This window comes from Clostridium sp. FP1 (assembly GCF_011065975.2).
In the GTDB taxonomy this organism is placed as follows: domain Bacteria; phylum Bacillota; class Clostridia; order Clostridiales; family Clostridiaceae; genus Clostridium_AD; species Clostridium_AD tagluense.
Window position 1 is genome coordinate 1,639,458 of record NZ_JAAMNJ020000001.1, and the last position, 461,373, is coordinate 2,100,830.

At 31.7% G+C, this 461,373-nt stretch carries 428 protein-coding genes, 2 tRNA genes, 13 pseudogenes and 2 riboswitches (2 of these 445 running past the window's edge); of the genes and pseudogenes, 339 read left to right on the forward strand and 104 right to left on the reverse strand.

The window, feature by feature from the left end; translation table 11 throughout:
* The 10 genes from tnpB (G9F70_RS07915) to serS form a co-directional block, all read left to right on the forward strand.
* A protein-coding gene (gene tnpB, locus G9F70_RS07915) for an IS66 family insertion sequence element accessory protein TnpB (protein ID WP_164945505.1) crosses the window boundary here: on the forward strand, positions 1-102 show its 3' end. It extends 270 nt beyond the left edge of the window; 102 of the gene's 372 nt are visible here — the last part of the coding sequence; its start codon lies beyond the left edge, outside the window; its stop codon occupies positions 100-102.
* Positions 103-180: 78 nt separating this feature from the next.
* Positions 181-1,575, forward strand: coding sequence for an IS66 family transposase (tnpC, locus tag G9F70_RS07920; protein ID WP_224617470.1), 1,395 nt, complete (start codon positions 181-183; stop codon positions 1,573-1,575).
* Positions 1,576-1,646: 71 nt separating this feature from the next.
* Entirely contained in the window at positions 1,647-3,572 is a 1,926-nt protein-coding gene (locus tag G9F70_RS07925; RefSeq protein ID WP_164948054.1) for a tyrosine-type recombinase/integrase, read from the forward strand.
* A complete protein-coding gene (locus G9F70_RS07930; protein ID WP_164948055.1) occupies positions 3,569-4,540 on the forward strand; it encodes a tyrosine-type recombinase/integrase in 972 nt (323 codons plus the stop codon). The genes G9F70_RS07925 and G9F70_RS07930 overlap by 4 nt, the downstream gene beginning before the upstream one ends.
* A complete protein-coding gene (locus G9F70_RS07935) occupies positions 4,530-5,555 on the forward strand; it encodes a tyrosine-type recombinase/integrase (RefSeq protein ID WP_164948056.1) in 1,026 nt (341 codons plus the stop codon). Before G9F70_RS07930 ends, G9F70_RS07935 begins: the two co-directional genes overlap by 11 nt.
* A gap of 137 nt (positions 5,556-5,692) precedes the next feature.
* Entirely contained in the window at positions 5,693-5,977 is a 285-nt protein-coding gene (locus G9F70_RS07940) for a transposase domain-containing protein (RefSeq protein WP_224617471.1), read from the forward strand.
* Positions 5,964-6,242 (forward strand): hypothetical protein, encoded by a 279-nt coding sequence (locus G9F70_RS07945; RefSeq protein ID WP_164947820.1) that lies wholly within the window; start codon positions 5,964-5,966, stop codon positions 6,240-6,242. Before G9F70_RS07940 ends, G9F70_RS07945 begins: the two co-directional genes overlap by 14 nt.
* Positions 6,243-6,643: 401 nt before the next feature.
* Positions 6,644-8,320 carry a methyl-accepting chemotaxis protein gene (locus G9F70_RS07950; RefSeq protein ID WP_164947821.1) on the forward strand — a complete coding sequence of 559 codons (1,677 nt, stop codon included), beginning with the start codon at positions 6,644-6,646 and terminating at the stop codon, positions 8,318-8,320.
* A gap of 23 nt (positions 8,321-8,343) precedes the next feature.
* Complete coding sequence (locus G9F70_RS07955; RefSeq protein WP_164947822.1) at positions 8,344-9,465, forward strand: 4-hydroxybutyrate dehydrogenase; 1,122 nt, start codon at positions 8,344-8,346, stop codon at positions 9,463-9,465.
* 380 nt (positions 9,466-9,845) lie between these two features.
* A complete protein-coding gene (gene serS / locus G9F70_RS07960; RefSeq protein ID WP_164947823.1) occupies positions 9,846-11,120 on the forward strand; it encodes a serine--tRNA ligase in 1,275 nt (424 codons plus the stop codon).
* 86 nt (positions 11,121-11,206) lie between these two features.
* Here serS and G9F70_RS07965 read toward each other — a convergent pair whose 3' ends face one another.
* Positions 11,207-12,406: a hypothetical protein gene (locus G9F70_RS07965; RefSeq protein WP_164947824.1), complete on the reverse strand. Its 1,200-nt coding sequence runs from the start codon at positions 12,404-12,406 to the stop codon at positions 11,207-11,209.
* Between the two features lie 447 nt (positions 12,407-12,853).
* Here G9F70_RS07965 and G9F70_RS07970 point away from each other — a divergent pair, with 447 nt between their 5' ends.
* The 3 genes from G9F70_RS07970 to G9F70_RS07980 are packed head-to-tail and all read left to right on the forward strand — an operon-like array spanning position 12,854 to position 15,470.
* Positions 12,854-13,771 carry a metal ABC transporter substrate-binding protein gene (locus G9F70_RS07970; protein ID WP_164947825.1) on the forward strand — a complete coding sequence of 306 codons (918 nt, stop codon included), beginning with the start codon at positions 12,854-12,856 and terminating at the stop codon, positions 13,769-13,771.
* A gap of 32 nt (positions 13,772-13,803) precedes the next feature.
* Entirely contained in the window at positions 13,804-14,628 is an 825-nt protein-coding gene (locus G9F70_RS07975) for a metal ABC transporter ATP-binding protein (RefSeq protein WP_164947830.1), read from the forward strand.
* Positions 14,628-15,470, forward strand: a complete 843-nt coding sequence (locus G9F70_RS07980; protein ID WP_164947826.1) for a metal ABC transporter permease — start codon at positions 14,628-14,630, stop codon at positions 15,468-15,470. Before G9F70_RS07975 ends, G9F70_RS07980 begins: the two co-directional genes overlap by 1 nt.
* Positions 15,471-15,558: 88 nt before the next feature.
* Here G9F70_RS07980 and G9F70_RS07985 read toward each other — a convergent pair whose 3' ends face one another.
* Genes G9F70_RS07985 through G9F70_RS07995 form a run of 3 tightly spaced genes read right to left on the reverse strand, consistent with a single transcriptional unit; the run spans position 15,559 to position 18,961 of the window.
* Positions 15,559-16,368 carry a TIGR03943 family putative permease subunit gene (locus G9F70_RS07985; RefSeq protein ID WP_164947827.1) on the reverse strand — a complete coding sequence of 270 codons (810 nt, stop codon included), beginning with the start codon at positions 16,366-16,368 and terminating at the stop codon, positions 15,559-15,561.
* Positions 16,369-16,382: 14 nt separating this feature from the next.
* Positions 16,383-17,954: a permease gene (locus G9F70_RS07990; RefSeq protein WP_164947828.1), complete on the reverse strand. Its 1,572-nt coding sequence runs from the start codon at positions 17,952-17,954 to the stop codon at positions 16,383-16,385.
* Positions 17,955-17,968: 14 nt separating this feature from the next.
* Entirely contained in the window at positions 17,969-18,961 is a 993-nt protein-coding gene (locus G9F70_RS07995; RefSeq protein WP_164947829.1) for a CobW family GTP-binding protein, read from the reverse strand.
* Between the two features lie 655 nt (positions 18,962-19,616).
* Here G9F70_RS07995 and istA point away from each other — a divergent pair.
* Together istA and istB are read left to right on the forward strand one after the other, a co-directional pair.
* The gene (gene istA / locus G9F70_RS08000; RefSeq protein WP_224617433.1) at positions 19,617-21,164 is read left to right on the forward strand and encodes an IS21 family transposase; all 1,548 of its coding nucleotides are present in this window, start codon (positions 19,617-19,619) and stop codon (positions 21,162-21,164) included.
* A gap of 3 nt (positions 21,165-21,167) precedes the next feature.
* On the forward strand, positions 21,168-21,911 hold the full coding sequence (gene istB, locus G9F70_RS08005) for an IS21-like element helper ATPase IstB (RefSeq protein WP_164948088.1): 744 nt from the start codon (positions 21,168-21,170) through the stop codon (positions 21,909-21,911).
* Between the two features lie 69 nt (positions 21,912-21,980).
* Here istB and G9F70_RS08010 read toward each other — a convergent pair whose 3' ends face one another.
* Genes G9F70_RS08010 through G9F70_RS08025 form a run of 4 tightly spaced genes read right to left on the reverse strand, consistent with a single transcriptional unit; the run spans position 21,981 to position 24,271 of the window.
* Entirely contained in the window at positions 21,981-22,253 is a 273-nt protein-coding gene (locus tag G9F70_RS08010) for a hypothetical protein (protein ID WP_164944996.1), read from the reverse strand.
* Between the two features lies 1 nt (position 22,254).
* Positions 22,255-23,043, reverse strand: coding sequence for a hypothetical protein (locus G9F70_RS08015; protein WP_164944995.1), 789 nt, complete (start codon positions 23,041-23,043; stop codon positions 22,255-22,257).
* Positions 23,027-23,896, reverse strand: coding sequence for an ABC transporter ATP-binding protein (locus tag G9F70_RS08020; protein WP_164944994.1), 870 nt, complete (start codon positions 23,894-23,896; stop codon positions 23,027-23,029). The genes G9F70_RS08015 and G9F70_RS08020 overlap by 17 nt, the downstream gene beginning before the upstream one ends.
* Positions 23,897-23,908: 12 nt before the next feature.
* A complete protein-coding gene (locus G9F70_RS08025) occupies positions 23,909-24,271 on the reverse strand; it encodes a GntR family transcriptional regulator (RefSeq protein ID WP_164944993.1) in 363 nt (120 codons plus the stop codon).
* Positions 24,272-24,514: 243 nt separating this feature from the next.
* On the opposite strand from G9F70_RS08025, the gene G9F70_RS08030 reads away from it, so the two are divergent.
* Positions 24,515-25,084, forward strand: coding sequence for a GDSL-type esterase/lipase family protein (locus G9F70_RS08030; RefSeq protein WP_164944992.1), 570 nt, complete (start codon positions 24,515-24,517; stop codon positions 25,082-25,084).
* A gap of 134 nt (positions 25,085-25,218) precedes the next feature.
* Here G9F70_RS08030 and G9F70_RS08035 read toward each other — a convergent pair whose 3' ends face one another.
* The gene (locus G9F70_RS08035) at positions 25,219-26,064 is read right to left on the reverse strand and encodes a DUF2785 domain-containing protein (RefSeq protein ID WP_164944991.1); all 846 of its coding nucleotides are present in this window, start codon (positions 26,062-26,064) and stop codon (positions 25,219-25,221) included.
* Between the two features lie 122 nt (positions 26,065-26,186).
* Positions 26,187-26,327: a GNAT family N-acetyltransferase gene (locus tag G9F70_RS08040; protein ID WP_224617472.1), complete on the reverse strand. Its 141-nt coding sequence runs from the start codon at positions 26,325-26,327 to the stop codon at positions 26,187-26,189.
* Between the two features lie 42 nt (positions 26,328-26,369).
* On the opposite strand from G9F70_RS08040, the gene G9F70_RS08045 reads away from it, so the two are divergent.
* Positions 26,370-27,047 carry an ATP-binding cassette domain-containing protein gene (locus G9F70_RS08045; protein WP_224617473.1) on the forward strand — a complete coding sequence of 226 codons (678 nt, stop codon included), beginning with the start codon at positions 26,370-26,372 and terminating at the stop codon, positions 27,045-27,047.
* A gap of 20 nt (positions 27,048-27,067) precedes the next feature.
* On the opposite strand, the gene G9F70_RS08050 is transcribed toward G9F70_RS08045, so the two are convergent.
* The gene (locus G9F70_RS08050; protein ID WP_164944990.1) at positions 27,068-28,042 is read right to left on the reverse strand and encodes a glycoside hydrolase family 73 protein; all 975 of its coding nucleotides are present in this window, start codon (positions 28,040-28,042) and stop codon (positions 27,068-27,070) included.
* Positions 28,043-28,492: 450 nt separating this feature from the next.
* On the opposite strand from G9F70_RS08050, the gene G9F70_RS08055 reads away from it, so the two are divergent.
* Positions 28,493-30,688: a serine hydrolase domain-containing protein gene (locus G9F70_RS08055; RefSeq protein WP_164944989.1), complete on the forward strand. Its 2,196-nt coding sequence runs from the start codon at positions 28,493-28,495 to the stop codon at positions 30,686-30,688.
* A 339-nt stretch (positions 30,689-31,027) separates the two neighbouring features.
* Here the strand turns inward: G9F70_RS08055 and G9F70_RS08060 are convergent, their stop codons facing one another.
* Together G9F70_RS08060 and G9F70_RS08065 are read right to left on the reverse strand one after the other, a co-directional pair.
* Complete coding sequence (locus G9F70_RS08060; RefSeq protein ID WP_164944988.1) at positions 31,028-32,080, reverse strand: HD-GYP domain-containing protein; 1,053 nt, start codon at positions 32,078-32,080, stop codon at positions 31,028-31,030.
* Positions 32,081-32,307: 227 nt separating this feature from the next.
* Positions 32,308-32,607 carry a hypothetical protein gene (locus G9F70_RS08065; RefSeq protein WP_164944987.1) on the reverse strand — a complete coding sequence of 100 codons (300 nt, stop codon included), beginning with the start codon at positions 32,605-32,607 and terminating at the stop codon, positions 32,308-32,310.
* Positions 32,608-32,751: 144 nt separating this feature from the next.
* On the opposite strand from G9F70_RS08065, the gene treR reads away from it, so the two are divergent.
* The 3 genes from treR to treC all read left to right on the forward strand — a co-directional run bounded on the left by treR (position 32,752) and on the right by treC (position 36,855).
* Positions 32,752-33,462: a trehalose operon repressor gene (treR, locus tag G9F70_RS08070; RefSeq protein ID WP_164944986.1), complete on the forward strand. Its 711-nt coding sequence runs from the start codon at positions 32,752-32,754 to the stop codon at positions 33,460-33,462.
* 205 nt (positions 33,463-33,667) lie between these two features.
* A complete protein-coding gene (treP, locus tag G9F70_RS08075; protein WP_164944985.1) occupies positions 33,668-35,104 on the forward strand; it encodes a PTS system trehalose-specific EIIBC component in 1,437 nt (478 codons plus the stop codon).
* Between the two features lie 92 nt (positions 35,105-35,196).
* Positions 35,197-36,855: an alpha,alpha-phosphotrehalase gene (treC, locus tag G9F70_RS08080; protein ID WP_164944984.1), complete on the forward strand. Its 1,659-nt coding sequence runs from the start codon at positions 35,197-35,199 to the stop codon at positions 36,853-36,855.
* Between the two features lie 139 nt (positions 36,856-36,994).
* Here the strand turns inward: treC and G9F70_RS08085 are convergent, their stop codons facing one another.
* Entirely contained in the window at positions 36,995-38,470 is a 1,476-nt protein-coding gene (locus tag G9F70_RS08085; protein WP_164944983.1) for a 4Fe-4S dicluster domain-containing protein, read from the reverse strand.
* 374 nt (positions 38,471-38,844) lie between these two features.
* Here G9F70_RS08085 and G9F70_RS08090 point away from each other — a divergent pair, with 374 nt between their 5' ends.
* The gene (locus tag G9F70_RS08090; RefSeq protein ID WP_164944982.1) at positions 38,845-39,315 is read left to right on the forward strand and encodes a gamma-glutamylcyclotransferase; all 471 of its coding nucleotides are present in this window, start codon (positions 38,845-38,847) and stop codon (positions 39,313-39,315) included.
* Positions 39,316-39,336: 21 nt separating this feature from the next.
* Positions 39,337-39,990: a (Fe-S)-binding protein gene (locus G9F70_RS08095; protein WP_164944981.1), complete on the forward strand. Its 654-nt coding sequence runs from the start codon at positions 39,337-39,339 to the stop codon at positions 39,988-39,990.
* A gap of 92 nt (positions 39,991-40,082) precedes the next feature.
* Here the strand turns inward: G9F70_RS08095 and G9F70_RS08100 are convergent, their stop codons facing one another.
* From G9F70_RS08100 to G9F70_RS08120, 5 genes are all read right to left on the reverse strand, one after another.
* A complete protein-coding gene (locus G9F70_RS08100; protein WP_164944980.1) occupies positions 40,083-40,787 on the reverse strand; it encodes an MIP/aquaporin family protein in 705 nt (234 codons plus the stop codon).
* A gap of 80 nt (positions 40,788-40,867) precedes the next feature.
* Entirely contained in the window at positions 40,868-42,361 is a 1,494-nt protein-coding gene (gene glpK, locus G9F70_RS08105; RefSeq protein WP_164944979.1) for a glycerol kinase GlpK, read from the reverse strand.
* 168 nt (positions 42,362-42,529) lie between these two features.
* Positions 42,530-42,895: a DUF1667 domain-containing protein gene (locus tag G9F70_RS08110; protein WP_164944978.1), complete on the reverse strand. Its 366-nt coding sequence runs from the start codon at positions 42,893-42,895 to the stop codon at positions 42,530-42,532.
* Positions 42,896-42,901: 6 nt separating this feature from the next.
* On the reverse strand, positions 42,902-44,161 hold the full coding sequence (locus tag G9F70_RS08115; RefSeq protein WP_164944977.1) for an NAD(P)/FAD-dependent oxidoreductase: 1,260 nt from the start codon (positions 44,159-44,161) through the stop codon (positions 42,902-42,904).
* Positions 44,162-44,176: 15 nt separating this feature from the next.
* The gene (locus G9F70_RS08120) at positions 44,177-45,616 is read right to left on the reverse strand and encodes an NAD(P)/FAD-dependent oxidoreductase (RefSeq protein WP_164945007.1); all 1,440 of its coding nucleotides are present in this window, start codon (positions 45,614-45,616) and stop codon (positions 44,177-44,179) included.
* Positions 45,617-46,036: 420 nt separating this feature from the next.
* Here G9F70_RS08120 and G9F70_RS08125 point away from each other — a divergent pair, with 420 nt between their 5' ends.
* Positions 46,037-46,609, forward strand: a complete 573-nt coding sequence (locus G9F70_RS08125; RefSeq protein ID WP_124997569.1) for a glycerol-3-phosphate responsive antiterminator — start codon at positions 46,037-46,039, stop codon at positions 46,607-46,609.
* 153 nt (positions 46,610-46,762) lie between these two features.
* On the opposite strand, the gene G9F70_RS08130 is transcribed toward G9F70_RS08125, so the two are convergent.
* From G9F70_RS08130 to G9F70_RS08145, 4 genes are all read right to left on the reverse strand, one after another.
* The gene (locus G9F70_RS08130; protein ID WP_164944976.1) at positions 46,763-47,596 is read right to left on the reverse strand and encodes a carbohydrate ABC transporter permease; all 834 of its coding nucleotides are present in this window, start codon (positions 47,594-47,596) and stop codon (positions 46,763-46,765) included.
* A complete protein-coding gene (locus G9F70_RS08135; RefSeq protein WP_164945006.1) occupies positions 47,593-48,483 on the reverse strand; it encodes a carbohydrate ABC transporter permease in 891 nt (296 codons plus the stop codon). The genes G9F70_RS08130 and G9F70_RS08135 overlap by 4 nt, the downstream gene beginning before the upstream one ends.
* A 135-nt stretch (positions 48,484-48,618) precedes the next feature.
* A complete protein-coding gene (locus tag G9F70_RS08140; protein WP_164944975.1) occupies positions 48,619-49,941 on the reverse strand; it encodes an ABC transporter substrate-binding protein in 1,323 nt (440 codons plus the stop codon).
* 321 nt (positions 49,942-50,262) lie between these two features.
* Complete coding sequence (locus G9F70_RS08145; RefSeq protein WP_164944974.1) at positions 50,263-50,427, reverse strand: hypothetical protein; 165 nt, start codon at positions 50,425-50,427, stop codon at positions 50,263-50,265.
* Between the two features lie 192 nt (positions 50,428-50,619).
* On the opposite strand from G9F70_RS08145, the gene G9F70_RS08150 reads away from it, so the two are divergent.
* From G9F70_RS08150 to G9F70_RS08420, 55 genes and pseudogenes are all read left to right on the forward strand, one after another.
* Positions 50,620-51,039: a HutP family protein gene (locus G9F70_RS08150; protein ID WP_164944973.1), complete on the forward strand. Its 420-nt coding sequence runs from the start codon at positions 50,620-50,622 to the stop codon at positions 51,037-51,039.
* 544 nt (positions 51,040-51,583) lie between these two features.
* Positions 51,584-52,594: an ABC transporter substrate-binding protein gene (locus G9F70_RS08155; RefSeq protein ID WP_164944972.1), complete on the forward strand. Its 1,011-nt coding sequence runs from the start codon at positions 51,584-51,586 to the stop codon at positions 52,592-52,594.
* Entirely contained in the window at positions 52,594-53,487 is an 894-nt protein-coding gene (locus G9F70_RS08160) for an ABC transporter permease (protein ID WP_164944971.1), read from the forward strand. The genes G9F70_RS08155 and G9F70_RS08160 overlap by 1 nt, the downstream gene beginning before the upstream one ends.
* Positions 53,471-54,265, forward strand: a complete 795-nt coding sequence (locus tag G9F70_RS08165) for an ABC transporter ATP-binding protein (RefSeq protein WP_164944970.1) — start codon at positions 53,471-53,473, stop codon at positions 54,263-54,265. Before G9F70_RS08160 ends, G9F70_RS08165 begins: the two co-directional genes overlap by 17 nt.
* 250 nt (positions 54,266-54,515) lie before the next feature.
* A complete protein-coding gene (locus G9F70_RS08170; protein ID WP_164944969.1) occupies positions 54,516-55,520 on the forward strand; it encodes a type II CAAX endopeptidase family protein in 1,005 nt (334 codons plus the stop codon).
* Between the two features lie 77 nt (positions 55,521-55,597).
* Positions 55,598-56,038, forward strand: a complete 441-nt coding sequence (locus G9F70_RS08175; protein ID WP_164944968.1) for a GNAT family N-acetyltransferase — start codon at positions 55,598-55,600, stop codon at positions 56,036-56,038.
* 37 nt (positions 56,039-56,075) lie between these two features.
* A pseudogene (locus G9F70_RS08180) lies at positions 56,076-56,429 on the forward strand (response regulator transcription factor); the annotation flags it as partial.
* 59 nt (positions 56,430-56,488) lie between these two features.
* Entirely contained in the window at positions 56,489-56,707 is a 219-nt protein-coding gene (locus G9F70_RS08185) for an ATP-binding protein (RefSeq protein ID WP_224617474.1), read from the forward strand.
* A 225-nt stretch (positions 56,708-56,932) separates the two neighbouring features.
* Positions 56,933-57,178, forward strand: coding sequence for a hypothetical protein (locus G9F70_RS08190; RefSeq protein ID WP_164944966.1), 246 nt, complete (start codon positions 56,933-56,935; stop codon positions 57,176-57,178).
* Positions 57,179-57,204: 26 nt separating this feature from the next.
* The gene (gene yidC / locus G9F70_RS08195; protein ID WP_164944965.1) at positions 57,205-57,849 is read left to right on the forward strand and encodes a membrane protein insertase YidC; all 645 of its coding nucleotides are present in this window, start codon (positions 57,205-57,207) and stop codon (positions 57,847-57,849) included.
* A gap of 211 nt (positions 57,850-58,060) precedes the next feature.
* Entirely contained in the window at positions 58,061-59,230 is a 1,170-nt protein-coding gene (locus G9F70_RS08200) for a 1-propanol dehydrogenase PduQ (protein ID WP_164944964.1), read from the forward strand.
* Between the two features lie 224 nt (positions 59,231-59,454).
* Positions 59,455-59,799 carry an ethanolamine utilization microcompartment protein EutS gene (eutS, locus tag G9F70_RS08205; RefSeq protein ID WP_124997607.1) on the forward strand — a complete coding sequence of 115 codons (345 nt, stop codon included), beginning with the start codon at positions 59,455-59,457 and terminating at the stop codon, positions 59,797-59,799.
* Between the two features lie 9 nt (positions 59,800-59,808).
* Positions 59,809-60,240: a EutP/PduV family microcompartment system protein gene (locus tag G9F70_RS08210; RefSeq protein WP_164944963.1), complete on the forward strand. Its 432-nt coding sequence runs from the start codon at positions 59,809-59,811 to the stop codon at positions 60,238-60,240.
* 38 nt (positions 60,241-60,278) lie between these two features.
* Positions 60,279-60,851, forward strand: a complete 573-nt coding sequence (locus G9F70_RS08215) for an ANTAR domain-containing response regulator (protein WP_124997611.1) — start codon at positions 60,279-60,281, stop codon at positions 60,849-60,851.
* Entirely contained in the window at positions 60,844-62,253 is a 1,410-nt protein-coding gene (locus G9F70_RS08220) for a sensor histidine kinase (protein ID WP_164944962.1), read from the forward strand. The genes G9F70_RS08215 and G9F70_RS08220 overlap by 8 nt, the downstream gene beginning before the upstream one ends.
* A gap of 178 nt (positions 62,254-62,431) precedes the next feature.
* A complete protein-coding gene (eutA, locus tag G9F70_RS08225) occupies positions 62,432-63,865 on the forward strand; it encodes an ethanolamine ammonia-lyase reactivating factor EutA (protein WP_164944961.1) in 1,434 nt (477 codons plus the stop codon).
* A 22-nt stretch (positions 63,866-63,887) separates the two neighbouring features.
* The gene (locus G9F70_RS08230) at positions 63,888-65,252 is read left to right on the forward strand and encodes an ethanolamine ammonia-lyase subunit EutB (protein WP_164944960.1); all 1,365 of its coding nucleotides are present in this window, start codon (positions 63,888-63,890) and stop codon (positions 65,250-65,252) included.
* 18 nt (positions 65,253-65,270) lie between these two features.
* Positions 65,271-66,149, forward strand: a complete 879-nt coding sequence (eutC, locus tag G9F70_RS08235) for an ethanolamine ammonia-lyase subunit EutC (protein ID WP_164944959.1) — start codon at positions 65,271-65,273, stop codon at positions 66,147-66,149.
* 30 nt (positions 66,150-66,179) lie between these two features.
* Complete coding sequence (gene eutL / locus G9F70_RS08240; protein ID WP_124997621.1) at positions 66,180-66,833, forward strand: ethanolamine utilization microcompartment protein EutL; 654 nt, start codon at positions 66,180-66,182, stop codon at positions 66,831-66,833.
* Between the two features lie 14 nt (positions 66,834-66,847).
* Positions 66,848-67,453, forward strand: coding sequence for a BMC domain-containing protein (locus tag G9F70_RS08245; protein WP_164944958.1), 606 nt, complete (start codon positions 66,848-66,850; stop codon positions 67,451-67,453).
* 14 nt (positions 67,454-67,467) lie between these two features.
* Positions 67,468-68,919, forward strand: a complete 1,452-nt coding sequence (locus G9F70_RS08250) for an acetaldehyde dehydrogenase (acetylating) (RefSeq protein ID WP_164945005.1) — start codon at positions 67,468-67,470, stop codon at positions 68,917-68,919.
* A gap of 45 nt (positions 68,920-68,964) precedes the next feature.
* Entirely contained in the window at positions 68,965-69,261 is a 297-nt protein-coding gene (locus tag G9F70_RS08255; protein ID WP_124997627.1) for a BMC domain-containing protein, read from the forward strand.
* A gap of 151 nt (positions 69,262-69,412) precedes the next feature.
* A complete protein-coding gene (locus tag G9F70_RS08260; protein ID WP_164944957.1) occupies positions 69,413-70,168 on the forward strand; it encodes a cobalamin adenosyltransferase in 756 nt (251 codons plus the stop codon).
* A gap of 13 nt (positions 70,169-70,181) precedes the next feature.
* On the forward strand, positions 70,182-70,808 hold the full coding sequence (eutD, locus tag G9F70_RS08265) for an ethanolamine utilization phosphate acetyltransferase EutD (protein ID WP_164944956.1): 627 nt from the start codon (positions 70,182-70,184) through the stop codon (positions 70,806-70,808).
* Positions 70,809-70,856: 48 nt separating this feature from the next.
* Positions 70,857-71,525 (forward strand): hypothetical protein, encoded by a 669-nt coding sequence (locus G9F70_RS08270; protein ID WP_164944955.1) that lies wholly within the window; start codon positions 70,857-70,859, stop codon positions 71,523-71,525.
* A gap of 74 nt (positions 71,526-71,599) precedes the next feature.
* Positions 71,600-71,881 (forward strand): EutN/CcmL family microcompartment protein, encoded by a 282-nt coding sequence (locus tag G9F70_RS08275; RefSeq protein WP_164944954.1) that lies wholly within the window; start codon positions 71,600-71,602, stop codon positions 71,879-71,881.
* 65 nt (positions 71,882-71,946) lie between these two features.
* Positions 71,947-73,059, forward strand: a complete 1,113-nt coding sequence (eutH, locus tag G9F70_RS08280) for an ethanolamine utilization protein EutH (RefSeq protein WP_164944953.1) — start codon at positions 71,947-71,949, stop codon at positions 73,057-73,059.
* Positions 73,060-73,146: 87 nt separating this feature from the next.
* A complete protein-coding gene (locus tag G9F70_RS08285) occupies positions 73,147-73,599 on the forward strand; it encodes an ethanolamine utilization protein (RefSeq protein ID WP_164944952.1) in 453 nt (150 codons plus the stop codon).
* A gap of 130 nt (positions 73,600-73,729) precedes the next feature.
* The gene (locus G9F70_RS08290) at positions 73,730-74,044 is read left to right on the forward strand and encodes a hypothetical protein (RefSeq protein WP_164944951.1); all 315 of its coding nucleotides are present in this window, start codon (positions 73,730-73,732) and stop codon (positions 74,042-74,044) included.
* A 147-nt stretch (positions 74,045-74,191) separates the two neighbouring features.
* A complete protein-coding gene (locus G9F70_RS08295; protein WP_164944950.1) occupies positions 74,192-74,692 on the forward strand; it encodes a molybdenum cofactor biosynthesis protein B in 501 nt (166 codons plus the stop codon).
* 31 nt (positions 74,693-74,723) lie between these two features.
* A complete protein-coding gene (gene moaA, locus G9F70_RS08300) occupies positions 74,724-75,683 on the forward strand; it encodes a GTP 3',8-cyclase MoaA (RefSeq protein WP_164944949.1) in 960 nt (319 codons plus the stop codon).
* An 18-nt stretch (positions 75,684-75,701) separates the two neighbouring features.
* Complete coding sequence (gene moaC, locus G9F70_RS08305) at positions 75,702-76,181, forward strand: cyclic pyranopterin monophosphate synthase MoaC (protein ID WP_164944948.1); 480 nt, start codon at positions 75,702-75,704, stop codon at positions 76,179-76,181.
* Positions 76,181-76,615: an MOSC domain-containing protein gene (locus G9F70_RS08310; protein ID WP_164944947.1), complete on the forward strand. Its 435-nt coding sequence runs from the start codon at positions 76,181-76,183 to the stop codon at positions 76,613-76,615. Before moaC ends, G9F70_RS08310 begins: the two co-directional genes overlap by 1 nt.
* Before the next feature lie 955 nt (positions 76,616-77,570).
* Positions 77,571-78,653: a hypothetical protein gene (locus tag G9F70_RS08315; RefSeq protein WP_164944946.1), complete on the forward strand. Its 1,083-nt coding sequence runs from the start codon at positions 77,571-77,573 to the stop codon at positions 78,651-78,653.
* 4 nt (positions 78,654-78,657) lie between these two features.
* The gene (locus tag G9F70_RS08320; protein WP_164944945.1) at positions 78,658-78,924 is read left to right on the forward strand and encodes a hypothetical protein; all 267 of its coding nucleotides are present in this window, start codon (positions 78,658-78,660) and stop codon (positions 78,922-78,924) included.
* A gap of 480 nt (positions 78,925-79,404) precedes the next feature.
* Positions 79,405-79,698, forward strand: a pseudogene (locus G9F70_RS08325) (BMC domain-containing protein); the annotation flags it as partial.
* Positions 79,690-80,016, forward strand: a complete 327-nt coding sequence (locus tag G9F70_RS08330; RefSeq protein ID WP_224617824.1) for a BMC domain-containing protein — start codon at positions 79,690-79,692, stop codon at positions 80,014-80,016. The pseudogene G9F70_RS08325 and the gene G9F70_RS08330, both read left to right, overlap by 9 nt.
* A 78-nt stretch (positions 80,017-80,094) precedes the next feature.
* Positions 80,095-81,585: an aldehyde dehydrogenase family protein gene (locus G9F70_RS08335; RefSeq protein ID WP_164944943.1), complete on the forward strand. Its 1,491-nt coding sequence runs from the start codon at positions 80,095-80,097 to the stop codon at positions 81,583-81,585.
* A gap of 99 nt (positions 81,586-81,684) precedes the next feature.
* Complete coding sequence (gene cutC, locus G9F70_RS08340) at positions 81,685-84,225, forward strand: choline trimethylamine-lyase (RefSeq protein WP_164944942.1); 2,541 nt, start codon at positions 81,685-81,687, stop codon at positions 84,223-84,225.
* A 118-nt stretch (positions 84,226-84,343) separates the two neighbouring features.
* Positions 84,344-85,294 (forward strand): choline TMA-lyase-activating enzyme, encoded by a 951-nt coding sequence (gene cutD / locus G9F70_RS08345; RefSeq protein WP_164944941.1) that lies wholly within the window; start codon positions 84,344-84,346, stop codon positions 85,292-85,294.
* A gap of 43 nt (positions 85,295-85,337) precedes the next feature.
* Positions 85,338-85,691, forward strand: a complete 354-nt coding sequence (locus G9F70_RS08350) for a BMC domain-containing protein (protein WP_164944940.1) — start codon at positions 85,338-85,340, stop codon at positions 85,689-85,691.
* Positions 85,688-86,146 carry a EutP/PduV family microcompartment system protein gene (locus G9F70_RS08355; protein ID WP_164944939.1) on the forward strand — a complete coding sequence of 153 codons (459 nt, stop codon included), beginning with the start codon at positions 85,688-85,690 and terminating at the stop codon, positions 86,144-86,146. The genes G9F70_RS08350 and G9F70_RS08355 overlap by 4 nt, the downstream gene beginning before the upstream one ends.
* A 1-nt stretch (position 86,147) precedes the next feature.
* Positions 86,148-86,834 (forward strand): ethanolamine utilization protein, encoded by a 687-nt coding sequence (locus tag G9F70_RS08360; RefSeq protein WP_164944938.1) that lies wholly within the window; start codon positions 86,148-86,150, stop codon positions 86,832-86,834.
* Complete coding sequence (gene eutJ, locus G9F70_RS08365; RefSeq protein ID WP_164944937.1) at positions 86,816-87,661, forward strand: ethanolamine utilization protein EutJ; 846 nt, start codon at positions 86,816-86,818, stop codon at positions 87,659-87,661. Before G9F70_RS08360 ends, eutJ begins: the two co-directional genes overlap by 19 nt.
* A 17-nt stretch (positions 87,662-87,678) precedes the next feature.
* Complete coding sequence (locus G9F70_RS08370) at positions 87,679-87,984, forward strand: BMC domain-containing protein (RefSeq protein ID WP_124997675.1); 306 nt, start codon at positions 87,679-87,681, stop codon at positions 87,982-87,984.
* Positions 87,978-88,241 carry a EutN/CcmL family microcompartment protein gene (locus tag G9F70_RS08375; protein WP_124997677.1) on the forward strand — a complete coding sequence of 88 codons (264 nt, stop codon included), beginning with the start codon at positions 87,978-87,980 and terminating at the stop codon, positions 88,239-88,241. Before G9F70_RS08370 ends, G9F70_RS08375 begins: the two co-directional genes overlap by 7 nt.
* A 108-nt stretch (positions 88,242-88,349) precedes the next feature.
* Complete coding sequence (locus G9F70_RS08380; protein ID WP_164945004.1) at positions 88,350-89,678, forward strand: 4Fe-4S dicluster domain-containing protein; 1,329 nt, start codon at positions 88,350-88,352, stop codon at positions 89,676-89,678.
* A 1-nt stretch (position 89,679) separates the two neighbouring features.
* Positions 89,680-90,228, forward strand: coding sequence for a BMC domain-containing protein (locus G9F70_RS08385; protein WP_124997681.1), 549 nt, complete (start codon positions 89,680-89,682; stop codon positions 90,226-90,228).
* Positions 90,229-90,265: 37 nt separating this feature from the next.
* A complete protein-coding gene (locus tag G9F70_RS08390; RefSeq protein WP_164944936.1) occupies positions 90,266-90,976 on the forward strand; it encodes a cupin domain-containing protein in 711 nt (236 codons plus the stop codon).
* A gap of 32 nt (positions 90,977-91,008) precedes the next feature.
* A complete protein-coding gene (locus G9F70_RS08395; protein WP_164944935.1) occupies positions 91,009-91,665 on the forward strand; it encodes a BMC domain-containing protein in 657 nt (218 codons plus the stop codon).
* A 68-nt stretch (positions 91,666-91,733) separates the two neighbouring features.
* Positions 91,734-93,269, forward strand: coding sequence for an acetaldehyde dehydrogenase (acetylating) (locus G9F70_RS08400; RefSeq protein WP_164944934.1), 1,536 nt, complete (start codon positions 91,734-91,736; stop codon positions 93,267-93,269).
* A 1-nt stretch (position 93,270) separates the two neighbouring features.
* On the forward strand, positions 93,271-93,921 hold the full coding sequence (locus tag G9F70_RS08405) for a phosphate propanoyltransferase (RefSeq protein ID WP_124997688.1): 651 nt from the start codon (positions 93,271-93,273) through the stop codon (positions 93,919-93,921).
* A 27-nt stretch (positions 93,922-93,948) separates the two neighbouring features.
* Complete coding sequence (eutM, locus tag G9F70_RS08410) at positions 93,949-94,248, forward strand: ethanolamine utilization microcompartment protein EutM (RefSeq protein WP_124997690.1); 300 nt, start codon at positions 93,949-93,951, stop codon at positions 94,246-94,248.
* Positions 94,249-94,330: 82 nt separating this feature from the next.
* Entirely contained in the window at positions 94,331-94,630 is a 300-nt protein-coding gene (gene eutM / locus G9F70_RS08415) for an ethanolamine utilization microcompartment protein EutM (protein WP_164944933.1), read from the forward strand.
* Positions 94,631-94,792: 162 nt separating this feature from the next.
* On the forward strand, positions 94,793-95,446 hold the full coding sequence (locus G9F70_RS08420) for a heterodisulfide reductase-related iron-sulfur binding cluster (protein WP_164944932.1): 654 nt from the start codon (positions 94,793-94,795) through the stop codon (positions 95,444-95,446).
* Positions 95,447-95,600: 154 nt separating this feature from the next.
* Here G9F70_RS08420 and G9F70_RS08425 read toward each other — a convergent pair whose 3' ends face one another.
* The 3 genes from G9F70_RS08425 to G9F70_RS08435 all read right to left on the reverse strand — a co-directional run bounded on the left by G9F70_RS08425 (position 95,601) and on the right by G9F70_RS08435 (position 98,949).
* Positions 95,601-96,371: a helix-turn-helix domain-containing protein gene (locus G9F70_RS08425; protein WP_164944931.1), complete on the reverse strand. Its 771-nt coding sequence runs from the start codon at positions 96,369-96,371 to the stop codon at positions 95,601-95,603.
* Complete coding sequence (locus G9F70_RS08430; RefSeq protein ID WP_164944930.1) at positions 96,368-97,567, reverse strand: sensor histidine kinase; 1,200 nt, start codon at positions 97,565-97,567, stop codon at positions 96,368-96,370. The genes G9F70_RS08425 and G9F70_RS08430 overlap by 4 nt, the downstream gene beginning before the upstream one ends.
* A 242-nt stretch (positions 97,568-97,809) precedes the next feature.
* The gene (locus G9F70_RS08435; RefSeq protein WP_187352980.1) at positions 97,810-98,949 is read right to left on the reverse strand and encodes a 1-propanol dehydrogenase PduQ; all 1,140 of its coding nucleotides are present in this window, start codon (positions 98,947-98,949) and stop codon (positions 97,810-97,812) included.
* A gap of 296 nt (positions 98,950-99,245) precedes the next feature.
* On the opposite strand from G9F70_RS08435, the gene G9F70_RS08440 reads away from it, so the two are divergent.
* The 6 genes from G9F70_RS08440 (at position 99,246) to G9F70_RS08465 (ending at position 103,487) form a co-directional block, all read left to right on the forward strand.
* Complete coding sequence (locus tag G9F70_RS08440) at positions 99,246-100,160, forward strand: phosphotransferase (protein ID WP_164944929.1); 915 nt, start codon at positions 99,246-99,248, stop codon at positions 100,158-100,160.
* 485 nt (positions 100,161-100,645) lie between these two features.
* Positions 100,646-101,737 (forward strand): hypothetical protein, encoded by a 1,092-nt coding sequence (locus tag G9F70_RS08445; RefSeq protein WP_164944928.1) that lies wholly within the window; start codon positions 100,646-100,648, stop codon positions 101,735-101,737.
* Position 101,738: 1 nt separating this feature from the next.
* Positions 101,739-102,005 carry a hypothetical protein gene (locus G9F70_RS08450; RefSeq protein WP_164944927.1) on the forward strand — a complete coding sequence of 89 codons (267 nt, stop codon included), beginning with the start codon at positions 101,739-101,741 and terminating at the stop codon, positions 102,003-102,005.
* Between the two features lie 293 nt (positions 102,006-102,298).
* Complete coding sequence (locus G9F70_RS08455; protein WP_164944926.1) at positions 102,299-102,682, forward strand: hypothetical protein; 384 nt, start codon at positions 102,299-102,301, stop codon at positions 102,680-102,682.
* Positions 102,675-103,289 carry a DedA family protein gene (locus G9F70_RS08460; RefSeq protein ID WP_164944925.1) on the forward strand — a complete coding sequence of 205 codons (615 nt, stop codon included), beginning with the start codon at positions 102,675-102,677 and terminating at the stop codon, positions 103,287-103,289. The genes G9F70_RS08455 and G9F70_RS08460 overlap by 8 nt, the downstream gene beginning before the upstream one ends.
* A 106-nt stretch (positions 103,290-103,395) precedes the next feature.
* Positions 103,396-103,487: transfer RNA gene (locus G9F70_RS08465), tRNA-Ser, on the forward strand.
* Positions 103,488-103,620: 133 nt separating this feature from the next.
* Here the strand turns inward: G9F70_RS08465 and G9F70_RS08470 are convergent.
* The 4 genes and pseudogenes from G9F70_RS08470 to G9F70_RS08485 form a co-directional block, all read right to left on the reverse strand.
* Positions 103,621-103,962 carry a hypothetical protein gene (locus G9F70_RS08470; RefSeq protein ID WP_164944924.1) on the reverse strand — a complete coding sequence of 114 codons (342 nt, stop codon included), beginning with the start codon at positions 103,960-103,962 and terminating at the stop codon, positions 103,621-103,623.
* Positions 103,963-104,111: 149 nt separating this feature from the next.
* Positions 104,112-104,423 carry a hypothetical protein gene (locus G9F70_RS08475; RefSeq protein ID WP_164944923.1) on the reverse strand — a complete coding sequence of 104 codons (312 nt, stop codon included), beginning with the start codon at positions 104,421-104,423 and terminating at the stop codon, positions 104,112-104,114.
* 563 nt (positions 104,424-104,986) lie between these two features.
* The gene (locus G9F70_RS08480) at positions 104,987-105,211 is read right to left on the reverse strand and encodes a hypothetical protein (protein ID WP_224617475.1); all 225 of its coding nucleotides are present in this window, start codon (positions 105,209-105,211) and stop codon (positions 104,987-104,989) included.
* A gap of 79 nt (positions 105,212-105,290) precedes the next feature.
* A pseudogene (locus G9F70_RS08485) lies at positions 105,291-105,670 on the reverse strand (NUDIX hydrolase); the annotation flags it as partial.
* Positions 105,671-105,698: 28 nt separating this feature from the next.
* On the opposite strand from G9F70_RS08485, the pseudogene G9F70_RS08490 reads away from it, so the two are divergent.
* The 5 genes and pseudogenes from G9F70_RS08490 to G9F70_RS08510 all read left to right on the forward strand — a co-directional run.
* Positions 105,699-105,848, forward strand: a pseudogene (locus G9F70_RS08490) (MerR family DNA-binding transcriptional regulator); the annotation flags it as partial.
* Between the two features lie 321 nt (positions 105,849-106,169).
* Complete coding sequence (locus G9F70_RS08495) at positions 106,170-107,684, forward strand: alanine/glycine:cation symporter family protein (protein WP_164944922.1); 1,515 nt, start codon at positions 106,170-106,172, stop codon at positions 107,682-107,684.
* Between the two features lie 205 nt (positions 107,685-107,889).
* A complete protein-coding gene (locus G9F70_RS08500; protein ID WP_164944921.1) occupies positions 107,890-108,663 on the forward strand; it encodes an MBL fold metallo-hydrolase in 774 nt (257 codons plus the stop codon).
* Between the two features lie 86 nt (positions 108,664-108,749).
* Positions 108,750-109,640 (forward strand): AraC family transcriptional regulator, encoded by an 891-nt coding sequence (locus G9F70_RS08505; RefSeq protein WP_164944920.1) that lies wholly within the window; start codon positions 108,750-108,752, stop codon positions 109,638-109,640.
* Between the two features lie 256 nt (positions 109,641-109,896).
* The gene (locus tag G9F70_RS08510; protein WP_164944919.1) at positions 109,897-111,195 is read left to right on the forward strand and encodes a hemolysin family protein; all 1,299 of its coding nucleotides are present in this window, start codon (positions 109,897-109,899) and stop codon (positions 111,193-111,195) included.
* Positions 111,196-111,269: 74 nt separating this feature from the next.
* Here the strand turns inward: G9F70_RS08510 and G9F70_RS08515 are convergent, their stop codons facing one another.
* Entirely contained in the window at positions 111,270-111,689 is a 420-nt protein-coding gene (locus G9F70_RS08515; protein WP_164944918.1) for a lipopolysaccharide assembly LapA domain-containing protein, read from the reverse strand.
* A 372-nt stretch (positions 111,690-112,061) separates the two neighbouring features.
* Here G9F70_RS08515 and zwf point away from each other — a divergent pair, with 372 nt between their 5' ends.
* The 3 genes from zwf (at position 112,062) to G9F70_RS08530 (ending at position 116,091) form a co-directional block, all read left to right on the forward strand.
* On the forward strand, positions 112,062-113,567 hold the full coding sequence (gene zwf / locus G9F70_RS08520; protein WP_202882622.1) for a glucose-6-phosphate dehydrogenase: 1,506 nt from the start codon (positions 112,062-112,064) through the stop codon (positions 113,565-113,567).
* An 11-nt stretch (positions 113,568-113,578) separates the two neighbouring features.
* Positions 113,579-114,208, forward strand: coding sequence for a cyclase family protein (locus G9F70_RS08525; RefSeq protein WP_164944917.1), 630 nt, complete (start codon positions 113,579-113,581; stop codon positions 114,206-114,208).
* A 110-nt stretch (positions 114,209-114,318) separates the two neighbouring features.
* Positions 114,319-116,091 (forward strand): aminopeptidase P family protein, encoded by a 1,773-nt coding sequence (locus tag G9F70_RS08530; RefSeq protein WP_164944916.1) that lies wholly within the window; start codon positions 114,319-114,321, stop codon positions 116,089-116,091.
* Positions 116,092-116,274: 183 nt separating this feature from the next.
* Here G9F70_RS08530 and G9F70_RS08535 read toward each other — a convergent pair whose 3' ends face one another.
* The gene (locus tag G9F70_RS08535; RefSeq protein WP_164944915.1) at positions 116,275-117,654 is read right to left on the reverse strand and encodes an amino acid permease; all 1,380 of its coding nucleotides are present in this window, start codon (positions 117,652-117,654) and stop codon (positions 116,275-116,277) included.
* A gap of 445 nt (positions 117,655-118,099) precedes the next feature.
* Between G9F70_RS08535 and G9F70_RS08540 the strand changes: the two genes are divergently transcribed.
* The 3 genes from G9F70_RS08540 to amrS all read left to right on the forward strand — a co-directional run bounded on the left by G9F70_RS08540 (position 118,100) and on the right by amrS (position 120,917).
* Entirely contained in the window at positions 118,100-118,291 is a 192-nt protein-coding gene (locus G9F70_RS08540) for a hypothetical protein (protein ID WP_164944914.1), read from the forward strand.
* 227 nt (positions 118,292-118,518) lie between these two features.
* Complete coding sequence (gene amrA / locus G9F70_RS08545) at positions 118,519-119,919, forward strand: AmmeMemoRadiSam system protein A (RefSeq protein ID WP_164945001.1); 1,401 nt, start codon at positions 118,519-118,521, stop codon at positions 119,917-119,919.
* Positions 119,920-119,930: 11 nt separating this feature from the next.
* Complete coding sequence (amrS, locus tag G9F70_RS08550; protein WP_164944913.1) at positions 119,931-120,917, forward strand: AmmeMemoRadiSam system radical SAM enzyme; 987 nt, start codon at positions 119,931-119,933, stop codon at positions 120,915-120,917.
* Positions 120,918-121,078: 161 nt separating this feature from the next.
* On the opposite strand, the gene G9F70_RS08555 is transcribed toward amrS, so the two are convergent.
* On the reverse strand, positions 121,079-123,475 hold the full coding sequence (locus tag G9F70_RS08555) for a YcdB/YcdC domain-containing protein (RefSeq protein WP_164944912.1): 2,397 nt from the start codon (positions 123,473-123,475) through the stop codon (positions 121,079-121,081).
* A 200-nt stretch (positions 123,476-123,675) separates the two neighbouring features.
* Between G9F70_RS08555 and G9F70_RS08560 the strand changes: the two genes are divergently transcribed.
* The 9 genes from G9F70_RS08560 to nadE all read left to right on the forward strand — a co-directional run bounded on the left by G9F70_RS08560 (position 123,676) and on the right by nadE (position 132,283).
* Positions 123,676-125,370 (forward strand): M3 family oligoendopeptidase, encoded by a 1,695-nt coding sequence (locus G9F70_RS08560; protein ID WP_164944911.1) that lies wholly within the window; start codon positions 123,676-123,678, stop codon positions 125,368-125,370.
* A gap of 559 nt (positions 125,371-125,929) precedes the next feature.
* A complete protein-coding gene (locus G9F70_RS08565; RefSeq protein WP_164944910.1) occupies positions 125,930-126,349 on the forward strand; it encodes a SoxR reducing system RseC family protein in 420 nt (139 codons plus the stop codon).
* Positions 126,350-126,417: 68 nt separating this feature from the next.
* Positions 126,418-127,761, forward strand: coding sequence for an electron transport complex subunit RsxC (rsxC, locus tag G9F70_RS08570; protein WP_164944909.1), 1,344 nt, complete (start codon positions 126,418-126,420; stop codon positions 127,759-127,761).
* 13 nt (positions 127,762-127,774) lie between these two features.
* Positions 127,775-128,767, forward strand: coding sequence for an RnfABCDGE type electron transport complex subunit D (locus G9F70_RS08575; RefSeq protein WP_164944908.1), 993 nt, complete (start codon positions 127,775-127,777; stop codon positions 128,765-128,767).
* A 6-nt stretch (positions 128,768-128,773) separates the two neighbouring features.
* Positions 128,774-129,358: an RnfABCDGE type electron transport complex subunit G gene (locus G9F70_RS08580; RefSeq protein WP_164944907.1), complete on the forward strand. Its 585-nt coding sequence runs from the start codon at positions 128,774-128,776 to the stop codon at positions 129,356-129,358.
* 1 nt (position 129,359) lies between these two features.
* Positions 129,360-129,983 carry an electron transport complex subunit RsxE gene (gene rsxE / locus G9F70_RS08585; RefSeq protein WP_164944906.1) on the forward strand — a complete coding sequence of 208 codons (624 nt, stop codon included), beginning with the start codon at positions 129,360-129,362 and terminating at the stop codon, positions 129,981-129,983.
* The gene (locus G9F70_RS08590; protein WP_164944905.1) at positions 129,983-130,564 is read left to right on the forward strand and encodes an electron transport complex protein RnfA; all 582 of its coding nucleotides are present in this window, start codon (positions 129,983-129,985) and stop codon (positions 130,562-130,564) included. The genes rsxE and G9F70_RS08590 overlap by 1 nt, the downstream gene beginning before the upstream one ends.
* A gap of 29 nt (positions 130,565-130,593) precedes the next feature.
* Positions 130,594-131,403: an RnfABCDGE type electron transport complex subunit B gene (gene rnfB / locus G9F70_RS08595; protein ID WP_164945000.1), complete on the forward strand. Its 810-nt coding sequence runs from the start codon at positions 130,594-130,596 to the stop codon at positions 131,401-131,403.
* A gap of 76 nt (positions 131,404-131,479) precedes the next feature.
* A complete protein-coding gene (gene nadE, locus G9F70_RS08600; RefSeq protein WP_164944904.1) occupies positions 131,480-132,283 on the forward strand; it encodes an NAD(+) synthase in 804 nt (267 codons plus the stop codon).
* 70 nt (positions 132,284-132,353) lie between these two features.
* Here the strand turns inward: nadE and G9F70_RS08605 are convergent, their stop codons facing one another.
* Together G9F70_RS08605 and G9F70_RS08610 are read right to left on the reverse strand one after the other, a co-directional pair.
* The gene (locus G9F70_RS08605) at positions 132,354-133,988 is read right to left on the reverse strand and encodes a HEAT repeat domain-containing protein (protein WP_164944903.1); all 1,635 of its coding nucleotides are present in this window, start codon (positions 133,986-133,988) and stop codon (positions 132,354-132,356) included.
* An 88-nt stretch (positions 133,989-134,076) separates the two neighbouring features.
* The gene (locus tag G9F70_RS08610; protein ID WP_224617476.1) at positions 134,077-134,241 is read right to left on the reverse strand and encodes a hypothetical protein; all 165 of its coding nucleotides are present in this window, start codon (positions 134,239-134,241) and stop codon (positions 134,077-134,079) included.
* Between the two features lie 211 nt (positions 134,242-134,452).
* Here G9F70_RS08610 and G9F70_RS08615 point away from each other — a divergent pair, with 211 nt between their 5' ends.
* Together G9F70_RS08615 and G9F70_RS08620 are read left to right on the forward strand one after the other, a co-directional pair.
* Positions 134,453-135,013: a nitroreductase family protein gene (locus G9F70_RS08615; RefSeq protein WP_164944902.1), complete on the forward strand. Its 561-nt coding sequence runs from the start codon at positions 134,453-134,455 to the stop codon at positions 135,011-135,013.
* A 187-nt stretch (positions 135,014-135,200) separates the two neighbouring features.
* Positions 135,201-135,277 (forward strand) — tRNA-Lys (locus tag G9F70_RS08620).
* A 159-nt stretch (positions 135,278-135,436) separates the two neighbouring features.
* Here the strand turns inward: G9F70_RS08620 and G9F70_RS08625 are convergent.
* On the reverse strand, positions 135,437-137,974 hold the full coding sequence (locus tag G9F70_RS08625; protein WP_164944901.1) for a hybrid sensor histidine kinase/response regulator: 2,538 nt from the start codon (positions 137,972-137,974) through the stop codon (positions 135,437-135,439).
* A gap of 3 nt (positions 137,975-137,977) precedes the next feature.
* Positions 137,978-139,108 (reverse strand): ABC transporter substrate-binding protein, encoded by a 1,131-nt coding sequence (locus G9F70_RS08630; RefSeq protein WP_164944900.1) that lies wholly within the window; start codon positions 139,106-139,108, stop codon positions 137,978-137,980.
* Positions 139,109-139,419: 311 nt separating this feature from the next.
* On the opposite strand from G9F70_RS08630, the gene G9F70_RS08635 reads away from it, so the two are divergent.
* The 14 genes from G9F70_RS08635 to G9F70_RS08700 all read left to right on the forward strand — a co-directional run bounded on the left by G9F70_RS08635 (position 139,420) and on the right by G9F70_RS08700 (position 155,666).
* Positions 139,420-139,998 carry a TetR/AcrR family transcriptional regulator gene (locus G9F70_RS08635; RefSeq protein WP_164944899.1) on the forward strand — a complete coding sequence of 193 codons (579 nt, stop codon included), beginning with the start codon at positions 139,420-139,422 and terminating at the stop codon, positions 139,996-139,998.
* Between the two features lie 14 nt (positions 139,999-140,012).
* The gene (locus tag G9F70_RS08640) at positions 140,013-140,369 is read left to right on the forward strand and encodes a response regulator (RefSeq protein WP_164944898.1); all 357 of its coding nucleotides are present in this window, start codon (positions 140,013-140,015) and stop codon (positions 140,367-140,369) included.
* A 23-nt stretch (positions 140,370-140,392) separates the two neighbouring features.
* Positions 140,393-142,447 carry a chemotaxis protein CheA gene (locus G9F70_RS08645; RefSeq protein WP_164944897.1) on the forward strand — a complete coding sequence of 685 codons (2,055 nt, stop codon included), beginning with the start codon at positions 140,393-140,395 and terminating at the stop codon, positions 142,445-142,447.
* A 23-nt stretch (positions 142,448-142,470) separates the two neighbouring features.
* Positions 142,471-142,977, forward strand: coding sequence for a chemotaxis protein CheW (locus tag G9F70_RS08650; RefSeq protein WP_164944896.1), 507 nt, complete (start codon positions 142,471-142,473; stop codon positions 142,975-142,977).
* A 39-nt stretch (positions 142,978-143,016) separates the two neighbouring features.
* Positions 143,017-145,245, forward strand: a complete 2,229-nt coding sequence (locus tag G9F70_RS08655; protein WP_164944895.1) for a methyl-accepting chemotaxis protein — start codon at positions 143,017-143,019, stop codon at positions 145,243-145,245.
* A 74-nt stretch (positions 145,246-145,319) separates the two neighbouring features.
* A complete protein-coding gene (locus tag G9F70_RS08660; RefSeq protein WP_164944894.1) occupies positions 145,320-146,132 on the forward strand; it encodes a CheR family methyltransferase in 813 nt (270 codons plus the stop codon).
* 6 nt (positions 146,133-146,138) lie between these two features.
* On the forward strand, positions 146,139-147,176 hold the full coding sequence (locus G9F70_RS08665) for a chemotaxis response regulator protein-glutamate methylesterase (protein ID WP_164944893.1): 1,038 nt from the start codon (positions 146,139-146,141) through the stop codon (positions 147,174-147,176).
* Positions 147,177-147,198: 22 nt separating this feature from the next.
* Positions 147,199-148,350, forward strand: a complete 1,152-nt coding sequence (locus G9F70_RS08670; RefSeq protein WP_164944892.1) for an ATP-binding protein — start codon at positions 147,199-147,201, stop codon at positions 148,348-148,350.
* Positions 148,351-148,366: 16 nt separating this feature from the next.
* Positions 148,367-148,762: a response regulator gene (locus tag G9F70_RS08675; protein WP_164944891.1), complete on the forward strand. Its 396-nt coding sequence runs from the start codon at positions 148,367-148,369 to the stop codon at positions 148,760-148,762.
* A gap of 170 nt (positions 148,763-148,932) precedes the next feature.
* Positions 148,933-151,164 (forward strand): flotillin family protein, encoded by a 2,232-nt coding sequence (locus tag G9F70_RS08680; protein ID WP_164944890.1) that lies wholly within the window; start codon positions 148,933-148,935, stop codon positions 151,162-151,164.
* Between the two features lie 193 nt (positions 151,165-151,357).
* Complete coding sequence (locus G9F70_RS08685) at positions 151,358-151,834, forward strand: complex I 24 kDa subunit family protein (RefSeq protein ID WP_164944889.1); 477 nt, start codon at positions 151,358-151,360, stop codon at positions 151,832-151,834.
* Between the two features lies 1 nt (position 151,835).
* Positions 151,836-153,710, forward strand: coding sequence for an NADH-quinone oxidoreductase subunit NuoF (gene nuoF, locus G9F70_RS08690; RefSeq protein ID WP_164944888.1), 1,875 nt, complete (start codon positions 151,836-151,838; stop codon positions 153,708-153,710).
* A gap of 4 nt (positions 153,711-153,714) precedes the next feature.
* Positions 153,715-155,403 (forward strand): [FeFe] hydrogenase, group A, encoded by a 1,689-nt coding sequence (locus tag G9F70_RS08695; RefSeq protein ID WP_164944887.1) that lies wholly within the window; start codon positions 153,715-153,717, stop codon positions 155,401-155,403.
* Positions 155,404-155,408: 5 nt separating this feature from the next.
* Positions 155,409-155,666, forward strand: coding sequence for a (2Fe-2S) ferredoxin domain-containing protein (locus G9F70_RS08700; RefSeq protein WP_187352978.1), 258 nt, complete (start codon positions 155,409-155,411; stop codon positions 155,664-155,666).
* Positions 155,667-155,775: 109 nt separating this feature from the next.
* On the opposite strand, the gene G9F70_RS08705 is transcribed toward G9F70_RS08700, so the two are convergent.
* Together G9F70_RS08705 and G9F70_RS08710 are read right to left on the reverse strand one after the other, a co-directional pair.
* Positions 155,776-156,390: an NUDIX hydrolase gene (locus G9F70_RS08705; RefSeq protein WP_164944886.1), complete on the reverse strand. Its 615-nt coding sequence runs from the start codon at positions 156,388-156,390 to the stop codon at positions 155,776-155,778.
* A 34-nt stretch (positions 156,391-156,424) separates the two neighbouring features.
* Entirely contained in the window at positions 156,425-156,709 is a 285-nt protein-coding gene (locus G9F70_RS08710; protein ID WP_124997774.1) for a hypothetical protein, read from the reverse strand.
* 207 nt (positions 156,710-156,916) lie between these two features.
* Between G9F70_RS08710 and G9F70_RS08715 the strand changes: the two genes are divergently transcribed.
* Complete coding sequence (locus tag G9F70_RS08715) at positions 156,917-157,309, forward strand: hypothetical protein (RefSeq protein ID WP_164944885.1); 393 nt, start codon at positions 156,917-156,919, stop codon at positions 157,307-157,309.
* Positions 157,310-157,492: 183 nt separating this feature from the next.
* Here the strand turns inward: G9F70_RS08715 and G9F70_RS08720 are convergent, their stop codons facing one another.
* Positions 157,493-157,726, reverse strand: coding sequence for a Spo0E family sporulation regulatory protein-aspartic acid phosphatase (locus G9F70_RS08720; RefSeq protein ID WP_164944884.1), 234 nt, complete (start codon positions 157,724-157,726; stop codon positions 157,493-157,495).
* A 152-nt stretch (positions 157,727-157,878) separates the two neighbouring features.
* Positions 157,879-158,211, reverse strand: coding sequence for a helix-turn-helix domain-containing protein (locus G9F70_RS08725; protein WP_224617477.1), 333 nt, complete (start codon positions 158,209-158,211; stop codon positions 157,879-157,881).
* A gap of 317 nt (positions 158,212-158,528) precedes the next feature.
* On the opposite strand from G9F70_RS08725, the gene G9F70_RS08730 reads away from it, so the two are divergent.
* From G9F70_RS08730 to G9F70_RS08740, 3 genes are all read left to right on the forward strand, one after another.
* On the forward strand, positions 158,529-159,473 hold the full coding sequence (locus tag G9F70_RS08730) for a chitosanase (RefSeq protein WP_164944883.1): 945 nt from the start codon (positions 158,529-158,531) through the stop codon (positions 159,471-159,473).
* A gap of 302 nt (positions 159,474-159,775) precedes the next feature.
* A complete protein-coding gene (locus tag G9F70_RS08735; protein ID WP_164944882.1) occupies positions 159,776-160,402 on the forward strand; it encodes an HD domain-containing protein in 627 nt (208 codons plus the stop codon).
* Between the two features lie 107 nt (positions 160,403-160,509).
* Positions 160,510-161,388, forward strand: coding sequence for a GNAT family N-acetyltransferase (locus G9F70_RS08740; protein WP_164944881.1), 879 nt, complete (start codon positions 160,510-160,512; stop codon positions 161,386-161,388).
* A gap of 226 nt (positions 161,389-161,614) precedes the next feature.
* Here G9F70_RS08740 and G9F70_RS08745 read toward each other — a convergent pair whose 3' ends face one another.
* Positions 161,615-161,941, reverse strand: coding sequence for a DUF2442 domain-containing protein (locus G9F70_RS08745; RefSeq protein ID WP_164944880.1), 327 nt, complete (start codon positions 161,939-161,941; stop codon positions 161,615-161,617).
* A gap of 13 nt (positions 161,942-161,954) precedes the next feature.
* Complete coding sequence (locus G9F70_RS08750; protein ID WP_164944879.1) at positions 161,955-162,215, reverse strand: DUF4160 domain-containing protein; 261 nt, start codon at positions 162,213-162,215, stop codon at positions 161,955-161,957.
* Between the two features lie 330 nt (positions 162,216-162,545).
* Between G9F70_RS08750 and G9F70_RS08755 the strand changes: the two genes are divergently transcribed.
* Positions 162,546-165,593 carry an insulinase family protein gene (locus G9F70_RS08755; RefSeq protein WP_164944878.1) on the forward strand — a complete coding sequence of 1,016 codons (3,048 nt, stop codon included), beginning with the start codon at positions 162,546-162,548 and terminating at the stop codon, positions 165,591-165,593.
* 140 nt (positions 165,594-165,733) lie between these two features.
* Here G9F70_RS08755 and G9F70_RS08760 read toward each other — a convergent pair whose 3' ends face one another.
* From G9F70_RS08760 to G9F70_RS08775, 4 genes are read right to left on the reverse strand one after another with little or no spacing between them, the layout of a single operon-like run.
* Positions 165,734-166,897: a DHHW family protein gene (locus G9F70_RS08760; protein ID WP_164944877.1), complete on the reverse strand. Its 1,164-nt coding sequence runs from the start codon at positions 166,895-166,897 to the stop codon at positions 165,734-165,736.
* A gap of 22 nt (positions 166,898-166,919) precedes the next feature.
* Positions 166,920-168,326: an MBOAT family O-acyltransferase gene (locus tag G9F70_RS08765; RefSeq protein WP_164944876.1), complete on the reverse strand. Its 1,407-nt coding sequence runs from the start codon at positions 168,324-168,326 to the stop codon at positions 166,920-166,922.
* Between the two features lie 29 nt (positions 168,327-168,355).
* Complete coding sequence (locus tag G9F70_RS08770) at positions 168,356-168,841, reverse strand: DUF4358 domain-containing protein (protein ID WP_164944875.1); 486 nt, start codon at positions 168,839-168,841, stop codon at positions 168,356-168,358.
* Positions 168,842-168,866: 25 nt separating this feature from the next.
* Positions 168,867-169,643, reverse strand: a complete 777-nt coding sequence (locus G9F70_RS08775; RefSeq protein WP_164944874.1) for a GDSL-type esterase/lipase family protein — start codon at positions 169,641-169,643, stop codon at positions 168,867-168,869.
* Positions 169,644-169,885: 242 nt separating this feature from the next.
* On the opposite strand from G9F70_RS08775, the gene G9F70_RS08780 reads away from it, so the two are divergent.
* Positions 169,886-173,137, forward strand: a complete 3,252-nt coding sequence (locus tag G9F70_RS08780; RefSeq protein WP_164944873.1) for a DEAD/DEAH box helicase — start codon at positions 169,886-169,888, stop codon at positions 173,135-173,137.
* Positions 173,138-173,190: 53 nt separating this feature from the next.
* On the opposite strand, the gene G9F70_RS08785 is transcribed toward G9F70_RS08780, so the two are convergent.
* The gene (locus G9F70_RS08785) at positions 173,191-173,898 is read right to left on the reverse strand and encodes a tetratricopeptide repeat protein (protein ID WP_164944872.1); all 708 of its coding nucleotides are present in this window, start codon (positions 173,896-173,898) and stop codon (positions 173,191-173,193) included.
* A 216-nt stretch (positions 173,899-174,114) separates the two neighbouring features.
* Here G9F70_RS08785 and G9F70_RS08790 point away from each other — a divergent pair, with 216 nt between their 5' ends.
* Positions 174,115-174,519, forward strand: coding sequence for a hypothetical protein (locus G9F70_RS08790; RefSeq protein WP_164944871.1), 405 nt, complete (start codon positions 174,115-174,117; stop codon positions 174,517-174,519).
* Between the two features lie 118 nt (positions 174,520-174,637).
* Here G9F70_RS08790 and namA read toward each other — a convergent pair whose 3' ends face one another.
* Positions 174,638-175,681 carry an NADPH dehydrogenase NamA gene (gene namA, locus G9F70_RS08795; protein WP_164944870.1) on the reverse strand — a complete coding sequence of 348 codons (1,044 nt, stop codon included), beginning with the start codon at positions 175,679-175,681 and terminating at the stop codon, positions 174,638-174,640.
* Positions 175,682-176,027: 346 nt separating this feature from the next.
* Between namA and G9F70_RS08800 the strand changes: the two genes are divergently transcribed.
* From G9F70_RS08800 to G9F70_RS08815, 4 genes are all read left to right on the forward strand, one after another.
* Entirely contained in the window at positions 176,028-176,600 is a 573-nt protein-coding gene (locus tag G9F70_RS08800) for a hypothetical protein (RefSeq protein ID WP_164944869.1), read from the forward strand.
* Between the two features lie 194 nt (positions 176,601-176,794).
* Positions 176,795-177,697 (forward strand): Druantia anti-phage system protein DruA, encoded by a 903-nt coding sequence (locus G9F70_RS08805; RefSeq protein WP_164948080.1) that lies wholly within the window; start codon positions 176,795-176,797, stop codon positions 177,695-177,697.
* Positions 177,690-179,207: a transposase family protein gene (locus G9F70_RS08810; RefSeq protein ID WP_164948081.1), complete on the forward strand. Its 1,518-nt coding sequence runs from the start codon at positions 177,690-177,692 to the stop codon at positions 179,205-179,207. The genes G9F70_RS08805 and G9F70_RS08810 overlap by 8 nt, the downstream gene beginning before the upstream one ends.
* A 350-nt stretch (positions 179,208-179,557) precedes the next feature.
* The gene (locus G9F70_RS08815; protein ID WP_164946357.1) at positions 179,558-180,664 is read left to right on the forward strand and encodes a DEAD/DEAH box helicase; all 1,107 of its coding nucleotides are present in this window, start codon (positions 179,558-179,560) and stop codon (positions 180,662-180,664) included.
* A 139-nt stretch (positions 180,665-180,803) separates the two neighbouring features.
* Here the strand turns inward: G9F70_RS08815 and G9F70_RS08820 are convergent, their stop codons facing one another.
* From G9F70_RS08820 to G9F70_RS08830, 3 genes are all read right to left on the reverse strand, one after another.
* Positions 180,804-180,995 (reverse strand): hypothetical protein, encoded by a 192-nt coding sequence (locus tag G9F70_RS08820; RefSeq protein WP_164946356.1) that lies wholly within the window; start codon positions 180,993-180,995, stop codon positions 180,804-180,806.
* 231 nt (positions 180,996-181,226) lie between these two features.
* A complete protein-coding gene (locus tag G9F70_RS08825; protein ID WP_164946355.1) occupies positions 181,227-182,483 on the reverse strand; it encodes a hemolysin family protein in 1,257 nt (418 codons plus the stop codon).
* A 667-nt stretch (positions 182,484-183,150) separates the two neighbouring features.
* Positions 183,151-184,536, reverse strand: a complete 1,386-nt coding sequence (locus G9F70_RS08830) for a sulfurtransferase (protein ID WP_164946354.1) — start codon at positions 184,534-184,536, stop codon at positions 183,151-183,153.
* A 287-nt stretch (positions 184,537-184,823) separates the two neighbouring features.
* Between G9F70_RS08830 and G9F70_RS08835 the strand changes: the two genes are divergently transcribed.
* From G9F70_RS08835 to G9F70_RS08845, 3 genes are all read left to right on the forward strand, one after another.
* Positions 184,824-188,219, forward strand: a complete 3,396-nt coding sequence (locus tag G9F70_RS08835) for an ATP-binding protein (RefSeq protein ID WP_164946353.1) — start codon at positions 184,824-184,826, stop codon at positions 188,217-188,219.
* Between the two features lie 339 nt (positions 188,220-188,558).
* Positions 188,559-189,482 (forward strand): DUF2156 domain-containing protein, encoded by a 924-nt coding sequence (locus G9F70_RS08840; RefSeq protein WP_164946352.1) that lies wholly within the window; start codon positions 188,559-188,561, stop codon positions 189,480-189,482.
* A 112-nt stretch (positions 189,483-189,594) separates the two neighbouring features.
* Entirely contained in the window at positions 189,595-190,143 is a 549-nt protein-coding gene (locus G9F70_RS08845) for a GNAT family N-acetyltransferase (protein ID WP_164946351.1), read from the forward strand.
* Positions 190,144-190,246: 103 nt separating this feature from the next.
* Here the strand turns inward: G9F70_RS08845 and G9F70_RS08850 are convergent, their stop codons facing one another.
* The gene (locus G9F70_RS08850; protein ID WP_164946350.1) at positions 190,247-190,390 is read right to left on the reverse strand and encodes a hypothetical protein; all 144 of its coding nucleotides are present in this window, start codon (positions 190,388-190,390) and stop codon (positions 190,247-190,249) included.
* Positions 190,391-190,586: 196 nt separating this feature from the next.
* On the opposite strand from G9F70_RS08850, the gene G9F70_RS08855 reads away from it, so the two are divergent.
* Together G9F70_RS08855 and G9F70_RS08860 are read left to right on the forward strand one after the other, a co-directional pair.
* Positions 190,587-191,438, forward strand: coding sequence for a DMT family transporter (locus G9F70_RS08855; protein WP_164946349.1), 852 nt, complete (start codon positions 190,587-190,589; stop codon positions 191,436-191,438).
* A gap of 393 nt (positions 191,439-191,831) precedes the next feature.
* Positions 191,832-192,167 (forward strand): tyrosine-type recombinase/integrase, encoded by a 336-nt coding sequence (locus G9F70_RS08860; protein ID WP_202882644.1) that lies wholly within the window; start codon positions 191,832-191,834, stop codon positions 192,165-192,167.
* A 17-nt stretch (positions 192,168-192,184) separates the two neighbouring features.
* Here G9F70_RS08860 and G9F70_RS08865 read toward each other — a convergent pair whose 3' ends face one another.
* Positions 192,185-192,547, reverse strand: coding sequence for a YmaF family protein (locus G9F70_RS08865; protein ID WP_164946347.1), 363 nt, complete (start codon positions 192,545-192,547; stop codon positions 192,185-192,187).
* A 196-nt stretch (positions 192,548-192,743) separates the two neighbouring features.
* Between G9F70_RS08865 and G9F70_RS27270 the strand changes: the two genes are divergently transcribed.
* Positions 192,744-193,304, forward strand: a complete 561-nt coding sequence (locus G9F70_RS27270) for an N-acetylmuramoyl-L-alanine amidase (protein ID WP_224617827.1) — start codon at positions 192,744-192,746, stop codon at positions 193,302-193,304.
* A 27-nt stretch (positions 193,305-193,331) separates the two neighbouring features.
* Positions 193,332-193,547: a holin gene (locus tag G9F70_RS08875; protein WP_164946346.1), complete on the forward strand. Its 216-nt coding sequence runs from the start codon at positions 193,332-193,334 to the stop codon at positions 193,545-193,547.
* A gap of 103 nt (positions 193,548-193,650) precedes the next feature.
* Here the strand turns inward: G9F70_RS08875 and G9F70_RS08880 are convergent, their stop codons facing one another.
* The gene (locus G9F70_RS08880) at positions 193,651-194,334 is read right to left on the reverse strand and encodes a DUF1287 domain-containing protein (protein WP_164946345.1); all 684 of its coding nucleotides are present in this window, start codon (positions 194,332-194,334) and stop codon (positions 193,651-193,653) included.
* A 978-nt stretch (positions 194,335-195,312) separates the two neighbouring features.
* On the opposite strand from G9F70_RS08880, the gene G9F70_RS08885 reads away from it, so the two are divergent.
* Positions 195,313-196,704: an amino acid permease gene (locus tag G9F70_RS08885; RefSeq protein ID WP_164946344.1), complete on the forward strand. Its 1,392-nt coding sequence runs from the start codon at positions 195,313-195,315 to the stop codon at positions 196,702-196,704.
* Between the two features lie 210 nt (positions 196,705-196,914).
* On the forward strand, positions 196,915-197,202 hold the full coding sequence (locus G9F70_RS08890) for a hypothetical protein (protein ID WP_164946343.1): 288 nt from the start codon (positions 196,915-196,917) through the stop codon (positions 197,200-197,202).
* A gap of 54 nt (positions 197,203-197,256) precedes the next feature.
* Here G9F70_RS08890 and G9F70_RS08895 read toward each other — a convergent pair whose 3' ends face one another.
* Positions 197,257-198,360: an AI-2E family transporter gene (locus tag G9F70_RS08895; RefSeq protein ID WP_164946342.1), complete on the reverse strand. Its 1,104-nt coding sequence runs from the start codon at positions 198,358-198,360 to the stop codon at positions 197,257-197,259.
* A 164-nt stretch (positions 198,361-198,524) separates the two neighbouring features.
* Between G9F70_RS08895 and G9F70_RS08900 the strand changes: the two genes are divergently transcribed.
* From G9F70_RS08900 to glpK (G9F70_RS08915), 4 genes are all read left to right on the forward strand, one after another.
* On the forward strand, positions 198,525-198,725 hold the full coding sequence (locus G9F70_RS08900; RefSeq protein WP_164946341.1) for a hypothetical protein: 201 nt from the start codon (positions 198,525-198,527) through the stop codon (positions 198,723-198,725).
* A 267-nt stretch (positions 198,726-198,992) separates the two neighbouring features.
* Positions 198,993-201,071 carry a methyl-accepting chemotaxis protein gene (locus G9F70_RS08905; protein WP_164946340.1) on the forward strand — a complete coding sequence of 693 codons (2,079 nt, stop codon included), beginning with the start codon at positions 198,993-198,995 and terminating at the stop codon, positions 201,069-201,071.
* A 207-nt stretch (positions 201,072-201,278) separates the two neighbouring features.
* A complete protein-coding gene (locus tag G9F70_RS08910; RefSeq protein ID WP_164946339.1) occupies positions 201,279-202,712 on the forward strand; it encodes an MDR family MFS transporter in 1,434 nt (477 codons plus the stop codon).
* Positions 202,713-203,659: 947 nt separating this feature from the next.
* Positions 203,660-205,150, forward strand: coding sequence for a glycerol kinase GlpK (gene glpK, locus G9F70_RS08915; RefSeq protein ID WP_164946338.1), 1,491 nt, complete (start codon positions 203,660-203,662; stop codon positions 205,148-205,150).
* Here glpK (G9F70_RS08915) and G9F70_RS08920 read toward each other — a convergent pair.
* Together G9F70_RS08920 and G9F70_RS08925 are read right to left on the reverse strand one after the other, a co-directional pair.
* Positions 205,122-205,352, reverse strand: a complete 231-nt coding sequence (locus G9F70_RS08920; protein WP_164946337.1) for a hypothetical protein — start codon at positions 205,350-205,352, stop codon at positions 205,122-205,124. The two genes, glpK (G9F70_RS08915) and G9F70_RS08920, sit on opposite strands and share 29 nt — an antisense overlap.
* 178 nt (positions 205,353-205,530) lie before the next feature.
* Complete coding sequence (locus G9F70_RS08925) at positions 205,531-205,947, reverse strand: hypothetical protein (RefSeq protein ID WP_224617478.1); 417 nt, start codon at positions 205,945-205,947, stop codon at positions 205,531-205,533.
* A gap of 246 nt (positions 205,948-206,193) precedes the next feature.
* Positions 206,194-206,305, forward strand: a riboswitch (TPP riboswitch).
* 134 nt (positions 206,306-206,439) lie between these two features.
* Here G9F70_RS08925 and thiD point away from each other — a divergent pair.
* From thiD to G9F70_RS08950, 5 genes are all read left to right on the forward strand, one after another.
* On the forward strand, positions 206,440-207,264 hold the full coding sequence (thiD, locus tag G9F70_RS08930) for a bifunctional hydroxymethylpyrimidine kinase/phosphomethylpyrimidine kinase (protein WP_164946336.1): 825 nt from the start codon (positions 206,440-206,442) through the stop codon (positions 207,262-207,264).
* On the forward strand, positions 207,257-208,474 hold the full coding sequence (gene cytX, locus G9F70_RS08935; RefSeq protein WP_164946335.1) for a putative hydroxymethylpyrimidine transporter CytX: 1,218 nt from the start codon (positions 207,257-207,259) through the stop codon (positions 208,472-208,474). The genes thiD and cytX overlap by 8 nt, the downstream gene beginning before the upstream one ends.
* A complete protein-coding gene (gene thiM / locus G9F70_RS08940) occupies positions 208,450-209,286 on the forward strand; it encodes a hydroxyethylthiazole kinase (protein WP_164946334.1) in 837 nt (278 codons plus the stop codon). Before cytX ends, thiM begins: the two co-directional genes overlap by 25 nt.
* Positions 209,276-209,902 carry a thiamine phosphate synthase gene (gene thiE / locus G9F70_RS08945; RefSeq protein WP_164946333.1) on the forward strand — a complete coding sequence of 209 codons (627 nt, stop codon included), beginning with the start codon at positions 209,276-209,278 and terminating at the stop codon, positions 209,900-209,902. Before thiM ends, thiE begins: the two co-directional genes overlap by 11 nt.
* 238 nt (positions 209,903-210,140) lie before the next feature.
* A complete protein-coding gene (locus tag G9F70_RS08950; RefSeq protein WP_164946332.1) occupies positions 210,141-211,358 on the forward strand; it encodes a 6-phosphofructokinase in 1,218 nt (405 codons plus the stop codon).
* 84 nt (positions 211,359-211,442) lie between these two features.
* Here G9F70_RS08950 and G9F70_RS08955 read toward each other — a convergent pair whose 3' ends face one another.
* Entirely contained in the window at positions 211,443-212,660 is a 1,218-nt protein-coding gene (locus tag G9F70_RS08955) for an alanyl-tRNA editing protein (RefSeq protein ID WP_164946331.1), read from the reverse strand.
* 422 nt (positions 212,661-213,082) lie between these two features.
* On the opposite strand from G9F70_RS08955, the gene G9F70_RS08960 reads away from it, so the two are divergent.
* The 6 genes and pseudogenes from G9F70_RS08960 (at position 213,083) to G9F70_RS08985 (ending at position 221,866) form a co-directional block, all read left to right on the forward strand.
* A complete protein-coding gene (locus tag G9F70_RS08960; RefSeq protein WP_164946330.1) occupies positions 213,083-213,505 on the forward strand; it encodes a bis(5'-nucleosyl)-tetraphosphatase in 423 nt (140 codons plus the stop codon).
* 198 nt (positions 213,506-213,703) lie between these two features.
* Positions 213,704-215,392 (forward strand): PAS domain S-box protein, encoded by a 1,689-nt coding sequence (locus G9F70_RS08965; RefSeq protein WP_164946329.1) that lies wholly within the window; start codon positions 213,704-213,706, stop codon positions 215,390-215,392.
* 107 nt (positions 215,393-215,499) lie between these two features.
* Positions 215,500-217,185: a hypothetical protein gene (locus G9F70_RS08970; RefSeq protein WP_164946328.1), complete on the forward strand. Its 1,686-nt coding sequence runs from the start codon at positions 215,500-215,502 to the stop codon at positions 217,183-217,185.
* Between the two features lie 205 nt (positions 217,186-217,390).
* Positions 217,391-219,313: a PrkA family serine protein kinase gene (locus G9F70_RS08975; protein ID WP_164946327.1), complete on the forward strand. Its 1,923-nt coding sequence runs from the start codon at positions 217,391-217,393 to the stop codon at positions 219,311-219,313.
* A 4-nt stretch (positions 219,314-219,317) separates the two neighbouring features.
* The gene (gene yhbH, locus G9F70_RS08980; RefSeq protein WP_164946326.1) at positions 219,318-220,490 is read left to right on the forward strand and encodes a sporulation protein YhbH; all 1,173 of its coding nucleotides are present in this window, start codon (positions 219,318-219,320) and stop codon (positions 220,488-220,490) included.
* Between the two features lie 7 nt (positions 220,491-220,497).
* Positions 220,498-221,866, forward strand: a pseudogene (locus G9F70_RS08985) (SpoVR family protein).
* Between the two features lie 76 nt (positions 221,867-221,942).
* Here G9F70_RS08985 and G9F70_RS08990 read toward each other — a convergent pair.
* Entirely contained in the window at positions 221,943-223,658 is a 1,716-nt protein-coding gene (locus tag G9F70_RS08990; RefSeq protein ID WP_164946325.1) for a methyl-accepting chemotaxis protein, read from the reverse strand.
* A 313-nt stretch (positions 223,659-223,971) separates the two neighbouring features.
* On the opposite strand from G9F70_RS08990, the gene G9F70_RS08995 reads away from it, so the two are divergent.
* The 21 genes from G9F70_RS08995 to G9F70_RS09095 all read left to right on the forward strand — a co-directional run bounded on the left by G9F70_RS08995 (position 223,972) and on the right by G9F70_RS09095 (position 246,337).
* Positions 223,972-225,738 (forward strand): peptidoglycan D,D-transpeptidase FtsI family protein, encoded by a 1,767-nt coding sequence (locus tag G9F70_RS08995; RefSeq protein WP_224617479.1) that lies wholly within the window; start codon positions 223,972-223,974, stop codon positions 225,736-225,738.
* 138 nt (positions 225,739-225,876) lie between these two features.
* Positions 225,877-226,623, forward strand: coding sequence for an ATP-binding cassette domain-containing protein (locus G9F70_RS09000; RefSeq protein ID WP_164946324.1), 747 nt, complete (start codon positions 225,877-225,879; stop codon positions 226,621-226,623).
* Positions 226,624-226,736: 113 nt separating this feature from the next.
* A complete protein-coding gene (locus G9F70_RS09005; protein ID WP_164946323.1) occupies positions 226,737-227,879 on the forward strand; it encodes an ABC transporter permease in 1,143 nt (380 codons plus the stop codon).
* Between the two features lie 8 nt (positions 227,880-227,887).
* Entirely contained in the window at positions 227,888-229,054 is a 1,167-nt protein-coding gene (locus G9F70_RS09010) for an ABC transporter permease (RefSeq protein ID WP_164946322.1), read from the forward strand.
* 61 nt (positions 229,055-229,115) lie between these two features.
* Entirely contained in the window at positions 229,116-230,141 is a 1,026-nt protein-coding gene (locus G9F70_RS09015) for a CPBP family intramembrane glutamic endopeptidase (protein ID WP_164946321.1), read from the forward strand.
* Between the two features lie 181 nt (positions 230,142-230,322).
* Positions 230,323-230,422, forward strand: a riboswitch (purine riboswitch).
* A gap of 77 nt (positions 230,423-230,499) precedes the next feature.
* Entirely contained in the window at positions 230,500-231,492 is a 993-nt protein-coding gene (gene add / locus G9F70_RS09020) for an adenosine deaminase (protein WP_164946320.1), read from the forward strand.
* Between the two features lie 329 nt (positions 231,493-231,821).
* Positions 231,822-232,517: a response regulator transcription factor gene (locus G9F70_RS09025; protein ID WP_164946319.1), complete on the forward strand. Its 696-nt coding sequence runs from the start codon at positions 231,822-231,824 to the stop codon at positions 232,515-232,517.
* A complete protein-coding gene (locus tag G9F70_RS09030; RefSeq protein WP_224617480.1) occupies positions 232,507-234,009 on the forward strand; it encodes a sensor histidine kinase in 1,503 nt (500 codons plus the stop codon). Before G9F70_RS09025 ends, G9F70_RS09030 begins: the two co-directional genes overlap by 11 nt.
* A gap of 116 nt (positions 234,010-234,125) precedes the next feature.
* Positions 234,126-235,001: a hypothetical protein gene (locus G9F70_RS09035; protein WP_164946318.1), complete on the forward strand. Its 876-nt coding sequence runs from the start codon at positions 234,126-234,128 to the stop codon at positions 234,999-235,001.
* 145 nt (positions 235,002-235,146) lie between these two features.
* Positions 235,147-235,884 (forward strand): ABC transporter ATP-binding protein, encoded by a 738-nt coding sequence (locus G9F70_RS09040; protein WP_164946317.1) that lies wholly within the window; start codon positions 235,147-235,149, stop codon positions 235,882-235,884.
* Complete coding sequence (locus tag G9F70_RS09045) at positions 235,877-236,623, forward strand: ABC transporter permease (protein ID WP_164946316.1); 747 nt, start codon at positions 235,877-235,879, stop codon at positions 236,621-236,623. The genes G9F70_RS09040 and G9F70_RS09045 overlap by 8 nt, the downstream gene beginning before the upstream one ends.
* 262 nt (positions 236,624-236,885) lie before the next feature.
* Positions 236,886-237,854, forward strand: coding sequence for a sulfurtransferase (locus G9F70_RS09050; RefSeq protein ID WP_224617481.1), 969 nt, complete (start codon positions 236,886-236,888; stop codon positions 237,852-237,854).
* 30 nt (positions 237,855-237,884) lie between these two features.
* A complete protein-coding gene (locus tag G9F70_RS09055) occupies positions 237,885-238,553 on the forward strand; it encodes a TVP38/TMEM64 family protein (protein WP_411955994.1) in 669 nt (222 codons plus the stop codon).
* A 179-nt stretch (positions 238,554-238,732) separates the two neighbouring features.
* Positions 238,733-239,869, forward strand: a complete 1,137-nt coding sequence (locus G9F70_RS09060) for a (Fe-S)-binding protein (RefSeq protein WP_164946315.1) — start codon at positions 238,733-238,735, stop codon at positions 239,867-239,869.
* Positions 239,870-239,935: 66 nt separating this feature from the next.
* The gene (locus G9F70_RS09065) at positions 239,936-240,520 is read left to right on the forward strand and encodes a CDP-alcohol phosphatidyltransferase family protein (protein ID WP_164946314.1); all 585 of its coding nucleotides are present in this window, start codon (positions 239,936-239,938) and stop codon (positions 240,518-240,520) included.
* A gap of 112 nt (positions 240,521-240,632) precedes the next feature.
* The gene (locus tag G9F70_RS09070) at positions 240,633-240,800 is read left to right on the forward strand and encodes a hypothetical protein (RefSeq protein ID WP_164946313.1); all 168 of its coding nucleotides are present in this window, start codon (positions 240,633-240,635) and stop codon (positions 240,798-240,800) included.
* Between the two features lie 225 nt (positions 240,801-241,025).
* Positions 241,026-241,589 (forward strand): rhomboid family intramembrane serine protease, encoded by a 564-nt coding sequence (locus G9F70_RS09075; RefSeq protein WP_164946312.1) that lies wholly within the window; start codon positions 241,026-241,028, stop codon positions 241,587-241,589.
* Positions 241,590-241,935: 346 nt separating this feature from the next.
* Positions 241,936-243,426 carry a glycerol kinase GlpK gene (gene glpK / locus G9F70_RS09080; protein ID WP_164946311.1) on the forward strand — a complete coding sequence of 497 codons (1,491 nt, stop codon included), beginning with the start codon at positions 241,936-241,938 and terminating at the stop codon, positions 243,424-243,426.
* Between the two features lie 42 nt (positions 243,427-243,468).
* Positions 243,469-244,173: an MIP/aquaporin family protein gene (locus G9F70_RS09085; protein WP_164946310.1), complete on the forward strand. Its 705-nt coding sequence runs from the start codon at positions 243,469-243,471 to the stop codon at positions 244,171-244,173.
* Between the two features lie 343 nt (positions 244,174-244,516).
* On the forward strand, positions 244,517-245,083 hold the full coding sequence (locus G9F70_RS09090) for an HD domain-containing protein (RefSeq protein ID WP_164946309.1): 567 nt from the start codon (positions 244,517-244,519) through the stop codon (positions 245,081-245,083).
* A gap of 231 nt (positions 245,084-245,314) precedes the next feature.
* On the forward strand, positions 245,315-246,337 hold the full coding sequence (locus tag G9F70_RS09095; RefSeq protein ID WP_164946308.1) for an aldose 1-epimerase: 1,023 nt from the start codon (positions 245,315-245,317) through the stop codon (positions 246,335-246,337).
* 116 nt (positions 246,338-246,453) lie between these two features.
* On the opposite strand, the gene G9F70_RS09100 is transcribed toward G9F70_RS09095, so the two are convergent.
* Together G9F70_RS09100 and G9F70_RS09105 are read right to left on the reverse strand one after the other, a co-directional pair.
* Positions 246,454-247,923, reverse strand: a complete 1,470-nt coding sequence (locus tag G9F70_RS09100; protein ID WP_164946307.1) for a DUF1538 domain-containing protein — start codon at positions 247,921-247,923, stop codon at positions 246,454-246,456.
* A 33-nt stretch (positions 247,924-247,956) separates the two neighbouring features.
* On the reverse strand, positions 247,957-248,307 hold the full coding sequence (locus G9F70_RS09105; protein ID WP_318010991.1) for a helix-turn-helix transcriptional regulator: 351 nt from the start codon (positions 248,305-248,307) through the stop codon (positions 247,957-247,959).
* A 273-nt stretch (positions 248,308-248,580) separates the two neighbouring features.
* On the opposite strand from G9F70_RS09105, the gene G9F70_RS09110 reads away from it, so the two are divergent.
* From G9F70_RS09110 to G9F70_RS09185, 16 genes and pseudogenes are all read left to right on the forward strand, one after another.
* Positions 248,581-249,057, forward strand: a complete 477-nt coding sequence (locus tag G9F70_RS09110) for a YbaK/EbsC family protein (protein ID WP_164946306.1) — start codon at positions 248,581-248,583, stop codon at positions 249,055-249,057.
* 289 nt (positions 249,058-249,346) lie between these two features.
* Positions 249,347-249,649 (forward strand): hypothetical protein, encoded by a 303-nt coding sequence (locus G9F70_RS09115; RefSeq protein WP_124999787.1) that lies wholly within the window; start codon positions 249,347-249,349, stop codon positions 249,647-249,649.
* Between the two features lie 583 nt (positions 249,650-250,232).
* Positions 250,233-252,833, forward strand: coding sequence for an ATP-dependent chaperone ClpB (gene clpB / locus G9F70_RS09120; protein WP_164946305.1), 2,601 nt, complete (start codon positions 250,233-250,235; stop codon positions 252,831-252,833).
* A 199-nt stretch (positions 252,834-253,032) separates the two neighbouring features.
* Entirely contained in the window at positions 253,033-253,653 is a 621-nt protein-coding gene (locus G9F70_RS09125; RefSeq protein WP_164946304.1) for a nitroreductase family protein, read from the forward strand.
* Between the two features lie 51 nt (positions 253,654-253,704).
* Positions 253,705-254,169 (forward strand): annotated as a pseudogene (locus tag G9F70_RS09130) (tRNA-dihydrouridine synthase); the annotation flags it as partial.
* 153 nt (positions 254,170-254,322) lie between these two features.
* The gene (locus tag G9F70_RS09135; RefSeq protein ID WP_164946302.1) at positions 254,323-255,123 is read left to right on the forward strand and encodes a M50 family metallopeptidase; all 801 of its coding nucleotides are present in this window, start codon (positions 254,323-254,325) and stop codon (positions 255,121-255,123) included.
* Between the two features lie 165 nt (positions 255,124-255,288).
* Positions 255,289-255,843 (forward strand): biotin transporter BioY, encoded by a 555-nt coding sequence (locus G9F70_RS09140; RefSeq protein ID WP_164946301.1) that lies wholly within the window; start codon positions 255,289-255,291, stop codon positions 255,841-255,843.
* A 23-nt stretch (positions 255,844-255,866) separates the two neighbouring features.
* Positions 255,867-256,850, forward strand: coding sequence for a biotin synthase BioB (bioB, locus tag G9F70_RS09145; RefSeq protein ID WP_164946300.1), 984 nt, complete (start codon positions 255,867-255,869; stop codon positions 256,848-256,850).
* Positions 256,843-257,568 carry a dethiobiotin synthase gene (bioD, locus tag G9F70_RS09150; protein WP_164946299.1) on the forward strand — a complete coding sequence of 242 codons (726 nt, stop codon included), beginning with the start codon at positions 256,843-256,845 and terminating at the stop codon, positions 257,566-257,568. Before bioB ends, bioD begins: the two co-directional genes overlap by 8 nt.
* A gap of 21 nt (positions 257,569-257,589) precedes the next feature.
* Entirely contained in the window at positions 257,590-258,960 is a 1,371-nt protein-coding gene (bioA, locus tag G9F70_RS09155; RefSeq protein WP_164946298.1) for an adenosylmethionine--8-amino-7-oxononanoate transaminase, read from the forward strand.
* Between the two features lie 570 nt (positions 258,961-259,530).
* On the forward strand, positions 259,531-260,739 hold the full coding sequence (locus tag G9F70_RS09160; RefSeq protein WP_164946297.1) for a DUF3798 domain-containing protein: 1,209 nt from the start codon (positions 259,531-259,533) through the stop codon (positions 260,737-260,739).
* A 140-nt stretch (positions 260,740-260,879) separates the two neighbouring features.
* Positions 260,880-262,505, forward strand: coding sequence for a sugar ABC transporter ATP-binding protein (locus G9F70_RS09165; protein WP_164946296.1), 1,626 nt, complete (start codon positions 260,880-260,882; stop codon positions 262,503-262,505).
* A gap of 119 nt (positions 262,506-262,624) precedes the next feature.
* Entirely contained in the window at positions 262,625-263,527 is a 903-nt protein-coding gene (locus G9F70_RS09170; RefSeq protein ID WP_411955995.1) for an ABC transporter permease subunit, read from the forward strand.
* A 3-nt stretch (positions 263,528-263,530) separates the two neighbouring features.
* On the forward strand, positions 263,531-264,628 hold the full coding sequence (locus tag G9F70_RS09175) for an ABC transporter permease subunit (protein WP_164946294.1): 1,098 nt from the start codon (positions 263,531-263,533) through the stop codon (positions 264,626-264,628).
* Between the two features lie 275 nt (positions 264,629-264,903).
* Positions 264,904-265,539 carry a phosphoribosyltransferase gene (locus G9F70_RS09180; protein WP_224617482.1) on the forward strand — a complete coding sequence of 212 codons (636 nt, stop codon included), beginning with the start codon at positions 264,904-264,906 and terminating at the stop codon, positions 265,537-265,539.
* A gap of 3 nt (positions 265,540-265,542) precedes the next feature.
* Positions 265,543-266,283: a Cof-type HAD-IIB family hydrolase gene (locus G9F70_RS09185; protein WP_164946293.1), complete on the forward strand. Its 741-nt coding sequence runs from the start codon at positions 265,543-265,545 to the stop codon at positions 266,281-266,283.
* A gap of 474 nt (positions 266,284-266,757) precedes the next feature.
* Here the strand turns inward: G9F70_RS09185 and G9F70_RS09190 are convergent.
* From G9F70_RS09190 to G9F70_RS09200, 3 genes and pseudogenes are all read right to left on the reverse strand, one after another.
* Positions 266,758-267,237, reverse strand: a pseudogene (locus G9F70_RS09190) (cupin domain-containing protein); the annotation flags it as partial.
* Between the two features lie 227 nt (positions 267,238-267,464).
* Positions 267,465-268,787, reverse strand: coding sequence for an IS1380 family transposase (locus tag G9F70_RS09195; protein ID WP_224617834.1), 1,323 nt, complete (start codon positions 268,785-268,787; stop codon positions 267,465-267,467).
* Between the two features lie 654 nt (positions 268,788-269,441).
* Entirely contained in the window at positions 269,442-269,723 is a 282-nt protein-coding gene (locus G9F70_RS09200; protein WP_164947886.1) for a hypothetical protein, read from the reverse strand.
* A 211-nt stretch (positions 269,724-269,934) separates the two neighbouring features.
* Here G9F70_RS09200 and hypF point away from each other — a divergent pair, with 211 nt between their 5' ends.
* From hypF to G9F70_RS09250, 10 genes are all read left to right on the forward strand, one after another.
* Positions 269,935-272,217, forward strand: coding sequence for a carbamoyltransferase HypF (gene hypF / locus G9F70_RS09205; protein WP_164947887.1), 2,283 nt, complete (start codon positions 269,935-269,937; stop codon positions 272,215-272,217).
* Between the two features lie 93 nt (positions 272,218-272,310).
* On the forward strand, positions 272,311-272,652 hold the full coding sequence (gene hypA / locus G9F70_RS09210) for a hydrogenase maturation nickel metallochaperone HypA (protein WP_164947888.1): 342 nt from the start codon (positions 272,311-272,313) through the stop codon (positions 272,650-272,652).
* Between the two features lie 3 nt (positions 272,653-272,655).
* Positions 272,656-273,321: a hydrogenase nickel incorporation protein HypB gene (hypB, locus tag G9F70_RS09215; protein WP_164947889.1), complete on the forward strand. Its 666-nt coding sequence runs from the start codon at positions 272,656-272,658 to the stop codon at positions 273,319-273,321.
* Between the two features lie 42 nt (positions 273,322-273,363).
* The gene (locus G9F70_RS09220) at positions 273,364-273,588 is read left to right on the forward strand and encodes a HypC/HybG/HupF family hydrogenase formation chaperone (protein WP_164947890.1); all 225 of its coding nucleotides are present in this window, start codon (positions 273,364-273,366) and stop codon (positions 273,586-273,588) included.
* Positions 273,575-274,666, forward strand: a complete 1,092-nt coding sequence (gene hypD / locus G9F70_RS09225; RefSeq protein WP_164947891.1) for a hydrogenase formation protein HypD — start codon at positions 273,575-273,577, stop codon at positions 274,664-274,666. Before G9F70_RS09220 ends, hypD begins: the two co-directional genes overlap by 14 nt.
* Before the next feature lie 58 nt (positions 274,667-274,724).
* Entirely contained in the window at positions 274,725-275,732 is a 1,008-nt protein-coding gene (hypE, locus tag G9F70_RS09230) for a hydrogenase expression/formation protein HypE (RefSeq protein WP_164947892.1), read from the forward strand.
* Between the two features lie 136 nt (positions 275,733-275,868).
* On the forward strand, positions 275,869-276,702 hold the full coding sequence (locus G9F70_RS09235) for a hydrogenase small subunit (protein ID WP_164947893.1): 834 nt from the start codon (positions 275,869-275,871) through the stop codon (positions 276,700-276,702).
* 68 nt (positions 276,703-276,770) lie between these two features.
* Positions 276,771-278,171, forward strand: coding sequence for a nickel-dependent hydrogenase large subunit (locus G9F70_RS09240; protein WP_164947894.1), 1,401 nt, complete (start codon positions 276,771-276,773; stop codon positions 278,169-278,171).
* Between the two features lie 100 nt (positions 278,172-278,271).
* The gene (gene hypB, locus G9F70_RS09245) at positions 278,272-278,937 is read left to right on the forward strand and encodes a hydrogenase nickel incorporation protein HypB (RefSeq protein ID WP_164947895.1); all 666 of its coding nucleotides are present in this window, start codon (positions 278,272-278,274) and stop codon (positions 278,935-278,937) included.
* A gap of 57 nt (positions 278,938-278,994) precedes the next feature.
* A complete protein-coding gene (locus G9F70_RS09250) occupies positions 278,995-279,249 on the forward strand; it encodes a hypothetical protein (RefSeq protein WP_164947896.1) in 255 nt (84 codons plus the stop codon).
* A gap of 69 nt (positions 279,250-279,318) precedes the next feature.
* Here the strand turns inward: G9F70_RS09250 and G9F70_RS09255 are convergent.
* Positions 279,319-279,621 (reverse strand): annotated as a pseudogene (locus G9F70_RS09255) (amidase domain-containing protein); the annotation flags it as partial.
* A gap of 666 nt (positions 279,622-280,287) precedes the next feature.
* Between G9F70_RS09255 and ltrA (G9F70_RS09260) the strand changes: the two are divergent.
* The 6 genes from ltrA (G9F70_RS09260) (at position 280,288) to gndA (G9F70_RS09285) (ending at position 288,788) form a co-directional block, all read left to right on the forward strand.
* The gene (ltrA, locus tag G9F70_RS09260; RefSeq protein WP_164948105.1) at positions 280,288-281,607 is read left to right on the forward strand and encodes a group II intron reverse transcriptase/maturase; all 1,320 of its coding nucleotides are present in this window, start codon (positions 280,288-280,290) and stop codon (positions 281,605-281,607) included.
* Between the two features lie 221 nt (positions 281,608-281,828).
* Positions 281,829-282,677, forward strand: coding sequence for a MurR/RpiR family transcriptional regulator (locus G9F70_RS09265; protein WP_164945725.1), 849 nt, complete (start codon positions 281,829-281,831; stop codon positions 282,675-282,677).
* Between the two features lie 185 nt (positions 282,678-282,862).
* Positions 282,863-284,386, forward strand: a complete 1,524-nt coding sequence (gene gntK / locus G9F70_RS09270; protein WP_164945724.1) for a gluconokinase — start codon at positions 282,863-282,865, stop codon at positions 284,384-284,386.
* Between the two features lie 15 nt (positions 284,387-284,401).
* Entirely contained in the window at positions 284,402-285,721 is a 1,320-nt protein-coding gene (locus tag G9F70_RS09275) for a gluconate:H+ symporter (protein WP_164945723.1), read from the forward strand.
* A 64-nt stretch (positions 285,722-285,785) separates the two neighbouring features.
* The gene (gene gndA, locus G9F70_RS09280; protein WP_164945722.1) at positions 285,786-287,201 is read left to right on the forward strand and encodes an NADP-dependent phosphogluconate dehydrogenase; all 1,416 of its coding nucleotides are present in this window, start codon (positions 285,786-285,788) and stop codon (positions 287,199-287,201) included.
* A gap of 171 nt (positions 287,202-287,372) precedes the next feature.
* Positions 287,373-288,788 (forward strand): NADP-dependent phosphogluconate dehydrogenase, encoded by a 1,416-nt coding sequence (gene gndA, locus G9F70_RS09285; protein ID WP_164945721.1) that lies wholly within the window; start codon positions 287,373-287,375, stop codon positions 288,786-288,788.
* Between the two features lie 78 nt (positions 288,789-288,866).
* On the opposite strand, the gene G9F70_RS09290 is transcribed toward gndA (G9F70_RS09285), so the two are convergent.
* Together G9F70_RS09290 and G9F70_RS09295 are read right to left on the reverse strand one after the other, a co-directional pair.
* Positions 288,867-289,652, reverse strand: coding sequence for an ABC transporter permease (locus tag G9F70_RS09290; protein ID WP_164945720.1), 786 nt, complete (start codon positions 289,650-289,652; stop codon positions 288,867-288,869).
* A 2-nt stretch (positions 289,653-289,654) separates the two neighbouring features.
* A complete protein-coding gene (locus G9F70_RS09295) occupies positions 289,655-290,284 on the reverse strand; it encodes an ATP-binding cassette domain-containing protein (protein ID WP_164945719.1) in 630 nt (209 codons plus the stop codon).
* A 229-nt stretch (positions 290,285-290,513) separates the two neighbouring features.
* Here G9F70_RS09295 and G9F70_RS09300 point away from each other — a divergent pair, with 229 nt between their 5' ends.
* The 5 genes from G9F70_RS09300 (at position 290,514) to G9F70_RS09320 (ending at position 293,936) form a co-directional block, all read left to right on the forward strand.
* Positions 290,514-290,735, forward strand: coding sequence for a hypothetical protein (locus G9F70_RS09300; protein ID WP_224617483.1), 222 nt, complete (start codon positions 290,514-290,516; stop codon positions 290,733-290,735).
* Positions 290,725-291,078: a cache domain-containing protein gene (locus G9F70_RS09305; protein ID WP_224617484.1), complete on the forward strand. Its 354-nt coding sequence runs from the start codon at positions 290,725-290,727 to the stop codon at positions 291,076-291,078. The genes G9F70_RS09300 and G9F70_RS09305 overlap by 11 nt, the downstream gene beginning before the upstream one ends.
* Positions 291,029-291,313, forward strand: a complete 285-nt coding sequence (locus G9F70_RS09310; RefSeq protein ID WP_164945716.1) for an EAL domain-containing protein — start codon at positions 291,029-291,031, stop codon at positions 291,311-291,313. The genes G9F70_RS09305 and G9F70_RS09310 overlap by 50 nt, the downstream gene beginning before the upstream one ends.
* A 454-nt stretch (positions 291,314-291,767) precedes the next feature.
* Entirely contained in the window at positions 291,768-292,874 is a 1,107-nt protein-coding gene (locus G9F70_RS09315; protein ID WP_164945715.1) for an alanine/ornithine racemase family PLP-dependent enzyme, read from the forward strand.
* Positions 292,875-293,183: 309 nt separating this feature from the next.
* On the forward strand, positions 293,184-293,936 hold the full coding sequence (locus G9F70_RS09320; protein ID WP_124999828.1) for an NYN domain-containing protein: 753 nt from the start codon (positions 293,184-293,186) through the stop codon (positions 293,934-293,936).
* A gap of 62 nt (positions 293,937-293,998) precedes the next feature.
* Here G9F70_RS09320 and G9F70_RS27460 read toward each other — a convergent pair whose 3' ends face one another.
* The 4 genes from G9F70_RS27460 to G9F70_RS09340 form a co-directional block, all read right to left on the reverse strand.
* Entirely contained in the window at positions 293,999-294,139 is a 141-nt protein-coding gene (locus tag G9F70_RS27460; RefSeq protein ID WP_164945714.1) for a FeoB-associated Cys-rich membrane protein, read from the reverse strand.
* Positions 294,139-296,085 carry a ferrous iron transport protein B gene (gene feoB / locus G9F70_RS09330; RefSeq protein WP_164945713.1) on the reverse strand — a complete coding sequence of 649 codons (1,947 nt, stop codon included), beginning with the start codon at positions 296,083-296,085 and terminating at the stop codon, positions 294,139-294,141. The genes G9F70_RS27460 and feoB (G9F70_RS09330) overlap by 1 nt, the downstream gene beginning before the upstream one ends.
* A 129-nt stretch (positions 296,086-296,214) precedes the next feature.
* On the reverse strand, positions 296,215-296,430 hold the full coding sequence (locus tag G9F70_RS09335) for a ferrous iron transport protein A (protein WP_124999834.1): 216 nt from the start codon (positions 296,428-296,430) through the stop codon (positions 296,215-296,217).
* A 127-nt stretch (positions 296,431-296,557) separates the two neighbouring features.
* A complete protein-coding gene (locus G9F70_RS09340; RefSeq protein WP_164945712.1) occupies positions 296,558-297,202 on the reverse strand; it encodes a helix-turn-helix domain-containing protein in 645 nt (214 codons plus the stop codon).
* Positions 297,203-297,319: 117 nt separating this feature from the next.
* Between G9F70_RS09340 and G9F70_RS09345 the strand changes: the two genes are divergently transcribed.
* From G9F70_RS09345 to G9F70_RS09405, 13 genes are all read left to right on the forward strand, one after another.
* On the forward strand, positions 297,320-297,547 hold the full coding sequence (locus G9F70_RS09345) for a ferrous iron transport protein A (protein WP_164945711.1): 228 nt from the start codon (positions 297,320-297,322) through the stop codon (positions 297,545-297,547).
* Positions 297,548-297,574: 27 nt separating this feature from the next.
* Positions 297,575-297,805, forward strand: a complete 231-nt coding sequence (locus G9F70_RS09350) for a ferrous iron transport protein A (protein ID WP_187352993.1) — start codon at positions 297,575-297,577, stop codon at positions 297,803-297,805.
* A 25-nt stretch (positions 297,806-297,830) separates the two neighbouring features.
* On the forward strand, positions 297,831-299,882 hold the full coding sequence (gene feoB, locus G9F70_RS09355) for a ferrous iron transport protein B (protein ID WP_164945709.1): 2,052 nt from the start codon (positions 297,831-297,833) through the stop codon (positions 299,880-299,882).
* Between the two features lie 96 nt (positions 299,883-299,978).
* Positions 299,979-300,605: an HD-GYP domain-containing protein gene (locus G9F70_RS09360; RefSeq protein ID WP_164945708.1), complete on the forward strand. Its 627-nt coding sequence runs from the start codon at positions 299,979-299,981 to the stop codon at positions 300,603-300,605.
* 93 nt (positions 300,606-300,698) lie between these two features.
* Entirely contained in the window at positions 300,699-300,968 is a 270-nt protein-coding gene (locus G9F70_RS09365) for a FeoC-like transcriptional regulator (protein ID WP_164945707.1), read from the forward strand.
* A 60-nt stretch (positions 300,969-301,028) separates the two neighbouring features.
* The gene (locus G9F70_RS09370) at positions 301,029-301,652 is read left to right on the forward strand and encodes a DUF3793 family protein (RefSeq protein WP_164945706.1); all 624 of its coding nucleotides are present in this window, start codon (positions 301,029-301,031) and stop codon (positions 301,650-301,652) included.
* Positions 301,653-301,935: 283 nt separating this feature from the next.
* A complete protein-coding gene (gene ygiD, locus G9F70_RS09375; protein WP_164945705.1) occupies positions 301,936-302,712 on the forward strand; it encodes a 4,5-DOPA dioxygenase extradiol in 777 nt (258 codons plus the stop codon).
* Positions 302,713-303,067: 355 nt separating this feature from the next.
* Positions 303,068-304,285 (forward strand): cofactor-independent phosphoglycerate mutase, encoded by a 1,218-nt coding sequence (locus G9F70_RS09380; RefSeq protein WP_164945704.1) that lies wholly within the window; start codon positions 303,068-303,070, stop codon positions 304,283-304,285.
* A gap of 15 nt (positions 304,286-304,300) precedes the next feature.
* Complete coding sequence (gene thrC / locus G9F70_RS09385; protein WP_164945703.1) at positions 304,301-305,791, forward strand: threonine synthase; 1,491 nt, start codon at positions 304,301-304,303, stop codon at positions 305,789-305,791.
* A 28-nt stretch (positions 305,792-305,819) separates the two neighbouring features.
* Positions 305,820-307,133, forward strand: a complete 1,314-nt coding sequence (locus G9F70_RS09390; protein WP_263484285.1) for an aspartate kinase — start codon at positions 305,820-305,822, stop codon at positions 307,131-307,133.
* Positions 307,134-307,183: 50 nt separating this feature from the next.
* Positions 307,184-308,473, forward strand: coding sequence for a homoserine dehydrogenase (locus G9F70_RS09395; protein WP_164945702.1), 1,290 nt, complete (start codon positions 307,184-307,186; stop codon positions 308,471-308,473).
* A 223-nt stretch (positions 308,474-308,696) separates the two neighbouring features.
* Positions 308,697-309,989 carry a helix-turn-helix transcriptional regulator gene (locus G9F70_RS09400; protein WP_164945701.1) on the forward strand — a complete coding sequence of 431 codons (1,293 nt, stop codon included), beginning with the start codon at positions 308,697-308,699 and terminating at the stop codon, positions 309,987-309,989.
* A 93-nt stretch (positions 309,990-310,082) separates the two neighbouring features.
* Positions 310,083-310,223 carry a hypothetical protein gene (locus G9F70_RS09405; protein ID WP_164945700.1) on the forward strand — a complete coding sequence of 47 codons (141 nt, stop codon included), beginning with the start codon at positions 310,083-310,085 and terminating at the stop codon, positions 310,221-310,223.
* 86 nt (positions 310,224-310,309) lie between these two features.
* Here G9F70_RS09405 and G9F70_RS09410 read toward each other — a convergent pair whose 3' ends face one another.
* Both G9F70_RS09410 and G9F70_RS09415 read right to left on the reverse strand, forming a co-directional pair.
* Positions 310,310-311,872 carry a M4 family metallopeptidase gene (locus G9F70_RS09410; RefSeq protein WP_164945699.1) on the reverse strand — a complete coding sequence of 521 codons (1,563 nt, stop codon included), beginning with the start codon at positions 311,870-311,872 and terminating at the stop codon, positions 310,310-310,312.
* A gap of 449 nt (positions 311,873-312,321) precedes the next feature.
* On the reverse strand, positions 312,322-313,962 hold the full coding sequence (locus G9F70_RS09415; RefSeq protein WP_164945698.1) for a sigma-54 interaction domain-containing protein: 1,641 nt from the start codon (positions 313,960-313,962) through the stop codon (positions 312,322-312,324).
* A 326-nt stretch (positions 313,963-314,288) separates the two neighbouring features.
* Between G9F70_RS09415 and G9F70_RS09420 the strand changes: the two genes are divergently transcribed.
* The 9 genes from G9F70_RS09420 (at position 314,289) to G9F70_RS09460 (ending at position 324,203) form a co-directional block, all read left to right on the forward strand.
* Entirely contained in the window at positions 314,289-315,500 is a 1,212-nt protein-coding gene (locus G9F70_RS09420; RefSeq protein ID WP_164945697.1) for a CaiB/BaiF CoA transferase family protein, read from the forward strand.
* A 99-nt stretch (positions 315,501-315,599) separates the two neighbouring features.
* The gene (locus tag G9F70_RS09425; RefSeq protein ID WP_164945696.1) at positions 315,600-316,406 is read left to right on the forward strand and encodes an acyl-CoA dehydratase activase; all 807 of its coding nucleotides are present in this window, start codon (positions 315,600-315,602) and stop codon (positions 316,404-316,406) included.
* 23 nt (positions 316,407-316,429) lie between these two features.
* Positions 316,430-317,650: a 2-hydroxyacyl-CoA dehydratase subunit D gene (locus tag G9F70_RS09430; RefSeq protein WP_164945695.1), complete on the forward strand. Its 1,221-nt coding sequence runs from the start codon at positions 316,430-316,432 to the stop codon at positions 317,648-317,650.
* Positions 317,650-318,780: a 2-hydroxyacyl-CoA dehydratase subunit D gene (locus G9F70_RS09435; RefSeq protein WP_164945694.1), complete on the forward strand. Its 1,131-nt coding sequence runs from the start codon at positions 317,650-317,652 to the stop codon at positions 318,778-318,780. Before G9F70_RS09430 ends, G9F70_RS09435 begins: the two co-directional genes overlap by 1 nt.
* A gap of 58 nt (positions 318,781-318,838) precedes the next feature.
* Positions 318,839-319,972, forward strand: coding sequence for a putative isocaproyl-CoA dehydrogenase AcdB (gene acdB / locus G9F70_RS09440; protein ID WP_164945693.1), 1,134 nt, complete (start codon positions 318,839-318,841; stop codon positions 319,970-319,972).
* Between the two features lie 38 nt (positions 319,973-320,010).
* Positions 320,011-320,796: an electron transfer flavoprotein subunit beta gene (etfB, locus tag G9F70_RS09445; RefSeq protein WP_164945692.1), complete on the forward strand. Its 786-nt coding sequence runs from the start codon at positions 320,011-320,013 to the stop codon at positions 320,794-320,796.
* Positions 320,797-320,872: 76 nt separating this feature from the next.
* A complete protein-coding gene (locus tag G9F70_RS09450) occupies positions 320,873-321,904 on the forward strand; it encodes an electron transfer flavoprotein subunit alpha/FixB family protein (protein WP_164945691.1) in 1,032 nt (343 codons plus the stop codon).
* A 54-nt stretch (positions 321,905-321,958) separates the two neighbouring features.
* Complete coding sequence (locus G9F70_RS09455) at positions 321,959-323,119, forward strand: hypothetical protein (protein WP_164945690.1); 1,161 nt, start codon at positions 321,959-321,961, stop codon at positions 323,117-323,119.
* A gap of 91 nt (positions 323,120-323,210) precedes the next feature.
* A complete protein-coding gene (locus G9F70_RS09460; RefSeq protein WP_164945689.1) occupies positions 323,211-324,203 on the forward strand; it encodes a D-2-hydroxyacid dehydrogenase in 993 nt (330 codons plus the stop codon).
* A 147-nt stretch (positions 324,204-324,350) separates the two neighbouring features.
* On the opposite strand, the gene G9F70_RS09465 is transcribed toward G9F70_RS09460, so the two are convergent.
* Positions 324,351-324,722: a GntR family transcriptional regulator gene (locus tag G9F70_RS09465; RefSeq protein ID WP_164945688.1), complete on the reverse strand. Its 372-nt coding sequence runs from the start codon at positions 324,720-324,722 to the stop codon at positions 324,351-324,353.
* Between the two features lie 240 nt (positions 324,723-324,962).
* Here G9F70_RS09465 and G9F70_RS09470 point away from each other — a divergent pair, with 240 nt between their 5' ends.
* The 3 genes from G9F70_RS09470 (at position 324,963) to G9F70_RS09480 (ending at position 327,679) form a co-directional block, all read left to right on the forward strand.
* Positions 324,963-325,346, forward strand: a complete 384-nt coding sequence (locus G9F70_RS09470; RefSeq protein ID WP_164945732.1) for a BlaI/MecI/CopY family transcriptional regulator — start codon at positions 324,963-324,965, stop codon at positions 325,344-325,346.
* Between the two features lie 5 nt (positions 325,347-325,351).
* On the forward strand, positions 325,352-327,115 hold the full coding sequence (locus tag G9F70_RS09475; protein WP_164945687.1) for a M56 family metallopeptidase: 1,764 nt from the start codon (positions 325,352-325,354) through the stop codon (positions 327,113-327,115).
* Positions 327,116-327,223: 108 nt separating this feature from the next.
* Positions 327,224-327,679: a DUF441 domain-containing protein gene (locus G9F70_RS09480; RefSeq protein ID WP_164945686.1), complete on the forward strand. Its 456-nt coding sequence runs from the start codon at positions 327,224-327,226 to the stop codon at positions 327,677-327,679.
* A 63-nt stretch (positions 327,680-327,742) separates the two neighbouring features.
* Here the strand turns inward: G9F70_RS09480 and G9F70_RS09485 are convergent, their stop codons facing one another.
* The 7 genes and pseudogenes from G9F70_RS09485 to G9F70_RS09515 all read right to left on the reverse strand — a co-directional run bounded on the left by G9F70_RS09485 (position 327,743) and on the right by G9F70_RS09515 (position 335,525).
* Complete coding sequence (locus G9F70_RS09485) at positions 327,743-328,066, reverse strand: FlxA-like family protein (RefSeq protein ID WP_164945685.1); 324 nt, start codon at positions 328,064-328,066, stop codon at positions 327,743-327,745.
* Between the two features lie 227 nt (positions 328,067-328,293).
* Positions 328,294-329,664, reverse strand: a pseudogene (locus G9F70_RS09490) (glycosyltransferase family 39 protein); the annotation flags it as partial.
* 86 nt (positions 329,665-329,750) lie between these two features.
* Positions 329,751-330,149, reverse strand: coding sequence for a GtrA family protein (locus G9F70_RS09495; RefSeq protein ID WP_202882633.1), 399 nt, complete (start codon positions 330,147-330,149; stop codon positions 329,751-329,753).
* Between the two features lie 232 nt (positions 330,150-330,381).
* A complete protein-coding gene (locus G9F70_RS09500; RefSeq protein ID WP_164945684.1) occupies positions 330,382-331,773 on the reverse strand; it encodes a sensor histidine kinase in 1,392 nt (463 codons plus the stop codon).
* Entirely contained in the window at positions 331,770-332,456 is a 687-nt protein-coding gene (locus G9F70_RS09505) for a response regulator transcription factor (protein ID WP_164945683.1), read from the reverse strand. Before G9F70_RS09505 ends, G9F70_RS09500 begins: the two co-directional genes overlap by 4 nt.
* Before the next feature lie 299 nt (positions 332,457-332,755).
* Entirely contained in the window at positions 332,756-334,090 is a 1,335-nt protein-coding gene (locus G9F70_RS09510; RefSeq protein WP_164945682.1) for a TldD/PmbA family protein, read from the reverse strand.
* Positions 334,077-335,525 (reverse strand): TldD/PmbA family protein, encoded by a 1,449-nt coding sequence (locus G9F70_RS09515; protein ID WP_202882632.1) that lies wholly within the window; start codon positions 335,523-335,525, stop codon positions 334,077-334,079. Before G9F70_RS09515 ends, G9F70_RS09510 begins: the two co-directional genes overlap by 14 nt.
* A 286-nt stretch (positions 335,526-335,811) precedes the next feature.
* Here G9F70_RS09515 and G9F70_RS09520 point away from each other — a divergent pair, with 286 nt between their 5' ends.
* Positions 335,812-337,527: a methyl-accepting chemotaxis protein gene (locus G9F70_RS09520; RefSeq protein ID WP_164945681.1), complete on the forward strand. Its 1,716-nt coding sequence runs from the start codon at positions 335,812-335,814 to the stop codon at positions 337,525-337,527.
* A gap of 31 nt (positions 337,528-337,558) precedes the next feature.
* Positions 337,559-338,824, forward strand: a complete 1,266-nt coding sequence (locus G9F70_RS09525) for a multidrug effflux MFS transporter (RefSeq protein WP_164945680.1) — start codon at positions 337,559-337,561, stop codon at positions 338,822-338,824.
* Positions 338,825-339,129: 305 nt separating this feature from the next.
* On the opposite strand, the gene G9F70_RS09530 is transcribed toward G9F70_RS09525, so the two are convergent.
* Positions 339,130-339,645 (reverse strand): hypothetical protein, encoded by a 516-nt coding sequence (locus G9F70_RS09530; protein ID WP_164945679.1) that lies wholly within the window; start codon positions 339,643-339,645, stop codon positions 339,130-339,132.
* A gap of 267 nt (positions 339,646-339,912) precedes the next feature.
* Between G9F70_RS09530 and G9F70_RS09535 the strand changes: the two genes are divergently transcribed.
* The 5 genes and pseudogenes from G9F70_RS09535 to G9F70_RS09555 all read left to right on the forward strand — a co-directional run bounded on the left by G9F70_RS09535 (position 339,913) and on the right by G9F70_RS09555 (position 343,641).
* Positions 339,913-340,755: a 4Fe-4S binding protein gene (locus tag G9F70_RS09535; protein ID WP_164945678.1), complete on the forward strand. Its 843-nt coding sequence runs from the start codon at positions 339,913-339,915 to the stop codon at positions 340,753-340,755.
* Between the two features lie 136 nt (positions 340,756-340,891).
* Positions 340,892-341,461, forward strand: a complete 570-nt coding sequence (locus tag G9F70_RS09540) for a hypothetical protein (RefSeq protein ID WP_164945677.1) — start codon at positions 340,892-340,894, stop codon at positions 341,459-341,461.
* Between the two features lie 284 nt (positions 341,462-341,745).
* Positions 341,746-341,928: a hypothetical protein gene (locus G9F70_RS09545; RefSeq protein ID WP_164945676.1), complete on the forward strand. Its 183-nt coding sequence runs from the start codon at positions 341,746-341,748 to the stop codon at positions 341,926-341,928.
* Positions 341,918-342,013: pseudogene (locus tag G9F70_RS09550) on the forward strand (alpha/beta hydrolase fold domain-containing protein); the annotation flags it as partial. The gene G9F70_RS09545 and the pseudogene G9F70_RS09550, both read left to right, overlap by 11 nt.
* 320 nt (positions 342,014-342,333) lie before the next feature.
* The gene (locus G9F70_RS09555; RefSeq protein WP_164945675.1) at positions 342,334-343,641 is read left to right on the forward strand and encodes a UDP-glucose dehydrogenase family protein; all 1,308 of its coding nucleotides are present in this window, start codon (positions 342,334-342,336) and stop codon (positions 343,639-343,641) included.
* Positions 343,642-343,701: 60 nt separating this feature from the next.
* Here G9F70_RS09555 and G9F70_RS09560 read toward each other — a convergent pair whose 3' ends face one another.
* The 5 genes from G9F70_RS09560 to G9F70_RS09580 all read right to left on the reverse strand — a co-directional run bounded on the left by G9F70_RS09560 (position 343,702) and on the right by G9F70_RS09580 (position 348,512).
* On the reverse strand, positions 343,702-344,706 hold the full coding sequence (locus tag G9F70_RS09560) for a GDP-mannose 4,6-dehydratase (RefSeq protein WP_164945674.1): 1,005 nt from the start codon (positions 344,704-344,706) through the stop codon (positions 343,702-343,704).
* Between the two features lie 26 nt (positions 344,707-344,732).
* Positions 344,733-345,869, reverse strand: a complete 1,137-nt coding sequence (locus tag G9F70_RS09565) for a glycosyltransferase family 4 protein (RefSeq protein ID WP_164945673.1) — start codon at positions 345,867-345,869, stop codon at positions 344,733-344,735.
* A 13-nt stretch (positions 345,870-345,882) separates the two neighbouring features.
* Positions 345,883-346,887 carry a CotS family spore coat protein gene (locus G9F70_RS09570; RefSeq protein ID WP_164945672.1) on the reverse strand — a complete coding sequence of 335 codons (1,005 nt, stop codon included), beginning with the start codon at positions 346,885-346,887 and terminating at the stop codon, positions 345,883-345,885.
* Between the two features lie 22 nt (positions 346,888-346,909).
* Positions 346,910-347,932 carry a CotS family spore coat protein gene (locus G9F70_RS09575; protein WP_164945671.1) on the reverse strand — a complete coding sequence of 341 codons (1,023 nt, stop codon included), beginning with the start codon at positions 347,930-347,932 and terminating at the stop codon, positions 346,910-346,912.
* 307 nt (positions 347,933-348,239) lie between these two features.
* The gene (locus G9F70_RS09580; RefSeq protein WP_164945670.1) at positions 348,240-348,512 is read right to left on the reverse strand and encodes a hypothetical protein; all 273 of its coding nucleotides are present in this window, start codon (positions 348,510-348,512) and stop codon (positions 348,240-348,242) included.
* Positions 348,513-348,814: 302 nt separating this feature from the next.
* Between G9F70_RS09580 and G9F70_RS09585 the strand changes: the two genes are divergently transcribed.
* From G9F70_RS09585 to G9F70_RS09605, 5 genes are all read left to right on the forward strand, one after another.
* Positions 348,815-349,900: a glycosyltransferase gene (locus G9F70_RS09585; RefSeq protein WP_164945669.1), complete on the forward strand. Its 1,086-nt coding sequence runs from the start codon at positions 348,815-348,817 to the stop codon at positions 349,898-349,900.
* Between the two features lie 270 nt (positions 349,901-350,170).
* Positions 350,171-351,628, forward strand: coding sequence for a hypothetical protein (locus G9F70_RS09590; RefSeq protein ID WP_224617485.1), 1,458 nt, complete (start codon positions 350,171-350,173; stop codon positions 351,626-351,628).
* Between the two features lie 247 nt (positions 351,629-351,875).
* A complete protein-coding gene (locus G9F70_RS09595) occupies positions 351,876-352,130 on the forward strand; it encodes a spore coat associated protein CotJA (RefSeq protein ID WP_224617486.1) in 255 nt (84 codons plus the stop codon).
* Entirely contained in the window at positions 352,130-352,417 is a 288-nt protein-coding gene (locus G9F70_RS09600) for a spore coat protein CotJB (protein ID WP_124999927.1), read from the forward strand. Before G9F70_RS09595 ends, G9F70_RS09600 begins: the two co-directional genes overlap by 1 nt.
* Positions 352,418-352,420: 3 nt before the next feature.
* Positions 352,421-353,011: a manganese catalase family protein gene (locus G9F70_RS09605; protein WP_164945668.1), complete on the forward strand. Its 591-nt coding sequence runs from the start codon at positions 352,421-352,423 to the stop codon at positions 353,009-353,011.
* A 148-nt stretch (positions 353,012-353,159) separates the two neighbouring features.
* On the opposite strand, the gene G9F70_RS09610 is transcribed toward G9F70_RS09605, so the two are convergent.
* Positions 353,160-353,303 carry a hypothetical protein gene (locus G9F70_RS09610; protein WP_164945667.1) on the reverse strand — a complete coding sequence of 48 codons (144 nt, stop codon included), beginning with the start codon at positions 353,301-353,303 and terminating at the stop codon, positions 353,160-353,162.
* Positions 353,304-353,543: 240 nt separating this feature from the next.
* Here G9F70_RS09610 and G9F70_RS09615 point away from each other — a divergent pair, with 240 nt between their 5' ends.
* From G9F70_RS09615 to G9F70_RS09685, 15 genes are all read left to right on the forward strand, one after another.
* The gene (locus G9F70_RS09615; RefSeq protein ID WP_124999932.1) at positions 353,544-353,744 is read left to right on the forward strand and encodes a hypothetical protein; all 201 of its coding nucleotides are present in this window, start codon (positions 353,544-353,546) and stop codon (positions 353,742-353,744) included.
* Positions 353,745-354,021: 277 nt separating this feature from the next.
* Positions 354,022-354,228, forward strand: a complete 207-nt coding sequence (locus G9F70_RS09620) for a DUF1657 domain-containing protein (protein WP_164945666.1) — start codon at positions 354,022-354,024, stop codon at positions 354,226-354,228.
* A gap of 13 nt (positions 354,229-354,241) precedes the next feature.
* Positions 354,242-355,102, forward strand: a complete 861-nt coding sequence (locus G9F70_RS09625) for a DUF421 domain-containing protein (protein ID WP_164945665.1) — start codon at positions 354,242-354,244, stop codon at positions 355,100-355,102.
* Between the two features lie 11 nt (positions 355,103-355,113).
* The gene (gene spoVAC / locus G9F70_RS09630) at positions 355,114-355,593 is read left to right on the forward strand and encodes a stage V sporulation protein AC (RefSeq protein ID WP_164945664.1); all 480 of its coding nucleotides are present in this window, start codon (positions 355,114-355,116) and stop codon (positions 355,591-355,593) included.
* On the forward strand, positions 355,594-356,595 hold the full coding sequence (spoVAD, locus tag G9F70_RS09635; RefSeq protein WP_164945663.1) for a stage V sporulation protein AD: 1,002 nt from the start codon (positions 355,594-355,596) through the stop codon (positions 356,593-356,595). It abuts the gene before it with no gap.
* A gap of 21 nt (positions 356,596-356,616) precedes the next feature.
* Positions 356,617-356,970, forward strand: coding sequence for a stage V sporulation protein AE (gene spoVAE / locus G9F70_RS09640; protein WP_124999941.1), 354 nt, complete (start codon positions 356,617-356,619; stop codon positions 356,968-356,970).
* Between the two features lie 44 nt (positions 356,971-357,014).
* The gene (locus G9F70_RS09645) at positions 357,015-357,215 is read left to right on the forward strand and encodes a DUF1657 domain-containing protein (RefSeq protein ID WP_124999943.1); all 201 of its coding nucleotides are present in this window, start codon (positions 357,015-357,017) and stop codon (positions 357,213-357,215) included.
* 86 nt (positions 357,216-357,301) lie between these two features.
* Complete coding sequence (locus G9F70_RS09650) at positions 357,302-357,490, forward strand: hypothetical protein (RefSeq protein WP_164945662.1); 189 nt, start codon at positions 357,302-357,304, stop codon at positions 357,488-357,490.
* A gap of 110 nt (positions 357,491-357,600) precedes the next feature.
* Positions 357,601-358,212, forward strand: a complete 612-nt coding sequence (locus G9F70_RS09655) for a DNA-3-methyladenine glycosylase (RefSeq protein ID WP_164945661.1) — start codon at positions 357,601-357,603, stop codon at positions 358,210-358,212.
* A gap of 101 nt (positions 358,213-358,313) precedes the next feature.
* Positions 358,314-358,499: a cysteine-rich CWC family protein gene (locus tag G9F70_RS09660; RefSeq protein WP_164945660.1), complete on the forward strand. Its 186-nt coding sequence runs from the start codon at positions 358,314-358,316 to the stop codon at positions 358,497-358,499.
* A 38-nt stretch (positions 358,500-358,537) separates the two neighbouring features.
* Positions 358,538-360,007 carry an NAD(P)/FAD-dependent oxidoreductase gene (locus G9F70_RS09665; RefSeq protein WP_164945659.1) on the forward strand — a complete coding sequence of 490 codons (1,470 nt, stop codon included), beginning with the start codon at positions 358,538-358,540 and terminating at the stop codon, positions 360,005-360,007.
* A complete protein-coding gene (locus G9F70_RS09670; protein WP_263484288.1) occupies positions 359,998-361,239 on the forward strand; it encodes an NAD(P)/FAD-dependent oxidoreductase in 1,242 nt (413 codons plus the stop codon). Before G9F70_RS09665 ends, G9F70_RS09670 begins: the two co-directional genes overlap by 10 nt.
* Positions 361,236-361,598, forward strand: a complete 363-nt coding sequence (locus tag G9F70_RS09675) for a DUF1667 domain-containing protein (protein ID WP_164945658.1) — start codon at positions 361,236-361,238, stop codon at positions 361,596-361,598. The genes G9F70_RS09670 and G9F70_RS09675 overlap by 4 nt, the downstream gene beginning before the upstream one ends.
* Positions 361,599-361,947: 349 nt before the next feature.
* A complete protein-coding gene (locus G9F70_RS09680) occupies positions 361,948-362,166 on the forward strand; it encodes a DUF3955 domain-containing protein (protein ID WP_164945657.1) in 219 nt (72 codons plus the stop codon).
* Positions 362,167-362,431: 265 nt separating this feature from the next.
* Positions 362,432-363,190: an N-acetyltransferase gene (locus tag G9F70_RS09685; protein ID WP_164945656.1), complete on the forward strand. Its 759-nt coding sequence runs from the start codon at positions 362,432-362,434 to the stop codon at positions 363,188-363,190.
* A 22-nt stretch (positions 363,191-363,212) separates the two neighbouring features.
* Here G9F70_RS09685 and G9F70_RS09690 read toward each other — a convergent pair whose 3' ends face one another.
* On the reverse strand, positions 363,213-363,791 hold the full coding sequence (locus G9F70_RS09690; protein WP_164945655.1) for a C40 family peptidase: 579 nt from the start codon (positions 363,789-363,791) through the stop codon (positions 363,213-363,215).
* A 160-nt stretch (positions 363,792-363,951) separates the two neighbouring features.
* Between G9F70_RS09690 and G9F70_RS09695 the strand changes: the two genes are divergently transcribed.
* Positions 363,952-364,269: a hypothetical protein gene (locus G9F70_RS09695; RefSeq protein WP_164945654.1), complete on the forward strand. Its 318-nt coding sequence runs from the start codon at positions 363,952-363,954 to the stop codon at positions 364,267-364,269.
* Between the two features lie 134 nt (positions 364,270-364,403).
* Here the strand turns inward: G9F70_RS09695 and G9F70_RS09700 are convergent, their stop codons facing one another.
* Positions 364,404-364,967 (reverse strand): ABC transporter permease, encoded by a 564-nt coding sequence (locus G9F70_RS09700; protein WP_224617487.1) that lies wholly within the window; start codon positions 364,965-364,967, stop codon positions 364,404-364,406.
* A gap of 271 nt (positions 364,968-365,238) precedes the next feature.
* Between G9F70_RS09700 and G9F70_RS09705 the strand changes: the two genes are divergently transcribed.
* The gene (locus G9F70_RS09705; protein WP_164945652.1) at positions 365,239-365,832 is read left to right on the forward strand and encodes a manganese efflux pump MntP family protein; all 594 of its coding nucleotides are present in this window, start codon (positions 365,239-365,241) and stop codon (positions 365,830-365,832) included.
* Positions 365,833-365,984: 152 nt separating this feature from the next.
* On the opposite strand, the gene G9F70_RS09710 is transcribed toward G9F70_RS09705, so the two are convergent.
* Complete coding sequence (locus tag G9F70_RS09710; RefSeq protein ID WP_164945651.1) at positions 365,985-366,221, reverse strand: hypothetical protein; 237 nt, start codon at positions 366,219-366,221, stop codon at positions 365,985-365,987.
* Between the two features lie 429 nt (positions 366,222-366,650).
* Between G9F70_RS09710 and G9F70_RS09715 the strand changes: the two genes are divergently transcribed.
* The 3 genes from G9F70_RS09715 (at position 366,651) to cloSI (ending at position 370,426) form a co-directional block, all read left to right on the forward strand.
* Positions 366,651-367,241, forward strand: coding sequence for an acetylglutamate kinase (locus tag G9F70_RS09715; RefSeq protein ID WP_224617488.1), 591 nt, complete (start codon positions 366,651-366,653; stop codon positions 367,239-367,241).
* Between the two features lie 163 nt (positions 367,242-367,404).
* Positions 367,405-368,733, forward strand: coding sequence for a methyl-accepting chemotaxis protein (locus tag G9F70_RS09720; RefSeq protein ID WP_224617489.1), 1,329 nt, complete (start codon positions 367,405-367,407; stop codon positions 368,731-368,733).
* Between the two features lie 106 nt (positions 368,734-368,839).
* On the forward strand, positions 368,840-370,426 hold the full coding sequence (gene cloSI / locus G9F70_RS09725) for a clostripain (RefSeq protein ID WP_164945650.1): 1,587 nt from the start codon (positions 368,840-368,842) through the stop codon (positions 370,424-370,426).
* Between the two features lie 175 nt (positions 370,427-370,601).
* On the opposite strand, the gene G9F70_RS09730 is transcribed toward cloSI, so the two are convergent.
* Both G9F70_RS09730 and G9F70_RS09735 read right to left on the reverse strand, forming a co-directional pair.
* On the reverse strand, positions 370,602-372,158 hold the full coding sequence (locus G9F70_RS09730; protein WP_224617490.1) for a leucine-rich repeat domain-containing protein: 1,557 nt from the start codon (positions 372,156-372,158) through the stop codon (positions 370,602-370,604).
* A gap of 64 nt (positions 372,159-372,222) precedes the next feature.
* On the reverse strand, positions 372,223-373,680 hold the full coding sequence (locus tag G9F70_RS09735) for an ATP-binding protein (protein WP_224617491.1): 1,458 nt from the start codon (positions 373,678-373,680) through the stop codon (positions 372,223-372,225).
* A gap of 642 nt (positions 373,681-374,322) precedes the next feature.
* On the opposite strand from G9F70_RS09735, the gene G9F70_RS09740 reads away from it, so the two are divergent.
* Positions 374,323-374,532: a helix-turn-helix transcriptional regulator gene (locus tag G9F70_RS09740; RefSeq protein ID WP_164945648.1), complete on the forward strand. Its 210-nt coding sequence runs from the start codon at positions 374,323-374,325 to the stop codon at positions 374,530-374,532.
* Positions 374,533-374,565: 33 nt separating this feature from the next.
* On the forward strand, positions 374,566-374,886 hold the full coding sequence (locus tag G9F70_RS09745; RefSeq protein ID WP_164945647.1) for a DUF6442 family protein: 321 nt from the start codon (positions 374,566-374,568) through the stop codon (positions 374,884-374,886).
* Positions 374,887-375,028: 142 nt separating this feature from the next.
* On the opposite strand, the gene G9F70_RS09750 is transcribed toward G9F70_RS09745, so the two are convergent.
* The gene (locus G9F70_RS09750; protein ID WP_164945646.1) at positions 375,029-375,193 is read right to left on the reverse strand and encodes a hypothetical protein; all 165 of its coding nucleotides are present in this window, start codon (positions 375,191-375,193) and stop codon (positions 375,029-375,031) included.
* A gap of 602 nt (positions 375,194-375,795) precedes the next feature.
* On the opposite strand from G9F70_RS09750, the gene G9F70_RS09755 reads away from it, so the two are divergent.
* From G9F70_RS09755 to G9F70_RS09865, 23 genes and pseudogenes are all read left to right on the forward strand, one after another.
* On the forward strand, positions 375,796-376,116 hold the full coding sequence (locus G9F70_RS09755) for a hypothetical protein (RefSeq protein ID WP_164945645.1): 321 nt from the start codon (positions 375,796-375,798) through the stop codon (positions 376,114-376,116).
* A gap of 384 nt (positions 376,117-376,500) precedes the next feature.
* Positions 376,501-377,619, forward strand: a complete 1,119-nt coding sequence (locus G9F70_RS09760) for an ATP-binding protein (RefSeq protein ID WP_224617492.1) — start codon at positions 376,501-376,503, stop codon at positions 377,617-377,619.
* Positions 377,607-379,997 carry a DUF5682 family protein gene (locus G9F70_RS09765; RefSeq protein ID WP_164945643.1) on the forward strand — a complete coding sequence of 797 codons (2,391 nt, stop codon included), beginning with the start codon at positions 377,607-377,609 and terminating at the stop codon, positions 379,995-379,997. Before G9F70_RS09760 ends, G9F70_RS09765 begins: the two co-directional genes overlap by 13 nt.
* A complete protein-coding gene (locus tag G9F70_RS09770; RefSeq protein ID WP_164945642.1) occupies positions 379,990-381,120 on the forward strand; it encodes a VWA domain-containing protein in 1,131 nt (376 codons plus the stop codon). Before G9F70_RS09765 ends, G9F70_RS09770 begins: the two co-directional genes overlap by 8 nt.
* On the forward strand, positions 381,096-382,796 hold the full coding sequence (locus tag G9F70_RS09775; protein ID WP_164945641.1) for an SWIM zinc finger family protein: 1,701 nt from the start codon (positions 381,096-381,098) through the stop codon (positions 382,794-382,796). The genes G9F70_RS09770 and G9F70_RS09775 overlap by 25 nt, the downstream gene beginning before the upstream one ends.
* A 22-nt stretch (positions 382,797-382,818) precedes the next feature.
* Entirely contained in the window at positions 382,819-383,157 is a 339-nt protein-coding gene (locus G9F70_RS09780) for a hypothetical protein (RefSeq protein ID WP_164945640.1), read from the forward strand.
* Positions 383,157-386,645 (forward strand): DUF4132 domain-containing protein, encoded by a 3,489-nt coding sequence (locus G9F70_RS09785; protein ID WP_164945639.1) that lies wholly within the window; start codon positions 383,157-383,159, stop codon positions 386,643-386,645. Before G9F70_RS09780 ends, G9F70_RS09785 begins: the two co-directional genes overlap by 1 nt.
* A 29-nt stretch (positions 386,646-386,674) precedes the next feature.
* Positions 386,675-387,262 (forward strand): hypothetical protein, encoded by a 588-nt coding sequence (locus G9F70_RS09790; protein ID WP_224617493.1) that lies wholly within the window; start codon positions 386,675-386,677, stop codon positions 387,260-387,262.
* Positions 387,263-387,593: 331 nt separating this feature from the next.
* Entirely contained in the window at positions 387,594-387,923 is a 330-nt protein-coding gene (locus G9F70_RS09795; RefSeq protein WP_164945637.1) for a hypothetical protein, read from the forward strand.
* Positions 387,924-387,934: 11 nt separating this feature from the next.
* A complete protein-coding gene (locus G9F70_RS09800) occupies positions 387,935-388,594 on the forward strand; it encodes a DUF1963 domain-containing protein (RefSeq protein ID WP_164945636.1) in 660 nt (219 codons plus the stop codon).
* Positions 388,595-388,692: 98 nt separating this feature from the next.
* On the forward strand, positions 388,693-389,475 hold the full coding sequence (locus G9F70_RS09805; protein ID WP_164945635.1) for a YwqG family protein: 783 nt from the start codon (positions 388,693-388,695) through the stop codon (positions 389,473-389,475).
* A 42-nt stretch (positions 389,476-389,517) separates the two neighbouring features.
* The gene (locus G9F70_RS09810) at positions 389,518-390,222 is read left to right on the forward strand and encodes an endonuclease V (RefSeq protein WP_164945634.1); all 705 of its coding nucleotides are present in this window, start codon (positions 389,518-389,520) and stop codon (positions 390,220-390,222) included.
* Positions 390,223-390,259: 37 nt separating this feature from the next.
* Positions 390,260-393,775, forward strand: a complete 3,516-nt coding sequence (locus G9F70_RS09815) for a DUF4132 domain-containing protein (protein ID WP_164945633.1) — start codon at positions 390,260-390,262, stop codon at positions 393,773-393,775.
* Between the two features lie 20 nt (positions 393,776-393,795).
* A complete protein-coding gene (locus tag G9F70_RS09820) occupies positions 393,796-393,963 on the forward strand; it encodes a hypothetical protein (RefSeq protein WP_164945632.1) in 168 nt (55 codons plus the stop codon).
* 54 nt (positions 393,964-394,017) lie between these two features.
* Positions 394,018-394,527 (forward strand): hypothetical protein, encoded by a 510-nt coding sequence (locus G9F70_RS09825; protein WP_164945631.1) that lies wholly within the window; start codon positions 394,018-394,020, stop codon positions 394,525-394,527.
* Positions 394,509-395,027: a hypothetical protein gene (locus G9F70_RS09830; protein WP_224617494.1), complete on the forward strand. Its 519-nt coding sequence runs from the start codon at positions 394,509-394,511 to the stop codon at positions 395,025-395,027. Before G9F70_RS09825 ends, G9F70_RS09830 begins: the two co-directional genes overlap by 19 nt.
* A 31-nt stretch (positions 395,028-395,058) precedes the next feature.
* Positions 395,059-395,628, forward strand: coding sequence for a DUF4303 domain-containing protein (locus G9F70_RS09835; protein WP_164945629.1), 570 nt, complete (start codon positions 395,059-395,061; stop codon positions 395,626-395,628).
* A gap of 214 nt (positions 395,629-395,842) precedes the next feature.
* Entirely contained in the window at positions 395,843-396,397 is a 555-nt protein-coding gene (locus G9F70_RS09840) for an SMI1/KNR4 family protein (RefSeq protein WP_164945628.1), read from the forward strand.
* 114 nt (positions 396,398-396,511) lie between these two features.
* Positions 396,512-399,919, forward strand: a complete 3,408-nt coding sequence (locus G9F70_RS09845) for a DUF4132 domain-containing protein (RefSeq protein ID WP_164945627.1) — start codon at positions 396,512-396,514, stop codon at positions 399,917-399,919.
* Between the two features lie 192 nt (positions 399,920-400,111).
* Positions 400,112-400,408: pseudogene (locus G9F70_RS09850) on the forward strand (glycine radical domain-containing protein); the annotation flags it as partial.
* Between the two features lie 5 nt (positions 400,409-400,413).
* A complete protein-coding gene (gene hpdC, locus G9F70_RS09855) occupies positions 400,414-400,683 on the forward strand; it encodes a 4-hydroxyphenylacetate decarboxylase small subunit (protein WP_164945626.1) in 270 nt (89 codons plus the stop codon).
* Positions 400,684-400,719: 36 nt separating this feature from the next.
* Positions 400,720-401,661 (forward strand): 4-hydroxyphenylacetate decarboxylase activase, encoded by a 942-nt coding sequence (gene hpdA / locus G9F70_RS09860; RefSeq protein ID WP_164945625.1) that lies wholly within the window; start codon positions 400,720-400,722, stop codon positions 401,659-401,661.
* A gap of 207 nt (positions 401,662-401,868) precedes the next feature.
* Positions 401,869-402,777, forward strand: a complete 909-nt coding sequence (locus G9F70_RS09865; protein ID WP_164945624.1) for a DUF4351 domain-containing protein — start codon at positions 401,869-401,871, stop codon at positions 402,775-402,777.
* Between the two features lie 123 nt (positions 402,778-402,900).
* Here G9F70_RS09865 and G9F70_RS09870 read toward each other — a convergent pair whose 3' ends face one another.
* Positions 402,901-403,377, reverse strand: coding sequence for a DsrE/DsrF/DrsH-like family protein (locus G9F70_RS09870; RefSeq protein WP_164945623.1), 477 nt, complete (start codon positions 403,375-403,377; stop codon positions 402,901-402,903).
* 249 nt (positions 403,378-403,626) lie between these two features.
* Between G9F70_RS09870 and G9F70_RS09875 the strand changes: the two genes are divergently transcribed.
* Positions 403,627-404,181, forward strand: a complete 555-nt coding sequence (locus G9F70_RS09875; RefSeq protein WP_224617495.1) for a DUF5105 domain-containing protein — start codon at positions 403,627-403,629, stop codon at positions 404,179-404,181.
* Positions 404,182-404,290: 109 nt separating this feature from the next.
* Here G9F70_RS09875 and G9F70_RS09880 read toward each other — a convergent pair whose 3' ends face one another.
* Positions 404,291-405,004, reverse strand: a complete 714-nt coding sequence (locus G9F70_RS09880; RefSeq protein ID WP_164945621.1) for a hypothetical protein — start codon at positions 405,002-405,004, stop codon at positions 404,291-404,293.
* Between the two features lie 257 nt (positions 405,005-405,261).
* Here G9F70_RS09880 and G9F70_RS09885 point away from each other — a divergent pair.
* A pseudogene (locus G9F70_RS09885) lies at positions 405,262-405,591 on the forward strand (YmaF family protein); the annotation flags it as partial.
* A gap of 143 nt (positions 405,592-405,734) precedes the next feature.
* Here the strand turns inward: G9F70_RS09885 and G9F70_RS09890 are convergent.
* Together G9F70_RS09890 and G9F70_RS09895 are read right to left on the reverse strand one after the other, a co-directional pair.
* Complete coding sequence (locus G9F70_RS09890; protein ID WP_164945619.1) at positions 405,735-406,511, reverse strand: protein-glutamine gamma-glutamyltransferase; 777 nt, start codon at positions 406,509-406,511, stop codon at positions 405,735-405,737.
* A 38-nt stretch (positions 406,512-406,549) separates the two neighbouring features.
* Entirely contained in the window at positions 406,550-407,308 is a 759-nt protein-coding gene (locus G9F70_RS09895) for a hypothetical protein (protein WP_164945618.1), read from the reverse strand.
* A gap of 472 nt (positions 407,309-407,780) precedes the next feature.
* On the opposite strand from G9F70_RS09895, the gene G9F70_RS09900 reads away from it, so the two are divergent.
* From G9F70_RS09900 to G9F70_RS09915, 4 genes are all read left to right on the forward strand, one after another.
* The gene (locus G9F70_RS09900) at positions 407,781-409,478 is read left to right on the forward strand and encodes an ATP-binding protein (RefSeq protein ID WP_164945617.1); all 1,698 of its coding nucleotides are present in this window, start codon (positions 407,781-407,783) and stop codon (positions 409,476-409,478) included.
* 99 nt (positions 409,479-409,577) lie between these two features.
* Positions 409,578-409,946, forward strand: a complete 369-nt coding sequence (locus tag G9F70_RS09905) for an HIT family protein (protein WP_164945616.1) — start codon at positions 409,578-409,580, stop codon at positions 409,944-409,946.
* Between the two features lie 327 nt (positions 409,947-410,273).
* Positions 410,274-410,747, forward strand: coding sequence for an IS200/IS605 family transposase (tnpA, locus tag G9F70_RS09910; protein ID WP_224617364.1), 474 nt, complete (start codon positions 410,274-410,276; stop codon positions 410,745-410,747).
* Between the two features lie 613 nt (positions 410,748-411,360).
* The gene (locus tag G9F70_RS09915) at positions 411,361-412,749 is read left to right on the forward strand and encodes an MATE family efflux transporter (RefSeq protein ID WP_164947661.1); all 1,389 of its coding nucleotides are present in this window, start codon (positions 411,361-411,363) and stop codon (positions 412,747-412,749) included.
* A gap of 76 nt (positions 412,750-412,825) precedes the next feature.
* Here G9F70_RS09915 and G9F70_RS09920 read toward each other — a convergent pair whose 3' ends face one another.
* Positions 412,826-413,236: a hypothetical protein gene (locus G9F70_RS09920; RefSeq protein WP_164947662.1), complete on the reverse strand. Its 411-nt coding sequence runs from the start codon at positions 413,234-413,236 to the stop codon at positions 412,826-412,828.
* Between the two features lie 30 nt (positions 413,237-413,266).
* Positions 413,267-413,539: a hypothetical protein gene (locus G9F70_RS09925; RefSeq protein ID WP_164947663.1), complete on the reverse strand. Its 273-nt coding sequence runs from the start codon at positions 413,537-413,539 to the stop codon at positions 413,267-413,269.
* Between the two features lie 228 nt (positions 413,540-413,767).
* Between G9F70_RS09925 and G9F70_RS09930 the strand changes: the two genes are divergently transcribed.
* The 12 genes from G9F70_RS09930 (at position 413,768) to G9F70_RS09990 (ending at position 421,071) form a co-directional block, all read left to right on the forward strand.
* Complete coding sequence (locus G9F70_RS09930; RefSeq protein ID WP_164947664.1) at positions 413,768-414,652, forward strand: VOC family protein; 885 nt, start codon at positions 413,768-413,770, stop codon at positions 414,650-414,652.
* An 80-nt stretch (positions 414,653-414,732) separates the two neighbouring features.
* Entirely contained in the window at positions 414,733-414,921 is a 189-nt protein-coding gene (locus G9F70_RS09935; RefSeq protein ID WP_164947665.1) for a hypothetical protein, read from the forward strand.
* A gap of 335 nt (positions 414,922-415,256) precedes the next feature.
* A complete protein-coding gene (locus tag G9F70_RS09940; protein WP_224617496.1) occupies positions 415,257-416,069 on the forward strand; it encodes a tetratricopeptide repeat protein in 813 nt (270 codons plus the stop codon).
* A gap of 63 nt (positions 416,070-416,132) precedes the next feature.
* The gene (locus G9F70_RS27465) at positions 416,133-416,237 is read left to right on the forward strand and encodes an SEC-C metal-binding domain-containing protein (RefSeq protein WP_224617497.1); all 105 of its coding nucleotides are present in this window, start codon (positions 416,133-416,135) and stop codon (positions 416,235-416,237) included.
* A gap of 28 nt (positions 416,238-416,265) precedes the next feature.
* A complete protein-coding gene (locus G9F70_RS09950) occupies positions 416,266-416,853 on the forward strand; it encodes a hypothetical protein (RefSeq protein ID WP_164947666.1) in 588 nt (195 codons plus the stop codon).
* A gap of 289 nt (positions 416,854-417,142) precedes the next feature.
* The gene (locus tag G9F70_RS09960) at positions 417,143-417,280 is read left to right on the forward strand and encodes a hypothetical protein (protein WP_224617498.1); all 138 of its coding nucleotides are present in this window, start codon (positions 417,143-417,145) and stop codon (positions 417,278-417,280) included.
* Positions 417,280-417,519 (forward strand): hypothetical protein, encoded by a 240-nt coding sequence (locus G9F70_RS09965; protein ID WP_187353024.1) that lies wholly within the window; start codon positions 417,280-417,282, stop codon positions 417,517-417,519. Before G9F70_RS09960 ends, G9F70_RS09965 begins: the two co-directional genes overlap by 1 nt.
* An 82-nt stretch (positions 417,520-417,601) precedes the next feature.
* Positions 417,602-418,000 carry an IS200/IS605 family transposase gene (gene tnpA / locus G9F70_RS09970; RefSeq protein ID WP_164947667.1) on the forward strand — a complete coding sequence of 133 codons (399 nt, stop codon included), beginning with the start codon at positions 417,602-417,604 and terminating at the stop codon, positions 417,998-418,000.
* 9 nt (positions 418,001-418,009) lie between these two features.
* Positions 418,010-419,095, forward strand: coding sequence for an IS200/IS605 family element RNA-guided endonuclease TnpB (tnpB, locus tag G9F70_RS09975; RefSeq protein WP_164947668.1), 1,086 nt, complete (start codon positions 418,010-418,012; stop codon positions 419,093-419,095).
* 96 nt (positions 419,096-419,191) lie between these two features.
* Positions 419,192-419,881, forward strand: coding sequence for an Rpn family recombination-promoting nuclease/putative transposase (locus G9F70_RS09980; protein WP_164947669.1), 690 nt, complete (start codon positions 419,192-419,194; stop codon positions 419,879-419,881).
* A gap of 262 nt (positions 419,882-420,143) precedes the next feature.
* Positions 420,144-420,335 carry a hypothetical protein gene (locus G9F70_RS09985; RefSeq protein WP_164947670.1) on the forward strand — a complete coding sequence of 64 codons (192 nt, stop codon included), beginning with the start codon at positions 420,144-420,146 and terminating at the stop codon, positions 420,333-420,335.
* Positions 420,336-420,504: 169 nt separating this feature from the next.
* Positions 420,505-421,071 carry a VOC family protein gene (locus G9F70_RS09990; protein ID WP_164947671.1) on the forward strand — a complete coding sequence of 189 codons (567 nt, stop codon included), beginning with the start codon at positions 420,505-420,507 and terminating at the stop codon, positions 421,069-421,071.
* 239 nt (positions 421,072-421,310) lie between these two features.
* Here the strand turns inward: G9F70_RS09990 and G9F70_RS09995 are convergent, their stop codons facing one another.
* Positions 421,311-421,673: a hypothetical protein gene (locus G9F70_RS09995; RefSeq protein ID WP_164947672.1), complete on the reverse strand. Its 363-nt coding sequence runs from the start codon at positions 421,671-421,673 to the stop codon at positions 421,311-421,313.
* 124 nt (positions 421,674-421,797) lie between these two features.
* Entirely contained in the window at positions 421,798-422,349 is a 552-nt protein-coding gene (locus tag G9F70_RS10000; RefSeq protein ID WP_164947673.1) for a helix-turn-helix domain-containing protein, read from the reverse strand.
* A gap of 997 nt (positions 422,350-423,346) precedes the next feature.
* On the opposite strand from G9F70_RS10000, the gene G9F70_RS10005 reads away from it, so the two are divergent.
* The 21 genes and pseudogenes from G9F70_RS10005 to G9F70_RS27475 all read left to right on the forward strand — a co-directional run bounded on the left by G9F70_RS10005 (position 423,347) and on the right by G9F70_RS27475 (position 453,142).
* Positions 423,347-424,231, forward strand: a complete 885-nt coding sequence (locus G9F70_RS10005; protein WP_164947674.1) for a hypothetical protein — start codon at positions 423,347-423,349, stop codon at positions 424,229-424,231.
* Between the two features lie 145 nt (positions 424,232-424,376).
* On the forward strand, positions 424,377-424,835 hold the full coding sequence (locus tag G9F70_RS10010) for a hypothetical protein (RefSeq protein WP_164947675.1): 459 nt from the start codon (positions 424,377-424,379) through the stop codon (positions 424,833-424,835).
* Between the two features lie 78 nt (positions 424,836-424,913).
* Positions 424,914-425,393 carry a flavodoxin family protein gene (locus G9F70_RS10015; RefSeq protein ID WP_164947676.1) on the forward strand — a complete coding sequence of 160 codons (480 nt, stop codon included), beginning with the start codon at positions 424,914-424,916 and terminating at the stop codon, positions 425,391-425,393.
* Between the two features lie 102 nt (positions 425,394-425,495).
* The gene (locus G9F70_RS10020; RefSeq protein ID WP_164947677.1) at positions 425,496-425,729 is read left to right on the forward strand and encodes a hypothetical protein; all 234 of its coding nucleotides are present in this window, start codon (positions 425,496-425,498) and stop codon (positions 425,727-425,729) included.
* 2 nt (positions 425,730-425,731) lie between these two features.
* Complete coding sequence (gene tnpA, locus G9F70_RS10025) at positions 425,732-426,133, forward strand: IS200/IS605 family transposase (RefSeq protein WP_164947089.1); 402 nt, start codon at positions 425,732-425,734, stop codon at positions 426,131-426,133.
* Positions 426,134-426,150: 17 nt separating this feature from the next.
* Positions 426,151-427,611, forward strand: coding sequence for a transposase (locus G9F70_RS10030; RefSeq protein ID WP_224617499.1), 1,461 nt, complete (start codon positions 426,151-426,153; stop codon positions 427,609-427,611).
* Positions 427,612-427,903: 292 nt separating this feature from the next.
* Entirely contained in the window at positions 427,904-428,104 is a 201-nt protein-coding gene (locus tag G9F70_RS10035) for a hypothetical protein (protein WP_164947253.1), read from the forward strand.
* A gap of 14 nt (positions 428,105-428,118) precedes the next feature.
* Positions 428,119-428,490 (forward strand): annotated as a pseudogene (locus G9F70_RS10040) (HIT family protein); the annotation flags it as partial.
* Positions 428,491-428,573: 83 nt separating this feature from the next.
* Positions 428,574-428,861, forward strand: coding sequence for a DEAD/DEAH box helicase family protein (locus G9F70_RS27470; RefSeq protein ID WP_411955996.1), 288 nt, complete (start codon positions 428,574-428,576; stop codon positions 428,859-428,861).
* A gap of 540 nt (positions 428,862-429,401) precedes the next feature.
* Positions 429,402-431,177, forward strand: a complete 1,776-nt coding sequence (locus G9F70_RS10050; RefSeq protein ID WP_164947255.1) for a phosphoadenosine phosphosulfate reductase family protein — start codon at positions 429,402-429,404, stop codon at positions 431,175-431,177.
* Between the two features lie 2 nt (positions 431,178-431,179).
* Entirely contained in the window at positions 431,180-432,079 is a 900-nt protein-coding gene (locus G9F70_RS10055; RefSeq protein ID WP_164947256.1) for a DUF4007 family protein, read from the forward strand.
* Between the two features lie 15 nt (positions 432,080-432,094).
* On the forward strand, positions 432,095-435,706 hold the full coding sequence (locus tag G9F70_RS10060) for a hypothetical protein (protein WP_164947257.1): 3,612 nt from the start codon (positions 432,095-432,097) through the stop codon (positions 435,704-435,706).
* 39 nt (positions 435,707-435,745) lie between these two features.
* The gene (locus G9F70_RS10065; protein WP_164947258.1) at positions 435,746-436,900 is read left to right on the forward strand and encodes an aminotransferase class V-fold PLP-dependent enzyme; all 1,155 of its coding nucleotides are present in this window, start codon (positions 435,746-435,748) and stop codon (positions 436,898-436,900) included.
* 152 nt (positions 436,901-437,052) lie between these two features.
* Positions 437,053-438,822 carry a hypothetical protein gene (locus G9F70_RS10070; RefSeq protein WP_164947259.1) on the forward strand — a complete coding sequence of 590 codons (1,770 nt, stop codon included), beginning with the start codon at positions 437,053-437,055 and terminating at the stop codon, positions 438,820-438,822.
* A gap of 11 nt (positions 438,823-438,833) precedes the next feature.
* Positions 438,834-440,432, forward strand: a complete 1,599-nt coding sequence (locus G9F70_RS10075) for a hypothetical protein (RefSeq protein WP_164947260.1) — start codon at positions 438,834-438,836, stop codon at positions 440,430-440,432.
* The gene (locus tag G9F70_RS10080) at positions 440,429-445,615 is read left to right on the forward strand and encodes an FtsK/SpoIIIE domain-containing protein (protein ID WP_164947261.1); all 5,187 of its coding nucleotides are present in this window, start codon (positions 440,429-440,431) and stop codon (positions 445,613-445,615) included. Before G9F70_RS10075 ends, G9F70_RS10080 begins: the two co-directional genes overlap by 4 nt.
* A gap of 46 nt (positions 445,616-445,661) precedes the next feature.
* Positions 445,662-446,480, forward strand: coding sequence for a DUF4007 family protein (locus tag G9F70_RS10085; RefSeq protein WP_164947262.1), 819 nt, complete (start codon positions 445,662-445,664; stop codon positions 446,478-446,480).
* 13 nt (positions 446,481-446,493) lie between these two features.
* Entirely contained in the window at positions 446,494-450,741 is a 4,248-nt protein-coding gene (locus G9F70_RS10090) for a hypothetical protein (protein WP_164947263.1), read from the forward strand.
* A gap of 277 nt (positions 450,742-451,018) precedes the next feature.
* Positions 451,019-451,927 (forward strand): DUF3883 domain-containing protein, encoded by a 909-nt coding sequence (locus G9F70_RS10095; protein WP_164947264.1) that lies wholly within the window; start codon positions 451,019-451,021, stop codon positions 451,925-451,927.
* A 127-nt stretch (positions 451,928-452,054) separates the two neighbouring features.
* On the forward strand, positions 452,055-452,471 hold the full coding sequence (locus G9F70_RS10100) for a hypothetical protein (RefSeq protein WP_164947265.1): 417 nt from the start codon (positions 452,055-452,057) through the stop codon (positions 452,469-452,471).
* Positions 452,472-452,827: 356 nt separating this feature from the next.
* On the forward strand, positions 452,828-453,142 hold the full coding sequence (locus G9F70_RS27475; protein WP_411955997.1) for a helicase-related protein: 315 nt from the start codon (positions 452,828-452,830) through the stop codon (positions 453,140-453,142).
* A gap of 631 nt (positions 453,143-453,773) precedes the next feature.
* Here the strand turns inward: G9F70_RS27475 and G9F70_RS10110 are convergent.
* Positions 453,774-455,426, reverse strand: a complete 1,653-nt coding sequence (locus G9F70_RS10110) for an ATP-binding protein (RefSeq protein ID WP_164947266.1) — start codon at positions 455,424-455,426, stop codon at positions 453,774-453,776.
* A 130-nt stretch (positions 455,427-455,556) separates the two neighbouring features.
* On the opposite strand from G9F70_RS10110, the gene G9F70_RS10115 reads away from it, so the two are divergent.
* From G9F70_RS10115 to G9F70_RS10130, 4 genes are all read left to right on the forward strand, one after another.
* Positions 455,557-455,784 (forward strand): helix-turn-helix domain-containing protein, encoded by a 228-nt coding sequence (locus G9F70_RS10115; protein ID WP_224617500.1) that lies wholly within the window; start codon positions 455,557-455,559, stop codon positions 455,782-455,784.
* Between the two features lie 861 nt (positions 455,785-456,645).
* Positions 456,646-457,158: a hypothetical protein gene (locus tag G9F70_RS10120; RefSeq protein ID WP_164947268.1), complete on the forward strand. Its 513-nt coding sequence runs from the start codon at positions 456,646-456,648 to the stop codon at positions 457,156-457,158.
* Between the two features lie 709 nt (positions 457,159-457,867).
* Complete coding sequence (gene ltrA / locus G9F70_RS10125; RefSeq protein ID WP_164947269.1) at positions 457,868-459,649, forward strand: group II intron reverse transcriptase/maturase; 1,782 nt, start codon at positions 457,868-457,870, stop codon at positions 459,647-459,649.
* Positions 459,650-460,715: 1,066 nt separating this feature from the next.
* Positions 460,716-461,373: the 5' portion of a HEPN domain-containing protein gene (locus G9F70_RS10130; RefSeq protein ID WP_164947933.1), read on the forward strand. Its footprint extends 275 nt past the window's final position; the window shows 658 of its 933 coding nt (coding positions 1-658); it begins with the start codon at positions 460,716-460,718; the stop codon falls past the right edge of the window.

Consider the following 461,373-nt stretch of genomic DNA (forward strand, 5'->3'; position numbering starts at 1 on the left):
GATATAACAAAACGTCAAATGGAATGGCTTTTGGAGGGGCTGCAAATTGATCAGAAAAAGGTACATAGGGAAAATATTAATACTCAAAATATGATTTTTTAATACCACCTAAAATCTAGTATAATAGTCGTTTTTCTGGTATAATATAATTAATAGATTAACTGGAAAGGAGCCTTTTAAATGCAGTCTTTTGATGAAAAAAATCAACGTATTAGACAACTTGAAAATGAAAACAGAATGCTGCAGGAAAAGGTGAGTTTACTGGAGCACAACGTTGAGATTCTCACTCAAGCAGTGTTACATGCATCAAAACAGCGCTTTGGAGCATCAAGTGAGAAAACACCTCTGATATATGGGCAATGTTTCCTCTTCGGTGAACTAATTGATGAATTTTCAGATAAAACCGAAAACAAGGTTATAAATATTAAAGAACATAAGCGACCTGTAAGAAAAAAAGGTGACAGAGAAAATTTGATTAAAGCATTGTCACATGAGGTAATTGAATGTGTACTTAATGCCGAAGAGGCTATATGTAAAATCTGTGGCAGTGAACTTAAGATAATCGGAAAGAAAAAAGTAAGATCTGAAATGGAATATATCCCAGCGAAGCTAGTAATGAAGGACTACGTCCAATATGTATACAAATGCATTGAATGTGGAAAAAATGATACCAATCCATATGATTCTATATCCTGCGCGCCTGTACCAGCACCTGTGCTTTCGCACTCTTTTGCATCGCCTTCATGTGTGGCATGGGTAATGTATCAAAAGTATATGATGTCAGTACCACTATATCGCCAGGAAAAAGACTTTAAAAGAATGGGTGCTGAGCTTAAGAGAGACATGATGGCAAACTGGGTGATACGTAGTTCTGAATATTGGCTTATGCCTCTATATGAGAAAATGCACGAGCAATTGTTGAAATGCGGTGTTATCATGAGCGATGAAACAACCTGGCAGGTAAATCACGAGGAGGGAAAAAAGGCATCAAGCAAATCTTACATTTGGATACATAGAAGTGGAAACTGTGAAGGTCCCCCCATAATTTTATATAAATATACTAGTAGCCGTTCAGGTGATCATGCAAAGAAGTTCCTTGGAGGTTTTCATGGTTATCACGTAAGTGATGCATATGCTGGATATGAAAAGGTTGAAGGAATTACACGTTGTCTTTGCTTTAGCCATCTAAGAAGATATTATCTTGAAGCTATTCCCCTGGATTCTGGTAAAAAAGAAATTCTAGGATCGGGCGGAGCCATTGGACGAGCTTATTGTGATAAACTCTTTAGATTAGAAAGAAAATGGAAAGAGTTATCACCTGAGGAAAGAGGAAAAAACAGACTTATATATAGTGTCCCTGTACTGGATGCCTTTTTCGCATGGGCAGAAAATACCTTCACTAATCAAGAGAACCTTAAAAAAGCTTTGGGATATACACTAAATCATAAAAAATATTTTACCAATTTTCTGCTTGATGGAAGAATACCTTTATCAAACAATCTATCGTTATGCCAAGAAAAATATAATCCTAAGGATTTGAAGAAAACCATTGATATCAGCAGAGTTTCTGCATAAATCCTGAGGATTATGTTTAAACAGCAGCAGCTCAGGACATACTTATGGTAAAACTACTAGGAGGTTTTATCATGTATTATCAATGTTATGATGAAGCAGTTAAAGTCGGACTAAATGACTACAGCAGGCTCGAATATTCAGATAGCTGCTGTTCTGCTTTCCGAGTTGCCGCCAGAGAGTTCAAAGAATATATGGAATATAGGGGACTTTCATATTCAACCGAACTTACAAATCAATGGATTAATAACAGTAAGGAACACTGGAAAACTCACAAAGTCAAAGAATCAAGAAAAGCGATGAGCGTATTGGAAGATATCATGGAACATGGTGGTGTAACTATGAGTCTGCAAACTAAAATTGAACGTACGCCCCCCTATAATCAGCTTCCAAATTGGAGCAGAACAATCTTGGATAACTATCTTGCAAGATTAACTTGCAGCCATAAGGCTTCATACCTAACTCAGATAAGAAACGCTTGCTCTCGTTTTTTTTTATTTTTAAAGTTCGAAGGTATAAGTCAGCCTTCTGAGATTACCCATGGAATTGTGAAATCATTTTTTACCAAAGACATCCATATTTCATCGAAGGTCAAGAATCGGTGCAATAATGAAATTAGCCATTGTCTTATGTACATGGCTGACCATGGACTGGTTTTCAAAACTGTAGGACTTGCACTCAATAAATTTGTCATTCCCGACCTAATTATTGTTGCAGAATTACCGGAACCAGAGCGTAATAGGTTCTTGAAGTTTTTCAATTCTTTAGAGAAAGATATTCCGCATTCAATGGTAGAATATGACACAGCTGCTAAGCAACTTGCTGACATACACAAAAATCGGAAATATTCGTCTTTTATTCGCAAAATGGATGCACAAGCATCAAGAGATTTTAGAGTTTTTATGGATGCAAATTCCTTCTCGTATTCTAATGATTTAGCACTGGATTGGCTTGAGTTTCAGAAATCAAAATGGTCCCGAGCTAAGTACTTGGCTTTTCGAAGGGTTCTTTTAAGCATTAATGAGATTTTATGCACGGGAGCTTTGACAACTAGTTGCTTTTCCACTCATGAGCCAAAATATTGTCTTCCTGTGTGGGGCGATAACTTGCAGTCTCAGTATCTCTTAGAGAGAAAACATGAAGGTTGTGCCGACTCCACCATGTGTATGATAGGTAGTTCTTGTTCCAGGTTCATTGTTTTTTTAGATAAGCGCGGCATTGTTAGTGAGAAAGGGATTACGGGTGAAGTTATTAAGGATTTTCAGGTTCACGATAATCACAGCACGATTGAAGGAAAGAACGCTTACGCTGTTAAAATCCGAGGTTTTCTCAGATTTCTTGCCCGAAAGGGACTGATACCTGATACCCTCGAGCTTGCTGTGTCAACAGAAATGGCACCACACAATTCTATTGTAACTACTCTGTCAGATAAACAAATTGATGCTATCTATACTTTCCGGCAAAATGTTGATCGCCCAATTAAGTTGAGAAATATTGCGATTGTTATGTTGGGTCTCAGAATGGGTTTAAGGGCATCTGATATTGCAAATCTCAAACTGACTGACATCTCATGGAAAGAGAATTCAATTTCTTTTATTCAGCAGAAAACAGGTGTGTATTTGAAATTACCATTACTTGTTGATGCAGGCAACAGCCTGTATCGTTACATATTTGAAGGTAGGCCTCAAAGCAATTCCTGCTACGTCTTTGTCCATCATCGGGCACCCTATTGCAAACTTGGTAGTACCTTTGGGAGATTATTGAGAGCGGTAGTAACGGCTCAGTATGATAGTGAGGTAATACATGGTTTCCACGTGACCAGAAAAACATTCGCTTCAAAGCTCCTGGCAGCCGGCAGTTCTGTTCCGTCAATCGCTGCAGCACTGGGACATGTTGGCGTCCATACTGTTGATGAGTATCTTGCTACTAATGAAGATCAAATGCGCTTATGTGCCATTGGCTTAAAAGGTATTGAATATTCCGGAGGATTCAGTCTATGAAACATTATGAGTATCACAGCCAATTAGCTCCATATATTTCGGGCTTGATCAGTCAAAAAAGAGCCGATGGCTATAGATACGAGTTCGAAGCGTATATGCTGGAACACTTTGATCGGTTTTGCACCGAAAACGGATATAATAACGGCAGCCTGACAAGAGATCTAGTAATGGCATGGGCTGAGCAAAGGTCGACAGAAAGCAAAAATTATCGCAACCAAAGGGTTTCTTTCGTAAGGCAGTTGGCTATGTATATGATCTCATTGAATATAGAGGCCTACATTCCCCGGGCTTTTGAGTCTAACTCAATTTCAGTCCCGCACATTCTATCACCCGATGAAATGCATGAGTTTTACAAAGCAGTTGACAGATTCTTGCCTTGCCAGTCAAGTTTTCTGCGTTTATCATTATCATATAGTGTGTTGTTCAGGCTGTTCTACTGCTGTGGGCTGCGGTTGTCCGAAGGCTGTTATCTGAAAAAATCTGCAGTCGATCTTGAAAATGGTTGTCTTTGCATCTACCAATCAAAAGGGCGTAAGGACCGTGTGGTTTTCATGTATGAAGACATACTGAAAATGTGCAAAAGATATGACATGCTTATGCAGAAGCTGGTGCCTGATAGGGAGTGGTTCTTCCCGGCACGGGATGAATCCAAACCATTACCGAAAACAAGCATTGATAAAAAGTTCAAAGAATTTTGGAATATGACCTCTTATGCAGGAAAAGTCGATAAAAAACCTACAGTTCATTCCCTCCGACATACATTTGTGGTAACAAAAATGAACGACTGGATGAACGAAGGCAAGGATTTCGAGGCCATGATGCCGTATTTGAGCCGGTATCTTGGACATACCTCAATCGATGAAACGCAGTATTATTATCATCAGAGTATATCCGCATTTGAGATAGTCAGAAAGCACGACAGCGTCGCTGACAGGATTATCCCGGAGGTGGGTCCCTATGAAGAATAGCAACAGTAATTTATTTTTCTCAATGACATATGAGTTTCTTGACATATATATGGCAAAACAGTTGGGGCGGAGCCCTGACACGATAGAGTCCTACAGAGATGCTCTTACTCTTTTTCGCAGATATATCCTAAACGAGCTCAATATATCCATAGCTAAATTTACATTTGTCCAGTGTACCAGAAACTGCATCTTCGAGTTTCTTGAATATTTAAAAGCTCAAGGGAACAAGCCTGGCACACGTAACCAGCGGCTAGCTGCGCTCAAATCATATCTGTGGTTTGCAGCAGACAAAGATGTGACACTGCAATCCATCGCTCTTGAGGTGAGCCGTGTTCCCCAATCTAAAAATCCTGCTAATGAGAAATTTGTGCTTTCCGAGGATGCCCTAAATGCCATTTTCACTCAACCAGCCAATACCCGCATGGGATTACGGGACCGAACTATCATGATTCTGTTATACGATAGCGCTGTCAGGCTTGCGGAGATACTGAACCTTCGGGTAAATGATATCTGCTTGAGCGAAGAAAATCCCTACATCCGTGTTATGGGTAAGGGCAGCAAGGAACGTGTTGTTGCAATTAACGTCAAAACCGTAAAACATATTAAGCAATACCTTGATGGTTATCACTCAAAACATAACCTAGACACTAATCTGCTTTTCTATACAATCATTAAAGGGAAAGCCGGGAAAATGTCGGAGGGTAATGTGGAACGGTTCATACAGCAGTATGCTGCCAAGGCCAGAGAATTCTGTCATGATATACCGCCACGTGTATATCCACATATGTTGCGGCGAACAAGGGCAACAAATTTGTATCAAAACGGAGTTGAACTTGCTCTTGTTTCCAGGATTTTGGGTCACGCTTTTCTTGATACTACTCGGATCTATGCAAGGCCTTCTTTAGCCATGATGCGTAAAGCAATGGATTCTGTTGAATCCCCGCAGACGAAAGATGAAAAACCACTTTGGGTTGACTCCGAAGAGAAAATGGCTAAACTGTGTGGCCTTAGGTAAAAATATAATCCTTAGGATTTATGCATAAAATCCTCTAACAGCAAGGGTTTTATGCAAATCCTGAGGATAATATATTCCTTAGCATAAGGATCCTAATCCTTAGCTTAGGATTAGGATCCGAAATTGCTGTGAAACCCGTGGCAATCACGCGAAAGAACTCACTGTTTTCTGATTCGCCAGAGGGAGCAGAAGCCTCAGCTACTGTATTCAGCATTATAAATACGGCAGCAGCAAATAACTTAGATGCTTATAAATATCTTGAATATCTCTTCCGAAAACTGCCCAATAGTAATTTTGCATCAAATTCTTCTGTGCTTGATGAATATTTGCCATGGGCAGATAAGGTACAGCTTGAATGCAGAATAAATACAACAGAAACAGAAATAAGCAAAAAGGAGGAACCTTGCAGTGAGTCAGCCTAATATTGACTACATGATGAACATGACCAAAGAGTTTCTTAGCGGTAAAATTGACGATATATCATATACTCTTGATTTCCCATATGAGCTGGAACAGCGATACAAAAAAATGCATCGAGAAGATGATGATTATTGTGATTTGATATATGAATGTCTTTATGAAGAAGGCATAGCTATATATAATGAGCTATCAGATCCCGAATTTAAGAAACTCATTCAAAAACAGTATAACTATATAAAAGAAATTTCAAAAGAAGGATTCTATTAAAAAACAAGCTTCACAGCTTTGATGTGGAGCTTGTTTTTTAGGATACGGTAGGTGTTCCATCGCTTACTTTCAGGTATATCTTTTAATGAAATTATGACGATTTTACCAGCACCAGATTCACTCTTTACGCAGCCCTGGTTGGAAATATAACTGGTGAAATATTCTAGTAGCTGTAATTGATTTTTGAAAAATGGAAATGTATGTTAAGACGCTAAAAAAAATATGGTTACCTGTGGTCAATCTTTCCAATAGTTTAAATTTCCAATAGCTTATGATATAATAGGTAGTTATGGATTGTAATGCCATAGTAGAATAATGGATTTTTAGCAAGACTGTTTCGTTTTAAGAATGTAACTGTTAAGCTTGGGATTCAATTTTTTTATATTAAAGGAGTGATACAAATGAAAAATGAAAAATCAAAGACATTAAAGGGGAAGTTAGTTTCTATAACTTTAGCTATTTTTTTTGCGGTATTATTACTAAGTACATTTGTTGTAAGTCTTCTCATAAAAAATGAGATGAAAACTGTTTTACTAAGTAAATCATTGGAAACTGCAAAGGAGATTTCTTATCAAGTAAAAACCATATTAGACACAAAAGACAGTAATATTGAAGATTTACAAAGCTTTGTTGTTAACAAGTCAAAGCAAAGCAATATTACTTACATAGCCATATTAGATACTAATGTCAAAGCTATAGCTCACAGTGATAGTATGAAAATAGGAAAAGTTTATGATGATGATTATACTGTAGATGGAGCAAAGAATGGAAATATAAAAACCTCCAGGTTTTATGCCGATGTTCAAAAAAATTGGACATATGACATTATGGTACCGGTATACAAAAACGAAAAATTAATGGGAACACTTGATATTGGTATACCAGAAGCAGGTATAACAGAGGTTGCAAATAAAACATTGCTTATTCAATCTATAATATCTATTGCTTCACTTATAATAACTAGTATCTTGCTTATGTTTATTTTTGGCAGAGCACTTGCACCACTTAACAAGATGGTAACGGGGATTGATAAAATCGGTAAATTTGATTTTACTGATAGCCAGGAAATCAATGAACTTACAAAAAGGCAAGATGAAATAGGTAAAATAGCAAATTCATTATCCGATATGCGAAATGGAGTTTCTCATTTGATAAAAGGGATTATGGATAATTCCCAGACTCTTACAAAATCCTCAGAGGAACTTTCAACAACCATGGAGGAATTAACATCAACAATTGTAACAGTAGACAATGCTGTTAAGAATATTGCAAATGGAATGCAAGATTCAAGTGCAGCAACTGAGGAAATAAGTGCATCCATAGAAGAAGTAGATTCAAGCATTAATGAGCTTTCCCAAAAGGCTATGGATGGAAGTAATAATGCAAATGTAGCAAAAGAAAGGGCTACAGAGGTTAAAAAAAGTAGCGAAAAAGCTATAGAAGATACTCAGAAATTGTACGCCGAAAAGCAAGATAAGATGCTAACAGCTATTGAGGATGGTAAGGTAGTAGATAGTATCAAGGTTATGGCAAATACCATAGCAACTATTGCGGAACAGACTAACTTACTTGCATTAAATGCCGCTATAGAAGCAGCGAGAGCTGGTGAACAGGGAAGAGGATTTGCAGTGGTTGCTGATGAGGTTAGAAAACTTGCAGAAAAATCATCCCAGGCAGTAACAAGTATTCAAGATACAATTATAAGAGTTCAGGGTGCATTTAAAAGTAGTACTAGTACTGGCAGTGATATATTAGAATTTATTAACAAGGATATACAGGTACAATTTGATGCATATGGTGAAACAGGAAATCAGTATTATAATGACTCTGATTTTGCAAGCAGAATGGCTGAGGAAATTGCGGCTATGTCAGAAGAAATTACAGCTACAGTAGGTCAAGTAAGCGAAGCAGTACAGAATATGGCACAATCCTCACAAGAATCCAATGAACATGCTGAAACAATAAAAGAGAGTATGGATGATACTACGAAAGCTACAAAACAGGTAGCGATGATTGCACAAAGTCAAGCGGGACTTGCTCAAAAGCTTAATGAAATGGTGCAAAAGTTTAAAATATGATTAAGAAACACGGGGAGGTAACAATGAAACTTTTAGAATTAAAACCACAAATATATAAATTCAGTAATTGCTTAGAGTTTGCTAATGAATTTAAACTGGGAGAAAAGGACTTAATATTCACTAACAAATTTTTATATGACAAATTCCTTGAAAAATTAAATATAAACTGTAACTATATATTTAAAGGAGATTACAATATCCAAGAACCTTCAGATGATATAATAGATAAAATAATAGGAGAAATAAAGTACAAGAAAATAGATAGAGTTGTTGCAATAGGTGGGGGTTCTATAATAGATATTGCCAAAATATTAATACTAAAGGACGTAACAACAACTAAAGAGCTTTTTGAAAGAAAGATACCTGTAATAAAGGAAAAGAAGCTTATAATAGTTCCTACAACCTGTGGAACAGGAAGTGAAGTTACAAATATATCAATTACAGAAATAAAATCAAAAGGTACAAAAATGGGTCTTGCTGCAGACGAGCTATATGCTGATTATGCAGTTTTAATACCTGAACTTGTAGAGGAACTTCCTTATGAATTCTTTGTATATAGCTCAATAGATGCGCTTATACATGCTATAGAGTCATTAGTATCCCCTAAAGCAAATACTTATACCGAAATGTTTAGTTTTGAGGCTATTAAGATAATAATAAATGGTTATAAGGCTATAATAGAAAAAGGGGTAGATTATAGAAAAGAGCTAATAGAAGACTTTCTTATAGGGAGTAACTATGCTGGTATAGCATTTGGAAATGCAGGAGTTGGTGCTGTACATGCACTTTCATATCCCTTAGGAGGAAAATATCATGTGCCTCATGGTGAAGCAAATTATGCATTCTTTATAGAAGTGTTTAAATTTTATAATAAAAGTAATCCAAATGGTAAAATCAAGAGAGTTAATCAATTTATAGCTGATATTCTTAATGTGCCAGAGAAAAAAGCTTATGAAGCATTGGAAGAGCTATTAAATAATCTAATAGTAAGGAAGAGCCTAAATGAGTATGGCATGAAGGAAGAAGAAATAGAAATATTTAGTCAAAGTGTTATAGAAACTCAAGGAAGATTACTTCAAAATAATTATGTTGAAATGACCCTAGAGGATATTAAGAAAATATATAAAGATTTATATAAATATTAGATATCTAATATAGATTCTTTACTTTTTTTACATTTAATGATATTATATCGTAAAGAATAGCTTTGCAGATTTAAAATATGTTAATATATTTTAGCAATTATGGAAATTAAGATTATTATAGCAATTAAGAGAGCTGGTGGTTGGTGAAAATCAGTGTGCAATATAATCCCTCCGATTCCATAGCAATAAGCTAAAGCGAGAAAGGTTTGTGTCCTTTATCTCACAATAAAGTGGTCATATTTACATATGACAAATTGAGTGGCACCGCGAGAGTTTAGCTCCCGTCTCTATAGTTTTATGGAGATGGGAGTTTTTTGTTTTAAAAAAATATTAACTACAATGTCTAAGCTATTGAAAATATATTAAGGAGGTATTATATTATGTTAGATTTGAATTTAATTAGAGAAAACACCCAAATGGTTAAAGAGGCACTTTCTAAGCGCATGGATAATATTGATTTTGATGAGCTACTTCAATGGGATGCAGAAAGAAGAAAATTAATATTTGACATTGATATCTTAAAAAATAAAAAAAATAAAGTGTCTAAAGAAATACCGGAACTTAAAAGAAAGGGTGAAAATATTGAAATTTATTATTTGGAAATGAAAGAGGTTTCAAGTAACATAAAGATGCTCGAGGATAGATTGACGCCACTTGGAGAAAAAATAAATACCTTCTTAGAGGCCTTACCTAATTTACCAGATAATGATGTAGTGGCTGGAGGAAAGGAAAATAATAAGGTGATAAGGGAGTGGGGTAAAAAACCTGATTTTAAATTTATTCCGAGAGATCATGTAGAGCTTGTAACAATGCATAATTTAATAGATTATGAAAGAGGCGTAAAGCTTGCAGGAAATGGTTTTTGGATTTATAAGGGTGATGGTGCTATGCTTGAATGGGCACTTCTTAATTATTTTATAGAAGAACATATAAAGGATGGGTATGAGTTTATTTTACCTCCACATATTTTATCATACCAGTGTGGATTAACAGCAGGTCAGTTTCCTAAATTTCAGGATGAAGTTTTTAAGGTTACTGATAATAAAAACAATGAAAATAGTCAATTTTTACTTCCAACCTCTGAAACTGCATTAATTAATTTGCATAGAGATGAAATTCTAAAGGAAGAGGAACTTCCAAAAAAATATTTTTCATATACCCCTTGTTATCGGGTGGAAGCAGGAAGCTACAGAGCATCAGAAAGAGGAATGATTAGAGGACACCAATTTAATAAGGTAGAAATGTTTCAATATACAAAGCCAGAAGATTCGGATGCTGCTTTCGAAGAACTTTTGGGTAAGGCAGAGAAGCTTGTTCAAGGATTAGGACTTCATTATCGCGTGACTAAATTAGCTGCAAAAGATTGCAGTGCATCTATGGCAAGGACTTATGATATTGAAATATGGATTCCTAGCATGAATGAGTATAAAGAAGTAAGTTCAGCATCAAATGCTCGGGATTATCAAGCAAGACGGGGAATGATTCGGTTTAAAAGAAATGGAAGCAAAAATACAGAGTATGTTCATACTCTAAATGCATCTGGTCTAGCTACAAGTAGATTACTTCCTGCGATAGTAGAACAAATGCAGCAAGAAGATGGAAGCATTATTGTCCCAGAAGTATTAAGAAAGTGGATGGGGAAAGAAAAATTATAGAAAAAGGGGAATGTAGCTAGATTTATTTACACAAATCTAGCTACATTCCCCAGAAATCATTTCAAATTTCGGTTACTCATTTTATGTTATTTAGTTGGCTCTAAAACTACTAGCTGATTTCCGATTTTTTGATTCTTCCAATTAAAAACCATACATGAATCTAATTTAGGGTCATACATATTAACAGCTTCATCTTTGAGAAAGTTTTTTAAGTTAAAGGCTGCATATATAAAAGCTGCCTTTTTCTTGTTCACAGTTGGGTATTTTCTCATATTAATTAATCCACAAGCCATGCCTGCTAGATGGAAGGATGGATCATATAAACTATTACGACTATCGCAAACTATTAACTTAACGTTTTCTCGAAGCTTGCTTATAAGTTGTCTTAAAAGAGTCATCCCTTTTCCTTGAGGAAGCTCTACGTCTGTTATTTCAGCACTTAAGCTTTCACATACCTTACTCCATAATTCCCTATCTGACTCTTTATCAATTTCTAAACAATCGCCAATGGTTATGGACTCAAGATATCTTAAATCGTGGAAAACATTACAATCTTCTAGAAGATCACAAAAATCAATTATAATAGGCTTATTTTCAGTAATTATAATATTATCTCCTTGAAAATCTCCATGTGCATAGGAGGTAAGACAAATTACCTTTAAATTATTCCAAACATTTTCATTATTAAAATAATAATATGGATTAGGTAGTAATATGTCTGTTCCATCTAAAGATATCCATTTTATATTTTTGTCTATCCCTATTGATTCAAAAGATTTTATATATTTACTGTCCATATATCTATATGAAAGTTCATTTTTAACTATATCTATTGGAGACATGTTTTGTTTAACATGCTCTTTGTTCCAAGTAAATAAAAACTTAGTTATTGTTGAAATTATAGTATCTTTAAGCTCATCTTCATTTAGAACCTTATCCAAAAATGTCATACTATTGTATATATCATCCCCAGCTAAATCATATAAGTTGACATAAAATGTAGCTTTGCTTTTGTCTTGAATTTTATAACTAGATATGAGTTTAGCTATATACTTTTGCATATTGTTTTCTACAGCTAGTGCGTAAGCTTTTTGAAATACTTTTCCTTCATTGCTTTTAGTTACCTTTAAAATACCTACTCTATTAGCACTGCCGTATTCAACCATATATACTCCCGCAGCAGACCTTCCACTTTTAAACTTTTTTAATACTTCAAAAGGAGCAATTTTATCTTTTGTATCTTCACCTATCTTATTTATTTGATTTAGTACATCTACGATATCCATAGTTAACCCTCCCTAGTACCTTTTATAAAATTGTGCTATTTTAAAAATAAGCTCAACTGCATATAGTATAATATAATCACTAAGAATACACAAACTATTATGTGTGATTTTTACTTTATACAAAAAATATGTATTTTATAATAAATATGCAGTTTATATTATTGACAAAGATTGGATTTACATGTATTATATAAATGCGAATGCAAATCATTTGCAACGGATTATTTTATAAGTTATTAAAAGAATTCAGAGTAATTAATTGGTATGTAAAAAGTGAAATGTAGATTTTAAACTTCATAATAACCTGCCTAGAAATAAGGAAAAACTTTTTTGAATTTTAGATAGTAGTTAATTAAAATTAAAGTTGCAAATTATTATCAGTAATACTATAATATAAAAGATGCTTAGATGCAAATGATTTGCATTTAACGAAAGGGTGAATAAAAAATGAAAAATATAAGGGCTAAACTAACATCACTAATGATTGTATCTGTAATGCTTTTTAGTGGATGTACGACGCAAAAAAACAATGAGGTATCAGCTGGTGCTGGTGCAAATAATAAAAAAACATTGACGGTTGCAACCTCCTTTTATCCTATGTACATATTTTCACTAAATGTGGCTAAGGATATTCCAAATGTAAAAGTTATAAATATGACAAAACCCACCACAGGATGTCTTCATGATTATTCAATTACTACTGATGATATGAAAACACTAGATGCGTCCCAGGTGTTTGTAACTAATGGTGCAGATATGGAATCATTTATGGATAAGGTAACAAAGCAAATGCCTAAGCTTAAAGTTATTGATTCAAGCAAAGGAATAAAATTGATTAAAGGTGAGGGGGACGAGGGATACAACCCACATTTATGGGTAAGTATTTCTAATGGTATAACTCAAGTGAAAAATATAGGAGAGCAGTTAGCTACAATAGATCCTACTAATGCACAAAAGTACAAAGAAAATACTGATGCATATGTAGTGAAACTTGAGGCTCAAAGAGATAAAATGCACAAGTCATTGGATAATATTAAAAATCGTGACATAGTTACTTTCCACGAGGCATTTCCGTATTTTGCCAAGGAATTTAATCTTAACATAGTAGGAGTTATTGAACGTGAACCTGGTTCTGCTCCAAGTGCAAAGGAGTTGCAAGAGACTGTTGAGCAGGTGAAAAAACTAAAAGTAAAAGCATTGTTTGCAGAACCACAATATCCTCTTAAAGCTGTTGAAACTATTGCAAAAGAATCAGGCTCCAAGGTTTATACCCTTGATCCAGGCGTTACAGGACCTATGGATGCAGACGCGTATATTAATATAATGAACAGTAATTTAAAAATATTGGAAGAGGCATTAAAATGATAAATAGTAATAAATTAATAAGTGGTAATAAGATGACAAATAGTAACAAGATAATAAATAGTGATAAAATTAAAAATATAGATTGTAAGAAATGTAGCTGTGGACTATGTTGCACAAAAATAAAAGATTTTGGTGTGACTATTGGAAAAACAGAAATATTAAAAGATGTCAATCTCCATATTCATTGCGGAGATTTGACTGCTATAATAGGAGCAAATGGTGCAGGAAAGAGTACGCTCATAAAAGCCTTATTGGGAGGAATACCACATTCAGGGCATATTACCTTTGCTGGGGGAAATAAAAAGGTTATCAATAACCCTAAAATGGGATACGTACCTCAAAAACTTGATTTTGATAATAGCTCACCTGTAAGTGTTATGGATATTTTTGCAGCTACATTAAGTAGTAGACCGATTTGGTTTTCTATTTCAAAAGATATAAGGCGAAAAGCTCTTAAGAGTTTATCTTTGGTTGATGGAGAATATCTTATAGATAAGCGTTTAGGAGTACTATCCGGTGGAGAATTGCAAAGAGTGCTTCTAGCCTTAGCACTAGAGCCTATACCAGATATATTATTATTAGATGAGCCAGTATCAGGAATTGATCAAAATGGGCTAAAATTATTCTATAAAACTGTATCAAATTTAAGAAAAGAATATGATTTATCTATTATTTTAGTTTCTCATGATCTACATTTAGTATCAAAATATGCGGATCGCATTGCATTTATCAATAATAAAACCATTGAATGCTGTGGTACGGCAGAGGAAGTATTTAGCAATGAAAAAGTAATTGATGTGTTTGGTGTAGATTGGAATAAGGTTTTGGTAGATAGAAACGATGGGGAGGATGACTAATGTCTTTATGGTATAGTATAGTAGATTTTTTACTTCCCTTTGATTGGGCTCATTATACATTTATGAAAAATGCATTATTAGGGGTTTTATTGGTTACTCCTATGTTTGGTTTACTTGGTACCATGGTTGTAAATAATAAAATGGCTTTTTTTTCAGATGCACTGGGACATTCAGCTCTCACGGGAATAGCAATTGGGGTAATTTTAGGTATTAAAAATCCAATATGGTCTATGCTAGCATTTTCACTTATGCTCGCTGTAGTAATAACTAAAGTTAAGAATGTAAATACTTCTTCAACGGATACTATAATAGGTGTTTTTTCATCTACAGCAGTTGCGCTTGGAGTCGTAATGTTATCATTTGGAGGCGGCTTTACAAAATATTCGGTTTATCTTATAGGTGATTTATTAAGCATTAGTCAAATTGATTTGTTAATACTTCCAATTATATTTGTAATTGTGGTTATTATCTGGGTAATTGCCTTTAATAAGCTTTTATTAGTAAGTGTAAATCCTTTATTGGCAAGAAGCAGAGGTATTAACATTAATTTTTATGAGTATTTATTTACAACTACTGTTGCAATTATTGTAACAATGTCTATCCAATGGGTAGGAGTTCTAATTATAAGTTCCATGCTGGTGCTACCTGCCGCCGCTGCAAGAAATATTTCTAGCAATATGAGGCAGTACCATATATACTCTATAGCAATTGCCCTTATTTCAGGAGTAGCAGGACTTATTTTATCTTATTTTTTAGGTTCTGCTTCGGGTGCTACTATGGTTCTGATTTCATCAATGTTTTTTGGAATTACATTTTTTATGAAAATGAAAATTTACTCATAAAAAAAGGAGCTGTGGCTCCTTTTTTTTATGAACTTAAATAGATAGGGTTATTAAATTAGTAATGAGATAAATTGTACTAATCTAATTGTTAAAAAGGATAGACGTACTCATTTTTTTGCTTTTCCGCATTGGCTATACTTTGTGCTACAATTATAGCAATTCTTTCACCCTTATAATCTATTATTTCTACTTTGCCTTTAACAAGTATCCATGTATCTTGTTTTAAATCCTTAGCTTTATCATAATGACACAAAAGGCCCACTGGCTGTAGGTCTGCTGCGCAACAGGACATCATAAATCTAGCTGGAACAAACTCATTTATTTTAAACGCCTTATCTTTAAATACGAAACCCGTTAGTTCAATTTTCTTACCTTCGTATTTATTCATATTATAAGAAATCTCTTGTACCCATTTCACAAAATTATTATCATTAATAAAGATGGTGTTATCCTCCATTTTTAAAGCTTTATCTACTTTACTAGAATTTATTTTTGCAGTATCTGTAGTTTTAGTAGTATCTATTATATTATTGTCTGAAATGTTATTCTGCTTTGTAACAACAATTTTTTCAACGTTTTTAGGAGTTGTGCGTGACATTGACTTTGAAGAAACTGATGCTGTTGGTATTAGGAAGGTCATAAACAGAGGAATAATAAAAAACAAATAAGGCTTTATATTTACTTTTCTCTTTGGTTTAAATAATTCGCCTGCAATGAATAGTGAAAGTAAAATCATTGCTACAATTCCAAATTTCATATATGGGATAATCCTAGGGCTAACGTAAAGTAGTACTTTATCTGTTTTTATTATGTAATAAAAGAAAAATGCGAATCCAATTAATATAATTAGTTTTAATAATACTTCTATGTTTATTTTTTTTAGCCTCATTAATTGCATAAATTATACCCCCATTAGAATAGCATAGAGAAAAAAATTAATACCACGAAGGAAATCACAGTTATTAGAATTACAAGTTTAATAACAACCCTTTTTTCAAAGTTTCCCAAAAGCATAAGCAAATTCTTTATATCTAACATAGGACCAAGTACTAAAAAGCCCATTACTGCTCCCAGAGGAAATTGATTGATAAAAGGTCTTGCTATAAAAGCATCGGATGTTGAGCATACTGAAAGTATAAATGCAAATAACATCATGATTAAAATTGAAATTATAATTCCGCAACCTAAGGTTGGAAATAGATCTTTTGGGATTGTAGTCTGCATTATGCTAGAAAGAAATGAACCAATAATTAAGAATTTTCCTACTCCAAAAAATTCAGACCCTGCATGTTTGAATATAGCATCTATCCTTTGCCTAAACCCATCTATATTATTATAATCATCACTACAAAATCCACAATTACAAAATGATTTATTGGTATTGTCTAATAGCATAGGATTTTTTTCGGGAGAAAGAAGAAATACCAAACCAACAAAAAACGCTACTATAATGCCTAAGCATGTCCTATATACTGCTATAAGTGGTTGGTTTGGAAATGCATATAAAGTAGAAGCAATAACAATTGGATTTACTATAGGAGCAGCCAGCAAAAATGTTATAGCTGCAGGTAGAGGTACGCCTTTTTTTACAAGGCGTGCTCCTACAGGTACAATGGCACAATCGCATACCGGAAAGAAAAATCCTGCCAATATAGCCACAATAAATTGTAGTGCAGTATTTTTTGGGAAAACCTTTGTTATTTTTTCTGTTGATACAAATACTTGTATTATAGAAGAAAAAAATACACCAAATAATATAAAGGGAAAGGCTTGAATTAAAATGCTTAGAAATATTGTATTGAATCTTTGTAGCCAAGGTAAAATAATATTAGTAATGTCAAAGCCTATTGGTTTTATAATAGAATACAACAAATAGGCTACAGTTAGAAAAAAAATTGTCATGAGAAGTAAAAGTTCATTATTAAAAAAATTTGGTTTAGTCTCAATTAAAATTTCTTCACTTATTTTAGCTGACTTGTTTATCCCTTTTAAAGTTCCTTTTATATTCTTTATTTTTTCCTTATTTAAAGCAGTTGTATTCTTTAGAATGATAAAATCACTATTTGAAATTTGATTTATAAGCATTTTTCCTAGATTATTCATAAAAAGATCAAAGGTTATGGCATCAATAAGATGTACAATGTTAGGCGCAGTGCATTTTCTGCTTATACTAAAATAGTCAAAAATTTCTAATAAGTCATGGATTTTTTCTATGCCGTTGGCTTCTATAATGATTTTATTTGGTTTATATTTTTCAATGATTTTATTCATATACTCTACATTTATAGGGTTTTGTTTGCTTACATTTTGAATAAATAAATTTTCATTTTCTATACCCACATAATCTATGGTTGTTTGTCCTTTTTCGCATTGTATTATGACTATTTTATTTTTTACGAGATCTTCATTTATAAGTTTATCATTTATAAATTTAGTCTTACCAGAACCCAAGAAACCAGTAATTATATCTACTTTTATTTTCATTATCTAAAACCCATCTATTCTGTTACATTAAATAAATTACAAAGTTTATTCTTATTTAAGTTTTCACCTATTATACATAATCTTCCTGTGTAATTAGGGTCGATATTTTTCACTTCAAATTCACCAGGCACATAATCAAATTGTAACCATTTGTTTTTATCACTTTGTACAATGCCTTTTCCTCTTAAAATAAATCCATAAGTTTTATCATTGGATAAACTGCTGAGAATTTTCTTTAATTCGTCTTCATTGTATGCATTTGGAGTTTCTACGCTCCAAACTTGGAAAACTTCATTCGCAGCATGGTTATGGGGGTGAGAATTTACATTTTCAGTCTCTTTAGTATAAGTGTGACCTTTTATAGAAAAGTTTTTTGCACTCCTTATTTGCTTTTCTAAGGATGCTGAATCATTTTGCTCTGCAACATCTATTATAATATCTGAAGTTAGGCACTCTAAGGCTGTAGTTATTATATTACACTTATTATTTAACTTGCGTATAGAATTAACTACAGACTCTAGATTTTCTCTATCAGATTTTTCAGTTCTACTTAAGATGATTGTTTTTGCATTCTCTATTTGATTTTCGAAAAACTCACCAAAGTTATCTATGTATAGTTCATATTTTAATATGTCTACAAGAGTTATAATCATATTAATTTTTATTAGATTTTTTAATTTAGTTGTTTCACAGGCTTTGATTATATCTGAAAGTTTTGCTACTCCAGATGGTTCTATAATTATTCTATCTGGATTATACTTTGTTACAATCTCCTCAATAGCTTTTTCAAACTCACCAACAAGCGTACAACATATACACCCAGAATTAATTTCTTTTACTTCAACATTTGATTTCTCAAGTATGCTTCCATCAATACCAATTTCACCAAATTCATTTTCAATTATAACTATATTTTCGCTATGTAGTTTTTCTTTAAGTAGTTTTTTTATTAAAGTAGTTTTCCCAGACCCTAAAAACCCTGAAATTATGTCGATTTTTGTTTTCATTTTCTATGCCTCCAAAAATAATTTTTTTACTGAATTGTGTAAATGCAAACCATTTGCATTTACATTTGATTCTATTATATTATTATGTATTAAAAATTACAACCTATTTTTGATATATAATAAAAATTAGAACTAGTGAATTGAAAATAAAAAGCGACCTAATAATTAGGTCGCCTGATGCTTAAAATCCCATTACTTTTTTTAATGTTAGTTTATAAGACTTCTTAAGTGTAAATGCTGCTAGAAAGCTGACAATTATAATCGCTAGGAGATCACACTTTAAAATATTATTAGGTCCAACAATCCAGGAACATAAGGCGATAAAACTCATACCCACCAGCACTATAGTAGCCCATGCATATGAATAGGAATCATTGATTAGCTTCAATTCACAAGAAGCCAATGCTGGATAAAGGAAATTTGTACATAAAAGATAAAGCACAATAAATAATAAGTATGACGCAGGCAGTTGTTGATGACTAAAAATTGATACAAAAAGAGTACCAATGAAACCTATAATATAAATTACATAGGTATGGTGTAAGTGGTAAACTAAAACCATGAGATTTAGGAAAATAAGAACCCGGAATAATTTCCAAATAACCACAAAAACAAACACCTTTTCTGTACAATAGAATTGAAGAGGTGATGAGAATTGAAAAGATTGAAGGGCTGGAAATTGTTTGGTGAAATTAAAGAAATGAAGGAGAGAGGATTTAATAAATCTCAGACATCAAGAAACTTATTGATTGATTTTGAAACGGTATCAAATTATTGGAATATGACACCTGATGAATATGCTAAATTACTGGAAAAGAGAAAAAGTAGAGTTAAAAAGCTAGACCAATATGAGGAAGAAATTATATCGTGGTTGAGGGATTATCCAGATATGAGTACTTCGCAAATATTTGACTGGTTGGAAGAAAAGTATGGAAGTATGGATTGCACTGATAGGAGTGCTAGAAACTTTTTAAGCTGCATAAGGACTGAATATAAGATTCCAAAAATAAAGCATATACGGCAGTATGAAGCGGTTGCTGATCTCCCAATGGGATATCAAGCACAGGTAGATTTTGGACAAATATGGCTTAAGACAGATAAGGGCAATAGAATTAAACTTTACTGTTTCACGATGGTTCTTTCCCATTCTAGATACAAATTTGCATTATGGATGGATAGGCCATTTACAAGCATAGATTTTGTACAAGCTCATGATATGGCTTTTAAACACTTAGGAGGTATGCCTATTGAAATTGTGTATGACCAAGACAGAATTCTAGCGGTGAATGAAAATTATGGTGATATCATATTTACTGAAGAATTTCAAAAATACATAGACATAATGAAATTCAAAGTATACTTATGCAGAGGATTTGATCCAGCTAGTAAGGGCCGAATTGAGGCCGTGGTTAAATTTGTTAAATATAACTTTGCTGAACATAGAATATTTTCTGACATCGCTACATTTAACGAAGAATGCCAATCATGGCTTGAAAGGACAGGAAATGGAAAGATACATGGAACAACAAAAAAGATACCAAGAGAAGTGTTTGCTCTAGAAAAGGAACATCTTCTTCCGATACCTAATGTGGTTAATGAATTAACATCTAATACAAGTTTAACCTATGTTGTAAGGAAAGACAATACTATTTTGTACAAACAAAACAGGTATGGTGTTCCTAAAGGGACCTACTCACCAGGCAAAAGCGTTAAGCTTGAAATAGATAGTGATTTAGTAATAATCACTGATATAGAAACAAAAATATTGATTACAAAACATAAATTAAGCAAAGAAAAAGGCAAGCTGATAAAGATAACTCATCCAGAAAGAGAGAGGGATACAAAGCTTGAAGATATGTATAAAGAGGTTTTAGTTCTACTTGGCAGTGGTGATGATTCAATACAGTTTTTAAATAGCATAAAAGAGCTAAAACCTAGATATATGAGGGATCAACTAAGTGTTATTAAAAAATCTGTTGCAGCTACTTCCGCAGCAATAATAAGGGACTCTTTGGATTACTGTATTAAAAGAAATCTATTTAGCGCTACTCTTTTTAATGACACAATATTATTTATGAAGGATAAACAAACTACCTCTGAACATGTTAAACAGCCTCAAAGTAATCCTATACCTGAAAAGTACAGAAATATTAAGACACAGGTTAGAGATACCAATGAATACAAACAGGCAATGGAGGGATAAAAAATGAGCAAAATAGAGGATTTAAAGCAGCAGGGACAAACACTTAAGCTTTACAATCTATGCGAGTGTGTAGAGGCATTAATAAAGGATGCGGAGCTTAAGGATAGCTCTTACCAAGAGTTTTTGGAAACAGTGCTTGAAGGGGAAATAAAGACTAAAGAAAAGAGGGCACAAGAGATACGTTTAAAGAATGCCTGTTTCCCAACTATAAAGACTTTGGATAATTTTGACTTTGATTTTCAAAAATCAATCTCTAAGAAAAAAATCAATAGACTTCTTGATATGGATTGGATAGATGACATCTTTAATTTGATTTTTTTAGGGCCGCCAGGCGTTGGTAAAACTCACATTTGTCTTGCTCTTGGATACAAAGCTATTGAGATGGGATATAGAGTTACGTACACTACGATGGATCATCTAATGTACGCGCTGAAGACCTCTGATATATCAAGGAAAAGTAAGAGCAAAGTAAATAAAATTCATTCCTCAGAACTCGTAATTATTGACGAAGTCGGGTATCTCCCTATAACACGTGATGAAGCCAATCTGTTTTTTAAACTTGTATCAGAGCTCTACGAGCAAACATCCATAATTATCACATCAAATAAAGGATTTGAAGACTGGAATGAATTATTAGGTGACCCTGCTTTAACCACTGCAATACTAGATAGACTGACTTATAAATGTGAACTTTTCAACATTACTGGCAAGAGTTATAGATTGGAACATAGACAATTATTGATTTAAATGGGAATTATTAACTGGAAATTATTCAAGGAAATTATTTTCCTAAATTTCACGGAAAGTACTTGCCATTTACATATGGAGATAAGTAATCTTTATAATATCGTTAGTTCTCATAGGAAGAGTTAAACAGAAAATATATCTTTTTTGAGATAGTTCATTCATACCCAAGGATACAACAAGGAATCCTACTATGATTACAAAAAATGTTTCATAAAAGTCACTTCGTACAGTAGAGAATGCCTTCACTACTGAAGGAATAATCAAAAGTAATGCATATAAAAAGGTTTTATAAAAGAATCCAGCTTTGAGCATTTTAACATAGTTTAATAGTAGTTCTTTCATTTCAATTACCCACCTCCTCCGAGATTTTTAAAGGTAACTTGAAGCCTATAAAGTAACTGATTATAGTTGAAATAAGTATAACAATTAACCCTGAAAACCCGCCGATATATCTGCAAGCTTTTAATATAGGAATGAACATTGGACCTAGAGCACTAAACATATTTTGTGCGTTTACTAAGGTATCTGGTTGTACATAGGGAATATTTAATAAATAAAATATAAATAGTGATAATAATAATGCAGGAAACAAATACCTAAAAGACTTATATTTTTTAGAGTATAAAGGTGAAAAGCTTATTGACACACTCATAGTCCATATACAATGAATTAATACAAGAAATCCTAAATATGCCGATATAAGCTCACTTGTGCCGATAAAAAGATTTAATCCTATAAGATATACTACTGTAATAAAAGATGGAATACTTAGCATTTGAAAAATTCCGAATTTCACATTATATACATCTTTTTTTAATAATGGTGCTTGTATTAGAAAATCATTTAGATTACCGGTGACTTTTCCTTTCAATCCAGCAATACCTTGAGTTCTTAAAATAAATACATAAGGTAAGCTAAATAAATACAGTAGTGGAATAACTATAGCACTAAATTTTATTATTGTTCCTCTGTTTACATAATTATGTACCATCCTTGTTGTATTTGAACATATCATTATTACAAATAGTCCTGCAAATAGTCCATTAAAAATCATAGAAATAGGTAATGCCAAGTTAAAACCGCTTGGATACATAAATCTAAAAGCTTTAATTATATTAATAACTCTTTTCAACCTTATCACACCCCCAAATATTAAAGGTTAATAAATTTTCAACACTAGGATTAGTACCTTTGATGTCCTTAAAAAATTCATTAGCTTTTTCTCTTAAAATCAAACCCTCAAAAGCAATCTCACCTTTTCTAATTCCAACAAACTGATGCTCAAGCCCTTTTAGCTCTTCCATGCCTCCAGTTAATACAATATATTTTTCTTCAAGTTTATCAATTGAAAGGCTTTCTATTATTTTACCATCATGAATTAAAGTTATATAATCCGCTATTTTATCTAAATCTGAGGTAATATGTGTTGAAAAGAATACTGATTTTTCTCCATCAGACACAAACTCACGAAGTATGTCTAAAATCTCAATTCTTGCAACGGGATCAAGTCCTGCGGTGGGCTCATCAAGGATTAAAAGGTTTGGCTGATGTGCAAAGGCAAGAGCAAACATTGCTTTTGTTTTCATACCCTTAGAAAACTCACCTATTTTTTGATCCAAGGGAATTCGCCATTTGGAAACATAGTTATTAAAAATATCATTACTCCAATTATCATAAAATAGGCTAAGTGCTTTTGCATGATTGTGCACAGTAGAGGTACTTATAAAATAATCTTCATCTGGTACATAGCCAATATGGGATTTTACAAATATCTCTTCTTTAACATTATCTTTTCCAAAAATTTTAATTTGTCCTGAGGATTTCCCTATTGCATTTAATATTAACTTAATAGTAGTAGTTTTCCCTGCTCCGTTTTGTCCTATAAATCCCATAATGCATCCTTTTTCAAGGGTAAAGCTTACATTATCCAAGCTAAAACCCCTAAAATCTTTATTTAAATTTAAAACTTCTAATATATTTTCCATTTTTATTGCCCCCTAGATAGTCTGAATTATTTCCATAAGAGTTTCTTTAGTTACCCCAGCTTCTATTATTTCACGAGTCATATTCTTAAAATCTTTAATTAATTTATCTTTTTTTTCTAATAATAACTTTGACACATCCACAGTATTTACAAAAGTACCCTTGCCAGATACCGTATATATTAGGCCTTCATGTTCTAAATCTGTATATGACCTTTTTGTGGTAATAGTGCTGACGTTCAAATCCTTCGCTAGCTGCCTAACTGAGGGAAGGGGGTCGTTTGATTGAAGTTTTCCACAAAGTATATTTGATTTGATACAAGCCTTTATTTGTTCATACATAGGTAAGTCACTTGTGTAATCTATAGTAATATTCATTAATTCACCTCTTTTTAGCTAGCGTATATAAAATGCGATATCGTGTATACCATATATATACGATATCGCTTTTTGCACTTATTGTCAATGAATTTAATGTTATACTTATATATATAAATATAACGAAATCATAAATTATGGTTTGTTTTCATTGAAAAAACGAAGAGCTTTTTTATGAAATATGGTTTTATATATTATAAATAGTAAATTTAAATATGCTTTAGAAAGGACTGAACAAAATTTATGAAATTGGTATGTTTTGGTGATAGCTTAACCTATGGATATGGGATTATAAGAGGGAAATGTTGGGTAGATTTAATTAGAAAAAAATTAGATGTAGAAGTTATAAATCAAGGTGTTAATGGCGAAACAACTGCTGATATGATTTCTAGGCATTATATTGATATAGTAGAAAAAACTCCAAGTCATGTAATCATAATGGGTGGCAGTAATGATTTTTTAAAGGGATATACGGTGAGTAGTGTTGAAGCGAAAATAAGCCGCCTAATTAAGGAAGCAAAAGAATATGGAATAATACCTATTATAGGCATACAAACTCTAACAGACAAAGATTTAGCACTTGAACATTGGAGTTTTGATGTGGACTATTTAAAAGTAAATGAAAAGATCAAATTGTATAGGCAGTGGGTATTAAATTATTGTAATGAAGAACAAGTTTTGTTTATAGATTTTTATAATGCTTTAGAAACTGCTAAAAAAACTTTATATCCTAAACAACTTTACATTGATGGGATTCATTTAACAGAAAAAGGGCATGAAATTATGAGAGAATGTGCATTATTAACGATTTAAGAAGGGGATATTTACTGTTGATACTAATATATTTGATTTAACTTAAAAAAATAGTGCCATTGGAGCACTATTTTTTTTGTAACTTGCAAGGTGTCACGTGTGTGGCACCTTGGGTTAAAAATTCTACTATGCAACTATTTAAAATGATTTGGAGTTGTATTATTTAATACCTGCTCTATTGTATCCATAAATGATTTTTTCTCATTTCTCCTTTTAAGTCTAAAATATAGTGCTGATAAAAAGTTTTTGCGGTTACTTGTTATATTGTGGTCCTCTGGATACTTGCCAGTAAGTTTAATATTTTCAAAGTTTTTTATCCAATTTATAAACTCTTCATCATTAAGAATTGCTCTCTCAATTATTTTGGTAACAGCACTTATGAGCCTTTCGTCCTCACAATTTGTATATGCATAATGGTTTATACATACCTTCTCTTTTATTGCTTTTAACATTTCTATTAATTCTGGCTTCTTAGTTTCTTTGCAGTTTGCAATTTGACTAAACACATCAGCTGTATGAGCAGTTGAATGTGCCCAACCCTTAATTTCTACGTACCCTCTTGTATCTTTTTCTTGCCTTGAATATCTTATTACATCTGCATAAATCCTTTTTATTTGTTCTTCTGTAAAAAGGGGATCCTCACTTTGGTTATGACGATAGAGTATTAAATCTAAAACTAATAAAGTAAAGGTTCTATTAAAAACAGAATCATCTTCAGTTTTACCCATATTGTAGAATAAATGTTTTTCACTTAATGATAATTCCAATATATTTTTTACTTCTTCATTTGTTAAATAGTTTTCTACAATCATGTCTGAAAGAAGTTCTAAAATAAGCCCATCTCTAAGGTCGGGATCTATTGAACCTATATTTTCTAGCATATCTAGAGCTAGTTCATACTTATCAATACCACTTGGAATACTCCAGTTATTGTCTCTAATATCTATTAACTGCTGTTTTAATTGATTTGCGTCTTTCATTTACTTATTCTCCTTGTTTATTGATTAGCAAAGATATCCATAAATAACCTTACCATTTTTTTAAAGATATTTCATAATTATACCATGTAAACAATTACAATTAAAGTTAAAATATAATTATTTTAGTTCTCTTTGGAATGAATATAATATGTGTCATAAGGCTCGTCTAGCACATAGCAAAGCTTTTGGGCTAAAGCTACAGATTCAATGTTAGCCGCGTCATAGCTAGGATATTTTCCTCTGTGGAGACAATCTAAAATCAATTCATAGTTATATATAAACTAATCAATGTTATTATCACACGTTTGGAGGATAAGAAGATTAATATAGATTTTGCTTTAAGGGATAAAGAGGTTAATGAGGTATTAGAGATTGTAGGACTTTCTAAATCCTTCCATAATAAGATGCTCTTTGAAAATTTAAATTTAAAGGTTGAATATGGGGACAGGCTTGCCATTGTAGGGAGAAATGGAACAGGAAAAAGTACACTAGCCAAAATGCTTGTAAAAGAATGTAAAGCTGATAAAGGAATTATAAGATATGGCGAAGAGGTTAAAATAGGCTATCTTGCACAAAATGTTACATTTAAAAACAATGGTCAAACAGTGTTAGAAGAATTTAGAGAGGATTTAACTATTTCACAGCAGAAAGCAAGAAGTGCCTTGGCAAAGTTTCTATTTACTAAAGATGATGTATTTAAAACCATAGGAACCTTGTCTGGTGGAGAAAGAAGTAGGCTTAGGCTATGCAAGCTTATGCAGCAAGACATTAATTTATTAATTTTAGATGAGCCTACCAACCACTTTGATATTAACTCAAGAGAAATGATAGAAATATCTTTAATGAATTTTGAAGGTACGATAATTTGTATTTCTCATGATAGGTACTTTATTAATAAAATCGCTGAAAAAGTTGTTGAGCTCACTAAGGATGGAGCTCGTCAATATAAGATAAAAGAGACTTCAGAAATTATGGAAAAATAGTGCCACCTGGGTGGCACCTTTTATTTTTGACTCTGTGCTCTATTATCAATAAGCTGTAAATCATTTTCTTTTATTATGGAAACCAATAAATCGGCATATACGTTATTTCCATTATTATCTTGCTTAGTACTATATCCAGCATTTTCAAGTGCTTGAGCTTGCTGTATATACTGAGAAGCCTCAAAAACTCCATTTTTTTTATATCTATCATTATCAAAAAGAAATTTTCCATAATCATCTAAAGAATCTACTTTGTTTTCATATCGTCTAAAATCAGCTTTTATAATTTCATGATGATATTCTGATGTAGTCATATTTACACTTTTACCACTCCAACTACTATCAGCTTTTATTCCAAATAAATTATTCGCTTTAATACTTAAATCTGATTTACCCCAAGCAGATTCTAATATACATTGAGCTATTGTGATAGAAGGAAGGATTTTATATTTATTATATAGTTCAATAGATTTTGGTGAAAGTTCCTCAATAAAAATTCTACATGAAGAATCCTTCTTTAAATTACCATTTACTAAACCTATAAATTCTAGTTGTGCTAAGTATTTATGAATTTTATCTTTATTTTTATTATTAAAAGATAAGTTATTTAACACAGCATCTATACTTATAAGTTTGTAATTAATTTTTTTACTGCTTGTACTATTTTTCATTAAAAATAGTTCCCCTAATTCTTTTAAATTTTCTTTATTAGCTTTTGAAAAATCTTTTTTATATCTAACTCCATCAATAGCAGCTAAGTTTTTCCAATCAACTTGAAGTTTACCTTTACTTACAGCATCAGCTGCATTTATATAAAGATTTATTTCTGATTTACTTAGAGTAATATAATCATCTTTAGTAAAATAATTTATGGCTATAAGCGAGATACATATAATCATAACACCCAAAAGTATCTTGCTAAATATTTTTTTTGATTTTTTCTTAGTTCTGATTCCAATTCTTCTATTTTCTTGCGTTTCTAAGTTATTATCCATATAAACCCTCCATAATATTAGTTTTTATAAGTTATTAATTCTAAAAAATATAATATTAACCCATTATAGTTTACAATTATACATATTAGGTTAAGTTTATTACAACTTATTCATTTTGGCTATAAATAAATTGTAATATAGTTGTAAACTTTATAAGTACACGACAATATTATTAGGTTATTTTACAATAGTGTAAGGTAACATTTATTGAAAATAAAACTTTTTCTTTAGAGGAGTTACAAATGGATTAGATATAATCACAACTGAAGAAATGGAAAAGACATTGTGCCTGTGAATTTAAATATAGTTCTTAAGAATGCATCAATGTCTCGTCGGCCCGTATCATGTGATATATTAAATATTTTACAATATATTTCTTATTATTCCATTATTTTATGGTAATATGATATTGTTAGACAACATTCATAAACAAAAGGGGGAACATATAAAATGAAGATGAAAAGACGTATATTTACATTTTTATTGATGATGCTAATATGTGCATCATCATCAATGACAGCTTTTGCTGCCAACGACACATCAATAGGAACATCGACAACAAAATCGCCATATGATTCAAGTGCAACAGATTTGAAAATTAAAACCAGCGGTGAAGTAGAAGTAAAGAAAGAAAGCAGTAATAAGGTTGAAAGCTTTTCAATAAGTGATTACGCCGATACGAAAGCTGTTGCAGAGAAAAAAGCTTCGTGTATGACTACTACTTATGGAAGTATAAGTGTACAATATGCCTTAATAGATAATGGAAAGATTGTCTTATCTGGTAATTCAGGTGTATATTCAAAAGAAAATACTACAGCCTTAAAAGCAGAAAATATGTATGGTATAGGCTCAATCAGTAAGATGTTTACAACAACTGCTGTAATGAAATTGGTAGATGACGGTAAAATTAAATTGGATACTCCTATTACAGAATATATTAAAGATTTTAAAATGGCAGATGACAGATATAAGAAGATTACATCCAGAATGTTGTTAAATCATTCATCAGGCTTAATGGGATCTAGTTTTTCCAATTCATTTCTTTTCGGAGATAATGATACCTATGCTCATGATACTTTTTTAGAGCAATTAAAGTCGCAACGTCTCAAAGCAGATCCCGGTGCTTACTGCGTATACTGCAATGATGGTTTTACGCTTGCTCAAATTCTAGTAGAGTATGTGACAGGAATTGATTATACAACATACGTAACAAATACATTTGTTAATCCTCTCAAAATGGAGGATACTAAAACACCAGTTAGTAAATTTGATAGAGCTAGATTAGCAAAGACATATTTTAATGGAATTTCTAGTGAGTTACCAGTAGAAAATTTAAATGCTATTGGTGCTGGTGGGATTTATTCAAGTGCAGAAGATTTATGTACTTTTGCAACAACTTTTACTAAAAATTCAAATGGAATCCTTTCGAAAGAATCCATAAAGGCAATGGAGAATAAGGAATATCTAAATGGTATTTGGCCAGACGGTACCGATAATATATTGGGCTATGGACTAGGATGGGATAGCGTAAATACTTATCCATTCAACCAGTATAATATCAAAGCATTATCAAAAGGTGGAGATAGTATTCTGTATCACGGTAATTTGACTGTTTTACCAGAACAAAATATGGCGGTGGCTGTAATAAGCTCTAGTGGAAACAGCGCTTATAATCAAGTAATGGCTCAAGAAATACTTCTTGCTGCATTAAAAGAAAAAGGTGTAATTAGTGAAATCAAACAGGATAAGACATTTACTACACCAGAAAAAACAACTGTTCCAACAGAGATGAAAAAATATGAGGGCTTATATGCATCAAATTTATTAGGATTTATTGATGTGAAAATTGATAAAACAGGTATATTAAGTTTATCATCTCCTCAGATAGCACAAAATGGGTTGCAAACTTTTGTTTATACAAAGGATGGGACGTTCGTATCCAGCCAAGGAGGGACAAGCTTAAAATTCGTAGAAGCAACAAATGGGAAAATTTACATCAAACGAACAGACTGTCAAAGTATACCATTGCTAGGTCAAACAATATCAAATTTTTATGTGGCACAAAAAGAGAATGTAAATAAATTAACAAAAAGTGTTTCACAAGCTTGGTCAAAAAGAGAGGGCAAGAAATACTTCTTATTAAACGAGAAATACTCCTCGTTATGTATGTTGGCATCTCCCAATGTACAAGTTAGTTTTACAAAAGGGCTTGAAGGATATTTTGGATTAAGTAAAATTGTGGATAATAATTCAGCTGTTGCTATATTAGATGGGCCAGGTGTATTATCACGTGATCTAGTCGATTACACATTTTATAAAAAGGATAAGGTTGAATACCTAAGTGCAGGTGGTTATATTTTTGCAGAAGAAGATGCAATTGAAACTTTTTCAACTAAGAATAAATTCACATGTGCAATTAAGAAAGATGGATATGCTAGATGGTATAAAATAGGTAAGGAATCAGTTGATAAGGAAATTACTGTAAATATACCGAGAAATGCAGCCTTTGCAGTTTATGACAGCAAGGGAGTCTTAGTGAATGATTCTCTAATTACAGGTATTAAAAAAGTTATATTACCTAAAGATGGAACAATCGTATTTTTAGGTAATGCACAAGCTAAGTTTAAGATTCGATATAAGGAATAAGAAAATTTAATTGAAGCAGTTAGAGAAGATTATTAGTAAATAAGCTTCTCTTTTCTATATTACATCTATAGGTTAGATTTAATGACATTTCAGAATGAGAGGAACCAGATTTATTATTACATTTGTTAAATGCTAAATATGTATGAATGCTTTGCATCTATGACATTCAAGTAGAAAAATATGTATTTTGCATTTAAATACTAGAAAGAGTGTATTAACAAAAAATAGAAAACGGAACCAGTCATCTATGAGTTTCAACTGCTCCCGTAATCAATCATGTGGTATGAATATTTTGAAAAATGCTGACATAGCATATAGCTATTGGCTTTAAAGTGATTATCAGATTAACAATTTTTCAACATACAAATCTTTCTCTTTCTTTAAGTCTATGAATCCATTATCATCAAGCATAATAGGATTCGTCAAGTCATTTATTTGAATTTGGATAATTTTGCAGGAACGCTTATCGCTCAGTAGTACATTTTCACCCATATAGTAAGTTATTATCTGGTTTAAAAACATATTGCAATATATGGGATCAAGTTCTGCGATACTCTCATCTTGAATCACTTTTAGAGCTTCCAGTGGGCCTTTGATTTTTTTAGCATATCTGTTAGAGTTAAGTTCGTCAAATACATCCGCAATTGCTATTATTTTAGCGGATTTTGGTATTTTATCATTGCTAACATGTAGAGGGTACCCAGATCCGTCCATTCTTTCATGGTGCATAAGTACTGTAAGGCCCACAGAAGGATCTAGATATGGAATTTGTTTAACAAAATGATAGCCTATCACAGGATGTGTCTTTAAAGTATCAGATTCATCAGAGGTAAGATTCTCTTTTTTGTTTAGAATGTCCTTACTTATTTCTAGTTTACCAAAATCATGCAATATTGCCGAATAGGTTAATAAACCTAGTTCTTTTTCATCAAGCCCTAACCATTTGCCTAGTATAAAACTAATAGCGGCTACATTTACGCTATGCCTATAAATTGAATCATTTCCGCTACCATAGAAGATTATATTTCTAATAACTATTCCTGTTGCTGTGAATTCCTGCTGAATATTTTGTGAGAAAGTTCTTAGTTCGTTCATTTGAGGAACATCTAAGGTAGATATATTATCAAATATATTTTCTAAATTAGAAGAAAATTCATTAAAGGTACTTTCAAGTTCTTTTACGGTTTTAAGTTTCAAAGACTTGCTAGAATTATCCTCTAAATAAACCTCTAGCTCATCAATAAGATAGTTCTTTTTCAGATTGATTAGTATTGGCTCTGTAATAGCGATACCGCTACCTAGCAGTATATTACCTTGAATGGTTATATCGTTGGCAGAAATCATTCCTACCTGTAGTTCATTAATTGGTAATGTTTTTTTAAACGATAACATAAATTCACCCCATATTTGATTTTTTATCATAGCATATTAAATTACTTCGTATTACTATCATTATTGAATATATGACATTTATGTATATATTATCGTGTTAATTATATATTTCTAAAGGGTTTTATTGCAAATAAATAGACTTTTCTATGTTTTTTTTGTTTATACTTAATTTTGAATTCGAATTATCAAAAATGAAATCATTCTGCTTAAACAAAATGTTCTAAGTCTTAGTTTTTTCTTCTTATTATCTTCTGTATATTTGAGAATAACCCCAAAAGAATTCCCATTAGAATGGATTGGATCCCGTAGGTAAAAGTGTTAGATATACGCAAAATCATTGATAATGTTCCGATTACTATTGCACTAAGTACTAAAGATATTGTTATAAAAGCAAATAATCCTAGAAAATTAGTTATCTTAAGCTTTGTTTGCACTTTATTGCTAATTAATAGTTTTTTATCAAAGTAAATAAATAGACCAGCTGGAACTAATAGTAGTAGTAGTTTTATTAGCATGTTTGTATCCATGTTTTATCATCTCCTGTGTAATATTAAGGTTATTAAAATTATAACACAGTATTAAACAACCTAGTGATAATTAAAACACTCTTAATTTTTAGGGGTTTTATGATATAATTAATTTTATAAGATTTTACTTTATGGGGGATTGAAATGAAAAAACTATATACAGATATATATGATAATATAAAAAAAAATATTGTTAAAGGAATTTATACACCAGGAGAAAAGCTACCTTCAGAAAATGATTTTTGTAAAGAGTTTGGAGCAAGTCGCGGAACTGTAAGAAAAGCACTTGAGATGCTTGCAGAGGAAGGCCTTGTTAATAGTCTTCATGGAAAAGGCGTATTTGTTTTAGAAAATGATTTTATTAATTTCTCTTTTGGTGGGCTCGTAAGTTTTAAGGAAGCCAGTGAAAGTAGCAAGCAAAAATTTAGTACCACGGTACCTAAATTTGAGGAAGTTATTATAGATGAAGCAATAAGCAAAAAAAGTAATTTAGCTATTGGAAAAGAAGCTTATAAATTATATAGAGTGCGCAGTTTAGAAGATGAAAAAATAATTTTTGATATTAATTATTTTTTGAAGGATGTAGTACAAGGATTAACAGTGGAAATTGGAGAAAAATCTATTTATGAATATATTGAAGAGAGTTTAAATGTAAAAATAGGTTTTGCTAGTAAAGTTATTCAAGTTGAAACTGCTACTTCAAGAGATAAATTAAATTTAGATATGAAATCTTATAATTTTGTTGTGGTGGTTAAAAATTATGTATACTTAAGTGATGGAACACAATTTGAATATACTGAATCACGCCATCGCCCAGATCGTTTTGTGTTTTCTGATTTTGCTCGTCGCCGATAAGGCGATTTTTTTTATGTTTTCATATATAAATTAAATATTTTTGTATCGTTTACATTTTTTTAGTTAAATCTATTGACTAACTTGTATATATGAGTTAATATAAAAATATAAAGAACTTGTACAGACAAGCTGTGCATATAAGTTTTAGCGGAATTTCAGCATTGAAGTGCATTAAAGATAAAAAAATTATATAGGGGGAATTTTTATGAGTAAATTCACAGAAGATTCAAAACAATTACTAGAACACATTGGCGGTAGTGAAAACATTGTAGCAGTATCCCATTGTGCCACCCGTATGAGATTTGTTTTAAAGGAGGATAAAAAAGCAGATATTAAAAAAATCAAAAGTATTAAGTCTGTAAAAGGAACATTTGCGCAGGCTGGACAATTTCAAGTTATTATAGGAAATGAAGTTTCAAATTTTTACAATGAGTTTGTGGGAGTGTCAGGAGTAGATGGGGTTAGTAAGGATAGGGCAAAGGATGCAGCAAAAGGTAACATGAATTTTATTCAACGAATGCTTGCTAATTTAGCAGAAATATTTACACCACTTATTCCAGCACTAATAGTTGGAGGTTTGATATTAGGTTTTCGTAACGTAATTGGAGATATCAAATTACTTGAAGGTGGAACTAAAACAATAACTCAGTTGTATCCATTTTGGGCTGGAGTTCATTCCTTCTTGTGGTTAATTGGTGAAGCTATATTTTTCTACTTACCAGTAGGAATAACTTGGTCTATTTCTAAAAAGATGGGCACAACTCAAATACTAGGAATTGTATTAGGCCTTACTTTAGTATCTCCTCAGCTTTTAAATGCCTATGATGTAGCAAAGACTGCTGCAGATAAAATTCCGTTTTGGGATTTTGGGACTTTCCACATTCAAATGATAGGGTATCAAGCGCAAGTTATCCCAGCCATCCTTGCAGGTTTTGTTTTAGCAATATTAGAAAAGAATGTGCGCAAGATTGTTCCAGAATATATATCTATGATAGTAGTACCTTTTCTAGCATTGGTGCCAACTGTAATAATAGCACATACTGTTTTAGGCCCAATAGGTTGGGCAATAGGTTCAGCTATATCAGGTGTAGTGTACAGCAGTTTAACTTCTGCTTTTGGATGGTTATTTGCAGCGGTTTTTGGATTTTTTTATGCCCCCTTAGTAATTACGGGGCTACATCATATGTCAAATGCTATTGATCTGCAACTTATGGCTGAGTTTGGCGGAACAAATTTATGGCCAATGATTGCATTGTCAAACATAGCTCAAGGATCTGCAGTTGTAGCAATGATATTTATAAACAAAAAAACTAAACCAGAAGAAGAACAAGTGTCAATTCCAGCTGCTATTTCATGTTACCTAGGAGTAACTGAGCCAGCTATGTTTGGTATTAATTTAAAATACGTATATCCATTCCTAGCAGCTATGGTAGGATCAGCAATTGCAGGGGTAATATCTGTAGCCTCAGGAGTTATGGCAAACTCCATTGGTGTTGGTGGACTTCCGGGTATATTATCTATTCAACCTAAATATATGTTGGTTTTCTCATTGGCAATGCTGGTTGCAATAGTGGTTCCATTTATATTAACTCTTCTTCTTTCTAAAACAAAATTTGCAGCAAAGTTTGCACCAGAGGATTAAACATTAAGTAACTATAAATTTATAATGTATATAAAAGGAATATTTCATATAAATCCTTTTATATGCATTCATTTAAAGGAGTATCAGAGTTTATGAAAGATTTTAAAAAAAGTGTGGTTTATCAAATTTATCCTAGATCCTTTAAGGATTCAAATGGAGATGGAATTGGTGATTTAAAAGGTGTTACTGAAAAATTAAATTACTTAAAAGAATTGGGAGTAGACTATATATGGTTAACACCATTTTATAATTCACCTCAAAAGGACAATGGTTATGATGTAGCGGATTATTGCAGTATTGATAGTAGTTTTGGAACTATGGAAGATTTTGATGAGATGGTTATAGCAGCTAAAAAATTAGGCATAGATGTTATGCTAGATATGGTATTTAACCATACATCCACAAAGCATAAATGGTTTCAAAAGGCTATAAAGGGCGATGAAAAATATAAAAATTACTATATATTTAAACAAGCTGTGGATGGGAAACAACCAACTAATTGGATTTCCAAGTTCGGAGGTTCCGCTTGGGAATATACAGAAGAATTCAATGAATACTATTTGCATTTATTTGACAAAACTCAAGCAGACCTTAATTGGGAAAACCAGGAATTAAAACAAGAAGTATTTCAAGTAGTTAATTTTTGGATGGAAAAAGGTGTAAAGGGATTTCGCTTTGATGTAATTAACTTAATTTCAAAACCTGAAAAATATGAAGATGATTATACAGGCGATGGTCGCCGTTTTTATACAGATGGTCCTAAAATTCATGAATATTTAAAACAACTTAACAAGCAAAGTTTTGGGAAAAATGAAGATATTATTACAGTTGGAGAAATGTCTTCAACAACTATAGAAAATTGTAGTAAATATTCAAATCCAAAGGAAAAAGAATTATCTATGGTATTTAATTTTCATCATCTTAAAGTGGACTATAAAAATGGTAATAAGTGGAGTCTGATGGATTTTGATTTTCTAGGGCTAAAACAAATTCTTAATGACTGGCAGGTTGGGATGTGGGAAAGTAATGGTTGGAATGCGCTATTTTGGTGCAACCATGATCAGCCCCGGATTGTGTCTCGTTTTGGAGATGATAAAAAATACCATAGTGAATCTGCAAAAATGCTGGCAACAACGCTACATATGTTAAGAGGAACACCTTATATTTATCAAGGCGAAGAGTTTGGTATGACAAATCCAAATTTTGATAAAATTGAGTTATATAAAGATGTAGAATCAATTAATTGTTATAATATTTTAAAAGATGAGGGTATGGATAATAAAGAAATAATTAAAATCTTGCAATCAAAATCAAGAGATAATTCCCGTACTCCAGTTCAATGGAATGATAATGTAAATGGTGGTTTTACTACAGGGACACCGCTTATATCAATAAGTAGTAATTATAAGAAAATAAATGCTGAGAATGCATTAAAGGACGAAGATTCTATTTTTTATCACTACAAGAAGCTTATAGAACTTAGAAAAAAATATGATATAATTGCTTATGGTGATTTTGAGATTATATTAGAAGAGGATCCTCAGATATTTGCTTATGTTCGTTCAATGAAGAATGAAAGACTTTTAGTTATAAATAATTTTTATGGGAAAGAAGTTAATTTTATATTGCCAGAAGGTTTAAAATTTAAGGGCAAATCCACTATTTTAATATCAAATTATAAAGATACTGAAAATAATATTGAAAAACTAACTTTAAGACCATATGAAGCTATTGTTTTTTATATAAAATAGAATCTGAAGTTATAGTATCTAGATTTTTAAAGGGAATTAATGAAATAATGCATAAAAGAGCATAAACTATTTTTAGTTTATGCTCTTTTATAAAGATTATTTTATAATTGGATAGAATATTAATTTTAAAGATAAATTATTATTTAGACATAAAGTCTTTGCCACGATGTAAATCAATTTCATCTAATTTTATTACTCTTAATGAATCAATGACATCTTTTTCTAAGGCTAACTGCCCATATTTATCTATTTCTTTTTTATCCTTTGGACCATGATTAAGGGAGGCTGGCCCACCTATACATCCACCACTACAAGCCATTCCTTCTATGAAATTACCGTTTAATCTGTTGAATTTCAATAATTTTAGTGCTTTATCGCATTCAATAAGGCCATCACAACTTATAGGTGTAAATTCAAGTGAAGTATTTTCAGCTTCTACTAAATGTTTTACAGCTTCTGTAAGACCACCTGATTTAGCAAAAATTCTTCCATAGAAAGAAGCATTGTTCAAGGGAAGTTCCTCGCATTCTAGAAGATCTATGTCAAAAGCATCAAGCATTGCCTGAAGTTCTTCAAAAGTCATTGCATAATCAGTAATGCCTTTTATATCGGCCTCATTTATTTCCATTTTTTTAGCCGTACAAGGGCCCATAAATACAACTTTAGCTAGTGGGTCTGTATTTTTAATTAGTTTAGAAATTGCTATCATTGGTGAAACTGTGTTTGAAACATATTTACCGAGTTCTGGGTAATTTTTCTTAATGTAAGACACAAAAGCTGGGCAACAAGAGCTTGTCATAGCTTTGAGCTGCTCAATATTTTCTAAAAATTCGCTTGTTTCATTTTGTGCTACCATATCTGCACCAAGGGCTACTTCTATGACATCTTGAAAACCCATTTTCTTTATTCCTGAGACTACTTGACCAATTTTAGCATAAGTAAATTGGCTAGAAATTGCAGGTGCAACTACAGCATATACATGTTTATTTTTATCTTCTTTTGCTTCTAGTAATAAATTAGTAATCTCTACTACTGAAGATTTATCCATAATTGCACCAAAAGGGCATTGATAAACGCAAGCACCGCATTGTATACATTTCTGATTATTAATTACCGCTTTCTTATCTTCATCAATGCTTAAAGCACCTGCATTACAAGCTCTAATACAAGGCCTTTTAACATCAGAGATTGCATTGTATGGACAAACATCTCTGCATTTGCCACATTCAATACATTTGTTGGTGTCAATGTAAGAACGCCTATTTATAGAGTGAATTGCACCCACTGGGCATACTTGAACACATTTGTGTGTTAGGCAACCTCTGCAAGCTTCAGTAACAGTAAATCGTTGTATGGGGCATTCGTCACAAGCGATATTTATTACTTCAACAACATTTTTATTTTTTTTATCTCCACCCATTACAAGTTTTATTCTCTCACCAATAATTGCTCTTTCCTTATGAATGCAACAACGGGTTCTTGCTTTGGGTCCTGGAACAAGTACCTTAAATAGATTTTTACCTTCTTTTTTTAGAGTTCCTTTAAGAGAAAGTTTAACTACTTCTCTTATTACCTCATATTTTATAAGTTGTATATCATTATCGAAAGTTTTCATACTTATCGCCGCTCCTATTTTTACAATATTGTGATATAAATACTAAATTCTAAAATTCAAACAGGGAGCAAAGTATATTTACTGTTTTCATAAATATATATATTACTCCAGGTAAATTGTTTTAATTACATAAGAATAATATCATTATGTTAATAAATTATCAAGTTGTTTCATTTGGTATTAGTAAGGGAGTGAGGTGTTCATATTGTTTTTTTAGAGTTAATATATCTTTTTAAATCATAGTTTATTATAAAATAACTAGGAACTGCATATATCAACACACCTATTATAAATTTTTGCTCACAAATGGATTATTAAAAGTGATATAATCTATACAACGCAATTAAGAATAACAATTTATGGAGGGGCATAATATGGTAGGTAAATTTCAAACAGGGGGAGAAAATATTCAATCTGGAAGTAGTTTAGAGGAATACATTAGTAAAATCAAAGAAGCTGTAGATGAATTATCTGAATCAATAGTGGTTTTTGTCTATGGAACACTTATGAGTGGAAATAGTAATCATGAAAGATACTTGTCAAAGGCTAGATTTGCAGGAGATGTTATAGCAGAAGGATTTGCACTATACGATTTAGGTAGTTACCCTGGAATAATTCATAGTGAGAATGATAATGTTAAAGGCCAGCTTTATATTATTGATAGTAGAATATTGAGAGAACTAGATATACTTGAGGAAGAAGGCAGTTTATACATAAAAAAATTAATTAACGTAGTCAATTATAAGAATGAGACTCAACAAGCTTATGTCTATGTGTATAATCATGATGTTTCAGGAAAAGTTAAAGTTTGCTATGGAAACCAACCTTGGGGATTAAAAATTTAAGAAGATTGTTAGGAGATTATTATGAAAAAAGTATTTGCACCAGGGTGTGCTTTAATGATTTACAAACCAGAGCTAGGGAGAAAAGTGCTAGATTTTTTAAATAATGATTTAGGAAAGATAGATGAATATTTAATTTGCTGTAGACATGAACCAACTTTAGACAGAGGGACACAAATAATAAATACTTGTTCTGGTTGCGATAGACGTTATAGAGAGCTCTATGAAGGAATAACAACAATTTCACTTTGGGAGGTATTAGCTGAGAGTAAAACATTTTCATTTCCTGATTACAAAGGAAAAGAAATGGCAATTCTGGATGCATGTCCTACAAGGCATCAGGAGAGAATTCATAATGCAGTAAGAGTGTTATTGAAAAGGATGAGTATCATTGTGGTAGAGCCAGAAAAAACAAGAACAAAGGGTACTTGCTGCGGAGATAGTTTTTACGGTGTTCTTCCTGTGGATCAAGTTAAAGAACAAATGAAAAAACGTGCTGGAGAGATGCCGGCTGTTGATGTTGTTGTTTATTGTGTTTCCTGCTCTAAATCAATATATATAGGAGGTAAAAAACCTAGATATTTAGTAGACCTTTTATTTGGAGAGGATACAATCCCTGGTACTTTTGAACCAGATGAGTGGCATGGGCAGATTAATGATTTCATAAATGAACATTAAATAATTAATTAAAGCCGAAGCCTCCATGTTTGATGGAGGCTTCGGCTTTTGTTAAATATATTTTTTTATACAACAAAGTTTAAATTATAGATTTAACCAAATAGAGCAACTACTGCTAGTGCACCTGCGATGCCACCGCAAATAGGAGCGACTACTGGTATCCATGCATATCCCCAATCAGAATCTCCTTTACCAGCTATTGGCAATATAGCATGAGCTATTCTTGGTCCTAAATCTCTGGCAGGATTAATAGCATATCCAGTTGTACCGCCTAAAGATAAACCTATTACTAAAATGATAAATGCGGCAATAAGTGGTCCAAATCCAGGAGATGATTTTGTTTGAGCAACTCCAAGTAATGTAAATACTAATACAAATGTACCAATAAATTCTGATATAAAGTTTGATGGTGTATGTCTAATTGCAGGTGCTGTACAAAATACAGCAAGTTTTCCTGCTTTGTCATCTGTAACTGCCCAATGAGGATAATACATTATCCAAACAAGAACTCCGCCGACTATAGCTCCAAGCATCTCAGCTATGATATAACCAGGTACTACAGACCAGGATAATTTGCCAATTACAGCCAAGGCTAAAGTAAGTGCAGGATTAAAAGATGCTCCGCTTACTGTAAATATGTAAGCTGGAACTCCGACTGCAAATGCCCAACCAAAACAAATAACTATCCATCCAGAGTTATTTCCTTTTGTCTTATTGAGAACTACATTTGCAACTACACCATCACCAAGAAGAATAAGTAACATTGTTCCAAAAAACTCTGCTAAATATATTAGCATATTATTATACCCCCTATATAATTTATTTGATTCAGAACTAAAATGTACACTACATTTTAGTTCTGATATTTACATTTTCTTTATTTTTCCACCCAGTCCATTGATCTTCCAACAGCCTTATGCCAACCTTTTAAAAGTTTTACTCTTTTTTCTTCTCCCATTTTTGATTCAAAGGATTTTGAAAGTGCCCAGTTTTTTGCGATTTCTTCTTGATCTTTCCAATACCCAACTGCAAGTCCTGCCAAATATGCAGCACCAAGGGCTGTTGTTTCAATAACTTCTGGTCTGTCAACTTGGACATCTAATATATCTGATTGGAACTGCATTAAGAAGTTATTAGCACAGGCACCACCATCAACTTTTAAAGCCTTAAGTGTAATACCTGAATCTTCTTGCATAGCTTTTAATACATCATTTGTCTGATAAGCTAAGGATTCAAGAGCAGCTCTTATAAAGTGTTCTTTCTTAGTGCCACGAGTTAAACCCACTACTGTTCCTCTTGCATATGGATCCCAATAAGGTGCTCCAAGTCCAACGAATGCTGGAACCATATATACACCGTTTGTATCTTCAACAGCGGTAGCATATTCTTCTGATTCAGGTGCGGTCTTTATCATTCGAAGTTCATCTCTTAGCCATTGAATAGTTGCCCCTGCAACAAATACACTTCCTTCAAGAGCGTAGTTAACTTTGCCATTAATACCATAGGCTATGGTTGTAAGCAAACCGTTGTGAGAATCAACTGCTTTTTCACCAGTGTTCATTAATAAGAAGCAACCAGTACCATAAGTGTTTTTAGCTGTTCCTGCTTGATAACAGGTTTGCCCAAATAAGGCAGCTTGTTGATCGCCTGCAGCTCCTGCTATTGCTATAGGAGAACCAAATATTGAATTATCACTATAGCCATAAACACAACTTGATGGTTTTACCTGTGCAAGCATTGATTTAGGTATATCTAAAGTACGAAGTAGTTCATCGTCCCATGTAAGTTTATGAATGTTATATAGCATTGTTCTGGAAGCGTTTGTATAATCTGTTACATGAACCTCTCCTCTAGTTAATTTCCAAATTAGCCAGGTATCTATAGTACCAAATATTAAATTTTCTTTTTCAGCTTCGTCTCTAGCACCAGCAACATTATCAAGTATCCATTTTATTTTTGTTCCAGAAAAATAAGCATCAAGTATAAGGCCAGTTTTAGCTCTTACCACTTTATCAAAACCAGTAGTTTTTAATTCATCACAAAGGCCAGCTGTTCTTCTACACTGCCAAACTATTGCATTGTATACAGGAACTCCAGTGTGCTTATTCCAAACCACTGTAGTTTCTCTTTGGTTTGTGATACCAATAGAGGCGATATCTTCTGCTGTTACATTGATTTTAGCCATAGCTTCTTGTGCTACACCTAATTGAGTAGCCCAAATTTCCATAGGATCATGCTCAACCCAACCTGCACTCGGAAATATCTGTGTAAATTCCTTTTGTGCTACACTTGCAATTAGTCCTTCTTTGTTAAACAAAATGCATCTTGAACTTGTTGTCCCTTGGTCTAATGCCATTACATACTTAGCCATAATTTTTTACACTCCTTCTTGATTTTATTAGAAAACGTTTACTTGAAGCTTATAGAAACACGGTATTATGTTCATTAATACCGTGAATTTACTAATAATTAATTTGCCACCAAGGTGGAACTTGACACATGCCATTTGCCACGTGGTGGCACTATGCTACAAAGAACATTATGCCTGTTCAATATCCTTAGTTGCTATAATATTCACTCCTGTGTTAAGTACGTTTTTCAGTACCACATCACCTATATGGATGGGAGCTTTTACTGAAACATTTTTTAATGCTCCTACACAGTCATAAATCAAATTCTTTGGAATATCCTTCTCAGTCTTTACAGGAAGTATCGCACTTTTTCCGTTTGTTACTAAAACAGATGATGTAACAACTCTTGTTGGATTTGTACATTCCTTCTTACCATAGTTTTCACCGATTTTACAGGTATTGCCGGATACACTTATAACTTCATTGCCAGAAAGCTCTACTGTAAGAGCACAACCCACTGGACAGCCTATGCAAGTCAATTCTCTAGTACTCATAATATACTACTCCTTTTCTACTTTTATAGTAATCTTCGTACATTCACTATATTTATCAAAAACTGCTTTAGTTAATTTAACACTTTCCATTTCGCCAGGGGTCAAAATCTTCTTTTTTAAATGCATTTCTAAAGCATCATCAAAGTATACAGATATATAAGAATTTTTATATACCTCGCCTACTCTAAATCTAACATCTATTCCATTACCGATATTTTCAGCATTGATAGTCTGTGGTACTGTATACCTAACACCATCTGTTGCGAAAATTGGAATCGAAGCTCCCTGGCGGTGAATTCCATTTATATAATCTGCGGCATTTCTACCAGCAGTGTAGCTTTCAGTGGTTACATTGTCTACCAAATCGTGAACATGAAGCACATTACCACAGGTAAATATCCCAGAAATACTTGTCTGCATACTTTCATCAACCTCAGGTCCTCCAGTAACTCTAGAAAGTTTAACATTTGCTTTTCTAGAAAGTTCATTTTCAGGTAGAAGTCCAACAGATAAGAGTAATGTATCGCAAGGAATATATTCCTCAGTGCCAGCAATTAAATTTCTCTTATCATCAACTGCGGCTATTGTAACTCCAGAAAGCCTATCTCCACCATGTATATTTATTATAGTGTGGCTTAATTTTAGTGGAATATCAAAATCGTCTAAGCACTGTACAATATTTCTCTTAAGTCCACTTGAATGGGGCATAAGCTCTATACAAGCTTTTACTTTTGCTCCTTCTAGGCTCATTCTTCTTGCCATTATAAGTCCGATATCTCCGGAACCAAGGATTACTACTTCTTTGCCTGGCATTAAGCCTTCAACATTAACATACTTTTGAGCTGTTCCTGCTGTATAAATACCTGAACATCTTGCTCCTGGTATGTTTAAAGCTCCTCTCGGTCTTTCACGACAGCCCATTGCAAGTATTATTGCTTTTGCCTTAATCTCAAGAATACCGTCCTGCGTATTTACTGCAGTAACTTGTTTATCATCATTTACATCTAAAACCATAGTATCTAGCTTATATTCAATTCCAAGACTAACAACCTTGTCAATAAATCGTTTTGAATATTCAGGACCGGTTAATTCTTCTTTAAAGGTATGAAGACCAAAACCATTATGAATACATTGATTGAGAATACCACCTAATTGGTCATCTCTTTCTATAATTAAAATGCTATTTATGCCTTGATCCTTTGCAGAAACCGCAGCTGCAAGTCCTGCTGGACCGCCACCTATTATGACTAAATCATATTCTTGCATATTTATTCCTCCAATTTATAGTAAGTCTTTATTTTTGCCAGTTATTAAAATAGAATTCCCACCTGATTTTGTAACCTGGTCGCGAGGTATATTAAGTTCTTTTGATAGTATGTCTACAACTCTTGTAGCACAAAAGCCTGATTGGCATCTCCCCATTCCAGCTCTTGTACGTCTTTTAACTCCATCAAGTGTTGTTGCTCCAAGGGGTCTTCTTATTGAATCTATAATTTCGCCTTCAGTTACGGTTTCACACCTGCAAATAATTTTGCCGTATTCAGGTATTTCTTTAATTATTTCTTTTCGCTCTTCATTTGACATTTCTCTAAATTTTCTTATACCTTGTCGTATAGGATTAAATTCTGAATTTTTTTCAGGTGTTAATTTTCCTATTACTATATCAGCTACCATTACAGCAATGCTTGGAGCACTAGTTAAACCTGGTGAATCAATTGATGCTACATTAATAAAGTTTTTAGCATCAATTGCCTCCCCAATTATAAAATCATTTCCACTATTTTTTGCTCTATTACCTGCAAAAGAGGTTATTACCATATTCATAGGAAGTGGCTCTTGAATGCTGAGTCCTGCGTTTAATAAAATATCATCAATACCTTCCTTAGTTGTACAAAGATTATCTTTGCTTTCTACATCTACAGCATCAGGACCAACGAGGAGATTGCCATCCACAGTAGGTGTAACTAAAACACCTTTTCCAAGTTTAGTTGGAAGTTGGAAAATAGTTTTTGTAACTAAATCTCCTATAGCTTTATCAAATAAAACATATTCTCCTCGTTTTGGAAGTATTTTAAATTTGTGATTGCTTACCATATTATTAATTTCATCTGAGAACAAACCAGCTGCGTTTATGATTAGTTTTGTCTCAATGGTACCTTTATTAGTTTTTATAATATAATTATTTGATTTTTTTTCTATATCAATGACTCCAGTTTCAAATTCAAATTTAACACCGTTGTTATATGCGTTCTCAGCCATAGCAATAGTCATTTCATATGGACAAACTATTCCACCTGTTGGAGCATATAATGCAGCAACACATTTTTTAGTTATATTAGGTTCCATTTCGCGAACCTGATCTCCAGTAAGAATAACTAAACCAGGTACTCCGTTTTTTTGTCCTTGATGAAGTAAATTTTCTAAATCTCCTAGGTGTTCCTTGTCAAAACATAAAACCAATGATCCATTTCTCTTAAAGGGAAAATCTAATTCCTTGGCAAGGTTTGTATACATTGCATTACCTAGGGCGTTTAATTTCCCTTTCAGAGTACTTGGATCTGCATCATGCCCTGCATGAACAATAGCACTATTTGCCTTTGAGGTTCCAGAACCTACATCACTAGATTTATCAAGTACACATGTTTTTAAATTATATTTAGATAGCTCTCTCGCTATTCCGCAGCCCACAATACCAGCACCAATAATAGTTACATCAAACATCATATTACCTCCTAAACGCAAACAAAAAGAGAACCTTGAAAAATAGGTATAAAATACCTATAGATCAAGGCTCTCTTCTCTTCGCCTCTAAATTATTTAATATAATACTAACATAATAATTAAACAATTGCAAGAGCAAATAATTATAAAACCAAATAATGTATATATAAATATAATCACTATAGATGATTTAATTAGAATGTTCTGATTAAAACGTAAAGATTATTTTTGTGTATTTGGTATAAAAGCATAACAAATAAATAAACTTGAAAGAAAAATAACAGTGTGATAAAATTAATTTTATTAATATAATGTTGAAGATAGGGGAACTATAATTTAAGGTAGCATAGTCTTGATATTTTGCTTTATTACATTAGAATATATTGCGGAGACTAAAATAAATTTTTGGGGGATATATTATTGGAAAACTTAGATCAATTACTAATAGAAAACCCGGTTATTGCAGCAATAAGAAATGAAGAAGATTTAGAAAAAGTAATTCATAGTGGTGTTCTTATTGTGTTTGTATTGTATGGAAGCATAATAAGTCTAAAGAAAATATGTGTGAGGCTTAAAGAGGCAGGCAAAGTAGTATTTGTTCATGTGGATTTAATAGAAGGATTAAAAGGGGATTATACTGGACTGCTTTTTATAAAGCAATGCGGAGAGCCCTATGGTATTATAACTACAAAAGCAACAAATATTAAAAATGGAAAAAAATTAAATTTTTGTGTTATACAGAGAATATTTGTGGTGGATTCACTTTCCCTTAAAACAGGAATACATAATATACAATCTGTACTTCCAGACGCTGTAGAAGTTATGCCAGGAGTTGCAAGCAAGATTATTAAAAGTATGGAAAATCAAGTTCGAGTACCAATTATAGCAGGTGGCTTAATTCAAACTAAAAAGGACATAATGGAATCAATTAGTGCAGGAGCCATGGCAATTTCAACAACAAAACAAGAATTATGGACTTTATCTGAGGAGTGAAGGGAACAAGGATTTCAAGTATAATTACTTTGAAATTCTTGTCTTTTATTTTTCAGTAGTTTATGCACGCGTTTGCACGAAACAATAGGGAATAATAAAAAATCTCTTTACCTCAAGTGAATTTAAGGTAAAGAGATTTTTTAGGAAAATTGATTATTTTATACTTCCAGCTGCTATAGATTTTATAATTTGTTTTTGTGCTAAAAAATAAAATATTACAACGGGAATAATTGCGAGAGTTAACCCAGCAAGAGCTAAATGCCATTGCTTGGTATATTCACCAAAGAAAAAGAAAGTTCGGAGTGGTAATGTTTGTGTCTCTGGTGTATTGATAACCAAGGAAGGCAATAGAAAATCATTCCAAAGCCAAACTGTGTTTAAAATAGAAACCGTAACGGTTATTGGCTTTAATAGTGGGAATATTATATACCAAAAGGTTTGAAATTTGTTACAACCATCTAACATGGAAGCCTCATCTAACTCTTTGGGGATTCCTTTTACAAAACCATGATATAGAAATATGGATAAGGCTGCTCCAAAGCCAAGATACATAAATATGAGTCCGCCCATATTTAATAATTTAAGGTTGCCCATAATTCTAATTAGTGGCAACATGATGGCCTGAAAAGGTATTAACATGGATGCAACAAATAATAAAAGAATAGCATTGCTTAGCTTTGATTTTGTTCGCTCTAACATCCAGCCTGCCATTGAAGCAAATATTGCAATAAGAATAACACCACTTATTGTTATTATTAAAGAATTTGTAATTGCACTTACATAGTGTAATCTATCAAATGCTTCTTTGTAATTATTAAAAGTGAATATTTTAGGAAAGGATAATACACTTTCAAATAACTCTTTTTTTGTTTTGAATGAATTGATAATAATAATATAAAAAGGTGATAAAAACAATATACCTAAGGCAACACCAACAACTCCTAGAGTTAAGTTACCCGCCGTTAATTTTTTAGTCTTTTTTATCATGCTTCCACCTCATTTTTCTTAGAAAAATACACTTGTGTTAAAGTGATTACACCAACTATTAAAAGAAATATAACAGCCTTTGCTTGCGCTACGCCCATATGATTAAATTTAAATGCTGTGTTGTAAATATTCATAGCTAGCATCTGTGTTGAATTAGCAGGTCCACCTGCAGTTAAAGATAAGTTTTGGTCGTAAAGCTTAAAGGAATTAGATAAAGTTAAAAATAAACTTACTGTAAATGCAGGTCCTACAAGAGGGAATGTAATGTTTTTTATTCTTTGCCATGCATTTGCACCATCGATTTTAGCTGCTTCCGTAAGCTCTGGTGGTATGTTTTGAAGAGCGGCTACATAAATAACCATTAAATATCCTGACATTTGCCATGACATTAGTATTACTAATCCGAAAAATCCAGTAGTACCATCCGATAACCAGCCTAGTAGCCAGTTCTGATGAAGGACATTTCCAAGTCCGGCAAAAACTTGTGTGAAAATAAACTGCCAAATAAATCCGAGTATAAGTCCACCAATTAAGTTAGGCATAAAAAATATAGTTCTAAGTAGATTGTTACCTTTCATTCCAGTTGTTACAAGTAAAGCAAGTCCAAATCCGATACAATTTATTACTACTACTGAAACTACAGTAAATAAAGCTGTAAATTTGAATGAATTAAGAAAAGTGGGATCATTAAAAGCAGCTACATAATTTGTAAATCCAACCCAAGTTATTTTGGAGCTAATTCCATTCCAGTCTGTAAAAGAATAATAAACTCCAAAAATCAATGGTATGAGTATAACTAAAGTGAATACAGCTAAGATTGGTCCAACAAACATCCAAAAGGACAAATTATTTTTTTTTATCACATTAGTTCTAAAGAAATTGAGCATTTTCTTACATATGTTCATCCGATTATTTTGTTTCATCACACTATCTCCTTTCATGCACTATCCGTAATATTAAAGTAATCCTGGAAGGACTTTGATTTTCCAGGATTATGAAATATTAAGTCTTATTGATTTATACTATTTTTTTCTTGAATCTGCCCATGACTTCTTAACATTTTCTACTAATTTATCCCATGTGATAGTGCCAGCAGTATATTTTTGAACATCTGTTCCGAATTTTTCCATGCCCCAACCTGTAGGATATCCCATGAATACCCAGTGCATTGTTTTTCCTTCGGTTACATATTTAAGGACTTCTTTACCTAGTGCATCTTGTGGTTGCAAGTTTGCGCCTTCAAAACCTTTTAAAGCTGGTATAAACTTAAAGTCTTTAATAATCATTTCTTTACCTCTGTCTGAAGTATATAGCCAGTTTAAGAAGTCCGCAGAAGCTTTTTTTGCTGCATCATCTTTTGAACTGTTAATAGCCCAATACATAGGTACTCCAACTGGAATACAACCTTCTTTAACACCATCTAAAGGCGTTGGTAATATACCAATATTTTTAGATAATTCTGAATTGATACCATCGATTGATCCAAAAGCCCAGTTTCCTTGTTGAATAATTGCTACTTTACCCATAGAGAACATTTTTTCAACTTGCGTAGAATAATCTACGCTATTAATTGATTTATTAGAACCATCTGGTTTATACGCATATTTAATTTGAAGATCTAATAGTTTCTTTAATGGTTGATTTTGTTTAAATGTTGTTTCTTTTGTATTAAATGCATCTATAACTGTTGGAAATTCATTTGCAAAGGCAATGTTAGATAAGTGCAATCCTGTTACCCAAGTTTCCTTGCCAGGCAAAGCAAATACCGCATCTAGTTTTAAGTCTTTTTTCTTTGAATCCAATGTTTTTGATGCAGCTTCTAAATCTGCATAGGTTTTAATTTTTGAAGCATCAATTCCTGCTTTTGTGAATATTTCTTTATTGTAAATAAGTCCATATCCTTCCTGGTCAAATGGCATACCTAAAAGTTTGCCATCCATTTTCACAGCGTCTAAGGTTCCGGGGTAAGCTTGTGCTACCCAAGGCTCTTTTGAAAAATCTTGAAGTTTTGCCTTCCAGTCAAGTGCATCTTGAGGTCCACCTATATTGTATATGGTTGGTTCTTGTCCTGATGCAAATTTAGATTTTAATGCTGCACCGTAATCTTCTCCACCACCAACTGTTTGTACATTAATTTTAACATTTTTATTTAATGCCATGTATTCTTTTGTGGCTTTTTCAAGAGCATCTTTTGCTTCAACTTTAAATTGGAATATATCTACTACTACATTCTTCGCCGCCGCTTCTGGAGTAGCAGGCTTAGTACCCTTACTACAACCAGACAACACACTTGCCATTACAGCAATTGTACATGCAACTGAAATAAGTTTTTTTGTGTTTTTCATTATTTATTCCCCCTTATTTTAATTAAATTTTACTTGTGCAATCGTTTGCTTAATAAAACAATAAACCATTTCAAGAAGATTGTCAATATAGTAATATTATTTATTTATCTATCTATTTAAATACCTTGTTGATTGGTTGGGTAACCCTAGGCAGTGTTATAGGTTAGTGCGTAAAATTGTTAATGTAGTAGCATCGCATATGATGATTTAATAGAGCTAGATATATGTGTCAAAAGTGTTGCAGTAAATTTAAGCTTAAAAAAAAGCAATCTCTTTACCTGAAATAAATTTAAGGTAAAGAGATTGCTTTTTTTAGATTGTTTAAAGTTGTTTGTCACAATCTAAAGGCCCACATATGTCAAACTCGGAATCTGATGGTTCTGGTACAAAATTTGCGACTTTTTTAGCTTTTTCAAGTTTAGCTTTTTCTATTTTTACTGATTCCTCTGGGCTCAAGGTTTTAGGTTGTATTTCTTTATCTGTCATTAGCAATCCTCTCCTTTTTTAATAGTATTAAGTTATTTACTATACTATAACGCTAAATCTAAATTATATCAATGATTGTGAACAAATATTAATTATTATATTAGATTAATTATTTCTTGTTTTTAAATTTTGGATGGTACTATAATATATGTTATAATACAAGTAAAAAATCTTAAGGTAGAGGTGATACTTATGGATCATAAAAGTACAGATATTGCTAAAGTTTCTGTGAAAATGTCCCTATGTTCAAGAGCTAGTGAAGAAAAGCTCATAATAGCTTACAAAGAAAAAGGAGTAATAGTTACTGCAATAGATATTGGAGGTAATTTTTCGGGATTTACTACAAAGGTAATTGAAAGTGCTATTGTAGCATCTAAAAGAGGTGGACTTATAAAGGATTGTCACGTTCATGAGGGTGCTGTAGCGGGTGCTACTAAAGAAGCCTTATCGCAGATTGCATCTAAAGCCAGCGGCTTAAATGTAGGCGGTAAAATAGGAATAGCTAGATCTGGTGAACATATAAGTGTGTGTATATTTTTAAGTATAGGACTACTCCATTTGAATGAAGTTGTAATAGGACTTGCACATCGTTCTATACCTGATATTTATTAATTATAATTTAACATTTAAAAGTTTTGTATTTTCAAATATATTGACATTTCAAATAAGTTGTTATATTATATCTATAAAGTTTTAACTCCTCCTATGCGAAATTCGCCCACCTCTTAGGTGGTGAGATGAATAGCATATTATTGTAAATGGTTCGATACCATTTACAATAATTGCATTTGTATAATTAGTATTAAATTTGTTATAATTATATTATAGGTTTTCAAATTACCGTAGGTGCTACGGAAAGGGTTTGACTTAAAAACCCATAGCCTTGGAAACTGATAAGTCGTAAAATAATTTCCTACTTGTAGGTTGACTAGGATTAAAGGAAGCTCTCACTTCTAAAGTGGTGAGTAGTTCACAGAGGTAGTAGTAACAAATTTGAGGAAGACCATAATGTAGATAATGTAGATAATGTATTTTGTAGAATGGTAGCGTAGCATGGTAGGAATTAAATGGTAGGAATTAATACGTAAATAAAGCTGGCTATAAATTAAATAGTAGCTTTTATTTTTATAACTAAATATTTTAGGAGGATGGTAGTATGGTAGCAAAAAAATTATTATTAGGTGTAATAGGCATGTCTTTTTTAGGTGCCTTTGTTTTAACAGGGTGTTTATCTGCTAAAACAAAAAATCAAAGTAATTCTGATAAGGTGATAAGTATCGGAATAAGTCAACTCGTAGAACACCCAGCACTAGACAAAACTCGCAAAGGATTTATAGATGCCCTTAGCTCTAAGGGGTTTAAAGATGGCGAAAAAATCAAGATAGACTTTCAAAATGCCCAAGGGGACATACCAACAGCTCAAACTATTGCAAGCAACTTCATTTCCGAAAAGAAGGATTTAATATTTGCTATAGCAACACCTAGCGCGCAGGCAGCATATAGCGGTACTAAAAATATTCCTATACTTATAACTGCTGTAACTGATCCTGTAAAATCCGGTCTTGTAAAATCTCTAAATAAACCAGGTACAAATGTTACAGGCACTAGTGATATATTGCCTATGGATAAACAATTTCAGTTAATGAAAAAAATAATACCTAACTGCAAAAAGGTAGGTATATTGTATAATACTAGTGAAGCAAATTCAGAAATCCAAGTAAATATGGCAAAAGAAAAAGGGTTAAAGATGAATTTAGAAATAATAGCTGTGGGGATTTCAAGTTCTAATGAGATATCACAAGCATTAAATTCATTGCTTCCTAAAATTGATGCTTTATATACACTAACAGATAATTTGGTAGCATCTTCAATGCCTCTCATTAGTTCTAAAGCCATTGAAAAAGGAATTCCTATAATAGGCGCTGAAAAAGCTCATGTTGAGGCTGGTGCACTAGCTACAGAGGGTATAGACTACTACAAACTTGGTATTCAAACAGGTCTTATGGCAGTTGATATCATAAATGGTAAAAAGCCAAAAGATATGCCAGTGCAGACGTTAAAGGAAACAACACTTACCATAAATGAAGTCGTGGCAAGCAAACTTAAGATTACTATACCTAGTGATTTAAAGTCAAAAGCAGTGCTAGTTAAGGGTGGTGCTAAGTAATGGATGGCTTAATTATAAATATATTAGAACAAGGATTTATATTTGCAATAATGGCTATAGGTGTTTACATAACTTATAGAATATTAGATTTTCCTGATTTATCTGTAGATGGAACATTTGCATTAGGTGCTGCAGTTACAGCGGCCGCACTAATAAAAGGTGTAAATCCTTATATATCGCTACTTTTAGCTTTTATTTCAGGTATGATGGCTGGAGGAGTTACTGGGATACTTCATGTAAAGCTTAAAATAACAAATTTACTTTCGGGTATTCTAGTTATGATTGGACTTTACTCTATAAATCTTAGAATAATGGGGAAAGCTAATATACCATTATTTTCACAAAACACTATTTTTTCTAATGATATTTCCCCGGTAATCATAATTGCACTATTTGCTATATTAGCTAAGATAGCTTTAGATTTGTTTTTAAAAACAAAACTTGGTTTTATATTAAGAGCTACAGGGGATAATCCTCAAATGGTAACTTCACTAGGCGTTGATATAGGAACTATTAAAATACTTGGTCTTATGATTTCAAATGGTCTTGTAGCAGTTTCAGGTTCTATGATGGCTCAATACCAAAAATTTTCTGATGTAGGTATGGGAACTGGAATTATAGTTATGGGGCTAGCTTCTGTTATATTAGGAGAAGCTATTTTCAAAAAAGCTTCATGGCTGGTTCCAACAACTACGGCAATTTTAGGTTCAATATTATACAAAGGTAGTATATCCCTCGCTTTAAACTTAGGCTTACCACCAACAGATTTAAAACTTGTAACTTGTATAATTGTTATATTTGCTTTGTCTTTAAACGGGCGAAAATTTAACTTGAATTTTAAAATGTTAAAAAGAGTTAATTTGGGAGGTGTGCCAATTGCTCCAAATAAATAATCTTAAAAAAGTTTTCAATAAAGGCACAATAAATGAAAAAGTAATATTCAACAATTTTAACCTTCATATAAATAAGGGTGATTTCATTACTATAATAGGTAGCAACGGTGCCGGAAAATCGACCCTTTTAAATTTAATATCTGGTTCAATATTACCGGACGCGGGATCTATTTCTTTAAATGGAAGAGATATATCAGCGCTTCCTGAACATAAAAGAACAAAATTTATAGGTAGGGTATTCCAAAATCCAACTTTAGGTACATCACCTTCTATGTCTATATTAGAAAACTTATCCATGGCTTCTAATAAAGGACGTAAGTTTGGATTAACTCCTGGCATTAATAAGAAAAAAATAGCTCTATTTAAGCAAGCATTAGCAGGACTCTCTTTAGGTCTTGAAAATAATTTAAGTAAAAAGGTTGGATTGTTATCTGGTGGTCAAAGACAAGCTTTGTCGCTACTTATATCAACCATATCTAATCCAGACTTATTGCTGCTGGATGAACATACAGCAGCCTTGGATCCTAAAACTTCTGAAAATATAATAAAATTAACCAAAAATACTGTTAGTGAAAAAAATATAACTACAGTGATGATAACTCACAATTTAAATTATGCTATAGATATAGGAAATAGATTAATAATGCTCCATGCTGGAGAAATACTACTAGATATTAGCGGTGAGGAAAAGAAAAATTTGACTATACCTAAACTATTAGAATTATTTAACAATAAAAGTTCTGTGGACTTTATAAGTGACGAAGTAGCATTCTCTTAAAAATTTTGGAAAGGAGGTAACTTTAAGTTATCTCCTTATTTTAGTTTATAAATTTATTGATCATTTGTTGGGGATTAATATTATAGTGAAGACAGTTATATGTTAGGAAATTATAGTATAATAGTTACTTGCCTTTTTTACTAAGAATCTTAATAGAGTATACTTAGATGTACATTTACACGAGAAGGAATTATATGCTTAATGTAGAATATAGTATATAGTATATTTTAGAAAAATTGGAGGAATTTTTATGGGCGAAAATTTAAAACAAACAAAAGATGAAGTCTCACTATTTTTATTTATAACATTTTTAATCACTTTTCTTATGGGCGGGTTTATGCTCTATGTTCATAAAACCATGATAAATGTTAACTTAGCAACATTTGCAGAGGTGCAAATGTTTTATCCAGCTTTTGTTGTTATTGCTTTAAAGATGTTTTACTATAAAGAAGAAATAAACAATAACATATTTATATTTTACAAAATTTACATAGGGTTATTTATAATTTCTTTTGCTATTCAAATACTAGGAGTCTTTCTTTTTCCACATAAATTAGAGATTGTACAAGCAATAGTGCTTAGCATATTTAGCATAGTAACTTTTAGTTTAGTTACAAAAAATAAAGAAAATTGTTTCGATAAAATAAATATGGTTTTTGGCAAGAATTTTAAAATGGTAATTATATTAGCATTAATATTTTTTATACTGAAATTAGTTGTTTCACTTGTATATGCAATCTTACCGGGACAGGTATTTTCAATATCTGGTAATGATATTTCAAAAACTATCTTATCAATCATTACAATTCCAATTAACATTGTATTAATTTGGATTATGTTTTTTGGTGAAGAATTTGCATGGAGAGGATATTTACAACCAAGACTTCAGGTTATGTTTGGTAAAAAGCTAGGAGTAATAATTTTAGGAGTTATTTGGGGATTTTGGCATTTTCCATTATGTTTTATGTTATACAGTCCAGCTACACCTATACTCTGCGTTATTTCTCATGTTTTTTATTGTACTATAATTGGAGTGTTTTTAGGATATGTTTATATGAAAACAGGCAACCTGTGGTCCGTTATAATTATTCATATAATTAACAATTCTTCCTTGTCAGCTGAAGCGGGTTATGGAGCAATATTGACGTTAAAAGATGTGGCTATTTCAATTTTATTGTTTGCTATAGTTTATTTACCTTTCATATTTACTAAAGAATATAAGGCTGATAAGAATGAATTTAATATACAAGAATAAATAGATAGAGAAGATTTCATTTCTTAAGTGCTGAGTAGCTTACGAAAATTTGTCTGAAATCCTGGAGGGAATAATGTATGAATATATATTTTAAAAAAGTAACAAGTGAAAATTATAAAAAGGTAATATTACTATCAGTAGAAGAAAGTCAGAAAAACTTTATTGAAAGTAATGAAGTTTCTTTGGAAGAATCAAAAACAGGAGATCATTGGAGGCCAGTTGCTATATATAATGATAATGATATTATTGGATTTGCAATGTATGGGTATTTTCATTGTGAAAAACGTGTGTGGCTTGATAGACTTATGATTGATAAAAATCATCAAGGGAAAGGTTACGGTAAGATTGCACTAAAGCTATTAATAAATCACATTATAGCAGAGTATAAATGTGATGAAATTTATTTAAGCATTTTAAAGGATAATGTTAATGCACAAAAATTATATGAAGAATTTAATTTTAGGTTTAATGGAGAATTAGATATTAGTGGAGAATTTATAATGGTATTAAAAATATAAAATATTCCAGTAAAATGGATTCACAGGAATAACTAATAAACTTGCTAAAAATATAAGGAAAACTAAAGAAATGCCTGTAATTGTAATCTCAGCTAAAGTTGATAAAAAAGATAAGGTGGAGCTGCTTAATCTAGGAGCAGATGACTATATTACTAAGCCTTTTGATATAGAAGAAGTATCAGCTAGAGTTTATTCAAATCTTAGAAGGTACATGAAGTTTAATAATAACAATGATGAAAACCAAAATTTAGTTTACAAAAATATAAACTTGAATAAAGAAACCAAAGAGGTTTATGTAAACAATAAAGAAGTTAATTTCACAGCAAGAGAATTTAATATACTCCAATTATTTTTGAGCTATCCCCAAAAGGTATTTTCAAAGGCAAATTTATTAGGGTAAACATAAAAATACCTAAAGAAAACATATATATAGTAGCTGAAGAAAAATCCTTGGAGCGTGTAATAGAAAATTTATTAAGTAATACCCTTAAATATGCAAAAGATACTGTGGATATTTGTTTGAAAGTACAGAATAATATGGTACTACTGAGAATTAGTAACATTGCTGAAGATTTGACTTTAGATGATGCGAAACATATTTTTGATAGATTTTATATGGCGGATAAAACAAGGAGTGATAAAGGAACTGGTTTGGACTTGCCATTGTAAAAGGATTAGTTCAGAAGATGAACGGGAATATAACAGCAGATATTATAGGTAAAACCTTAAATATTTATTGTAAGTTTCAAATTATCAAATCATAATTGATATTTATATTTAAAATAATAATATAATTTGTTTATAAATGAGATAATTTAAAATTATAAGAGTATGTATAATAATTTTCCAATATATGATATAATCATTTAAAATAATAGATAGGGGGAGTGTAAGTTGAATTATGACTTAATAAATTTAATTCAGTTAATGTTTTTAGTAATATGTTTTACTGGCATATTCTCTTATACAGTATACGCCTATAAAAATCTTAAGCATAAAGTTGAAGAAAAAATTACAAAAAATATTTTAATTCAGTGGCTTGGATTTATAAAAAATATACTTCCTGAAGATTACATAATTTATGAAAAGTATGGTATATGGATATATTTAGAGCGTTTTAAAATGGAAATGATGTTTTAGCCAAAATTATTCTAAGGAGGATAAAAATGAACATCATTTTTAATTTTTTAAGCGGTTTATTAAATTCAATTTTTAATTTTACTGGGGATTGGGGACTAGCAATAGTTTTACTTACAGTAGTGGTGAGATTAGTACTTTCACCAATGTCTTTTAAACAAAAAAAATCCATGCAACAGCAACAAAGGTTCGCTATAAAAATGAAAGAAATTAAGGAAAAATATAAAGATAATAAAGAAAAACTTGAAGAAGCAGTTAAAAAACAATCTACTGAAAGTGCAAAAAGCATGATGGGTTGCTTGTTAACTTTGCTCCAATTGCCTATATTAATGACTATGTGGAGTGTATTTAATAAAATTCCTGTGGACGTGGGAACGTATCTTATACCTTGGGTGTCTAGTATTAAGATATCTGACAGTTATTTTGTTGTTCCACTAATATATGTGATTGTATCATTAACTCCAAGCTTGCTTTCATATGTAACTTTATTAAAAATTGAAGGTCAGGCTACAATTAGTAAGAGTAATATTATAGTAATGGCAGTAGTTGGTTTATTTGTTGCTAAGGCAGCGCCAATTGCAGTGGGTATATATTTGATAACCACAAGTGTGTTTAATTTTTTAGAAGAGTTTGTTTTTAGAATGTATATGAGAAATTTAAAAACTGAAAAGTAACAGTAATATGCACATAGGATTTTCGAATTTAAAATTGAATCACTTTAAATTATTAATTCTTGACATATCAAAATATAAAATATAAAATTCAACTATAGTATAATTTCATATTTTTATTATGCACAATGAAGTGTATTAAATGAGCAAAGGTGCTCCATGGGAAATAATTCCTATGGGGCTTTTTTTATTGTATTGTGAAAGGAGAATATTAATGAAAAGTTTTAACATTAAAACACAGATATATTTTGGGGACGATTCATTAGAAAGATTAAGTAAGCTTAATTGTCATAAGGTATTTATAGTTACGGATCCGTTTATGGTAAAGTCAGGTGCTATAAATAAAATTACTGATGAAGTTTTAAAGGGAGATGCTAAGTATCTAATATTTTCAGATATTTTACCAGATCCGCCCATTGAAGTTGTAGTAAAAGGTATAGAGGTTATGATGAGATTTAATCCAGAGGTAGTTATAGCTCTAGGTGGTGGTTCTGCTATAGATGCAGCAAAGGCAATATGTTCTTTTAGTTCTAAAGTGCAAGAGCGTATAGGATGTGGAGTTAAGAATACTAATAAAATTAAATTTATAGCTATACCTACAACTAGTGGTACAGGTTCAGAGGTCACAAGTTTTTCTGTGATTACAGATGCAAGTAAAAATATAAAATATCCACTAGTATCAGATGAATTAATTCCTGATGAGGCTATATTAGATGCACAGCTTGTTATACCTGTACCAAATTTTATAACAGCAGATACCGGTATGGATGTACTAACCCATGCTATAGAAGCCTATGTTTCTACAAAGGCAACAGACTATACGGATGCCTTAGCCGAAAAAGCTATAAAACTGGTTTTTCAAAATTTAATGAGGGTTTATAAGAATGGTAATGATATTGAAGCAAGAAAGAAAATGCATAATGCTTCATGCATAGCAGGGATAGCCTTTAATAATGCATTACTTGGGCTAAATCATGGAATGGCACATATTATTGGTGGGAAATTTCATGTGTCTCATGGAAGAGCTAATGCTATAGTACTGCCCCATGTAATAGAATACAATGGACATATAAAAGGTTTTAATTCAAGTGATTATACAGAGGCAGCTAAAAGATATTGTGAAATAGCTAAAATATTAGGTTTGCCATCTTCAAATGTTAGACAAGGGGTAAAAAACCTAATAGGAGCTATAAATAAGCTTTTAAAGGAACTAAATATGCCTAAAACACTAAAAGAAGCAGGAATAAGGGAAGAAGATTTTCAAAAGGAAATTTTAGAAATGTCTAATATAGCTATAGCGGATAGATGTACTGAAACAAACCCAAGAATACCTCATCAAGGGGAAATAAAAGATTTATTTGAAAGGGTTTTTTATGAAAATTAATAAGGCACATTAAAATAAATCACACTGAAAAATTCACAATATTAAAAATATTTTCTATTGATTGAATTTTAACATTGACAAATTAAACCAAGGGGTATAGAATCTAAATATGGGTGCACAATGGCGTGCAAGTCTTAAAGAAAGCAATGTGGCTTCTTAAAAATATAATTATATTTTTAAGAAGCCTATATTTTTATAAAATTTAAAGGATTTGTGGTGATACTATGGAAGAAAAACAAAGAGTAATACAGGAATATGTTCCTGGAAAGCAAGTTACATTAGCCCATTTAATTGCGAATCCCAACAAAGATCTATATAAAAAACTAGGACTTACATCAGATCATAAGGATGCCTTAGGAATACTTACTATAACACCTAGTGAGGCTTCTATTATAGCAGCAGATGTGGCGACAAAGTCAGCAGATGTATCTATTGGTTTTGTAGACAGATTTAGTGGCTCAGTGGTTATAGTTGGTGATGTAGGTAGCGTAGAGTCAGCACTTACTGAAGTTATAAAGGTTCTTACTAATGTGCTTGATTTTTCCGAATGTAAAATAACTAGATCTTAGAGGTGCAATATGAAAACGTTAATGTTAATTGGAAAAACAAGTTGTGGAAAAACTACTTTGACTCAAGCTTTAAACCAAGAAGAATTACAGTATAAAAAAACCCAGACAGTTGAAGTTATTGATGGCATTATAGATACTCCCGGTGAGTACATTGAAAACAGGGCTTATTATAGGGCACTTATAGTTACTTCTGTAGAAAGCGATGTAATCGCTTTGATTCAGGATTGCAGCGAGGAGGCTAATATTTTCCCTCCAAGCTTTGCTAGTATATTTGCGAAGCCAGTTATTGGAATTATTACAAAAACTGATTTGTGCTGTGATGAAAACAAGATAAAAGCAGCAGAAGAGGTTCTAATAAGCGCAGGTGTAGAAAGAATTTTTAAAGTAAGTGCTTTTAATAAAATTGGTTTAGAAAACTTAAAGGATTATCTTATTGATTAAACTTTTCAAAAATCTATTTTTATTTTATGAGGTGAAATATGAATAAAAGAATAGTAATAGCCGATGATGAGCCTATTACAAGAATGGATTTAAAAGAAATATTAGAAGCTGAAGGATACGATGTTGTAGGAGAAGCTTCGGATGGATTTGATGCAGTAGAATTGTGTAGAAAACATTCACCTGACTTAGTGCTTATGGATATAAAGATGCCTCTTCTTGATGGACTAAATGCAGCTAAAATAATTCAAAATGAAAATTTAGGTAGTGGAGTAGTATTAATCACTGCTTATAGTGGCAAAGAGTTCGTAGAAAAAGCTACTAAGGTAGGTGCTATAGGATATATAGTTAAGCCTATAGATGAAAAATCACTTATTCCAACTTTAGAGGTAGCTATATCTAAGAGTGCAGAAATAAAAAAAATAAAAATAGAAATTGAAAAAGTTTCGAGTAAGTTAGAGGAAAGAAAAATTGTTGAAAAAGCTAAAGGCTTGTTGATGCAAAGAGATAAAATCATTGAGCAAGATGCTTATGACAATATTAGAACACTTAGTATGAAGAAGAGATGTTCAATGGGAGATATAGCCCAGGCTATAATAATGAGTTATGAATAGTGGAAATATATATGAACTATGCAAAATGTACACTAATTTAGATGAGGATGATATTTTAAAAATAGAACAAATGTCATCTTGTATTAAATCTTTTGCGGATATTCTAAATGCAGATGTTTTTATAGATTGTCCAACTAGAGAAGCTGATGAAGCAATAGTTGTAGCTGAAGCAAAACCTATTAACAGACCTTCATTGTATCAAAACACTGTAGTAGGTGAACTAGCATTAAGAGATAACGAGCCTGCTGTGCTTAGAACCTTAGATCTTGGCATAGCAACAAAAGACTTGAAGGCTCTGACTCAAGAACATATAAATGTGAGGCAAACGGTGTCACCTATAGAGAATAATAGCAAAATTATAGGGGTTCTAATAGTAGAAAAGGATATAACAGAAAAAATAAATAAAAATAAGCATATGGAAATGTTAGCAGAAGGATATGAGCAGCTAGCAAATACCTTAGTATCTTCTACAGAAAATGAAAATAACATAGCAGATCACTTAGATGAAGCTATTATTATCTTTGATGAAGAAGGTGTAGTTAGGTTTAAAAATCCTATTGCGGAGTTATTATACAAAAAGCTTGGCTATAAAGAAACACTAATAGGCATGGATTATGACAATTTAGCTTTAGATGATACTAATTTTGAGCAGGTAATGAGTTCACCGAGTTCTAATGAATGTGAAGTGCATTTAGGAAAATTGTTTTTTAAAGTTAAGAGAATAATATTAACTGATAAAAATTTAAAACTGGTTACTATGATTAGGGACATAACAATGATGAAGGAAAAAGACAAGGAATTAATTTTAAAATCTGTAGCTATTAAAGAAATTCACCATAGAGTGAAAAACAATCTACAGACTATAGCAAGTCTACTTAGACTTCAAGCAAGAAGAAGTGATAACCAGCAGACTAAAGATTCATTAAATGAAAGTATGAATAGAATTTTAAGTATAGCAGCTACCCATGAATTATTATCTCAAGAGGGTTTGGATGAAGTAAATATACAAGAAGTTATTATTAATATCAAAAATAACGCTATTAGGTATTTTAATGCAGCTAATAAAAATATTGAAGTGAATTTAATTGGAGATAATTTTAAAGTAAGTTCTGATAAAGCAACCTCAATAGCCCTTGTAGTAAATGAATTACTTCAGAATTCATTGCAATATGCTTTTATAGATAAAGATTCTGGGAATATAGATCTTATAATTGAAAAAAGTAGAATATATTCTACTATTACTGTAGTTGACAATGGCACAGGTTTTGATATAAATAATGTTAGAAAAAATAGCCTAGGACTTAGCGTAGTAAATAGTATAGTTGTGGATAAGCTAAATGGGAATATTAATATAGCTTCGGATTCAGAAGGAACTAAAGTTTTATTTGATTTTAAGAATTAAGGGTTACATAAAAGATTAGATTTTTTATAAATTAATATGGATAACCGAAACACAATGATGTGTTTTTGGGGTAAGCAATGAGGCTTAAAGTTATTTTTGATAAATAACTTTAAGCCTTTTTTGTTACCTAAATTGTGTTTCTAAAAATCTATATAAACATTTGAAAAGAGGAATTAATATGAGAGAAGAAATTCTAAGTGTTGGTATAGATATTGGTACTTCCACAACACAACTTGTATTTAGCAAGTTAACTATAGAAAATTTAGCCTCAAGTTTTGCCATACCTAGAATATCCATTGTGGATAAAGAAGTTATATATAGAAGTGAAATATACTTCACCCCACTTAAATCTCAAAAGGAGATAGATGGGGAAAAAGTTCGGGAAATAGTAGAAAGAGAATATCACAGTGCGGGAATAGCTACATCAGATGTTATAACTGGGGCTGTTATAATAACCGGGGAAACTGCTAGAAAGCAAAATGCAAATGATGTGCTACAAAAGTTAAGTGGACTAGCAGGAGATTTTGTTGTTGCTACTGCGGGACCTGATTTAGAATCAATAATCTCTGCAAAGGGTGCAGGAGCAGATAAAATTTCAGAGGCTTACGACTCTACTGTAGTTAACTTGGATGTTGGTGGAGGAACTACTAATATAGCAGTTTTTAAAGAAGGAAAGCTTTTAGATACAGGATGTTTAGACATAGGTGGAAGACTTATTAAAATTGATAAGGAGTCAGGTATCATTATATATATTGCTGATAAGATAAAGGAACTGGCAGAGTTAAAGCATATCCATATAGAAGAAGGTGAAAAGCCTTCAGTTGAAGCTTTGAATATCATAGTGGATGAAATGGTTAAACTTTTAGAGGAAAGTGTGAATATAAGACCTAAGAGCAATTTCTATGAAAGAATACTTACCAATAAGGGAATTAAGAAGGATATAGAAGTAGAGTATATTACTTTCTCTGGAGGAGTTGCTGATTATGTTTACAAAATGGACACTGAGGATATGTTTAAGTATGGAGATATAGGTGTATTACTTGGAGTGGCTATTAGTAAGTCAAACTTATGTACTAAACTTGTGGTTAAAAGATCTATAGAAACCATAAGGGCTACAGTGGTAGGAGCTGGTTCACACACCACAAATATTAGCGGAAGTACAATAACATATACAGAGGATAAGTTTCCTATTAAAAACCTTCCAATATTAAAGCTTTCAGAGGAAGAAGAAAATTCCGGTTATGAAAACATGGTAAAAGTTATAAAGGAAAAACTTAAGTGGTTTACACTTGAAAATGAGCTTCAACCTGTTGCTATAGCTATAAAAGGGAAATTAAATCCTAGTTTTGTAGAAATACAAAAATTAGGTGAAACTTTAAGGGCAGGTATGGAAGATATTTTAAAATCGGATTTTCCAACTATTTTAGTAATAGAAAATGATATAGCCAAGGTTTTGGGACAAACTTTATATAGGCAGCTTGACTTTAAAAAACAAGTTATCTGTATTGACACTATAAAGGTTGAAAATGGTGACTACATTGACATAGGTAAACCTCTAGCAAATGGTAGAGTTTTGCCAGTAATAATCAAAACGCTGATATTTAGTTCATAAAAAATAAGAGGGGTGAATTATCTTGAAATTAAAAACAAAGTTATTTGGAAAAGTGTATGATTTTAAATCAATAATGGAAGTTATGGCAAAGGCAAATGAAGAAAAATCAGGAGATAAGCTTGCTGGGATTGCAGCAGAATCTTCAGAGGAGCGAGTAGCGGCTAAGGTAGTTTTAAGTCATTTAACTTTAGAAGATTTAAGAAATTGCCCAGCAGTACCTTACGAAATAGATGAGGTAACTAGAATAATTCAAGATGATGTTAATGAAAAGATATACGCTGAAATTAAAAACTCAACAGTATCTGATTTTAGAGAGTGGATTCTAGATGAAAATACCACAGGAGAAAATATTAAGAGGGCTAGCCGCGGTATTACTAGTGAGATGGTAGCTGCCGTAACTAAGTTAATGTCAAATTTAGATTTGATCTATGCAGCAAAAAAGATAAGAATTACTGCACATTGTAATACAACAATAGGACTTGAGGGAACCTTGTCTGCAAGACTTCAGCCTAACCATACCACAGATAATCCACAGGGGATTTTAGCATCTCTTATGGAAGGATTAACTTATGGTGTTGGGGATGCGGTTATAGGATTAAATCCAGTAGATGATTCCGTTGAAAGTGTAATGAGAATTCTTAAAACCTTTGAGGACTTTAAGAATGAATGGGAAATTCCAACTCAAAACTGTGTACTAGCTCATGTAACAACACAAATGGAAGCTATAAGACGTGGAGCTCCTGCAGATTTAATTTTCCAAAGTATAGCAGGTTCTCAAAAAGGAAATGAAGCTTTTGGAATAACAGCAGATATGTTGGAAGAGGCAAGACAATTAGCACTTAAAGAAGGAACAGGTTCTGGTCCTAATGTAATGTATTTTGAGACAGGACAAGGATCTGAATTATCTTCAGATAGTCATTATGGTGTTGACCAATTAACTATGGAAGCAAGATGTTATGGATTTGCTAAAAGATATAGCCCATTTTTAGTAAATACTGTTGTTGGATTTATCGGACCTGAGTATTTATATGATAGTAAAGAAGTTATAAGAGCAGGTCTTGAGGATCACTTCATGGGTAAATTAACTGGAATACCAATGGGTGTTGATGCTTGTTATACAAATCATATGAAAGCAGATCAAAATGATATAGAAAATTTATCTGTACTTCTTACAACAGCAGGATGTAACTACTTTATGGGATTACCTCATGGGGATGATATAATGCTTAACTATCAATCTACTGGATATCATGAAACAGCAACACTAAGAGAGCTATTAAACTTAAAACCAATAAAAGAGTTTGATGATTGGATGGAAAAAATGGGATTCACAAAAGATGGAAAATTAACTGAAAAAGCAGGAGACGCATCTGTATTTCTTAAATAATGAGAGGAGGAATAAATAATGGTATCAGAAAACGAGTTAAAAAAATTGGTTGAGCAGGTGTTATTAGAGATGACATCTAAATCTAAGCCAGTGGCAGAGAAGGCTGAAAATGTTATTAATGCTGAGGTTGAAGATGGATTTATTGAGGATATTACAACTGTTGACATAAAAAAACAACTTTTAGTTCCAAATCCAGCAGATGCTAAAGGATATTTAAAAATGAAGCAATCTACTCCAGCAAGATTAGGTATTTGGAGAGCGGGTCCTAGGTATAAAACAGAAACAGCTTTAAGAGTTAGAGCAGACCATGCGGCAGCTCAAGATTCAGTTTTTTCATATGTTTCAGAGGAATTCTTAAAGGAAATGAATTTATTTTCGATTAAAACAGAGTGCAAAGATAAGAATGAATATATAACAAGACCAGATTTAGGGAAAAAAATAACTTCCGAGGGTATAAAAGCTATAAAAGATAACTGCAAAATGAGACCACAGGTACAAATATATGTATCAGATGGATTAAGCTCAGCAGCTATAGAAGCTAATGTTCGTGACGTACTTCCAGCTATTGTGCAAGGTCTTGAGGGTTACAGAATTTCTGTAGGAACCCCATTCTTTCTTAAAAATGGAAGAGTAGGGGCCATGGATGTAGTATCTGAAACTACAGAAGCTGAAGTTACTTGTGTACTTATAGGAGAAAGACCAGGTCTAGTTACAGCAGAAAGTATGAGTGCCTATATAGCATACAAAGCTACTGTAAATATGCCAGAATCTAGAAGAACCGTTGTATCTAATATCCATAAAGGCGGTACACCTCCAGTAGAAGCAGGTGCTCACCTAGCCGATATAATAAAATTAATGCTTGAAAAGAAAGCAAGTGGAGTAGATTTAAAATTATAGTAAAGAAATTATAAGTAGGAGGGCAAATATATGAAAAATGAAGCTATTCGTGCAACGGTATTAGGTGTAAAAATAATATCAAATGTTAGCCAAGATTTGGTAGAGGCGTTTAATTTATCTCCACATCATAAGAGTTTAGGAATTATAACAGCAGATATAGATGATGTTACGTATACTGCTTTAGATGAAGCTACTAAATCTGCAGAGGTAGAAATAGTGTATGCTAAATCAATGTATGCAGGTTCTGCAAATGCAAGTACAAAACTTGCAGGTGAAGTTATAGGAATAATGGCTGGTCCAAGTCCAGCAGAGGTTAGCAGTGGACTTAATTGTGCTATAGATTTCATTGGAAATGGAGCGAATTTCGTAAGTGCTAATGATGATAATTCAGTGCCATATTTTGCTCACTGTGTATCGAGAACAGGAAGTTTTTTATCCAAATCAGCAAATATTAAAGAAGGAGAGCCTTTAGCTTACTTAATAGCACCTCCACTTGAAGCTATGTATGCATTAGATGCAGCGCTGAAAGCAGCAGATGTTAAGCTCGTGACTTTCTACGGACCACCATCAGAAACTAACTTTGGTGGAGCATTGCTTACAGGAAGCCAATCAGCTTGTAAAGCTGCTTGTGATGCATTTGCAGCAGCAGTTCAATTTGTAGCTGAAAATCCTACAAGCTTTTAAAGTAGGAAAGTTATATGAATAGGAGAGCCTTAGGTTTAGTTGAGGTAAAAGGCTACCTTGGTGCCATAGAAGCTGCAGATATAGCACTTAAGGCAGCTAATGTAAATCTCATAGGTTGTGAAATAGTTAAAGGTGGTTTGGTTACTGTAAAGCTAGAAGGTGATGTTTCTTCAGTAAAAGCAGCTGTAGAGGCTGTTGAAATTGGTATGATAAAGTTAGATCTTTTAGTAGGAGTTCATGTAATTGCAAGGCCAGATACATCAGTTTGGGATATGATTGAAAAAAATGTAAATACTGATGATAAAATTTATGAACACAAAAAAAATAATGAAGATTTACTATTTATTGAAAGTGAAAGTATTGAGGATGAATTTAAAAAGATCGAGAATATAAATCAAGAAGAAAAAATACAAAGGATTAAAGAGATAGAGTTTAAAGATAATTCACTAGAAAACAGTACAAGCCTAAGAGAAGAGTTAGAGAATAAAAAAGTAAATGATCTCAGAACATTAGCAAGAAGTCTTAGCTTAGATAATATGACTAAGAAACAGATAAAATTTGCTAAAAAAGATAGGCTTGTAGAAGAGATTATATTGTTCTATCAAAGGAGGACGAAGTAGTGGATAAGGATTTAATGTCAATTCAAGAAGTTAGAAATCTTATAGCTAACGCAAAGCTAGCACAAAAGAAATTAGCTCAAATGAGTCAAAATGAAATAGACGAAATAGTTAAAGCTATTTGTGATTCAGCTTACAATAATGCTGAGAAATTAGCTAAAATGGCAGAAGAAGAAACTGGATTTGGAAAATGGCAAGATAAGATTGTGAAAAACACCTTTGCTAGCAAATCAGTTTATGAATATATAAAAGATTTAAAAACTGTAGGAATAATAAATGAAGATAAAGATAAGAAATTAATTGAGGTAGCAGTCCCGGTAGGAGTTATTGCAGGACTTATTCCGTCAACTAATCCTACATCTACAGCTATATATAAAGCAATGATAGCTATAAAAGCAGGAAATTCAATAGTTTTCTCACCACACCCAATGGCTACAAAATGTATATTGGAAACTGTGAGAATAATATCGCAGGCAGCTGTGGCCGCAGGAGCACCAGAAGGTGCTATTGCATGTATGTCAATACCTACAATGCAAGGTACAGATCAATTAATGAAGCATAATGATATTTCATTAATACTCGCAACCGGTGGCACGCCTATGGTTAAAGCAGCTTATAGTTCAGGTAACCCAGCTATAGGTGTAGGCCCAGGAAATGGACCAGCTTTCATAGAAAAATCTGCAGATATTGCACTAGCAGTAAAGAGAATATTAGACAGTAAGACTTTTGATAACGGAACTATCTGTGCCTCAGAACAATCTATTGTAGTTGAAGCTTGCACTAAAGATAAAGTAATTTCTGAATTAAAAGCGCAGGGAGCTTATTTCTTAAATAAAGAAGAGGCTGATAGACTAGCAGGATTTATACTTAGAAGTAATGGGTCAATGAATCCTCAAATAGTAGGAAAAAGTGTAGAAGCTATAGCTAAAATGGCGAACTTAAATGTTTCAACTGGAGCTAGAGTACTTATAGCCCAGGAAACAAATGTAGGGCATGAGTATCCATATTCAAGAGAAAAATTAGCTCCAATTTTAGGGTTCTACTGTGAAGAAACTTGGGAAAAGGCTTGCGAAAAATGTATTGAAATATTAAACAATGAGGGAGCAGGACATACTCTTATAATTCATTCAAATAATGAAGCTATAATTAGAGAGTTTGCACTTAAAAAGCCTGTATCAAGACTATTGGTTAATACCCCAGGGTCCCTTGGTGGAATCGGAGCTACTACAAGTCTCGTAGCAGCTTTAACATTAGGATGTGGAGCAGTTGGCGGAAGTGCAACTTCTGATAATATTGGGCCTATGAATTTGATTAATATAAGAAGAGTGGCTTATGGAACAGGAGAAATAGAGGATATAGTAGATAGAAAGAATACTGCGAGTTCCAGTATCAAAAGTGAAAGTTTAAATGAAGACTCTATAAATCTAATAGTAGAAAAAATCATGGAAAAATTAAGAAGCCAATTATAAAAATAATTGATATAAATAAAAAATAAATTTTAGGAGGAATATAAAATGGCAAGTACAAATGCATTAGGAATGATTGAAACAAGAGGATTAATAGGTGCAATAGAGGCGGCAGATGCTATGGTTAAAGCTGCAAATGTTACATTAGTAGGGAAAGAACATATTGGTGCAGGACTGGTAACTGTAATGGTTAGAGGAGACGTTGGAGCTGTTAAAGCGGCGACTGATGCAGGAGCTGCAGCCGCAGAGAGGGTAGGAGAATTAATTTCTGTTCATGTAATTCCAAGACCACATGCTGAAGTAGATGCAATACTTCCAAAAGTAAAAGCAGAAGTAGAAGCCTAATATTTTGAAATATACTATCCCTACAGCTCAAAGAGCTATGGCGGGTAGTATGTTTATATACAACATTCTTAGCGACATTTCAGGAGGAAAGTCTCCGCCAAGTCGTTAATATTGCAGCACCGCAGGTGATGATTAAGGGGATGTGAGTTATATGAGTTTGATAACCGAAAGTGAACTAAGAAAACAACTTAAAAGTACGGATATTAAAGAATTCGAAGTAGCAAAGGGGGTTATTATTACACCATCTGCAAAACAATATCTGCAAGATAAAAATATTAAATTGGTAATTGTGGATACCTTATGTGCCAGTAAACAAGATGATTCTAAAAGTGAAAAAGAAGATGAAGGAAAGAATTTCCCGAAATATATTTGCATTCAGGGTGGTTATTTAGAGGAAAAACCAGAGCATATGACACAGTTATATGGAAACAAATTAGTACCTAAAGATCATAGGAGGATAGAGTTTAGAGGGAGACTCGATAGTCTTCAATCTAATATTTTAGAAACTCAAGTTCTAGCTTCAAAGCTTCAAAATGAAGGGGTAGTAAAAGATTTAGAGCAAATTCTAAATTTTGTACGGAATATATTAAGGGCAGAAGTATTAGAAGAAAAGCTTCCTGAATTCTCGCTACTGGGAATGAGTGAGAATGACCTTCGCGAAATATCACATAATCCTAAAAAGTACTTTAATATGGATCATTTTATGCCTAGTTATAAAATGGGTGAAATAGTTGTTGCACTTAACTCTATAAGAAGTAATACAAGGGAAGTTGAAGTATATGGATTTAAGGCATTTAAAGATATTGATGGGGAGATAACAAGAAATGATATTATGAAATATTTAAATAGATTAAGTAGCTGTTTATATATAATGATGTTTAAGTTTTTATCAGGAAAATATAAATAGAGGAGATGCTTTCATGACAGATATGAACATTGAATATATTGTAGAACAAGTAATAAAAAGAGTAAGTGAAAAGCTGCGAATTATCGTAGAGGCTTCAGGAAGACATGTTCACCTTTCAAGAGAAAGTATTGATCTATTATTTGGAACGGATTATAAATTAACAAAGGCAAAGGAATTATCACAACCAGGGCAATATAGCTGCAGCGAAAGAGTTAGTATAACCGGACCTAAAGGAACAATTAAAAATGTGGTTATACTTGGACCAGAAAGAAGTCAAACCCAGGTAGAAATATCTAAAACTGATGGTCTTATTTTAGGGGTAAAAGTCCAAATTCGCGAATCTGGAAAACTAGAAGGTACTTCAGGTATAACCATAACTACAGAAAAAGCTTCTTTAACAATTAAAGAAGGTTTAATTGTTGCAAAACGTCATATACATCTATCACCAGAAGATGCAAAGCTATTTAAGGTAGGTGATAAAGAAATAGTGAAGGCTGAGGTATCTGGAGAAAGACCATTAATTTTTGATGATGTTGTAATCAGGGTAAGTAGTGAATATAAGAGTACTATGCACATAGATTATGATGAAGCAAATGCTTGTGGATATATTAAGGGCTCTACTGCAAAAATTGTAAAATAGAATTCTTGTTTTAAAAATTATTATTCTTATATAAAGGAAGTGATTTAAGTGGACATGGAAAAATTAGTGGAGATGATCACGAGAGAAGTTATGAAGAGAATTACCAGCAGTGCAAATAGCATGGTAATCCATAAGAAAAAGGTATTAGTAATAAGTTCCTGTGAAGAAGAATTAAGAGAAGTTAAAGAGCTTTTAGAATATAAATATGAGGTTATTGTTTATGATGGAGAAGATATAAGTTTGAAAAACTATGAAAGCATAATAGTTACAAATTTATGTAACAAAGGCTTATCATCAATGGCACTTGGTTTATGCAATGATAAGTTACAAGAACTGATAGTAGAGGCTCTTTTTAAGGGTAAGAGGGTTTATGTATTAAAAGAGGGAATACAATATAGAAAATATTCAACAAAGGCTAATGAAGCACTATATAATTTATATAGTCAATATGAATGCAAAATCATGTCCTATGGAGCGATTATAGTAAATGAAAAAGATTTATTGAAAAGCATGGAAATAGGCGCAGATTGCAATGAGAAGTCAGCGCAAAAAGATTGCTTAGTAGAATCAAGTAACAAAAGACTTATTACAGAATCAGACCTTAAAAAATTATATATGAATGGAATAAAGGAAGTAAACTTAATTAAAAAGGCTATATTAACCCCACTGGCTCAAGACTTTATAAGAATAAACCAATTAAAAATAAATAGAGTATAGGATTATTTTAAAATATTTCAGTAGATGAATGATTAATCAGAATAGCTTGTAAATACAATGAAGGGGGACAGTTAATGATTATTGGTAAAGTTATAGGAAGTGTTTGGGCTACAAGAAAAGATGAAAAATTAAATGGATTAAAATTCTTGGTGATAGAACCATCTAAATCTGCAACTGGTAAGGAAAGCACAATTTTTGTTGCCGCAGATATAGTAGGTGCTGGAATTGGGGATAATGTATTAGTAACTAAAGGTAGCGCTGCAAGGGCATCACTACATATAAAAGATGCACCTGTGGATGCTGTTATAGTAGGTATAATAGATAGTTTAGAAGTTGATGAAGAATTTCTAGAATAAAATGGAAAAATTATAAAAATAATATTTATCTTTAAAAAAACATTTATGGTAAGGGGGACAAAAATATGGGAATAAATGAAATTATTATTTATATAATGGTTGTTTTTATGGTTTTAGGTGCAATTGATAAGTGCATAGGAAATAAATTTGGGTTAGGGCAACAATTTGAAGAGGGTTTTATGGCAATGGGTTCATTAACTATAGCCATGGTGGGTGTAGTTTGTTTAGCACCAGTACTTGCTAGTGTATTAAAACCTGTAATAGTTCCAATTTACACTGCACTCGGTGCAGATCCATCAATGTTTGCTACTACTTTACTTGCTTGCGATATGGGAGGATATCCTCTTGCAAAAGAACTTGCACAAACAGCTCAGGCGGCAAGTTTCTCAGGTGTAATTATAGGGTCTATGATGGGACCAACTATTGTATTTACTATACCAGTTGCTCTTGGAATAATTAGAAAAGAAGACCATAAGTTTTTAGCAACAGGGGTACTTGCAGGAATAATAACAATTCCTATAGGCGCATTTATAGGAGGACTTATAGCTGGGTTTGGAGTAATAATGGTACTTAAAAACCTTGTACCAATAATAATAGTTGCAGCACTTCTCGCTATAGGATTATGGAGAATTCCTGAAAAAATGATAAAAGGCTTTACTGTTTTTGGAAAAGGTGTAGTTGTGGTTATAACAATAGGTCTCGCAGCAATAATAATAGAAACTCTAACAGGAGTAGTTGTTATTCCTGGTATGGCACCATTATCTGATGGTATCGCTATAGTAGGATCTATTGCAATAGTACTTGCAGGAGCCTTCCCAATGGTTTTTGTTATAACAAAAGTATTTAAAAAACCTCTTATGAAGCTTGGTTCATTACTAGGTATGAATGATATTGCAGCAGCAGGTATGGTGGCAAGTCTTGCAAATAGTATACCAATGTTTGGAATGATGAAGGACATGGATGATAGAGGTAAGATAATAAACGTTGCATTTGCAGTTAGTGCAGCTTTCGTATTTGGAGATCATTTGGGTTTTGTTGCTGGAGTGGAGAAAGGAATGATATTCCCTATGATAGTTGCAAAATTAGTTGGTGGAGTTACAGCAGTTGCTTTAGCTTGTTTTATACTTTCAAAAAATATATCTTCAAATAGTAAAAGAGATAGGTCTGTTAAAGCATAATATTATATAATAATAAAGCACACTCAAATAAATATAATAGTATTTCGATTTCTAATTATTTGAAGGTGCTTAAATGGAGGAGTTAAAATGGAAAATATAGATGCAAAATTAATTGAAGACATGGTTAGAAAAATAATAATAGAAACTTTATCAAAGGAAAAATGTGAATTTGAAAAGCACATAGATCCTAGTGGTATAATGTCAGTAAAATTAAACACTGTAAAACTGGATAAGTTTGATACTGGCAAAGAGAGAGATGACGTACTTTTAAAGGATGTTTTAACATTAGAAGAAAGTCCAAGACTTGGATGTGGACTTATGGAAATGAAAGAGACTTGCTTTGATTGGACATTAAAATATGATGAAATAGATTATGTTATAGATGGAACTTTAGAAGTAAACATTGATGGAAGAAAAGTTGTAGCCAATAAGGGAGAAATAATTTTAATTCCTAAAAACTCTAAAATCCAATTCAGTGTTCCAAATTATGCAAAGTTTATGTATGTAACATATCCTGCTAATTGGGCGGAGTTAGAGTAGACACTTTTTAATTTAAAGAGTACTGCCTCATAATATAAATATAAACAAATTAAATATGTAATAATTAGAAGGAATTTGCAAAGACATAGAGAATATACATATTGTATTATATTATAGAGGAGAGTATCATATGGAATTGAGTAAACTAGAAAATCAGATAATAATTGATATTTATGATGCTGATATGCTACCAGGAATGCCATTTGAAATTCAAAATTATAAATTAGAAGAGAAAGACCCCCATGACAAGAAACAAGAGTTTGCTTTTTATTTAAGAAAATTAAAAAGGTTAGGCTTTATAAAATATGAAGAAGCGGAAGCTTTTTTAAAAGGTGGCATTCGTAGCATCAAATATGACAATAATGTAAAAAAGGTTTGTGAGGATAAAATACACATAGATTTTGAAGGAATTAGATTGGTTGAACAGGCTAATAAAACCATATGACAAAGTCAAAAGAAGAATTCCAATAATGGAGTTCTTTTTTTATAAATAGTATTTAAGGGAAGAATTATTGAACAAGGAGAAAAAAACAAGGTTCTTAAGTTTCCAGCGCACAAATTGTTAAGAAAGATATATTTAGGAGTGATGAAAATGATAAAAACTGCAATATTAACTATGAGTGATAAAGGTTCTAGAGGAGAAAGAATTGATGGAACAGGGCCTGCACTTAAAAGAGAATTAGAAGATAAGGGATTTATTATAAGCTACTATAAAATGATTCCTGATGAAAAACAGGAGATAGAAAGTGAACTTATTTATTTATGTGATGAGCTTAAGGTGGATTTAATTTTAACTAATGGAGGAACGGGGTTTTCACAAAGAGATGTCACCCCAGAGGCAACTCAAAATGTAATTGAGAAATATGTACCGGGTATTGGTGAAGCTATGAGAATGAAATCCCTTGCTATTACACCAAAGGCCATGCTTTCAAGAAGTATTGCAGGGATTCGAAAAAAAACCTTAATTATTAATCTTCCCGGCAGCCCAAAAGCTGCGGTGGAAAATCTAGGATTTATATTGCCTGCAATTCCGCATGGGATTGAAATACTCAAAGGAGAGGCTAGTGAATGCGCCACAAGTAGCGAGTGCTAGGGGAAATAATTGAAGTTTAGGAGAGAATTTTATGAGAGATAGTTATGGAAGAAACATAAATTATTTAAGGGTATCGGTAACTGATAGATGTAATTTAAGGTGTGTGTATTGTATGCCAGAAGAGGGCATCAAGAGTTTAAAACATGAAGATATCTTGCGTTTTGAAGATACTTTGAAAATTGTAAGGGCAGCCACGGCACTAGGTATTAATAAAATAAGATATACTGGTGGAGAACCACTAGTTATGAAAGATATAGATAAACTAATATATGAAACTTCTAAAATACCAGGAATAAATGACATTGCCATAACTACAAATGGTATTTTACTATCTGATATGGCAGGGGATTTAAAAAAGGCAGGGCTTAAAAGAGTTAATATTAGCCTTGATACCCTTAATAGTAAAAAGTATAAAAGCATAACAAGAGTAGGAAATTTAGATAAAGTAATGGAAAGTATAGATAAGTGTTTATCACTTGGATTAAAACCTGTTAAAATAAATACGGTATTAATGCGAGGCATAAACGATGTAGAGTTTGAGAATTTTTTAAATTTAACTCGTGAATTACCAGTAGAAATAAGGTTTATAGAGCTTATGCCTATAGGTGAAGGTATTAAGATGTATGAAAAAAACAATTTAAGCTTTATGGAGATGCTAGGACTTCATCCAGAGCTCACTAAAATTGGAACTGAAAAAAGTAGCACTGCGGAGTTGTACAAGCTAACTGGTGCAAAAGGAAAGATTGGGTTCATTAGTCCAGTAAGTTGTAAATTTTGTGGGGATTGTAATAAAATAAGACTTACTTCCACAGGAACAATTAAGCCTTGTCTTCATTCAAAGGAAGAGATAAACCTTAGGAAATATCTCAATAATGAAGAGATGCTTACAAATGCAATAAAATCGGCAATTGAGAGTAAACCACTTGAACATCATATGCGAGAGGAAAGTGCTAGTAGAAGCGTTAAGGGAATGTCCCAAATAGGGGGCTAAATAAAAAGGAGGTAGAAAATGGAACTTACCCATATAAATGAAGAGGGAAGAGCAAAAATGGTGGATGTATCTGAAAAGTGTGATACTGTCCGGGAAGCTATAGCAGTTGGGTCAATATCTATGAAAAGAGAAACTCTAGAAAGAATAAGTGATGGATCTATTTCAAAGGGAGATGTACTGGCTGTAGCGCAGGTTGGAGGAATTATGGGTGCGAAAAGTACTTCGCAAATAATACCAATGTGCCATGCTATAATGATATCTGGATGTGATATTAGTTTTAAAATAGACTTTGAAAATAATAAGATTGAAATAACTGCTACAACTAAAACTGTAGGAAAAACAGGAATTGAAATGGAAGCACTAACTGCGGTATCTGTTGCAGCGCTAACAATTTATGATATGTGCAAGGCAATTGATAGGGAAATGGTTATAAATAATATTATGCTCGCGCGAAAAAGTGGAGGGAAATCAGGAATATTCGAAAGGAAGGGATTGTAATGGCAAAGGTTACTGCTGTAAATATAAGTGAGAAAAAAGGTGTAGTAAAACATCCTATAGAAAGTGGATTTTTTAAAATTGATCATGGGATTGTTGGAGATGCACATGCTGGAAATTGGCATAGACAGGTTAGTTTTCTTGGAGAAGAGAGCATTGATAAAATGAGAGCTACTGGAGTAGAAGGCTTATCTTCCGGAAAGTTCGCTGAAAATATTACTACAGAGGGAATAGTTTTGTACGAGCTTCCTGTGGGAACTAAACTTAAAATAGGAGAAGTAGTTTTAGAGGTAACACAAATAGGGAAGGAATGTCATAAAGGCTGTGAAATCATGAAATTAGTTGGCGATTGCATAATGCCTAGAGAAGGCATATTTGCGAGAGTGCTTACAGAGGGATATATCAAAGCTGGAGATGATATTGTAGTGGAGCCATAGTATTATGGATGCACGCAATATAGATGCAATAAAATGGAGTTAAAACCTGGAAATTTATTTAATACTAAGGTGATAGAAGGTAAGGAATTATGGAGAAAGTTCAATTTTTTGAACAGGAAGAGGATAATAGTTAAATTTTATAAACCCCATGATTATGTTTTATAATCATGGGGTTTTGTTGTGTACCCAAACCTGGGAGCAATATAACGGACTTAAGTCCCCAGGGAGGGTTATTTGTATATTACTAATTAAATTTTAATAAAATAAACAAATGTGTAAAAAATTGCTATAATTAATTTTGCAGTCACATTATATTGCTATTCTCATGTAGGAATATTGGAGGAATATAATAACTAAATATAACCCCCATGATTATAGTTTTATAATCATGGGGTTTATTTTTGTTATAAAAAGGTTTGATTGGGAAATAAATTATATAATAAAAAAGTTTGGAATAAATAAATGGAATTATAAGAAAAAATGGATTATGATGTCGAATTAAACATAAAAATAGATACTATTAGTGCAAGAAAATAACTATAGTACAAAAGTTTCAGAAAACTCGGGGATATAATGCAGTAAAATATTTAAAATTATGCCATAGAAAGATGTCTTGTTCAGTTATTATTAACATAAAGTGAAATAGTACTTCCAGACCGCAACATATTGTTAATGAAAACGCTTCAAAGAAATTTCTAATTTACTATGTAAAGAAAAAAGGGGGAGGTAGCAGTAATTGCGGGTGCGAATAATATTCCTTTTGATGTTTTAAGCCCCATTCAGGGATCAAGTACAAAAGGCCCTGTAGCTATTATTAAATCCGTAGGTAAGATGATTTGTGCATCAATGAATATTAGAACTGATCATATGTGTTCTAGAATACACGTAAAGGTCTGAAAGACTTTATTAAAATGAGGTCTTTTGGCAAAACAACAAAAATATTGGAGGTAATATTATGTCAGAAGCAGTAGCTAATTCGACTGCAGTCGTTGCTAAAAAAAAGTTATTATCAGGATTTTTTAGAAAAGGAGTTACAATTGGTTTATTCTCAGGATTTTCATATGGATTATTTTCAGCATTTTTGGCATATGCTATGACGCAGGGGGTTTGGAGCGATTGGTTTGGTGCAAATAAAAGTGGTTTATCTGCATTTGCTCTTGTATATATGCTTGGTGCACTTGGTTGTGGCGTAAATGATACTTGTAGTGCAGTTTGGGCATTAGGTATGGCAGGTGTTAGAGGTAAACTTGGAGATTTCTTTAGAACTCTTAATACTAAACCGGGTCGCATGATTATGTTAGCTGCACTTATGGGAGGCCCTATTGCTAATTCAGCTTATGTTATTGGCCTTGCATCGGCTGGTTCAATTATTGTTCCGATTTCTGCCCTTTGCCCAGCTATTGGCGCTATTTTAGGCAGAGTTTTATACAAACAACCATTAACAAAACGTATGATTTTAGGTATTGGTATCTGTGTTTCTGCAAGTGCTTTGATTGGTATCTCAAGTATTACTGGAGGTGCACAAAAGGGTGTAGGGATAGGTATTATAGCTGCTATTATAGCTGCTCTTGGCTGGGGTATTGAAGGTTGTATAGCTGGTTATAGCACAGCAATGGTAGATTCAGAGATTGGTATTGCTATTCGTCAGACAACATCAGGACTTGCAAATTTAATTATATTTATTCCTATCATAGCTATAGTAGGGGGCAATGTAGGTCTTTCATTCCATGTTATTGGTCAAGCATTTACAAGCGGTCATGCTATGATTTGGTTTGCTGTTAGTGGTCTTTGCGCTTATCTTTCATTTATGAGTTGGTATAAGGGCTCTAGTATGACTGGTGTTGCGCTTGGTATGGCAACTAATGGTACTTACTCTTTCTTCGGACCGTTCTGCTGCTGGATAATACTTGGTGTGGGATTCGGGATAAAAGGTTGGACACTCTCTCCTATATCTTGGATTTGTGCTGTATTAATGGCAATTGGTATTTTGATAATCGCAGTAAATCCAATGGATTTATTTAAGAAAAAGGAGGCGTAATTGTATGAAACCACTTAATTATGCTATTTTAAAACATTTTACAAAAATTAAAGGAGCATGTGCAGACGACGTTATTGAAGCTTTAAAAGGTGAATATGGTAACTTCAAAGCTTTTAATAAAGATGCTGTTACTGCAGCTTTAATGACAGCTGAAGCGAATGGTCTTCTTGAAGAAAAAAGTTTTGGTATGGATAAGTCCGGTAATTTAAGGATTTACTATCATGCAAATGATGAAGGCGCAGCTACAATTAATAATTATATTAAGGATTAATGGTTTGAGTTATTATATGAATTATATATATATTATTCTATAAATGATGAAGGAAGAATGCTATTAAAGAAATATCTTCCAAAGTCTTGGAGATTTTAGAAGCTGATTTTTGTATTATTTAAATCACATTTCAGAAAGAAAGTCTCCTACTTATGTAAGTGGGAGGCTAAATCTCCTTTAATATCTTGAGTAAAAATAAAAAATAATACTATTAGTGCAAGAATGTAACGATAGTACAAAAACTTCAAAAAAACTGGTGGATATAATGCGGTAAAATAGCGCACTTTATGCCATGAAAAAATGCCTTGTTCAGTTATTATTAACATAAAGTGAAATGGTAGTTGAGTTGGTAATAGTGTGATAAAGAAAACGTTTTAGAATGTCTTGCTTAGTAAAGTTAAATTCTGAGGGAGTCAAGACCCTTAATAGGTAAGTGTCTAAAAGATTCCAGAAAATATAATATAAAAGGAGGAATATTTAGTGAGGTATTATGGAGAAGAAGCATTAGGCCTTGTTGAAACATTAGGGATGGTACCTGCAATTGAGGCGGCAGACAAAATGCTCAAGGCTGCCAATGTTGAATTGGTAGCATATGAAAATATAGGTTCCACTCTGGTTACAATTATGGTAAAGGGTGATATTGCTGCCGTTAAGGCGTCTGTAGAAGCAGGAGCTGAGGCAGCTACAGCAATAGGTACATTAACAGCACAAAATGTTATGCCAAGACCAATTAAAGATATTGGAGATGTTGTTTCAGTATATGACATCGATGCAAAGGAACTACCACAGGCGAGTAATTACAGAGCTTTAGGTTTAATAGAAACATTTGGTATAGTTTTTGCTTTAGAGGCTGCAGATGCAATGTGTAAAGCTGCAAATGTTGAATTGATTGGTTTTGAAAATGTAGCTTCTGGCTATATTTCGGTGCTGGTTCGTGGAGACGTAGGGGCATGTAGGTCAGCTGTAGATACTGGCGTAAAAGCTGTATTGGATATGGGTGCTGAAGTTTATAGCTCAGTTGTTATTGCAAGCCCCCACCCGGACCTTGAAAAAATTATTGCACTTTATTCACTTGAAACACTGAATCCTTAATATTTGGCTGATATGGTAGCAATGCATAAAATGCAAAAGTACAATACTTAGTTAATGAAATGAAAAGGAGAGTCAGAAATGAATATTATTGACAATGATTTACTCTCCATCCAAGAAGCCCGAATTCTTGCTGAAAATGCAGGTGAAGCACAAAAACTGCTAGCAACTTTTCCACAGGAAAAATTGGATGAAATTGTTGAACGTATGGCGGAGGAAATCGGAAAGTATGCCTGCGAACTTGCTATGATGTCCCGGGATGAAACTGATTATGGCAAATGGCAGGATAAATATATCAAGAATCGATTTGCCTCTGAGTATTTGCTAGTTAAACTTCGCGGAATGCGTTGTGTAGGTATTATTGACGAGGACCTTCAAAACAAGACCATGGATATAGGTGTACCTATGGGTGTAATTATTGCTTTATGTCCTGCAACTAGTCCGGTTTCTACAACCATCTACAAGGCTTTAATTGCAATCAAGTCCGGCAATGCGATTATTTTTTCTCCCCATCCCAGGGCGAAGAAGACAATTTGCAAGGCACTTGATATTATGATTCGAGCAGCAGAAGGGTTTGGACTTCCAGTAGGAGCTCTTGCATACTTACATACTGTGACGCCTAGCGGGACAATCCAGTTAATGAATCATAAAGCAACATCCTTGATTATGAATACAGGCGTTCCTGGAATGCTTAAAGCAGCCTATGAGTCTGCAAAACCTGTCATTTATGGAGGAACTGGCAATGGACCGGCATTTATTGAACGCACAGCTGACATTAAGCAGGCTGCACGCGATATTATTGCTAGTAAAACCTTTGATAACGGAATTGTATCAGGGGCGGAACAATCTATTGTTGTAGATAGCTGTATTGCAGCTGATGTAAAACGCGAACTGCAAAATAACGGTGCGCATTTTATGACAGAGGAAGAAGCACAAAAACTTGGTTCTCTCTTTTTCCATTGTGATGGGAGTTTGGACCTAGAAATGGTGGGCAAATCGGCACAGGAATTGGCTAAGAGAGCAGGTTTTTCTGTTATGGAGAGCGTAAAACTTTTGATTTCAGAGCAGAAATATGTTTCCGAAACTAATCCTTATTCGAAGGAAAAACTTTGCCCGGTACTAGCTTACTACATCGAAGACGATTGGATGCATGCTTGCGAAAAGTGCATTGAGCTGCTCTTAAGTGAGAGGCACGGACACACCCTTGTTATACATTCAAAAAACGAAGAAGTGATTCGCCAGTTTGCATTAAAAAAACCCGTGGGTAGGGTACTTGTTAATACACCTGCTTCTCTTGGTAGCATGGGTGCTACAACTAATTTGATGCCTGCTTTGACGCTAGGTAGCGGTTCTGCGGGACTAGGTATGACCTCCGATAATGTTTCACCAATGAATCTTATTTATATCCGCAAAGTAGGATATGGTGTGCGGAATATAGAGGATATCATTGATGGAATGATTACAGTGGAAAAAACTCCCCTGCAAGGCATGGCAAAGCAGTTGGAGTATAATTCAGAGGATATAGAGAAGTTGCAGAATATTTTAAAAAAAGCTCTCGAAGAGATTAAATAGCCCTACAGATGTGTATGGAGAATGAAAAATAAGCAGTAAACATTAAAAAAGATCAGATGCAAAATCTGAAATAATTATGAAAGAATGAGGGGTAAGAATATGGATATTCGTGAATTTACAAATAAATTTGCAGAAGCGACTAAAAATATGTCTGCAGAAGAACGAGCATCTTTAATGAAGATGTTTGAAGGGGTTTCGAAAGAAATTACAAAAGAGGATACTGTAAGTTATGTGGCATCTAGCGAGAATGATGGAAAAGTTCCAAATGGAATTACAGACCGTCTTCAGAGACTGAAAGAAAACTATTTAAAATGGACACCGACTATCACAACTCATCGTGCTAGGGCAATTACTAAGATCGCAAAGGAAAATCCTGGTATGCCTAAAAGTATATTCCGTGGTAAAAGCTTCAAATATTGTTGTGAGACAGCACCTTTGGTAATTCAAGAGGATGAACTAATTGTAGGGGCACCTTGCGGCGCACCTCGTGCTGGAGCTTGTTCCCCTGATATCGCATGGAGATGGATGGAGGATGAACTTGAGACTATTGGAACCCGTGCTCAAGATCCTTTTTATATATCTGAAGAAGATAAAAAGTTTATGCGTGAAGAACTTTTCCCTTTCTGGAAAGGAAAATCTATTGATGAATACTGTGAAGATCAGTATCGTGAGGCAGGCCTTTGGGAACTTTCCGGCGAATCATATGTTTCAGATTGCTCTTACCATGCAATAAATGGTGGTGGGGATTCAAACCCTGGATATGATGTAATCCTTATGCAGAAGGGAATGCTGGATATTCAGCAGGAAGCAAAGGATCATTTGGAAAAACTGAATTACGAAAACCCTGATGATATTGAAAAAATTTATTACTATAAATCTGTTATTGACACTACTGAAGGAGTTATGATTTATGCTAAGCGTTTATCTGATCATGCTGCGCAGCTAGCTGCAAAGGAAACTAACCCTAAGCGTAAAGCAGAATTAATGAAGATTTCTGAAATAAATGCACATGTTCCTGCACATAAACCTCGTACTTACTGGGAAGCAATTCAGTCTGTTTGGACTGTTGAGTCACTGCTACTAGTTGAGGAAAACCAAACTGGTATGTCTATCGGTCGTGTTGATCAATATATGTATCCCTTCTACAAAGCAGATATAGAGCAAGGCCGCATGAGTGAGTTTGAAGCATTTGAACTATCTGGTAGTATGCTTATTAAAATGTCTGAGATGATGTGGGTTACAAGTGAAGGCGGTTCTAAGTTCTTTGCAGGGTATCAGCCATTTGTAAATATGTGTGTTGGCGGAGTTACTCGTGAGGGTATTGATGCAACAAATGACCTAACGTACCTACTAATGGATGCTGTTCGTCATGTTAAAATTTATCAACCATCTTTGGCTACACGTATTCACAACAAGTCACCTAAGAAGTATTTAAAGAAGATTGTTGACGTTGTTCGTGCTGGTATGGGATTCCCAGCTTGTCATTTTGACGATGCTCATATTAAGATGATGTTATCAAAAGGTGTTTCTATGGAAGATGCCCGTGACTATTGCCTTATGGGTTGTGTTGAACCTCAGAAATCAGGTCGTTTGTACCAGTGGACTTCAACTGCGTATACCCAGTGGCCTATCTGTATAGAATTGGTTCTAAACCACGGTGTTCCTCTATGGTATAAAAAGCAAGTTTGTCCTGATATGGGAGACTTGGATAATTTCAAAACTTATGAACAGTTCGACAATGCTGTTAAGGAACAAATCAAATACATTACAAAGTGGTCAAGTGTTGCTACTGTTATTTCTCAACGTGTCCACAGAGAACTAGCTCCAAAGCCTCTAATGTCAATTATGTATGAGGGCACAATGGAGAGTGGCAGGGATGTTTCTGCTGGGGGTGCTATGTATAACTTCGGACCTGGTGTTATATGGTCTGGACTAGCTACTCATACAGACTCTATGGCTGCTATTAAGAAGTTAGTATTCGATGAGAAGAAGTATACTTTGAAGCAACTAAATGAAGGATTAAAAGCTGAATTTGTTGGATATGAACAGATGAAAAGTGATTGCCTGAAAGCTCCTAAGTACGGTAATGATGATGATTATGTAGATTTGATTGCTTCCGATTTGATTAACTTCACAGAGAGGGAACACAGAAAGTATAAGACTCTTTATTCAGTGTTAAGCCATGGTACTTTGTCTATCTCAAACAATACACCTTTTGGACAATTACTTGGTGCATCTGCTAACGGTCGTGAGGCTTGGTCACCATTATCCGATGGTATCAGTCCGACTCAAGGTGCGGATTTTAAAGGACCAACTGCTATTATCAAATCTGTATCTAAGATGGCTTGTGACACTATGAACATAGGAATGGTTCACAACTTTAAGCTTATGGCGGGACTACTTGATACACCAGAAGGCGAAGAGGGTATTCTTGCATTACTTCGTAGTGCCTGCGTCTTTGGTAATGGAGAGATGCAATTTAATTACCTAGATAATGAAACATTGATTGCAGCACAGAAAAATCCACAACAGTATCGTGACTTAATTGTTCGAGTAGCAGGGTACAGTGCATTCTTTGTTGAATTGTGCAAGGATGTTCAGGATGAAATTATCAGTAGAACTATGCTGACACATTTCTAATTAGGGTATTCCATTGACTTTAAAATGACTTAACTGACGCCCGATTCTCTTATGATGCAGGTTATGCTAGAGGATTGGGCCCAGTTGAATTATTTATTTGAACGGGAGATTAGATATTATGAGCAATACAAAAGTAGCTGTAATAGAAAGAAAAGCATTGATTTTCAATGTTCAAAAATATAATATGTATGATGGTCCGGGAATAAGGACACTGGTGTTCTTTAAAGGATGCCCATTGCGTTGCAAATGGTGTGCCAATCCAGAAGGACTTGAACGAAAACATCAAGTTATGTACAAAAGAGATTCTTGCATTAATTGCGGTGCCTGCGTTAGTGTTTGCCCGGCTTCCATACATGTTATTTCAAAAGAGCTAAAACATGAGGTGCTCCGTAACATTGATTGTATAGGTTGCCGAAAATGTGAGGATGCTTGTACTGAATCTGCATTATCCATTGTTGGTCAGGTAAAAACTGTTTCCGAGCTTATGGAAATTATTCAAGAAGACGTTATGTTTTATGATGTGTCAGGCGGTGGAGTTACGTTAGGTGGCGGTGAGGTACTAATGCAACCTGAATTTGCAGCAAATTTGCTTATGGCATGTAAGCAAGAAGGAATTAATACTGCCATTGAAACTTCTGGTTATGCAAAACGGGAAGCGATACTTAAGGTTGCTGAGTTCACGGATTTATTCCTTTTTGATATAAAGCATATTGAGCCTGAACGCCATTACAAGCTTACAGGAGTACACAATGAGCGAATACTAGAAAATTTGAAGGAACTTCTTCACCTACGGTATAACGTAAAGGTCAGAATGCCCTTGCTCAAAGGCATAAATGATAATCAGGATGAGATTGAGAGAGTAATTGAATTTTTGATGCCTTTCCGTAATTACAAAAATTTTAAAGGTATAGATTTGCTTCCTTATCATAAACTAGGCGTAAATAAGTACACACAGCTCGGCATGGACTATCCAATAGAGGGAGATCCAAGCTTAAGCAGCGAAGAACTTGACATGATTGAGAGCTGGATTAAAAAATATGATTTCCCAGTTGCGGTTATCAAGCACTGATAAATGATTTTTAGAATAGAAAATAGATTGAGAGGTAACTTTTATGGGAGCAGTTGGTGAAAAATCTATACAACGTGTCATAGAAGAATCGGTACCTGGAAAGCAGGTTACAATTGCTCATGTTATTGCCTCGCCTATGCCGGATATTTATGAGCGCTTGGGGATAGACAATAAGGGGTCAATTGGAATTTTAACTATAACACCCTACGAAGCCGCTATTATTGCAGCGGATGTTGCAACAAAGGCAGCGGATGTTGAAATTGGATTTTTGGACCGTTTTACGGGGTCTGTAATTATCACTGGTGATGTGCAGAGCGTTGAAACAGCACTTAATGCGGTAAATGATACATTGAAAAATTTGCTAGACTTTATGACAGCTCCTATTACAAGAACATGAGAAAGAAGCGAGTAATGGTGATAGGACCGATGAATTGCGGAAAGACCACATTGGTTAATGCGCTTAATGATTATGATGGACCACTCAGGAAAACACAGGATATTATTTATGGAAAGAATACTATAGATGCTCCAGGTGCTTATATTGAAAGCCCCTGGATGTACAAACATTTAATTGCAACCGCGCAAGATGCATCACATGTTTTGATTTTAGTTGATCAGTCAAGAGTCAGTAACGTTTATCCACCTGGTTTTGTAAAGGCGTTTAGATGCCCTGTAATTGGTGTAATAACGAAAAGTGATTTAATGGCGGAAAATGAGGATTTGTGTTTCCAACAGCTGAAGCAAATAGGAATACCTGAGCCTTATTATAAGATTAGTGCTTCTAGTGATGTAGGCATGGTTGCTTTAAAAGAATATTTATTTACTTTTGAAAAAAAAGTAAAGGGGGAATAAAATGAAATTTATTACCGAAAGTGATTTGCGGGATTTCAATAAAATAGAACCTTTTACAACTTATGAGTTAGAACCAGGAGCAAGACTTACGCCTGGAGCACGTCAGTTTCTGTCGGACCATCGGATCAATATGTATGAAAATGATCCTTTTACAAAGAAAAGTACTGTAAATGTAAAAGAAAAACAGCCACTTGAAGTACCTGAGAAGAAGAATAATTGGAAAAAGAAGAAACTTCGTAGCAAGATGAAGTCCACGGAGGCATTGTTTCTTTTATCTGAACAAGAACTTTTGAGTGAGGATGTTTTCTTGGCACAGAGAGTTATTAATTTAGGCAAACAATTCACCTGCATTAAAAATGCTGCGGAGGGGAAAGGTTCTGCCGAGAACCTCAGTTTCACTGAATGCACAGGGGTTAATTCAGATAAATTTTCTGATGATTTAGATGACTGTTTTGAAATTACAGAGTTCCATATGCAGCTTGCAAAGGGAAGGGAAATCATAATTTTGCATAGGCTACGTTGCAATCTTCGCGAAATTGAACCAGTTGTTTTAGAAGTATATGAGGGAAGTAATGATGATAATGAGCTGTGCATAGAAATTATCGGGAAGGTTAATCAGATTGTTAATACCTTGTCCCAAATGATTTGTTCGGTTTTAGGAGGTGGAAAATGTCAGAAAAAAAGTTAAATTTTGAATACTGTGATCAGCTTGTCCGGGATTTTGAATATGTAGTGGAACATCCCATTGTGGGTAAATCTTCTGTTTATTATACAGGAGTTGATTTGGGAACGGCATGTGTTGTTTTAGCGGTTTTGGATGAAAATTACAAACCCGTGGCAGGTGCTTATAGGTATGCAGATGTAGTTCGAGATGGTATGGTTGTAGATTATATGGGTGCAATTAAAATTGTAAGAGAACTGAAGCAGGAGATTGAGGAGAAGATTGGTACAGAACTTATTTATGCAGCGGCTGCCATTCCGCCGGGGACAGATGCTTTGGATTCAGGAGCAGTTAAGAATGTGGTTGAGGCTGCTGGTTTTGAAGTGACAAATGTGCTTGATGAATGTACAGCTGCCAATAATGTCCTTAAAATTAAGGATGGTGCAGTTGTAGATGTTGGCGGTGGAACAACCGGAATTTCGATTTTAAAGGATGGAGAAGTTGTTTGCATTGAGGATGAGCCAACAGGCGGTACACATTTTTCCTTAGTTGTTTCAGGTGCATATAAAATGTCTTTTCCGGAAGGCGAATTGTATAAGCGTGATCCTAAAAATCACAAGGAACTGTTACCAGTACTTAAGCCAGTAGTTGAAAAAATTGCATCTATTATTAATCAGCATATCAAAGGTTATGATGTAAAGGAAATATGTTTGGTTGGAGGAACATGCTGCCTAACCGGTATTGAAAAAATCATAGAAAAGCAGACAGGTATTTTCACTCATAAGCCTCAAAATCCTATGTTTGTAACCCCACTAGGAATAGCACTTAGCTGCACGCAGCAAAGTATAAGGTAAAGGGGGCGATTTTAGATATGGAGTTTCGAATTATTAAATCACCGACAGTTGGTACTGTAGATATTCTTATGCGGCGAATGGGGCCGGGTGTGGACAAAAACAGAATTTGTGTTGATGCAGTTGGTCTTGTGCAGGGAAGAATGATAGAGATGATTTGCGCAGCGGACATTGCTGAAAAGGCGGTTGGTGTCACAGTAGAAGATATCAGAGGAAGTTGTCCGCAGAACATGATAATGATTGCGATTTTTGGCGATACTGCATCTGTTGAATCTGCAATTCAAGAGATTAAGCAGCAGCTTAAAAAGGAGAAAGATTTATGTTAACAGCAAAACTGATTGATAGCATATGGGCAACAAGAAAAGCAGAATCACTTAATGGACTAAAGTTTATGCTAGCAGAAGTAATTGGCGGTAGTAGTGCCGGTGAGCGTTTGATTGTTGTAGATATTATCGGTGCCGGTATTGGAGATAGGGTTATTGTAAGCACTGGCTCATCGGCTCGCCGAATGCTAGGTAATGATGATATCCCAGTTGATGCGGTTGTTGTGGGAATCATTGATGATGATTGCAATTTCAGATAAATTCAGGAGGCATAACAATTGATAATTGTTTTGTGCTTACTAGGAATACAGAAGGGAATAACAATTGATAATTGTTATGTGCCCCAGAGAATAACAGGAGGGGTAAGAATGAGTCTTCTTGATATGGTGAGAGAAGCCGGTGTTATTGGTGCAGGGGGTGCAGGGTTCCCTACCCATGTAAAACTAGCATCAAAATCGGAATATATACTTCTTAACGGAGCTGAATGTGAACCTCTGCTTCGGGTTGATCAGCAGTTGATGAAACTATTTCCCGATGAGGTAATTAAAGGATTTGAAGCAGCAGGAAGATTGGTTTCTGCAAGCAAAGCTATTATAGGTATTAAAGGAAAGCATAAAGAAGGAATTTCTATTCTGCGAGAGAGAATTAAGGCATTGCAGGTAGGTGATTTCGTTGAGGTGAAAGAGCTTCCAGATGTTTATCCTGTAGGTGATGAGCAAGTTTTGGTTTATGAATTGACAGGTAGAGTTGTTCCTGAAATGGGTATCCCAATTCAGGTTGGATGTGTAGTAGTCAATACAGAAACAGCATTAAATATTTACAATGCTTCCCTGGGGCAGTCAGTTACAGAAAAATATATCACAGTTGCAGGAGATATACCTAAAAGCTTGACTGTAAAAGTGCCAGTAGGCACACCTATTATAGATGTGCTAAAGCTGAGTGGTATAGAAAATTTTGATGATTATGCAGTTATTGATGGTGGTCCTATGATGGGTCCTGTCATGAGTAATATAGATGGATATGTTACAAAGAAAAATAAGGGATTTGTAATTTTGAAAAAGCAGCATTCTCTGATTCGCAAGAAATCTATGAACTTAGAGCAGGCAAGAAGAGTGAATAGGGCTTCTTGTGAGCAGTGCCGTATGTGTACGGATATGTGTCCTCGCTATCTTCTTGGACATAATGTACAGCCACATAAGATGATGAGAGCTTTAAATTATGCATTAACGGATGTTGAAGGCCAGAAGGTTTCACAGTTATGTTGTCAGTGTAATTTATGTGAATTATTCTCATGCCCGGTAGGATTATATCCGAAATCTGCAAATGTTTATTTTAAAGAAAAATTGGCCCAGCAGAATATAAGGTACAAGCCCATGCAATCAGAATTCGTTTCTCGCAAAAACCGTGAGTATCGTTTGGTTCCAAGTAAGCGTATTGTCGCTAGACTGGGTTTGAATGATTTTGACAAGCCAGCGCTTATGACGAAAGTTGAAATAAAACCTGAATTGGTACGTATTGCAACAAGACAGCATGTAGGGGCACCTGCAGTGACCGTTGTTTCTACTGGCGATCATGTGCAGCTGGGACAGCTAATCGGTAAAATTCCTGAAGATAATTTGGGGGCTACAATTCATGCTAGCATTTCAGGAACGGTTGTAGAGTGTGGAAATGATTTTATTACGATAAGGAGGGACTGATATGTCGAAAGCAATAGGTATGGTTGAATTTACAAGTATTGCACGAGGTATATATGTAGCAGATCAGATGCTGAAAATTTCTGATGTGGAAATAGTAACAGCTAGTTCTGTTTGCCCCGGTAAGTATATAGTTATTGTTGAGGGCGATGTTGCATCAGTTCAAGATTCCGTAAGTATTGGTGAGCGGTTAGCAGAAGAATTTTTGGTTGATTCTATTGTTATACCAAATGTCAGCCCGTTAGTATTCCCAGCAATCACAGGTGCAACTATGCCAGATGAAATTCAGGCACTAGGAATTATGGAGTCTTTCTCCCTTTCAACCATGGTTATCGCTGCTGATGCAATCTTGAAAGCAGCGGAATTACAGCCTATAGAGCTCCGGTTGGGAAATGGACTAGGCGGTAAGTCATTCTTTACTTTCACCGGCGATGTGGCTGCGGTTGAAACCGGTATTGAAACAGGAAAGGCTATTGCAAAAGAAAAAGGACTGCTTGTAAATGCAGAAGTTATAGCTTCGCCTTCAGGCAGACTGTTGTCATCTTTGTTCTAATATATGAGAACTTATATTTATGAAAGGATGTGAAGGAATGAAAAAATTGATTTGTGTAAAAGATGTTGAGAATGTGGAAAAGAAGGGTCAAAAAGTATTTTATATTGATAGTAATACAATTATTACTCCATCAGCCAAAGACGCAGCGAAAGCTTGTGGAATAGAGTTTTCTACGGAGACTCCTGTATGCGCGGCAAAGACTTCCGAAGCTAATGTTTGTGAGGTAAAGAGTTCCCAGGCGCAGGCTTGTGCGGCGAAAAATTCTTGTGAAGAAATAGCTTCATCACTGGCAAAAGCCAGTGATGGTGGAATCGACACAGATATGATTTATAAGGTATTCAAAGCTATGATGGATAAAGGGCTTTTAAATGGAATCCTTGATTCTTTTTCTAATAAGCCATATATTGCTGAGGTTGATCCTTGTGGTTTAAAGGTAGTTCGTGGAAGTTCGGTAAAGATGGAAGTTCTTGATACTGGAAACCCTAGCGACAAAGTATTTTATCAGGAAATCATCAATATTGATGATGGTTGTAAAATGAATGCAGGGGTTATTACAATTGAAGGTTGCAGCTTCGACTGGGAAACCGCTTGCCAAGAGCTATACTATGTTATAGAAGGTACACTTACAGTAACAGTGGATGGAAAGATTTACACTGCACATTCAGGTGATTCAGTATTCTTCCCTAAGGGAGCTAAATTAGCATTTGGTTCACCTGACAAGATGAAAGCATTCTATGCTACATATTAGAACGCTTGACTAAAGTTAAGGAGGGTTAGGAAATGCAGGCACTTGGGTTAATTGAAACAATAGGACTCGTTGCAGCTATTGAGAGTGCAGATGCTATGCTTAAGGCGGCAAATGTGAATCTCTTGGAAAAGACATATGTAGGCGGAGGTCTTGTTACCATTGTTGTAACTGGAGATGTGGGTGCTGTGAAAGCAGCTGTAGAGGCTGGCTGCGCGGCAGTTAGAAAAATAAACAGCACATCCCTAGTTTCAGAGCATGTGATTCCTCGCCCACATGAGGATTTGGAAAACATAATTATACCGCAAGCACCGCTGAAAGATGGAGAAATGTCAACTGCAGAGGCAACAAAAACTGAATCCGAAGCTGAAATAATTGAAGAAGACACTGCAGATGTTGAAGTTGAAGATTTAGTAGTGAAAGATTTAAAAATTACGGAATTCGATGCAGAAAAAACAACTGCTTCTTTGCAAAGGGATTTAAGTGAGATACCTAATAAGGAAGCTGTAGATAAGATGGTACTTGAATATGGTTTGGAAGAAACAATTGAGATTCTGAGCAAGTTTAAGGTTATAGAACTTCGAAATCTAGCTCGTGAATATAAGAACTTTGGTATTGCGGGAAGGTCGGTTTCTAAGGCAAATAAGAGGTTGCTACTTACAAAATTCAGAGAGTATTACGGAAATAATTAACACAGTTATAACAATTATAAAAATATATCATGAAAATTTTACAAGAAAAAGAATGGAGGAATTATAAGATGGAAAATTTCGATAAGGATTTAAGATCTATACAAGAGGCAAGAAATCTTGCAAGACTCGGAAAAATCGCGACAGAACAGATAGCTGATTATACTCAGGAACAAATAGATAAGATTTTGTGCAATATGGTTAGAGTAGCAGAAGAAAATGTGGTTTGTTTAGCTAAGATGGCCGTGGAAGAAACTGGTTTTGGAAAAGTTGAGGATAAGGCTTATAAAAACCATATGGCTTCCACTATTGTGTATAATGCTATCAAAGATATGAAGACTATTGGTGTGATTAGTGAAAATGTGGCTGATAGGGTAACTGATATTGCAGAGCCAGTTGGACTAATTATGGGTATTGTACCTTCTACAAATCCAACATCAACTGCTATTTACAAAGCAATAATTGCAATTAAATCACGTAATGCAATTGTATTTTCACCACATCCTGCTGCATTAAAATGTACACTGAAGGCTATAACTCTTATGAATGATGCTGCAGTAGCTGCAGGAGCTCCTGCCAATATTATTAGCGGTATGTCTACGCTATCTGTAGGGGCTACAAATGAGTTAATGAAATGTAGTGAGGTTTCTATGATAATTGCAACTGGAGGCCCTGGAATGGTAAAGGCCGCTTATAGTGCGGGCAAGCCTGCATTGGGTGTTGGTGCTGGAAACTCACCAGCTTACATTGAGAGAAGTGCTAATGCTGCGCAAGCAGTTAAAAATATTATTGCAAGTAAGACTTTTGACTATGGTACCATTTGTGCATCCGAACAGTCTATTATTGTTGAAGAATGCAATCATGATCAGGTAGTATCTGAATTTAAGAAGCAGGGCGGCTATTTTATGACGTCAGAAGAAACTGCAAAAGTTTGTGGACTACTGTTTAAGAATGGTGGGCATAGCATGAGTGCCAAGTTCGTAGGCAAGTCTCCTCAGGTTATTGCAACAGCTGCTGGAATTTCAATTCCAGAAGGAACAAAGGTTCTAATAGGTGAGCAGCAAGGTGTTGGTGATGCTTATCCACTATCCTTCGAAAAATTGACAACTGTACTTGCTTTCTATACAGTTAGAGATTGGCATGAGGCATGTGACCTCAGTATCAAACTGCTTCAAAATGGTATAGGACACACTATGAGCATTCATACAGAGGATAAAGGTATTGTAATGAAGTTTGCTAAAAAACCAGCAGCGCGTATTTTGGTTAATACTGGTGGAACTCAAGGAGGTACTGGTTTAAGCACAGGACTTTTACCTGCATTTACACTAGGTTGCGGTACATGGGGAGGAAGTTCTGTTTCTGAAAATGTTGGTCCGATGCATTTGATTAATATCAAGAGAGTTGCATATGGCATTAAGGATTGTAGTACATTAGCTTCCGAAGATCCTACATTCAACCATCCTGAACTATCTTCCAGTTATGTTAAGCAAGGCGTAGGATGCGGTACAAGTCCTGACTCATATGCATCGAAGGACGCTTCTACTGATAATGAAAAACTTTTGAAGTTGGTAAGCGATCTAGTAAATGCAATGAAGGGAGCTAACTAAAATGGATAACTATGAAACTGCCCTGAAGCTTTTGCTAGAGGCTGTTCAGTCTAATATGTCTTCTAGTGACGTGAAAGGGGATATGTATGAAATTCCAGTAGGAGTTTCTAATCGCCATATTCACATCTCTCAAGCTGATTTGAACAGTCTGTTCGGGGAAGGTTATCAACTTACTAAGAGTAAAGATTTGTCACAACTCGGACAGTATGCATGTAAGGAAACAGTAACAATATGCGGTCCAAAGGGTGCCATTGAGAAAGTTAGAATTCTTGGTCCAGTGCGTAGTAAATCGCAAATAGAAGTTCTGACAGGAGATTCCTTCAAGCTTGGTGTAGTTTCACAGGCAAGACTATCAGGTGATTTACAAGGAACACCTGGAATTACGCTAATTGGTCCGAAGGGATCTATTCAGACTACAGAAGGTCTGATTGTTGCACAGAGGCATATTCACATGACACCTGAAGATGCGAAGCGTTTCGGCGTGCATGACGGACAGTCAGTGAGTATTGAAATTAGTGGCCCGCGCGGGGGCATTTACAATAATGTTGCCGTTAGAGCAAATGACGCTTCGGCTTTAGAATGTCATATTGACACAGAAGAAGCAAATGCTATGAATCTTAATTCCTTATCAAAAATTAAAATTGTAAAATAAAAAATAAAAAATTAGGAGGAAATAAAAATGAAATATGATGCATTAGGAATGATCGAAACAAAGGGTTTAGTTGGGGCTATTGAAGCTGCAGATGCAATGGTTAAAGCAGCAAATGTTTATCTAGTTGGTAAAGAATTTGTTGGTGGTGGTCTAGTAACAGTAATGGTAAGAGGTGACGTTGGTGCTGTAAAGGCAGCAACTGATGCAGGAGCTGCGGCTGCACAACGTGTTGGAGAATTGATTTCTGTTCATGTTATCCCTCGTCCACACGTTGAAGTTGAAGGTATTCTTCCTAAAATGTTAAAGAGGGAAGAAGATATAAAATAGATTAGTCGGCATGAGAATAATTTATATAAATTATAGATAATAATTTCAAAAATAAAAAATAAAAAATTAGGAGGAAATAAAAATGAAATATGATGCATTAGGAATGATCGAAACAAAGGGTTTAGTTGGGGCTATTGAAGCTGCAGATGCAATGGTTAAAGCAGCAAATGTTTATCTAGTTGGTAAAGAATTTGTTGGTGGTGGTCTAGTAACAGTAATGGTAAGAGGTGACGTTGGTGCTGTAAAGGCAGCAACTGATGCAGGAGCTGCGGCAGCGCAACGTGTTGGAGAATTGATTTCTGTTCATGTTATCCCTCGTCCACATGCTGAAGTTGAAGCTATTCTTCCTAAAACTCTAAAGATAGAAGAAGAAGCAAAATAGATTGCATGTTGCCATTTAAACAAATAATGGTTGATTATTAAATGTAGGGCTGTTGCACAACTAAAAAATATTTAGGGTGTAACAGCCCTAATTTTTTTGTTAAAACTAAAATGCGGCTTTCCAAACTACCGACATAAGTCAACACTAAAGGAGGGCAAAATTATGAATCAAGTATTTGCACCAGGCTGCACTTTGATGTTATACAAACCGAAGCTTGTAGATAAACTTAAAATGATTATAGTCTCAGAGTTTGGCGAGATGCCCACACTTTTGACTTGCTGCTTTCACGATCCTAAATTGGATCAGGGTACACGAGTAATTACTGTATGTTCAGCTTGTGACAAAAGTTATAGAGAATTATATGAAGGAATCAGAGCGGTATTATTTTGGGAGGTACTGGCTAATAGTGTGACTTTTAATTTCCCTGACTATAAAGGCGTAGAAATGGCTATACAAGATACTTGTTACAGTCGCAAAGAGGAAAGATACCTGAACGCCATTCGTAAATTGTTAGCGAGAATGAATATAAAAGTTATTGAGCCTAAATTAACAGGGTCCAAAGCAATTTGTTGTGGGGACCATTTTTATGGAAAGCTACCTGTAGAACAAGTCAATGAGCTGATGAAAAAACGTGCACAGCAAATGCCTTGTGAGGAAGTTGTGGTCTCTTGTGTTTCCTGCATCAAATCCATGTACATTGGGGGAAAAAAACCACGATTTATTATTGATTTGTTGTTTAGAGAAGATACACTAACAGATAATTATGAAACTCAGAGTTGGCACAAACAAATGGAAGCCTTTATTGAGGCACATTAAAAATTTAAATAATTGTAAAGATATGTGACTGGAATGCATGAGGTAGACATAAATATACTAAAGTGTAGAGCAGGTTAAAAAATATATTTAAAATCCACAACTAAGGCCTATACAAACCTTGGTTGTGGATTTTAAATATATTAACACCGCAAGTTTAATCCGACGGTTTTGACGCACATATATGTTTTCTATACTTATTGGGAGTCATGTTCATTTTCGCACAGAATACTCTGTTAAAGTAAGACGGATCCGAGAAGCCACATTCAATTGAAATCCGGTAAGCGGGATAATTAGTTGTCTCGAGCAATCTGCAAGCATATTGAATTTTTAAATTAATTACATATTCTGTAAATGCAACACCCATTTCTTTTTTAAAAACATGGCTGAAATATTTGGGATTCATAAACGCCTTAGATGCAACTATTTCTAAAGTCAATCTTTCTCTGAAATGCTCTTTAATATATTTTATGGATTCTTCGATAAAGTTATGAAGGTATTCCTTGGGCTCTGTGCTTTTTTCCTCATGCACAGCCTCCACTAGCACAGGAGATTCGGCTACCGAGTCCAACATTTTGTGAAAAATATGTTTGAAGGCGTTGGGCTTGATGGGCTTTAATTGGTATTCGAAAACCCTAAGTCTAATAGCTTTCTGTGCATAGGGAAAGTCGGAGTAGGCGGACAAAACGGTGATACACACGTTAGGCAGAAATTTTCTGATCTCCGCAATGGCACTCAGACCATCCATTTCAGGAATCATTACATCCATTATGATAATGTTCGGTCGATACTGCTTTGCTAGTTTGACGGCCTGAACCCCGCTTTCGCAGGTCAGTAGCCTATCTTCGGTGGAAAGATCCTCCAGTACAACTGTTTTGAGGAACTCTTGTTCAAGCATTTCATCTTCCACAATTAAGACTACAATCATAGCGATACACCCCCAACAGGGTGGGTAGGAATAGTTATGGTAACGGTACTTCCGCTATAGTCAGATTTTACTATTGTAAGTCCGTATTGTTCTCCGTAATATCGTTTTAAACGTTTGTCTGTATTCCAGAACCCTAGACCTGATTTATTTTCAGACTGTTGTATGTTCTGCAAAACATCCTTTGGAAAACCGTTTCCATTATCCATAATGGAAATAACGATTTCGTTTTTATATTCTTCAGCATAAATACTGATTTTACCTCCGTCCCGCTTTGGAGTGATACCGTGGATAAGAGCATTTTCAACAATGGGTTGGATAACCATGTTGGGGATTCTGTAAGACTTAATATTCTCAGGGATGTAGCTGTCATATACCAGACGATTTTTAAATCTTACCTTCTGGATATACAGATATTTCTTAATGTTGTCAATTTCGGCACCAATGGTGTGAAGCTGGTCATCCTGTTTTAAATTGTACCGCAGTAAATCGGAAAGGCAATAGATAAGTTCCTCCGTTTTAGAATGCTCAAAATATGCAATGCGGGCGATACAGTTCAAGGTATTAAACAAAAAATGGGGATTCACCATCAGGGACATGTTTTTAGCTTCTAAATCGATGATCTTTTTCTCCAGTATGTCCTTTTCAATGGACAGCCTTACCGCATCTAGATCGGCATGACTGACGCTTTCGGATAAATCAAGAGAAATATTTTTGGCAATGTGGCCGCACAATTGCTCATGTACTTTAATTTTATTTGATTCCACGGTTTTCAGCGAGAGAATGGATTTGGCTATAAACTCCAATTCAGGAGTTTTATCCCTTTGGAGGGACTGGACATCAATCATGAGTTTTTGATATTCATTACCCTCCAAATATGTTTGTACACCGCCTATATAACCCAAAATTTTATCCTGCACCTTTATGGGAAAAAGGATGTTTTCAAGCCCATATCGGCAGACAAATCTATCCTCACCGCTGGGCTTTAATCGGCATCTGTAGTCTGGGCATACCCCAGCTTTATTTTCCTGGCATATATAGGTACAAAAATCCGGAGATGGAATAAACTCAAACAAAATATCTCCATTTGTATCTACCAAAAATAGGGAGAGATCTGAGAGAGATAAAATACTCATGTAGCGGGTATATAAAATATTGGAGGCTATTAATTTTTTCAGCAGATTATTAGTTTTATTCATGCTTATAGCACTCCTTTTCTGCCATGTAATTTATATTCAAAAGAAAAAAATGTTGAAGTTCTATGGGCTTAAAAGTCTCTTTCGAATCTGATTATGGCTTATTAATTATTATAATGTACAATAGTATAAAAGTAAACAATCAGCAGTATGTTTTTTCGACGAATTTCGTCAAAAAAAGAGGCTAAAACTCAGGTTTTAGCCTTTTTTTATTCTATCTCATTCTTTATGATTTTGGAAACTTATTAATAGCATTTTTGATAGATACTAATAAGTTCTTCCTTAGAAGGCTGTCTTGGATTAGTTGGTGTACAACGATCTAGCATGGCTGTTTCGGCCATATGCGAAAGCGATTTTTCAAACTCGCTTTGATCAACTCCAAGCGCACGAATATTATCTTCGACCCCCAGAGCTTTTTTTAGGCTACCTACAGCCTGAATGAAATTCACAGCTCCTTCACGGTGCGTTCGGGCCGGAAGCTGCAGAACCATTGCTAGTTTTGCGTACTTTTCCGTAGCATAACCGTTGGCACTTCCCCTTAAATCGGCATTATATTCCATCACCGCATTAAGCACGAGCGCATTGGAGCGACCGTGAGCAATGTGAAAAGTCGCCCCAATTGCGTGGGCCAAACTGTGATTTATGCCAAGATTCGAATTTGTAAATGCCATTCCTGCCATGCAGGAAGCGTTTTGAACACGATCTCTTGCATCGGAATCCTTTACGTCCTTGTAAAGCTTCTCAATGTTCTCGAAAATCAGTTTTACTGCTTTTTCCGCAAGAGCGTCTGTAAAGTCCGTTGCGTTTGTGGAAACATAGGCTTCGATGGCATGAACCAGAACATCTATGCCAGTATCCACAACCACACGCTGTGGAACATGCTGAATACAGGTAGAGTCAAGTATGGCAATGTCTGGTGCGATAAACTCATCTACGATGCATACCTTTTCCTTACCGGAAGTAATAACGGCAAAGTCCGTTACTTCTGAGCCCGTTCCACTTGTGGAGGGAATTGCAATAAACAGCGGTTTTTTCATTTCACGACCAGCTGCGCTTTTAAGCTTCCAGGAAAAATACAGAATTCCCTTGGCAGTATCGATGGCAGAGCCTCCGCCCATTGCAACTAGGACATCTGCATCGCTTTCTTCGTATAGCTTAAGCCCCTCAGCAATTACATTGACATCCGGATCAGGGCGCACCCCTGAAAAAACAACGGAGCTTATTCCTGCCTTGCTTAGGTAATCTACCACATTTTGAAGATATCCCAGCTTTTCCATTATGGAGTCCGAGACAATAAATGCTCGGGATCCAGTAATTTGTTCTAAAACTTGTATGGATTGCTTATTAAAATAAACCTTGGATTTCAATTTAAACGTGTCTTCCATGATTTTTACCTCCTATTCTTTGCTGCTACAGTAAGAATTATTTCCAGTAACTAAAATGACTGATAATATATGATATCATACAAAACAATTAGTTTATTGCAGATTCAATATATAGTTTTAGCACTATTGTATCTAGTTAAAATCCCACATTGTACAATATTGCTTTTATTGAACAATAGCTACTTTAAAACTATGATTTTTCCGTTTTTCCTTTTTTGATATAGAAATGTGCTATAATAATAATATATTCAACATTTATAAAATAATAAATTAATATATGTGTGGTGGGATTATTAATGGAAATGGAACAATTAGTACAAAAAAAACTGCGTCTCGTCTTTAATGACGATAGCATTATATTCGATAAATCCCGTTTTGCAGGCGGACTTACCAATTACAACTACTTTATGAATATCAAGGGAACTGAATATGTTGTACGGCAACCGGGTGGCATGACCAATAAGATGATCGACCGAAAAATTGAAAAGATCAACAATCGCATGGCCTCGGAGTTTGGTCTGAATTGTGAGTGTGTTTATTTTGATGATGTAAGCGGTATTAAAATCAGCGTATGCATTAAAAACAGCAAAAACATTGCCCTTATTGATCCATGCTGCATCGCGAACTTGAGAGCTGTTTCTGGTCTGCTGAAAAGAACCCACTCTAGCCCAAAGCATTTTCCTAATTCCTTTGATTGGCAAACGGAGCTTAATAAATATGAACAGATTATTCAAGACCTTAATGGCGGTTTTTTCTTTGACTACTCTACACTTAAAAAAGAATTGGTTGATTTTATGCAAAAAAATATTAAAAATACAATTTCTGTACCTTGTCATAATGACACAGTGCCTGAAAACTTTGTTGTGGATGACAATGGCAGAACTTACCTTGTAGATTGGGAATATTCTGGAATGAACGATCCAAGCTGGGATGTGGCTGCTTATATCCTTGAATCTAGACTTACCGAAGAGGCAATACAATATTTTCTTTTGGACTACTATGGCCAATTTCTGACGCCAGGAGAAATATTAAAAATAAAATGCTACATGGTAGCGCAGGATTTGCTTTGGATGGTATGGGCCATGATTAGACACTACAGTGGCGATGATTTTCTCGACTACTGCTGTGCCAGATATGAACGCTTTCAGAAGAATGTCAAAGCAATCACGGTTTCAGGAGATTGCTCCATTGCCGATATGGTAAAGAACTAGGAAGTCATAACGGTTGGTAGAGAAAGTGTGTTTTGATGTTTGAAGTGCACCCCATAAATTGAATGGACACAACTAAAAAAGAGTTGTGTCCATTCAATTTATGGGGTGTTTTTATGGTAAATAAACCATAAATTTCTCTTATGGTGTCTTGATTTAAACTATTAGTGCAATAAAGTAACGATAGTACAAAAACTTCAAAAAATTGGCGGATATAATGCAGTAAAAAATTGCACTTTATGCCATGAAAAAATCTCTTATTAAGTTATATTAGTAGGGGGTATGTAAGCTGGAGCCGGCATTCGTTGTTAGGGAAAACGGTTTCCAATTTTCCCCTAAGTAAGGTTAAATTTTAAGGAGATTAAAGTTGCATAAAACTCTGCAAGAAATTTCTAATGACTGTGTTAAGAAAAAAAGGTCATTATAAATTATAAATTACAATTTAATGATAATATACTAAAAATATTTAAAAGAAGGGGGTTTTGTTTATGAGCGAAGTGACAGGAACAGTTAGTGCCTCGGCAATTGCTGCTAAAAAGAAGTTATCATCACAATTTTACAAAAAGGGTATATCAATCGCTTTATTCTCAGGTCTTATGTATGGATTTTATTCAGCATTTTTGACATTAGGTATGTCTAAGGGGGTTTGGGGTGATTGGTATGGTACTAACACGGCCGGTTTATCAGCTTTTGCTATTACATATTTACTAGGTGCACTTGGTAGTGCGGTAAATGATACTTGTAGTGCTGTTTGGGCATTACTTTATGCAGGGGTTAAAGGTAAACTTGGAGATTTCTTTAGATGTATTAATACTACTCCAGGTCGAGTGATGATTTTAGCGGCTCTTATAGGAGGTCCTATTTCCAGCACAGCTTATGTTGTTGGTCTTCAGATGGCTGGTTCAATAGTTATTCCTATTACTGCCCTTTGTCCAGCTATTGGTGCTATTTTAGGTAAAATATTATTCAAACAAAAATTAAACAAGCGTATGATGGTAGGCATTGGTATTTGTGTTCTTGCTAGTTTTATGATTGGTAGCACAAGTATTGGTGGAGATGCACCAAAAGGTAGGTTCCTGGGTGTTTGTATTGCTTTCATCGCTGCTCTTGGTTGGGGCTTTGAGGGTTGCGTAGCTGGTTACGGTACATCTATGATTGACTCTGAGATTGGTATTACTATCCGTCAGACAATATCAGGTCTTTCAAACTTAATTATTTTAATTCCTATTTTCGGTATAATGGCAGGTGGCGTTAAGATTTCAAATGGCCTTGTTGTTCAGGCGTTTACAAGTGGTCCTGCTATGATTTGGTTTGCTGTAAGTGGTCTTTGTGCATTCGTTTCGTATATGAGTTGGTATAGGGGTAACAGCATGTGTGGTGCCGCTCTCGGTATGGCGTGTAATGGTACATACTCATTCTGGGGACCGTTCTGTTGTTGGATTATACTTGGCGTATTTAGCGGTATGAAAGGTTGGTCATTACCGCCTATCGCTTGGATGGCTGCTGTATTAATGATGTTTGGTATCTTAGTAATATCTATGAATCCAATGGACTTGTTTAGAAAAAAGGAGGTAAATTAGTATGAAAGCTCTTAACTATGCTATTTTAAAACATTTCACAAAAGTTAAAGAAGCCTGCGCTGAAGACGTTATTGAAGCTCTAAAAGGCGAATATGCTAATTTCAAAGCGTTTAAAAGAGAAGATGTAATCTCAGCTTTAATGACAGCTGAAGCTAATGGCCTTCTTGAAGAAACAAGATTTAATATGGATAAGGCAGATGTCTTAAGAGTTTACTATCATGCAAACGAAGAAGGCGCAGCTACAATTAATAAATACATTAAAGACTAATAATTTGGATTAGGATTTGAATATTAATATTTATTTTAATAAAGGGTGTATTTTGTACCTAATTATGGTATAAATTACACCTTTTGTTTTTGAATTATTGTTAGTTTATTTAGAATAACATCTAGTTTTTTATACATCTCTTTATTTTTATTAATATTAAAAATCTATATCATAATTATAATTGATATGAGTCTGTTTGCTAGGGTTTGATGACTTCATTATCACTTATTGAATCTAGTGGTATATTCTATTATAATATGTATAATACACTATTATTAGAGTGAGGGGATTTAATGAGAAAAAATGTAAAAACGGCTATATTATCAGTTTTAATTATTATAACTACATTTATAATAATAAGACGTTTTACGGTACTATATTTTGAAGTTAAAAATATTGACTTACCTACCAAAGCGAGTAGACAAATTGGAGATATGAGTACTCATAAATGGATAACAGTAAAAAAAATGTCTAGAAAATATAATATAAGTGAAGAAGAAATCTTTAAAACTCTTGAGATTGTTCCGCAGAAGGGTGATGAAAATTTATATATCAAAGACCTAGGCAAAAAACACAATAAGACTTTAAAAGATATGAAGGACAATTTAAAGAAAATAATAGAAAGTGATAAAAATATACAAGGTAATAGAGAGATAGAAGGTAGAAAACATGAGTGAATTTAGTAATTTACTAATAGAATGTTTTCGAAACTATAATATTTGGTTTTTAAGTAGTATCATTGTACTTCAGTGTATAGGGATTCCGACAGGAGCATCTTTACTTGTAATGGCATCTGGAGCTTTTGCTTATGCTGGTGAATTTAATGTGGTGAGTCTTTTACTAGAAATTTGGTTTTTTTCATGGGTTGGGGATAATATTGCTTATATTATGTGGAGATTTATCGGACATAAAGCTTTAAACAGGCATTATAAAGTAAAAACTTACGTTAAACCTAAAATATTGAAAGCTAAAAATTATTTAAATAAACATGGAAGAAGTTCAGTTTTTTTTAGCAGATTTATAATATCGGCTATGGGACCTTTTATAAATGCTGCAGCAGGTCTTTCACGATATAAATTTTCGACATTTAGTTTGTTTGTCGCTTTAGGTGAATTGTTTTGGACTTGTATATACTTGGGACTAGGATATTGGTTTGGGGATTCATTTGAAACTATAGTTCCTATAGTAACAGGATTTGGACAATTCATAACTTACATAGCAATTTTAATTATTGCTCTATACTTTTTTATTAAAGCAATTAGAAACAAGAAGAGTAAACGCTAGTCATTATGGTTCTTGTTTTCAAAATGGATATCCTTAGCTATAATTTTAAAAATATACTTTAAATAAAATTTAAATATGTTATACTGTAAAAGGTAACTTATTATATGGAGAGATGTCCGAGTGGTCGAAGGTACCTGCCTCGAAAACAGGCGAAGGGGTTATTCCGTTCCGAGAGTTCAAATCTCTCTCTCTCCGCCAAGGATTTTAAAGGGTTTATAAGTCTTTTTCATATTTTCTATATACAAATACATTCAAGATAGTACGTATGATTTTTCGAAGGAAAAAGAGAAGTTATGCGTACTTTTTGCCTTTTCTATGGTTATTAAGAACATTAGGTCTTAACCTTTATTTTCACTTTCCTATAAATAAGTTGTAAAAATGAAACCGAAGTATCATATTTGTGATAGTGGTATATTAATGCCTGCTGCATAGACATAAACCATAGAAACAGTGGTATTAACAACAATATCGTATTCGTTAGTGTATATATAGTTTTTCTTGTGTAAAAACTATATATTATTAGAAGTGAAACTAACATACACGTTATTATGACACTATCATTATAAGACATTTCAATAGGTATATCACTTGTAACTACCATTTTATATACCCATATTATTAGTACGAACGTACTTACACCTATGCCAATTAAAATATCCTTTATTTTGTTCATGCTTACTTAAACACTCCTATCTTTCCCGTATCATTAAATATTTTAGAGATATTTAATGAAAGATTACTATTGTGACACAATATTTTACAAGATTGGAATAACTATAAAGACACAATTATTCCAATCTTTAAGAATATCATAAGAAAAGATTATACAATGCTATTAACGATTTTTGACAATGATAACGGGCTAACTATTATTGGTGAGTTAGCATTAGGTATAGGTAGTGGTTGTACTCTAGATTTGCCATTTGTTACTGGTGTCGATACTCTAATTCCTCCATTTTCAGTATGCTCTTTACTATCTGGAACATATTCCTTTTCAGTTGATTTAATTATTATTCTGCTAGTCTTATCTTCAATTCTATTACTATCATTATTAATGAAATTAATAGATAGTAAAGCAATGCAACTAATAAAAACCATATATAAAATATACTTATGACAGTGTTTTAATTTCAAGACAGACCCTCCTTTTTATTCCGTCATACATTACAAGTACGGAACATATTGTACTTACGATTGTGCCATATATTTACATAAAGTATTACAGGGAACATAGAGATTATGTTGATGAAAATATTGATAAAACAGGGTATTGACGATGTAGTATAGCGTAGGGTAAACAAAACAAAAGCAGAGTTACAAAGAGGATTACGAATTTTTCTTTATGTATATTGTTAATGCCTTAATTAGCAAGTAAACTAAATAGATTATAATTGCGTATCCTAGAATACTAATTATGCACATAAACATTATCGTGAATGCTTTACTCAATTCTATTCCACTCTTTAAGTTGTTTAACATTTTTAAAAAAATAGCAAACATCTCATTAAATATATTCCATATATTGAAAAAAAAGAACGTGGAAATTGTTTTGGGATTAATTGGATAAGGAGAAATCTTACTTTTTTTTGATATTTTTGAATGCTACAATGAAATATGTTTGTAATACAACAATTTTATAAAGAATGAAAAAAAGGCAGGATATTTCCCTGCATTATTTATTAATCCCACTATAGTGATTAGTTATTAGTAGTTTTCCAGACTTTGTGATAAAATATCTCTTTAAAGCCTTCTTTTGTATATCCTTTATTAAATGCCATGTGCATACATGGATTTTTTTGCGATGACATCAATATCCAACCATCATGTAGTAGGGTATTTGTTAATTGTTCAAGATTGCGTTCATTATCTATTTCCAATAAAATATAAATAATCTTTACTTCGCCATAAAATAAGTTTGACATAACTCTTTAACTGAGAAATGTCTTCAGATATCGCTGATATGCCCTACGCCTATCAAGTTTTACACTTTTTGACTTACCATTATTCGCAAGTGACAATATGCTCAACATTATCCCTCGAATTAAGTAGCTTATCTGCAAAAAAAAGCTTGGATATGCAACATAATCTTTTAACTTATCGATTGGCAACCAATGCATATATTCACGTACACCTTGTGAATAGCTGTTGCTATCCAACTCTTTTGTACCTCTTGATTTCATTAGAAAATAAAATGCAATTTCATGGCTCTTCAAGCCATCAAAAAAATTCTCATGAATAAACGCTAATCTGTCAACTTCATATGCAATTCCCGTTTCTTCAAATACTTCTCGCTTAACTGCATCTTCTGCCCTTTCTCCTAAATGCACTCCACCACCTATAGAATAATAGTAAGAATTCAATTCATTTTTGATATAAATGAGAAAATACTTAAGAAGGCGGTAAAATCATATGATAATTTCAGAAGTAAGTAAAAAGTTTGATCTTTCACAGGATACACTCCGCTATTATGAACGAATCGGACTGTTTCCTAGTGTAAATCGAAATAAAAGTGGAATGAGGGATTATACAGAAGAAGACTGCAGGTGGGTCGAATTTATTCACAATATTCACAATAGTTAATACAATGAATGGGTTTTGAATGTTTTATTCGTACCATTCTTTTTTTATTTATTATAATTATCGGTAAATAGTAAATTTGTTAATTAAATAGCTAGGCTAGATACATAGAAACACTCTAAATTTATTGATGAAGTAAAACTTTAATTAGATTTAAATATAATGACAAATTTAATGGAAAATTGTAATAATAGAATGAAATAAAGAATAATGTTGCAAAAAAACATTGAAATATGACGAAAAAGGTGATAATATTGGTTTATGTTATTTTAACCTGAAAATATTTATACAAAGGGGGACATTATGGATTTATTAAAACTATCAAGTAGTTTAGACAACTTCTTCTGGGGAAAAGTAATTATTTTCCTATGTATCGGTGCTGGTATTTTCTTTTCGGTTATTATGAAATTCCCACAAGTAAGACTAATCAAAGACATGGTTGGTCAGTTAATCGGTGGTAAAAGCTCAGAAACTGGAGTATCTTCTTTCCAAGGCTTTGCAATGGCTTTGGGCGGACGTGTTGGTACTGGTAACATTACTGGTGTTGCTAGTGCAATTTACTTTGGCGGCCCTGGTGCGGTTTTCTGGATGTGGGCAATCGCATTCTTAGGTGCAGGTTCAGCTTTCATCGAATCATCTTTAGCTCAGGTATGGAAGGAAGAGGTTCACGGTGAGTATCGTGGTGGTCCTGCATACTATATCGAAAAAGGATTACACAGCAAATTCTTCGGTAGGGCATTTGCTATACTTGCAATTCTTGCTTGTGGAGTATTGCTTCCAGGTATACAATCCAACTCATTCGTTGTAGCTGCTGGTACAGCATTTCCTGTATCGCCCTTGGTTTGGGGTATAGTTTATACAGTAATAACTGTAGCGGTAATTTTTGGCGGTGGTAAGAGAATTGCAAAAACTGCTGAATTTGTAGTTCCATTTATGGCTATAGCGTACATTATATTAGCACTAGTAATTCTTGGTGTTAATTTCTCGAAAATAGGTGATGTATTCGGTTTGATATTTAGCTCAGCATTCGGTGCTAATGCTATGTTTGGTGGTGTTTTTGGTAGCGCAGTAGCATGGGGTGTTAAAAGAGGAATATTCTCAAACGAAGCAGGGCAAGGTACTGGAGCTCAAGCCGCAGGTGCTGCTGAGGTTTCACACCCAGCTAAGCAAGGACTTGTTCAAGCCTTCTCAGTATATGTTGACACATTATTCGTATGTACTGCAACAGCTATAATGATCCTTGTAACAGGTTCATATAACGTTATATCTGCTAGCGGTGGATTTATAACTGAACTAGTTCCTGGAATAAACAAGGGTAACTTTACACAAACAGCTGTAAGTTCATTTATTCCTGGATTCGGTGGCGCTTTCGTTGCAATAGCGTTATTCTTCTTCACTCTTACAACTGTTTTTGCATATGCATTCTATACAGACTCCAACGTAGGTTATCTATTTAAGGACAGCAAAAATGTTAAGGCTTATAAGATAACTCTTAACTGCTTTAGAGCTATACTAGCTGCTGGTGTATTTGTTGGTGCTATAGCACAAGCAGATATTATGTGGAACTTCGGTTCGGCAGGTGTTGGTGCCATGGCTTGGTTCAATGTAATTGCAATATTATTACTATATAAGCCAGGAATCGCTACACTTAAGGACTATGAAGCTCAAAAGAAGCTTGGCATTGACCCTGTATTTATACCATCAAATTTAGGTATTAAGGGTGCTGAGTTATGGGATACTATAATTCCAAAGACTTACGCAAAAGAGCTTGAGGCTTATAAGGCAGCAACAGAAGGTAAGAAAAAAACTGATAGTTAATAATTAAATATCAAATAGAAGCAGGGGACTCTAAATTATTAGGGATTCCTGCTTCTATTTCTATGTATCCATTGTGTTGCAACTTATTATATTTATTGACAATACGCAGATAATTATTGTAGATACTCTATGTTTTAAATGGCAAATCATTGATAAAATAAAATTATAAAGTAAAGCTAAGGGCTTAAGTAAAGGAGGAGTTAAAATGAAAAAAAATTATAAGAGAGGTTATGTATACGTTTTAAGCTTTATATTAACTATTTGCATGATGAGTGGGGTAGCATTTGCGAGAGACATAAATAGTCCTTTAGAAAAAAAATCTTCTTCTATTAAATGGAATGGGCATGCTTCTTTTACAATTACTAATGGGAAAGGAACTAGAATTGTAACAGATCCTTTTGGAGATGGTATTGGATATAAGGTTCCAGAATTATATGCTGAAATAGCTACTGTTAGTCATGATCATTTTGATCATAATAATTTAGGCGCGATTAAAAGCAATTTTACAGCTATAAGAGAAAGAGGCAAATTTAAAATTAATGGTATAAAAATTAAAGGGACAAAAACATATCATGATACTGAAGGTGGAGCTCAAAGAGGTGAGAATACAGTATATAACTATAATATTGATGGTGTAAACCTATGTCATTTAGGTGATTTAGGACATGAATTATCAAAGGAGCAAATTGAAAGTATTGGCAAAGTAGATATATTAATGATTCCAGTAGGAGGATTATATACAATAGATGGGGAAGTAGCTGCTAAAGTTGTTAGTCAATTAAATCCTAAGGTTGTTATACCAATGCATTATCAAACAGAAGTGCTTGTTCCTGAATTTGGAAAATTATCAAAGGTAGATAGCTTTATAGAGAAAATGAATAATTGGCAAGTAGTTAAAGCAGACACCTTTACTTTTAACAAATCAGAAATAACAAAATCAAAGGAGAAAAAAATAGTTGTATTAAATTTCAATAAGTAAAATATTTACAAAGTTAAAGGTTAATTTCTAATAACCTAGAATATAGTAATTAGTAATTGAGTTCTAGATGATTGGAGTTTTTAATTATGGAATTGTTTACTATTGATGAGAGCAGGGAGATAAAGCTACCAGTATATATTGAAACTAAGGAGCCATTTTCTTCAGAAAATTATTTTATGTTTAGATTAATCCTTGTTGAAAAAGGGGGAGGAATTGTAAGTGTTAATGAAAACACTATTGTCTTTACAGCACCTACAATTTTTTGCTTCAATGCCAATGATAGGATTAATCTTGATAAGTGCAGTAAATTAAGTGCAAGAGCAATTTATTTTAGTCCTACTTTGGTAAATAATATTTTAACTTTAGAAAAAATGAATAATTTAGAGGCAGATATATCTGAATCAGAATACCGTGATTATTGTTCCTTACTACCATTTGTTTATAGGGAAGAGTTGAGTTTTGGACAGTTTGAAGTTGGGCCTGCAACTGCTAATCGAATAGCAAAATTATTTGATTCTTTAGAAGCGGAATTAACATTATTAAATAATAATTTTTGGAGATGTCGCAGTAGATCTTTCTTTTTAGAGATTCTATTTTTGATTCAGTATATATATACTGATATGGAAAATGATACTAAGTTTGAAGTGATAAAGTGTTCAGATGAAATTAATGAAATTATTTTATATTTGCATACACATTATGAAAGAAAAATTTCCATTGAAGAGTTAACAGAAGAATTTCATATTAACAGAACAACACTTACAGATAGATTTACTAGGTCTACTGGGATGTCTGTTATAGGATATTTAATTAGATTAAGAGTTAAGATGGCTGCTATAATGTTAAGAGATACTATGTTATCTGTATCAGAAATAGCCTATAGAGTGGGTTTTAACGATATAACTCATTTTGGTAGAATGTTTCGAAAGCACATGGGATATTCAGCATCTGAATATAGAAAAAAGAAAATGGAATAAAAACTGTATGATAACAGTAAGACTCATTTATATTCAAATAACTCAGGTACTGGTAGCAAGTGTTTCTTTTCGAGGGTAAACACTTCTGCTGGTATCTTTTTGTTGTTTCGTGGTTTTTACCATTACCTTTCCTAGCAAGGCCCTTGAACTAGTCCTTATTAAATGAATCAATATTAAATCTGATATTATATAAATTAGAAAAGTATGTTATGATAATAAAAAAACATATGTACTGTCTTGGAAGGGGCTATCAAAATTGATTATTTTTATAAATATTCTTATTGTATTTTTGCTTGTATTTATGAATGGTTTTTTCGTTGCTACGGAATTTGCTATGGTAAAAGTTAGAAAATCTAGAATAGAAACTTTAGTACTTGAAGGAGCTAGAAATGCAAAATATACTTCAAAGGTTGTTAATAATTTAAATTCATACTTATCTGCATGTCAGCTAGGAATAACTTTAGCATCACTAGGACTTGGATGGATAGGAGAACCTGCTGTTGCAGATATGCTAACTCCGATATTTAATTTGTTTCATTTGCAAGAAAGTGCTGTACACTCAATTTCATTTATTTTGGGGTTTTCAATTATAACGGGCTTTCATATTGTACTAGGAGAGCTAGTTCCTAAATCATTGGCAATTATAAGTGCAGAAAAGATAGCGATGTACACCGCACTGCCACTCATAATGTTTTTTAACGTAACTTATCCTATAATGTGGGCTTTTAATCATAGTACTAGTATAGTTTTAAAGGCTTTTGGTGTGACCCTTATAGATGAACATGAAGCGGCGCATACTGATGAAGAAATAAAATTATTGGTTGAAGAGAGCTATAATCATGGATTAATAGATAAAACTGAATTAACCTTTATAGATAATATATTTGATTTTACTGAGAAAACCGTAAAAGAAATAATGATACCTCGTACTGATATGGCATGTATTTACATTGAGGATTCTTTTGAGGATATTATAGCATCTGCTTTAGATGAACAGCATACTAGATATCCAATCTGCAGGGATAATAAGGATAATATTATTGGTTTTGTACACATCAAGGATCTATATAAGCAGAAAATTCAGGGTAATAATCAAAATATAGAAGACATTATTCGTGAGATTAAATTTGTTCCAGAATCATTGTCAATAAGTGAATTATTAAAAGTATTTAAGAAACAAAAGGTACAAATGGCTATAATTATTGATGAATACGGGGGAACATTTGGATTAGTAACTATCCAGGATATTTTAGAAGAAATTGTTGGGGAAATTCAAGATGAGTTTGATGAAGAAGGTAACGAGATTATTAAAACTGAAGATGGTAATTATCTTGTAGATGGAAAAGTTCTTATTGAAGATATCATTGAACTGTTAGATAAAGACTTTGAAGTTGAAAACATTGATACCATAGGAGGTTGGATTTATTCACAGTTAAAGTCATACCCACAAGTTAATGATAAAATTTTATATGAGGATTATGATTTTATCATATTGGAATGTGACAGTAAAAGAATAAGCAAGGTGCTAATTAAAAAATCATCTGTAGAAGAGTAGTATTGTTTGGAAGAATTTAAATGAGCATTAGTGGCTACAAAAATAGCTACTAATGCTCATTATGTTTAATTACCTTACATAAAAGTATCAGTTTTATTTGAAGAAATAGTATTAAGATGTTTAATTTCAATGTTTTGCGTATTTATTTCATCATTGAGTATGTTGCTTTTAGCGTTTAAAGCTATTGTAGTTTCTAAAGTTACTATTTGAGTTTCTAGGACTTCTATTCTATTTTTAAAAGTTTCATTTTCAATTTTAAAATTTTTAGCTTTTTTTGTTAGTCTTTTATTACCACGCCTTAGTGTGATTTCTTTTTGTAGCCCTAATAAAGTAACCATTATAGCACCTGTAATTGCAGAGATAAAAATTATAAGAGCCAAGGAAATATTGAATTTTGTGAAAAAGAAATTAATAGATATTACTGAAGAATTTTGGATTCCGAATAAGGCTACTAAAATAGCAAAAAGCAAAGAAATTATAAAACCGAATCTCATAGGAAATGACCTCCTTTATTTACTAAATTCATTAAATTATAGCATATTACTTTGTTTGTGAATAGGATATCCTAATATCTTCCTTATTATAGCTAAAAACAGCAAAATATCTGTAGAAAATTGCAATAATGATAAAAATGGAATATTATTAATTTACTAAGATAAAGTTCTCAATTGGAGATGCTAATATTATATTTTTAATAATCCTATGAATTTTATTACGGTAGAATATAAATTAAATAAAATTGAAATTAATAAGATAATGGACAATTTGTATTTGCTAATATTCATTAGTTTATGTTATATTAATCATATGATTAAAGCTTACTAAATACGGCGTTAAGAAAAGAATATTAGGAAGGGGCACTTTTAATGGAAACAAATATGGATAAAGAACTTTCTAGTATATTTGTAATTTTTGGTGGAACTGGTGATTTGACAAAAAGAAAACTTATTCCAGCTATTTTTAGTTTGATGTACGAAGAAAAACTGCCCGAAAATTTTACAATTGTAGCTATAGGAAGACGTGAAAAGACAAATGAGGAATATAGAGAAGAAATGCGTTCATCTGTAGAAAAATTCTCTAGATTTTCACTAAATGATGAGTTATGGCTTAAATTTAGTAAGAGAATATTTTATAAAAACTTTGATTTTACTTCTGATAATCAAGGCTATGCGGATTTGGATTTGTTTTTGGAAAAAATGGAGATAAGATATTTAACAGGTGGCAAAAGGTTATATTATTTAGCTGTTGCGCCAGAATTTTTTGAAGGTATAATTAGAAATTTAAAAAATAATGGTATGGTGTCAAAAGCCATTGGCTGGCAGCGAATAATGATTGAAAAGCCTTTTGGATCAAGTCTTGAAACAGCTAGGATATTAAATCATAATATATCAAAACTTGTACCAGAAGAAGATTTATTTAGAATAGATCATTATTTGGGAAAAGAAATGATTCAAAATATATTGGCCATTAGATTTGGAAACTCATTATTTGAACCATTATGGAATGCAAATCATATAGATAATATTCAAATTACCTCCAATGAACTTTTAGGCGTAGAGAGTAGAGGCGCATATTATGAGAATGCTGGTATATTAAAAGATATGCTTCAAAATCATATATTACAAATGCTAACTATGATTGCAATGGAACCTCCAATAGACTTTGAACCTGAATCCATAAGGGATGAAAAAGTGAAGGTATTACGCTCACTCAGACCTTTCACTGCTGAGACTTTTAAAGAAAACATTGTTCGTGGCCAATACGGTGCGGGAGAAGTTGAAAATGCGAAAGTGATTGCTTATAGAGAAGAAAATAGAGTATCCAAAGCGTCAAATACGGATACTTTTATAGCACTTAAGACGTATATTGATAATTTTAGATGGGGTGGAGTACCCATATATATAAGAGCAGGAAAAAGGATGAATAATAAAAGTACTGAGATCGTAATTCAGTTTAAAAAACTTCCTGGAATTAATTATTATAAGGAGTTTGATAATATTTCTCATAATCTTTTAGTTTTAAAAATTCAGCCAGAAGAGGGTTTTTTCTTTCAGATAAATGCGAAACAGCCTGGTAGTGAATTTAAAATGGAAAAGGTTCAACTAGATTATTGTCAAAGTTGTAGGGCTTTAAATGATTCACCTGAGGCTTACGAAAGATTAATACTTGAAGCAATTAGGAATAACTCATCATTATTTACTAGATGGGATGAACTCCAATATTCTTGGCAATTTGTTGAAAGTATTGAAAAGCAATATGAGAATAATATACCTACATGTCCTAATTATTCAGCAGGGACATCGGGTCCTAAGGAAGCAATAGATTTAATTGAAAATGATGGCAGACAGTGGTGGAATACTGCGTCTGATTAAGGAGGGTAAATATGGTTATATATGATATTTCTATGACTATTGAAAAAAACATGGGAGTGTACAAGAATATAGAGGAAAAAAGGCCTATAATTAAATTCGAAAGAAAAATTCCAAAGGATAGCATTAATGAATCCAGCATGTATATGAACTTGCATACTGGAACTCATATTGATGCCCCATATCATGTAGATGATATGGGTGAAACCATTGAATCTATTGATTTAAATAAATTAATTACAAAGTGTAGAGTAATTGACTTAACAAAGATAGTAGATGGTATAACAAAAGAGGATCTTATGGATAAAAATATTCAACAGGGAGAATTTTTATTGCTAAAAACTAGAAATTCATTCACTGAAGAATTTGAACCCAATTTTGTCTTTGTTGAAAAAAGTGGAGCGGAGTATCTAGCAGAAAAAGGTATAATTGGAATAGCAATAGATTCCTTTGGTATTGAGAGAGCCCAACCAGAACATGAAACTCATAAGATTCTTTTTAATAAGGGGATAACAATAATAGAAGGTGTTAGACTAAAAGAAATAAAAGAGGATGAATATTTCATGTGTGCGTTGCCACTTAAAATTAAAGGAGTGGATGGAGCTCCTGCTAGAGTGGTTTTAATAAAAAACTTAATACTATAATCCTATCTTTTCATGTTATAATAATATATGTAATATAAAAAACATTGCAAGTAAACGCTTGCAGTATAAAATTTTGCAAGTAAAGCTTGCAATTTAATGGGGTGAATGTAGTGAACGTAAAAGAAAGAGTAGAAGAGTTAAGGCATGAGATGAGAGAAAGAGGCATAGAGGCATATATAGTACCTAGTTCAGATCCACATCAAAGTGAATATGTAGCAGAGCACTATACTGCTAGAACATTTATAACAGGATTCACCGGTTCTGCTGGAACTGCAATTATAACTTTAACGGATGCAGGTTTATGGACAGATGGAAGATATTTTATACAAGCAGAAAGTCAGTTGAAAGATACAGGTGTAACCTTATTTAGAATGGGAGAGACTGGAATTCCAACTGTTGAGGAATTTTTGAAACAAAACCTTAATAAGGGAGCAAAGATTGCTTTTGATGGCAAGGTTATTTCAGTAGAGTATTTTAGAGGACTTAAAAAATCTCTAGAAAGTAGTGAATTTTCCTATGAAGTTAGTGAAGATTTAATAGATAAAATATGGAAAGATAGACCTCAAAGACCTTGTAGTCAGGTAGTTTTGCATGATGTAGCCTATGCAGGAGAGTCAAGGGAATCAAAACTTGCGAAGGTAGTTCTTGAAATGAAGACTATGGGAGCAGAATACTATGTTATATCAGGTCTTGATGACATAGCATGGCTATTAAACATTAGAGCAAGAGATGTAAAATGTAATCCACTAACTATAGCTTATGCTGTGGTTTCAGAGGAAAAATATTATCTATTTATAGATGATAGAAAAATTGATTCTGGCGCTCGTGCTGAGCTTGAAAAGGCTAATGTAGAAATAATGCCTTATGATAGTATAGGGGAATTCTTAGGAAAAATTAAAGCGGGAGCAATATTACTTGACGCAGCAAGAACTAGCACTTGGATATATAGCGCCATAAAGATTAAAGTTATAGAGGCTATGGATATAACTACAAGATTTAAGGCTATAAAGAATGATATTCAAATTGAGAACACTAGAAATGCAATGGTACGTGATGGTGTGGCTATGGTTAAATTTATTAGCTGGCTAAAGAAAACCATAAAGACGCGTAATATTACAGAAATAGAAGCATCAGATAAAATTGAAGCAATAAGAAGTTTAGGAGAAAATTACTATGATTTAAGCTTTGCATCTATTTCAGCTTATAAAGCAAATGCATCTATGCCTCACTACTCTGCTACGCAAAAAGAACAGGCCACTATTGTGCAAGAGAGTCTTTATTTATTGGATTCAGGCGCTCAATACTTAGATGGAACAACAGATATTACAAGAACACTAGCTGTAGGTCCCTTAACTATCGAAGAAAAAACAGATTTCACCTTAGTATTAAGAGGGATGATTAACTTAACTATGCAAAGATTTTTATATGGAACTACAGGTTCAAATTTAGATATTATAGCTAGAATTCCACTTTGGAATGCAGGTATGGATTATAAACATGGAACAGGACATGGAGTAGGTTTCTTCTTAAATGTTCATGAAGGTCCACATAGAATATCCGTGGCTGCAAATACTGTTAAACTTGAAAAAGGAATGGTAGTATCCAACGAACCAGGGGTTTATAAGGCAGGAAAGCATGGTATAAGAATAGAAAACTTAGTTGTTGTGGAGGAAATTGAAAACACTTTATATGGTGGACAATTTATGAAGTTTGAGACTTTAACACTATGCCCTATAGACTTAGAAGCTATAGATGTTTCACTATTAACAGTTGAAGAAAAGACTTGGCTAAATAATTATCATAAAACTGTATTTGAAAAACTTTCTATTTATTTAGAAGGAGAAGAACTAGAATATTTAAAGCAAGCAACGGTAGCAATATAAATATAAGATTTATGAATTAACACCAGTTAAAGAGAGGCAACTACATCAAAAACCCAGTATAATTTTAAATTATACTGGGTTTTCTTACAGTAAATCATATGATAATATTTTGTCTATATTTGTAAGGAAATTGATACTAACTTCTGCTTGTCTAATTTAGTTTTAAAACTTTGTATTGTTATTTTATTTCGATTTTTGAAGTTCACTATGGTATCGTCCATACATTAAATAAATTAATATTCCAATTGCCAACCAAATTGTAAAGCAAATCCATGTTATAACAGGTAGAGCTGACATTAAATAAATACAGGTCAGCGTAGTAAGGATAGGTATAAGTGGTACCCAGGGGCATTTAAACTTTCTTTCAACATTTGGCATAGTTTTTCTAAGTACTATAACACCTATAGAAACAAGAACGAAGGCAAATAATGTACCTATATTACATAATTGTATTATAAGATCTAAGGGTAAAAATCCTGCCATCATCGCGGCTAGTGAACCAGTGATTATTGTACAACGATTAGGTGTTTTGTGAACTGGGTGTACGTGCGAGAACACCTTTGGCAATAGCCCGTCTCTTGACATAACCATAAATATTCTTATCTGTCCATAAAGCATTACAATCAATGTTGAAATCATACCCACAACTGCACCAGTTCCAACCAAAGCAGCTCCCCAGGTAATTCCAAACCTTTCCAAGGCGCCCGGAACAGCATTGTTCAGACTTATTTCTTTATATGGAACCATTCCAGTTATAACAACTGCAACTGTAACGTAAAGTACAATAACCACTCCTAGGCAAATAGCAAGTCCTCTAGGTACATCTCTCTTTGGATTTATAGTTTCCTCTGCAGCAGTTGAAACTGCATCAAAACCAATAAAGGCAAAGAATATAATTGAAGCCCCTGCCATAACACCTTTCCATCCAAAAGGAGCAAATGGCTTATAGTTAGCTACACTAACATGAAATACGCCAAGTATTATAAATAAAATAATTACTCCAACTTTTATCAAAACGATTAGGTTGTTCAGCTTTTTACTTTCTTTAATACCTTCAAATAATATCCAGGTTACAAACACAACTATTGCAACAGCGGGCAGGTCAATAATTCCACCTGCCATGGGTGTTCTAGTTATTGCTATGGGTAAAGTGAATCCTGCAGACTTTAATAGCCCTACGAAGGTTCCTGACCACCCAGATGCAACTGCGGCTGACGAAACTAAATACTCAAGCATTAAATCCCAGCCTATAGTCCAGGCTACTATTTCACCAAAAGCAACATATGAATATGAATAAGTACTACCTGCAACTGGAAACATTGTAGCAAGTTCAGCATAGGAAAGAGCACAAAGACCACTTACTATTGCTGCTACAATAAAGGACAAAACGACTGCAGGTCCTGCTAAATGAGCACCAACACCGGTTGAAACAAAAATTCCTGTACCAACAACTGCACCTATTCCAAGTGCTGCAAGGTCAACTGCTGTAAGATTCTTTTTCAAATCAGATTTTTCGGCGGCATCAAGCATTTGTCCTAGGGTTTTCTTCTTCCAAATATCCATAATGTTTTCCCCTCTCTTAAATTAAGCTTAGGCCTTATTTAAACTATTCCATTTACATAAAACCTTTTTCAATAAAAAATATTGATAACTAATGGGATTATTATAATGAAGATTTAGAATATTTGAAAGGTTCGAAATTTGCCGAATCAAGCGAATTAAAGTCATAAAAATAAGAATGCTGTTGTTTTCTGTCGTTTACAAAGTTTTATAATATATTTTTTTTAACAAAAATAATGTGGAATTTCTCAAGGGTTAAATCTTTAAATTACCTTGATGCTTAAAATATTTAAGTTAGAATAACACAGTGGAAATATGTTGATAATATTAGTTTAGGAATGAATTTTAGCTAGGTATCTAGAATAAATATAATCTAATTATATGGAAAGGAGAATTTTATCAGCCATACTTTTTTTGAATTTTTGTCTGATAAAAAAGTGAAAATGAAATGAAAAATTTCTTAAATCAGATAGGTAAATCAAAGTTTTTATTCGTAGGATTATTTATTGGATTAACCTCAGCGATAGGTGTTAAAATGGTTATGGATCCGTCTGTCCATAGGGTTCCTGTATGGTTGTTCTTTTTACCGCCAGTTGCAGCCTATATACTTTTTAAACTTTCTAAAAAAAATAAGCACTAATATAAAGTGGTGAATTTGAGATGCAATTGTATCTCTTTTTTTAATTGCCATTAATGAGGATTTAACTTACAATTGCATTACCTTAGTCTTTATGGATATGATCTTTAAGTAGTGGGTAAAATATTTAGGGCACGAAAATAGATTAGACCAGGCTAGAATAGACAAGTATACCGACTTGATACTTATATAAATGATACTTAAAGTAGTGAATAGGAGCGGTGATTATGATGGGTAAAATAATAGCTTTTTATACAATGCCACATCCACCTATAATAATTCCAGAGGTGGGACGTGGAGAGGAAAAAAAGATAAAAAACACATACGATGCTTGCGCGCGCATTGGAGGGGAAATAGCAGAGTTAAAACCAGAGGTAATAATAGTAGTCACGCCACATGGAACTATGTTTTCAGATGCAATAGCTCTTTCTTTTGAAAGTTCTATTTCAGGAAATTTAAAGCAATTTGGAGCTTCAAAAGTTTCTATGAATTTTGAAATAGACATGGATTTGACAGGAAAGATTATGATTAAGGCACGCGAAAATAATATTCCAACAGTAGAAGTAAGCACAAGTTTTCTTAAAAAATACGGTAGAGAATATGAACTAGATCATGGTAGCATAGTTCCTCTGTATTTTGTTGTTGATAAATATAATTCTTTTAAGCTTGTTCATATTACCTATGGGGGACTTAGTCCTATACAGTTATATAAATTTGGTAAACTCATTAAAGAGGCAATAGAGGAGAGCGATGAAAATGCTGTGTTTATTGGAAGTGGTGATCTTTCTCATCACCTTAAAGATGAAGGACCTTATGATTATAATCCCTATGGAGAAGTGTTTGATGCCGAAATAATAAGTCTATTAAAAAAGGGTGATGTAGCAGGAGTATTTAATATAAATCCAGAAATGGTTGAAAACGCTGGAGAATGTGGCTTAAGGTCTTATTATATAATGCTTGGAGCAATGGAAGGTAATGAAATAAAGGGAGAACTTCTTTCCTATGAAGGCACCTTCGGAGTGGGTTATGCGGTAATGAAATTTGACCTTAAAAACAGTAATAGAGATATATTATCAGAAATTACTAATGAAAAAAGAAAAAAATATGAGGAAAGAGTAAATAAGGAAGATGTTTATGTTAGGCTTGCAAGAGAAAGTCTTACTCATTATTTAATAGAGGGTAATTTTATGGATAAACCAAACTATGTAACAGAGGAAATGATAAATAATAAAAGAGGGGTATTTGTGTCTCTTAAAAAATTTGGGCAGCTAAGAGGCTGTATAGGTACAATTTTTCCCGTAACAGAAAGTGTAGCAAGTGAAATAATGCGAAATGCCATTGAAGCAGGAGAAGGGGACCCAAGGTTTAGTCACGTATCGGAAGGAGAGCTTGAGGATATTGTGTTTTCCGTAGATGTTTTAACGGAGCCTACACCGGCTTTAAAAGAACAACTAGATCCTAAAAAATACGGAATTATTGTAAGAAGCGATAGAAAGAGTGGACTACTATTACCAGATCTTGCCGGTGTTAATACTATAGCGGAGCAGATAAGTATAGTATTAAATAAAGCATCGATTTCTCCAAATGAAAAATATTCTATAGAAAAGTTTGAGGTTATAAGGCATAAATAGGAGTGGTAATTATGGAAAAAGAAGCTTTGTTTTATGAAAAACAAGGAGAGGTAGTTAATTGCAAACTTTGCCCTCATAATTGCCATATTCCATCAGGCGATCATGGCATATGTAATGTACGGGTAAATAGCAAGGGAAAACTTTATACGATGAATTATGGAGAAATAACTTCTATGGCCCAAGATCCCATAGAAAAAAAACCACTATATCATTTTAAACCAGGAAGCAATATACTTTCTGTAGGAAGTTTTGGATGCAATTTTAGCTGTGGGTTTTGCCAAAATTACTCCATTTCCCAAGGGAGAGCAAAAAGCGAGTATGTAGCACCAGAAAAATTAGTGGAAATATGCAAAAGCCTGGAAGGTAATATTGGGATAGCATTTACATATAATGAACCTTCTATTTGGTATGAATATGTATACAATTCATCAAAACTATTAAAAGAAATGATTAAAGATATAAATATAGTGGTGGTTACGAATGGCTATATTAAAGAAGAACCTCTAAAGATACTTCTTACCTATGTGGATGCTATGAATATTGATTTAAAAGCGTTAAATAACAAGTATTATAATGATATATGTGGAGGGAGTGTGACACCTGTTATGGATACTATTAAAATAGCATCCAAACAGTGTCATGTAGAGGTAACTACTCTACTAGTTAATGGAGAAAATGATTCTGCTGAAGAAATTGAGGCAGTTGCAGGATTTATTGCCTCATTAAATAAAGATATTCCACTTCATTTATCAAGATATTTTCCAAACTATAAGATGGATAATCCTGCTACAGAGGTTGAGGTAATGTTTAAAGATAGAGAAATAGCAAAACAATATCTTAATTACGTATATTTAGGTAATGTAGCAGGCACTGATAACTCAACTTACTGCCCAAAGTGCAGTTACAAGCTTATTGAAAGAGATGGATACCATGTTCATGTTAATACTAGTAATGATATATGTCCGAAATGTGGTTATAAAATAAATATTATACTTTAAATATATTCTTCCCTCACTATGATATGGGAATTTTAAAAATTAAAAGCCATTTAAATATGGGTATAAATAACAAAGAGCCAGTAGAATAATATTCTGCTGGCTCTTTGTGTTTACGGAAAGGATATAGGAATTGGGTTGTACCTAGTTTAGTTATTCTTATATTAACGATATATAGGATAATTATTAAATCTGATTTTGTTAAGTGATTTGTATATACCAAGTGTTAATTCTTCCATAGTTGAAATGTTTTTAGGGTTAAAATTGCCATTGTCTAGTTGTACTAAGCCAAAACCTTCGGCAAGGGCAACGTAACCTAAATAGCCTTTAGACAATTTGTCTGTATCTTTAAAATTAGCTTTAAATATATCACCACATTCCACTACTTTGTGGTAGTTTATAAATCTTACAAGGATTTTTGCCATTTCTTCTCTTGTAACCTTTGTATCTCCCTTAAATTCAACTTCTTCATTATCTATTATTCCATAAGAAACTGCCATTTGAAGATATTTATAGTCCTCCGTGCCTTTAGTGACTCCTTTTATTTTTAATTCTTCAACTGGTGCTGAATTATTAGCTTTAACATTCGAATCCTTTGATGATTCACTCACCATTACATAAGGTCTAAAACCTTTAGCATCTACTAGTGATTTAATTAGGTCTATTTGAGTTACTTCTTTATTTAACTTAAAATCTTTTGTGTTTAACAGTCCTTTATATGCTAATATACTTAATTCTTTTTCGTATTTACTATTTTTTATATCATTCATAAAGGTTTGAATATTTTCATTAACTTCTTCACCATCATAGCTTACGAAATTACCAGTAAAAGCATCCACATCTAATACTTGCCTAGCTTTATAATAATCTATAGCATATATAAGCTTTGCTTCAAGTTTTGGGTTCTTAAGGTCACTACTTGTATTTACTAAATTATAGGCTAGTTTTGTCTTATATTTCTGTGAAAACTTACTTAAAGCATCCTTCTCCGAGATTTTCTTATCTAAGGATGGAAAATTTAATCCATCTTCCCATCTGTAATTTATAGTGTTTATTTCCCCAGTTTTTAAATCTACTACTAAATTTATATTATTTTCATAATAAGCTATGCCATTTTCAGTTCTCGCAAAATTAAAATAAATCTGTCTTTCTTTATTGTTATTTTCTTTAGGTTCATTTGACTTATCAAAATGAGTTTGCTGAGTTTTAATATTTTTTATTTGAGAAGGATAATATTTAGCTAGAGTATTAATTGCTTTATTATAAGCTTCATCCCAAGTTAAATTTGCTTTAAAATCTTTTTCTTCTTCGTATTTATTATTTTTGGAGCAGGATATTACACCTTGGGTTAAAGCATCTATTCTTATTGAACCGCCTTCTTCATATTTTTTATTTTCATCTTTATAAAATTGTACTGACCAAGTTTTTTCGTTTTTACCATTTAAGTTAGAACTTTCATCGTAAGCAAGTGGATCTAATTTATAGCCATCACCATAAAGATCTTTAATGATTTCTTTAATTGTAGATTTGGCTTTTTCCTCGCTTATAGGTTCCTTAGCCACATTAACTTCACTATATTTTTTATAGAAATCAATTTTTTCTTTTTCATTTAAATCTTTAAGGATTAAATTAGAAGAATTATTTGAATTATCCTCCATAAAAATACCGCTGCTAGCATCTATACTATTTCCTTTTTTAAATGATGGTGAATATACAACTTTAATTTCTTTTTTCTTGTGAGTATCGTCATATCTATCATAATAATTTACATATTTTAAGTCCATGCTTATATTATTTTTCAAAATATCCTGTGCTTTTTCATTGCTAATAACACTCTTCGCATCTTGAAATGTGTATTTATCATCCCAATTTATATCATAATAAGTTACGTTTCCACGAGTTCCATCTACATTTACTTCTATTTTATTGTCAGTAAATTCAACGCCATTAACTTTCCTTATATAAGAAAAAGAATAAGAACCTGAACCATTTCTGTAATATTGAGAAAAGTTATTATCTACTCTAGTTACTTGAGAAAACTTGTCTGCATCAATCTTTTTAACAAAATTATCTGCAACTTCGCTGGCCTCTTTTAAGGAAATAGTTGGTATAGAATTATTGTCATCACTATTATATTCTGAATTGTCAATGGATTTTATTTTTCCAGTATTTGCAATTACAGAAACGCTATAATTTACATTTTTTAAAACATTATTTTTGCTCCAAGATATATTCCAAATGTAATCTTCGGCTCCACCATTGTTATAATTATCAAGACTTATTCTAACTGAAAACTTAGAGTCATCAATATTAGTATTAAAATATTTTTTGAAGGTAGCTCTCCCTATATCTAGCGCTTCCTGCTTAGAAATTTTAACTTTTTTCTCGATTTCTGGCGATACATTAGTAACATAGGTTAAATCTTGCTTTTGAGGATTAACCTCAGTTTTATACATGATTTTTTCAAGTTTAGGCTGTACTTGTACTGCTAATGCGGTTGAAAATGATGTAAATATAAATACTGAACATAGTAGTAATGAAAATATTTTTTTTCTGTTCATAATTTAATACTCCCCCTTTAAACGGAAATAGTTTCTCGTTACAATATAGACGACTCAGCTTTTATTAATGTTACAATAATATTGGTAAATTTTTATGTTCCATATTTATTTTTTTGTTTTTGAAGGAAATAACTAGTTTTTAGAGAATATAATATAAATACTATAAAAATATACCATTTTAACTCAGGAAGGGGAATATTATGAAATTTACAGAAATGCAGTATAAAAGACCGGATATGAAAGAGCTGGTCGTAAACTTCACGCAGTTATTAACTGAATTTAATACTTGTGCTAGTTTTGATGATGCAAATTCAATTATGGTTAAAATCAATGACTTAAGAGGTGATTTAGAGTCAATGGAAGAGCTTGTGGGAATACGTCATACTATTGACACAACTGATGCTTTTTATGAAGGAGAACAGGATTTCATTGACGAAAACATGCCTATATACCAAGGCCTAGTTGCCAAGTATTATGGAGCTCTTATTAATTCGAAATTTAGACCTGAACTCGAAGAAAAATGGGGCAAGCAACTTTTTAATATGGCTACTTTAAATATTAAAACTTTTTCCCCAGAGATAATTGAAGATTTACAGATGGAAAATAAGTTATCTAGTGAATATACTAAATTAATTGCTTCTGCCAAAATAATGTTTGAAGGTGAAGAAAGAACACTATCTCAATTAACACCCTTCAGATTATCTACTGATAGGGATATGAGAAAAAGAGCAAATGAAGCTAAATATGATTTCTTTTCTGAAAATGAAACAAAATTAGATGAAATTTATGATGGTCTAGTAAAAGTAAGAACTAAAATTGCTAAAAAATTAGGATATGAAAATTTCGTACAACTTGGATACGATCGCATGCTTCGTTCAGATTATAATGCTGAAATGGTTGCAAATTACAGAAAACAAGTTGAAGAAGTTATTGTTCCTATGGCTACTAAATTAAGAGAAAGACAATGTAAACGTCTAGACCTTGCTCATTTATATTATTATGATGAGGGAATAAGTTTTAAAAGTGGAAATGCAAAACCACACGGTAATCCTGGGTGGATAGTTAACAATGGTAAAAAAATGTATGAAGAATTGTCTAAGGAAACTGGAGAATTTTTTAATTTCATGATTAATAATGAGCTTATGAATCTCGAGAGTAAAAAAGGTAAAGCTGGCGGTGGTTATTGTACATTTATAGGGAAGTACAAATCACCATTTATATTCTCAAACTTCAATGGTACGTCTGGTGATGTAGATGTGTTAACCCATGAAGCAGGACACGCTTTCCAAGCTTATTGCAGTAGAAATTATGCAGTGCCTGAGTATAATTTTCCAACTAATGAAGCTGCTGAAATTCACTCTATGAGCATGGAGTTCTTAACTTGGCCATGGATGAATTTGTTTTTTGAAGAAGAAGAATTAAAATATAAATTTAATCATTTAAGTGAAGCTCTCCTATTCTTACCTTATGGAGTAACTGTTGATGAGTTCCAACACTTTGTTTATAATAATCCTGAAGCATCGCCAACTGAAAGAAAATTAGCTTGGAGAGAAATTGAAAAGAAATATTTACCACATAGAGATTACGCTGGAAATGATTATTTAGAAAGAGGGGGCTTTTGGTATCAACAAGGACATATTTTTGGTTCACCTTTCTATTATATAGATTATACACTAGCTCAAGTTTGTGCATTTCAATTCTTTAAAAAAGCTAATGATAATAGAGAAAATGCTATGGCAGATTATATGAATCTTTGCGCGGCTGGTGGTAGTAAATCATTCTTGGGATTGGTAGAACTTGCTAATTTAAAGTCACCATTTGATGATGGTTGTATTAAATCAGTTATAGACGATATTAAAAATTGGCTTGATAGTGTTGATGATATAAAACTATAAACAAAAAAACAGTAGGATATTATTCTACTGTTTTTTTTTTTGATTTCATATTACAATGAGGTTTTTAAGGGTGGATTACATGATAACCGATAGCCTTTACATGGCTAAAACACAAGCTTAACACCATAAACATAGGCAGTTGTCAAATAGTTATTATTTTAACGATTATATCAATAATATTTAAAAAACATGAAATATTTTTTTTGTTTTTAGTACAAACTGTTATAGTACTGATAAAAAGGAATACTACAGAATGCACTAACGTATGAAAGCGTTAATAGATTAATATTTTCAAATACTGTTGAAAACATTAGTAAGTTGAATAGAAAATATAAATATGCTGTATACACGTTTAAAGACATATTTTTTATTTCAAATATTTATAACATTATAGAAGTATATGTTAAAAATATAATTATTATTGACTTTCATTCCATTTAAAACTATCTTAAGTAATGGAAGTTCAACAAATACATAATTCGACAGAAAGTAGATACGAGAATTAATGGTAGAATTATAAACATAATTAATATTGCAGTAATAGGGGGTAAATGTATCTGTGGTAAAAGAAGAAGAAGGAATTATAATTGAAATATTGGAAGGCAATATGGCTAAAGTCAAAGTAGGTAGGCACGGTGAATGTAAAAATTGTGGTGCATGCCCGGGTGATAGTGCACTTATCATAGAAGCTCAAAATTTAATTGGAGCTAAAGCTGGACAAAGAGTTGCCTTTGAAATGAAAGAGACAAATATGCTAATGGCGGCCTTTGTTGTATATATAGCACCTCTTATTGCTATTTTATTAGGAGTTATTGCTGGGCAAGAAGTAGCAATGAAATTTGGTTATTCTGTGAGAGGTTTTCAAATTGTAGGCGGAACACTAACGTTTATATTGTCAATATTAAATATAAAAATTTTCGATAAATTTGCTCATAATAATAAGAAAATGCAACCTGTTATTACTAGGAGCTTATCTTAATTTTTTTAAGAGTTAGTATGTATATATAACTAAATATACTTTAAATATGTTAAAAGAGGTGTAAAAAATTGATAAAAAGTTTTCGTGGAGGAATACATCCAAATGGTAATAAAAGTTATACCGCCGATAAGCTTATAGAAATAGCAGCACTTCCAAGTGTGGTTATTATTCCGGTGAGGCAGCATATAGGGGCTCCTTGCTTACCAATTGTAGCTAAAGGCGAATTTGTAAAGAAGGGACAAGTTATAGCAAGTAGTGATGCTTTTGTTTCTAGTCCTGTCCATGCATCAATATCAGGAATGGTTAAAGATGTGGCAGAATACCCTCATGTAGTATTTGGTAAGTGTCTTTCTATTGTAATTGAAAATGATGGCAAAGACGAGTGGGTAGAAGGAATTCCCTGTGAAAGAGATTGGGAGAAGTTAAATGGCAATGAAATAGGAAATATCATTAAAGATGCAGGTATCGTCGGAATGGGAGGCGCCACTTTTCCTACTCATGTAAAATTATCCCCACCAAAAGAAAAGAAAATTGATACTTTTATTTTGAATGCAGCAGAATGTGAGCCTTATTTAACAGCAGATCATAGAATGATGCTAGAATATTCGCAGCAAATTTGCACTGGTGTAAAAATAGTGATGAAGGTTCTTGGGGTTCAAAAAGCATATGTGGGAATTGAAGATAATAAACCTGATGCAGTAATTGCAATGAAAAGAGCATTTGAAGGAACTGCAGTGCAGGTGAAGGAAATCCCAACTAAATATCCACAAGGTTCGGAAAAAATGCTTATTAAAGTCTTGGCAGATCGCGAGGTTCCTTCTGGTAATTTGCCAATGGATGTAGGGGTAGTAGTTCAAAATGTAGGCACGATTATTGCAATTTATGATGCAGTGGTAAGAGGAATTCCACTTATCCAAAGAGTAACAACTATAAGTGGAAGTGCTGTAAAAGAACCTAAAAATCTTTTGCTTAGAATTGGAACAACATTCGAAGAGGCTATTGATAATTGTGGTGGATTTATAGAAAAGCCAGCTAAAGTTATTATGGGTGGTCCTATGATGGGATTTGCTCAATCAAATTTAAAGGTTTCTATTATTAAAGGAGTTTCTGGAATTTTAGGTTTAACTAAAAAAGATGTGAATAACGGCACGGAATCGCCTTGCATTCGTTGTGGAAAATGTGTAAGTGTTTGTCCTTGTGGACTTAATCCAGGTATGCTCAGTATTTTGGGGCAGAAAAACCTTTATCAAGAAGCAAAGGAAGAACAAAATCTTTTAGACTGTGCGGAATGTGGGAGCTGTGTTTATGTATGCCCTGCTAAACGAAATATCGTACAATACATTAGATATTGTAAGATGCAAAATGCAGCGCAGACTGCAAAATTAAATGCAGCGTATGCAGCAAAAAAATAGGGGTGCAATTTATATGAATAGTGAAGTAAAATTAGAAGATAATCTCTTTACAATTTCAACATCTCCACATATACGTGGAAAAGAATCTATTTCTAAAATAATGTGGACTGTGAATTTGGCTCTAGCGCCAGCTGCGCTTTTTGCAATTTATAATTTTGGGATTCCTGCACTAATTACATTGCTTGTGGGAAGTTTATCAGCAGTAGGACTAGAGTATCTAGTACAAAAACTTAGAAAAAAGCCAATAACTATTTCTGATGGAAGTGCTTTTTTAACAGGACTATTGCTTGCAATGTGTTTACCGCCTACCATTCCACCGTATATGGCGATAGTTGGTTCATTTATTGCTATAGTTATAGCAAAGCATTCTATGGGAGGACTTGGGTATAATATTTTTAACCCAGCTCATATTGGTAGGGCTGCTATTATGGTGTCATGGCCTGTGGCAATGACAACCTGGTCAAAACTTAGTACAAGTGTAGATGTAGTAACTACTGCAACACCTTTAAATATTTTAAAACAACAAGGATATGGAAAGCTTATCGATACATTTGGAAGCGTACCTCAAATGTATAAGGCAATGTTCATTGGTACTCGGAATGGGAGTATTGGTGAAACCTCTACGGTTTTATTACTTCTTGGAGGCATCTATTTAATTTATAAAGGGTATGTAAATTGGCATGTTCCTGTATTTATGATTGGAACAGTAGGTATTTTAACTTGGGTATTTGGACCAGTAGGTCTATTTACTGGAGATCCGGTTTTCCATATGATGGCTGGAGGCTTGATTATTGGAGCATTCTTTATGGCAACAGATATGGTTACCATTCCAATTACAAAAAAAGGACAGGTGATTTTTGCTATAGGAGCTGGTGCGCTTACTGTCTTAATTAGGCTTAAAGGTGGATATCCAGAAGGGGTTTGTTACTCTATTTTATTAATGAATGCAGTTACGCCGCTTATTGATCGATTAGTAAGGCCAGTTAAATTTGGAGCAAGGAGGTAGTGAAAAATGTCGGATGAGAATAATGTTGAACATAAGGTTTTGCATAATAAAGAATATAGTATTTTTCAAATTGCTATAAATTTAACAGTTGCTTGTTTCATATCAGGTGCGATTATTGCTGGAACCTATTTTATAACAGCACCAGTTGCAGCAAAAAATGCGATTACTATGAAGAATGATGCAATGAAAGCGTTGGTTAAAGATGCAGAAAGTTTTAAGCCCTTGAATGGAAAAAAAGATTGGTTTACTGCAGAAAAGAATGGGAAAGTAATTGCTTATGTAGTTCCAGCAGAGAGTAAAGGATATGGTGGAGCTATAAAAATGCTTGTGTCCGTTACACCTCAAGGTAAAATTATTGACTTTGCTATATTATCCAGTAATGAGACACCAGGGCTTGGAGATAATGCAGGTAAAGACGCTTTTAGAAGTGAATTTAAGGGTAAAAAAAGTGAGGATTTAGAAGTGGTAAAGGATAAATCAAAAGAAAATAATATTCAAGCTATGACTGGAGCTACCATTTCTTCAAAAGCTGTAACCAAAGGTATCAAAGAAGCTGTGCAACAAGTTACACAGCTTGTAGGGGGAAAATAATATGAGAGAGTTATGGAATATATTCAAAAAAGGGATTATTGAAGAAAATCCGATTTTTGTTCTTGCACTTAGTCTTTGCCCCGCACTCGCGGTAACCAGTAACTCCATAAATTCATTAACTATGGGTCTTGCAGTAATGTTTGTTATTACTGTAAATAATACTATTGTATCTATTTCTAGAAAAGTAGTAAACCCTAAGGTTCGTGTACCGGTGTATATTACATCTGTAGCAACAATTGTTACAGTAGTACAGCTGGTATTACAGGCATATGCGCCACTGCTCTATAAGGCATTAGGTATATATTTAGCATTGATTGTTGTTTTTGCAATTATTTTAGCTAGGGCAGAGGTTTTTGCTTCGAAAAATTCAGTGCTACCATCATTTTTCGATGGACTGGGAATGGGGTGTGGTTTTGCACTTGCACTCTTATCTATTGGAATAATTCGTGAACTTTTAGGTACAGGAGCTATATTTGGCATACAAGTGCTTGGTTCTTGGTATAACCCTGCACTTATAATGATTTTACCCCCAGGTGCATTTATATTAATTGGTTATATGGTGGCTGGTTTCAAGATGCTGACTCAGCATATGGAAAAAGTTAAACTTGAGAGAGGTGAAGTATAATGGGTGAATATTTAACTCTGTTTGTCTCTGCGGTAGTTGTAAATAACTTCGTTTTAACAAGGTTTCTAGGACTTTGTATTTTCTTCGGAGTTTCCAATAGTTTAAATGCCTCTATTGGTATGGGCATGGCTGTAACTTCTGTTATGACTCTTAGTTCAATGCTGGCATGGGTGGTATTCCATTTTGTGCTAGCTCCACTTCATTTAACATTTTTAACAACAGCGGTATTTGTACTTTTGATTGCTAGCTTTGTGCAGCTTTTAGAAATGATTATTAAAAAATACGCTCCTACACTATATAATATGTGGGGTATTTATTTATTATTAATTGCTACAAATTGTGTTGTGCTTGGGGTTCCACTATTAAATGCAGAGTCTAATTTTTCATTTATGAAAAGTGCGGTTTCTGCCATTGGTTCTGGATTAGGATTTGCGTTGGCAATTATCCTCATGGCAAGTTTAAGAGAAAAATTAAGATTAGCAGATGTACCTAAACCACTCGAGGGGCTCGGTATTGCGTTTATTTTAGCTGGAATGCTCGCTTTAGCCTTCCTGGGGTTTTCTGGTATGATACCAGTATAGAAAGGAGCTGAGAAATTAATATGAGTAATATGAGTATTGCAATTGCGGTTTTAGTTGTAATGACATCAGTTGGACTAGTGTTTGGTTTGATTTTGGCGGTTGCCAATAAAAAATTCGCCATTGAAGTAAATCCCTTGATTCATATTGTTGAAGATATATTACCAAAAGGTCAATGCGGAGCCTGTGGATATGCTGGTTGTATGGCCTATGCAGAAGCTGTGGTTATAAATCCAGATGTGCAGCCAAATCTTTGCATTCCAGGTAAATCGGCTGTTGCAAAAATGGTAGGGGAATTAACTGGTAAAGCAGCATTAGAAATGGAACCAAGAGTGGCTTTTGTAAAATGTGCTGGTAATCAAGATAAAGCTATTAAAGCTTATAAATACGAGGGCGTACAAGAGTGTGTTGCTGCAACGCTACTACAGGGAGGACATAAGGGATGTCAATATGGTTGCCTTGGTTTTGGAACCTGTGTTAGAAGTTGTCCATTTGATGCAATGACAATGAGTGAAGATGGCCTACCAATTATTAACAGTAAAAAATGTACAGGTTGTGGAAAATGTGAAATAGTTTGCCCGAAAAAAGTTATTGAATTGGTTCCCATTGGAGTTCCTATAGCTGTGAATTGTAATTCAAAAGACAAAGGTGCTATAGTACGTAAAGTTTGCAGCGTAGGCTGTATCGGGTGTGGAATTTGTGTTAAGAATTGCCAACATGGTGCAATAAAAATTGAGAATAATATAGCTATAGTAGATAGCAGGATTTGTGTTTCAAAGTGTAGTGAATCAACTTGCTTACATAAATGCCCAACGGGAGCAATTTCAAAATTTAGTCAGTGACCTATGTTAAATTTATGGGAGAAATAGCATATTGTGTGTTACAATATACTTACAAACAAATTTAAGGAGGCACGATATGAACAAAATTAAACAACAACAAATAATGAATGAAATTGGTATACCCTGTCCTCTTGAAAATGAATCAGATCAGAATTATGCAATTAGAATGATAGAAGAAGCTTGCACTTTCTTAAAAAACTATGCAAAGCATACTGGCAAAAAGGGTTATGTTTGTCATCTTTCAGGTGGGGTAGATACCTTTGTTACAAGTATGCTTATTAAAAAAGCAGGACTATATTTAATAAATTTATCTCTTCCTTTTGGGATTAAACCAGATATGGCTGATGTAGAACTTGCAAAAAATATTATAAAACCAGATGTATTTAAAACTTACGATATAATGGGTCCTGTAATTGAATCCATTGAGCTACTTCGTGATTTACCACCTTCGAAGGTAGATATAGGAAACACAAAAGCTAGAATAAGAATGACCGTAGTATATAGAGTAGCTGAAGTATATGATGTTTTAGTTGCTGGAGCAACAAATGTATCTGAGCTAACCCTTGGAATGGTAACTAAATATGGTGACGATGCATCAGATATACAACCAATTGCTGGATTGTCAAAAGGCATAATTTACGAAATGGCGAAAATATTTGGTGCACCTCAATCTATAATTGATAAAATGTCTACCACTGGTACCTGGGATAATGAAGCCAATCAAAAAGAAGTAACAGAAATAAATCACCAGGTTTGCATGTATTTAAGGGGAGATGACATTTCAGAGGAATACGAGAATGAAATAGTGGATTTGTATACAAGGTCTGAACATAAAAGACATTCACCAGTGACGCCAAAAGATTCCTGGTGGTTTGAATAAATTTATAAAAGAAATAGGTCACCTAATAGCTAGGTGACCTATTTCTTTTATGATTTTTTTGAACTGTTATTTATTTGACTTTTAATACGAATATATGTGGCGTAAGTCTACCACTTTCAATTTTTATCTCTTGAAGAAGTTCAAGCTCTTCATTATCTACTAGAACTTCCCTAAATAATTGTTTTTCTATTGTATAAACAAAGGCCATTCCACCTGAGACTACAAGGCTAGGAATTTTTTTTGCAAATTTACTATAAAGCTCCGCATATTTGTTATGGGTGGCGGACTTATTGTCAAAAGGCATATTTGTTATAAGCTCATCAAAAAGGTAGGTAGTAGAAAAATCTAATATATCTTCATCTATTAAATCTATATTCACATTAGCTAATTTAGAATTTACTGTTGCTGCTGAAATAGCGGTTCTATATATATCCACGCCTGTTAAAGATTCTACCTCGGCGAGTTTAGCTCTTTCAATAAGCATTGTGCCAGTGCCACAAAAAGGGTCTATAACTCTCGCACTAGGTTTTAACCATTTTTCTATAGATTTAACTACAATAGCTGCAGTTACTGGATTTATAGAGGTAGCTATTTCATTTTTTCTATAGTCAAATCTATTATCTGCAAAGGAATATAGTTTTATAAATACACTGCAGAGATTATTTCTTTCAACTATTCGAATTTCGACTTCATAGGAGGAGGGGCTATTTTTTAAACCTCCACAGGAAATTTCATCTAGTTCTCTTGATAAGTTTTTTACAAACTCTGAACGTTCGCGGCTGGCATCCATAGTTTTAAATTCAACTCTGTACCAAAAAGGAGAATTAGAATCACATTCATGACACTGATTTAAGAAATCAACAACATTTGCATCTATAATTGCAGCTGCTATTACCTTATAATCAAATTGCAGCTCTTCACACTCATCTAGTGGAAACAAAAGTTCATAAAAGGTTCTGCAGGTGTAAACCTGATCTATATCATTCTCATAAATAAGAATACCATCATCTACAAGTCTACCGTCTATAGATTTTTCTTCAAGTTCCTTTAAAGTGTGTTGATACTGATAATTCATAACTGTGAGTATCATAGGTACTGCATTTTCAAATTCTTTAAATCCTTTAAATTCATGGCGTACAGGAGGGGATAATTTATCTATGGCCCTTGTAAGTGCAAGTTTTTCCTCATTAATATGTTTATTAGTTGTTATTAGTGAGTTATCCTCTCTGCAAGCTTTTTCATTCATTACTACATCTTCAAACATTTTCTTTAACTTTTCTGCATCAAGAATGCTACCGCAGTTTCCTATGGCAAGTACATAAGAATATCTTACAAATAATTTATCTTCGGAGTTATAGGCATTATATAGTGCTTCTAAATATGCAGGATCTCCTAGTTCTCCAATAACACCACATACATTCTTTCTAACTTTTGGATCTGAATGTGAAAGAAGAGCGCTAAGTTTTTCTTTGGAATTACCAATAGTTCTTTTGAACATGCCCTTGGGTTTTTCTTTTTTTAAAATATCCCTCATAACAGAAAGAATTGCTCTTGGGTCCTCATTCGTTATTATTTTTGCCCATAACATTGGAATTGCATTATTATAATCTAAGGAAAGTTTATTTACTATTGCAGATCTCTGTTTGTCATCTGCAGTTTTTAGACTCTCTAAGAGAGCTGTAACTGTATCATTTATTTCTATCATTTGTTTCCCTCCTGTAGTTCGCTGGGGCACAAAACAATTATTAATTGTTTTGCCTCTTATGTTTTAATTTAATAACTTTAATTATACCTTATATTTCGTGGTAATGGGGGGATATTAGTGTTTTATCTGTTTTTATTATAAGCATAAAAATTATCACTGATATTAGTAGAAACTCTCTATCACTATTTTTATCTATTATATAAGTATTATTATCTATAAGTTCACCATAAGTCATACCTATTTTATTATGCATTTTGATTTTTTAGCAAAACGAAGTTCTCACTATATTTTAAAATAATTAACTATAGCTTTTTAAATAGGTTTCAATTACTACATTATAATATATACATTATAAGTATGGTATTATATTGGTGACTATGAGTTTTAAAAGTGCGTACTTACATTAAAACAATATAGTAGTATAATCATAGATATTCAAAAATAAGAAGACGGAGGATTTTAATATGAATGAAACTCTAAAAAATATAAGAAATAGGAGAAGTACTAGGGCTTTTTTACCAGAGCAGCTTAACGATACAGATGTGCAAGATATAATAGAGGCAGGTATTTATTCACCAAGTGCTACAAATAAGCAACCATGGCATTTTACAGTAATACAAAGAAAAGATATTATAGACAGATTAAATGACGCTTTTAAAGATATTGCAAGTAAATCAGAAAATGAGTATATTAGAAGGTTTGCTGATAATGAAAAATTCCATGTGTTTTACAATGCACCAACAGTTGTATTGGTATCTGGAGACAAAAACAATGAGGCTGCCTCAGTCGATTGCGCAGCAGCAACAGAAAACATGTTTATAGCAGCAGAATCCTTAGAAATTGGTGGCTGTTGGATTGGCCTTATTGCACATTTACTAAATAGTGAAGAAGGCGCGGAATGGGTTAAGGAACTTGAAATACCAGAGGGTTTTAGACAAATACATGCATTGTGCCTTGGATATAAAAAAATTCAGGTAACTAATGCACCAAAAAGGAAAGAAAACACAGTAAATTACATAAAATAACAATAAATCCAGCAGAATTAAATAATTTTGCTGGATTTTTGTAAATGGTAATTAAAATTATTGAAGGCCTGGCTTACTCTATATGAAGCATAAGTTAAGCTAATAGATAAGTGGGTATCTATTCCTAATTTCTATAGGTATTTACAAATACGGAAAAGTGGTATATACTAAAGAAGTTGATTAACATGCTTCATTAGCTCAGTTGGCTAGAGTACCTGACTCTTAATCAGGGTGCCCAGGGTTCGAATCCCTGATGTAGCACCAACGTAAATACAGATATCTCAATTATTTGAGGCATCTGTTATTTTTTTGCTTTTTATTAGAAAATGCTAAAATTGATGAAGTCAGTAGAAAAAAATCATAACTGAATTTTATAGTATTTTTATGTCGCACTTAAAATTAATTCCATTTAGCTTACTTGAGTTAAGTATTAACCCATTTATCTATTTTTGAGCTTAGGTCATTAAAATTCACTGGCTTTGATATATAATCATCCATACCAGCTGAAATAAACTTATCTTTATCACCTGACAAGGCGTAGGCAGTCATAGCAATAATGGGGGTATGTTTTCCAGACAACAATTCCTTTTCTCTTATTAATAAAGTTGCGGTATGCCCATCCATAACTGGCATGTTAATATCCATAATTATCAGATTAAATGTAAATTTATTATATAGATCAATTGCATCTTTACCATTTTCAGCAAGTAAAACATTGAATTGTTTTTTCTTAAGAATTATTTCTGTTATTCTTCTATTTATTTTATCATCTTCAACTAAGAGTACAGTTTTGTTGAAATTGTTATCAGTTATAGAGTTGTTCCACATTAGGGGATTTTCGCTTAATATAGCTTCAATCTTCTGGAGATTAATGGTAAAATGAAATGTAGAACCCACCATTTCTTCACTTTCTAGCCAAATATCACCGCCCATTAATCGTACTAGGTTTTTAGATATAGCTAGGCCCAAACCTGTTCCTTGATACTGTTTAGTGTAGGTGCTATCTAATTGTTTAAACCTTTCAAATAATAACCCCTGTTTATCTATGGGTATTCCAATTCCAGTATCTTCAATTGAAAATTTTACCTTTATAAAATTTTCATCCATATGATCAGTTAGTACACTAACAGTTACGTTACCCATTTGAGTAAACTTTACTGCATTTCCGATTATATTTGATAATACTTGCCTTAATCTTACAGCATCACCATTTAAAATGTCAGGTATGGTTTTATCAATTTCAACTTTTAGTATTATACCTTTTTCATTGGCGCTAATATCAAATAAGGTAATAACTTCGCTAACGACATCTCTAATTTTAAAGGGCTTAGCTTCTATTGCAATTTTACCTGCCTCAATTTTAGAAAGGTCTAAAACATCATTGATTATTGTAAGGAGTACCTTTGTTGATTTTATTACCAAAGTTAAATATTGTCGGGGTGCTTCATCTAAATCAGTCATTAGGGCTAATTGTGTCATTCCCATTATGCCATTCATGGGAGTCCTAATTTCATGACTCATGTTTGCAAGAAATTGACTTTTGGCAATATTGGCTTGTTCTGCATCAAGTTTTGATTTAATTAGTTGCTCTTGAATTTTAATTCTTTCAAAAACCTCCGCTTTAAGTTGAACATTAATTTCTTCTAGTTCTGAATTCATGATCTGTAATTCTATCGTTCGCATCAATACCCTATCTTCTAATTCCTCATTTAATTTTTTAATCTCAGTTTCTGCCCTTTGACGCTCTGAAATTTGTTCTTCGAGCATAGCATTACTTTTTTTAAGTTCACAATTAGTATCCTCCAGGGTTGCATTTGATTCCTCAAGCTCACAGTTTGTTTCAGCTAACTGTTTAGTTCTGTCAACAACCCTATCTTCTAATTCTACATTTAATGACTGTATCTCATTTTCCCGAAGTCGAATATTCTTTTTCATTATGTCAAAATAATTGGATAATTGTATAAACTCCTTATAATCTTTAGTTTTAGGGGACATACTATAATCACCAGCAGAGATAAGCTTAATTTTGCTGATAAGATTATTGAAAGCTTTGGTTATACTTACTACACTCATTGTGGAAAGAATAAGGTATAATAAAATCATTATGAAAAAAGCGATATAATAATTAGTCTTAATCTGGGTAATTTGACCTAATGCCTTATTTGAGTCTAGCACTATAACAGAGTACCAACCTGTTAACTCAATTTTTGTTGAATATAAAATTAGTTTATTATTATTACTATTCTCAATATTTATGGTGGCTATTTTATGTTCAATTCCATCTTTAATTTCATTAAAATAATCAAATTGTCTTCGTTGGATTACATTATTATTATTATTATTAGTATCAACTAGATAGGTACCTTTCTCATCCAAAATAGAAACACTTTCTACTGAATTTGAAGTAGACCCTTGAGTAATCTTTATTATTTTAGATAGGTTTAAATCTGCAACTAGCAAATCCCCATTAACATAAAACGAGATAGAAACGGTGGGGGACTGAGTCTGCTCTGATATAAATACACGGGACCATACGGGCTTGCCTGATTTGTCTATTTTTTTAAAAAAATCTTCATTTAATGTACTTGTCCCAATTTTGTCTTTATTAAATGGAGCAGTGTTTTTTACCATACCATCTTTGTTAACAATTCGAATATTATCAAAATAAGGATATATGTTAATAATTGTACTAAGGTATTTATCTATTTCGGTATCATTAACAAAGTTTTCTAAAAGTAAATCTTTTTTTAATGCATTCATAATATTTATTGGATTTTGAATAAAATTTTCCACCTGATTATTAATATTGTAGGCCATAATACTATTTTCATGTTGAATATTTTTAACAATCCGATGAGTAGATAGTGAAATAGAAAAATATCCAAAAATTAAAGCAGGCAAAATAAATATGAGTAGATTGTTTAATAACATCTGGCATTTTAAACTAAAGACTCTCTTCATGTATTAATCTCCCTTCTTTAACTGTCCATTTTCTATTTCGAAAATCCTATATTTTCTAGTATTATCTCCAAACTTATCAATGCTATAATTACCCTGTAATCCCTTAAAGGTTTTAATTTTAATTAGATTATTCTTAATAGTAGTAGCTGTTAGATTAGGACTCATTTTCATGGCCACCAGTAAAGCAGACACTGCTTCATAAGAATACATAGAGGAAAATGTAGGGTTTTCTCCATATCTATCTAGGTATGAGTCTCTAAATTTTACAAATTTCGGTGATTTATCATTAAAATCCATTGCACCTACAATAAACATGCCTTCAATAGCATTTCCACCATTTCTAATTAAATCAGCTGTGTTTGACCATAAAGGTGAGTAGATATGCACCTTAGAGTCTAGTTTTCTTAGTTGTTGAGTTATTTTAGCATTATCTTTCGAATTTGAGATAATAAAAAGAGCATCAATTTTTGATTCTAAAACATCTTTTGCTAGGCTTGAACAATTTACATTTAAATTAGAATTGAATGTTTTGGTAAAGATAATTTCTCCCTTATTTGACTCCAAAATATTTTTGAAATTATTATATAGAGCATCAGTAAAGATCTTGTTTTCTAAATCGTATAAGACTGCAAATTTTTTGTCGTTATTTTTATTGGCCATAGCAGCTAAAACTGTTGCTTGTTCATTGGTAGTTGCGATGAATCTGATGAAATTGTCATCTATACCTGTTAAGGGATCTGCGCTTACCGTTGGTGATAAAAGCAATATGTTTTTATCTTTTAGATAACTCATGGAATTTACAATCATTCCACTTGTATAAGGCCCAATTACCACAGGTATATTTTCTGTAATAAATTCCTTTTGAACTTTAAGAGCTAAAATTGGATCATTCTTATCGTCTTTAACCAACAATTCTAATTTTGATCCTCTTAAGCCCCCAGCTTTGTTAAACTCATCCACGGCGAGTTCTACACCTCTTCTCCCTGATACGGATAAATCGGAATTAATTCCTGACATGGTACCTAACACACCAATTTTTATTGGTTTAGTATTCTTACTGCAACCGGATAAGTACAGTACACTATTAATAAAAATTGCACAAAGAATAATTACAGTATTGCTCTTGAATTTCATATGAACTTACCCCTTATTTTAACGACATTTTATGATAATTAATGAGAATTCGTTATTAGAAAATATTTAATATTGTGTATATTATAATATTATAATATTAAATAATGTAAAAATCAAATTTGAAAAAATTAAAAGAACTATAAAACGTCATAAAGAACTATAAAAATGGTAAAAAGGTTATCAATGACCAGAATTTAATAAAAAAATCAGTTGTATTATGAAAATTAAACCAATATATGTTGTAATATGCAAAAGTATGAAATATAATGTTAATTAGTTAGTTAGCTGTAACTAACCTGGAGGTGAGTTAAATGAAAATTGATATTTTAAAAAGGAAGGAAAGTATAATTATAACAGCCATTGAAGTGTTATACGAATCTGGTATTAATGGAATGACAATAAAGGAAATTGCTAAAAGACAGAACATATCAGAGCCTGCTATTTATAGGTATTTTAATGGTAAGGGGGAAATTATCAAAGAAATTTTAAAAAGATATTCTATCTATGACGAAGTAATAAAAAATACAATACTCGACAATCATATGGGCGGTAAAGAGGCAATTAGGTACTTTTGTAAAGCATATGCGGAATATTACCAAAACTATCCAGATATTACTACTGTAATGTTTTCTTTTGATATTTTTAAGTATGATGAAGAAGCCAATAAAGAAATGAAAAACATTATTAAAAATAGATATAATTTACTATTTATGTTTGTTACAAAAGCTATTGAAAACAGGGAGATTTCATTTAATAATCACGCTCAAGCACTTACAGATTCAATTTTTAGTATTTTATGGACTATTACTTTTTTATGGAGAATGGAAAATTGCAGTTTTGATGTAAAAGAACGAGTTCTTTTAGCAGTTGGTAATATAATAAATTTTTAGAGGAGATGACTTTGATGAAAAGGGTTTTAATTACAGATGATGCAGCATTTATGAGATTATCATTAAAAACCATGCTTGAAAAGAACGGGTTTGAAGTGGTTGGCGAGGCTGAAAATGGGGCAATTGCTATTGAAAAATATAAGATTCTTAAACCGGACATTGTAACGCTTGATATTACAATGCCAATAATGGATGGAGTTGAGGCATTAAAACATATAAGGGCCTTTGATAAAAGTGCAAAAATTATTATGATTTCCGCAATGGGACAAGAAACAATTGTAAGAGAAGCTGTGATGTCCGGTGCTACTGGTTTTGTAATAAAACCATTTATTGAAGAAACAATAGTAAAAGCTTTTTCAAAATTGAAATAATTTTTTAAAAATGGGGGACGATTATGTCGGAGGGTGAAATGAGCAGAGAACCAATGCTAGAAGTATATATTTTTGAAGCCACGCAACTAATGGAGCAACTTGAAGAAATTAGTATTGAATGTGAAAAGAGCAAAAAAATTGGCAAGGACGCAATAAATGAAATCTTTAGGATAATGCACACCATAAAAAGCTCATCAGCTATGATGATGTTTAACAATATATCTGTTCTAGCACATTCACTGGAAGATTTGTTTTACTTTATTCGTGAAAGCAAAGATGTAACTATTGACTTTGAAAACTTATTTGATTTGGTGCTTTCTGGCATTGACTTTATCAAGGGAGAAGTTTCGAAAATCCAAAATGACTTCGATGCAGATGGCTCTAGTGAAAGCTTGGTATTAAAAAGTTCAAACCTTCTTAGGAATATGAAAGAGGCTAACGGAGAAATTATCAATGATGATTTTGCAGAACAAAAGGAAGACACTAAATATTATATTAGCTCTTATCAAAGCGGAGGTAAAGAAGTTAAGCAGAAGTATGTTGCAAGAATTTTTTATGAAGATGGTTGTGAGATGGAAAATGTACGAGCTTATACCGTAGTTCATAATCTTAAAGATATAGCTTACGAAATTTATCACCTTCCTAAAGATATTATAGAAAGTAATGACAGTGTGGAGGAAATTAGAAAGAATGGGTTTTTAATAGGTTTTTCTACCTCTATGGAAAAGAAAAAAATTGAAGAACAATTAAATGAAGTCATTTTTTTAAAACAATTAGAACTGCTACAAGTGGAAGAATATCCACCAGAGCTTAAAGCATTAAAGGGAAAAAAAGAAATTATTCTTGAAGACCTAATAGAGAACATTGAAAGCGTTGAGACCAATAAAGAAAAGGTAGCACCCTTAACTATAAGTGGAAAAGGACAAAGCATTATAAGCGTAAATATTTCAAAACTGGACATGCTTTTAGATTTAGTGGGGGAAATTGTAATTACAGAAGCAATGGTCACAAAAAATCCGGAGTTAGAGGGTCTTTCGTTAGAAAATTTTAATAAAGCTGCGAGACAACTAAGAAAACTTACTAATGAATTACAGGATGTTGTTATGTCCATAAGGATGGTACCAGTATCCATGACTTTTCACAAGATGAATAGAATTGTTAGAGATATGAGTAAAAAACTAAATAAAGATGTTGAGCTTGAAATTGTTGGTGAAGACACAGAGGTAGATAAAAACATTATTGATCATATTTCTGATCCACTTATGCATCTCGTGAGAAATTCCTTAGATCATGGACTAGAAGAAAAAGAGGAAAGAATAGCTTCTGGTAAACCGGAAATTGGAAAAATAACTTTAGAGGCAAAAAATGCTGGTGGTGATGTATTTATAATTGTTAGGGATGACGGACGTGGGCTAGACAAAAAAAGTATATATGAGAAAGCTAAACATCAAGGGTTAGTTACTAAGCCTGAGGATGAATTAACAGATAAAGAAATTTTCTCAAATATTTTATTACCGGGATTTTCCACAAATGAAAGTGTTACAGAGTACTCTGGCCGTGGCGTTGGAATGGATGTAGTGAAGAAAAATATCGATAGCATTGGTGGAGCTATTTCTATTGAAAGTTTAAAAGGAAAAGGAAGTAAGATATCAATCAAGATTCCTCTAACGCTCGCGATAATTGATGGATTAGAGGTAGCTGTTGGAAAATCTAAATATACAATACCTATTACAGCTATTCGTGAGTCTTTTAAGCCAAAAGAAAATGAAGTAATTGCGGATAGCGAAGGTAATGAAATGATAATGATAAGAGGGGAAGCCTATCCAATTTACAGACTTCATCGAATATTTAATATAAATAGGTCGGTAACCTCCTCAAATGAAGGGATACTGGTATTGGTGGAGGATAATACAAAAGCTGCATGTTTGTTTGTAGATTCCTTAATCGGTGAACAACAGGTAGTAGTGAAGGCTTTACCCCCTTATATTAAAAAAGCTAAGGGTATCGCTGGATGTACAATACTTGGAGATGGTAACATAAGTCTTATTATAGATATAAGTGAAATTTTAGACAGGTAAAACTAAAGAAAGGTGGTAAAAAAATGGAAGAGGTTTTAGATGAAGTTGTAGAAACCGCGGAAGATACTCAAAAGGGTAAATTTCTAACATTTTCTGTTGGACGGGAGTCTTATGGTATTGAAATTAAGTTTGTCACAGAGATAATTGGCATACAAGACATAACTGAAGTACCTGAATTGCCTAATTATGTAAAGGGGATAATAAATCTTCGCGGAAAGATTATTCCAGTAATTGATGTAAGGCTTAGGTTTAAAAAAGATGCAAAGCAGTACAATGATAGGACTTGCATAGTGGTAATTGACATAAATGAAATTTCAGTTGGACTTATTGTGGATAATGTAGCTGAAGTAATTAATATAGAAGATAGTAATATTGTTCCGCCACCGGATATAAAAACAGGTTTTCATAATCGATATGTTAGAGGAATAGGAAAAGTAGGAAATGAAGTTAAGTTGCTACTAGATTGTGATAAATTGCTGAATGATGATGAGCTAGATAGCTTGAATACAATAGAAACTACTAAGTATTAAAAACTCAAAATAAATTAATATTACGAGGGGGATAAGTTTATGAAATGGTATATGAATATGAAAATTTCAGCTAAGCTTCTATCAGGTTTTATAATGGTTGCTATTATCGCTGCAGCTATCGGTGTTGTAGGTATTGTAAATTTGAAAAGCATTGATAAATCAGATACACAGCTTTATGAAAATCAGTTAGTGCCAACAACTCAATTGGCAGATATCAATAAAAACTTTCAAATGATACGTGTAGATGTACGAGATATAATTATTGAGACAAAGGCTGAAAAAATGCAGGTGATTGAAGATTCTATAAAGATAAAAAAAGCGGAAATACAAAAGTTATCAACAGAATTTGAAAAGACTATACTTTCAAGTGAAATGAAAACTGCATTTAAAGATTACACTGAGAAGAAAGATAACTTTGAGGCTCAATTGGATAGTGTATTAAGTCTAGCAAAAGCTAACAAGAATGTTGAAGCTGCTGCTTTAATGAGTGCAACTGGAACTTCGGGAAAAGCATCAAAAGCCCTGCAGGAATCCATAGATTCATTAATTACAATGAAATCAGCAGATGCTAAAATTAAATCAGACAATAATTCAAGCAATGCTAAGAGTGCAATTAATACCATGATTATCCTCCTTGTGGCTGGAGTACTTATAGCAATGGCCCTAGGAATTTTCCTAAGCAATATTATAAGTACTCCTATTAAACTCCTAGCACAAGCAGCGGATAAGCTAGCCATAGGTGATATTGATGTAGATATAAAAACAAACAGTAAGGATGAAATTGGAACCTTAATGATAGCTTTTAAGAAAATGGTAGAGAATATACGTGAAAACGCATCCACCGCTGAAAAAATTTCTAAGGGCGATTTTAGTGTAGTAATAAAAGCTAAATCTGATAAAGATGTACTAGCAATGAGTATGATCCTGGTTGTTGAAGCTGTTAATAATCTTGAAAAAGAAACAAATATGTTAACAATGTCAGCAATAGAAGGTAAATTATCTACACGTGGAGATGCACAGAAGTTTAACGGAGGATATAAGAATATAGTTGAAGGTATAAACAATATCTTAGATGCTGTTATTGAACCTATTAAGGAAGCATCAACAGTACTTACAGAAATGGCCAATGGAAACCTAAAGGTAAATATGGTAGGAGATTATAAGGGAGATCATGCAGATATTAAAAATGCATTAAATGACACTATATATTCCCTATCTTCTTATGTAACAGAAATTTCAGAGGTTTTAGATGAAATGTCTAATTCAAATCTTGAGCTATCAATTAATAATGAATATAAAGGAGACTTCGCTCAGATAAAGGATGCCTTAAACCTTATAATCCAATCCTTTAATGAAGTATTTACAGAAATAAATAATGCTGCAGATCAAGTATCAGCAGGCTCAAATCAAGTTTCAGATGGAAGTCAGGCACTATCTCAGGGTACTACAGAGCAAGCAAGCTCTATAGAAGAATTAACTGCTTCCATTACAGAAGTGGCAGCTCAGACCAAGCAAAATGCAGTTAATGCTAGTCAAGCGAATGAACTTGCTCTTAATGCTAAAGAAGGAGCAGCCCTTGGAAATTCTCATATGAAAGAGATGCTTAAATCTATGGAGGAAATCAACGAGTCGTCTTCAAGTATTTCAAAAATAATTAAGGTTATTGATGATATAGCTTTCCAAACTAATATGTTAGCTTTAAACGCTGCAGTTGAAGCCGCAAGAGCAGGACAACATGGTAAAGGCTTTGCAGTAGTAGCTGAAGAAGTAAGAAATCTTGCAGCAAGAAGTGCCAAAGCAGCAAAGGAAACTACGGATTTAGTGGAAGGATCTATAAAGAAAGTAGAGATTGGAACAAAAATCGCTAATAATACCGCAGAGTCTCTTGATCAAATAGTTGTAGGGGTATCGAAGGCTGCAACTTTAGTGGGAGAGATAGCAGCAGCTTCAAATGAACAGGCAACTGCAATATATCAAATAAATAAGGGAATAGAGCAAGTTTCTGATGTGGTACAAACTAATTCCGCAACTGCGGAGCAAAGTGCAGCAGCTAGTGAAGAACTTTCAAGTCAAGCATCAATGCTTAAGAATATGGTAGGAAAGTTTAAACTAAAAGGGGGTAATATTGCATCTTACAAGGAAATATCTTTAGCAGGCTCTTTAAATAAAAACCAAGTAAATAACAAATTTTCAGCTCATGCTGAGGCAGCTGCAACAAAAAGTAAACCAAAAATATCCCTAAGTAATACAGATTTCGGAAAATACTAAGAAAAATTCTATTAAGACCATGGTACTTTATTAAACGGATTACCATGGTCTAATAAAAAAATAAAGGTGAAGATATGATAAATTTAAAAGATAGCGAATTTAGGGAACTTACGGCATATATGAAATCAAACTACGGAATAAACCTTACAGAAAAGAAACTACTTATTGAGGGTCGCCTTAGTAATATGATTACAGAGAGAGGTTTTAGTAGTTTTTCTGACTACCTAAAATTTGTTTTTAAAGATTCTTCAGGGAATGAAATTAGCACCCTTATAAATAAGCTTACAACTAATCATACTTTTTTTATGAGAGAAGCAGATCACTTTGAATACTTTAGGGATACTGTACTCCCTTACTTAGAAACAAACTCTAAAACTAAAGATTTAAGGATTTGGAGTGCGGGCTGTTCTAGCGGGGAGGAACCCTATACCCTAGCCATGATAATCGCGGATTACTTTGGAGATCAGAAGTTTATGTGGAATACAAAGATACTGGCAACAGACATATCGCAAAAAGTATTAGAAACAGCCGAAAATGGAATTTATTCGCAGGAAGCCATGAATACGATACCAAAATATTGGGGACTAAGATATTTTAACACAATAGCAGATAAAAACTATAAAATTTGTGAGGAAATAAGAAATGAAATAATATATAGGAATTTTAATTTAATGGCTGAAATCTTTCCTTTTAAAAAAAAGTTTCATGTTATATTTTGCAGGAATGTGATGATATATTTTGAGCCAAAAACAAAGATGGAGTTAATTAATAAATTTTACGAAATGACTGAACCTGGCGGATATCTTTTTATAGGACATTCTGAGTCAGTAAATAAGAATGAGACTAATTATAAATATATTATGCCTGCCGTTTATAGGAAAGGATAGAGGAACATGAATGTGGTGAAAAAGGTAAGAGTGCTTGTTGTTGATGATTCTTTACTTTTTAGAGAAACAATTGCAAGGGGGCTTTCAGCAGATCGTGGCATAGAGGTAGTGGGGACTGCTAGAGATGCCTTTGAAGCAAGAGATAAAATAATAGAGCTTGAGCCGGATGTTATGACTTTAGACGTGGAGATGCCGAAGATGAATGGTATTGAATTTTTAAAAAGACTGATACCTCAATATCCTATACCGGTGGTTGTGGTAAGTGCAATAAGTGATAATGTTTTCGACGCTTTAAATGCTGGGGCTGTAGATTTTGTTACAAAAATGAACTCAGTAACAGGCACGAGCAAGGAAATTTTTATAAATGAATTAATTATAAAAGTAAAAATTGCATCTATGGCGAAGATTGGACATATTAAAAAGGAAATTTCAAATGAGAGGAATATAAATAGAATTAGCTCGAGAAGTATCAATACTATAATTGCTATTGGTGCATCTACAGGGGGAACGCAAGCTATTATTGAAGTGGTTAAAGACTTTCCACAGGATATGCCCGGTATCATAATAACTCAACATATGCCTGCTGTATTTACAAAAATGTATGCTGATAGGTTAAATAATCTCTGCAATATGGAAGTTAAGGAAGCTGAAACCGGGGATATAGTCCTTCCAGGAAAAATTCTTATTGCTCCAGGAGAGCGACATATGGAATTAAGTAGGCGGGGGAATAATTATTTTGTAGAATGTTTCACTGGGGATAAAGTAAATGGGCATTGTCCTTCAGTGGACGTATTATTTAATTCAGTGGCAGAGAAAGCAGGGAGTTTAGCCATTGGAATTATTTTAACGGGAATGGGCTATGACGGAGCGAAAGGTCTTTTGAAAATGAAGCAAAAATGTGCATATACCATTGGACAGGATGAAAAATCTAGCGTGGTTTATGGTATGCCAAAAGTAGCCTATGATATTGGCGCCGTTACTAAACAAGCATCCTTGAAAAATATTCCACAGTTAATTTATTCTATACTGGAAGATAAAAAATAATGTGACAAAAGGGATGGGTATAATGATTATACAAGGTTTAAAAACTTTTGATGCTACAGCTGAAAGATTGGATATAGAAGCAATAAAAAAGCAGGCGCAAAACTTTAATGCTAATGATCCTTATCTGAAAGCTTTAGACACTATGAATATTTTCATAGTCATAGTAAATTCTTATAGACAGATTGTATACGTAAACAAGACTTATTTAAACTTGTTAAATATTAAGGATATATCAGAAATTTTGGGGAAAAGATTAGGTGAAAGCTTAGGTTGTATTAATGCTTTTAAAAATGAGGGGGGCTGCGGAACTTCATCTGCTTGTCAAGATTGTACTGGGCGTAATATAATTTTAAAGTCAATTAGTTTAAATCAGGAATTAGAAGATGAAGTTTCTATAATTAGAAAAATAGACGGGTTTGATGTATCAGTTAACTCATTTGCAAAGGTTGCACCTCTAGAAATAAATAAGGAAATTTTCTATTTGGCTTCCTTTGTTGATGCCACAGATTCTGTTAAAAAAAGAGCTATGGAAAGAATGTTTTTTCATGATGTAATAAATACCGCAGGCGCTTTAAAAGGGATACTTAATTTATTAAAAACTGAAGTTCCTCCCATATATGAGAATGAAGTTGCGCAGGTTGAGGGGCTATTTGAAGGACTTATAGATGAAATACAATCTCAAAAGCAAATCCTAGCTGCTGAAAATAATGAGCTTTTTACAGAACTTGATGAATTTAACTCTAAAGAAGTATTAAGGACATTAAAAAAGCTTTATAAGGGTTATAGTGATTCTCTAAATAAGACAATAAAAATAGATGAAGACTCTATAAGTGTAGATTTAAAAAATGACATTACTTTACTAAAGAGAGTAGTAGGGAATATGCTTAAAAATGCACTTGAAGCTGCAATGGATAATGGAGTTGTTACTATGGGTTGCAGTATGGCTCCAAATGAATATGTGCAATATTGGGTAAGGAATCCTAGCTATATTAGGGCAGACGTACAAAATAGCATTTTTAAGAGGGCTTTTTCTACAAAAGGAAAAGATAGGGGCCTCGGTACCTATAGCATGAAGCTTTTAGGTGAGAAATACCTAAAGGGTTCTGTTGGATTTACTTCAAGCAAAGCTTACGGTACTTGTTTTTATATTAATATCCCGAAAGTTAAATTTTAACAAAGAGGTGTTATAGATGAGAATATTAATAGCAGAGGATGACTTTGCAAGCAGATTATTTATGAGCAAGTTTCTTTCTAAATATGGAGAATGTGACGTTGTTGTAGATGGTATAGAGGCTATTGATGCCTACTTAAATTCAATGAAAGAGGGAAATAGCTATGATTTAATTTGCATTGACATTATGATGCCAAGACTTGATGGAATGAAGGTACTTAAATCCATTAGAGACATTGAAAAACAAAAGGGTATTGAAACAGAAAAAAAAGTAAAGATAATTATGACCACAGCACTAAATGATAAGGAAACAGTACTAAAGGCCTATGATTCTGGTTGTGAGGCTTACGCTTGGAAACCGATTGAAATAGAAAAATTTATTATTGTTATGAGAGACTTAGGCCTAATAGTATAGGGAAAATAGTATTACTGCTCTGTGACTTGAAGAGATTTTGGGATATATAACATAACTTCGAGAAAAAATATACACAACTATAAGTTCTAGTAGTACAATTTTTGTGATATAATTTATTTGTGACAGTATTTATAAAACAAAACATAAATTGTAATGGGGAGGGAAAAGTTATGGAGTCGTACACGTTTTTAATTATACCAGGCATAGTGTTAGTATCAATATTCTTAATTGCTTATGGCATAGGGTTTACAAGCATAGGAACAGATGAAGTAGGTATTGTGGAGAAGTGGTGGAGTATGAGTGGTTCAGTGCCTTCAGACGGGTTAATAGCACTTAAAGGAGAAGCAGGTTATCAACCAGAAGTACTAAGGGCTGGTGTTCACTTTAAAACGCCCTTTAAGTACAAGGTTAAAAAGGTAAGGCTGGTAACTATACCACAAGGTCAAATAGCTTATGTATTTTCAAGGTCAGGAGAAAGCTTAGGAGATGGTCAAACACTAGGTAAGGTCATACCAGAATGTAAATCATTCCAAGATGTTGTAGCATTTTTAAAGAATGATGGGCAAAAGGGACCACAGAGACAGATTCTTCGTGAGGGTACGTATGCATTTAACTTAGCACAATTTATTATAATCACGAAAGACAAGGTACATTCAATATTTACTTCAAAGGATGAGACAACACAAATAGAAACAATGAGAAGTGATTTATCTAGAGTAGCTGGATTTAGTCCTGTGCTTATATCAAGTTCAAAAGCCCCTGAGCAAATTACCCAGCAGAACGATGGTAGTGAAATGCCAGTTGCTTATAATAAAGTAGGTAACAATTCAGGTAGTCGCGATACTATAGGTATTGTAACTATTAATGAGGGACCAACACCTGACAATGGAGCAATTATAGCACCTATTGTTGGTGATGGTATAAATAATGAGTTTTATCATAATAATTTCCAAGAACCAGAAAAGTTCTTAGCTGCAAATGGTAGAAAAGGTAAGCAGATGCAAGTACTTACGGATGGAGTTTACTTCATTAATAGAATGTTTGCAAGTGTGGATATAGTACCTAAAAGTATAATAGATATCGGTTATGTAGGAGTTGTGGTAAGTTATTTTGGTGATAAAGGTGAAGATGTTTCAGGTACAGGGTACTCTCATGGAGAACTTGTAGAACAAGGTAAAAAGGGTATTTGGAGAGATTCCATGATGCCAGGAAAGTATGCATTTAATACTTATGCTGGTAAAGTTATGCCAGTTCCTACTACTAATGTAATATTAAAATGGATTACTGGTCAAAGTGGGGTACACAAGTTAGATGACAATTTAAAAGAAATTAGTTTAATAACTAAAGATGCTTTTGAGCCAAATCTACCTTTAACAGTAGTATTTAATATTGATTATAGAAAAGCTTCATCAGTTATACAAAGGTTTGGGGATATTAAAATGCTAATTGAGCAATCCCTTGACCCAATGATAGCTGGTTACTTTAAGAATATTGGGCAAACGAAAACCCTTATTGAACTAGTTCAAGACAGAAGTCAGATTCAACAACAAGCGGCAGATGAAATGAAAGAAAAATTTAAACTTTATGATTTGGAGCTACAAGAAGTACTAATTGGAACACCAGCTGCTTCATCTAGTGATACAAGAATTGATAAAATTCTTGCTCAGCTTAGAGATAGGCAAGTGGCTATGGAAGAGATTAAGACTAATGAAGCTAAGCAAAAATCTGCTGAAAAGCAAAGAGAATTAAATGAAGCTCAAGCAAAAGCAATGGCGCAATCAGCACTTACTCAATCAAGTATTGATATAGAGGTAGCTGATAATAAAGGTAAATCAGAATTAAGACTTGCAGAACAGTTAGCCTTCAAAACTCAGAAACTTGCTGAAGCAGACAAGTATAAGAGAACTCAAGAAGCAGATGCCGAAAGATACACTAGAGAAGCGCAAGCTGCAGCACAAGCGAAAACTATAGAATTAACAGCTACGGCAAATGCTAAGCAAGTAGAATTACAAGCAAGTGCAGAAGCATTCAAACTTGAAAAAGTAGGTAATGCAACAGCACTAAATATTAAAGCAGTTGCAGATGCTACAGCTGAGCAAGAAACAAAGGTAGGTATTGCAAAGGGAGCAGCAGCAAGGGCTTTAGTTGATGCATATGGCGGCCCAGAGTTGCAAGTACAACAAAGTGTCATGATAGCATTTGCAGAGGCATTAAAGATAAGCAAGTCTCCACTTGTACCACAAACTGTAATAATGGGTGGTACTGATGGAAAAACACCTAACGCAATGGAAGGAATAATGAGTATGGTGCTTGCAAATATGGCAAGTGAAAAAAATTCAATAGTATCAAAGCCTATAGAAAATATAATTGTTAAAGAGGTAATAAAGCCAGAAAGTGATTAATATAAAGAAAAAAAACGGCAGAATATTATTCTGCTGGTTTTTTTTATGTCACTTGCCATGTGGGTGGCAGAGCTTTCTACAAGTTTTTATTCAAAAGTTACATAAGTGTGAATTTTATTATTGCAATATTCCAAAGATTATTATAATATATAATTATGAGAATAAATTAACAATATTTACAGGGGGAATTATAATGAATAAAACCTTTGATTATAGTAAGTTGGATAGCATATTAAGTAATCATGAATTTAAATATTGCAATATTATTGCAATATTACAGGATACTCAAGAAATCTATAGGTATTTACCTAAGGAAATATTTGCATATCTGTCAGAAAAGCTTGGAATGAGCAGAGCTAAAATCTATAGTGTAGCAACTTTTTATGACAACTTTTCTTTAGAACCTAAAGGTAAGTATGTTATAAAAATATGTGACGGGACAGCCTGTCATGTAAGGAAGTCTATTCCTATATTAAATAAGCTAAGGGATGAATTAGGGCTTTCTGAGTCTAAGATTACAACGGATGATTTAGTGTTTACTGTAGAAACAGTATCATGTCTAGGTGCCTGTGGGCTTGCACCGGTTATAACAGTTAATGAAAAGGTACATGGTGCTATGACTCCAGAAAAAGCAAAATTGCTTTTAAACACACTTAAGGAGGAGAAATAATATGCTTCTTAACAGAAATGATTTAATTAATATTAGAAATGAGTATAAGGGTAGTCTTGATATGCAAAAGAAAAAAATTCTTATATGTGCTGGTACTGGATGTATTGCAGGTGGTGCCTTGGATATTTATGATGAACTTGTTAGGCTAATGGAAGAGAAGGGAATAAATTGTGCAATAAGTCTTGAAAAAGAACCACATGATGAATCAGTTGGAATCAAAAAAAGTGGATGTCATGGATTTTGCGAAATGGGTCCTCTTGTAAGAATTGAGCCTTGGGGATATTTATATATAAAAGTAAAACCTGAAGATTGCGCGGATATCATAGAAAAAACTATACTTAATAATGAATGTGTGGAGAGACTTGCATATACGAAAGACGGGAAAATACATAAAAAACAAGAGGAAATACCTTTTTATAAAAAACAAACTAGAATTGCTCTTGAACATTGTGGACATATTGATGCTACTTCCATAGAAGAATATTTTGCACTAGGTGGATATAGCGCAGTGGAAAAAGCATTATTCGATATGAATTCTGAGGATATTATTAAGCAAATCGAGGAGTCAAATTTAAGAGGACGTGGAGGCGGTGGTTTCCCTGCAGGGCGTAAGTGGTCTCAGGTAAAACTTCAAAAGGAACCTACAAAATATATTGTGTGCAATGGTGACGAAGGTGATCCAGGAGCATTCATGGACAGAAGTGTAATGGAGGGAGACCCTCATAGAGTACTTGAAGGAATGATTATTGCAGCAGTTGCTTGTGGTGCGCAGGAAGGATATATATATGTGAGAGCCGAGTATCCTCTGGCTGTAAATAGGCTTAAAAATGCTATTAGCCAGGCGAGAAGTTATGGAATTTTAGGTGATAATATTCTTGGAACAAGCTTTAGCTTTGATATTAAAATCAACAGAGGAGCAGGTGCCTTTGTATGTGGTGAGGGAAGCGCTCTTACAGCTTCGATTGAAGGCAAGAGAGGTATGCCAAGAGTAAAACCACCAAGAACAGTTGAACAAGGACTTTTTGGCAAGCCAACAGTACTTAATAATGTTGAAACCTTTGCTAATGTGCCTTCTATCATTACTAGAGGGGATCAGTGGTATAAAACTATTGGAACGGAGAAGAGTCCAGGAACAAAAGCCTTTGCATTAACAGGTAATATTGAAAATACGGGACTTATTGAGGTGCCAATGGGTACGACTTTAAGAGAAATAATATTCGATATAGGTGGAGGAATCAAAAATGGCAAAAAGTTTAAGGCCGTACAAATAGGAGGTCCATCTGGTGGATGTCTTATTAGCACAAATCTTGATTTGCCACTAGATTTTGATTCGTTAAAAAAAGTAGGCGCAATGATAGGCTCTGGTGGTCTTGTGGTTATGGATGAAGATACCTGTATGGTTGAGGTTGCAAAATTTTTTATGAATTTTACACAAAATGAATCTTGTGGTAAGTGTGTTCCCTGTCGCGAGGGTACTAAAAGAATGCTAGAAATTCTTGAAAGAATCGTCTCAGGTAAGGGAGTGCTCTCCGATATAGACTTGTTACTAGAACTTGCGGATACTATAACAGCAACAGCGCTATGTGGCCTTGGAAAAACAGCTGCATTACCAGTTGTTAGTACTATTAAAAATTTCCGTGATGAGTATGAAATGCATATAATTCAAAAGAAATGTCCTTCAAAAACCTGTGTTAAGCTTAAAACAATATTTATTGAGGCTGAACTTTGCAAAGGTTGCTCAAAGTGTGCAAGAATTTGCCCAGTTAACGCAATTTCAGGCAAGATTAAAGAGCCTTTTAAAATTGATCAAAATAAGTGTATTAAGTGTGGTGCTTGTATTGAAGCCTGTTCATTTAAAGCTATAAAGGAGGATTAAGACAATGAATGGAGAGTTTATGATTATAGATGATATACCTGTAGAGATAAATGGAGAAAAAAATATTCTTGAATTAGTTAGAAAAGCTGGTATAGATTTACCTACTTTTTGTTATTATTCTGAGCTTTCAGTTTATGGTGCTTGCCGTATGTGTATGGTAGAAAACAAATGGGGAGATATGGAAGCATCATGCTCTACTCCTCCAAGAGCGGGTATGGAAATACACACTAATACTCCAAGACTTAGAAAATATAGAAAAATGAATCTTGAACTATTACTTTCAAATCATTGTAGAGATTGTACTACCTGTGAAAAAAATGGTCATTGTAAGCTTCAAGATTTATCACAACGCTTTGGAATTAAGCAAGTAAGATTTAATAATACTTCTGAAGAAAGACAAATAGACAATTCATCTGCATGTATTGTACGGGATAAAAGTAAGTGTATCTTATGTGGTGATTGTGTTAGAGTTTGTGAAGAAGTACAAAATATCGGAGCTATTGATTTTGTTAAAAGAGGTTCGAAAATGACTGTAACTACTGCTTTTGATGAGCCTATAGCAGATTCCAATTGTGTTGGCTGCGGTCAGTGTGCGGCAGTCTGTCCTACAGGGGCTATTGTAGTGAAAAATGATACAGCGAGACTTTGGGAAGACATTAGTGATAAGGATACAAAGGTTGTAGTTCAGATTGCTCCTGCAGTACGAGTGGGAATTAGCCAGGAACTGGGACAAAAAGATGGAGAAAACGTAATGGGCAAAATAGTAAGTGCTCTTAGGAAAATGGGCTTTGATGAGGTATTTGATACTTCCACAGGAGCGGATCTTACAGTACTCGAGGAAACCACAGAGTTTCTTTCAAGACTTGAAAAAAATGAGAAATTGCCACTATTTACATCTTGCTGCCCTGCTTGGGTAAGCTATGTAGAAAATACTTATCCAAGTTTAATGAAGAATGTTTCTACTTGTCGTTCACCTATGCAAATGTTTTCTTCAGTGCTAAAGGAACACTACAAACATTCTAATAAAAGAGTTGTATCTGTGGCAATTATGCCTTGTACAGCAAAAAAATCCGAAGCAAAAAGAGATGAGTTTACAGAGGATGGAGTTTCCAGTGTAGATTATGTAATAACTACACGAGAGCTTATCCAAATGATAAAAGAATCAGGAATTGTATTTTCAGAGGTAGAGCCTGAGGCAGTTGATATGCCATTTGGTGTTAGTAGTGGAGCTGGAGTTATATTTGGGGTAACAGGTGGGGTTACTGAGGCTGTAATACGTAGAGTTTTAGATGATAAATCAACTTCCACATTACGCGCTCTTGCTTTTAATGGCGTACGTGGTATGGCGGGAGTTAAAGAAACTAGTATCACTGTGGATAACCGTGTAATAAATATAGCAGTAGTAAGTGGACTTAAAAATGCTGATGAGCTTATAAAAAGAATCCAATCCGGTGCCGCTCATTATGATTTCATTGAGGTTATGGCATGTCCAGGCGGATGTATTTGTGGCGCAGGACAACCATTTGCAAAAGCTGAGGGCAAATTAAAACGTGGTGCTGGACTATATGAAGCAGATAGAATGAGTAGCATAAAGCGTTCAGAGGAAAATCCAGTAATGATGTCATTGTATCAGGGAATTCTAAAAGGTAAGGTTCACAAGCTGTTACATGTAGATTATAAAGGGAAGGAGTGATTTTTGTGATAGATCTAAGTGTTTGTGTAGGTAGCGCATGCCATATTAAAGGATCTTACAATGTTATTAATAACTTTCAGCAAATTATTGAAGAATATAACCTGGCAGACAAGGTACAACTAAAAGCAATTTTCTGCTTAGGTCATTGTACAAAGGGAGTATCTGTAAAAATAGATGACGGTGAAGTTTATAGTGTTTCAGGAGCTACTTCTAGAAAGTTTTTTGAAACAGAGATATTACCAAAATTAATAATAAAAAGATGATTTAATAGAAGAAAAAAAGACTATCAGAACAAATTAATATTCTGATAGTCTTTTTTTCTTCTATTTAGGAATGTGAAGTTATAAATAATTTATAACCAGGGTATAACATCTAACCTATAAAGTTTTGTATGGCAAGAAGTGCTTTAATATCTATTTTTTCCTTGGAAGTAATCAGATTTTTAGCTTCTGGCTTTGATAATAGCAAAACCTCAATATCCTCATCTGGTTCTAAATAATCTTTTGATATTTCGCCAATGCAAGTGCAATAAACTAATGCTGCAGATTCATCTGTCATACCCGTTGATATGTATGCCTTAGATTTGGTCTTATTATAATCAATTTGAATTAAATCAAGTCCCGTTTCTTCTTTTAGTTCACGCTTAACTGTAGTTTCAAAGTCCTCACCCGGATCTATAAGTCCAGCAGGGATTTCATAAACATAATCATTAAGAGGAATTCTAAATTGCTTTATAACCACTAATTTATCTTCAGTGGCATGAGTAGCTTTATCCACGTATGTAGCTTTATCTACATAAGTAGCTACTATTATAACAGCATCAATATTGTCTTCTGTTGCATTAAAATAATTGTTTTTTAATGTATCTAAATCTTTTCTAGAAGCAATGGTCCAATTTCTAGGTTTCCCGTTTTTATTGATATACTCTGCATTATAAAGTTTTAAATACTTTGTATCTGCTAGTGTTGTAATATCTGTTATTGCCATTACATCATCTCCAACCCTACTTCAGTTTATTTAGTTATTCAAAATCTTCTGGTTTTAAATTATTTACATAACCTAAAACTACATCTAGTGAATTAGAGGAGTACATTGCATCTGTACCACCTTTATGATAATAAACTGCAAAACGATCATTTTTAAAATAGAAGATGTGATAACTTCTAGTGCCTACCTGTCTATGACCTAAGCAACTTTCATCATCTAAAATAAGCTCATTGAGTATTTTGTTTCCAACATTTATGTCTTTTATGACAGCTAAACTGAGAAAACGAGGTTCAAAAGTAAATTCTTTCATTGTGTTCATTTTAATTCCTCCTTTATACAATATATATATATTTAATAATATCACTTTGCAAGAGTAAAAACAAATATATACTAGCAATATTTGCAACAACTGGGTTTAAGTATTAATAGAAAATAGAATAAGAATTTGTTATAATGGTTATGAAATGTGAAATTGTGAAAAAACATATATAAATTAATATGGATACAGTTTTTGGAGGCGAAAAAAATGTTTTATTTTGTGAGAGACATAGAAGAAAATGTGATGAACATAAATTATTTGCAAGAGATTCCATTTCTGGAAGAGGCTATATATAATATGTCCTTAGAGAAATTGATAAAAGAGTATGAAAATATAAAAAAGTGGTTCATGATTAATAAAATGGCTAACCATTTTCAGCTTAAAGGTGTTGCTGGAGAAGAGTTGGATTTTTTTCTTATAGACAATATTCCTTATGATGATATGGACTATACTCATGATGTTCTGCATAATAGAATTAAACAAAAAATGGGATGCCAATTTGAAGAATATGAATTAAATTTGAAATTAAGATTAAGTAGGACATGCTCAAGAATTTTATTCAATATTAAGATTAGTTCTATTTTAAAAGATTGGACATAAAGTGTCTCCCACATGGCAAGTAAAAAACACCTCAGTAAAATTAGTTTATTTATAAACTAAAACAAACCACATATAAATATAATTTAAATCATTTATAAAAAAATGATTTAAAGCGCATAAATATAGTAATTTATTTTGAAATTATATAAAGTTAATAAGGACAAAGACAAAAAAGCATAATTGCTATATAGAAAAAGGCATATGTGTTAAAACTTCTATTTCATCTGTATATTTATTTTTTTTAAGTACCATATATTCAACTATAAGCATATCCAGCTTTCTGCTGACAATTAACTTCTCTATACTCATGTCATGTTCATCAAGGGTAGCGCACATTTCATTTAAAACGTCTCTCAATGTATCTATACAGGTTTTAAGTCTATCTTCAGCTAAAATTCTCATTATTTTTTCATCCATAAACAGCCTCCTAATATATACTGAAAAATTAGTATATAGTATTATCCATGATTTATTATATATTAAAAAAAGCAAATACATAATATGCTAGCAGCCTATAAATGGAGTTAGCATACTCTGTATTTGCCTTTAAAAAGGGTTATTTATACTTATTACCTTGCAAGGTGTGGTAATAATAACTTTATAAGACTTTCAATTATATTGACTTCCTTTTCTGAGCATTTATTAATTAATGAATGCAATACATTATTATTAGTATTTATGTGCGCTTGTTCAAAAAACAAATAGTCAATTGAAATGTGTAAACATTCTGAAATGTTTATCAATGTACTAACGCTCATTTTTCTTTCCCCTCTTTCAATTTGTCCCAAAAAATAGGGGGAAAGGTTTAAGAGCTCTGCTAATTTTTCTCTGGTCATATCAAATGTTTCTCGTTCCAGCCTTATTCGGTTTCCAATTTCTACGTAATTAATTTCATTATTCATATTACCCACCCTCTATAACCTTATATATTAATAACCCTATACAATTCTACATAAAAACCTTCAATATATAAATAAGCCCACTGCCTACAATTTCTATTTTACATGAGCAATATTTGAAAACAAAACCCAATTTTAATAAAGTAGATTGACCATTTTATTATGTTATGTGTAATTTTTGTTTTCTTATTCTTGTAGTTTACTCAATGCTTGCTTATGTAATACATTTAATTTTAAAAAAATAAAGTATGTAAAGTTTCTTTTAGTATATACGATATAGATAATGTAGGGAAATAATTTATAAAAAATGGGTGATAGTTATGGCATTATCTACAAATATAATTAATGATGCGTTATTAAATCAATATGGAGTGCAAATAAAAAATAATAATAAGATTTCTGATAAAAGTACAAAGAGTTTTGAGGATGAAAAAGCAATGCAAGAATTAGCCTTTCAAACAATGCTTATTCAAATAATGGGTAGCTCCGGCAATTCAATGATGGCAGAGATTATGTCTAGTGCACTATCAAAGCAAGATTCTTCTAATTTAGATGATTCATTAGGTACTATGAGTAATTTTAATTCAATTATGAGAGGTGCCACGCAGTCATTATTAAATTCTGATAGCAAAGTTGAAGAAAGTAAATTCAGCGGTTTAGGGAATATATCTGCTAAATATGAATCTAATGGTAACCCAGGTACAATAAGTAATACACCAGGAGATTATGGTGGAAAGTCTTATGGGGCCTTTCAGTTTTCTTCTAAAACAGGGTCTTTAGATTCTTTTGTAAACTCACTGAGTGAAAAAGATAATAAAATTTATTTAAAATTAGCAGGAGCAAAAGCTAAGGATGGTAACAGCTATGGTAAAAACTTCGATACCGCATGGATTAGTATTGCTTTATCTGATAAAGATAAATTTTTAAAGTTGCAGCAAAATTGTGTGAAAGGAGATTATTATAATACAGCAGCGCAAGCTTTAAAGTCAAAATATGGTTTTGATATAAATAAAAAAAGTGATGCATTAAAGGAAAGTTTATTCTCTACAGTAGTTCAGCATGGTGTAGGAGGAACTTTATCTGTGTTTTCAAAACTGAATTTAAATAATAGTGATGGTAATATCATAAATGATTTGTATAATGAACGCAAAAAGGTTGATGTTTATTTTAGAAGTAGTTCGGCGCAGGTAAGACAAAGTGTATACAATAGATTTACGCAAGAAAAGCAAGATATGCTTAATATGTTAAATGGAAAATCCGTTTAACGACATTTCAGAAAAATTGAAGTATAAAAGATTAAGAAAACCAGTAGAGTAAATATTCTACTGGTTTTTTTTAATTAATAAGAAATTATCCAATATAATAAAATGCAAAATTATATTCCGAATGATCATATGATATGTTAATATATACATAATAGTTTGAAAATTTGTATTTAATTGAATTTACAATATATAAATAGAATTATAAAATGAGCATAGAGATCATTTTGCTATGGCGAAAAAGGCAGTTAGTACTATACAAAGTATGAATATCTACTAATTTTACTATTGAGAGGAGCTTATAAATGAAAGTACCTACTTTAAAACAAGCAACTGAATTTATAAAATATGCGGAGGAAAAGAATCCAGGAGAATGGATAGCACATTCATATAATGTAGCAAAAGCAGCTAAATCTATTGCAAGAGAGTGTCCTGATTTAGATGGTGACATTGCCTATGTCTTAGGATTATTACATGATATAGGTAGATACGAAGGGCGTGTGCAAATGCATCATTCTGTAAGTGGATATGACTTCTTGATGTGCAAAGGCTATGATGATGCTGCTCGCATAGCCCTGACGCATTCATTTATACTACCAGATATTAGAGGGTATGCCGGACAAGTTGATTGCACCGAGGCTGAATTAACTTTTATTAAGGACTATATAAAAAGTACAATTTATAATGATTATGATAAGCTTATTCAGTTATGTGATGCAATTGCTTTGCCAGAGGGTATATGTTTGATGGAAAAAAGATTATTTGATGTGGTTATGAGATATGGTATAAATGATTTGACTTTAATAAAATGGAAAACTCAATTGGGTTTAAGTGACTACTTTAGCAAGAAAATAGGCAAGTCAATTTATAAAGTTTTAGATGGTGTTATTGAAACGACTTTTGGGTTTAATAGCATTATTACCGATAAGTAACAATGCTCAACTTTAATGTTGTATCGTTTATGGGCTTTGAATAAAATTATCTTGATGGTAAAATTCTAATATATATTTATAAATTAAAAAGGAGCGTAAAAATTAGTATGAGTGATTATACAATAATAAGTAATCATATGGATAATGAAAAATATAGACGAAGCTTTAATAAATTATCAATGGATATTTTTGAATCTAATCCTGAGAAATGGTACCAAAAAAATCTTTACTATAATAGATGTAATTTTTACTCCTGTCTATATGAAGATGAAGTGGTTGCAAGTATATCTGTAAATAACATGGATTTACTTGTAGGGGGAGAAAAGAAAACAGCACTACAGCTATCAGGCATAATGACACATACGCAACATAGAAACAAAGGATTATCCGCAACACTAATTAATCATATTATAGAAAAATATGAAAATGAATACGATATTATTTATCTTTTTGCTAATGATAGTGTTTTAAACTTTTATCAAAAATTTGGATTTAAGCAAATCATTGAAGGTGCCTATGAATTATATGCAAATCAGATAAATAGAAAAGAAAGCATGATAAGAAAACTTAAAACCCATGATGAAAATGACTGTAACACTATATTAAGAATTATAGAAAATAGAAAAACTGTATCTAAAAAATTAGGAGTATTTAATGATCTATGGCCGCTACATATTTTCTGCATGTATGTACATACCGATGATATGTACTATTTAGAAGAGGAAGATACTATAGTAATTGCAACTAGAGAAGATGGCTGCATGCATATATATGATATATTAAGTCTAACAACTATTGACTTAGATAGTATTATTGAAAAAATTGTAACGCCAAAGGATAAGAAAATAGAATTTCATTTTATACCTGAAAGCAATAAATATAGTATACTTAAAATTTCAAAACAAAGACCGGGTGACTGGTTGTTTGTACGAGCTAATAATACTTTATTTAATGAAGTATTGTTTCCGCTGACTTCTCAAACGTAAGGTAGATATAATCATGGGTTCGTAAAATGAAGTAAAAAATAGGGGTGCCAGAAGAATAAAAAGCTACCAAACTGTTTTTGTGAATTTGGTAGCTCAACTCACGGCTATCGTCTATTTTTTTTGTTCTCTTGATTTACTAAGTTCCTGTTTTCACTCGGACTTTCTTTTCTTCTACTCAACAAATGCACCTTTTTCGCCACGCTACTTACTAAATACTAGGCGGTGACTAGAATACTGTACCTTGCAAATTTATATGTTTAAATGATTCAAATAAATCAATAGGTTCTTCAACCTCATCACAATTATATAATTCAAATGGGTCAATATCTAAACATTCTGTTTCATCATAGTTTCCATTTATATCCCAGCACAATGTACCATTCAAAACAGTACATTTATTAACGAATGTATCTTTATCTTTAATTTGTTGGAAAATACCTTTATCAACTAATTCTGATGCATCGAATAGCTTAATTAAACCATCATCAAAATAAACATATACTTTATATTCATTTGTTGGTATTACTTGTATCACTTCTGGAAAATAATCCATAAACTCACACTCCTTATGCTAAAGGTTTTATCTTGTTTAATGTTTGATGTGCACGTGATAATTCCCAATTTTGCATTAAATCATCTTTATGTATTTCTGCCCATGCCAATACCAACTTCAGTTGTCTTTTAGGAAGCATCCCTTTAATCACCTTTATATTTATTATATCAATTAAAGCTTTATCACCATTATACTCAGCATGAAAATGCGGTGGTGTATGTTCATTATAGTTGATAGTAATTCTTATTCCGAAAAATATGCTAATTTCTGGCAATGAAATTCACTCCTTTTAAATTTACTATTTATTATATTATAGCAAATTGTAATAGGTTCTACACTACTTTTTAAAAGTTACAAACAATTTTCCACTGTTTTTTTATGGTAGCTTACTTAGGATTAAAACATTCTGAAGTTTTTAAAAACGTACTTTCACAATCTGGTCTGGGGAGAAATTTTGGTTGATGGGTTGATTTCACTTATTGGAGTATAAAATTATTTGCTAGTAATATAATAGCAATGTATTGAATATTAAAAATGAAACATACTAATTATAAGAGAAAAACAATAGTGTTATGAAAAATTTTATATTAGAGGGGGGAACAAAATGAAAAAGTTCACGAAAATAACTTCTATATTATTGACAGCTGGATTACTGATCAATAGCTTCAATGGTGTTGCACCTCGTGCACAAGCTAAATCCGTAACTGATATAAGCGTTAAGCAAGGCTTAGAAATAGGCAAAAGCACATCAGGGTTTAAGCTGGAATCTAAAAAATGGATTGAGGATATACAAGCTACGGCCATGATATTCAAGCATGTTAAAAGCGGAGCAAAGCTTATTTATTTGCAGAATGAGGATGAAAATAAGGTGTTCTCAATAAATTTCCGCACACCAGTGAATGATAATACTGGTGTTAATCACATTATTGAACACTCAGTTTTATGTGGCTCAGAGAAATATCCTGTTAAAGATCCATTTTTAACTATGGCTAAGCAATCATTGAATACATATATAAATGCTCTTACGGGCACAGATTTTACAATGTATCCAGTGGCAAGTAAGAATGAAAAGGATTTCAATAATTTGATGAGTGTGTATTTGGATGCAGTGTTCTATCCTAATATAACTAAAGATCCTAGAATACTTAAACAAGAAGGTTGGCATTATGAAGTTAATAGCAAAACAGATGAGCTAAATTATAATGGAATAGTATACAACGAAATGAAAGGTAATTATTCGTCGCCTCAGGTAATACTATCAAATGCTATTAATGGATCACTTTTTACTGATAATTCATATAGTTATGAATCTGGTGGTAACCCAGATAATATTCCTGATCTAACATACAATAAATTTATAGAAACCTATAAAAAATACTATGTTCCATCAAATAGTTCTATATATTTATATGGAAAATTAGATATTGAAAATACTTTGAAATTTATGGATGATAATTATTTAAGTAAACTCAAAAAAACAACTGTAGATAGTGTAATTAAATTACAGAAGCCTTATGAAAGAAAGGTTGAAAAAACAGAACTATATCCAGTAGCTAAAGATGCAGATATCAAAAATATGACTTACCTATCATCTAATTATATGATGAATAAGGTAAAAGGTGTAGAAGAAGTTTTAGGGTTTCAGATTTTGCAAGGGATTCTTTTGAATGCTGAAGCTTCACCTTTAAAGAAAGCATTAGTAGATAATGGTATTGGAACCAATATTTATGGAAGTTTTAATCCATCAACGCAGCAACCAATTTTTAGTATATTTGCAAGTAATGCAAATGAAACAGATAAATATAAATTTGAAAATATTATTGATGATACTTTAAAAAAGATAGTGAAAGACGGTTTTGATGAAGAATTAGTAAATTCGGTATTTACTGCTGTAGAATTTGGGTTGCATACCCAAAATTCAGATGCGAATAGAGGCATGAATTATATGGCTAATGCTATGAATTCCTGGAACTATGATATGAGTCCTACGGAATATTTGGAGATAACTCCAGCACTTAATTTAATAAAATCTAAAATATCTCAGGGGTATTTTGAAAAATTAATTCAAAAATATTTATTAGACAACAAACATAAGTCATTAGTTGTATTAAAACCTTCTAATGGATTAAATGAAAAAAAAGAACAATCTCTAAAAAATAAACTTGCAGAATATAAAGCATCACTATCAGAAATTGAGTTAGCTAAGATTAAAAAAGACACCCAGGAATTGAAAAAGTGGCAGGACACAGAGGATTCAAAAGAGAATTCATCAAAGTTACCAACGCTTTCTCGAAAGGACTTGAATTCAAAAGCAGAAGAAATCCCAACAATAGAAAAATTAGAGGGAAATATAAAAGTATTAAGTCATCCTATGTTTACTGATGGCATTATTTATTCTAATATATATTTTGATAGTTCAAAGGTGCCTCAAGACCAAATATTATATTTGAAATTACTTGCTAATGTTTTAGGAAATGTAAGCACTGAAAAATATGACATTATGCAGCTTTCAAATAAAATGATGAAGGATACTGGAGGAATTAGTTTTAATTCAACAGCATTTAAAAATGATACTAATACCAATGGATATGCGCCTAAAATGAGTGTTTCAGTAAATGCTATGAATAGTACATTACCAAAAGCCTACGAACTTTTAGATGAAATAATGAATCATAGTAAATTTGATGATAAGAAGCGAATGAAGGATTTAATTAAAATGGTAAGAACCAATTATGAATCTATGTTTGTGAATGGGGGTAACAGCCTAGCAATGGTACGTACATTATCTTATTTATCAGATAGTGGAAAGTATAGTGACTTGGGTTATTTACCTTACTATGATTTTATTTGTGATTTAGATGATAACTTTGATGCTAAATTTGAAAAAATGGTAAAAAATTTAAATAGTGTTCGGAATATTGTATTTAACAAAGAGGGATTAGTGGTAAGTTATACTGGTGATGAAAAAAATTATGCTAAATTTACTGACAGTCTTAATTCTTTCGGAAAAAAAATTGAGGATAAAAAATTTCCAAGGCAAGAATACAAATTTGATTTTTCAAAAAAGAATGAGGCTTTTGTAATTTCGTCTCAAGTACAATATGTGGTTAAGGCTGGAAGTCTTAAAAGTGCAGGATACAAATATAATGGAAAGATGAAGGTTATTGAAAATATTTTAAATAGTGATTATTTATGGAAGGAACTTAGAGTAAAAGGTGGTGCCTATGGTGGAGCTATGAATTTTACAAAGGAAGATGTATTATTCTATTCCTATCGTGATCCCAATTTAAAGGAAACCTTAAATACCTTTGATGAAGCTGTAAAATATTTAAGAAACTTTAAAGCGGATGAGAAGGAAATGACTAATTATATTATAGGAACAATAGGAAGTATGGACGGGTTAACGGGACCTTATGATAAAGGCGCAATAGGGGATAATATGTATTTTTCAGGCACTACTAAGGAAGATATTCAAAAGTTACGTGATGAGGCATTATCTACTACCCAGGAGGACATAAAAAACTTTGCAGATGTATTAGAGGCCGTAATAAAACAAAATTTACACTGTGTTGTTGGTAGCGAAACTAAAATAAATGAAAATAGTAATTTATTTGATAGGATTATAGTACCTATTAAAAACCATAAAAAGTAAAATTTACTAGAGTGTTGTTGTAATTAAATATGGCTTAGAAGGCAAAAAAAAGTCCAATAGAATTCTACTGGACTTTTTTTTGCCTCAACAGCGGAAAGTGAAATACATCTTATCTATAATATTGATTGCAGAAGATTCCATTATTCATAGTTACTAATATTAAGTATTGATTCATCTTCAAAAAATGTATTTGTATTATAAAGCATTAAAACATCTGTGATATTATAGTCTTTTATTAAAGTACTTACATCATCTGAATAATATCTTAAATCAACAACTATTATTTCACTAAAGTGAGAAGTTAAAAAGGGTATAAAACAGTTGGCATAAGAATCCTTTATGACTAAAAGATGCTTATTATTAAGGTTCATAGTGCTTGTCTTTATAATAGGATGATTTCCACCTAGAAATACAGAGTACTTATCTTTGGTATTTAAACTGCTAGAATTAAATAAACTGGCACTCTTTTTTTTCTCATCAATGTAATTTACTAATATATCTTCGTGAGTTTTTGGTAAATATACATTAATTATGTCACTATCTACATTTTTAACTCCAGCTCTTGAGTAAAGTGTTCCGTAAAATTTGTTATTAACCTCAGTAATATCATAATCACTTATATCTTTTGGTGTTATTCCGGAACTTTTGCAAAATTCTAAGTATGCATAATATGCTCCGTATGTTGTCCAATGGTGGTCAGTTTTATAATATATGTATTTGTCCTTATTTTTATTTAATGTATCAAAAACATTTATTGATTTTATATCTTTATCTAATCCAGAATAAAATTTATTTATATACTGTAGTTGATTCTCTACTGGAGCAAAGGCAGGTAATTTATCTTTTAAAACTTCTACTTTGTTCGGAACTAACATAATATACTTAGATAATTCTTTGTTGTCATGACTGAAAGTATTTATAGCTTTTAGTTTTCCAGCAAGATCCTCTTTGGATGGCTTATTGAACTTAGCTATTAAATAGCTATCATCCGCTAAATATACATCATTATTTTCTTTTTTTCCAGTAAGTATCTCTGTTCTTGATTTTACATTTATCCAAAAGTTTCTAAGTATAAATTGATCTGAGATGTACTTTTCATACTTTGAAGTAAATCTGTTATGTAACAAATTATTTATCGTAAATTTAGGCTTATTCTTAAGCTTTCTATTCTCCTCCTCGGAAAAATCTTTGCTGGGAACTATAATATTTAATATCATTACACTAAATATAAATGATAAAAATATTAAAGTAAGGGATTTTATATATATCCTATTATATTTTTTTCTATTAGAATTAAATTCCATATTTATTATCACCTTTTCTTATCTAAAATCTAAAGTATAAGAATGGATTAAAGCTTTGGTTTACAAGGTATGCCGTAGATAAAAATAGTATGAAAATACGATTGAAAGCCATTACTATGGCACCTCTTGCATTAAAGCGACTTTTAATCTTTTTATCAAAATTGTACATAACTGGGGTTGCGCAAAGTACTGCTACTGCAAATATAATGAAGTTTGTGTAAAAATAATATATAGCTGTATTATCGCTAAAGGCATTTCCGCTAAGTCCAAACATTACTTTTATATAACTTAGTGCATCACTTAATTTATTCATATCGAAGAATACCCATCCTACTATAACAATTATCATGGTATATAAATTTGAAATGCACCTTGGAAGTTTTTCTAAAAGCTTTCCTAGAAGGATTTTTTCGGAAAATATAAAAAATCCGAAATATAGTCCCCAAAATATAAAATTCCAACTTGCACCATGCCATAATCCCGTTGCAAACCATACTATAAATAAGTTTCGCAGCTGCTTTATCAATAGAACCCTGTTACCACCTAAAGGAATATAAAGGTATTCTCTAAACCAACTTCCCAGGGATATGTGCCATCTTCTCCAAAATTCAGTTACACTTCTTGATATGTAGGGATAGTTAAAGTTTTCAATAAATTCAAAACCAAACATTTTTCCGAGTCCTATTGCCATATCAGAATATCCACTAAAATCAAAATAAATTTGAAGTGTAAAGGCTACTATTCCAAGCCAAGAGGATATAACTGATATACTTGAGATTTCCATAGATTTTATAATTGTCCAAATCATCCCTATGTTATTAGCAATTAATACTTTCTTTCCAAGACCTAGTATAAATCTCTCTATACCTTCTGAAAATTGATTAATATTTTCTTTCCTATTTTTTAATTGGATGAATATATCGCTGTATTGTACTATTGGGCCTGCAACTAGCTGTGGAAACATAGTTACATATGCCCCGAAATCTATAATGTTCTTTTGAACCTTTACTTTATTTAAATACACATCTACTACATAGGATATAATCTGGAATGTATAAAATGATATTCCAACTGGTAAAGGAAGTTTTTGGATTAATATATCTAATCCGAATAATGCATTCATATTATCTACTAAGAAACTAAAATATTTAAAAAAAGCTAATATTCCTAAATTAACAACCAGTGTATTTATAAATATTAGCCTTGAAAGCTTTTTACGTTTTCTATATTTACTTATAAGCAAAGTACTTATATAATCAAATATTATACTAAAAACCATAAGGCTTATGTATACGGGCTCTCCCCAGCCATAAAATATAAGGCTTACAACTAAAAGAGTGAAATTTCTTATTTTCTTTGGGGAAAAATAATATACTGTAAGAGTAAGTGGTAAAAATATAAAAATAAATATTAAACTACTAAAAACCAATTATAGCCACTCCGATTCATGTCGCCATTTTATTTGAAGCTTTCATTAACGGCGGTTGTTATTTTATCTACATCTTTTGATACATTTAATATTATATATTTTCCTTTCACCTCTAAATTATGATTTTCCAAAAGTTCGTATTGATCTGGACTATAATCTTTGAAGCTGCTAGATTGTTTCTCAATTCTGCTTTCAATATTTTCTAGTAAATCATCTATATCATCTTGATTTTTAACCTTTAATATAAGTAGTTCGTTTGCTTCCATATTGCTCTTTGGTGCATACAATGCAAAATCCTCTAATCCTGTAGTGCTTATAGAATAAAGCCTTCTAAGCTTAGTTTTATTACCTTTTTCCATTGATGATAAATCTGAAACCTTCTGAACATTCGCTATTATCGCAGCTATTTCAGGGTTTTTGGTTTGGATGAGAGCACAGCCTTGAAACATTGCGCCTATAAAAGGAACTAAACATAAAATCCATATTTTATTTGGTATTTTTATTTGTATCTTCATATTTATCATCCTTATATAATTAATATTAATTCTCTAATTGACTTCTTAAATAATCTAACCATAATCCATAAAATTTCATAGTAAAATGCATACCATCTGGTTCGTATACATCTTCTATACCACGAGCAACAGATCGTATATCTATGTAGTGCACATTTTCTTCCTTAGAAACTTCAATTACTTTTTCCACAAATTTATCTATTCTACTTTGTGAAAAATTTTCATTCTTATTCTGTACTTTAGCTTGTACAGGCGTTAAAGATTGAAGGTATATTTCAGCACTAGGAAATGTTTGTTTTATATCTTCTATAAGTTTAATATAGTTATTTTTAAAATCATCGGGGTTTTCAAACAAACTTAAGTCGTTCATGCCATAAAGTATAAATATTCTTTTGGGATTAATGCTAGATAATTTACTTACTTCCTCCTTTGCAGTTACAACATTTTGTCCTTTTTTAGCTAAAACAGAAGATTTATTTACTATATTATAAAAGTCTAAGCCTTCAGTTATTGAATCTCCCATAAAAACAGATTTTTCAAAGTAAATTTTATTGCTTGTTTTTGTTAAATTAATATCACTCTTTGCATGGTTTAATTTATGGTTTTGGGTTATTTTTTTCTCAACATCAGCAATATTTACCTGCTCTAACTTTTGCAAAACAATATAATTTTTTTCTAGTAATTCCTTTCCCTTTGTATATTTTAAAAAGGATTTTACTGAAAAATAACATAATATTAATACAGTTAAAAGAATTAATTTAGGTATGATTTTTATTTTATTTTTCTTTCTATTACTTGTCATATAATTACCTCGTTCAACATAATTCTACAAAAACATTTATAATACTGTTTTATTCTCATCCATAGTATATACTATTTTTGAAACGTAATGATTACAAAATAGTTAATTTTCTAATTGTTAATAAATTTTCTAATTGTTAATAAATTTTCTAATTGTTAATAAATTTTCTATGCAAGTTTTTAATATTTCTTACTTGTGATATAATAAAAGGATTAGAAATTCTAAAGAACTAGGGAGAAAATATGTTGAAAGAAGATATGATATTACAAATATTTAATGAAGGAACTAGTGGTAAAAATCATGCCAGCGGGCAAAGGGTTCTTAATAATGATTTGGTTTCTTCTGTTGATATTACAAATGAAGATAAATTAATATGCATAGAAGGAAATGTGATTTCAGAGAAACTTTTTAACGAATATCACACGAAAATTGAGATGGATACAGAGAGAAAAAGTATTTTTACTACCTCCTGTAGTTGCTCTGATTTTGAAAATAATGAGTTTAAAAAAGAAAATTATTGTTGTAAGCATTTAGTGGCTACCTTTTATAGTGCAGTGGAGGATTTAGCCAGTAATCCGCTTTTAAAAGAAGAGGATGTGGTGTGCCTTCCTATATTTAAAAATAATAGCAATGTATTAGCTATGCTTTTAGGGGATGAAAAACATAAGGATGAAACTAAAATAGAGGTTTACATAAATAAAAATCAGTGGACTAGCAGCCTTAAAGCAGAGTTTAAAATAGGATTAAACTCTATGACGTCTAATAATCTTTACATTTTAAAGGATATCAATCACTTTTTATTAGCCTATGATAATAATATTCCTATAAACTATAGTAAAAATTTCACTTTTAATAGGTCAGATCAAAGATTGAGCACAAAAGATAAAAGGCTTGTGGATTTTATTGAAATGTTAAAGAGTATGGAGGCCTCCCAAAGGACCGCTCACAGAAGTGAAGATCGTTATATAGATGGGAAAAACATAAATATTCCTAAATTTTTAACACGGGAATTTTTTGAAATTATAACTAAGCATAGGGTTTATTTAAATGAAGGCTTTTTTTCAAGGCCTGTAGACACAGAGATTTTATATGAAGCGCCAGCCCTAGATTTTGATTTGAAACTAATAAAAAACAATTATGTGCTTAAATCTTTGAATGGAATGCCTGTGGCTTTAGGTTCTAAAAACGATGTTTTTTTGTATGGAAGCAATATATATCTTCCAGATTATGAGTTTTGTTATAAGATAAATCCTTACCTCCAAGTTTTTAATGAGGCCAGGGTGGTAACTATGACAAGCCTTGAGGAGGAGAATATATTAAGACGACTTGTTCCAGATCTTAATCTTTTATCACCTCATGTTACACTATCTAAGTCCATCAAAGACAAGATAGTGATGAGTAAGTGTGGGTTTAATTTCTACTTTAATCAAGAAGGAAAAGATGTTACCCTTACATTAAAGGTGAAATACGGAACTTTTGAGTTTAATATTTTTGAGGATTGCAGTGAGAAAATAATATATAGAGATTCAAAAAAAGAAGCTCAGACTACTTCAATTTTAAAAGCCTTTGGATTTCAAGAAATAAAGGATAAGTTTTATTTCACAAAGGGCGAGGACTATATATTCAAATTTTTTAAAAGTGATGTAGAAAAACTTCAAGAAATAGGAGACGTGTATTACTCTGAAAACTTTAAAGGGATAAAATCTTTAGGGAAGTCCGGGATTAGTGGGGATATTAAAAGTGGAAAATATAATTATTTTGAAATGGATTTCAAAGTAGGAGATATTAAGCCAGAGGAAAGTATAAATATATTAAGGGCCTTTAGAAATAACCTTAAATACTACAAGCTAAAAAGTGGTGAGTACCTTGATCTGGAGGAACTGGAGCTTAATAAATTCTTAAAGCTTTTAGATGTTATGACTCCGGATCATATTGAAAATAATCGTATTGAAATATCAAAAAGTAAGGGTGTTTTTCTAGATAGTTATTTAGAGGAAAATAAAATTAGATATATAAAAGGAAAAAAAGAGTTAAAAGAAATAAAGGATAAGCTTAAGAATGTAGAAAAATTGAATTTTAAAGAGCCCATAGATTTAAAGGGTAAATTGAGAGAGTATCAAAAAGTAGGATACAATTGGTTTAAAACTTTAGATTATTTAGGGTTTGGTGGAATTTTAGGAGATGAAATGGGTCTTGGTAAAACCATTCAAGCTATTACTTTTATATTAGCCAGTGAGGGAAGCAAGACTTTAATTGTAGCACCTACTTCCTTAATATATAACTGGATAAGTGAGTTTGAAAAATTTGCACCTAGGTTAAGGGTAACTGCGGCCAATGGTATAAAAGAAGAAAGAGATGAAATAATAAATAATATAGAAAAGTATGATGTTATTATAACTACTTACAATCTATTGAAGAGAGACTGCGAAAGCTACAAGCTATTAGAGTTTGACTATTGCATATTAGATGAAGCACAAAACATAAAAAATCCAAACTCTCAAAATGCAATAGCCGTGAAAGAGATAGTGGCAAAGGCAAGATTTGCTCTGTCTGGTACACCAATAGAAAATTCTCTTATGGATTTATGGTCTATATTCGATTTTATAATGCCAGGATACCTATATGATGAAAAGAGATTTAGTGTAAGATATCATAAAAAACTTAAGGAAAGTCCTGAAATATTAGAGGATTTAAATAGGCTTATAAAACCTTTTATTCTAAGGCGGAGAAAAAAAGATGTTTTAAAGGAATTACCTGATAAAATAGAAAAAGCACTAATAGTGAGCTTTGAGGAGGAGCAAAAGAAAGTTTATAAAACCTATGCAAACCATGCCATGGAGATTATTGAAAATAAAGTAAAGAGTGACGAGTTTAAAAGCAGTAAAATAGAGATACTTTCTTATATAACAAAGCTAAGACAATTATGCCTAGATCCTACAGTGCTCATGAATGATTATAATGGTGGTAGCGCAAAGATAGAAGCACTAGTGGAACTTCTTCATAAGAGTATAGAGGAGGGGCACAGGGTCCTTGTTTTTTCTCAATTTACTTCTGTCCTTAAAAATATACAAAAGAGACTTACATCTGAGAAAATATCCTTTAGTTACTTGGATGGATCAGTTCCTTCAGAGAAAAGAATGAATTTGGTGAAATCTTTTAATGAAGGTGAAAACTCTGTATTTTTAATAAGCTTAAAGGCTGGTGGCACAGGTCTGAATTTAACTTCAGCAGATGTAGTAGTTCATTTTGACCCTTGGTGGAACCCCGCAGTGGAAGAGCAGGCAACAGATAGAGCTCATAGAATAGGTCAAAAGCATGTGGTGGAAGTTGTGAAGATTATAGCTAAGGGCAGCATAGAGGAAAAGATTTTGTCACTTCAAGAAGAGAAGAAAAAACTTATATCCTCTCTTATGGGAGATGAAATGGGAAGCGGTGAAGGCTTTTCAGCCTTAAGCGAGGAAGAGATATTTGGATTGTTTGAAATGAAGGAATAATCATGCATAATGCATTTATAAAATGCTCCCACTTTATAAGTGGGAGCATTTGGCTATTTAACATCTATAGTCATGTTTTTTAATACAGTATAATGACATTTATACCATTCATTATCAGGTTCTATTTCACAGGCTATTTCTGCAAAGCGTAAGGCCATTATGTTATTTCCCATAGCCATATATACTTCAGACTTTCCAAAGTAGGCAGCACTTTTACTTATATGAATTTTAATTGCTTCATTATATATTTCAAGAGCTTCTTTTTTATTGCGAAGTGTTAGTAGCATATTAGCTTTACCACATAGTGCCTCATAAAAAGTAGGACACAGGTTTAGGCAGGTTTCAAAGCATTCTAAAGCCTCTCTAAAATCATTAAGAAGAGCTAAGAACTCTGCTTTTTTAAAATGTATATTTATATTTAAAGCATCCTCCTCAAGAAGCTTTTCACAATAGTAAACGCATTTATCAAAGTCACCAGTTAAATCATGTATGTCAATTAACTTCCAATAACCTTTTGCATCACCAGGAACTAGTTTTAGGTACTTTTTTATGCATTTTTCTGCTTCGCAGGCTTCATACATATCAATATGAGCTTGACCTTTCACAAGATAGGCCTGTGCATATCCATTATTTAAAAAAATGGCTTTATCAAAGTCTTTAAAGGCTTTTTCAATTTCTCCATCATTAAAAAAACCTTTGCCTCTTTCTATATATTCGCGAGCTAGAGTATCATTATTGTTTAAATTAATATTATTTTTCATTAACCTATTCCTTTCATGTATGTTCATACATTACAATTATTGACACAAAATAAAACAGTATACATGAAATCCATATGGAATAAAAGTTTTTTTGATTTTATATCTATAAGGTTCAGGCTTGTTATTTATAGGAATGTGTTTTATAATATTTCTAACAATTACACAGCTTTGGACAAGATAAGAAAAGGAATAAGTTTATATTAAGGGGGAACTAACATGGGGAAAATTGTTAAATGTTCAATAATAATTTGTGATGATTTTAATGGTGTGCTCATTGCAGCTAGGGGTAAAAAGAAATTACAAAAGATATGGAGTATTTTTGGTAAAGATATAAAAGGCAAGGAAACTTCGGAACAATGTGTTACTAAAACAATAGATAAAGATTTAAATTGTACTATATTTGATCTTGCGCCATTTAAAGAATATGTTTTAGATAAAGACAGTGGAGATACTTTATTGGTTTATACTGGCAAGGTTAAACACTATATAAATAAGCACAAGGACATAAATCAAATTAAGTGGATTACTGAAAGAGAATTGGATATGTATGATTTTGCTAGTGGTGAAAAAGAAATACTAATAGATTTATTTAACGACATTTCAGAAGGAAAGACTTTTTAGTAATAGTATTTAATATTTTTTGAATTATGGAATCATAAAAATATTAGTCTTTAGATTAACATAGAAAACTACCAAAGTGTATAATCACACTTTGGTAGTTTTTAAAATATATCTTAGTCTAAAATCCGTTTTTACTTACTATATTACTTCTCTCATACTGAATAGGCCATTTTATACTTTCTCCTAATTGACTAGCGGCAGCAAATGCCCAATAAGGATTTCTCAAAAGTTCTCTACCTAAATATACCAGATCAGATCTTTTATTGTTTAAGATTTCTTCTGCCATTAAGGGGGAAGTTATAAGGCCACCAGCTATAGTTGGAATATTACATTGGTTTTTAATTATTTCGGAACAACAAATTTGATATCCTGGATAGGTAGATATTCTTGCAGGTACTGTTCCACCAGAACTAATATTAACTATATCTATGCCCATATCTTTTATTAGATTTATAAGTGTTGCGGTATCCTTTGCAGTGTTTCCACCCTCAGCGTAGTCTTCTGCAGAGACTCTTAATTGTAATGGTTTAGTTTGAGGCCAAACAGTTTTTACAGCTTGTATAATTTCGCTTAAGAATCGTACCCTGTTCTCATTTGAACCTCCATATTCATCTTTTCTTTTATTGGTTAAGGGGGATAAAAATTGTCCTATCAAGTACCCATGGGCACCATGTAATTCCAATAAATCAAAACCAGCAGCTAATGATCTTTTAGCAGCAGATTTAAATAAAATTATAGTATTTTTAATATCGTCTTTTGTCATTTCGTTAGGTAGCCTATAATGTTCATTAAAGGCTATAGGGCTTGGAGCTATAATTGGATAGGAAAGAGTTTCAGATTTTCTTCCAGCATGATTAATTTGAATACCTATTTTTGCACCATATTTATGACACTCATTTACTATATTTGATAAATTTTTAACATGTTCTTCAGACCATATACCTAAATCCTTATCAGTTATACGTCCACCAGGCTCAATTCCTGTGGATTCTACAATGATAAGCCCCACACCACCAATAGCCCTAGTTGAATAATGTACAAAATGCCAGTTGTTTGCGAGTCCATCCTCATCATTACAAGAATCCATGCACATTGGTGCCATGACTATTCTATTTTTTAAATCCATATCTTTTATTTTAAAATTGCTAAATAACTTTGACATTGCTAATCGCCTCTTTCTTATATAGTATAATAATAAATTATTTGAAAAATATGAAATTATAGTCTCATCTAACTATTGACTTATTATATATAAGTATATCATTGTTGAAAAGATAGTAAAGTATGCACTTTATAAATACAAGGTATCATAAATGATATTGCATAAAAACGTATTTATATAAAATAGTTAGTATTAAAATACAATTTAATATTTTTGTTCATTTTGTACTTACATATACTTACATAATATTCATATTTTATCTTGTTATATTTTTATCACATATGATATACTGAATTCGTTGAATAATATGACATATTAAAAAAATAATATTAATGGGGGTATTCACATGAAAATTAAAGCAATAATATTATCATTAGCTGTAGGTGCTACTTTACTAGTAGGATGTGGTGCTAAAAAAGAAGCAACACCAGCACCAGCAAAAACAGAAACAGTAGCACCCGCAACAACCAAAACTGATGTTGTAACAACAGCATCATTAGTAAATACTGAAGCAGCTTTTGAGAATGGAATAAGCAGTAAGGGTACATGGATTATTGCAACTTTAAAGGATTTAGCTATTAATAAGGAGCTTGTAGTTGAGGGGGAGTTTAAAAACGGTAAAAAAGATGCGAGTGGTAAAGAACTTATACAACGTAAGATAGCTCTATATACACAAGATGAAAAGTATGTCATAACTGCTAGATTTACTTTGACTGCGCCAAAATTAACTTTTAAAAGTCCTATGGGCAGCATAGAGCATGGAACTTTTAAGGGTGACCTTTATGTTTCAGCAAGTAACTTTCAGTTAAAAGATGCTACGGTAGAAGGAAATGTATATTTTACTACAGATGAAGCTAAATCTACATTTAAAATGGATGATAAAAGTAAGGTAACTGGAGTTCAAGAATTAAAAAAATAAATTATACAGCTTACTTTTAAAAAAACAGTCAATCTAAATGGATTGGCTGTTTTTTCAGACCTGAAGCATAAAAATATAGCCCTTGTATATCAAGGGCTATAAGTTTTTTTTTGAAAAACTTTTTCTTAAATGCCCCTGGACAATACTATAGCTCAAATGTTATGATAACATTGGAAAGGTAGGTGGGGCACAATATGGACAAAATTATCATGGCATCCTCCGGACGAAATTTCACTTCTGAAGATATAGAACTTATCAAATGGACAAGAAATAAATATTCTCATTTATCAAGAAGAGAATTAGCAGGCACTGTATGCGAGTTTCTAAACTGGACTACGCCAGCTGGAAGGGCCAAAACACCTCAATGCGTAGCATTTCTAGTGGAGTTAGAAAAAGCTGAAATTATTGAATTGCCACCTGTAATTATTAAGTCAAAAAAAGTATCAGTATCAATAATACCGGACTTTGATATAGATATCACTCCTATAATAGGAGACCTAAAAGATTTTGAGCCAATAAACTTAGAGATTGCAAGAGCCGGAGCCCAATTGAAACTGTGGCGAAAATATGTTAATGATTATCATATGTTAGGAGATAAGCAAGTATTTGGTTCTAGATTATACTATTTTGTTAAAAGTGGAGACAAGAAGCTTGGGTGTCTTCAATTTTCCGCGTCAGCGTGGGCACTTAAATCACGTGATGAATGGATAGGATGGAGTATCGAAGATAAAAATGTAAGACTTCATTTTATACTGAATAACAGTAGATTTTTAATATTTCCTTGGGTTAATATCAAAAATTTAGCAAGTAAAGCGTTAGCTTTATCCATAAAACAAATTCAAAAAGATTGGCTCAGAGAATATTGTTATTCGCCAGTGTTATTAGAGACCTTTGTAGATACCTCTCAATTTGCGGGTACATGTTATAAAGCTTCGAACTGGACATATCTAGGTCATACCAAAGGGCGTGGCAGAATGGACAAAAATACAGAGATGTTATTACCTCCCAAAGCTATCTATATGTATCCACTCCAAAAGGATTTTAAAGATTGTCTTAAGGGACTTAAACCATGCAAGGTGGTGAATCCTGATGAGTAGAGCAGAGGAACGACAGAAAAAAAGGGAACAGGAAAAAGAAGTTAAAAACAAAGAGTTAGAAGCCAAAGGAGTTATTATTTCAAGGCAAGATTATAGAAAGAAAAAAAATATAGCTAATAAAAAATGCAGCTATAACACAGCTGAAGAAGAAATGATGGATAGACAGGAAACCACAGAAGCAGCCTTAAAGGTTTATCGTAGAGTGCTACCATTACTTCTTAAAAGAATGAGTAAAATCAAAGATCCTAGACAAACAAAGAAAATAAAACATAGTTTAACAGTACTTATGATATATGGAATATTCATGTTCGTATACAATGTGTCTTCATTAAGAAATGCCAATAAAGAAATGAGTTTACCAATATTTTTTGATAATATGAATGCTATGTTCCCAGATTTTGAAACTATGCCCCATTCAGATACCTTGAGCAGACTTTTAGAGAAAATAAAGGTGGAAGAAATAGAAGAAAGCATGTTAGTGTTATTTGAAGAACTTGTTAAAAAGAAGAAATTTAAAAATCATTTAATAAATAAAAGATATGTCATAGCCATAGATGGTACTCAAAAATTCATGAGAAATGAAAAATGGTCACAGGAATGTTTGGAGCGTCATGTTGGTAAAGAAAAACAAGAACAATTCTATGTATACGTTTTAGAGTCAGTGGTTATTTTTAATAATGGAATAACTTTGCCATTAATGAGCGAATTTTTAAACAATGAGGAGTATAAAGATGTTAGCGCTGATAAACAAGACTGTGAACGCAAAGCTTTTTATCGGTTTTCTAAAAAAGTAAAGGCAAGGTTTCCAAAACTCAAAATTACAGTAACAATGGATGGTCTTTATGCTTGTGGACCTGTAATAAAAATCTGCCGTGATTATGGATGGGACTTTATGCTTGTATTCAAGGAAGGATCAATGAGAAATACTTGGAAAGAAATGATGGGACTTATAAGGCTTACTCCTGAGAATACAATTAAGTATAATTATGAATCTAGAAATCAGGTTTATAGGTGGATTAATGATGTTGAGTATACATATGGTGATAACGGCAGAAGCAAAACAATGCTACACGCAGTAACTTGCAAAGAGACTTGGGAAGAAACAAGCAGAACTACTGGTAAAACTGAACTAAAATCAGCTAGATATGTATGGATATCTGGTAAAGAGCTTACTAAAAGTAATGTAGAAAATCGGTGTATTAAGATCGGACGCTATCGATGGAAAATTGAAAATAATTTTCTTGTGGTGAAACATCAAGGATATCAATATGAACACTGCTTTTCCTACAATTGGAATGCTATGGTTGGATTTCACCATCTTATGAAAATAGGTAGATTCATAAATGTGTTACTTGTAAACAGTGAATTTCTAGCAAAAAAGGTTATGCAGCTAGGCATAAGAGGATTAATAACTTTTATTTTCAAAGCATGTACAGGAGATATTCTTAATAAAATACGCCTGTCGGCAATAGCAAAAGACAATAGGTACCAGTGGAGACTAGTAGATTAGTTGGTAATGAAATTTTCATTATTGATTAAGGGCGTATGCCCTTGGTGATTAGTATGAATTTAATGTATGTAAATATTTATAGTGCTCTTTAGCGAGGGTCTTTTTGGCGTTCAGTTTATTACCAAAAGTGAACTATGAAAATGAATTGAAGCTTATTTTATCAGCAATATTATATAAAAAAATCTGCGAATCACAAATAGTAATAGTAATTTATAATTTTAAGTTAAATTACTGCTTCAAAAAAAATCATGCTTCAGCTCTGCTGTTTTTTTGTGCCACTTGCCACGTGGGTGCCGCCAATGGTATAATAAAATAATAAAAATATGTTTAAAATAGAAAGGTAAATAAGAATGATAAAATTTAAAAAATTAGGGCTTAATGAAGATATTCTAAGCATGCTCAAAATTCAAGGAATAACTGAGCCAACTCCAGTTCAAGAGCAAAGTATCCAATTAATAAAGGATGGTAGTGATGTTATAGCGGAGGCTCAAACGGGTACGGGTAAGACGCTTGCGTTTCTACTTCCGATGTTTGACAATATGTCCGCTGATATAAATACAATTCAAGGATTAATAGTTACACCTACAAGAGAACTTGCAATACAGATAACTAGCGAAGCTAAGAAACTTGCAGAAGGTAAAAATTTAAATATCTTGGCTGCTTATGGTGGTAAGGATATAGGAGTGCAATTAAAAAAACTAAAGGGAAATATTCATTTAGTCATTGCAACACCAGGAAGATTAATAGACCATCTAAGGCGAGGTACAGTGCAACTTGATAAGCTGAGGACATTAGTATTAGACGAGGCAGACCAAATGCTCCTTATGGGATTTAAAAATGATATTGAAGATATCATAGAAAAAACACCTAAAAACAGACAGACATTATGCTTTTCGGCAACTATGGGTTCAGATGTGAAAAAGATGGCATATAAGTATATGAACGACCCTAAAGAAGTAATTATTAAAAAGGAACAAACAACTCTTAAAAATATAAAACAATTTTTAATAGAAACCACAGATAGAAGAAAGCAAGAAGATTTATGCAGGGTTTTAGATGAAGATAATCCATTTATGGCTATTATTTTTTGTAGAACTAAAAGAAGAGTGGATGATCTTGAAATGGCTCTTTATAAAAAAGGTTATAATTGTAAAAAACTACATTCAGATATAACTCAATCGAAAAGAGAAAAAATAATGAAAGAATTTAAAAATTGTGATATACAATATTTAATTGCTACGGATGTTGCAGCTAGAGGTCTTGATATAAATGGAGTTAGTCATGTTTATAACTACGATATACCTGAAACTGCCGAAGGCTATATACATCGTATAGGAAGGACTGGAAGAGCTGGAGAAGAAGGACATACATATTTATTTGCAGCTCCAAAGGATAAATTTATTTTAGATTCTATAGAAAAGAAAATAAAGGGTCAAATTCCTAGAAAGATATTATAGTGGTTTTTTAATGTATAATAGATAATTCATTATGTAAAATAATTGAAATCATAAAGCACTTAAAGTTGGTTTAATAGCCAATTTTAAGTGCTTTTAAAAAGTTAGTGATTTTTCTATGCTTTCACCAATAAAAATGTAGTTAAATAAATTTTTTAGCACTCTTCCAATGTTTAGAAGCTAAGTCATATTTTTTAAAATCTGGTATATCTCCCTTGGTTTCAACTAGTGCTTTAGCTACTTTTTTTAAATCATTTCGTGTTTTGCATTTAAAAGAATTTGACTCCTCTATTGATCGCATTGCGTCTTCCACCATTCCTTGGAACTTATTCATTATAAACCCTCCTTCAATTATTGTTTTTTATAAATAGATAGTAATTACGTAAACTTTAATTGCTCCATGGTACATATAGTTTTAACTAATTAAAATGCTAATATACTTATTAATCCTCTGAAAAAATAGACGGGCATACTGACTAGTTGTTTTTGAATATGTTTTATACTTTCTAATAAAAAAGTATGTAGCACATAATAATACTATGTGCTACATACTTTTTTCAATATATTAAGTTATGATTTTTAGTTTTACTATACGATTTTTACTGGTGTTTTGTATAATAAATTTTGTATCATTATAAAGTATCGTCTCACCTGTATTTGGAAGACGTCCATGTATTCCAGTAACAAAACCACCTATGGTATCAAAATCTTCAGACTCTATATTTAGGCCTATCATTTCATTAACCATGTTTATCCTAGTATTACCAGCAACGATAAATTCATCTTCTTTGACAACTTCAATTTGATCAGTATCATCGTCATATTCATCGTCGATATCTCCAACAATTTCTTCTACTAAATCTTCAATTGTTACGAGACCGGCAGTACCACCATATTCATCTAATAAAATAGCTATAGGCACTCTTTTTAAACGCATATCAGCAAATAAATCCACAGTGCTTTTAAACTCGTATGTAAAATAAGGTACACGCATATGTTTCTCTATAGTAAATTCTTCTATTTCATTTTCGAAGAAAATTAAATCTTTAAGATATAGAACTCCAATAATATTATCAATAGTTTCTTGGTATATAGGAACCCTAGAAAATTGTTCTTGTTTAAAGATTCTTATGAGTTCTTCATAAGTTGAGTTTATATTTGCTACAATCATATCAGTTCTTGGAGTCATAACATCTTTTGCTTGTGAATCTCCAAATTCAAATACATTATAAATCATTTGCTTCTCTTCGCCTTCTAAAACCCCTTCTTCATGGCTTACACTGACCATAGTTTTTAATTCTTCTTCTGTAATAAAGGGTCTCTGCTTACCAACTTCTCCACCTAGTATTTTTATAAATGCATTTGTAATATAAATTAAGACTGTAATAAGTGGATTTAAAATGAAGGTAATTAGACTTATTGGACGAGCAACTTTTAAAGCAACTTTTTCGGAATTTTGTGCAGCTAATGACTTCGGTGTTATTTCACCAAAAATCAATACAAAAATTGTCATTATAGCGGTTGCAATACCTACTGCAGAATCCCCTAAAGAGGGTCCTAAATATTTAATTGCCAAGGAAGTTGCTAGTGCAGAAGCACCGATATTGGCCACTGTATTTCCTACCAAAATACCGCCTAAGAGTTTACTTGGATTTTTAAGTAGTTTATTTATTAGTGCAGCACCTTTAATTTCTGATTCTACCATGTGCCTTAATCTGATTTTGCTTAAAGTCATAAGTGCAGTTTCAGAGGAAGAGAAAAAGGCTGAAAATCCTAATAAAATCACTAAAGATAAAATTTGCCACGTACCATCGGGGTCCATAATATGTTCACACTCCTTAAGATATAACCTAAAAAAATTATATCATAAAATGAGGGATATTCAAATAAATTTATCATTAATATTTTTAAATATTGTATTATATTGTATACATGTACATTTATTTAAAGCCCAATACAAATTAGCAAAGTGTTTTTTTTGCTGATATTAAAATAATTTTTAAATACTGCAGAATTATAATTATAAAGAAAGCTATTAAAAAAAAGTGATAAGTTAGAAGTATCTGAGGTTTATAAAAAAATACATAAAATAGACAGATTAAATTCCATAGAAAAAGAGTACTTATAGGTCTTATAAGTGAATTTTTTGTTTTTTTAGTATAACAATATATTATAAAAATAATACAAAAAATTATTCCTGAAAATAATAAACTTCGATAAACAAATGTGAAGGTGGAAGTGAAAATTTCTTTTGAGAACATATCTTTTTTAAAAACTAAATATCTCATGACTCCCATTTTTCTATCCGACAAATATTGTAGCATCAAAGGTGGAACTAATATAAGTAATTGTAATAGAGTAATTATTCGTTTAAGTATTGTGGTTGTAGATATTTTCATATATTGCACCTTTCTCATTACATTATGTTTGCTATTCAATCATAACACAAAAGGGCAATATTTTGAATATGCCCTTTTGTGTTATATTTATTATTTAGTTTTTGGTTCACCTTTTTCTACAAGGTTTTTAGGGTTCGAGCTCCATTCATACCATCCATTACTGTACAATGAAATGTTTTTTAGTCCAATTACATCAGCATAGGTTAGAACTTCAGCGGCTCTCCAACCAGAACCACAGAAGAAGGAAAGTCTTTGGTCTGGAGTAATTCCTTGCTCTTTCCACATAGCTAGTATTTCGTCTTTATTACGCATAGTGTTATCTATGTTTCTATAATCTTGCAAATGATTTGCATCGCTACCAGCATGACCCCAAGTAGATCCAGCTGGTCTTCCCATGAATTTCAAATCACTATAACCAGATATCTTGCCAGTATATTCATCCCAGCTTCTTATATCTACAAGCTTACTACCAGCTTTATCTGCTAATATTTCTTTTGCACTGTTTATGTCTATTATATATCCCTTATTTACTGGTACAATAGCGCCAAAAGAACTTACCGGTTTTTTTGCATTCGAAATTGTTTCTGTTTCATAACCAGCATTTCTAAAGGCAGCGGTTCCACCATTTAAAACTCGAACATCTTTAACACCGATATACTTTGCTATTGCAGCAATTCTAAAAGATGCCATTGGGTCAGGTCCGTATAGAACAATTGTTGTGTCTGGAGTTAATCCATTTTTTTCTGCAAATGTTTGAAGAGCAGCATCGGAGTTAATACTCCAAAGTGGAGCTGATTCTATTTCGTCTGTATTTATGTGCACAGCACCTTTTATATGTCCTTTTACGTAATCCTTATCTTTAGATTCGACGCCCCAAGCAACTTCGAAAATTTTATATTTATCATTAGTATAAGTTTCTGGTTTTTTACCATTAACTAAGTCATTTACAAATGAAGGTGGAACTAACATTTGATAGTTTGCATAGTTTTCCATTGGAAGACTATTATCAGCAGCCCATTGTTTAACATTATATGTATAAATATTTATTATTCCTTTTTGTTTTAAGTATGCTGCAACGGCCTGTGTATCTTTTCCGTTTGCATCGCAAAGTACAACATTCTTATCTCCTAAAATATTCTTTGTTTTTAAAGCTTTTTCTAAAATTTTATCCTTTTCCTTATCTTCTACCTTTAACCAATTAGCAGAAAAATCCGTAGCACCTTTTATGTGTCCACCACGTACCACATCATCTAGCTTCCAACCATTAAAGGCGTCATTTGATCTTGTATCCACTATTACCCAGTCCTTGTTTCCTAGTTTGTCTTTTAAATCTTTAGTGCTTATAGATTTAATCCCTGATGCACTATTAGTTGTCGTGTCTTTTTTTACCTCTTTATTATTTGAACACCCAATAAAAGACATTGCAGTAGTTACAGTAATAAGAGTAGCTAACGTAAGTTTTGTAAATTTTTTCATAATAATCCCTCCTAAGCAGAAGAATTCTATCATATTACGACAAAATATACTAATTTTTTTTTCTGATAAGTAACATGTTAACTATTTGAATTTTCTATAGTTATGATATGTTATTCTCTAAAAAACCAAAATTAATGCAATTAAGCATGTTTTTTTTGTTGGTATTTATCAAATGAAGGGAATTTATAGTATATATAGTATATGAAATGTCACTTTATATGTTATTATATATGTGAATATATAGTTGTAAACCTTACTATAAAGTACAATTAAAAAGGAGCTAATTCATGCCGAAAACTAAGTCGCATAAAATTAAGTTATTTATTTTACTATCAATAACTTTAATTATTATTATTACAATGATTAAAGGAAGTAGTGAGATTAGTCATACAGAAAAGAATGTTCCATTGGCAGTGAATGGGGTATTAGACCTGAGAAATTGGGATTTTAAAGAGGATGGTATGATAAAACTTAATGGAGGATGGGAGTTTTATGATAATCAATTACTTTTGCCTAAGGATTTTCAAAGAGATGCCAAAAAAAATCCTAGTTACGAACATTTACCAGGCATTTTCGGTAATCAAGGATATTGCACATATAGATTAAAGCTGCTTATGAATAATAAAGAGGAGCTCTATTCAGTAAAGATAGATTTTATACAAAATGCATATGAACTTTGGGCTGGAAATAAATTAATAACCTCTATTGGACAAGTGGGGAAAGCTAAAAATGAAATGGTTCCACAATTAGCTCCAGCTATAGGATCCTTTTATGTAGAAAAAGGAGAAACATATTTAGTCCTTAGAGCTAGTAATTTTTATAATGTATATGGATATATAGATACATTAGTATTGGGGAAATCAGAAGAAATTACAGCTATGAGAGAGAAAAAGATAGCCATAAGTCTATTTCTTTTTGGCTGTTGCATAATGGCTGCTATATATAGTTTTGGAGTTTTTATTAATAGGAGGAAGGACAAGGCTCAATTATATTTTGCAATGATTTGCGTAATAATTGCCATTAGAACGTTATTTGTGGGGGAAGGATTCTTAATTTCACTATTACCCAAACTTAATTATATCTTTTCTACAAAAATAAAGATATGGACCTTTTATTCATACATCCCCTTCATTATTTTGTGTATAGATAAATCATATGAAAAAATAATGTCACCTAAATTAGTTAAAACATCTAATTATATAGCTTTGATTTATACATTAATTGTAATTTTTATTCCCGTTCAATATTACTTATACTATATAGCGCCTTTTGAAGCATTTGCACTGCTATCTATATTTTATATGATGTGCAAAATCTCTAAAATATACATAGAGCAGGGAGAAACTGACTATATAGTTGTGGTAGGCTTGTTTGCACTTTTTATTACAAGAATTAACGATATATTGTATGAATACAGTATTATATTTACTGATTCATTTGCGTCCCTTGGCATATTAATATTTATTATTGTAAATTACTATGTTTTAGCAAAGCACCAAGCTAATGAGCTTTCAAGTGTTGAGAATATTAGTGCTAAACTTAAATCTTTAAACGATCTAAAAGATGATTTTCTTGCGGTAACTTCTCATGAGCTAAAAACTCCATTGAATGGAATTATTGGTTTAACAGAAGGAATAGTTACTAATAAAGGCGGCAATTTAGATGGTGAGCTTAGAGAGGATTTATTTTTGGTAAACTCTAGTGCTAAAAGATTATCTAACTTGGTCAATGATATGATGACATTTTCTAATCTTAAAAATAATGAAATTGTATTACATAGGAAACCAGTTAACATAAGTAATGTGATGGAGATGGTAATAAAATTTAGCCGAATGGCTCTAAATAATAAAAATGTTATTTTTTCCAATATGATTGACAAAGATGCACCTTATGTATTTGGGGATGAAGATAGAATACAGCAAATTCTATATAATTTACTGGGCAATGCTATAAAATTTACACATGCAGGAAAAATAACATTGTCTTATGCTAAAGTAAATTCTTTTATTGAGATTTGTATAACAGACACAGGAATAGGAATTCCAGAGCAGAAGCTTCATAAAATTTTTAATAGGTATGAGCAGGTGGATGGAATTTCAGAAAAATATGGTGGTACTGGAGTAGGACTTTATGTAACTAAACAACTTATTCAAATACAAGGTGGTACTATATCAGTTTCCTCAACTATAGGAAAAGGAAGTAAATTTATCTTTACTATTCCATTATGTACGGAAGAGGACCTAAGGGCTAATACAAAGGAAAGTCACCAAAATAAAAATAATTTAGAAATAGTAGCTGAATATTCAAAGCACTTAGAGTTAAAACCTAATTTAGTAAGTATATTATTGGAGCATGAGAGAAAAATTATTAATGAAAATATAAAATTAACAAGCAGTGATAAATATAGAATTTTAGTAGTCGATGATGAGTATGTGAATCGTAAGGTATTAAAAAATTATCTATCAAAGGACACATTTGAAGTTTTAGAAGCTTCTTCCGGCATAGAGGCATTGAGGATAGTAGGAGAGGATGCAGATTTGGATTTGGTAATTCTTGATATGATGATGCCAGATATTTTAGGTTATAAAGTATGTGAGATTATTAGGAAAAAACATTCCATTTTTGAATTGCCAGTGCTAATTATGACTGCGGATAGTAGCCTAGAGCACTTAGTTATATCTTTTGAATGTGGTGCAAATGATTATTTAAGGAAACCTTTTAATATGAATGAGCTAATGTGTAGAATAAACACTTTGATAACTTTAAAGCATTCAGTAAGGCAAGAATTATCCTTAGTACATGAGCTTGGAATAGCTAATAACCAAGTTAAGCAGCTTAGTATTCAAAGTGCAAAAACTAGTAAACGGGTTGAAGAACTTATGGCATACGATAAGGTCAAAACGGAATTTTTTGCTAATTTGTCACATGAACTTAGAACGCCTCTAAATGTAATTTGTAGCACAATACAATTAATAAGATCGCTTGATGGATCAAAAAAACTAGGTGATGAAAAGATAAAGTATTATATCAATATCATGAATCAAAACTCCCTAAGGTTACTTAGACTTATAAATAATATAATAGATACAACTAAAATAGAGGCAGATTACATAAGCCTTCAATTAAAAAATGGAGACATAGTCTATGTTGTAGAGGAAATATCGCAGTCTGTAGCTGAGTATATAAAAAACAATGGAATAACCCTTATATTTGATACTGATGTAGAAGAAAAGACTATTGCATTTGATGAAGAAAAAATAGAAAGAATTATGTTGAATTTACTATCTAATGCAGTTAAATTTACAGAGGAAAATGGAAGTATTCTAGTTAATATATATGATAAAGGTGATTTTATTGAAATATCTATAAAGGATACAGGCATTGGAATTCCAAAAGATAAGTTGGAATTTATTTTTGAACGTTTTGCTCAAATTGATAAGTCCACATCAAGAGAGAATGAAGGTAGCGGAATAGGACTAGCCTTAGTAAAGTCTCTTGTAGAAATGCAGCATGGGGAAATCCATGCAAAGAGTATTGAGGGATTAGGAAGCGAATTTATAATAACACTACCAGTTAGAACAATTGATATGAATCAAGAAGAAGATAATCTTAAAAATAAAAAGGTATTTGAAACAAACCATAAAGAAAATTTAACCATAGAGTTCTCTGATATTTACAAATAGATTTATTGCATATAAAATTATTGTAAGGATAAGTTACTAATATTGCTTTTCATTTGGTCTAGGGGCAGACCATCTTTTATAGTGGAGACAATATTGCATTCCTGTATGATATCATATTGTTATACTATATCATATTATATTATTATGTAGCATTTATATTTAGAAATGTGGTTAATATAACTATAGAAAAGAATTCTACTGCGATATCATTGTAGGTATATATATAGTAACTATGGTTCATATAAGTATCTACTTGCAAAAAATGAACAAACGGTATAAAATTATAGATAAGATTAAATACAATGATATTTATGGTATATCCTAAGGGGAAAGGTTGATATGATGATTTTTAAAAGACTTACAATAGAAGATAAAGGTACTTTAGAGAAATTTATATATCCATATAAATTTCTAAGTTGTGAATATTCTTTTACAACTTTATATATATGGAGAGAGGCTTGTGATATTTGTTTTACTATTCATAAAGGGGCTCTAATAATAAAGAAAAAGGATTTTGAAGGAAGATACTATTTTATGCAGCCTTTGGGCTATAGCAAGGAAAATCTTAAAGAGATAATAGATGCACTAATGGATTATAAGACAGAAAATAATATGCATTACTTATTTAAAGATCTTGATGAAGGCTTTATGGAAGAGATAAGTAACATATATGATGATGTTAGGGATATTTGTATAAAAGAAGATAGAGATAACTTTGACTATTTATATGAAGCTGAAAAACTTATAAAGCTTTCAGGTAAGAAGCTCCATGGTAAAAAGAATCACTACAATTCTTTTATAAAGAGTTATAAATATGAAGTTAAAGACATTAAAGGGGAACAAGTTATAAGTGATGTAATAGTGGCTGCAGAAAAATGGTATGCTATTAATGAAGAAGATGATGATATGCTTTATTACGAATTACAAGGAATAAAAGATCTTCTTAAAAATATTGAAATTGTAAACATTAAAGGAATTGCTGTTTACGTAGATGAAAAAATAGTTGCTTTTAGTTTAGGAGAAAAACTAAATGATAATTTGGCAGTAATTCATATAGAAAAGGCAGATATGGATTATAGCGGCGTCTACAGCTTTATTAATAAAACTTTTGTTGATAGATGTTTTAGTGATGTTAAGATAATTAATAGGGAACAGGACCTCGGAATTGCAGGTCTACGAAAATCTAAACTATCTTATCACCCTTTCAAACTAGAGAAAAAATATATTTTTAGTTTTTCTAAATGTTTAGTAAGTGATGTTTAAAAAAATAGACTAGCATATAGCTAGTCTATTTTTTTGAGGATAAAGTTAACCATATTTCAGCACTCAAGGTTACGAGATATGGAATTAAAGCTAGAGGGAAGGTAATAATAAAATGAAAAATCTTTTGATTGGTGAAAAAGTAAAACTTACGTCTATAAATGAGGAAGATGTTTTAAAATTTCAAAAGTGGTATAATGATGCGTCCTTTATGCGTCATTATGATATAGTAAGTGCAATTCCTAAAACCATAGAAGAGGTAAAAGAATTAGTTAGTGAAGCACAAAAATCTAATACAGCTTATATTTTTGCTATTAAAAATCTTCATCAAGAAGAATTTATTGGAGTTACAGGATTTGAAGATATATCTTGGAATAATGGAACTGCTTTAATATATATAGGAATAGGTGGAGAAAAACATAGGGGTAAAGGTTATGGAATGGAAGCTCTCAAATTAACTATGGAGTTTGGATTTGAGGAACTAAATTTTCATAAAATACAGCTTACTGTGCTTGAATACAATGAACCTGCTATAAAGCTATATGAAAAATTAGGATTTAAAAGAGAAGGGGTCTATAGGGAATTTATTCATAGAGATGGCAGAAGGCATGATATGTATTTATATGGAATATTGAGGTCGGAGTGGGATGATTTAACCATCTAAAAAAATATTAAGTCAGGTGGGTTTTTACAAACAAAAAACACAGTAGAGCAAGTATAAAATCTACTGTGTTTTTTGTTTATTGATTTTAATAATTTAATATTCCCTAGTATTTGTTTTTAGTTCCTTGCTGTGCAGCTGTTTTGCTAGCATTCCCGTTACTCATAAATCCGTTTTTGGCATTTTTACTATCTTCGCTGTTAGCAATAGTGTTTTGGTTTTTCTCTTTAATATTTTTGTTTTGGCTCATAAAAAACATCTCCTTTAATAAATATTCTTTAGTATGATGGCCATAAAACAGATTATTTATGCTTAAAATTAAGCTATTTAATATATAGTGTCAAAAGTGGGATGCCTAAATGCAAAGAGTGATTTTTTGAAGGAGTTTTTATACATTTATAGAATAACTTTTATAAAAGGAAATAAAATAAGGAAGGAGCAATTATGTGAATATAAAAAATAAAAATTTAACACAAATACATCTAGCTGTTTTTTTGTTTGGGATAGCGGGATTATTTGGCAAATTGATTTCATTATCGCCTATGATAATAGTACTAGGGAGAGTTTTCTTTTCAAGTGTTTTTTTACTTGTTGTTATGCTCTTCATTAAGAAAGATATAAAACTAAAAAATAAAAAGGATTATTTTTATCTTACAGTAATGGGACTTATATTAGCCATTCACTGGAGTGCTTTTTTTAAATCCATTCAGGTGTCAACAGTAGCAATAGGACTTCTTATATTTTCTACATTTCCTGTTTTTGTTACTTTTCTAGAACCTTATTTTTTTAAAGAAAAAATTGTGAAGAGGGATATTGTAATTGCAATTATTACACTACTGGGAGTAACGCTTGTAGTTCCTAAGTTTAAGTTAGGAGATAATTTAACCCAGGGAGTTCTGTGGGGTGTACTTTCTAGTTTCACCTATGCAATTCTTTCAATGCTTAATAGAAAATATGTAAAAGAATATTCAAGCGTAGTAATTGCCTTTTACGAACAATCTGTAGCTACACTTGTATTAATTCCTTTTTTATTTTTAATAAAACCTATTTTTAAACCTAGGGATATATTTTTACTGATTTTATTAGGTATTGTTTTTACTGCAATATCTCACACATTATTTATTAATGGTTTAAAAAGTGTTAAAACACAAACAGCAGGCATTATTTCTAGTTTAGAACCAGTATATGGCATTGTTTTTGCATTGCTTATTATTGGAGAGGTGCCGACCTTAAGAGAAATTTTAGGTGGTATTATTATTTTAGGAACTGCTTTTTATTCAACTATAAAATCACAATAATATACCTGCTATTGTTATGAAGGAATTATAGTAATAACTTACTAATTAAATTTCCATCTATAATGAGCATGTATAGGAGATGTAAAGTAAGAAAGTTTCTTTGTACTAGCATGGGGCTTGATATTATGCATAACATTCATAATGTTTACATATAACTATTAAATATAGCATTCAAGCCGTTTTAAGCGGTTATGGAGATGCGAATTTTCTTGGAGTGAAACAACTATAACACTTTCAATATTTAAATATATTGGAGGTGTTTTTTTTGTCTAGAAGAAGAATTAATTTAAATGAGATCAATATATCAACTTCAATTTTGACTGATTTAAATGAATTTATTAAAAAATGGAATTGGAAGATAAAAGTAAATACACAATAATTGGTTATAAAAGAATGATAACAAAAGAACCAAATAAAACTCTTATGCAAATGCAAATACGTACTATTTGTTCTGTATTCTGTAGTACTGGATTAAGAGCCAGTGAATTCACAAGTTTAAGAATATCAGATGTTGACCTTCATGAATCAATAATTTACACCAATCATACAAAAGCTGGAAAACATAGAATAGTACCAATCTCTTCAAGCTTAAAACCTTTACAAAATGTAAAATTCCAAATCAAATTAAAGGTTTATTATTATTCATTTAAAACTTATTTTTATAGAGCTTTAATTTTAATTTATTTTAAAGGGAAAAAGAAGGCACTGCTTTTTACAGCGATGCCTTAATCCAACTACATTTTATACTAGCATTCTTCTTCAAATATTGGAGCATTTATAAGTGTAGCAAATATTAACTCATGGAAATGATCATCAACGACATTAGTTTCAGCCTCTACAAAATGGACATGCTTGCCATCATTACCAACAGGTATCGGTAGACCAGTAACTGCTTCAATTATATGAAAGTGATCAAAAAAGTCTGTTCTTGTTTTAACTTTATGAACATGTCCACCTTCAACTGGTATTGCAGGACTGGATACTCCGGCAAATCTATGATTATGAGCATCAGCTGTACCTAATTCAGCTACTCTAACGCTTCCTTCAAATTCATGGTCGTGAAATTGTGGTTCTTTTTTACAACAATCTTTATCATCATGTTTTGACATTAACATCACTCCTTGTCCTTCTCGACAGTATATAATATGTAGCTTAATCGAAAATGACACTAAAAACAAAGAAATATACAAGTTGAAACGTATGCTATTAGCAAGCCGCCAATATCCATGATGAAATGAGATTTTATGGATAGTTAAATTAAATATAACACCAAGAGATAGAAGTTATAATAATGAAATACAAGATATAAATGCAGGGATTAACAAAGCTAATAATGGGGGTGCTAATTTATTTATATCATGCCATGCAAATAACTTTGATAAAAACACACATAGGTGTGAAGTATTACATAGCAACGGAAATACACAAGATGAAGTTATAGCTACTAACATATGTAATGAATTGGAAACATTAGGATTGAAGAATGGAGGCGCTAAAATAGATGAACGTGGATTGAATGAAATTAGAAAAACATCTATGACCTCGTGTATCGTAGAACCCCTATTTTGTGATTCTAATATTGATATGAAACTATATTCTGCTGATAAAATAGCGAGAAGTATTGTAAAAGGTATAACAGGGAAAACAGTCGACCATAATGTCCCAGTTACAAATACAATAGAAGTGTGGAAAACTGTTACTGCTATGACTTTGAATGTACGTAGTGGACAAGGCACTGGATTTTCTGAAATAGGAGAACTTCACAAAGGAGATAACGTCAAAATTGATAAGAGTTATTCCAATGGTTGGACAAGCGTTTTCTTTGGAAATAATGGTGGGTATGTTTCGACACAATATTTAAAATAAATTAAAATTAAGGAGATGTATATTAAAATGGATAAAAATAAATTTAAAAATGTAGGATTATGGGTTTCGATATTTGCATTCATAGGATTAATTCTTGGTAATTATGGACTATATTCAGTAATAGGATTAACAGGGGATAGTTATAAAATGTTAGTAGATGCTTTTCTAGGTATATTAACACTTGCAGGAATCTTAAATAATCCTAATACTGTTAATAAAGGATATTTACGCGATAATAAATAATAGGGTATAGAATTTTTTCTTATACCCCTTTTATTTAAATATATATTGAAAATAACATAAAAAATGTCTTATTATGAATATAAAAATATTGAAAGTGCTTCAACTAATTAAATTTCCATCTATAATGAGCATGTATTGGAGATGTAAAGTAAGAAAGTTTCTTTGTACTAGCATGGGGCTTAGTATTATGAATAACATAGGGAATCCCGTTTTTATCTCTACTATCAGAAATAATACCAACGTGTTCGTACCCTTTTGTAAATACCACAATATCACCAGGTTGCCACTCTTTTAGATTTTCATCATTTCTAGATTTAATTTCAGTGGTTAAACTTATACAGTATCTACTAAAAAACACATCTTGATTAGGTACTCTTCTAAAGTCAATATTAGGGTCAGGCTTTCCATCTACTCTAGGATAAAGTTTAGTATTAATTTTTATGTCCTCATCTATAAGTTCTTTTAAACTAATATCAGCGGCTTTAAATCCTCTCCAAATGACGTCGGTGCATACCCCTTCATTTTCAGGTGGGTATCCACCACTATAATAATTACTAATATATTTTGTTTTACTCTGAACTTCATTATTAGCACCATTAACAATATCTAATACATCTGAAACTCCATTTTTATTGTTATCAACTTTTGAAAAAATTTCAGTTACCTGAAATTTGGGTTTGAAAATGTTGAAAATATATTCATTAATAAGTTGCTTATAGGGAATAAATAGATACACGGAAGTTAGGACTAGAAATGTAATTATTAAAATAAAAAGACGTTTTTTCATATTAGCACCTTTCTTAAATTTAATAAAATGATTATATACCTTTACACTATGTAAATTGTATATAGTAAGTATAGCATAATAAGGGTAAATTACCAATAATTATAAGCTGATTATAAGCATTTTCGACTTAGCTTTAAGTAATAATTTAAAGAGATTAAAATAGCAAAAAATAAAATACATAGTGATTAATTTTATAATAGTAAAGAGACCATATAATGGTATTGGAACATTATGTAATCAGTTAGGATTTTTTGATTTAGGAAACTTAATATCGACGTGGTGGATAACGTAGCACTTTTTTCAGGTGTTAAAAGCAGAAATATATCTAAAAACTTTAATGGTGGTAGCCTTGTTTCCATTTTTGGTGGCATTGATATCTTAGAGAGGCTTATATTTTAAATGAAGTAGCAAGAATAGACGTTACAGCTACTTTTGGTGGAGTAGATATAAAAAATTTAGATAAGAATAATTAAGTGAATCAAATTCTCCTGCGTGACTTGCAATAAGAACTCAATACGGGAAATTCCATTAAGAAATTCTAAATTTTTGCTATTTCTATCATGAGTTTATTTAACGACACTTCAGAAGGGAAGCCTCCCACTTCTACGAGCGGGAGTTACATGCTATAACAAATATAAGATTTCAGTGGGAGTCTAAATCTCCTCCTGAAGTCGTTAATATTGCAGCATCGCATATTATTTTAATTTTCAGACAAATGCATAATAAAAACAACAATAGAATATTTATAAAAATATTTAGAAAATTGAAATAATTAACTCGTTTTTATTATAAAAATATGCTATATTAATATATAAATATATATAAATGTATATAAATATATATAAATGTATATAAATATTTATAATTGCTTAATTTTATAATGGTATCAATGTTTATGGTTTGCAAGTTTTATGGATAATAATTTATTTGCAGTGTTATAGTAAAATGTTTTATGCACAATAATAAGGAGGGCATATTATGAGTAAAGTCGATGACATTAACGATTCAGGAAACGTGACGTTAAAAAGGGAACTTGGTCTTGCCGCCGCAACTGCTATTGTTGTAGGTAACTGTATAGGTTCAGGAATTTTTACCTCTGCTGCATCTTTGGCCGTTGCAACAAATCCTAAAACCGCTATGATTGCATGGGTAATTACAGCTATTGGATCACTTCTAATTGCGTTAAGTTTTGCAAGTTTAGGCACAGCTATGCCAAGAACGGGGGGGCCCATTGTATATACTAGAGCTGCATTTGGTGATTTTGCGGGGTTCTTAATTGCATGGACCTATTGGATAGGTGCTTGGGTTGGAAACGCTGCAATTATAACTGCATTTATGCTTTATTTTACATACTTTTTTCCTGGTGCAACCACTCCAATAATGGCATTTTTAATTACTTCAGCTGTGTTGTGGTTTTTCACCATTGTAAATATTCTTGGTGTAAAAGGAGCAGGTAGGATTAGCATTGTAACAACAGTACTAAAACTGAGTGCTTTAGTAGTATTCGTAGTCATTGCAGGTATGAATTTTAACCCTGCAATGCTTAGTACAGTATCAAGTGCTGAGGTTTCAGGAATGGGTACCTTACCAGCGGCAATTGCAATTGCGCTGTGGGCTTTCGTAGGAATTGAAAGTGCAACAGTTCCTGCAGGTGAGATTAAAGATCCAGAAAAAAATATTAGAAAAAGTACAATATATGGTACTTTAATTGCAGCAGCGGTATATATAATTGTTTCAATAGTTGCTATGGGTGTTCTAGATCAGGCTACATTAGCTAAATCAAAAGCGCCACTTGCGGATATAATTAACGCAGCAACTGGGGGAACTTGGGGTGGAAACTTTATAGCAATAGGTGCTATAATATCAACACTCGGAGCTACTTCAGGATGGATATTAACCACTGCTAGAAGTGCATATGGTGCTTCTCAGGATAAATTGTTTCCGAAAGTATTTGGAGAAATACACCCCAAATATAAGACGCCTGTTGCTTCACTTGTAATAAGTGGTGTTGCAGCTAATATACTTCTTATATTAAATTATGTGGGTTCATTAAATGCAGCATTTAATTTTATGATATTACTTGCTACCTTGGCATTCTTGCCTGCTTATTCTTTTTGTGCAGCAGCAGATATACTGCTTTTAAAGAGACATTCACCAGATTTTAATGTTTTTAATTTCTTAAAGAATTCATTTGTAGCATTGCTGGCTTTTGCATATTCTATATATGCAATTTACGGAACAGGTGCACAGGTTGTAATGTATGGGTTTATACTTATGTTAGTAGGTATTCCAGTCTATTTATATATGATGCTCCAAAATAATAAAAAAGACAAAAACGTTGATGAACTAAGAAAGAAAATGCTAGGCTAGGTAATCGATAAGTGCTCAGTTATAAATAGTGGTTAAATGGGACCGCCAATTGTAATTGATGAAATTACAAGGTTGTTTTTATAATATATATAATTATTCGTATTTTATGGTGAATACATTATAATCCCTCTTTACCAGTAACTATAAACTTTGATATGAGTTCAAATTTTGTGGTATACTTTAATAAGGCTATAATTAGGAGGCAAAATAATGGGAAATATATTGATGTATTCAAAAAAGCAATTAGACAAAACACTAAAAAATTTCGCAAAAAATCAAAAATTAGGGTCTAATGACACAGCTGAGTGGATAAGACTCATAAATGATTTTATATATGAATTTGGTTTAAAGTCTGAGGTTAATGAAGAGGATAAACTTTCAATAACCACCAATAAAGAAGAGCAAGTTGTTATTGAAAAAATGATGTATGCACTAGAAGGTACAAAAACTTCTTTGACGTATATTTTTGATGGTAATATTACTTATATAGAAGAGTAAGCAAAAAAAAGTACGAAATATTTTTATTCGTACTTTTTTTTATGGAACACATAGTTATAGAATTTGTTTGTTCTCAGTTCTTTTATTCATAAAATCTCCCAATAATATATTTATTAAAGCTATAGTGGGAACTCCAAGTAGCATTCCTGTAATTCCGAAAAGTCCTCCTCCGAGAACAATTCCCAGTATTATAAGTAGTGGACTGAGCCCTACCTTATCTCCAATAATTTTTGGAGATATAAACCATCCGTCGATATTACTTAAAGTTACAATAAATAATACTAGCTCTAAAGATTTTATTGGACTAAAGAATATTGTTATTGTAACAGCAGGTATCATTCCTATGATATTTCCAAAATAAGGAATCATATTTGTTACTGCTATTACTAAACTAAAAGGCAACGCATAAGGTATTTTTAATATCATAAATCCTATAAAAGTAATAGCACCAAAAATAATAGAGTCAATTATTTTTCCAACAAAATATTTTTTAAAAATAGTATTAGCTATTTTTCCGAAATCAACTACTTTAATAGCATGGGCTTCATTTAAAAAAGAATAAATGAATTTTTTAATATTAAAAATAATGGATTCTTTATCAATTAAATAGTAAACTGAAATTACTATTCCAGACATTAATTTCATAAAGAAAGAACTTAAACCCTTTAAGTTATTAATTAGAAGCTGTAAACCTGGGGTGAAATATGCTGATATATCTTTATTAAAAGTAGTAAGGTAATTTTTCAAGTAAGATGTAATATTAAGTTTGTTTAATAGTTTATTTTCAACTATAAAATCAGTAGACCCTTTAATTGACTTATCTGCTAATTGAGGAATATTATTAAATAAATCAACAACACTTTTAATAACATTAGGAGCAAGCAATAATATTGTTAATAACATTATACCTATAAATATTGTATAAATTATGCTTATGCTATAAAACCTTTTTATTTTAGTTTCCTTTTCAATGTATACCATAAGTGGATTAAGTAAATAAGCTATAACAAAACCCCAAATAAAATAACTAAGTAGTGAATTTATTTTTTGAAACATTGAACCTATATTTTCAATGTTACTTATTATTCTAAAAAGAAAAAAAGTGATTATAATAATAGGGATAAGCTGTATGTAGGGTATCTTTTTATACCGAATCAATATAATTCCTCCAATCAATATCTATAAATATAAGTATAGCAGTTTGTAAAAAATAATTGAAGAGTTTTATTAGCAAAAATCAAAAGTTTTTACCAAAATGATAAAATAATGAATAACATCTCTTTGCTATTATGTACTATAATGTAAATATGTTTTAATTACTAATGTTACCTTTATCTTTCAAGGGAGAAGCTAGTCTTGTAGACAATTTACTTCAGTTACAGATTCATAAATCTGAAATAGATGTTTTTGGAAACATGGCTTCAATGCCTGATGGAATAAGCGTTGATGTATCCGGTAAAAAACTTGGAGATGCAATTACAATAAAAGACTTTGATTTAGATGCGAAAATAAGAACAATCTAATAAATATAACATAGGGTATAAGAGTGTTGATGAAAACTGAGTTTTCGTCAACATTCTTATTTTTTTTGTTGATTTATGATAAATTAATCAGAGAAAAGCTGATTTTATATACAATATTATCTAAATTCACAGTAAAAATCCATTTTGCCTATAAATAATTTACAAAATTGGTCGATAATATAACTTGGGACTGTATTTTATTAAAATGTTTTGTAACGATAATGAAACTATTTATAATAATTTACAGATATATAAGGGGGGATTATTTTGAAAAATAAGATTAGCGCTAAAATAATTATTGCTATAGTGAGTTGTTCAATTTTAGTATCAGCAATGGTGGGAATTACAAGTATTTTAAAGTCCACAAGTATAATTAAGCAGGAAGCCACAGATAAATTATCAAATATAGCTTCTAGTAGGGGAAATGAATATACAATACAGACTACGAAGGTTGAAAACACAGTAAAGGAGTTATCTGGACTAGTTTTAGGGACAATAGAAGTTTCTAAGGTTAAAGACCCAAAATATATAAGTTCATATGAAAAACAGCTGGGTTCACTAATGAAGACTTTAGGTGATAGTAATAATGGTCTTATAGGGTTATATATGATTTTTAATCCTAAATTTACTGGTAGTAGTGAATCTTACTGTGTGAATTACTTATATGACGAAGGAAAAAAACAAAGCGCAGTGACTAATGACATGTTAAAAGTAGGCCGATTTGAAGAAGGTAATGCAGCTATAATTAGTAGTAAGATAGGGATGTGGTTAAATCCTTACATAGACAAAGATAGTAAAATAAATATGGTATCCTATACTATGCCAGTTTATGCTAATAATGAATTAGTTGGAGTTGCAGGTATGGATATTTCTTTTGAAAGTCTAAAAAAGATGATTTTAAGCACAAAGATATATGATACTGGTTCTGCATTTTTGCTAGATAAGGATTATAGCTTTATAGTTGGTAGTAGCAAAAAAAATACTGATAAATTAGATAAATTAGATAAATTAGAAAATGGGAAATATAAATTTATAACTGATGAATTAAAAAATAAAAAATCAATGGTACTAGAGACAAGGTTCGAAGGACGCACCCAGATGATGGGTTATTACACTTTGAATAATGGTCAAATTATGGGGGTAAAAGTTCCTAGCTCAGAAGTCTTGAAAAATTTAAATAATTTAAGATATATTATTGTTTTAATTATAGCGCTAGGAATTATTGGTTCAATAATTATTGCATTATTTATTGGCAGAAGAATATCAAGACCTATAGAAGTTGCAACAGGGTTTATAGGTAGATTAGCTAAGCTAGACTTAACTTATAATGATAAGAACATTAACCAAATGCTCTTAAGCAAAGATGAAATAGGTGTTATGGGAAAGGGTTTAATAGAACTAAGGAAAGAATTAATAAAGGTTGTTTACGAATTAAAGGAGGATTCTACTGGTTTATTACAATATTCAAATACTATTTCGGCTAATGCGGAGGAAACATCAGTTTCTATTACTGTTGTGGCGCAAACTGTTGAAGAATTAGCTAAAGGATCAGTTGAACAAGCAAAAGAGGCACAAGATGGTTCATATAAACTGAGCATACTTGCAGGTGAGATAGAAGAAGTTGTGGTAAGTAGTAATAGTCTTAAAGAATATTCAATAGAAATGGAAAAAATGCAAGATAAGGGAAGTAAAGCGATTAAGGAACTAAATGTAAAACTCGAACTAAATGTACATGCTACTGAAAAAGTTGCTGATAATATAGACGAATTATCAAATAAATCAAGCTTAATAGGGGAAATTATAAGCACCATTCAATCTATTGCAAGTCAGACAAATCTATTAGCTTTAAATGCTGCAATTGAAGCAGCAAGAGCAGGTGAGAGTGGGAAAGGGTTTGCAGTGGTAGCAGAGGAAATTAGAAAGCTTGCAGAAAAAACAGCTACATCTACACAAGAAATAGATGAAATAGTAAAGCAAATTCAAGGCGAAATAAGTTTAGGAAAAAACAATATGGATGAAGCTAAAAATACTGTTAAACAAGCAAGTGGTGTAATGATAACATCCATAGAAGCTTTTGATGTTATTGGAGAAGGAATATATAATATTAAATCAAAAATACAGTGCATTGCGTCTAGTATGAATACAGTAGATAGTGGAAAAGATGATATAGTCGACGCTATTCAAGGGATATCTGCAATAACGGAGGAAGCTGCAGCGTCGACCCAGGAAGTGGCAGCAACCATGGAAGAGCAAGAAGCTGCAATTAAAAATGTATCAGAGACTGTAGAAGAATTAAAAGAATTAGCAGTTGTATTAGATAAAATAGTTGGTAAATTTACAATATGAAATAAAACAATTATTAATTTCAATAGATTAACGCACTTGAATTTATTTAAGTGCGTTTTTAACTTTGTTGAAAATAACTTTTAATAGGGCCTGAGTTTTAATTTACTGTGCAAATTTTATGGATTAATGATAGAATAGTATTTGTCGTTTATTTTTTGTTTACATTGAATATAGGCATTAATCATAATAAGGGAAGTGACATAAAGGATGGAATCGAAAAAAACGAGTATAGTCATTGCATTAATGGTGTCAATGTTTCTCGCCGCTGTAGAGGGGACAGTAATAACTACTGCCATACCAACTATAGTTAAAGAATTAAATGGGTTTGAGCTTATAAGTTGGGTTTTTGCTGCTTATCTATTGACATCAGCTATTTCAACACCTATATATGGAAAATTATCTGATTTATATGGGAGGAAAAACATTCTTTCAATTGGAATAATAATTTTTTTACTGGGGAGTTGTCTTTGTGGAATATCACAAAGCATGTATCAGCTTATAGCGTTTCGTGCAGTTCAAGGATTGGGCGCGGGAGCAATATTTACTGTTACTTATACCATAGTGGGTGATGTTTTTACTGCTGAAGAAAAACCAAAGGTTCAAGGCTGGTTAAGTACAGTATGGGGAATAGCTAGTTTAACTGGACCCTTTTTAGGTGGTTTTTTAATAGAAAATCTTTCATGGAATTGGATTTTCTTTATAAACCTACCTTTTGGGATAATATCAATAGTACTTTTACAAAAAAATCTAATTGAAACTTTTGAGAGGAAGAAACATAAAATAGATTATCTAGGTACTTTATTATTCTCCCTTGCAATTTTAACCTTTTTATTGGGAAGTTTATCCGGTAGAAAAAATAATATTATAATATCTTTAATAGTTACAATTGCATTACTCATTATATTTTATTATGTGGAAAAAAGGGCGGAGGAGCCGATTATACCTTTTGAAATTTTCACAAAAACTAGTAATATTGTGAATACTATGAGCTTTTTAGCAGCAGGAATTTTAATAGGAGTAGAGGTTTACTTACCTATATATATGCAGAATGTTTTGGGTTTTGGAGCTACAGCTTCTGGAGTTTCTATGGCACCTATGTCTATTTCATGGCTATTATCTTCATTTATTTTGTCTAAAGCTATTCCTAAATATGGTGAAAGGATAGTCATTGGTATATCCACTTTAATTTTGATTATTAGTTGTGGATTTTTAACTACTTTAACTGTGAAATCTCCATTAATATCAGTTATAGTTTATGGTTTTATCATGGGCTTTGGTTTTGGAGGAGCTTTTACAACATTAACAATAATGGTGCAAGAGTCTGTAGGATATAGCAAAAGAGGCGCTGCCACAGCAGTAAATGCACTAGTACGTACATTAGGTCAAACTATAGGCGTAAGTATTTTTGGAATCATATTAAATACTAACATAGTTAGATACTTTAATAACTTAGGAATAGTGGGCATAGAACCAAATAATTTATATTCTCAGTCAACTTTGAATAGTGGAGTAAGTTTGAAGCAAATAAAATTATCTTTAAATTCAGGGCTTCATGTAGTATTTATAGCATTTATCATAATCGCGGTAGTTTCATTGATGCTTTCTTTTAAATTTGAGGCAAATTCAAAAAAAGTATTTTAGAATAAAAAGATTTATATTGATTCAAATACAAGTAAGTAATGTATTCAAAAGGGGGCATCCTTAAGGAGGGATTGCTCCTTTTGCCTAAAGTGAAGGTAAGACAGGTATCATTATAAAAGCTGTAGGCACGTGAAGCTTAATAATTGTCAGAATAATTCACCGATTATTCACAATGTTATTTAGTAATAACTATTGACAAGGTTCGGAAAGGGAAGTATACTAAAGTTACACAAAGAAGAAAGCTTTCAATTCAGAGTGTAAGGCAAAATATTAAAAAACAATAAAAAAATCTTAAAAAAGAAAGGGTGTGGCCCAAAAATTAATAATATTAAAAAACTATTTATTATAATTGAAAGTGGGGTGGTTACACCAAAGAAAACAATTTAAACTGGTTTGCATATTTAGAAAAGTATTTCAAAACTGTTGAATCAGCATGGACAAGCAACTTAATTCATAGGTAGTGGAAAAAATATCGATTAGGCCTATAAAAGATACTTTAGTCCATTGCTAAATATTAATAAAAAATAATTTAAAGTTACCCGTACCACATTAAACCTTAAGAGTTTAATAGCAACAATATTAGAAGCATTATTATTTATGAGCGGGAAATTAGTTAGGAGAGAATTATTGAAAGAACAATTTATTAGGAAATAGAAGCTAAGCCCATCGGGATTAATATATGGCAAATTAGCTTCTATTTTTTTGTCAATTTATAATGAAATTAAAATAAAGACTATAGTACTGTTCATAACAACAATAGCAAAGGAAACCATTTACATTGCAAAAAATCTAATAATCAGTTATACTTATTATATTAATAAATAATAAATGGCAAAGAATATGAGCCGCGTTATTATAAAGTGTTATGCTTTATTTTGATGTGGCTTTTAATATGTATTAAACTGTAAACGGTTAATATGACTATTTAAAAAAAGGAGTTTTTCACAATGGCTAAATATATAATGGCGTTAGATCAAGGGACAACAAGTTCAAGGTGTATTCTATTCGATAAGAAGGGACTTATTGTAACTTCCGCACAAAAAGAGTTTACTCAGATTTTTCCGAAAGAAGCCTGGGTAGAACATGATCCAATGGAAATTTGGTGGAGTCAAATTAGTGTTGCAACAGAAGCAATGGCTAAGGTTAATGCTACGGCGTCTGATATAGCAGCAATAGGTATTACAAACCAAAGAGAAACCACTGTGGTTTGGGATAGGCGAACTGGAGTTCCAGTATATAATGCAATTGTATGGCAATGTAGAAGGACGGCTGAAACTTGTGATGAACTAACAGAAAAAGGCTTTGATAAAGTAATTAGAGCTAAAACTGGATTGATTTTGGATGCTTATTTTTCTGGAACAAAAATAAAATGGATATTAGACAATGTAGAAGGCGCTAGAGAAAAAGCAGAACAAGGCAATTTATTATTTGGTAACATAGATACATGGTTAATTTGGAATTTAACAAAAGGAAAAACCTATGTAACAGACTATTCAAATGCTTCAAGAACATTACTATTCAATATTCATAAACTTACATGGGATGAAGAAATTTTGGAAACATTGAATATACCAAAATCAATGCTACCAGAGGTTAAACCTTCAAGTTGTGTTTATGGATATACAGATGCTTCCTTGTTTGGAGGAGAAATTCCTATTGCGGGCGCTGCTGGAGATCAACAAGCAGCCTTGTTTGGACAAACTTGTTACGCACCAGGAACAGCTAAAAACACATATGGTACAGGATGCTTCATGCTTATGAATACAGGAGAAAAGGCAATTGAATCCACACAAGGATTACTTACTACCATTGCTTGGGGAATAGATGGCAAAGTTGAGTATGCACTTGAGGGTAGTGTATTTATAGCTGGAGCTGCTATACAATGGTTAAGAGACGAGCTTCGTATGATTGACAATGCTGCTGATTGTGAGGAATATGCAAATGCAGTAGAAGACACAAATGGAGTATATGTGGTTCCTGCTTTTGTGGGGCTGGGAGCACCTTATTGGGATCCGTATGCAAGGGGGACAATAGTAGGGCTTACAAGAGGAGCGAAGAAAGAACATTTGATAAGAGCGACTCTGGAAGCACTTGCTTACCAAACACATGATGTTTTAAAAGCAATGCAAGAAGATTCTGGAATTACACTTACAGAACTTAAAGTAGATGGAGGAGCTTGCTCAAATAATTTCTTAATGCAGTTTCAATCTGATATTTTAAACGTTCAAGTAGACAGACCAGTAGTTACTGAAACTACTGCGCTAGGTGCGGCTTATCTTGCAGGACTTGCAGTAGGATATTGGAAGAGTAGAGAAGAAGTAGCAAAGCATTGGGCAATATCAAGAAGTTTTAAACCATCTATGACAGAGGAAAAAAGAAAAGAATTACTTCATGGATGGCATATAGCTGTTAAGAGATCAGGTATAAAACTTGAATAGGGTGGAATAAAAAATACCCACAAGAACTGTCATCGATTTTGACATTCTTGCGGGTATAAGAACCTTTTCCTTTTTTGATCTTTTGAATTCCTGTGCCTCTTCCAATTTCACTGGAATTAAATTTTCTTCTATTTAAATTCAGTTTGTTCATGTCAATTGTGAAGGACATACCTTGAATTAATTGCTTTTTAGATTTTTTCATTTAAATCTTCCTTTCATCTTTTATTTATTATATATTATGATAATTTCACATGAAATGCAATAGATTTTTGAAATTCAGCTGGATTTTTCTTGTAGTAATAAGCTACTAGGCATATCATTCAATATGGTTTAAGATTACAAAAAAAAATTAAGGCAGGATAATCCCGCCTTAACTTTTTTTATTTACTAGTACCTTTATTTGCTACTGATTGACTATTTAATTTTTTTGTCTCTTCTAATGTAGTACTATTAGTGCTACTACTCATATTATCCATGTTAGCCATGCTATTCATACCAGCACTATTACCTGAATTAGAAGCTGATTGGTTATTTAATTGTTTTGTTTCTTCTAAAGTAGTACCATTAGTGCTACTACTCATATTATCCATGTTAGACATACTACTCATAGCATTTGAAGCACCTATAGTACCTGAACTAGAAGCTGATTGATTATTTAATTGTTTTGTTTCTTCTAAACTAGCAGGATCAGAGCTCATATTCATACTATTCATAGCAGAGGCTGAAGCACCGCTATTACCTTTATTTGATACTGATTGGTTATTTAATTTTTTTGTTTGTTCTAAATTATTATTCATAAACATTCTCCTTCCAATATAAAAATTACACTGTACATATTCAGTGCTTATATAGTTTAACCATTTTCTTATAGAATATAGATGAAAAAATTAGTATGTATGTAATTTTTTAATTTTCATATGAAATTATCAAAAATAATAATTTGTCTATAATAATTTGTTATGTTATTATTAAGCGATGAAAGAAAATCACTAGACCTATGATTAGTTATTTTATTTCATATGTAACAGTTTATAAAAGTGAATAACCAAGCACAGGGGAGTTGGATAAGCCAACTGAGAGCAAGAACTGTAATTCTTTGACCCTAATAACCTGAACTGGATAATGCCAGCGTAGGAAGTTGTTTAATGGTGTATTATATATGTATATATTTTTATATAGCATGGTAATTTAAACACAAATCCTATGGGTTTGTGTTTTTTTGTTGTGAGTAAAAATAACTAATTGAAATAAAAATGTTTAAAATGTATAACAAATAGGAGGAAATTGAAATGAAAAAAGTTTTGACTATAGCGGGTTCTGACAGCTCAGGAGGAGCAGGAGTGCAAGCAGATTTAAAGAGTTTTAGTGCCAATGGGGTTTATGGAATGACCGTTATTACAGCAATAACGGCGCAGAATACCATGGGAGTTTTTGCAGTGCAAGATTTAGAAAAAGAAATTATTGTGGCACAAATTGATGCGATTTTTACAGATATAACTGTAGATGCAGTTAAAATTGGTATGGTGTCTGTGATTTCAACTATTGATGCCATAAGTGAAAAATTACAACAGTACAAACCTAAAAACATAGTACTGGATCCTGTAATGATTTCAAAAAGTGGTTATTCACTATTAAAGCCAGAGTCAAAAACCGCACTTATTAAGAATTTAATTCCATTAGCATCACTTATAACCCCTAATGTTCCAGAGGTCGTGGAAATTCTTGGCGAAGTACATTCAGAGATTACAAGTATTGAAACAGTGGAAGATATGGAAAGGGCAGCAAAAGAAATATACAAGTTAGGCTGTAAAAGTGTGCTTTTAAAGGGAGGCCATATAGAGGGAGATGCCATAGATGTATTTTATGATGGGAAGGAAATTACACATTTTAAATCCGAAAGAATCTCTACAAAAAACACTCATGGAACGGGATGTACGCTGTCTTCTGCTATAGCTGCAAATTTAGCGTTGGGTTTTAGTATGAAAGACGCAATAAAAAATTCAAAAGAATACATAACTACTGCTATAAAGCATTCCTTAGATATTGGATATGGAGTTGGACCTACTAATCACTTTTATGAATTATATAAGAAAGCAGGTATAGCAAATGATTAAGGATAGTGAAAAACTAGGATTTTGGACCTTTTTATTTTTATGGTTTGGAGCTGCGGTTTCTGTTGCTGAAATTCTTACGGGAGGATTCATTGCACCCTTAGGATTTAAAATAGGAGTGGTAGTAATTTTACTAGGACACTTGATTGGCACAGGAATATTGATGCTAGGTGGTATAATCGGTACTAGAGAAAAAGTGCCAGCCATAACTTCTACCGGTATTTCTTTTGGAGTATATGGTACATATTTATTTTCTATTTTAAATATACTTCAGTTAATTGGTTGGACGGCAGTTATGATAAAGGTAGCAGCCAGTTCTGTAAACTTAATAACACAAAGTTTATGGAGCTTCAATAATGTTTTAGTATGCATAGTGCTTATTGGAATACTTACAATATTGTGGCTTAGTTTTGGTAATGCAGGTATGAAAAAATTAAATACTACAGCCGTATTTTTGCTTTTTATACTTACTTTGGTTCTAGGATCAATTATTTTAAGGGATAAAACATTATATGCAAAGGCGAGTAGTTCAGGGATATCCTTTGGTGGAGCATTAGAACTCAGTATAATTATGCCGCTTTCTTGGTTACCTTTAATTGCAGATTACACTAGATTTGCAAAAAGTGAAAAGGGAGGAGCCTATGGAAGTTTTATAGGTTATTTTTTAGGAAGTTCATGGATGTTTATTATAGGCCTAGGAGCTGCTATAGTTTCAAATAATTCAGACCCTTCAGCTATTATGCTTGCTGTAAATTTAGGAATTACTGCTTTAGGCATAGTGGTACTTTCCACAGTAACCACTACATTTTTAGATGTGTATTCAGCAGGAGTTTCTTTTTTAAATATTATGCCAAAGCTCAGTGAAAAAAAAGTTGGTATTGTTATGGCTATTATTGGTACCTTAGTGGCTGTAATACTTCCTATAGAAAATTACCAAAGCTTTTTATATGCTATAGGGTCAGTATTTGCACCCTTATTTGCAATTTTAATTACTGACTATTTTATAATAAAGAAAAATACAAAGCTACAAGATAGTGTCCTTATCAATTGGGGAGCTATCATTGTATGGATTATAGGAATAGTACTTTATTATGTTTTTATAAAAAAAGATTTGCTACTGGGAGCTACAGTACCAGTTATGATTATTACAGGATTTATCTATGCAATAACTTGGAGGTGGACGTATAAATGGAAATTAATAAAAAAATCATAGAATTATTAAATAGTATAAAAGAAAAAAATCCCTTGGTACATCATATAACAAATTATGTTACGGTTAATGATTGTGCTAATATTACCCTTGCTATTGGTGGGTCGCCAGTTATGGCGGAGGATATTAATGAGGTTTCTGATATGGTATCTCTTTCCTCTTCACTTGTAATAAATATAGGAACCTTAAACTCTTCAAGTGTACAATCTATGATTCAGGCAGGAAAAAGAGCAAATGAGTTAAATATACCTGTTATTTTAGATCCTGTTGGAGCAGGGGCAACATCCTATAGAACAGAGACCGCTAAAAGGATTATAGACGAAGTAAAATTAGCGGTTATTAGAGGGAATTTATCGGAAATAAAAACAATCTATGGTGTTAATTCTAAAACAAAAGGTGTAGACTCTTCAGAAAGTGTTTCTGAAAATGGCAATGAGCTTATAGAAGAAAAAGAAATGGCAAGAGCACTTGCGAGTAAATTAAATACAGTGGTGGCTATAACTGGAGTGGTAGACATAATAACAGATGGTAAAACTCTTTACACCGCATCAAATGGGCATAAAATAATGGCTAAGGTTACGGGCACGGGATGTATGTGCACTTCACTTATTGGTTGTTATTTAGGAGCAGGAGATAACAATCTTCTAGCAGCTTTATCAGGAATTGTTTCTATGGGTATTGCAGGAGAAATAGCCTATGAAGGTTTAGATAAAATTAACGGTGGCACAGGAACTTTAAAAGTAAAAATACTAGATGCTATTTATAACTTATCTCAAATTGAAATAATAGAAAGGAGCAAAATAAATGAAGAATAATATAGATTATAGCCTTTATCTTGTTACAGATAGGGATGTTATAGTAAATACAGATATATATACTGATGTAGAGGAGGCTATAAAAGGCGGAGTTACATTAGTTCAGATTAGAGAAAAGAAGGTAGGTACTTTAGAATTCTATAACATTGCAGTAAAAATAAAATGCATTACAGATAAATACAAAGTCCCACTAATAATTAATGATAGACTTGATATTGCCCTGGCAATAGATGCTGCAGGGGTCCACCTGGGTCAAAGCGATATGCCAGCAGATATTGCAAGGCGTATACTAGGCAATAATAAAATAATAGGTGTTTCTACATCAACCCTTGAAGAAGCTAAAAAGGCCGAAAGACAAGGTGCGGAATATGTAGGGGTGGGGGCTATGTTCCCTACAACTACTAAAGATGATGCAAGTGCGGTTTCTGTAGCCTGCTTAAAAGAAATAAAGGAAGGTATTTCTATTCCTGTAGTTGCTATAGGTGGAATTAGTGAAAAAAATGTATCATTATTAAAGCCAGCAAATATTGATGGTATAGCAGTAGTTTCGGCTATACTTTCCAAAAAATCTGTAAAGATAGCAGCAGAAAAATTAGGGGATTTATTTAGAGCATAAAAGCGAAGATTTTGAAAATTCAAAATAGTTGTTGTAATATATGTAAAAACAAATTATAATCTATTTAGAAATTAATTTGATTATTACAATATTAGTGCTTTATTTATAAGAAGTCTAAAAACACTAAAGTAAGTTAGCCCAGTATGATGAATAATCACATTGGGCTTTTTATAATGTTTTTATGATTTAGTAATACATATAGTGTAAAGAAATGACAAAATTATAAGGAGTGTTCAATATGATATTTCCAGGTAAGGTTTTAATTGCACAGGGTGGAGGTCCAACCGCTGTTATTAATCAATCCCTAGTTGGCGCAGTGCTAGAAGCAAGAAAATTTGCGCAGGTAACAAAAGTCTATGGTGCTATAAGTGGAGTAAATGGAATAGTTAATGAGAATTTTTACGATTTAACTCGTGAAACAACTCATAATCTAGAGCAGGTTGCGATGACTCCCTCCTCCGCACTTTTATCTACAAGAGACAAGCCAGATGAAAAATATTGTAAGGAGATATTCACTGTGCTTAAAGCCCATGATATAAGATATTTCTTTTATATTGGGGGAAATGATTCGGCAGACACCGTTAGAATAGTAAATCAACAGGCTAAAATTTCAAATTATGAACTAAGAGCAATTCATATTCCAAAAACCATAGACAATGACCTTATGATTAATGATCATACTCCTGGATACGGATCTGCCGCTAAATATATAACCAATGCTTTTATTGGATCCAATCTTGATAATAGAGCATTGCCAGGCATCTATATAGGGGTAGTAATGGGGCGTCATGCAGGATTTTTAGCAGCTGCATCAGCCCTAGCTAAAAAGTACGAAGATGATGGTCCACATTTAGTATATTTGCCAGAAAAAATCTTTAGCATTGAGCAATTTTTAGTTGATATAAAAAATGTTTATGATAAACATGGAAGATGTGTAATAGCTGTATCAGAAGGTATTCAAGATGAAAAAGGAGTGCCAATCATTACGAGCCTTATGGAGAAAGTAGAAAAAGATGCTCATGGAAATATACAACTATCAGGAACAGGAGCCTTAGGGGATCTTTTATGTAAATATATCAGAGATAATTTAAATATTAAAAGAGTTAGATCCGATACCTTGGGATATCCACAAAGATGCTTTATGGGGTGCGTGTCAGATGTAGATAGAAATGAAGCTCGCGAAGTAGGAGAAAAAGCTGCACAGTTTGCATTGTGGGATAATGTGGATGGATCTATTACTATACATAGGACAGGCCATTATTCTGTAGATTATAGACTCACGCAATTAGACGCAGTAGCAGGAAAAACAAAAGTAATGCCTGATGATTTTATTAATAGTGCATGCAATAATGTAACTGAGGCATTTTTAAATTATGCAAGGCCGTTATTAGGTTCAGACATGCATTATGCACACAGACTTAGAGCACCTAAAATACCGAAAATTTTATATAAATAGGGCTGGAATTTAGATGGTTTAATAATAATAAGTCAAAATACATTAGCATTTTGACTTATTACTGAAATCTACGGAGTAAATGTTTTAAACTTTAGAACTCAAGGTTATATGATCTTTAACCTTACTTAAGGCGTAATCTAGCGCAGAATCTAAATTATTATTATTTCTTCCTCCACCTTGCGCAGAAAGGTCACTTCCACCGCCTTTACCATCTATAAGGGTTATGGCATCCTTAAGAAGGGCGTTCATGCTAATCATATTTAAATCCTTTGAACACATAAATAAAAGATTTGCTTTATCAACAGATTTTACTCCAAATAAAACTACAACCTTTGGTGAGGATACTAATTTTGTTGCTAAGGTATTAGTGTATTTTAAATCACCGTTATCATAAATGCATTTAAGCACCTTAATGTCTTTTATTTTTGTAGCGGATTCTAACATATTTTGAACTTCATACTGTGCAACTATTGCTTTTAATGTGCTTTTTTCACTAAGGGCCTTATTAAGTTCATAAGAGAGCCTATCTACTTCGGATAAGAGAGTAGAACTATTGCAGGATAAAAGTTTAGACATTTTATCTATGGCCTCATGTTTTGAAATATAATCAGAAACTGCTCTTGAACCACATAAAAATTCAATTCTCATACCATTCTTGTATTTTTCAAATTTTATAACCTTAATTAATTGTACCTCAATAGTTGAACTAGGATGTATTCCACAGCAAGGATTTACATCAATATCGCCTATCTTAACTATTCTAATTTTTTCGCCAGCTTTTACTGGGATTTTTTTTATTGTTAATTTTTTTAATTCAGAATTGCTTGGATACAGTACTTCTATCGAAATATTGTCTAAAACTATTTTATTAGCCTTTGTTTCGGAGGCTTTAATTTCATCACCTATAATAATTTTATCAATATCGATTGTTGTAGAATCCGTTCCAAGGTGAAAACCAATGGTAGATGCATTAAATAAATCAGCAAGACAAGCAGAAAGGATATGCTGACCTAGGTGTTGTTGCATATAGTCGTATCTTCTATGGAAGTCTATACTACATTTAACCTTGTGAATTTTCAGTGGTTTAACTGCAACTACATGATATATTTTTTCATCTTTTTCATAAACATAGGTTACTGCAGTACCATTTATATTTCCAGTATCACAGGGTTGGCCACCGCTTTCAGGGTAAAAACAGGTTTTGTCTAGTTCAATATGATACTCTTTTTCTTTTTCTATTACATTTATTACTTCAGCTGTAAATTCTGTTTGATATGTATTTTCATAATATAATTTTTCCAAAGTTAAGCATCTCCTTTTAATAACTATGTTGCATAGTAACTATGTGTGCATAAATATATGATATGTTTTTAATCTATGGGAAATTTTAAGACTTTATAAAAAATCAAGTCTGTAATACTGCAGCATCGCAGATGATGATTTAATCCCCTTAGTGGGGACTACAGAAGAAGCTCCCAGCTTTAAAATGGGAGTGCGTTAACAATATAGAATGAGTACATTCTATATTGTACCATAAAAATATTAATGAGAAGATACTAAGATTTTAAAAGATATAGATGTGGATTCTATATAAAGTATACAAATGATTATAAAAGTATTAATATATGTATATATATTAATATGTTGCTGAAGATTATCATTAATGTAATCTTACTATTAGTAAATGAGATAATAATTAGAAAAAAATGTGTGGAGGGGTTATTATGAATTTTGAGAAGTCTTGTGGTTCTGTAATTTATAGAATGATAGATGGAAATTTAGAGTTTTTAACTATTAGTCACAGAAATGATGGACACTGGGGTTTTCCTAAGGGACATATGGAAGAAAATGAATGTGAAGAAGAAACGGCAGTAAGAGAGGTTTCTGAGGAGACTGGACTTCTGGTTACTATAATTAATGGATTTAGAGTATCTGTAGATTATTTAATAAAACAAGAGACCAGGAAAGAAGTTGTATATTTTTTAGCTGAGGTCCAAAATCAGATTGTTCATATCCAAGTAGAAGAAGTAGCGGATTATAAGTGGTCAAGCTTTCAGCATACAAAACAACTATTATCTTATAAAAGTAGTAAGGAAGTTTTGGAACAAGCCAGACAATTTATTATTGAAACAGTTAAAATCCAATGAAATAAATTATTATTTCATTGGATTTTTTTTATTAATTTTGTAATTAATTAGTTTCTGACATATAAACCATAAAAAAATACAAAAAAAGAGGTTTATACCATATTTTGTAGAATATAATAGTTTAAAAATGTTCTGAAAAAAATTTAGTATGAGTATAAGTTCTACAGTACTTCAGTGGAGTTCTAAAGGGGGATTAACATGAGTGAAGATATTAATGTTAACTTATTACAAGAAATAGAAGGGGCAAGTATATTAGAGGATAAAATTCAGATAGATAAAAGTAAATTAAGAGAAAATGAATTAATGGAAAGTGAACAGGTATATAAAAGGTTATTTAAATTATCACCTGATGCTATATTTGTTCATTGTGATGGGAAAATAGTCTTAGCCAATCCTGCAACGGAAAGCTTGTTCAATACTAAAGATCTAATTGGGAGAAATGTTATGAATTTTGTTCATCCTGATTATATTAATATTGCTACCAGCAGAATAAATACATTATATGAAGGTGGAATTATTGCACCATTTATTGAAGAAAGATTTATTTCTAATGATGGTACAGTTATAGATGTAGAAATTGGAACATCTCTTTTTAAGTATGGGGACAAATCTTCAATTTTAGTAGTTGTACGCAATATTAATAAAAGAAAAAGCATAGAGCGAGAGCTAAGGGAGAATGAAGCACTATTAAGAGAGATAACTGAAAATATCTCAGATATGATTGCAAAGATAGATATAGATGGAACAATTAAATATGTTACACCTGCTAAAAATGATATTCTTGGATATGGAGTGGAGAATGTGATTGGAAGGAACTTTTTTGATTTTATTCATATAGATGATAAAAAAAATGTGGAAAGTGGAATTAAAAAATTAATTAGCACAACTCTAAATCAAAAACTTCAATTTAGAGGCATACATGTAGATAAACGTATTGTTTGGTTAGATGTTTCATTTAGCACAATGTTAGAGGATAATAATAAAGTTGTTGGATTAATTTTATCATCAAGAGACATTACTAAGCGTATCGAAGATGAAGAAGCTATGAAAAAAAACGAGGAAAAGACACGATTTTTGAATCAAGCAATAGAATATGATAGATTCAGAACGGATTTTTTTGCTAATATATCTCATGAATTAAGAACACCAATCAATGTTATTTTAGGGACGCTCCAGCTTATGGATCTAAAATTCAAGGAACTATTTAATGAAAATGAGAAAAAAAGCAGAGGATATTTAAAAACTATGAAGCAGAATTGTTATAGATTAGTAAGATTGATTAATAACTTAATTGATGTAACAAAAATAGATGCAGGCTATTTTGAAATTCATTTAAGTAATTGCAATATTGTTAGTGTTGTAGAAGAAATAACTTTGTCTGTAGCTGAGTATGTTGAGAATAAGGAAATATCACTTTTATTCGATACAGAAATGGAAGAAAAAATAATAGCTTGTGATAAAGATAAAATAGAAAGAATAATTTTAAATCTCATTTCAAATGCAATAAAATTTACAAATCCAGGAGGGAATATTTCAGTAAATATCTTTGACGGAAAAGATAATGTGGTTATTGCTGTTAAGGATACAGGCATCGGAATACCTAAAGAAAAGCAACAATTAATTTTTGAAAGGTTTATTCAAGTTGACAAATCCTTGACTAGAAATAAAGAAGGTAGTGGCATAGGATTATCCTTAGTTAAGGCTTTAGTAGAAATGCACGGTGGTAAAGTATTTTTAGAAAGCGAGATTAATATAGGAAGCGAATTTAGATTTGAACTTCCTGTAAAACAGTTGCCAGATAATGAAGCAGTGTACGTAAATAACAATTTCAATGCCAATAGTAATATTGAAAAAATAAACATTGAGTTTTCTGATATATATTTTTAGAGTAGTAGAATAATATGGTTATCACACAAAAATTATTTGGAACTAATGCTTATATAAGCTGAAATATTGCTGTATAATGTATAAAAAGATATTTTGGGGGGAGTCCTATGTATTATATTATAATGATACTGCTATTTTTAAAGCCAAGTATAAAAAAAGAACATATAAGTGAGCAGATTGCAAGAGGAGTAATGGGTCTTATTTTTAGTTGGTTTTTATATTATGTAGTATGCGTTGATAGAAGTATTTACTTTATCATGGCAACGCTTTGGGTACCAGCTATTTTTCAGATGAGCATATCATTAGGGTCAAAGGACAAGAATAAGGGCAAATTTGCCGGTGCAATGTGTATATTCTTTCTTTTGAGTATTGGATATAATTTGTATCCCTTTATTACTGCAGGAGCTAGCACGCTTGCAAAGGCAGTACCAGTAAAGGAAAGTAGTGAGGGTATATCAAAGGCTGATGCAGGACACATAATAGTTATATCACCAGAGACTGCCTATTATGAAATGCAAAAGATGCTTGGAACTCTTCCAAACCCAAGTATTTATAGCATAGGTCAGCTAGGAGTTACTATGACGGAGAAAGGAGCTTGCTATGTTGCACCTATAGAGGTGGATGGAATTTTTAGAGCTATTACAAATAGTGAAATTCCCGGGGCAATATATGTTTCCGCAGAAAAGCCTGAAGAAGCAAAAGTGATTAGTGTACCATCAAAAATAGCACAATCACTTTTGCTAGGAAAAGATTTAAAAAGGTATTTAAGACAGCAAAAACCATCATCAATACTTTTTCAGGCTAATGTAGAGCTTGATGATGTTAATAATCCACACTATGTAGGTAGCTATGGTCATTATAAATTTGGAAGGGAATTTCCAGTAATTGATGGTGTTCTACTTTATTCTTTTAAAGATGGTAAAGTTGTAGATTATAGTGTAGATAAAGTCCCGGGATGGGTTGATGAGATTCATCCATCGGATGTCTGTGAATTATATAATGAATACTATGGAACTTATCAAAATGGACTTTTAAATAAATTTATATCTAAAAAAGGAGTTCATGTACCTACAGCTTGGCAAGGGGAAACACAGGTTCAAGGGCTTGTGGTTAACTCTAAAGAAGTTACAGGGGTAATTGATACTGATGGTAGAATGAAGTGGTTTACGGATCACACTAATACATCTAATGATTCAACTACTATGACAGGATATTCTCTAATGGATATGAGAAGTGGAGAAATGATTTATTATAAAACCCCAGGTTATATAAATGGAAAAGGTGCAATGAATGCAGTTGACAAAGCTCTTGGCGCAAATAAAGCTAATTGGGCTCCAGTTCAACCACTATTTTACAATATCTTTGGTTCGGAGGCTTGGGTTGTGCCTGTAGTTAACAAAAACGATGGAGCTATAGTAAAAATAGGAATTGTAGCTGCTAAAAATAGTTATGTAGTTCTTGAAGAATCTAAAGAGGTAGCAATAGAAAGTTTCAAGAATGCTATATCTTATGGTAAGACAAAAGATGATTCAAGCAAAAATGCAAATAGCGTAAAGGCGCAGGAGAAGACAATACGTGGGAAAGTTTTAAGAATAAACCCTGTAACAGAGAGTGGAAATACTATTTTCTACGTAAAACTAGTAGGTAACAATACAATATTTATGGTTACTAAATCAGCAGGAATTGATATAGTGTTAACCAATGAAAATGATGAAGTAGAAATAAAATATCTTGATATTAAAGATAATAATGTGGTTTCCACTGTTGGCTTTAAAAATAGCAATCTTAAATAAGAAGGTGACCTATAGCATAAGATTTGAGGGTATAAATAAAACTGCTATGATTGAAATTTTTTCAATCATAGCAGTTTTATTTTTTTGTAACAGGCCACTTGCCACTTGGATGGCACCATTTTATTTTTGGTATTAATCATGTTGGAGGTTTGTCCTTGCATATAGTTAATAACAATAAAAATAATTCTATCTTAGGAGGTATTAAATGGAATTTGAAAAAATAATTAAAAATGATAGAGAAGCTAAAATCAGGAATAAATTTGAAGGAAGCTTTCTTGAGTATTTAGATATAATTAACAAAGATCCTGATAAAGCTAAACTTTCTCATAAGAGAATGTATGACACAATAATAAAAGAGGGCTTTGAAATCCTAAGACCTGAAGAAAATCCAAGAACAAGAAAAATATATGGCAATGATCTGATAAAAAGATATGGTTTTTTTAAAGAAGATTTTTTTGGAATTGATAAAGTACTTATGAAAATAGTGAGTTATTTTTATTCTGCATCTATGAAGGGGGAGGAATCTAGGCAGGTATTATATTTAGCTGGACCTGTAGGAGCTGGGAAGTCATCCCTGGTAGAAGCACTTAAGAAAGCCTTTGAAAAGACGGAACCAGTATATATTTTAAAAGGATGTCCTATGAATGAAGAACCATTGCATTTAATACCAAAACATCTTAGGCGAGATTTTGAGAGAATGCTTAATGTAGAAATTGAAGGGGATCTTTGTCCGGAATGTAAATACAGATTACTTCATGAATACAATGGGGAATACGAGAAATTTCCTGTTACAACTACTTCTTTTTCAATAAGATCAAGAAAAGGTATAGGGGTTGTACCACCTGTGGATCCCAATAATCAAGATACTTCAATTTTGACAGGATCTGTTGATATATCTAAAATGGATATGTATTCAGAGGATGATCCAAGGGTTTTCTCTCTTAATGGAGCATTTAATGTTGGTAATAGAGGCCTAGTAGAATTTATAGAAGTATTTAAAAATGATGTGGAATATCTTCATACCATAATAACTGCAACTCAAGAAAAATCAATACCTTCACCAGGAAAGGGAGCTATGATTTACTTTGATGGTATAATTATTGCACATTCTAATGAAGCTGAATGGAATAGATTTAAGTCAGATCATACCAATGAAGCTATTTTAGATAGAATTGTAAAGATAGAAGTTCCTTATTGCCTTGAGTTAAATGAAGAAATTAAGATTTATGAAAAGATACTTAAAAAGAGTAACTTTAAGCCCCATATAGCACCACACACCATTGAGACTGCTGCAATGTTCGCGTTACTTTCAAGGTTTAAACCTTCAAACAAGGTAGATCCTATAACAAAGTTAAAGATTTATAATGGTGAAGAAATAGTAGAAAAGGGAACTACTAAGAAAATGGATATTAGTGAGCTCAGGGAAGAAGCAGGCCTTGATGAGGGGATGCATGGGATTTCCACAAGATTTATAGTAAAGGCTATTGATAATGCTATTTCAAATTCAGAATCTGATTGCATAAATCCACTTGGTATTATGGAAAGTATAATTAAATCAGTAAGGGAAATGGACGTTGCTGAGGATGAAAAGAAAAAATATATGGGCTTTGTTCAGGATACTATTAGAAAAGAATACAACAAAATATTGGAGAAAGAAGTAACTAAGGCCTTTATACACAGCTATAAGCAGCAAGCGGAAAGTTTATTTGATAACTATATTGATAATGCAGAAGCATTTGTAAATAAAGCAAAATTAAAGGATAAATCTACTGGTGAGGAGCTTGTCGCAGATGAATCCTTTATGCGATCAATAGAAGAGCAGATTGGAATATCGGAAAGTTCTTCAAAGGGTTTTAGAAGTGACGTAACTTCTTATATGTTTTATGTGGTTAGAAATGGTGGGAAAATCAAATATGAGTCTTATGAGCCTTTAAAGGAAGCAATTGAAAAGAAGCTAACAAGCTCAGTAAAAGAGCTTTCAAGAATTGTAACTAGATCTAGAGTTCGCGATAAGGACCAAGATGAGAAATATAATGTAATGGTGGAACAAATGAAGGCAAATGGATATTGCGATTATTGTTGTGACGTAATACTGAAGTATGCAGCTAATAATTTATGGAAGGACTAGTCCTATGGCAATTTTTAGAGACTATAACGTAACACCCATAGATCATGATAGAGCAGTAGAGGATAGAAGACGCCATCGTCAGCTTGTTGAGAAATCTATTAAAGAAAACTTAGGAGATATATTGTCAGAAGAAAGTATTATAGGCCAAAGTAAGGATAAAAAGATTAAAATACCAATAAAAGGACTTAAAGAATATGAATTTATTTTTGGTAAAAATAAGAGTGGTGTGGGAAGTGGAGATGGCACTGAAAAAAGAGGTCAAGTCATAGGAAGTGAAAAGGCTAAAGGGGAAGGGGAAAATGGTAATAGTGCAGGTGATGATGAAGGAGAAGATATTTATGAAACTGAAATAACCTTAGAAGATGCACTAAATTACATTTTAGAAGATTTAGAACTTCCCCAGCTAGATAAAAAAAAGTTTTCGGAAATTTTAACGGAGAATAGTAGTAAAAGAGCAGGCTATCAAAAACATGGTATTCAGCCGCGCCTTGCTAAAAAAAGAACAGTAGTGGAGAAAATCAAAAGGCAACAGGGGAAAAGCAAAGCACGAGTGGAGTCAGCACAGGAAGACAAAATTGAAAGATTGCCCTTTAAAAATGAGGATTTAAGATATAATAGGGTAAAGCAAGCATTAAAGAGAGAATCAAACGCAGCAATTTTATGTATAATGGACGTATCTGGGTCAATGGATAGCACAAAAAAATATTTAGCTCGTTCCTTTTTCTTTATACTATCTCAGTTTATTAAATCAAAATATACAAATGTAGAGGTTGAGTTTATTGCACATACAACTGTTGCAAAAGAGGTAAATGAAGATGATTTTTTTCATAAAGTTGAATCAGGAGGTACGTATATTTCTAGTGGATTAAATATGGCACTAGAAATAATTGATAAAAGATATAATCCGGATTATTGGAATGCATATGTATTTTACATTAGTGATGGAGATAATTGGCAAGAAGATAATAAAAAAGCCATAAAGGCTGCCAAAAATATTTGTGACATGTGCAATTTATTTGGGTATGTTGAGCTTATGAATAAATACTATAATTCTTCTATGAAAAGTATTTTTGAAAAAGAAGTAGTTAATAAAAACTTTATTTCAGTGGAAGTAAAGCAAAAACAAGATTTATGGAAAGGTCTTAAATACATGCTAAAAAAAGAAGGAGAGAGGTGACAGCAGTTTGGAGTATATCTTAAAGGATTTAGAAAATTGGAATGAAAGAATTGAGAGTATTGCAGAAAATATAGGACTCAATTTTTATCCTCAAGAATTTGAAATAATAGGGTATAAGGATATGCTGTCCTACGAAGCTTATATTGGAATGCCTTCAAGGTATCCTCACTGGAGCTTTGGAAAATCCTACGAAAAAAATAGCACTGTATATAAATATAATTTAACTGGATTACCTTATGAGATGGTTATAAATTCAGATCCATGTATTGCATATTTAATGAAAGAAAACACACTTTTATTGCAGATACTTACTATAGCTCATGTTTATGGTCATAATGATTTTTTTAAAAATAATAGACTTTTTAAAGATGGGACTAGAGCTGCATCTACTGTGGAGATGTTTAAATTTCATGCAGATATGGTAAGAAGTTATATAAATGATCCAAGTATAGGCTATGAAAAGGTAGAAAGAATATTAGATGCAGCTCATGCCATTAAGCTTCAAACCTCTAGGGTTATTGGGGAAAAAAGAATTCAAGGGGAGGTTTTAAAGCAAAGACTTTTAGAGGATTATAAAAATAATAATGAAGTTCATAGTAGCTTAGATGTCTATGTAAAGATAGCATTTCCCGATTTGAATAAAATACCTATAGAGCCAGAGGATGATCTTCTTTATTTTATAATTAAATATGGTGATATGGAGGAATGGGAAAAGTGTTTATTAGAATTTGTAAGGCAAGAAACTTCATACTTCTTGCCTCAAATTGAAACAAAAATAATGAATGAAGGTTGGGCTAGTTTTTGGCATTATAATATATTAAAACAATTGGATTTACCAGGCGGACTTTATTTAGAATTCATTAAAAGGCATAATGATGTTATAGCTCCTGGGTATGAGTCAATAAACCCATATTTTATAGGCTTTAAGATATTTGAAGATATTTTAAAAAGATATGGCAAGGAGAAAATATTTGAAGTTAGAGCTCTTGAACGAGATGAATCCTTTTTAAGAAAGTATTTAACGCAGGAACTATGTGTAGAGCTTAATTTATTCCAATATGCAGCTAAAAATGGGGATTATATAATTAGTGAAGTGGCTGATGATAGTGGGTTTAAAAATATTAGAAATATCTTAAGTAGTTCTTGTGGCGTAGGTACTGTACCACTTATTCGAGTAGCAGAAATGTCACAAAAGGACAAAACACTAATCTTAGAGCATGTTTTTGATGGAAGAGAACTAAATATTAGCTACGCAGAAGCTACATTAAAATATATATACGAGTTATTGGGGCCATACTGTAACTTTAAAAACAACGCAGCTTGGAAAGGAAATTATCTTTGTATGTGAGGATAAGAAGATAACTATAAAAAAATAATACTTTATGTTTGGGACGATTAAAGATAATACAACAAAATAAAATCACCTCAACCTACAGTTGAGGTGATTTTTCATTAAATTTTAAACTTAGAGACTTCCTCATTTAATTGTTCTACACTTTCCTTGGATTTTGTTACTTCTCTAATGATTTTATTGGATTTATCAGTTATATCTCCTGCTTTTTGGGCGATATTTGTGGTTCCTTCTGCTCCTTCATTAGAGGCCATGGATACCTGCTCTATTGTCTTTATTACCTCTTGAAGTGAAGCTAAAAGTTCCTCAGAAGTGGAGCTGAATTCTAGCACAAGATTATTTACAAAATCTGCATCCTGACTATATTCACTTGCCACATTTAGCATTGTATTATAATCATTATGTACATCTTTCGATACAAAATTTAACAATTCATTGGAGCTAGATGATAAGTCATTTACTGAATCAGTAACTTTTTCAGTTATACTTTGTATTTCAATCACAGTATTCTGAGATTGTTCTGCAAGTTTCCTTATTTCATCTGCAACCACAGCAAAGCCTTTTCCTGCCTCGCCGGCTCTTGCTGCTTCAATGGCAGCATTTAATGCCAAAAGATTGGTTTGTGATGATATCTGCATAATTGCATCAGATAATACATTGATTTGTCCTACTACTTTTGAATTTTCCATTGCAATTTGCAATTTATCTTTGGTTTTAGAGAATATTTCTGATGCCCTCTCTTGTGATTTTGTCACATTATCTTTAGTATTTAGTGCTCTTTTGTTTATTTCTTGAGCTTCGGTAGCGCCTTCTTGAGCTTTGGTTGCTATAGACTGAACTGCTCTTTCTATCTCATCTGCTGTTGCATTCATTTCCTGCGCTGATGCTGCAGTTTCTTCCATTCCAGCAGATAATTCCTCTGTAGTTGCGGATACTTCTTCTATATTTATGTTTAAATTATTCATATTTTCTGAAATAGTGGCTACCACTGTTTTAATAATATTAGATTCTTCTAGTACATTGCCAATTAAAAGTTTTAATGAATTTTGCATTACACCTATTGCATTTGAAATATCTCCCATTTCATCTTTTCTCTTTTTGAATTTTTCATGGGAGTCCATTGTAAAATCGCCATTAGCTATAAGTTTTAAATGATTTACAGCTAAAACTAATGGGTTTGAAATGGATCTTGAAATAATAAAGGTTAAAGCAAACCCAACAGCTAAGGCAATTAAAAATATTACAAAAAACACTTTTTGCGAAACCTTGAAATCTTTATCATTTTGAATTTTTAAATCTTCTGCTAATTTAGTATTATACACTGCGATTTCTTTTAAGCTATTTTGAAATTGTTCTTTATTTTTTTCAATAGAGTTTAATTGAATAATAGCTTCCTGCTGTTTCCCTTCCATGGATAGTTTGATTGCTTCATATGTTCCTTCTATAAATTTATCATTATTGACATCAATAATATCAATTCTATCTTTTTCATATTTATCAGTATTAGCTTGTTTGAAATTTTTCCAGTTTTCTGAAAATATGTTTTGCCTACTTTGAATATCTTTTAATTTTTCATTTTGTTTATCTTTATCTTCTGTATGAATTAGTATGTAGTATGAATTTGCTTCTATAGCCCTAGCTTGGTTTCTGTTCTCATTTAACCATTCAATGCTTAATAATTTGTCTGTATACATCGCTGTCATATCTTGATTCGCCCTTGAAAGATAATAATATCCTACACCACTCATCATGATTATAAGTAATAACGATACCATTGAAAAAATTATAAGTTTTGATTTAACCTTTAAGTTATTCATATTTATTGTTGCCTCCTATTATATTTTATACATAATCATACAATATAACTAAAATTTCGTCAATATTTTTATTATTTGCTTTGTAATAATTGCAATTTACACTAAAATTTAAAATAGTTATAGTGTATACTTAAAATTATTCCATAAAAATCAATTTACATCATAGGTATTCTAAAGACATGGGTGGCAACATTTATACATAAAATTTTCACAAATAAATGCTATAATAAACTCTGACATATAGGTAGCTTATAGATAAGAGAGGACACAGGGAAAAATATAGGAAGTTAAATAAAAAAGGTTGGTGACGGGATTGAAAAGAAAAAAGGTGAGAAGAAAAAGAATTTTGGTTGTAGGTGCAATATTTTCTATAGTATTTATGGCTCTTGTGAGTAAATTGGTTTATTTAATGATTATTAATGGGGTAAGTTATAAACAGCTGGCATTAAAACAGTGGACAAAAACTATAAAAACAGCCCCCAAAAGGGGAGTTATTCTGAGCAAAAACGGTTCGAAATTGGCATCAAGTGCCGATGTTTATAGGATTGATGTTGATTTAAATGTACTTAAAAAGTATTTAGGGGGTAAAAAAATTCCTGAAAAGCAAGCCGCGTACCAACTGTCACAGAAACTGAATATTAAAAGTAGCGATGTTGAAAAAATATTAAACAGCAAAGATAGTAAAGGAAAGCTACTTCAATTTGTATTGTTGAAAAGAAAAGTTGAAGAGGAAATGGTAGATACCATTAAAGCCTTGAAATATAAGGGGATAATAATTTCAAGAGATGTAGAGAGGGTGTATCCAAATGGTAGCTTTTTATCCCATGTTATTGGACATACCAATTCGGATGGAGATGGGGTAGGTGGAGTAGAACAGAGTTATAACAAGGAACTTGCAGGTGTGCCTGGGGTAAAAGTGACTGAAGTGGATAGGGATAATAATGAATTGCCCTACAGAGAAGCAACCTTGGTTAAGCCTATAGACGGAAAGGATTTAACGTTGACTATAGATGAACGAATTCAAGAGTTAGCGCAAAAAGTGGCTAATGAAACATTGACTATAAATAGTGCTAAGTTTGTTAGCATAACAGTTATGAATCCACAAAATGGGGAAGTTTTGGCTATGGCGAGTGCACCAGGTTATAATCTAAATAAGCCTTATACAGAGGGGAAAACAGATAGCGAAATACAAGAAACCTGGAAGAATAGAGCTATCAGTAATGTGTTTGAGCCAGGATCAATTTTCAAAGTTATAACAGCTGCGGCTGCACTTGAAAACAATTCGGTTAAAGGCGAGGACCGTTTTGTAAGTAATGGGAGCATTAAGGTTGGTAATACAACATTGTATAATGATAATAAAGAGACTTATGGAGTTGAGACTTTTTCAGATATAATTAAAAATTCTGATAATGTTGGATTTATTAAGCTAGGACAAAAAATTGGAAAGGAAAATTTTTATAAATTTGTAAAGGGGGCTGGCTTTGGAGAGAAAACTGGTATAGATTTGCCAGGTGAAAGTGCTGGATTAATAAAGGATTTTAAAAGTATTGAACCTATTGATCTTGCAACCATGTCCTATGGGCAAGGTGTTGCAGTTAGCCAAGTGCAGTATATTGCCGCCTTCAATGCAGTCGCAAATGGGGGTACTTGGATAAGGCCACATATTATGAAGGAAATATCCCACATGGTAAATGGTAAAAAAGTTCTGGATAAAAAGTATGATAATCTTGGTGAAAAGACTATAACAAGTAGTGAAAAAGCAGCACAACTAAGAACGTATTTGGAAAATGTTGTGAAGGAAGGAACTGCAACGGATACCTATATTAAAGGTTATCACATAGCTGGAAAGACAGGAACTGCAAATGTGGTAAACAGTACCACGGGAGGCTACGAGCCCGATAAGTATATAGCATCCTTTGCAGGTATGGCTCCTGCTGATAATCCAAAGGTAACATTGATAGTTACTATTGAAGAACCAAACTCCAGTAAATATTATGCCGCTCAGACAGCAGTACCTGCAGCACGCAAGCTATTTTCAGGTATATTTACAATACTCAATATATCCCCAGATAATAAATAATAAAAAAATATATATTTTAGTGCTATCGTTATGAAATTCTTATACTTAAATTTAGCATTTGGCACGTGGGTGGCACCAGTTAGATATATATAGTATAATATCCATATAGTTTACAAAGAAGGAAAAAGGTGAAGAACAATGATTGAAGTAAATGGATTATACAAGAAGTATAGTAAAAAGGTACTGGCAGTAAAGAATTTGAGTTTTAGTGTAAATGCTGGTGAAGTTGTTGGACTGCTTGGAGAAAATGGGGCAGGGAAAACAACAACTCTTAGAATACTCGCTACGATTTTAAGTCCTACAAAAGGATCAGTGGTTATTGATGGTTATGATGCTCAGAAAGATGGAGAAAAGGTTAGAGGCTCAATTGGAACGCTTTTTGGTGGAGATGTAGCTCTTTATGACAGACTAACTGCAAGAGAAAATATTGAATATTTTGGACAACTCTACGATATGAAACCGCAGGAGCTTAATAATCGAATAATGAATTTAGCAGAATACTTTCAGTTTGAAGATTATTTGGACAAAAAGGCATCGGAGTTGTCTAGAGGCATGAAACAGAAAATAGCTATTGCAAGGGCTATAGTTCATGATCCTAAAATAATGCTGCTAGATGAACCTACTACAGGACTAGATGTTGTTGCAAGGAGATTATTGTACAATTTAATTGCACAGTGGTCCAAGGAAGGAAAGACTATCTTATTTTCTAGTCATTCTATAAGTGAGATAGAAAGACTTTGCCAAAGAGTAGTTATAATAAATAAAGGACAATTAGTTGAGGAAGGAACTGACAGTTACCTAAAAGAAAAATATGCATTGGATAACTTGGAGGATATCTTTATTCATTTAATAACATGTCAGAAGGAAAGTCTCCTAGATTTATAAGTGAGGCACATGCTATAACAAAGAAAAAACTTCAGTGAAAGTCTAAATCTCCTTCTGAGATTATTAATGTTACAGCATCGCAGATGATGATTTAATAACAGGTGGTGTAGAGAGTGAATACAATATTAAAAGTATTTAAGCATGAATTTAAAATGTACTGGCGAGATAAAAAATTATTAGTAAATACACTGTTATTGCCAATATTAATTTATCCTATAATTATTGCAATAGTAGCACTAGGTGCATTTATTTCTATGAAAAGTGATGTTTCCGGAATAAAGGTTAGCTTTCAAGGAAAAAATCTAGAAGTTATGGAAGCTATGAAGAAAACTAAGGGAATAAAGATAATTGATGACAGAGTTTATAATGATAGTGATATATTAGATAGAACCATCGACGCTATAATTGTGCTTTCTGCGGATAGAAATAAGGTAATACAGATTAAATATGATGCTACTAAAAAAAGCTTCTTATTTGATAAGATTACAGATAGCATAAAGAATTTGAAAGTGGATTATGTAACATCTGTACTTAAAGACAGTGGATTAAAATATGAGAACATAAATCCAATATCTTTAAAAACCCTGGATGAAAAGGGGAAGACAATGGATAGTTTTACAGTAATAATTAGCTTATTATTGCCTATGTTATTTCTTTTATTTCCGATGATTTCAACTTCATATTTAACCACAGATATAGCAGCAGGTGAAAAGGAAAAGAATACTTTAGAACCACTATTATGTACTAAAAGTTCCAGATATAAAATTCTATTGGGCAAATTGCTTTTTACTTCAATAATAAGCGTGATTATTTCAATAATATCTATATTGGTTTTGGGACTAGCCGCAATTGTAGCAATGTCTGCATTTAAATTTAAAGTACCCTCAATAAATATTAGCATTGTTGGATTTATGATAAGTTTAATTATACTAATGCTTACGGTTATATTTTTAAGTGCATTACAATTAAGTTTGAGCTTTTTTGCTAAAAGCTATAAGGAAAGTCAAATGTTAGTTTCGCCTCTTTTAATAATAATAATGGTACCAATATTTATGTCTATGTTTCTCCCAGATAAATCAATATTTTACCACTTGCCGATATTTAATGTGGTAGTAATATTAAAACAACTTACAGCAGGAATAATAAATTTTGCAAATGTTTTTATAGTTATGGGATGGTTAGTTATATACATAATTATAAGTATATTGTTGAGTATTAAGGCCATAAACAGTGAAAAATTTATATTTAGGGTATAGGTGATAAGATGTTTTATGCAGTTTTAAAAAAAGAACTAATAAATTTTATTAGAGATAAAAAGAGTTTGATCTCATTTTTTCTAATACCAATTATAATGTATGTATATATGTTTAATATACAAGGTGCTATTAATAAAATGGCAGAGGGGGCATCGAAAGATAGTTCAAAATTCAAGTTTAAAATAGTAGTACAAAAAGATGAAGCCACCAATCCCTTAGTACAGAAAATAAAGACAATGGATAAAAATATGAAGATAGTAATAGAAGATACTAAAGCAATAAATGAAGAGTTTGACTTGGTTCTAGAATTCCCAAAAGGATTTTCAAAAGCCTTAAAATTAGGCCAGCCAATAGAACTAATTACTTATAGAAAAACTACAGATATAATGGATGAAAATTATACTAAGATAGAAAAGATTATACAAGATTATGAAAGTGAATTAGTAGCCAGTACTTTAATTTCAAAGGGAATAGACATAAAAATATTAGATAGTTATTCCGCGAAAAAAGTAAATGTATCTAAGGTAACAGAGGAGCAAGCGGGCTTTTTTTATGTATTACCTATGTGTATTTTACTGTTCCCCTTAAGCATTGGAATGCAAGTGGTTATAGAAATTTGTGTAACAGAGAAGGAGCGAGGTACATTAGAAGCATTGATGCTAACAAAGGCAAAGCGAAGTATCATTATAGGAGCTAAATATACTGCACTACTTGTAATTGTTTTAGCAGAAATTTTAATTTCACTAGGAGCCTTTATAATAACTTCAAAGGCAGTAAAGACGGATTTGATAAATATTAGTACCTTAAACGCGGCTAATATAAGTATAATGTTACTTATGATTATATTAACTTATATAGGAATATCTCTTATACAATTTATGATTGGATTATATGCTAAAAATTTCAAAGAGGCACAAGCCTATATGACTGCAGTATTGTTTCTAGTTATAATACTAAACTATTTATTCTTTTTTATTGATATTAAGAATTTAAGCTACGTATTTTTAAACATACCAATTGTAAACTCCATCGCCATTTTAAATGAAATTCTTTTAGGGATATTAAACATGAAGCATTTGATTATTGTAGGTGCTTGGCTTATTATATATATTGTAGCACTTGCATTTATGGCAGTTAAAGTTGTATTTGTAGAGAGTGTATTACTTAGAAGATAAGATATCTTTGATTTATTATTGTTTTTGTGATGGTCAAATTTATATTTAAAGGAGAAAATTCATGAAAAATAAAAAAATACTATTAGCTAATAGTTTATTACTACTAGCATTATTGTTATTTATTGAAATACCTATTAAAGCGATTAAGTTATTTAAATTACATGATCCTATAAGCGGGGATATTTCACTTTTGCTCTCTGGAGCCATTAGTGTTATAACACTTGGGGGCATTGCACTATTATATTGCAGAATTACTAAAAGAAAATTTACGGAAGTAATGGTAATAAAGAAAATCTCTATAAAACAAGTTATGTTAACAATGATTGTTTCTATTGGTACTTACATTTTTGCAGTAGGGGTTAATTCTTTAAGCATGAAATTATTTCCCGTTGCAATAAAAGATGGTATGGCAATATCTAGTTTACTAAATAGTAGTTCACTATTATTAGGTTTATTTGTTGTAGTTTTGGTGCCAGCGTTTTTTGAGGAAGTATTTTTTAGAGGGATTTTTTTAGATGCTTATGAAGGAATAAATAAAAAAATGAAGTATTTTATAATAACTGCAATTTTTGCTACTTTTCATGGCAATGTAATGCAAATTATATACGTTTTATTTTTGGGATTTATACTATTAAAGGTTAGGGAGTACACAGGATCATTATTAGGAAGTATGACACTTCATGCAGCCAATAATGCAATATCCTTTATTATAAGTAAAGTGGCAATGAGTTACATGAAGCTTGTGGACACTGGAATAGAAAATGGTGTCATTGATCCAGCAAAAGCAGCCACCACAGCTGATGCAATGAATGTTAGCTTTGCCGTAGCACTACTTAGAGCTTCAATATTTTTTCTGATTGGTGGTGCTATACTATTTATAAACCTAAGAAAATTGAAAGAATATAAAGAGGAAAAAGAAGGATTAGAATACATTGAAGAAGAGGAGTATTCTCAAAACTTAGAATACAATGAAGGAGAAAAATATATTCTAAGAGAAGAAAAAACTATTACTACAGATAAAAAACAATATATTCCCTTAGCTATATATTTTGTTTGTATGATTATATTGCTTGTTCGAAGATATTAAGGTAGATTGGAACAAGTAATTAATCAGGGGGCTAGTCTATTTTGCGCCATACTCAATAAATAGAACAGGGTTATAGTACAAATTCATAGCTTGACTATTTTTCTATTTATGATAAAATATAAAAAACACGGATTTTAATTTTATGAGGAATATATTAACAAATGATGTAATTAAATATAATAATAAAAAGTTAATTTAGATTCGTATAACCCCAATAATATGGTTTGGGGGTTTCTACCAGGAGCCTATAATTCCTGATTACGGAGAAGATACAAGTATATGTATTTTCTTTGTAGTCAGGATTTTTTGTTTTTTGAAAAATAGAGTAAAAGCTAAAAGAGTTTAAAAGGAGGACAATATGAAATTTGAAAATTTACCAAAAATTGAATTGCATTGCCATTTAGATGGTAGTGTAAGACCTGAAACAATAATTGATATAGCAAAGCAAGAGGGTATAAGTATTCCCTACTATGATATTGAAAATATTAAAAAAGAAGTTACCGCACCATCAGAATGTAAGTCTCTTGACGAGTATTTAAAAAGGTTTGAAATTCCTAATTTAGTAATGCAATCAAAGGAGAGTTTAAGAAGAATCACATTTGAACTTCTTTGCGATTCTGCAAAAGAAAATGTAAAGTATATTGAAGTTAGATTTGCACCACTACTTCATATAACGAAGGGATTAACCGTTGAAGAAGTAATAGAGAGTGTAATATCTGGGGTTAAAGATGCAGAAGATAAATATGATATAAAAGGAAATGTAATACTTTCATGTATGAGATTTATGTCTATTGATAGAGCCTTTGAGGTTGTGGAAGCTGGCAGAAAGTATATTTCAAAAAGTGTAGTTGCAATAGACTTATGTGGATCTGAAGGCGAAGGCTTTTGTGAAAAATTCATAGAACCTATAAAACTAGCTAGAGAATATGGATATAGAGTAACTATTCATGCAGGAGAAACAGGAATAGGTAAAAATGTCATGGAAGCAGTGGAACTTTTAGGGGCAGAAAGAATTGGGCATGGGGTATTTATTAAAGACTGCATTGAAGCCTATAACATTGTAAAAGATAAAGGAATTACTCTTGAAATGTGTCCAACAAGTAATATTCAAACTAAAGCAGTTGATTCATTTAAAGATCATCCCTTTTATGATTTTTATAATGATGGGGTAAAAGTGACAGTTAATACTGATAATAGAACTGTATCGGACACAAATATGACTGTGGAATGTGATGTATTGTTAAGGGAATTTAACATTACTTTTGAGGAGTATAAACAAATATATCTTAATAGTGTTGATGCAGCCTTTACCGATTTAGAAACAAAGGAATGGTTAAGAACATATATTTAAATCATAACTTTCTAATGATAATAAGGCTCTAAACTAGCTTGTAAAGTCATTAGAAAATTAAATAAATAAAATAGTAATAAAAACACCTTGCTTTCAAATATATGAAATATTTGAAAGCAAGGTGTTTTTTTATTACTCATGAATAACTAATGTGGCTGTCAACCAAATAAACTTAAGGAAATATTAAGGTTTTTTATTGTAAATAATTAAGATGTGTCTATTACAATGGAAATAAAACTAAAGTTCATTTTAGTTATGATTTTTGCTATACTGTTAGGAGGAGGAATTTATAGAATGGTAGATTCTATTTTCTTAGAAGGGAGTTTGTTATGGGTAAAGAAGTTATTTTGGCGGTTGATGATGAAAAAGAAATTAGAGATTTAATAGGTATATACCTATTAAATGATGGCTATAGCGTTCTTAAGGCTGCTAATGGAGTGGAAGCCTTAAATGTTTTAAAAGATGAGCATGTAGATTTAATTATACTTGATATTATGATGCCTATTATGGATGGGTTGGAAGCTTGTATAAAAATAAGAGAAGATAAAAATATGCCTATTATTATGCTTTCAGCTAAAAGTGAAGATATGGATAAAATTATGGGGCTTACCACAGGCGCAGATGATTATGTTTCTAAACCATTTAATCCACTTGAACTTTTAGCAAGGGTAAAATCTCAGCTACGTAAATACAAGAGATCAAATCAAATTGAAGAGAAGGATGAGAGTATAATCGAGGTAGACGATTTATACATAAATACCAATACCCACGAGATTAAAATTGGAGATAAAGATGTAAGGCTTACACCTAGAGAATTTGATATATTGCTTCTTATTGCCAGAAATAGAGGCATAGTTTTTAGCGTAAAGAGAATATATGAAGCTGTGTGGAAAGAAGAATTTATGGAATCAGATAACACTATAATGGTGCACATAAGAAAGATAAGAGAGAAAATAGAGGAGAATCCAAGAAAACCAAGGTTTATTAAAACTATTTGGGGAGTAGGTTACAAAATTGAAAACTAAATTTGTTGAAATAATTAAATGGATCTTCGATCCACTTATAAGTATATCTATGTCAATTAGAGATAAAGTGAAAAAAAGTATAAGATTTGAGTTAATTATAATATTTGCTATGTGTCTTTTAGTAGCTATTTTAATTGGAGGAGCATCTAATAAATTTCTAGAATTAAAAGATAAACGTATAAAAATAGATTATAGTCAAAGTATAGGAAGGATATCAGATCAGCTTAAGAACATTGCAAATAATATTAACGAAAAAAATATTAGCATAAGTGCTAAATTTGAATTGCAACAAATTTTAAATCAGTATAAACATAATGAAAATTATAAAATACTAATTTGTAATTTAGAAGGAAATGTAATGTATAAATCTGACAATGCAAGTGATACACAGGTGGATATATATAATACTATAAAAAGTTTCCTGGAAAATAAGAGTTTATTATTAAAAGACACAGAATACAAAAAAGAATATAGAAGCTTTTATCCATTGAAATTTAATGATGGAAGGGGGTATGTAATAATTATTGGTGAGCTTAATGCTAAAATTGTTTATGAGCATGATATTGATGCTAAGCTACCAGCAGTAATTATTTCATTTTTATCTTTTTTAATAATTTTTTATTTTATAACAAATAAAAAGATGAAATATATAGAAATTGTATCCATAGGGCTTTTGGAAATATCTAAGGGCAATTTAGATTATAGGATAAAAAAATATGGAAATGATGAGTTAGGAATGCTTGCAGATAACATAAATTATATGGCTGAGGAACTTAAAACTAAAATAGAAAGTGAAAGAAAAGCAGAAAAAACAAAGAATGATTTAATAACAAATGTTTCCCATGACCTCAGGACACCATTAACTTCAATTAAAGGATATTTGGAACTTATAAAAAATAAAAAATATATAGAAGAAAATCAGTTGGATCAGTATGCAAATGTATCTTATAATCAAGCAGAAAAGCTTGAACTGTTAATTAATGACCTATTTGAATATACAAAACTTGCAAATAATGCGGTAAAGTTTGATAAACAAAATATCGCATTAAACGAATTGCTTGACCAACTAATTGAAGAGTTAGTACCAATTTTTGAAAATACCACTGTGACAATATCAAAGGAATTCATAAAAGAAAAGGTAATTGTTAATGTAGATCCAAATAAAATTGCAAGGGTATTTGAAAATATATTGATAAATGCCATAAGATATAGTCTGAGGCCTAGCGCTATAAGGGTTATACTTACTGTGAATAATGGGTTTTCATTAGTGTCTATTCAAAATAAATGTGAAAAAATAAGTGATGATAATTTAAGTAAAATATTTGATAGATTTTATAGAGTAGAGCAGTCAAGATCATCTAATACTGGAGGAAGTGGTTTAGGACTTGCTATTGCTAAAAGTATGGTGGAACTACAAGGTGGATTTATAGAAGCAAAGTATGCAGATGGTTATATAAGTTTTAATGTAAAATTTAAGATTATAAATGAGTAAAACTTCAGGAAGTATTAAGAAATAGTTCAGAGGAAGTTAAGAAAGCAATGCTATACTAAATTTATAGGAAGCTTAATATGCTTTCTGTAAATTTGTAAAAATTTGGAGGAGTAAATATGAATAAGAAAATTATTGCAATTGCAACAAGTTTAGTGGTTAGCGGGGGTGTACTTATGGGAACTGCCTATGCTAGCGCTTCATCATTGTCTGGGTATGAATCCTATAAGTTAGCTATAAAAGACACTACAAATCTAAAAAATGAAACAGCAGATTTAACCCTATCTGTAAAAGACAATGATGCAAGTTTAGTTGATGTGACTTCTAATATTAAGGTTAATGCTGCTACTAAGGCTATGAGTCAGGATACTACAGTTAAGTCCAGTAAGGGAAGTGAAACTTTTACTACAGCGAGTCAAGCTGGAAAAAGTATATCTAAATCTAGCACCAGCGAAATATACAATGTAAAAGAAAATAATCACAAAAACTTCAACAAAAAAGCTGAGGTTATGAATCCTGAAGTGGCTAAAAGTATGGAAGTTGTGTTGGATACTTTAGTGGGTAGCATGAAAAACAATGTAAATGTAACTCCTAATGCAGATGGTAGTAAAAAAGTAGATGTTAAATTAAGCGAAGCTGAAATAATTCCATTAGTAAATGCTATAACATCAATGGCCATGGCAAAAAATAATAATGAACCAATGCACAATGAGAAAGCTGGAAATCTTTATGTGAAAAACATGCTTCCTCAGCTTGCAAGCGGCATCACAGTTAAAAGCGTAAACGTAACTGGAGATATAAATAAAGACAACATAATTAGTAATCAAGTTGCTAAAATAGTTGTAACAGGTCTAGATGCTCAAGGTAAAACTCATGAAGTCACTATTAATGCCACTTTAAATTTATCGAAAATTAATAATACAACACCAGATACTATAAACTTAACTGGTAAACAAGTAAAAACTATAACTAACGAGTTCAAGGGAAGAAATTAAAGAACTTCATTTTATTATTAAACAGTAAAAATTAAGAAGTTTAAATTATAAAGTTAAAATGAAATTGGGAAAGCTCTCATTGTGTTAAAGCATGTGGATTTCACAGTTTTCATTTTAACTTTTTAGAATAAGGAGCAGAGCTATTATGGAAAAAGTATTAGAAGTAGAAGGTCTGACTAAACTTTATAGCAATGGTAGAGGTGTAGTGGATATAAGTTTTGAAGTTTATAAAGGGGATGTATTTGGATTTCTTGGACCAAATGGTGCAGGTAAAACAACAGTAATGAAGGCTATTACTGGACTAAATACCTTTAAAAATGGAAGGGTTGAAATTTTAGGCTTTGATTTAAAAACACAGTTTGAAAAGGCTTTAGGTAAAGTAGGAGCTATTATTGAAACCGCAGATCTTTATGAATATATGAGTGCTTATTACAATTTAAAAATTGCCTCAAGATTTTATAAAAACATGGAAAAATATAGTATAGATGAAATACTTGATATAGTTCAATTAACTAAATTTAAAAAGGAAAAAGTTTCTAAGTTTTCATTGGGAATGAAACAGAGGTTAGCGTTAGCAATAGCTCTTATATCAAAACCAGAATTAGTGATTTTAGATGAACCTACTAATGGACTTGATATAGAAGGTACTATTGCAATGAGAAACCTTATAATAGAACTCGCGACTTTGAGCGGAATAACATTTTTCATATCTAGTCACCTTGTGCATGAAATAGAACTGATGTGCAATAGAGTAGCAATAATTAATAATGGACAGCTTATAAATAATGGGGAGGACATTAAAAGTATAAAAGAAAAATATGCCTCTTTGGAGGATTTTTATATGAATGAAGTAAAAAGTGTAAGAGGTGAAAGAGATGAATAACCTTAAAGCTAATATAATAAATGAAGTTCAAAAGCTATTTTTAAAGAAAAAGATAACAGTATTATTAATAATTACAGCTATAATATGTTTTTTATCAGCATCTTTTATTTCCAGTATTCAAGCAAAACTAGTATTTATAGCAATGGATTCTATAAGCTTTCCTTTGATGACTCTAACTATATTTACTAATATATTTTTACCACTATTTATATTTATGGCAGTAGCAGAGCTATTTTCAGGAGAATTGGGGGATAAATCACTAAAACTAGTTCTCATAAGACCTATTAGTAGGTTGAAAATTTTCATTTCTAAGAATACAGCCATAGCTATATATATAATCATAAACTTAGTTGTTGTATTTGTTGTATCAATGCTTTCAAGTATGCTTTTAAATAGTAAATCTAGTTTTAATGTACCTAATATTATGTTTGCATATTTTATTGATGTGATCCCAGCAGTGGTTTTAGCTTTGTTTGCATCACTTATAGCACAGTTTTTTAAAAGTAGCAGTGGAGCTATAATTACTTGTATTTTATGTTTTATTGGAATTAAGGTACTTTCACTATTTTTAAGTGGATTAAACAATATGCTTTTTACTTCTTATTTAAACTGGTACTCAAGATGGACTGTAGGCCAATTAAGTTTTCTAACAACAATTAATACACTATTTATGGTATTATCCTACGGAGTAATTTTTTTTACAGTTGGGTATTATTTTTTTGATAAGAAGGAAGTATAATTCTTATAGATAAAATATAACAAGGATTAAAAATAGATGACATCTATAGATAATAACCTATCTATAGATGTCATCTATTTTTAAAAAACCAATATTTATTATATAATTATTGATGGAATTACATAGTGTTTTGCAAATTGTCATAAGTTTATACAAAACATGTGATTGGTGTCTTGTATAAAATTTGAAGTTGTAGTACGCAGGAGAAAAACAATCTATAATTGCTTTGAAATTCAGAGAACCAATGAGGGGGAAATAAATTATGAACAAAAGATCAAAAAAATTCTTATCATTATTAATATCAACAATGCTGGTAGGTTCATTATTGGTAGGTTGCACTGCAAGTAAAACAGTTGAGAAAAAAAGTACTACAGCGGTTACTCAAACTGAAAAAAAAGAAGCGCCTTATGTTGATGGCAGCTACATAACTGATGCAAAATGGTTATCACAGAATTTGAAAAATAAAGATATTTTGATTTTAGATGCTAGATTAGATAAAGATTATGCAAAAGGACATATTCCTGGTGCAATAAATGTTGCTTGGCAAGGATTTTCAAACATGGAAGGAAAGCCTGGAGACAAAGGATGGGGAGTGGTTCTTTCTGATGATAAACTTTCACAAAAACTATCAGCTATAGGAGTAGACAAAACCAAAACCATAGTTATTTATGCTGATAATAAAAGTGGTTGGGGTGAAGACGGAAGATTTGTATGGATGCTTAAAATGGCTGGTATTCAAAATGCAAAAATGCTGAATGGTGGATTTAATTTCTGGGAAAGTAGCAAATACGAGGTTTCAAAAGAGGTAATATCTCCAGTGGCTAGCAGTTTTAAAGTTGAAAATTCAAATAAGGCGGGTACTATTAACACTGAAGAATTAGTCCATAAACTTGGCAAGGTTAAAATTTTGGATAGTAGAGAAAAAGATGAGTATAATGGCGCAGTTAAATTTGGTGAAGCAAGAGGTGGGCATATTCCAGGAGCTATAAATCTAACTTTTAATTCACTTTTTAAGGAAGATAAAACATTTAAAAATGCAGATGAAATAGAGGCAATATTTAAAGCTGCTGGCTTAAATAAAGAAGACGAAATAGTAACATATTGTACAGCAGGAATAAGATCAGCACATTTAGCTTTAGCACTCAGAATGATGGGATATAATAATGTTAAAAATTATGATGAATCTTTCTATACTTGGGCTAAGGATGCAAGTTTAAAGGTAGAAAAATAATATATAACATTAAAAGGGGGTAAAAAACTAGTGAAACAATTTAAAAAATCAACTTACATAAAAATTGCTATAATTATAGCAATTACAATTTTACTTTTTACGAAGCCTGTAAAAGAAATGATTTTTATGCTAAGTATGATAAATGTTGACGCTATTAAAGGATATATTTTATCCTTTGGCGTATGGGCTCCAGTTATATCCTTTATTCTAATGATACTTCAATCCGTTATTGCACCATTACCCGCTTTTATAATAACCTTTGCTAACGCAGGGTTATTTGGTTGGGTGAATGGAGCACTACTATCTTGGAGTAGTGCAATGGTGGGTGCAATATTATGCTTTTTCATTGCAAGGCTACTCGGTAGAGACATCGTAGAAAAATTAACAAGCAAATTTGCTCTGAAAAGTATCGATGACTTTTTTGAAAGACATGGTAAATATGCAATATTAATTGCTAGATTACTTCCTTTCATATCCTTTGATATTGTAAGTTATGCAGCAGGACTTACATCCATGAGTTTTTGGTCTTTCTTTGTAGCTACTGGTATTGGACAACTTCCTGCAACAATTATTTACTCTTATGTTGGTGGAATGCTAGCTGGTGGAACAAAAATGATGGTTTTTGGACTTTTAACTTTATTTGCTGTAAGCATATTAATGTTGCTAATTAAAAAGATATATAAGGAAAAAAACAAATAACAAGGTAAATTGTATGTTTCAAACAGAAAGGTTCGGCATGTAGGATGCTCTGATAGTAGAACATCCTACATGCTTTCACTTTCATGATTATGGTTTATAATTTCTAATTTAGATAAATAAATTTTTAAAAGGCGTATATTGAACTATATCTAAAAAAACAAGGCAAAGGATGATTATCTATGAGGAAAATTAGTTTAAGTGAGGATATCTTAAAGCGAGTAGATACCATGTCAAAGGAATGTATTGCTTGCAAGAAGTGTATGAAAAACTGTATAATGTTAGATGAATATTGCTCGTCTCCTAAAGAACTTTTCAGTGAAATAATAAGAGACCGTGAAATAGATATAAAAATACCTTATTCTTGCAACCTATGCAATTTATGCAGTGAGGTATGTCCCAGGGATATCAATCAAAAGGAGCTTTATTTAGAATTACGAAGATATGCTTTTAAAAATCATAAAAAAGCTATAATGCCATTAGGGTATAAGGTAGTAAAATTTCATCAGAAAAATAGTTTTTCAAGATTTTTTTCAGCCAGTTCAAAAGGAGTAGAAAATGTTAGTCAAACTGTATTTATTCCAGGATGTAGTCTTATGTCTTATAGTCCTGAAATGGTTATGAAAACTTATAAGTATCTTCAAAATATTATACCAGGAATAAAAATTATTTTGAAATGTTGCGGAAATCCAACTCATACTATGGGAGATGAGAAGGGGTTTAAACAATATTATTCTCAACTTGACCATGAGATTCAAAAATTAAAGGTAACTGAAATAATTACAACTTGTCCCAATTGTTTTATAAGTATAAAAAAGAATAGCCCTAATTTGAAAATTACTACGGTTTGGGAGAAAATCAATGAAAGTATTATCCCTGACGGTTTGCTAAATAAATATGACAATGTAGATATTAAATTTAGTCTTCATGATCCGTGCCCAACAAGATATGAAGGCAATACGCAGGGCGCAGTTCGAGAAATTATAAAAAAAATGGGGATTAAAATGGAAGAATTTAAATTTTCCAAAGGGCAAACAGTATGTTGTGGAGCCGGTGCTATGGTAGGGGTAACTAATAACAAGCTTGCAACAGAGCATATGGGTAAAAGAGCAGCAGATGCTCCCTCAGACCATATATTAACTTACTGCCAAACTTGCGCGGAATCTTTGTCAATAGGAGAAAAAAATGCTGTGCATTTATTGGATTTGATGTTTAATGAAGAGATGTTTTCAAATCTTATTTTTCAGCAGAAAAAAAGTAATACTGCTGAAAAGTGGATGAATAGGTATAAAGGTAAAAGAAGAATTCAAAAACTTTAAAGTATAAAATAGATAAGAGGTTAACAACCTCTAATAGTATTTATAGAGTAGAAAGGATTGATAAAAATGTTAGACACTCACGGTAGAAAATATATAAGTCCACTTTTTAAGGGTGTAGCTAATATTTTTTTAAACTTAAATATGACAGCTAACAACATAACAATTATAGCCTTTATAATTGGCTTATTACCTTTTGCATTTATTTATGTGGATAAGCCTTTAATTGCAGTTACACTTTTATGGGTATCAGGTTTTCTTGATGCTGTAGATGGTGAAATGGCAAGAGTTAGTAACACTTCAACCCCTTGGGGAACACTTATGGATATAACTTTTGATCGGTTAGTTGAACTGGGGATTATTTTAGCAATGGCCTTGAAAGAGCCGCAGTCTAGGATGCAGTTATTATTTTTAACAGCTGCAATAGTATTATCTATGACTGTTTTTTTAACAGTAGGTGCACTTTCTCAAAATAAGGGAAGTAAATCTTTCTATTACCAAGCGGGAGTGGCAGAGCGAACAGAAGGGTTCATATTTTTTACCCTAATGATTTTGATACCTACGCATCTTCAATTAGTAACGGGTATATTCTCAATAGTAATTGTAATAACTGCACTTCAGAGGTTGATAGAGGCTAGAAGAATTTTAAAGTAAAATATTTGTCGAAGAATAAAGGGTTTGAGCATTTATTATAGAATATATTATTTAAGGTAATTGAATATTAATAATAAAAGAAATAAAATTATAAAAAGAGTAAATTGGAAGGATGGTGAATAAAATAGATTATAAAAAATTAAAAAAAGATTTATTGGATAAAGTAGGTACATTAGGAATCAAGTCACCAGTTGTGACTGTAGAAAGTACAAGTGAAAAGGAACTTCTTAAATTGGCAAAGGAATATAATTTAAATATTTCAGATTATATAAATGATTAGTGATTAATTTATACTTTATAGATATAACAAAATAAATTTGTTTTATAAAATACCCTAGGAGATTTTAAGCTTCTAGGGTATTAATTGTCTTAAGAATACATGCAAAATTGGAAATATTAAGGCCGAATGACTTAGCTTACTTATTGACTTATTTAAATAGTATATTCATAATAAAAGAGTAATTTAAATTACTCTTTTATTATGAATTCAAATGGGGGAAATATAATGATTACAAAATTAAAGAAAATACAATACAATTCACCAGTGATATTAACTTTTACTTTTTTAGCTCTTGCTAGCTATTTACTAGGTTATTTGACAAATGGTACTTTGACTTCCTTTCTTTTTTCAAATTATAGAACCTCTTTTTTGGATCCACTTCAATATGTAAGACTTTTTTCTTATATATTAGGTCATGCTAATTGGGCTCATTTTTCAGGAAATTTCATAATAATTTTAATAACAGGACCTATGTTAGAAGAAAAATATGGTTCAAAAGTTTTAGTGAGGTTAATATTAGTAACAGCTTTTGTTACTGGCATAATACACATACTTTTCTCTGGTAATGCTCTTTTGGGTGCCAGCGGTATTGTTTATATGTTTATTATTCTAAGCTCCTTTACAAATGCTGAAAAAGGGAAAATTCCACTGACTTTAATAATTGTGTTTTTTGTATTCGTTGGTAGGGAAATCTTTGGAGGTGCTTTTAAGCAAGATAATATCTCTCAACTTGCACATATTATTGGTGGAAGCTTTGGGGCGTTATTTGCCTTTAAGATTAAATATTAAGAAAATATATATAAAGATGATAGCAAAAACTTGTAATAAGGGTTTGCTATTTTTTTTAGGGAAATTATGCCTGAAATAAATTTTAGTAAATAAGAATAATGGAATTACTTCATACATATAAATATTGTAAAGTGAAATGTAAGAACAGGTGGAGAAAAGTGCATGGTGAAGCTAGAATAATATGACAAGATCCCAATAATAATACAACTAAATACAATGATAAATAATAAATGGCAGAGAAAATGAGCCGCATTATTATAAAGTGTTATGCTTTATTTCGATGCGGCTTTATATATATACAATGTAAACGTTTCAATAGGACTAATTTAAAAAAGGGGTGTTGTTAATGGCTAAGTATGTAATGGCTCTAGATCAGGGGACAACCAGTTCAAGATGTATATTATTTGATAAAAAAGGACTTATCGTAACATCCGCTCAAAAGGAATTTACTCAGTTCTACCCAAAAGCAGGTTGGGTAGAACACGATCCAATGGAAATTTGGTCAAGTCAAATTAGTGTTGCAACAGAAGCCATGGCCAAGATTAACGCTACGGCGTCTGACATAGCAGCAATAGGTATTACAAATCAAAGAGAAACAACTGTGGTTTGGGACAGGCGAACGGGGGTTCCAGTATATAACGCAATTGTATGGCAATGCAGAAGAACCGCTGGTACTTGTGATGAATTAAGAGAAAAAGGCTTTGATAAAGTTGTTAGAGTTAAAACAGGATTGATTTTAGATGCTTACTTTTCTGGGACAAAAATAAAATGGATATTAGACAATGTAGAGGGAGCTAGAGCAGAGGCGCAGGCCGGTAATTTATTATTTGGTAACATAGATACATGGTTAATCTGGAATTTAACAAAAGGAAAAACCTATGTAACAGACTATTCTAATGCTTCAAGAACATTACTTTTTAACATTCATGAATTAAAATGGGATGAAGAAATTTTAGAAACATTAAACATACCAAAATCAATGCTTCCAGAAGTTAAACCTTCAAGTTGTGTTTATGGACATACAGATGTGACCTTGTTTGGAGGAGAAATACCTATTGCAGGCGCTGCAGGAGATCAACAAGCAGCATTGTTTGGACAAACTTGTTATGAACCAGGAACAGCTAAAAACACTTATGGTACAGGATGCTTTATGCTTATGAATACAGGAGAAAAAGCAATTGAATCCACAAAAGGATTACTTACTACTATTGCTTGGGGAATAGACGACAAAGTAGAGTATGCACTTGAAGGCAGTGTATTTATAGCAGGAGCCGCAATACAATGGTTAAGAGATGAGCTTAGAATGATTAATAATGCTGCTGATTCTGAAGAATATGCTAAAGCAGTAGAAGATACAAATGGAGTATATGTAGTTCCTGCTTTTGTTGGACTTGGAGCACCATATTGGGATCCTTATGCAAGAGGAACAATAGTAGGTCTTACAAGAGGAGCAAAGAAGGAACATTTAATAAGAGCTACTCTCGAAGCCCTTGCATACCAAACAAATGATGTTTTAAAAGCAATGCAAGAAGATTCTGGAATTACACTTAAAGCCTTAAAAGTAGACGGAGGAGCTTGCGCAAACAATTTCTTAATGCAGTTCCAATCTGATATTTTAGGAGTTCAAGTAGATAGACCAGAAGTTATTGAAACTACTGCGCTAGGTGCAGCTTATCTTGCAGGACTTGCAGTAGGATATTGGAAAAGCAAAGGTGAAGTAGCAGAAAACTGGGCCATATCAAGAACATTTACACCAGATATGACAGTAGAAAAGAGGGAGGATTTATTAAAGGGCTGGCATACAGCTGTTAAGAGATCAGCTGGAAATCTAGAATAGTAAGAGCTAGTAAATAATAAAAAATACGAGGGGGTATGTATAATGTCACATTTTATGGCGGAACTTTTAGGTACTGCACTTTTGATTCTTTTAGGAGATGGAGTCGTAGCAGGTGTTTTATTAAGCAAAAGTAAAGCTCAAAATTCAGGACACATCGTTATTACATGGGGATGGGCTTTAGCTGTTGGTATATCTGCTTATATTTTTGGACCAATAAGTGGAGGACATTTCAATCCGGCTGTTACTTTAGGATTTGCTGCAATCGGAAAATTTGCATGGGCAGATGTTCCAATGTATATCATTGCACAGATGATTGGAGCGATACTTGGAGCAACGCTAGTTTGGTTGCATTATTTACCACACTGGGCAGAAACGAAAGACAAGGGTCTAAAACTTGGAGTGTTTTGTACAGCACCAGCAATTCGTAACACACCAGCAAATTTTATATCAGAATTTATTGGGACATTTGTATTAGTATTTGGTATTTTAGGAGTAGGTAATACGAAAATGGCAGATGGTTTTGGACCACTTGTAGTAGCTCTTATTATTTTAGTTATAGGTCTTTCACTAGGTGGAACCACTGGTTATGCAATTAATCCTGCAAGAGATTTAGGACCACGTATAGCTCATGCTATTTTACCTATAGCAGGTAAGGGAGATTCAGATTGGAAATATGCTTGGATACCAGTAGTAGCTCCAATTTGTGGAGGAATAGTAGCAGCATTGACATTTGTAGCTGTATTTTAAATAATACAATTGTAGGAATAAAATAAGCAATGGAGAATTAGATAGAGAATAAGAGGTAGAGTTAGGAAAGTCTTAATTTAGGGTGTAAATGACCTTGAATTAAGGCTCTCTCTTTTTAAAAAAGGAGGGCTTATCAATGTTTGATGTAATAATTATTGGAGTGGGTGTTACAAGATGCTCCATAGCAAGAGAATTAAATTTAGAAAAACTTTAGATCACTAAGTTTGGAGGGAATTCAAAATTTCTCCTAGGAAAAAATAAGCAGAATATAGAATAAACAATGAAAAAAGGCAAATTTAGTGATATAATGTATTAAAAAATCATAGAAGAAAGGATGATAAACATGAGCGACAGAGATAAGGCAGAAGAGCTTTTACTTAAACATTTGAAGAATGATAAATTAATCATTCATTGTTATGCTGTTGAAGCTGTAATGGGTGCTTTAGCTGAAAAATTAGAACCTGAAAACAAAAACGAGTGGGGAATAACAGGTCTGTTGCATGACTTAGATGAAACAACCATAGATTGGCTTAAAAATCCAGAACTACATGGCCCCACTGCAGTAGAGATATTAAAAACAGAAGGCTTTGGTAATGAACGTATATACCATGCAATATGTGCACATAACCAGTTAAATGGAACAAAGATAGTAAGTAAAATGGATGCAGCAGCTTATGCCGGCGACCCTATAACTGGATTTATTACGGCTATTGCGCTTGCCTATCCAGATAAAAAACTCTCAAATGTAAAAGTAAAATCTATAGTAAAAAGAATGAAAGACACAAGATTTGCTGCTAGTGCCAATAGAGAAGCCATGTATTCCATTGTGAATTTAGGGATTCCCTTCGAAGAATTTGCAGAACTTTCTTTAAATGCCATGCTTAAAATTTCTGATAAGCTTGGTTTGTAAAGTCATAAAGGCAATTGAATAGGATAAAAAATCCGGTTAGGGTGTGAAAAGTACCACAACTGGTTTTTTTTATTTGTACTAAAAATAATTCAAAATTATATATAGCGGTAAATTTTTTCTCAAAGGAAAATACAACATCGGATGACTTGATTGCAAAAGCGGACAATATCATGTATGAAGAAAAGAAAAAAGGCACAAATATAGAGTTAAATAAAATTGGAGATGGTAAATATGGAAAATGAACTTGCAAGAATAAAAGAAGAACTATGGAAAGGGTATAAATCTATACGCTTTTCAGCAGGTGGCTATGAAGCATTAATGATAACAGATGTTGGAGCTAATATCATAGAATTAAAGGAGTCTATAAGAGGCTTAAGCTTGCTTAGAACTCCTGTGAACAATTTGGATTTTGAAGTCTTTAAGGCAGCGCCTCAAGTTTATGGGTTGCCAGTATTATTTCCACCAAATAGAATAGAAGATGGGATCTTTAAAATGGAAGACAAAGTATATAAATTTCCAATAAATGAAACTAAACTTAATAATTATATTCATGGTTTTATTAAAAATGAAAAATGGAAAATATCTAGAAGTGAAATCATTCAGGGAGAAAAAGTTGAAATAGAGGCTGTTTTTGATTTTAGCAAAGAACATGAATTTTATAAGTACTTCCCTCATGAATTTCAGTTTAAATTAGTTTATAATCTTTCAAGTAGTGGGTTAAAGCAAACGATAGGTATTATTAATTTAAGCAATGAGAAAATGCCAATGGGAATAGGATTTCACACAGCTTTTAACATACCTTTTCACCCAGAAAGTGTGGAGAAAGATTATAGACTAATAGCATCAATAGATAAGAGATGGGAACAAGACACGCGAAACTTACCTACAGGAAAAATTTTAGAGCTAACTGAAGACGAGAAGCAATATGTAAATAAGGGTATAAATCCACTAGAGAAGGAACTAGAATCTCATTATATAATGAAAAATGTAAATATAAATGGGAAAGAATTTCATGGAGCGATAATTGAGGATACTTCTAAAGGAATAAGACTAATTTATGAAATGGGTAATGATTACAAGCATATGGTTATCTGGAATGATTTGGGGGGCAGTAATTATGTTTGTGTAGAGCCTCAAACTTGTGCAATAAATGCTCCAAACATTAATTTAGAAGATAGCGTAACTGGATTTAAAACCTTACGCCCTAATGAGACCTGGAGAGAGGAATGCAGGATATATATAGAAGACTTATAAATTAAATTTTAAAATGCACAGTTATTATCTGTGCATTTTAAAATTTAAGCAAAATCATAGAAAAAGCTACTTTATGTGCTAATTTGTCTCAATTTTTGATTGTTTTGCATTTGTACTTACTTTTTGGCTTTGATTTTAAAGATTAAACCTAAAACTTGCAAAGCGATTAATGGAGTTAAAGCCACCATGGCAATTATGCCAAATCCATCAATTAATACGTTGGCTCCTTCAATGGAGTCAGCAGCCCCTTGTGCAAAAGCTAAAATGAAAGTGGCTGTCATTGGTCCAGAAGCAACACCCCCAGAGTCAAATGCTATTCCTACGAATAGCTTCGGTACAAAGTATGACATAATAACTGAAATTGTGTATCCTGGTAAAAGGAAATGCCACAACTGAATTTCAGGTATAATTATTCTTACCATTGATAATGCTACTGCAAAGGCAACTCCTATAGAAAGAGTTAAAATTACTACATTCTTTTTTATATGTCCATGGGTTACAGCTTCTATCTGATTAGTGAGTACATGAACAGCTGGCTCGGCTAATATTACTACTAATCCAAGTATAAAACCGACAAGGATAAGAATCCAATTACTATTTAAGGAAGCAACACTGTATCCTACTACCCTTCCAATTTCTATAAAACCAGCATTTACTCCTGTTAAAAATAAGACTAATCCAATATAAGAATATAAAAGACCTTTTAATATGTTTGAAAATGATTTTTTTGAAAGCTTAAACGATATTTTATTGAATATAAAAAACAATAATAATAATGGAAGTAAAGTGAAAAAAACTTCAACTATCTTGGTTGGTAATATTTCAATAAATGGATTTATAATAGAGGTTGAGTCTAAAGCACTATTTGTTAGGGAACCAGTAACTTTATCAGATGTTGATATAATGCTCATAATAATAACGGATAAAATAGCGCCTGTAGATGCAATGGCTACTAGTCCAAAACTATCTTCTTCAGAGGCTATTTCATCTTTTTTTAATGAAGATACGCCTAAGGCAAGAGCTAATATAAATGGAACGGTCATTGCGCCGGTAGTAGCACCTGAGGCATCAAATGATATTGCTAAAAATTCGGAAGATGTGAATAAAGATAGTACAAAAACAACCAAATATATTATAGTTAACATTTTATGTAATGATTTATTATAAACTATTCGTAATAAACCTACAGATAACATAATCGCAATTCCTATGGAGACAATAACTAAAATTGAAAGTTTAGTTATTACTCCTGATGTAACAGCACTAACTTGACCAGCAAGAATATGTAAATCAGGTTCAGCAATTGTAATAAAAAAACCTAGTATTAATCCAGAAATACACAAGACAATTATTTTATTGGTTTTAGCAAGAGAATTGCCCATTAGTGTACCAATAGGAGTAACTCCAATATCAACACCAAATAAAAATATAGATAATCCAAATACTATAAAAATAGTACCTAGTAGAAATCTAAGTATTAGATGTGTTTCAAGAGGAATGATTGTAAAATTCAATAGTAATACTATCAAAGTAATAGGGAGTACAGAAAATAAAACTTCTTTAAATTTTTTAATAAGGATATTCAAATATACATCACGTCCATTCATAAAGTTTAAAAACTAAAATTTAGATTGTTGCTTATTTCGTTTATTACGTAAAAATTCAATAAAATTATTTACTTCTTCTATCTCTTTGTCTGTTAAATCATCAATGCCAGAAAGACGTGTAGAAGTAATGGAAGAAGGAGAGGCAATATCCATATAGCCTGCAGCTCTCATAATATCTTCATAGGGTAAATCTAGAGCATTAGCTATGTATTTTAATACCAGTGGTGAGGGATTCTTTCTTTCTCCATTTTCAAGTCTATGTATCTCAGTATGACTTATGTTTGCCATTAAAGCTAGCTTACGACTAGATAAGTTTCTTGCAGTTCTATGCTCAAGAATAAATTTCCCAATATCGCTCAACATAATACCTCCGTTTATATAATATATATATAGTATAACATTTTTGTAACCTTAAGGCAACAATACTATTACAATTTGGTGTCAATAGGTTACAAATTATTTAGAAAAATTAATAAAGCATATATTTAACTGCTTGTGATATTTGATTTAATAAAAAGTGTAAAGAAGGGTTATAGTGAATTGTTAAGTAATATTAATGAATATAGATTATAATAGGATTAAAGATAGTAATGGTTGAATTTAAAACCACGCAATAAAGCGAAAGGATGATGAATTATGGCTATAAATAGTGTTCAAGAGTATTTTAAAAAATGGGGCAAGGATAAAGATATTTTAGAATTTGTAACATCCAGTGCTACTGTTGAACTTGCAGCCCAATCAATAGGTGTAGAACCTGCAAGAATCGCTAAGACTATTTGTTTTAAAAATGGAGAAGGAGCTATGCTAATAGTTACAGCAGGTGATACAAAAACAGACAATAGAAAATTTAAGGATGAATTTGGTTTTAAAGCAAAGATGTTAACCCCGGATGAAACCCTTGAGTATACGGGACATGCAGTAGGTGGAGTTTGCCCCTTTGGTTTAGAAAATGATATACCTGTATTTTTAGACAAATCTCTTAAGCGATTTGTTACCGTTTATCCAGCTTGTGGAAGTAGCAATTCAGCCATTAAGCTTACCTGCGAGGAACTCCATAAATATTCACAAAACAAGAAGTGGATAGATGTTGGTAAAGGTTGGGAAGTAAAATAATATAGAATATTATTTGTTTGATACTAACATAAATTCAGTCCTCTTATATTTAAGTGAAATTTATGCTATAATGTAAGCTGTAGACATGTGTAAATAAACAATAACAGCAATAAGAGATAAAACTCTTTTGGATTCTCAATTGGAAAAATAAGGTTTCAGATTTATGTTCTGGGCCTTTTTACTTTTGGTGGGAATTATTAATAAACTTAGAAATTCTAATATATGGATAAAATAAACAGGAAACCTTATTTTTATGGTTCCTTGCGGGTAAGGAAGAAGGGAAAGAAAAATGATTAAGCTGGAAGAAATATATAAGCTTTGTGAATGTTGTGAAAAACAAGATAGAAAAACAGGAATTATGAAACTAATGGAGAAAGGTTATAGTGAGATTATCGCAACAAAATATTATAACATTTGGAAAAGACATTACATGGATTGTAGCAGTCAAGATTCAACGCTTTCTGGTATTTATATAAAGACTAGTAAAGAAAAAAGACTTTTAGAAGAGTGCACATTTACGGAACGCCAAAGGTATCTCGAAGCATTAAGTAAAGAGCAACTTATACAAATAGCACAGGCAATGCTTAAATAATATACAAAAACAATTATAAATGTATACAAATAAAATTTGGTTATTATTGTAATAATATTATTCTGAGTATTTCAATTAGTTAAACTAAAGTCAATAGCAATTGGCAGTTAAGCTAGACATAGTAGTAATTGTGTGATATAGTGGAATAATTGGCACTCATTACCATAGAGTGTTAAAAAATAAGTTAATAGAACTATTAAAAGTCGCTTTTTATGGAAGTGGCTTTTTTGATAGGCAATTAACACAAATATATCCATAATTTATATATATACCTAAAAATGGATAAGAGATAAGGGGTGAAACTAAATGGGAGATAAAAATCCGAACAAGCTGAAAAAAAAGAAGAAGATAGTTGAAAAAGGTACTGTAGAGGTTGCTACAGTAACGGTAAAAGCAAGAAAATCTAAAAAATAACAATAAAAAGCATTTACTTAGGTAAGTGCTTTTTATTGTTATTTTTATATAAAATCACTAAGTATTGGGTGCTAGGGCTAAGAAGGAGCGGTGATAGTATCTAGCATTAATAGATTAGTTAGTGATATAATAATAGTATAAATATTCTAATTAAAGGGAGGGTTATTTTATGGATGTAGAAAAGCTAACGGTAAAGGTTCAACAATCATTAAATGAGGCTCAATTAATAGCAGTAAAAAATAATCATCAGCAAATAGATACAATACATTTATTTGCAGCACTTATTGCTCAAGAGGATGGGCTTATTCCTAACATATTCAGTAAAATGGGAGTGAATATAAAGCAGCTTAATGAGGATATTAACAAAGAAGTAAACCGAATGCCCAGAGTTACAGGAAGTGGTGCAGATACTGCATCTGTTTATGCGACTAGAAGGTTTGAGGAAGTTTTTGTTCGTGCAGAAGATGAAGCTAAAAAATTCAAAGATTCGTTTATAAGTGTGGAACATGTAATGCTTGGGCTTATGGATGTAAAAACTAAAGAAATCGGAGATATTTTAAAGAAATTTAATATAACTAAAGAAGAATTTTTGAATGCACTTTCAACCGTTCGTGGAAATCAAAGAGTGGAGAATCCTGATCCAGAAGGTACTTATGAGGCTCTAGTAAAATATGGTTCAAACCTTGTGGAGCAAGCTAAAAAGCATAAATTAGATCCTGTCATAGGACGTGATGAAGAAATTAGGCGGGTTATAAGGATACTTTCTAGAAGGACTAAAAATAATCCTGTACTTATAGGAGAGCCTGGAGTAGGCAAAACTGCTATAGTGGAGGGACTTGCTCAAAGGATTGTAAAGGGAGATGTACCAGAAGGACTTAAAAACAAAATAGTATTTTCTTTAGACATGGGAGCTCTTATTGCAGGGGCAAAATTTAAAGGTGAGTTTGAAGAAAGACTTAAAGCAGTGCTTAAAGAGGTAGAAAATAGTGAAGGTAAAATAATTTTATTTATAGATGAAATTCATAATATAGTGGGAGCAGGAAAATCAGAGGGTTCCATGGATGCAGGAAACATGATAAAACCACTGCTTGCCAGAGGAAGTCTTCATTGTATTGGTGCAACTACTTTTGATGAATATAGAAAATACCTAGAAAAAGATAAGGCATTAGAGCGAAGGTTTCAACCAGTAATTGTTGAGGAGCCAACTGTTGAAGATGCTGTGTCAATACTTAGAGGTCTCAAAGAAAAATTTGAAATATATCATGGGATACGAATTCATGATTCAGCCATAGTAGCCGCAGCAAAACTTTCGGATAGATATATAACCGCAAGATTTCTACCAGATAAGGCAATAGATCTTATAGATGAAGCTTGTGCTATGATCAGGACTGAAATAGATAGTATGCCTACTGAGATGGATATGACTAAACGTAAAATATTTCAACTAGAAATTGAAAAGAATGCACTATCAAAAGAAAAAGATGAGGCTTCAAAGAAAAGGCTGGAAGTCTTGGAGAAAGAATTAAGTAATTTAAAAGATAAAGATAATGAAATGACAGCAAAATATGAAAAAGAAAAATCTAAGATAGTTGAAATTAGAAATTTAAAAGCAGAGCTAGATGCCTACAGAGGGGATATAGAAAAATCAGAAAGAGAATATGATTTAAGCAGAGTGGCAGAACTTAAATATGGAGTAATTCCAAAACTAGAAGCTCAGATAAAAGAAAAAGAAGCAGTTATACATGAAAATAATGAAACAGCTATGCTTAAAGAAGAGGTAACAGAAAGTGAAATTTCACAGATAGTATCAAAATGGACTGGAATACCTGTAGCAAATCTAGTAGAAGGAGAAAGAAAAAAACTCCTAAGGCTTGAAGAAGTGTTATCAGAAAGAGTAATTGGGCAAAAAGAAGCGGTAACTGCGGTTTCAAATGCGGTTATCCGCGCAAGAGCAGGCATGAAGGACCCAAGAAGACCTATTGGTTCCTTCATATTCCTTGGACCAACCGGTGTTGGAAAAACTGAACTTGCAAAAACATTAGCTAAAACTCTATTTGATAGTAAAGAAAGTATAATAAGAATAGACATGTCAGAGTACATGGAAAAATATTCTGTATCAAGGCTTATAGGAGCTCCACCAGGTTATGTAGGTTATGAAGAGGGTGGTCAACTTACGGAAGCTGTTAGGAGGAAACCTTACAGTGTTATATTATTTGATGAAATAGAAAAGGCTCATGAAGATGTGTTTAATATATTTCTTCAGATACTAGATGATGGAAGGCTTACAGATAATCAAGGTAAAATTGTTAATTTTAAAAACTGCATAATAATTATGACTTCAAACATTGGAAGTAGTTATCTTTTGGAAAACAAAGAAAGTGGAGGTATAGAGCAATATATTCGTGATAGAGTTATTAGCGAGCTTAAGACCAAATTTAAACCGGAATTTTTAAATAGATTGGATGATATTATACTATTTAAACCACTAGATACAAAAGAAATAAAAGGTATAGTAGATATATTCCTTGAAGAAATCAAAAACAGGCTTAAAGACAAAAATATATCAATGAAAGTGACTGATGGTGCTAAAGAGCTTATGGCAGAGGAAGGCTATGATCCAATTTATGGTGCACGTCCACTAAAGAGATATATTGAAAATGTCTTAGAAACATCTATCGCTAAGAAAATTATCAGGGGAGATATTAGTGAGGGCTCTATCATTGGGGTAGATGCTAAAGATCAGCAAATTATAATAGAAAAGATTCAATAATTGTGTTTAGTTTTAGTAAAAATTGAGAACTAGGTTGCAGAGATGCGATTTAGTCCTCGATTTTTTGTATTAGGTTATGTTTTGTTTTATCTCTTTGCAGATATTAATAATAATTGACAATGAAACAGTTATTTAACATAATAGGGTTGGACATGCGTCTAGATAAAACAAAAATTATTTTGAAAGAGGAGATTATATAATGAATGAGTTTTTAAAAATTGTAAGAGAAAGAAGATCAGCTAACAAATTTATTGAAAATGTTGTAATACCAAAAGGAGATTTTAATGAAATATTTACAGAACTCTCATTGGCGCCTTCTGCATTTAATTTACAACATGCTAATTATTATGTTGTAGAAGATAAATCATTAACGGATAAAATTTATGATGCGGCTTTTAAACAGTATAAAATAAAAACTGCTTCAGCAACAATAATAGTTACTGGAGATAAAAATGCTTATTTATCAGCGGAAACCATATATGAAGGGTCAATGATGCTGGGGATGATAGATAAAACTGAATACCAAATTCTAATTGATAGCATTAATCATGTATATGAAGATGGTGGAAAAGGCTTTCAACATGATGAAGCTATTAGGAATGCATCTATATCAGCAATGTTATTTATGCTTTTAGCTAAGAATAAAGACTGGGATACGTGTCCAATGATATATTTTGATAAAGATAAAATCAGTAAGTTATTAAATATTCCAGAAAATGAAGTGCCAGTTATTATGATTACCATGGGTAAAATGGACAAAAGTAGTAGTAAAATAAGAGGTTATAGAAAGCCTACTGCTGAATTTGTAAAATTTTATTAATTAATTATATAAGGATTTATTGAACCAATGAAAATTAAGAATAAATCAATTTTTTCTCCGCTTTCCAATAAAAGAAATGATGAATATGGTGGAGAAATACTCGGAAGAATTAAAATTCATTTAGATGTTATTAAAGCAGTAAAGGATGCCGTTGGTAATGAATTTCCAATTCTTCTTAGATTAGGAGCTTCTGATTATATGGAAGGTGGAAGTACAATTGAAGATAGTAAAACTGCAGCCCTAGAATTTGAAAGGGCAGGAGTAGATGTTCTTGATATTTCTGGAGGATTTTGTGGATATACTGTCACCGGTAACACTAGTCAAGGATATTTTTCATCCCTAACTGAAGCTATTAAGGAAGTTGTGTCAATTCCAGTAATACTCACTGGTGGAATTACGCAGGCTCATGCAGCTGAAAAACTTCTTTCAGAAGGAAAAGCTGATCTTATTGGTGTAGCTAGAGCTATATATAACGACTCTAAGTGGGCCCAAAATGCTATTGAAACGCTTAAATAAGTATTTCAAAAAGATAGAATTATTTAAAGTAGTAAGCCATCGATTTATAAGAGTCGGTGGCGTTCTTATTATGAATCTAAAATGATTTTATAACTTCATGTGAGTTATTGGAATTAGAAATAAATACGCAGCAAAATTTGAAAGGATGATTAGATGGACTTCTTAGTAAACACAATAATAAAGACAATAGTTGATACCTTATATTTGACAGGAATGATAATTCTAGTAGGATTTATTCTTGGATTTTTGAGGGACCATTCGATGGAAAATTTTCAAAGGAGTTTTGGCTTTAAGGTAGTTGCTATTACAGGCATTATAGGGGTTCCCATACACGAAATGTCCCATGCTATCTTTTGTGTTCTCTTTGGACACAAAATTAAAAAAGTGGTGCTTTTTCAGAGGAGAGATGAAAATGGGGTACTTGGGTATGTAAGTCATGCGTATAATCCTAATAGTGTATATCAACAAGCAGGTAATTTTTTTATAGGAATTGCTCCTATATTCGGAGGGATTTCCGTTATAATTGCATTAATGCACATAATGATTCCGAAGACATACAATGAATTTATAAATATATCTTTAAATAATATAAACATAACTAGTATAAGCCCGGAAACAATAAAGGTCATATTGAATTCTTATATTGATTTAATAAAAACAATTTTTTCAATGAATAACTTTGCAAATCCGTACTTTATACTATTCTTATTTTTAGCTATATGTATCTCATCCCATATATCCTTAAGTTCTGCAGATATTAAAGGCGCTTTTAAAGGATTAATTATAATATTCCTTCTAATATTAGTTGTCAATGTTTTTGGCTTTTCAAGATTTTTTGTGGCTGAAAGTATATTGAAGTATAATATTGTACTAATAGGATTTCTTATAGTATCCTTGATTTTTTCTAGTATAACTTACATTGTAAGTTTACTTCTATCAATAATAAAGAATTAATTTAATATTTGCTGAAATAATTGTTATTATTACCAAAATATAATAAATAAGCCAAGAAAAAATAGTGAATAGCCCTCAATTGTAAACATAAAATAATTTATGGTTTACAATTGGGGGCTATTCCATTATTATTAGTATGTACCATGGTGTAAAGGAGGAATATTTATGAAAAATACAAAAAGTTTAATTTTAGTAGCTATGTTTGCAGCTCTAACAGCAATAGGAGCGTTTATTAAGGTGCCAATACCATATGTACCTTTTACCCTGCAATATTTATTTTGTGCGTTAGCTGGCATAATTTTAGGTTCGAGATTAGGCGCATTATCGCAAATAGTTTATGTGGTCATTGGACTTTGCGGGGTGCCTGTATTTACAGAAGGCGGAGGTATTAGCTACATATTTAAACCTACTTTTGGATATCTTATTGGCTTTATAGTAGCGGCCTATGTTATAGGTAAAATAAGAGAGAATGTTGTGGAATTAACTTTTTTAAAGACTATATTTACGCTACTTTTTGGTCTGTTTTTTATATATTTATTTGGAGTTGCATATTTATATATTAGTTATAATTTATACCTAGGAAAAAATATTTCTTTTTATTTTGCCTTTTTTTATGGTTTTGTGGTTTGTATAGCTGGGGATTTGATACTAACAATATTTGCAGCATATATTTCAATGAAATTAATACCCGTATTAAAAAAAAGTGGATATATAGAATAAAAACAATAAAAGAGGAGGACAACATGAAAGAATTTATTAAGAACATAGAGAAAAATGTTTTATCAGGTCAAGCTATAAGCTTTGAAGAGGCGATGGAATTAACTAGCATTGCTAAAAAAGAAGATATAGTACTATTATGCAATACTGCGAATAAAGTGCGAGAATATTTTTGTGGAAGGGAAGTGGATTTTTGTAGCATAATGAATGCAAAATCAGGATGTTGCACTGAGGACTGCAAATTCTGTGCGCAATCTGCTCATTATAATACTAACGCAGAAGAGTATGGATTAGTCTCAAAAGAAGATGCTTTAAAACTAGCAAAGGAAAATCAAAATGAGGGAGTAAATAGATTTTCCTTAGTGACAAGTGGTAGAGGAACTGATGGTAGTGATTTTGAAAAGATTTTACATATATATGAAGAGCTAAATAAGGAAATAAAAATAGATTTATGTGCGTCCCTTGGGATAATTGGATATGAGCAATTGCTTAAGTTAAGAGGGCGCGGAATAACAATGTATCATCATAACCTAGAAACTAGCAGAGAGTACTATGAAAACATATGTACAACTCACAGATATGATGAAAGACTAGATACTATAAAAGCAGCATCTAGAGCTGGAATGCTTGTTTGCTCTGGGGGAATTATTGGTCTTGGGGAAAGCTTTGAGGATAGAATTAAGCTAGCTTTTTTGTTAAGGAATTTAGGTGTTAAATCTATTCCTATAAATGTATTGAATCCAATTGTGGGAACACCTCTAGAAAATGCAGAAAGCTTAAGTCAGGAGGAAATACTAAAAACTATTGCCATATTCAGATTGGTGAATCCAAAAGCGTTTATAAGACTTGCTGGAGGAAGAAATCGCATAGATGAGTTTGGTAAAAATTGTTTTAATGCAGGAGCAAATGCTACAATCACTGGAAATTACCTAACAACATCAGGTAATAAAATATGTGATGATAAGAGAATGGTAAGTGAGTTAAATCTGGAGGTTAGAAAAAATGGCTAAGGGGATATTTATAGTTGGAACAGATACTGATGTGGGTAAAACTGTTGTAACTGCAGGGATTATTCATGTGCTTAGGCGTAATGGATATAATGCTACATATTTTAAGGCAGCACTTAGTGGGGCTTTTGAAGTAGGCAATGAGCTTGTTCCTGGTGATGCTAAGCTTGCTTGTGATGTGAGCAAATTAGAGGAAGCCTACGTTAATATAACACCCTATGTTTATAAGAACGCGGTATCTCCTCATCTTGCCGCAAAAATTGAGAACAAGTCTATTGAAATAGAGGTAATAAGAGAAAAATACGATTATTTAAAGAAAAAATATGATTATATAATTGCGGAAGGTAGCGGTGGAATAATATGTCCATTGATAGATGATGAAAGAGGATTATATACCCTTGGAAATCTTATTGTGGATTTAAATATGAGCGTTATTATTGTGGCAAGAGCTGGGGTAGGAACAATTAATCATACAGTACTAACTGTTAAATATATAGAATCTTTAGGGATTAAGATAAAAGGAATTATAATAAATAATTATATAGAAAATGTGATTTGCAATGACAATATTAAGATGATAGAAAAACTTACTAAAGTAACCATTATAGGCAAGTTTAAGAAAATTGAAAGCCTAAAGGTAAATACGGTACAAGCTATAAGGATAAATGCAGAGGCTGCTTTTAGTGCTAAGACTATAGAGGAATGCATGGATAAATTATAAAATGAAAGTTGAGGTATTTATATGAATTATGTAGAAAAGGATTTAAAATATATATGGCATCCTTGTTCACAAATGAAGGACTATGAGGAGCTTAATCCAATAGTTATTGAAAAAGGCGAAGGGGTTTGGCTTTATGATATACATGGAAATGCATATTTAGATTGTATATCATCTTGGTGGACTAATACTCTAGGACATAGTAATAAGAGAATCAATGAGGCTATAAGAAAGCAGCTAGACAGCATTGAACATGTTATATTTGCAAATTTCTCAAATAAACCTGCTATAGAGCTTGCGGAAAAGCTGGTAAATATAACACCAGATAAGCTTAAAAAAGTATTTTTCTCTGATAATGGATCCTCAGCGGTAGAAATAGCCTTAAAGATGAGCTTTCATTACAATATGCAAAAGGGAAATACTAAAAAGAAAAGGTTTGTAGCCCTAAGCGATGCATACCATGGAGAAACTTTGGGCGCCTTGTCTGTTTGTGATGTAGATGAGTTTAATATGGTATACAAGCCCCTCCTTTTAGATACCTTAAGAGTAGAAGGACCAGATTGCTATAGGTGTAAATATGGTTTTAGTAGAGAAAATTGTAATGCAGAGTGTTTTGAAAATATGAAAAAATGTTTAATGGATAATCACGATGAGATAAGTGCAGTAATAGTTGAACCTATGGTTCAAGGCGCTGCAGGTATGAAGATATATTCACCCATTTATCTAAGAAAGCTTCGAGATTATTGTGATAAATATGATGTGCACCTTATTGCAGATGAGATTGCCATGGGATTTGGTAGAACTGGAAAAATGTTTGCTTGTAATCATGCTGGAATAGGTCCAGACTTTATGTGCCTATCAAAAGGAATTTCTGCTGGATATATGCCAATGTCCGTAGTTATGACTACTGATGAAATATATGATTGTTTTTATGGCGATTATAAAGATCGAAAAGCATTTATACATAGTCACACTTATGCAGGTAATGCTATGGGATGTGCCATAGCACTCGAAAACCTAAAGATATTTGAACAAGATAATATTATAGAAAACAATATAGAAAAAGGCAAACTTATAAGAAAACTCACACTAAAAAAGGCGGAAAATTCAGAGCATGTAGGTGAAGTAAGAAGTATAGGTATGATAACAGCTATAGAAATAGTAAAAGATAAAAAGACAAAGGAAAGTTATCCCTTTGATATGAGAGTAGGATACGAGATTTACAAAATTGCGCTTAAAAAAGGTTTATTGCTCAGACCTATAGGAAATGTACTTTATTTTATTCCGCCATACATTATACAGCAAGAGGAGATAGAGTTTATGGTAAATACTTGCTTTCAAAGTATAGAAGAATATTTCCAGCAAAAAGCAGGTGGGGACTATACTGATATGTAGCAATTGAGGCACCAAAAAGCATTCAATCTTTTATGATTGAATGCTTTTTCTTTATATAGAGAAGATCAAAATGCATAAATAATTAATTTCATAGTCATTCTTGAATTAATTTGTGAGAGTTTTAATTTGTATAAAAAGGAATAAGTCGCATAATATAACAAACATTTTGCATATACTTTATAAAGAAGAACAAAAAAACTCCTGTGGGAGTGTAAATCTACGAGCTTATAAGTTATTTATATCTTGACAAAGAATATAAAATATTGTAACAATACTGTTAATACAGAATATTTAATAAATTACAATAATTGTAATGAAAACATAGCAATATTCTAATTGATTGAAGAACATGAACATATCCTTTATCAAAAAACCGTTTTTATAATGAATGAACAAATATTCACTATAAAAGTGCAGGATTTCTCTGAAATTATTCAAATTGCTTACATTCTATAACTTGAATGCCAAATTCTTTGTAAAATTAATTCCTTCTGTAGAGGGAGCTATTACACTTAGAATTTTTGTATTATATATGAGCTTTGCTCTGAAAAATAAAGAGGGGGATTCTAGATGTTAAAAAGGTCATTAGCTATTGGTTTAAGTTTAATTCTAACATTTGGTATGGTAGGGTGTGCAAAAAAACCTGCTGTAACTGAGACTAAAAAGATGCACATTGGTATTGTTACTGGTACTGTATCGCAGGGTGAGGATGATCTGCGTGGTGCTGAAGCAATGATTAAAAAGTATGGCGATGCAGCTTCCGGCGGAATGATAAAGCATGTTACTTATCCAGATAATTTTACGCAAGAACTAGAAACTACTATTAGTACAATTACTGGCCTGGCAGATGATGCAGACATGAAAGTAATTGTGGTAAATCAAGCAGTTCCAGGTACTGTTGCAGCATTTAAACAGATTCGTGAAAAAAGGCCTGATATATTACTGTTAGCTAACTCTTCTCAAGAAGATACTGCTATGATTGAAGAAGCTGCGGATTTAGTTGTGGATCCTGATAATGTAAACCGTGGATACCTTATGATACTGGCTGCGAAAAAGATGGGCGCAAAAACTTTCGTGCACATTTCTTTCCCTAGACATATGAGTATAGAACTTCTTTCACTCAGAAAAAACATTATGCAACAAGCTTGTAAAGACTTAGGAATTAAATTTGTATTTGAAACAGCTCCAGACCCAACAAGTGACGTTGGAATTCCAGGAGCACAACAGTTTATTCTTGAAAAAATGCCAGCATGGGTTGCAAAATATGGAAAAGATACAGCATTTTTCTGCACAAATGATGCTCAGACAGAGCCATTATTAAAACGTGTTGCAGAACTGGGAGCGATATTTGTTGAACCAGATCTTCCTTCACCAGTAATGGGATATCCAGGAGCATTTGGTATTGATTTAAAAGCAGAAGCTGGAAACTGGCCTGAGATATTGAAAAAAGTTGAAGCAACTGTAGTAGCCAAAGGTGGTTCAGGAAGAATGGGTACATGGGCATATTCTTATGGATACACATCTAGCGAAGGTTTGGTAGAATATGGTAAGGGTGTAGCAGAAGGCACAATGAAAAAGGGCAATCTTGCTGATGTAATAAAGGCATTTGGTCAATATACACCAGGAGCTGAGTGGAATGGTTCCTTGTATACAGATAGAGTTAGTGGAAAAGAAATTTCAAATCACGTAATGGTTTATCAAGACACTTATGTATTTGGAAAAGGATACCTAGGTAACAGTAAAGAAGTGGTTCCTCCAGTATATAAGACCATAAAATAAACAAAAAACATTGAACATTAGGAAGCAGTCTTTAGAGACTATTCTCAATGTATTATTATAACCAAATAAGTGTGAATTGCTTTGCCTGCATATGTGTGCAAAGTAATTTTCCTTATATTGGATGATAAGAGGTGAATTTATTGTCTACAGATAATGTACTACTTAAAGTAGAAGGTGTTGGCAAAGAATATGACGGAAACAGGGTGCTTAAAGATATAAGTTTCACACTTGAAAAAGGAAAGATATTGGGACTTGTTGGAGAGAATGGAGCAGGCAAATCTACACTGATGAATATCTTATTTGGTATGAAGGTGATTTCTGAAACTGGTGGTTACGAAGGGTCTGTTTATTTAAATGGAGAAAAAATTAAATTTAAAAGCCCTGTGGATGCATTAAAAGCAGGAATAGGAATGGTACACCAAGAATTTTCATTAATTCCTGGGTTTACGGTAGGAGAAAATGTACTTCTTAACATGGAAAAGACCAAGAAAAGTTTGCTTTCAAAGGTCCTAGGTAAACGGTTAGAAACTATAGATTTACCAGAAATTCGAAAGAGTGCTCAAAAAGCAATAGATACATTAGGAGTTCAGATAGATACAGAAACTTTGGTATCCGAGATGCCAGTTGGACATAAGCAATTTATAGAAATAGCACGTGAAATTGACAGAAGTCAGGTTAAGCTTATTGTTTTAGATGAGCCAACTGCAGTACTTACAGAATCTGAGGCTGAGATTTTACTTAGATCAATGAGACTGCTGGCTGATATAGGTATTTCTATTGTATTTATATCCCACAGACTTCATGAAATAACATCTATTTGCGATACTATTGTTGTACTTCGTGATGGGTTAGTTGTGGTGGAAACACCATCAGAGAGTGTGGATGTAAGACAGATTGCTGAATGGATGGTGGGTAGGGATGTTGATGAAGAAGCCAAATATATAAGGCCCCTAGTAAAAATTGATGAAAAAGATATTATTTTTGAAGCTCGAAATCTCTGGGTGGATATGCCTGGTGAAACAATTAAAAATGTGTCATTAAAGGTTCGTAGAGGTGAAATCTTAGGTATTGGTGGTCTTGCTGGGCAAGGTAAGCTTGGGATTCCTAATGGAATTATGGGACTTTTTGCGAGCGGTGGGGAGATTTTCTTTGAGGGTAAACCACTCAAGTTAAACAATACACTAAATGCACTACAAAGTGGCATAGTGTTTGTATCTGAGGATCGTAGAGGTGTTGGACTACTTTTAGATGAGCCTATTGACTGGAATATTGCTTTTAATGCCATGCAAGTTCAAAATAAATTTCTTAAAAGTTATTTAGGGGGGGCGATTAAGTGGCGTGACGAGAAAGCTATGAAAGCATGTGCCCTGGAATATATAAAGTCACTAGAAATAAGGTGCACTAGTCAGAGTCAAAAGGCAAGAAATTTATCAGGGGGAAATCAACAAAAGGTTTGCCTTGCAAAGGCATTCGCTATGAATCCGAAGCTATTGTTTGTCTCTGAACCTACCCGTGGTATTGATGTTGGAGCAAAAAAATTGGTTTTAGATGCATTAAGAAAATATAATGAAGAAAACAATACAACTATAGTTATAATATCATCAGAACTGGAAGAACTTAGATCTATTAGTGATAGGATAGCTATTGTTTGTGAAGGAAAAATATTTGGTATTCTGCCACCAGATGCAGAAGTAGTTGATTTTGGGTTATTAATGGCCGGAGAATTTAAGATAAACGAAGAGGGTGAAAAAATATGGCTCAGATAAATAAATTCATCAAGAATTTTGGATGGGCTCGCATCATCATTGCCATTTTCCTTTTAGCATTATTTATTGTGGCCCCTATTTTCGGGGTAAGAGTTGACACATCTTTAAATGATGTTATTGTGCGTTTTGGTATGAGTGGTATTATGGTACTTTCTATGGTGCCTATGATTCAATCAGGATGCGGGCTGAACTTTGGTGTTCCAGTAGGCCTTATATCAGGAATGATGGGAGCTGTGGTGAGCCTAGAGTTTAATCTTACAGGTATGGCAGGGATTGGAGTAGCCTTTTTAGTTGGCCTTGCTATGGCCGCAGTTTTGGGTTTTCTTTATGGACTACTACTTAACCGTGTTAAAGGAGATGAAATGATTATAGCCACATATGTGGGTTTCTCATTCGTCTTTTTAATGAACATATTGTGGCTCAAACTCCCCTTTAAAAATCCAGCAAGTGTTATGGGTTTCAAAGGAGAGGGGCTCAGAACCACAATTAGTATTGAAGACTACTGGATACATGTACTTAGTGATTTCTTCAAAATTCCTGTTTCAAAATATCTAATTATACCTATAGGAATGCTTTTATTTTTTAGTTTTATGTGTTTGATAGTTTGGGGCTTTTTTAAAACAAAGCTTGGCACTGCTATAACAGCAGTGGGCTCTAATCCAGATTATGCAAGGGCTTCAGGAATTAATATTAATAAAATGAGACTAGTATCAGTAATGCTGTCAACAATGATAGCAGCAGTTGGTATGATTGTTTTTGAGCAAGGCTTTGGTTTTGTTCAAATGTACAATGGACCCACAGCGTTTGTCTTTCCATCGGTGGCAGCTGTTCTACTTGGAGGTGCCTGCGTTAACAAAGCAACCATCACCAATGTAGTTATTGGAACATTTTTGTTTCAAGGTATTTTGACAATGACGCCGTCAGTCATAAACAGTGCGATCAATATTGACGTATCTGAAATCATCCGAATAATAGTTTCTAACGGATTGATTGTATATGCACTGACTCGGAAAGGGAGGTAGGTCATGAAATTTGATAAGAAAAAAATAGGTCCATTACTTACGGGTAGTGTTGTGCCATTAATGTTTTTAATCATCAGCATTATAGCAATACCGCTTTCGGGGTATTCTGGAGGTTTTTTGGTGGATCAGATTATAACCAGGCTGGCAAGAAACTCTTTCCTAGTATTAGCACTGCTGCTTCCTATTATGGCGGGAATGGGTATCAACTTTGGGATGGTTTTAGGTGCTATGGCAGGTCAAATTGGATTGATATTTATTACTGACTGGGGTATTACAGGAGCTCCAGGGCTATTCCTTGCGGCACTTGTTGCAGCTCCTATAGCAATAGGCCTTGGATATTTTTGTGGTGTGGTACTAAATAGGGCTAAAGGCCGTGAAATGGTTACTGGCATGATTCTAGGTTTTTTTATTCTTGGTGTTTATCAATTCTTTCTTTTATACATGTGCGGAAATGTAATTCCATTTAAGACTAGTTCACTGCTGCTTTCTAAAGGGTATGGTGTACGTAATGCCTTGAACTTGGGTGTAGCTAAAGGATTTGATAAACTAATTTTAATAAATATAAATGGTATAAATATTCCGGTTGCAACCTTTTTGATTATAGGTTTGATTTGTGTCTTCACTGTTTGGTTTAGAAAAACAAAACTGGGTCAGGATATGAGAGCTGTAGGACTTGACATGAATGTATCTGATACTGCAGGAATTGCTGTTAATAAGACACGTATTCAGTCCATAATAATTTCAACAGTCCTTGCTTGCTTTGGACAAATAATTTATCTGCAAAATATAGGAACTATGAACACCTATAATGGAGCAGATCAAGCAGGCCTTTTTGCAGCTGCATCACTTTTAGTTGGTGGTGCAACGGTTACTAAAGCTTCTATCCCAAATGCCATTATTGGTACTGCACTGTTTCATTTGATGTTTATAGTTATGCCTATGGCAGGCAAAAACATTACTGGGTCGGCTATGATTGGTGAATACTTGCGTATGTTTATATCCTATGGGGTTATTACCATAGCGCTAGTTCTACATGCTTGGAAACGACAAAAGGATAAAGATATGGAGCGGCACAGTTTTCAGCTAGATATGGAAAAATAGGTTAGTAAATGATAAATGTGTTAGAAATATATTAGTGTAAATTATATGGAAAAACTAAGCCCTAGCGTGAGAAGTATACTTTAAACTCTAGGGTTTAGTTTTTTTGGTGAAATTTTATTTTTAGAATATCCTGCAAAAGAGAACAGAGGTTTTCTAATGCAAACATAAAAATTTAGGGATAATTTTTCTCAACCTTTGGAAGTATAGATATAGAGGTATGATTATAAAATACGGGAGCCTTAATAAAAAATTAACTTAAAAAGTGGTGAGGTAAAATGATGTTTTTAGATAGAATGGATGCAGGAGAAAAATTAGCTGATAGTCTTTACAAATTTAAAGATGAAGATGTAATTATACTTGCGGTGCCAAGAGGAGGTATTGCAGTAGCCTATGACACAATAAAAAGGTATGGGCTTAAATGGGATTTGATTATTCCAAGGAAAATAGGTGCACCACATAACAAGGAGTTTGCAATAGGTGCAGTATCTGTGGATGGTAGTTATTTTTTAAACAATGATTATGTGAAAATGATTGGTATATCACAAGACTATATTGAGAACGAAGTTTCGGAGCAAACAAGGGAAATTAAGAGAAGAATGCAAGAGTACCGTGGAGTTGATACATTTCCTGAGGTTAAAGGTAAAACGGTTATAATTATTGATGATGGCATTGCTACTGGATTTACAATCCTTGCTGTAATTAAGGCTGTTAAAAAACAAGGAGCTAAGAAAATTATTCTAGCTATTCCTGTAGGTCCTAGGGAAACTATTGAAGAATTTAAAGAGCTTGTTGATGAGGTGATATGCCTATATATACCAGAAAAGTTTTATGCAGTGGGTTCATACTATGAAAATTTTAAGCAAGTTACAGATGAGGAAGTATTTATAATTATGAATGAATTGAGGGGATAACTTATGGAGTATAAGCTTGTTGCGGTAGATATGGATGGGACCCTTCTTACTCCAAAACTGGAGATATCAAGAGAGACTGTGGAAACTATAAATAGTGTTATAGAAAAAGGTGTGATATTCACGCTTTCAACAGGAAGAATGTATCTTGCAGCTATGGCATTTGCAAATATGCTTAACCTAGATGTTCCTATAATAACTTGTAATGGAGCCCTTATTAAATGTTCTAAAACAGGAAAAGCATATGATATAAAGAAAATTGATAAAGAACTTTCGTCAAAAATTATAAGATACTGTGAGCAAGCTGGGTTATCAGTAAGTGTTTATAGGGAAGATGATATATATATTCTGGAAAATAGTGAAAATATAGATATACATATGCAACTAGATCATGCAAAACCTCAAATTGTAAATGATTTTGATTCGATTTTAGATGGTTCAATTATTAAAATAATGTTTAATAGTAGTGATAAGTATAATCTTGAGCATCATACACGAAAATTATATGAATTATATAAGGAAGAACTAAATTTTTATTTTTCATTACCCCATTTTGTTGAGATTGTTCATAAAGAGGCAAATAAGAGAAATGCTCTAGAAAATTTAGCGCTTAAATTTAATGTAAAAAGAGCAGAAATCATTGCTATTGGAGATAATTTTAATGATATGGATATGATAGAGTATGCGGTCTTGGAGTTGCAATGGGAAATGCCCCAGATTATTAAAAAAATGTTGCTGAATTTGTAACCAAATCTAATGATGAAGATTGAGTTAGGCATGTTCTAGAAAAATTTATACTAAAATAAACAATTAGCTGTAAACGTATTGTGATTTAAAAGGCACAATACGTTTTTTGCTGTGCGCCCAGCATGGGCGCAATCTAAAGGGTGAAAGTCCCTAGCACGGGTTAATAGTGCCAAGTGCATAGCGTAAGACAAGGGTAAATGTTTAATATTACATTTATATATATATTTACTTAATATACATATTAACTAATTATATAATATTTAACACAGAAACAAAAAACAAAGAGTGGATTAAGCCCCCAAATTTGGTCTAATCCACTCTATTTTCGTAAATTATTTTTTAAATAATGTTATAATTAATAGGGTAATATTAAGGTGTTTCCTTAACTTGATGGCTATGACCTCGGGGGACGTAACAATAACTGGAAGTTGTTGTTTGCTAATTGGCTTTTAATTTATACAAAACCCTTTAGTACTAACGCTCGCTATTCATTGAGCCAGCATGTGCTATTTCTTTAGTAGCATGAATAGTACCATGTGGATGTTGAGGCGGAGCATAGATAGAATATAATTTGAGAGGTTTATTACCGGTATTAACTACATTATGCCATGTGCCTGCAGGTACAAATATTGCAAAGCCATCATATACATTTCTTTGGAAATTCAAGTTATTTTTACTTGGTCCCATTTGAGCAATTCCTTGTCCTTCCTCAATGCGTATAAATTGATCAATTACTGGATGAACTTCCACACCTATATCTCCCCCAACCTTGATACTCATCAAAGTAAGCTGTAAATGGTTGCCTGTCCATAATGTGGTACGATAATTATTATTTTGCTTAGTAGCCTTATCAATATCAACTACATAAGGTGGTGGTCCATAATCCTTCAATATAATTGGATCATTATAACTTACTGATTGTGAAATATCAAGTCTTGAATCATAATCTAATTCACCCCGGATTATTCATGAACTCAAATTCTATGATTTGAATATTAAAATCACATAGAATTTGAGTTTTTGTATTTGTTTTCATTACAAAAATCGTGTGTACTTCATAGAAATTACGTAAAATAGTTAAATACATATATTTACATTTAAAAAGATATAGACTTCACCAATTTATTTTAATATATTATTTTAATTATTGAGTTTTAAAATGGATTATTAAGTCAAATAAACTATATAGGTATATAGGCAATTCCATTTAATATATTAAAAAAATCTTCTTTGTAGGGGCAACTGCTGCATAACTTAAACTTTAAGTATCTTCCACCTTTCACTATTTTTGCTGCGATCTTTATTAATTTTGTACGAATAGTTTCAATTGTCATATCTTTCATTGGTGTTTTGTCTAAGCAAAGATTTCTGAACCAATTGTTAAAATTGTATGCAAGTACCATTTCTTGAAGCTTATTAGCGTTAGCTATAAAGGCAGTACTGCTCATTTTATCAAAAGATAATCCTAGTTTACCTTCTTTTATAAAGTTTTCCATAGTACCTCTATTGCAATAGAATTTAACTACGGATTCTGGAGGCAATGTCATGTTTGTAACGATGAACGTATAGTTATAGCACATTTGATCTTCTGGCTTTTCTATTTTTACAACAACTCTACGCTCTTTTTTCCAACTTGATGCTTTGTACATAAATTCTCCATAAACAACATGATGTGAACAAAAGTCTCTTTTACACAATTTAGCCATTTCATTAGCAAATTCACATGACAATTTATATAATATAGAGTTAACCTTTAATCTTATTGCATAAAGTGTGTCAAGTTGTTCCGAAATTTCATATAATTCAGGAGTGGCAAAGCCGCTATCGCCTCTTATAACTCTTGTAATATAAGGATATTTATTCATATATCTTTTAAGCACAGGGCCAATAAATCTTACTACTTGTCTTGAAGTATAGACATTTCCTGACCTAAGCTCCGCTTTAATTAAATCACCTGTTAACCCATCAAACATTAATAGTGGATGATATCCATTTGAACTATAATGAGAGTTATAATCTGAACCATATTGATCCCCATAGGTTTGAAAATTTGTAGAATCTATATCAAAAATAATATGCTCTGGCATCCGCACAGAATAAACTTTATCTTGCAATAGCTCATTAATTTGTTGATAGCTCTTTACTGTTTCACCAGAAACCCTATTATTAAACCTAGAAATTGTTGGTTGAGAAGCTAATGATTTTTTTTCAAGTACATTGGTAAAAGTAGGATCATGTCTAAGTTCATCAGCGTTATCATCAGTTTCATAACCTGCGATTCTTTGATATATTCTTTGAATGGCAATGTCTTCATTTTTATGTATTCTAGCGTTTGCTGACGGATCTTTAACATCAATATTTTCTTTAATGGTTTTGCTGAAACCAATTTTTTCATCAAATTCTTTATATAATAAAAGGCCTGCATCTGATGTTAAATTCCCACCTTCAAAATTTATTTTAATTTTCTTGTTGAATTTTAATGATTTTTCATTTAAACTATTCATTGTAAGAAGTCTCTCCTTTGTCTTTTGTTTTGGGTTTCTCAACTTAAACATAACAAATTTGAGGCTTTTTGCATATACTTTTTTATCACTTTTTTCGTGAAAAACTAAAAAATTATAAAACACAGTGTTTTAGCTATGTAAGGCATAGCTTTTTGGTGTTGCGTGAATAATCCGGGTTCACCATTATAAGTGAAATTTTCATCAGCAAATTATCTTGTAAAATATGGAATATACATTGGTTGGTTATAGTAGTAAGGGTATGTTCCATAGGCGCTAATCATATCCTTTGAGCTACACCTCGCTACATATTGGCAGTAGGAACATGGATAAGGGTTATAAGGATTATCCATTTTTTTATTCCTTTCTAAGTACTTCCATATTATCTTATGTACTATGTATAGGAAGTGTGCATTTGTTTTAATAATTCATAGAATTTATTGAGACAGGCAACTATTATATTTTTAATATTAAAGACATTACTTTTTTATTATCAACAAAGATTGAAAGCTCCACTCCTAATCTTTGTAAGGAGTCATCCTATATGAATATATCCACAATTCATACATTGCCATTTTACTTCAGTATTTCTTTTAAACATCATTCCTGCTTATAGATTTTTATATATTGTCTTAAATCATGACCCTCTTCTACTTCCTATAATTCTTTATAGTAGTCTGCAATTTCTATAAAACTTTCTAATCTGGCCTCTTTTTCAAATTGTTTATATAATTTGCTACTCTCAAAAGCTTCTCCTTCTGCAGAAACTTTCAAATTATCTGCTGTAGTTTTATTCATTTTCAGAAACCTATTAAAAACTTCTCGTGCATGAGCCTTTTCGTTATTTGCAGTAGCGTCGAAGTTCTTGTTTCTTGCTCTTGACTCTCCAACAAAAGTACTAAGAAGATTTTTCTCAGTGTTACTACCTTTTAATTGCACTTCAATTCCTCCAATAAATAATTATCTTCTCTATTACTTTATTCATTATATTTTCAAAGGTTACTTAAAAAAGGGTGAAATCTACTAATCTCGAGGTCATATAATCGAAACTCCTGGTAATTATAGGAATATAATAAGAATATAATAAGAAATAAGATATAGTACACATTAAAACTTTAGAATTCAAAAAATATATGAAAGGCGTTGTATTATGGATAAAAAGAGAAGATTTATTGTGGTGGAAGGAATAGTTCAAGGAGTCGGTTTTCGTCCATTTGTATATAATCAAGCAAAAACTTTTGGGTTAAAAGGCTGGGTGAATAATAATTCTGAAGGAGTTTATATAGATGTTGAGGGATTTGAGAAAGATATAGATAAATTTATACAGGCTCTTGAGAATAATCCTCCGCCTCTTTCTCGGATAGTAAAGATGACTATAAAAGCTGATAAAGTATTAAATTATTCCAACTTCGAAATCAAAGAAAGTGAACAGAGTGTTGATAAAATCACTTTAATATCACCAGATATAGCTACTTGTAGTGATTGCGCAGAAGATATATTAAATTTATACAATAGGAGAAGGGGGTATGCATTTACAAATTGTACGAATTGTGGTCCCAGGTTTTCTATAATCAAAGAATTACCTTACGATAGAAACATGACTACAATGAGTGAATTTAAAATGTGCAAGAAGTGTAATAGTGAATATTTAGATTTTAAAGATAGAAGATTTCATGCACAACCCAATGCCTGCAGGTCTTGCGGTCCAGAACTTTGGATAGAGGATTTCAAAGGTAAAAGATTAGAAATAGAAGATCCTATAATCTTTGCTCAAAACATGCTTATGGAAGGAAAAATATTTGCCATAAAAGGGTTAGGAGGTTTTCACCTTGCCTGTGATGGATTGAATGAAATTTCCGTGAGTATCTTAAGGGATAGAAAAAAAAGACTTTATAAACCACTTGCAGTTATGATAAAGAATATAGAAACAGTAAAGAAATATTGCAGGGTTAACCTGTTAGAAGAGAAGATACTAACTGGAATAAAAAAGCCAATTGTTATTTTAAACCAAAAAGAAAGCTACGATTTACCACAATATATTGCACCTAATCAAAAAACAATAGGAGTAATGCTTCCATATACACCTATTCATATTTTATTGTTTTCAGAAAAACTTAAGGTGCTTATTATGACTAGTGCAAATGTAAATGGTTTACCTATAGAGTATAAAGACAGTTCTGCAAGAAAGTCACTTTCAGGTATTGTGGATTATTTCCTCATGCATAACCGTGAAATACACGTCCCAGTTGATGATTCTGTATTAAAGGTAGTAAATAAACAACAAACAATTATAAGGCGCGCGAGGGGATTTGTTCCTGAACCTTTTAAATGGACTAATACGAGGAATATCTTAGCTTGTGGTTCCAATATGAAAAATACTTTCTGTATTAGTAAAGAAGGATTTTTGTTTTTAAGCCAATTTAATGGTGATCTCAAAAATTTAGAAACATATGAACATTATAAGAAAAATATTGAACATTTCAAAAATATATTTTCTTTTTCTCCAAAATTTATTGCGTTTGATATGCATCCGGGGTATATGTCAACTAAATATGCTTTGGGATATGATTTGCCTAAGATCGCTGTGCAGCATCATCATGCTCATATAGTTAGTTGCATGTTTGAAAATAAATTAAAAGAAAAAGTGATTGGAGTTTGTTTTGATGGAACTGGTTATGGCAGCGACGGTAAAATATGGGGTGGTGAATTTTTAATTTGTGATTGCCTTGAATTTACAAGAGTAGCTCATCTTGATTATATAAAAATGCCTGGAGGTGAAAAAGCCATTAAAGAGCCCTTTCGAATGGCGGTTTCCTATCTTTATAAGTCCTTAAGTATAAATGAAAATAAAAAAGAAGTTTATGATTTGATTTTTGAATTATATGGTAATCAAGGTATTAATGTAATTAATATTTTAAACTCAAACATTAATTGCACAGATACCTCAAGTATGGGTAGACTTTTTGATGCGATGGCAAATATAATTGGAATTACAGATGTAGTTACTTATGAAGGACAGGCATCTATTGAGCTTGAAGCTATATCAGAAATGAATATTGAAGAATCCTATACTTATAAAGTAATAAAACAAGATATGTATATTATAGAGCCATCTGAAATAATTATTGAGGCTTTAAAAGATAAAATAAAAGGAGTACCCGCTAAAATTATTGCTTCTAAATTTCAAAATACTATAGTAAATATAACTGTGAGTATATGCATACGCATCAGGCAAGATTCAAATATAAATGAAGTAACGCTTAGTGGAGGGGTTTTTCAAAATTCTTTTTTACTTAGGAAAATAAATTGTAATCTCAAACAAAATAATTTTAAAGTATATACTCATAAGAACTTGCCTTCTAATGATGGAGGAGTAGCAATTGGGCAGATAATTATAGCCAATGCAATAATAGAAAATGATTTAATAAAATAAAAAATCAAAAAAATATAATCAAAAAACATTTTAGTTAATAATTGTACATATATTCTAATAAAGGAATAAGTGTAAATTAATTAGGAGATAAATATGCATGAAGTATCTATAATTGAAAATGTTATTAAAATAGTTTCAGAGAAAGCAATTGAAAATAAATTAACTAAAGTTACCAAGGTATCATTAAAAATAGGAGAGTTATCTGGTGTTATGGCAGAATGTTTAAAGTTTGCATTCAAAATTTGTATAATTGATACAATGCTTGAAGGTTCAACTTTAGAAATAGAAAAAGTTAATGCAGTAGCTGTGTGTAAAGATTGCATGCAACAATTTCCAATTGACCATTTGAATAAACTTTGTCCATGCTGTAATAAGTTTTGTTCTAGTATTATTCATGGATATGAGTTTTATGTAAATACTATAGAAGGAGATTAAAATATGAGTGTAATAAAGATAGTTAAGAATATACTTCAAACAAATGAGGAGATAACTTCTAAAAATAAAAAATTATTAGACGAAAAAGGCATCTATGTAATAAACCTAATGAGTTCACCTGGTTCAGGTAAGACCTCGCTGCTTGAGAGAATAATAGCAAAGCTTAAAAATGATATAAATATTGCTGTAATCGAAGGAGATATTTATACCACTAAAGATGCGCAGAGGATAGAGGCTCAGGGTGTTCCAGTGGTTCAAATTAACACTGGGGGAGCGTGTCACCTTGATGGGGAAATGATAAAAAATGCATTAAATGCATTAACCCTTGATAAGACTGATTTGCTTGTAATAGAAAATGTAGGTAATCTAGTTTGTCCTGCAGAATTTGAAATCGGTGAAGATATAAAAATTTGTATTTTGAGTACCCCGGAAGGAAATGACAAACCACTGAAATATCCTCTCATGTTTGAAAAAAGTGGTGCAATTGTTTTAAACAAACTAGATTTAATAGGATTTACTGATTTTAACAAAGAAGAGTTCTATAAAGATATAAAATCTTTGAATGCTAATGCGGATACATTTGAAACATCTTGTGTTAAAAACCAGGGTATAGATGAAATATGTTCATGGTTACTGAGTAAAATACAAAATAAAAAACTAATGATGTAATAAATAATATTTCTCAATTAGAGAGGAAAAGGAGGAACGAGAATGTGCTTAGCAGTTCCAGGAAAAATTTTAAGTTTAGAAGGAAATAAAGGTATTGTAGAGATTGGGAATATGAAAATAGAAGTATTTATGCATCTCGTGCCAGAAGTAGCTGTGAATGAATATGTACTTGTACATGCAGGTTGTGCAATACAAAAGGTAGATGAAGAAGAAGCAAAAATAACCTTGGATATTTTTAAGGAGCTTCTTGAAAATGAAGTTTGTTGATGAATTTAGAAGAAATGATTATTCCAAAAAACTCGTAGAAAAGTTAAATAATATTTCTAGTGAAAAGATAAACATTATGGAGGTATGTGGTACCCATACTATGGCTATATTCAGATATGGTATTCGGGACATACTTCCTTCAAATATAAATCTGATATCAGGTCCAGGCTGTCCTGTGTGCGTTACGCCCCAAAGTTACATTGATAGCGCATTAAGGCTCTCAGAGAAAAATAATGTAATTATTGCAACCTTTGGAGATATGATGAAAGTTCCCGGAAAAAAAGGTACATTAAGTAAGAAAAAAGCAGAAGGTGCAGATGTAAGAATAGTATACTCACCAATGGATTGTCTTATGATGGCTTCGCAAAATCCTTTTAAAAAAATAGTGTTTTTGTCAGTAGGATTCGAAACTACTGCTCCTATGACTGCGGTTACGGCTATAACGGCCAAGAAAGATAATATAAGCAATTTATTTTTCTTTACGGCTCACAAAATCGTTCCACCTGTTATGGAAGTTTTAGTTCAGGACAAAGAATTGAAAATAAATGGATTTTTATTGCCAGGGCATGTTAGTGCAATTATCGGTACAAAACCATATGAATTTCTAAGTGCAGCTTATAATATTCCTGGAGTTGTTACAGGGTTTGAACCTTTAGATTTACTTCAAGGGTTAAATACATTAGTGAAATTAATAAGCAAAAGGGATTATATGATTAAAAACGAGTATAAAAGAATAGTAAAGACTGAGGGTAACCCATATGCCATGGAATATTTAAATAAAGCTTATAATATTGTAGATAGTAGTTGGAGAGGGATTGGTAGAATACCCAAAAGTGGTCTTGAATTTAATGGTGAGTATGAAAATTTTGACGCACTTAAGCATTTTAAAATTAATTATAAAGATTATGATGGCAGTCCTGGCTGCAAATGTGGAGAAATTCTTAAAGGAAAAATTAAACCAATAGGTTGTCCACTTTTCAAAAAACACTGTACGCCAGAAAACCCAGTTGGCTCCTGCATGGTTTCATCAGAAGGCACCTGTGCAGCATATTATAGATATCATAAAGACATTAAATAACAGGAGGCATAACAATTGATAGTTGTTTTGTGCCTATAAGGAAACAGGAGGGTTTTAGATGATTGGCACTATAACTCTAAGTCACGGAAGTGGCGGTTTGGAATCGAATAAATTGATTAATGAAGTGTTTTTCAAATATTTTGGTAATGATATTTTAAATCAAATGAATGATGCAGCTCAAGTAGACATAGATTTTGCGAGACTTGCTTTTACTACTGATTCTTTTGTAGTAAATCCAATATTTTTTAATGGCGGTAATATTGGTAAATTGGCAGTTTGTGGCACTGTAAATGACCTTGCTGTAAGTGGAGCAAAACCACTTTACATAACGACCGCTTTTATCATTGAAGAGGGCTTTTCTATCGAAAAATTAGAAGAAATTGTGAAGTCTATGGCAGAAGAAGCTAATGAAGCGGGTGTAAAAATTGTAGCTGGAGACACAAAGGTTGTGGAAAAAGGAAGTGTGGATGGAATTTTTATTAACACTTCTGGTATTGGAAGGATTTATGACAATGTTAATATTAATTGTGCCAATGCACAAGTGGGAGATGTCATCATAATAAATGGTACATTAGGAGACCATGGAATGACAATAATGTGTGAAAGAAATAAATTCAATTTTGAAGGGAATTTAAAAAGTGATTGTGCATGCCTTAATTCCTTAGTAAACACAATGATTGAAGCTTATGACGGGATCCATGTTATTCGTGATGCCACAAGAGGTGGGGTAGCAGCCGTGCTTAATGAAATAAGTGAGTTTAGCAATGTAACTATAGCTCTTGAAGAAACTAATTTACCTTTAAAAGAAGAAGTAAAAGGTGTTACTGAGATGCTGGGACTTGATCCATTATATATTGCTAATGAAGGAAAACTTTGTGCTTTTGTCCCGGGAGGCTACGCTGAAAAGGTACTGAGTGTAATGAGAAAACATCCACTAGGTACTGATGCTGTAATTATCGGAAAAGTTACGCAAGAGTTAGGTCAAAAGGTTTATTTAAACACAGTAGTAGGTGGAAAAAGACTGGTTGATATGCCATCTGGAATTCAGCTTCCAAGAATATGTTAAATTTTATAAAAGGTGAGCCAGGGATTATGTATCTCTGGTCTTATTTATTTTGATTATGATTATTTAGAGTTAAATACTGCATAATGAAAAGAATTTTTCAATATACATTAATGAAGGATAGATAGGAGGGAGTATTTTGCCTGAAAGAAGACTTATAAAAAATGCCATAGATGAAATTCATAAGGGTGAAGCAAAAAAAAATAATTTTATATGGATGGAGGCTAATGGTTGTACGGGAAATATAATTTCTTTTCTTAATGCAGAGCAACCAGATGTTGCTTATTTCATGGAGGAAATGGTTGATTTAAAATTTAGCCCAAGCTTAATGCAAGCAGAGGGCGAAGTTGCCTATGAAAAATTCTTAGAAGTTTTAAATACAGACTTTATATTAGGAGTAGAAGGTGCACTAACTAACATAGATGAGGGCTTCTATAATATATTTGCAACATATAAGGGGAGGAGGATACCTACAGCGGAAGCAATCAATTTAGCAGCACAGAAAGCAAAAGCAATAATAGCTATTGGAACTTGTGCTTCATTTGGAGGAATATCTGCGGCTAGTCCTAATCCAACAGGATGCATAAGTCTTGGAGATTTTCTTGGAAAGGAAGTAATAAATATTCCAGGCTGCCCAGCAAATCCTCTTTGGGTTATGGGAACTTTAGCTAGCATTATTCTTTATAATAAGATTGAAGTAGATGAGAAGGGTCGTCCAGTAATGTTTTTTAAAGAAACCAACCACAATAATTGTCCAAGACGTTCATATTTTGATAATAAAATATTTGCTGGAAAGCTAGGAGAAAAAGAGTGCATGATAAAGCTTGGATGCAAAGGTCCTATTACAAAAGCGTACTGTCCACTTGGATTATGGAATTCGAGAATTAATTGGCCAGTAGAAGCTAATACACCTTGCATTGGTTGTGCTAGTGAATTTTTTCCGGATGGTACAGAACCATTTGTTAAGTATTAAAGGTGATTAAGAACCATAGTTAAATAGCAATTGATAGTTCAAATATATTCTAGAGTGAGGTGATTGTGGTGACTACCAAAATAACTATAGATCCTATAACTAGAATTATGGGGCCTTTAAGCATAGAAGTAGAAATCAAGAAAAATAAAATAGTTGATGCTAAAAGCAGTGGGATTCAGTTTAGAGGCTTTGAAAAGATGTTAATAGGACGTTTTCCATTAGATGCAGTATATTTTACTGAAAGAATATGTGGTATATGTTCTACGTCACATGGATTAGTAGCAAGCTTGGCATTAGAGGATGCCCTAAAGATAAAACCGAATGAGAATGGGGTAAAAATAAGAAATTTTGCGCATGGGGCTGAGTATCTTCAGAACATCATTAGGCAAATTTGTATTTTTGTGTTTCCCGATTATGTAAACATAACAATAGTTCCAGGAAATTCAGACTATGATTTAAGGCTTTCTAACAAGTACACAGAAAAAATAAATAAAGATTATGTAAAGGCACTAGAATGTAGTCGCCTTGCTCATGAAATTATAGCTCTTATAGGGGGGAAAGTACCACACAATCATGGTGTATTTGTGGGTGGAACCACTGCAAACATGGATGCTTCTAAAATTATAAGGATGAGATCTATACTACAATCTATCAGTGAATTTATGTGCGAAAATATGGTTGAGGATATAAATATTATAGCTCATAATTATCCGGAGTATTTTAAAATTGGTGGTGGAACAAAAAATCTTTTAACCTATGGATTATTTCATGATTTGAATAATAAAGAAATGGAGTATGTACAACCTTCAAATTATATTGATGGTGAGATAGCTACTTTAGATGCAAAATCAATAACAGAGAGTTCGGCATTTTCTTGGTATAAGGATTCGAAAGCTAGTGAAGTGCCATCAAATGCTCCCTCTGAAATGGATATTAAAAAGCCCGGGGCCTACACCTTTATTAAAGCTCCTAGGTATAGTGGTAAAGTCGTACAGGTTGGGCCACTTGCTCGTATGATTTTATCAGGTTCCTACAGAAATAGTATATCTACCATGGATAGGCTTTTGGCAAGGGTATTAGAGGGAAAAAAGCTTTGCGAAAAAATGCTTATAATAATTGATGAAATAGATCCTATACCAGCAGTACAGGAAAAATATATTATTCCAGAGAGTGCACAGGGAGTAGGACTTTGTGATGCTGTTAGGGGAGCTCTCGGGCATTGGACTACTATAGAAAAAGGGGTTATAAAGAATTGTGATATAGTAACTCCTACTGCTTGGAATCTTTCACCAATAGACGATATGATGCAGCATGGAGCTCTTGAGAGCGCGCTCATTGGTACTGAAATCCAAAATCTTAAGAATCCTATAGAGATAGGTCGTATAGTGCGATCCTTTGATCCTTGTATATCTTGTGCTACCCATGTTAGTAGAGAATATGGTGAGCCTTTCTATATAAATATTACTTAATACATTTGAAATAAAATAACAATAATTCTGATTATTTAATTTTAAAGATTCTTAAGAATATATGAGTTATATTTATATACAATAGAAGGAGAATAATGAAATGAGTGAAATAAAGATTAATATTAATATGTTAAATACTAATGAAGAGATCCATGCGGAAAATAAAAACCTTTTCGATGAAGAGGGCATATTTGTTATAAATCTAATGAGTGCTCCAGGGTCTGGTAAAACATCTATACTTGAAAAGTTAATTCCAAGGCTTAAAGATAGATTAAATATAGCGGTAATTGAAGGAGATTTATATACCACTAAAGATGCAGAGAGAATTGAAGCCACGGGGGTGACTGTAGTACAAATTAATACTGCAGGACCTTGTTATTTAGATGGAGGAATGGTAAGAGAAGCATCATTAAACTTTGATTTACGAGCGATAAATCTTATTATCATAGAGAATGTGGGGAGCATATCATCATCGGCGGAGTTTGAAATTGGTGAGGATATCAAGATTTGTGTCCTCAGCGTGACAGAAGGTAATGACAAGCCTTTAAAATATCCACTGATGTTTGAAAAAAGTACAGCGATCGTTTTAAATAAAATTGATTTAATGAAATACACTGATTTTAATGAGGTAGAGTTTTATAAAGATATTAAACTAATAAATGATAAGGCAAAGATTTTTGAAACATCCTGCATCAAAAATCGTGGAATAGATGAACTAAGTGACTGGATTTTGCAAGAAGTAAATAAAAAATTAAGTATAATCTAATAAAATTTTAAAATCCTGTTTATAGCAGGATTTTTCATACTAAGGTGTTGAGTTAATATGGGGAAAAAGGTTATTGCTATAGGTAATAGGTTAATGATGGATGATGCAATAGCTGTGTTAATATTAGAAAAAATTAAAAATATCCTAGAGGATGAAGGCATTGAGGCTATAATAGGAGAAACAGATGTAGAATTTTGTTTTTCTAAGTTAAATGAACAAGATTTATTTTATATTATTGATTCAACATATTATGAAAATTTACCAGGCACAGTAACTTTTAAAAATTTAAAACATATACCAATTAACAAATGAGTGTGCAGAAATGGCATTATAAAAGAATATTGAAAGTAAGTCATTTTTTTATTACTGAGCAATTTCAAACTATTTTACATGTATTAAGTAGAAATTAATATTCTTATCTCCCCAGCCTAAGTCCCAAGGCACATGATATCTGTCAATGGTATTAGTATTAACAAGAGGATAACCATGAGAATCAAAACCAGTAACTATAGCAAAATGATCTATATCACGACCTTTGGCATAGCATATAACATCACCTAAATCCAATTTTTGTATTGCGCCACATGGATAGCCAGGAAGGGGAGAAATTAATTCCTTAAATGTACCTTTTCCTAGTACTTTCCCTCTACCACTATAAATCAAATAATTTTTGAAAGCGTCTGCTATTTTTTAACTTAATTAAAAACCATTACTAACAATACATTTAGATTTGATTAAATTATTTTTTAAGGAGGATATTTTATGTATATAAAACCACCGCCGTGTACCGAACGTTACGCACGGTGGTGTGAGAGTTGCGCCTTGAAAAGTTCAAGGAATACAAATGACCTGAAATGGTCATCTTGATAAAGCTTAGCCAGCAGTCAAGTACCGAGTCTTGCGTGGTAAATGGTAACATTTACTCCGAAGCGTAGACAGGAAGATAGCAGGCCGGAATAAAGTGAAGAGGATAATTAGCCCCGAAATTGAACGTGTTGTGAAATAGCCGACTTTATCTCTCTGTTGGGAAGGCAGTAACGAAATATCTGTTAAAGGTTAGGATATTAGTTGTTTCCGGGGTTCGTACCTACGGCATGTTATCAATGGATTCCTTGGGAACAAGGGAGATCCGTCAGGTTTCCGCAGAATGTGGATAGTATTAAACAAGCCTTACAAAGCAAGAATAATACAATGATTTGACGGAAGTCTTACTGACTGATAGTACTTTGAGGTAGGGAAAGCCTACTACGTGGGGAAGCGGTCAGCAAAAGTTGAATTCTTTCAACGAAACATAAGCTCCATTCAATGGGAGGATACGAGCCTTAATTCAAAGTAAGGAGGAACTCAGTTATGACAACAAAATTGGAAGAAATAGCAGTAAAAGCTCGAAAAGAAACAAATTTAAAATTTACATCTATAGCGCATCATGTAACAAAAGAACTAATACATGAAAGCCTTATGCATATGCCTAATAATACAGCTAAGGGAATAGATGGTATAGATGTAAAAGAAGCAAAGGATTACTTTGATATATGGGCTGATAAAATGATTACGTCAATCCATAGAGAAAGCTACAAACCCCCAGCAGTTAGAAGAGTTTGGATTCCTAAGCCTGGAAAAACAGAAAAACGACCAATAGGAGTTCCATGTGTCGCAGACCGTGCATTGCAGCGAAGTGTTGCAACTGTACTTTCTACAATATATGAACAGGACTTTCTGGATTGTTCTTTTGGGGGAAGACCTAAAAGGAGTGCGCACAATGCACTTGCGACTATAAACGAAACAATTTCAGGAAAGAAAGTAAGCTGGGTTTTGGAAGCAGATTTAAAGAATTTCTTTGGGAGTTTAGACCATGAATGGTTACTCAAATTTGTGCAACATCGAGTCGGAGACCCCAGAATGATAAGCCTTATAAATAGGTGGCTTAAAGCAGGAGTAATAGAAGATGGAAAACTAGAGAGTAGTGAAATTGGAACCCCTCAAGGAGGGTCAATAAGTGTTCTACTTAGTAATATTTACCTTCACTATGTACTAGATTTATGGTTTGAGAAAGTAGTAAAACCCAAATTAAAGGGCGAGAGCTACTTGATTAGGTACATAGATGATTTTATAGTATGTTTTCAATATAGAGAGGATGCTATAAAATTTCAGAAAGTACTAAGCAAAAGACTTGCGAAATTTGCATTGCAAATAGAGCCAAATAAAACGAGATTAGTTGAATTTGGAAGATTTTCTAGTAAGCATGCAAAGGAAAAAGGTAAGAAAATGGAGACATTATATTTTCTAGGGTTCACACATTTTTGTACAAGGAACAGGTCAGGAAATTTCATGGTAGGAAGAAAGACAGAGAAAACGCGATTAAATCGAGGAATAAAGAAGATAACAGATAAAATGCGAGAAATAAGGCATAGTCCTATAAAAGAACAAGTGAACAAGATAAATCAAATTTTAAGAGGACATTATAACTACTATGGAATGGGTGGAAATCTAAAATCCTTGTTTAAAATTTATAATAAATCAGAAAATTACTTTAAGAAAATGCTAAGTAGCCGAAGTTGGAAAGGAAATGTAAACTGGGATAAATACAGAAAAATCAAAGAAAAGTTTCCGTTGTTGCGACCGAAGATTTCAATTCCATTTGTAAAAATGAAATCATACGCAATACTGTAAATCAACTTTTGAAGAGCCAGGTGCGGGAAATCCGCACGCCTGGTTCCGTGGGGGTCTGGGTTGTGAATTGCGCAACCCTTCTACCCGGAGTCGCTAAATAAATTAATTATTTAGCTCCTACTCGATTGCAATTAAATAATATATAGTATAATAGAAACTATGGAAGAGCTTGTATGAAGAAATCGTAAGTAAAGCCAAAAATACTGTTAGGTGGTAATATAATGAATGACATAGGCGGTATAGAAAGATTAAGAAATATATATTCAGAACTTAAAGGTGCGGAAAAAAGAGTTGGGGAATACATACTTAAAAATCCAAAGGATATTATCCACTCATCTATTACAGAACTTGCTGAAAACTGTAAATGTGGTGAAGCCACGGTGTTTAGACTTAGTAAAAAGCTGGGTTTTAAAGGATATCAAGATTTAAAGATAAGCATAGCTAGTGAAATTGTAAAGCCTCTTGTAAATATTCATGAAGAAATAAAAGAGAATGATGATACCTTGGTTATAATGCAAAAGATATTTAATTCTACAATAAGTTCTCTTAATGAGACTTTAAGAATAAACGACAGTGGGGAGTTAGAAAAGGCTATAGGCTATATTCATAGTGCGAAAAGAACAGCTTTTTTTGGTATGGGTGGATCGGCCGCAATAGCCCTTGATGCATATCATAAGTTTATGAGAACAGGAAAGTACTGCATATTTCATGAAGACTCTCATTTTCAAGCTATGATAAGCTCAATGTATGACGAAAATGATTGCATTCTAGCTGTTTCAAATACTGGAAGTAATAAGGAATTAGTAGAGAGCCTGCAAATTGCCAAGGAAAAGGGAGTGAAAATAATATCAGTAACTTCAAATTACAAATCTCCTATATCAAAGGTATCAGATGTGGTTCTACTATCTTATGGTAAAGAAAATCTATCAAAAAGTGAGGCAATGGATGCAAGAATCAGTGCATTATCACTTATAGACTGTTTGTTTGTAGGTACTTGTTTAAAGGACAAAGAGAATTATTATAAGGCTTTAGGACAAATAAGGGAAGCTATAGCAAATAAGAGATATTAAAATAATTTTCATACACTCAATAGGAGTGTATTTTTTTATGCAAAAATGAAAACTATTTTCAAAAAAAACTTGATTAAACCTTTACACTATAATATAATAATAAAAAAGATAATAATTTTCATAAAATAGCAATCATACTAATATTAAAGAACAAAAAGAAAATTTATTTCAAGTAGGAGGATGTCATGGAATATTTAATTGGGCTAGATATTGGAACAAGTAGTACTAAAGCAGTTGCCTTTGATTTATTAGGAAATGTAATTTCAAAGTGTAATATAGGATATCCTATATTAAATCCTAAGTCTTCTTGGAGTGAGCAAGATCCCGGCGAGATGTTTGAGGCAGTTATTAATTCTATAAAAAGTGTAGCAAGTGAAAATGCTAAAAAAGGAAATAAGCTTCTTGGTGTGAGTTTCAGTTCTGCTATGCACGGTATAATGGCTGTAAATGAAAATGGAGATAAATTAACTGATTGTATTATTTGGGCAGATACTAGAAGTGTGGAATATTCAGAAAGAATAAAAAATAGCAAAATAGGTCATGAAATTTATATGAGAACGGGCACACCAATACATCCAATGTCCCCACTATGCAAGCTTGCATGGATGAAGGATAATATGGAGTTAATATTTAAAAAAACATATAAATTTATTTCAATTAAAGAATATGTTTTCTTTAAACTGTTCCGTAAATATGTTGTGGATTATTCAATTGCATCTGCTACAGGCTTGTTTGATATTTATGATTTTCAATGGAATAAAAATTCATTACAAGTTGCAGGAATAAGTGAGGACAAACTATCTACACCAGTATCCCCAACCCAGGTTTTTAAAGGCTTGTATAAAAAATATGCAGATTTAATGGGAATTGACCTAGAAACTCCCTTTATAATTGGAGGAAGTGATGGTTGCCTTGCAAACCTTGGGGCTAATGCTATAAAACCTGGAGATGCTGCAGTTACAATTGGAACTAGTGGAGCTATAAGAATAATAGCAGATAAACCCAAAAATGATGAGAGTGAAAGAATTTTTAGTTATATTCTTACAGAAAATCGTTTTGTTCTTGGAGGACCTGTTAATAATGGAGGAATAATTTTTAGATGGTTCAGGGATAATTTTTCGAAGTTAGAACTAGAGCGAGCTGAGACTTTAGGTATTGATACTTATGAATTATTGACAAAAGAAGCTTCAAAGGTACCCGCAGGATCAAATGGTTTGATATTCTTGCCATATCTACTTGGGGAGCGAGCTCCACATTGGGATGCAAATTCCAAAGGCGTTTTCTTTGGAATAAATATTACTCATAAGAGGGAACATTTTCTAAGAGCATTGTTAGAGGGAGTGATATTTGGTGTATATAGTGTGGGAAAAGCTTTAGAGGAGACAACTGGTAATATTGATACAATCTATGCTACTGGAGGTTTTGTTAGATCTGAGCTTTGGGTTCAAATGCTAGCCGATGTATTTAATAAAAAGGTAGTAATAGCAGAAAGCTACGAAAGCTCATGTTTAGGAGCGGTAGTGCTGGGTATGAAAGCAATAGGGCTTATAGATAACATTGAACAAGTAGAAAAATTAGTTCCTATTTCTAAAACCTTTGAGCCAGATATAAAAAACCATGAAGTTTATATGAAAACTTTCGAAATTTACGAAAGATTGTACATAAAATTAAAGGATGAGTTTGTAAGCATTAGTTTATTACAAAAATAAAGGGGGGATTATATTATGCCATTATTAATTGTTGCTTTAGGAGTTGTGTTATTATTAGTTCTTATGATAGCTTTTAAATTAAATGGTTTCTTGTCATTAATTCTCGTGGCACTAACAGTTGGTATTTTGGAAGGTATGCCACTTCCTACCGTTGTAACTTCTATTACAAAAGGCGTTGGTGGTACATTAGGTACACTTGCATTGGTACTTGGGTTCGGCGCTATGCTTGGTAAGCTCATGGCAGATAGTGGTGGGGCACAAAGAATAGCTCTTACGTTAATTGATAAGTTTGGAAAAAAGAGAATACAATTGGCAGTGGTAATAACAGGTTTTATAGTTGGTATGGCACTATTTTATGAAATAGGTTTTGTACTTTTAATACCACTAGTGTTTACAATAGCAGCAGCGGCTGATATTCCGCTTTTATATATAGGGGTTCCAATGGCAGCAGCACTTTCAGCCACTCATGGATTCTTACCACCACATCCAGGTCCTACAGCTATAGCTGCTATTTATAAAGCAGATTTAGGGAAGACATTACTTTATGGTATTGTAGTTGCAATACCTGCAGTAATTCTTGCGGGTCCTGTACTTACAAAGTTCCTAAAGCATATGGAGCATGATATACCAAAAGACTTATTTAACCCTAAGATATTTACAGATAAAGAAATGCCTGGTTTTGGAATAAGTGTGTTTACGGCTTTAGTGCCAGTAATACTTATGGCAGTAAGGGCTATTGCTACTATTGTATTACCAAAAACTTCTCCCATATTAAATTATACTACTTTCTTAGGGGATCCAGTAATAGCATTACTTTTAGCTGTACTTTTAGCTATATTCACTTTTGGACTAAACAGGGGCAAAAAGATGCCTGAAGTTATGAAAACTGTAACTGAATCTATAGCAGCAATAGCTATGATACTATTAATAATAGGTGGAGGTGGAGCCTTCAAACAGGTTTTAGTAGATAGTGGGGTTGCAGATTATGTTGCACTAATTATGAGTGGATCAAGCATATCACCATTATTACTTGCATGGCTAATTGCTGCAATACTAAGAATAGCATTAGGATCTGCAACAGTGGCGGGCCTTACAGCAGCAGGTATTGTAGGACCATTAATTGTAGCAACTGGTGCTAGTCCAGAACTTATGGTACTCGCAACAGGTGCAGGAAGCTTAATATTCTCACATGTTAATGATCCTGGTTTTTGGATGTTTAAAGAATATTTCAATCTATCAATACCAGAAACATTAAAATCCTGGACAGTACTCGAAACTATAATCTCTGTGGTTGGATTAGTTATGGTTCTATTACTAAATATGATTGTACATTAAAATTTTACACAGACGAAGCTTTGCTTCTACTGTCTAAATTTTTTTAAAAGGAGGAATTTATATTATGGATAAACAGCAATTTGGAGTTATAGGCATTGGTGTAATGGGTAAAAATCTTGCTTTAAACGTTGAAAGCAGAGGGTTATCTGTTTCAGTATATGATCGATATGCAGCTACAACAGATGAATTATTGATAGAGGTTAAAGAAAAAAATATTGTGGGAACATACTCTATAAAAGAATTCGTAAATTCTCTCCAAATTCCAAGAAAAATATTGATTATGATCAAAGCAGGGAAACCTATTGATGATGCTATAGAAGAACTAATACCATATATCTCTAAGGGTGACATATTAATTGATGGTGGAAATTCCTTTTTTATGGATACAATACGTAGAAGCAAAAAACTTGAAGATTTAGGTTTTAAATTCATAGGAACAGGCGTTTCTGGTGGAGAAGAGGGAGCTTTAAAAGGACCAGCAATTATGCCTGGAGGTCAAATTGATGCTTGTAAAATAGTTGAACCAATTTTTACAGCTATAGCTGCAAAAGCAGATGGGCAGTCATGCTGCAGCTATATTGGCGAAAATGGAGCAGGACATTATGTAAAAATGGTTCACAATGGTATTGAGTATGCAGATATGCAACTTATTTGTGAAGCCTATGCACTTTTAAGAGAGGTTGCAGGGCTTTCGAATGAACAGCTTCATGATGTTTTTAAAGAGTGGAATAAAGGTGAACTTGATAGTTACCTAATAGAAATAACTAGTGAAATATTTGCGCAAAAGGATGATGAGACTGGGAAATACATGGTTGATATTATTTTAGATAGCGCAGGCCAAAAGGGTACCGGTAAATGGACTAGCCAAAGCGCTCTAGATTTAGGGGTACCAATACCTACAATAACAGAGGCTGTTTTTGCACGTTGCATATCTGCATTAAAGGATGAACGCGTGATGGCAAGTAGCACATTAAAAGGACCAGATACATTATTTGAAGGAAATATAAATGAGTTTATAGAAGCTGTAAGAAGGGCTCTTTATGCAAGTAAAATATGTTCCTATGCCCAGGGGTTTGCACTTATGAAAGCTGCCGCAGTGGAGTATAATTGGGACCTTAGATATGGAGAAATTGCCAAAATATTCAGAGGTGGGTGTATTATTCGCGCTCAATTCCTTAACAGGATTAGCGTTGCTTATGAAAATGATGCTAATATTAAAAATCTAATGCTAGATTCATATTTTAAGGACATTCTTAATAATTATCAAAAGGACTTACGATATGTAATATCTACAGCTGTAAATTTAGGTGTGCCAATTCCTGGAATATCTAGTGCGCTAATGTATTATGACAGCTATAGAAGTGCAAATCTCCCAGCAAACTTACTACAGGCACAAAGAGATTATTTTGGAGCTCATACCTTTGAAAGGGTGGATAAAGAAGGAATATTTCATAATGAATGGGTAAATGAAATAGATTAAAAAATATAAAAACCTGCAGTTTATATTTTAGACTGCAGGTTTGTTTTATAATCTTTATCAAGAAATAATAAATATTTGCACTTATTTCAGTGGTTTAAGTGTATAATTAAGAAAATAAAAATATTATGTATGTGAAAATTAAATGGTGCTACAGTAAGGAGGATTTAAATTATGGATAAAAAGCAAATTGGAGTTATAGGCTTAGGGGTCATGGGTAAAAATCTAGCTTTAAACATTGAAAGTAGAGGGTTTTCAGTTTCCGTCTATAATAGAAATAGAATCAAGACAGATGCGTTATTGATAGAGGAAAAACAAAGAAATATTTTGGGAACATATTCTATAGAAGAGTTTGTAAATTCTCTAGAGACGCCAAGAAAAATATTGATTATGATAAAAGCAGGAAAACCTGTTGATGATGCTATAGAAAAAATAATACCATATATTTCTAAGGGTGACATATTAATTGATGGCGGAAATTCGTTTTTTATGGATACAATACGTAGAAGCAGGCAGCTTGAAGCTTTGGGCTTTAATTTCATAGGTGCAGGAGTTTCAGGAGGTGAAGAGGGAGCTTTAAAAGGACCATCAATTATGCCTGGAGGTCAAATTGATGCTTATAAAATGGTAGAACCAATTTTTACGGCTATAGCTGCAAAAGTAGATGGGCAGCCTTGTTGCACTTATATTGGAGAGAATGGAGCAGGCCATTATGTGAAGATGGTACATAATGGAATTGAATATGCAGACATGCAGCTTATTTGTGAAGCTTATGCACTTTTGAAAGGAGTTGTAGGCCTATCGAATGAGCAGCTTCATGATATTTTTATGGAGTGGAATAGTGGTGAACTTGATAGTTACCTAATGGAAATAACTAGTGAAATATTTTCGCAGAAAGATAATGAGACTGGAGAGTACATGGTTGATATTATTTTAGACAGTGCAGGCCAAAAGGGAACAGGGAAATGGACTAGTCAAAGTGCTTTGGATCTGGCAGTACCAATCCCTACTATAACAGAGGCTGTTTTTTCACGTTGCATATCAGCATTAAAAGATGAACGAACTTTGGCGAGTAATATATTAAAAGGACCAGGTACAGTTTTTGATGGGGATATAAATGAGTTTATAGAATCCGTAAGAAGGGCCCTTTATGCTAGTAAAATATGTTCCTATGCACAAGGATTTGCACTTATGAAGGCTGCAGCGGTAGAGTATAATTGGGAACTTGAATATGGGAAAATTGCTAATATATTTAGAGGTGGCTGTATTATTCGCGCTCAATTCCTTAACAAGATAAATGATGCTTATGAAAATGATGCTAATATTAAAAATTTAATGTTAGATTCATATTTTGTAGATATCCTTAATAGTTATGGAAAGGACTTACGATATGTAGTATCCACAGCTGTAAATTTAGGAATACCAGTGCCGGGAATTTCCAGTGCCCTAATGTATTATGATAGTTATAGGAGTGCAAATCTTCCAGCGAACTTGCTACAGGCACAGAGAGATTATTTTGGTGCTCATACCTTTGAAAGAACTGACAAGGAAGGAATATTCCATCATGAATGGGTAACTGATAATAAATAAAAAGAATAAATTAAAAACCCTGCAGTTTATAAATTGCAGGGTTTTTATACTATTTTAAATTTGTAGCAATGCCTGGAGTTAATCATTTGTTTCAGTTAAAAATTGTTTTTTATCATTATATAAAGACTTATAACCTAAGTTTAGGGATAAGAAAACAGTAATACAAACAGAAGTACAAATTGCAATCATAATGGCTATTTGGTACATAATGGCTGTAGTAGGAAGTGTGCCTGATAAAATTTGTCCGGTCATCATCCCCGGTAAAAAGATTATGCCCATTCCCAACATGGAATTTATGGTAGGAATTAAAGCGGTTTCTAGTGCATTATTAGCAAAAGGCTTTAAAATATCTTTAGGTTCTACTCCTAAATTAAGTAATGTACTAATTTTAATTTGTTCTTTACTTATGTCATCCATAAAGGTTTTTATTGCAATATTTACGCCAGTCATAGCATTACCAATAATCATACCAGCCAAGGGTATAGTGTATTGAGGGTTGAATATGGACTTATTTACAACTACAACTACAAAGAAAATTAGAACAAATAGACCTGAAAATGCTAAAGAAGCTCCTATTGCAATTTTAAAATTGTGGTTTAAATCCTTTCTACTTGTAATTACTCTATGCACAGAAAATATTATCATAATAATTAAAAAAATCACAGTGTATATTGGTTTGGGATTACTAAAGACATATTGAAGTATATAACCGACAGTCACAAGTTGAACTGTCATTCTTATACTTGCAACTAAAAGAAGCTTTGTTCCATTAACTTTTGATTTTTTCAGTATTAGTAACACTATAATTAATAGTAAATAAATAAGCGCAAATTTGAAAAAATTCAGTGTAACGGCTCCGTGCATATCTAAAACCCCTTAATTATTTCAATTTTATTTTCACAAAACTCTTCAACAATATTTTTATCGTGGCTTACAATTACAATATCAATATTTTTTTCCTTACAGAAATTTATTATATTTTTCATTACCTTGTGGCTATTTTTTTCATCTAATGCTGAAGTTGGTTCATCGAGTAATATAACTTTTGGGCATAATGATAAAAAAATGGATATGTAAACTCTTTGGCGTTCTCCACTAGAAAGAGTAGATGCATTTTGGTCTAGTGGAACATTTACAGAGCAAAGATCTGTAATGTAACTGATATATTCACTTTTAGGCATAGGCAATTGTCTAAGTGAATAGAAAGTTTTGAAATTGTCTATTATGCTCTCATCAAAGAGGAAAGGGTTTGCAGAAACTAAACTTACCTCACGTCTTAGAGCAATAGGTTCATACTCATCAGTAGGTGTGCCTTTATATAATAATTCGCCAGAAACACTATTTATGGATCCATTTAATAACTTTAAAAAAGTGCTTTTGCCACAGCCACTCTCCCCAACAATAAAATTAATCATGCCTTTCTTAATTCTTATGTTATCATAAGTTAAATTGGATTTGTATACAAGATTGCTAGCCTTAAATAACAGATTATTCATTATATTTTCACCCGACCTTTATGCTAATTATATCACAAAACTCAATATACCGGATATTTTTACTGAAACGTCACGTGGGTGGAACCTGTTATTTTAAAATTGTCACTTTAATTATTGTTTATATTTTGTAACAATTATATTAGTTACATCTATTCCAATAGCTTTAATAACCCGCAACTATATTTACAATTTTCTAAAAGAAGATTTATCCTCAGATTCCAGAAAACAAATGGTACAAGTGGACAATACATTTTCTAATATGTTTAAACAACTAAAAGACAATAACAGATTTCTAGCATCTTCTGTGGATGTAAGAAAAGTCGACGATTCAATACTTCCTTTAGTTAACAGTCCAAAAGACAAATCACATAAAAAAGACTCCAAGCAAATACCAGGGATAGAAAGTACTATTTATAATGATTTTGAAACCTATGGTATATATGGAAACTAAATGGGGAGGCTATATTAAATGGCCAGAGGGACCAACTGTTAATAATTATGACCCTAGGGTAATGCCTTGGTATAGGTCGGCTTTATCTAAGCCCGATGAGGTAGTAATTTCAGATCCATATACTACTGCTGATGGAACTAATTTATTAGTAATAAGTGCATCTTCAGCTATTAAGGATACATATGGAAATATTATAGGAGTAATGGGTATTGATATAAATTTAGACAAATTATTTAAGACAATAGATAGTGTTAAGGTTGGTGATAAAGGATATACGTTTCTTTTTTCAAAAGATGGAACAATACTTGCTCATCCTAATAGCAACTTTAACTTTAAAAATTGATAAATCCTTTATTGATAATATAACTTCAAATGAACAAAATAAATCAATTATTAATATTATAATTCAATTGGCTCATAGCATGGATTTAAAAGTTGTAGCCGAAGGGGTGGAAACCGAGGAGCAGCTTTCAATACTTAAAGAAAAACAATGTGACTATATACAAGGATATTACTTTAGCAGGCCACTGTCAGTGATAGATGCTGAAAAATTATTAGCTTCAAACTTAAAAGACTGAAAATTTAAAAGATCCAGTTGAAGTGGCTTAGGTTCACTTCAACTGGATCTTCTATTTGATTGTTAGAAAAGCAGTGGTTAAAAAAACAAATGTGATAATTGCTTAATAAAATTCATTATTAACTTTGTAAAAACGTTTTCATTTTAATTATTTTGTGATATATTATTTATATGACTAAATCCCCTTAAATTTGATATTTTTTGTATTTGTCATCATTTACATTATATTGTTTTTAAGGGGATTTTTCTAGATGATAATGCTGAAAAGTGTTGATTTATCAATGAGTTAAGTAGCATTTTCATGTGAGAATTTTGTAAATATATTTATATAGGTTTCATTTATAGAAAGAAAAAAAGTAAAATTTTGCATGTTTTTTGAAAAAATAAAGTGATTTTAATTGTATTATTTTATTTTAAAAGCTATAAATTTGCTGAGGAGATTGGGAGGAATTTGTATGAATGAAAAAACTTATTCAGAGTTTAAATATCCAATGCTTGAAATAAACTTGAAGCATGTATATGAAAATGTAAAATCTATGGTTGATTTATGTAAGTCTCAGGGGATAAGCACTGCGGGAGTGATTAAGGGGTTTAATGCAATACCAGAGGTTGTGAAGCAGTTTGAACGTGCAGGATGTACTTATTTAGCAACTTCAAGAATGAACCAAATAATTAAACTAAAACAATGTGGTATAGAAAAACCTTTTATGATGATTAGAATTCCAATGTTTAGTGAAATAAAAGAATTGGTTCAGTTTGTGGCTGTCAGTCTAAACTCTGAACTAGAAACATTGAATATGATTCAAAAGGAATGTGAATTGCAAGATAAAAAACATAAGGTGATTCTAATGCTTGATCTTGGAGATTTAAGAGAAGGCGTATTTGATGAGGAAGAATTCATTAAATTAGCAGAATATGTGGAAAATCATCTTGAAAATGTTGAGTTATATGGAGTAGGGACTAATTTAGGGTGTTATGGGTCAATAAGGCCTACAGAAGAAAATTTAGGGAAGCTTTGTAGCATTGCTGAAATAATTGAGAGCAAAATAAACAGGAGACTAGAGATGATTTCTGGAGGTGCTACAACTTCATTACCTTTAATATTAGATGGGGAAATGCCTAAAAGAGTAAATAATTTAAGAATTGGTGAAGGAATGCTATTAGCAGAGGATTTAGAGAAGTTTTGGGGGTATGATATGAAACATATGCATAAGGATACTTTTACACTTAAAGCTCAGGTGGTTGAAATAAAACGTAAACCTACACATCCTATTGGAGAAATATTTATTGATGCCTTTGGAAATAAACCAACCTATGAGGATAATGGAATAAGAAAAAGAGCGTTACTTGCAGTGGGAAAGCAGGATTTTGTTTTGCATGATAAGCTAATTCCACTAAAACAAGGTGTTAAGATTATTGGAAGTAGTTCTGATCACTTAATTATAGATATTGAAGATTGTGATATTGAAACTAAATTAGGAGATATACTGGATTTTATAATGTACTACCCACCAATGATGTATTTAAGTGGATATGCAGATATAACAAAGGTTTTCATATAAGTATGCTACATAGAATAAATAATGCCTAAGTGACAACAGGATTAAGAGTATACGCCTGTAGGATAGCTTATTTCTCTACAGGTTTTTTATACCAATTTCTAGAATACTTGTGAAGATTGAAATACCATGAGTTATTTTAAATATGCTTAAAACAAGCAAACATGGAGGTAATTACAATAATTATAGAAATTAAGAAGGAATATTTACGATTTTGTAGAATTGTATAGAATAGTATGTTATTTTAAAGTAATGGTGTAATAAATTTTCTGTAAAATAGTTTGAAGACATTAAGGTGTAAAGGAGACAAAAATGGAAAAGGATAAAAAGATAGCAGTTTTGATTGATGCTGACAATGTATCTGATAAATATATAAAGTATATAATTGACGAAATTTCAAATCATGGAACACCTACATATAAAAGAATTTATGGGGATTGGACCAAACCTCAACTAGCTTCTTGGAAGAATGTATTACTTAATTATTCTATTAGCCCGATACAACAATATAGTTATACCACAGGTAAGAATTCAACAGATGCAGCCCTTATAATTGATGCCATGGATATACTATATTCAAAAAATGTTGATGGGTTTTGTATTGTGTCTAGTGATAGTGATTTTACTAAACTCGCAGCGCGCCTAAGGGAAGCTGGTATGTATGTTATTGGCATGGGAGAAAAGAAAACTCCTACACCTTTCATCTCGGCTTGTGAGAAGTTTAAATATCTTGAGGTATTAGCTTCAATGTCGCCAAAAAACACTGAAACCACGACTATTAAAGGGGTACAAATACAAGAAGATTCAAAACTTGGTATGACAAGTACAGAAAAATTAATAGAGGCTATTAAAACTATTATAACTGAGATTTCAGATGAAGATGGTTGGGCATTTTTAGGAGAACTAGGTAGCACTCTTAATAAGAGGTATCCAGATTTTGATACAAGAAACTACGGTTATACAAAGCTTACACCTTTTGTAGCTTCTTTAAATCAGTTTGAGATTAGATCAACCAAAACTAGCAATCCAAGTATAAGTCTTAAATATATTAGAAATAAGGAATAAAATATAAAGAGGCTATACATCAAAAGAAATTTTGATGTATAGCCTCTTTATATTTATGGTAATTAGCGTTTGTGGCACTTACTTTTATCAGAACAGCTGCTACCACAACTGCATTTATTATTTTTGGTATCAGTATAAACTTTTTTAAAAGCAAGTATTATAATACACGCAAAAACCAAACCAACTATTATATTCACAATCATTATAGCTCAACTCCTAATTCAGCGCGTTTAGAATCCGATTTTCTAATGGTTATAACAAGAAAAATAGCAGTAATAGCGGCTATCCCTATAGCTGGTATAAAACCTGCTGCCGGTTTGCCATATACTATAAGTGACCCAACTTGGTTTACTAGCATGGCTAAAGTGTACCCAACACCAAACTGGAAAGCCAGAGCCCTAAATAACCATTTTTTTGAACCCATTTCGGAATTCATAGCTCCAATTGCTGCAAAGCAAGGTGGAGTGAATAGATTAAATATAAGATATGCAAAAGCTGTCACCGGCGTAAAAAATTGCGTCAATACTCCTCCAGGCAAATGTAATGCTTCCTCTGAAGTAACAGCGAGTAGTACTGCAAATGTAGCAACAATATTTTCTTTGGCAATAAAACCAGTTATTGCTGCAGCTGCCAGCTGCCATCCAATAAATCCAAGAGGAATAAAAATTGGAGAAATTACTGACCCAATAGAAGCAAGTATACTTAAACTTTGATCTTCAGCGGGGCTAAGATTCCAGCTATATGCCTGTGCAAACCATACCAAGGTGTTACACACAAGTACAATTGTTCCAGCTTTATAAATAAAAGCTTTTGCTTTCTCCATCATTTGATTAAAGGCATATTTTAGACTAGGTAATTTATAATCTGGGAGTTCCATAATAAATTGAGATGTGTTTTCCCATACAAAAATTTTCTTGAGTAGAAGTCCGCCAAGTACAATCACCGTAATTGCAATAATATACATACTGGGTCCAACCCAAGAATTTTTAGGGAAAAATACAGCTACAAACAGTGCTATAATTGGGAGCTTAGCACCACAAGGTATAAAAGGAGTAAGAATTGTAGTCATTCTTCTTTCATTAATATCTTCTATTGTTCTTGTGGCCATAACACCAGGAATTGCACAACCAGAACCTACAATCATTGGTATAATAGACTTGCCGGATAGTCCGATTTTTTTGAAAAAACGATCCATTACTACGGCTACTCTAGCCATATACCCACAGTCTTCAAGCAGTGATAAGCAAAAGAATAATACCATAACTAGAGGTAAAAATCCTACAACAGCTCCAACGCCACCAATGGCGCCATCTACAATAAGGGCTTGCAATAGGGAATTAACTCCGAGGCCACCCAAAAAAGCATTTGCGGCATTTGGAACAATTTCTCCAAAAAATACGTCATTAAAATAGCCTGATAGGTATCCACCCAGCCCTTCGATAGAAAATGCGAATACGGCCCACATGATAACAAAAAATATAGGTAAGCCTAACCATTTATGTGCTACAACTCTATCTACTTTATCAGATAAGGTGACCTTACTGGCGTCTCTTTTTTTAACCTGACATTTTAGCGCGAGTCCATCTACAAACTTTTGTCTTGCAATATCAGAATCTTTATTTGCAAAAACTGGTGCAATTTGAGGTTTCTTCTCCTGGCCAAAATTAATAGCTTCATTAATTAAGTTTAGTAAACCATTTTCTGATGTGGCAATGGTATCAATAACCTTACAATTTAAGGCCTTACTTAAAATGCTTTGGTCTATAGTATCTCCTCTTTTGGATAAAATATCACTTTTATTAAGAGCGATGACTACTGGAATTCCCAGTTCTAGAAGCTGAGTTGTAAAAAATAGACTTCTGCTAACGTTGGCTCCATCAACAATATTAATGATTACATCCGGAGCTTCCTCTAAGATGAAATCTCTAGTAATCGCTTCTTCACCAGTAAAGGGTGAAATAGAGTATGTACCTGGAAGGTCAACGATTCTTACATCAAGACCTTTAGGATTATACTTTTTCTTAAGATTTGCTTCCTTCTTTGCTACAGTAACACCAGACCAATTTCCTACATGTTCTGTTTTTCCTGTAATACCATTGTATAGTGTAGTCTTCCCTGAATTAGGATTACCCGCTAATGCTATTTTCATTGTAAATTCCCCCTTATTATATAAATTCATTTAATATTAATAATCATTATCAATCATAGATCAAAAATAATATGCTATATTTTATAGCATATCAATAACATAATATTAAATAAAAAATTAACAACTATCTTATGTACATAGCATAATAGATTTTGCCATATTTTCATCAAGTGCATATCTACTATCTTTAATATTAACCACATAATTCCCTGCAAGTTTAGAAATAAGAGTAATCTCTTCTCCTTCAAAGCAACCTAAAGTAAAAAGAAATTTCTTCATTTTTTCTTTACCCTCAACTGCTTTAATATTAAAAGTTTGACCAATCTTTGCTTTTGATAATACCATAATATAATCACCTCACTGTATTGTCTGACTGCTTATCAAACACTTACTGATAAAGAATATCATTTTCAAGTGAAAATGTCAATAGATTGGGAATTTAAATTTATAATTAAATAAAAATGAATGCTTCTTATCTTGTTCTTTTTCTATATTCATTAGGAGAAATACCTACATATTTTTTAAAAGTAGTAGAAAAATGACTTTGACTATTAAAACCACATTCAAAAGAAATTATTTCTAAAGGACTCGAGGAGTTATCTAAGAACTCTTTTGCTACATTTATCCTACATATGTTTATATATTCACAAAATTTAAGGCCTGTATTTTCTTTAAAAAGATAACATAGATAATTGCTGCTTATATGAATATGAGTTGCAACTTTTTCTAAGGTTATTTTTTGTGGAATATTTGAGTGTATATAAGTCAAAGCGTGTTTTATAATTTCATTTTCAGATATTGAGGTATCATGATGTATGATTTCTATGTAACTTTCAATAATTTCTTCTCCTAAAGTAATTAAATCCTCTTTTGAATGACAGTTTTCTATTGACTTTAGGTTCTTACTGCATAAATCCTCTAAGGGTATTGAACTGTTGATACAGAAATAAGTGTATATAAAGATGTTCATTGAATAGAGTAGTTTTTTTAATTCATTTGGGTTATTGGAAAAAGATAAAATTATATTTATCTTTTTTATGTATAGAGAATTGGCATTTTCTAAGTTGTTATTTTTAATATTTAAGGCTAGTTCAGTGTGGTTTAGTAAATTTTTCATAGCATCTCCTTAATATTCTTAAAAAATATAGTGATAATTTTAAAAAAAATGTAACTTAAGTATACTATAATACAAATAAGAACAATAATCAATATCAATTGACAAGGGAGAGATAAAATGCAAGGATTAAATGAAATAGAAGTTAAAAAAAAAGTTAAAGTAATGCAAATAGTAACAGGTAGTAAAGTAAGAAGAAGGATAATGGACATGGGAATAACAAATGGTGTGGAAATTATAGTGGAAGGCAAAGCACCTATGGGAGATCCTATAGAAATACAAGTTAGGGGATATAAATTAACTCTTAGAAAAAATGAGGCTAAAGATATTTTAGTGGAATTAGTATAAAAAAAGGGGGATTTTGAAGTGAATAGCATGTGTATTCCTTTAAATGCTATAGGTACTGGAAAAATTGCAGAAGTTGTGAATATTCATGGCGGAGAAATGATGTGCAAGAGGCTTATGGAGATGGGAGTAAATAAAGGCGCATTAATTCAAGTTCTAAAAAATGATGCAGGACAATTAATAATAGGCCTGGGGAAAACTAGGTTTGTTTTAGGAAGAGGGATGGCGCAAAAGGTCTTGGTCGTGGAAGTTGAAAAATAAGAAATTTCAAGGAGTGATACGTAACATGACTAATGAATTAGTAATAGCTTTGGTTGGAAATCCTAATTGTGGTAAAACGAGTACATTTAATGAATTAACTGGCTCTAAGCAGCATGTGGGTAATTGGCCTGGAGTTACTGTTGAAAAAAAGATAGGTAAACTTAAATTTGAAGGTAGGAATGTAACAGTAGTGGATTTACCAGGAATCTATAGTTTGGGTGCTTATTCAGAGGATGAAGTGGTGGCTTGCAATTATATATTAAAGGATAAGCCAGATGTGGTAGTTAATATTATTGATGCTACTAATATTGAAAGAAATTTATATCTCACAATGCAACTCCTAGAGACAGGAGCGAAGGTCATCTTAGCTTTAAATATGATGGATGAAGCGAATAGCAAAAATATTCGTATTGATACAATGAATTTATCTAAATTATTAGATCTACCTGTTATTGAAATAATTGCCACAAAAGGTCGGGGAATTAAAGATATCATAAAAGAAGCCCTAAAAATTAATGAATCAGGAAAAGCTAGTAGTTATAAAATTCAATATGGTAAGGATATTGAAAAGGAAGTTCAAATTTTAAAAAAAGCTATTTATAAAGCTGCGACGAACCTTGGATATCCAACTGAGTGGGCGGCTATAAAACTTTTAGAGAATGATGCTTATGTTAATAAGGGTTTACAACAAAGAGATGATTATAAGAAAATAAGTAGTTCATTAGAAAAAAGTATTGAAAGGTTAACAGCTGTTATAGGATATGAACCAGATGCTTTTTTAATAGATAAAAGATATGAAGCTATTAGTGGATTTATAAATAAATGTGTAAAAAGAGAAGAAGTTAGAACTGAAAGTACATCTGATAAGATAGATAAAATTATTACAAACAAGTGGCTTGGAATTCCTATCTTTGCAGCAATTATGTTTTTTATGTATCAATTTTCTATAACCTTTGGAAATGAATTCTTAGGAGGAATGCTGGACCAAGGCTTTGGAGCGGTAGGAGAATGGCTTGCAACTACTTTAAGTAGTATAGGGGCATCAGAATTATTAACTTCCTTTTTAACAGATGGAATTATAGGTGGAGTAGGTGCTGTACTTGTTTTCTTTCCAATGATTTTAACCATGTATTTTCTTATAGCCTTACTTGAAGATAGTGGATACATGGCAAGAGCAGCTTACGTAATGGACAGACTTATGAATGCTGTGGGTCTTCATGGAAAGACTGCAGTATCTCTAATAATTGGTGGCGGATGCAATGTAGCTGGAATCATGTCTACAAGAACATTAGAAAGTAAAAAAGATAGAATGATAGCGATTCTTATAAATCCGTTTGTGTCTTGCCCAGCAAGGCTTGCAGTATATGGGGTATTTGTAGGTGCATTCTTTGCAGATAAAAAATTAGGAGTTTTCAATTTAGGCGGTATTATTATTTTTTTACTATATGTATTGGGAATTGTAGTTGCCATATTATTAGGTAAATTTTTAAGTGATAAAGTATTCAAAGGCGAAGAATCATACTTTGTCATGGAATTACCTCCTTATCGTATACCAACAGCTAAAGGATTGTTAATTCACATGTGGGAAAAATCAGAATCATTCCTAAAAAAAGCGGGTACAGTTATATTAACTGTGGTTATAGTAGTTTGGGTTCTTTCAAACTTACCATTAGGAGTTCAAGCTGGAAGTGTGGATAGTATTTTAGGGGTAATAGGCTCATTTATAGCGCCAGTATTTACTTTAGCTGGTTTTGGTAATTGGCAATCAGCGGTAGCTCTTATTACTGGGTTTGCTGCAAAAGAAGCAGTTGTTGGAACTTTAGGTACAATATATGGAGTTACTGGTGAAGGTGCATCTCTTACAGCAGCAATACAGCAAGCTTTCACACCTCTTTCAGCGCTTTCTTTCATGATAATGACTTTGTTATATGTACCTTGTGTAGCTACAATAGTTGCAGTAAGAAAAGAGACAAATTCAAAAAAATGGGCATGGATAGTTGTAGCCTATACTACTATAATTGGTTGGATATTAGCGGTTTTAGTATATCAAGTAGGGAAATTATTAGGATTTAACTAAGTCTATAAAAAAAATACGGTGTAAAAATAATTTTTTCTAAGCCTTCATGGGTACACATAGAAAATAATATTCATAATTGAATTAAGGAGATATGGAATGTTTAGAAAATTGTTACCTAGATTTAGAGACAAAGAAATATATCACGACATAATTGAAAGTTTAGTAACAGCTCTTGAAGCAAAGGATAATTATACAAGTGGTCATTCAGAAAGAGTTGCATCCATGAGTTATGAACTTTCAAAAGGCTTTGGAATTAAAGGAAGTGAACTTCAAAACATACATATAGCAGCGCATCTACATGATATAGGTAAAATAGGAGTTCCGGATAAAGTCTTAAACAAAAACGGGAAGTTATTGCCTCACGAGTGGGAATATATAAAAATGCATCCTAAAATAGGTTTTAATATTTTAAGCAAATCAAAAAGATTAAAGTATATAAGTAAAATTGTTCTTTATCATCATGAAAGATGGGACGGTAAAGGGTATCCAGAAGGACTATCTGGAATTACTATACCACTTGGATCAAGGATAATTGCAGTATGTGATTCAATTGATGCTATGACATCTGAAAGGCCTTATAGAAAAGCTATGGACTTTGAAGAATGCATTAATGAAATAACTATTAATACAGGATTAATGTTTGATCCTGTGGTAGTTCAATATATAGTAGACAACATGAATACTGTAAGAAAGTTTTTAGATTCTAAAAACAGTCAAGTATAGGATACCTTTATATTTATAAAGGTAATAGGAATATGGGTGCTAATAAAATATTTTGTTTATTAGACAAGATTTAAAGGAAAGGGAAGTGGTAAAATGTTGATCAAAATATTAAAGTCATTGGCTAAAGGTGGGAGATACTCAAATAAATTAATGGCTATAGAATTAGGAGTAGATGAAAATTTAATTGAGCAGATGATAGATAAGCTTTTACATATGGGATATATTGAAAAAGAAAAAATTAATAGTTGTGGAGATGGGTGTGGTTGCTGTTCTAGTAAAAAAAGTTGTGGCGCAGGTAGTAAAAGTATAGATATTAACATATGGAAAGTTACAGAAAAAGGTAGAAAAGCAATATCAAACTAAATGTGTGTTTGATGTAAATGCAAATAATATTTTGAATACGAAATTAATGGAGGTTGTTTTATGAAAATAGAAGAGTTAAGTAAATTTTTAAAGATTGTAGATGATTATGATGACCTGGAATACCTATTTTCAGTAATAATACGTAATGCGGCACCAACTATAAGAAAACATAAGACGTCCTCTTTAATTAATTTCAGTAATAGTAATAGAAATTTAAATAATATATGGGAAAAATATAAAAATGAAGTGAAAGATAAACTAGATGTTGATTACTTTGAATTGAAAAAGGATACAACAAATACCTTTGTACTATTTTATAATAAAGAAAAGATTAATCTAAGTATAAGGGATAAGAAAAACATGGAATTCTTAAAGAGATTTGGATACAAGGAAAATATGGATATTAAGCAATGCTTGTCACTTTTAGGGGAAAGATTTCAATATATGTGCCCTCATGAAATTGGGGTTTTTCTAGGATACCCTATAAAAGATGTGACATCCTTTGTTGATTATCCCAATACTAAATGTAAAATGGTAGGCTATTGGAAAGTATATCATGATATTGAAAGTGCAGAAGTTATTTTCAGTAAGTATGATGAAATAAAGCATTCTATTATACAATTAATGATGAGAGGGATGAAACCCACAGAACTATTAAATCATCATCTGCGATGCTGCAATTAACGACTTCAGAAGGAGATTTAGGCTCCCAGTGAAGTTTTCTATTTGGTATAGCTTCTAACTCCCACTTATAGAAGTGGGAGACTTTCCTTCTGAAATGTCGTTAAAGAAAAATACATTGAATTTAGTAACCATCTAAGCTCTTGATTTATCAAGAGCTTTTTTGATTTAAATAAATAAGTTATTGAAATTAGGTAACCAACATTTTATGTATGTTAATCCATGTGAAAAAAAATATATTTGTGATACACTAAGTGTATGAAATTTTATGAGGGGGTAATTATAAATGAATAAAAAAATGCCTGTATTATTTATTGGACATGGTAGTCCCATGAATGCAATTTTAAACAATTCCTATACGGAAGCTATTTGTAAATCAATAGAAAATATACCAAAGCCAGAAGCAATTTTAGTTATTTCTGCTCATTGGGAGACCGAGGGTACGTGCATTACAGTAAGTGATTCGCCTAAACAGATTTATGACTTTTATGGGTTTCCTGAGGAACTGTATAATATCAAATATAACCCAGCTGGTGCTAAAAAATATGCTGAGATGGTTGCGACGGAACTTGCAGATTCTAATATTATGCCCACTGAAAAATGGGGGCTGGACCATGGGGCTTGGTCTGTATTAACACATATGTATCCCAAAGCTGATATACCTGTATTTCAAATGAGCTTAAACAGGTTAGGTGATGCGAACTACCATTATAACCTTGGAAAAAAACTATCTGTGCTTCGTGAAAAAGGAATTTTAATAATAGGAAGTGGAGACATAGTCCATAACTTAAGAATTATGAATTATGAAATGGAGGCAAAACCCTTTGACTGGGCATCTGAATTTGATAATTATATTTCAGAGGCTATTGTAAGTAGAATGCATGATAATATTATCCACTATGAAAAATTAGGTAAAAGTGCTGAATTATCTGTACCTACTAAAGAACATTATTTGCCCTTACTTTATATAGCGGGATTGCAAGAAGAATCAGATGAAGTTAATTTTATATATAAAGGTATACAACATAGTTCAATGTCTATGACCAGTATACAAATTGGTTAACAAAAGAAAAGGCTGTAAAGTTATTATAACTTCACAGCCTTTATTATTAAAGTAAAGGGGGACTTCACTTTAATTTACTAACCTATAAATATATATTAACATAAAATTGTTACGGCATTATTAAGAATATGTGTAGTATTTGTTAAATGTTTGATGTTCACAAGAGTATCGTATTTAAACCTATTAATTTGTATAAGGAAGAACCTTTACAAAATTTTTTATTTTCTTATTTTTCATGAAAATGACGGTTCTAAAAAAAAATTATTCAATTTTAGCTTATAATTTTGATTTATAGATAAATTTATACTATAATAGATAAAACTACTTAAAAAATCAAAAGAAGGAGGGTTAACATATGAAATATATTGTAGTACTAGGAGACGGAATGGCAGATTACCCTATGAAAGAATTAAATAACAAAACACCGATTCAATATGCGAGTACTCCTGCTATTGATTATATGGCAAAGCACGGTATTATAGGTATGGTTAAAACTGTGCCAGAAGGTATGCCTCCAGGCAGTGATACAGCTAATATGGCTGTCTTTGGCTATGATTCCTTTGTATATTATAGTGGACGTTCACCTTTTGAAGCAGCAAGCATGGGAGTCCCTATGCTAGATACAGACATTACCTTTAGATGTAATTTGGTAACTTTATCTGAAGGTGAGCCTTACGCGGAAAAGATTATGCTGGACCATAGTGCCGGTGAAATAACAACTGAGGAATCAGCGGAATTAATAAGTGCACTAAGTGAGTATTTAAGCACTGAGGCAATAAAATTCTATCCAGGTATTAGCTATAGACATCTTATGATATGGGATAATGGGCCATACGAATGGAAGCTTACACCACCACATGATATTCTGGGTAAGAAAGTAAAGGATTATATGCCTAAGGGTCTAAATAGTGAAGTAATTGAAGAAATGACAAAGAAAAGTAGTCAATTTCTATCTCAGCATGATATAAATAAAAAAAGAGTGGCAAAGGGATTAAATCCAGCTAACTCCATATGGATTTGGGGTGAAGGTAAAAGACCTCTTTTATCCAATTTTAATGAAAAATATAATTTAAAAGGTTCAGTGATTTCTGCAGTTGATTTAATAAAAGGCATAGGACTTTGTGCAGGCTTAGATATTATTGATGTTGAGGGAGCCACTGGGAATATTAATACTAATTATATAGGCAAAGCAAAAGCCGCAATGGCTGAGGTTGCAAAGGGAAATGATTTTGTTTATATTCATGTTGAAGCTCCAGATGAATGTGGTCATAGATATGAAATAGAAAATAAATACAAAGCCATAGAATACATAGATAACAAAATAGTAAAGGTTATTAAAGAAGAAATGGATAGATTAGGTGAAGATTATAAAATGATAATACTTCCGGATCATCCAACGCCTCTATCTCTAAGAACACATACAAGTGATCCTGTTCCATTTTTAATATATCAAAGTAATGACGAGAAGGACAATCCTAATGGATGTTATGATGAATTTGCGGCAAAAGACACAGGTCTATATTTTCCAGAAGGATATAAGCTAATGGATTATTTTTTAAAAGGTATTAGGTAGGAGGAAGTTAATAATATGAAACAAATATATTATAAGAGTACTAGAGGAAATGAAAAGGCAGTAACCTCTGCAGAAGCTATTGCAAGGGGACTTAGCGAAGATGGTGGGCTTTTTGTACCCACATCAATACCGAAGTTAAATACCCAGCTTAAAGATCTTATGCATATGAATTATAAACAGTTAGCATTAACTATAATGAGAGAATTTTTAACGGATTATAAGGAAGATGAGTTAAAAATGTGTATAGATAAGGCTTATGATGAAAAATTTGATACTACTATTATTGCACCCCTAGTAAAATATGGTGGAACATATTTTTTAGAGCTATACCATGGATCTACATTAGCATTTAAAGACATGGCATTATCAATACTGCCATACTTATTAAAAACCGCAATAAAAAAGCTGAATAATGATAAAGAGATGGTTATTCTTACTGCTACCTCTGGGGATACTGGAAAGGCTGCCTTGGAAGGATTTGCAAATGTTGCGGGTACAAAGATAATAGTATTTTTCCCGGAGCAGGGTGTAAGTGAGATTCAAAAAAGGCAGATGGTAACACAAACTGGAGATAACACCTTTGTTATAGGCATTAATGGAAATTTTGATGATGCACAAAATGGAGTTAAACAGATGCTTACGGATGCTAATCTTCTAAAAAAATTAGAAGAGAAAAATAGTATGTTTTCATCAGCTAATTCAATAAATATAGGAAGGCTAATACCTCAGGTTGTATATTATTTTTATGCGTATACACAGCTTTGTAATAGAGGGGACATTGAAATAGGAGAGGAGATAAATTTCTCTGTTCCTACTGGTAATTTTGGCAATATATTAGCGGGATATTACGCAAAGAAAATGGGATTACCAATTAAAAAATTAATTTGTGCTTCAAATGAAAATAAGGTTTTATTTGAGTTTATAAATACCGGCATCTATGATAAAGTAAGGGATTTTGTAATTACTATGTCTCCTTCAATGGATATATTGATTTCAAGTAATCTTGAAAGGTTGCTATATTCTATTAGTGGACAAGATGCAGCAGTGATAAAAAACCTTATGGAAGACCTTTCAGTAGATGGTAAATATGAAATTGATAGCATTATGAAAAAAGGGCTAGTAGACTTCTATGGAGGTTACGCAAATGAAGAAGAGACGGCGTATGCAATAACCGAAGTTTATAAAGCTAATAATTATGTAATTGATACACATACAGCAGTTTCCTATGCGGTTTATCAAAAGTATTTAAAAGAGACAAAGGACACTACAAAGACAGTTATTGTCTCTACTGCAAGCCCTTATAAATTCACACCAGATGTTATGAAATCAATAGATGCAAAATATGTAGGATTAAATGACTTTGAATTAATAAAGCAGCTGAGTAGAATGACTAAGATTGATATTCCAGCAGGCATAGTGGATTTAGAAAAGCGACCTGTGCTTCACAAAACTAAATGCGCAAAAAATGAAATGCAAATGCAAATAGAAAAGATACTTAACATATAAAATTATAAAACAGTAAGGGGCATAAATTATGGAAGTTATAGTTGCAAAATTCGGTGGAAGCTCATTATGTGATAGTGAGCAATTCAAAAAAGTAAAAGATATTGTTTTGTCCGATAATAGGCGGGCCTACGTTGTACCATCAGCTCCGGGTAAGCGAAACAGTGGTGATTATAAAATCACAGATCTTTTATATTTATGTCATGAACATGTGGAAAAATCACTACCCTTTGATGAATTATTTAAATTAATTGAAGGAAGATATACTATTTTATGTAGTGAATTAAATCTTTCCATAGATATTTTAAAGTATTTAAGAGAACTTAAGGAAAAAATAATTAATGGAGCTTCAGAAGAGTATGTAGCAAGTAGGGGGGAGTATTTTAATGGTTTAATACTCGCTGAATATTTGGGGTATGAATTTATTGATGCTGCTGAGATTATTGTTTTTAAGAAAAGTGGACGTTTGGACGAGAAAGCAACCTATGATGCTGTAAATAAGCGATTATCAGTGGTAAAAAAAGCAGTAATACCAGGATTTTATGGTGCTTCCAGAGATGGTGAAATAAGGACCTTCTCAAGAGGTGGCTCAGACATTACAGGAGCAATAATTGCTAAGGGTGTATGGGCGCTAGTTTATGAAAATTGGACAGATGTATCTGGTTTTTTAATGGCAGATCCCAATATTGTGAGTAACCCCAAACATATTGAAGAGGTAACATATAAAGAACTTAGGGAACTTTCATATATGGGTGCAAATGTTTTTCATGAAGAGGCAATTTTTCCTGTTAAGAATAATGGAATTCCAATAAATATAAGAAATACTAATAAACCATTAGACAAGGGAACTTTTATTTTGAATGATAAATTAGAGGTTAAAGTTGGAAATATTACAGGTATAGCAGGAAAAAAAGATTTTACAGTAATGGCAATTGAAAAAACATTGATGAACAGGGATAAAGGATATTGTCGCAGGATTCTTTCTATTCTTGAAAATAATAATGTAGCCTTCGAGCATATGCCATCGGGGATAGATTCAGTTTCATTGGTAATTGACGATGCGGAGCTCGACAATAAGCTGGATATAATATTAGAAGAAATTGAAAATCAATGTAAACCAGATTCATTAATAGCCTATCCTAATATGGCCTTAATAGCAGTAGTTGGAGAAGGCATGATAAAGACTAAGGGAATATCTTCTAGATTATTTAGTGCCTTATCGAAAAATGATATAAATATTAGAATGATAAATCAAGGATCTAGTGAGCTCAGCATTTTTGTTGGTGTAGAAAATGAGGATTTTGAAAATGCAATTAGGGCTGTGTATAAGGCCTTTGAGAATTAATAATCACTTCATTTGATGTAATAAATTTAGACTACGAGGGGGAAAGCGATATGGAAAAGGTAAAGATAGCAATTTTAGGTTTTGGGAATGTTGGTACAGGTGTTTGGAAAATACTTAAGGAAAATAAAAAAGAAATAATGAAACGTTCCAATTACGAAATAGAGGTAGCTAAAATACTAGTAAAAGATATAAATAAAAAAAGAGATATTGCTATATCTAAGGAAATATTAACAGACAATATTGATGATATTATTAATGATGAAAGTATTAAAATTGTGGTTGAACTTATTGGAGGACGCGGTGAAGCAAAGCAGTATATGATACGTGCTATGAAAGCTAAAAAACATATTGTAACTGCTAATAAACTAGTTATTGCAAACTGGAGCGATGAGTTATTTAAAATAGCTGAGGAGGAAAAGGTTTTATTTTATTATGAAGCAAGTGTGGCTGGTGGAATTCCAATAATACGGGAAATTAATGAGAGTCTTACAGCCAATAGAATTCAGCAGATAATTGGAATTATAAATGGAACAACTAATTATATATTAAGTAAAATGACTAATGATGGAGTCGGCTTTGAGGAGGCATTAAAAGAGGCTAAGGAAAAAGGTTATGCTGAAGCAGATCCGACCTCTGATGTAGATGGCTATGATGCGGTGTATAAGCTTGCTATAATGGCATCATTATCCTTTGGAACTAAAGTTAATCATGATGCTATTTATAGAGAAGGAATAAGAAGTATTAGTTCACTGGATATAGAATATGCTAAAAAATTTGGTTATACAATAAAATTACTCGCAATAGCAAAGGAAGAAAATAATAAATTAGAGCTAAGAGTACATCCAACTCTAATACCCTCAAATCATCCTATGGCAAATGTAAATGATGTCTTTAATGCCATTATGATAAAAGGCAATGCAGTGGGAGAACTAATGTTATATGGAAAAGGAGCAGGAGATTTGCCAACTGGAAGTGCAGTTGTAGGTGATATAATATCCATACTAAGAAACAATGTAAAGCCAGCGGAAATAAGTGAGGTAAGCGAGGAAGCTAATTTTAAAGAAATAAAAAAACCAGAAGAAAATGAAGCGGAATTCTATATTAGACTTAATGTTAAAGATAGAGCAGGAGTTTTAGGAGATACAGCAAAAGTTTTTGGTGAAAACAATGTTAGTATTATATCCATGACTCAAGATGTAAAGCATGAGGATGATGTACCACTAGCATTTATTACTCATAAAAGTACAGAAAAGAATATAAGAAATTCCCTTGAAAAAATAAAATCACTAGAAAATGTAAACAGAGTTGAAAGTATAATAAGGATAGAGTCATTTAATTAAAGAAATTAAAAACAAAAGTTGGTAACTATATTACCAACTTTTGTTTGCTAATTTTCCAAAAGTAATTTTTTGACAAATAACTCTAGTATGTTATACTATTTATATTAAAAAAGGATCAAATTAATATTTGTTAAATATTGATAGTTAAAGGAATGAATAGCATTTTTACAATCGCAAATAGAATTAAAGAATAGACAAATTAATATATAAAGTAGGTGAAAGTATGGAATTTCTAACCATTGGTGAAAAAATTAAAAACTTGAGAAAAATTCTTGGAATAAGACAGGAAGAATTAACGTCAATAGGTGTATCTAGAAACTTTATCAGCATGGTTGAAAATAACAAAAGAAAACTAAGCTTAAAAACTGCAGAATTGCTTATAGAAATATTTAAATCAAAATCAAAAGAAATTGGGACAAATTTAGATATAGATGAAAAGTATCTACTAAAAAGTCCACAGGAGGAAGCTATAGAATATTGCAATGAAAAAATAAATGATATCTTATTAATCGATGAAATTGATAAATTAATTGATATATGCAGTCGGTATAGTTTGTTAGATATCTTATCAACATTGTATGTAAAGAAAGGAAATATATTATATAGCCATGGTAAATGTGGTGAAGCATTTACTTATTATTATGATGCTTTAATCTTTTATAATAGTATTAATAGTATAGAAGTGAAAGCTTTTATTTACAATAAATTAGGGAAATGCAGGCTGCAAATGTTGGAGTACTTTGAAAGCTTAAGCTTTTTTACAAAGGCATACAATTTATCAGTTATAGGAAATTACAAACTAGTTGAAAGGAATTCGCTATATAATATGGCACTAGTATATAAAAAATTAAATAAAATAGATGATGCGCTTGAGCATATAAACAAGTACATAGATATATGTGATTATGATATAGATTTTTTTGATATAATTGATGCTAGAGTTTTGGAAGCAAACTGTTATTTTTCTAAAAATCAGTACAATAAATCTATACAAATTTATAAAGAGACATTAAATAAAAAGGATCAATTAAAATATCCAATGTTAGGAAATATATATAATAATTTAGCATTAGCATACTTAGAAGTAAATGATTGTGAAAATTCATTGCTTTATTTTGATAAATCACAAGAACTAAGAGAAGCAAGTGATAAATCCAACTTGCATCGTACTTTAATAGATAAGTCTAATGTGTTTATAAAAAATAAAATAGTGAATGAAGCTACAAATCTTTTAACAAAAGGATTTCATATGTCAGTTGCATATAAGGATTTAGAGTATACAATATCGAGTTTTAATATGCTTGAAAAAATATATATAGATTTATGTGATAATAAGAGGTTAATTTACTTATACGAAGAAATGTTAGACATATTGAGTTCTAGAGAGAATATCCAATCAATACTATTGATTTATATTAAAATATCAAATAAGTTAGCGCTTATAAATATTGAAAATAATGACATGGAAAAATGTAAGAATAGATTAAAAACTTTGAATAAATTAATAAATATGTAACTGATTTTACGGGGAATATGGTTTCATATTACAATTTATGTTATAATGTACTTAAATGTAATGTTTACATTATATTAAAAAGGGGGGAATAGTATGAATAAAAAGTTTTTAAGAAATATGATTTGTTGTATTATTTTAGTTGCAGCAGTCTCGGCATTTGGAATAATAAAAACTATGACTACAGATGACCCAGGTCCTAAAGGATTTAATGTTACATCAGTTCACAACGTATAAACATAGGTATGTAAAGTAGAATTTTAAAATTTTAATGTTTAATAAAAAAACAAGTAACCCTATATTAATATAGGGTTACTTGTTTTTTAATTTACGCCTACAGCATTCCAAGCTGCATTTATAGCAGCAACTTCTGATCCACTTGCACCGTAAAGATCTGTTGCAGATTGAACAAGTGCAACTCTTGCATCGTGGAAGTTAGAAGTAGAAATTAAGTAGTTAGTTAAAGCCCTGTAATAAATTTGTTCTGCTTTATTAATACCTACATTAGGATTGGAAGCTGTAAGGTAACAGGCTTTATTTGGAATTCCACTATTTGTATGAACTCCACCCCAATCGCCTTCTTCAGTATTAGGAGAAACTACAAATTTACTCATATGATCTGGATCGCCATATTTAGCTGGATTGGAAATGTCTCTTAATGCATCGCCAGCTACGTTAGGTGTCCAAACATCTTCACCCATTAGCCAATCAAATTTGTTAGCTTGGCCATAATATTCGATGAATGCACCAAAAGCATCTGACATAGATTCATTTAATGCTCCAGATTGAAATTCGTAAGTAAGATGCGCTTCCTTTTCATCTACGGCATGGGTCATTTCATGACCAACAACATCTAAAGCACCAGATAATGCAATAGCCTCAACTCCATCTCCATCTCCATAAACCATTTGAGTTCCATTCCAAAAAGCATTTACATAATCTTTAGAGAAGTGAACTGTAGATTTAATACCCATACCTAATCCATCAAGACTATTTCTATTGAATTTAGTTTTATAATAATCATATACAACGCCTGCATAGGCATGTGCATCTACAGCTGCTTTATCATTAATTGTGCTTGTAGTTGAAAAAATCGTAGTTCCGGGTATTTTAGTGCCGTTAGAGGCAGTAAAAGTGGTTATAAGAGCACCTTTGGTAGTGTCTTTTAATTGATATTGAGTCTTGCCACTTACAGTAACATTGTCAAGGTTTAATGCTTTGGTATCGCCAAGTACACCGAGGCCTGTTCCTGTAGCCGCAATAGGTTCTATTTTATTGACTTGTTTTACTATAGTTCCATCTTCAGCATTTATAAAGAAGTCCCAATATCCTGGTGTTGGAGATAGGAAACTTAATGAAACTAAATAAACAGGAATATATTCATCATTTACATTGTAATAGAAAAGTTTGATGGTTGGAGCTGTTTCAAGTTCGTCAAATTTAACTTGTGCTTTTGCAATCTCAAGAGCTTTGTTTTGACCTATAAAAGGTGCTTTATTTATTTTAACATTTTTTGCATTAACATCATATTTACCATTTATAGCGTATACTTCACCATTTTTATTAAAGTGAACGACATATTCATTACCATAAATTGGAATGCCTTTTACCATTTGTTGAGTTTTGATATGTTTAAACCCCAAGTTGTCATCACTTGATTTTAGTTCTTTCAATTCATTTACAGGATCTTCAATTCCATAATTATTTTCTTTGAAGAATTGTTGTACACCTTTCATGTCCTTTGACAATTGTTTTGATAATTTTCCAGTTTCAAAACTTGGTGGATTGACCTGTGATGCATTCCCTTTAGCTTGTACAGGAAGTGCAAAACCTGAGAATAATAATGATGAAATAATAACTAAAGAAACCAATTTTTTTGATAACAAAGTAAAAACCCCCTTATATTTTTATATTTTATTATAAATCAAATATCGCAAAAATGTAACTAAAATATTTCGACATCTAGTTACATTAGTAGTTTCAAATAAAAAAAACTGTTAAATAATCGACATTTTTTTTATTACAAATTAAATATCATAAAGTGCAACTAAAAAAATACGACATTTAGTTACATTTATAGCTTAAAATAAAAAAAAGTTGTTGATTATTCAACAGCTTTTTTAATCTATATAAAATATATAAGAGGTGTCTCTTTATTTTTTTGTAAAATAAAAAACATCTCATCTTACTAAAGGATGAAATGCAAATAGTATAGTTAGTGGTATTTTTTTATTTCCATACCTAATGGGTTAACAATAAAGTAACTTTAGAATATAAAGAAAGTGTTCAATAAAGCAATTTGCATTAATAAACACTTGTAATTCTTAATATGGTTTTACAATTTTATACAGCCGCTTTTGATTTTTCGGTGTATTGTGCAAGGATTAACTCCTAGTTCTTTAGAAGCGGTTACGACGGAGCCATATTTTTCTATGGCTTTTGGTATCATTATTTGGTCCACTATACCATATACCGTGTTTAGATTACTATGACCATTTATTGTAACACTAGGCATTTCATTTAAAGGATTTTCAGGTTCGCTTAGGTTCATGAATATGCTAAGGTCATCCTCGCTGATAACATCATTAGCTGCAAGGACAATTAACCTTTCTATCATATTTTTAAGTTCTCTTATGTTTCCTGGCCAATCATATTTATAAAGTATTTTTATTGCTATTGGTGAAAATCTTAAACATCTATTATATTTTTTATTATAAAAATCAAGGAAATACTTAATTAAAGGAAAAATATCTTCTTTTCTATCTTTGATAGGCGGAATTTTAATTGGTATAACATTAAGGCGATAATATAAATCTTGTCTGAATCTTTTACTGTTATGAAGTTCCGCATCAGATATATTTGTAGCACTAATATATCTGATATTTAACCTTATAGGTGTTGTTCCACCTATTCTTGTGAATTCATTTTCCTGTAATACCCTGAGGATTTTTGTTTGCATTGGCAATGGCAATTCGCCAATTTCATCAAGGAAAATGGTACCTCCATGGGCTTCTTCTAAAAGACCTTTTCTACCACCTCTTTTAGCACCAGTAAAGGTACCCTCTTCATATCCGAAAAATTCAGATTCTAAAAGTTCCGAGGGGATTGCGCCACAGTTTATTGTAATAAAAGGTTTTTCGCGTCTAGAACTATAGTTATAAATCATCCTAGCAATAATTTCTTTACCAACACCAGATTCTCCAGTAATAAATATGGACGAGTCATAAGCAGCTGCCCTTATGACCATCTTTTTGATATTATCAATAACCTTACTTTGGCTAATATATTCTATAGTTTCAGGTTGTTTAATATCCAGATTTATGCTTGTTTGTAATTTTATCAATCGGGTAATATCGCGACCGGTAAGTACGCCACCCTTTAGATCGCCATTATTATGGAAAAAAGGTATAGCTGTGTAGGCAAGGGTTTTTCCACTTGGATATTTAACATTTCTATAAATTTTCTCTTTAATTTTTAGCATATCGATAATAATAGGGTCCTTTACCAAACCTCTTTGTGATATCTCATAAATGCTTTGACCAAGCGCTTCGCAGCGATTAAAGGGCAAAAGCACATCACAAAGTTCATTCATTTTTTCGATTATACCCAGTTCATTGAAAATAACAATTACCTCATCAATATCATTTATAACATTCTCTACGGTTTTATTATTAATAACAGAACTATCAAACATATAGATAATATTAAGTGAATTACTTTGGGCAGTTAGTCTATGTATGCTAACAGGACAAAGGAGGCCATTTATTAAAATACTGCGGTGACTAGTTCCCTTTTCTAAAATATCTTCATAATTGAAATCTATATCAAGGTCTTGTATATTTTTTAGAATTTTGATTTTTGCATACTCAAAAAAACTATTCATTATGCTATTAGTATATAATACCTGTCCAGTACTATTGCATACAATTATAGGATTATATATTTTGTTTAACATATCTTCTGAAATAGTATTCATATAACACCATGCCTTTCAAGATAAAATAAAGCCTTTGAATTATAAAAAAATGTTAATTTAATAACATTATAATAACATAAATTTCTGAACAAAGCTAGAAAATCTTGCAAAATGCAATGAATAATTGCATTTTGCAAGATGTTTGAATAAATTATCTTTTAAAAGCTTGTTAAAAAATAGACTTAGTGTAGTTTTTTAAACAAGTAATAGTTGGCACAACTTTTGCTAATGTATATAGTGTGTAAAAGTTTACAACACCTAAAAGTTTATAATGCATAAACATATATAATACTTAAATGCAAAAAAATATTGAAAGGATGATTAAAATGGATGATAACAAATGGTTATTAAAAGGAATTAAAGTTGTTGAATTTGCAACCTTCATTGCTGCACCATGTGCTGCTAGAATGCTTGCTGATTGGGGTGCAGATGTTATTAAGGTAGAGCCTATTTCTGGAGAAAACATGAGAGGTATTGGTTCAGTATACTCATCACCTTGCCAGGAAGATGAAAATCCTTGGTTTGAAAATGAAAACTTCAATAAAAAAAGTATTTGCGTTAATGTAAAATCTACAGAGGGTATGGAAGTATTTCATAAATTGCTTGAAAAGGCAGATGTTTTTGTCACAAATGTTAGAGTGCAAGCTCTTGCAAAACTTGGATTATCTTATGAACAACTTAAAGAAAAATATCCTGGTTTAATATTCGTCCAAGCTTTAGGCTATGGAGAAGAAGGTCCACTAAAAGATAAACCTGGATTTGACTACACATCATATTTTGCAAGAGGTGGTGTTATGTCTTCACTTATGGAAAAAGGTACTACGCCAACAAATGTTGCTGCAGGCTTTGGTGATCACTATGTAGGCATTGCTCTTGCAGCAGGTGCATGCGCAGCTCTTGTGAAAAAAGCTAAAACAGGCACAGGAGAAAAGATAACAGTAAGTCTTTATCATATGGGTATTTATGGACTAGGATCTATGATTATGTCTGATCAATATGGAAATAAAATGCCAATGTCTAGACTTAGTCCAAACTCTCCTGTTTGTAATTCATACCAATGTAAGGATGAAAAATGGATTCAATTAGCATTAATACAATATGATCAATGGATTGAAAGATTCTTTAATGCTATTAATAGAGAAGATTTAATGAATGATGATAGATATAATACCCGTAATGGAATGGTGGAAAATGTTGAGTCAATGGTTACTATTGTTGCAGAGGCAATGCTTAAAAAAACTCTTGCGCAGTGGGAAAAAGTTCTTATAGAATGTGATATTCCTTTTGAAAGAGTTCAGTCTTGCGCTGATATTGCTGTAGATGAACAAGCTTGGGCAAATGACTATTTAGTAAAGAAAACCTATGATTCAGGTAATGAAGGTATTTTAGTCAATTCACCTGTTAAATTTGGAGAAATGGGTATTAGGGAAATGACTCCTGCTCCAAGACTTGAAGAAAATACAGATGAAATCTTAAGTTCAATTGGATATAATATGGAAGAAATTCAGACTTTGAAATCAGGCAAACTAGTTAGATAGGTTTAGTGGAATTGTTAGTAAGGTATATTAGGAGAAATAGACATTCAAATAAATTTGCTATTTATTTGAATGTGCCTAAATAGGAAAGGACAGGATAGTATGTATACAATGGGACTCGACATAGGCTCTACGGCAACCAAAGGTGTAATTATTGAAAATGGTGTAAAAATCGTGGCTACTGCAACTATATCTTCAGGTACAGGCACTACAGGACCTGCAAGGGCGTTGAAAGAATTATTTGGGAAGCTGGATATTTCACGTGGGGATATTGAAAAACTAGTAGTAACTGGATATGGAAGAATGAAATATTCGGATGCTGATAAGCAAATTAGCGAGCTGAGTTGTCATACAAAGGGAGTTAACTTCTTAGTTCCTAGTGCTAAAACCATTATAGACATTGGTGGACAAGATGCAAAAGCATTAAAGCTTAATGAAAGTGGTAAGTTAGTTAATTTTGTTATGAACGATAAGTGCGCTGCTGGCACAGGAAGATTTTTAGATGTTATGGCAAGAGCACTTGAAGTTAATGTTTCAGATTTAGGTGATTTGTCTTCTAAATCTACAAAGGAAATTCCTATAAGTAGTACCTGTACTGTTTTTGCAGAATCAGAGGTGATTTCTCATTTATCCAATGAAGTAGCGATTGAAGATATTATTGCTGGTATTCATGCTTCAGTAGCTAAAAGGGTTTCTAGTCTTGCAAAAAGAGTAGGTATCCAGGAAAGTGTGGTAATGGTAGGTGGGGTGGCAAGAAATAGTGGGGTTGTTAGAGCTATGGAAGCAGCTCTTGAGCTTGAAATTGTTGTACCAGATTTAGCACAACTTACTGGAGCGTTAGGGGCAGCTTTGTATGCATTCGATGAACTTAAAAATAATGAAATTGAAAGCGATGAAATTGAAAACTAATCAAGGGTTTGAGGAGGAGAAAAATGAGCGATAAATTATCATCAAAAGAAGTAATAAGCAATTTATTAGCAAAGCAGTACGAAAATGCATTTGAGGCTAAAGCAAAGGGTGAACCTGTAGGTTGGTCCACATCTGTATTTCCTCAAGAGCTTGCGGAGTGTTTTGGGCTTAGTGTATGCTATCCCGAAAATCAAGCAGCAGGAATAGCTGCAAAAAGAGAATCTTTAAAATTATGTGGTATTGCAGAGGACACAGGATATTCTAATGACATATGTGCTTATGCAAGAACTAATTTTGGATTTCTTGAAAATGGCGGTTGCGAAAGCTTAGATATGCCTCGTCCTGACTTTCTATTATGTTGTAACAACATTTGTAATCAAGTTGTTAAATGGTATGAAAATATCTCTAAGGAATTAAATATACCACTTATTTTGATTGACACTACATTTAACAATGAATATGAAGTTAGTCAGGAAAGAATAGATTATTTAAAAGGTCAATTTGATGAAGCTATTAAACAGTTAGAAGTAATTTCTGGAAAGAAATTTGACCCTAAAAAATTTGAAGAGGTCATGAAGATTTCTACTAAAAACGGTAAGCTTTGGAAGTATTCAATGAGTTTACCTTCAGCAAAACCATCCCCTATGAATGGGTTTGATTTATTCAACTATATGGCAGTTATTGTTTGTGCAAGAGGTAAACAGGAAACAACTGATGCTTTTGAACTATTAATTGCAGAATTAGAAGAGCGAATTAAAAATAAGGAAACAACGTTTAGGGGAGAAGAAAAATTTAGAATCATGATGGAAGGCATACCTTGCTGGCCATATATTGGGTTTAAAATGAAAACATTATCAAAATATGGTGTTAATATGACGGGGAGTGTTTACCCTGATGCCTGGGCTTTAGAGTACGAAGTTAACGATCTAGATGGTATGGCTAGAGCCTATAGTAGTATGTTTAATAATGTAAATTTAGAAAGAATGACTAAATTCAGAATTGATTCTCTAAAATCAGGTGACTGCGATGGTGCTTTCTACCATATGAACAGAAGCTGTAAACTGATGAGTTTGATGCAATATGAAATGCAAAGGAAGGTGTACGAAGCTACCGGTTTACCTTATGCGGGTTTTGATGGAGATCAAGCAGATCCAAGGAATTTTACAGAGGCTCAATTTGAAACAAGGATACAAGGTTTAGTTGAAGTAATGGAAGAAAGAAAAATAACTGGAGGTAATGACTAATGAGTAGCTTTGAAAGTATTTTATCTCAGATGAAAGATGTTGTTAATAATCCAGGAGCAGTGGTGAAATCATATAGAGAAAAAGGTATCAAGGTAGTTGGATGTTTCCCTGTTTACTGTCCTGAAGAGCTTATTCATGCTGCTGGAATGTTTCCAATGGGTATTTGGGGAGGATCTACAGACATTGAATTAAGTAAACAATATCTCCCAGCATTTGCTTGTTCAATTATGCAGTCTTGCCTTGAATATGGATTAAAGGGAGTCTACGATGATTTATCAGCGGTTATTATACCTGGTATGTGTGACACGTTAATATGTATGGGCCAGAATTGGAAGGTAGCTGTTCCACAGGTTGAATATATTTCACTTGTTCATCCTCAAAACAGAAAAATTGAAGCTGGCATTGTGTATTTAAAAAGTGAATACAATAATATCAAAAAAAGATTAGAAGAAATTAGTGGTTGCATAATTACAGAAGAAAAATTAAATGAAAGTATTGAGATTTATAACGACTATAGAAAGACCATGAGAGAATTTGTAGAAGTAGCTGCAAAGTATCCCAATATTATTACTCCAATAATTAGAAATACAGTCATTAAGAGTGCTTTCTTCATGGAAAAATCGGAGCATACAAAATTAGTGAAAGTTATTATTTCAGAAGTAGAGAAAATGCCTGCTGAAAAATGGTTAGGAAAAACAGTATTATTATCAGGTATATTAGCAGACTCAGAAGAGTTACTGAGCATTCTCGCTGAAAATAATATTGCAGTAGCTGCAGATGATTTAGCACAGGAAACAAGACAATTTAGATTTGACGTTCCAAAAGGAGCGGATGCAGTAGATAGATTAGCAAGATTTTGGTCCATTTTTGAGGGCTGCTCCTTGGCATATGATCCTGAGAAAAAACGTGGAGCTATTATAACCCAGCAAATAAAAGAAAAAAATATTGATGGTGTTATTTTCTGTATGATGAAATTCTGTGATCCTGAGGAATATGATTATCCACTAATTAAGAAAGAAGTGGAAGCAGCAGGAGTTCCTACTTTATATCTTGAGATAGATCAACAAATGAAAAATAATGAACAAGCTAGAACTCGTGTTCAAACTTTTGCTGAAATGCTAAGCTTATAATTTGAACATGATTATATAAAAATAATGCTATATCAAAGTTGAAATGGAGGATATTATTATGTTATTTAAAAAAGAACATATACTTTTACAAAAGGCAGTTAGAGATTTTGTAAAAAAAGAATTAGACACACTGCCAGCGGAGATGGATAAGACTGGTGTGATGCCAAGAGAATTAATGGATAAACTGGCAAAGTATAAATTTATAAGCACAATAGTTCCAAAAGAATATGGTGGAGCTGGTGCAGATTATGTTTCATATGCAATAGTTATGGAAGAAATCAGTAGAAAATGTTGCTCTACAGGTACATTTGTTACTGCTGGATCATCTCTTGTTGCATTACCTATTATGAATTTTGGTACAGATGCTCAAAAAGAAAAATACTTAAAACCTTTAGCTTTAGGCGAGCAAATTGGCGCCTTTGCTTTAACTGAACCAGGTGCAGGTTCAGATGCAGGTGCACAGCAAGCAGAGGCTGTGTTAGATGGAGATAACTATATTTTAAATGGTAGAAAGTGCTTTATTACTAATGCTCCTATTTGTGATTTTGCCATAGTAATTGCTATGACTGATAAATCTAAAGGTGTACGTGGTACTTCAGCATTTATAGTAGAAAGTAGTTGGGAAGGATTCTCTCATGGTGCTCATGAGGACAAGATGGGTATTAGAGGTACAGAAACTTCTGATTTAGTTTTCCAAAATGTTGTGGTTCCAAAGGAAAATTTAATAGGCAAAGAGGGTATGGGATTTAAAATTGCTATGAATACTCTTGAAGCTGGTAGAATCGGTGTTGCAGCGCAAGCTCTTGGGGTTGCTCAAGGTGCTTTAGATGAAGCTATAAAATATACTAAGCAAAGAATTCAATTTGGTAAAACATTGTCTAAATTCCAAAACACTCAGTTTACCATAGCTGACATGGAAACTAAGGTATGTGCAGCTAGATTATTAGTTTATGATACTGCAGAAAAGAAAGATGCTCATATGAAAATTGAAAAAGAAGGATCTATGGCAAAATACTATGCAGCAGAGGTGGCTAATGAGGTTGCTTATAAAGCACTACAACTTCATGGTGGATATGGTTATATAAAGGATTATCCAATTGAAAGAATGTACAGAGATGCTAGGATTTTATCTATTTATGAAGGTACATCACAAGTACAGCAAATGGTAATCGCAGCCAGTGTTTTAAGATAGAAATAAGATAAAAATTTTTATACTTGGAGGTATATATTTTGAAAATATTAGTTTGTGTAAAACAAGTACCAGATACTACAGAAGTTAAAATTGATAAAGAGAAAGGAACCCTTATTCGCGAGGGTGTTCCAAGTATTTTAAATCCAGATGATGCTAATGCATTAGAGGAAGCTCTTAAAATAAAGGATAAATATAAAGATGTTACAGTAACTGTGGTTTCCATGGGACCACCTCAAGCAGATTATATGCTAAGAGAATGTTTAGCTATGGGTGCAGATGATGCGTTTCTTTTAAGTGATAGAGCATTTGGTGGTTCTGACACCTGGTCAACATCTAATGCAATAGTAGCAGGTATCAATAAAATAGGACAATTTGATATAATTTTTGCAGGAAGACAAGCAATAGATGGAGATACAGCGCAGGTAGGACCTCAGATTGCTGAAAAACTGCATATGTCACAAGTTACATATGTTCAGAGCCTTGAAATTAAAGGTAATGAATTAGAGGTACAAAGGCAACTAGAAGATGGATATGAGATTATTAAAGTAGATATGCCTGTATTATTAACAGCAGTTAAGGAGTTAAACGAACCTAGATATATGTCAGTAGACAAAATATTTGATGCATATAAAAAAGAAATTGTGGTTTTAGGCTTTAAAGATATTGATATTGATTCAAGTCAAGTAGGATTAAAAGCTTCACCTACTAAAGTATTTAAATCATTTACACCACAACCTAAGGGAAAGGGCGTAATGCTTGAGGGAACATCTAAGAAAAAGGTTGAACAATTAGTAATGGCCCTAAAACAAAAACACATTATATAAGTGATTTGCAATAAATAAATTGCATAATACTGAATTTATGGAAAAACAAAATACATTATATTAGTTGGAGGTAAACATGGATATGGATTTAAGTTTATATAAAAATATATGGGTATTTGCTGAGCAAAGACAAGGTAAAATTTCTCCGGTTGTAGTTGAGCTTTTGGGAGAAGGTAAAAAGCTTGCTAATGAAGTTGGGGTTGAATTATGTGCTGTGTTACTAGGAAAAGATGTAAATGGACTTGCTAAGGAATTAATTTCTTATGGTGCACAAAAGGTATATGTAGCAGATAGTTCTCTTTTAGAAAACTATACAACAGATGCTTACACAAAAGTTATTTGCGATGCTGTAAATCAATTTAAACCAGAAATAATGCTACTTGGAGCAACCCATATTGGTAGAGATTTAGCTCCTAGGATGTCATCTAGATTAGACACTGGTCTAACAGCAGATTGTACAAAACTTGAAATTGACCCAGAGGATAAAAAAATCATGCAGACTCGTCCTGCTTTCGGAGGTAACATTATGGCCACTATTATTTGCCCAAATAACAGGCCGCAAATGTCTACTGTAAGACCAGGTGTTATGGATAAAGCTCTAAAGGATGAATCAAAAGTTGGGGAAATTATTAATTTAGACTTTAAATTGTCAGAGAAGGATATAAGAACAAAGGTAATTAAAACTGTAAAAACTAATAAGGATATGGTATCTTTAGTAGGTGCTAATGTCATTGTTTCTGGAGGCCTTGGTCTTGGGGATGAAAAAGGCTTTGAAATGCTTAAAAAGCTTGCAGATAAATTTGGTGGAGTAGTTGGTGCTTCTCGTGCAGCTGTTGATGCAGGATGGATTGATCATTCTCATCAAGTAGGTCAAACCGGTACAACTGTGAAACCTACTGTTTATATTGCTTGTGGTATTTCTGGTGCTATTCAACATCTTGTTGGTATGCAGGAAGCAGATGTAGTAATTGCTATCAATAAAAATCCATCAGCTCTGATTTTTGGAGTAGCTGACTATGGTATTGTTGGAGATGTATATGATATAGTTCCAATGCTTACTGAGGAATTAGATAACGTTGATGAATTAGTAAAAAGGTTAAATGCATAAATAAAATGTAATAAGTATTGTGAATGAGAGTTAAATAAAGTAGGGGGCTATTTTATGAATACTAAAAAAATGATGCCTGCGTATTTTGCAGTAGCATTTGTATGGTTTACAACTCATTTTGGGGGTGGGTTTGCATCAGGAGCACAAGTAGTGCAGTATTTTGTAGCATATGGATGGTATGCTGCATTTTTACCAATAGTTTCGCAAGCATTGCTTGCAGTTATTTTTTATTACGCTTGGAAATTTGCATTGGATAAGAAAAAGTATGATTATAAAAGCTGGACATTAGAATTTTATAAACCTGTGGAAAAAGTAATGTCACCAATATTTGAAATTATATATCAATTACTCTTGATAACTGGTACAGCTATTGCATTTGCAACTGGTGGAGCTACTATCACAGCTGTATTTGGAACAAGTTATATCATTAACACTATTGTTATCGCAGTAGGAATGTTGCTTTTGACTATATTTGGGGCAAAACTAGTAAGAGATGCGGCTTCGGTTATGGCTATTGCTATTATTGTTGGTATGCTTGTTGTATACGTACCTAATGTAATTGCAGCATGGGGTGACATCACCGCGAATATTGCAGGTCTAAAGTCAGGAGCGATAGTTAATGATGCTTCCTTTGGATCAGCTTTATGGAAAACATTAATGTATGCAGGTTTTCAGGCTGCTGCTCTTGGGGCTTATTTAGCCCACTCAAATGCTTTAAAAGATGTAAATGAGGCTAAAAAAGCAGCAATATGGGGATTTGTATTAAATGCATCCATACTTGCTATATCCACATTAGGTATAATGGGGTTTTATAAGGACGGTATATTAAAAGAGACAGTACCAGCATTATTTGTTGTTATGCATGGTGTGGGATCTTCATGGATGACCCCTTTGATATCAATATTAGTAATTTTAGGATCAATATCTACCGGTGTAAACTTAATATTCGGAATAACAAGTAGAGTAGTTACTTTCTTAGCTAGAAATGATACTGATGCTATAAAAATTGAAAAAGAAACTAAGAGAAGTGCGTTAGTTTCTCTTGGATATGTAGTATTTACATGGTGTGTAGCTCAGTTCGGACTTATACCACTTATCGCAAAAGGGTATGGAACAATAGGATATATTTCAATATTTGTTATTATATTACCACTGCTTATAAAAGGTATTATAGGATGGAAACCAGTGAATAAAGATAAAGATATTGCATTATAATAGATGAATTAGAAGTTAACATAAAATCAGATATAATCATCTCCTATGATATCTGTGTGTTTATTTTTAATATAAAAGGAGGAAAATTAAAATGAAATTAATTATGTTTAGTGCAAGAGAAGATGAAGCCAGTGCTGCTAGCACTTGGGGCAAAAAACGTGAAGTGGAAGTTCAAAATATTTCAGAACCTTTATCATTAAAAAATATTCATTTAGTAAAAGGATTTGATGGAGTATGTCTTTGTCAAACAAAGAAGATGGAAGATGGAATTTACAAAGGATTAAAAGATGAAGGAATAAAACAAATTGCATCACGAACAGCTGGAGTTGATATGTTCGATATGGTGGAGGCAACAAAACATGGATTATTTATTACAAACGTGCCTGTATATTCACCTAATGCAATTGCTGAATATGCTATAACTGCTGCACTTAATATTGTTCGCCATGTGAATCATATTAAAGTAGCCATGAAAGAACAAGATTATCGTTGGAGAAAAGAAATTATATCTAAAGAGATAAGATCCATGACTGTTGCAATTATTGGAACGGGCAAAATTGGACGTATAACAGCTCAAATTTTCAAGGGGTTTGGTGCAAAAGTTATAGGATACGATTTATACCCTTGTGAAGAAGCTAAAGAGTGTATTGAATATGTAGATACTCTTGAAGAGGCTATTGCACAAGCAGATTTAATTTCATTACATATACCAGCTACAAATGATAATTTCCATTTATTCAACAAAGAAATTTTTGATAAGATGAAAGATGGTGTGTTTTTCGTTAATACAGCTAGAGGGACAATTGTTGATACAAAAGCGTTAATAGATGCTTTAAACAGTGGCAAAATTGCGGCTGCAGCTTTAGATACCTATGAAAATGAATTTAATTATTTTACAAAAGATTTTTCAGGTAAGGAAGTTGAGGATGAGATGCTAAAAGAACTTACTCACCGTGATGATGTATTATTAACACCACACATAGCATTTTATACTGAAACAGCAGTTAAAAACTTAGTTGAAGGCGGATTAGATGGAGCTTACGATATTCTTAAAAATGGTACTAGTAATTATATTGTAAACTAACTATAACAAATTTGATTAGGCTTTAGATTATTAATATTTACTAGAATAAAGGTGCTATTCAAATGAATAGTACCTTTATTGTTCTTAAGTTCGTCAAATCTTTCCTCGGAAAAATCATTATAGGTTTTCTTATAAATTTTCAATAGCTTAAAACTCGCTATAAATTTCACTTAGTATATCAATTAGCTTATCTTTATCAACTCCTATATAATGTGCTTCTATAATTATTTTCTTCATATGGTCTTTAATTTCTTTCATTTTTTCTTCATCCATTACAGGTTCAAAATTTTCCACTACAAAGGTTCCTTTTCCTCGTATAACTTCAACTGCCTTCATTCGCTCTAGCTCATTATATGCTTTGCTTATAGTATTAGGGTTAATAGCTATAATTGAGGCAAGTTCTCGTACAGAAGGCAGTTTATCTCCAGGTTTCAATATTCCTTTTATTATATTTTCCTTTATTTTCTCAATAATCTGTTCATAAATAGGTTTGCTGCTTCTGCTGTCGACATTTATCAAGGGTTCACCTTCTTTTAAATAATATTTTATTAGCTTGAGTGCACTATGTGTATTACCTCATATAGTGTACTTATAAATATAGTACACTACATTTACATTGTCAAGTAACATTTGTGAAATATTACAATTTTTATAAAAAAATATTGTATAAATATTACAAATTTATGTTGACTATTCCTAATTACAGTTGTAAACTAAATTTAGAAATTACAATTGTAATCGAAATGGAGGCGAGAAATGATGTATGAAATTCCCAAAATATCAAATTCTGAATGGGAGGTTATGAAAATAATATGGAATCATTCAGAAATTACATCAATTAATATTATTCAGCAGCTAAAGGATAAAGCACAGTGGAAACCAGCTACAGTTAAAAGTCTAATAAACAGATTATTAAATAAAAATGCAATTGGATTTAATAAATTAGGCTATGAGTATTTATATTTTGCTTTGGTATCAGAAGATGAATGTATAAAATCAGAAAGTAAGTCTTTTATTGATAGGGTATTCAATGGCTCTATTAAATCAATGCTCTTAACCTTTGCAGAGTCAAAAGAAATATCTGAAACGGATATAGAGGAGCTGAAAAACATACTAAGCCAATCAATTAAAACGAAAGGTTGATGCGTATGGATTTATTAAATATTTTTGAGGTGATTGTACTTTCATCTTTGATAGGTAGCATAATTGTACTAATGATATTAATTGTTAAAGGTATATTTAGAAATAAATTAAATTCTACATTTAACTATTATATATGGTTGATATTGATCATAAAATTAACAATTCCTTTTGGTCCACAAACAACTTTTAATATTGTTAACCTATATGAAAACTTTCATAAGCAGGCAATTACAAGTGAGAACAAAGAAAAATCACAAATAAATTCTTCTATACAACTTGAAAATATAGACTTAGGAGGTTCAATATTAAAAAAATCATTTGATTCTTCAAATAAAAGTGTATTTAGTAAAGTTATGAATACACCTTTAAAAAATAAAATTAATATTGAAAAAGTGTTCTGTTCTATATGGATTTTTGGGATTGCATTATTAATAGGTATATTAGTTGAAGGACATAAAAAACTTAGAGAAATTGTTGGAAAATCTATAAAAAATATAGACAGCACGCATAAAGAAATTCTATATAAATGCAGGAAAGCTATGAATATAAGAACTGATGTAGAGTTATCATATTCACATAAAATAAGTAGTCCTTCGCTATGTGGGTTAATTAAACCAAAGATATTAATTCCAATGAGGGTAGCAGCCAATATTTGTGATGAAGAATTTAAGTATATTATAATGCACGAATTAACCCATTTGAAAAGCAAGGATATATTTATAAATTGGGTTATAACTTTATTGTCGGTGATTTATTGGTTTAATCCAATCTTGCTCTATAGCTTTTATAAAATGAGACAAGACTGTGAATTTTCCTGCGATAGTCAAGTGATTTCACAGTTAGATGAAGGGGAAAACCTGCAATATGGAAATGCAATAATAAGAGTATTGGAACTGGGAGGTAGCGGCAATAGACTTATGGGAACTACTTCGATGGTTATGAATAGTTCGGAAATAAAAAGGAGGGTTATTATGATTTCAAAGTATAAAAAGATAAACATTAAAGGTATACTACTCGGAACTGTAGTTGCGATTATTATAGGAGGACTCGGGATTGCACTAAACACTTCAAACTTAAACTCAGATAAAAACATCGCCAGTGCTACAACATTAAAAGTAGAAACACCAGTGACAACGTCTAAAAGCGTAGTTAACAATATATCAAATGAAGCAAAATCAACCACTATAAAAAAATCACCAAGTGATAGCACAAATCCTATAGTAGCATTTTCATCAAATATAGTAATTTATAATAGTCATCCTGATGAGGATTATCCCTCTGGAATAAAAGTAACTGATGTAGGTGCATTAATCAATGATAAATTCCTTAAAGAAGGGCTAAAAAGTAGTTTCATCAAGTGTAATGCTCCTATAGAATATAAGGAATCATTTAAAACTACACGTGATTTAATAATAAAAAATGTAAAAGAATATTCAAATACTATTTTATTAGACATACATCGGGATATAACAGAAAGCACCAACTCTGATACGAGAAAAATACTATTTGTACTTGCTAAAAGCAGCCCACATTATGAATCGAATAAAAAGTTTGTTGACAGGTCATTAGAAAATATTAAAAATTCAAAGGTCGTTAAATCAGAAATATTATTATATAACTTTGGAATATCTTATTTTAATCAAGATTTATCTAGTAATGCAGCACTTATTGAGATTGGAAATAATAGGTCTAGTGACAGTGATATTGAGACTTGTGTAAATGCGCTGGTTTCAGCAATAAAGAATATTCAAAAGGGCTTATCTAAATAAAATTTTACTATTATTTCATTGAATATAATCGAATTAAGATTGTATATTTTGAATAGAATATTTTAAGTGAATATTTTCATTTTAATATATAGCAGGAGATGATTTGTTTTGGGTTCTAATATTATTTTATTGCTAATTCTTGCAGCTGCCGTATTTGGAAAGGCTAATTCAGTTGCGATTGCTACATGTATCTTACTTATGTTGAAACTCTTAGGTTTGGACAGATATGCATATCCTTTTATAGAAAAAAGCGGAATTACAGGTGGACTTATATTTCTTATAGCCGCTATAATGATACCTATTGCAAACGGACGAATTACAGCAGAGAATATAAAAAACGTATTTACATCCTGGATAGGCATAACAGCTCTAGTCCTCTCATTTTTAACAACATATTTGAGTGGACAAGGACTTAACTATCTTACGGTTCAGGGACATAGCGATATTATGCCTGCCATGATAATAGGTGCAGTTGCAGCTGCAGCGTTCTTAGGAGGGGTGCCTGTAGGGCCACTTATTACATCGGGAATGGTAGCTTTATTTGCAAAGTTGATTCACAAATAATAGATTTATGGATAGCAGGAGAAGTCCTGCTATTCATACTAATGTTAGAACCCTTTTACATGCTTAAACAAATATGTTAATTATATTATTATTAAAATTTCTTAAATTTTCTTTACTTATATTTGAACTTTCAACAATATCTTTTGATGGCTCTGCCTTTTCACTAGATGGTGGGACTGTTTTGATTATTTGTTGTTGCTGAATTTGTGCTTGAATTTGTTGTATTTTAGCCTCTATTACTTGAATTTTGACTTGTTTTGTCTTTTTATCATCTGTACTTGAATTAATTTGGCTCAATTGTAATTTGAGAGTTATTTCTTGTAATTTAAGCTGACTTACATCGCTACTAGTATTTGTTACCAAATCGAACATTGATGAAATACTCATACTATCCTCTCCTTTAAAATTATCTATAATTGATTTTAATCTTTTTATCTTTATCTATAATTATAATTATCAATTGTGGCATCAATGTGTAATAAATATGTGAACTTTATGTGATAATTTTAGGGTTAAGAAGCATAAGGAACTATGCTTTTTAATTAGAAAACATAGTTCCTTTTAAAACCTCATTTTTATTAAGATCATTATGACTTATGGTACTTTCTACTATATATAATTGAAGAAACAAAACATAAAAGGGATATCGCAATCATTAAATATTTAGGGATACTTGAGGTTTTGTAATAATAAGATAGGATCAGTAACTGAAGCAATCCATCTACAACAAGTGCTATTGGTAAAATCCAAGATTTTAATCCATCCTCTTTATGAAGTTCCCACATAGACACAATTCCAATTCTAGCCAGGGCTGCGATTGGTGGAGCAAGCATAGTTAAATAATAAGGGTGAAATAAACCTGTGGTAAAGCTGAAATATATAAATTCAGGTATTAACCACATTGACCATAAAATTAAAGCTGATTTTTTTCTGTTATTAAAAGCAGACTTAGGTTTTTCCTTTAATGCAGCTGCTATAAATCCGAATACTGCAAGTGGGAATAACCAAATTATCTGATCTGACATACTATTACTTGAAAATAATCTTGTAATACTAGACTTTTCACCTCCACCCATGCTACCACCACCGCCACCATTAGCATTTCTTCTTTGGCCATCTTCTGTAGGCGGCGTACCTCCTTGCATTCCTTTTTCAAAGTTGCCATCATTTCTAGTAGGACGTTCTGAGTTAGCGCTTGAGCCATCATTTCCAGTAGGGGGAGTTCCACCAGGCATTGCGTCAGTGGTTCCGCCTTGATTTTTAGCACCACCCATGCCACCGCCACCAGTACTACTGCTTCCGATTCCAAGCCTTTCCAGGCCATTATGTCCAAATATCAGTTCAAGTTCTGAGTTATAAGTTGTACTACTTCCCACATAAGGCCTGTTTGCAGCAGGTATTAAATCTACTACTATAGCCCATCAGAATGAAACAACCAGCAGAATCATGGTTCCTGCCATAAGATGAATTATTCTCTTTTTAAGTGAAACTGCATTAGAGAGAAGATAAGTTATATATATAGCTGGAATTACCATATAAGCTTGAAGCATCTTTATATTAAAACCAATACCTACAATAGTTAAACACATCAAGAGATATTTAATGTTACCTTTCTCAGCTGCTATAGAAATAGCCCAACATGCCAGTAGTAGCGTTAAAACAAGTAAGTTATCGCAAGTGTTATTTCTACTTACAGCAACAAAAACCGGGGTTACTGCAAGAAATAATGCTGAAAGAAGAGCAGCTGCAGTTCCAAAGGATCTTTTAACGATAATGTATATAATTGCAACGGAGATTACTCCTGCAAGAGCCTGGGGAAGAAGAATACTCCAGCCACTAAATCCAAAGATTTTAGCAGAGATTGCTTGAAGCCAAAGACCTAGAGGTGGCTTATCAATGCTTAAATTAGTAAAATTCAAGATTCCTGACAATAATAATATTAAAGATAATAATAGCTTTTCTTTTGAAAGTTTTAATTTTTTCATTTTAATTTGCTCCTTTTTATAATGAGTAATGAGCATAATAACCGCCATTGCCATAATTATTTTGAATTTATGTCGCTACTGATTACTTAATTAAATACCCACAATTTATAACAAAGAAAATTTGTTATTTGAGCTATAAAGGTGATAATTATTTTAGCTACGTATACATTAATATCTAAGCTCTTTACTAAAAAATTCATTGTTATAAGAGTTATTAGAAGTGAGAATAAGTTTACTACAATAAATTGAAAAAGTTCATTACCTGTTTTTTTATTAGAATTACTCTTAGAAAAAGTCCATTTTTTATTAAGTACAAAACTGTTAACAACTCCAAAACTATATCCAAGTATTTGACTTGCAATGTAATTTAGTCCAATAAATCCATTAAACAATGTGAAGATTAAAAAATCTATTAGGGTATTTGCTACCCCTACTAGGGAAAATCGAGTTAAATGCTTAAGCTTTCCATATAAGATATAGTTCATAATGTTATCTAATGTCTTAATATTTTTCCACCCCATTTTTCTAAAATATATTATCTTATTTATTAACAGATATATTACTTTTATCTGTATAGATTAGATTATAAACATCAATTGTAGTAGTAGTAGTAGTAGTAGTAGTAGTAGTAGTAGTAGTATCAAAAAAATATGTGAGCTTTATGTGATATTATTAGCACAAAAAAAGCAATCAACATTTCTGCTGATTGCTTTTTATTTATAACCTATATTTAATTAAGAAACTAACACCGGTATCCCGATTAATAGCATCTATTTCTCCATTATAAAATTTTATAATTTTTTTGCAAATAGCCAGGCCAAGACCAAAATTGCCAGTCTTATCTTTGTAGAAATTATCAAATATATGACATAGATGTTCCTTTGGAATATTAGGGCCATCATTGTATATCTCTATTACTGCAAAATCTCCTTCTTTTTTTAGGGTTACGGAAATTTTCTCTTTAGCATACCTAAGGCTATTATCTAAGATGTTTTCAATAGAAACCTGTATTTTATCTACGTTTCCAATTATAAGAGCTTCTTCAATGTTTAATTCCCATTTAATATTATTATTAATCACTTTAAATCTATTTATGATATGGAAGAGCAGGCGATGCAAGTTAATTTCAATATCGCAAATATTATTTTCTAAAACATAATCAAGGGTATTCAAATATAGCATTTGCTTAACTTTTTTTTCTAAGTTTAAAGCCTCATCCTTTATTATTTCAGCGTTTTTCTCCACTGACTCTACGTAAACACCATCAATAATAGCTGCAGCATGACTCATAATTACCATAATAGGTGTTTTTAAATCGTGGGATATACTTTGTAAAAACATTTTCTCTTCTTCATCAGCACGCTTTAATTCTTTTTGCATTATATTCATTGAGGTCGCTAGTCGTCCAATCTCATCTGCATTTCTAATATTGATAGGCTGTTTCCAATCTTTATGGGCTATCCTAACAGTATAATTTTCAAGTTCTTTAAGTGGTTTTGAAATATAGTTTGCAACTAATTTTGAAGTTAGAAAACCAATAGCTATAAATACTAGGCCTATAATAAGCATCATATAAAGCAAACTATTTTCTTTCATTTCCGGCATATAAGTAATTAAATAGGACTTTCCAGCATCTCCATATTGGACTGAACTTATTATAAAAATAAATTTTATATTTTTGTAGGACTTTTTAAATTGTTTTTCTGCAAGAGTACCTGGTGTAATAAAACTTGACATCCATAGTTTAACGTCACTATCATTTAAACTAAAAGGTGAATTAGGGTCATTAGAAACATTAGGTGGTAATCCACGCCTTTTATTTATATTTATAATTTCAGTTTTATTATTTTCATCCACATGTACAATATAATAATCGCTACCTCTTAGATTTTTTAGCTCGTCAAATCTATTAGGCTCTGTAAATTTTTTAGTGGTTATTAAGAAATCATGAGATACTTTTAAGTCTTGAATTTTAGCTTTCTCATCTATGGCTTTAAAAGCAACTAGATAGAAAAATGAAATGCTGAAAATTATTATAAGTATTATGATTGTAAAGGTAGACCATATTCTCATGGTTAGTGATTTAAATTTGAAGTTTAATTTCTTCATGATTTATATACCAACTTATAGCCATAGCCATATATTGTCTCTATGGTGAATTTATCTACTTTTTTTCTTATTCTTCTTATGGTGTCATCAACTACTCTATCTGAACCAAAGTAATCATCTCCCCATACAGTATCTAATATTTGTTCTCTGGATACTAAATTATTTTTATTCTTAATAAAATAATAGAGTAATTCAAATTCTTTGTTAGTTAGTATAACTTCATCTTTACCTAAAAAAACAGTTCTTTGCTTCTTACTAATGCAATATCCACCCAAATTCAGGTCATTTATCGGTTGAGTGGCATTTTCTTTAGCTATTCCAGAAATTCTCTCTAAAAGTTTATTTGTTCTAATAATAAGCTCTCTAGGTAAAAAGGGTTTTGATAAATAATCATCACTGCCAAGCTCCAGTCCTATCACCCGATCAAGCTCTTCATTTCGTGCAGACATAAAAATAACAGGTGTATTTTTATTGTTAGTTTTAATAGCTTTTATAATTTGATAACCATCAATATCTGGAAGCATAATGTCTAATATCCAAAGATCAGGCATATCATGAATTCGTGCTATTGCTGAATTACCATCTGAAAAAGTAGTTACTTCATAACCTTCACGTTGTAGGTATTTTTCTAGCAAAAGATTTAAACTTATTTCATCTTCAACAAGATAGATTCTCTTTGACAAGTGTATCACCCCTATGTGTTAAGCACTAATTTTTATTGTTTATAAAATCTAAATTAATAAAAACCTATATTTATCTATTTATTATATTCTATCATATAAATTTCAAAACATTTCAGAAAATTTATGTGAAGATTATGTGTTATTATGGATATTGATTAAGATGGGATTGCTATAAGATTATAAGTAACTCGCCACTTGCCATGTGGGTGGCACTTTTGTATTTTTAAAAAAATAACCACATTACAAAAGACTCAACAATTATTAATTGTTGAGTCTTTTATATTCACTTTTTATATCCTCTATTCAGTTTTTCCTGTAAAATGAAAATCTTCTATTTTTAATGTAGGCACATAGTTAAAACCAAATTCTCCAGGAACTTTAGTTCTCTCAGTAGTTATGCCAGTAACATTATTGAAAGCATGTAACATACTTTCTGTAAATCTCATATTTTTTACTGCACCTTTGATTTCACCATTTTCAATTAAAAACAATCCATCTCTAGTAAGGGCGGTTAGTATAGATTGTCTTGGGTCTACTATATTCATGTAATGGAATCTTGATACAAGGAGACCTTTTTTTGTAGACTTTATAAGTTCCTCTAAATTATCGTCTCCACCTTCCATAACAAGATTTACAGCTATGCCACCATCACCTGCGTAACCAAAAGAATGACCTGTAGGTTCTACATTATCAGCTATGGCAGATTTCACATCGTAGGAAAGCTCTTTAGCTACACCATTTTCCACTAAATTCAAACTACTTCGCGCGTAGCCCTCAAAATCGAAATAAAGAGGCATAGTATTTTCATTTCTAACATTATCTCTTATAGATATGTTTTCACCAAAAACTTTCTTCCCAAGTTTTCCAGTAAGGAAACTTGTTCCTGTTCGTACATCTTTTGCACTAAAGCCTATGAAGCTCATATATGTTAAAAGATCTCCAACAGCTAGTGGCTCTAAAATTACATCATAGCTACCTGGCTCTATAGAAGCTGGGTTAATGCCCATTTTGCATTTATTCTGCGCATATGCAAACATTTCTACTACATCTAATTCTTTAGCTTTATTTGTCACATATTCGGCATAACCTGAAGCTCCATCACTATGCATAACTACGGTGTTAAAGCTTACGGTGTCTATTCTTGCATATCTTCTAATATTTTTGTTATTACCCATACAAATAACAATAGATGATAGTGATAATGCTCCTGCTGCAGTATAATCTTTATCTAATAAATCAATTCCACTTTTTATAAGACTCGCTCTGTTTAAAATATTAAATTTATCAGCTAGAGTCCTATCATACTCCTCTGAAACAATTTCTAAGGGACTAGTAAGTTCTGGAAGTTCTATATCTCCTTGTGGTAAGAATTTTAAGTTTTCTTCTGCATCGTGAACTGCTGAGTTTAAGCCTTCTTCAGATAAAAGGTTTGTTGTAACTTCTGAAATCTTTTTATCATGAATAACAGTAATAGTCACACTATCCTCTGCAGTATATACATTTTGATGGATACCAGAATTCGCAAAACGAGTAAGTCCTTCTTCCTTGCACATTATAGATACCATAGTATAATAATTGCATTTGCTTAAAACATTATCTATTATTTCATATGCTGCAATCTTATTTAACATCATTAACACCTACCTTTACATTTCTGAATCTTGCAGGAGCTGTTCCATGACCTACGTGAGCTGTTTGTGGTGGTTGTCCTTTACCGCAGTTTGGTGTGCCGTAAAGAGTCCAATATTTTTCATTGCAAACTCCATCACAACTGCCCCAAAACTCTGGTGTTATCCCTGTATATATTGGATTTTTATAAATTTTTCCTGTAAGTTTTCCTTTGGATATTTCATAAGCTATTTCTGTACCAAACTGGAAGTTAACTCTTTTATCATCTATGCTCCAGCTTTTATTAGTACATAAATATAAGCCCTTTTCTATACCAGCAAAAAGTTCATCTAATTCAAAAGTTCCAGGCATTAAACTTATATTAGTCATTCTCACTATAGGAATATTTTGCCAGCCGTCAGCTCTATTTGTGCCATTTGATTTTTGATTAATTTTTACTGCAGTATCTCTGGAGGTAATGAAGTTCTTAAATATACCCTTGTCTATGATAACAGTCCTTTGAGCTTTAATTCCATCATCATCATATCCAAAAGAACCTAGGCCTTTAGGGGCAGTACCATCTGCCACTATTGTAACAAATTCTGAACCATATTTAAAATCCTCATTTAATTTATCAACAGTTACAAAACTCATGCCTGCATAAGCAGCTTCCGAGCCAAAAACTCTATCTAGTTCTACAGGATGTCCTACACTTTCATGTACTTGCAGCGCTAACTGAGAACCATCAATAACTATATCAAAACGACCACTTGGACACTCCTGTGCATTTACAATCATTTCTGCTTCCTTGCCAATGCGCTCAGCATGCTCTAGCAAATTTAATGATTTAACATATTCATAACCAGCGGTAGCATGGTTACCCCTGAAAGAATTAGGATAAGTTCTTCCCTGAACATCATCATTAATTGAAGCTAGTGCTTCAATTCCGGCACCTGACTCATAAAGAGTTTGAGTTATATAACTGCCCTCTGTATCTGCATAAATTTTTTCTTCTTTTTGAAAATCCATAGAAGCCGAAGTAGTGGATAAGTTTGCACTTTTTCTCATAGTCTCTTCAGCTTTTAAGAGAAGCTCAATTTTCTCTGCTTTTGAAACTGTAAAAGGATCAACTTCTATAGGTGTTACATAATTGTCTACCACTACATCTTTTTGCGCCATTCTTATTTTTTCTGTCTGAATGGTTCTACTAGCCTTCGCTAAATCAAGAGCATAGAATGCAGTAGATTCTAATTTACCTAATTCTTGAGTACTGGCAAAACCCAAAGAGCCATCTAATATAACTCGAATGCCTACACCAATACTTCTTGAATTGGAAATATTTTGAAGCAGTAGGTCCTCCGTAGAAATATTTTCACACATCCTATCCACCATTCTTATATCTGCATAATCAACGCCTTTTTCTTTTAACATATTTAATGTTTTTAGTATTTCGGTTTTCAAATTATAGCCTCCTCATATTTATCTAAAGTTATACATAATTTACATCATATTCTATATTCTATATTCTATATTCAATTTCATAATCCTTCAATTTTATAAAATTTTCAATAAATATAATATATTGTATTATTGCTTGTCTAGAGTCTTAGTAGTTGTTTAATGAGAATAATTTCAATGAAAAATATATGCAAAAATTAAGTACTTTTGAATAAATATGAAAAAAATATTGTTGAATTTTATGTCTTATTATATAATTATAACAAAAACATAAAAGAAGGAGTTTAAAATGAATAATTTAAAGGTAAGATCAAAACTTATAGTTTTTTCAATTGTAGCAGTATTACTTATTACAATGATGAGTGGGGTGGGGTATTTTTATCTTGCAAAGGCAAATAAAAGCATGACAACAATGTATAAGGAAAACTTATTGACCATTCAATACTTAAATGATAACAGAAATCAATCTAGGGCAATAGAGGGAGATACCTATTATATATTACTAAATACAAAGGATAAAGATAAGCAAAGTAAAAGATTAGCAGATATAGAAGTTAGGAAAAAGGTACTTGAAACAAACTGGGCAAATTATAAACAAACCAATATTGATAAGTATGAAAAAGATAAAAATTCAATTGTTGAAATCAATCAGGAAAAATTCATAAAAGGAAGAGATGCAGCTATTAGACTAGCTATGTATGGAAAACCTGAAGAAGCCATGGCAGAATTAAGTTCTGTTGAAAATTATGGAGGGGAATTTCAAAAAGGTTTAAAAGAAATTGCAGAATATAACGTAAAATTAGCTTCTGATTTAGATGTACAAAACCATAAAGAGTTCGATGCTTCAAAAAAGGTAACTCTGGCAATATTTTTACTTTCATTATGTATTGGTGCGGGGTTAACTTTTATACTTAGAAAAGCTATTGCAAATCCATTGATGTTAGCTGTAAATCATTTAAGGCTCATAGCTACTGGTGATTTTACAAGGGATGTTCCAGAAGAAACTAAAAAAAGAAAGGATGAAATGGGAGATATAGCAAAGGCAGTTGATATTATGCAAAGTTCATTAAAACTTTTAATTAAAAATGTAAGTCAAGAATCTAATAGGATTAATATAGTAGTACATAATGTTTCTGAAAATGTAAGAATTTTAAATATGAATATAGAGGAAGTATCTGCAACTACGGAGGAATTGTCTGCAGGAATGGAAGAAACAGCAGCCTCAACTCAAGAAATGAATGCAACAGCGGATGAAATAGAAAGAGCAGTTCAATCTATAGCAAAAAAAGCACAAGAAGGGGTTATAGAAGCTCAAGAAATAAACAAAAGAGCTATGAATACTAAAAATAATGTTACAGAATCAAAAGACAAAGCATTACAAGTATTTTCAAAAACCAAAGATAAATTGGAAATGGCAATTGAAAATTCCAAAGTAGTGGCACAAATTAATGTATTATCTGAATCCATCATGCAAATATCAGACCAGACTAATCTTTTAGCATTAAATGCAGCTATTGAGGCAGCAAGAGCTGGAGGAGCAGGACGTGGGTTTGCAGTAGTTGCAGATGAAATAAGAAAACTTGCAGAAGAGTCAAGAAGCACAGTGACTGAAATACAAAGTATAACAGGAAAGGTAACTGGTTCAGTAACGGATTTATCCGCAAGCTCTAATGAATTATTAAAATTCGTGTCGGAGGATGTTCTAAATGATTATAATACGTTGTTAAATGTGGCAGATGAATATAGCAATGATGCAAACTTTGTAAACAATCTTGTATTGGAGTTTAGCTCAACTTCTGAGGAGTTATTAGCGTCGCTTCACGATGTTATAAAAACCATAGAACAGGTATCTCAGGCTTCAAATGAAGGAGCAGAAGGAACCACAAATATCGCCCAAAAGGTATCAGATATAACTGAAAGATCCAATGGAATTATTGAGGATGTGAAAAAATCTACAGAAAGTGTAGAAGGATTAAATAAAGAAATGTCTGTATTTAAAATTTAATATCTTTTTTTATATAATTAGGAGGTAAAGAATGAAAAGTAGACCAATTATACATGACAATAAGGAAAAAACACAAAAATACTTAGGGGATACAGGACTTATAATATTTATAACTTTTTTAAGTGCATTTATCCCATTATCTACAGATATTTATCTCCCAGCACTTCCTAAAATGGTTGAAAGTTTTAACACCACGGCAAGTTTAGTAAATCTCACACTAATATTTTTCTTTGTATTCTATGCCTTAGGAACCTTATTTTGGGGTCCACTTAGTGATAAGTATGGTAGGAAAAGAGTACTAATTATAGGGTTATCCATATATTCTATTGCAAGTATTTTATGTATATTTTCTGTTAATGTGTATCAACTTATATTTTTTCGTATTCTACAATCTATTGGCTGTGGTGCTGCAACAGCAGTATCAACAGCTATAGTAAAAGATGTATACAATGGCAGGAGGAGGTTAACTATAATAGCCTTGGTTCAATCTATGGGAATGTTATCACCTATAATTTCACCGGTTATAGGGGCGATGATACTAAGTGTTCTTTCTTGGCGTGGAGTATTTGTGGTGCTTTCTATAATAGGAGTTCTAGCTTTAGCTGGAAGCATAGCAATGGAAGAGACTATTGAAGTAAGATACACAGGAAGTATATTTAGTTCATTAGGAAGGCTAAGGGTAGTTTCGAAAAATAAGAGCTTTATATCACTTCTTATTATATTTTCCATGATATCAATAGCTACAATGTCCTTTATATCGGCATCTTCTTATATTTATGTAGATGGCTTTGGAGTAAGTGAAAAGGTATATAGTTATTATTTCGCCTTAAATGCGGTATTTTTCTTACTAGGACCCTTATTATATATTAAATTATCAAAAATATATAATAGTAATTCAATTATAACTGTTGGATATATTGTGACTAGTATAAGCGGGTTATTAATTTGTACTATAGGTAATATAAGTCCACTATTCTTTGCATTAGCATTAATACCTGCCTCTTTTTTCGGTAGCATTATGGGACCGGCAAGAACTAACCTTATGCTTGAACAGTTACAAGGAGATACTGGTGCAGCCTCATCTTTAATGAGTTGTGCATTCACTTTTTATGGTAGCATTGGTATGCTTATGATTTCTTTAAACTTTACAAATAAAATAGTGGTAATGGGGTTAATGTATTTGATAATTGGACTTCTAAGTCTTATACTATGGCTTATTATCTCTAAAAAACCATATATAAAGCAGGTGACTTATCAGACTGAGATAGCAAAAGAAAGTGTTGAACAATTATTTTAGCTAATTGAATTTTGATAGTGTTCTTGAAGGGAAGTTCGAATGAAATGGTTAGAAAGTTTTTATAGCATTAAAAACGAAAAAGCTGTGAATATCATTCACAGCTTTTTATATTAAAGTAAAGGGGGACTTCGCTTTAATGTACATTTTATTTATATTCAAATAATAACATAGAAATGTTACAATATAATGAATAAAGTGTGTAGTATATGTTAAATTATAAAAAAAGTAAGTTTTTATGGCGAAATCAGATAGAAGTAAGGTGAAATTGTATTGTGATTTAAAAATGAGCACTCATTAATGAGTGCTCATTTTTGTTTGTCAAATAATCTTTGGAAAATACCCTTTTTTCGATGAAGCTCTTCTTCAGCGGCTGCTTTAGCTTTTTGTCTTTCAAGAGTTTGAGTTAGCTTATTAACTAATTGAATATCATGTTCTTTAATGGTTTCAGGTAATGATAATATGGCTTTATTTTTCTCTTGATCTTGTCTAAATAGAATCTGTGTGTTTTCTAATAATTTATTAATATCGTAGAGTTGCCCGTCTTTCACAGTTAACTGCTCTTTAAGAAACTCAATATTATTTTTAAGTATATCAATCATATCTTTTTTTAAGCTCGTTACGTCTGTAGCGGCAACTTCTTCTTCTGAAGTTTGATTATATTTTAGAGATTGTTTAATTGCTTCTAGGCCTTCCTCATCTACACATGTTTTCCCGTTATGGAATATTAAAAAAGCTTTTATTTCAGGTAATTTCATTTTAGCATAAACAGTTACTTTACTTATGTTTAAACGTTTAGAAACTTTTAATGCATCATATATCATAGTACTCGCCTCCTGTATTATTTATAGAAGTATTCTCCAAATATTCCCAAATTCCTTTTTTTACAAATTAAATTATTTAAATTCTTGTAAAATTTAACGACATTGTAATATTTTTATGAATTCAATTAATTACTTAACTGGAGTTGGCTATAAAATATTATAGTCACTTTTTATATTTTACTAGTAAGCGAGCATCAAATTAAGTTGAAAACCATCAAAACAGTTATGTGTTATGATGGTATTATAAAATAATATGGAGGTAAGGACATGAACAAACAGATTTTAATTAAAATGGCATCAGACTTTATTGAAAACTCAAGAGAAAATTATATAACAAATGAAATTGCTATTTCCCAAAATGTTGTGGGAATGAAAATTTTTGAAGCGCCAATTTTTGGAGTTGCTTCTTCAGAGGATAAGTATTTTACATCATTTAAAGAACCCTCTATAATTGGTAAACACTTTATGCTCCCTAAAGAATGGCTACCAGAGGCAAGGTCTGTTATCTCATTTTTTTTACCATTTAGCCAAGCAGTTAAAAAGGGAAATGGAAGGGGAAAAGCATGGCCTTCTGAAGAATGGTTACATGGACGTATTGAAGGACAAGCTTTTATAAATAAGTTATGTATATATCTTAAGACAGAATTGATACAGGCAGACTATAATAGCCTAGTGCCTGCTTTGGATAAAAGGTTCTGGGCACAAGCTGCTTTAAATTCTGATTCAGCACACTCAGAAGTATCATTTACAAGCACTTGGTCTGAACGACATGCGGCTTTTGTATGTGGGCTTGGAACATTTGGGCTATCTAAAGGCCTCATAACGTCAAAAGGTGTAGCTGGAAGATTTGGCAGCATTATTACAGAATTATATTTGTCCCCTGATAAAAGAGAATACCAAAGCATCTATGAATATTGTTCAATGTGTGGTGCATGTATAAAAAAATGCCCAGTTAATGCAATATCCATAGAAAAAGGTAAAAATCACATAATATGTTCTAAATATTTGGATAAAACAGCTGAAAAGTATAAGCCTAGGTACGGTTGTGGAAAATGCCAGATAGGTGTACCTTGTGAAAGTAGAATACCTAAACAATACGATATAAAATGAACATTGAATTAGGATTACATTCCTATAGTTAACTTTTATTTGGAATATCAGACCTTTCAATAAATATCTAATCTCTGTAACAACCTCACACTAAAAGCATATGATGTTAATGTAATAAAACATATGGAGGATATATATGTATTATAGAGACAATTTTGAAGATTATAATGAAAAAAATAACACTGATAGTTATCAGGATCGTGATGATGAAGAGTTTTATAAAAATACGCCTTATTATGGGCAACAAGCACCCTATTTACCTCAATATTATACCATGATGTCCTATTATCCCATGATGTGGGATATGCAAAAAACTAAAAATTATGACAATAACTACCGTAGTAAAGGCAATGAAAATCTTGAACAGTATATGCCCATGATGAACATGCCTGTGATTGATGAAGAGGATGAAGATTTAAGAATGTTATATCCTAAAATTTATATCAGGATATATCCCATGGTAAAGCATCATTGTGATATGATGGTTTCCATGTATGGCACAATGTATTGCCCAAGTAAGGATGAAATGGAGCATATTTCTAAAGAAATGTGTGAAAAATATGAAAAATATTATAGGGATGACGAAGATAATGACAATCGCAATGATGATGATTATACGAGACAAAGACGAAGATTCAACAGAAGACGTGGAAATCAGGATTTAGTCAAAATACTGCTTATTAGTGAATTACTTGGAAGAAGATAGGGTGATGGGTATTGGGGATAACAGCTGAATAATATGGAGTGAAATTAGCAAGAGTTAATAGAGTATTTAATAAATATTGTAAAAAGTGGCTATAAAATATTGTAGTCACTTTTAATATTTCATTAGTGTTTTTTAAAATTATATTATTATAAGATGGAAAACACTAAATAAATTCATTATATAATTAAATATTTTGTCGTTTTGTGTAATTTAGTGTAATTTAGTGTATAATAAGTGTGCGGGGATAAATTTTCTGCATCACTAAATTTTTGGAGATGACATATATGAATAATAGCAATGATAAATTAAGTATACTTTTACATAGATACATGAATCAGAATAAGTTAATTAATAAAAATCACCAATGTAAAAAAGAAAAAACAATTAACATGGATAATAATTTCAAGGAAGAATTGAAACAACATTTTAGAGAATTAGCTTTGAATAATAGAACTGAAGTATTTTAAGGGATTACCTGATACACTTATAATTACAGCTGAATTTGATCCGCTAAGAGACGAGGGTGAAGCTTATGGAAATAAATTAAAGCAGATGAGGCTTTAAATGAAATTTCCACATATCTAATAACACAATTTAATAAAAAGCAGATTTAATATTTAAAATAGTATAATAAACTCTAGAACCTTGAATCTAATAGGAAATTTCTTCTACACTAATTTTAATAAAATAAAAAGCTATGAAATTAAGGTATTAAGCCTATATTTCATAGCTTTTTTATGCCTTAATTTCACCAAACTACGAGTTAGTTCATAATATATATATATACAATTCTAAGCATAATATTGAATAGCAAAAAGGCTTTAAACTTAATAGATAAAAATGTGATACTAAAAAGAGGAGAATGTGATTTTATGAATATATGCGTTATTGGAGCTGGTTATGTAGGACTTATAACTGCATTATGCTTTGGTAAAAAAGATAATAAAGTGATTTGTGTAGAAAAGGATTTAGAGAAATTAAGTATGCTAAAAAATGGGACACCAACTATCTTTGAAAAGGGATTAGATGAATTATTAAAAGAGTCAATAAGGGTAAATAGTATTGAGTTTACGCAGGATATGGAACTAGGAATTAAATCTTCGGATATAATTTTTATTGCAGTTGGCACTCCCACAAAGAAAAATTGGGATGTTGATATCGATCAAGTTGAACAAGTAATAAAATTAATTTGTAAATACATTGATAAATATAAAATAGTGGTAACTAAAAGTACAGTACCAGTAGGTACTCAGAAATATATAAAAAACAAGTTACTAGAAAATAATATACCACAGGAATATTTTGATGTGGTATCTAATCCGGAATTTTTAAGAGAAGGTAATGCTATAAATGATTTTTTTTATGGAGATAAAATAGTTATAGGATGTGAATCACAAAAGGCTGAGGACTTAATGCGAGAATTATATGAGCCATTTAAAATAAAGATGGTGGTTACCAGTCCTGAAACAGCAGAGCTAATTAAATATACCTCAAATGCTTTTTTGTCTGTGAAAATCTCCTTTATGAATGAAATAGCTAATCTTTGTAATAAAGTTGGAGCAGATATTGATGTAATAGCCTATGCTTTAGGTCTAGATAAGAGAATTTCCCCCTTGTTTTTAAAACCAGGTATCGGTTATGGAGGAGCTTGTTTCCCAAAGGATACAAAAGCTTTAGTTAAAATATCTGAAAACTATCACTGTGATCTTAAAATTGTAAATACTGCTGTTGGTGTAAATGAAAAACAGAGGGTCTTGCCAGTGAAAATATTAAGAGAACATTATAAAGATCTCCAGGGAAAAACTGTATCTATATTAGGGCTAACATTTAAACCGGATACAGATGATATTCGCGAAGCACCATCTATATATATAATTGAAAAATTATTAAAGAATAAGGTTAAAATAAAAGCATATGATCCAATGGTTACAGTGGAGATAAAAAAAATATTTCCAAATATAATTTATTGTAGCGATATGTATGAATGCCTAATAGATTCAGATGCATTAATAATATGTACAGAATGGAGCGAGTTTTATAATCTTGATTTAAACAAGGTAGCTTCCTTGATGAAGGAATCTGTAATAATTGATGGAAGAAATATATTGGATACGAATAATATTAAAGGAGCTAATATTAAAGCGTATTACTCTATAGGTAAAGGGAACATTAAAAACTAAGTTATATAAAAAGCGCTAGTACTTTTAAAATAAAAGTACTAGTGCTTTTCATTTACATGATTAATATTTCAGCACCTCAGGTGATGATCTAAACCACTTTACAAATTTCGAAATTCCATCATCAAATTTTGTTGAGGGATTATAACCTAAAATTTCCTTGGATTTAGAAATGTCAGCATAAGTTATTTCCACATCACCAGGCTGCAGGGGTAAATATTTTATATTAGCTTTAACGCCAATCTCAAATTCTAATCTTTGTAGCATATATTTAAGCATAATGGTATCAGATCTGCCTAAATTGAAAATTTCATACTTATGAGTACCTGTACTTGACCAGGTAATGGCTTTATCTATTCCCGCAATAATATCATCAATATAGGTGTAATCTCTTTGAGTAGTACCATCTCCGAAAATAGTAACTTCATTTTCTTTTAACATGAGATTTGTAAATTTATAAATAGCTAAATCAGGCCTTTGTCTTTTTCCATATACAGTGAAAAATCTTAAACAAGCTATATTAATTCCATATAGATGACTATAAACATGACACAGAAGTTCACCGGACTTTTTAGTAGCGGCATAAGGTGATATTGGAAAATCTACTGGGTCAGTTTCGGCAAAGGGAAGCTTTTTATTGTTTCCATATACAGAAGAAGAGGAAGCAAAGATAAATTTATTTATACCAAATTCATTACATAAATCCAATAAATTTAGAGTGCCGCGAATATTTACTTCGTTATATAAAAGTGGGTTTATAATTGAGGGGCGCACACCAGCCATAGCAGCAAGATGAACTACCACATCTATTTTGTATGAAGTAAATACTCCTTTTAAAAAATTAGTATCTCTTATATCACCTTCTTGTAGTATTAAATTATCATCAGTAATATTATTTAATTTCATGGTGTTTTTCATTTCCGTAATGTTAAATCTTTTTATTTCAGGATTATAAAAATCATTAAAGTTATCAATAATGATTATTTTATGATTGTTTTTTAGTAAATAATCACAAAGGTTTGAACCAATAAAACCTGCTCCTCCAGTTACTAAAACTGTATAACCCAACGTGGCACCCCCTAATCTCTAAAAAATCATTTAACACTATCAAAAAGTTTTAATAAATCCTTAGCTAATCTATTAAAATTATACTTTTCCTGTGCTAGTTTTCTGCCATTCATCCCTAGTCTAAGTGCTAAATCACTATTATCTAATAGATTAACAATATTACTTTCTAGCACCCTTGGATTGGTATAATCATTCATTACAAAGCCATTTACGCCTTCAATCATTACTTCGGCATTACCCCCTCGATTAGTTGTAATAATCGGTAATCCAGCGGCCATAGCTTCATAGTGAACTCTTGCTAAAGGTTCTTTCCATTGAGACATGTTTACAAAAATATCTCCTATGCTATAATATTTTGGAATTTCAGTAGGACTTAAGTAACCTGTAAAAATAACTGGTCCTTTTAGTTCTTTAGATGCTCTCTTTAATAATTCTATATAATCATTAGATTCATTTCCACCATACCACTTACTCCCTATAATCATAAGTGCAGTATTGGGGTGGGATGCCATAACTGAATTCATGGCATCTATTACGATATGGGTGCCTTTTTTTGGAGTTAATCTACCTACATATAATATTGTTTTATGATTTTGAAGGCCATATTTTGCACGCAATTTATTTCTATAAGAATCCTTGTCATTATTCCAAATTGGGTTATATATATTACAATCTACTGCAGAATACACAGGGTGAAGTTTACTAGCAGCAGAGGGATATAAATTTTTTACACCACTGGCAATAAAATGGCTTACCGTTGTAATAAAACTTACTCTATCAATGCAGGCATTGGCTAAGTTTGAATTGATTTTTTTTTGTAAAAACATTTCATTATGCAAACTTAAACTAAATGCGCAAGTTAAATTTTTACTTAAAAAGTTAACCCACCGAGGCCTGTTAAAAACATGAACTAAATCAAAGTCATTTGTAAGATAGTTTTTTACACCACGAACATACTCTTCCATAGTGCTTGCGGGCAATCGTATATATTTTACGCCACTTTTAGAATCTCTGTTAGGTAGTTTAGGATCTTGTATACAAAATACAGTTATTTCATGAAACTTTGATATTATAGGCAAAGCACCTTCAAGATATACTTGAACTGCACCTCCATTAATAGGAGGAAAGGTAAGTTTTTCAGTACAAATAAATGCTATTTTCATAAGAACACTCCTTTTAAAGCCATCTTCGCAAAATTGAAAATTTATTTTGTTCAAATTTTGAAGTTGCAGAGATTTTGTCACTACCTATTGGTTTAGGATTCTTATGCAATGTCTTTACTAAGCCAAAAAACCAGTGAGGGAACATTAAATCGATTTTTAAAACTTTTTTTTGCTCAGGTGTTAGGGTAGTATTTGTTTCATAGTATTTTAAAATATCTTCAATATTTTTTATACTATAATCATTAAATTTCATCATTCTCTTTCCAATGATCTTTCTTAAATCCTTAACTTTCAAATCATAAGTTACGCCATCTAAATCAATAACAGTAGCGCCTTCGTTTGATAACATAACATTGCCAGTTCCAAAATCCTGATGACATAAACAGGAGTCCTTTTGATCAATACTACATAAAGATCTATAAGGAGAATCATTAATTAAATTAATAGTTTTGTTGCAAATTTCTATGATGGGATCTAGTTGATTTACATAACTAAAATAAGATGGGTTATTAGGAGTTTGACTACAGAGTTCTTTTAATTTCAACATTCTATTCTTCATGGATTCATATTGATTTGGCCAGTTTCCAAGTTTAGATGATATTTTAGCATCAATTGGTGGTTCATATCCAATAGAGTCAATATGAAACTTTGACAATGCCTGCAAAGCTAAAGCTAAATCTTTAGGATTTTCTAAATTCATATCTCTTCCATGGATCCAACTATATAATACAAATAATTGTCCATTGTACTGCGTAATAGAATTTCCTTTAGAATTAGGATGGATTTTTGGTACATTACCACCATTATTCAATATATATATTTGAGCATTAACAGAGAAAAGAGCTTCTTCAAATGAATGCTTCAAGCGTTTAAGACATAATGTAGTACCTTTATAAGTGAATTTCCACAATGTTTTAAGTCCCTTACTTTGTATTGTTTGTAAATTTTGTGGTGATATATTATACTCTAGAAGAACTTTTCTACCAAGTTCTAAATAGTTAGTTAAGTCGTTTTCCATTATAAATGCCTCCTATATTAATCTATGAAGGAATAATTTTTTCAAAGTTTTGTAAAATTGGATCTATAGATTTTTCTACTTTTATCATGGCTTTTAGTCTTTCAACATATCTATCTTCAGTCCAAGTAGCTTCTCGCTCTTCATAATATTTACTCATTATACCTACAAAGAGATGAGGGAATGTTATAGCTTCCCTTAGTACTTGCCATTTCCAAAATTCAAGAGGATTTACAGTGTTGTACCAATGCAGGATTTGTTTTGCTTGCTTTAAATCCCAGGTGCCATGTCTTTTCATTACTTTATTTAAAAATTTTCTTATATCCCGTGTAGGCAAGTCAATAGCTATAGAATCTATATCTAAAACAAATATTTCCTTGGATTTTGTAAGAATGAGATTTCCAGCGGTAAAATCTTGATGACAGAGGGAATTTAAATTTTTATCAGCTTCAACCCATTTGTTATAACCTGAATTTTTGTTTTCAGTTATGGCTAGCTCCATCCTTTTATAAAAATAAGGAAATACATTTAGGATAATTTGACCAAATTCCGAATGGTTAGATTTAGACTGTTCCATATCATAAAAACCCTTTAATTTAGTCATTTGACTTTGAAATTCTTCGCCTTGAAGTCCTAAGTGAATTCTCACCTTACAATCATTAGGTGGTACAAAATTTTTAGATGCAGAATGAAAATTAGCTAATTGCTGTACAACAAGTCTTAATTCTTGAGGGTTGTCCTCATTTGGAGTGACACCAGATATAGCCTCGCTTAAAACATAGCAGCAATCAATCCCTTTTATAAACTTAGCGCCTTGTTTTGTTTTAATAATTCTAGGAAGCTTAACGTTGTTATTCAATAAATGTTCCACAGCTGCAAGTATGAATTGGAGGGTTTTAGCAGAACAGGAATGTTTTTTTAAAATTTTATCACCATGAGGTGTTTTTATCCACCACACTGCCTTTTTACCTTTATTACATTCATTTCTTATATTAGTTACAGTAATATCATATTGGGCTAATATTAAATTTATATTTTCTTCTCCCATGATATGGCCTCCTTGTAAATCGCTTAAGCAGATAACAATATTAATTGTTATCTTCCTATAAATATAAAAAGTTATTTATTTTAAAATTGCTCTTTCTAATATATACCATTTTATAATTAAGTATTTAAAATGGTAATCTATTTAAGAGAATTGAGTTTGCAATAACATAAATTTAGAACTATATATGGAACCCTGAGGAGCCTTATTAAGGAAAAGAAAACTATTGTAAGATTATATTAGTTAATAGATAAAACTATTAATCCATATTTTTATAGTGCATCCTCAGGGAATGTTAATTTAAAGTTTGTTAAAACTCAAAGGTATTATCCTCATTATCATTTGTATTTTCTTCAAAGTCTTCAATTTGTTCAGGTTTTTCGCCCCATTTAACTTTAATTGTAAAATCACCATAATTTTCATCTGAATCAAATTTAATTTGATAATCTAATTCTTCATTATCTGGTATCACAACACGAGTTCCTTCTATTTTTAGTTTGTCCTTGAATAATTTTATAACTTCATCTTTTAAGAAAAAATAAAATTCTTCTTTGCTACCAAGATATTTTTCTCTAGAATTCATGTATAAAGCCCCCTTTCACTATAATAATATTCCAATGTGACCTTAAGGGTGATAGTATTTGTGTATATTTTTTAAGGAATTGGTAAAATAAACAAATCCTCCATAGAGTTTATCTAGCATTTGGTTAACGACATTTCAGAAGATGATTTAATATAATATGTAATAAATGCTTTCAGTGGGTTCAAATTGAAAAAGTAAGGATATGTAATAGCAAAGTTTTACATGTTTACTATGTCACCTATAATTATGTGTAAGCATAGAATGGAATGAAATGTATTATTCATTTTATTGGAGGTTTTTACATGAGTAATAAATATAAAGTTTGCGTATATGCAATCTGTAAAAATGAAGAAAAATTTGTTGACCGCTTTATGGATCACTTTAGTGATGCTGATGTTGTTATAGTTGTAGATACAGGCTCTACCGATAATACAATTAATAAACTAAAAGAAAGAGGAGCCATTGTTTATTCTATGGATGCGAGTCCCTTTCGATTTGATTATTCAAGAAATGAATGCTTAAAATTCATTCCAAATGATATAGATATTTGTGTATCCGCAGATCTTGATGATGTTATTGAGAGTGGTTGGAGAAAACATTTAGAAAATGCATGGACAAAAGAAACCACAAGAGGATTATACCTATATAATTGGAAGGTCAATGATGACGGCTCGCCTGCGGTACAATATACTTGGGACAGAATTCATGCAAGACATGGATATAGATGGATATACCCAACACATGAGATTTTAGAATATTTGGGAGAGGGGGAGCAAAAACAAGTTTATATTAAGGGTATGGTAGTTAATCATTATCCTGATAAAACAAAAAATAGGAGTTTAAATCTTCCATTATTGAAATTGGCTATTGAAGAAAATCCTAATAGTAGTAGAAACACATATTATCTTGGTAGAGAGTATATGTTTGAGAGGAACTGGGATGATTGCATTTTAACCTTAAAGGATTATTTATCACTGCCTACATCAAATTATGAAGAAGAAAGAGCATCATCTATGAGGTTTATTGCAAGAGCATATTGTGAAAAGGGAGAAATATTAAACGCTAAAAAATGGTATCATAAAGCCATAAGTGAATCTATTTCATTAAGAGAACCCTATATAGAGTTATCTTTATTAGCTTATAGGGAAAAGGATTGGCCTGGTGTTTATTATTATGCAACTGAAGCTTTAAAAATCAATAAAAAAACATTTAACTTTGCAAACGATGAAAATGCTTGGGATTATACTCCTTATGATTTAGCAGCTTTAGGTTGTTATAATTTAAATCTGATGGTTGAAGCAATAGAATTTTCTGAGCAAGCTATTAAGCTTTCGCCTAATGATGAAAGGTTATTAAATAATCATAAATTTTATTTAGATAGTTTATAAATATAAATTTTACTTTATATAATATAAAAAATATAATATATAAATTAATCAGCTAAAATTCTAGGCTGATTAATTTTTGTGCTATATTTTTTTTGAATTTAACTGCAAGTTTTTATTAAATCTGTTTAACGTAAATTAAAGTGCTTGCATACTATGTAAGGACAGTATTATAAATTATGCAAAGAAAATAATAGCATTTTATATAAATACAATGTCAACGTTTTATGAGTTCATATAAAGAAAGTATTATAGATAAGGATGGTGTATATTATGGGTAAATCCAATGATAGTTCATCTAAGAAATATCAATGTACCGAGATAGATGGAACTACTGGAAATCTTATTATAAATAGTCAGAATTGTTATGACAAAGACGATGATTATAAGCATGACAGAGATGAATGTCGTAAGCATGATAGAGATGAATGTTGCAAACACGATAGAGATGAATGTTGCAAACACGATAGAGATGAATGTTGCAAACACGATAGAGATGAATGTTGCAAACATGACAGAGATGAATGCTGCAAACATGACAGAGATGAATGTTGCAAACATGACAGAGATGATTGTTGTAAGCATGACAAAGATGATTGTTGTTGTAAGCATTGCTTCCCAGCATGTATAATTGGACCAACTGGGCCAACTGGGCCAACTGGGCCAACGGGTCCTACCGGACCTACAGGTGCTACTGGAGCAACTGGGCCAACGGGAAGAACTGGGCCAACCGGACCTACAGGTCCTACAGGTCCTACTGGTAATACAGGTGCAGATGGTCCTACTGGTCCAACAGGTCCAACAGGTCCAACAGGCGCAACAGGCCCAACAGGCCCAACAGGCCCAACAGGCCCAGCAGGCCCAACAGGCCCAACAGGCCCAACAGGCCCAACAGGCCCAACAGGCCCAACAGGCCCAACAGGCCCAACAGGCCCAACAGGCCCAACAGGCCCAACAGGCCCAACAGGCCCAACAGGCCCAACAGGCCCAACAGGCCCAACAGGCCCAACAGGAGCAACAGGAGCAACAGGTGCAACAGGCCCAACAGGCCCAACAGGTCCAACAGGAGCAACAGGAGCAACAGGAGCAACTGGAGCAACGGGCCCAACAGGTCCAACAGGCCCAACAGGCCCAACAGGCCCAACAGGCCCAACAGGCCCAACAGGAGCAACAGGAGCAACAGGAGCAACAGGCCCAACAGGTCCAACAGGAGCAACAGGAGCAACAGGAGCAACTGGAGCAACGGGCCCAACAGGTCCAACAGGCCCAACAGGCCCAACAGGCCCAACAGGTCCAACGGGTCCAACAGGCCCAAGTTTTAATTCCTTTGCAAATGGTGTTATAACAATAAATGAATTATCAATTCCAGTTGGAGGCACTATTATTTATAATGCTGTAGATATTGTAGGACCAGATCTCAGTTATAATCCAGCAACAGGTATTTTTACAGTTAATACAACAGGAGTTTATGTAATAGACTGGAAGATAGCCGTTACTCCAAATCCTGGAACCGTTTCTATACAGATTGATTTGGTATCATCCCTTCGTGGTGTTATTGCCGGTATATCTATTACAGCAACAAATCCAATTATAAGTGGTTCTAATAGAGTATATGCCGCAACAGCAGGAGAAACTTTCAGATTTGTTAATAATTCTAGTGGTCCTATTAGTATAGTATTAGTAGGTTTATCCGGACCTATTGGAACTGTATCTATTTTCAGAATTGTCTAGTAGGATTAAGTTCAATTTTAAAAGTAACAGATTATAAAATAATTTCAAGCTTTAAAAGGCTACTTATCTTAGGTAGCCTTTTTTTAGATAATATCTAGATTGTTTTATTACCTGATGGTGAAGAGCTAGATTATACAATTTAATTTCATGGAGATGGAAATTGTGTTATTTTTAATTGAAAAATATACTCACTTTTTTCAATGTTTGCATATAATATTATGTAGTAAATACTTTCTGGAGGTTTAAATTGAAGCAGACTGATACAGGAAAAAAAATGTCCAAAGTCGAAGAAATGAGCAATTGTATACCACAAGAAACTATAATTGAAAATGTTAGGCTAGCTGCTGCATATGTTCCATTCCAATTCCTTTGCGCTGTGTTTACGCCAGTAGAAGCACTTAGAAGAGGAACTGCTTTTCCCGAACTTTACAGTCCTTATAAAGGTGAGGACAAAAAAAGTAGACCATGTAAATTGGAAACAATTCAAAAGGAGCGAATCTAATGAGAAATGAAATGAATAAAATGGAAATGTTAAAACAGATTAGTGCAACGCGGTTTATGATGATAGACTTAGCTTTGTTCCTTAATACTCATCCACTGGATAGAGAAGCTGTTGTAGAGTATAATAATTACATTATGCAATGGAGAGGACTAAAAGAAAACTATGAGATGAATTACGGCATGTTAACTCAACTTAACTCCTTAAGCCCATACCCATGGCAATGGATAAGCGAACCCTGGCCTTGGGAAAATGAAGCTAATTTTATGTTTGAAAAGGAGGAAGTGTAATTTATGTGGACATACGATAAATTTCTAGAATACCCAGTAAAAATTAAAACTCCTAATCCAGAAATGGCAAAAATTATTATCACTCAATATGGTGGTCCAGACGGTGAGCTAGGTGCATCATTAAGATACTTAAGTCAGAGATTTTCTATGATAACTCCCGAAGCTATAGCAACATGTAATGATATAGGCACTGAAGAACTAGCTCATTTAGAAATGGTTGGAAGCATGGTTCGTCAATTAATGAAATGCGCAACGCTAGAAGAAATTCAAAAAGGTGGCATGAGTGGCTACTATGCTGACCATGGTAGAGGAATATACCCTGTAAGTGCATCAGGCGTTCCTTTTAACGCATCATATATTCAATCAAAAGGGGATCCCATTGTAGATCTTACTGAAGATTTAGCTGCAGAACAGAAGGCAAGGGCTACCTACGAATACCTAATTAGTATGGCTGATGATCCAGATGTAATAGAACCTTTAAAATTTCTAAGAGAAAGAGAAGTTATTCATTATCAAAGATTCGGTGAAGCTCTAAGAATTGTTCAGGATCATCTACAAGAACCACATTTATTTATAATGCATAAACCAGTTTAAAATTTAAAATATATATAGTTGTTGAGGTTTTTTTAACAACTATATATATTTTTTTATCTCATTATTTTGTTCATAATCATAAATCATAGGCTTAATCATTTTGTCACCAGGTTAAATTACAATTATATAGATACATGAAAAATTCAATTTAGTATTTAATTTCCTTTTTGACTGACTTATATTTAGATTTAGTCTTATCTTCAGGATTAATATATTCGTAATCGTTTTGTTCATTTTTCTTGATACCTAATGTAGCCATCTTATTTTTGGTTACAGTTAACTTATTACTCATATTATCTCACCTTTCATGTTGTTATTTACTTTTAGGATACATAAACTAATTTAAAATTTACGCAAACATATATTTATCTTAATGATCTTTAAATATTATAATGACCAAAAATTCATTTTATATGCCTATTGATTTAATAACAGTTCTAAACTAAAGAATTATTGATTTTTCAGATAGTAAAACTTAAAATACATAAAAAGATAACTTTTGTGGAAATATACTGCCGAAGGAGTGATTAAAATGGAAATGAACACTAGAGATACTATTATGAAAAAATTATTAGACGCACAAGAAAATACTAGAGACTATCAATCATTTGCAAGAGAAGTATCAGAAGAAGAAGTAAGTAATACATTCAGGGAATTTGCAGAACAATCTGCAATGCAAGCTAAGAAATTACAAGAATTATTAAATACACATGACGGAAAGCAATATAGCTAGGTATCCTAATTCAATTATTAGAAGGCATATAATTTATTAGGATAAAAGTGACTCGTCACATCCTCTGTGGACAATTTTAAAAAACTCTAATCTGAATTAAAAAGATGATTTTTGTTCATTGAACAAGAGTCATCTTTTTTAAAATAAAAAAATCAGAAATTAAAATTGTAGTATATAGTTTATCAAGAATTTTTTATTTTAATATAAATGAATTATATTTATGTATATTAGTTAAACTATGTTAGAAAATAATTTATTTTTAAAAGGAGGTTTTAATGTGACTGTTATGTCGAAGGTAAAACAAACATTAGCCACCCTAAAGGGTTCAGAAGCTACTTTAAGATTATATTCATTGCAGGAACGGGATGAAGAAGCTAAGGCTATTTACACTGAGGCATTCCAAGAAATAAATAAAATAAAAAAAGATTTAGAAAAAAGAGTGGGTTCTATAGAGTTTCAAGAGCCCCAGTACAAAGGCGACTAAGTGAGGTGAAATAATGAATACTTGGTTAATAATATTATTAAACTCAATAATTATATTTTTTTTAACATTAGTTTTAACAAGATTTATGAAGAAAAAAAATTTATCTAGAAGTACCCCCTTTGACTTTATTTCTTATGTAGTCATTGCTCTTATAGTTACATTAATCTCATTGGGCATAATTACAAATATATATTTTGGATTAACTGCGTTAGCTGTTTGGGTTCTAATGCCTATTATTTTAGATTATGCTTCCATGAAAAGTAAATGGATTTATAACATACTGAATGGTAAGGAAAGAGTTCTAATTAAAAATGGTAAAGTTATGGAAGATAATTTAGCTAAAGAAAGAATGACTGGGCAAGAGTTTATACAAGAATTACGTTGCCAAAAGGCATTTAATTTGGCAGATGTTGAATTTGCTATTATGGAAACAACAGGGGATATAAATATTAGTTTAAAAGCTGATAAAAAACCTGTTACCTCCTATGATTTAGGAAAAAAAATTGCATCGAAGGCTGAATCACAAACAGTTATCTTAGATGGAAATATGTTGAATGAAGGGCTTACCAATATTGGATTAAATCAAGGGTGGCTTAAAACAGAGCTTAAAAACAAAGGAGTAGCACTTGAAAATGTTTTTATCGGTCAAGTAGATTCTTCAGGAGATTTGTATTTGGATCTTTTTGATGATTTAATTCAAGTCCCCAAAACACAGATTAAAGAAATGCTATATGCCAGTATTCAAAAATGTCAGGCAGACCTTATGTCATTTGCTTTAGAAACAAAAAATGAAGCAGCAAAATCAATGTACTCAAAAAATACTGAAAATTTAAAAAGGGTCTTGGAAAAATTAGAACCCTATTTATTACGTTAGAAGGTGAAATAATGTCCAATATGAAAAAGAAAAAACTAACGCCAACGGAGCTGCAATATGATAAATTGGTGAAAAAGATAGAACCTAAAAGACCTATTTTAAAAAATTGCATTAAAGCATTCCTTGTAGGTGGAACTATATGCATCATTGGTCAATGCCTACAATTATTTTTTATCACCTACTTTAATTTTAATGAAAAAACAGCAGTTAGTCCAACTTCAATAGTTTTAATCTTTGTGTCAGCTTTGCTTACTGGACTTGGAGTTTATGATCACCTGGGCCAATGGGCCGGAGCTGGATCGGCTGTTCCAGTTACAGGTTTTGCTAATTCTATAGCTTCTGCTGCAATTGAGCATAGAAGCGAAGGGTATGTACTTGGAGTGGCTGGAAATATGTTCAGACTTGCTGGAGCAATCATTGTTTATGGCGTATTTTCTGCTTTTGTAGTTGCTACCATAAAAATCACAATAATATGGTTGGGGAGGATGTAAATGCTTAAAGGACATCAATCATGGATTTTCAATTCTAAACCTACAATATTAGCATCAGCCGCAGTTGGTGGTCCTTTTGAAGCTGATGGTGCTTTAGCTGATGATTTTGATATACTTCATGAAGATTTATGGCTTGGACAGGATAGCTATGAAAAAGCAGAAAAGGTTCTTCTGGAACATGCTTGCGAAAGAGCAATAAAAAAATCAAGCATAAAAAAAGAAGATATCAATTTTTTCATAAGTGGAGACTTAATGGACCAGATTATTTCTAGTAGTTTTACTGCAAGAACTTTGGGGATACCTTTTTTAGGGGTCTTTGGTGCTTGTTCTAGTTCCATGGAAAGTTTAGCCCTAGCAGCTCAATTGATAGAAAGTAAGGCGGCTAAATATGTTATAGCATCTGCAAGTAGCCATAATGCAGCTGCAGAAAAGCAATTTAGATATCCTACAGAGTACGGTGGACAAAAACCGCCTACTGCGCAATGGACAGTAACAGGAGCTGGAGCTGCGGTCCTTGGCGAAGATGGAATTGGACCTAAGATTACTTCAGCTACCATAGGCAGAGTAATAGATATGGGCATTTCAGACCCATTTAACATGGGAGCGGCTATGGCCCCAGCGGCTGTAGATACCATTGAAGCACATTTTAGAGATTTAAATGTTGATGCCTCCTATTATGATCTTATCGCTACTGGTGATTTAGGCAAGGTAGGACATGAACTTGCTATTAGTTTATTAAAAAACCATGGCACCGAAATGCCATCAAATATATTTACAGACTGTGGACTTTTAATATATAAAAAGGATCAACCAGTTTTTTCTGGCGGTAGTGGATGTGGCTGTTCTGCTACTGTAACTTATGGGCATTTTCTTAACCGTATGCGTCGAGGGGAATTAAAGAGAATATTAATTGTTGCAACAGGTGCTTTAATGTCCCCAATATCCTATCAACAAAAGGAAAGCATACCTTGTATTGCTCATGCAGTTTCTATAGAAATGTAAAAAAGAGGTGTGAGTTTAATTATGGAAAAGTTTATTTTTGCATTTGTAATAGGTGGTCTAATTTGTGTTATTGGGCAACTTATAATGGATATATTAAAGATTACCCCTGCACATACTACCTGCACATTAGTTGTAATTGGAGCAATTCTAGGAGGACTAGGTTTATATGAGCCTTTGATAAAAATAGCAGGTGCAGGTGCATTTATACCTATAAGTAGTTTTGGAAATACTCTTGTAACAGGTGCCTTAATTGATGCTGAAAAAACAGGATTTATAGGCATATTTACTGGTATGTTAAAAACAGCAAGTTCTGGTATTTCTGCCGCGATAACTTTTGGGTTTATTGCTGCTATAATATTTAAGCCCAAAGGATAAATATATTTAACGATCCAGGAGATGATTTAAGGGAGGTGAAAACTATGACTGTAGGAACTCAAATGCAACAAGCAATTGCTGGACTGCAAAGCGCTTCTGCTACAATGAAGACTTTTTCTCTAGAAACAGAAGATAAGCAAGCAAAAAATGATTTTAAACAAATAGCAGAACAACTTGATTGTACACTAGAGATTTTAAAAGGACGACAACAATATATTCAGGGACAAGAACCTCAATATAAGTAGATTTAAAGGACTAATGAAATGGCAGACATTCCATTAGTTCTTTAATTTTCTTGTTTCATAACAGGGTAAATATAAGGAGGTGTGAAATGTCAATTAAAATAACCTTTGAAAACATGTTAATATTTATTTTACCAGTTATGGAGGTAGTATTTTTAGCATCTGTGATAATAGGAACAAGAAGGGATAAGAAGGCATTTAAGATTATTTCTTTTGTTGCTATTACAGCTATGTGCCTTAGTATATGCATCTTGCTATGGGTAAATAAAACTGTTTAGTAATCTCAAAACTACTCCACTGAAGGGATATAAGATTTGTCTTATATATAAATTTGATATAAACTAAAATTTATAATATGCTAAAACATATTTATGAGGGGTGATTTGTGGTGAAACTTACTAGAGAATTTTATGCTAAAGAAACTCTGCAGGTTGCGAAGGAACTTTTAGGTAAAGTAGTTGTACACCAAGTTAATGGAGTAAAGTTAAAAGGAAAGATAGTTGAAACAGAAGCATACATTGGTTCAATAGATAAGGCTTCTCATGCTTACGGAGGAAAAAAAACACCTAGATTAGAAGCCTTATATGGTAAACCTGGAATCGCATATGTATATTTTATTTATGGTATGTATCATTGTTTTAATGTAATAACAAAAGAAGAAGGATCACCAGAAGGAGTTTTAATTAGAGCAATTGAGCCAATAGACGGAATAGAGGAAATGTCAAAGTTAAGATTTAATAAAGTTTATAATGAATTAACAAAAGCTCAATTTAAAAACTTGTCTTCGGGTCCCTCTAAACTGTGTATAGCGATGAATATAAATAAAGAAAATAACAAACAAGATTTATGTGCAGGTAACCTTTATATAGAAGAATCAATGGATAAAGAAAAAATTGAGATTATAGAAGCTAAAAGAATTGGAATTGATTATGCAGAAGAAGCAAAGGAATTTAAATGGAGATTTTATATAAAAGATAATGTTTGGGTATCTGTAAAATAATATTAATACAAGTAAAACAAATATCATTTTATATTGATATTAAATGTGGAATAAATATATAATTAATAAAGGGGGTTAAAATGTTTGAAGGAGGAATAATAATGAGTATAAATGAAGTAGCGAAAATATGTCCACTTTGTGGACAAGATAATAATTGTAAACACGGTGAAGGTGGATGTTGGTGCGATACAGTTGAATTTCCAAAGTACATATTAGAATTAATTCCAAGTGATAAAAGGGGTAAAGCTTGCATATGTAAGTCTTGTTTAGAAAAGTATCAGAAGTAAGAGAAAATGTTTTTGAAGAAAAGTAAGGGGTGATGTAATTGAAAAAACAACAATATGATGTAGTCGTTATTGGCTCAGGTGTAGTGGGTAGTGCAATTGCAAGGGAACTTTCAAAATATGATTTGAGTGTAGGTGTGTTAGAGAAAGAGCTAGATGTAGTATGTGAGACAAGTGGCAGAAACAGTGGAGTACTTCATGCAGGATTTAACAGCAAGCCTGGAACACTTATGGCAAAATTTTGTGTTAAGGGATGCAGGGGCTTTGACAAAGTGGCAAAGGAGTTAGATATACCTTTTAAAAGAACAGGAAAGCTAGTAGTAGGCTTTAGTAAGGAAGATATGGAAGGACTAAAAGCATTAAAAGCACAAGGAGATGCAAATGGAGTTCCAGGTCTCGAAATTGTATCCCGTGAAAAAATCAAGGAATTAGCACCTAATGTAGAAGGAGTAGCAGCTTTATATTCACCCATGACAGGAATACTAGATCCATTTATATATACAATTGCATTAGCAGAAAATGCTTGCCAAAATGGTGTGGATTTTTATTTTGATAGAGAAGTAACTAATATTGAAAGAAAAGAAAATGGATATGAGATTATTACAAAAAATAAAGAAATCTATTTTAGTAGATGGGTAATTAATAGTGCAGGGTTAAATTCTGATAAAATAGCAAGAATGGTTGGTGTTACAGATTATACAATATATCCATGTAGAGGAGAATATTTTATTATTGATCAAAGCCTAGGCAAATTTCTTGAAATTCCAGTCTATCCAGTTCCTAATAAGAAAGAAGGTGGTCTTGGCGTACATCTTACACCTTCAATTCATGGCAATATATTTATTGGGCCAAGTGCTTATTATATAGATGAAAATGATAACTATTCTTCAACTGAGGATATTATGAACATGCTTATAAAAGAGGGTACAAAAATATTGCCTCAAATCAAAAGGGAACATTTCATCAGAAATTTCTCAGGCATAAGACCAAAACTTGTAAGTAAGGAAAAAGGTGGATATGTAGACTTTGTAATAGAAGAAAGAAAAGAAATACCTAATGTAATTAACTTAATAGGAATTGAATCTCCAGGACTCACTTGCGCTGTTCCAATTGCAGAGTATGTAGTCGAAAAAATTAAAAATAGGGAAACCTTAAAAGAAAATATAAATTTCAATCCTATTAGAAAGGGAATAGTAAAACTTATAGAACAATCTGAAGAAAAACAGGACACACTGATAAAAGAAAATTCTGATTATGGGGAAATTATTTGCAGATGTGAAAATATTACAAAAGCAGAAATCTTGCAAGCAATAAATAATCCATTAGGGGTAGATACATTAACAGGTATTAAATATAGAACAAGATCCATGATGGGAAGATGTCAGGGTGGATATTGCCAAACTAGAATTGCAGAAATCATTATGAAAGAAAAAAATGTAAAAGTTGATGAAGTAACTTATTTGAGAAAATATGGAAAGATGTTTTTAGGGGAGGTAAGACAATGCAAGTAATTCAAAAGGAAGCAATTATAATTGGTGGTGGACCAGCTGGACTTGCAGTAGCTCTAAAATTAAAAGAAAAAGGTATAGAAGACGTTTTAATATTAGAAAGGGAAGAAAAACTTGGTGGAATATTAAAACAATGTATTCATGATGGATTTGGTTTAACAAGATTTAAGCAGGCTCTTAGTGGTCCCGAATATGCTAATAGATTTATAAAGCAGGTAAAAAAAGCAAATATTGAATTACAAACAGGAGCAACTGTAATAAATCTTACAAATAACAAGGAGGTTACAGCAGTTACAAGAGGGGGGCTAAAAAAATATAAATCTAAAGTAGTAGTGCTGGCCATGGGTTGTAGAGAAAGAACAAGAGGCGCTATAGGTATACCTGGCACAAGACCGGCGGGGGTATTTACTGCCGGAGTAGTCCAAAGCTACATGAACATAAAAAATATTATGGTTGGGAAAAGAATTGTTATATTAGGGTCTGGAGATATAGGACTTATAATGGCAAGGAGACTTACCCTAGAAGGGGCAAAAGTATTGGCCGTAATAGAGAAACTACCTTATCCTAGTGGACTCTCAAGAAATATAGAACAATGTTTAAATGACTATAATATTCCCTTATATTTAAATCATACAGTAACAAATATTAAAGGAAAAGAAAGATTAAAATCAGTAACTGTAAGTGAATTAGATAACAATGGACAAGCTATTACAGCAGCAGAAAAAGAGTATCAATGTGATACATTAATACTATCTGTTGGACTTATTCCTGAAAATGAGTTAACTCTTAAAGCTGGAATAAAACTTGATGCAAAAACTAAAGGGCCTATTGTGGACGAAAATTTACAAACTAGCGTAGAAGGAATTTATGCAGGGGGTAATGTGCTTCATGTGCATGATTTAGTAGATTTTGTATCTGCTGAAGGTGAAAATCTTGCAGAGGCAGCAGCAAAATATATAAGAAATGAAAAGCAAAATCAAAGCCATATTTTAATAACAACAGATGAAACTGTTAATAATGTAGTTCCACAAAAAATAAGTGGAAAGCAAGATGTAGAAATAACTTTAAGGGTGAGTAGACCTTCAAGAGATGGTGCTATAGAAATTAAGCAGGGTGAAAAAGTGATCAAATTAACAAATTTTAAAAAATTAAATCCTGCAGAGATGATACACTTAACATTAAAAAAAGAAGATATTATTAGCAGTGAAAATATTAGGGTGGTGGTAGCAAAATGAATAGAGAAATGACATGCATAATTTGTCCAAATGGCTGCGAATTAACTTTAGAATTAGAAGAAAAAGTTATCAAAAAAGTGATTGGAGCTTGTTGTAAAAAGGGAATAGCATATGCCTCCCAAGAAATACAAAATCCTAAAAGAACTATTTCATCATTAGTTAAAGTAAATAATGGAGAAATGCCCCTTGTTAGTGTAAGAACCACAATAGGTGTTCCTAAAGACAAGATATTTGATGTTATGAAAGAGATTAAAAACATACAAATTGATGCACCTATAAAAATTGAACAAGTGCTTATCTACAATGTGTTAGGGCTTGGCGTAGACATTATTGCTACAAAGTCTATAGATAAGAAATAAATCATTAAGACTAATATATAAAAAGCCATATTTTCATTTATCTAGTTGAAAATATGGCTTTTTAATGAAAAAATTACTTTGTTTTAAAAGTACCTAAAAAGACGTTTGGAAAACTATATTTAGTTGTTGTTATTAATTGCATTTATACTAATCTATATTGGCATAATTTTTTTGTGTGTTTTTTAAATTATAATCAAGGCTTATGTTGATTAATAATAAATATATACCAATAAACATTAAAAATATATTGATAAACAATAAATAATGTGATATGCTATGGTTAATACTTAATTAAAATGTAATGTATGAAAATAATTTTTATAGCTGAAAAGCGGGAAAGGAGTTTGCAATGAAGAAAAAATATTTAACTTTAATACCATTTATTATAGGAGCTGCTTGTATGGTTGCCTATAACATAATCGGATCTGAAGTCGCTCCAGATGGTACTCTTTTAGAACCCTTTTATTTAATACCAATGAGTTACTTATTCTTGGCTATTGGTATAATTCTTGTACTAGCAGTAAGCAGAGTGTCATTCTCTCGTAATTCTAAAAAAATTGAAAAATAAATATTTGGACTTAAATTGAAATTTTTGATTTAAATGATGGATGGGCATTTAGTGCTTATCCATTTTTTTTTTGACACTTGCCAGTAGGGTGGTATCATTTTTAATTTCTAATGTGACAATATTATCTTAATTTAGCAAAGTTAATATGATAAAATGGGGTTAATGAAAATTTTAAAAATAAGATGTGAAATTTTGCAGTAAGTTTAGTTAAGAATAAGAACTTACCACCAAATGGTAATACTTTTAGAGAGAGAGGTAAATCAAAATGAATATTATAAACGTTGATAATAGAAATATTGATACTGAGCACATTTGTTGTGCAATCACTGATAAAAAAGGTGAATGTTGTATTTCATCTAAAAAAGCTTGGCTAAAAGGGTGCTACAATGATGGACTTATGTTTAAAAAGCTTGATGTACGGGGAAAGGTATTTGTTGAATATATACCTGCTGAAAATGCATGGTGCCCAATAATAGCTGAGGAATATATGTTTATAAACTGTTTTTGGGTTTCAGGGAAATTTAAAGGGCAAGGTTATGCAAACAAGCTGCTAGAAGAATGTATAAGTGATGCAAAGCTCAAGGGTAAAAAAGGTCTTGCCGTTCTTTCATCAAAAAAGAAAATGCCCTTTTTATCAGATCCTAAATACTTGAAATATAAAGGTTTTGAAGTATGTGACAGAGCGGAACCATACTTTGAACTGCTGTATCTTCCTTTTGAAAAAAGCACAGAAAAACCAAAATTTAAGGAGTGCTGTAAAGACGGGATAACTGATAAGAAGGGTATAGTTTTATATTATTCAAACCAATGTCCACACACTGAAAAATACGCACCTTTGATTGCTGAAATTGCTAAGGCAAGAGGTATTAACTTCGCTTTATTAAAGTATCAAACAAAAGATGAGGCACAGAATGCACCTTCACCATTTACAACATATAGTCTTTTTTATGAGGGTGAATTTGTAACCAATGAAATATTATCGGACAGTAAGTTTATAAAATTTCTTGAGGGAAAGGGTTTATAATTTTGAAACTACAGGGCAATGATTACGTATATTTAATCATTCTTTTACCTATTACAAATTTATCTTTGTAATACCCAGTTAATTCAGATATTTTTATAACATCGCAGGCGTTAGGAGAATGTACGAATTTATTATTCCCAATATACATTCCAACATGAGAAACTTCATGAGGTAGAGCTGGATTTGTCATAAAAAAAACTAAATCGCCCTTTTCAAGATTATTTATAGTAACAGATCTACCCTGGTTTATCTGGTCCATAGATGTTCTAGGCAAATCTATCCCAAAGTTTTTGTAGATATACTGAACAAACCCTGAACAATCGAATCCTCCACTTATATACTTCCCACTAGTGTCAGATATTGCTGGTGTTGTACCGCCCCATAAATACTGCATCCCTAAAAATGCATTTGAATAGGATACTAAATCATTTCCAGTTACTAATGCATGGTATTGCTTTCCATTTGCAATATATAGGGCCTTGTTTAGTGGAGTTTCAAAATTCGAGAAAACAATAAAAATCATATATATTAATGCTGTTACAGGAATAAAGGTTACATGCCAAAGCGCAATTGGATTTCTTTTTTTTAGAGTTTTTCTCATAATTTCTCCCCCTCCGGTGATTTAAGATACCTTATATTAAATTACTGTACCATTTCAAATAATATTCTAAAATGTTTAGAAAAATTAGCAAGATTGCAGAATCTATATTACAATATATATAAAATAGTTAAAAAGTAATTGCAGAAAGGGAGTAATAGGAATGAGTTTTTTATTTAAAGATAAAAACAATGATGGAGTAGAAAGAGTTGGATTTGAAGAAATTTTAAGTGAGGATAGAATGATTAGAAGGGAAAAAAGATTTAGAATATTAAATACAGTAATTATATATAATTCAGAAGAAGATTATTATGAATCCTTGGCTACCTGTGTTAATGAAAATAATGTAATAGAAACTATAAGTATAGAAGCATTTGATATACAGGAAAATGTTATAGAGCTTAAAGGTGCATATATTGATTATGAAGAGTATGAAGAAGACTCAGAGGTAAAATGCAGTGGAAAAATATATTATTTGTAAATTTATTATGATTATCAATTATAAGGTGTGGAAATTATTTTTAATTGTTAATTAATAGATAAGTATGCTGGATAGAGGGTTAGTTGCTATCCAGCATTTTTTAATCACATTTTTTTATACAACTTCTATTTTATTTAGGTCATCTCATTTTTGCCCAATCGCCATACAGTAATCAATACTGAACAAATAAGGATGGGAATAGCACACAAAAGCAGTTTGTAAATGTCAAAATCTAAAACTGTTAAACCCCGCACAATCCGTTGCATCTCAATTGATACCATAACACCGCTATAGCAAAACGGATAGGCAGTCCATAAGGTGGTATTTCCAACTAATACGGCAGGTATTACAAAGAGCAGGTTAAGGTCCATGGATAAAATCGGTTTTTCAATAATAGTAGTTATCATCCACATAATAGTGACTTCCGGAATAGCAGAAAGCATTAAAATTGCACTCCATTTAAGAATATAGAGCACAGGTATCCCTTCGGCAACTTTTGTTACATGGGTGGTATAAAGCCCTGCCACTATAAAGAAAAGGAAGAATATAAAAAGTTGCACACTTAAATAACTGATTAAAACTACAAGTTTTGCCAATGCTAATTTAGCGCGGCTTACAGGAAGAGCCAGCATGCTGAAATCTAACAATGGGTTTTTTACTAAGGTTGTATTTGGAATAGAGGTTGCATAATGCTCCAATTAGTAAAAAAATGTGAAATAACTGTTGAAATGACCAATATGGACAATGAATTTTGAAAACCAAATATTATATATATTGACAATATATGTACTATACTATATACTTATTAATAAGATAGGGGAGTAGTTAACACAAAAAAAATTGTGCAATAAAGTCAACATACTGATAAGATTTATCTGGCTTTATTTTAAATAACGAGACTTATCTGCAGAGAAAGACTGCAGATAAGTCTTTTTTTGTAACTAAAATTTAAATAAAGGGGAATAAATCATGAGTTTGCTTGAATTGTTTGTTATTGCAGTTGGTTTATCAATGGATGCCTTTTCAGTAGCTATTTGTAAGGGATTATCAATGAAGAAGATTAGTATTAGGAAAGCAGGAATTGTAAGTTTTTACTTTGGAACATTTCAATCAGGTATGCCCTTGATTGGCTATTATTTAGGAATACAGTTTCAAGATAAAATTACATTTATTGACCATTGGATAGCATTTGTACTGCTTGGATTTATCGGTATAAAAATGATTGTAGATTCGAGAAAAAGTAAATGTCAGATTGCAGTTGAATCTTTGGCTGATGCGGATAGGGATGATTCCCTTGATTTTAAAAATATGTCTGTTTTAGCAATTGCAACAAGTATTGATGCTTTAGCGGTAGGTGTAACCTTTGCCTTTCTTAAAGTAAATATTGCTTTAGCAGTTTCCTTTATTGGAATTGTTACTTTTACATTGTCAATGATCGGTGTAAGGATAGGAAATGTATTTGGTGCAGTATATAAATCAAAAGCAGAATTTGGAGGTGGGCTCATTTTAATAATTATGGGAACTAAACTTTTGCTTAATCATTTAGGATTGATCAATTTTTAGGGATAAGAGTCGTAAGAAAATATTATGAAATCTAAAGAGATTTTTATCAAATATGAGGATTAAAGTATTTGAAAATTTCTTTAATGGTGAATTATGAGCATTTAGAATATTCTTGACCTTGCTTTTGAAAACCGCGAATTAATTTAAATTTTTTATATGTAATGTAGCCTGAACAATACTAACTCATCCTCTGTAGTCATATTATCAGTTATACCAATAATCCAATTCCCATCTTTGCCCATTCCCTTAACTAAAACCTCTGGATTCTTTGTAAAAGATGCCGATGTAACAACATCTGTTTTGTTTGCAATTGTTGGTTCTGCTTTCTTAGCACACCCCGTAAATACGGCGGCTAAGGCTACTGCTACTATTATTGCTCTGATTTTCATAACAAGTTCCCCCTTATGTTTCTCTGATACTTATTAGACCAACTTAATATAGCGCAGATAAAAACAAATATCAATTGATATTTGTTTTCAAACGCAAATTCACAACACTGATCCAGTTATTTCTCATTGTTTAAGCATTGTAACAAACTTCAGTGCAAATGAATTTACTAGACTTTTAAAACTCCTGTAGGTGCTTTAACTTATGAGGTACACTACCGTCCTTCAAAAGATTAGCAACATATAACAATATTTATTGATTTACATGTAAAAAACGCTGCAAAGTATTAATAAATCTACGTTTAACCTCATTATGGAAATGTTCGATAATGTCATAAATTTCATGAAATTAGCAATTTCCTATTTGACAGGAACAATTTTGTTTATACAACCATAAAATAATTTATAATGATTTTAGGAGTGGTAGTAAGTATGTATTTATATCCATATGAATATTTCCGTGGAGGGTTTTACTCTAATCCAATGAAAATTACTAAGGCAGAATTAGATTTAATGAATACCATGCGTATGCTTTGGGAACAGCATGGAGCCTGGACAAGAATGGCCATAACTAGCATGGTTTTTGGGTTGCCGGATGAAGAAATGGTTGTTAATCGGCTACTACAAAATCCAGTAGATTTTGCTAATACATTGAAGTTTTTCTATGGAGACAAAATTGCTTCAAAATTCAGTGATTTATTAAAAAGCCATCTTGTTATAGCAGCACAGCTTGTAAAAGCAGCTAAAGCAGGAGATAACAAATCAGCCACTGAAGCAGAAAAAAAGTGGTATGAAAATGCAGATGAGATAGCTAGTTTCCTAAGTTATATCAATCCTTATTGGTCAAGGGAAAGTTGGAAAGCAATGCTACATGAGCATTTAGCACTTGTTAAAGCAGAAGCAGTTGCAATGCTTACCAAAGATTACGCAGCTGGCATCAAAGTTTACGACAAAATTGAAAGTCAAGCTCTAGAAATGGCTGATATGATGGCAGAGGGTATTATTAAACAGTTTTCTTATTAATTTATAAAATAGTTTTTAAATTGCTGCAATTAGCACTCAGCTGCTACCGTTTTTAACGGTTTAGTTCTATTCATATACGAAAAAACAAGCATTATAATTACAATGCTTGTTTTAATGACGTAAAGGGTTAAATGAGATAAAAAGATTAAAGTTAATGTAAATATTGGTAGATAATAAACTTCATTCTAGTGGCGTGGAATATTTAGCTAAACTTCAAAAGGAAAATAATGATACAATAGAAAATTTATTTATTACAGATATTAATGCTAAAGGCGTTATTAGCAATGATAATGAAGATTATGATTTTTCAGATCGTGATTATGTTAAGCAGGCTTTAAAAGAATCTAGAGCTCAAAGTGGAGTTTTCAAGTCTAAAAAATCAGGTGGAACTATTATTGCAATTGCCTATCCTTTAATGCTTGATAATAAAGTAGTTGTAGCTATAAAGAAAAATATAATAGCAATAGCGCTAATATCGTTATTTATTGCAATGCTTTTATCGTATTTTTTCACAACAAAAAAAATAATAGAACCTATTAAGATTTTACAAAAATTAATGGTAAAAGCTGGTGAGGGCGATTTAACAGTTAGAGCTGAAATAACTACTAAAGATGAAATTCAAACTTTAGGGGAATGTTTTAATCTAATGATTAAAGACCAATCAGATATAATAAGTAGAGTTAGAAGTGGTGCGAAGGAACTGGCAGCAGCTTCTGAGGAAATATCTGCATCGACTGAAGAAATAACTTCATCAACGGAACAAATTGCTGAGAATATACAAAACGTTGCCTTTAATGCAGAGAATCAAAATAATTCAATAATAGAAACATCAGAAGTTTTAGTTCAACTTTCAAGCTTAGTTCAAATAGCTGAGAACAAAGCTCTTATTGCTAAAAACAATTCTCGGGATACTGTGAGTGCTGCAAAGCAAGGAAGAACTAAAGTTAAGGAAACTGTTGAAGCTATTGAAAATATTAATAAAACATCAATGGACACAGAAGTTATATTAAAGGTGTTAAATGAATTATCAAAACAAGTTAGTGGAATTATAAACACAATTAACAATATTTCCTCTCAAACTAATTTGTTAGCCTTAAATGCGGCTATTGAAGCTGCAAGGGCTGGAGAGCATGGAAAAGGATTTACAGTAGTAGCAGATGAAGTTCGAAAACTATCAGAGCAAACAAATACTAGAGCAAATGAAATATCTTCATTGATAAATGAAATGGTGGTTCAAATAGATAGAGCTGTAGATTCAATGCATTTTGGTAAAGAGGTAGTAGAACATGGAGCTTTTGTAGCTAAGGAAACAGATGAAACTTTTGTTAGTATTATAAATGCAATTGAGCAAATATCAAAAGATATTAATAAAATAGCAGATATTAAAAAGGATGAAGTTGCAAGTTCTGAGCAAATAGTAAAACTTATAGATTCCGTTGCAACTATTACTGAAATAACAGCTACAAGTAGTGAAGAAGTTGTTTGTAGTTAATATTGTTTATATATAAATTGTTTTAAAATTCACAACATTCTTGACAATGAATATATATCATGCTAAAATTTCCACAAACAGTAAATGGAAAAGGGGGATTAATTTAATGATTAGTAAAAAAATCACAGCGATTACAATTTGTGCGTTTTTAACCACCACATTATTTGGCTATATTCCAGTAAAGGCATTGGATAAGATGTTTAAAAATAACATAAAAGAAAGTAATATACAAGGGGTGCAGGTAGCCAAAACAGAGGCAAAGGCTCCAAACAAGAAACTGACAGTGATGGTTTATAGCGACGCAGATAATAATTTAGAGCAAGGCTTACTTCAGGATATAGAGGAAATGAAGGTTGGATATGTAGATAATTCAGACTTAAACGTGATTGCTTTGGTGGATAGAACACCAGATTATTCAGATGATGAAACTGTACTTGGAGAAAATTTTTCGGATGCGAGGATGTATAAAATTGAAAATAATAAAGTGGTAAGAATTGAAGGTGGAAAAAATTTTCCTGAGATAACAAAAACTAGTGAGTATGAAGCAAATATGGGAGATGCACAAACCCTTAAGAAATTTATAGATTCCTGCAAAGCAAATTATCCAGCAGATAAATATGCACTTATTATGTCTAATCATGGTGGTGGAGTAAGAAACGATAAGTCAGTACAAGAGCCTAAAAATCCAAAGGCAGTATGTTGGGATGATACAAATGATGAGGACTGTTTATATACTGGAGAAATATCAGATGTACTGACCAATGATGAATCAGTGAATGTACTAGCATATGATGCTTGTTTAATGGGTGCTGCTGAAATAGCATATCAATATAGACCTGGCAATGGCGGGTTCCAAGCAAATGTTATGGTAGCGTCTGCACCAATAGTTTGGAGCGAAGGATTTAAGTATGATAATATATTTAAACGTCTAAAAGCTGGTGGTGGAAGAACTTCAGAGACTGATTTAACGTTAAAAGGAAAAGAACAAAATTTTGATCCTTCTACAGTTACAGATTTACAATTGGGTGCTCTAATGGTAGAAGAACAAAGAGATGCTGCTGAGTCTGCAAAAGAAAATAATCAAGTTTTAAGCTGTTTTGACCTTTCAAAAATAGAAATTTTAAAGAATTCTGTTGATAAAATGGCTATAAGTTTATGGGAAGAAAATAAGAAAGCAGATATAGAAAGACTTAGAGGAACTGAAAAAAAGACAACGCTTCTTCATTATTTTGATGAAAATGATAAAAGAGAGTGGCTATCCTATCCTTACTTTGACTTATATGACTTGTGTAGAACAATAAGTACAGACAGTGCTTTTAGTACTTCTATTAAAAAATTAGCCACAACTGTGATGCAAAATGTAGATGATGTAGTAGTTTATTCTTATGCTGGGAAAAAATTCAAAGGATTCACAGAAGGGAAAACGGGGTTAAGTGTTTTCTTGCCAGACGGAAATAAAATGTACAGAGATGTAACTGCAAATACAAGCTATTCAGAGTGGAAGGGACAAAGATGGTACAATTCTATAGATACAACCATACTTCAACCAGATTATTTATATGGTAAATTAAATTGGTGCAAAGATGGACAAACTCCTAAAATAAATGATATTGGAAATTGGTTTGAACTGCTTGATTGTTGGTTCGATAGTAGCAACGGTGACAATGGCGGAGATAACGGATACCAATGGTAAAAATTTAAATTACTTATTTTATGTAAGCTTTTGTATTAGCTTAAAAAGGATAATACAGAAGCTTACATTTTGTTTATGGGGTCTCGTCAACATAGCCCTCAAGCTAGGAAAATTCTATAAAAATAAAGACACCCCATTTGTAAAAATATTATCATTTGAAAGACAATAAAATACATCAATGGTTGTAAATTACAAAATCACTTTTTAAAATATCCCCAGTAGGATGTTGTATAGTGTCTCTTACTAATTTCTCTGAATTCTCATCAGGGTGTGTAACAACTGTACTCTCTACAATCTTATCACGTGCATTAGTTGGTTCATGTTTAGGAGTAACAACTGTACTTACTGGAACCTGATCACATACATTAGTTGGTTCATATTTAGGAGTAATAACGGTACCCACTGGAACCTGATCACATACATTAGTTGGTTCATGTTTAGGAGTGACAACGGTACCCACTGGAACCTGATCACATACATTAGCTGGTTCATGTTTAGGAGTAACAACGGTACCCACTGGAACCTGATCACATAGATTAGTTGGTTCATGTTTAGGAGTAACAACGGTACTTACTGCAACCTGATCACTTGTATTAGTTGGTTCATGTTTAGGAGTAACAACTGTACTCACTGGAACCTGATTACGTGCATTAGTTGGTTCATGTTTAGAAGTAACTAATGTATTTACTGCAACCTGATTACTTGTATTAGTTGGTTCATGTTTAGGAGTAACAACTGTACTCACTGCAATTCGATCACGTGCATTCCTTGTTTTATGTTTAGGAATAACAACGGTACTCACTGCAACCTGGTAACTTGCATTAGTTGGTTCATGTTTAGGAGTAACAAAGGTACTCACTGGAACCTGGTAACTTGCATTAGTTGGTTCATGTTTAGGAGTAACAAAGGTACTCACTGCAACCTGGTCACGTGCATTAGTTGGTTCATGTTTAGGAGAAACAACAGTATTCACTGCAACCTGATCACGTGCATTGGTTGGTTCATGTTTAGGAGTAACAAAGGTACTCACTGCAACCTGATCACTTGCATTAGTTGGTTCATGTTTAGGAATAACAATGGTACTCATTGCAATCTGATCACTTATATTTGTTGGGTTATGTTTGTGGGTAATAACTGTACTCACTGCAACTTGAACATTTACAGCTTCTTGTTTAGGAGTAATGACCGCACTGGCAATATCTGTATTTTTTAGATTTTTATAATAAGCATAGACTGGGGAGTAATCCTTGATTTTATTAGCAGATAAATTCAAACTAGTCAATTTAGTCAATCCTTCTAAAGAATCGATGTTGCTAATTTTATTAAAAGATAAATCTAAAGCAGTTAATTTAGTCAATCCCTCTAGAGGTTCTATGTTGCTAATTTGGTTATTGCTTAAACTTAAAGAAGACAAATTAATAAAATTTTCTAGCCCTGAAAGATTCGTAATATGTTTGTCTTTAGTATTTTTCAAGTTTGTTATTTTATTAACATATCCCAGTAATATATCGCCAGTAGGGCATTGTAGCTCATCTCTTATTGTCTTTTCTAAATTCTTATCTGGGAATGTAATAATTGTACTTTCTGTAATCTGTTCACTTACAGATTTTTGATGGGTGGCGTTATTTAAAAACGCGTTTTCAACAGAACTACAACCAACAATATTAATACTAAATAAAATAATAATTAAAATAGTTAACCGCTTAAATTTTATATAAGAAACGTTTCTCATGTTCTTAATCCCCCATTTGTAATAATGTCCGCCATGGTTTTAGTGTTTTAGTTCTATAAGAATATTATAAATAAATATCGGAAAGCTCCACTCGTATATTTTCATCTCCACTTTTCATTTTGCTACCATATAACGTATTTTCATGAAGTACCTTTCCAGAAGGAAGCATAACTGTAAACTTACTTCCTTTCCCAAATTCACTTTTAGCATATACACGACCACCATGTAATTCTACAATTGACTTAACTAAATTAAGGCCAATACCTGTACCTTCAGCATTTCTTGATAGTGATTTGTCTACCTGTTTAAATCTATCAAATATCGTAACCAAGTTCTCTTCTTCAATGCCAATGCCATTATCTTTGACTGATATTTCAACAAATTCATTCTTATCCTTAACATCTACAAATATTTTACCCCCTTTATCTGAAAACTTTATCGCATTTGATATAAGATTTAATACTATTCTCTCTATCTTTTCTGGGTCACATGCAATAATTTTTTCTTCTATATCTGTATCAAAAATAATATGTAAGCCTTTGCTGCCAGTAAAATTGCTTGTAGACAGAACTATTTCTTCTACAACTTGGACTATATTGTTATTTGATAAGTTCAATTTAAAGAATCCTGCTTGGATTTTTGATGAATCAACTATATTATTTATAAGTTTGGATAACCTATAGGAATTTAGTTTCATTGAGTCAAGGTATTTACTAATTGTTTCACGTCTTTCGTCTAGTGAACCATTATAGCAATACATTTGAACTAATTGTACTGCAGAAGAAATTACATTTAATGGTGTTTTAAGTTCATGTGAAATATTTGCAGTAAACTCTTCCTGTGAAATAAGTAATTTTTGTAGCTCATTATTCATTTCATTTTTTTTCTTAACTTCTTCATAGGTATAATTCCATATATATCTGATAAACATAAAATTAACCAAAGTAAGTACACTACCTAAAAAAATCAACAGGTATTTCTGAAATTTCTGAGCATTTGCAACTTTGTTAAGTGAACTATTTACTTCTAAATCAATTTTATTTATTAATACATTATCAGAATCCCTAAACTTATCAACTAAATTTTTACCCTGCTCTAGGTTCAATTTCGCCTCATTTGATTTGCCATTATCGACTAAAGCTATTTGCTCTTTAAAAAACATTTGAATAGAGTTCACCTGTTCATTAAGTTGATTAGTAATTTTAACGCCCAATGCCGTATCCTTTAAAGTATACAGGGAATTATAATATCCCCATAATTGTTTATTTCCTAAATAATAGGGTTCTAAAAATTTTTTGTCTTCTGAAATAATATAAGCCCTAATACCTGTTTCTTCATTAATTACTGCTGTTAAAATTTCTGTTGAAAATGTTTTTGCTGGGAGTATTTTTTTTATAATAAAATCACATTCTTTACTTACTTTATTCATACTATAAATACTAAATAATATTATAATTAATGATAAACAAGCAATTGAAAAGTATCCTAATACCATAGTTCGTCTACTTCTACTCTTAACCATAATACATATCTCCATTTCCCAATAAAAATTTATCTTCAAAAATTACATTTACCACAATATTTACAAGTTGATATTCTAGTAATATATTACCATAATATGTTGCATTTTACTATATCCTTATTCTACCATAATGTGACACTCTTACTTAAAAATCTTACAAAGCCAATAAATTCCGCTTGAAATATACCATAAGGCGTATGCTAAAATCTTCAAGTTTTGCATCGTAGGAGTAAGAACTAGTGGACCATGTTACTAATTAATGCTAGTTTCAGCACTGCAAAATTAATTAGAATTTAATTAACATTTAACTGAAGTATCTAATAATATGTTGAAACCAGTGCCTTTGAGGAGTTAAACCTTAGTTAATAACTTTGTCAAAATTAACTAGAATTATAAATAAATTAGAGATAAAGAGATAGGTATTTGTTGCTTTACTTATACCGTATTGGCAAATTTTTTTTTGTTAATATGATAAGTATTGTTATAATAGTGACAAGTTATATTATAATAATGACAATATAACTTGACATAAAAACTAAGCAATGATATATTGTATTTAACTGGCACCATAGCAGGCACTATTGCCTCTCTTGGATCTTTATTTAACTATATTTGGACAACAATTTAAGGAAGTGTTATTTTATGAAGGAAGAATTAGTATTAAAAAACAAACTTAAAGTAGCTAGAGCAGAAAATAATTTATCTCAAGGAGATTTAGCGGAAATGGTTGGCGTTTCTAGACAAACAATTAGTTCAATAGAAACAGGACAATTTAATCCAACTGCAAAGTTAGCATTAATATTTTGCATTGCATTAGATAAAAAGTTTGAAGAGCTATTTTACTTTGAGTAGGATAATGAGCCATATAAAAGGAGATTGTTAATCATGAAAAAAGAAGAAATTTTAGAAAAAAGCAAACGGGAAAATTTATGGGAAGATGAAAGAAGTAAACAAGTTAAAATAAAATCAGAAGAATATGCATCACAAATAGGAAATTTAATATTAGCATTAGTTATGCTTTGGAAAATCTTTCATAAAATGCCCTATGGTGATTTATTCGGCATTTTTTTTATTCAAATTGCAATTTCTAGTCTTTATAAGTATAAAAATAAAACAGAAAGCAAGTTATATTTAGTTATTGGAGTTATGATGCTATTTGCATCTAGTGTATTTTTATTAGATTTTTTTATTAATGGAACTTCATAAGCAGGGAAGATTTATTTTAAAAAAATGGACTAAGAGATTGCAAAGCAATAATAAGGCTATATTCCTTTAAATTATACTAAAAGGATTGTAGCCTTATTATTTGGGATGTGTTTATAGCACTTATCTCTAGCATATTAAAAACCTATCCCGTATATTTATTTAATTTTTCTAAAATAATTGTATCATAAGTAAGTATTTTGCCGAGCAAAAGTTTGATAGATTCTAAATCATTTGGCATATTTTTCAATTCTTCATTAATTATAGTATTTTTTTCGATAATAAGGTTTTTCAATTCTTGGTCTTTCATATTGTCACCCCCATTTATATATAATAAATAATTCTTACCTAGTATTTTTATATAATTGTGTCCTTATTGAATTATATAAAAAATTGATACTGTTTGCAAGTATATAGGTAAAATACGCATATATTGATTAGTTGGTTTTAAAATCCATAGACGTTATAAATTAGTAACGCCTATAGGTTGACCATCTTCATTAATTAATGTTATATAATCATTATGCTTAACGAAGTCACTATAATAAATATGTAGTACGGCAATTGTATCTGTAATGATAAGACAATGCACTTGCAACTATAAACGACACAATTTAAGGAAAGAAAAATAAGCTGCTTTACACTTATTAAAATTAATTAGAATTTTGTGAAATTTAACAAGAATTCAATTAACACTTAACTACAATAACTAATAATAGGTTGAAATCATTGCCTTTGAGGAGTTAAACTTCAGTTAAGAAGGTTGTCAAATTTAATTAGATTTAACGACATTTAAGAATGTTATTGAAATTTGTATACTATACTAAATTATATATTAAAAAAGTAGATAGTAAGTCAGATGAAATATTCTAGTTAGAATTACTATTTTAATAGTGAAGGGATGGTATAGGGATGAGTTTTATATTTAAAGACATAAAAAACAGTGGTGGAGTAGAAAAAATTGAATTTGCGGAAATTATTAATGTGGATAGACTTATTAGAAGAGAAGCAACCTTTAAAATACTAAATACAGCAATCATATATAACGCAGAAGAAGAGTATTATTATACACTGGCTACATGCATTAATGAAAAGAATGTAATAGAAACAATAAGTGTAGAAGGATTTGAAATACATGCAAATATTACAGAGCTTAGAGGTGCTCATATTGACTATAAGGAATATGAAGAAGATTCTGAAGTAAACTGTATTGGAATTATATATTATCCATAAACCCTCATTAAAATCAATACTTAAAGGAAGCAGTACTAGAACATAGTTGTATTTGATAAGATGAATTCCTGTCGAAGGATATAAGGACCTATAAAAATAAACTCTGTATTTTTTTATATGCGGAGTTTATTTTTATTTATCTTCAAAGAAAATAAGGCATGTAATATCCAAAGACATTTGCAAGAGTATATAAAACTTTATTTTAAGTAGATTGGCACTTTCAGTAGGGTAACTGTGAACTTTTAAGAAATGGTAACGAAATAGGCGAATATTTTCATTATTGAAAAAAATATAAATATACTTAAGAAGTTACTTAAATGGTCGAAAATAGTAAATATGTGATTAGAATTAAATTAACTGATATTGTATATGGAGGAATAAAAAATGAAAAAATCAAATATATTAAAACCGCCAGTAGAAGTTTTTTATGAAGAAGAATTAAAAGCATTAGAGCAAAATGATAAAGAGTTAAAACCGAAAAATTGGAGATTGTCTCCAAAGGCTGTGAAAACTTTTATATTAGGAAGCAGTAGAAATATTGAATATAATGATGGAAAAAAAATCAAGATAAATAAAAAGTTTTATGGAGATGATAGTCTTATTGAAAGATGCATAATAACCTTAGCAGGAAATAGAGGCCTTATGCTTGTAGGAGAGCCAGGAACTGCAAAGACTATGCTTAGTGAGCTTTTAAGTGCAGCTATAAGTGGTACAAGCACTAATACTGTACAGGGAACAGCAGGAACTACTGAAGATATGATTAAGTACAGTTGGAATTATGCTATGCTTTTAGGCACGGGACCTACTAAAGAAGCTTTAGTACCTTCACCTCTTTATGTAGGAATGAGCAGGGGAATAATAACTAGATTTGAAGAACTAACAAGATGTCCTTCAGAAGTACAGGACAGTTTAATAAGTATAGTTAGTGATAAGGTATTGAATATACCGGAATTAGGTGACGAAGGGCTTTTATTTGCAGAGCCAGGCTTTAATATTATTGCTACAGCTAATACAAGAGACAAGGGTGTAAATGAAATGAGCAGTGCACTTAAAAGAAGATTTAACTTTGAAACTATATTTCCTATAAGTGATGTTTCCTTAGAGGCTAAGATTATCCAGCAGGAAGTGCAAAAGCTGGTGGAAGAGTCAGGAATTAAAGTAAAGATAGATAGAGATGTGGTTAATATATTGGCAACTACCTTCCATGAATTAAGAGAAGGAGTTACATCGGAGGGTAGCAGAATAGATAAACCTGCTGCTGTTATGAGTACCGCTGAAGCTGTATCTGTTTGTTATCAAACGGCTATGACTTCTTATTATTTTGAAAAGTCAAAAATGACAGTAGATTCTATGGTTCAGAATATATTAGGAACTGTAGTTAAGGAAAGCAGAGATGATATAGATAAGCTAAAAAATTATTTTAACATTATTGTAAAATCTAAAAGCTTAAAAGAGGGTGGATTATGGAAGGAATTTTACGAGGCTAGGAAATGGATAAAATAGACGAAATATATAGAAAAGCCTATGACCTTTCAAATAATATTTTGTACTTTCCAGTAAGACATCATAGTCCAACTTGCTGCTTTCACTTAAAGAGTGTAATAGATGCTTATAAGCCAGAAATTGTGCTGATAGAAGGCCCTTCTGATGCTAATTCTGTAATACCTTATATTGGAGATGATAAAACGCAGGCACCTGTATGCATTTATTATAGTTACACAGATGAAAAAAAATTGGTTACAGAAGAAGGAGAAAAATACAAGTGTTATTATCCTTTTTTAGATTATTCACCAGAACTTTTAGCTATAAGGGAGAGTAAAAAAAGAAATATTCCAGCCGAGTTTATAGACCTTCCTTATGCAGAAATATTAATAAACAGTGAAGTCGGAAAAGGGCTTAGAAAGAGTGAAGAGAAGAATTCTTATAATGATGATTATTTGTTTGAAAAGAGTAAATTTATAAATTCCCTTTGTGAAAAACAAGGTTGTAGAAGTTTTAATGAACTTTGGGAAATGTTATTTGAAATAGATGGTTTAAAAATAGAAACAGGAAGCTTTATAAAAAATATGATAGCTTTTTGTTATCTTTCAAGATGCTTTGAAAGTGAGGAAATTCTTAAGGAAGAGGGATGTATTGCTAGGGAAAAATACATGGCTTCTAAAATAAAAGAATTTTCTTTGAAATATAATAAAATATTAGTGGTAACAGGTGGATTTCATACTTCAGGACTTATACAGCTTTCAGATGAAAATATAGAGATTAACTTACATAATATTAATGAAAAAAACATAGGGGCTTATGCTATGGTATATTCTTTTGAGGAAAGTGATCAGTTAAATGGATATGCTAGTGGTATGCCTTATCCAGCATTTTATCAGAGAATATGGGATAATCTATGCCAAGATATTGAAAATCCCTATGAAAAAGCTGTGCTAGATTTTATAGTAATGTGTGGAAGAAATATAAGAAATTCAGTAGGTGGAGTATCTATTGCTGATGAAATTGAAGCACTTAATATGGCAAAAGGACTTCAAAAACTTAGAAATAAGGCAGAGTGTGGGGTTTATGAGTTAAAGGATGCAGTAAAATCTTCTTTTATTAAAGGAGAATTTAATATGGCATCGGATGCGCCGTTAATGGATTTACTAAAGCTTTTAAGAGGAAACACCATGGGGTGCCTTTGTAGTAATGCAGAAGTACCTCCTATTATTTTAGATTTTAGACAGCTTTCCAGTAAATATAAATTGAAAATAAACAATACTTTGCAGCAGGAAGTGATACTGGATATTTATAAAAATAATAGGCATAGGGAAATAAGTGAATTTTTTCATAGGCTGAAGTTTTTAAAGACAGGTTTTTGTTTAAATACTAAAGGGCCAGATTTTATAAATAAAAAGAATGTAAATCTTATACGCGAAACTTGGAATTACAAATGGAACGTTAATGTAGAAAGTAGTTTGATTGAAAATTCAGTACAGGGTGGAACACTGAAAGAAGCAGTAGAATCTTTACTTTTAAAGAAACTGTCCAGTAATGCATGTGATAGTGGTGTTATGTCAGAGGGGCTTATAGAAGCTTTTATGATGGGATACACGCATATTCTTTTAAATGCTATATCTATTATAAAAGATATAGTTATAAATGATAACAATTTTTATTCCGTTGCTGAGTGTACCTATAATATTTATTTCTTATACAGTGGAAATATGCTGTTTTCAGCCACCCAGGATGAAAATTTAAAGCAGCTTTTAATACAATGCTATAACAAAGCAGTAACCTTAGTTCCAGAGCTTTATGCAGTACCAGAAGAAGAGGTAAATAAGGTTATAGGTAAATTGAAAGATTTATACTATATATGTTTAGAACCAGAGTTTGAAAACCATATGGATATATTTAAAGAAGCTTTATTTTCTCTTACAAATAAAACTTCAAGCAATGCAGCAATAGAAGGAGCGGCCTTAGGACTGCTACTTGGACTTAATGAAGTAGATACTTCTTATATATTAAAAAAGGCAGAAGGGTATCTTTACGGTACCGGGGATAAATTTTTAAAATCAGCTACTTTCTTAAAAGGATTATTTTCTACTGCAAGAGATGTGGTTTTAAGCGAAGAAAAAATGATTATAGGAATAGACAATGTGTTAAAGAATCTTAGTGAAGAGGATTTTTTAGGGCTTTTACCTGAACTTAGACTTTCTTTTAGTTTCTTTGTTCCAAGTGAAATAGACCAAATAGGTGAAGGTATAAGTCAGCACTATGGCATAAGTGAAAGAAAGCTGTTTAATGTAGAGGCAGTAGATCCACAGGAATTAAATTTAGCTATAGAGCTTGACAGGTTTGGGAAAGAAGCTTTAAAGGAGTTGGGAGTGTTAAATGAGTAAGGATATAAGCACACTTAATAGATGGAGATTGATTTTGGGAAAATATTCAAGCAATAACTTAAGTTTTTCGGAAGATAATATAAACTATGCTGATATGGATGCCTTACTAGAATTTTTATATGAAAGAGAGTATGGAGAGGAAAGAGGAATAAGAAATGATAAAAGATTAGGCTCTTTAAACCCTTCAAATCTTACAGTACCTCAGTGGATTACAAAGATAAAGGAATTATTCCCTAAAGAAACAGTAGAAATATTAGAAAAGCATGCTTTAGAGAAATACAACTTAAAGGAATTGCTTACAGATAAAACTGTTCTTGAAAAGTTGGAGCCAAATCCAGAGCTTTTAAAGAGTATTCTTCAAATGAAGCATCTTATGAAGGGTGAGGTTTTGGAAACTGCAAAGAAAATAGTAAAGGTTACAGCGGAAGAAATAGCTAAAAAATTGGAGCAAGATATAAAGACAGCTATTAATGGTAGATTAGATAGAAATAGATACGGTGGAATAAAGTCTTCACGAAATATAGATTTTAAAAGAACCATAAAACAAAATTTAAAGAATTTTAATAGGGAATTAAATACTCTTGTTGTGGATAGAGTTTATTTTAATAAAAGAGTAAAATCTTCTAATCCGTGGAATGTAATAATTGCAGTAGATGAAAGTGGAAGTATGTTGGATTCCGTTATTCATAGTGCTATTATGGCAGGAATATTTTCTAAATTACCTATGCTAAAAACAAAACTAGTTATATTTGACACAGAAATAGTTGACCTTACAGAATATGTAGATGATGTGGTGCAAACCTTGATGAGTATTCAATTAGGAGGAGGAACCAACATATCTAGAGCTCTTCAATATTGTAATGGGTTAATGGAAAATCCACATAAAACCATAGTAATATTGGTAACAGATCTTTATGAAGGTGGAAGTTATGGAAATATGTATGCCAGAGCAAAGGATATTATTGAATCTGGAGCAAAGCTTATAATACTTCCTGCTCTTGGTATAGATGCAGAGCCTGTATATGATAGAGGTGTTGCAAAGAAAATGGTGGCTTTAGGTGCAAATGTGGCGGCTATAACTCCAGGGGGGCTTGCAAAATGGATAGCGCAGATAATTTCTTAAAGAAAATGGGAGAGCTTTTATTAACTGTAGATGATGAATTCTTAATAGGAATAAGTAATAAAGGCACAGTCAATAGAGCTAAAAAGGATTTAGAAAAAGCGGAAGAAATAAATGTAGAGCAGGAAGATGCAGCTTTAAAATGTATTTTGGAAGATAAAACAGAATGTGTTATAAATGAGGATATTAAAGCTTATAAATGTTCATGTCCTTCAAGAAGTATATGTAAGCATGTAATAATATGTTATTTGTATGTAAAGAGTAATTTTAATTTTTTGTTTGGTATAGAAAATAAGAGTTTAAATGAAAATGAAAAATTTGATTTTGGTGAGTTTTTAAATATAGATATGGAAAGTTTATCAAAACTACTAGGAGAAAATTCTTTTAATGAAATAGTAAAAAGAATAAATTTCGGTGTAGGGGTAGAAATAGAAGAAGCTTCACTACTTACTATAAAATTTAAAGATGAAGATTATGTGGTTAAATTAATTCCAAATATTAAAGAAAAAACATTAGCTAAAGAAATTTTGGAGGAGGCCATATGTTCTTGCAAGAGTAAGGAAGTTTGCAGACATAAGGTAGAAGCTGTAATTCATTATGAAATTTTTAAAGGCTTTATAAAAAAAGAAAATCTCACTATTTTAAATAAAAAATCTAAAGCTGAAAAAACACTTTTGACTCAGGGGGTACTTTTAGTTAAAAAGCTTATGGAAGATATTTTATTTGTAGGGATATCTAGGCTTCCAGAAAATATTACAGATAAAGTAGAGAGCACAGCGGTATTATGCCACAGTTACAATCTACCTAATTTAGAAAAGATGCTTAGAAGTGTTAAAAGTGAAATAGAACTTTATATAAATAAAAATGCTTCTTTTTCCATAGCTTCTTTTAGAAAAAAAATAAGTTATATATATATTAATGCTTTAGCCATAGAAAACTGCAAGGATGAAAATAAGCTTTACAAATTATGTGGAGAACATAAGTCTGCTTATTATGATATATCACCAATTATCTTATATGGGATAGGAGCAGAATCTTGGAGTTCTAAATCAGGCTATGAGGGAATTACATATTACTATTTTGCAGAAAACAAAGGAGATTTATTTACTTATACCAGCTCAAGACCAACTTATTATGATAATAAAAAAAGAAACTATGGACTAGCTTATAGTGAAGTTCCAAGCTTTGGTATGGAAGGCAGTTTAGAGGAAATATCACAGCATTCAATAAGACTTGTTAATGGGAAAATTAATGATGAGAGAAGAATTTCCGCAAGTCAGCAAAGTAAAGGAGAGCTTTTAGAAAAAACAGATGTATATAAGTTGAATTTTAAAGAGTTATTCATAGATAACTGGCAACAACTTTTACAGGGATATTCTAAAGAAAATACAAATCTATATATTATTAAGGCTGCAAGCTATGAAAAAAGTTCCTTTGATAAAATAAACCAAAGGTTTATTTTACCTATTTATGACGCAGAGAAAAATATGATTTATATAGAGATAGATTATTCTAAAGAGAAAAAAAGAATGATACAAAAATTTGAAAGAATGGAAAGATTAAAGAAATATCCAGGCAGAATGCTTGTACATACTTATTTAAAGGAAGGACAACTTAGGGTAATACCTATTGTAGCTTATTATGAAAATGGGGATATAGTGAACTTAACATTAAACTAAAATGTTGTAAGGAGTTTGTTTTATGGGAAAGTGCGATAATTTATACCTGCTTATTGAGGATATTGAAGGACTAATGGAGAGTATACTTATAAGCGGTTTTAATGTAGTAAATACAGGTGTATTAGATAACATAAAGCAAGTTTATGAAAACTGTGAAAGAGTTGGATTAAGTTTTGCAGCAGAAAAACTTAAAGACATACATAAGGCTCAAGAGAAAAAAAGACATGATATTAACTATAACTGTGAAGAAATTATGGTTAAATATTTTTTGCTTAATAATTATATAGAGGCTATTAAAGATAAATTAAATGTAGAAAAAGCAAAAGAATACATCAAATCAAATAAAGGGGACCAAGCATAATGGGATTACAAGAACATTTAGCAGAAAAAATAAATAATGTGTTATTAGAACTGGGAGTATCTGATGAGGTGATTGAGGGCTTTGAAGCATATATGGAAGGCAGTTTAAAAGAACAGGAGTTTTTTAATTGCTTACCTACTATAGATATGAAGAGCTTACAGGACGAGTTAGTAGAACAATTAGTTAAGACCTATAAATCATTAGAAAAGCGTAAGGCGGAAGAATACAGTTCAAGCTATGTGAGAATATTATTTGAAATAGGTGGAAAATCAACTTTTATAATTATGGATAGGTGTTATTCCGGTTATTATAAAGGAGATTTTTGTAGAAAGTTATTAAAATACAAAGTAAAACCTGCCTTTGTAATAGCATATTATGCGAAGAATCTTGTAAGTAGTGAAAATAACCTAAGTATTACTTTTATTAATTTTTATGATGGTCTTTATGAAAAATATGAAAGTGAATTTGAGGAAGCTTTTGATATTAGTGATGTAATGGAACAGCTGTTTATAGCTGCTTATGAAGTTTATAAAAGGCAAGGTAAGAAAAAAGAGCTTTGTAATTGGCTTAATGAATTCTTAGGAAGCCCAGTAATTGCTTTAACTTTATTTGATGAGAAGTTGATTGATTATGATAAAGAGAGAATTAGTAAATATATAAGGGAAGATAGCTTAGAGTTAGATGAATTAGTAGAAGATTTAAAGAGTAGAAAAGTAGATTTAAATATAGATAGTTGGGCTTTAAAGTTTTTAATGGCTATAAGTTACACTATAGTTAATCAATCAGAAATAGCAGGTAGACTTCTTAAATTTAGTATGACTATTGCGCCAGAAAGAAGTTTTAACTGTTTAAATAGTTATCTTACAGCTCAAATATATAATAAAATAAGTAAACTTATAGATAAGATCAATGTTAATAGAGTGTTATATATTTCTTGGATGGCGGGGAAAACTTCTAGCTATAGTCATGGATATGCTAGGGAATTAAAACAAGAGTTAGCTTCCAATAAGGAAGAGTTTATAAAAGCAATGAAGTTGTACACGGGTATTAATAAAGCTTATATGATTTCACTACTTTTGAAACAGGGCGAAGGCGGAGAATATATAAATGAAGTAGAAGATGCATTTATTAATAAGTTTTCAGTATTTATGGATAACCTACATATAGAAAAAAATGTTTATGAAAAGTTTATTCACTATTTAAGAGGAGAATGTGATTTTGAAAGTGTAAAAGATATCTTAGAAGGGTTACTCGGCAAAACAGAACCCTACATATATTATCATGATTATGCTGAGATTTTATTTTGGTTAAAAGATGCATCACCAATGTTTGAAAGAGCAATAAAAACTTTTATTGCCATAGGAAATTCAGATATATTAGAAAAAATACATGATAAATTCAAAGAAAAAGATAAAAGCAACTTAGCTTCTTTTATTGAATTTTTAAATAGTTATGGAGCTTCAATAAATAACTATATTTCTTTATTAGGTAGTTATGCTGCTCGGCAAACTAAGTTTAGAATGGAAGCTCAAAATTTTATAACAAAGCTTATATCTGAAGAAGAAGATAAATTTATAGAAGCTACAAAGTTATGTCCAGCGGATATAAGAGTATATTTTTTAGAAAAAATATTTAAGTTTAATAAAGAAAAGAATGCAAAAGTACTTATAGATTATTTAGCGGATTCTTCAAAGTTTGTACGAGAAAAGGTGATAGAGCTTTTAACTCCTTGCACGGAATGTCATGAATATATAATACCTAGTTTAAGCGCTAAAAAACAAGTAGTTAGAGAATCGGCAGTAAAAATACTTTTAAAGAGCAGTAACAAAAGAGTGATTGAAGCATTAAATGTGGCATTAGAAGTAGAAAAAACTGAAAAAATAAAAGGGCTTTTAAGAAAAGCTTTAAATGTGGAAAGTGATTTAGAAGAAACAAATGAGAAGCTAGATATTTTAGAGTACTGCAAAAAAGCTTTAAAGGGCAATAAAGCAGCGGGACTCAAATGGCTGGCGTGTGATACATTGCCAAAGGTAAGGTTTAAGGATAGTGACAAATTTGCAGAGGATGAAATCATAAAATATATATTTTTATGTTACGCTCCTTACATTGAAATAGGCTTAAATAGTGAAGCAAAAAAGATAAGTGAACTTTTAGATACAAAAGATTTAGCAAAACTTGCTTTAGAAGTTCTTGAAAGATGGCTTAGCGGTGGTGCGGAAAGTAAGAAAAAATGGGTACTTTCGTTTGCATCTATTTATGGAGACTATGATGTAATTAGTATATTCAAAAAGAATATAGAAGAATGGCCGAAAAACTCAAGAGGGGCTATAGCTAGTGATGCAGTAAGAGCTCTTGCACTTAATGGAAGTGATGAAGCTCTTATAATAATAGATAATATATCAAGAAAATTTAAATTTAAGCAGGTGAAAAATGCCGCAAGTACAGCACTTAAATTTGCTGCGCAGCAAATGGATATAGATATGGAGGAACTTTCAGATAGAATAGTTCCAGACTTAAGTTTTGATGTGAAAGGTGAAAGAACTTTTGATTATGGTGAGAGAAAGTTCATTGTAACACTTACTCCAGAGCTTATCTTAGAAGTACAAGATGAAAGTGGCAAAAAGTTTAAGAATCTTCCAACTCCAAGTAAAAAGGATGATGAAGATAAGGCTGCAGCAGCTTTTTCAGAATTTAAGAACCTAAAGAAGAAGCTCAAAACAGTAGCGAATATACAAGCTATCCGTTTAGAAATGGCACTATCTAGTAACCGAAAATGGACAAAAGAAGCATGGATAAAGCTGTTTGTTCAAAACCCTATTATGAATCAATTTGCTATAGGTCTTGTATGGGGAATTTATAAAGAAAATGCATTGATGGATAGTTTCAGATATATGGAAGATGGAAGTTTTAATACTGTGGATGAAGATGAATATAACATAGAAGATGGAGAGTTAATAGGACTTATCCATCCAGTAGAATTAAGCAGCGAAGATATGGAATTATGGAAAGAGCAGGTTGAAAATTATGAGATAAAGCAACCTTTTGAGCAACTAAATAGAGAGGTGTTTCAGGTTAGTGAAGAAGAAAAAACAATGAAAACTGTAGAACGTTTTGGTGGAACCATGTTAAATGGTTTATCTTTACTAGGAAAATTGACTGGTTTTGAATGGAGTAGAGGATCAATTCAAGATGGTGCTGGTTATTATAATTTTTATAAGGAAGATGATAAACTTCAAATTGGAGTTGAACTAAGTTTTAGTGGTTTAAGCATAAGCTTTGAAAATGATGAAGTAACAGTATATGACTTGATTTTTTACAAAAAAGGAACTGTAAAAAGAGGTAGTTACATATATGATACCGTAAAAGAGCAGCACATTATAAAGCCATCAGAAATACCAAATAGATTTTTTAGTGAAATTCTTTATCAAATAAATAAAGCAATAGCATCAAAAATAGGGATTAATGACAAGTGGAAGGAAGAGAAATAAATATGATTTGTAATGAGAAATTTTATATTATGAGTAATACATATAATAATCAAGCAAAGCTATTCTGGAAAGCTAACGTAAAGTATGAAAAATTTGTTTGTGAGCTTTGTGGAGGAATTCATTGTACATATGAATCTCCACATCCTGTTATTTTTTATGGGAAGAGAATTGTAGATATTTATTTCGATATAAGTGGATTTATAATAAGCCCAGCAGTTGTTGAACTTTTAAAAGAGAACAATATTACTGGGTATATATTAGAAGATGTGGAACCCTTGGAGTGGAAAGATGGAAAAGGACATGACACTGGACATGATGGAAGTAGCTACAAGTTATTAAAAATCAAGGGAAGATGCGGGTTCTTATGTGATAGTGTTGGAAAGATTATTGATAAATGTGAACAATGTGGTAGACCCAATAGTGATGTTCTAGATTCCTTAAAAGATGGCTTAGCTTTTAATGCTGATGATTATGATGGTTCTGATATTTTTCAATTTAACAACTGGACATGGTTACCTATTGTAAATGAAAAAGTGAAAAAACTAATTAAAAAGCATAAATTAAAAGGATTTAAATTTGAAGAATTAAAAGATTATGTTGGGTGTGATGCTTTTTAGAAATTATGTTTTTATGCAAGGTATCCATATGAGGAGCGAAGAAATAATAAAGAGTATTTAGAATATTTATTTGAAAAAGATTTTGAAGAAGATTAACATAAGCTAATTCAAACTTTACCGGATGGGACTGGTAATTTTTATATTGATATAATTATAAACTTACAGGAGAATTTAGGGACATGTTTTCAACATGAATTCGGATGATGGTATGCAAGTGGTATATGAATCTACATTTGAGGAGTGGTTTAAAAAATATTATGAGATATGAAAAAAAAGTAAAAAAAGTATTCAATTTATTAAAATAATATATAAATCTAAAGGAGGAAATTCCATGGCAAGTATTGGGATAAAATTAGATCCATCAAAAATGAATAATCCAGACTTAGATTTAAGATATATAATACCAAATAAAATTGAAGAGTTAACAAAAGGAGCTGTAGAATATGATGGATATGACTATTCATCAGATGGAACAAATTCTATTATTATTTTTCTAAGTTGTGAAAATCCTAAAAAATATGTAAATGAGGTTTTAAATATTTTAAGAAATGAAGATTTTTTGAACAATAATATTTATGAAGTTGGTGTAGTAGCTATTGATAATGGAGATGGATTTAAAGTAATTCATCCTAGTAATTATGAGAGTGAGTTTGATTTATAGGAGGAAAATATATGATTAACAAATACACAATAGATTTCATTGAAGAAAAGAAAAAAGTAGAAGTTCCAGTAACAAAATTTGGAGGACAACCAGTATGGATAGATAAAGTTCAATGGCCTATTGATGAGGAAAATGGTAAACCAATGAGATTCATCTGTCAAATAGAGCTTTACCCTGAAATTTTTGGTGAGAATAAACTTAAAATGGCTTATTTATTTGTTTCAAAAGAATGGAATAATTATGTTGTTATATATCAGCCATCAAATACAAAAATAGTTACAAAAGAGATAGCTAAAGGTCCAACAATTTATAGGATGGTAGAGAAGAAGAACAGCTCATTTTTAGTTGCAGAAGGCTGTGAATTTAAGGTTAACCTTACTGCTGGAGAAGATTATAATTTTGTTCGTCAAGGTCCTTATTTTAAAGATGATGAACTTGTTTTTGAAGAGAGTCCAGAAGATTATGATGAAATATTAGATGGAAATAAAATAGGGGGAACACCTCTTTTCTTAAGTTGTGATGAGCTTCCAGAAGAGGATACATGGAAGTTATTATTACAAATAGATGCTACTACTCTTCCATTTGAACTTAACTTTGGTGATGCCGGAATTGGATTTTTCTTTATAAATATGAGAGATAATAGCTTGAAGTTTATTATAGAAAGTTGTTAACACACTAGATATTTGAACGTCCCTTAATAGATAGCAAAGTGGTTATTAATGATGATGAGTAATGGTGACATTAATTTAGTAAGAATGGAGAGATACTAATGAAAAAATCAATAATAGAATTACCTAAAAGCTTAGAAAAATTTAGAGGTGAAATAGAAAAAACTATAAAACCATATATAAAAATTAAATTGCAAGAGCAAAAAACTATGCCTTGGGAAAGTAAATTAGGAGGAAATCCTTATTTAGAGATTGGCATAGAATATCCTAAAACATCAAAGGGAGAATATTTAAGATTGTTAGCTCAGATAAATTTTGAGGAAACTCCACATTTAGATCCTTTTCCATCAAAAGGTATATTACAATTTTTTATATTGGCTAATGATGTATATGGTCTTGATTTTGATGATCCCTGCATACAAGATACATTTAGAGTAATTTATATACCTGATGTTGTAAAAAACGAAGAAAATCTAATAAAAGACTTTTCATTTTTAGGAGAACTAGAAGATGATTGGTACATGCCTTTTAGTGAAGAAGGTAAAATGAATTTTTCATTAGAATATATGCCTGTATCTTGGAGTGATTATAGATTCGATAATATGTATAATAATATTAGCTTAACAGAAGAAGAAAAGGATGATTACATTGAGGAACTAGATACTGATGGATGCAAAATAGGCGCATATCCTACCTTTACTCAAGGTGATCCTAGAGAGGATGAAAATATAAGAACATTTGATACATTACTGCTTCAACTTGATTATGAAAAGGAATGTGGTTTAATGTTTGGAGATAGTGGAGTTGGAAACTTCTTTATAAATGAAGAAGATCTGAAAAAATTAGATTTTACTAAAATTTTATATAATTGGGATTGTTGCTAATACACTAGATATTAAGGAGAATAAAAAAGGGTGGTGTTTATATTGAAAGTAAATTATGTTCATGATTTTAATCAAAAGACAGAAGAAGAATTTTTAAAGATACAAAACAATTTAAAAGAAAAAATTAATATTACAAATAAAATAGATTTAGAAAATATAAAAGTTTGTGCTGGGATAGATATTGCTTATTGGGAAAAGAACAATGAAACCATCGGTGCTTGTAGTATAGTAATTATTGATTTTCAAACTAAAAAGGTATTAGAAAAGGTTCACAGTGTTGGAAAGATAGAAGTGCCATATATTGCTGGATTTTTAGCTTTTAGAGAATTGCCTTTAATACTAGAGGCAGTAGAAAAAATTACAGTTGAGCCAGATATTTTTATATTTGATGGTAATGGATATCTTCACCATAACAATATGGGAATAGCAGCACATGCAGGCTTATTTTTAAACAGGCCTACTATTGGAGTAGGAAAAACTTATTTTAAAATAGATAAAGTAGATTTCATTATGCCGGAAAATGAAGTAGGGGCATATACGGATATAGTTGTAAAGAATAAGGTTTATGGAAGAGCTATAAGAACTAGCAAAAGTGTAAAGCCTATATTTATTTCTTGTGGTAATAATATAGATTTAAATAGCTGTTATGAAATAGCTATGAATTTATTATCTAAAGATAGTAGAATACCTATTCCGACAAGGCTTGCTGATTTGGAAACACACGTTTTGAGACAAGAATATAGATAGAAATATTACTAGAAAAACAAACGAAGGAGATAGCGAAATGGGATTACAAAATCACTTAATAGAGAGAATAAGCAATGTGTTAGTAGAACTTGGACTAGCTGCTGAAGTTATTGATAGTTTCGAAGCATATATGGAAGGAAGCTTAGAAGAACAGGAGTTTTTTAAAAACCTTCCCAATATAGATATGGATAATTTAAAAGCTGATTTAGTGGAACAAATGGTGAGTACATATAGATCCTTAGATAAACATAAAGCTTATGATTATTGGTCTAAATATATGAGGATATTATTTCAAATGGGAAAAACATCTGTATTTTCAATAATAGATAAGACAACCTATTATTATGGAGATGAATATTTTAGAAAATTTTTAAAATATAATTTAAGTCCTTCCTTTGTCATAGCATATTATGCCAACTGCATTACCCGGCAAGAACGTGATTTAGACCGTGGATTTATTAAGTTTTATGATAGCATTTATGAGGAACATAAAGATGCATTTAAAGAAGCTTTTGATATTAGCAAAATAAATGAACAAACAATTATAGCAACTTATTTGGTTCAAAAGGAAAAAGATAAGGAGCAAAAACTTTGTAGTTTTCTAGAAGAAGATATGATTGATTCAATAGAAGTTTTATTTAGCAAAAAGATATGTTGCGAAGATGCAGAAGCTTTGGCTAAATATTTAAAAGGTGAAACTTCAAATTTAGAAGAAATAATAGACCTATTAAAAAATAATAACAGTTTAGTTTTGAATATTGATACATATGTTTTAAAATTCCTTATAGGGACTAGCTCTACCATATCTAATGAATCAGATATGGCAAATAGATTTATTAAATTTGCTATATTATTGGATTATGAAAAATCCTTTAATGGTTTACACTACTATCTTAAATATAATAGATATAATAAGATTATAAAAATTATGGAAAAACTTGAAATAAAAAAAGAACTATATATTGCATGGATGGGTAATAGAAATGTTCGATACAATGGTTATAATTTTGAAAAAGAATTAAAAGAAGAGCTGAAGGAAAACAAAGAAGAGTTTAAAAAAGCAATTACAATGTGCAGTGGTATTGATAAAGCTTATATGGCTTCACTTCTCTTTCAAAATGGAGAAGGTTTAGAATTTGCACGTGAAGTGGAAGATGTGTTTATTCATGAATTTTCTATAGCTATGGATGAATTAAATGTTAAAAGAGATATTTGTGAAAACTTTATTGAATATTTAAGAGGTAATACTGCTCTTGATAATATAAGTCAAACCTTACAAGGATTATTAGGAAAAAAAGAAATATATCTATATAACTCTAAGCGTAATTTTTGTAAAGTTATGTTCTGGCTAAAAGATATGTCTCCCATGTTTGAAAAAGCTATGAAAATATTTATTGCTATAGGAAATTCGGATATATTAATATACATATATGATGATTATAAAAAATTCAAGGGCATAAAAATTGGAGATGAAGACTTAAATTCTTTTATAGAATTAATGGATAGTTATGGAGCTTCAATAATGAATTATACATCTTTCCTAGGCACATATGCTTTTGGCAATTATGTTAGACAAACAGTACGTGATCAATCAACAAATATTATTGAAAAACTAATTGAAAAAAATGAAGAACAGCTGATAAAAAATATATATTATTGTCAGGCTGAAACTAGAGCAGGTCTTTTAGAAATATTGTATAAGAATTGTGATGAGTCTAAAGTTGCAAAAGTTATTATTGAGTATTTGGCGGATTCTTCAAAGAGTGTACGAGAAAAGGCTATAGAACTTTTAACTTTAAGTGAAAAAAATCATGTAATGGTAATAGAAAGTTTAAAGGCTAAAAAACAAGCAGTTAGAGAATCAGCAGTAAAAATACTTTCTAAAAGCAGTAATGAAAAAGTGATTGAAGCATTAAATAAAGCTTTAGAAGTAGAAAAAACTGAAAAAATAAAAGCACTTTTAAGAGAAGCTTTAAATGTGGAAAGTGATTTGGAAGAAAATGATGAGAAGCTAGATATTTTAGAGTACTGTAGAAAAGCTTTAAAAGGTAACAAAGCGGCAGGTTTGAAGTGGCTAGATTGTGATACGCTTCCAAAGGTAAGACTTAAGGATAGTGAAAAATTTGCAGAGAATGAAATTATAAAATATATGCTTATATGTTATTCTTCCTGTATTGAAATAGGATTAAGTAGTGAAGCAAAAAGGGTAAGTGAACTTTTAGATATAAGGGATTTATCAAAACTTGCTTTAGAAGTTCTTGAAAGATGGATTGGCAGTGGTGCGGAGAGCAAGAAGAAATGGGTACTTCCTTTTGCAGCTGTTTATGGAGATTATGATGTAATTAGCTTACTAAAAAAGAATATAGAAGAGTGGCCACAAAACTCAAGAGGGGCTATAGCTAGCGAGGCAGTAAAGGCTCTTGCTCTTAATGGAAGTAATGAAGCTTTAATAATAGTGGACAATATATCAAGAAAATTTAAATTTAAGCAGGTAAAAAATGCTGCAAGTGCAGCACTTGAATTTGCTGCAAAGCAAATGGGTATAGATATAGAGGACCTTTCAGATAGAATAGTTCCAGAGTTAGGTTTTGACATAAAAGGAGAAAGAGTTTTTGATTATGGTGATAGAAAGTTTATTGTAACACTTACACTAGAGCTTATATTAGAAGTACAAGATGAAAGCGGTAAAAAGTTTAAAAGCCTTCCAGCTCCAGGTAAAAAGGATGATGAGGATAAGGCTACAGCAGCTTTTTCAGAATTTAAAAATCTAAAGAAGAAGCTCAAAACAGTAGTAAATATACAAGCTATCCGTTTAGAAATGGCACTATCTAGTAATCGAAAATGGACAAAAGAAGCATGGGTAAAGTTGTTTGCTCAAAACCCTATTATGAATCAATTTGCTATAGGTCTTGTATGGGGTGTTTATGAAGCTAATGTTTTAACTGATAGCTTTAGATATATGGAGGATGGCAGTTTCAATACTAAAGATGAAGATGAATATGAGTTAAAGGACGGAATGATAATAGGAATTGTTCATCCAATAGAGTTAGGCAGTGATGATATATCTATATGGAAAGAACAGTTTGAAAACTATGAAATTAAACAACCACTTGAACAGTTAAACAGAGAAATATTCAGGGTTACGCAAGAAGAAAAAACTAATAAAAAGGTAGAACGTTTTGGAGGAATAATGTTAAATGGTTTATCTTTATTAGGTAAGTTAACTGGTTTTGGATGGAGTAGAGGATCAATTGAGGATGGCGGTTGTTATTATACTTTTTGCAGAGAAGATAGTACTTTTAAAATAGATGTGGAGTTAAACTTTAGTGGGGCAGGTGTAGGCTATGAAAATGAAGAAGTAACAGTATATGACTTAACTTTTTATAAAGAAGGAACTGTCTCAAAATACGATTATACAAATAAAATATATGAGCAGAATAATGTATCACCAGATACACTTCCTAAAAGATTCTTTAGTGAAATTCTTTATCAAATAAATAAAGCAACCGCTTCAAAAACAAGAACTAATGAAAATTGGAGAGCGGAAAAATAAAAAAGAGGAGTTGAAGCAATATGGAGAAGCAATTAGAGATATTAGATTCTAATTTAATAAGGGTAAGACCCGATTTTTACCCAAAGTTGAATAGTTTAAAATCACTTGAAACGCTGACAATAAGTCAAACTCAAAAGGATATTGACTTTAAATTAGATAATGTAAGAATTACAACTGTTATGAATTAAAGCACGGAAGGCATTTCCTACTAGAGATAAAATCACATATAGGATATGGGGAGGATGAAAAATTTGAATCCAAGTTATTTTAGAATTAAACTTTCGATTGAAGAGGCAAAAAGACGATTGAGTAATTGGTGGAGAGTTGCTGCTCCAACGGAATTTTTTAAAACAGATTATTCACATGCAGTCTCTAATGCATGTGATAAAAATGGTATGTGGCGAGGAGAAGCATTATACATGTATCAAAATGATGAATGGACAGTTTTTGAAGATCTTTCTGGAGGATTTGGTACTATTCCGGCTACTTCATGGATTGAATTTGCACAGAAGGATTCATTTGTGTTTGCTGGCTATAATGATTCTATTCCTTATGGGGAGTTGATAATTATTCAAAATGGAAAAATACTTAGAGAATTTATGGATATGCCCGATGATCCAGAACTTAATATAGATATGGGGAAACTTGAGAAAGAGGAAGAAAAACCAATACATAGTTGGGTTGATGTAGCGTCATATGTAGACGAAGATAGCATTATCTACTCAGATACTGGATGGCTTTGGATACAATGACAAAGGGTATTGTTGAAGGTAAGATTGATGGGCGTTTAAAAGAGTTAGAAGGAATTAGATGGCTAAAATATGTTGGTGAAGAAAGTGATAGGTATAGAGTTGTAAATTCTTTTACTGAAGCATGGGACGGTTGGAATGATAAAATGCTTAAAGTATGGCTCAAGGAGAGTGAAAAAATAGAGAAATTTGCAATAGAATCTATTGGTGATGAAGCAATTGATTTGATATTTAGCAGAATCTCAGAAGTAATGGGGCCAAGAATTGCAGAGGGATTAGTAGAATTTAAAGATACGCTTGAAAACCATGGGGTAGATAGCGATACATATGGATTAGATTATGAAATAATTGAGTTTATAAAGCGGGATATAGCCTGGGCTTGTGTTGAGAGTATTACTGATAATATAGGATTTTTCAACAAGGTATTAAGGGTTCTAGTGGAAGGTCGTTTTGCATGTGCCTGGGAAGGGAATTATCCAGCAGGACGATTTGTAGTAATGTGATAATTATAAAATAATGGGGGGTGTAGAACTAATGCAATCAGAATTTAATTTTCAAAAATTTAAAGAAGAAGTTATTTTAGCTACAAAGAAAGCTTTTCTAGAAATTATGGACGAATATGAAGATTCTACAGTAAATGCATTTTCACTAACTTGTGATTCAGCTGTTAGATCTATAGGGGTTGTAGCAAATACAAAAGAAGCATTAGAGGAAAAAACAGAAGATGAAGAAGATAGGTATTATTATAAATTTTGTGAACAAGAATGGGAAATATGGAATGCTGCGGTCAATGAATTTCAAGAAATTGGAAATAATTTAGTGGAATTTCAAGAAAATAATAAAGATAAAATAAGTGACTCAGAAACATGCATATATACAGAATTTTTCAATGAATTTAGAGAAAAGATTTTTGATATATGCGTACAAGCTTTAATAGAAATAAAAGATGAATATTTCTTTGAAGATAATTGTAAGGAAAGTATTATCATCAATTTTATGGTGCCGGAGTATTTAGATGAAGATTATTCTATAGAAGTTTTCAGTAAACTGAATAATGGGATAGTAGTGGAAGAATATAAGCAAAATATAGAAGATTTTATGTAATGTATAAGAAAAGTCCAAAGGTTAAAAGTTAGATAAATCAACCTTTGTAAAATTACTTAAGTGACTATTATTATATTAAGGCTAGGAGATGATTTTTCATGCTTAAAACTAGTAAGGGTGGAGAAGAAGTTTATTGGGATAAAATTGTTGACTTAGGTGTTATGGGTAAGTTTGATATTAATATATTCAACTAAAAAAGAGGAGTTGAAGCAATATGGAGAAGATATTAGAGACATTAGATTCTAATTTAATAAAGGTAAGAGCTGGTTTTTACTCGAATCTTAATAATCCGTTGAAAGAAAGTGAAATTAGGAGTTTAGAAGAAAAGTTTAATTTTACTATACCTGATGACTTAAAGAAACTTTATCAATGGAAGAATGGACAAAGTGATGATTGTTATGATTCCTTTGTGAATAATTCCATGTTTATGCCATTAGAAGATGCATTGGATTCAGCCAAAGAGTTAACCTCAATGATTGGTCTGGATTTTGATGGTGATAATTGGTGGAATAAAAATTGGATACCAATATTTCACAATGGTGGTGGAGACCATATTTGTTATGATATAAGTGGAATTTTTACAGGGCAAAAGGGCCAATTAATTGAGTTTTGGCATGCAGATAATGATAGAAATGTTATTGCTCCAAATCTTAAAGCTTTTATTAAAGCTATAACTGAATTTTATGAAACAAAAGAAATAAAAGACTTTGATGAATATTTTGAAATTGAGAAAATAAAAGATTTTCCTAAAAATTTTTATGTTGAATAAATATTGTATTTTTATAAAATAATTATTCAATTGAGGGGAGTTTTAATTTGAACAACTTTAGGTATGTGAATATTGGAGCGGATAATCATTGGATAAAAATAAGGAGGAAAATATATGCATGAACTATTAAATTTACTACAAGTTAATCTTTGCGATTGTACTTTAAACGATGAAGAGGTAAGTGAAATTAAAGACTATATTGAAAATGGTGGTTCCTTAGAACTTAGTAAAACTCATAAGTATAATATAGAAAAATCCCTTAGAGGGCATTACAATATCGCAGAAAAATTATGGGGATTATTAGATGAATTTATGGATAAGGAAGATGTTTTTAAAAGGATTTTGAATGTATTTTTTGCTATAGGTCAGGAGAGCTTTTTCAAAATATTATATAATAGATTCTATTCTGCTTATAAAATTTTAGATTATTTAAAATACATAGATAACAAAGAAAGATTTTTAGTTTGGATTATAAAAGATTATTCAAGTCATTCATTTTGTTTAGATTATGTGAGTCAAATAATTACAACTTCTGAAGAATTAATAAATGAAGATAAGTTAATACTCTCAAAAGCTTTTTTAATATCAGAGGATACTTTTGTAAAATTAGTGGTAGCTATTATAGCGGTTAAAAATTCTTGTGAGCTACCTGAAGATGGAGAAAAATTTATAAAGGTGTATCTTAACAATATTGAAAATGTAAATAAACAATTAAAAAATAAACAGATAGCTTTAGTTCAATTTTTATACTATGCTCACAGTAAGAATGAAGAATTCGTAGATATTATTACAAATATAGTCAATAACAGTAGTAACAGGAGAACCATATTTGATGAATGGGTAAGATTTATTGGTACACATGATGCTGAGGCTAATATTTATGATATTGTAGAAGCCTTTAACATTGATAAGAGATTATATGTGATTAGATTAATAAACTTATATATTAGAGATGAAAATAAGAAAGTACTTAAAGAGATAAATCAAAGGATAAAAGAAATACCATTAGTTTTCAGAGAAAGTCTAGAGGTTATTAATAAAAGTAATATTGATGACGTGGAAAGGCTTACACTTGCTTTTTACATTTATAGTTATTCAAAAGAAGATGAGGATTTAAAAAAAACCAAGCAATATATTGGAAAAATTTTAAGGGGTTATATAGATGTTTCTAGAGATTCTGATATGGTATCACAATTAGAAAAATCTAAGGTTTTACAATATGTGTTAGAAGGAAAAAATGAAGATTGTGTAAATGGATATGCTGCCAAAGCTTTAGATCTAGCAGATGGAGGACGTTTATGGAGTTATCATGCTTTTTGTTTTAAATTAATTTATTTTACAAATGAAACTAGGGACATTATATATAGATTTTTAGAGTTTGCGCTTAAAGCTGAAAAATATTCTTTATCAGCTTCTATTATAGATAAAATAATAGAAAGTCAGTCTATGAGTTATGTAAGTTTTGCTAAAGAACTTACAGCTGTAGATATAAGTGAAAAGCATTTGATTTTAACAGCAGATAGGGCTCTAAATGCATATAATTTTAAAAACAAATCAAAGGTTGTAGAATATTTAAGTAAATTATGCTTAGAGCAAAATATAGAACTTATAAATAATATAGAGATATTAAATATAAACGTTAAAGAACTAGTACTTGAAAAACTATTTAATGTAAATAATGAAAAGTATGCTTCTATTCTTATTAATCATTTATCTGATAGTTCTAAAGTTATAAGAGGCAAAATGGTAATTCTTCTTAGTTCTTATGAGGGCTGTAAAAAAGAAGTATTAAGTGAGTTAAAGAGCAAAAAGTTAGCCGCTAGGGAAGCTGCTGCTAGGATACTTATAAACTTTGACATGAGAGATTCGGCTACAGAACTGCAAAAGTTTGCAGACTTAGAAAAGAAAGAAAATGTTAAAGTGTTACTATTAAATATTATAAATGCAGATTATTTAGATAATGAAATACTTGAAACTGCGGAAAGTATAAGTAAGTATTGTACTGAAAGGTTGCAGAAAACCGCCTATACTGCTCCAGCCTGGATTCCAGTAAGTGTACTTCAAGATATAAGGTATGGGGATGGAAAATTAGTATCAAAAGATGTAATAATTTATTTGATAAGTAAATACTCTTTAGAAAATATTGTGGAAAGAAATAAAGTAGCAGAAAAGGTCATTGAAAAATGTAATAAGCATGATTTAGATCAACTTGGAAATGAATTTTTAAACCTTTGGATCAATAACGATGCAGATACAAAGCAGAAGTGGATATTATCTTTAATTTCAGCAGTAGGGGGCTTTAATGTTGTTAATGCATTGAAAACTCAAATAGATATATGGTCTAAAAATTCAAGAGGAGCTATTGCATGCGATGCCATAAAAGCTTTGGCATTAAGTGGAAGTGATGAGTGTTTAATAATAATAGATACAATAGCAAGGAAATTTAAGCATAAACAGATTAAAAAAGCGGCAGAGGAAGCGTTTATTTTTGCGGCTCAAATGCTTAATTTAACAGAGGAAGAACTGGCGGATAAAATAGTACCAGATTTAGACTTTAACAAAAGGGGAGAAAGGGTATTTGACTTTAGTAGTAGAAGTTTTACAGTAATGTTAGATTTGGATTTTTCTTTGAAAATTCTAGATAATAATGGCAAGATAATTAAAACTTTACCAAAACCAAATAAATCTGATGATGAGTTAAAAGCTAAAGAAGCATCAAAAGAATTTAAAAATCTTAAAAAGCAAATTAAAACTGTAGTTTCTACTCAAACTTTAAGATTGGAAATGGCACTTTCCGTAAGTAGAATCTGGAAGAAAAAAGATTGGGAAAACTTATTCGTAGAAAATCCTATTATGCATAATTTTTCTCTTGGATTAGTGTGGGGAGTATATGTTAAAGGAAAATTAAAGGATACTTTTAGATACATGGAAGATGGTACTTTTAATAGGAAGGATGAAGAAGAATATGAACTTCTAGAAGATTCTCTTATAGGACTTGTACACCCTTTGGAAATGCACAAAGACACATTAAATACTTGGATTCAGCAATTTGAAGATTATGAAATAATACAGCCTTTCCTTCAGCTACGCAGAAAGGTTTATAAGGTAAATGAAGAAGAGGAAGAAATGAAGTGGGTAGAACGTTTTGCAGGTATAAAAATTAATGGACTTTCATTGGTAGGTAAGCTTAGTAAAATGGGTTGGTATAGAGGTTCAGTGCAAGATGGTGGGGGATACTATCAGTTTTATAAAGAAGATGAAAAAATAGGTATTGGTGCAGAACTTTCTTTTGAGTGGCTTGGTATTGGTTGTGAAAATGAAGAAACCACTATTTATGAGTTAACTTTCTATAGGGCGAGCACAGTTGAACGGGGAAGTTATGTTTATGATGAAATAAGTGAGGAAAATATTATTGTTCCATCAAAAGTGCCAGAAAGATTTTTTAGTGAAATACTTTATGATGTAGACAGAGCTTTAGAAGCTAAAACTGGTTTCACTTCTAATTGGAAGCTGGGGCGATAGAAATTAAGATAGAATAAAGCATTATCAAAAATAAAAATAGGAAGAAAAAAGGCACTAATGAATGTGTTATTTCATTAGTGCCTTTTTTTCTTCTTATAAGAAGGTTGTGTAATATTTTTCAATAAGTTATATAAATAAAGGTCACTTTCGATTGCTCGCAATATTGTAGTGTAAACAGTACACCGGCAGGCTTGGGATCATAGTATGTCCCAAAATTCCCAGATGAACCTTAAAGTTCATCCAAGTGCTATAAAAGGTATTGAAGGATCAAAGAAGCTTCTTGACCTAACTCGTTCTTATATGAGAGAAGGTGGATACCATATTCAGTATAACATTGTAGATTCTAAGGTTTTAAAAGATGCACAGGGAAACCCTGAAAACTATAGAGACTTAATGGTACGTGTCGCTGGATTTACACAATACTGGTGTGAAATAGGTAAGCCTATACAAGATGAAGTTATTGCAAGAACTGAATACGAGGGGGTTTAATTAAAATGGAAAATGAGAGTATGAAGCATAATGATTGTGTAAATTTTTCGCCAATTGATGTAGCAAAGGGTATTTGTAGATTATCAAATCAAATGGTATTTATAGATGCGCAAGTTTGTGAGAATTTCAATGAGGTTAGTAAATGTAACAACTGCTTAAGCTTTAAAAACCCTAATAAAGATAATATTGGAACATGCAGCGGATTAAAAAAACAATCTTGGACCTATGGAGAGTTAAATGCAGTAACTTGCGAAGGGTACAAAGTAAATAAATAGAATTCAAATTACGTATTGAAAGTCGGGGTATCTATTATGGAGGAGAATAAAGGAATTATTTTTGATATACAAAGCTACTGCGTACATGATGGTCCTGGGTGCAGAACAACTTGTTTTATGAGTGGGTGTTTTTTAAAGTGTGAGTGGTGTGCTAATCCTGAAAGTTGGACTAATAAGGAAAAGATCATGTTTTCACAAACAAAATGCAAACATGAAAAGGGCTGCATTAGATGCGAAGAAGCTTGTAATAGCAAAGCCATTAGTTTTGATGAGCAGCAGAAGTTAATATTAAACTGGGAAGTATGTAGAGAATGTACTACTTTTGAATGTGCTAAGGTATGCTATAACGAAGCATTAAGAGTTTGTGGCAAGCATTATACTGTAACAGATTTATTAAAAGTTTTAAATAGAGATAGACAATTTTGGGGGAGTAATGGTGGAGTTACTTTTAGTGGAGGTGAGCCTCTCTGCCAAAACGAATTTTTAATAGCAACTTTAAAAAAATGCAAAGAATCATATATTCACACTGCTATTGAAACATCAGCTTTCATAGATACTAATATATTTTTGGAAACTATGAAATATATAGATTTTGCCTTTATAGATGTAAAGCATATGAATAGAGATAAGCATAAAGAGAAAACAGGTGTTTATAATGATTTAATACTTAAAAATATAGAAGCGCTTGTTAATTCAGGTTGGGCAGGAAGATTAGTGCTTCGAATGCCTGTAATTCATGATTTTAATGATACGCAGGAGAATGCTATTGAGACAGTAAGTTTCATGAAAAAACTAGGAATTTTCGAAATTAATCTTTTACCATTTCATAGAATGGGAGATTCAAAATGGAATCAGCTTGGTAAAGAATATGGTTACAGTAAAGAAGAAGCAACAGATGAGGAAAAAATGAACAAGCTCCAAGATTTATATTTAGATAATGGAATAGCATGCTATGTTGGAAGTGACACAGTTTTTTAACAAGGTTTAAGTAATTATGAATGGATAGGCATTTAGTGCTTATCCATTATATTTTTGCCAGGCGGGTGGCACCTAAAAGATTATATAAAGAAGTAGTTGGCGTTTTTTTATTATTGTTAATTTCAAGAACAAATGTTCGCATAAAATCCAAAATTATATCAATACTATAAACAGGTAATATTATGATATAATTAAGGAGGAACAGATATGGATTATGAGAAGATTGAAGATTCAGTGCTTAAAAGTGCTATGGATTTTTTTCAACAAAATGCAGTTGATTTTTTTGGAATAAATACTAAGATACTAGCACCGGCACAAACGGAGCTAAAAGATATAAAAATAAATACAAACTTTATGGATTATACTTTCCATACAGAAGATGGTAATTATCTTCATTTCGAATTCCAAACAACAAATAGGCAAGAGGATATAAGAAGATTTATGTTTTATGATGCATCTTTGCATTATAAAGGGAATAGAAAAATAAGAACAGTAGTAGTATATTCTTCAGATGTTAAAAAGGCAGAAAACTATATAGATGCAGGAAGTATCAAATATAATATAGAAGCCTATTACATGAATAATATAGATGGTGATGAAAAATATAATTATTTAAAAAACAAAATTGATAATAATGAGGAACTTACAAATGAAGAGATATTAGGTTTAACTTTTATACCATTAATGAAGGGAAAACTAACCAGAAGAGAAAGAACTATAAGAAGTATAGAATTAGCAGATAAGATAAATATAAGTGATAGTAAATTAAAGTGCCTTACAATGTTGTATGCATTATTAGAAAAATTCGGAGATGCTGAAAGCAAGAAAAAATTTAAGGAGGTTTTTAATATGACAGAAATAGGAAAGATGATATTAGAGGATGGAATAGCTAAAGGAATGGAAAAGGGAATGGAAAAGGGAATGGAAAAAGGAATAGAAAAAGGTAGGAAAGAAGGAAAAGCACAGCTTTTATTAAAACAGTTAACTAAGAGATTCAATAAAATACCAAGTGAATATAAAAATAAGATAATGGAATTACCAGATGAAACTATAGAGATAATAGGGCTTGAACTATTTGACATGAAAGATGTGGAGGAAATAGAGAAATTTTTTTAGTATGTGGTCCGGATGGTGTACGTGATTTCAATATAAAAACTAGAATGTAGTTGTATTGGCTACTAAATTAAATAACAATAAATAAAAAACAAGCAGTATAATTATAATGCTTGTTTTTTCGTCTTATATAAATAATTGTATATCTGATTGAAGTGCATCCTTTAGATAATCCGTAGCTTCAATTACCTCTAGTTCAGGAATGAGTTCTTCTTTTTTAAAGCCCATAACTTCAATTGAAAGCTTGCAACCATAGAACTTAACACCTTTTTTTATAGCACCTTCCAGGAATTTTGAAAGACTTGGTGTTCCATCTTCCTTCATCATAGCTTCAAGCATTTTTTTTCCCAAACCACTAAAATTCATATTGGAAAGGGGTAATTCATCTGGACCTTTTGGAGTCATTGTTCCCATAAGTTTCTCAAGTGAAGACTTGCCTTCGCTTATATTTATATTGGGGTCTCGCAATAGAAGTAAACCCCAAAAGGCAAAAAACATAGATACTTCCATTCCTAATTCTTTAGCTGAATTTGCCAGTATTAATCCGGCTAAAGCTTTGTCATACTCTCCACTAAACATTATAAGGCTTAGCTTTTTATCCATTATTTATAACACCTCATTTTAATTTAGTGTGTGTATATATTTATATTTTATTCTTATTCATTGTAATTTTAATAAATAGAAAGTTATAAGTGGAATTAAATGAATTAGAAAAAAATATCCTGTTAAAAATATTTTTTAATGTGACAATATTCCCCTTATTTAGCTAAACTAATATGTTAGAATAGTTTTACTGATGGTCTAAAATATAAGGGGGAAATAATTTTGAAAAACAATAAAACTTTGAAAATCATGGCAGTTATACTATTTTCAGTCTCACTAGTAGCATGTGGCGCGAAACCGGATGCTACAGTGAAGAATTTCTTTACCAGTGCTCAAAAATCAGATATCGTTTCTATGGAAAGTTATATTAGCAAAGATAAAACTAAAGATAGTTTCAAGTATACAGATGCGAATCAGGAGAAAATAGTTAAATCGGTTCTTTCAAAAGTCAGCTATACTATTGTATCTTCCAGCGTTACTGGCAAGAATGCAGTAGTAAAAACTAAAGTAACATCCATTGATTTACCGAAAATATATAGTAAATTAATTGCTGACATGTTGCCTAAATTACTAACTCAAGCTATATCAGGCCAGAAAAGTGATACACAGGCTCAAATAATGACATCTTTTAGCAACTCTATTAATGATCCTAATGCACCAAAAACTACTACTGATGTTGACATTAATCTTGTAAAAGGAGATAAAGGATGGTTAATTGAAGGTAATGATGATTTGCAAAATGCACTTACTGGAAATATGAGTAAAGCTTTAGCTAGTAAGCCGATTACACCAGTAGCTCCCTAATATAAAAGCAGCCAATCTCCTCAGAAGATTGGCTGTTTTTATATTGATTAATTCACTCGTACACCATAGGATGACTGGGGTTATTTCATCATATTATCAGCCGTTAATCCTAATATCCATGATGGAATCCATGATCGAATCCATGATCGAATCCATGATCGAACATTCTTCTTCGTCTTCTTCTTCTTCCAAGTAAATCTCTAATAAACAGTACTCTAGTTAAATCCTCAATTGGACCTCTCCTGCCTAGTCCGAGTATTTGTCTCATATCATTATTATCATTTCGATCATCCTCATCTTTATGGTGTTCTTCGTACTTGTCACATATTTCTTTACACATATGATCCATTTCTTCCTTACTAGGGGAATACATTGTGCCATGTATGGACTCCAGCATATCACAATGATGCTTTACCATGGGATGTATCTTCATATAAATCTTAGGATACATGCTTTTTAAATCTTTATCATCTTCATCATATTCATCGTCTTCATCATACATAGGCATACACATCATAGGCATACACATCGTAGGCATATTCATCATTGGCATATTCATCATTGGCATACACATCATAGGCATATACATCATAGGCATATTCGTCATGGGCATATCCTTCATGGGCATATCTTTCATAGGCATATCTTTCATAGGCATATCTTTCATAGGCATATTCGTCATAGGCATATTCTTCATAGGCATATCTTTCATAGGCATATCCTTCATAGGCATATTCGTCATAGGTATATCCTTCATAGGCATATTCATCATAGGCATATTCTGTCCAAGATTTTCATAATCTTTACTACGGTAGTTGTACATAAGTACCTCCAAAATAATATTCACCATTCATACTATTCTGTTTTTATTGTTTTGTTACAATAGTCCCGCATACCCAGTTTTAAGAAAAGTTCAAAAAAAAATGATCTGTGTCATTTTCAATTATGCTGCATATTATATATTGTCGAAGGACAAGGAGTGATATTATGTCAAAGTCTGAAAAAAGAGATTGTTGTGATGATTTTTGCGAAAATAACCGTCATCATAACGATTGTTGTAACAATGAGTGTGATCCTTGTTGTGACTGTGAAAAAAAACAACTTCACGACCACGAATTTGAGGGGAGCACTAGATTAGCTGAATTAGAGGATGATCCTCATAATCATAGATTTGCTGGAGTATCAAGTCCTGCAATACCAGTTAGAGGTGGACATGTTCATAAAGTTAAAGGAAGAACAGATTTTTTTGATCACTTTCATGAATTTGAAGCAACTTCTGGCCTACAGATACCTGTTGGTGATGGCAAGCATGTTCATTTTGTAGAAGCTAAAACTTCTGTTAATGATGACCATTTCCATGAATTAATATTTGCTACACTTATCGATGCTCCAATCTTTGAAGAAGCCTAATATAAATGTAGAGTTGAGGCATTGCTGTAAAGGCAGTGCCTCTTATGCTTCCAAGTAAATTTCTGGTTTAAATATTTTAGAAATTTTAATAGTTTCCTACTTAGAATATCTAGTTTTATTCTCATTAATTTTAATAACAAAATTTAATTGGTAGATGATGAAAGAAATTTAAAATATATATCAGCTAAATTTTTAAAATCTAGGCGTGCAGCTGAATCTAGTAAATAAGCGGATGATTTTGCGTCCTTTATTCTAAATTTATTTAATTCAACAATTATTTCCTCAGCATTTCCTATGCCTATACCATGCCCAAAATAAAGTCCATTACCTAGGTCTATAACATTTTCTCCTTGCCATTCAGGCTTTAGTGGGTTTACATCAGGGTTAGCAAAGTATCTTCTATCTCCTGGGAAATAATCACTTCGTTTTTCTAAATAACCGGCATCCTCCAGCGCATCATCTATATAATGCCAATTCATTAATTGTATTTTAGGAAATAGCTCATTGAAATCTTTTTCTGCAAATGTATTAAGCAATGCTTGATAATAAATAATAATAATTGCGGTAGAACATTCAGTACCATATTTTGAACTATTTATAGAAATATCATTTATAGCTGAACTGGGAGTTATTCCTTTTTTTAATACAAATCCACCTTCATAAGTACGATCCCAATAATCAAGATTACAGATTGATTTACGAAAGGTTTTAAAGGACATATTGCCTTCATTGAGTTTTTTAGCAGCAATAACAATATTATTTCTTAATTTTAATTCAAACTGCAATTGATTTAATGAATCATACTCATATAGGTCTTTGCTTAAACTCATCCTAGTAATGATATCTATCTCAATATCATTTGGTTTATATTTATTTATAAAAGTATCAATGTTAAAAATATTGTTAGAAATTATGATCATTTAAAGCCTCCTTAATTAGTTATAACAATTATCAATTGTTAGGTTCCTAGCCTAGCTTCAGCAATGCTTATTTGCTTAATTATGGAATGGTTAATCCATGATTTCCATAAATATATATTTTCATAATGAATTGCACGTGAGAAGCTTGATAGAAGTAGCTTGTTACTTTCATCTAAGTTGTTAAAATAATATAGTAAGTTGTTTTCTTTTGCAGTGAAGGGTATGAAGGTTTTTCCAGTATAAGGTGATACCTGTTTGCATAGATATTTGGCATCTAAAGTTACAATATAGGGTATAGGCTTACTGGTTCTCTGAAAACTTTCCCCCGTAAAATATAAAAATGGATAATTCTCTTCAAGCCAATAAAAAAAAGCTATATATTGTTCTTCACTACTTTTCCCAATGCGCATATCTATGGAAGGTACAAAATCTAGAAGTTTGCATGCTAATTTAACATCATTTGCGTCTTCTGAAATTAAATAATTAGCAATTAACATTAAGCTATATGGATCTCTTGCTTGAAAAAAAGCCCAGATTAGATCATGAGTAAAAAGACCTTTTCTGTTTCTAAAAAAAATCATATCTACTATAATAGGTAAAATTGTTTTATCCTTGTGAATCTTTATTAAAAGCAGGGCAACAACATCTAAAAATTCATCATCTTCATTGCTTAACCCATGCTCAGCGATACCTCTTTCAAACATACCTTTTAAAACAGGATAGCCTAGTTCCATATGTTTAGAATATAAATATTGAATCTTTGAAAAACTTGAGGTGTCTATATTATCTAAATACATATAATCCCTCCTTCATTTCTAGATTTTTAACATAAATTAAAAACCATATTATATAATATTATCAATGTAGTCATATTGTTAAAGATATTGTAATGAAAAAAGCAAAAAGCAAAAAGCAAAAAGTAAAAGCAGATGGGTCTTTATCTGGTTCATCTGTGCTATTTAAACAAATTTTGAAATAAATTATCCGTAAATTGCGGGCACATTAGATGTATTAGGCTAGAAAAAATACAATACAAAAATAATAGGATTAAAGACTCACAGCAGTATGAATGGATGCAATATTCCAAGGTCAACAAAAGTAGAAAATCTAGTTTATAATGACAAGCATCTATTCATGAGTTACCTCTGACACATATCTTTTATTTCTTTGATGGTTGTAAGTAATTGAGGTATAATAATATAAAGTATATAAATTTATAAAAAGAAGTGAAACCGCAAGTACACTAGATATTGAGAGGAGGGAGCTTATATGAAGAGAATACCTTATGGGATTTCTAATTTTGAAGTTTTAAGAGAAAAAAATTACCTTTATGTGGATAAAACATCTTATATAGATATACTAGATATATATTCGCCATATCAATTTTTTATAAGACCTAGAAGGTTTGGTAAAAGTTTATTCATATCAATGCTTGAAAATTATTACGATATAAACAAAGTGGATAAATTTGAAAAATTATTCGGAGATTTATATATAGGCAAAAATCCTACAGAAGAGAGGAATAGTTTTCTCGTTTGGAAAATTAGTTTTGCAGGAGTAGATGCAGGGCATGGAGAAGAAGAGTTAAGAAAGAGTTTTAATTTTAAGGTTAAAGCCTCGGCTAAAGAATTTTTATTTAAATATGGAAATCTACTAGGGGAAGATAAGTTACCATTGGAAGAAATAAGTTCAGAAATGGTAGTGGAACATATAAATATGCTGAGCAAAATGAATAACAAGCAGGTCTTTGTCCTCATAGACGAATATGATAACTTTGCAAATGAACTAATCACTGGAGGCAGGCAAAATACTTATAAGGATATACTTCATGGTGAAGGGTTTGTTAAAGTTTTTTACAAGGCTTTAAAAGATGCAACCGCAGATAATTTTACAAGGATATTTATGACAGGAGTAAGTCCTATAATGCTAGATGATTTAACCAGTGGCTTTAATATAACTAGGAACTATACTTTAGATGAAAAACTTAATGCTATGCTTGGGTTTACAAGAGAAGAGATTTCCTCCATTATGGATGAGGTTGGTCTGAATGCGTATGATCTTAGAAAAAAGATATGCAAAGATATGACTGAATATTATAATGGATATAAATTTAATGTGAATAGTGAATCTGTTTTCAATCCAGATATGGCTCTGTATTTTCTTGATGGCTATTTAGCATATAACCGCTATCCAGAAGAAATGATAGATAACAATGTAAAAACAGACTATGGTAAAGTCAATCAGCTTGCTTATAATTTTAATGACAGAGAAGCATTAGATGAAATAATGTCTACTGGTGAAACATCAACAATTCTTGTAGATAGATTTAATATTCACACTATGTACAGCGAAAAAGAAAATTTCAAATCCCTGCTGTTTTATCTTGGGATGCTTACTATAAAAGAACGTGGTCCTCTTGGAACTGTGCTCAAGATACCTAATTACGTTATAAGAACTATTTATTGGGAACAGTATTTTCAAAAGATAAGTGAAAATTATAATATTGAAACTCAAAAAATTAGAATTGCAGTAAATGAAATGAGAATGCATGGTAGTATTGAACTTTTAATAGATATTATAAAAGGTATATTAGAGGACTTCTCTAATAGAGACCTTATAAAAATGGATGAGAAAAATGTAAAGATGATGTTGCTTACGCTACTGGGTGTAGATAATACTTATTTTATAAAAAGCGAAGATGAAAACAACAAAGGCTATGTAGATCTAATGCTTAAAAGGAAAATTCAGCTTAAAGATATAACTAAATTTCAATGGATTATAGAATTGAAATATATAAAAGAAAGTGACAGGGATACTTTGGAAAAAATAAAAGAGCAAGGGTTAAAACAACTTCAAATGTATTACGATAGTAAAATGGTTCAAGAAGAGATGGAAGAGGAAGAGTTAAAGAAAGTATTGATTGTTGTTGTAGGGAAAAAAGATATTTATACTGTAGGTTTAGGATAAGAAAAGAGAGTAAGAAAACAATATTCGTTGGAGCATAATACAAATAAAGAAATATAGTGTAAATTAACTTGCACGAGATATTAAAAGGAGATAAAAACAATGTCAGAATGTATATTTTGTAATTACAATAAATCAGAAATAATAGCAGAAAATAAATACACCTTTGCAATACTAGATCATTCTCCAGTAAATGAAGGTCATTCTTTAATTATACCTAAGAGACATTTTTCGAATTTCTTTGAAGCCACAGAAGAAGAAATTAAAGCAATATATAGCTTATTGCACGAGGTAAAAGAAATTTTTGATATTCAATACGAACCAGATGGCTATAACATAGGCGTAAATATAGGCGCTTATGCTGGGCAAACTATAGAGCATATGCATGTGCATTTGATTCCTAGATATGTGGGGGATGTTGGTAATCCTAGAGGCGGAGTTAGGGATTTGAAAGAGGCACTGGTGGAGTAGTTCTATAATGTTGCTAATAAATCCTTTCATCCTAAATCGTATATAATTGAATATGAAGATGATATATTAATCAACTACATTAGAGAGAGCTTCATATGTATTATATTTGTGCAATTAGTCTAAAAAGTAGGAGGAATATTAAAAGAGAATTTGATGGAATACGATGAATCGGCATTAGTGCCTATTCATTTTTTTTAATGAAAGAATACCACGGGCTATGCCTGTGGTTCTAAAAAGCTTATAGCTATACGTAGAAAAAAACAACCCCCTTTGATAAAATGGAAGTAGGTTTGCCAACCACAACCAAGTCAAAGGGGAAAAATCCAAATGGACAATCAAAGTTTAGCACATAGTAAATGGAATTGTAAATACCATATTGTCTTTGCACCCAAATATAGAAGACAAATAATATATGGGAAAATAAAATCAGACATAGGACAAATATTGAGAAAGCTATGTGAATATAAGGGTGTAGAAATATTAGAAGCAAACGCATGCAAGGATCATATACATATGCTTGTAAGTATACCACCCAAATTAAGTGTGTCACAATTTATGGGATATTTAAAAGGTAAAAGTTCATTGATGATATTTGATAGACATGCAAATTTGAAGTATAAGTATGGGAATAGACAATTTTGGTGTAAAGGATATTATGTAGATACAGTAGGAAGAAACAAAAATGCAATAGAAGAATATATAAAAAACCAACTTCAAGAAGATATTGTATGTGAGCAGATAAGTTTAAAAGAATATATGGACCCGTTTACGGGTGAGCCAGTAAATAAATACAAAAAATAATACCCCTTTAGGGGTTGTATGTAAAGGTATGCGGTTGGCAGAACTTTCAGTATGTCTTTAGACGTAGCCAGTAACATGCCCTTATAGGGCTAGAACAAGCCACCCGTTATACGGGTGGTCCTGACTTGCCATTTATCAGCTATAATTCAGATACATTCACCGCAACTGCTAATTGCTTAAAGTGGGTTTACAACTATTAAATTTAATTAAAATTTTGTGAAATTTAACAAGAATTTAATTAACACTTAACTGCAATATCTAACAATAGGCTGAATGCATGGTATTCCCTTTAGAATGTATCTAATATCATGAATTAAAGCAAAAATAACAAATTTAGAAATTATATGCTTATTACGGAGTTCAAAATTTGAGAAAATAATAAAAATCATATATACTATGGTTACTACTATAAGCATTAAAATGATTAACTGTAAACGATGTTTTTGTAGTTTGCAGGAGATTGCCACTTGCCACGTGGATGGCAACTTTTTTGAGGCGTAAAATACAAGGGGGGTACATATGAAAATAGCTAATTTAGTCGTAGAAGGGGAAAATATCAGAAGAATTGTGAAGTTATAAATATTTTATGAGATTTAAGCGGGGGGATTACTTAATGAGAATTGATTTAACTAAGGGAAATATTTATAAGAAACTTATAATTCTAGCAATACCTATCATGGGAACATCTCTGATACAATCAGCCTATAGTATGACAGATATGATATGGGTTGGTAGATTAGGGTCTAGGGCTGTTACCGCAGTAGGCGCGGCGGGATTTTTTACTTGGTTTGCTTTCGCTTTTATTACAATCCCTCAAATAGGAGCAGCGGTTGGAGTATCCCAATCTGTAGGGAGAAAAGATATAAAAGAGACCAAAAGCTATATAAGGCATTCAGTGCAAATGAATATAGTTTTTGCTATTTTGTATGGGGCTACATTGATAATATTTAGAAAACAGCTTATAGGTTTTTTTAACATTAATGGTGAGGATATTGTTAGTATGGCAATAAGTTATATTGTTATAGTTTCTGCTGGGATGATATTTTTCTTTTTACCTCCTGTACTTACAGCAATATTCAATGGTCATGGAGACAGTCGGACGCCTTTTAGAATAAACGTAGTAGGGCTTATTGTTAATATTATACTTGATCCTATTTTAATATTAGGACTAGGACCATTCCCGAGAATGGGAGTTCAAGGGGCAGCTATTGCAACAATATTTGCCCAGTTTGTTGTAACAGTAATATTTATTTATGTCATAACAAAGAAAACTGATTATTTTGACGGAGTGAATTTTCTACAAAAACCTGATTGGCTTCATATGAGAAAAATTGTTAAGTTTGGATTGCCTGTCGCGGTGCAAAGTGGAGTATTTACGGTTATAGGAATGATTATAGCTAGGATATTATCGCGGTGGGGATCAACTCCTATTGCGGTGCAAAGCGTTGGGTCACAAATAGAATCAATAACATGGATGACAGCTGGAGGGTTTCAAACTGCATTAAGTGCCTTTGTAGGGCAAAATTTTGGAGCGAAAAAGTGGGACAGAATTTATAAGGGGTATTTTATATCTTTAGCTATTATTTCAATTATTGGAACAATTACATCCTGTCTTTTAATATTTTTTCCTAGTCCTATTTTCTCTATTTTTATTTCGGAAAAAGCGGTAATAAAGGATGGCATAGTGTATTTGAGAATACTTGGAGTTTCACAGCTTTTCATGTGTATAGAAATGACAACAGCAGGAGCCTTTAACGGTCTTGGAAGGACAATGCCTCCTTCAATAGTAGGTATTGTGCTAAATTTGCTTAGAATCCCAGGAGCACTTCTATTGTCAATGTTTTTGGGACTTAGTGGGGTATGGTGGAGCATCAGCATCAGCAGTATCCTAAAAGGTTTAATATTAACAAGTTGGTTTATCATATTTCTAAAAAGACATCCGGAGATAAGAGGGATGAAGCTTATTGATTTTTCTAAATTAAAAGTGAAAATAGATAATTAGCAAGTGAAAAAGGGTAGGCAGTTAGTGCCTATCCTTTTTCAACATTTTCATTTAATAATAGGGTTCTTAAAGTTACTTACACTAGAATTTGCAGTTCAAATTCCTTATTGCAGCAAGGGCATTTAACTCTATGCTTTCCCCTCGTTCGTGGCAAACGAAGTACCTTCTTGCAATGTGGACATTTGCGAAAACGATGTATTTTAATTTCCTTAATTCTGCGAACCATCAAAGAACATGACCCTTTAACAGGTTTCCAAATCTTCATAAACTTTTCATTTTCCATACGTCTTTTGTAAACATTTCGAGATAATGCCCTGAAAATAGTCCAAATCAGAACAGCCGACATCAAAATGCTAATAATAGCAGAACTGATAAAGGCATTAGCAACTATCAAAACAAAATATGCCACAATCAAAGCATTATACAGTTGATCCGTACCATATCTGCCATACATAAACTGTGTTAACTTATTTTTAAAATTTCCCATTTTACTCACTCCTCATTAATACGGTAGTCATTAGCAACCACAGAATATTTTTGCAAAACAAAAGCCTAAACATAGTTTGTTAAAATCGTTTATGGGCATGCCAAAGTTTTGGCTTTGCTGCTGATACACACGACTGGCATTTTGTATTTGACTTAATATTCTTTGATATTCAAAATTATTTGGTTCCATTTGAACTGCTGTTTTTGCGTGATTTAGTGATATGATTTTGTTACCCACACCGGAATTTGCAAGTGCACTGTAATAGTACCACTGTGCACTTCTGCTTGCAATACTTTCCAGCACTCAAATAGCTATTAACCGGATCAAACTGGGAATATTAGTCATAATCCTTCAAGATACCTATCTTTTTACAGGAACTATAAAAGAAAATATGAAAAAACTATAGCAATATAAGCAGAATGAATTATTTATGGTTATTAAATGAAATTAATTGGTACAATGTTATTATATAGTTTGTATTAAAAGACTATGAAGAATTTTGTAAAATTATGATTTAGGAAGGAGAAAAATATGCAAAAAATAGTTCCTCATTTATGGTATGGCAAAGAAGCTAAAGAAGCGGCAACGTTCTATATCAGTTTATTTGAAAACTCTAAGATTTTAAACGAGACAGTTATCGGAGATACCCCTTCAGGAAATGCGGAAAGTATAAGTTTTGAATTAGCAAGGCAACAATTCGCTGCAATAAGTGCAGGTCCTTATTTCAAATTTAACCCATCGATTTCCCTTATGGTAGCTTGTAACTCTATTGAGGAAGTGAATACTAAATGGAAAGCATTATCAGAAGGTGGGACGGAATTGATGCCACTCGCTGAATATCCATTTAGCAAGTGGTACGGCTGGATACAAGATCGTTATGGGCTGTCCTGGCAATTGATGCTTGTTGATAGTGGGCAAAGGGTTCAAAAGATTACACCAAATTTGCTTTTCTCAAATTCTTCATGTGGAAAAACCGAAGAAGCAGTGAAGTATTATGCTGAGGTTTTCGAAAATTCAGAAATAGGCTTAATAAGTAGATATGGCAAGGATGAAGCAGAGTCATCAAAAGCTCAAGTAAATTATGCTGCTTTTAAGCTTTGCGGTCTTGATTTTTCGGCCATGGATAATGGATATGATGTAGATTTCAATTTCAATGAGGCATTTTCACTCATTATAAATTGCGAGGACCAAAAGGAAATTGATTATTATTGGGATAAACTTTCTGCTGTTCCTGAGGCAGAGCAATGTGGATGGGTAAAGGACCAATTTGGTGTATCATGGCAGATTGTGCCATCAAATATGGATGAAGTCTTAATGCATGGCACAAATGATCAAATTAAAAGAGTAACAGAGGCTTTTCTAAAAATGAAAAAATTTGATTTAAATACTTTGGAGAAAGCACGTTTAGGACATTAACTTAAACAGTTATTATACATGAAATACATAGGTTACTACAGGTAATAGAGATACTACTAAACCGAAAAGTAAGTAAAACTATGTACAGTAAAAAACCATCTGAATTCCAGAAAACCATGGCAAAGCTTGAATATATTATACAAAATGGTGGCTTAAGGTATATATTATATGACTTATCTTTTTATAAAAGAGTAGTACTTAATAATACTAATGAACTTCTATTATTAAACATAGAAAATAGAGCTTTAACTATAGCTAGAAAAATGTGATAATGAATGTATAATAGGACATCAAGATAATGCATATTGTAAATTTTGTACATTTGGATGTGAGAAATTGCCTTGTCCTAAAGAGGGAAAGATTTCCTATGAAGCTATTAAAGCATTAGAAACGGATATGGAGCACTAATTTAGTGCAAATGGGAGGAATAGAACACAAAATCTAGTGTAAAAGCGCTTTAAGTTTCCAATACGACATCATTCACCTAATTTAGCAAAGCCACCATGATAGAGTAGGTGAATGTATACTTGTTCCCATTGTAAAAACTGGAAGGCAGCAATTAGTTTTTAGTTGGTAATAATAGAATAGAATTGTAGGAGGAATTATGGATATTTCGATAGTTGAAATGAATAGAATCCTGGAAAATTCAATGAAAGAGGGAAAAATACCTAATTTTGAAACGGTTGATGAAAAAATACATTTAGGATACATGCTTTTAGAGGAAAGAAAATGTGCAGAAGCTTGTAATTTGTGGTGGGATGCGTGGAGTGACATTATTTATATCATGGAGCATCATGAAATTTCAGGAATAAATGCATTCGATGATAAATTTGGAGGAACTCAAAGTGTTTTTAACTGGTCATCTGACTTTGAAATGGAATTGTATAATGCAGGCAGAGACGATGAAAGTTATTTAGAGAGAAGGATAGGGTTTTGCAGTGAGTATGTAAAAAGAAGTGAGGATAAGCAACATATAAACAATGAAAACATGAAGAGAGCTATTGCTGAATCCTATATTAAGCTTGGTAGAAAAAAGGAGGGCGATGCGCTTTTTGAGAATTATCTAATGGAAGATCCTAACTGGGGCTGGGGAAGGATTGGCTGGTCAGATTGCTATTGGATTTTTCATGGAAATAAGCAAAACGATTACCCAAAGGCTGAAGCTATATTAAAAAAGGCATTAACTATTTCAGGATTACGGGACAGAGAGGATGTAATGGAAAGGTTAATGAATTTTTATAAGGATACTGACAGAGAAGTGGAAGCTGCTGAAATTAAAAGAGAATTAAATGAATTAGAAAAAAACAAAGGGTTCGCTAAGAATAATATTCAACCAAGTGTATCCGCAAAGATAGGGCGAAATGATTCATGTCCTTGCGGAAGTGGTAAAAAGTACAAAAAATGTTGCGGAAAATAATAGAGTGGAAGAGAAGTATCAGCTCTGACACATATCTTTTATTTGTTTGATGGTTGTAAGTAATTGAGGTATAATAATATTCGACCAATTTCACTTACAAAAGTAGGGAGAAATGACCCTTGTTCATGCGAAAGTGGTAAGAAATATAAAAAATATTGTGGAAAATAATAATTAAAAGAAATGAGGTAACTATTAAATGGCAAAATGTATACTTTGTAATAAAAAAATAAAATTTTCAAGAAAATGTCCGGCTTTAAATGAAATTATTTGTTCAACTTGCTGTGGAAGTAAGAAAGAATCGGAAATACAATGCGCAAATAGTTGCAATTATTTGGTTGAAGGTCAGATTAAAGAAAATAAAAAACAAATAATGCAATTTGTAAAAGAATCTTTTAACAGTGAATACGAAGACATATATCAAGATAGGAGAATATTGCAATTAGTATCACCTTTTGAAGAATTTGTATTTAGAAAGTATTATGATGATAGAAATGTAACAGATGAGTTTATATCTGATTGCTACATAAAAATATATTATACTTTAGAGGGAAAAGGAAGTATTTATACTTTTAATGAAATTGAAAAGGACATATTTAACGAATTCAGTGAAATTGCTGAAATAACTAAAATGCCAATAGAATCACAGAAGCTTATACTTATAAGAATGGTGAAATCAGTAGACAGCATGACAGGTGGCATGTTCGGAAACAGAATGTATCTTGAATTATTAAGAAATAATTTTACTGGAACTGGTGTTGTTTCGGAAATTATGGATAAAATGTAATATTTGTAACATAGAACTGCTTAATTAAGTTATTTATATTAATTAAGCGGTTTATAATTATTGAAGATATAGATTTTTTTAGTTCTATCTTATACGAAATGGATTAATCGATAAGAACAGTATATTATTTTGGGATGAGTCAGAAGCTAATATTAATCCTAAGTTTATTCCGGAGCTGGTAGAAATATTAATCGAATTACAAAAAAATGGTGTTCAGATTTTTGTAACTACCCATGATTATATTTTTGCAAAATATTTTGATATTAAACGTTCTGAAAAAGATGAAATTATGTATTATTCATTATATAAAACTGATGATGGTGTGAAATATGAGAATAATGTTAAGTTTGGAGATTTAAAAAACAATGTAATTAGAGATACCTTTATTCAATTGTATAAAGATGAAGTAGAAAGGGCGATGGAATAATGGTTGAAATAAATGAATCTAATATGATTTTTGGCGATTTTGAACAAGATAAAATATTTGAAATTGAAAAATCTAAGCTGCATAGTAAAATAGGAAATGGAATAAAAGTTGTAGAGTTTATTCTTTTAAAAAATATGAATCAATTAAACTTTATTGAAGCGAAATCAAGTTCACCAAAACCAATAAAAGACAATGATGAACGTTTTAACAGAATGGGCGGAATTCTCCCATCCTCTTAGGTGGGAGATGAATAGCCCTTGACGATAGTCAACAAATAGCGTAAACTATAATCAGTAGTAAACATACAAAGGATGTGATTCATTGATTTTAGATACTAATAATCATTCAGTATTCTTGCTTAATTATCATTTAGTATTGGTTATAAAATATAGACGTAAAGTAATAAATGATGAAGTATCAAATAGGTTAAAAGAAATATTTGAGTATATATGTCCTAAATATAATATAACTTTAGGTGAATGGAATCATGATAAAGACTATGTTCATCTACTATTCAGAGGTTCACCAAATACAGATATATCAAAATTCCTAAATGCTTATAAAAGTGCCAGTAGTAGGCTTATAAAAAAAGAGTTTCCATCAATAAGAAACCAATTGTGGAAAGAATATTTTTGGAGTAGGAGTTATTGCCTTATAACAACTGGAGGTGCTCCAATAGATATAGTTAGAAAGTATATCCAAAATCAAGGAATGAAATGAGGTGAGGAAATGCTAAAGGCTTACAAATTCAGATTATACCCAAATGAGGAACAAAGAATATATTTAGCTAAAACTTTTGGATGCACTAGGTTTGTATATAATCGAATGTTGGCTGAAAGAATAAAGTCCTATGAAGAAAACAAAAATTTAGATATTAAGTCAGTAAAATATCCTACTCCTGCACAATACAAGACTGAGTTTGAGTGGTTAAAAGAAGTAGATAGTCTAGCACTGGCAAATGCTCAAATGAATTTAGATAAAGCATATAAGAATTTCTTTAGAAATAAATCAGTTGGATTCCCCAAATTCAAGAAAAGAACTAATACAAATAACTATACGACTAACAATCAAAGGGGAACTGTATACATTGAAAATAATCATATCAAAGTACCTAAACTAAAATCTATGATTAAGATAGAGCAACATAGACAGTTCAATGGATTGATTAAGTCATGTACTATATCGCAAGTTCCTAGTGGCAAGTATTTTGTATCAATATTAGTTGACACTAAAATTGTTAAACTACCTAAAATAGATAATAAAATAGGTGTGGATTTGGGAATAAAGGACTTTGCAATAACAAGTGACGAAGAAATTTTCAGTAATCCAAAGCACTTAAAGAAATCAGAAAAAAGACTAGGTAAACTTCAAAAGGACTTATCAAGGAAACAAAAAGGAAGCAATAACAGAAGAAAGGCTAGAGTCAAAGTAGCAAAGTTACATGAGAAAATAGCTAATCAAAGAAAAGATTTTCTCCATAAGGTAAGCACTCAATTAATTCGTGAAAACCAAACGATAGTTATTGAGGACTTAAAAGTAAGTAACATGATTAAAAACCACAAACTAGCAAAAAGCATAGCTGATGTTAGTTGGTCAGAGTTCAGAGCAATGTTAGAATACAAAGCTAATTGGTATGGTAGAACAATTATTGTAGCACCATCTAATTATGCTAGTAGCCAACTATGTTCTAGTTGTGGTAATAAATCAAGCCAAACGAAAGACTTGTCTTGCAGGACTTATATATGTCCAGTATGCGGAATGATAATGGATAGAGATATAAATGCAAGTAAAAATCTACTAAAACTAGCAATGTAATATAAGATATATTGTTAGAGAGGTCGGTTCTGACCTTGATAGCTTGGGTAAACTTGCTACAGTAGTAGTATTGACCAAGAAGCTCCCACCTCTTAGGTGGTGAGTAGTTCACCAGAGTTTAGAGAAGATAAAAAGGGAATATTGGATGTAAGAGTAAAAACCAAAAATAATGAACATATTGATATAGAAATACAAATTCTACCTACACAATTTATGGCAGAAAGAAGCTTGTTTTATTGGTCTAAGATGTATAATAGTCAAGTTAGTCCAGGAGATACTTATGATAAACTTAAAAAGTGTATAACTATAAATATTGTTGATTTTGAGCGAATACCTTTAGATAAAATACACACAAGATTTCATATTTTAGAAGATGAAACTGGATACAAATTAACAGATGTTTTAGAAATACATTTTTTAGAACTACCAAAGCTTGAAAGGTTAGGTAGTTTAATAGATATTGATGACCCTATTTTAGAATGGCTTAAATTTATAGATGCTAAGTCAAAGGAGGGGATGGAAATGTTAGCAGAAAAAAATGAGAACATTAAAACAGCCTATCAAATATTGCAGAGAGTCAGTAAAAGCAAAGAAGCTAGGATGGCATATGAAGCTAGGCAGGCGGAAATTATGGATCAGCTAACAAGAGAAAAGAGCGCTAAAGAAGAAGGCAAAGAACAAGGAATAAAAGAGGTGGCTAAAAACTTATTAGACATACTTGACGATGAGACTATTTCAGCTAAAACAGGTTTATCAGTTGAATTTGTCAAAGGACTAAGAAAATAATATATATCTAGCTATAGAACAAACTGAATAAAAAATAAAAAATGACAAGTTTTAAATATAAAGTGGATAGGCATTTAGTACCTATCCACTATTTTTATTCGATTAGTAGATGCTGATGACATAAAAAGCATAATATTGTAATACTACCAATATGCTACCTTGCTTATATATACACTACAAAAACTTCTCTAAGTTACATGTAATATCAAAACTTTTCTGATATAATCAACTAAGTTAGACATATTGGAAAGGACTTGATATTATGTTACCTTATAGTAATTATGGGAAAAGTAGAAAACTGCTAGAAACTTTTAGATTAATAAAATCTGGAATAGCCACAACGCCACAAGAAATTGCAGATATATTTGAAACTTCACCGGATAACATTCATAATTATGTAAAAGCATTGTTACTATTCAGGCATTCCCAATATGGAATGCCTGTGATAATATAAAAGCATGCTCGTAGCCACCTAATGTCTAAAAAATGGCATTATAAATTAAAGGAAGCCAAGAGGCGTTCCCCGATATAAAATTTAATAGAGCTATATCTTTTCTAGAACAGATATTGTCCGCTTCACTACCAATATCTGAAAGGTGCCTGTCACCTTTCAAAAATTGGAAATGAATTTTCAATTTTTGTTGCTAGTATTAAAAGACACCTGGCAATTGATGCTTGTTGATAGTGGGCAAAGGGTTCAAAAGATTACACCAAATTTGCTTTTCTCAAATTCTTCATGTGGAAAAACCGAAGAAGCAGTGAAGTATTATGCTGAGGTTTTCGAAAATTCAGAAATAGGCTTAATAAGTAGATATGGCAAGGATGAAGCAGAGTCATCAAAAGCTCAAGTAAATTATGCTGCTTTTAAGCTTTGCGGTCTTGATTTTTCGGCCATGGATAATGGATATGATGTAGATTTCAATTTCAATGAGGCATTTTCACTCATTATAAATCGCGAGGACCAAAAGGAAATTGATTATTATTGGGATAAACTTTCTGCTGTTCCTGAGGCAGAGCAATGCGGATGGGTAAAGGACCAATTTGGTGCATCATGGCAGATTGTGCCATCAAATATGGAGGAAATCTTAATGCATGGTACAAATGATGAAATTAAAAGAGTAACAGAGGCTTTTCTAAAAATGAAAAAGTTTGATTTAAATGCTTTGGAGAAAGCACGTTTAGGACGTTAACTTAAACAGTTATTATACATGAAATACATAGATTACTACAGGTAATAGAGATACTACTAAACCGAAAAGTAAGTAAAACTATGTACAGTAAAAAACCATCTGAATTCCAGATGGTTTTTTTTATATCCGTTGCTCTTGGTTTCCTAAGTCGTCACAAGTAGAAACGCCACAACCTTTTATTGATTGTGACGTATAATAAGAAAGATGTATATTAACACAAGCTAAAGATTATGCCCATTTTACATGTCGTTTAGCTTTCTGCTTTTAATTATGCCTATAACCGCTAACTGTAGAATTATGATTGCTATACTAACGAATATCAGCAATCCAACAGATGTAAAAGGCTTAAAATAATAACTCCACTTTTCACCTGTTGAACAGGTTATCATTAAATAGGAGACTATAAATGATATAATGTTCCCCAATGCACCTACAGGAAAATTATGTGTTTTCTTACAAATAAAAATTAAAAAAATTAAAGTTGCTATCATTAAGCCATATCCAATCATCGAACTATTTATTAAATCCTGATACATTGAAAAGTATACATACGGAAAAGAAAATAGCACCAACAGTAATAATCTAACAATCCATTTTTTCACACCCGAATTCCTCCATTTAAAAGATATAAATAATCTTTGTTGCACATAATTTTTGTCTAGAAAATTACGTTTTTTTCTTTTTAACTTTCAAGTATAAATAATTTTTCTACCGTAGTGTTTAATATTACTCTTCATCTATTTTTACTCTTAACATTTTATTCTTAACTTTTACAGCATATTTTAATTCATATGCTGGTACACCATTATTAATTGCTTCTGCAATTTCATCCATTTCCTTTTTTATCTTTTCTTCATCAACATACCAACCAAGTACAATTGATTTTTCTCCCCAAAACGCTCCGCTATTAACACCAATCAGCCAATGTTTAGGCTCATCGTTTTTTGCTTTGTACATTACATGTGACGCTAAAACTTTATAGCAATTAACAATTGATTTTCCATCATATGATTTAATAGTAATTTTCCCTGTTGGTACAATTATAGTATTGGGTAAAGTTTTGTTGTTTTCAGTGGACTTTATCTCCCCTAGCATCAAATAATCTAAAGATACATTAAGTTCTTTAGATAACACAAGCAATTTTTCCATTTCTGGATAGCCACTCCCCTGTTCCCATTTAGAAACTGCTTGACGACTTACTCCAATTATTTCTGCTAACCCTTCCTGTGAAATATGTCTTTCTTTCCTAATTGATTTTAAATTATCTGCAAAACCCATGACTTTCTACCTCTTTTCTTTGTTATTATGTGTAAATTATAATATGTTTTACACTCAAATAACACCAATCTACATTTGCAAATCCGCAACTTGTATTTGCATTTTTCATAAACTGTATGAAAAAAATCATTTATCACTTAATTTCTATCAAAATTATTACATCACATACTATAAATAATTTTGAGGTTACTCCCCGATAAATCCCTATCTGTGTGTTGGTTATATAAAGATATTTATTTGTCGCGTCGTGCTTTTTTACGATTACATCTTAATAATACCATAATATAACAAGGAGAAAAAGATTAGGATATTCAAAGTCTTTACCTCAGCATATTTTCATTAAGTCGTCTCAAGTAAAAATGCCACAACCTTTTATTGATTGTGACGTCTAATATGAATATTATTCACTAACTATATAATTTGAAGTTATAATTTTATTAAATTATTTATTTCTGAAATTTATATTGTTTAATTAAACGAAGGTTACGAATTTTTCTTTATGTATATTGTTAATGCCTTAATTAGCAAGTAAACTAAATAGATTATAACGGCGTATCCTAGTAAACTAATTATGCCCATAAGCATTATCGCGAATGTTTTACCCAATTATATTCCCCCTCTTTCAGTTATTTAACATCTTTTACAAATAGGAAACATCTCATTAAATATATTCTATATATTGCAAAAAAGAATATAGAAAGTGTATTTGGTTTGTGGTGGTTTTTTATTTTTGTTCGCTATTTTCGCATCAACTCCATTCAGCTACCTTATTGCTCTGCTGATTTCAGTAATCCTATTTGGCGTATATACACCGATGCAATATAAATCGGGCTTTGAAAAACAAAATATTTCTTCATGATATTAATCATGTGAACGCAATTTTCATTGACTTTATTTTTAAAATTTTAAAGGCAAATTTTTATCTTTGGCGAATGATATTATGTAAATGTTATTACAAAAAAAAGCAAATAAGAAAATAAGGAGGTCGAATTTTAAAATGGATAAAGAGTTATTACAATATTTAGGAGTGAATGAAAAAGAGGTAGTAACAAATTATGCTGATATAGATTCAGAAAAGTTACTGGATGATGAATATAAGATATTAAATGTGAAGGTGTTTTCAGCAGGATTACTTGATAATCAAACTATAAATAAATTTAATACTCAAAGCACAGAGTATAAAGAGTTTATTAATCTTAAGGAGGTAGAAATCGAAGCTTTAAAGAATAATGATGAATTATTAAGTGAAACAGATTTAGTATTATTAATTGGAGAATATGAGGATACGAAAGCCATGGCAAAGCTTGAATATATTATACAAAATGCTGGCTTAAGGGATATAAAAACTGTATTGCTGCTAAGTGTTAATAACAATATAGATAATGATTTAATAAGGGAGATATCCACAAAAGTAGATGTGCTAGTTCCAATTATAGATAATAAGGTTCAGCATTACGCACAGAATGCATTTAGCTTTTTAGATAAAAATAATCTTAAGGCAGAGCTTGCACAGCAGTATATAAATACTATTTTAGAATTTGCTCCAGAACGTATAAGTGTCATTGCGCCAATTGATATTATAGATATATTTACACATAACAAGGGTATAGCTTATGTATCTTCAGCATCAGCTAATGGAGAAGGCAGAGCAGAGAGCGCAGCAGCTTTAGCCTTAAGTAATATATATAGCTTGAAAGATTATAAAGATTGTAAAATTCTTTTATTGACCTTTTCAGGTGGTGAGAGCTTAGGGCTCATAGAAATAAATGATGCAGCACAAGTTATAGTAGATAAGTATAGTGATGAAGAAACAATACTATTTACTGTAGGGCTGGATGAAAGCATGGGGAGTGAGATGAGGGTGAGTGTTATGGGGATATAATTATGTTCAGGGTAAGTGAAGTTTAGTATGATTTAAATGGAATGTGTTATGTGGTAAAATTAACATGGAAAGTTTGATGGATTTTGGTAATGAGTATCTTAAGTATATGAAAGAAATAATATATATATAAATTAGGAGGATGTGCATGATACATATTACTAATGAACATTTTGAAATTATTAAAAATAAAGATTGTATGGTAAATCATGATACTTGTAAAAATGTGTATTATAAGCATGATTTGAATAAAATATATGAAATAAGTGAAAATCAGTATTTAAAAATAAAGTATGGTGAAAACCATGCTTTCCCAACAGCTCATGTCATAAGGAAAAGCTGTATATTAACAGGAGAAGAAGAAATGTCTATAGGTTATTGTGATTATATGAATGATAAAAGCTATCCGTTATGTTATCCAGAACATATAATTAAATATGGTAACTATTTGTATATCTCTGATATGGGTAGCAAAAGAATACTGAGATTGGATTTGAATAATTATGAGTTGGATGAATATAAAAAGTTAAATGAAAGTGTTTGGGCCTATGGACGAATAGGTAAAAATGAAGTGGTGGAATTAGAATCAGGGATGTATATACTGTGATACATTAATATAGTTTGCTACACGAGGTAAAAGAAATGTATTTTTTCATAATAATCAAAATTATAAGGAGTGGAGAATATGAAAACATTGGTAGTGTTCTATTCATTAGAAGGTAATACAAAATTAGTAGCAAATATGATTGCTGAGGAATTAGGTGCTGAAATACTAGAATTGAAACCTAAAAAAGAAATACCTAAAGGCAAATTTTTAAAATTTGTATGGGGCGGAAAAAGTGTAATATTTGGTGAAAAACCAGAACTTCTAAACCAGATTCCAAAAATGGAAGCCTATGATACAGTTTTTATAGGTACACCCATTTGGGCAGGAACTTTTGCACCACCTATAAATACATTCATTTCAAGTAATATAATATCAGATAAAAAAGTAGCATTCTTTGCGTGCAATGCAGGCGGAGGAGCGAAGAAATGCTTTGGTAAGTTGAAAACATTATTTATAAATAACATTATTATTGGCAGTATTGATTTTGTAGACCCAGCAAAGCAGAATAAAGAAAGGGTGGAAGAAGAAGTTAAAGCGTGGATTAAGAAAATATCTTAAAAGAATATTTAAATAAATTGATCATTTATATAACTACGAGCTGGTTATAGTTCGGAAATTGCAAATAAAACTTCAGAATTATTTAGTCAAACAGAAAAAATATTGAAGAAATGCGATTGTGATTCATCTTGCCATGAGTGCCCAAATCACTTTTGGAATCAAAGGGTACAAAGCAAGCTGAACCGATATATAGCTTTGCAACTTCTTGGGTGGGGTGAAAAAGGAGTTATAGAAAAAGAATTTAATAGTACTGAGCAATATGAGATATTTAAACCAATTAAAGAGCTTCTAGAGTTAGATGGAGAGTCAACATACACACTTTGCGATATACTTTAATTATGGAAAATAAATATAGAACAACTAAAACTACAGTAAGTTTAATTAATTATCATTTTATATTTTGCCCAAGGTATAGAAGAAAAATATTCTTAATACCTAATGTGGAAGAAAGATTTAAGAATATGGTCAAATGTGTATGTGATGAGATAGATATTGAAATTATCGCAATAGAATGTGATAAAGACCATACTCATATGTTTTTGAATTGTATTCCAACATTAAGTCCTTCTGATATTATGCAAAAAATAAAGGGTGTAACAAGTAGGGTTTTGAGAGACGAGTTTAACGAATTGAAGAAAATGCCTAGTTTATGGACTAGAAGTTATTTTATATCAACTGCAGGAAATGTAAGTAGTGAAACGGTAAAAAAATATGTGGAAAGTCAAAAAACAAGATATTAAAAAGCGAGGTGAATACTGTGCCAAATTATATTTTAACAGTAAAGCTAGATACGGAAAAATATCAAGAAAAGATTTTAAATAAAAGATTAGAAATAAGTAGGAATATATATAATAGCTGTTTAGGAGAATTATATAAAAGATATAATAGCATGAGAAAGTCTAAAGAATATAGGAAAGTTGTTAAAATGACTATAGGAAAAGACCGTAACAAACAATTCAATGAATTAAATAAAAAATATGGTTTGACAGAGTATTCACTTCATGATTTTGTAAAACCTATTCAAAAACATTTTAAAGGCAATATAGATAGCTTCACCGCTCAAAAAATAGCTTCACGGTGCTTTAGTGCATTTCAAGGATTAATGTTTCATACTGCAAATAGGGTTTGTTTTAAGAAATATGGAGAAATGAACAGTGTAGAAGGAAAATCCAATAAAACAGGAATTAGATTTAAAGACGGTAAGCTATTTTGGAATGGATTAGAAACAGATGTGATTATAAATAAAAATGATGAATATGCAGAAATTTCGCTATTAAACAAAGTTAAATATTGTAGAATAGTTAGAAAATTTATTCGTGGAAAATATAAATATTATATTCAATTAGTTTTAGATGGTATTCCTCCTGTTAAATATAATAAAGAAACTTGGGAAGTTAAAAATAGTATAGGGAAGGGCAATGTTGGAATAGATATTGGAACTCAAACTATAGGAATTGCTTCAAAATATGATGTTAAATTATTAGAATTAGCACCCGAAATTAATAATATTGAAACAATTAAAAGAAGATTATTAAGAAAACTAGATAGACAAAGAAGAATTAACAATCCTAATAATTTTAATGAAAATGGTACAATAAAACATGGTGTAAAATTAATATGGGTTAAATCCAATAAGTATATTAAAACGCAAAATGAATTAAGAGATATTCAAAGGAAACAAGCTGATATAAGAAAGCAAAGTCATAATATTTTAGCTAATAAAATAGTGGGTTTAGGTGATAGGATATTAGTGGAAACAATGAACTATAAAGGATTGCAAAAACGTTCCCAAAATACTACCGTAAATGAAAAAACAGGAAAATTTAATAAGAAAAAAAGATTTGGAAAGTCTTTAGCGAATAAAGCACCAAGTATGCTTTTAACTATATTAGACAATAAATTAAAGTGGAATAATACTGAATTATATAAAGTTAATACTTATAAAATAAAAGCATCACAGTATAACCATTTTGATGATAAGTATAATAAAAAAGAATTAAGTGAACGTTTCAACATATTTAATATAGATAATGAAGAAATTAAAATTCAAAGAGATTTATATTCTAGTTTTTTAATAATGAATGTAAAAGAAAATTTAGAAGAAATAGATAGAGAAAAGTGTTTCAGCGAATACGGTAATTTTAAAATGCTTCATGATAAAGAAATAAATAGATTATTAAGTAGTGACAATAAGAAAATACCAAGTATGGGAATATAAAAAAAATAAGGTTTTGATATGAGCCTTTAAACTATCGTTAATTTATCCATTGGGATAATTGGTAGTAAAAGTCTTAGAGAAGTTATTTAGTTCTTATATGTTGTAATTTATAGTTTTTATATAAATGAGAGTATAGGAGAAGATAATGTATTTAAGAACCCCATGCCTTAAGGCGTGGGAGTATCAGAACCATGGTGAAGATGAGAGAATGATATATGGAAAAACAATTTCAGAAGAGTAATCAAAGGCTAAAGTACATGAAATCATATATAAAAAACATGAAAAAAACAATATGCAGGAAAAGGCCGAAGAATATAGACAGATTTTAAATAAAGCGGTAAATAGTAATTATGATAAGTATTATACTGAAAAATTATCTAGAGAAATGAATTATGAAGCTGATACATATGATGCAATTAAAAAAGGTTTAATAGAATTAATAGAAAAAGGAAATGAAAAAGCTAAGAATTTTTACGAGATACTTTATAAATAAAGGAGACAAAAACAATGTCAGAATGTATATTTTGTAATTACAATAAATCAGAAATAATAGCAGAAAATAAATACGCCTTTTCCATACTAGATCATTTCCCAGTAAATGAAGGTCATTGTTTGATTATACCTAAGAGGCACTTTCCTAATTTCTTTGAGGCAACGGAGGAAGAAATTAAGGCAATATATAGTTTACTGCACGAGGTAAAAGAAATATTTGATATTCAATATGAACCAGCTGGCTATAATATAGGCATAAATATAGGAGCTCATGCTGGGCAAACCATAGAGCATTTGCATGTGCACTTGATTCCTAGGTATGTAGGGGATGTGAGTAATCCTAGGGGCGGAGTGAGGAATTTAAAAGAGGCTTTGGTGGAGTATGATTCGAATTGTTCTACGGGGGGCAAGGATTATTTACTACCTAAGTTAACAGCTTCATTGAAAAGGGCAAAGACCAATTTGGCACAGTGATTCCGCTGTATGAACCTAGAGGTGAACAAATTGAGGCTTTATATGAACTTAAAAAATGTAGAGAAGAATGCTTAGATAAAGGATTAGTTGTGGCAGCAACGGGCATAGGTAAAACTTATTTAGCGGCTTTAGATTCACAGGGTTTTCATAAAGTTTTATTTGTTACGAGTTTTATCAGAAAATTAGAAGGTGTTTATAAAAGCTATCAAAATGCGAAAAACATTTTGATAGCTTTTATTGACTTTTTAAGGTGGCGAGAATTTAGCCCTCTTATAAATAAATGATGCAGCACAACTTATAGCAGATATTTATGGAGATGATGAAACAATGCTATTCAACCAATATTGGGAAGAATCAGTTTTCAGTTAGAAAATACATGGGGAGTGAGATTAGGGATAAATAATATTTGGATATAATTGGTTTACTGAAAAATAAACAACAATGAAAGCGTTGAGAAAATTGGTGGAGTGGGGTTAATATGTATTTAGTGCCTATTCGTTATATATTTTGTCGCTTGTTAGTAAATAGTATCATTTTTAATTGCAAATACGACAATATTCCCCTAATTTAGCAGAATTACTATGATAGAATGGGTTGACCATATTTTAAGATAGCAGATTATGATTATATAATCAATATAGATTAAGTGAGTTTAATTTACATACTTGAAGTTAGTATAAAAATAGACACACGAAGGGAAATATGGGAGAGGATGGAATGAAAAATTACTCAACAAATTATATTGTAATTTATATATCTTGTTAATGAGGGTATTATTAATAGGCTATTTATATTTAAATTTGCACAAAGGAGAAACTGTAAATATGATTAAATATCATTGTGAAGAATGTGATATAGATTGCGAAACAAGTGAATGTTCAGTTTGTGGTTTACGAACAGAGAAAAAAAGTACAATGTTTTGGTGCAAACATTGTAATGTTCCAATTTATGAAGAACAATGTAGTTTATGTGGACAAACAGGTAAATACATGACTACAGATTTAAGACCAGTATTTCCAGAAGAGAGACTTTTGCTAGAAATATTAATTGGAGAACCATTTAAATATGAAAATTCTTCTGTTTGGAATGGCGCAGGTAATAGATATATCATAGATGGTGAAAAACTTAGAGTGTCTATAGCTGGTCTAATGAAGAGTGATGCTAAAAAAGTTGTAGAAGAGATTGAAATACATAAAAATCAGAATAGCTATAAATATTTTAATGAAAATATTAAGAAATTTATAGAAGCAAATAGAAAAAGATTGAATTCTATTGTTTCAGAGGCTATGGAATTTACAAAAAAATCTGCAGAAGATTACGGATTAGATGAAATGTTCATTTCATTTAGTGGTGGTAAGGATTCCACAGTTATACAGGATTTGGTTGTTAAAGCTTTAAGTAAACCAGAAATCATACATATTTTTGGTGATACAACTTTAGAATTTCCAATGACTATGGAGTATATGAAAAGGTTTAGGGAAAATAATAGAAAAACACCTATGATTACTGCAAAAAACAAAGATAAAAATTTTGAAAGTATGTGTGAAATTGTAGGTCCGCCTAGTAGAGTAATGAGATGGTGCTGTATCATATTTAAAACCGGAGCTATTACTAGAAAAATTGATGTAGCATTTAAAAATAAGAAAAGATTACTTACGTTTTATGGAATACGACGTAGCGAATCTACAAGTAGAAATAGATATGAAAGGGAAGCAGATAGTCCTAAAATAACAAAGCAGAAGGTGGTATCTCCTATTATAGATTGGTATGACTTCGACATATGGCTTTATATCTTAACTACAGGGATAGATTTTAATGATGCTTATAGGCTAGGATATTCGAGGGTTGGATGTTGGTGCTGCCCTAATAACAGTTTATGGGCACAGTATTTATCTAGTATATACATGCCAGACCAATATAAAAAATGGAGAGATTTTCTTATAAGTTTCGCTACTAAAATTGGAAAACCCGATGCGGAAACTTATGTGGATGAAGGTAAATGGAAGGCTCGGCAGGGCGGAAATGGAATTGAATTAAGTAAAAATACTTTTCTTTCTTTTAAACCTTGCGCTACAGAAGAAAAATCCTTTAATTACGAACTTAAGAGACCGATTACTGAGCAGATATACGAACTTTTTAAACCCTTTGGATGGATATCTAAGGAATTTGGAAATGAGCGATTAGGCGAGGTTTTTGTAGTTGATAGGAATAATCAGCCTTTGCTTAGAATTCAAGGTAAAATAGGTACTAATTTGTTGAAAGTTTCAGTTTTAAAGTTACCTATAGGTAAATCAAAAAGTGTTAAAGAGATTAAATCGAAGATTGAATGTCAGTTAACTAAATATCAAATGTGTATAGCATGTCTTGCTTGTGAAAGTGCATGTAGACATGATGCAATATCCATAAAACAAGAAAATAAGATTAATGTAATCAAAGAAGTAGAAGTATCTACAGTGGATAAGGATAATAAGTATCCTAAAATAGAACAGAATAATTATAAAATTATTGATGAAAAATGTGTTAGATGTGGAGAATGTGTGAATCATTTTGATTCTGGCTGTTATATGAAAAAGGTATTAATTACTAAAAGGGGCGAATAGATTTGGCAGAGGAAAAAATTAAATTTAGATTAAAAGGTCATGAAAGTTTTCACATTAGAGAAGGCTGGCTTAGAAAAGGCCTAAAACATGTAGAAAAAGATGAAGGATTTTTTAGAAACGATAATGTTGTGGATGTATTGGGTGTTGGAACTAATATGGTGAAATCTATCAGATTTTGGCTTCAAGCAACAGGGCTTACCGAAGAAAAAATTGAAAAAGGTAGTAAAAGAGTTCAGACTTTGTCTAAAGGGTTTGGAGATATAATTAATAAGTATGATCCTTATTTTGAAGATATGTTTACACTATGGCTTATACATTATAAGATAGTTACAAATAAGGAACTAAGTACAATGTGGTATCTGTTTTTTAATGACTTTAAGGTGGAAGAGTTTACAAAGGATGAGATGATTGAAACAATGAAAATCTCAATGGGTGGACTTGTGAAAAATCAATCTTATTCTGAAAAATCACTAATGGATGATTGTAATTGCATTATTAAAACTTACTATTTAGATAAAAAGGAAAATAAGAATCCAGAAGAAAGCACTATATGTCCATTAACAGAGTTGAAGTTAATACAAAAAATTAAAACTTCTTCCGGTAAAGAAGTTCATTTGAAGAACAAACCGGATATTAGCAATCTTGACAAGTTAGTAGTTTTATACATAATGTTAGAAAATTTAAAAAAAAATAACAATACAACTAGTATTGATAATGTATTAAATGATGATTGTAATGCTGGTAAGATACTTAATTTAGATAGGAACATGTTAAATGAATATTTAGATTCATTAAAAAACAATGGATATATACAAATTAATAGAACAGCAGGACTTGATAAAATTTATATTAAATGTACAGCAAAAGAGGAAATATTACAAGAATACTATGAACAGTTATAGAAATGAGGTAAAAATATGCAATACAAAGAGTTTATAAAAGCGGATGAAGCATTTCAGTATTCTATTAATTTACAATATGATTTAAATAAGCTAGAAAAGCTTAATGGATATATTCCTACTAATTTATCTATAGAAATACTGAATTATTATTTGAAAAGTATATACTACGATGATAGTAAGGAAAGAGCATCAGTGTTAATAGGACCTTATGGCAAAGGAAAATCTCATTTATTATTAACACTATTAGGAATAGTTTCTTTAGGAAATGATGAGAAGGATGAAGAACTTAATCTTTCAAGTACTGATGTTTTAAATAAGTTGAATTTAAAAATCGGAAATTTAGATAAAGAAACATCAGAAATGATAAAAGAAATACGAAAACAAAATAAAAAACTTTTACCTATAGTGATTAATAGTAATTATTTAGATCTAAATCAGGCATTTTTGATTGCATTAAAAGAAGCATTAGACAGAGAACAATTAAAAGGATTACTTCCTAATACGTATTTCAATGCAGTATTAGATACAGTGAAGATTTGGGAAGAAAAGTTTAAAGATACATATAAATTATTTGAAAATAAGTTAAAAAATCATAGTATAAGTTTTAAAGACTTTATGAGTAAAATTAAGAGTTATGATTCGAGTGCTTATGAAATATTTAAAGAAATTCACCCTGAAGTAACTTCAGGAACAGAGTTTAACCCCTTAATAAAAGCAGATATTATAAAATTATATGAGGAAGTTAACACAAAAATATGTGAAAAAGAAAATTATAGGGGAATGTTTATTGTATTTGATGAGTTTAGTAAATTTTTAGAAGCAAGCATCACAAAAAATTCATCAAATGATATAAAAATTATTCAAGATTTAGCGGAATTGGCAAATAGAAGCGGGAAGTGTCAGATACACTTTACCTGCGTTACTCATAAGGGAATTAATGATTATATAAGTAATCTCCCTAAAGAAAAAATTGATGCATGGAGAGCAGTTGAAGGTAGATTTAAACAGACATATTTTACATCTTCGTCACAGCAGAACTATGAACTAATATCCAATGCAATCATAAAAAATAATGAACTATTTACCTCGTTTTTAAAGAATGATGAAGAAAAATTTAATAACACATTAAGCTTATGTGGTCGATTAGGACTATTTGATGATGTACCTAATTATGAAGATATTTTAGGTAATGGATGTTATCCATTAAATCCTATTGCAACATACGTTTTACCTCGAGTAAGTGAAAAAGTAGCCCAGAATGAAAGAACATTATTTACTTTTTTATCCAAGGATGAAAAAGGAAGTTTAATGAGATTTGTTAATACTCATGATGGAAAGTTAGAATTTTTAACATTAGATTGGATCTATGACTACTTTAAGATATTATTTAAAAAAGAAGTATTTAATGAAAGAGTTCATGTAGTATGGTTAAAAACTCAAGCAGCAATAGATAGAGTAAAAGATAGAATTGAAAGAAAAATTATTAAAGCTATAGCAATAATTTATATTGTAAATGAATTAGATGGATTACAACCTATAGATATAACAATTCGAGCCTCATTAGGATTAGACCAAGGAAAATATGATAAAGCTATTACCTCATTAATAAATAAAAAAGTCTTGATTAAGAAAAGAAGTAATTCATTTTATGGATTTTTACCTGGTGGTAATTTAAATGTTTCGAAACATATAAATGGGATGAAAGAATTAAAGGCTAAAAAAATTAATATTAAAGAAGTACTAGAAGGCATAGTAGATCTGGGATACTCACTACCTAAAATGTATAATGATGAATATGAAATGGTTAGATTTTTCAAAAATATATTCATTAATTCAGAAGATTTCTTAACTGTTTCTAACGAAAAAGATTTGTTGAAAATGCATAAATCAGATGGAATAATATTTTACTTAGTATACAAAGATGATGAAGAAAAAAAGAAGGTAATAGAGCATTTAAGGAAACTTAATAGTAAGAGAATATTAATGTGTATTCCTAATATTAGATTTGAAAACGAAGAGGAATTGAAAGAATATATCGCAATTCAATATTTAAAGCAAGATGAGGACTTTATTAGTCAAGATGATTATATTGCACAAGAACTTTCTATATATGATTCTGATATAAGAGAAGACATAGAAAATTATATTAGCAAAAATTTTGACATTAAATATGAGAAATGTGCTTACTATATGTACAATGGAAAAGTAGAAGATATAAAAAAACCAGCAAATATAAGCAGAAAATTATCTTATATTTGTAAAAATGTGTTTCAAAGAACACCTAAAATTAATAATGAAATGATAAATAAAATGAATATATCTAGCCCTATTTCTAAGGCTAGAAATAAAATTGTAAGGTTTATTTTCGAGGGTAAAGATATTAATGATTTTGAAATACAAGGAACAAGTCCGGAAGCTACAATTTTTAGAGCTACCATTATAAATAAAGGACTTTCGTTTAGTAAAGATAAAAGCTATATAGATTTAAATATAAATACAGTTTTAGATAAAATAGGGAGGTTCATTTTATCTTGTGAACAAGAAAAAAAATCTTTTTGTAAATTGTATGAAGACTTATATGGAAATGAGTTTGGGGTAAGAGCTGGAATAATTCCTATTTATCTTGCATTTAAAATGAGAGACCACAAAGAGAATATTACTATTTATTTTGCAGATAAAGAAGTAGCTCTTTCAGCAGAAACATTAAGTAGAATAAATGATAATCCAGAAAAATATTTTTTACTCTTAGATGATGGAACAAAGGAAAAAGTAGATTATATTAAAAATTTAGAAAATATTTTTAAGAGATATAAGTCTAATAGTGAATTAGGGTATAACAGATATATTATTGTATTAGATGCAATGCAGAATTGGATTCACTCTCTACCTAAATATACAAGAGACTATAAGTTGATTTTTAATTTAAATGGAGAAATTGAACTGTCAAAAGAAGCTATAAGCTTGAGAAAAGAACTTCTAAAGTATGATGTGAATCCTAGAGAATTCTTATTTGAAAGATTATTAAAGAAAATACTTAAAGAAGAATCTTTAGAGAAGAGCATTGAAAATATACAAGAGATTAAAAATGAGCTTGATAATCATCTAGAAAAATTTAAAGATATATTAATTCAAAAAACAAAGGAATTATTTGACAAAGACTATAACGGTGAACTGTCCTCTGTTTTGAAAAATTGGTATAGCAATTTAAATGAAACTAGAAAAAAGCATTTATATGATGTGACAACAAACAAGTTATTAAACTACATTGCATTTCTAGATACATCTGATAAAGATGTAATTATAGAAACACTAGCAAGGACAATAATCGGATTATATATAGAAGATTGGAATGATGATACATTAGAAAATTATTTGGAGATTTTGAACAAATTTAAAAACGAAGTTGAGAATTACGAAGAGGTAGCAGTAAGTACTAGCAAACTTTATGAAATAAGTTATTATTTAAATGATGAAAAAATTGAGAAAACTTTCGAAGAAAAAGAAATATCTGCTATAGGAGGTACTCTTTTGAATGAAGTAGAACAGACAATAGAAGAGTATGGTGACTCAATAGATTCAGATGAGAAAAGAAATATATTAATGAAGCTTATGGAAAAATTCATGTAGGTATATACCTACATGAATTAAGAAAAAGGGAGCGATTATATGAGCAACACAATATATTTAGATAATGCAGCAACAACATTCCCAAAGCCTGAAATTGTTTACAAGGAAATGGATAGCAATTATAGAAAATTTGGAGTGAACGCAGGCAGAAGTTCATATGGATTAGCAAGAGAAGCTAATAATATTATTAGTGATACAAGAAAAAATTTATCAGAATTAGTAGGATTAGATGACTATACTAAGATAATATTTACGCCATCAGCTACCATAGCTTTGAATCAAATTATTGGAGGGTTAGAGTGGGATAGCAGTAAAACCGTTTATGTAACACCATTTGAACATAATGCTATAATGCGACCACTACATTATATCCAGAAAAAATATAATATAAATATAGAAGTTATTCCTTTTGATAGTGAAACTTTTGAACTGAAAAGAGATGAAATGCAATTAAAATTTGCAACAAAATATCCTGATTATATTTTTATGTCTCATGTTAGTAATGTTACAGGATACATTCTTCCAATAGAAGAGATTATATCGGAGGGTAAGAAATATGATGCAATAATAACTGTAGATGGAGCTCAGTCAGTAGGATTATTGCCTATTAATATAAAAAACTTGGATGTAGATTATTTAGTATTTGCAGCACATAAAACTTTATATGGACCTTTTGGAATAGCTGGATATATAGATAACAGCAGCAATAGTTTAAATGAATTTATTACAGGGGGAACGGGTTCAGATTCTTTAAACTTAAATATGCCTTGTAAATATCCGGATAAGTATGAAGTAGCTAGTCATAATATACAAGCTATAGCGGGACTTAATGCAGCCATCACATGGATAAAGGAAGTAGGAATTCAAAACATATTTAACAAAGAAAAAGACCTCACGGAAAAATTAATTCAAGGGTTAAAAGACATATACGGGATAAAGTTATATTTACCAAAGAATATGACTAATCATGTGGGAATAGTATCTTTTAATTTAAATGATTATAATCCTAATGAATTAGGTCAGGTATTAGATGGAGACTTTAATATAGCGACTAGAATAGGATATCATTGTGCACCATTGATACATGACTTTATGAATACGAAGGAAAAAGGCGGTACTGTGAGAGTTAGCTTGGGGTATTTTAATAAACAAAATGACATTGAATATATAATAAAAAGTTTAGAAAAATTATAGGAGTGGTTTTATGTTTAAATTAAGACAACAGGTACAAGGCTTTGTATTTGAATTTAACAAGGTATATTCTACTGTTGAGTTAATGATAAAGGATATTAATTATATGATTCAATGTTTTAATGAAATATAATCTAGAAAGGTAGTTGTTATGTATGAATAATTTTGTTGCATACTTAAACTCATTGAATAATGCAAGCGGAAGTAATGAAAATGCTTTAGCAGAATCACAAGTGCTTAGTGAATATTATAATCAAATAGTAGTTGAAAGAAAAATTGCAGATTATATATTTAATTTGCTTTTTGATAAAGATGAAAAATCTGCTTTAGTTTTAACAGGGCATGCAGGTGATGGTAAGACTAGTATTCTCCTTCAAGTACTTAAAAGATTGGGGTATTTTGATACTGGGATAAAAGCATTACAAGAAGTAGAAGAATATAATGAAAAATTTTTATATATAAAGGACATGAGTGAACTTAATGAAAATAGACAAGAGGAAATGTTTGAAGAGTTTATTAAAGCTCCTAGGCGAGGAGTTTCTTCAATTCTAATATCTAATACCGGTCCATTACTAAATACAACAAACAGAATATTAGCTAAAACTTATATAAATGAAAATGAAACTGCAAAGGATGAATTAATTGAAAATTTTGAGGTTAATCTATTATCTGAGATTGATAGAGTAGAAAGCTCAGATATAGAAATAACAGTTAATAGTGAGAACTTTAAATTCAAGGTAATTAATCTTGCGAAAATTGATAACTCATATCTAGTGGGAGAAATTATGGAGAAGTTTACTAAAGATGAATTATGGGAACCATGTAATACATGCATTTGTGAAAAAAGATGTCCAGTATATATGAATTATTTAGCGATATCAAATAACCAAGTTAGAGTTGTCCAATTTGTTGAGAGGTTATATTTTTGGTTTGCAGATAACCAAAAAAGATTAACAATAAGACAGATGGTATCGCATTTATCATATTCAATTACTGGTAATTTAGAGTGTAGTGAGATTAATAGAAAAATTAGTAAGGATAATGAAGGATTATTTAAATACAATTTTGCGAATTTATTTTTCGGTTACGTTGGTACAAAGTTTGCAAAAAGTAGTTTCAATATAAAAGCAATTAGAGATTTAAATGAGCAAATGTTTGAAGAAAAGGCTTTAGAAGAAGACTATAAGCTTTTTGTAAGTGAAGATTATTCAATGTTTGATGAGAATACAAGAGAGGTTTTAGAAAATACATTAAAACATAATTTTGATAAGCTAGGCATTAAAAATAAAGAATCAATATATATGAGAAGAGCTTTTAGACGATTTTATATGCTTTTAAGTAAAGTTGGAGAAGAAGAGTTTAATAATCTGATTGGACAAATATTTAGCGAAATGTTTCCTATATATTATGAATTAATTACGGAGTCTAAAGCTAAGTGTGCAAGAGTTAAAAGCAGAGTTAAGGATATAGTATTCAACGGATTATTTAAATACTTAGTAGGAGTTCACCCACTTGGTACTGATGAATTATACTTAACACTAAAGAAGAATAATATGGATTACCAAAATGTTCAACTAATATTAGGCACTATAAAAAAGAATGAAATTAAGTTAGAACAAGAGAAGATATCTAACAACATAGAGGATACTAATATACTATATAAAGTTTTAATCAGACTTGAAAATATAAACTTTGAAGTTTCATACCAAATATTAGATTACTTAGATAACATTAATAAAGGCAAAGTTTATACAAAATTAAATCCTTCGTATACATTTGATCTGACAAGGTTAAAATCAGAATTGATTTCAGCATATGGAAGAAAAGAAAAGGATGATACATCAATCAGGATTCTAGTTATTAATAATAACTCAATTAAAGAAATTCAATTTGACATTGATGATGATGTCTTATATGAAGCTTAGGGGTGAAAAAGATGATAAATGTATTTCCAAATATAGAGGGAACTAATGTATCAGACCAAAATCTTCAAATACAAACATTTGGGAGAAGAATTTTTAATTCTCAAACAGTTCAAGAATATCTATTGGAATTTCTAATTGTATTTTTAGGAGGAAAAAGTAAAGAAGATGATAGTATTGGATTTTCAAAAGTTAAGGAATGGGATTCAGAAAAGGTTACTTATTTGAAAAATCCAAACATGGGATTAAAAAGATTTATTTTCTTTGAAAAGACAAAGCTAGATTCAAGATTTAAAGTTGATATAGACGCAAATAAGAAAATTAATGAATTATTAGAAAAAAAGGTAGATGCACAAAATCATAGTAGTGAAACTATAATCAATATTATAAGAGACTTATTAAGCGGATTCTCGATGGTAACAGGAAACAGGGGCTGGTATGCTCAATCATTAATGCCAATCTGCAGAGAAACCATCTTTTGCGAAGCGATTGGACTAAAGTTAAAAAGAAAATCTTTAAGTATGATTGAAGATGATTACTTCAACATCGATACGGATGAATGTTTTGAGTTTAAGCAATATTCATTTCTTGCTAGGGGTGGGGAGACGTATTTTCTACATCTACTTCAGGGTCTAAATTGTATTAAAAAGATGGAAGGAAAAGAAAAAGCAATTCAGTATAGGGATACTCTTGAAAAGCTTATTCTTAACCTAGTTGATTCATACAGTGACTTTGGTAGAATATCAAAATGGATACAGAATACCTGGACTAATTATATTAACGAAAATGTAAGGGATTCAGAAGGACTAACTATGCAAGAAGGAAAATGTCAATGGATTAGTGCTGAATATGAAAGAAGATCAGCATTTTCTGTGAAAGAAATAACCAACTTATTAAGAGCAGATATAAATGAATTTGAAAAAATAAATTTATTTTCAAAAGGAATTGTAGTTCAAATATTAAGAATGATGAGTGAAGCTGCTTATATTCAATCAAGGAAGGATACTAACGGTAATAATAGATGCTGGATTATACATTTTACTTCAAATAATGATGCGGATACTAAAATAAAGAGATTAGCTGTTGAAGGTTATAAAGAGGTAGAAGAAGATATGATGATTTCTTTAGCTAATAAATTAAACTTAGTCAATAATAATGGTGTGCTAGATGAAACCGGAATTAGAAAAAAGAAAACCTCTATTCAGTTGCTAAAAGATGCTTATGATGACTCTTATAAACTTTTAAGAAAGCTTGGAAAGGATATTGGAATTATTGTACCTTTAAAAGGTGATAATATGAGATTTACTTTATCCGATGATATAATCAGATTTTTCGTATTAGCACTGATACCACCATCATCAAAGATGACAATAGATACTTTTCTAAGAAAGCTTTATAATCATTTTGGAATTGTAATTGGTCCAAAACAATATAACAAATACGTAAATGATAGAGGAGTTAATCTAACAGAAGCATCATATTTAAAATATAATTTAGATGAATTTCAAGTATTATTAAAAAAGAATGGATTTTTAAAAGAACTATCAGATGCAACTGCAATGGTAATCAATCCATATAATGAGGTTCAAGGTGTAGAGGGGCGGAAAAAATGAAATCTTACATTAATATTGTAACAGAAGTATTATATCAAGCAATTAACCAAGAAAAAAATTTTTATCTAATAAAGCTAGAAAATTTTACAACACCTGTAGTTTACCTTGAATTGTGTAAAAATTTAAGAAATTACTTTATAGATAAGGATATGGAATTTATTGCAAAATTATCACTAGAAAAATATAATGAATGGAATAATATTCAGGAGTACAAAGTTTTCATAGAAGAACTTGATAAAAATGAGTGGATTGAAAAAAATGAACACTTAACTAAGTGGAGAAATTATCCATTTACGAACAAACAAAAGAAAACAGCTATAATATTAATGGGAACAGAAGATGTTGAGGATCAAGGAGGGCTTGCTGAATTTTACACTACAAGTCCAGAAACCATAGAAAACTATATTGGTAGGAATTATAGTAGACTATTGAAGGACGAGAATAAATACGATGAAGAATCTAAAAATAAAATTAATAACATTTTCAACAATATTTTTAGGTACGCTGAAAAAGACTTGTTAAAGGTTAGCTTTTTATTTGAAAAACATGAAAACCTATCTGACTTAGAACTAATAAATAATCTACTATCAAATTTATATGAATGGTGGTGCATCCCTAATATTTACAATGGAATAATGACTATACCAAAGAAGCAACTTGAAAGTGGGAAAATCGATTTAATAGAAAAGGGATATAAATTCAGTAGAAGAATAGGATTAGATTTATATCAAAGAGACTCTAAAATAAATCAACTTAGAGAAGTAATGGATAGTTTTTTTGGAAGTTCTCTTGAAGTATCCCAACTTGAAAGTGAAGAATTAGGTGTATACAGCCTGGATTACTTGAGATTAAAAGAGGATATTATAAATTATTTAAAAGGAATAAATATAGAAGTAATAAAAGGTAATTTGTTTACTGTAAGTTTCAATTTGATAAATAAGCTGCTAAAAATTCCTAAAAGTAGTGGAACAAAGAAAGAAAAGCCTACTAAAATAACAGGAGACCCATTTGAAGCGATATCACTTCCAATTCTTTTAGAAGTTGAAGAATTAGAAGAAAGTAAAAAAAACAAAATAAGTCAAATTAATATTAGGGTTAATAAGATTACCTTGGCAAAAACTAAAGTAGGAAATGAAGATGAAAATGAGGATAGTCATGCTTCATTAGTTACAAAGTGGTACAACTATATATACTTCTTAAAAAATATTGAAGAATTAATAAATAGACAAGGAATAGTAAATTTAAGTGGTGAGGAGATAGAAATTAATATCGTATATGAAGATAGAAATGGAATTTATAAATATCCTTTTGTAGTTGATAATGCTAAAGAATTGGTAGATTGTGGTATGCTAACAAGTGCTAAAGAAAGTGAAAGTAAGTCTAAAATTAGCTTAACTTATGAATTAGTAATAGGAGATAAGGAAATAATAACAAGCAAGTATGAATGGATAATTTCAGAACAAGATAGTTGGACTCATGTTTTTAACATCTTCAATGATATTAAGTTTAATTCTCTTATTAAAGATGGATATGAGTTTTTACCAATAGGCTTTTCTAAAAAAGTGGATTTATTAATTAACTCTAAAAATGATGAGGAGTTTTATTATTTCCTTAACAGTGTACAATGTGAATATACTAATGCTCTTGAAAGCATTGACAAAAATGGCGATTTATATATTGCTTCAATTAAATTAGCTAAAAAATTTACTGATTTTATATTATCCGTCAGAGAAAATGGAATATTTGGTGCGACATTTAAAAGCCAAGTAGTGACTAATTTATTAAATGCATATCAAGAGTTTACAGTATATTGTACAGAATTACTAAAGAATAGCAAACGTGAAAATAAAGATGTGAATATATTAACAAAATGTTTCTTACTTAACAATTATAATGAGTTTAAGGGGAAGATAATTAAAGGCGCTGTAGTTCCTATATATCATCCAGTAATGCTAGAAAAGGTAGTTGAAAGGTATAGTTATTTATCAAATGCTTTTAAGGAACTGTTTGATGAAATCATGGTGGGCGTAGAAATTCGCAAAGGCAGAATTAAAAAGGCGTTTGATAGATTTAATCAATTATCAACAATAGTATTTTCAGCCAGCGTATTATTTGGGGAAAATAATACATTTGTAACTTGTAGAAATAGTTTTGATTTTTATAATATTTATGGAGAGATGGATGAAAAAAATGAGTCACTTGGAAATGTAGCTATTTATGGTGATATTGATTACGAGGAGGATGAAAAAATATCTTTAGGATCATCACCTATATCTACTTATATTTCATATACAGTAAAGGAGTACTTAAATACTTATCCTTCTAAAGTGGACGGTTTTACTATATCCTTCATTAAACCCAATAATTATAGTGATATAATTTCTGGTTTAAATGATATCTTAAAGAGATTAAAACAAGAATTAGAATATAAGGTTAAAATTAAACTTATTATTTATACAGATGATTTTAGAACCATAGGATCTAAATACTTCAGTAATTGGATAGAAAGTAATTTTACTGAAGATGATAACATAACATTAGAAAGCTTTATTAAATTATTGAAATATGATGAGTTTAGTATTTCTACATTGGATAACTATATTGATAGAAATATTGAGAAAACTGATATTGTTTTTTTTAATGAAATAATGAAGGTAAAAGAAGTAGTTCCTGAATTTGTAAAAATAGTAAAAGTTGAGAATGCTGAGAATAGATTTCCAACTGTATACCTTCCAGTAAAAAGCTATGAGGAAATGTATAGAAAGCTAAATATAACGCAAACCCAATTTAAATGTGAATATCTTCAAGCTCAACTCATGGTATATTTAAAAGATCCCAATTCAAGTGAAGCTGACTATAGAATTATAAAAAAAGTAGGAATTAATGATGCAGACTATATACTTCTTGACAAACTTCATGAAAAATCTAATTGGGTTATTGTATTAGATGAGAATATAGATATTCAAGTACTAAAGAACACAAAAAATAAGATTATTGGATTTTCAACAGGAGAAGGTTATTTTGGAGAACTAAATGCGACTATTTCTTCAAATGATAGTATTATTAAAGATTTAAATAATTTAATGAAAAAAAGGTTATATATTAAATTTCCTAGTTGGTCAAAAAAACAAGTAAGTTATGCAGCTAAATCTTGCTTAGAAATGACTAAGTACTTAGATGGATCACAAATTCTAAAGGCGCTAAATCCAGAGGACGAATCTATAAATAATTATTTAGCATATTTGATGACATACCAACTTGAACAGATTGAATCATTTGAAAAAGATAAGTTTATTGTTAGAAAGATAATAAGCTTAGATACCTATAGTCATTTATTTGAGGATTTGACTGATATTAAAGTAATTGATACGAATAATTATAGGCCTGACTTATTAGTTTTGGAATTATCTAAAAATCCTGATGAACAAAAGTATGACATACATGCTAAGCTAATTGAATGTAAATTAGCTTATCATAATTATGAACATATAGAAAAGGCAAGGTTACAAGTTCAATCAGGATATGAACATTTAGCTAATATTTGGAATCCTGAAGATAAAACAGTTCAAAGAAGGTTTTGGTTAAATCAGCTATATAGAATATTGTCATATAACAACGAAGATGGCATGGCTTATGCTTTAGGAGATAATTCTGCATTTGATCTTTCTGAAATTTGTGAAGGTAATTTTAAAATTTCATTTTCTAAGGAACTTTATTTATATTGGTTAGACAAAGATGAGGAAGAAATAATTGAAGTTATATCAGGAGATAATTCAATTAATGAAAAACATATTAGCCAGAATGTAATAAAAAAACTATTGCTTAAAGGTTATCAAGAAGAAGAGACGATAGCAGAAAAAAAATCAAGAGAAGAAGTTGCAGGAGATAAAGATGAAAATATTGTTGATTACAAATCAGATGATGATGAAGTAAAGGATGTAGATGGCAATAAGTTATCCACTGATGATAAAACAAACCATTATCCTGAATTAGGAAACGATGGGGGGGAAAGTAATAAAGTGGCTGAGAATAATATTATTACAACAAATCTCATTGATATATTTAGAGAATATGAAAGTGATAAGCCTGAACATGAAATAAATGGTATACAAGGAAAGTTTGATATGCTTAAATTAATTCTTCAAGCAAAAAAAGTTAAGATTATTCAAAAGGATTTTATTATTGGTCCGGATATTGTGCGGTTTTGTTTTGATTTAGATTATATGAATGACGTAAAGGATATTACAAAGAATAAAGATAATATTCAATTGAAGTTAAAATTAAATGAAACACCATACATTTTTATTGAAGATGGTTTAATTAAGATGGATACTGCAAGGGAAAAAAGGCAAATTGTTGGGTTGAAAACAATGTATAATAAAATAAACCAATATGTTGATAAATACAAAGATTATAAGGAACACTTCTATGTATTGATGGGTGCTGATGTTTTAGGACAACCATGTATATTAGACTTGAGTGATTCTAACTCCCCACATTTGCTTATCGCAGGCCAGACTGGCAGTGGTAAGAGCGTGCTATTATCAAGTATACTAGTTTCAATAATGAGCATATATACACCTGAGGAAGTAGAAATGGTTCTTGTTGATCCTAAAAGAGTAGAATTAACTGCTTTTAGAGATAGTCCTTTTACAAAAATTATTGCTACAGATGTTGATAAAGCAATAGAATTATTGAGAAACTTATTATCTACTATGGAAGAAAGATATAAACTTTTTGAATCTGAAGGGGTTAAAAATATTAATGAGTATAATTCAAAAAATACTGACAAGAAGCTGAAAAGGGTGCTAATGGTATTTGATGAATACGCATCTATGATGCAGGCAGATAAAGAAAATGTAAAGATAATAGAAAGTACTATTGTAAGATTGTCACAGGAAGCTAGAGCTGCAGGGATACACTTAATAATATGTACTCAATCACCTAAAGCGGATATCATAACTACAACAATTAGAAATAATCTAAATGCTAGAGTAGGGCTAAAGGTAGCAGATGCTGTTGCTTCAAAAGTGGTTCTAGATGAAAGTGGAGCAGAATCACTACTTGGTAAAGGCGATATGCTTGTAAAAACTGCGGATTCCCCTAAACTCATGAGAATAAAATCTCCATATGTAACTAACGAAGAACTAGAGAAGTTCGTAGGCTATTTAAATAAAAAATAGAAAAAAAGCAGTAGATTTTTATCTACTGCTTTTTCAGGAGGATACTATGGCTAAATATAACTTGAATTTTCATGAAACATTTCCACCTGATAGAACATACTTAAGTAAAATACTGCAAAATACTGATGCTATAGACAATATAACAAAGGAAGATATATCTGAATTAACAGGTATACCTACTGGAAAATCGTCAGGTAAAGTTGTACCTCACGTCAACTACTCGAAATTTATGAACCTAATTGATTATGAAAATCAAGAAGGTAAATTCATTATAAAGAGAACTTCCTTAGGTAGTGAAATTTTTCGAGAAGATCCTTATATGAATGAGCAAATAACAAAATTACTGTTGAATTACTTTCTGACATCAAAGTATTATGGTGCCCAGATGTGGAATTTAATATTCAGAGAATTTCCATATACATATGGGAAAACAATAAGCTCTAATATAGTTAGTACTGAAATTGAGAGATATTACGGAAAGAGAGTAAAATTAAGCCCGTTTAACAGTACCTATAACAAGAGTAATAGTTTTAAGGATATCGAAGTATTAAAATTTGAAGATGAGATATATAAGTTTACTTCACTAGGTTTTGAATATGAAGGATTTTATATGTATTTATATTCATTATTAATGGAGCTAGAGGCTTTGGATATCTTGCGAAAAGAGTTCAGTTATAGCGAAATATTCCATGAAATAAAATGGAATTTGGGGTTTCAATGGAGTGAAAATGAGGCAATAAAAGTGCTAGAGAGATTTGAGTCAAAGAGTTTAATTTCTATAAATAGGCAATTAAGCCCGATAACTGTAATAATTAAAGTAAGCAGTTTAGATATTTGTAATAAAATATATTCTTTATTAATTTAAAGGGGGAGTACTAGTGACTAAATTAAAAGAAATTTTAAGAATAAAAGAAGATGTAATATTTGGAGGAGCAATTCAAGCTGATTGGTATTACGATGATAGGGGAACGATTGCAGCACAAAACTTTGTTTTTCATGGACCTAATTATTTCGGCGTGCTAGAAGACGAGGTAGAATTTACTTCGCATAAGCTAATAGATACATGTAGTTTTGCAGAAAATCTAGCGAAAAAAATAGCTACTGATGAAGGTAATCCAATATCACTTGCAATTGCTGGATATGGAACGGGTAAATCTCATTTAGCCGTGACTTTAGGAAAACTATTTTCTAATCCAGCTACTAATCTATCCAATAAGATATTAAGTAACATTAGAGTGGCTGATAGTAAAATATCAGGTTATATAAAAGAATCTTTGAATAAGCCTAATTTCTGCATTATGCTTAATGGAATGAAGGATTTCAATTTAAATTATGAAATTATAAAAAATGTAAAGAAAACCCTAAAGGACAATGGTTATGATGATGAGTTTTTAGCTGAATTTACTAAGGCATATAATATTGCAAGTACTTTTGTTGAGCGTAACTTTGATAGGTTTAAAGATGAATTTAGCAATCTAGCAAAGAAGAATAATATAGAATCAAATGACTTGAAAAAACACTTATTGGATAATATCTACAAAGATGAAATATTTAATCTTATTAATGAGCTATATAAAGAAATAACTGGTGATTATATTCGTTGGGACGAAGGAGTTACTGCAGCAGAGGTACTTAAAAAGCTTAGTGAAAAACTTTGTGGTGATAATCTACCATTTAATAAGATAATAATATTCTTTGATGAATTTGGAAGATATCTAGAATATGTGTCAGCTTATCCATCGAGAGCGGGTGATGCGGCACTCCAACAAATATATGATATAGTCACAGCTAGTGAAAATACTATCCTACTAGCTGTATTTATTCAATCAGATTTAAAAACATATTTGGCAAGAGTAAGTAAGTCATCTAATGTTAGTAGATTTATTGGTAGATATGAAAGTGGTGAAAAACTATACCTTTCAAGCAATATTGAAACTATTTTTGCGAATATAATAGAAAAATATAATTCTTCTGCATTTGATCATTTTGTTAAGGGATACATTAATAATGGAGAAAGAAGTTTAAAATATGATGTGCTTTTTAACAATCTAATCAAGTGGACAGAAAACAATAAAAGAAAAGGATTATGGAGTGACAAGGATAAGTTTAAAAAGGTTATAGTAGAGGGGATCTATCCTTTTCATCCCCTTACCACATATCTTTTAACCGCATTATCTGGTTGGTATCAACAACGGTCTGCTTTACAATTTTTAATAGGTAGTTTTAAATATATAGAAAATAAAGAGGTTAATGAACTTGGAGATTTACCACAGGTATATGCAATTGATTTACTTAAAGGAGATTTTTTTAAGGAGTTATTATTAGCAGAAGAAGAAGGTAGACAAAAGAGTGAATATTGTAGTATTTACGATAAGGTTATCGCAAAGCATGATGAGAAGACTAACACATATGACAAGGATATTCTAACAGCAGTGCTAGCATTAAAACTAACAAAATTCAGGGCTAGTAGCAAGGGAAATTTACTTTTCTTGTTGGAAAGTCTAACTGGGCATAATGAAAAAATAATACTTTCTTCAATAGAAGAATTAGAAAATAACGTAGGTGTGCTTGGGTATGACGAGAAAAATTATACTTATGATTTCGTTGAAGATGCAACGGGAATAAATGATTTCAATAGATTTATACGAAAGAAAAAGCAAGAATTAACAATACCATTTAATGTAATGATTAATGAGAGCGTTTTGGAAAAAGTGGGAATATCTCAAAGTATTAAACCTGACTTTGGATCAAAAAATAACATAAAAACAAGTGAATGGCAGTTTGAACAACAGTTAATTCCTATAGACAATATCAATCTTATTTATATTGAAAGTTTCATAAAAGAATTAAACCAGAAAACATCGGTGGATAAAGCTAAAGGGAGAATTGTATATATTTACTTTAATAATGAGTATAGTGATGCACACATTGATAAATTACTTAAACTTTATATAAAATATAAGCTTAAGCAATACCCAATAATATTTGTATTCTTGGATGATACTGAGCGTGAATTTGAAGAGGCAATTATTGCAAACACATTAATAAATAAGTTTACTCAGGAAGACAAAATTAAGTTTTCAAAATTTATAGTTAAATACACTAATAACAATGAGGATAAATTAAAAGAGGTATTTAGAGATTTAATTAAAGATAAGCAAGTTGTAGAAGGTAATAAGTTAGAAAAAGTAGAAAAAAGAATTTCTATATATTGTAACGATATTCTTGATAACTTGTATCCATATATAATTCCTTTTTCATTCGATGGATTTGATGCAAAAACTGTAACCAATGCAAAAAAATATTACCTTAATATTTGTAGTTGGCTACTTTCAGGATCTGGAGTTAATGAACAGGGATATCATTTATTAGCGAAGGAAGTAAAAAACAGAGCTGAGACTGTATTAAGAAGTGGGGTTACCGGTTGGGGCGTGCTTGATAGTAAATTTAACTTTAATTACCCAGTAAATCATAAAGTTAAAAGGTTATTTGATGAATTGAATGATGAATTTACAAGTACAACGGAAATATCAATCGGTAAATATTATAATAAATACATTAAATCTCCATATGGATTGAATGATTATTCATTTACACTATTGATATTATCTTATTTACTTTATCAGGGTAATACTGCTAAAATAGTCAATGGCGCTAGAAAGCTAAAATTGCAAGAATGGGCAGTAAGCATATTTACAGATAAAGCAATTAATCTGACTCCATTAAAAGAATCAACCATTGTTAAGGTAGAAATAGAAGGTTATTTCTTAAAATATGTTGATATATGTGAGAGAATAGAAAAAAACAATGATATAAGTGTGTTTAAAGATTTGTATACTGAATTAGAAAAATTATTAATGGAGAATGATCCCCCAGAAGATTTAGTTAGCAGAATAGACGGTATAAAAATTCGTGCTGAACAAGGGAAAAGGACCTATGAAAAAAAAGAAAGGGACATTGCACAAATAAAAGGAAATTTAGAAAGAGCAATAGAAGATCAAGAGTATAAGTTATTGATAGCTACTATAAAAAATTGTAATAATATGCTTTTAGAAAATGATGAGATAAATAGTTTTAGAATTACTGAAAATCAAGAAATAGAAATAACTAAGATATTAGATAAGGCACATAATCTGATTGAAAAAAATTATCTGCAATTTCTCAAAAAGACTAGTTGCCAAAATATAACTCAGCTTACTGGTTTTGAAAAGTGGATGAAATTATTAAGGGATGATTTAAGGTCTCTTCACTATGAGACTTTTGCTAATGCAACACAAAACAGACTCATGGAAGTTATTGACAATATGGACACATTAAAAGAGATGCAAATGGTTGTTGAAACCACAAATAAGTTCTTAAATATTAATAAACCTAATCAATATACTGGACAGGAGGAACTTATTTCTTGGAATGATGAATTAATTAGATTAATTGATTACATTAACAGTAGCTCATTAGTGGAACAATTTAGAAAAAAAGAGTTGTGTAGAAAGCTTCAAGAAAGAGCTATAGAGATTAAAAAATGTACCGATGGCATAAATGAATCAATGAGTGAGATATTTGATGCTGCATTTGAATTAAATACAGTTATCGATTGTTCAGAGTTAATTAACAGTATAGAACTTGTTTTGTCAAAGAAACTAAGAGAAAAGGATAAAATTGACATACTTGAAATAGGAAATATTTTGCAAAATTTCATGAGGGAAAATAAAGAGCTTGAATCTGATATTAACCTCAAAATAAGAAGAGAAAAGTTTGTTATTCTTACTGAAAAATATTCTGATCTTGATATAATAGATTTAACAAATGTTATTGATAATTATATTGATGGTATTGATAAAAAGCTTGAAGAATCAAATAGATTTTGGGTAGAAAAACATTTATCAATTGAAAAGAGTGAAATTGATAAATGGGATAGCTTTAAATGCTCTCAATGGATAAATGAGACAGAAAGGGTTCCTTATTATTTGACGGAAGCAAACATTGAGAGATATAAGGCTATTTATGAACAAGTGATAAATAGAAGAAAACAACTTAAGGTGGAAAGTATTATTGATATTTTTAGTACATTAAAGATTGATGAAAAAAAATCTTGTATTGAAGAATTAACTAAATTGACTATGTAATGAGCAATACAGATGTGAATTTATTCCCGTATTAATTGACCAATTAGCAAGAAGAAACTGTTTCCAGTTTCTTCTATGGGGTCAGATTCCATTCCAGTGATTGGAAGTGGAATGGATAATCTCTGGTTATAACAAAATTTGATTTTATTCCACTTTTTAAAATAAGAACGAATTATATGAGGATAATCTAAAAAATAGAAATAATGAAACACAGAAAAAAATAATTCTGGAGATAGATAAGCTTGAATATATTTTATTGGAAATGAGGTTAATATACATGATTTTAACAAATTCTTTTCCTGTTCTTGCTTTTTCATGGATAATACAATCACCTTGCTCATTTATAAAGAAAATGGACAGATCTGTTTTTATTCATCATGGAACCGGAATTCCTAGAGAAATAAGAGGATTTTTCAATATTGATACCATCAAAGCAAAAGAAAAGAAAGCTCTTGTTTTTAAATATAAAGAGCTGCAATTTAAGGCGTACATAGAATGCGACACTATAAATAGGACAAGACTTATGTGGCACAGCGATTTTGCTACTGTTATAAATAATGAGTTACCAATGTGGATGAAGTATTTTACCAAGTTTAAGGAAAGTCAAGATATTCATCCGGAAATGCATATTATCAAGGAATCGGATACCGTTTATATTATAAAAATTATTGATTATGCTTTTGGCTGGGTAGAGGGACTTCCAATGACAATAAGGGAAAAGAATATTGAAACTTTTAATTTGGATGAGTTTTTTCGAAATAAGAGCGGAAGAAAAATTGATTATATAGAAAAAGCCAAATTCAACTCTAAGATTGGGTTCTTAGGAGAATCATATATACTTGAATACGAAAGAAATAAGTTGATTAAGGCAAATCGAGCAGATTTAGCTGGGCAAGTGGAGCATGTTTCTGATACAAAAGGAGATGGACTTGGTTTTGATATATTATCTTTTAATGAGGATGGCAATCCTAAATTTATTGAAGTAAAAACATCAATTACCCAAAGTGAATCCTTTTATGTAACAAAGAATGAATTAGAGTTTTCTAAAGACTATTCAGGGTATTTTTATTTATATAGATTAACGGAGTTTGATTGGCTGAATAATATTGGGAACCTTTCCATGTCACATGGAAATTTATATAAATTATTAGATTTAAAACCAATTTTATATCAGGGGAAGTTTTAAGAAGAAACTAGCTACTATATTAGTTGAACAATATAAAATGGCAATCGAAAGTAACTTAAATAAATTTAAATTGTTAGAACGAATATATGGTTTTTAAATTGATTAATAGGTAAGGAGAAGTGAAAACATGAGTACTGATAAAAGATTAAACAATCAAAAGATTATGGAAGATTTCAAAGAAGTATTTTCTCAAGATAATAAATATAAAATGAATAATGACAATATAAAGGTATTGATTAAAAATATAATCGAGATTTTTGAAGAAAGATGCACTAAAAATTTTTACCCCAAATGGCGTGGTAATGAGGGCGATACAAAAGTATTTGTTCTTAAATTAGACGAACGACTTTTAAGTAAATATGGAAAAAAAAGAGAAAATATTATTACTGTTAGATTAAGGACACAACAACTGGATATAGAAGTTTTTAGTGGTTTATATAGTAATGGTAAGGAATTCCCTTATGATTCAAATGCTAAAGATAGCGATCTTCTGAAATTATATAAAGATATTAATGATTTGTTTGTTTCGCAAATTGTTAGTTAAGGGAATATCAGCATACTGTAGCAGCATATCAAACTCAAGTAGCAAGAAGAGATTGGAAGTTGAATGGATAATATTAGGCCATAACAATTAAATGTTGCTCCTAGGGAAAAGTAGATTTAAGGTTTTATAATGTACCCAATAAATCCTTTCATCCTAAGTCGTATATATTTGAATATGAAGAGGATGGAGATATTTTTATAGGATCTTCTAATATATCGAGTTCTGCATTAACTACCGGAATTGAGTGGAATTATAGATTAAATAAGGATAAAAACTTAGAGGGTTTTGCACATTTTAAAAATATCTTCGAAGATCTATTTTTAAATCATTCTATAATTATTGATGATGATAATGAGATGAAACGATATTCATCAATATGGAAAAGAGCTGTAGTCTTCTGCAGCAGCAGAAAACATGCGGAATATATGAGTAAATATTTCAATGAAAATGGGATTAAAGCTTGCACTGTAGTAAGTGGTGCACAAACTGAGTTTTCTATGCAGCGACGGGAAGCAGTAGATAAACTTAAAAAAGGAGAATTAAACATTATATTTTCTGTAGACATGTTTAATGAAGGATTAGATATTCCTGAAATTGATATGATATTATTCTTAAGACCAACAGAATCTCCAAAAAGAATGTTCGGTACTACATTTTATCTAAAGTGTTAATTATAAACGAAACTAATATAGTTTCTGTTGCTATTTTATATAGATAGTAATGTTTAGTGTTACAAAAATTATTAATAAATTTCTAGAAGAAGGTATATTTCAATAAATGAAATAGGATATACTAAAATAATTAAATAAAAACAAAACGTGTGTTGTGCTGAATAAAATATTTGTATTGTTATAAAATTATTATAAATGATATTAGTTCATACAATAACTAAAACTAAATATTAAGTTGAAAATTCAATATATCGATTATAGATTGAATTCATAATGCTTGGGAAATGTGAAGTTCATAATTGAACTAACCACATTAACTTTTAAACAAGTAAAAATATAAATGAATAGTTGACTGTGTAGATATTGAAATTAAAAATTATAAATCTTTCAAGCTATTATTTTGAATGTAAGTTTGTGTAAGATTAAAAAAATGAAACTTTATCAACTACTTATAGCTTTAAAATCGTCAGCTATGTAATGGATAAAGTTTATGAGTTAAAATGGAATTTGTTGGGTGCCACCTAAGGTCTATAGGAGAAAGTATAAGTTTTACATGTGCAGTATTTTCATTTTCTTATTAGATAAGATTATTCACATAGTTTGCTAAGGCAGTGGTGACAATAACATATATCTACTTAAGTAGTTTATTTCTTAATTTGTCTTTTTTGTAATTATTAATCAAGCATTTAAGTTCAATCACCGGTATAATTTTTTGAGGCCCATACTTTAGTACCCATTCCTGATTTTCTTTTGTTAATCCTAATATTATCCCATCCTTCAACATCTTTTTCTCATTAATATTTAGATCAACATACCAGCAAATAACATAATCGAACGTTTCATATGGATGGTCATGCTTAAATAGATTACTCAATTTATATTCAATTTCAACCAAAACTTTTCTTTTATTGTAATCGAAGCAAATCATGTCTGTAGTAGAATTTTGTGAATAATTTCCAATTTTATCAATATGTTTTATATAGTGTTTTATGTTTGGATTTGAAATAATTGAAGAAAATAGTAATGCAACCTGTGATTCATTATCTGGTTTTTTAGAAATTGGGATTTCATCTACTAATAAATCCTCTATTTTATCAAAACTATCTAATCTAATTTCAAGCTGCTTTCGCTTTTCTTTTACCATATATTCAATTTCTTCGGACTTCCTTAAACTAAAATAACTTTCATCTACTAAAGGAATAATATCCTCACTAATGATTTTTTTTGCCTCATCAAATACCCATTTAACCCTTGGATCATCCTGGTTTGATAAATTATTTCTATCTGAAGTCAATTCAAAAACTTGAGAATTTATTAGTAAATGATAATGATTAGAGTCTAAATCCATCCCCATATTGTTTTTCTTAGAAAATGGTATAAAATCTTTTGCAAGATAAACTCCAAATCGAGATTTTAAACTTTCACCTTGCTTTAATTTCACAATTTCTCTTCTGCAATTTGTGCCTGAAATTGTACCATACATTTGGAATGAAACATATTCTCCATCAATATTTGTTGCTCTATGATAAGGCCCGAAATGCCTACAATAATTTATAGACCTTTTATAAATAGGTTCACATGGATCAATTTTTGGTTTCTCCACAGGTGGGTGAAATTGATGAGTGCCCGCAATTTCATCTTTTATATCATTTATTCGATCTTCAATAAAAATTCTAGGAGCTATCTGCATACTATTAATATATTTATGTAGTTCAGTATAATTAGCAAAATATGTTTTAAAGCTTCCTGCGGCAGTAAACCATAATACATAATCTTTAATTGTTTCAAAGTTGAAATATTTTTCAGGATTATCGATCATGTATCCTTCAATGGTTATACATGACCCCCCTTTACCAGTTTGGGGTATAATTGCTTCTATTTCATATTCTGGCAATGAGTTATCGCACAAAATATTCCATGGACGCTCCATTGTAGCGCTGAAGGCTTCATTATTTCTTGTTTGTGTTTTAAGTATTATTTTATCACTTTTAAAATATATTTTAGTTCCCAATCCTTTTTCACCAATCCCTAATTTATTTTTATTTGAATCTCCTAGATTAAAAAATCTGTGAATTTCCTCTTTACATAATCCTTTACCATCGTCCTGAATTTCAATTATGAATTTTCCTATATTGTTTCTGTATACAATTATTGAAATGGCTTTAGCATCTGCATCATGAGAATTACTAATTGCTTCCCTAAGAAGTTCCATAGGATTGACCATATTTTGAGCTATTTCTTTAAACATGGAGATGTCTTTTACTTCCGGTTTGAACTTTTCCAAAATTTTCACCTACCCTCATAGTAATAATATTTACTAAAAAAAATAAAATATGCTAGACTGGCATATTTTATTGGGAATTTTCACTTAAAATTAATATATATAGTATTTTAAACTTTAAGGGATGGTAGTTATGTTAGTAAAAAATATTACTGGCAAGAAAATAAGAGCAGTTAGACGCCAAAAAAAGATAACTCAAATTCAATTAGCAGCACGTTTGAATACACTTGGTATTGATTTCGATCAAACGGCTATATCAAAAATAGAAAATCAAACAAAAGTTCTCCTAGATTTTGAGGTAAAAGCTGTCGCTCAAGCTTTAGGAATACCAATTGAAAAGCTTTTTGATCAAATTATATAGGGGACAAAACTTTAGGGAACATTCATAGATTTCATCTAACTAAATCTATGGATGTTCCCATATAGAGTTTCAATATAATTTTTAAAATATGTGAATGTGAATTACATAACAAATTCATTCTTTCTTAAAATCATCCTTTTCTAATGAAAAGATACACTCACCTATAATCTTTATTTATGGTTTCTCCAACTCCACATCCAAGATAATACAATCCCCTAATTTGTTTTCTTACCATTTAGCACTAAAAAACAATATAATAATAGAGCCAGGTTAGGTAGTTGTTTTTTTTATTCCTTTTTTAAATTTACAATACAATTTAGCCTTAAATATCAACCAAGGAAGTATCAATATATGTATTACTTAGTACCAGGCATTGGAAGTGCCATCAATTTTATAAATGATGACATTCGTTATTATTATAGACAGTATACACATATGGTTAATTTAAGTATATGTGTTTAAAGGTAAAAATGAATTATTATATTTTATGAGACCTGTAGAAGCTCTAAAATCTTAATTATGATTAGAGCATATATTTTTTGCTTGTTTTTATTACCTCTGGAACTTATATAATTTAAAGGGAATTAAGCTTATTTATAGAATAATGGTATTAGAGTGAATGTTATGAAAAAACATTATGTCTATAATCTGAACTTGGGAAAATTTGCATTTAACTGATGAGTGTGGGAAATATCGTGGTTAGATGAAAAATAATGTTTTATAAAGATCTTTGTCTGTTCTAAGAATAGCGATGATATCTCATACTAGTAATATATGATAAATCAATAAAATGTTTGAGAGTAAATAATCCATAAGCCTTAATTACATAATTTTTAATAATTTCAAGTAGAGGTGAAGTCTTTGAAAACAACCCTAAAAACTATGATGGTACTCATGCTATTAATCCTTTCAATAATTTTAACAGCCTGTAACAAACAAACAGCCTGTAACAAACAAAATTCCAACATTAACGAGTTCATTCAAGATAGTGAGATTAAAAGAATAGTGTCTGAATCCTTATTGAAGTTTGCGGCCCCTTCTAAAGACTCTATTAAAGCTGTTTTTGAATCCCATGAAATAGTGGGTAAAGAGGTTAAAAAGGATATTTTAAGTGTTTATGTAATTGGATATGTTATGGGAGTCTACAATGATAATCAAAGCTTTGGAGGAGAGTTTCATTCTCGTATACAAATACAAAAGGTTGAAACTGGCTATAAGGTCGTCGGCTATAAAGAGTCCTTGTCAAGTATGGATGTATATGATTTTATGCCTAAGAAATATGCAAAGGCTATTATTAACTATGATACTTCAAATCTATATCAAACAGTGAAGAGGCAGACTGAGGATTGGCTGAAAAATAACAAAGCCAGCTGATAACTTTAAAAAATAAAGACAAGTATAGAAGTACATAGATTGCTTCGTACTCTTCTAAAAGTTCGTCATAAGCAATTGTAAAAATTACTAAAGAATTTAGATGAATTGCGCAGGGTGTGTCTATACCCATTAGGCTAATAATGGCTGTGCGACAAGAAGCGGCTTCTTCTTGAAATGTTAGTACAGACTGTAGTCTGGTGTCCCAGTAGTAGGGATATTTCCATCCAAAACTGCGTTGGAGGTAATTCCGAGGTGGGTTGCATGAGGAAAAGCCTAAATGGTTGCCTAGTATCCACGGCAAGCATGGGCAAGGGAAAGGTTGGTATGGTTTACGATTAAGCATCGTCATTAGCAGCAATGGTTGGGATATGTTCGCCATTGTATTACAGATTAGGAAATGTAGATGCTCATGTACATATGTTACTACCTATATATGAATAAACCTAACCCATCCGTTTCTAACAGAAGCTGAACTTGGTAAGTCCTATGGAGTCCAATTTATTGTTGGTAGGTCGACCGTAAGGAAGATACAATGTCCAGAGGATAAAGGAACGTTGGAAAAAGCAAATGTCGCTATGGTGCAAACCAACAGGAATAAGAAATAACTGGGCGAATAATGGTAGTATACAAACCCGAAAGGGTGCTGACTTCCAACTGGTAATCAACACAGAATAAAACGAAAAGCAAGATTTCAAAAGTGAGGTAACAGATGCGAAAAACTTCAATTTATAGGAAGTCCACATTATCTCCCGATGCCCAATGGAAACTAATTGATTGGTTTCACATTAATAAGTATGTAGAAAGATTGCAACAGCGGATATACTGCGCCGAATGTCTTGGTAACAAACGTAAAGTAAGAAGTCTGCAAAGAATCTTAGTAAGAAGTAAGGCTATGATGTTGATATCTATAAAAAGGGTTACTCAAATTAACAAAGGGAAAAAGACTGCTGGTGTGGACGGAGAAATAGCGATAGCTAACAAGGAACGATTAAAGCTATTCAATGATTTGTCAGAAGGAGATATAGGAAAACATAAGGCTAAACCGTCACATAGAACTTATATTAAAAAGAAGAATGGGAAGTTAAGACCACTAAGTATTCTGACTATACGAGATAGAATATATCAAAATATTATCAAAGGAGCACTTGAACCACAATGGGAGGCAAGGTTTGAACCAATATCATATGGATTTAGACCCAAAAGAGGATGCTATGACGCTATTACAAGGATTTTTCTGTCTTGCCATAGTGGCAGTAGAAAAAGATGGATTTTTGAAGGGGATTTTAAAGGTTGTTTTTACAATTTAAACCATGATTATATTATGGAACAGATAAAAGGATTTCCATATAGTAACAGGATAGGCAAATGGCTAAAAGCAGGATATGTTGATAATGGTGTATTCAATGAAACAGAATTCGGTTCTGGACAAGGAAGCATTGTATCACCGTTGCTTGCTAATATTGCATTAATGGGTATGGAGGATATACTTGGAATAAAGTACAAGCCAGTAAAAAACAATGGCAAAATTGTAAGTTATACAAACGTAGCCAAATATACACTAGTGTTTTATGCAGATGATTTTGTGGTAATGTGCAATACACAAAAAGATGCAGAGGACGTCTATGAATTATTAAAAGCATATTTAGATAAAAGGGGTCTGGAGTTATCTAAAGAAAAAACAAGAGTGGTAACGATAGATGAAGGTTTTAATTTTCTGGTCCTTAATGTTAGAATGTATCAAACGTGTCAAGGTGAAAAACTGTTGATAAAACCATCAAAGGAGTCTATCAAGAAAAGTAAAGAAACTATTTCAACTGAAATACAAAAGTTGAAGGGTAAAAATGTTGGTGCCGTAATAAACAAACTTAATCCAATAATTAAGGGCATAGGTAATTACTGGTCGGCGTGGGTCGCAAAGCATACATATTCATATATGGACCACCATATATGGTGGTGTACATTTAGGTTTTTAAAATATTTGCATCCAAAGAAGAGTAAGACTTGGATAATAAATAGATACTACAAACCAGATATAGCGGGACAAAGCAAAAACAAATGGATACTGACTGACCCTAAAAAGAATAAGCAACTCACAAAAATGTCATGGATACCAATAGTCAGGCATAGGCTCATTAAATTTATAGCAACTCCATATGATAGTAGCCTTAAAGGATATTTCAATAGTAGGAATGAAAAGGAATTTAACAGAAACTGTGTTAAAAGCAAACAGAAAATGGCTAAAATACAGAATTATAAATGCCCTATATGCAACAAGAGTATTACAGATTTTACAGAAAAGTTGGAAGTACAAGAAAAGGTACCGGTGATACACGGCGGAACAAGAAAATATAACAATTTACAATTGGTACATAGATATTGTAACAAACAATATTATAAAATATTTCCGTTAAAAGGTGAACTTCCAACAAAACAGCAAAAACAAAAAGGCTACAAAGTCATAAGACAACTAAGGCTTGCAGAATTATTATAAAGACAATAGGATAAATGAGAGCTTGAGCTGTATGTCGCGAAAGTGACACGTACAGTTCTTAGGCGAGAAGGAGGGAGTAATTCCTCTGACTTAGCCGACAGTTGCTGTAGTTAGAAAAAGGTAGATAAATATTGAATAAAATTTAGGATAATGAATGGTGAACCGTACCATAAGTAAATGAGGTTTTCAGCTTTAACCATTTATTTTCCCACACTTTTCCCACATAAGTTTCAGAAAGGTTTAGAATGTATTGGGTAAATATATGGAGGGGCTAGTCATAACGATGACTTCTGGATTGCTGTGTTTGAAATTGCTAAAAGATTGAATTTATCTATGAATATTCAAGAACTAAAAGCCATTTATGTAAATGGGTCATAACTTAGACAAAAAGCATCGGTTAGATATCGGTGTTTTTTTGTTGTTTCTTAATATTAAAGAAAAGTTAAGATGGATTGTTTAGTAAATAACGAGTTATTTTGGTTTATTATACAAATTTAGAAGGAATATGATAGAATGATGTAGAAATTATAAATGAGAGGTTTTACATCCATTAATTAACACCATAAGCAAATTAATTACTTTATATGCCTTCTAATTTAGATTGTACTTATTATAGATAATGCCTAAACTGTTGATTTTACTTAGTATGTAAATAAATGTTAGCATTTTTGCTCGTTTATAGGTAGAAAGATTGTTAGTAGAATGTTTTAGAAGTATTTATGAGTATTATGTCTATAATTGGAAGTCGAAAAAATGATCAATTACTTTATGTAATATAGTAGTAAGCTAAAAAATCATGTTTTATAAAGAGCTATTTTCGCTAAAGAATAACGGATATATATACGTCGAACTTGCTAAAAAGCACGTCTTAATTAATTGAATTTAAAAGTACGAACAATGTTCTTTGAAAATTTAATAATACGGTATCAAATTATAAAAAATTCTATGATAACTTATGTGAATAAAATGAATAACATTATAATTATACATATAATGATACGACTGAGAATGCTATATCTGTTGTTGAATAGTAAGTAAAAGAATATCATAGGGATGGGTGTTAGCAATGAAAATCTATATTGATGGTGTATCCGTTGAGTTAAGAAATAAAATTCCAGTTGAATGGAGACATAAGGATAATGCAACAGTGTTTATTTATGCATATAAAGTATTTGGAATTAAAAAGAAAGATTTAAACAATTTAATTAAGGAACTTTTACTTGGAGATACAGTAGTTTTACTGTTTCATGGTACTTTTATATACTCAAACCCAAATAAGATATATAAGATAGAAAATAGTGATTTTAAATTTGAAAATCCAGAAGATATTAATGCAAAGGAGGATACTTACTTATTTTTAATTACTCCTAATGAAGATACGAGTTTAGTATATTCAAAGTTAGGTTTGTTAAATGCCATTTTAGGGAAAAATATTACTTGTGAATATATATTTGATAATTGTATGTTTATTGGTGAAGATAGCCAGGGAGGAGTAGTTACTACTTATTCATTTTTCAATAATAATAGTTTACCTGTTCCTGATATATCTGATTCTAAATTTAATTCAATAGCAAGAGCATTTAGCAATATTTCAAGTAAAAGTGGTAAACAAGAAAGAAAAATAATCTTCTCATTAAGTTGGTTTTTCGAAGCTATAAATAGTGAGGAAGATAATAAAAATATATTTATAAAAAATTGGATTGCCATAGAGACATTAACTATGG

What these genes read in the sequence shown, in the direction of transcription:
- tnpC (WP_224617470.1), top strand. Translation starts at nt 181, where the DNA reads ATGCAGTCTTTTGATGAAAAAAATCAACGTATTAGACAACTTGAAAAT.
- G9F70_RS07925 (WP_164948054.1), top strand. Translation starts at nt 1,647, where the DNA reads ATGTATTATCAATGTTATGATGAAGCAGTTAAAGTCGGACTAAATGAC.
- G9F70_RS07930 (WP_164948055.1), top strand. Translation starts at nt 3,569, where the DNA reads ATGAAACATTATGAGTATCACAGCCAATTAGCTCCATATATTTCGGGC.
- G9F70_RS07935 (WP_164948056.1), top strand. Translation starts at nt 4,530, where the DNA reads ATGAAGAATAGCAACAGTAATTTATTTTTCTCAATGACATATGAGTTT.
- G9F70_RS07950 (WP_164947821.1), top strand. Translation starts at nt 6,644, where the DNA reads ATGAAAAATGAAAAATCAAAGACATTAAAGGGGAAGTTAGTTTCTATA.
- G9F70_RS07955 (WP_164947822.1), top strand. Translation starts at nt 8,344, where the DNA reads ATGAAACTTTTAGAATTAAAACCACAAATATATAAATTCAGTAATTGC.
- serS (WP_164947823.1), top strand. Translation starts at nt 9,846, where the DNA reads ATGTTAGATTTGAATTTAATTAGAGAAAACACCCAAATGGTTAAAGAG.
- G9F70_RS07965 (WP_164947824.1), bottom strand. Translation starts at nt 12,406, where the DNA reads ATGGATATCGTAGATGTACTAAATCAAATAAATAAGATAGGTGAAGAT.
- G9F70_RS07970 (WP_164947825.1), top strand. Translation starts at nt 12,854, where the DNA reads ATGAAAAATATAAGGGCTAAACTAACATCACTAATGATTGTATCTGTA.
- G9F70_RS07975 (WP_164947830.1), top strand. Translation starts at nt 13,804, where the DNA reads ATGACAAATAGTAACAAGATAATAAATAGTGATAAAATTAAAAATATA.
- G9F70_RS07980 (WP_164947826.1), top strand. Translation starts at nt 14,628, where the DNA reads ATGTCTTTATGGTATAGTATAGTAGATTTTTTACTTCCCTTTGATTGG.
- G9F70_RS07985 (WP_164947827.1), bottom strand. Translation starts at nt 16,368, where the DNA reads ATGCAATTAATGAGGCTAAAAAAAATAAACATAGAAGTATTATTAAAA.
- G9F70_RS07990 (WP_164947828.1), bottom strand. Translation starts at nt 17,954, where the DNA reads ATGAAAATAAAAGTAGATATAATTACTGGTTTCTTGGGTTCTGGTAAG.
- G9F70_RS07995 (WP_164947829.1), bottom strand. Translation starts at nt 18,961, where the DNA reads ATGAAAACAAAAATCGACATAATTTCAGGGTTTTTAGGGTCTGGGAAA.
- istB (WP_164948088.1), top strand. Translation starts at nt 21,168, where the DNA reads ATGAGCAAAATAGAGGATTTAAAGCAGCAGGGACAAACACTTAAGCTT.
- G9F70_RS08010 (WP_164944996.1), bottom strand. Translation starts at nt 22,253, where the DNA reads ATGAAAGAACTACTATTAAACTATGTTAAAATGCTCAAAGCTGGATTC.
- G9F70_RS08020 (WP_164944994.1), bottom strand. Translation starts at nt 23,896, where the DNA reads ATGGAAAATATATTAGAAGTTTTAAATTTAAATAAAGATTTTAGGGGT.
- G9F70_RS08025 (WP_164944993.1), bottom strand. Translation starts at nt 24,271, where the DNA reads ATGAATATTACTATAGATTACACAAGTGACTTACCTATGTATGAACAA.
- G9F70_RS08030 (WP_164944992.1), top strand. Translation starts at nt 24,515, where the DNA reads ATGAAATTGGTATGTTTTGGTGATAGCTTAACCTATGGATATGGGATT.
- G9F70_RS08035 (WP_164944991.1), bottom strand. Translation starts at nt 26,064, where the DNA reads ATGAAAGACGCAAATCAATTAAAACAGCAGTTAATAGATATTAGAGAC.
- G9F70_RS08050 (WP_164944990.1), bottom strand. Translation starts at nt 28,042, where the DNA reads ATGGATAATAACTTAGAAACGCAAGAAAATAGAAGAATTGGAATCAGA.
- G9F70_RS08055 (WP_164944989.1), top strand. Translation starts at nt 28,493, where the DNA reads ATGAAGATGAAAAGACGTATATTTACATTTTTATTGATGATGCTAATA.
- G9F70_RS08060 (WP_164944988.1), bottom strand. Translation starts at nt 32,080, where the DNA reads ATGTTATCGTTTAAAAAAACATTACCAATTAATGAACTACAGGTAGGA.
- G9F70_RS08065 (WP_164944987.1), bottom strand. Translation starts at nt 32,607, where the DNA reads ATGGATACAAACATGCTAATAAAACTACTACTACTATTAGTTCCAGCT.
- treR (WP_164944986.1), top strand. Translation starts at nt 32,752, where the DNA reads ATGAAAAAACTATATACAGATATATATGATAATATAAAAAAAAATATT.
- treP (WP_164944985.1), top strand. Translation starts at nt 33,668, where the DNA reads ATGAGTAAATTCACAGAAGATTCAAAACAATTACTAGAACACATTGGC.
- treC (WP_164944984.1), top strand. Translation starts at nt 35,197, where the DNA reads ATGAAAGATTTTAAAAAAAGTGTGGTTTATCAAATTTATCCTAGATCC.
- G9F70_RS08085 (WP_164944983.1), bottom strand. Translation starts at nt 38,470, where the DNA reads ATGAAAACTTTCGATAATGATATACAACTTATAAAATATGAGGTAATA.
- G9F70_RS08090 (WP_164944982.1), top strand. Translation starts at nt 38,845, where the DNA reads ATGGTAGGTAAATTTCAAACAGGGGGAGAAAATATTCAATCTGGAAGT.
- G9F70_RS08095 (WP_164944981.1), top strand. Translation starts at nt 39,337, where the DNA reads ATGAAAAAAGTATTTGCACCAGGGTGTGCTTTAATGATTTACAAACCA.
- G9F70_RS08100 (WP_164944980.1), bottom strand. Translation starts at nt 40,787, where the DNA reads ATGCTAATATATTTAGCAGAGTTTTTTGGAACAATGTTACTTATTCTT.
- glpK (WP_164944979.1), bottom strand. Translation starts at nt 42,361, where the DNA reads ATGGCTAAGTATGTAATGGCATTAGACCAAGGGACAACAAGTTCAAGA.
- G9F70_RS08110 (WP_164944978.1), bottom strand. Translation starts at nt 42,895, where the DNA reads ATGAGTACTAGAGAATTGACTTGCATAGGCTGTCCAGTGGGTTGTGCT.
- G9F70_RS08115 (WP_164944977.1), bottom strand. Translation starts at nt 44,161, where the DNA reads ATGCAAGAATATGATTTAGTCATAATAGGTGGCGGTCCAGCAGGACTT.
- G9F70_RS08120 (WP_164945007.1), bottom strand. Translation starts at nt 45,616, where the DNA reads ATGTTTGATGTAACTATTATTGGTGCTGGTATTGTGGGCTGCGGAATA.
- G9F70_RS08130 (WP_164944976.1), bottom strand. Translation starts at nt 47,596, where the DNA reads ATGATAAAAAAGACTAAAAAATTAACGGCGGGTAACTTAACTCTAGGA.
- G9F70_RS08135 (WP_164945006.1), bottom strand. Translation starts at nt 48,483, where the DNA reads ATGCTCAATTTCTTTAGAACTAATGTGATAAAAAAAAATAATTTGTCC.
- G9F70_RS08140 (WP_164944975.1), bottom strand. Translation starts at nt 49,941, where the DNA reads ATGAAAAACACAAAAAAACTTATTTCAGTTGCATGTACAATTGCTGTA.
- G9F70_RS08145 (WP_164944974.1), bottom strand. Translation starts at nt 50,427, where the DNA reads ATGACAGATAAAGAAATACAACCTAAAACCTTGAGCCCAGAGGAATCA.
- G9F70_RS08150 (WP_164944973.1), top strand. Translation starts at nt 50,620, where the DNA reads ATGGATCATAAAAGTACAGATATTGCTAAAGTTTCTGTGAAAATGTCC.
- G9F70_RS08155 (WP_164944972.1), top strand. Translation starts at nt 51,584, where the DNA reads ATGGTAGCAAAAAAATTATTATTAGGTGTAATAGGCATGTCTTTTTTA.
- G9F70_RS08160 (WP_164944971.1), top strand. Translation starts at nt 52,594, where the DNA reads ATGGATGGCTTAATTATAAATATATTAGAACAAGGATTTATATTTGCA.
- G9F70_RS08170 (WP_164944969.1), top strand. Translation starts at nt 54,516, where the DNA reads ATGGGCGAAAATTTAAAACAAACAAAAGATGAAGTCTCACTATTTTTA.
- G9F70_RS08175 (WP_164944968.1), top strand. Translation starts at nt 55,598, where the DNA reads ATGAATATATATTTTAAAAAAGTAACAAGTGAAAATTATAAAAAGGTA.
- yidC (WP_164944965.1), top strand. Translation starts at nt 57,205, where the DNA reads ATGAACATCATTTTTAATTTTTTAAGCGGTTTATTAAATTCAATTTTT.
- G9F70_RS08200 (WP_164944964.1), top strand. Translation starts at nt 58,061, where the DNA reads ATGAAAAGTTTTAACATTAAAACACAGATATATTTTGGGGACGATTCA.
- eutS (WP_124997607.1), top strand. Translation starts at nt 59,455, where the DNA reads ATGGAAGAAAAACAAAGAGTAATACAGGAATATGTTCCTGGAAAGCAA.
- G9F70_RS08210 (WP_164944963.1), top strand. Translation starts at nt 59,809, where the DNA reads ATGAAAACGTTAATGTTAATTGGAAAAACAAGTTGTGGAAAAACTACT.
- G9F70_RS08215 (WP_124997611.1), top strand. Translation starts at nt 60,279, where the DNA reads ATGAATAAAAGAATAGTAATAGCCGATGATGAGCCTATTACAAGAATG.
- G9F70_RS08220 (WP_164944962.1), top strand. Translation starts at nt 60,844, where the DNA reads ATGAATAGTGGAAATATATATGAACTATGCAAAATGTACACTAATTTA.
- eutA (WP_164944961.1), top strand. Translation starts at nt 62,432, where the DNA reads ATGAGAGAAGAAATTCTAAGTGTTGGTATAGATATTGGTACTTCCACA.
- eutC (WP_164944959.1), top strand. Translation starts at nt 65,271, where the DNA reads ATGGTATCAGAAAACGAGTTAAAAAAATTGGTTGAGCAGGTGTTATTA.
- eutL (WP_124997621.1), top strand. Translation starts at nt 66,180, where the DNA reads ATGAAAAATGAAGCTATTCGTGCAACGGTATTAGGTGTAAAAATAATA.
- G9F70_RS08245 (WP_164944958.1), top strand. Translation starts at nt 66,848, where the DNA reads ATGAATAGGAGAGCCTTAGGTTTAGTTGAGGTAAAAGGCTACCTTGGT.
- G9F70_RS08250 (WP_164945005.1), top strand. Translation starts at nt 67,468, where the DNA reads ATGTCAATTCAAGAAGTTAGAAATCTTATAGCTAACGCAAAGCTAGCA.
- G9F70_RS08255 (WP_124997627.1), top strand. Translation starts at nt 68,965, where the DNA reads ATGGCAAGTACAAATGCATTAGGAATGATTGAAACAAGAGGATTAATA.
- G9F70_RS08260 (WP_164944957.1), top strand. Translation starts at nt 69,413, where the DNA reads ATGAGTTTGATAACCGAAAGTGAACTAAGAAAACAACTTAAAAGTACG.
- eutD (WP_164944956.1), top strand. Translation starts at nt 70,182, where the DNA reads ATGACAGATATGAACATTGAATATATTGTAGAACAAGTAATAAAAAGA.
- G9F70_RS08275 (WP_164944954.1), top strand. Translation starts at nt 71,600, where the DNA reads ATGATTATTGGTAAAGTTATAGGAAGTGTTTGGGCTACAAGAAAAGAT.
- eutH (WP_164944953.1), top strand. Translation starts at nt 71,947, where the DNA reads ATGGGAATAAATGAAATTATTATTTATATAATGGTTGTTTTTATGGTT.
- G9F70_RS08285 (WP_164944952.1), top strand. Translation starts at nt 73,147, where the DNA reads ATGGAAAATATAGATGCAAAATTAATTGAAGACATGGTTAGAAAAATA.
- G9F70_RS08290 (WP_164944951.1), top strand. Translation starts at nt 73,730, where the DNA reads ATGGAATTGAGTAAACTAGAAAATCAGATAATAATTGATATTTATGAT.
- G9F70_RS08295 (WP_164944950.1), top strand. Translation starts at nt 74,192, where the DNA reads ATGATAAAAACTGCAATATTAACTATGAGTGATAAAGGTTCTAGAGGA.
- moaA (WP_164944949.1), top strand. Translation starts at nt 74,724, where the DNA reads ATGAGAGATAGTTATGGAAGAAACATAAATTATTTAAGGGTATCGGTA.
- moaC (WP_164944948.1), top strand. Translation starts at nt 75,702, where the DNA reads ATGGAACTTACCCATATAAATGAAGAGGGAAGAGCAAAAATGGTGGAT.
- G9F70_RS08310 (WP_164944947.1), top strand. Translation starts at nt 76,181, where the DNA reads ATGGCAAAGGTTACTGCTGTAAATATAAGTGAGAAAAAAGGTGTAGTA.
- G9F70_RS08315 (WP_164944946.1), top strand. Translation starts at nt 77,571, where the DNA reads ATGTCAGAAGCAGTAGCTAATTCGACTGCAGTCGTTGCTAAAAAAAAG.
- G9F70_RS08320 (WP_164944945.1), top strand. Translation starts at nt 78,658, where the DNA reads ATGAAACCACTTAATTATGCTATTTTAAAACATTTTACAAAAATTAAA.
- G9F70_RS08335 (WP_164944943.1), top strand. Translation starts at nt 80,095, where the DNA reads ATGAATATTATTGACAATGATTTACTCTCCATCCAAGAAGCCCGAATT.
- cutC (WP_164944942.1), top strand. Translation starts at nt 81,685, where the DNA reads ATGGATATTCGTGAATTTACAAATAAATTTGCAGAAGCGACTAAAAAT.
- cutD (WP_164944941.1), top strand. Translation starts at nt 84,344, where the DNA reads ATGAGCAATACAAAAGTAGCTGTAATAGAAAGAAAAGCATTGATTTTC.
- G9F70_RS08350 (WP_164944940.1), top strand. Translation starts at nt 85,338, where the DNA reads ATGGGAGCAGTTGGTGAAAAATCTATACAACGTGTCATAGAAGAATCG.
- G9F70_RS08355 (WP_164944939.1), top strand. Translation starts at nt 85,688, where the DNA reads ATGAGAAAGAAGCGAGTAATGGTGATAGGACCGATGAATTGCGGAAAG.
- G9F70_RS08360 (WP_164944938.1), top strand. Translation starts at nt 86,148, where the DNA reads ATGAAATTTATTACCGAAAGTGATTTGCGGGATTTCAATAAAATAGAA.
- eutJ (WP_164944937.1), top strand. Translation starts at nt 86,816, where the DNA reads ATGTCAGAAAAAAAGTTAAATTTTGAATACTGTGATCAGCTTGTCCGG.
- G9F70_RS08370 (WP_124997675.1), top strand. Translation starts at nt 87,679, where the DNA reads ATGGAGTTTCGAATTATTAAATCACCGACAGTTGGTACTGTAGATATT.
- G9F70_RS08375 (WP_124997677.1), top strand. Translation starts at nt 87,978, where the DNA reads ATGTTAACAGCAAAACTGATTGATAGCATATGGGCAACAAGAAAAGCA.
- G9F70_RS08380 (WP_164945004.1), top strand. Translation starts at nt 88,350, where the DNA reads ATGAGTCTTCTTGATATGGTGAGAGAAGCCGGTGTTATTGGTGCAGGG.
- G9F70_RS08385 (WP_124997681.1), top strand. Translation starts at nt 89,680, where the DNA reads ATGTCGAAAGCAATAGGTATGGTTGAATTTACAAGTATTGCACGAGGT.
- G9F70_RS08390 (WP_164944936.1), top strand. Translation starts at nt 90,266, where the DNA reads ATGAAAAAATTGATTTGTGTAAAAGATGTTGAGAATGTGGAAAAGAAG.
- G9F70_RS08395 (WP_164944935.1), top strand. Translation starts at nt 91,009, where the DNA reads ATGCAGGCACTTGGGTTAATTGAAACAATAGGACTCGTTGCAGCTATT.
- G9F70_RS08400 (WP_164944934.1), top strand. Translation starts at nt 91,734, where the DNA reads ATGGAAAATTTCGATAAGGATTTAAGATCTATACAAGAGGCAAGAAAT.
- G9F70_RS08405 (WP_124997688.1), top strand. Translation starts at nt 93,271, where the DNA reads ATGGATAACTATGAAACTGCCCTGAAGCTTTTGCTAGAGGCTGTTCAG.
- eutM (WP_124997690.1), top strand. Translation starts at nt 93,949, where the DNA reads ATGAAATATGATGCATTAGGAATGATCGAAACAAAGGGTTTAGTTGGG.
- eutM (WP_164944933.1), top strand. Translation starts at nt 94,331, where the DNA reads ATGAAATATGATGCATTAGGAATGATCGAAACAAAGGGTTTAGTTGGG.
- G9F70_RS08420 (WP_164944932.1), top strand. Translation starts at nt 94,793, where the DNA reads ATGAATCAAGTATTTGCACCAGGCTGCACTTTGATGTTATACAAACCG.
- G9F70_RS08425 (WP_164944931.1), bottom strand. Translation starts at nt 96,371, where the DNA reads ATGATTGTAGTCTTAATTGTGGAAGATGAAATGCTTGAACAAGAGTTC.
- G9F70_RS08430 (WP_164944930.1), bottom strand. Translation starts at nt 97,567, where the DNA reads ATGAATAAAACTAATAATCTGCTGAAAAAATTAATAGCCTCCAATATT.
- G9F70_RS08435 (WP_187352980.1), bottom strand. Translation starts at nt 98,949, where the DNA reads ATGGAAGACACGTTTAAATTGAAATCCAAGGTTTATTTTAATAAGCAA.
- G9F70_RS08440 (WP_164944929.1), top strand. Translation starts at nt 99,246, where the DNA reads ATGGAAATGGAACAATTAGTACAAAAAAAACTGCGTCTCGTCTTTAAT.
- G9F70_RS08445 (WP_164944928.1), top strand. Translation starts at nt 100,646, where the DNA reads ATGAGCGAAGTGACAGGAACAGTTAGTGCCTCGGCAATTGCTGCTAAA.
- G9F70_RS08450 (WP_164944927.1), top strand. Translation starts at nt 101,739, where the DNA reads ATGAAAGCTCTTAACTATGCTATTTTAAAACATTTCACAAAAGTTAAA.
- G9F70_RS08455 (WP_164944926.1), top strand. Translation starts at nt 102,299, where the DNA reads ATGAGAAAAAATGTAAAAACGGCTATATTATCAGTTTTAATTATTATA.
- G9F70_RS08460 (WP_164944925.1), top strand. Translation starts at nt 102,675, where the DNA reads ATGAGTGAATTTAGTAATTTACTAATAGAATGTTTTCGAAACTATAAT.
- G9F70_RS08470 (WP_164944924.1), bottom strand. Translation starts at nt 103,962, where the DNA reads ATGAACAAAATAAAGGATATTTTAATTGGCATAGGTGTAAGTACGTTC.
- G9F70_RS08480 (WP_224617475.1), bottom strand. Translation starts at nt 105,211, where the DNA reads ATGTCAAACTTATTTTATGGCGAAGTAAAGATTATTTATATTTTATTG.
- G9F70_RS08495 (WP_164944922.1), top strand. Translation starts at nt 106,170, where the DNA reads ATGGATTTATTAAAACTATCAAGTAGTTTAGACAACTTCTTCTGGGGA.
- G9F70_RS08500 (WP_164944921.1), top strand. Translation starts at nt 107,890, where the DNA reads ATGAAAAAAAATTATAAGAGAGGTTATGTATACGTTTTAAGCTTTATA.
- G9F70_RS08505 (WP_164944920.1), top strand. Translation starts at nt 108,750, where the DNA reads ATGGAATTGTTTACTATTGATGAGAGCAGGGAGATAAAGCTACCAGTA.
- G9F70_RS08515 (WP_164944918.1), bottom strand. Translation starts at nt 111,689, where the DNA reads ATGAGATTCGGTTTTATAATTTCTTTGCTTTTTGCTATTTTAGTAGCC.
- zwf (WP_202882622.1), top strand. Translation starts at nt 112,062, where the DNA reads ATGGAAACAAATATGGATAAAGAACTTTCTAGTATATTTGTAATTTTT.
- G9F70_RS08525 (WP_164944917.1), top strand. Translation starts at nt 113,579, where the DNA reads ATGGTTATATATGATATTTCTATGACTATTGAAAAAAACATGGGAGTG.
- G9F70_RS08535 (WP_164944915.1), bottom strand. Translation starts at nt 117,654, where the DNA reads ATGGATATTTGGAAGAAGAAAACCCTAGGACAAATGCTTGATGCCGCC.
- G9F70_RS08540 (WP_164944914.1), top strand. Translation starts at nt 118,100, where the DNA reads ATGAAAAATTTCTTAAATCAGATAGGTAAATCAAAGTTTTTATTCGTA.
- amrA (WP_164945001.1), top strand. Translation starts at nt 118,519, where the DNA reads ATGGGTAAAATAATAGCTTTTTATACAATGCCACATCCACCTATAATA.
- amrS (WP_164944913.1), top strand. Translation starts at nt 119,931, where the DNA reads ATGGAAAAAGAAGCTTTGTTTTATGAAAAACAAGGAGAGGTAGTTAAT.
- G9F70_RS08555 (WP_164944912.1), bottom strand. Translation starts at nt 123,475, where the DNA reads ATGAACAGAAAAAAAATATTTTCATTACTACTATGTTCAGTATTTATA.
- G9F70_RS08560 (WP_164944911.1), top strand. Translation starts at nt 123,676, where the DNA reads ATGAAATTTACAGAAATGCAGTATAAAAGACCGGATATGAAAGAGCTG.
- G9F70_RS08575 (WP_164944908.1), top strand. Translation starts at nt 127,775, where the DNA reads ATGAATAGTGAAGTAAAATTAGAAGATAATCTCTTTACAATTTCAACA.
- G9F70_RS08580 (WP_164944907.1), top strand. Translation starts at nt 128,774, where the DNA reads ATGTCGGATGAGAATAATGTTGAACATAAGGTTTTGCATAATAAAGAA.
- rsxE (WP_164944906.1), top strand. Translation starts at nt 129,360, where the DNA reads ATGAGAGAGTTATGGAATATATTCAAAAAAGGGATTATTGAAGAAAAT.
- G9F70_RS08590 (WP_164944905.1), top strand. Translation starts at nt 129,983, where the DNA reads ATGGGTGAATATTTAACTCTGTTTGTCTCTGCGGTAGTTGTAAATAAC.
- rnfB (WP_164945000.1), top strand. Translation starts at nt 130,594, where the DNA reads ATGAGTATTGCAATTGCGGTTTTAGTTGTAATGACATCAGTTGGACTA.
- nadE (WP_164944904.1), top strand. Translation starts at nt 131,480, where the DNA reads ATGAACAAAATTAAACAACAACAAATAATGAATGAAATTGGTATACCC.
- G9F70_RS08605 (WP_164944903.1), bottom strand. Translation starts at nt 133,988, where the DNA reads ATGATAGAAATAAATGATACAGTTACAGCTCTCTTAGAGAGTCTAAAA.
- G9F70_RS08610 (WP_224617476.1), bottom strand. Translation starts at nt 134,241, where the DNA reads ATGCATAATAAAATAGGTATGACTTATGGTGAACTTATAGATAATAAT.
- G9F70_RS08615 (WP_164944902.1), top strand. Translation starts at nt 134,453, where the DNA reads ATGAATGAAACTCTAAAAAATATAAGAAATAGGAGAAGTACTAGGGCT.
- G9F70_RS08625 (WP_164944901.1), bottom strand. Translation starts at nt 137,974, where the DNA reads ATGAAGAGAGTCTTTAGTTTAAAATGCCAGATGTTATTAAACAATCTA.
- G9F70_RS08630 (WP_164944900.1), bottom strand. Translation starts at nt 139,108, where the DNA reads ATGAAATTCAAGAGCAATACTGTAATTATTCTTTGTGCAATTTTTATT.
- G9F70_RS08635 (WP_164944899.1), top strand. Translation starts at nt 139,420, where the DNA reads ATGAAAATTGATATTTTAAAAAGGAAGGAAAGTATAATTATAACAGCC.
- G9F70_RS08640 (WP_164944898.1), top strand. Translation starts at nt 140,013, where the DNA reads ATGAAAAGGGTTTTAATTACAGATGATGCAGCATTTATGAGATTATCA.
- G9F70_RS08645 (WP_164944897.1), top strand. Translation starts at nt 140,393, where the DNA reads ATGTCGGAGGGTGAAATGAGCAGAGAACCAATGCTAGAAGTATATATT.
- G9F70_RS08650 (WP_164944896.1), top strand. Translation starts at nt 142,471, where the DNA reads ATGGAAGAGGTTTTAGATGAAGTTGTAGAAACCGCGGAAGATACTCAA.
- G9F70_RS08655 (WP_164944895.1), top strand. Translation starts at nt 143,017, where the DNA reads ATGAAATGGTATATGAATATGAAAATTTCAGCTAAGCTTCTATCAGGT.
- G9F70_RS08660 (WP_164944894.1), top strand. Translation starts at nt 145,320, where the DNA reads ATGATAAATTTAAAAGATAGCGAATTTAGGGAACTTACGGCATATATG.
- G9F70_RS08665 (WP_164944893.1), top strand. Translation starts at nt 146,139, where the DNA reads ATGAATGTGGTGAAAAAGGTAAGAGTGCTTGTTGTTGATGATTCTTTA.
- G9F70_RS08670 (WP_164944892.1), top strand. Translation starts at nt 147,199, where the DNA reads ATGATTATACAAGGTTTAAAAACTTTTGATGCTACAGCTGAAAGATTG.
- G9F70_RS08675 (WP_164944891.1), top strand. Translation starts at nt 148,367, where the DNA reads ATGAGAATATTAATAGCAGAGGATGACTTTGCAAGCAGATTATTTATG.
- G9F70_RS08680 (WP_164944890.1), top strand. Translation starts at nt 148,933, where the DNA reads ATGGAGTCGTACACGTTTTTAATTATACCAGGCATAGTGTTAGTATCA.
- G9F70_RS08685 (WP_164944889.1), top strand. Translation starts at nt 151,358, where the DNA reads ATGAATAAAACCTTTGATTATAGTAAGTTGGATAGCATATTAAGTAAT.
- nuoF (WP_164944888.1), top strand. Translation starts at nt 151,836, where the DNA reads ATGCTTCTTAACAGAAATGATTTAATTAATATTAGAAATGAGTATAAG.
- G9F70_RS08695 (WP_164944887.1), top strand. Translation starts at nt 153,715, where the DNA reads ATGAATGGAGAGTTTATGATTATAGATGATATACCTGTAGAGATAAAT.
- G9F70_RS08705 (WP_164944886.1), bottom strand. Translation starts at nt 156,390, where the DNA reads ATGGCAATAACAGATATTACAACACTAGCAGATACAAAGTATTTAAAA.
- G9F70_RS08710 (WP_124997774.1), bottom strand. Translation starts at nt 156,709, where the DNA reads ATGAACACAATGAAAGAATTTACTTTTGAACCTCGTTTTCTCAGTTTA.
- G9F70_RS08715 (WP_164944885.1), top strand. Translation starts at nt 156,917, where the DNA reads ATGTTTTATTTTGTGAGAGACATAGAAGAAAATGTGATGAACATAAAT.
- G9F70_RS08720 (WP_164944884.1), bottom strand. Translation starts at nt 157,726, where the DNA reads ATGGATGAAAAAATAATGAGAATTTTAGCTGAAGATAGACTTAAAACC.
- G9F70_RS08725 (WP_224617477.1), bottom strand. Translation starts at nt 158,211, where the DNA reads ATGAATAATGAAATTAATTACGTAGAAATTGGAAACCGAATAAGGCTG.
- G9F70_RS08730 (WP_164944883.1), top strand. Translation starts at nt 158,529, where the DNA reads ATGGCATTATCTACAAATATAATTAATGATGCGTTATTAAATCAATAT.
- G9F70_RS08735 (WP_164944882.1), top strand. Translation starts at nt 159,776, where the DNA reads ATGAAAGTACCTACTTTAAAACAAGCAACTGAATTTATAAAATATGCG.
- G9F70_RS08740 (WP_164944881.1), top strand. Translation starts at nt 160,510, where the DNA reads ATGAGTGATTATACAATAATAAGTAATCATATGGATAATGAAAAATAT.
- G9F70_RS08745 (WP_164944880.1), bottom strand. Translation starts at nt 161,941, where the DNA reads ATGGATTATTTTCCAGAAGTGATACAAGTAATACCAACAAATGAATAT.
- G9F70_RS08755 (WP_164944878.1), top strand. Translation starts at nt 162,546, where the DNA reads ATGAAAAAGTTCACGAAAATAACTTCTATATTATTGACAGCTGGATTA.
- G9F70_RS08760 (WP_164944877.1), bottom strand. Translation starts at nt 166,897, where the DNA reads ATGGAATTTAATTCTAATAGAAAAAAATATAATAGGATATATATAAAA.
- G9F70_RS08770 (WP_164944875.1), bottom strand. Translation starts at nt 168,841, where the DNA reads ATGAAGATACAAATAAAAATACCAAATAAAATATGGATTTTATGTTTA.
- G9F70_RS08775 (WP_164944874.1), bottom strand. Translation starts at nt 169,643, where the DNA reads ATGACAAGTAATAGAAAGAAAAATAAAATAAAAATCATACCTAAATTA.
- G9F70_RS08780 (WP_164944873.1), top strand. Translation starts at nt 169,886, where the DNA reads ATGTTGAAAGAAGATATGATATTACAAATATTTAATGAAGGAACTAGT.
- G9F70_RS08785 (WP_164944872.1), bottom strand. Translation starts at nt 173,898, where the DNA reads ATGAAAAATAATATTAATTTAAACAATAATGATACTCTAGCTCGCGAA.
- G9F70_RS08790 (WP_164944871.1), top strand. Translation starts at nt 174,115, where the DNA reads ATGGGGAAAATTGTTAAATGTTCAATAATAATTTGTGATGATTTTAAT.
- namA (WP_164944870.1), bottom strand. Translation starts at nt 175,681, where the DNA reads ATGTCAAAGTTATTTAGCAATTTTAAAATAAAAGATATGGATTTAAAA.
- G9F70_RS08800 (WP_164944869.1), top strand. Translation starts at nt 176,028, where the DNA reads ATGAAAATTAAAGCAATAATATTATCATTAGCTGTAGGTGCTACTTTA.
- G9F70_RS08805 (WP_164948080.1), top strand. Translation starts at nt 176,795, where the DNA reads ATGGACAAAATTATCATGGCATCCTCCGGACGAAATTTCACTTCTGAA.
- G9F70_RS08810 (WP_164948081.1), top strand. Translation starts at nt 177,690, where the DNA reads ATGAGTAGAGCAGAGGAACGACAGAAAAAAAGGGAACAGGAAAAAGAA.
- G9F70_RS08815 (WP_164946357.1), top strand. Translation starts at nt 179,558, where the DNA reads ATGATAAAATTTAAAAAATTAGGGCTTAATGAAGATATTCTAAGCATG.
- G9F70_RS08820 (WP_164946356.1), bottom strand. Translation starts at nt 180,995, where the DNA reads ATGAATAAGTTCCAAGGAATGGTGGAAGACGCAATGCGATCAATAGAG.
- G9F70_RS08825 (WP_164946355.1), bottom strand. Translation starts at nt 182,483, where the DNA reads ATGGACCCCGATGGTACGTGGCAAATTTTATCTTTAGTGATTTTATTA.
- G9F70_RS08830 (WP_164946354.1), bottom strand. Translation starts at nt 184,536, where the DNA reads ATGAAAAAATTTACAAAACTTACGTTAGCTACTCTTATTACTGTAACT.
- G9F70_RS08835 (WP_164946353.1), top strand. Translation starts at nt 184,824, where the DNA reads ATGCCGAAAACTAAGTCGCATAAAATTAAGTTATTTATTTTACTATCA.
- G9F70_RS08840 (WP_164946352.1), top strand. Translation starts at nt 188,559, where the DNA reads ATGATGATTTTTAAAAGACTTACAATAGAAGATAAAGGTACTTTAGAG.
- G9F70_RS08845 (WP_164946351.1), top strand. Translation starts at nt 189,595, where the DNA reads ATGAAAAATCTTTTGATTGGTGAAAAAGTAAAACTTACGTCTATAAAT.
- G9F70_RS08850 (WP_164946350.1), bottom strand. Translation starts at nt 190,390, where the DNA reads ATGAGCCAAAACAAAAATATTAAAGAGAAAAACCAAAACACTATTGCT.
- G9F70_RS08860 (WP_202882644.1), top strand. Translation starts at nt 191,832, where the DNA reads ATGATAACAAAAGAACCAAATAAAACTCTTATGCAAATGCAAATACGT.
- G9F70_RS08865 (WP_164946347.1), bottom strand. Translation starts at nt 192,547, where the DNA reads ATGTCAAAACATGATGATAAAGATTGTTGTAAAAAAGAACCACAATTT.
- G9F70_RS08875 (WP_164946346.1), top strand. Translation starts at nt 193,332, where the DNA reads ATGGATAAAAATAAATTTAAAAATGTAGGATTATGGGTTTCGATATTT.
- G9F70_RS08880 (WP_164946345.1), bottom strand. Translation starts at nt 194,334, where the DNA reads ATGAAAAAACGTCTTTTTATTTTAATAATTACATTTCTAGTCCTAACT.
- G9F70_RS08885 (WP_164946344.1), top strand. Translation starts at nt 195,313, where the DNA reads ATGAGTAAAGTCGATGACATTAACGATTCAGGAAACGTGACGTTAAAA.
- G9F70_RS08890 (WP_164946343.1), top strand. Translation starts at nt 196,915, where the DNA reads ATGGGAAATATATTGATGTATTCAAAAAAGCAATTAGACAAAACACTA.
- G9F70_RS08900 (WP_164946341.1), top strand. Translation starts at nt 198,525, where the DNA reads ATGTTACCTTTATCTTTCAAGGGAGAAGCTAGTCTTGTAGACAATTTA.
- G9F70_RS08910 (WP_164946339.1), top strand. Translation starts at nt 201,279, where the DNA reads ATGGAATCGAAAAAAACGAGTATAGTCATTGCATTAATGGTGTCAATG.
- glpK (WP_164946338.1), top strand. Translation starts at nt 203,660, where the DNA reads ATGGCTAAATATATAATGGCGTTAGATCAAGGGACAACAAGTTCAAGG.
- G9F70_RS08920 (WP_164946337.1), bottom strand. Translation starts at nt 205,352, where the DNA reads ATGAAAAAATCTAAAAAGCAATTAATTCAAGGTATGTCCTTCACAATT.
- G9F70_RS08925 (WP_224617478.1), bottom strand. Translation starts at nt 205,947, where the DNA reads ATGAATAATAATTTAGAACAAACAAAAAAATTAAATAACCAATCAGTA.
- thiD (WP_164946336.1), top strand. Translation starts at nt 206,440, where the DNA reads ATGAAAAAAGTTTTGACTATAGCGGGTTCTGACAGCTCAGGAGGAGCA.
- cytX (WP_164946335.1), top strand. Translation starts at nt 207,257, where the DNA reads ATGATTAAGGATAGTGAAAAACTAGGATTTTGGACCTTTTTATTTTTA.
- thiM (WP_164946334.1), top strand. Translation starts at nt 208,450, where the DNA reads ATGGAAATTAATAAAAAAATCATAGAATTATTAAATAGTATAAAAGAA.
- thiE (WP_164946333.1), top strand. Translation starts at nt 209,276, where the DNA reads ATGAAGAATAATATAGATTATAGCCTTTATCTTGTTACAGATAGGGAT.
- G9F70_RS08950 (WP_164946332.1), top strand. Translation starts at nt 210,141, where the DNA reads ATGATATTTCCAGGTAAGGTTTTAATTGCACAGGGTGGAGGTCCAACC.
- G9F70_RS08960 (WP_164946330.1), top strand. Translation starts at nt 213,083, where the DNA reads ATGAATTTTGAGAAGTCTTGTGGTTCTGTAATTTATAGAATGATAGAT.
- G9F70_RS08965 (WP_164946329.1), top strand. Translation starts at nt 213,704, where the DNA reads ATGAGTGAAGATATTAATGTTAACTTATTACAAGAAATAGAAGGGGCA.
- G9F70_RS08970 (WP_164946328.1), top strand. Translation starts at nt 215,500, where the DNA reads ATGTATTATATTATAATGATACTGCTATTTTTAAAGCCAAGTATAAAA.
- G9F70_RS08975 (WP_164946327.1), top strand. Translation starts at nt 217,391, where the DNA reads ATGGAATTTGAAAAAATAATTAAAAATGATAGAGAAGCTAAAATCAGG.
- yhbH (WP_164946326.1), top strand. Translation starts at nt 219,318, where the DNA reads ATGGCAATTTTTAGAGACTATAACGTAACACCCATAGATCATGATAGA.
- G9F70_RS08990 (WP_164946325.1), bottom strand. Translation starts at nt 223,658, where the DNA reads ATGAATAACTTAAAGGTTAAATCAAAACTTATAATTTTTTCAATGGTA.
- G9F70_RS09000 (WP_164946324.1), top strand. Translation starts at nt 225,877, where the DNA reads ATGATTGAAGTAAATGGATTATACAAGAAGTATAGTAAAAAGGTACTG.
- G9F70_RS09010 (WP_164946322.1), top strand. Translation starts at nt 227,888, where the DNA reads ATGTTTTATGCAGTTTTAAAAAAAGAACTAATAAATTTTATTAGAGAT.
- G9F70_RS09015 (WP_164946321.1), top strand. Translation starts at nt 229,116, where the DNA reads ATGAAAAATAAAAAAATACTATTAGCTAATAGTTTATTACTACTAGCA.
- add (WP_164946320.1), top strand. Translation starts at nt 230,500, where the DNA reads ATGAAATTTGAAAATTTACCAAAAATTGAATTGCATTGCCATTTAGAT.
- G9F70_RS09025 (WP_164946319.1), top strand. Translation starts at nt 231,822, where the DNA reads ATGGGTAAAGAAGTTATTTTGGCGGTTGATGATGAAAAAGAAATTAGA.
- G9F70_RS09035 (WP_164946318.1), top strand. Translation starts at nt 234,126, where the DNA reads ATGAATAAGAAAATTATTGCAATTGCAACAAGTTTAGTGGTTAGCGGG.
- G9F70_RS09040 (WP_164946317.1), top strand. Translation starts at nt 235,147, where the DNA reads ATGGAAAAAGTATTAGAAGTAGAAGGTCTGACTAAACTTTATAGCAAT.
- G9F70_RS09045 (WP_164946316.1), top strand. Translation starts at nt 235,877, where the DNA reads ATGAATAACCTTAAAGCTAATATAATAAATGAAGTTCAAAAGCTATTT.
- G9F70_RS09050 (WP_224617481.1), top strand. Translation starts at nt 236,886, where the DNA reads ATGAACAAAAGATCAAAAAAATTCTTATCATTATTAATATCAACAATG.
- G9F70_RS09060 (WP_164946315.1), top strand. Translation starts at nt 238,733, where the DNA reads ATGAGGAAAATTAGTTTAAGTGAGGATATCTTAAAGCGAGTAGATACC.
- G9F70_RS09065 (WP_164946314.1), top strand. Translation starts at nt 239,936, where the DNA reads ATGTTAGACACTCACGGTAGAAAATATATAAGTCCACTTTTTAAGGGT.
- G9F70_RS09070 (WP_164946313.1), top strand. Translation starts at nt 240,633, where the DNA reads ATGGTGAATAAAATAGATTATAAAAAATTAAAAAAAGATTTATTGGAT.
- G9F70_RS09075 (WP_164946312.1), top strand. Translation starts at nt 241,026, where the DNA reads ATGATTACAAAATTAAAGAAAATACAATACAATTCACCAGTGATATTA.
- glpK (WP_164946311.1), top strand. Translation starts at nt 241,936, where the DNA reads ATGGCTAAGTATGTAATGGCTCTAGATCAGGGGACAACCAGTTCAAGA.
- G9F70_RS09085 (WP_164946310.1), top strand. Translation starts at nt 243,469, where the DNA reads ATGTCACATTTTATGGCGGAACTTTTAGGTACTGCACTTTTGATTCTT.
- G9F70_RS09090 (WP_164946309.1), top strand. Translation starts at nt 244,517, where the DNA reads ATGAGCGACAGAGATAAGGCAGAAGAGCTTTTACTTAAACATTTGAAG.
- G9F70_RS09095 (WP_164946308.1), top strand. Translation starts at nt 245,315, where the DNA reads ATGGAAAATGAACTTGCAAGAATAAAAGAAGAACTATGGAAAGGGTAT.
- G9F70_RS09105 (WP_318010991.1), bottom strand. Translation starts at nt 248,307, where the DNA reads ATGTTGAGCGATATTGGGAAATTTATTCTTGAGCATAGAACTGCAAGA.
- G9F70_RS09110 (WP_164946306.1), top strand. Translation starts at nt 248,581, where the DNA reads ATGGCTATAAATAGTGTTCAAGAGTATTTTAAAAAATGGGGCAAGGAT.
- G9F70_RS09115 (WP_124999787.1), top strand. Translation starts at nt 249,347, where the DNA reads ATGATTAAGCTGGAAGAAATATATAAGCTTTGTGAATGTTGTGAAAAA.
- clpB (WP_164946305.1), top strand. Translation starts at nt 250,233, where the DNA reads ATGGATGTAGAAAAGCTAACGGTAAAGGTTCAACAATCATTAAATGAG.
- G9F70_RS09125 (WP_164946304.1), top strand. Translation starts at nt 253,033, where the DNA reads ATGAATGAGTTTTTAAAAATTGTAAGAGAAAGAAGATCAGCTAACAAA.
- G9F70_RS09135 (WP_164946302.1), top strand. Translation starts at nt 254,323, where the DNA reads ATGGACTTCTTAGTAAACACAATAATAAAGACAATAGTTGATACCTTA.
- G9F70_RS09140 (WP_164946301.1), top strand. Translation starts at nt 255,289, where the DNA reads ATGAAAAATACAAAAAGTTTAATTTTAGTAGCTATGTTTGCAGCTCTA.
- bioB (WP_164946300.1), top strand. Translation starts at nt 255,867, where the DNA reads ATGAAAGAATTTATTAAGAACATAGAGAAAAATGTTTTATCAGGTCAA.
- bioD (WP_164946299.1), top strand. Translation starts at nt 256,843, where the DNA reads ATGGCTAAGGGGATATTTATAGTTGGAACAGATACTGATGTGGGTAAA.
- bioA (WP_164946298.1), top strand. Translation starts at nt 257,590, where the DNA reads ATGAATTATGTAGAAAAGGATTTAAAATATATATGGCATCCTTGTTCA.
- G9F70_RS09160 (WP_164946297.1), top strand. Translation starts at nt 259,531, where the DNA reads ATGTTAAAAAGGTCATTAGCTATTGGTTTAAGTTTAATTCTAACATTT.
- G9F70_RS09175 (WP_164946294.1), top strand. Translation starts at nt 263,531, where the DNA reads ATGAAATTTGATAAGAAAAAAATAGGTCCATTACTTACGGGTAGTGTT.
- G9F70_RS09180 (WP_224617482.1), top strand. Translation starts at nt 264,904, where the DNA reads ATGATGTTTTTAGATAGAATGGATGCAGGAGAAAAATTAGCTGATAGT.
- G9F70_RS09185 (WP_164946293.1), top strand. Translation starts at nt 265,543, where the DNA reads ATGGAGTATAAGCTTGTTGCGGTAGATATGGATGGGACCCTTCTTACT.
- G9F70_RS09195 (WP_224617834.1), bottom strand. Translation starts at nt 268,787, where the DNA reads ATGAATAGTTTAAATGAAAAATCATTAAAATTCAACAAGAAAATTAAA.
- hypF (WP_164947887.1), top strand. Translation starts at nt 269,935, where the DNA reads ATGGATAAAAAGAGAAGATTTATTGTGGTGGAAGGAATAGTTCAAGGA.
- hypA (WP_164947888.1), top strand. Translation starts at nt 272,311, where the DNA reads ATGCATGAAGTATCTATAATTGAAAATGTTATTAAAATAGTTTCAGAG.
- hypB (WP_164947889.1), top strand. Translation starts at nt 272,656, where the DNA reads ATGAGTGTAATAAAGATAGTTAAGAATATACTTCAAACAAATGAGGAG.
- G9F70_RS09220 (WP_164947890.1), top strand. Translation starts at nt 273,364, where the DNA reads ATGTGCTTAGCAGTTCCAGGAAAAATTTTAAGTTTAGAAGGAAATAAA.
- hypD (WP_164947891.1), top strand. Translation starts at nt 273,575, where the DNA reads ATGAAGTTTGTTGATGAATTTAGAAGAAATGATTATTCCAAAAAACTC.
- hypE (WP_164947892.1), top strand. Translation starts at nt 274,725, where the DNA reads ATGATTGGCACTATAACTCTAAGTCACGGAAGTGGCGGTTTGGAATCG.
- hypB (WP_164947895.1), top strand. Translation starts at nt 278,272, where the DNA reads ATGAGTGAAATAAAGATTAATATTAATATGTTAAATACTAATGAAGAG.
- G9F70_RS09250 (WP_164947896.1), top strand. Translation starts at nt 278,995, where the DNA reads ATGGGGAAAAAGGTTATTGCTATAGGTAATAGGTTAATGATGGATGAT.
- ltrA (WP_164948105.1), top strand. Translation starts at nt 280,288, where the DNA reads ATGACAACAAAATTGGAAGAAATAGCAGTAAAAGCTCGAAAAGAAACA.
- G9F70_RS09265 (WP_164945725.1), top strand. Translation starts at nt 281,829, where the DNA reads ATGAATGACATAGGCGGTATAGAAAGATTAAGAAATATATATTCAGAA.
- gntK (WP_164945724.1), top strand. Translation starts at nt 282,863, where the DNA reads ATGGAATATTTAATTGGGCTAGATATTGGAACAAGTAGTACTAAAGCA.
- G9F70_RS09275 (WP_164945723.1), top strand. Translation starts at nt 284,402, where the DNA reads ATGCCATTATTAATTGTTGCTTTAGGAGTTGTGTTATTATTAGTTCTT.
- gndA (WP_164945722.1), top strand. Translation starts at nt 285,786, where the DNA reads ATGGATAAACAGCAATTTGGAGTTATAGGCATTGGTGTAATGGGTAAA.
- gndA (WP_164945721.1), top strand. Translation starts at nt 287,373, where the DNA reads ATGGATAAAAAGCAAATTGGAGTTATAGGCTTAGGGGTCATGGGTAAA.
- G9F70_RS09290 (WP_164945720.1), bottom strand. Translation starts at nt 289,652, where the DNA reads ATGCACGGAGCCGTTACACTGAATTTTTTCAAATTTGCGCTTATTTAT.
- G9F70_RS09295 (WP_164945719.1), bottom strand. Translation starts at nt 290,284, where the DNA reads ATGAATAATCTGTTATTTAAGGCTAGCAATCTTGTATACAAATCCAAT.
- G9F70_RS09300 (WP_224617483.1), top strand. Translation starts at nt 290,514, where the DNA reads ATGGTACAAGTGGACAATACATTTTCTAATATGTTTAAACAACTAAAA.
- G9F70_RS09305 (WP_224617484.1), top strand. Translation starts at nt 290,725, where the DNA reads ATGGAAACTAAATGGGGAGGCTATATTAAATGGCCAGAGGGACCAACT.
- G9F70_RS09310 (WP_164945716.1), top strand. Translation starts at nt 291,029, where the DNA reads ATGGAACAATACTTGCTCATCCTAATAGCAACTTTAACTTTAAAAATT.
- G9F70_RS09315 (WP_164945715.1), top strand. Translation starts at nt 291,768, where the DNA reads ATGAATGAAAAAACTTATTCAGAGTTTAAATATCCAATGCTTGAAATA.
- G9F70_RS09320 (WP_124999828.1), top strand. Translation starts at nt 293,184, where the DNA reads ATGGAAAAGGATAAAAAGATAGCAGTTTTGATTGATGCTGACAATGTA.
- G9F70_RS27460 (WP_164945714.1), bottom strand. Translation starts at nt 294,139, where the DNA reads ATGATTGTGAATATAATAGTTGGTTTGGTTTTTGCGTGTATTATAATA.
- feoB (WP_164945713.1), bottom strand. Translation starts at nt 296,085, where the DNA reads ATGAAAATAGCATTAGCGGGTAATCCTAATTCAGGGAAGACTACACTA.
- G9F70_RS09335 (WP_124999834.1), bottom strand. Translation starts at nt 296,430, where the DNA reads ATGGTATTATCAAAAGCAAAGATTGGTCAAACTTTTAATATTAAAGCA.
- G9F70_RS09340 (WP_164945712.1), bottom strand. Translation starts at nt 297,202, where the DNA reads ATGAAAAATTTACTAAACCACACTGAACTAGCCTTAAATATTAAAAAT.
- G9F70_RS09345 (WP_164945711.1), top strand. Translation starts at nt 297,320, where the DNA reads ATGCAAGGATTAAATGAAATAGAAGTTAAAAAAAAAGTTAAAGTAATG.
- G9F70_RS09350 (WP_187352993.1), top strand. Translation starts at nt 297,575, where the DNA reads ATGTGTATTCCTTTAAATGCTATAGGTACTGGAAAAATTGCAGAAGTT.
- feoB (WP_164945709.1), top strand. Translation starts at nt 297,831, where the DNA reads ATGACTAATGAATTAGTAATAGCTTTGGTTGGAAATCCTAATTGTGGT.
- G9F70_RS09360 (WP_164945708.1), top strand. Translation starts at nt 299,979, where the DNA reads ATGTTTAGAAAATTGTTACCTAGATTTAGAGACAAAGAAATATATCAC.
- G9F70_RS09365 (WP_164945707.1), top strand. Translation starts at nt 300,699, where the DNA reads ATGTTGATCAAAATATTAAAGTCATTGGCTAAAGGTGGGAGATACTCA.
- G9F70_RS09370 (WP_164945706.1), top strand. Translation starts at nt 301,029, where the DNA reads ATGAAAATAGAAGAGTTAAGTAAATTTTTAAAGATTGTAGATGATTAT.
- ygiD (WP_164945705.1), top strand. Translation starts at nt 301,936, where the DNA reads ATGAATAAAAAAATGCCTGTATTATTTATTGGACATGGTAGTCCCATG.
- G9F70_RS09380 (WP_164945704.1), top strand. Translation starts at nt 303,068, where the DNA reads ATGAAATATATTGTAGTACTAGGAGACGGAATGGCAGATTACCCTATG.
- thrC (WP_164945703.1), top strand. Translation starts at nt 304,301, where the DNA reads ATGAAACAAATATATTATAAGAGTACTAGAGGAAATGAAAAGGCAGTA.
- G9F70_RS09390 (WP_263484285.1), top strand. Translation starts at nt 305,820, where the DNA reads ATGGAAGTTATAGTTGCAAAATTCGGTGGAAGCTCATTATGTGATAGT.
- G9F70_RS09395 (WP_164945702.1), top strand. Translation starts at nt 307,184, where the DNA reads ATGGAAAAGGTAAAGATAGCAATTTTAGGTTTTGGGAATGTTGGTACA.
- G9F70_RS09400 (WP_164945701.1), top strand. Translation starts at nt 308,697, where the DNA reads ATGGAATTTCTAACCATTGGTGAAAAAATTAAAAACTTGAGAAAAATT.
- G9F70_RS09405 (WP_164945700.1), top strand. Translation starts at nt 310,083, where the DNA reads ATGAATAAAAAGTTTTTAAGAAATATGATTTGTTGTATTATTTTAGTT.
- G9F70_RS09415 (WP_164945698.1), bottom strand. Translation starts at nt 313,962, where the DNA reads ATGAATACTATTTCAGAAGATATGTTAAACAAAATATATAATCCTATA.
- G9F70_RS09420 (WP_164945697.1), top strand. Translation starts at nt 314,289, where the DNA reads ATGGATGATAACAAATGGTTATTAAAAGGAATTAAAGTTGTTGAATTT.
- G9F70_RS09425 (WP_164945696.1), top strand. Translation starts at nt 315,600, where the DNA reads ATGTATACAATGGGACTCGACATAGGCTCTACGGCAACCAAAGGTGTA.
- G9F70_RS09430 (WP_164945695.1), top strand. Translation starts at nt 316,430, where the DNA reads ATGAGCGATAAATTATCATCAAAAGAAGTAATAAGCAATTTATTAGCA.
- G9F70_RS09435 (WP_164945694.1), top strand. Translation starts at nt 317,650, where the DNA reads ATGAGTAGCTTTGAAAGTATTTTATCTCAGATGAAAGATGTTGTTAAT.
- acdB (WP_164945693.1), top strand. Translation starts at nt 318,839, where the DNA reads ATGTTATTTAAAAAAGAACATATACTTTTACAAAAGGCAGTTAGAGAT.
- G9F70_RS09450 (WP_164945691.1), top strand. Translation starts at nt 320,873, where the DNA reads ATGGATATGGATTTAAGTTTATATAAAAATATATGGGTATTTGCTGAG.
- G9F70_RS09455 (WP_164945690.1), top strand. Translation starts at nt 321,959, where the DNA reads ATGAATACTAAAAAAATGATGCCTGCGTATTTTGCAGTAGCATTTGTA.
- G9F70_RS09460 (WP_164945689.1), top strand. Translation starts at nt 323,211, where the DNA reads ATGAAATTAATTATGTTTAGTGCAAGAGAAGATGAAGCCAGTGCTGCT.
- G9F70_RS09470 (WP_164945732.1), top strand. Translation starts at nt 324,963, where the DNA reads ATGTATGAAATTCCCAAAATATCAAATTCTGAATGGGAGGTTATGAAA.
- G9F70_RS09475 (WP_164945687.1), top strand. Translation starts at nt 325,352, where the DNA reads ATGGATTTATTAAATATTTTTGAGGTGATTGTACTTTCATCTTTGATA.
- G9F70_RS09485 (WP_164945685.1), bottom strand. Translation starts at nt 328,066, where the DNA reads ATGAGTATTTCATCAATGTTCGATTTGGTAACAAATACTAGTAGCGAT.
- G9F70_RS09495 (WP_202882633.1), bottom strand. Translation starts at nt 330,149, where the DNA reads ATGAACTATATCTTATATGGAAAGCTTAAGCATTTAACTCGATTTTCC.
- G9F70_RS09500 (WP_164945684.1), bottom strand. Translation starts at nt 331,773, where the DNA reads ATGAAGAAATTAAACTTCAAATTTAAATCACTAACCATGAGAATATGG.
- G9F70_RS09510 (WP_164945682.1), bottom strand. Translation starts at nt 334,090, where the DNA reads ATGATGTTAAATAAGATTGCAGCATATGAAATAATAGATAATGTTTTA.
- G9F70_RS09520 (WP_164945681.1), top strand. Translation starts at nt 335,812, where the DNA reads ATGAATAATTTAAAGGTAAGATCAAAACTTATAGTTTTTTCAATTGTA.
- G9F70_RS09525 (WP_164945680.1), top strand. Translation starts at nt 337,559, where the DNA reads ATGAAAAGTAGACCAATTATACATGACAATAAGGAAAAAACACAAAAA.
- G9F70_RS09530 (WP_164945679.1), bottom strand. Translation starts at nt 339,645, where the DNA reads ATGATATATGATGCATTAAAAGTTTCTAAACGTTTAAACATAAGTAAA.
- G9F70_RS09535 (WP_164945678.1), top strand. Translation starts at nt 339,913, where the DNA reads ATGAACAAACAGATTTTAATTAAAATGGCATCAGACTTTATTGAAAAC.
- G9F70_RS09540 (WP_164945677.1), top strand. Translation starts at nt 340,892, where the DNA reads ATGTATTATAGAGACAATTTTGAAGATTATAATGAAAAAAATAACACT.
- G9F70_RS09545 (WP_164945676.1), top strand. Translation starts at nt 341,746, where the DNA reads ATGAATAATAGCAATGATAAATTAAGTATACTTTTACATAGATACATG.
- G9F70_RS09555 (WP_164945675.1), top strand. Translation starts at nt 342,334, where the DNA reads ATGAATATATGCGTTATTGGAGCTGGTTATGTAGGACTTATAACTGCA.
- G9F70_RS09565 (WP_164945673.1), bottom strand. Translation starts at nt 345,869, where the DNA reads ATGAAAATAGCATTTATTTGTACTGAAAAACTTACCTTTCCTCCTATT.
- G9F70_RS09570 (WP_164945672.1), bottom strand. Translation starts at nt 346,887, where the DNA reads ATGGAAAACGACTTAACTAACTATTTAGAACTTGGTAGAAAAGTTCTT.
- G9F70_RS09575 (WP_164945671.1), bottom strand. Translation starts at nt 347,932, where the DNA reads ATGGGAGAAGAAAATATAAATTTAATATTAGCCCAATATGATATTACT.
- G9F70_RS09580 (WP_164945670.1), bottom strand. Translation starts at nt 348,512, where the DNA reads ATGAATTCTAGAGAAAAATATCTTGGTAGCAAAGAAGAATTTTATTTT.
- G9F70_RS09585 (WP_164945669.1), top strand. Translation starts at nt 348,815, where the DNA reads ATGAGTAATAAATATAAAGTTTGCGTATATGCAATCTGTAAAAATGAA.
- G9F70_RS09590 (WP_224617485.1), top strand. Translation starts at nt 350,171, where the DNA reads ATGGGTAAATCCAATGATAGTTCATCTAAGAAATATCAATGTACCGAG.
- G9F70_RS09600 (WP_124999927.1), top strand. Translation starts at nt 352,130, where the DNA reads ATGAGAAATGAAATGAATAAAATGGAAATGTTAAAACAGATTAGTGCA.
- G9F70_RS09605 (WP_164945668.1), top strand. Translation starts at nt 352,421, where the DNA reads ATGTGGACATACGATAAATTTCTAGAATACCCAGTAAAAATTAAAACT.
- G9F70_RS09610 (WP_164945667.1), bottom strand. Translation starts at nt 353,303, where the DNA reads ATGAGTAATAAGTTAACTGTAACCAAAAATAAGATGGCTACATTAGGT.
- G9F70_RS09615 (WP_124999932.1), top strand. Translation starts at nt 353,544, where the DNA reads ATGGAAATGAACACTAGAGATACTATTATGAAAAAATTATTAGACGCA.
- G9F70_RS09625 (WP_164945665.1), top strand. Translation starts at nt 354,242, where the DNA reads ATGAATACTTGGTTAATAATATTATTAAACTCAATAATTATATTTTTT.
- spoVAC (WP_164945664.1), top strand. Translation starts at nt 355,114, where the DNA reads ATGTCCAATATGAAAAAGAAAAAACTAACGCCAACGGAGCTGCAATAT.
- spoVAD (WP_164945663.1), top strand. Translation starts at nt 355,594, where the DNA reads ATGCTTAAAGGACATCAATCATGGATTTTCAATTCTAAACCTACAATA.
- spoVAE (WP_124999941.1), top strand. Translation starts at nt 356,617, where the DNA reads ATGGAAAAGTTTATTTTTGCATTTGTAATAGGTGGTCTAATTTGTGTT.
- G9F70_RS09645 (WP_124999943.1), top strand. Translation starts at nt 357,015, where the DNA reads ATGACTGTAGGAACTCAAATGCAACAAGCAATTGCTGGACTGCAAAGC.
- G9F70_RS09650 (WP_164945662.1), top strand. Translation starts at nt 357,302, where the DNA reads ATGTCAATTAAAATAACCTTTGAAAACATGTTAATATTTATTTTACCA.
- G9F70_RS09660 (WP_164945660.1), top strand. Translation starts at nt 358,314, where the DNA reads ATGAGTATAAATGAAGTAGCGAAAATATGTCCACTTTGTGGACAAGAT.
- G9F70_RS09670 (WP_263484288.1), top strand. Translation starts at nt 359,998, where the DNA reads ATGCAAGTAATTCAAAAGGAAGCAATTATAATTGGTGGTGGACCAGCT.
- G9F70_RS09675 (WP_164945658.1), top strand. Translation starts at nt 361,236, where the DNA reads ATGAATAGAGAAATGACATGCATAATTTGTCCAAATGGCTGCGAATTA.
- G9F70_RS09680 (WP_164945657.1), top strand. Translation starts at nt 361,948, where the DNA reads ATGAAGAAAAAATATTTAACTTTAATACCATTTATTATAGGAGCTGCT.
- G9F70_RS09685 (WP_164945656.1), top strand. Translation starts at nt 362,432, where the DNA reads ATGAATATTATAAACGTTGATAATAGAAATATTGATACTGAGCACATT.
- G9F70_RS09690 (WP_164945655.1), bottom strand. Translation starts at nt 363,791, where the DNA reads ATGAGAAAAACTCTAAAAAAAAGAAATCCAATTGCGCTTTGGCATGTA.
- G9F70_RS09695 (WP_164945654.1), top strand. Translation starts at nt 363,952, where the DNA reads ATGAGTTTTTTATTTAAAGATAAAAACAATGATGGAGTAGAAAGAGTT.
- G9F70_RS09705 (WP_164945652.1), top strand. Translation starts at nt 365,239, where the DNA reads ATGAGTTTGCTTGAATTGTTTGTTATTGCAGTTGGTTTATCAATGGAT.
- G9F70_RS09710 (WP_164945651.1), bottom strand. Translation starts at nt 366,221, where the DNA reads ATGAAAATCAGAGCAATAATAGTAGCAGTAGCCTTAGCCGCCGTATTT.
- G9F70_RS09715 (WP_224617488.1), top strand. Translation starts at nt 366,651, where the DNA reads ATGTATTTATATCCATATGAATATTTCCGTGGAGGGTTTTACTCTAAT.
- cloSI (WP_164945650.1), top strand. Translation starts at nt 368,840, where the DNA reads ATGATTAGTAAAAAAATCACAGCGATTACAATTTGTGCGTTTTTAACC.
- G9F70_RS09730 (WP_224617490.1), bottom strand. Translation starts at nt 372,158, where the DNA reads ATGAGAAACGTTTCTTATATAAAATTTAAGCGGTTAACTATTTTAATT.
- G9F70_RS09735 (WP_224617491.1), bottom strand. Translation starts at nt 373,680, where the DNA reads ATGGTTAAGAGTAGAAGTAGACGAACTATGGTATTAGGATACTTTTCA.
- G9F70_RS09740 (WP_164945648.1), top strand. Translation starts at nt 374,323, where the DNA reads ATGAAGGAAGAATTAGTATTAAAAAACAAACTTAAAGTAGCTAGAGCA.
- G9F70_RS09745 (WP_164945647.1), top strand. Translation starts at nt 374,566, where the DNA reads ATGAAAAAAGAAGAAATTTTAGAAAAAAGCAAACGGGAAAATTTATGG.
- G9F70_RS09750 (WP_164945646.1), bottom strand. Translation starts at nt 375,193, where the DNA reads ATGAAAGACCAAGAATTGAAAAACCTTATTATCGAAAAAAATACTATA.
- G9F70_RS09755 (WP_164945645.1), top strand. Translation starts at nt 375,796, where the DNA reads ATGAGTTTTATATTTAAAGACATAAAAAACAGTGGTGGAGTAGAAAAA.
- G9F70_RS09760 (WP_224617492.1), top strand. Translation starts at nt 376,501, where the DNA reads ATGAAAAAATCAAATATATTAAAACCGCCAGTAGAAGTTTTTTATGAA.
- G9F70_RS09765 (WP_164945643.1), top strand. Translation starts at nt 377,607, where the DNA reads ATGGATAAAATAGACGAAATATATAGAAAAGCCTATGACCTTTCAAAT.
- G9F70_RS09770 (WP_164945642.1), top strand. Translation starts at nt 379,990, where the DNA reads ATGAGTAAGGATATAAGCACACTTAATAGATGGAGATTGATTTTGGGA.
- G9F70_RS09775 (WP_164945641.1), top strand. Translation starts at nt 381,096, where the DNA reads ATGGATAGCGCAGATAATTTCTTAAAGAAAATGGGAGAGCTTTTATTA.
- G9F70_RS09780 (WP_164945640.1), top strand. Translation starts at nt 382,819, where the DNA reads ATGGGAAAGTGCGATAATTTATACCTGCTTATTGAGGATATTGAAGGA.
- G9F70_RS09785 (WP_164945639.1), top strand. Translation starts at nt 383,157, where the DNA reads ATGGGATTACAAGAACATTTAGCAGAAAAAATAAATAATGTGTTATTA.
- G9F70_RS09790 (WP_224617493.1), top strand. Translation starts at nt 386,675, where the DNA reads ATGAGTAATACATATAATAATCAAGCAAAGCTATTCTGGAAAGCTAAC.
- G9F70_RS09795 (WP_164945637.1), top strand. Translation starts at nt 387,594, where the DNA reads ATGGCAAGTATTGGGATAAAATTAGATCCATCAAAAATGAATAATCCA.
- G9F70_RS09800 (WP_164945636.1), top strand. Translation starts at nt 387,935, where the DNA reads ATGATTAACAAATACACAATAGATTTCATTGAAGAAAAGAAAAAAGTA.
- G9F70_RS09805 (WP_164945635.1), top strand. Translation starts at nt 388,693, where the DNA reads ATGAAAAAATCAATAATAGAATTACCTAAAAGCTTAGAAAAATTTAGA.
- G9F70_RS09815 (WP_164945633.1), top strand. Translation starts at nt 390,260, where the DNA reads ATGGGATTACAAAATCACTTAATAGAGAGAATAAGCAATGTGTTAGTA.
- G9F70_RS09820 (WP_164945632.1), top strand. Translation starts at nt 393,796, where the DNA reads ATGGAGAAGCAATTAGAGATATTAGATTCTAATTTAATAAGGGTAAGA.
- G9F70_RS09825 (WP_164945631.1), top strand. Translation starts at nt 394,018, where the DNA reads ATGAAAAATTTGAATCCAAGTTATTTTAGAATTAAACTTTCGATTGAA.
- G9F70_RS09830 (WP_224617494.1), top strand. Translation starts at nt 394,509, where the DNA reads ATGGCTTTGGATACAATGACAAAGGGTATTGTTGAAGGTAAGATTGAT.
- G9F70_RS09835 (WP_164945629.1), top strand. Translation starts at nt 395,059, where the DNA reads ATGCAATCAGAATTTAATTTTCAAAAATTTAAAGAAGAAGTTATTTTA.
- G9F70_RS09840 (WP_164945628.1), top strand. Translation starts at nt 395,843, where the DNA reads ATGGAGAAGATATTAGAGACATTAGATTCTAATTTAATAAAGGTAAGA.
- G9F70_RS09845 (WP_164945627.1), top strand. Translation starts at nt 396,512, where the DNA reads ATGCATGAACTATTAAATTTACTACAAGTTAATCTTTGCGATTGTACT.
- hpdC (WP_164945626.1), top strand. Translation starts at nt 400,414, where the DNA reads ATGGAAAATGAGAGTATGAAGCATAATGATTGTGTAAATTTTTCGCCA.
- hpdA (WP_164945625.1), top strand. Translation starts at nt 400,720, where the DNA reads ATGGAGGAGAATAAAGGAATTATTTTTGATATACAAAGCTACTGCGTA.
- G9F70_RS09865 (WP_164945624.1), top strand. Translation starts at nt 401,869, where the DNA reads ATGGATTATGAGAAGATTGAAGATTCAGTGCTTAAAAGTGCTATGGAT.
- G9F70_RS09870 (WP_164945623.1), bottom strand. Translation starts at nt 403,377, where the DNA reads ATGGATAAAAAGCTAAGCCTTATAATGTTTAGTGGAGAGTATGACAAA.
- G9F70_RS09875 (WP_224617495.1), top strand. Translation starts at nt 403,627, where the DNA reads ATGGCAGTTATACTATTTTCAGTCTCACTAGTAGCATGTGGCGCGAAA.
- G9F70_RS09880 (WP_164945621.1), bottom strand. Translation starts at nt 405,004, where the DNA reads ATGTACAACTACCGTAGTAAAGATTATGAAAATCTTGGACAGAATATG.
- G9F70_RS09890 (WP_164945619.1), bottom strand. Translation starts at nt 406,511, where the DNA reads ATGATCATAATTTCTAACAATATTTTTAACATTGATACTTTTATAAAT.
- G9F70_RS09895 (WP_164945618.1), bottom strand. Translation starts at nt 407,308, where the DNA reads ATGTATTTAGATAATATAGACACCTCAAGTTTTTCAAAGATTCAATAT.
- G9F70_RS09900 (WP_164945617.1), top strand. Translation starts at nt 407,781, where the DNA reads ATGAAGAGAATACCTTATGGGATTTCTAATTTTGAAGTTTTAAGAGAA.
- G9F70_RS09905 (WP_164945616.1), top strand. Translation starts at nt 409,578, where the DNA reads ATGTCAGAATGTATATTTTGTAATTACAATAAATCAGAAATAATAGCA.
- tnpA (WP_224617364.1), top strand. Translation starts at nt 410,274, where the DNA reads ATGGACAATCAAAGTTTAGCACATAGTAAATGGAATTGTAAATACCAT.
- G9F70_RS09915 (WP_164947661.1), top strand. Translation starts at nt 411,361, where the DNA reads ATGAGAATTGATTTAACTAAGGGAAATATTTATAAGAAACTTATAATT.
- G9F70_RS09920 (WP_164947662.1), bottom strand. Translation starts at nt 413,236, where the DNA reads ATGGGAAATTTTAAAAATAAGTTAACACAGTTTATGTATGGCAGATAT.
- G9F70_RS09930 (WP_164947664.1), top strand. Translation starts at nt 413,768, where the DNA reads ATGCAAAAAATAGTTCCTCATTTATGGTATGGCAAAGAAGCTAAAGAA.
- G9F70_RS09935 (WP_164947665.1), top strand. Translation starts at nt 414,733, where the DNA reads ATGTACAGTAAAAAACCATCTGAATTCCAGAAAACCATGGCAAAGCTT.
- G9F70_RS09940 (WP_224617496.1), top strand. Translation starts at nt 415,257, where the DNA reads ATGGATATTTCGATAGTTGAAATGAATAGAATCCTGGAAAATTCAATG.
- G9F70_RS09950 (WP_164947666.1), top strand. Translation starts at nt 416,266, where the DNA reads ATGGCAAAATGTATACTTTGTAATAAAAAAATAAAATTTTCAAGAAAA.
- G9F70_RS09960 (WP_224617498.1), top strand. Translation starts at nt 417,143, where the DNA reads ATGTATTATTCATTATATAAAACTGATGATGGTGTGAAATATGAGAAT.
- G9F70_RS09965 (WP_187353024.1), top strand. Translation starts at nt 417,280, where the DNA reads ATGGTTGAAATAAATGAATCTAATATGATTTTTGGCGATTTTGAACAA.
- tnpB (WP_164947668.1), top strand. Translation starts at nt 418,010, where the DNA reads ATGCTAAAGGCTTACAAATTCAGATTATACCCAAATGAGGAACAAAGA.
- G9F70_RS09985 (WP_164947670.1), top strand. Translation starts at nt 420,144, where the DNA reads ATGTTACCTTATAGTAATTATGGGAAAAGTAGAAAACTGCTAGAAACT.
- G9F70_RS09990 (WP_164947671.1), top strand. Translation starts at nt 420,505, where the DNA reads ATGAATTTTCAATTTTTGTTGCTAGTATTAAAAGACACCTGGCAATTG.
- G9F70_RS10000 (WP_164947673.1), bottom strand. Translation starts at nt 422,349, where the DNA reads ATGGGTTTTGCAGATAATTTAAAATCAATTAGGAAAGAAAGACATATT.
- G9F70_RS10005 (WP_164947674.1), top strand. Translation starts at nt 423,347, where the DNA reads ATGGATAAAGAGTTATTACAATATTTAGGAGTGAATGAAAAAGAGGTA.
- G9F70_RS10010 (WP_164947675.1), top strand. Translation starts at nt 424,377, where the DNA reads ATGATACATATTACTAATGAACATTTTGAAATTATTAAAAATAAAGAT.
- G9F70_RS10015 (WP_164947676.1), top strand. Translation starts at nt 424,914, where the DNA reads ATGAAAACATTGGTAGTGTTCTATTCATTAGAAGGTAATACAAAATTA.
- tnpA (WP_164947089.1), top strand. Translation starts at nt 425,732, where the DNA reads ATGGAAAATAAATATAGAACAACTAAAACTACAGTAAGTTTAATTAAT.
- G9F70_RS10035 (WP_164947253.1), top strand. Translation starts at nt 427,904, where the DNA reads ATGCAGGAAAAGGCCGAAGAATATAGACAGATTTTAAATAAAGCGGTA.
- G9F70_RS10050 (WP_164947255.1), top strand. Translation starts at nt 429,402, where the DNA reads ATGATTAAATATCATTGTGAAGAATGTGATATAGATTGCGAAACAAGT.
- G9F70_RS10060 (WP_164947257.1), top strand. Translation starts at nt 432,095, where the DNA reads ATGCAATACAAAGAGTTTATAAAAGCGGATGAAGCATTTCAGTATTCT.
- G9F70_RS10065 (WP_164947258.1), top strand. Translation starts at nt 435,746, where the DNA reads ATGAGCAACACAATATATTTAGATAATGCAGCAACAACATTCCCAAAG.
- G9F70_RS10070 (WP_164947259.1), top strand. Translation starts at nt 437,053, where the DNA reads ATGAATAATTTTGTTGCATACTTAAACTCATTGAATAATGCAAGCGGA.
- G9F70_RS10075 (WP_164947260.1), top strand. Translation starts at nt 438,834, where the DNA reads ATGATAAATGTATTTCCAAATATAGAGGGAACTAATGTATCAGACCAA.
- G9F70_RS10080 (WP_164947261.1), top strand. Translation starts at nt 440,429, where the DNA reads ATGAAATCTTACATTAATATTGTAACAGAAGTATTATATCAAGCAATT.
- G9F70_RS10085 (WP_164947262.1), top strand. Translation starts at nt 445,662, where the DNA reads ATGGCTAAATATAACTTGAATTTTCATGAAACATTTCCACCTGATAGA.
- G9F70_RS10095 (WP_164947264.1), top strand. Translation starts at nt 451,019, where the DNA reads ATGATTTTAACAAATTCTTTTCCTGTTCTTGCTTTTTCATGGATAATA.
- G9F70_RS10100 (WP_164947265.1), top strand. Translation starts at nt 452,055, where the DNA reads ATGAGTACTGATAAAAGATTAAACAATCAAAAGATTATGGAAGATTTC.
- G9F70_RS27475 (WP_411955997.1), top strand. Translation starts at nt 452,828, where the DNA reads ATGAAACGATATTCATCAATATGGAAAAGAGCTGTAGTCTTCTGCAGC.
- G9F70_RS10115 (WP_224617500.1), top strand. Translation starts at nt 455,557, where the DNA reads ATGTTAGTAAAAAATATTACTGGCAAGAAAATAAGAGCAGTTAGACGC.
- ltrA (WP_164947269.1), top strand. Translation starts at nt 457,868, where the DNA reads ATGCGAAAAACTTCAATTTATAGGAAGTCCACATTATCTCCCGATGCC.